This window comes from Pararobbsia alpina (assembly GCF_965118125.1).
GTDB classification, from domain to species: Bacteria; Pseudomonadota; Gammaproteobacteria; order Burkholderiales; family Burkholderiaceae; genus Pararobbsia; species Pararobbsia alpina_A.
In genome coordinates this window covers 518,252-979,624 of record NZ_OZ221288.1, presented here as the reverse complement: position 1 = coordinate 979,624, position 461,373 = coordinate 518,252, and the positions used below count along the sequence as shown (strand labels likewise).

Here is a 461,373-nt window from a genome sequence, read left to right as displayed (position 1 = left end):
GCGCAGAGTGCAGTGCATGACGAAGCAGCGGTCTCATCGGCATCCATTTTTATCGTTAAGAAAGCCGATGTTATGACGACGCCCCTTGCCGGGGAAACGATCAGTCGTGGAATGCTTATGACGTACGAGGCGATTGGACGGTGGAGCCCGCCGTCGAGCGATTGACGAATTGATGAGGCCGCCGACCAATGGCTATCTGCCTTCCTCGACGATTCTCACGACTCGCTTACGATCCCGCATTTCCGTCATTTACATATGAATCGAAATGCTAAGCATCAAAGAACGAAAACGAGAAATCTAATGCTCAAAACATTCTTTGTGTGACACCGAGTGCAAACCTAGACTCATCAGCGACCGGACGAAGCGTTGCTGATCAAGATCCACGACGCCGACGAGAAGGTGCCGGCTCGCTTTACCGCGCATACCGCACTCGATGATCCGAATTCCCCATCGCATGCGCGACCCCGACGCAGCATCGAACTGCGAGCGTTGCTGTTTTTCCGACCCAGGAGACCCACGATATGACCGATGCATCCGATGTGCCGTCGCCAGCCTCAACGTGGAAGTTTGAAACACTTGCTGTTCACGCGGGGTATTCGCCCGACCCGACGACGCGTGCTGCTGCAGTGCCGATCTATCAGACGGTCGCGTTTGCGTTCGACGATACGCAACACGGTGCAGACCTGTTTGACCTCAAGGTCCAAGGCAATATCTATTCGAGAATCATGAATCCGACGCATAGTGTGCTCGAGCAACGTCTCGCCGCACTTGAGGGCGGTATCGGAGCATTGGCGCTTGCATCGGGTCAAGCGGCCGTGACGTATGCGATACAGACCATCGCCGAGGCCGGTGACAACATCGTCTCCTCGAGCACGCTATACGGAGGTACCTACAATCTGTTTGCGCATACGCTGCCTCAGTACGGTATCGAGGCGCGTTTCGCCGACCCGCGAGAGCCCGATTCGTTCGAGCCGTTGATCGATGATCGTACTAAGGCCATTTTTGCGGAGACGGTTGGCAACCCGCTTGGCAACATCACGGATATCGAAGCGCTTGCGGAGATTGCACATCGTCACGGTATCCCGCTTATCGTGGACAACACCGTGCCTACGCCGTACTTGTTGCGTCCGTTTGAGCACGGCGCCGACATCGTCGTGCATTCGCTGACCAAGTATCTCGGAGGGCACGGCACAAGCCTCGGCGGCGCGATCGTCGACTCGGGGAAATTTCCGTGGGCTGAGCACAAGGCGCGCTTTCGCAGGCTGAATGAGCCGGACGTCTCGTATCACGGCGTGGTCTACACCGAGGCGCTGGGTCCAGCGGCCTACATCGGTCGTGCTCGCGTCGTGCCTCTGCGCAATACGGGGGCTGCGCTTTCGCCGTTCAACGCCTTTTTACTGCTGCAAGGTATCGAAACGGTCGGCTTGCGGATCGATCGGATCGCAGAGAATGCTGCGCGAATTGCGCAGTACTTGAAGGCGCATCCGAAGGTTCAGTGGGTGTCGCACGCGAGCCTGCCGGATCATCCTGATCATGCGCTCGTGGACAAGTACTTATCGGGTAAGGCGCCGGGCATCCTGACCTTCGGTGTTGAAGGTGGGCGTGAAGGGGGCGCGCAGTTCCAGGACGCGCTCAAGCTCTTTACGCGTCTTGTGAACATTGGCGACGCCAAATCGCTTGCGACACACCCTGCATCGACGACGCATCGTCAGTTGTCACCCGCAGAGTTGGCCAAAGCGGGCGTCAGCGAAGAAACGATCCGCTTGTCGATAGGGATCGAGCATGTAGACGATCTCATTGCGGATCTGGATCAGGCATTGGCCGCTGTGTCGACCCTGGACCGACCGGAGGTTCGGGCGGTGGCCTAGTTGCCGTGACCCTCACATACCACGCTTTGCTGCATTGCAGTTGCAGCGGGGCGATGAGTTGCGAGGCGCCGGGACCCGCCATAATTTGACGCGCCATGCCGCTGTGGCGCGCCAAATTTCTTTGAGGTTCAGGCAGGCGACAGTGCCACCGCATCCGCCCCGGCGGCAATCCGCATCGGGGCTGCCGGATCGGTCGCGGCACGCCATACCGCTTCGGTCACGTCGGGCGTATGCGTCATGAGCGTCGATTCCTGCCACTGCGCGAAGACGCTTTCAGCCAGATCCGAATAGGCCTCGTGAATTCCGTTTGCCATTCTCGTTCGCGCGTTTTCGCCGAATTTTGTCTCGGGAGCACGGCCAGGCAGCACGATGCGAACGTGGATATTGAATTGTTCGAGCTCGATCGCAAGGGATTCGGTGAACGCATTCACCGCTGCCTTGCTTGCTGTATAGACGGCAAGCAACGGTAGGGACTTCAACGTCACGCTTGATGTGACATTCACGATCACACCCGAACGGCGTTCGCGAAATTGCGGCAAGACCGCTTGCGTCAATGCAATCGTGCCGAGGGTGTTCGTCTCAAACACTTCGCGCGCGGTTTCGATCGACGTGCCTTCGAGTGCATTGAGCACGCCGATACCCGCATTGTTCACGAGAACATCGATCGGCCCCGCCGCAGCGACGACATCGCGAATGCTCTGCGCATCCGAAACATCGAGCGGCAGCACGCGCAGGCGTTCGGAGCGTGGCAAGACATCTTCTCTCGGTGTGCGCATCGTCGCGATGACGTTCCAGTCGCGCTCAAGGAAATAGTGGGCGATAGCAAGGCCGAAGCCGGATGAGCATCCTGTGATCAAGACGGTTTTCATACGATTCCTGTGGACTGACGACAATGGATCTAACGATAGATTGACGCCGCTGGACTGGCTACAATCGAAAGTCCATGTTTCATTCGCAGGAGTCCGGCCATGATCGACCCGCTTGCCGAGGTCGTTACGCTGCTTCAGCCGCGTGCTTCGTATTCGAAGATTGTCAGCGGGACGGGTGCGTGGCGCGTTCGCCGTTCTGAGGCGGGGCTGCCTTTTTACTGCGTGATTCTTGAGGGCGCGTGTCGTCTTGAGGTCGATGGCCGGGAGCCCATGACGCTCGAGCAGGACGATTTCGTGCTGATTCCTGCAGCGTATGGGTTTTCGACGTCGAGTTGCAATCCGCTCGCGCCGGCGGACATGCGTTCAGCCCCGGTTGTGCTGCCGAACAGTGAATTCAGATTAGGCATCGAACAGGATCCTCCCGACGTGCGCTTCCTTGTCGGGCAGTGCGTATTCGATTCGCCAGACGCTGCGTTGCTTTTGTCGTTGCTTCCGCAACTTGTTCATGTTCGCGGCGAACGCAGGCTTTCGACCCTGGTGCAACTTCTGATCGACGAATCGCGTGCGGTGCGACCAGCGCGCGACATCGTGCTCGCGCGGCTTCTTGACGTGGTGTTGATCGAAGCCTTCAGGTCGACGACCGGGACCGCCGCGTCGACCGGGTTGCTGCGTGGTCTAGCCGACGAGCGTCTCGCAATCGCGATACGGCACATGCACGAACATCCGACGCGATCGTGGACCGTTGCGCAATTGGCAAAGGAAGCTGCGCTTTCACGCTCTGCATTCTTCGAACGATTCAGCCGGGCAGTGGGCGTGGCGCCGATGGAATATCTGCTGACGTGGCGCATGGCCATGGCCAAGCGATTGCTATTGGGCAATGAAGCGACGATTGCTGAAATCGCCGAGCGCGTCGGATATGGCTCAGCGAGTGCGTTCAGTGTGGCGTTTACGCGGCATGTAGGTTTGCCGCCGACGCGCTATGCGCGAGAGCCGGAGCAGCCGGAGATCGTTTGACTACAAGGTAGTGCGAGCCTGGTGAGCCGTTGCGATTCGCGTGCCCGGGCCTGTGAATCTTTTATGAACGCCTCAAAGCTTGAGGTCGCAGGCGTCATCACGACAGGGGCCGGGAACGTCGTAACCGAGCCAACGCGAAATGCGTATGCGGTTTCGCGCGAACGTGCGATACGCCGCACGCCATAGCGGGCGGAACATTGGCACCCGAAGCGGCGCAACGATCCAGCCTTTGCCGACACAGGTATAAGCGGCAATGAGGGTGTCAGTCCCGATGAGCCACCGGCCGTCGGCTGTCCAGGCGTGGAGTTGCTGGTTGAGTGCGATGAGGTTGACGCCCAGCGGAGCAGGATCAAACCCAGGCCCGGCGATGTCGACGAACGCGAGCTGGCCATGTTGATCCCATGCGCGGAGTCGCGTCATTTCAGCGACGCACAGCGGACATTGGCCGTCGATATAAAGCGTCATTGCGGTGGCTTGCACGGTGCTTCTCCAGTCACGTTGTATTCAGATATTTCTGTTATTACAGAAATTAAAGGAGGCGAATCGCCTCGTCAAGATAAATTTCTCTCTTGACAGAAATGACTGAACTCAATAAATTGGCCGACATGAAACTCACACCGATTGCAGAACGATTCATCCTCCATTGGGGCGAAATGGGCTCGCGCTGGGGCGTCAACCGGACGGTTGCGCAGATCCACGCGCTCCTTTACTTGCTGGGACGCCCGATCGCCGCCGATGAGATCGCTGACACGCTGGGGGTCGCGCGCTCCAACGTCAGCACGAGCCTGAAGGAGCTTCAATCTTGGCGTCTCGCGAAAGTCGTCCATGTGATGGGAGACCGGCGTGATCACTTCGAGACGTCGACCGATATCTGGGAACTGTTCAAGCTGATCGTCGAAGGCCGTCGCCAGCGTGAGATCGATCCGACGCTGACGATGCTGCGGGACAGTCTGACGAGTCCGGAGATGGCCCAGGAGAGTGCCGACACCGAAGAGCGGATTCAGGCGACGTTGCAGTTTCTTGAGACGCTCACGACCTGGTCCGATGAGATGTTGCGGATGAAGCCCGACACGCTGATGAAGACATTGGGCATCGGAGCCAGGATCAGCCGGACCATGCGGCGCACGAAGGGCTAGGGACTCGCGTCGTAGTCGGGCGGCATGGGCGATACGTTCGCCCTTTTTTACGCTTTTAAATTTCTGTGAGTACAGAAATAACTGTAATTGGGGGAATAAAAAATGCCTTTGAGCACCTGCGTTCCATCAGCGACCGAGCCCCGCGACGCTGCGGTCGAAAAGGGGGAGTTCGCCATGAAGGTTCTGGTATGCGGCGCGAATGGTTTTATCGGGCAGGCGCTTTGCACCGCGCTGATGAACCGCGGTCACCGCGTCATCAAAGGCGTGCGTGACTCGCGTCAAACAGACGAGATGGCGATGGATTTCACAACCGACGTTGAACCGGGCGATTGGGCGTCAAGGCTGTGCGGCGTCGATATCGTCATCAACGCCGTCGGGATTCTCGTTGAGCGCAACGGGCAGACGTTTGATCGCATCCATCACCGGGCACCTGCCGCTTTATTCGAAGCCGCCGCGCATGCAGGCGTGAAGCGCATCGTCCAGATCTCGGCGCTTGGTGCACAGACGGGCAGCACGGCGTACTTCGAGAGCAAGCGACGCGCCGACGAGTCTCTTCGAGCTTTACCCGTCGACCACGCTGTCCTCCGACCCGCCCTGGTCTACGGGGTCAGCGGGGCTTCGTCCCGTTTCTTCCGCACGATCGCGGCGTTGCCGGTCCATCCGCTGCCGGATGGCGGCCATCAAACGGTGCGGCCCATTCATATTGATGATCTTGCCGACGTCGTCGTGACGCTCGTTGATTCGGACCGATCGCATCGGGGCGTGCACGATCTTGTCGGTGCAACGGAGCTGGCGTATCGCGACATGCTTGCCACCTATCGGGCATCGATGGGAATGTCTCGTGCATGGCGAGTTGATATCCCGAAGTGGATGATTGATCTGAGCGCTTCGCTGGGTGACCGCTTGCCCGGATCGATGCTGACACGTGACACCTGGCACATGCTCCAACAGGGGAATACGGGCGATGTCGCTGCGACGGCGAGCCTCCTGGGCCACCTCCCTGCAGGCATCGAATCGTTTGTGTCGTCTTCGGAAGCCGGATCGTTGCGTTCCGATGCCCTCGATGTGTGGCGAATGATGTGTCTTCGTATCGCGCTTGCGATTGTGTGGCTCGGAACGGCGATCTGTTGCGCGTGGATTTATCCCCATGCCGACAGTCTCGCGCTGCTGGAGCGCGTGCACGTCACTGGCGTGACCGCACTTGGCCTGCTTTACGCGTCGATATGCGTCGATGCCGTGCTGGGGGTGCTGACGCTAGTGCGCCCGGGAAAGCGATTGTGGTGGGCGCAGGCAAGCCTTATTGCCATGTACTCCGTCATCGTTGCCTTCGCGCTGCCCGAGTACCTCTATCACCCGTTCGGGCCGATCCTGAAGAACGCGCCCATTCTGGCGTCGTTGGCCGTCCTTTCCATGGAGGAAACTCGCTCATGAGTCTCTACCTGTTGATCAAGACGCTGCATGTCGTATCGTCCGTCGTGTTGGTGGGGACCGGATTCGGCACCGCGTTCTATCTGTTCTGCGTGAACCGCACACGCAATGTGATCGCGATCACACTCGTAGCCCGCTTCGTGGTGCGAGCGGATTACTGGTTCACGACGCCCGCTGTGGTCATTCAACCTGTTTCGGGGCTATGGCTCGTTCATATGGCGGGCTGGCCCTGGACTACACCCTGGATCGTCGCCGCGGTCGGTCTGTATGTGTTCGCCGGCCTGTGCTGGCTCCCGGTCGTATGGCTCCAGATTGGCATGGAGAATATGGCATCGGAAGCGCTGTCGCGTCAGGACACCGTGTTGCCTTCCAAATACTGGGCGTACGCGCAATACTGGGAATGGCTTGGATATCCCGCGTTTGCCGCGATGCTCGCCGTTTTCTGGCTGATGGTGTCCAAGCCGTCGTTATGACCCGGTCTTCTGCCGGGGAGCGCCATCATGTCGGAGACTTGCGCTGCTCGCGTATGAATGGATATACCTCGATATGAGCACGCGGGCCGCAGCATAGAGCGGCCCACCGCATGGATTCTGAAAGCCATACGTTCGTATCCGTCTTCCATACGAGAACGGACTAATGGCATACCCGATCGGGTTTGAAGCATGGATCGCGATGCAGTCCAATAGGGTGACTGAGGGAACACCGCCATCGGCGTGTTCATCATCCCACGCACCGCTATCGAAGGACGTACATCATGCTGACCAAGACGTTCGATCCCTGGCTGGAAACCGTGTATCTCCTGACTCGCCCCACCGGCAAAGTATTGCGGCACGGCTATGAAGCCAAACGTGCGAGCCTGCTTCGCTATGGCGACCCGCGCCGCAATGTCTCGTTCGAGCGCTCACACGAAAACGCACAGGTCTTCGTGCGCGAGCGACTGACCGAGGTGACGATCGTCGTCGACTGGAGTGACTCGACGATGTGCAACTACATCTGCCAGATATGGCGCGTGGGGCGCGCGTCGGGCAGGGGGCAATGCGCCGTGAGCGGCGATGCCATCTCGCGCGGCGACCTGGTTTATCGGCCGATTCCGCTGCGCCCGTTGCCTTCCAATGCGAAGGCCATGATTCGTGCTTCGGAAGTCGAGGCAGCGCTCAAGCGTAACAGCGACGACGGTGTAGGTGCGTCGTGTCACGAGTCCGCACGCCGTGCGCGCACACTATCGACGAAAGGCAGCGGCCCCATGACGGCCGGGTAAGCGATCGCCGTCAATAACGTTTTTTCGTATTTGAATCGCAAGAATCATTGGTTCGCCGGGGAGCGAGCCGTCGCTATAGTCGAGTCCCTCAAACGGTGCCGATCGCACCGCCGATGCGTGACACGGGGCGATCCCGCGTGGTGCAGCGTCGGATTACATTTTTATAAGAGATGGACTCGCCTATGAAACACACTCTGTCCCGGTTGTTGAGCACCCTCGCGCTGTCCGCGCTCGCCGCATCCTCCGTCTATGCGGAAGAGACGCTCTCCGTCGCAGCCAGCCCCACGCCGCACGCGGAAATCCTCGAACATATCAAGCCGGTACTCAAGAAAGAGGGCGTCGATCTTCAAGTCCGTGTCTTCACCGACTACATTCAGCCGAACCTCCAGGTCGAAGAAAAGCGTATCGATGTCAATTACTTCCAGCATCAGCCGTATCTGGATGCGTTCAACAAGAACCATCACACGCACCTGATTTCTGTGGCGCCGGTGCATGTCGAGCCGTTTGGCGCGTATTCGCACAAGGTCAAGTCGGCCAGCGAACTCAAGGACGGTGCGGTGGTGGCGATTCCGAACGACCCCTCCAATGTCGGACGTTCCTTGTTGCTGCTTCAAAAGAACGGCCTGATCAAGCTCAAGGACCCGACCAATATTCTTGAAACGCCGCACGATATCGTCGACAACCCGAAGCATCTCGAGATTAAGGAGCTTGAAGCGGCGACGCTACCGCGCGTGCTGGATCAGGTCGATCTGGCGCTGATCAACACGAACTACGCGCTCGATGCGCATCTCGTGCCGACGAAGGACGCGCTCTTTATCGAAGACAGTCAATCGCCCTATGCGAACCTGATCGTCGCGCGCCAGGATAATGCGAATAGCGACGCCGTCAAGAAGCTCGTCGCTGCGCTGCAGACGCCGGACGTTCGCGCGTTTATCGAGCAAAAGTACAAGGGCGCGGTGGTTCCTGCTTTCTGATCCGAATTGCTTTGAGCGGGGACGTTGCGTGTTTTCGAATGTGGATTGGCTGGAAATCGGCCATGCGGGGATTGAGACCCTTCAGATGCTTGGAGGGTCGCTTTTTTTTACTCTGCTGCTCGGGCTTCCGCTCGGGCTTGCGCTGTATATGACGCTGCCGGGCGGACTCTATGCTTCGCGCAGGGTGTATGGCGTGCTGTCGCTCGTCATCAACGTGTTGCGGTCATTGCCCTTCATCATTTTGCTGATCGTGATGATTCCGCTAACGCTGGTGTTGACGGGCACGTCGATCGGGGTCGCGGGCGCGATTCCGCCGCTTGTTGTCGGTGCGGCGCCGTTCTTCGCGCGTCTTGTCGAGAACGTGCTGCGTGAAATCGATCGCGAGCAGATCGAAGCAGGACAAACGCTGGGTGCGACCACCGCGCAAATCGTGTGGCGGATCATTCTGCCCGAGGCGTTGCCCGGTCTTGTCGGTGCGACGACCGTGACCGCGATTGCGCTGGTGTCCTACACCGCGATGTCAGGTGTGATCGGTGGCGGAGGGCTAGGCGACCTTGCCGTGCGCTATGGGTATCAACGCTTCGAGACCGATGTGATGGTCGTGACGGTCGTCCTGCTGTTGATCCTGGTGTATGCGCTGCAAGTACTCGGCGACCACGTCGTCGGTACGTTGACGCGCCGTACGAGGCGGCAGCCGGGTTAAGCGATGTCGCGCGTGGGCGGAACGTGTCACGCGCTGGAAGCCGAATCGTCGTGTGGGCGGGCGCGTCGATTGAGTCGATGAAACAGCGTGCACCGATTGGCGTCGGCGACCGCCCGAACCCCAAATCAGGTATCGTCGGTGCATTGCTTTGGTGCCGAGTGCCATGATTCAGACTCTTGCGATCCATAACTACCGTTCGATCAAAGACGTTGTTGTGCCGTTGTCGCGACTCAATGTCGTGACGGGAGCGAACGGTACGGGGAAATCCAATCTCTATCGGGCGATGCGACTGCTGGCTGAGACAGCCAACGGCGGGCTTATCGGACCTCTCGCACGCGAAGGCGGGTTGAATTCTGTGTTCTGGGCCGGACCGAGCGTGGTGACGGCGGGGATGCGTCGTGGCGAACGTCCCCTGCAGCGAAACAATCATGGCCCCGTGAGACTCAAGCTGGGTTTCAGCGGTGAACACTTCGGCTATGCCGTGACACTCGGCTTGCCGATTCCCGGAGAAAACACTGCGTTTAACCTCGACCCGGTCTTCAAGACGGAAAGCATCTGGGCCGGCCCGTTCCTGCGTCAAGCGGGCGCACTCGTCGAGCGGCAGAATGCCTTGGTGCGTGCGAAGGCAGGACGCGAGTGGTCGGTGTTGACGCAAGGCTTGCCTGCGTACGAGAGCCTGTTCGACCAGATCGGCAGGGACAGTCAACGCCCCGAGGTGTTCGGTGTCCGCGAAACGTTGCGCAACTGGCGGTTCTACGATCATTTCCGCACCGATGTCGATGCGCCTGCGCGCCAGCCTCAACTGGGCACACGGACGACCGTGCTACATCACGACGGACGCGACCTTGCGGCCGCTGTGCAGACCATTCTCGAAATCGGCGATCACGAAGCTTTGCACGAAGCCATCGACGATGCCTTTCCCGGCTCGCGTATCGACGTCGAGTACGAGATGGGCGGACTCTTTACGCTCAAGATGCAGCAACGCGGCCTGCTCCGGCCACTGAACGCTGCCGAGTTGTCGGATGGCACGTTGCGATATTTGCTGCTGGTCGCCGCATTGCTGACGCCGCGTCCTCCGACACTCATGGTGCTCAATGAACCGGAGTCGAGTCTGCATCCCGATCTGTTACCGGCACTGGGACGCTTGATCAAACAAGCCTCTCGCACGTCACAACTCTGGGTGGTGACGCATTCGACACGGCTTGCTGCCGCGCTGGACGATGCCGACGACGCCAACACGATCGTGCTCGAGAAGGACGAGGAGGGGACGTCCGTTTCCGGACAACATCCCCTCGACAAACCGGCCTGGCATTGGCCGGAGTGAGGCCGTCGCGGTAAGCCCCAATCCCTTCCATCGATGCTTAGCGTTCGACTGAATGGGACGCATCGGATTAGCGGGGCTCGGATCGTTCCGGTAACTGCGTCCTTGTTCTACGATCGGGCACCGGGCTCAATACGCTTGTCTGCGCAGTCCTCTCTGATGCCCGCATGTGCTCGATATTGTGCATGTACGCGTGCGGTACCGCGGATGCGACTGAGCGGTCTGCCTGTCCGACGGTCGAAGCACGGCGTGCCGTCGGAGGACGAAACGCATGTATTGCGTCCACCTTGCGTCGTCGCTGGCACGGCCGATGGTCCGCCCGAGCGTCGGGCTGCTGCTGCTCGTCCGGTGTCTAAGCACGTTCGCGGCTTGCGATAACGTCACGCCGTCGACCGGCCAGACCGTGACCTGCGACTCAAGCGCCCCGAATCCAGACACGACCGGCATCGCTGCGACGCCAGGCAGCACGCACGTTACCGTCAACATCCTGCCGGGAGCCGAACTGGACGTCGGCAACAGCAACGTGGTCTTCGTGCTCGATCAAAGTACGGTGACCAATCAGGGCACGTTGCGGCAAACGGCCGACTTCTTTGATGCGATTTCGTCTCAGGGCACGGGCGCAGGTCATAACGTGCTGATCAACGCAGGGACGATCACGACGACCGGTACGCAATCCGAGGCGATGTTCAACAGTGCGGCCGCCGTGACCATGATCAATCAGGCGTCGGGCGTGATGCAGACGAGCGGCACGAACTCGAACGCCATGAACGATTTTCAGGGGCCGGGGGGTAGTCTGCTCGTTAACGACGGCCACATCTTGACGCTCGGCACAGGATCGTACGGAATGGTCGCTGCGTCGCCGAACGACATGGTGATCAACAATGGCCTGATCGAGTCGAACGGATTCGCCGGTGCCGGGTTGTATTCGACTGGCGATATCACGGGCAATGTGCCCTACGGCACAGGAACTGCAACGCTGGTCAACAACGGCACGATCGATGTGCCCGGCACAGGCGGCGCAGGCATGGTTGCACTCAACATTGACCCTGTGATCGCGGCAAACTATGGCGTGCTGAGCGTGACGGGCCAGCAAAGCGCGGGTGCGTTCTTCAATGGCCCGGTAACGTTCGTGAATGGCGGGGGTGCGCGTATCGAGGTCCCCCAATCCGACGGCGTGATCGCGAACGGCGGAGGATCGATCCGAAACGCAGGCGCTGTCACTGCATTCGGCGTTGGTATCTTTGTCGGCGGCCCGGCAACGATCGCGAATAGCGGCTCGATTGTCTCGTCGGGCTACATCGCCATCCAGGCGCAGGGCAATGGCAAGGTAACGATCAACAACAGCGGTGTGCTCAGCGGACCGGTCGCTGCAGTTCAGACCGATGCAGGAAACGACGAATTCACGATGTCGGCGGGATCGACGTCGGGTGTCGTCAATCTCGGTGGCGGGTCCAACACGATCACCCTGACGGGCGGGGTGATCGGTTCGGGGATCTCCACGATATCCGGGCCGTCCGATGTGTTGATGTGGACAAGCGGTGGCACGATCGTCGGGAACGTGACGCTGGCCGGGGCCAATAACGTTGCAACGCTGACGGGGTTGACGGATGCCAATCTGTCCGGATTGACGGGTCTCGCAAGTGCAACAGGAACGGGAACACTGACACTCGACGGTACCGAGGTCAGTGGTGCGAGCCGGTTTTCAAACTGGACGATGATTAATGTGTCGAACGCGAGCGCACTCACGCTGGATGCTCGAGGTCTGACGCTTGGCAACGCAGGCGTTGGTACAGGAACATTAAATATCGATGCGACGAGCACGCTTTTCTCAGGTGGCTTCGGCGATCCGTCGATCTCGCCGGCCGTCGCCGGCCAGCGCGTCACGGTCAACAACGCCGGCACGATCGATCTCACGAACGGTGGAACGAGCACGACGGACGCGCTGGTGATCAACGGCAACTACGTCGGGCAGAACGGCAGACTGCTTCTGCAGACCGTTCTCGGGGCAGACGGCGCTGCAAGCGACAAGCTGGTTGTGTCGCAGGGGACCGGATCCGGCTCGACAACACTTGGCGTGACGAATCTCGACGGACGTGGCGCGCTGACTCAGCATGACGGGATTCTCGTGGTGCAAGCGATCAACGGAGCTTCGACGACGGGCGGTGCATTTTCGCTACCGGGCCGGCTTGCCGCCGGGGCTTACGTCTACGATCTCTTCAAGGGCGGAGTGAGCGCGAATACAACGGACAACTGGTACCTGCGCTCAAGTGTGGCTCCGATGCAGATACCGGAGCCTGCGTCGGAATCCGGCAATTCAATGCCGCTCGCTGCGCCCGTCGCCGCGGCGGGTACGCCGCCGTTGCCCCCCGCCCCTCCGGCAGGCTCGGCGCCGATTCCTCTGTATCGAATGGAAGTCCCGGTATATGCCGGGGTGCCCGGGCTCGCCCGAGCCATGATGGTCGACACGCTCGACACGTTTCACGATCGGCACGGAGATCAGACTTTGCTCGATGAGCAGGGCGTATTGCCCGCTGCGTGGGTCAGAGCCTGGGGTGAGCACACATCGTTTGCAACGGGAGGGGCTGCGAGTCCGGATTTCAGCGGCACGATCGGCGGTGTTCAGGTCGGACACGATGTGTTCGCTGATACAAGCGCGAATGGGCACCGGGATCACGTCGGCGCATTCCTGGGCGTTGCACGTGCGTACGGAGATGCCAGTGGATTCGCGCTGGGTTTTCCGGGTTACGCCGCCGGAAACCTCTCAATCGACAGCTACAGCCTCGGCGCGTATTGGACGCATATCGGGCCGGGCGGTTGGTACACCGATACCGTACTGATGGGCAGTACGATGACCATCGACCCGATGTCCCATGAAGGCGTGGGTGCAGGTACGCACGGACATGCGCAGGCGGTTTCAATCGAAGGTGGGCTTCCCGTAGGGATCACGCTACCGATCCTGAACGGAATCGTTGTCGAGCCGCAGGCACAAGTGATCTGGCAACACGAGTCGATCAACGGCCTGGACGACGGTATCTCGACCGTTGCATTTCATGCGGACAGCGGTGTGATCGGACGCATCGGAATACGGTTTTCAGGAAGCCTGGAGACGATGGGCGCGGTTTGGCTGCCCTATCTGCGAATGAATCTATGGCGGACTTTCGGCGGCACCGATAGCGTCACGTACGCCAACAACACGGTACTCACAACGAGTGTTGCATCCACCGCCGCCGAATGCGAACTCGGCATCGCCGCTCGTGTGACCCTGCACGGCAGTGTATATGCCACGTTCGGCTACACCACGAACGTCAACGGCCCACATCGCGAGACGGTTCAGGGCAACGCGGGGCTGCGGTGGAGCTGGTGATACTCAGCGATGAATCGCCGACCGTAACCGATGCACATCCAGCTCCGTCACCGGGTCGGCCGAATTACCCCATGTCGTGCGGACGAAGGTCAGGACGCGGGCCATTTCTTTTTCTGTGAACTGGTCGGCGAAGGCCGGCATTTTCTTCGGCGCGGGTCCGTTTTCCGTGTCGGGGCTGCGGCCGCCTTCGATCAGCAGGCGGATCAGCGATTGCGTGTCGGATCCGAGGACGACAGGATTGCCGGCGAGTGCGGGATACTTTCCTTCGACGCCCCGGCCGTCGGCCTGGTGGCAGCGCGCACAGGCGCTCATATAAAGGCCTGCGCCAGGCCGCTGAACCAGCCCCGTTCGAAGCGCTTCGACGGTTTGATGCGCGCCGCGCGAGTCGGGCGCGAAATTGCCTTTCGATTCTCCAGCCGGCAACGACTTCAAATACACAGCGATCGCTTCGAGGTCTCGCTGGTCGACATACTGCGTGCTGTCTTCGACGACTTGCACCATGCTTCCAAACGTCACAAGGCCGCCGCCGTGGCCACTCTTGAGGAACGCAACGATATCTGCAACGGGTATGCGACCGAGCCCCGAGAGCGAAGTCGACCGCAAATCGGGTGCGAACCAATGATCGTTAGTCCCGCCCGACAGATAGAGCGGCGACGACTGCGTGTAGCCAAGTTCTTCATAGGCGGGACCCCGCGGTGTATGGCACGCACCGCAATGTCCGAGAGATTGCACAAGATAGGCCCCTCGATTCCACTGTGCGTCGCGCCTCGAGTCGGCTTCATAGGGAGCGCCCGGCGAAAACATCCATGCCCAGACCCCGAGTCCCCAACGCTGATTGAACGGGAACGGTAGCCGTGTTTCGGGCGCGGGCTTGCTGACGGGCGTAACGCCATGCATGAAGTACGCGTAGAGCGCACGCATGTCGTCATCGTTGATCTTGGAAAACGACGGATAGGGCATCGCCGGATAGAGATGGCTGCCATCTGGTGTGACGCCACTACGCAATGCGCGAGCAAACTGTTCGTAGGTGTAGGCACCAATGCCGTAGTGCGGGTCCGGCGTGATGTTGCTCGAGTAGATCGTGCCGAAAGGCGAGTTCATCGCCAGGCCGCCGGCAAATGCAGCCGGCTTCGTGAGGTTACCTGTCGCGTCAGTCGCAGGTGCCGCAGTATGGCAGCCGGCGCAGTCGGCCATCTTTGCGAGGTATGCACCTCGTGACACCAGCGATGCCTGATCGCCGACGGCATTGTTCATCGCCGATTGGGCTTGCAACCCGTGCGGAGACACCATGAGCAACGCGAACGCAGAGAAGACGACGCTCAGCGTGACAAGCACGCCGGCGATGCGCGTGGACGGCGTCCGGCTTGCGATCTCGCGCGGAGCCGGATCGGGTACGGCACGCGCGGCTGGCTTATCAAGTCTGTGCTGCGGCATCGCTATCTCCGCAGAGCGTATGGCGACAGATACAACGTCGAAAAGATAAACAGCCAGACGACGTCGACAAAGTGCCAATAGAGTCCGCCGATGCGCAGCGCCGCACTGCGCTTTGCATCGAAGTAGCCGAGCGCGGTCCACAGCAACAGGAACGCAAGCACGACCAGTCCGATGATCACGTGGACCATATGAAACCCGGTGATCGTGAAATAGAGCGAGCCGTATAAATGTGTCCGGATGCCGTACGGATGGTTGGCCCATTCACGCATCTGAATGGCGACAAAGACTGTACCCATGATGATGGCGATCGCGAGGGCGGCGATGCCACGGCGGGTATCCGAACGTCGCACACATCGTTCGCTATACCAGACCACCACGCTGCTCGACAGCAGGACGACGGTATTGATTGCGCCAAGGCCGAGCTTGGGCAAGCCTTCGGGGGGCCAAGGGGAGGGCGTTTGCACGGCAAGATAGAGATAGGAGACGATCAGATAGCCGAACAACGCGCCTTCCGTTGCGATCAACGTCAGGCATCCCCACCAGCCGCCCGAACGTTCACCCGGACTACCAACAGGCAGGGTCTCGCTGTCGGGCAAGTCATGGATCGACACGCTGCTCATGGCTGGACCTCGTGGGTTGGCAAAGGAGGTGACGGCTCGCGTTGGCCCAGCTCTCGAAGCGGCCATAGCCACGCCGCAATGAATGCACCCGACGCGACGATCATCAGACCGGTGAACCACCACGACTGTAGGGCCAGTCCACAGAAGATCAGCGATGTCGACAGGCCGAGCCAGAACGGTGTCGAAGAGTCTCCCGGCATCTTGAGCAGGACATCAGGCTCGGCATCGGCGACGGTCGTGCCCAGCGCCTCTCGCCCGTTGTCGAGCAGGTACCCGTGTTTCAGATCGGAGCGGGCACGCCCATCGAGCCGTGTTTCCCAGAGCGGATGGCGGCTGCCGACCCGAGGTGCGACCGCAAAGTTATAGGGCGGTGGCGGCGACGGGATCGACCACTCGAGCGTCGGGGCGTCCCAGGGATTGTCGCCGGCAGCCGCACCGCGTCGAAGGCTGTATGCCACGTCAACAAGAAACAGCAGCACGCCAAACGCAAAAACGAACGCGCCGATGGAGGTGATCATATTGACCGTGTTCCAGCCCATATCAGGCGCATAGGTATAGATGCGCCTGGGCATGCCGAGCAATCCGGCGATATGCATCGGAAAGAACGCGACGTTGAACCCGACAAACAACACCCAGAACGCGATACGGCCGAGCTTCTCGCTGGTCATGCGGCCCGTGAACTTCGGGAACCAGAAATAGATGCCCCCGAGCACGGGAAACACATTGATCCCAAGCAGCACGTAATGCAGGTGAGCCACGATGAAGTAGGTGTCGGTCAACTGCCAGTCGAGCGGTACGGCGGCGGTCAACACGCCTGACAGGCCACCGATGACGAACAGGAAGACAAAGCCCGCGAAGTAAAGAAACGGCACGCGAAACACCGGACGTCCGGTCCAGATCGTGGCGATCCACGCGAAAGTGGCAACCGCGCTCGGAATCGCGATGATCATGCTGGTTGAGCCGAAGAACGACAGTGCGAGTGCGGACATGCCTGTCGCGAACATGTGGTGGATCCAGACGACAAAACCGACGACCATCGTGGCGACCGTCGACAGGGCGACAGGCATGTAGCCGACGAGCGGACGCCGGCAAAACACCGGCAATGCGTCGGAGACGATCCCCATGGCCGGCAGTACGACCGCATAGACCCAAGGATGAGCAAAGATCCAGAAGAGATGCTGCCAGAGCAGCGAGCGGCCGCCGTTGAGCACATCGAAAAAGTGGGTGCCCATGCGCCGATCGAGCCAGAGCATCAGAAACGCAAGACTCACCGACGGTACGGCAAGCAGGTTGCCGCCGGACGCTGTCAGCGTGCCCCATACCAGCACGGGTACTCGACCGATCGACATGCCAGGCGCTCGCATGCGCAAGAATGTCACGACAAAGTTCATCGACCCTACGGTTGTCGAGATGCCTAGCAGCACCATACCAAGCGCGTATACGTCGATATTGGGTCCGGTGTTGTACTGCAGCCCGGACAAGGGCGTGTAGTTGAACCACCCTGCGTTGGGTGCCTCGCCAAGCGGAAAGCTTGCGTAGAGGAAGAGTCCGGCGAACAGGAATATCCAGTAGGAAAAGGCGTTGAGGCGCGGAAACGCCATGTCGCGCGCGCCGAGCACCAGCGGCCAGAGATAGTTCGAAAAGCCGGAAAGCACGGGCAACGCATACAGAAAAATCATCGTGATGCCGTGCATCGTGAACAGCTGGTTGTACTGTTCGGGCGTCAGTAACGTTTCATTCGGGCGTGCGAGCTGCAAGCGGATGATCAGCGCCTCAATGCCGCCGGCGATCAGAAACACAAAGGCGGTCACCAGATAACGCAGGCCGATCGATTTGTGGTCGACGCTCGAGATCCAGCCTTTCAGGCCCGGCTCGGATTCCCACATCTCATGCAGCTTGCGCTCGGCTTCGCTGCCGGGCTCGACGCTACCGAGCCGGAGCACGCGCGCGAGCGGCGCGTCATCGTGCACGCGATCAAGCGCGCTATGAGGTTCGACTTGATCTGACATGGCAGGGCATGAGGTAGGGAATCACTTCAGTGTGCTCAGATACGCCATCAATGCGTTGGCCTCGTCCGGATCGAGCGCAATGGACGGCATCAATGAATCGGGCTTGATCTGCTGCGCGTGCGTGATCCATTCACGCTGGTTGGCCTCATTGTTGATCAGCGTGCCGGCCGCAATCGTTCTTCGGGAATCGAGGTGCGTCAGGTCCGGCCCCTCTACGCCTGAGGCATCGGTACCTCGAATCGTGTGGCACGCCGCACAGCGCGCACCGAAAAACTTTTGACCGCCATGCCAATCGCCAAGACCCGCGTTGCCGCTGGTGTCGGCACCATCGGCCGCGGCCGCCGTTTTCTGCGAGGTGAGCGCTGGCGCCTGCTGCGCGCGTAGCCATGCGTCGAAAGCGTCGCGCGGCTCAGCGACGACTTCGAACCCCATATGCGCGTGCTGCTCGCCGCAAAACTGCGTGCATTGCCCGCGATAGATGCCGGGATGGTCGGCCTCGATCCATTGCTCGTTCGTGATACCCGGGATTGCCTGCGTCTTGCCGGCAAGCTGCGGGACCCAGAACGCATGGATGACATCGGCGCTATGCAGCACGATGCGAACCGGTTCGCCGACGGGGATATGCAGTTCGTTGGCGGTGGTGATCGCGCCGGACGAACCCGGATAGTCGATCTTCCACCACCAGTCATACGCGGTGACGTCGACGGAAAGTCGGGCCGGCCGGCTCGGCATTGCGACGGATTCGAGCGTCACAAGCATGTAGATCAGTGCGCCAAACAGGCCGACCGTCGACAACCCCGTGCCGATCCAGACCCAACGCATGCCTCCGGCATCGGCGCACAGTGGTTTCTCCGGCTCGGCGTGGCGACGTCGCACGATCGCCGCGACGAGCAAGCCCGTGACGACGATTGCAACGACGCTGGTCAGGGCGAGCAAGGCCCAGGCAAGTCGCAGCGTCGGCATTGCCGCCGGGCCGGATGCGCGCAGCACATATTCGAGAGGAGCGGTGTCCGTGATCAAGGGCGCATTGCGGGCTTGGGGTCAATGAGACCGGCCAGCGTCGAACACGGAATACGTGGTTTGAGCTTGCCGGATCACGACACGCAGTCGTCGATCGACACGTCACGGATGCAACCGGCACCTGACTGCGCGTTGCGCACATCGGGTAGCAATATTCGATCCCCGGGTACTGCGCCGCACGAAGTCGGAGACGTGCCGGGGTTCCATTTGCGGCGAAGGCGCTTTGCAGAGCGTCGTCGGTCAAGCTGAGGATTGAACAACGGAGGCGAGCTGCATCGCTTCAAATTTTCCGATTTCTTCGTGTCCGGGTGGCGTGATCAGCAGGAAATACAGCGGTGCAGGCTGACTTCCTGTCCGCTAGCCGACATTTTGATGGCGTGTCCGAATTCGAATAGTTTCGTACGACAACTCAGGTCGAAGCCAGTCTGGATGACGCTCTTTCATTCCCGTAAATTAGAAGCTGAAGGTTGTATTCAATCAACAACTCCGAAGTCGTCTCGCTCTCGTTGCAGCCGCGCGTTGCCTCATCCTTTTCAGGTCTGTTTTGCGAGCGGCGATTGCCTGGTCTGCAGGCCGTGCTTGCGTAAGGAGCTTCACAATGCCTCGATGGAGAATGGCTTCAATGGCGTCGCAATCCGTCAGCGACCCGATCGTATTGACACGAGATGACTTCGTCGTTGTGTCCGGTTATTCCTATGCAAGTTCAGGCCAGTATTTTGGCGTGTTGAAAGTCAAGCGCCGAACGGACGGGCGTCAGCTATTCCCCTACGAAGGCGCCCCGCAAATCGGTCCGTTTTCATCCGGATACGAAGCGCGCACAGCGGCCGAGCAGTATGGTCAGGCGATCGTTGATATGGATCTGGCAACGCCTGAGACCTGACGACGTCCATGCGCGGATGAGCGGTCATGAGGCATAGGCCTTGCTCGATGCTGTCGACTTGCACGCGTCTTCATCGTTCGAACCCAGGGGAGAAAGAACATGATGTCGATTGAACGCAGCGACAGTGGCCGGTGGTCCCGTATTCTCTTCGGACTACACGGAGGGGGAACGCAGTCGCGTCGATTGGCGAAGTCGCAGTACGTACCTTCTGCATCGTGCACGGTGAAGGTGCTGGACCGGGAACGCGAATATACGGTCACCGTGTCATGGGTGGACCCCGTCGGCTGTCGATATGAGGCTCAACTCTGGCGTCGCGGTGTCGCGCGCAGAAGCGGCGTGTGTGCGCTGTCCGGGCAAGCCATTCACTCGGGTGACGATATTTACAGGCCGGGCCATAGCGTGCCGCGTTCGGTCAACTGCCAGTCCATGATCCTCGCCGACGTATTGTCGAACGACGGGGAATGGATTCAACGCCGGCCAGGACGAGTTCACCACGAAGCCGTTTGATTCGGTTGCTGCCGTGGCCGTCAGGCTCATGCGGCAGACAACACCCTGAGCTTATTCCCGGCGCACGACACGACGTTCCGGTGCGCCAACACACAGTCATTGACGACGCGCCCTGCAGGCAAGCGACGCGGTATTTACCCGAGGATGTCCTATCGAAGCGATGACGATTGAAGCAATCTGGTTCATCCTGATCGGCGCGCTATTGACGTTTATGGCGCTTGCCGGCGGCCCGATCCGGCGGTTGCCTCTGACCGGCGCAATGATTTACATCGTCGTGGGGTTTGTTGCCGGACCTGCTGTGTTGGGGCTTGTCGGTTCCGCCACACTCTCGGATCCTCGTTTGCTTCGGATGCTCGCCGAGACGGGTCTCGTCGTGTCGCTCTTCGCGATCGGCATGCACTTGCGTTTGCCGTTGACGAACCCCTTGTGGCGATGGCCCATTCGTCTCGGCGTCGTCGCGATGGCCGTATCGATCGGCTTACTGGCTGTGATTGGGGTGTACGGACTCGGGCTGAGTGTCGGAAGCGCCATTTTCCTGGCGGCCGCGCTTGCACCCACCGATCCGGTGCTCGCCAACGAGCTTCGCGTTCAAACCGCCGGTGACGATGAACCCGTGCGGTTTGCGCTGTCAGGCGAAGGGGGGCTCAATGACGGCGCCGCCTACCCGATGGCCATACTCGGGCTCGCCCTGTGTGGCGCACATCCATTCGGGACGCACTCGCGGATCGGGTTTGCATTGAGCGCATTGTGGGGCATCGCGGGCGCTTTGCTGCTGGGATGGCTGCTGTCCTGGTTATTTGCCAAGATCGTATTTTCGCTTCGCACCCGGTTCCGCGAGGCTATCGGCTTCGACGGCTTTCTTGCGCTGGGGCTCACGCTCGCCGCGTACGGCGCGGCGCTTCTGATCCACACCTACGCTTTCATTGCGGTATTTGCTGCAGGCGTTGCACTGCGCCGGGAGGAGATGCGTGCGACGGGCACGGTGCGGCCCGAGGAAGTGCTGGAGGACGTGCCGCGTGGCGCACGTCATGACGTCGCGAGCGATCCCGAACGCGCGCACGCCTATATGGCCGAAGCCATGCTTGAATTTACGGTGGAGATCGAGCGGCTCGCCGAGTTCTTTCTGATGGTGTTGATCGGATGCGTGGTGTCGGCACACTGGCGCGAGCTTCTGGATTTCACGGCGTGGCTTCCGGCGTTGTGCCTGTTCTTTGTCGCGCGGCCGCTTGCGACTGCGATTGCCATGGCGGGATCGCGCGCGCATCGTGGCCCCCGGCGCGTGATCGGATGGATGGGCATCCGCGGCGTTGGCGCGTTTTACTACGCGATGTTCGGGATTGAACAGGCCGGGCCGCAACTCAGTCCGATACTGCCCGCGGTGCTCGCGACCATCGTGCTCTCGGTGTTCTTGCACGGCGCGACAGCCGGCTTCGTGCTCGATCGTTACTTCGATCGGGGTGGTGCCTCCGCGCGGTAACCGGAATTCGTTACCGCTACGGGTACCTTTCCCGAGGTACCGCGGTTTCAGCGCGCTCGCTTTCAGATTGATCGATTGGCCGGGTGCGGTGCCCGTTTTGCCTCGAATATCAGGGTACGTTCAGTGGGGTCCTGAATCCGACGGCCTGCGGTGGCTCAAGTCGTGGACAAGCTGGATCAGTTCTTCGATATCCACCGGTTTCTGGCAAAAGCCGTCAAAGCCGGCCTGTTCGTATTGAATGACGTCCTTGTCGTAACCCAGCGCGGTCACCGCGATAATCGCGCCTTTGTAGCCTTGCGACCTGAGCGTGCGCGCGACTTCAACCCCTGAAATATCGGGGAGCGTGATGTCAAGAAGGATCACATCGGGTTGGAAGGCATCCGCGCTTTTGAGTGCGGATCGCCCGTTGTTCGCAATGGTCGTGTCGTAGTGCTCCAGGCCGAATACCGTGGCGAGGACTTCGGCGGTGTCGTGATGATCGTCTACGACGAGCACGCGTACAGGCACGTGCGCGACGCTTGCTGGTTCATGCCATTGCAGACATCGTCCGGAACTTGAGAGAGGAAGGTGGAAACGCATGATGTCGTGAGTCGCGGGTGACTGCAACCAAGGCTGCAATGGGCGTGCCCGTCGCAGCGCCGGGGCAACGTGCCAGGCCGATCGGTATGTCGCGATGCCGGAGGACTTCGTTTTGCTGGGGATGGCGTAACCCACGGCTTGGGGCGGACGGAATGCGAGTACTTTTTTCACACGGCACGGCACGGCACGGCACGGCACGGCACGGCACGGGACCGTCATTTTTGCCAGTGAGATCCCCAGCAGCGCGCACGCCGGGTGGATCGGAATCCAGGGTGAATGACCGGCGCATCATCTCCGTGCCGGCCACGCATCTCCGGCTCCCCGGCCGAATCAGTTTGATTCATAATATCCCGTCCCCTTTTTGTCTACGTCTTGCACTTGACCGATTCGACTCCGCTTGGCTGCTCGATCCGTACTTTGAGGTCTCGCCATGGCCGCTAAAAACGCGAGTGTGTTGCCGAGTCAGATGCACCATCTGATCGTCGGCGTCGGCGCATCGGCTGGCGGCATCCAGCCCTTGCTCGAGTTCTTCGGGGCGCTGCCGGCCAGGACGTCCATGACGTTTGTCGTGGTCATGCACCTGTCTCCCGACCATGAAAGTTCGCTGGCGTCGCTGATCCAGAAGTCGACCGAAATGCCGGTCATCCAGGTCGTCGACCCCTGCAGTATTGAACCTGACCATGTCTATCTGATCGCGCCGTCGCTTGCGCTGACCATGGTCGACGATTATCTGCGCATCGAGCCCAGCCATCACGAGGAAGGGCGGCGATCGGCGATTGACTTGTTTTTCCGCACGCTCGGCGAAGCGCACCGTGAACGGTCGATCGGCATCGTATTGTCGGGCGCGGGCTCCGACGGGGCTGCAGGCATCGCGCGGGTCAAGGAAATGGGCGGCATCACGTTCGCCCAGGATCCCTCGGAGGCGGAATACGACAGCATGCCGCGCAGTGCGATCGCCACGAATATGGTGGACTTCGTGCTGACCGCCGCGGAAATGCCGCAGCGCCTGATCGATCTCTCGACCACCGCCCGGCAGATTCACTTGCCGGCCAGCGCGAACGATGAGGATGCCGTCGGCGAGGCGTCCGGGAGCGATGAGCGGGCGCTTCGCGAGATTCTCGTGATCCTGCGCACACGCACTGCCCACGATTTTCGGCACTACAAGCGTGCTACCGTGCTGCGGCGTATCGAGCGGCGCATGCAGGTCAACGGCATTTCCGATTTGCAGGCGTATCGCGACTATCTGCACACGCACATCGAGGAGACGCACGGCCTGTTGCAGGACATGCTGATCAGCGTGACGAATTTCTTTCGCGACAAAGAAGCCTTCGATCTGCTTGAATCCGATGTGCTGCCGGGCTTGTTTGAAAACCGCAACGAACAGGACCGTATCCGCGTGTGGTCGGTGGGATGTGCAACGGGTGAAGAGGCTTATTCGCTTGCGATCCTTCTTCAAGAGCACGCGATCCAGCAGCGCGACGAGGCAGCGTTCCAGATATTCGCCACCGATATCGACGAGCGTGCGGTCGCGGCCGCGCGTCTCGGTCTCTATCCGGATGCCATTCTTGCGGACGTCTCGACGAGTCGGATCAGGCAGTTCTTCACGAAAGACGCGAGTCACTATCGCATCCGTAAAGAGCTGCGCGAACACATGCTGTTCGCTCACCACAATGTGCTGAGCGATCCGCCGTTTTCCCGGCTTGATCTGATCTGCTGCCGCAATTTGCTGATTTACCTCGATCGCGAAGCGCAGCTCGAAGTGCTCAGGATGTTCCACTTCGCACTGCGGCCCAACGGCGTGTTGTTCCTTGGCGGGTCAGAGTCGGCCGATGGCGTGAACTCGCTCTTTACGGTGGTCGACAAACGGCATCGTATTTATCGCGCGAATGGTACCTTTCGCGGCGACACACCGTTGCCGACGTCCGTGACGGGCAGCGTCACGATGCGTCCCGCCGTTGCGACCCATCAGGCACCGGGCCGCAGGCGTTTCTCGTTTGGCGATCTGCACCAACGGCTCGTCGAGCAGCACGCGCCGCCAAGCGTGCTCGTGAACCGCGACTCTGAAATCGTCCACCTTTCCGACCGGGCAGGCCGATTTCTCCAGTACGCGGGCGGCGAACCTTCGCACAATGTCGTCAGCGCCGTGCGGCCCGAGCTGCGCCTCGACCTTCGTACGGCGATCTACCAGGCGCTGCACACCAACCGCAGTGTCGAAGCGCGGCGAGTGAGTATTCAGCGGGAAGGGCGTTCGTATTTCGTCAATATGACGGCGCGGCCCGTTCATGACCCCGAGTCCAATGCAGACTTCGTGCTCGTGCTGTTCGACGAAGTCGAAGACAGCATGGCGAGCGACGACAAGGTGGCGGCCGATTCGAAGCGCGACCCTATCATCGACGAGCTCGAGCGTGAGCTTCAACGTACCAAGGGGCAGCTTCAGACCACGATCGAGCAGTCGGAAACATCGACCGAGGAACTTAAAGCGTCGAATGAGGAGCTGCAGGCGATCAACGAGGAGCTTCGATCAGCCACCGAGGAGCTCGAGACCAGCAAGGAAGAGCTGCAGTCGATCAACGAAGAGCTGACGACCGTCAATGCGGAGCTCAAGTCGAAGGTCGAGGAAACCGGCAAGATCAACGACGACCTGCGCAATCTGATTGCGGCGAACGATATCGGCACGATCTTCGTCGATCGCAATATGCGCATCAAGCGGTTCACGCCGCGCGCGACCGATGTGTTCAGCATTATCGGATCGGATATCGGGCGTTCATTGCTGGACATCACGCACCGGCTTCAATATGACAGGCTTGCCGATGATGCGGCGGACGCATTCGAGACACTCCGCCTGATCGAGCGCGAACTCGAAAGCAATGACGGGCGCTGGTATCTCGCGCGCTTCGTACCGTACCGCACGACGGAAGACCGTATCGATGGCGCCGTGCTGTCGTTTATCGACATCACCGGACGCCGTCGCGCGGAAGAACGTCTGCGCGACGAGGCGCGTGTGGAATCGACAGAGGCGCACGACTCGACACGTCGCCGCGATGAATTCCTTGCCGTGGTCTCGCATGAACTCAAGCATCCGTTGAACCTGATATCGGCGAGCGCCGAGCTGATCGCGCGATTGCCGGATTCCCGGCAGAGTCTGTCGATTTCCCGTGCGACAGACACGATTCGTCGAACCGTGCAGGGCCAGGCACAGATCATTGACGACCTGCTCGATATTTCGCGCGTGCGCACCGGCAAGCTGTCGATGGTCCGCACGGCGATCGACGTGCGCGACGTGCTCGAGCATGTGGTGGGCGCGGTTCGCGAGGAAGCGCAGAGTCGTTCGTTGAAGCTGATGCTGTCGGTTCCCGAAGCGCCCGTCATCATTCACGCCGACATCACGCGTATTGAGCAGGTCGTCTGGAACCTGGTCAGCAACGCGCTGAAATTCACCGGCGACGGTGGTCGAATCGAGGTGATGCTGTCACTGGACGACGACACTCACGCCGAACTGCGCGTCGCGGATACCGGGGTGGGGATCGAAGAGAGCTTCTTGCCCAATGTGTTCGATATGTTCGAACAGAGCCGCGCGGCGTCGTCCCGTCGGGGCGGTCTCGGCATCGGGCTTGCGCTGGTGAAAGAACTCGTCGCGTTGCACGGCGGCGCAGTCAGCGCCCAATCCGACGGCCCGGGACGCGGAGCGACGTTTATCGTCAGACTGCCGCTGCGCCACGTTCCCGCGCAACGCCCGGATGCGAGCTGGAGCTTACCGCCTGAATCGCTTCAAGGCCTGCGTGTGCTGATGGTCGACGACGATGCAGTGACGGTCGATACCTTCCGCCTGTTGCTCGAAACCGAAGGGGCGTTCGTCGAGACGGCAACCAGTGGACGAGAGGGGCTCGAGGCCATTGCACGCCGCACCCCCGACATCATTCTCTCGGACATCGGCATGCCGGGCATGAATGGTTTTGAGTTTATCGGGGAAGCAAGGAAACGCTCCGATCTGAGCGACGTGATCTGCATCGCGCTGAGCGGCTACGCCCACGATCCCGATGAGGACGGCGCGTCGCGAGCGGGATTCGACGCGCATTTGACGAAGCCCATCGCGATCGACGATCTGCTTGCCGCCATTTCGAGTGCACGCCTGCGGCGTGAGCCGCCGAAAACGGCCGCCAGGTAACGGCGGGGCACGATGGCACGGACTTTTGTTTATTCGAACCGGCCACTCGACGGCGTGATCTACGAGGATGATCTCGTGGCGATCGATCGCGCCGGGTTTGCAGTCGACCTCAATCGCGTCGTCATCGATACGGTCGCACCGTTTGTCGGGTCCGCGGAGCGCCCGCAGCTCTGCGCGATGCTGCGAAGGGCTGGCGCGCTCGACACCGTCGTGGTGTTCGAGCTCGCCGATCTCGGCGCAAACCCGCGGGACATGTTGCTGACGATCGATACCTGCCGTCGCAATGATATTGCCCTGCATTGCATCGAAATCGGCGCGACGGATCTTGCAAAGCGCACACCGCCGCCGCTCGTGAGGGCGCTGCGTGCGTTGGTGCGCCTCGAAACCGCCTCCCGGCGCGAGCGCAGCAAGACGAGCATCGCCGCTGCGCGCGACAACGGGCGCCGTCCGGGGCGGCCGCCGGCGCTGTCGGAGCGCGAACAAAAGACGGTGCTGCGCACTCTCGAGCGCGGTGTCTCCGTGAGCGAAGTGGCGAGGCAATTTTCGACCTCGCGGCAGACAATCCTGCGTATCCGCGACGCAGCCGAGTAGCTGTCCATCTGCTTGAAACCACCTGACAGTTCGCTTGATCATGCCAGAGGTCAACTGCGCTATACCTTCGTAGGCTTTCTCCCTTGCGTGTGCGCTTCCTACAATGAACCAAGGTTTGTTGGCTCGTAATCGTTTAGGGTCGCTCGTGGTCGATCGTGGTCGTTGGTGGTCGCTCGTGATCGCAGAACGTGCAGCAGGGAGGTCGATATGAAGGGTGTCCGTCGTGCAGTTATGTGTTCGTTCTGGCTTGCGTGCGCTGCGCTTGTTTCGTCGAGCGCCTGGGCACAGCAGAACAGTTCCACTCAGTCTCAGGCGCAGTCCGATCCGTCGATGGCGACGGCGCCGCAATCCACGCAGGCGTCCGCGCCGGAGCATCACGCCTGGTGGCACCACAGCGACGCAGACGACCGTATGCACAATCCGAATAGCTGCGTGGGGCCAACGAGTTTCTGCAATCTGTACTTCGGAGGTTAGCGCATGAACCGTCATTCGGGGCTCGACCGTTCGCGCGCGGGCGCACTGACGCGCTGACGCATACAAGCAACGAGCCCCGATCGGTCATTCCTCGCGCTATTCCGGCCGCCGCTTTTCCCGCTGCGTCTCCTCCTGCCGCTTCTCCTCCTGCTTCTCCTGTCGCCTTTCCTGCACATTCCCTGCCGCATTTACTCCGGATTTCCCACCGATGGTCCCTGGCATCGCCCGGCTCTGAACTGTCACGCTCAGACACGTGTGCGCGACATGCATTCATTCCGGAAGTTTTTACGCCACTAGCGATAGAATCGAGCCCGTCAGCGAAAGCGCGATGCAAGTCTGCGCCGCCGGGCCAGGCGACCGGGCGCGGCGCTATTCGATCCACACCGCGACAGCCCGTCACGATAAACAGAGACCAGCTCACCCATGACTTCCAACGGATCGGCGGAATCAGGCGCGAACAATCCGGCGACGGCTTTGCCAAGCCACTCGTCGTTTCCCATCGTCGGTATTGGCGCATCGGCCGGGGGCGTCCAGGCGCTGATCCAGTTCTTCGAGCACACGCCGCAAAACATGGGGATGGCTTTTGTCGTCATCCTTCATCTGTCGGCCGAATACAGCAGCCACGCGGACGAAATCCTTCAGCGCTCGACGGGGATGGTCGTGCAGCAGGTCACCGAGGCCACCGCGATCCTCGAGAATCATGTCTATGTGATCGCACCCGGTAAGCAGCTCTGGATTTCGAACGGTCATCTTCACGTTGGCGATCGCGAAACGTCGATCGGTGTCACGGTCACGATCGACCAGTTCTTCAGAACACTCGCAAACGCACACGGCGAGCACGCCATCGGCATCGTGCTGTCGGGAACGGGGTCGGACGGCGCAGCGGGACTCAGCGAGATCAAGGGACGCGGGGGCATTGCGATGGCCCAGGAGCCCTCCGACGCCGAATACCCCGAGATGCCGCAGCACGCCATCACGACGGGGCAGGTCGATATCGTGTTGCCGGTCACCGAGATGCCGCAGAAGCTGCTGGACCTGTGGAGCAACGCCCAACGCATTTCGTTGCCCGTTTCGGTGGCGACGGAGCCGTCGGAAGAACCCCACGAACCGCCGCGAGGCAACGCGGAGCGCACGCTGCAGGACATCCTGATGCATCTGCGCGTGCGCACGGGGCACGATTTCCGGCACTACAAGCGTGCGACGGTGCTGCGCCGCATCGAGCGGCGCATGCAGGTGAACGGCGTTCGCGATCTCGACGGATACCGCAATTTCCTGCGTGTGACGCCTGACGAGACGACCTTGTTGCTTGCCGATATGTTAATCGGCGTGACACAGTTCTTCCGCGATCGTGATGCGTTCGATGAGCTGCAACGCTCGGTGATTCCGGGCCTGTTCCGTTCCAACACAGGCGAGTCGCAAGTCCGGGTGTGGGTCGCCGGCTGTTCGACCGGTGAAGAGGCCTACTCGCTTTCGATGCTGCTTGCGCAGGCGCGCGAATCTGCTGCGTCGGCCGCTGCGATACAGATTTTCGCCACCGATATCGACGATGTCGCGATCGCACGTGCGCGAACGGGGGCATACCCGGCTTCGATTTCGACCGATGTGCCGCACGATTTGCTCAGGCGTTTCTTCACGCAAGACGGCTCGCGCTTTCTGATCGCCAAGACGATACGCGAGCGCATCCTGTTCGCGACGCACAGCCTGCTGCGTGACCCGCCGTTTTCGCATCTCGACCTGATTTCGTGCCGCAACGTCATGATCTATCTCGATCGTGCGGTGCAGCGTCAGATCCTCGAGCTGTTTCACTTCGCGTTGCGACCCGACGGCCACTTGTTTCTGGGCACGGCCGAATCGGCGGATGCGGCCGATGACCTGTTTTCCATCGTCGACAAGAAGAACCGTATCTATCGGGCCAAGACCGTGATCAACAGGAGCAAGCCGTCGGTCGGGTTTCCGTCGCTGTCTGCCTCCGCGGCGCCGTTGTTGGAGGAAGTGCCGCTGGTCGGTGCGCCGGTCGCGCTGCCGCCGATCAGCGAGCGCCGCAACTTCTCGTTCTCGGCCTTGCATCAACGCGTGCTCGAAGAATATGCGCCGCCGAGCGTGATTGTTGACCGGGACTCCCGGATCGTTCATCTGTCCGATACGGCCGGACGCTTTTTGCGCCATGCCGGCGGCGAGCCGTCGACGAACATCATGGAAGTCGTCGTGCCCGAGTTGCGGCTCGATTTGCGTACGACGCTGTTTCGCGCGCTGCAGACGGGCGTGAGTGTCGAGGCCCGGCGCGTCAAGATGGATCAGGAGGGTCGCACGACGTGGGTCAACATGATCGTGCGACCGTTTCATGATCCGGGCGTCAACGCGGATTTCTTCCTCGTGCTGTTCGACGAAGTGCAGGAACGCATGACCGAGGAAAGCGAAGCGGAGGCCAAGGGCGATGACCCTGTGCTGATCCAGCTCGAGCATGAATTGCAACAAAGCCGCGAGCAGCTGGCGACGACCATCGAACAGTACGAAACCTCGGTCGAGGAACTCAAGGCATCGAACGAGGAACTTCAGGCGATCAACGAGGAATTGCGTTCGGCCACCGAAGAACTCGAGAGCAGCAAGGAAGAGCTGCAGTCCGTCAACGAGGAACTCACGACGGTCAACGCCGAGCTTCAGGCCCGCGTCGAGGATACGGCGAAGGCCAACGACGACTTGCAGAACATCATTGTGTCGACCGAGATCGCCACGGTATTCGTCGACAAGAAAATTCAGGTCAAACGATTCACGCCGAGCGCGACAAGCATCTTCAAGCTGATCGAGACCGATCTTGGCCGCTCGCTGTTCGATATCACGCACTCGCTGCTGCATCCGACGCTTGCGGAAGATGTGCAGGAGGCGTTCCAGTCGCTCAAGCTCATCGAGCGCGAGGTGCAGAGCCAGGACGGCAAGTGGTATCTGATGCGGCTGCTGCCGTACCGTACCGCCGACGACCGGATCGACGGTGCGGTGCTGACGTTGATCGACATCACCGCGCGGCACGAAGCCGAAGAGCAGGCGCGCATCGGCGAGCAGCGCCTGAGGCTCGTGGCGCAATCGACGGCAGACTACGCGATCATCGTGCAGGATCCGTCGGGGTGCATCGTGACTTGGAACGCCGGAGCCGAACGCATTTTCGGGTACACCGAGAATGAAGTGGTCGGCAAAAACATTTCGCTGATCTATACGCAGGACGATCGCCAGGACAACCTTCCCGAACGCGAGCGGCAGACCGCGGCTCGAGACGGGCGCGCGGATGATGAGCGGTGGCACGTTAACAAGGATCATCGGCGCGTCTATTGCAGCGGCGTCGTGACACCGATTTCGGACGCGTCGTTTACGGGCTATGCCAAGATCGCGCGCGACATGACCGATCGCAAGCAGCAGGATGACGCACGCGAAGATGCGCTTGCGCACGAGCAGACGGAGCGCGAAAAGGCGTCGCGGTCGAGCCAGCTCAAGGATGACTTTATCGCCGTGCTGTCGCACGAGCTCCGGCACCCTCTGAATCTGATCGGCATGAAGGCCGAGATGTTGCCTCGCTTGCCGGAGACGCGCGGCGTCGAGTCGGTTCGCGAAGCGGCCCAGCAGATTCGCCGGGCCGTTCATAACCAGGCCCAGATCATCGACGATCTGCTCGACCTCTCGCGCGTGCGCACCGGAAAGGTATCGATCGAGCGCAGTGAAGTCGACCTTGCCGCGATGCTGCGTTCCGTCGCCGACGTCTACCGCGCCGATGCGCAGGCGCAGGGGATCGATATCGACGTGGTCGGCGCGGATGCACCGGTGATCGCCTACGGCGATCCCGTGCGTTGCGAGCAGATCCTGTGGAACCTCGTGTCAAATGCGACGAAGTACTCGCACGACGGCGGCCGGATCGAACTGCGTTTGTCGAATGAGGGCGCGATGGTGCGGGTGGATGTGATCGACACGGGCGAGGGGATCGAGCCCGCTGAGCTCGAGCATGTGTTCGACATGTTCCGCCAGGGACCGCGGTTACGCTCGAGTTCGGGTCTTGGCATCGGCCTCGCGCTCGTCAGGCAACTCGTCGAGATGCATGGTGGGCGAGTGGCAGCCCATTCCGAAGGTGCCGGCCGCGGGACGATGATGAGCGTATGGCTGCCGGCGATGGCGCAGCCTGATGCGGCTTTACTTCGCGCCCCAACGTCGGCGCACCCGCTCGAAGGCATGCGTGCGCTGATCGTCGAAAGTGACCGCGAAGTGGCTTCGGCATTGGCGCGATTGCTGGAACTCGAGGGCGCTGAGGTGGTGGTCGCACCCAGTCGCAGCGATGCGCTCGACCTGCTTGGCGCGGCGGAGCAACGCCCATTCAACGTGATGGTCGCCGAATTCTTTCCGCATATCGTTGAAACACGCGATTTTGTGCGAAATATGCGCGGCGATCCGCGCTTTGCACGCCTCAAGACAATCGCGGTGACCGACTCCAATCGGGCCGATGAACGCCGGGCGGCGTTCGAAGCCGGGTTCGACGCGCAGATGGGCAAGCCGGTCGACGTGTCGCGCCTGCTTCACGTGCTGGTCGATCTGACCGCGGACGATAGCGCGCCGGGCTAGCCGGGCGCAGGCGCGTTGATTGCTGCCCTCCTGGAATGGGAGGGCACATGAAACCAAGAGATCTCGTCCTGATCGGCGGGTCACGCGGATCGTTTTCCGTTTTGCGGGCGCTGGCCGAACAATGGCCCGTTGATGTCGCGGCGGCGATCTGCGTGGTGTTGCACATCGGGCGCCACGATAGCGTGCTCCCCGAACTCATGACCCGGTGGGGGAACCTCCCTGCGCGGCACCCCGTTGACGGAGAGGCACTGCAAGCGGGCACGGTCTATGTCGCGCCGCCTGACCGCCATATGGTCGTCGACCACGGCCACTTCCATCTCAACGACGGTCCCGCCGAAAACTTCGCACGTCCGGCTATCGATCCCCTGTTTCGTTCGGCGGCGCCGTATTACGCGCAGCGCGTGGTGGGCGTAGTGTTGAGCGGTGATCTCGATGATGGCGCCGCGGGCCTTGCCGTGGTCGACGCTCTCGGCGGATACACGATTGTGCAGAACCCCGACGAGTGCGAAGCGCCTTCGATGCCCCGTGCAGCGATCGCTTCAGCGACGGTGGACAATGTCGTGTCATCGCATGAGCTATCGCGCGCCATTCTCGACGCGATAGGAGGTGCAGCGCGTATGAACCCCGAATCTCCCAGGAAGAGCGACGAACTCGACGTCGAATTGCGTCTGGCGGGCACGAGCATTACCGACCCTGAGGCGCTGGATCATATCGGTGAGCGCTCGACGCTGACGTGCCCGGATTGCGGCGGTGTCCTGTGGCGATTGCTTGACGACTACCCGCTACGGTACCGCTGCCATACGGGGCACGCCTATTCGGCGCTGTCGCTCGACGAAGGGCATTCGAAGACGCTCGAGAACACGATCTGGGCGGCCATTCGCGCCGTCAACGAGCGCATCGCATTCGCGCATGAACGCAGGAAATGGGCGCAGCGGACGGGTGATCGGGACGAAGCCGCCCACGAAAGCACTCGAATTGACGAAGGCGAGCAACTCGCCGCTCTGCTGCGCGGGGCGCTGGGCGTGCGAAACGCTCAGACTTAGCACGCGCGGTTGTAGCGTTCGGCATCGAGCGTGGAGGTTCGCGGCCGCTGATCAGGATGCCTCCGGCGAGCCGCGCGAGCGCTGGCAGCGCGGATCGGCGGGCCTCAAGCGATCGCTTCAATGTCGCCGCCCCGAGGCAGTCGATCATGTAATTCGGTTCTACGCCGCGGTGCGAAGTCCCGAAAACCGAAGTCTTCACTATCACGCAGACCCGCGCCGGTCTTTATGCGCGCAATTCATTCATTCGCTCGATGATTTGGGTACATCGATTGCTCTGCAGCGGAATGAAATCGCATCGTTCTGCGTTTGGCATGGAATGGGTGCCGATTTCGACGCATGAATCGGCGTACCCGCGGGTCTCGACCCCAATAACGCCGGAATGAAACCAACGCCAGGCATGGCAACGCGTCGCGACGTCTGCAGGGTGACTCACCCGCGATGCCGCGGTGACCTCGCTGAACGCGCAAGCGCGACAGCAACGCGGTCATGCGCTTGCCGGCGCTGCTGAAGACGACGAGGATGGTCTATGTATCACGTATCGACGAAGGATGAGAAGCGTCTGTATTGGTGCCGGTTACAGTACGCAACCGAGATCGCACGCCATGCGTCAGCCATCGTCAGTACCTTGTCGCTCGATACCCGCGGGCACGAGCTTGATCTGGCGGTCAAGGCCTTCGAGCATTGGTACGGACGCAGTGACCTCGGTCACTTTCTGGCCTTGCTGGCAGACCGTCTCAAGACGAGCGGTCATATCGAGCGTGCCGAGAGTGTGTGGGCGCGATGGCGTCTCGAAACCGCGAAAACGCCGTCTCAGGCAGCACGGTCGGGCGGTGCCGGCAAGCGCGCTCCGGCGCCCGTGCCTTCGGCGAGCACACTGGATCCTGCGCTGAACAATCGTCTGTCACGCGTGGCCGGCTGAAGTCGGCGCAAAGCACGCGTATCCGCACCTACACGTGATGCGCGCTAATACGAGCGCGAGTCCTTCCGCGAGCGTCGTCAATCGGGTGGCTTTCCTGGCTTGGACGACGTACACCGCTATCCGCTGTCCGCTACTGCGCCGGTGCAGACGTTGGCTTGCGCCGTTTGTCCTGGCTCATCACGAGCGCAAGCGAACCCGAGAGGATCTGCTTCGCCAATGCATCGTCATCGACCGAGCGCGCCAGCGTAATGGCGCCAACCACGGTCGCTATCAGCGCCAGTCCGCGTTCCGCATCCTCGATACCCGCGGCTTCAGCGATGCGTGCTGCGAGCATCTGCGTGTACCGCGAGAAGAGCCCCTTGATCGCATCGTTTGAGTGGCGCGCTTCACCCGCCAGCGAACACAACGCGCACCCTTTACCGGGGTTGTTGAGGTGGCGCTCGCTCAAATAACTCGATGCGACGGCTTCGAGCGGTGATTTCCCGTTCTTCTCCGCGTCACGGATCGACGTTTCGATTCGTGCGTCACCCTCGGCGATCGCACTTTCGAGCGCCGCCACGATGAGCGCGTCACGCGATTCGAAGTGTGCGTAGAACGCCCCATGCGTCAGTCCCGCCGCCCGCATGCAATCGGCGACGCCGAGTGAATCGATCCCGTCTTCGCGAATCTTCCGCGCCGCCACGTCGAGCACCCGCGCGCGGCTCTCCGCCTTTTGCGCCTGTGAATAGCCCATGAGTCCGCTCCCGTCCCGCTTGACAATCTAAATGATGCTCATCATACTGAAAATGTGCATGATGATCAACATGCAGAATTCGGTGAGGCCTTATGGCACGGCGCTCTGCGCGATGCAGATGTCACGGCCACAATGGCCGCACCGATTCCGACCCACGTTTCGTGGCCGCACTCGATAAGGCGGCCCCATCGAAGGAGAAGGACAATGCGTTTCCAGGACAAGACGGCCCTCGTGACGGGCGGGAATAGCGGAATCGGCCTCGTGACCGCGAGAATGTTGCTCGCCGAAGGCGCGCGCGTGGCCATTACCGGTCGCGATCGCGCGAAGCTCGACGCAGCGGTCGAGGAACTTGGCGGCAACGTGCTCGCCATTCAGGCGGACCTTGACGATCCGGCGGCGGTCGACGCGGCGTTTCGCCAGATCGGCGACGCGTTTGGTTCGCTGGACGTGGTGTTTGCGAATGCCGGCGTCTCGGGCCCGACACCGCTCGGTGGCACGACTATTGAAGCGTTCGAGCGGATCTTGCGGACCAACCTGACCGCCGTCTTCATGACGGTTCAGGCAGCACTGCCGCTAATGCGCGAAGGCAGCGCGGTCGTGCTCAACGGCTCGATCATGCGTGATCTCGGGTCGCCGGGCGCCGCGGCATACGCCGCAACGAAGGCGGGCGTGACGGGCATGGCGAAGGTGTTCGCGACGGAACTCGTCGGACGCGGCATTCGCGTGAACACGGTGATTCCGGGCGGCACGCGTACGCCGATCTGGACACGCGGTGCGCGCGCCGGCCAGTCGCTCGACAGCACTGAAGCGGCGTTCTCGGCGGCAATCCCGATGGCACGTTTTGCCACGCCCGAAGAGGTCGCGGCGGCGGTGTTGTTCCTGGCATCCGATGATGCTTCAGGCATGACGGCCGCCGAGATTGTCGTCGACGGCGGCACGGTCGGCGCACCGTTCGGGGCACCGGCGTTCCGCAAGAAGTAAGCGCTTCAAGGTGCGGCCGGCGTCGGTCTCACGACGCCGGTCGCATGAGGGCAGGCCCAGCAGGCGATTGCTTGGGTCCGGTCACGTAAAACCCATCTCTAACCCGGAGCCGGTCACCCGGAACAAGCCCCTTACTTCTTGTCCCAGCTCACGAGGTTCTTGTCCTTCGCATCGGCGACGAAGATGGCGAGCAGTTTCGCGGGTTCGGTATCGCTCGCGTTCTCGCTGACCTTGTGATGCACGCCGGGGACCTCGGTCCAGCTTTCTCCGGCGTGATAGACGCGCGTTTCGCCGTCGTTGACCTGGCTGCGGATCGCACCTTGAATCACATAGCCGACGACGAAGGCCTGGCCGTGACGATGTGACGGCGACTTGCCACCCGGCGGGTAGTCGACCACGATGGCCGTCATCGTTTTGCCCGGGACATTCGCGATCGGGTACTGAAACGCGGGTGCGATCGTTTCGCGCGGTGCGGCCGACGGTGTCGACGTCGCGGTCGAGGTCGATGCCGACGCGGCGGCTGCCGTCGCATCCGCTGCGTGGGCAGGTGCCGGTGCGATGACGGCGATCGAAGCCGTCAACATGCAGGCCATCATGGCCGTCAAAGCAAAGCGTTGGGAATTCATGGTTTAACTCCTTGAGTGCGTTAAATCAGGTGCGTGTGTTCGGGTGCGCCTGATTGCGTGGGGCAGATCCGCCTCGGCGATCAGGCATTTGAATTGAGGTCGTCGGGATGGGATGCGCTTGTGGAGCGCATCCAGGAATCCGGTGACCCGCAGCGATCTCAGGCTGTGGTGCTCTCCGTGGCATCGAGCTTTTCCCGCTCTTCTGCCGCCCATTGCGATGCGACCGCATCGAGCTCGGCTTTCGCGCGAATCAACGCGGCCTCGCGAGCCGCGGCGTCTGAAAACTGGAGCGGCTGTGCGTCGACGAACGTCGGCGCATCGACACCGATAAAGCCAAACGCCGCCTTGAGTGCTGGCGTCAGTGCGTCCATCCCGGCGAACACATTGCCCGGGCGCAGATCGGCACCTCGTGTCGTAATGAAGAGCGTCTTTTGCGTGTTGAACTGTCCGACGATGTTCCCATCGGGCGTCATTTTGTAAGTCAGGGCCGGACGCGTGACGACATCGATAAACGCCTTGAACGCCGACGGCATCGACCAGTTGTACATCGGCATCGCGAACACGAAAGCGTCGGCCTCGAACATGCGCGCGCAGAGCGCGTCGGAATCGGCCAGACGCGCTTTCATCTCGTCCGTGCGGTCTTCGGGCGCGCGATAGGTTGCGACGGCGAAGGCTTCGTCAACATGGGCGGGCGTGTCGACCGACACGTCGAGGTAGTCGATCTCGAGATCGACGCCCTGATCACGCAGGCTTTGAATGAAATGGCGGGCGAGTGCACGGGAATTCGACTTGTCACGCTTCGCGCTCGAATCGACATGGAACAGTTTCACGGCGGGCTCCTTCATCAGACTTTTTCGTTGCCGCACATCGATGCGGCCGTTGCAGGGTGTCCGGAATGAAAGGCGCGTGTTCGTGCCGCGTGTTCCGGATGTTCTTTCTTAACTACGACTCGTTGTGTCGTAGTTAAATGGTACAGAAAGTTTCAACGCATCTCAAGATGAGTTTGATCACGTCAAATCGTCGGGTGAATCGAGCAAGGCGGGGCCTGAGTGGCGCCCCGGTGATGCTTCCGTTGTGCTCGGTAGCGCGTCCGACATTGCGCTGCGCGGTGCTTGAATGGGACTTTAGTGACTGCGGGGCGATGCCTCAACGATGTCTCGGCGACGCACCCGATGTGCCCCGATGCTGCTTCAGCGGCTTCAAGCGGGCATCTTGCGGAACGAGATCGCAAACCGGTTCCACGCATTGATCGCCGACACGAGCAGCGTGAGGTCGACGAGTTCGGCTTCCGTGAAATGCGGCTTGACGGCTTCCCACACGGCGTCGGGCACATGATCGTGCGAGACGAGCGTCAGCGCTTCCGTCCATTCGAGCGCGGCACGCTCGCGTTCCGTAAAGAAGGGCGTTTCGCGCCAGACGACGACCGTGGCGAGCCGCCGATCGGTTTCGCCGCCCTTGCGCGCATCGGCGGTGTGCATGTCGACGCAGAACGCGCAGCCATTGATTTGCGAAGCACGCAGACGGACCAGATGAGCGAGCGCATGTTCGATCGACGACTTTTCGATCGCCGCTTCGACGGCCATCAACGCTTTGATTGCTGCGGGGTTGGCCTTATAGAAGTCGAGACGTTGTTGCATGGAATTCTCCAGTTGGGTCACGCGATGAAGCTAGATTAAGGGAGACCGCGGCCTTTCGAAATAGCCGATTTGTCACTATCTCAGGTAACCACATCGCGCGAACTGCGGGGGCAGGAATGGAAGATGCAGCGCGCCGGGATACACTAGCCACTATCTTCAACGGTCATCGGCGTCGTCGAGCGCCGACAGCGCCTTTGCGGCGACGACACAGGGAGTATTCAAAGCGTGCAGCCCTCCGGTTCATTGGCAAACGACCTGCCGCTGCCCGTACGGAACTTTGCAGCAACGCATCGTATCTTGCTGATCGTGTTTGCCGCGTCGGTCCTCGTGCCGTTCGTGTGCTTGTGCGGGTACGGCTATTTCGATTTCCAGCGGCGCGTGGCGGATGCGAACGACGTCATCGACCGGCTCGCCCGCGTTGGCGTCGAGCAGGCGGTCAAGGTCATGGACCTGAACGAGGAGATCGGTTCGCGCATTATCGACATCCTTGGCGATGGCGGGGATGCGGCCATCCGCGCCCGCGAATCAGTGCTCCATCGTCAGATGAATGACATCGGCGGCGGCTATCCGCAAGTCGCCGCCATTTCAGTGCTCGGCGTCAATGGAGAACTGCTGGCGAGCAGCCGGTTCTATCCCGCACCGAATGTATCGATCTCGCAGCGCGAGGATTTCCGCAAGGCGCGCGCGAGCCGGCCGCACCCGTACTATTCGCTGCCCTTGCTCGGACGTCTGACGGGCCTGGTCGTGTTCAACACGGCAATGGGCCGGACGGCGGGCAATGGCGATTTTCTCGGTGCGGTCATGATCGCGCTGCGCCAGGACTACTTCACCGCGTTTTACTCCGACCTCGCTTCGAGCAACGAGGCCTTGCTGATCGGGCTCTACCGTGACGATGGCGGAGTGCTGGCTCGTTACCCGGAAGTCAAACCGGGCATCAATCCGTCACACAACACAGCGTTTTACCAGGCGCTTGCAAGCGGGGCGAAGAGCGGTCACCTGCGCATGCGTTCGACGGTCGACGGTGTCGAGCGTTACCTGTCCTATCGTCGTGTGGGCGATTACCCCCTCTATGTGACGGTCGGCTATGCGCGCTCGGCGATCTTCGCCCAGTGGTGGCCGCATCTGATGATCGTGTCCGGACTCACGGCGCTGCCGTGCGTCGTGGTGTGGCTGCTGATCGTGTTCTCGCTGCGCCGCTTGCGCGAAGAGCAGCGTGCCTGGGAGCGCTGGCAGTCGGAAGTGGGTCTGCGCCTGTCGGCCGAGGCCGCGAGCCGGCATCTGCAGCGCATGGGTGCGCTGGGCAACCTCGTGGCGAACGTCGCGCACGACTTCAATAACCTGCTGATGGTGGTCGCGGCCAATATGTCGCTTGTGCGTCACAAGGGCTTCAGCAATGCCGAGCCGGAAGTGCTGGCGGTCGAGCGTGCGGCCGCCAATGCCGAGACGGTCGCCCGGCGTTTGCTGAGCGTTGCGCGCAAACAGCCGCTCAAGCAGGGGCCACTCGACCTTGCGACCTGGTTGCCCGCCGCCGCCGGGCTTCTCCATACGTCCGTCGGGCATAACATTCAGATGCGTGTCGATGTGCCTCGCGATATCTGGCCCGTCTTTACGGATGCGACGGAACTGGAACTCGCGCTGATCAACGTCGCCGTCAATGCGCGCGACGTGCTGCCGCCGGGCGGACGATTCGACATCCAGTGTGAGAACCTTCATGTCGACAACGATGCCGCCGATCTGAGCGCGGGCGACTACGTCACCATTGCGTTGACCGACAGCGGCGAAGGGATGCCGGCGCACGTGCGCGAGCGCGCTTTCGAGCCGCTGTTCACGACCAAGGTCGTCGGGTCGGGTACGGGGCTTGGCCTGACGCAAGTGCTCGCCGCGTGCGAACAGGCTGGCGGGACCGCGCGGATCGAAAGCGTCGTGGGTCAAGGTACGACAGTCAAACTTTATCTGGCCCGGTATCGGGGGAGTGATATGGCGGCTTCGCTGCAGAAGAGCACCTCGCAGCACGACGAGCAACGCGCCGCGCCGGCGAGTTCAGTGCTTGTCGCCGAGGACAATGCCGAAGTCGCGGCGGCTGTGACGGCGGTGCTCGAAATGTTCGGATGCCGCGTACAGACTGTATCAAGCGGCGACGAAGCATGGCGCACGCTCCAGACGGGCGCGGTCTTCGATCTGGTGTTGTCCGATATTCAGATGCCCGGCAAGCTCAACGGCATCGACCTTGCCGAACGCGTGCGCGCCGCGTATCCCGATCAGAAGATCGCGCTGATGACGGGATATGCCGACGAGCTTGGCCGCGCCGAACATCTGCATGTCCCTGTCTTGCCCAAGCCGTTCGATATCGACGAACTGCGCGCGTTGATTCCCGAGTAGCGGCCCGTTCAATGGCCCTGCGCGTACGGGCCTGCGCGCGCAATCAGTGCGGTCTCGAGCAAGTCGACTTCGCGAACGAGCTTGTTCAGCGTCGCGTCGTTGATTTTCTGTGTCGCGTGCATGTCGAGAAACACGCCGCGTTGTGCCTGCATGGCCGCAATCCGCAAACGCAGCTCGAGTGCTTCATCGCGCGAAGCCTCGCCGGTTTCGCGGGGTGACTCATCCAGCACGGCAAGCCGGCGTTCGTACATGTCGACGACGCGCGATGCGACCGCGTCGACATGGTCGAATTCAGCGAGAGAAGGATCTTGTGCGGCGCGCCGCTGCTCGACGGCGATCGCCTCGATTGCGGCGCGAGCCGCGATGCGTCGCGCGCGACGCTCTTCGTCGGCATGCGGATCGGCAAATCGCCGCGTCCCGCGAAGCAGCAGCGGCAGCGCGATCACGGCAACGACGATCGACATCAGGATCACGCCGGCAGCAATAAAGATGGCGATATGACGCCCCGGAAACGGTGTGCCGTCGGCCCGCGCGAGCGGGAGTGAGAGGACGCCGGCCAGCGTGACCGCACCGCGTACGCCGGCGACGGTCATGATGGCCGAGAAGCGGGTGCCTGGCACTGCATTGGCGACCCCTTGCCGCGCCGTGCGACGTGCGGTCAATCTGCGCAGCAGTGCGACCCACGCAAATCGAACGAGATACAGCGCGATCAGCACAGCGAACACATCGCCGATCAGAATGCCGACCTGATCATGGCCCTCGGCGTGACCTTCCTCGAGCGCGCGCCCGATGATCTGCGGAAGCTGCAGGCCGAGCAGGATGAACACCATTCCGTTGAACACGAATTCGATCATCGACCATGTGCTCGCCGTTCGCACACGTGCCGCGGCCGTCGTGGCACGCGTGATTTGCGTGAAGTTCATGGCCATGCCGGCGGCGACGGCCGCAAGCACGCCCGACCAGCCGAAGTGTTCTGCGCACAAATATGCAGCGAAGGGAATCATGACGGTCATCACGACGCCGGGCGCCGGATCGGCGGTCGCGGAGGCGTCGATCACGCGTGCCGACAGCAGGCTAAAGGCCCAACTGGTCACGATGCCCGTGACGATACCGCCTGCGGCGATCACGACAAAGCTCAGCGCAGCGTCCCTCAGCGAGAAGACACCCGTGACTCCGGCAGCAATGGCGAACTTGAGCGCGACGAGTCCCGACGCATCGTTGGTGAGCGCTTCGCCTTCGAGAATGTGCTTGAGCTGCACAGGAATGCGCCGTTGGCCGACGATGCCGTTAAGTGCGACCGCATCGGTCGGAGATAGCACGGCCGCGAGCGCGAATGCGATCGGCAGCGACATCGTCCGCACGAGCGCATAGGCGAAGAGACCCACAACGACGACCGTCACGAGCACCAGCCCGAGCGCAAGCATGCCGACGGCGTAGCGATGCATAAACAGTTCGCGCTTTGGAATGCGCCAGCCGTCGGCGAACAAGAGCGGAGGAACAAACAACAGCAGGAAGATTGCCGGGTCGAACATGACATGCAGTCCGAACCCCGGCCACGCGAGCGCGGCGCCGATCGCAATCTGTACGAGCGGGAGAGGCAGTTGGATGGGGAGCGCGCGAATACGGAAAAAGATCCCGGACACCGCGACCGCGACAATCAGGATCAGGACGGTGAAAACGGTCTCCATGCGATCGATCGGGCGCGGTGGCGAAGTGACGCACACGATAGCCGCATCCGCGCGCCCGGGCAATGCGAGGGTTCCCGCACACGCATTGCCCCCGGGACGGAACTCAGGCCTAAAGGATAAAGCCCGTATTGACGAACTTCGACGTGTGGTCGTTGATCATCGATTCGAGCAGGGCCTTGCTGCCTTCCGTCTGCTTGGCGGCAATCATCGAGCGGATCGAGAACGCGCGCAGCGCGTCGGTCACCGACAGCGTGCCTTCGGCCGAATCCTTGCGGCCTGCGAACGGGAACACATCGGGGCCGCGTTGGCACTGGCAGTTCAGGTTGACGCGGCAGACCTGATTGACGAGCGGATCGACGAGCTTGCCGATCTCGACCGGATCATTGCCGAAGATGCTGACTTGCTGGCCGTGGTCCGAGGTTGTGACGTAGTCGAGTGCGGTCTGGACGTCGTCGAAAGGCGTGACCGGGATGATCGGGCCGAATTGCTCCTCGCGATACAGCTTCATGCCTTCCGACACCGGGTACACGACGGCCGGATGGAACAGCGTCTTGTAGAACACGCCGCCGCCTTGCTGCTCGTTGACGACGCGAGCGCCCTTGGCTTTTGCATCGTCGATCGCATCCGTCATGTATTTCGTGCGATGCATGCCGGGCAGCGGGGTGATGTTGACGCCCTTTTCCCAGGGCATGCCGATCTTGAGCTTTTCAAGTTCTTCGGTGAAGCGCGCGAGGAACGCGTCGACAATCGACCGATGCACCAGCAGCATCTTGAGCGCGGTGCAGCGCTGGCCGTTGAACGACAACGCGCCGAGCAGGCACTCCTTGACGGTCAGTTCGAGATCCGCGTCGGGCAGCACGATCGCCGCGTTCTTGGCGTCGAGGCCAAGAATCGCGCGCAAGCGATTCGACTTCGGGTGCTGCTTTTTCAGATGGTCGGCGACCTTGCTCGAACCGATGAGCGCAAGCACGTCGACTTTGCCCGATGCAAGCAGGTGCGGGACGACCACAGCGCCTGGCGCATAGATCGTGTTGATCACGCCCTTCGGGAACGCCGTACGGAAGGCTTCGAGTAGCGGATGGAACAGCAGCGTGCCGTACTGGGGCGGCTTGAACACGACCGTGTTGCCCATCAGCAAGGCGGGGATCAGTGTCGCGAACGTTTCGTTGAGCGGGTAATTGTAGGGGCCCATGCACAACACGACGCCGAGCGGCGTGCGGCGGATCTGCCCGATCGAGCCCTCGGCGATCACAAAGCGCGAGTTGTTGTTGTCGAGTTCCTTCAGCGCATCGATTGTCTGAAGCATGTAGGTGACGGTGCGATCGAACTCCTTGGCCGAGTCCGCGTAGCTTTTGCCGATTTCCCACATGATGAGGTTCACGATGGTCGTACGCTGCGCGACCATCTGCTTGATGAAGTCCTGCATGCAGCCGATACGCTGCGCGACCGTCATCGTCGGCCACTCGCCGCGGCCCGAATCGTAGGCGCGTACCGCCGCATCGAGTGCGCGATCGCTTTCGACTTCGCCCATGACCGGATAGCTGCCGATCTCGACCTGTTCGGCTTCTCCGTTCGGCCCCGGCACACAGACCGGCGACAGCACCGTCTTGCACTGACCGTCCCAGCGTTCGAGTTCACCCGCCACCAGCGAGACGCGTTGGTGAATCGGCGCCCCGAGGCGCGCTTCGGGCGGGATGTCGTCGAGTGACGGAAACAACTGCTTAAGGCGATCGACGGCGTTTGCCGGCATAGCGCTCTCCTTGAAGTGAGCCGTTTTAGAGGGTCATTTTGCGCATCGTACCCCGGGATCTGTGTAATTCGCATTTCGCTCTGCCCACAGGCATTTCGCTCCCGCTGGGCGCATTTCGTCGCAAACCGGTGTCGGGGCAGGGGGCCGATTGTCAAAATCCGCCCCATCGAATCGTCATTGCACTGCTGGCTCCCACCGAACAAGGAGAATCGCCATGTTTTCAGAATTGTTTCAACATGCCCCGACCTGGGTTTGGGTCGTTCTCGTGATGCTGATTGCTTTCGGCGTCAGACAGCTCTCGGAACAACGCCGGACCCTGCGCCGGGCCGTGACGTTGTCGCTCGCCATGGCGGGACTCTCGTTGTACGGCGTGTCAACGACGTTTCAAGGCGAGCCGCCCGCTCTCGGCGGCTGGATGGTCGGCGCTGTCGCGGTGCTTGCCCTGGCCCATATGATCAACGCCTGGGGTGGCATCCGATGGTCACACGTCGAGCGCTGTCTGATCGTGCCAGGTAGCGCCATGCCGTTGGTCTTGTTCCTGAGCCTGTTCACAATCAAGTTTGCGGTCGGCGTCATGGTCGCCACGATGCCGGGGCTGATTCATCAAGCGCTGTTCGATTCGGTCGTCGGTCTCTGCTACGGAGCGTTCAGCGGCGTGTTCCTGAGCCGCGGGCTCTCGATGTGGCGTGCGGCTCGGGTGGCCGGCGCGACGCAGGCGGCTTATTGAGGGTGAGCAGTCTGCCGCCGTGACTTGCCCGATCGATCCATCGATGGAAGGCGGGTGACCGGGCAGATGGTCGGTGGTTGGTGTGCTCCTTACGGCTGTTCAGCCCCTTCGAGTTCTGTTATTACTGCGACGGCGTGACGGGTTCCGGCCCGTCACGCCGTCCGACACCTGATGCAACCCACGATGAACCCGTCCAACTCAGGCGTGCCCACGATGTCAGACGTTCCCCCGTCGGCAACGCCGTCCGCGGCGCAGACCCGCGCTTCACGCATGCAGTCGGTCCGCCTCTGGCTTTGGCGCGAGCTGCGGATCAACCTCTCGATCACGGTCGTGACGGCCGTGTTGTTTGCGACCGCCTTCCGCCAGTCGATCGCGCTGAACCTCGTCTATTCATTTTGTATTGCGACGTCGATTCAGGTGTTGATCGATCTGGGCCGGACCACGATCGGGTGGTGGTTGCGCCGCAACCGCATTGACGTTGCCACCACCGGCAACACACCGCGCGATCGCATCGCCGAGACGGCGCGCCGCTGGCCGGGATGGGCGTTTATGGGCCCGTGGGTGACGTTCGCGTCGATCACGGGATGGTATATCGGCGAGCGTATCGGCGACCGGATTCTTGGCATGTCGCGCGTTTCGAATCTCGCCATTGGTGAACCGCGCCTCTTGCTGTTCACGCTCGTTTGCGTGCTGTCGATTTCGCTGGGCCTGACGTACTTCTTTTATGTGCGAGGCAGGCTCGCGTCGACCGAGGTTCACGCGGAGGCCGCGATGCGCTCGGCGGCCGAGAACCAGCTCAAGCTCCTCGTGTCGCAACTCGAGCCGCATATGCTGTTCAACACGCTGGCCAACCTGCGCGTGTTGATCGGTCAGGACCCGCCGCGTGCGCAGGCGATGCTCGATCACTTGAACGGCTTTTTGCGCGCGACACTCGATGCATCGCGGGTCGATACGCATGCGTTGTCGGCCGAATTCGACCGCATTGCGGACTATCTCGAACTGATGAAGGTCCGCATGGGACCGCGTCTCCAGGATTCGCTCGAGTTGCCGGCCGCGCTCGGTGCATTGCGCGTGCCGCCGTTGTTGCTCCAGCCGCTCGTCGAGAATGCGATCAAGCATGGGCTCGAACCCAAGGTGGCTGGCGGGCGTATCACGATCACCGCGGATCGCGACGGTGACACGCTGGTGCTGACTGTGCGCGATACGGGCGTCGGGCTCGAAGAGGCCGGAAGATCGCGTGGTTTGCATGCGTCGGCCACAACAGGGTCGCGATTTGGCCTGAGCCAGGTCCGCGATCGTCTCGCGACCTTGTATGGCGAAGCGGCATCGCTCGAACTTCGTGACGCCGACGACGCGCTCGGCGGCACCGTCGCGACGGTGCGATTGCCTGCCGAGGATGCGCGCTGAGCGACGCGTTGAGCCTGCATGGCAGGACGTGTGCAGTAGTGCATACGCGCGAGATGGATCACAGGTTATCGATTGTTTTTTTGAGTGATTTCGTATGAAAACCACGGCGTTGATCGCAGAAGACGAACCGCTGCTCGCTGCCGCACTGCAGGCGGAATTGGCGCGGCAGTGGCCGGAACTGGAGGTGGTCGCGGCCGTCGCCGACGGGCAGTCGGCCGTGGATCGCGCGCTGGAACACCGCCCCGAAGTCGTATTCCTCGATATCCGCATGCCCGGGCTCAGCGGGCTCGATGCGGCCGAAGCGCTGGCCGAAGATTGGCCGGACGAAGTCGGGCCTTTACCGTTGTGCGTTTTCGTCACGGCTTACGATGAATATGCGGTACGGGCTTTCGACCATGCCGCGATCGACTATGTCCTCAAGCCCGTGGTGCCTGAACGGCTGGCGAAGACGTGCAGCCGCTTGCGCGACGCGCTCGAGGCTCGCAGAGCTGCCGCGCACAGCGGCTCAGGTGATGGACAAAACCAGCCGCAGCAGAGACAGGGCGTGTCAGCAGGCGCGTTCGACGACATGACGGTGCGGCTGCGCGCGTTGCTCGCGGGCACGCCAGGCATGACCGAACCGCTGCGCGTGATCCAGGCCGCGGCCGGAAACACGATCACGATGATTCCGGTGGACGAAGTGGTGTATTTCGAGGCGGCGGACAAGTACGTCCGGGTCGTCACGGCCGACCGCGAGCATCTGATTCGATTGTCGCTGCGCGATTTGCGCGACCAACTCGACCCGGCGCGTTTCTGGCAGATCCATCGCGGCACGATTGTGCGGGCCGACGCCGTGGCCAGCGCCGTGCGAGACGAGGCGGGCAAGCTCTCGCTCACGCTGCGCGGGCAAGCCGATCGCCTGACGGTAAGCCGGCTTTACGCGGATCGCTTCAAGCCCATGTGATCGGGCCGGCTGGCGGGCGGCGCGGCCGCTCAAACGCCCGGCGCCGCTGAGCAGCGGCTCGACGCATCGTTGCTACGGACGCACGCCGTGGGCATTGCCGCACGGGGTGCCGAACTGGCAGTTGACGTCGGATGGCCCATACGCGCCGTACGATGCGGTTGAGCCTGAATAACCGCCGCCGCCGTCGGCACAGCCGGCCATCAGGCTCAGCGCGCCGACTGCCATGGCCGTGGCCAACCTACTCAATACGTACCGAAGCGGCTTGCGAGGTGGACGACAGCGAGGACGGCTCGACATTTTTACCTCCTTGGGGGCTCGGACCTTTCAGGTCGCTGGCAGTCCTGATCGTGCGCCGGTTCGGGCAAACGTGCAGCGCAGGGGGCCGGATCATGCGCCTGGCCGCAGATTCGGGCCGACAATTCAAACAGACGTCGCGCATCGGGACGCGCTGTCCCGTAGAATCCAGCCATTGACAGTGCTTTGACGGGGAGCGGCATATGAGCAGCAATGGCGCGACGGGCAATATGACCCTGATGACCGAACTCGACGAGACGACCGGAGAAGAAATACGTCTGGTCCGGCTGCAGGCCACGGACGACGGCAAAGCCGTTGTGCTCGTGGATGTGCATCACCGCAAGCCCGGTATCCATCGCGACGTCCGCCACGAAATCACGGCGGCAGAATTGATTGCTGCGATCCGGGCGCACGGCGCAGAGCTGCCGGGCGAGCAGCACAACTGAGCGTGCTTATGATCCGGCGTGGGCTTTGTGCCCGCCGGGCGCGCAGCGCCCGGGCCTTTATGTGACAGCCGTCACTTATTTTCCGGGCGATCGCTGCGCGAGGGACAACGCTTCGTGCACGAGCGATTCCAGATCGGCAGGATCGATATCCAGCAATTCGCCGTGACGGCGCAGCGCCACATCGAGCTCGCGGCGGACGGCCGGTGACAATGGTTCCTCAGGCTTGTACTGCGCCTGATGCGCGGCGTGCGGTCCGTGGTGCGGATACGGGTGGCGAGTCAACGCGTGATACACGATCGCCGACGCGAGCAGCAGGAACGATTGAATTGCAATCGGCGCAAGTACAAATTCAAATCCCAGCGCGTGGATTGACGGGCCGCCAAGCACTGCCGTGAGCGCGACCGCGCCTGATGGCGGATGCACGCATCGCAGCGCAAACATCAGCGCAATGGAAAAAGCGATAGCGATGGCTGCTGCATGGATCGGGTCGGCGATCAGCTTTGCCGATGCGACGCCGACGATCGCCGAAACCAGATTGCCGCCCATGATCGACCACGGTTGCGCCAGCGGGCTCGATGGCACCGCGAAGAGCAAGACCGCCGACGCGCCCATCGGCGCAACGAGCCACGGCATATCCGATACATCCTTGCAGAACAATCGCATGACGAGTCCCGTCATCGCGATGCCGATCAATGCACCGATGCATGAGCGAACGCGCTCGCGCCAATCCACGGCGAGCGGTGCGGGGACAAAACTATGAAGCCAGCGGGACAGGCCCGAAGAACGCAAGGCGGTGGAAGACAAGATGCGGAACGTGCGAGTGTGACGAAATAATGGAGTTCGCCACCATAGCGGCGAAACGAACAAGGGCCAACGATTTCTTGGGCATGATTATATGTGATTGTGATATATATCGCCGCCGCTGTTGAATCGGGTGCTTTGAGATGCGTTAAAGCGCATGCCTGTATCGGGCCGAAAACCGATGAGACGAACGAACATTTTTGAGCACGTTTCGAGTATTAACTGATGCGACGGCGACTCCTATAGTGGTGTCCATGCCATCCAGATGGCTCACCACTCACCAGGAGATTCACCATGTCACGCATCTCGATGATCAAGCCCGAAGAAGCCACCGGCGTTACGGCAGAAGTGTTCGGCAACATCAAAAAAGCAGTCGGCAAGGTGCCGAATGCGTATGCAACAATCGGTTCGCAAAACATTGCGGCATTGCAAGTGCTGCTGCAGGCCGACGGCGTTGTCAGCAAGGGCACGCTGAGCAAGCAGGATCAGGAAACCATCAAGCTCGCGGTGAGCGAAGCGGTCCAATGTGACTACTGTGTCGCGGCGCATACGCTGGTCGGCAAGATGGTCGGCCTGGCACCGGAAGCCATGAAGCAGATCCGTGCAGGTGAAGCAACGGGCGACGCGAAGCGTGATGCGCTCGTGCGTTTCGTGCGCGGTATCGTGACGTCGCAAGGCACCGTGGCCCAGGCCGACTATGACGCGATCATCGAAGCCGGCTACACGCAGGCGCAACTCGTCGACATCAGCCTCGCGATCGCGGTGATCACGTTCACGAACGTGTTCAATCGCATCAACGATACGACGGTGGATTTCCCGGCTGTGAAATAAGCGGATGGGATCGAATGTCGAGAGCGCTCGATCCGAAGCACCCGATTGAAGGCGTCCAATCGAGCACAGTCAATCGGACGCTCTGCGCTCTGCAAAGCAAGACGTCAGTCGCGAATCACCCGATACCGTCCCATCGGCCCCGCTGCAGCCCACGCTGCACGGGGCCGAATCACATCTGAAGCGCCCTCCAAACGGATATCCCCCAATTGCACGTCGGGGGCGAGCCGGGTATGTTGCTGCGACCAGACGCATCGCTTCGCTCACAAGGCGGCAGATGCCTTTTCGAACTTCTCGCACAACCGCATGGAAGACTTTCTGACTGACGACCAGCGGATGATTCGCGACGCTGCGCGCGATTTCTCCGTTCAATCCCTGGCTCCCCACGCCGCAGACTGGGACCGTGAGGCGGCGATCCCGCCCGAGGTCATTCGCGATCTCGGCGCACTCGGCCTGCTCGGCATGATGGTGCCCGAAGAGTGGGGCGGCACGTATTCCGACTACATTGCCTACGCGCTGGCGATCGAAGAAATTGCGGCGGGTTGCGCGTCGTGTGCGACGCTGATGAGCGTGCACAACTCAGTGGGCTGCGGCCCGATCCTGCGCTTCGGCACCGATGAACAAAAGGCACGCTGGCTTCCCGATCTGGCGACCGGCAAGATCATCGGCGCGTTCTGCCTGACCGAGCCGCAAGCCGGCTCCGAAGCCCACAACCTTCGCACGCGCGCCGTCTTGCGCGACGGCATGTGGGTTATCGACGGCAACAAGCAGTTCGTAACCAATGCACGGCGCGCCGGCATGGCGATTGTGTTCGCAGTGACCGATCCGGATGCCGGCAAGCGTGGCATCTCGGCATTCATCGTGCCGAGCGATACGCCGGGCTTCAATGTGGGACCGCCCGAAAAGAAGCTTGGGATCCGTGCATCGGATACGTGTCCGATTGCGTTCGATGGCTGTGCGATTCCCGAGGCCAATCTGTTGGGCCAACGCGGCGAGGGGCTCAAGATCGCGTTGTCGAACCTCGAAGGCGGACGCATTGGCATTGCAGCCCAGGCGGTGGGCATTGCGCGGGCCGCCTTCGAATCGGCGCGGCGCTACGCCGGAGAACGCATTCAGTTCGGCAAGCCGCTCACCGAACATCAGTCGGTAGCGAACATGCTGGCCGATATGACGACTCAGATCAATGCGGCGCGCTTGCTCGTGCATCACGCGGCGCGTCTGCGCAGCGTGGGCGCGCCGTGTTTGTCGGAGGCCTCGCAGGCCAAGCTCTTTGCGTCTGAAATGGCCGAGACCGTGTGTTCACACGCGATCCAGATTCACGGCGGATATGGCTTTCTGCAGGACTATCCGGTCGAGCGTCACTATCGCGACGCGCGCATCACCCAGATCTACGAAGGCACCAGTGAAGTTCAGCGGATGGTGATCGCCCGCAACGTCTGAGGTCGCGGGCCACGAAAACAGCAGGGCGCATCCCGGAGACAACGATGAACGCAGCCCAGCCTTTTCTCGAAGCACGCGATTTTCTCTGGCGTTACCGCACCGACTACGAACGCGCCTATTCGGAGTTCCGCTGGCCGGTGCTCGACGCGTTCAACTGGGCACTCGATTACTTCGATGTGATCGCGAAAGACAACGATGCGCCCGCGCTCTGGATCGTCGACGACCCGAATGTCGAAGGTCTGCGGCTGTCGTACGCGCAGATGTCGGAACGTTCGTCACGTATTGCCAATGCGCTGCGCGAGGCGGGTGTGCGTCGTGGCGATCCGGTTCTGCTGATGCTGCCCAATCGCGCCGAGCTCTGGGATGCAATGCTGGCCTTGATCAAGCTCGGCGCCATCGTCTCGCCCGCAACGACCTTGCTGTCGCCGGCCGATATCCGCGATCGCATCGAGATTGGTGGCGCACGTTGCGTGATTGTCGATTCTGCCGAGGTCCATAAATTCAACGGGATCGACGCGAAGCTGCTGCGATTCGCGGTCGGCGAGCGATGCGAAGGCTGGCTCGATTTCGACGAGGGATATCGTGCATCTCCGGTATTTGTGCCGGAAGGTGTCACACATGCGTCCGATCCGATGTTGTTCTATTTCACATCGGGCACGACGTCGAAGCCCAAGCTCGTCGAACATACTCACCAGAGCTATCCCGTCGGGTCGCTCTCGACGATGTACTGGATCGGTTTGCAGTCCGGCGATGTGCACTGGAATATCAGCTCGCCTGGCTGGGCCAAGCATGCGTGGAGTTGTGTGTTTGCGCCGTGGAACGCGCAGGCCTGCGTGTTCGTGCACAACACGCCGCGGTTTGTGCCGAAGCTCGCGCTCGAAGCGCTCGTGCAATGCCGGATCACCACGCTGTGTGCGCCGCCGACGGTATGGCGCATGCTGGTTCAGGAACCGCTTGCCTCGTATGCCGTCTCGCTGCGCGAGATCGTCGGCGCGGGCGAGCCGCTCAATCCCGAGGTGATCGAGCGCGTGCGCCACGCATGGGGTGTGACGATCCGTGATGGCTACGGACAGACCGAGACGACGTGCGTGATTGCCAATTCTCCGGGGCAGGTCGTAGTCCCTGGCTCGATGGGGCGGCCGATGCCCGGCTATGTCATTGACCTGATCGACCTCGACGATGTGGCGTCGACCGAAGGCGAAATCGCATTACAGCTGCCGGGGCGCGGTGCACGACCTCTGGGTTTGATGACCGGCTACGCCAACAATCGCGCTGCGAGTGAGCAGGCGATGCGCAACGACTACTACCGGACGTCCGACGTCGCGATGCGAGGCGAAGACGGCTACCTGACGTATGTCGGACGTGCCGACGACGTCTTCAAATCGTCGGACTACCGCCTTAGTCCATTCGAGCTCGAGAGCGTGTTGATCGAGCATGAAGCCATTGCGGAGGCCGCGGTTGTGCCGAGCCCCGACCCGGTGAGGCTATCGGTGCCCAAGGCATTCGTGACGACACGCGTCGGTTATGAAGCCAGTATGGAGCTGGCTCGCAGCGTGTTTCGCTTTTCGCGCGAGCGCCTTGCACCCTATAAGCGCATCCGGCGGATCGAGTTTGCGGAACTGCCCAAGACCATCTCGGGGAAGATTCGTCGCGTCGAGCTGCGCCGGCGCGAATTGACGCGCAAGGAGCCGTACGAACGCGCGGCGCTCGAGTTCTGGGAACAGGACTTTGCAGAGGACGTCCCGGCGCGGGATGACACGGCGCAGGCTGAGTAGCGGCAGCGCGGGTAGCGGCAACATGCTGCGACGGGACCATGCAGCGTAGGAACGACGAAGTGGCGGCACCGTAGCAGCGGCAAGGGTGAGCAGTAAGAGTGAGCAGCTAGAGCGAGCAGCTAGAGGGAGCAGCTAGAGGGAGCAGCATCAACACGGCGTAGCGGCGGAAAACGGGGAGATACCGCGATGAAAGTGGCGTTTGTCGGGCTGGGCAATATGGGTGGGCCGATGGTGCGCAATCTCTTGAAGCATGCACACACGGTCACAGTGTTCGATCTCAACGCGCAGGCCGTGCGCGAAGCGGTCGACGCGGGCGCCTCGCCGGCGATGTCCGCGAAAGTGGCCGCAAGCGGCGCGGAGTTCGTCATCACGATGCTGCCGGCTGCACAGCATGTGCGCGCGGTACTTGGCGGCGAAGATGGTGTGCTCGCCGGCATCGAGCGCGGGGTGACGATCGTCGATTCGAGCACGATCGATCCCGCGAGCGCCAGGGCCATGGCTGAACTGGCGCGGTCGCAGGGCAATGAGTTTGTGGATGCGCCGGTATCGGGCGGCACGGGCGGTGCCGCAGCCGGCACGCTGACGTTTATGGTCGGCGGTAGTACGGAGTCGTATGAGCACGTCAAGCCGGTGCTGTCGTCGATGGGCAAGAACATCGTCCATTGCGGCGACACGGGCACCGGGCAGGTCGCGAAGCTATGCAACAACCTGATCCTCGGGATCACGATGGCCGGGGTGGCCGAAGCGATGTCGCTCGGCGAGAAGCTCGGCATCGATCCGGCGGTGCTGGCCGGCATCGTCAATACATCGGCGGGGCGCTGCTGGAGTTCGGATACCTACAATCCGTATCCCGGCCTGATCGAGACCGCACCGTCATCGCGCGGCTATACCGGCGGCTTCGGGACAGACCTGATGCTCAAGGATCTCGGACTCGCGACGGACGCGGCGAAGCTCGCAAAGCAGCCCGCTTTTATGGGGGCGCTCGCGCAGCAGCTCTATCAGGCCATGAGCGCGAACGGCGACGGCAAGCTCGATTTCTCGGCGATCATCAAACTCTATCGTGCATCGGAAGGGTAGCGAGTCACGGTTCGAGAATGACCCGCTGGGAGTCATCCAACCCGAGCCACCCACCGGGAGTTACGCAACCGGGAGCTACGCAACCGGGAGCTACCCATCGGTATGCCAACCACGGGGAGTTGCCAACCTGGCTCGTCACTCACCGGGGTTCACCGTTCGTTGCGCCGGCTCGCGTTCCGGTCTTCGAACCATTTGACGACTTGCGGACCGTAGGTCCGCGGCGCCTTCGTATTCACGCGCTCCGTGAGGTCGGCCAGCGAATGATCGGCGAGTGACTCGCGCATGCGGCGTTCGGCGCTTTGCATCACGGCATGGATCGAACACACGCCGTTGGTTGCCCAGGGCGGCGGCGCGTCCTCGAATATGGCGCAGCGCGAGCGAATTTCGCGGCATTCGAACAGGGCCTTCTCGCCATCGACCGCGTCGACCACATCGAGCACGGAGATTTCGCGCGGCGCGCGCGCCAACGTGAACCCGCCGCGCGCGCCTTCCGTCGCGACGACGAGGCCCGCACGGTGCAGCTTGGTAAAGAGCTTTGCCACGTATTCGACGGGCACGCCCTGCAGTTCGGCGAGATCGCGCGCGCTCGCCTCCCTGACGCCGGCACCGGTGTCGGCGAGGTAGATCATGCAATGGAGCGCATATTCGACGCCCGTACTGATGTGTGCCATATTTACATTACTGCGACAGAGTAGATCGGAGTAAGAGTATGCCGATCCGCTGCAGTGCGCAAGTATGCCGATCCGATTCAGCACGTCGGCGTGGCGTGCGCTCGCTGACGGCGCGGCCATGCTCCGCTGATTTCGACGCGGTTTCCGCTGCGTGACGATCCGCTAGCGCGTGCAACATCGGCGACGCACGCTGCTCGCACGCATCACGCTGCACTCGATTCAAGCAGGCTCAGCAGGTTCTCGACGACGACCGATGTCTCGTCCCGGCGCGTCGCCAGACCGAGACGCGCGCGTGGCGCGTCACCTGAGATATCGAGGTAGCGCACGCCATGAACCTTCAATTGCGTGATCGACGCGGGCACGATCGCGATGCCGAATTCTGCCGCGACCAGATTGACCATCGATGACATCTGCGGCGCGAATTGCCCGACGATCGGCTCGAAACCCGCGCGGCGGCACGCATCGTGCACATCGTCATAGAGCGTCGAGCCCGACGCGCGCGGCACGATCACGAACGGCTCATGGGCCAGGTCGGCCATCGAGATGCGACGTGAGTGGGCCAAACGATGCCGCGAGGCGACGGCGACTTTCATGGCTTCATCGGTCACGCGGTCGACGCGTAGCGAGTCGGGCAAGTTGTCGAACGGGCGAATGAACGCCGCGTCGAGCCGGCGCCGCTCGATGCCGTCGATCAGTTGCGTCGTATTGGCTTCCTCGAGCGAGAGTTCGACGCTCGTATAGCGCTCGCGGAACGCGCGAATCAGGTTGGGCACGATCGGATTGAACGCGGCTGAACCCGTGAAACCGAGCCTTAGCTGGCCCGTATCGCCGCGTGCCGCGCGCTGCGCCGCGCGCACCGCGACGCGAGCCTGATCGACGACGCGCGTGGCCTCGACACGAAACGCTTCACCGGCCGCGGTCAGCACCACGCCATGCGCGGTGCGCCGGAACAGCTCGACCTGCATTTCCTGCTCGAGCTGCTTGATCTGCTGGCTCAGCGGGGGCTGGCCGATGCCGAGCTTCTCCGCAGCGCGCGTGACATTGCTCTCTTCAGCCACCGCAAGGAAGTAACGCAGATGTCGGAGTTCCATGGCGCAGGATCTAGAGATAGTCGTGAAACATATGGCGTAGGTCAATTATATATATTGGACACAAGATCTTGCGAGCAAGACAATGAGTCCCATGAGTCCCATGAGTCCCATGAGTTGACTTGCTGACTGACCTGATGCTTTTGAGGTTTTGAGGTACTGAATGAAAACCGCTGTTTCGAGTGATAAAGCGTCGAAGCGCGCGCTCGTCGATGACCCGGCCACGACACCACAATGGGTCACGCGCGGATCGCCGGCCTATCTGCGCATCAGCCTGGCGCTGTTCCTCGCCGGCTTCGCGACGTTTTCGCTGCTCTACTGCGTGCAGCCCTTGCTGCCCGCGTTCGCCAACGAGTTCGGCATTGGCGCCGCGCAGAGTTCGCTTGCCTTGTCGGTCACGACAGGCGCGCTGGCGTTCGCGATCATTTGCGCGGTCGGCGTGTCGGAACGCGCGGGGCGCAAGAGCCTGATGTTCGCATCGATGGCTGTCGCAGCCGTGTTCAATGTGCTCGTGGCCGTGGTACCGGGCTGGCACACGATCTTGCTGATGCGGTGTCTCGAGGGCTTTACGCTCGGTGGTGTGCCTGCCGTTGCGATGGCGTATCTCGCCGAGGAAATCCACCCGAAGGGGCTCGGCCTCTCGATGGGGCTGTACGTGGGCGGCACCGCGTTCGGCGGCATGATCGGCCGCGTCGGCATGAGTTTTCTGTGTGACGCCTTTTCGTGGCGCACCGCCATGATGACGATCGGGGTCATCGATTTGTGCGTGGCCATCGCGTTCGTGTGGCTGTTGCCGGCTTCACGCAACTTTGTGCCGCGTACAGGCGTCAGCGTTGCACAGCATCTGAAGCTCTGGACAGGCCATTTGACGCACGGACGCCTGCCTGCGGTATTCGCGGTTGGCGGGCTCGTGATGGGTGTCTTCGTGACGATCTACAACTACGCCGGTTTTCGCCTGATGGCTCCGCCGTTCTCGCTCAATGCGTCGCAGACCGGACTGATCTTCAGCGCCTATATCTTCGGGATCATTGCTTCATCGAGTGCGGGGGCGCTGGCGGACAGACTCGGCCGCGGCCCGGTGATGATCGGCGGCATCGTGATCGCCGCGCTCGGCGTCGCGCTGACGATGGAGCATGGCTTGCGCGCGGTGGTCGCGGGCATCTCCGTGATCACGATCGGCTTCTTTGTGACCCACTCGGTCGCAAGCGGCTGGATCGGTCAGATGGCGAGCGGCGCCAAAGGCCATGCGTCGTCGCTGTACTTGTTGTCGTACTACCTTGGATCGAGCGTGCTCGGGTCGCTGGGCGGCGCGTTCTGGCAAACAGGCGGATGGACGGCGGTCGCCGGCTTTGCGTTCGTGCTGCTCGCGTTGTGCCTGGTGCTCGGAATCTATCTTGCGCGCTCGCGCATGCCGGCCGCCGCACAGGCCACCTGATACTGTTCGCCGAGCCGAACAAGCCGTTCGCTTAAGGGTGGATTATCGAACGATCGTTGCCGACGCATACTGCCTTCCGTTCACACGACTCGCGCCCGCCGGGCGCTTCTGGACTGGAGAGGTGTCATGCAAATTCGCGAACTGGGTAAGAACGGGCCGCAGGTGTCGGCGATCGGACTGGGCTGCATGGGGATGTCGGGGATGTACGGTCCGTCGGATCGCGCCGAGGGCATCGCCACCATTCATGCCGCGCTCGACGCGGGCATTAACTTGCTCGACACGGGCGACTTCTACGGCAGCGGCCACAACGAAATGCTGATCGGGGAAGCGCTGAAGACGGCCGGCCGTGACCGCACGCTGATCAGCGTCAAGTTCGGTGCGATGCGTGACCCCGCCGGCGGCTGGACAGGCTACGACGCGCGTCCGGCGGCTGTGCGCAACTTTCTCGCCTACAGCCTGCAGCGACTCGGTGTCGACTACATCGACGTCTATCGTCCGGCACGGCTCGACCCGAACGTGCCGATCGAGGAGACGGTCGGCGTTATCGCCGATCTTGTGAAGGCCGGGTATGTCCGGCATATCGGACTCTCGGAAGTCGGTTCGGCGACGATTCGGCGCGCGGCAGCGGTCCATCCGATCACCGATCTGCAGATCGAGTACTCGCTGATTTCGCGCGGCATCGAAGACGACATCCTGGCGACGTGCCGCTCGCTTGGCATCGGTATCACGGCGTACGGCGTGCTGTCTCGCGGACTGATCAGCGGGCATTGGACGAAGGAAAGCGCCGGCAAGGGCGACTTCCGCTCGGTGAGCCCGCGCTTCCAGGGCGACAACGTCGACAGGAATCTCGCGCTTGTCGAAGCCTTGCGCCAGATCGCGACGGCGAAGGGCGTTTCTGTCGCTCAGATCGCCATCGCATGGGTCGCCGCGCAGGGGGACGATATCGTGCCGCTGATCGGCGCACGCCGGCGTGACCGCCTCGACGAAGCACTCGGCGCGCTGCGGGTCACACTCAGCGCTGAAGACCTCGCCGCGATCGAACGTGCGGTGCCCAAGGGCGCTGCGGCTGGCGATCGTTACGGCGCTGCGCAGATGGCGCATCTGGACAGCGAACAGGCGCATCACTGATTGGCGGTGGCCTGCATGTCTCGGGTTCGATCGGGAATGATGCCTGATGGGCGATTGATGCTTAACAGGTGAATAATCGGCTGGCGACGCTTCGCCAGCCGCGCCCCGATCGCCCATAAGGCGCCTATATCGGCAGGTATGCCCGGGACTTTAGGGCGTTGAGTAAACCCTCTAGTGCCCGTGAGCAAACTTTGCTCTCGGAGACTTTCGGCGGAAAAAAAGCATGTCGCTTCAAGGCATTGGGGAGTCGTTCACCGACTTATTCACAGCTTTGCTCACAGAAAGTGTGGATAACCCCAAAATGTATGCAAAACAGATACTTATGCATGTTTAGAGTATTTACTCTAATTCCATCGGGAACCCGTGCAAGCCACAACTGGCGCGGTTCTTCAGCGTTGTCCACCCCTTGTACAAACCCGCGCGCGTAGAAGATGCCGATTCGACGCGTCCGATCCGCCGGGAGAGCGATTTGCGCAAGCGGATTGTCGACACAATCGATCGACTGTCGCCCACCCCGGCGAGTTTCTATACTGAAGTCATCAATCATCAGGGGACACTGCGTTGTGCAATGCAACGCGGACGAGCGGGTCCTCGCACCATGAATCGAATCCACACTCTGAATCGCTCGGTCGTTTCAAGCGTCATGTAAATCCGCGGCGCGCGCGGCATGCGGCCATTCGCATGTGCCGGCTTGTGTGTGTCGTCGGGGCGCAGCGAAGTTTTGCTGTGGCGGTATCTGCGAGCGCGTGCGTCGAACGCGCGGCGCGGGTTGCCGCAAGCGGGAACACCCCTTGCGTGCGCTGGGTACACGCACCCGTTTCGGAGGCAGACATGAAACAGACTGTCGTAGGTGTATTCGAGACTTCTGAGGAAGCTCGACGCGCCCAGGCCGCATTGCTCGATGCTCAGTTCCCCGAATCGTCCGTTCGCGTCAGTGCCGGTGGCACGCTACGCGGCGTCGACGAGGGCATGGCGTATCCCGTCGGCAGCGTTCGGGGTCTCGACGACTCCGCATCGCTCGAGAGTTCCGGCATGGTTGATCCGTCAGATCCCCTGCGGCCGACTGATCGCGTCATGCGCGTGCAGCGGCGCGATCACGCGCCCGAAAACGCGCTTGAGCGCGTCACCGAGTTCTTCAAGGGCTTGTTCAGTTCCGAGTCGCAGCGCGAGGAATTGTCGAGGTACGAAGAAGCCTTGCGTCGCGGCGGCGCGCTCGTGGCGATCGATGTCGAAGATGAGGTCGAGCAGACGCTCGCATCCGACATCCTGATTCGCGCGGGAGCCTACGATCTCGAAGAGCGCGTGTCGCAATGGAACACGCCGGCGATGACCGAAGAGGCATCGCTCGATCCCGTGCCGGGGAGTGTCAAGACGCAACCCATCCGTTCGGCGGCGATGCCCGGCAACGTGACCAGCATGGATCCATCGGATGCGACCGGCTATCGCGCATCGCGGACTGACTTCGCGACCGGCGAAACTTGGCCGGCCACACGCACAGCGATGGGGGCGGGGCGCACAGCCACAGCCACATCGCGTGACTCGATGCATGATCCCGTGCATCACGAAGACCTGACACGCGCGCCGGCCGGTGCCGGAATGGCTTCATGGGATCGGCTGCAGGGCGACTTCGGAGTCGAAGGCGACTACGGTGCTGAGCAGGGGCGCGGTGCAGGCCGCGGTCCGGTCAGGACGGAATATCTGCAGGGGCAAACCATGAGCGATAAGTCCACTCCGGCCGATTGGCATCAGGGACCTGACGATCATGCCTGGCTGGAGGGCCATGAAGGCTACGAGCGCCGCGCCATGGGCACGCAAGCCATGGGAGGGCAATCCATGCGCGGACAGTCCATGAGCGGTCAAGCCATGCATGATCAGTCGGCAGACTCGCGCGTGCCGTCCTATCCGGCCGATGTGCGCGACCGTGTCGAGTCGGCGCCGCAAACATCCATGCAGCATGCCTCCATGCAGCAATCGCAATGGCAGGGTCGGCAAACCCAAGCGGCCACTCGCTCCATGGCAGGAGAGTCGAGTCGGCGCCCGGCGATGCAGGGTGACATGATGCACGACGGTCCGACGTCCGGCAGCTTTGGTGAAGAACGTGTGCAGCCGCAGTCGTCCTCGCAGTCATCCTCATCGCGCGATGCGATGCGCGCGCAGTCATCCGATATGTCTTCGGCGCCGTCACATATGCGTAACGGCACGGCCGAAGATCTCGATGCGCCGATTATCCGCAGTCGTGACCTGGATCGTCCTCCGATGCCGTCATCCGAACGCATGGCGCCTCAGTCAGTTCGCCCGCATATGGCGATGTCGGACAGGTCGATGGAGGGCGTCGGTTCAATGAGCGATGAGGGCGATATGGGTAACGAGGTCGTGTCGAGCGATGAAGCGCGGCACTTGCTTGCATCGGGCTGCGAAGTCTTCCTCGATGATTGCGGCTTTGCACGCATGCGCAACGGCGGTCGCGTGCAGCCGATCCAGCGCGACGAGCCCACGAAGATTGCCCGCAACGTGCGTGTGTACTCAAGACGGGCCGACGATCCGGTGGCGCTGCGCGAAGCACGCATGCGCGACGATAGCTTTTCGCACGAAAGCTCGATGGCAGATGAATCGGGCGAACGCACGATGCAGGCGGGTTCCACGACGGTGACGGGCATGTCGCAACACGCGGCAGCTCGTAACGACGACGTGATGGCTGCGCGTGACCGTCGCATGATGCGTGCTTCACTGCGTGCTCGCGATTGCGACGATGCACGCGAAGTGGATCCGTTTATGTCGAGCGACGATGCGATGAGTGGCGTTGAAGCCGGTGTGAGAGATGCTTCGTTCGCTCCGGACCCCGCCTCGGGCGATTGGGCCGCCGATTGGGAAGCGCAAACTCGGGAAGCTCAAACCCGGGAGGCTCAAGGCCGCGCATCGTGGGACGACATGTCATCGCCCGGACCGGATGAGCTTGAAGCAGACCGGCTTGGCGACGATGCCGCTGGCCGAAGCGCGGCCGCGATGGCGGGTCGTCCGTGGCCTGCTCCGGGACGTCGGCCCACGGGAGCTGATGAGCTTGCGCGTCGCGAGGCAGCACTCCGCGAAGCGACGCTGAGCGACTACGGCGAACGCTTACAGCAGCGGTCTCATCCGGAATGGCGCGACAGCGCGGCCGGCGACCCGCGTGAGCGCGCGGCAGAGCTTGCTCGACGCGAAGCGACGCTGCGCGACCAGACGCTGCAGGACTATGCGGCGATGGATGAGCGCGCCGAAATGCGTGCCGCGAATGCCGCCGCTGCCGCGCGGGCCTCGCACGCCTCGCACGCACCCATGAGTGGCGAGGGGCGGGGCGACCTGTACCCTGACGTTCAGCGTGCAGATGTGCCTCCAACCGTTCGCTCGTCACCTTCGTCGATGACGAAGGATATGAGTGCCGAACTTGGATTGCACTCGCCGCTCGAAGATCGTTTCGGCGCGCGACGCACGGCGCTCGACGACGGTGCCCCGCTAGGCGATGCCTACGACGATGACGACCGGCGCTATTCCGCCCAGGACGATGCGTATCCGACGGACGAGTCGTTTGTCGACACGCGTGACCCGCGTCACCGGGCGACGCGCACGCCGTCGGAGTGGAATCATATGAAAGAGGCTGTGCGCAATGCGTGGCACAAGATGACCCACCCGGGTCGTCATCATTGATCAGGCAGGGCCAGGAATGCAGGGTCAGGCAGGGTAGAGCAGGGAGGGACCGGGGCCATTCGAGCCCCGGCATTGAAAAGGCAACCGGCGCATGGCATACGTCTTGATGACGACGCGGTGCGCCGGTTGTCGTTTGCGGCGATGCGAGGGTGTGACTTGTCCCAACGCGTCGCTCTGCTTGCCTTGGGTCACGTCGACGGCACTGGGTACCTGCGGCGCGATCAGGCGGAATGCGTCGTTGAGATCGCCAAAGACGACAGGGCGACGTATGACAGCTCGTCGCCCCTGTCGCCGGCGCTTCCGCTTATGGATTGCTGACTTCCGTCTTCACCTCGAGCAGGTCGCCCAGACCGATCCGCTTCGCAAACTCGATCCGTACGCGCTCCGAGACTTCGAGCACTTCCGCGGCGCCGTCGTTGATGAAGTCGGTCACGCTGCGCATCGGGCGCGTGCCTTTGTCGAGGCCGACGATCCGCACAACGTCTTCGGCGACGGCGATCGGGTCCGCATCGGGCGGCATTAACGTATTGAGCTTCGCGCCGACCTGGTCCATCACGCCGTCATAGCGCGCGTAGGCGGCTGCCGTCGTAGTGTCAGCGGGCTTGCCTGCGTTCGGGAAGTGATCCGTGCCACTCGTGAAAGCCCCCGGAACGACAATCGAGGTTTCGATACCGAAGCGCACCAGCTCATACGCGAGCGTGACCGCGAGCGAATCCATCGCTGCCTTGGCTGCGCCGTACGGACCCATGAACGGAGGAAAGCCGCCCTTGGTCGTGGTGCTGCTGATCCACACGACGAGCCCCGATTCGGCCTTGCGCATATACGGCAGCACCGCGCGGTTGACGCGTTGTGCGCCGAAGACGTTGGTGTCGAACACCTTCATCATTTCTTCGGGCACGAACGCTTCGGTCGGCCCGATGACCAGATGCCCCGCGTTCTGCACGACGACATCGATTCGGCCGTGCGCCTGCACGATCTGCGCCGCGGCAGCGTCGGCCGACGCTTGCGAAAGCACGTCGAGTTCAATGGGGCGCAGGTCGATGCTTTCGCGCTCCGCAAGCGCACGGACTGCATCAGCGCGTTCGCGATTGCGGCCCGTGATGTCGCGCATCGATGCGTAGACGATGTGGCCGGCTTCGGCGAGTGCCTGCGCGGTGAGCTTGCCGATACCCGTACCTGCGCCTGTGACCAGAATGACTGATTTCATGATGACGCTCCGTAGAGAAAGGGACCGGGCCGATCAGGCGATGCCGCCGTTGGCACGCACGACCTGGCCATTGACCCAGCCCGATGCTTCGCTTGCCAGAAACGACACGACCGTGGCGATATCGTCGGGCTGACCGAGGCGTTGCAGCGGCGCCATGTTGGCGAAGGTCTGGATCTGCTCTTCGGTCTTGCCGTTAAGGAAGAGGTCAGTGGCGATCGGACCCGGGGCGACGGCGTTGACGCGGATATTCCGGCCACGCAACTCCTTGGCGAACACATGGGTGAACGACTCGACGGCCGCTTTCGTCGCGTTGTAGATCGCATAGCCCGGCATATTCAGCGCGAGCGTCGTGCTCGAGAAGTTGACGATGCGTCCGCCGTTGTTCATCCGCGCAGCCGCTTCGCGAAGCGTGTTGAAGGTGCCGCGCACGTTGATGTCGAACGTCTGGTTGTAGAGCGCGTCGTCGACTTGTGCGAGGGGCACGGTCTTGAGCACGCCGGCGTTGTTCACGATCACGTCGACCTTGCCGAGTTGCTGCTCGGTCGCGTCGAACATCGCGCGAACTTCCGCGGCGTCGGCGACGTTGGCCTTTACGGCGATCGCCTTGCCGCCTTGTGCGGTGATGTCGGCGACAAGCGCATCGGCTTCGGTTGCGCTCGATGCGTAATTGATGACCACGGCGAAACCGTCTTCGGCCAGCTTGCGAGCGACCGAGGCGCCGATGCCGCGCGAAGCGCCCGTGACGATGGCGACCTGTTGACCTGCATTGCGAGTGACTGCGTTCATGATTTCCCTCCGTCAGGAATGGTGTGTCGATGGAACGCATAGTGGATCATTCGAACTCAATGATCATTACCTGTGTTTTGGTAAGATCGCTCCATTTACTTCAACAATAGAATCCGGCGGGCAGGCGGGCAGGCGGGCAGGCGGGCAGGCGGGCAGGCGGGCAGGCGGGCAGGCGGCGGGCGGCGGGCGGCGGGCGGGCAGGCAGCAGGCAGCAGGCAGCAGGCAAGCGGGTAGGCGGGTAGGCGGGTAGGCGGGCGAGCAGGCAGGCGGGCAGGCAAGCAGGCACGCGGGCTGTAGCTGCCCTGGCTTTGGCGGTGAGAGCGGCATCAGGGCTCGGACCCTAATACGATGCCCCAGAAGGAAGAGGGCGGAGCGACGAGACGATGGATCGTTTTCAGGAAATGCAGGTGTTCGTGCGGATCGCCGAGCGGGGCAGTTTTACGCAGGCCTCGGAGGATCTGCAGATCCCGCGCGCGACGGTCACGAACCTGATCAAGCGGATGGAGGAGCGCATCGGCACGCGCCTGCTCGAGCGCACCACGCGCGCGGTACGCCTCACGCATGACGGCGAAGCGTTTTATCAGCGCTGCGTGCGATTGCTGGCTGATATGGAGGAAGCGGAGGGTGCGTTTCGCAACGTCGCCCCGAAGGGGCTGCTGCGCGTGAACCTCCAGGGCACGCTGGCTCGCCACTTCGTTGTGCCGGCGTTGCCCGATTTCGTCGACCAATATCCCGATATCGAATTGCTGATCGGCGAGGACGATCGTCTCGTCGATCTCGTGCGAGAGGGGATCGACTGCGTGCTTCGGGCAGGTACCCTACAGGATTCGTCGATGGTTGGCCGTCGCGTGGCGTCGCTCGAGCAGGTGACCGTAGCGAGTCCGTCGTATCTCGACAAGTTCGGCGAACCGGATACCCCCGACGCCCTGGCTTCGCACCGGGCGGTCAACTACGTGTCCAGCGCTTCGGGGCGTCCGTTGCCGCTCGAGTTTACGGTCGACGGTCAGGTCGTCGAATACACACTTTCGTCGATCGTGTCCGTGACGGGCGCCGACGTGTACACCGGTTCCGCGGTCGCCGGCATGGGATTCGTGCAAGTCCCGAAGTATCGGATCGCCAACGAACTGGCGACCGGTGCGCTCAGGATCGTGCTCCACGATTTCCCGCCGCCGCCGATGCCCGTGTCGGTGCTGTATCCCCAAAGCCGTCAGCTCTCCTCACGCGTGCGAGTCTTTGCGCAATGGCTCAAGGACTTGTTCGCGAACGCAAGCTGAACCCGAACGCAAGCTGAACTCCATCGCAAGCTGAACTCGATCGCAAGCTGAACCCTACCGCGTTCAGGGGCAATGCTCTGCGATAACACGCTCCGTCGATGCAGGATGCTTGAGCAGCATCTCAGGCGGCCGTACCGGCCGACGCACGAACTCGCCCGAGCAATTCGGGCAGACGCCATGCAAGACCTCTTCGACGCAGGTACTACAAAACGTACATTCGTACGTGCAGATCATTGCTTCAACTGAACTGGGCGGCAGGTCCTTGTTACAGCATTCGCAGTTGGGTCTGAGGGCAAGCATCGGAGGTCTCCCTAAGGTGGATGCGAATCGAAGTACAACGGGTTCAACCCTTTTGAACTCGACGCACTTCGATCGTAACGTCCACCCCAAGGGAGTATTGCCAAGGTTCCCGATATTCGTGCCAACTCGCGTGTCAGTCCGTTTTGAAGCGGACCGGACGCAGCTACCCGGGTCAGATCTCGAAGCTAGCCCATTGCGCGCAACACCGAATCGACATCGGCCATTTCGTCGCTAAAGTCGTCCTTCATTCGAATGGCGGCGGTTTTCACGACGATTCCATCAAATTGCCCTCTTGCCGCGGCTTCGTTGATACGTCGAAGGATCGTTCGCAGAACCTGTTGTTCGAGTGCAATGAGATGCGGGTGGAGTGTGTGTAATTCGTTCGAAGCCATGGAAGCCTCCTTCGTCTAGGGATGTGCGGGCGACGCAGCGAACCAGCACGCTCAATTCCGCGACGGTGGTTCAGAATCACGGGGCGTGCCATTGATGCCGATTTTCGTGCCAAGGCTCTCGATCGCACACTTTACGTTTGAACGTGTCGCCGACTGTCCGTCGGGCCTCATTGTCTGAAACTTGTCCATGGTCACGACGAAGCTCTTGGCCACGATCCCGTCAAATTGCCCTCTCTCTGCCGCTTCCTGTACACGGCGAAGAATCGTTTGCAGAGCTCGTTCCTCTATCGCGAGCAGTTGCTTGTGCAGCGCGCTCGATTCGTTCATAGCCATGGAAGCCTCCTTCGATTCAATGTCTCGAAAACTCGACGCGCCTTGATGCTATCGACCTCGCCTTGGGGGTATTGCCATTGATGCCTGAATTCGTGCCGACTCGACTGTCAGTCAATAGGGCGAGGATCGGTCGCGTCTGTGCCACGGTTGTGGAATCCACGGGCAGGAATGATGGCGGCGGTACCCACTACGACTCCGTCAAATCGCCCTCTCGCCGCGGCCTCGTTGATACGTTGAAGGATCATTTGCAGGGTCCTCTCCTTCATCGCGATGAGTTGTTTGCGGCGTGCATTCGATTCGTTCAAAGCCATAAAAACCTCCTGAAGCCGTCCTCGAAAACATATTGAGAGGACTTTAGATATCGGGCGAAAGTCTGGCTTTCAGATTTCGATCGTTGAGCGAAGACCTATTGACGGTCTTTCAGAGCGATCTGAGGCGGCATGTCCAGAACTCTCGACGAAGCACAAGATTTGCTACTTCGCCTGCATCGCTATTCAAGAATTTCTCTAGTTGTCCTCTCATTTTTCAATTTCTTTCAAAATTTCATGGCTCACCCCTGAAGTACTTGCTTCAGAATCGCGGGCGGTCGGGGGAAACGAAGGAAGACATGATGTCCAGGATGATTGAGCGGCGCCATTCGAACGCCGTGGCACTTGCTGCGCTTGTTGTGGGCGCGCTGGCTTGCGCCAGCCTTACGGGTTGCAGCTCGCTTTATGGTGAAAGCGCAACCGCAGGTGCGGGTATCGTGGGCGCGGCGGTTGCCGGTGGGGTGACGAGCAACGCCGCGGTGGCGACGGGTATTGGTCTCGGCGCGGTGGCTGCCGCGAAGGCAGGCGTGCAGTACTCCGAGCGCGTCGTGCATACCCACACGCAAGAGACGATTGCCGCAGCCGCGGGTCCGCTGGCCGTCGGCGGCATCGGGAACTATGACTCCGTACATTCATTCCCGCTCGAGCCTGACGAGAAGGGCCGTGTGACCGTGAGCCGCGTGATCAGCACGGGCAAGCTCGAATGCAAGGAGATTGTGTTCTCCGTCGATCAGGACGCGACGAAGGACCACCCAGCTCAGAGCGCGTTCTACGTGGCGTCGGTCTGCCGCGATGGCGACAAATGGAAATGGGCCGCGGCCGAACCCGCGACAGCACGCTGGGGCGCGCTGCAATGACGGCGCTCGTGACGACCGGACGACGACGCTCGCGCGTGGCGCGACGGGTCGTGTCGATGCGCCTGATGCTGGCGCTCGCCATCGCTTCGAGTGCCGCGCTCGTCAGCGGTTGTGCATCGATCGGCGCAGCGGCAGGTGCGGCGGCAGGCGTCGCAACGGGCGTGGTGACCACGAACCCTGCGATCGGCATCGGCGTGGGTATCGCCGTGCAGGCGGCCACGGATGAAGTGGTCGCGCGCGAAATGAAGTCGCTCCATGCCGATCAGCAAAACGCCATCGTCGTCGCGGCAAGCACGGAGCCGGTCGGCGACACCCAGCCCTGGCGCGTCAAACATACTTTGCCCGTCGAAAACGGGCACGGCGAAGTTCGCGTGCTGCGCGAATTCAACACGGCGCTCGTGACGTGCCGTGAATTCGCGTTCTCCGTGGTCGACGGCGACAAGCCGGACTCGAAGGAAGACTGGTTTATCGCCTCGGCCTGCAAACAGCAGGACGGATGGCGATGGGCCTCAGCGGAACCGGCGGTGTCGCGCTGGGGCAATCTGCAATAAAGAATCCAGTGCGCACGCACAGCGTAACGAAGCGTCGCCGGGAATCGGCATCCATGGCGTAAGCCGGTGACTCGCGAGATGTAGAGCTAGCGTGATTCCCGGCTCGTGCCAGCGCCGCCTGACGGGACTGGGGGCTGTCGTCTCACGTCGGTGTGCCCGCCTATTTCGGCCACTCATCTTCTTCATCGTTGAACAAGCTCGACACGAGCCCGCGCAGCCACGTTACACGCGGGTCGTTGTTGAACTTGCGATGCCAGTGCTGCTTGAGGTCGAAGCGCGGTAACTCGAACGGGGGTTCGGCGAGCGCGATCGATGCGTGCTCAGCCACGTAGGCGTAACCGATCGCATGAGGCACCGTCGCGATCAGATCGGTCTTCGCCAGAATAAAAGGCAGACTCATGAAGTGCGATGTCTCGAGCACCGCGCGCCGCCGGATCCGTTTGCGTTCGAGATAGTTTTCGAGCACTTCCTGACTGCGTCCTTCCGCGCGTACGACCGCATGGCCGCAACGCATAAAGCGTTCGAGTGTCAGCTTTTGCGATCTCAGCGGGTGATCGCTGCGCATGAGGCAAATAAACCGGTGCGTAAAAAGCCGCTTCTGAAAGAAGTTATTGCCGCCGAGGTCGGGGAAATAACCGACGGCAAGATCCACATCACCCGCTTCGATCCCTCGCTCGATGTCGGACGGCGGCAACGAGACTGAACGCAGCCGCGCACCCGGCGCGAGTTCCGCAAACGCGCGCAGCAACCGCGGCAAAAACACAATCTCCCCGACATCGGACAGCGCGATCGAAAACATATCGCTCGTCGTGGCCGGATCGAATTGCTGCGTCTCGACCATCCCTTTCTGAATCCGCTCGAGTGCCTCGCGCGCAGCGGGCACCAGCGCCTCGGCCCTCGGTGTGGGCTGCATGCCGCGCGCGGTGCGTACAAATAACGGGTCGTTGAAGTACTCGCGCAGCCGGCCGAGCGCCGAACTCACACGCGGCTGGCTCACGCCAAGCAGCCGCGCCGCCCGGCTCACGCTGCGCTTCTCGTCCATCGCAACAAGATAGGGAATCAGGTTCAGGTCCAGGTGTTCCATGGTCGCGCTCACTATCGCTTTAGCGAATAGAGCTTATCTCTAAAATCGCTGTTCCGAATAGTGCGGATTCCATGGAGAATCGACTGCATCCAACGAATAAGCGCGACAACAGCGCATCTCGTCATCACGGGTTCAGGAGACAACACCATGCGTACTCAGGTCGCCATCGTCGGGGCCGGTCCGGCCGGACTGCTGCTTTCTCATTTGCTGCGAATTCAAGGTATCGACTGCGTCGTCGTCGAAATGCGTTCGCGCGAGTACTGCGAAAACCGCGTGCGTGCGGGCGTGCTCGAGCAAGGTACTGTCGACACGCTCAATGAAGCCGGGCTCGGCGAACGCATGCGCAACGAAGGACTCGTGCACCACGGCATCGAGCTGCTGTTCGACCGTCGCCGTCACCGGATCGACATGAGCAAGCTCACGGGTGGCCGTGCGATCACGGTCTACGGCCAGCACGAAGTCGTGCGTGACCTGATTGCTGCAGCCGATACGCATCATCACAAGCTTTACTTCGACGTCACGGACGTGTCGCTGCACGATGTGAAGACCGATCATCCGAGCGTTCGATATACGCACGACGGTGTCGAGCACACGATCGAATGCGACTATGTCGCGGGCTGCGACGGGTTCCATGGCATCTCGCGTCAGGCGATCCCGGCTGACGTGCTGCGTACGTACGAGCGGGTGTACCCGTATGCATGGCTTGGCATCCTCGCCGACGCGGCGCCGTCGTGCGACGAACTTGTGTATGCGCATCACGAACGCGGCTTTGCGTTGTTCAGCATGCGCTCACCGACGGTCACGCGACTGTATCTGCAATGCCAGCCCGATGAGAATCTCGACGCGTGGTCCGACGACCGCATCTGGAACGAACTCGAGACGCGCTTCGAAAACGATGTGGGCTGGAAGCCGACGCGCGGCAAGATCACGCAGAAGAGCGTGACGCCGATGCGCAGCTTCGTGACGGAGCCGATGCAATACGGTCGTCTGTTCCTGGCGGGCGATGCCGCGCATATCGTGCCGCCAACCGGCGCGAAGGGTATGAACCTCGCCGTCGCAGATGTGCGCATGCTGTCCAGGGCACTGGCAGCGCGCTATAACGAGAGCCGCGACGATCTGCTCGATCGCTATTCGGCGGATTGCCTCGAACGCGTGTGGCGCGCCGAGCATTTCTCGTACTTCATGACGAACATGCTGCATCCTTCGTTTGACGACACGCCTTTTGTTAACCGTTTGAAGATGTCCGAGTTAAAGTACGTGTCTTCATCGGAGGCAGCTGCGCGTGCGCTTGCGGAGAACTATGTCGGTTTGCCGTTCGCACCCGAACCACGTGTGCTTGGCAAAGCGGCCTGAGTCGGCATAAGCCGGTAAATGTCGGCGTCAATGTTCGCAGACCGCACGCGTTGTCATCGATACGCATCGTCGCCGACGACGTTCACGTGAGCGTTATGAACTCGCCCTCAGGCGGCGAGTTTGTGGGCATGCAGCGAAGCAATGATCTACGCTGAGCTGCGCGACACTTCTGCGTATAGTGCGTCTCCGGAACATGACATCAATGGGAGTCGCGATTCCTTGAGCGCCGATTCGAAGTTCGAAGCAACGGGTCGACTGACCGACCTGATCTGCGGCACCGCGTCGATGAATGCGGTCTGGTCGCCTCAAGCCACGGTGCAGCGCATGCTCGACGTCGAAGCGGCACTTGCGCGTGCGTCTGCCGAACACGGCGTCATTCCTCATGATGCCGTGCCTGCGATTGTCGCGGCCTGCGACGCCAGCCAGATCGATGCGCATGCCCTGATGACAGGTGCCGCGTCGGGCGGCAACCTCGCGATCCCGCTTGTCAAACTGCTGACTGCAAATGTTCGCAAGGTGGACACGGAAGCGGCGAAATACGTGCATTGGGGCGCGACGAGCCAGGACATCATCGATACAGGTCTGGTGCTTCAGCTGCATGCGACCTTCACGCAGCTCGAGATCGATCTGCGTCTGACGTGCGATGCGTTGTCGATGCAGGCCCGGGCGCACCGCGAAACGCCGATGATCGGACGCACGTGGCTTCAACAAGCGCTGCCGATCACGCTCGGTCTGAAGTTTGCGCAATGGCTCGATGCACTCACACGTCACCGTGAACGTCTGCGTGCGTTACGCGAACGCGTGTTGGTGATTCAGTTCGGTGGGGCGGCCGGCACGCTTGCCAGCTTGCGCGATGCCGCGCCCGCAGTCGCGGCTTCACTCGCACGCGACCTCGACCTCGCCGTGCCGGCATTGCCCTGGCATACCCAACGCGATCGCATCGCGGAGACAGCGGGATTCCTCGGCATGCTGACCGGCACACTCGGCAAGATCGCGCGCGATATCTCGCTGCAGATGCAGACCGAAATCGGCGAATTGGCAGAACCGGCCGGGGCAGGCAAGGGCGGTTCGTCGACGATGCCGCACAAGCGCAACCCCGTGGGTTGTGCAGCGGTATTGACGGCGGCCACGCGCGCCCCCGGGCTCGTTGCCACCGTGTTTGCAGGCATGGTTCAGGAACATGAACGCGCGCTCGGCGGATGGCAGGCCGAATGGGAAGCACTGCCCGATCTTGCGCGTCTGACGGGCGGTGCCCTCGTGCAGATCCGTGACATGGTCGGCGGACTTGAAGTCAACACGGGCCGACTCGCCGCCAATCTCGACATCACGCACGGCCTGATTCTTGGCGAAGCCGTGATGCTCGCACTCGGTGACGCGATCGGACGCCTCGACGCGCATCATCTCGTCGAGCAATGCTCGAAGCGCGCGATTGCCGAAGGCCGCACCTTGCTCGACGTGCTCTCGGCGACGCCCGACGTGACGCGTCATCTCGACGCGACGCAGCTCGAACACCTTCTCGATCCGGCGCACTATGTCGGCCAGGCCCATGCGCTGGTCGATGCTGCGCTGGCCCTTCATGAAGCCTTCCAGCCGTAAAGAGAGCTCACTTATGCCGTATGTCAGCGTCAAGGGCGTTCAGATCCACTACCGGATCGACGGAGCCCATAACACCGATGCCCCGTGGATCGTGTTTTCGAATTCGCTGGGCGCGGATGTCTCGATGTGGACGCCGCAGCTTGCGGACTTTGCCTCGCGCTATCGCGTGTTGCGCTATGACACGCGCGGCCACGGCCATTCCGATGCGCCCAAGGGCAGCTACACGATCGAACAGCTGACCGGCGACGTGCTCGGTCTGCTCGACGCGCTGTCGATCGCGCGCACGCATTTCTGCGGCATTTCGATGGGCGGCCTGACGGGTGTCACGCTCGCGGCACGCTATCCGGATCGCTTCGACCGCATCGTGCTGTCGAACACGGCCGCGAAGATCGGCTCGGACGAGGTCTGGGGACCGCGTGCTGACAAGGCCCGCAATGGCGGTATGGCGGCGCTCGCCGACGCCGTGCTGCCGCGCTGGTTCACACAGGCCTTCGTCGAACGCGAGCCGCTGATGTATGGCCAGATCCGCGATGTGTTCGTGCATACCGACAACGAGGGGTATGCGTCGAACTGCGACGCGCTGCGTATCGCCGATCTGCGCGGCGAAACGCATAACATCCGTGCGCGTGCGCTGGTCATCGCCGGCACGCACGATGTCGCTGCGACGCCGGAGCAGGGCAAGGAACTCGCAGCGTCGATCGCCGGCGCGCGCTATGTCGAGTTCGACGCGTCGCATATCTCGAACATCGAGTTGCCCGAGGCGTTCAACAAGACGGTGCTCGATTTCCTGGCGGAGGCGTGATGACTGAAGACGAACGCTATGACGCAGGGCTCGACGTCCGGCGCGCGGTACTCGGCAGCGCGCACGTCGACCGGTCGCTCGCCAACCTGACGCCGCTCAACGAGGAGTTTCAAAACCTCATCACGCGGTATGCGTGGGGCGAGATCTGGACGCGCCCGGGGTTGCCGCGCCACACGCGCAGCCTGATTACGATCGCGATGATGGTCGCGCTGAACCGCACCGAAGAGCTCGCGCTGCATCTGCGCGCCGCGCGGAACAACGGCGTGTCGCGCGACGAGATCAAGGAAGTCCTGCTGCAGACAGCGATCTATGCCGGCGTACCGGCAGCCAATTCGGCGTTTCACCTCGCACAGAAGGTGTTTGCCGAGATGGATGCGGCTGATGCAGCGCCTGGCGCGTCGACATAGATAAGGCTTTCATGTTGAAGACGGCCGTCGTCGCCGGACCGTCCGATGGCTCGGCACGTCCTGCGAGCGCGGCCCACTGACACGGGGCACGACCTCAAGCGTCACCGCGGTGCTGCATAATGCGCGCTCTTCCAACAAAGCGTGCGTTTTGCGGCCGCGCCTCGCGCGCCGCGACGGGGATGGGTCGTGATGGGTCGAGTGTTGCGCATGCTGGTCTGTTTGTTGTCGGCCGGGTTTGCTTGTCTGCGCCCGGGTCCGGCGGACGCCGATACCCCTGCGGACACCGCCGCGCCGCTGCGGTCGATCGCCTTCTACTACGGCCCGAACCCGCCAGTGGCCGAACTCTCCCAATACGATGCGGCCGTCGTCGAACCCGATCACGGGTTCGTGCCGCCGGCACCGTCCGCGCAGGCTGCCGCCGACGCGGACGGCTCGGCCCATGCCGCGACGGTCTGGTATGCCTATGTCAGCATCGGCGAAGTCCACGCTTCGCGTGCCTACTTCAAGGCGATGCCCGCCGCCTGGCTGCACGGCGCGAACGATGTCTGGCAATCGTCGATCGTCGACCAGACGAGTAAGGGTTGGCCCGAGTTTGTCGTGAACACGATGATCGCGCCGCTCTGGCGCGCGGGGTATCGAGGCTTCTTTCTCGATACGCTCGACTCGTACCAGCTCGTCGCGACGACCGACGCCGCCCGCGCAGCGCAACAGGCCGGGCTCGTGGCGGTCATCCGCGCCATTCACACCCGCTTTCCCGGTGCGTACCTGATCCTTAACCGGGGCTTCGAACTGTTACCCGAGGTGCACGATATCGTCGATGCCGTGGCGTTTGAATCGCTGTTTCACGGCTGGGATCAGAAAAACCAGCGTTACGTCGATGTGTCAGCGGCCGATCGTGACTGGCTGCTTGCCCAAGCGAAGATCGTTCGCGACCGATATGCCTTACCGGTGATTTCCATCGATTACTGCGACTCCGCCGACCGGGCGTGCGCGGCGGATGCGATTGCGAAAATTCGGGGCCTGGGCCTGATTCCCTACATTGGTGACGGCGGCCTGCAATCGGTGGGTTCGGGCGCGCACGGCCGCTGAGCCCGTCTCCGCAGGGCGCATTTGTTCCTACACACTCGTCCAAAGACTCTGTAGGAACAAAATCGGGGCTGGCGATTATGTTTCAAAACTGAAACGTGAAAAGCATTTGACCGACAAAATCAGTGGCAAAATTTTCCGCCTATAAAATCAGCGATTTATCGGCGGTATGCAAAAAGAATGTGCGCCAACGCACAAATAGCCACTCATTTACGTTGTGTACCAAACGTTCATCCAAAAATTCGTTGCGCTCCAGGAAAAGTTAAAACACAATCGCTGCCGGGTTTGATCCTTTCAAAAGATTCGGTTCGATTGTCCCAAGAGCGCCAGCTGGCGCGGGTCTTAAGTCAACAAAGCTTTCAAGGCTTGAGTCGGGATGGTCGCGTTCTTTAGCGACAGGCGGTTTCTTGTTTCGTTTGACAAGTGACGCTTTACGCATAGCGCAGTATTGCTCTTATCCGATTCGCAACGACAAACCCGCTCGCGGCGCACACCGTTTTTCGTGCACCGCGACAAGTCGGCACTCCCTGATAAACACGTTAACGCGGGGTTTGCCGCGTCGCGCAAGCGACAACGGGGACGGACGGCAATGGGCGTCCGAAACAATAATTAAACGGTCGTGCGAATTTATGCTTGGTTTGAAGCGGGGATTGATTCGGGGGCTGGTTGTCCGTTGTGATGATCAGACGCAGGACCGTAGTGCGCGTGCGAGCGTTCGCCCGGGTGCTGCCGTCGCACGTGGGCTCACCGTTGCCACGCTGGCCGCTGTCGTGGCTGCGATAGGCGTTGTGTCGATGCCACGCGTCGCGCAAGCCGCACCCGATGCACAACATGCGGTGGCACTCGCGTTCGCCAAGGCCGATGGCGTGAACGCATCGGGCGCGGCGCCGGATTCCGCAGCCGCCCTGGGCCATGACGGCGCCCCCAATATCGCGTTCTTCTACAGCAAACCGACGGATGTCGTCGTGCCGATGCTTCAGGCCTACGACGCTGTCGTTGTCGCGCCGTCGACCGGTTTCCATCCTGACGATTACCCGCTTGCGCATACGACGTGGGTCGCGCGTGTCGACCTCGCGCATGCCGACGCCGATAGCGCCAACCTCTCGGGTGCCTTTGTCGAGCAGACGATCGCACCGCTGGCCGCGCAAGGTTATGCGGGTTTTGCATTTGACGGCATCGACGCGTTGCTCGCCGGCGCGCCGAATGACGAAGTGCGCGCAACCCGCGCACACAATGTCGCGACGCTGATCGACACTGTTGAACAACGCTTCCCGAACGCCCGCCTGATCCAATACGGCGGCGCGTCGCTGCTTCAGCAAAGCCATCCGCATCTGTACGCCTACGTGACGGGTTCGGTCATCCGCACGTTTGATCCGGCGCGCAAAGCGGTCGTGGCGGTGCCGGACGCTCAACGCGCGGCAACGCTCGCCGATGCGCGTCGCATCCACGACACGTTTCATGTACCGGTTGTCTCGATCGACTTCTGTGCGGCCACCGATCGCGCTTGCGCGCGCGACACCGCGCGCGCCGCGCGAATCGCCGGGGCGGATGCCGGCGTCACGCCTTACGTGACCGATCCGTCGTTCGACACGATCGGTGTCGGGCGCATTGAAGTGATGCCGCGCCGCATTCTGCTCGTGCAGGATCGTGACGGCACGCAGCCGCTTGACGAAAGCCCCGGCGTGCGCGATGTCGCCACGCCGCTCAACTATCTCGGCTATACCGTCGACTACGCCGATATCGGCAAGCCCTTGCCCGACCACGTGACGCCCGACCGCTATGCGGGCGTCGTGGTCTGGGTCGACCAGACACCGATCGCGGACGTCGAAGCATGGCGTCAGTGGATTCGCGCGCGGATCGGCGACAACGTGAAGGTCGTGTTCTTCAGCGATTTCGGCTTCCAGATGGATGCCGATACGGGCGCGGCGCTCGGCCTGACGCTGCGCGACGGCCGCCCGCGCGGCCCGATCACGATCGTCAGCAAGGACCCGGGCATCGGCTTCGAGGTGATGCCAGCACCCGACGCGCGCGATGCCGACGGCATCGAAGTCGGCGACAACGGCACGCCGCTGCTGCGCCTCAAAGCCGGTGACTTCGTTTACGACCCGGTCGCGATCACGCCGTGGGGCGGCTATGCACTGTCGCCGTACACGATCGCTTCGCTCAATACGATCGGGCAGGAACGCTGGGCGATTCAGCCGATCGATTTCCTGCGTCGCGCGCTGGCACTCGAGCCGATGCCGATGCCGGACACGACGACGGAAAACGGCCGCCGCTTCTTTATGGTCCACGTCGACGGCGACGGCTTCGCGTCGCGTTGCGAATTTCCGGGCCCGGATTTCTCGGGACAGGCGCTGTATGACCGCCTGTTCAGCAAGTACCGCGTGCCGACGACGCTGTCGGTTATCGAAGGCGAGGTGGGGCCGGCCGGGCTGTATCCGAAGCTGTCGCCGCGCCTCGAAGAGATCGCGCGGCAGATGTTTGCACTGCCGAACGTCGAGATCGGCACGCACACGTATTCGCACCCGTTCGAATGGGAAGACGTCCAGGAGTCGGGCCAGCGCGTGAAGCACAACATCGACGAAGGCGGCGGTGATGCGGCCTTCTCGCTGAACATCCCGGGCTATACGTTCGACCTCGATCGTGAGATCTCGGGCTCGATCAGCTATATCAACAAGCGTCTCGCGCCTCCGGGCAAGAAGGTCAAGATCCTTCAATGGTCGGGCAATTGCGAACCGCCGGGCATCGCCGTGCGCCGCACGTACGAAGCCGGTGCGCTCAACATCAACGGCGGTGACACCGTCATCACGAAGACGGCCGACAGCTGGACGAATATCGCGCCGATCGGTGTCGACAAGGGCCCGGGCGCCTACCAGGTCTACGCGCCGAATCAGGACGAGAACGTCTATACGGACGACTGGCAAGGCCCGTTCTACGGCTTCACGCGCGTGCTCGAAACGTTCGCGATGACCGACGAGCCGCGCCGCTTCAAGCCGATCGATCTGTACTTCCACATGTACAGCGGCACGAAGATCGCGTCGCTGCGCGCGCTCGAACAGATCTATGAAGGCGTGCTCAAGCAGTCCGTGTTTCCGATCTATACGAGCGAATATGCGCGCAAGGTCCTCGACTGGCGCGACTATGCCGTCGCACGCGATGGCGATCACGGCTGGCTCGTGCGCGGCAACGGCGAATTGCGCGAGCTGCGTTTCCCGACGGCGACGACGCCCGACCTCGCTCATTCGCAGAATGTGGCGGGCTACACGGCCGCGCCTGACGGCACGTATATCCACGTCGCCGGTTCGTCGGCGAGCTTCGATATCGCGCAGCAGGCGGATGCCGCATCGGCCACGCAGCCGTATGTGAAGTCGGCCAGCGCCTACCTCCGCAAATTCTCGCGCGGCGCGCATTCGCTGAGCTTCGAAGCGGGCGGCTATTACCAGCCGAACCTCGATCTCGCGAACGCGCAGGCATGCCGCGTCACGCTCGATGGCAAGGCTGTCGCGCGCCGCGCAGGCACGCAGGACGTGCATCTGGACCTCCCGGCCGCGGCCGGTCAGGACATCCACTATCACCAAGTCGAGGTCAACTGTGGCTCCTGACGCCAGCCAGGCCACCGTGCCGGAGAGTGATCGCGCCATTGTGCGCGTGCGCGCACGCGTGCTGTCGCCGTGGCTGCTCATGCTGCTGGCGCTCGCCGTGGTGGGCGTGCTCGCGGCCGCCTATCCGCGCAATACGCTTCAGCAGCGGCTGCTCGAAAGCGATAAGCCCAATGCGCTGTCGGTGGCGTACCTCGAAGCCTGGCTGCGTGTCGCGCCGGACGACCACGACTTTATCGGTGTGCTGGCCGCGCAGTATCTGCGCGTGGGCCGTTTCGATGATGCGGAACGGCTTGCGCAGCGCATGGCGCGCTCGGGTGACGCCGAACTGGTCCGCTCGGCCGTGCTCGTGCAGGCGGGTGTCGAGGAGGCGCGCGCTTACGGCATGCTGGAAGACAATCCGGCGCGACCGGCGGCGATGGACCGCCTGCGTGCCGCGTTCGACGAGGCTGCGACATTCAAGTGGCGCGCAGGCGAGCTGCGTGTGCTCGCACAGCGTTCGACAGCGGCAGGCGCGAATCGCGCCGCGCTCGCGTTCTATCAGCAACTTGCGACCGTCGATCACGACACGAGCCTCGATTCGCAGATGCATATCGCGCAGCTCGCGCTCGGCTCGCAAGCGTATGACGTCGCGGCACAAGCCTACTTCTCGGCGCAGTCCGCCTCGGCCGATCTCGATACGCAGCGCAAGTACTTCATGGCGGCGCTCGCCGCGTACCAGGCTGGCGGCCTGCTCGATCAGGCGCTCGCCGACGGCGACAAGCATCTGGGCCGGCTCAGCCGGGATCCGCAGACGATCGCAGCGATGCTGAACCTCGCGCGCGCCGCGAACCGGCCGGACATGATTCGCCACTACGCGAAGGCGTTGTCTGACCTGACCAGCGCGATCGATCGCCGTCAGGGCGATGAGAACGGCGACACTGAAGGCAAGCAACGCCTCGCCGAAGTGCGCATGGCCGCATCGCGCAGGGGCGTACGCCGCGTCGCCGACCATGGACATTCGCCGCGCTGGCATACGGTGGTCGCGCATCCGGGCGACTACGGCGACTGGTACTACGCAGATGGCTTCGCCGCGATGCAGCGCAATACGCACAGCGATGGCCATTTCGTGCGGGTCGCCGACACGGCGAGTGCGGTGAATGCGGTGAATGCGGCAAGCACGCCGGCGGTCGGCACAGCAGGGCATGCGAGCTCGGCAGATTCGGCAACTGCGGCCTCTGCGAACGCCGCGTCCACGAAGGCCGATACATCGAGCACGGCTGCTTCATCGGCACGTCCCGCCATGAGCGCGCAGGACCGCGAGCAGTACGACGAACTGGCGTACAAGTCCTTCCTCGAAGGCAACGATGTGCATGGCGCGATGGCGCTCGCGCAACGGCGCGTGACGGCAGACCCTTCATCGGCGGACTGGCAGCGCAAGCTCGCGCAATCGGCGGAGTGGAGCAACGAGCCGATGATCGCGTTGCAGGCCTGGCTTGCGGTGGCAAAGCTGACCAATGCATCGGATGCATGGGCCGAAGTCCTGCGAATCGCGCCTGCGCTGAATGACGACGAAGCTTATGTGCTCGCGCTGCTCAAGCAGAGCGATCTGAACCCGGGTGACCTCAAGCGCATCGACGCAGTCGTCGACGCCTACGAACGTCTCGGTGAGCCCGATGAAGCGCTGGCGTTCCTCAAGCGCCGCGCAGTCGGCCCGGTGCGCATCGCCGTGCTGCGCCGCTATGCCGCGCTTGCCGAACGCTCGGGCAACGACGATCTCGCGGAAGCGACATACAAACAGCTCGTGCAGACGACCGGCCCGAACGCCGAAGACTCGCTGCATCTGGCGAGCCTGTACTACGCGCATCGCGACTATGAAGGTGCGTACGGCGCGCTCAAGGTCGCCGCGCCGGTTGCCAAGCCCGCGAACGACGACTTCTGGCGCACGTACGGTCAGATCGCGCGTTTGCTCGAGGATGAGGACGGCGCGCATCTCGCGTATGGAAAGCTGCTCGCCGGCGGTCACGCGACCGACGAAGACCTCGGCGAAATGAGTTACTTCTACGACGGTCACCCGCTCGACGCGGGCCGGATCGCCGAGCTTCAGTACCGCAATACGGGTACGCCGCGCGCGTTGACCGATACGGTCTACTACTACGTGCAGGCGCGCGCGTGGCCGCGCATCAAGACGCTGCTCGCGTCGTTGACGCCGAAGGAACGCGCGATCATCGACAACTCGCCCGACTCGCTGTCGATGGTGGCTGAGTACGAGCGCCAGACCAACCAGCCCGATGCGGCGCTGCGCGACCTGCGCCGGGCGTCGAGTTTGCCCGCTGCATCGTCGGATGTGCAGGCAGCGTATTTGTGGACGGTGGTCGACTTCGGTACCGACGACGAACTGCACCTGGCGCTGTTACGCTGGCGCGATCGCTCGAATGACGTCGCCGCGCTGTGGGGTCCGTACGCAGCCGGCCTGGTTCGCCTGAACAAGCCGAACGACGCGCTTCAGTATTTCCGACGCGAAGCGGCTGCATCGAAGGGCGATCCCCTGTGGGTGCTTGCACTCGCCGATTGCGAAGAAGCGGCGGGGCATGACGATCTTGCCTGGTCGTTGCGCCGCCATGTCTGGACGACGATGCTGCCGGCCGACCCCGATGCGATGCCGCTCGGCAATGGTCTGCCGCGCCGCGGACGCTTGTCGGTGTCGCTGTCGAACGACGACATCGAACGTCGTGACGAAATCCGTCAGCGCCGTGCGGCGCTGAGCCAGCTGTTCGAAAACGGCGACACGTCCAAGCGCGTGTTGATCGAGATGCTGCGTGCCGATGGCGATCAGGGCGATACGTCGCAGATGCAGGCCAGCGTGCTCGGCAACGTGGGCAAGCTGCCGCCGGTGGCCGAAGCGAACGTGGCGCGTGTACCGGTCGCGGCCGCTGCGGGCGGAGTTGCGACAGCGGATGCGCCGACCCAGCAGGATGCGGACGACGACACGGCGGGCGATACCAGCGGCAAAGGCAAGATCGCCCCGGGCGGCCATGCCGCGGCAGGCGCGATCGGCACCTCGTCGGCGTCAGCGAACGCCGCGGCAGACCGCGCTTACGCGGACGCCAAGGCGGCCGGCGCACCGGCAGCGGTCGCTCAACAGCAACGCCTGATTTCGAGCGCAGCCGTCGAAGTGACGGTGGCGTGGGCCCTGTCGGCCGAGTCCAATGAAATGGCCAAGGCGTGGCTCGCACGCGAGTATGCGAATCGCCTGACGCGCCCGGTCGACGCCGAGTTGTCGGTCGCGTTGTCGGAGCACGACGTCAAGACGATCAACCGGATTCTCGATTCGAAGGGCGCGAGCCGCGCGACGATCGACAACCGGATCGACGCGTATGAAATGGCCGACCGTCCTGGTGAAGCTGAAGAGCTTGCGTTCTATGGCCTCGGTGGGGCACCCGCCAACGAAGACATTCACGAGCGTCTGAGCAACCTCGCAACCGAACGGAACCAGTCGATCAATTTCGGTTTCCGCTCGATGTCGGAAAGCCCGCTCGACTACTACGAGACCAAGCTCGGCGGCGAGCTTGCGCTGACCGATCACTGGTCCGTTGCGTTGGAGGGCATTCAGCTCAATCAGTGGTCGAGCAACAAGCTGATTCTCGCGGACATTCCGTCGCGTGATCGCCGCTACGAGTTCACGGGCCACTATCAGACGACGACCGAAGACATCTCGCTCGTGTTCGGCCATCGCACGGCGATGACGGAGTTCAACACGGAACGACTGACCGCCGAGTTTGGTCGCGGCACCGCGTTGCGCTCGACGTTCACGATCGGGCGCAACCAGTTTGCCGACGAATCGCAGGAAATTCAGGTCGGCGGCATGAAGGACATGCTGCGCGGCGAAGTGGAATGGGACGTGGTGTCGAGCGTCTATGTGCGCGGCGCATTCGAAGGCGACCGGTTCTATACGCAGGAACGCGATCGCATCGGCAGCGGAGCGCTGATGGACGGCGAAATCGGCTACCGGATCCGGACCGAATACCCGGACTGGACGATTCGTATCGTCGGCACGCACGGCAACTACAGTGCGTATCCGATCAACGTACCGTTCCTGCAACGGCTGATTCCGATCGGTGACGTACCGACGGCGAGTACGTTCATCCCTCAAAGTTATTCGCAATACGGTCTGGCGGCGGGCTTCGGCACCGACTTGCTCGATCGCTATACGCGTGCGTGGCGTCCGTTCCTCGATGTGGGGCTGATCCACGACAGCAATTTCGGCTGGGGCCCGGAGGTGCTGGCCGGGTTCGCAGGCAGTGTGTTCGGCAACGATCACGCCGCAGTGTACTTCCAGCACGAATCCGTTTCGCACCAGGGAACAGATACCAACTCGTTTGGCGTGCGGTATCAGTGGTTGTTCTGAGCGGCGCGCGCGCCGACTAACCGTTTTCAATTCAAGTTAGCCAGGAATCAGGGGATACATCATGCAAGGGATCAAGCTGTTTGGCGGCGCCGCACGCGCCAACTGGATGCGTGGCGTCGCAACGTGGATCGCCGGCCTTGCCGTCGCCGCCACGTTCGCAGGCTGCGCCACGATCAACACGAGCGCTGCGCCGCAACTCTCGCGCACCGAATCGTGGGCCGTGCTGCCGATCGTCAACTACACGGAAACGCCGCAGGCCGGCATGGCGGCTGAAGCGATCACGCAAAGCCTGCTCACGAGCTCGGGCTTCACGCAAGTCAAGCGCTACCCGGCCAACCTGAGCCGCGAAACGCTCGTCGAGCCGACCGATCGCGCGTCGATCGACCGCGCACTCGACTGGGCACGCAAGGAAAACGTGAAGTACGCCGTCAGCGGCGCCGTCGAAGAATGGCGCTATAAGGTGGGTGTCGATGGTGAACCCGCCGCCGGCGTGACGCTGCAGGTCATCGACGTCCAGAGCGGCGCCGTGGTCTGGAGCGCAACGGGCAGCCGTACGGGCTGGAGCCGTTCGTCGCTGTCGTCTGTCGGTCAGAAGCTGATTGCTTCGCTGATCGCACCTGTCACTCAGTAAGGAAATCGCCGTGTCGAACGTCGCGCAGGATACGCGCCGCGGAACCTTCGCCGATACGGGCCGTTATCGCCGCTGGCTGACGCCTGTGTCGACGCGCCCGATCGCGGTGCTCGAGGTGATCGTGGTCATGGCGGTGGTGCTCGTCGCCGCCTCGCTCGTCGGTGGATCGGATCCGTTGGGGATCTCGCGTCCATTCCCGTGGATCTGGCTGTTCCCGCTCGTGCTCGCGCTGCGTTACGGCACGCTGCTCGGCATGGTCAGCGTGGTGATGATGGTGGCGGGCTGGTACGGCCTCTATCCCGTGCATACGAGTGAAGCGTTCCCGGTGCCGTTCTTTATCGGCGGCGCGATCCAGACGCTCGTCGGCGGGCACTTCGGCGATACGTGGGGCATGCGTTCGGCACGTGCGCGTGCGCTCAACGAGTACCTGAACGACCGGCTCGTGTCGCTGACCAACAGTCACTATCTGCTGCACCTGTCGCACGAACGTCTCGAGAAGGACTTGCTGACGCGTCCGGCGACGCTGCGCGACTCGATCACGCGCCTGCGCCAGACGACGATCACGGCACCCGCCGCAGCCCAGGCGGAGCGGGGCGGTCTGCCCAATGCCGGCGACTTCCTCGAGTTTGCCGCGCAAGTCTGTCAGCTCGAAATCGCGGCGATCGTGCCGGCCGTCAAGGGCAGCCTCGTTGCGAGCGGCGATCTTGCCGCGCGCGTCGGCGAGCCGTTTGCGATCGATACGTCGGACCCGCTGGTGCGTCACTGCCTCGAGACGCGCTCGCTGGCGCATCTGACCAACGTCGAAGGCGCGGCCGAGAGCAATACGCAGTACGTCGCGTGCGCGCCGATGTCGACAAGCGAAGGCGATCTGCTCGGCGTGCTCGTCGTGAAGCGCATGCCGTTCCTGTCGCTCAATCACGACAACCTGCAGTTCCTGCTCGTGCTGCTCGGTTACTACGCCGACGGTGTCGATCATGCAGGCGCCGCGCACGGCATCCTTCAGGAAGTGCCGAACGTGCCGTACGAGTTCGCCGTCGACATGGGCCGTCTCGAACGCCTGCAACGTGATGCGCGCATCGAGTCGTCGATTGTCGCGCTCGTGTTCCCGCGCGACGAAGAGGGCGATTCGCTGCTCGAGCACATCAATCGCCGCCGTCGCTCGCTCGACTTGACGTGGTCGTTGCAGACGCCGACCCATTCGATCTTCCTGAACCTGATGCCCGCCACGGACCCGGCCGGTGTCGACGGTTATCTGTCGCGGATCGAAAGCAGCCTGCACGCTCAATTCGGGTTGAGTCTCGAAGCGGCACGGATCGGCGTGCACACACTGCATATCGCACCTCGCGCAAACGGCACGGCGCTCAAGCGCCTGCTGCAGCGCTGCGGCTACGACGGCTGATGCCATGAACGCGACCCTCGCTCCCGCCACAGGCACCGGCTCCCTTGCGCTGACCGTCACCGGCGTGCTGGTGACCGCCGTGCTCGGCGTTGTGTTCCAGTTGCTCGCACTCCTGCACCTCGTCCACCCGGTCCAGCATCGCTTCGGGTCGATCGATCCGTTGCTGGTCGCCGTCGTGCTGCAGGCCATCACCGCCGCATTGATCGCGACGGGCGTACGCTGGGTGCTGCCCGCGCAATACCGCAAGCCGGTCTTGATGACCTGGCTGCTGCTGTTTTCGTTTTGCATGTTCGTGCCGGTCATCGGCTCGCTCGTGTGCGTTGCCGGCATCGTCTGGAGCCTTGTATGGCCGAGCGCCGCGGACGTGAGTGCGTGGACCTCGGTCAAGCTACCGAACTTTGCGGTGTACCTCGTCTCGCGGATCGCACACGGCAGCGGCGCGCGTCTGCAGGCCAAGCTCGCGAACCCGCGTCTTGCGATCGATGACCGTGTAACAGCGCTGGTTGCGATTCAATCGATGCCGACGCGCACGACCGGTGGTGTGCTGCGCGATCTGCTCGGTGACCCCGTCGAAGACGTGCGTCTGCTCGCTTACGGCATGCTCGATGCGGCCGAGAAGAAGATCACGCAGCGTATCTACGATCTGCTTGGCAAGCTCAACGAAGACGCACCGCAGGCAGAAGTCGAGGAGACCTGCCGGGTGCTCGCCGAACTCTACTGGGAGCTGATTTATCAGAACCTCGTACAGGGCGAGATGCGGACCTTCGCCGCGCAACAGGTCGAAAAATACGCCCAGCGCGCGCTGGCGATCGACGACTCGAACGCAGCGCTGTGGGTCACGCGCGGGCGCCTCGCGCTGTCGCTCGGTCAGGTCGACATCGCCGACGAGTACTTCGAAAAGGCGCTCTCCCGCGGCTTCCCCGGCGACCGTCTGTTGCCCTGGATCGCCGAGAGCGCGTATCTGCGCGGTGACTACCGTGCGGTCAAGACCGCGCTTGCCGCGCTTGGCGAGGGCGCCTCGTTGCCCGCGCTGCGCGCGATTGCCCAATATTGGTCGAAATGAACGCAAACACGACACGTCGCGCCGCTTCGGCGGATATTGCCCTGCTGCTCGAGGGCACCTTTCCTTATGTGCGCGGCGGCGTATCGAGCTGGGTCGACCAGATGATCCGCGCGTTCCCCGAGAAGACCTTTGCGATCGTCTTTATCGGCAGCCGCGAAGAGGACTACGACGGTCAGCTCTATGAACTGCCGGCCAACGTGGTGCATCTCGAGACGCACTATCTCTACACCGTCGAAGCACCGCCGCTCGCGGAGCCCGCGGCAGGCGACCCCGAGGCGTTTGCGCGTTCCGCGGCCCTGCACGCGTCGCTGCGTTCGGCTTCGCAGCAGAACGAAGACATTGGCGCGCTGATGGCCGATGTGATTCCGATGATCCAGCCGGGCGGCAAGCTCGGCGAAGATCAGTTCCTGTACAGCAAGACCGCGTGGGAATACATCACGCAGCAATACAACGAGCGCTGCACCGATCCGTCGTTTACCGATTACTTCTGGACCGTGCGGATCATGCACAAGCCGCTGTGGCAGCTTGCGCGTATTGCCGACAAGCTGATCCCGGCGAAGGTGTATCACACCGTGTCGACGGGTTATGCCGGCTTCCTGGGCGCGTTGCTCCACTACAAGACACGGCGCCCGCTGCTCGTGTCGGAGCACGGCATCTATACCAAGGAACGCAAGATCGACCTGTTGCAGACCAGCTGGATTCGCGACAACCGCGGCATCTTCGAGAAGGACATCTCCGAAGTCAGCTACTTCCGCGACCTCTGGGTGCGTTTCTTCGAAGCCATCGGCAAGGTCTGCTATTCCGCAGGCAGCGAAATGGTCTCGCTGTTCGAGGGTAATCGCCTGCGGCAGATTGCCGACGGCGCGCCCGCGGCGCGCACGCGCAATATTCCGAACGGGATCGACGTCGCGCGCTTTGCGGCACTGCGCGACAAGCGCGGCCCGGGTGTGCCGAAGGTCATCACGCTGATCGGGCGCGTCGTGTCGATCAAGGACGTGAAGACGTTTATCCGCGCGATCTTTACCGTGAGCCGGCAATTCCCGGATGTCGAGGGCTGGATTGCAGGCCCGGAAACGGAAGATCCGGCGTATGCGCAGGAGTGCCGCAGCCTCGTGCAGTCGCTCGATCTGTCGCGCAACGTGAAGTTTCTCGGTTTTCAACGCGTTGACGAGCTGCTGCCGAAGGTCGGCATCGTCGCGTTGTCGTCGATCAGCGAGGGCTTGCCGCTCGTCGTACTCGAGGCCTACGCGGCGGGCGTGCCTGTCGTTTCGACCGATGTCGGTTCGTGCCGTCAGCTGATCGAAGGTCTCGAGCCGGAAGATGTCGCGCTGGGCAAAGCCGGCGAGGTCGTGCCGATCGCCAATCCGGCGGCACTGGCGCGCGCGCTCAGCGATTTGCTGCAGGACGAGCAACGCTGGTACGAAGCACAACGTGCGGCGATCGCGCGGGTCGAGAAGTACTACGCGCTCGAGTCGATGATCGGCTCGTATCGCGAGATCTACGACCGGCTGATGGCGGCGCCCGATTCGTCCAAACCGACGTCGAAGCCGATGGGCGGGTGCCCGGTGCATCACGGCGGCGACGCCTCGGCGCATGGCTCGGACGCTCGTGCGACGCGTGCCGCGGCACCGTCCGGAGGACTGCGGCCGGAAGATGTGACGCATACCCAGGGTTCGCCGGCTTCGGCGATGTCCGGAAGGCAGGAGACTTAAATGGCAGGCATTGGATTCGAACTGCGCAAGATGATGCGGCGCGACACCCTGACCGGTGTCGCGAAGGCCTATCTCTATGCGGGCGTGATCAGCTCGGGGCCGCTGATCCTGTCGATCATCGGCATGCTGCTGATCGGTGTGCTCAGTCTGGGCAAGGTGATCCCCGATTTTCTGATCACACAGTTCCAGGTGTCGGTGACTTACCTGATCGCGGCCAGCCTGATCCTGACCGGCTTCGTGCAGCTCGCGTTCACGCGCTTCATGTCCGACCGATTGTTCGAAAAGCGCATTGACCTTGTGCTGCCGAATTTCAATGCGGTCGTGCTCATTGCGACCTCGATGTCCGGCGTGATCGGACTCGTGCTGGCCTTTACCTTGTTTGCCGATCTGTCGCTCGGTTACCGTGTGCTGATGATCACGGGCTTTGTGATCCTCAGCAATATCTGGATCGCGGCCATCGTGTTGTCGAGCGTCAAGGAATACAAGCACATCCTCGGCACGTTCTTTATCGGCTATACCGTGACCGTCGGTGCGGCGCTCGAGCTCAATCGCTTTGGTCTCGAAGGTCTTCTGCTCGGCTTTGTGATCGGTCACTTCGTCTTGCTGATCGGCCTGTCGGGCCTGATTTACCGTAACTATCCGAGCGACCGCTTCGTGTCGTTCGAAGTGTTCGACAAGCGCTTCGCGTATCCGAGCCTGATCTTCGTCGGCTTCTTCTATAACCTCGGCGTGTGGCTCGACAAGTTCATGTTCTGGTTCGGCCCGGGCACGGGTCAGCAGATCATCGGACCGCTGCGCGCATCGGCGATCTACGACATTCCGGTGTTTATCTCGTACCTGTGCGTGATGCCCGGCATGGCCGCGTTCCTCGTGCGGATCGAGGCGGACTTTGTCGAGTTCTATGACGAGTTCTACGATGCGGTTCGCAGCGGCGCGACGCTCGCGCATATTCAGGAGTCGCGCGACATGATGGTCCGCACGGTGCGCGCGGGCCTCTACGAAATCATGAAGATTCAGGCGGTGGTGATCCTGCTGATCTTCGCGTTCGGCGACTGGCTGCTCGACAAGCTCGGCATCTCGACCCTGTATTCGCCGCTGTTACGTATCGACGTGATCGCCGCGAGCCTGCAGGTGCTGTTCCTTGGCGCGCTCAATGTGTTTTTCTATCTCGACCAGCGCAAGACTGTGTTTTCGCTGAGCTTCGTGTTTGTGCTGCTCAACGGCGTGCTGACCGCGCTGACGCTGCACTTCGGTCCGGGCACGTATGGATACGGCTTCGCGGGCGCGCTGTTGCTGACCGTCATCGCGTCGGTGTATCTGCTCGACCGCAAGTTCGAAGGGCTCGAGTACGAGACGTATATGTTGCAGAAGAGTTGATGGGCAAGCCGGCGGCTTGCTGGCTGCCGGTCACTCTCTCGGAACGAATCAAACGGGATCCAGGCTGAGACGCTGACGTAATAGCGCCCACCGATCTCGCAGGACCTTTAAGGAACCGCCGGCACAAGACGCGTATCATCTTGCGCCGGCGGTTTCTTTTTTTGCCTGCAGATATTCAATAACACATGAGGGAGGCAGCGCGCATGATTCGACGTGTCCTGGTGACCGGTGCCAGCGGCGGTATTGGCCGCGTGATTGCAAGCCGTCTTGCCGCGGATGGATTCGCGGTGACCGTCCACTACCGGCAGGGGCAAGCCGAGGCCGAAGCGATCGTCGCATCGATCGTCGGGCAGGGCGGCACGGCCAGCACGATCCAGTTCGATGTGCGCGACCGCGAAGCGTGTCAGAAGGCACTCGAAGCCGACGTCGAGGCGCACGGCGCGTACTACGGTGTGGTCTGCAATGCGGGCGTGACGCGCGATGGTGCGTTTCCGGCGCTGACCGGCGAAGACTGGGATGTCGTCGTCGATACCGGGCTCAACAGTTTCTACAACGTCGTGCATCCATTGACGATGCCGATGGTCCGCACGCGCAAGGGCGGTCGCATCGTGACCGTCGCCTCGGTGTCCGGTGTGATGGGCAATCGCGGACAGGTCAACTACAGTGCAGCCAAGGCCGGACTGATCGGCGCGACCAAGGCGCTCGCGATCGAACTCGCGAGTCGTGGCATCACCGTCAACTGTGTCGCCCCGGGACTCGTCGATACCGCAATGCTCGAAGGCGCGCCGCTCGAAGAAGCCCTCAAGATCGTGCCGATGAATCGCGTCGGCCGGCCTGAAGAAGTCGCATCCGTCGTGGCCTTTCTGATGAGTGATGGCGCGTCGTACGTGACGCGTCAGGTCATCGGTGTCAACGGCGGCATGATCTGAACGGAACACCTGTATTTCGCTCTGCGTGTTCACAAGACACGCTGCGCACCGCGTCGACCGGTCGTCGACATCCACAAGCCATCACAATGAAATCATTCCAACTCAAAAGCGTGCTGACCGCAGCCGCGCTGATGTCGGGTGTCGTTGCGACCAATGCACACGCCACCGACGTCCTTCAATGGGTCTTCAAGCGTGGCGACAGCGTGCTCGCAGGCGGCCGTTCCGATGTGACGACCGACAAGACAGGCCTGCTGCCCGCGGACTCCAACGTCAAGGTCGGTGCGTCGAACTTCACGGTCCACCCGTATGTGGCGAGCTGCACGCCGGCCAAGGACGGCAAGCCGGTGACGGGCAAGGCAGGTGAATCGACGAGCGGCGTATCGATCACGGTCGAGCGTGTGGGCGCCGCGAATTTCCACGTGGTGGCGAAGGACGCCCATCTGACGGGCTTCCGGACGACGAAGTCGTCGGACGGCTGCCAGTTCAGCGAGCCTGAGGCCAAGGAAGCCGCGATTGATCAAGTCGTGACGGTCACGCCGGGCGAAAAATTCGTATTGCCGGTCGACACGGATCACTCGGTCGAACTCACGCTCACAACGACGCAGGACTAAGGCTCAAGGATCTAGGCTTTCCGACTGCCGGGCGCATGCGGTGATATCCGTCGCATGCGTCAGCCTTCCCGAGTATCAGCCTTCGCATGCATCAGCCGACTCACGCGTGAGCAGCTTCATCCGTCAGCCAACGCGCACGCGGCAAACACACGATACGACGTGTCAGTGGTGCGCGTAGAGCTCGGCGTATTCAGGCAATGCGGGAATCGCCTGGAAGCGGCGGAGTACGGGCGCCATATTGGGCGACACCGATTCGATGGCGTCGAGCACGGCACGTGCCGATGGAGACTGGCCTTCATCGCCGACCGTGACGGCACGCCCCGGATGCGAGATGCCGATGGTGGCTTGCGTGGTCGCCGTCAGCACGAGGACGGTGGGCCGTTCAAGCGCGTAAGCGAGGTGCGTGAACCCCGTATCCGTGCCAACGACCAATGATGCGCGCGCGGTGTATTGCGCGATCTCAAGCACGCTGAGGCGCGGCAGCACCGTCACGCCAGGTACCTGAGCGGCCATCGCCTGCGCAGCCTGGCGTTCCTTGTCCGAGCCCCAGGGCAGCAACACATGCATGCCGCGCAGCAAAAGCTGTCGTGCACAAGCGACCCATCCTTCATGGGCCCACTTCTTGTCGTCCTTCGACGTGCCATGGAACAGCAGCGCAATGGGGCGCTCGTCAGCGAGCTGGAGCGTGTCGGCACCGGGAATGCTCAGGCCGAAGCTCGGCGTTTCCTCGAAGGTATAGCCCAGCGCCTGCGCAACGGTCGTGCGCATGCTCTGCACGGTGTTGCCAGCAGGGCGCGGCACGAACCGGCGCGAATACGCGAATGCGGCACCGCGCTCGCCGAGGTCCTGATTCAGATATCCGAAGCGCGCTTTCCCGCGTGCAATGCGCGAGATGATGGCGCTTTTGTAGACCCCCTGAATATCGCATATCACGTCGTAGCGATCGCGACGCAATTCGCCGATCGACGCGGCGATTTCGCCGAGCGCAGACATCGAGCGGGTCTTTTTGAATTGCTTGAGAGGGGCACTGTGAACGCGGCGAATACTCGGATTCCAGCGCGCGACATCGGCAAACAGCTCATCGGCGGCCCAGTCGATCTCGACACCGGGAAATGCGCGGTGCAAGTCGGCCACGATCGGTTGCGCCTGGATGATGTCGCCGAGCGCGGTGACCTTGACGATGAGTATTCGCTTCATAAATGCATGCTCGTTGAATAGGCCGGTTGCCAGCAACGTCCTGGCGCGGACCTGGTGAAACCCTTCCGATCCCCCATTTCTACGACTTGATATTGTGGGTAGGGGAACGCGAGAGCAGCCCGTTCAAACTAATGCGTGGGCGGTTCACACAAGTTCAAGATTAGCGCGGAGTTTAAGCGAAAAAATTTGAGACCGCCTTTCAGGGCGCCAGAAAAGGCCGCCGTTTCTGCAATTCCGGGATGAATGCGCATTACCGAGTTTTACGCGACGGGAGGAGAAAGGGGATTACAGCGTCAGAAATGACCTAATCCGACCTGCATCAACGGGGCAGAATGACTTCATATGCGTAATAAACCGGGCAAAATGACTTGATGTCGCGCTATTTAGGGCGCAAGTAGAAAGGCCGCGCCGGTTTTGAATACCGCGCGGCCAGATTGTGGTCAGTTTGCGGGCGGAGTGCCGCGGTGTGCTGGCCGGACGGACCCGTTGGTGGCCCTGGTCCGGCGAGGGACCGACCGGAGGAGTCGGCGACGGGTGCCTCAGTTCGACACTTCGTCGAGATTCAGCCCGTTGGTGCGCGGTCCGAATAACCCGATCGATCCGATCACAATGACCATCGCGACGCCGATCAGTCCGAATACGCCGGGCACGCCGAAGTGGCGCAAGGAAAACGCGATCATGAAGCCCGAGAACATCGCGCTGATGCGCGACATCGAGTAGACCAGGCCGACCGCGCGGGCGCGTATCCGCGTCGGGAACAGTTCCGACTGGTACGCGTGATAACCGACCGACAGCAGTGCGCTGCACGTCGTGATGAGCACGCCGAGTGTCATCAGCGCGGCCGCCGACGTCTGAGTCGCGAACAGCGAGCCGAACACGCCGATACCGAGCGCAGACAGCATGATCATCGTCTTGCGCTCGAACTTGTCGGCCACGCGAATCGCGAGGATCGGCCCGATCGGGTTCGAAATCGCGATGACGAACGAGTAGAGCAGGCTCTGCGTGATCGTCACGCCCTTGGCAATCAGCAGCGTCGGGACCCACGACGCAAAGCCGTAGAAGCCGATCGACTGGAAGGCGTTGAAGACCATCATCATGATGGTGCGCCTGCGGTAGGGCGGAGCCCAGACTTCGCTGAAGCGTGCTTCGGTTTGTGCGGGCGCGGCGGCGGTGAACTCGGGCGCAGGCAATGGCCGGCCGTATTCCTTTTCGACACGCGCCTCGAGATTCGACAGAGCACGCTCTGCCTCATCAAACCGGCCTTGTTGCGCGAGCCAGCGCGGGCTCTCCGGCACACTGCGGCGAATAAACCAGACGACGATCGCGCCCAGCGCACCGATCCAGACCACCCAGCGCCAGCCGTCGACCCCGAAGGGCTTGTTCGGCACGAGGCACCAGGCGAAGAAGGCCGCGCACGGTACCGCGGCAAAGGTCACGGCGTGCAGCAACGAGAACGCCCTGCCGCGCAGACGCTTGGGCACAAGCTCACTGACATAGGTATCGATCGTCACGAGCTCGACGCCGATGCCGATGCCCGCGATCAGGCGCCAGAGGTTGAGGCTGCCCGCGCTCGACTGGCAGGCCATGATGATCGTCGCGATCGAGTACCAGAGCAGTGAGAAGGTGAAGACCGTTTTGCGGCCCATGCGATCGGCGAGCGAACTGAACACCAGCGTGCCGATAAAGAGACCCGCGAACGACGCTGCGACAAACGCACCGAGGCCGGAGAACCCGAAGAACGACGCAGTGGTCGTCGAATAGATGCCGCTCTTGACGAGACCCGGACCGACGTAGGCCGTGAAGAACAGATCATAGAACTCGAACCACCCGCCTGTGGCGATCACGGCGACCAGCAGCCAGACAGTGCGCGTAGCGGGCAGGCGGTCGAGCCGCGCGCCGATCGAGGCGGTCGTCGGGGCGACGTTGTGCGCCGTGTGCGTCTCGATGGCTGAGGGCGAGCTTGAGCCTCGGGTCGTTGTATCCGGTGACGTTGTGTTCACGTCCGTAGTGCCATTCATTGTGAGCGGGTTCGGTTTTGCGTTCCGTATTGAGCCATCGCACCTACCCCGGCGAAATCAGGGTTTGTCCGACCGTCGATGCGGCGATGCGTTGCTGTTTGACGGGTGGCAATGTGAAAAGTGACTGGGCATTCGGAAGTCTGCGTGTCGTTGACGAACCGCTGCGAGCGGATATTGCATCCTTTAGTGCGTTACGTGCGAGCTCTTTGTTGAACGTCTTGGCCTGCAGCTGTCATGAAGCGCCGTCTATACTGCTTGTCCGCCCGCGCGCGGATGCCGGGCTCGCATGCCGATCGAAGTTTAGCCAACCACGGAGGCTGTTATGGCGAAGGTGCTGGTGCTGTACTACTCGATGTACGGACATATCGAAACCATGTCGGGTGCAATTGCTGAAGGTGCGAAGTCGGTTGCCGGCACGGAAGTGACCGTCAAGCGCGTGCCCGACACGATTCCGCCGGAGGTCGCCGCGAAGTTCGGCGCCAAGCTCGACCAGGCCGCACCGCTTGCCACGCCCGACGAACTTCCGAACTACGACGCCATCATCTTCGGCACGCCGACGCGCTTCGGCAATATGGCCGGCCAGATGCGCACCTTCCTCGACCAGACCGGTGGCTTGTGGGCCAAGGGCGCGTTGATCGGCAAAATCGGCAGCGTGTTCACGTCGACCGCGACGCAGCACGGCGGCCAGGAAACGACGATCACGTCGTTCCATTCAACGCTGCTTCACCACGGCATGATCATCGTCGGCGTTCCGTACGCCGCTGCCGGCCTGACATTGATGTCTGAAGTGACGGGCGGCTCGCCGTACGGCGCATCGACGCTCGCGGGCACGGACGGCAAGCGTGCGCCTTCGCAGAACGAGCTTGAGGTTGCGATGTTCCAGGGCAAGCACGTGGCAGAACTCGCCGCGAAGCTGGCGAAGTAAGTTAGAGAAACCAACGTCCTTGAAATGCGGGGTCATCGTGTCGCGCGATGCGAGCGTGACTCCGCTTACGGCTGAGCCGACCGACGGCGTGGATTGGGCGAGCCGGTCATGCGTTGCGGCGAATACGCAATGGTCTGTGCCGTGACGGATAACGCGGTCCGCATGTTCTTCATGCGTTCGCGGTACGCTGCCCATCCCGCTGCGACGTGCTCGCCTTACAGGCATACGTTCCCTGCTGATCTCAGAGTGCATTCTTCGCCATGAAAAAACTGCTGAACGACGTGTCCGCTGTCGTCCCTGACATGCTTGAAGGGCTTGTCGCGTTGAATCCCGATCTGGCGTTGCTCAAGGACAGCGGGGTGGTGCTGCGCGTCGACGCTCAGGTGGTGGCCGCGCGCGGAGAGGTTGCGCTGATCTCGGGTGGCGGCTCGGGGCATGAGCCCGCTCATGCGGGCTATGTCGGGAAGGGCATGTTGAGCGCGGCGGTCGCCGGCGAGGTGTTCACGTCGCCGTCGACCGATGCGGTACTCGACGCGATCCGTGCAGTCGCGGGACCTGCAGGCGTGCTGCTGATCGTGAAGAACTATACCGGCGACCGTTTCAATTTCGGGCTTGCGGCCGAGATCGCCCGCAGCGAGGGCATTAATGTCGAGATGGTGATCGTCGCCGATGATGTCGCGCTGTCTGCTTCGGGCGAACATGCGGGGCGCCGCGGACTTGCTGGCACCGTGTTCGTTCACAAGATTGCAGGCGCAGCCGCGGCTGAGCATCGTTCACTCAAGGAAGTCGCGCAGATTGCGCGAGGTGTGGCGGAAGACTTGGGCACGATGGGCGTGGCGCTGTCGGCCTGCACGGTGCCCGCGGCTGGAAAGCCCGGCTTCACGCTGGCGGACAATGAAATCGAATGGGGCCTCGGCATTCATGGCGAGCCGGGCGTGAAGCGTGGTGCGCTCGAGCCCGCGCATGTCATGGTCGAGACCTTGCTCGCGAAGATCATCGACGACCTGAAGCTTGGGTCGCATGATCGCGTGGCGCTGCTCGTCAACAATCTGGGTGGCACGCCTTCGAGCGAGCTTGCGATCGTCGCGGGATCGGCCATGCGTTATCTGCGTTCGCGCTATATACGCGTGGACCGCGCGTGGGCCGGCACGTTTTTGAGTGCGCTTGAAATGGCGGGTGTGTCGTTGACGCTGCTGCGTGTCGACGACGAACGTGTGAAATGGCTCGATGCGGCGACGCGCACGAGCGCATGGCCGCTGACGGGAGGCATTCCTTCCGAAGCCGATCATCGAGGTCCGACGCAAGCGCATGCGCACCACAGCGGCCCAGGCTTGTCGCCGCAGTCGACCTTGCGCCGTGTGATCGAATCGATCTGCAACGCCATGATCGAAGCGGAGCCCGTGTTGACGGAGATGGATCAGCGCGTGGGCGATGGCGATTTCGGTATCAGTGCATCGCGCGTGTCGCGCGCGGTGTTGTCGGCGATTGACGAATGTCCGGCGGAATCGGATCCGGCCGGCGTGTTGCGTGCGTTGTCGGCGACGGTGCGGCGGGTGATGGGCGGGACGTCGGGGCCGTTGTATGCGGTGATGCTGTTGCGGGCGGCCGCGGAGCTTTCGAAGTCGGCCACGCCTTCGACGCTTTCTTTGCGTGACTGGTCCAACGCGTTCTCAGCCGCCGTTGACGGTGTCAGCGCTCTTGGAGGTGCGCATCCAGGAGATCGGACGATGCTCGATGCGTTGCATCCGGCGGCAGTGGTGTTTGGGGCGGCGGTCGATGCCTCGGAGTCGCCGGCACAAGCGTTGAGTGCCGCGCTCGAAGCAGCGCGCAAAGGTGCTGAGGCGACAGCGAATATGCAGCCGAAGCGAGGGCGTTCGAGTTATGTGGGCGATCGTGCGCTGGGATTTGTGGATCCGGGGGCGCATGCGATTGGGGTGTGGCTGTACGGTGTGATCCAGGCGGTCGGGTGAAAATTCCCTGGCGATCAAACTCGGGTCGTAATTCAGTAGCGATCGAAGCCGCACGTCAACCAAGACGGCTAACGGTGCCATGTTCGTGTGGTGGAGCCGGCCTTTCGCGTACACAGCCCCACGAACGGACCTCGTCGCATTGGGTCAGGGCGAGTAGCGTACCCAGGGTTTGTAGTTGGGGTGAGGGTAGAGGATGCTGTCGCGGCCGGATGCTTTACGGAGACGGATCGTGTCTTCGCCGGGGGGGAACATATGCATGCCACGTACTCCCTTCTTTTCCAACCCCTTCGCTCCTTTCGGATGGCCGCTGACTCGGCCGCCGTAACCGAATGTCATGACGGGTCTGTTCAGCACGCGTGCGAGATCCCCCGGAAACGAGCCCTCGCGAATGTAGCATCCATAGCTATGCAGCGGCGGGCTGTCAGGTGTTCCGCTTAAGTCGAGCCCCCATTCACTTTTCAGGTGGTTGTGAAATTCTTCGGCGTTGAACCGCAGATACGGACCGTTTTGTCCTGGATCATCTGGATCGCCGTACGGGTGGTACCCCACATGTGTGCCCTCTCGGTTTCCGTGGAGCATGAGCGTGGGCTGTTTCTTGCCGCCGACGGTATCGGTATAGAAGCCCGACTCCCCCCAAATTGGTTCGCCCGTTGGCGTTTGACCCCAACTCATGCCGAACACCGTGCGCCCCGCGGGATCAGTTCGATTCGGCGATGCTTCGTTTGCGATTGCAGAATCACCAACCCCTTGTGTGACTGATTTGCCACCCGCGCTACCCTGTACGTTGCCGTCCCATGCAGCGTCGAATCCTGCGGCTGAATCAGTGGATGTACGTCGCGAAGTGTCACCCGTCGCGTTGGCGATCGTTTCGCTAAGTGCCGCTTCAGGTTCGGTAGACGGCACCGTCATCGCTTCGCTTTCTGCTGCGCGCCTGGCCGAGCGCTTCGCCGCGCGGCGGCGCACCCTTCGCGCGACGCGGCGCGCTACCTTGAAGGCAAGTCGCGCCCAGAAAATGGGCCCGTGTCCGTCGGGGTCGACCAGGTTGCCCGGATCGTTGGCGCAGTAGGCATACGGATTCAAGCCACCTACACCAAAGGGGCTCTGGCTGTCGGGGCAAGTAAAGCGTTGCAAGCCGGGCCGGTAGCTCCGATAACCTAGACCGAGATGGATAGCTCCCGAGAACGGGTCGACTCGTTCCCCGGTAAAGCCCGGTAGCCCGCTGTCGGCATCGGATGAAGCCGAGGTCGTCCCGAACGGAGCGTAGGCGTGTGCGATCGAGTCTGCTTCGCTCATGGACAAAATAGTGCTTTGCTGACTGTCCGTCGCGGCGAGCTGCGTAACGGGCGTGAGTCCCGGGTCGACGGAGCTTGTCGTCGTCGCTGCTCCGGTGCCGAGCGGCGTGATCGCAAGCCGGTTATGTCGTCCTCTGTCAGTCTGGACTTCATTGATCAGGCGACTCCCTCCGTAAAAAAACTCGCGCGAGTCATTGCCACCGACGTTTTGCGTGACCAGACGATTCATTCCGTCGTATTGATACGTGCTAGTGGCACCGTTCTGCTCAGCGCGCGTGAGGCGTCCAGCATCGTCGTACGTCAGAGCGTAACCGGCTTCGTCGAGTGTCATCCGGCCGTTGGTGTCGTATCGCAACCCCACCTGCGCGGGGTATTGGCCCTGATCGACGAGTGTGTGCGTCAGCGACGTCAACTGCGTCGGATCGAGTGCATTGTCGAAGTGGTTTTGCATCGTGTCAGTACCGCCATAAGCGAGGACTGTTGTGCATGACACGATGTTGTCGAGTGCATCGAAGCCGAATGTCTGCGACGCGAGCGCCTGACCATGACCATCCACCGTGGGAGACTCGCCGGTGCAGGTATATCCGGTCAGCCGATTTCGACCGTCGTACGTGAATGTCTCCGAACGAACGGTGCGCATGCCTTGCAATAACGTACGCGTTTTAAGCTGGTTGTTTGGCTGGTACGTTTGCGCGATGGTCGATGCACTATCACGTGACGGAGCAATGTCGCGCTGGACTTCCCGATCGAAATCGTCCCATGTCAACTGAGTTGCCAGGACGTCAGAACTGCGCGACGAAAGTAGGGTTTGGGTGGAGAGGCGGCTCGCTGCATCGTAGGTGAGGGAAACGTTGACGTCCGCATCACTCATTGTCTTAAGGCGACCGTAGTCGTCATAGGTCACGTTGTGATCGATGCCTTCGATATCGGCATATCGAAGTGGCTTGCCCATCATCGTCCAGTAAAAGGAGGTGGCAAACGTCGCGCCGCTTGCAGTCGTGAACTTCTCGGATTTCTTAAGCCCGCTTGGCCACCATTCCAGCGCGACGGAGCGCGAGCCGTCTTCCGACACGGTCAACGGATTCCCCGACTTCTTGTCGTAGGTGTAGTGCTGGGAAACCATGCTGCTCCTGCATGTACTCACCGCATTGCCCAGCTCCTTCACATAGGTATAGCTCACCGCTTGTCCTCCGTTTTCGCGGACTTGCGAAGGGACACGGTTCGCGCCGTCATAGGTGACCGATGTTGTTCGTCCTCCGCAGACGGCTTGCGTCAGCCGACCAAGGCCATCGAATGTCTGTTCGCCAATGACCTTGGCGATCTTCGATTCAGCATCGGTAACCTCCATGCGCGTGGGTAGGGATGCTGAGCTCAGCGGGGTGTAGCTCAGTGTGATCAGCGTGCCATCGGGTAACAACTGAGTTCGGACGCGATCGTAGGCGTCATACGTATAGGTCGTCGTGTGGGCGGCCTCGTCTGTGACGGTACGCAAGCGTCCGAGCGAGTCGTAGCCGTTGACGCGTGTGCTGTAGATCTTGCCGGCCGCTTCCATGACTTGAACTGTTTCCGGCAGATCGAAAACGTTGTATTCGGTGGAGTACGCGCCGGACAGAAGTGCGTTGTCGTCCGTCTGGCGTTGTTCGAGGGATGTGCATGCGATCGGGTCGTACGTGTCCAGCATCGATACGCCGGTTGAGTCCAGGATCACGCAGGGCTCGCCCCAGGCGTCGTATTCAATCGACGTCGTAACGCCAATGTCGGTAGCCGCATCAGTGGCGTCCGTGTAGTCGATCTGCGAAAAGAAAGCAGTGCGGCCGAATGCGTCGTATGCACACGTCTGAAAGATCTGCCAACCGTCGGGAGCGCCTGCGTCAACCGTGTTGCGCTCGGCCTGCAAGGCACGACCCAGTGCGTCGTAGCTCAACCGGATCGCGTTGCCATCTGCGGTTGCATACGTCGAAGTAATCGACGTCACCTCACCGCTTTTCACACCGAGCTGATGGTTCGCTACCGTCGTCGCTTCGTACTCCGTCGCGACGCTACGAGTGAATTTAACCAACCGCTGAAAGGTGTCGTACGCGCCCGCGTATCGGTTTCCGAGCGGATCAGTCGCGGCCGTAATCAAATTTGACCAGCTTGACCTGGAAAGTGAAGTTGTCATCACCAAACCGTCGCAAGAGGTCAATGTGTCGTTTTGAATCCAGACGTCCTGACCGGATGAATAGCTGGATTCAAGAGTGAGTGTGTGCGGCGTATCGCTATCGTCATAGTGTGTCACCGACTGTTTGCTGACTCGACCGAACTCCATGTCCGGGCCGCTGGGACTCAACGTGTTGTACGTGACGTCGATCTTCTGGAGCACCCGGAAGGAGTCCCCGATCACCTCCCCATGCGTTTGCCGGACGGGGACCGGAGCGTAGGTGACTGGGGTGCCGCTTATGGCAGAAAGCGACCCGTAGCGGAATACGACTCGTCTAATGGGTTCATCGCCGAACAATGACGCGTCCGGCGTGACAGTCTGCGATTTAAGGGGACGACGGAAACCGGTGGGGTCCGGCGGACAGCCGGTTAACTGATCGTCGCTGTCGGGCTCCCCATTGACGTCGTAGTAGGTCGAATCAATTGTTTCGCCACTGGGCAAGACTTCGCGTAATAACAGGCCGTAGTTGTCGTAGTCAAATTCGCTTACCTCGGCTCGCGAATTCGATCCTCGGATCCAGTAGTGGGTTTGGCTCCTTGGATATTGAAACATGTTCGGCTGAAGATCGAAATCGGCTCCGGGAGTTGCGTAGTATTCGGTATCAATTCGCTCAATGCAGTCATCTTGCGTAGTCTCGATTCGGGTCAGCAGGTGGTAACTATTGTAATGGTAGGTTGTTACCGAATTGCTTCCGTCCAATCCTATCAGAGTCACGATAGTCTGATATTCATAATCTGCTTCAAGCACACCGTAGGCGTTATCGGCGTCCGGATTCCATGCGCCTCCCAATGTCCCTCCGTAGCCCAGATAATCTGTGAACGGGCCTTCGGAAGGGGCATAAAGGCTCATGATATCCGGTTGTGCATGACCCGGAGACACTCGCAGGGAAGTTACGGCCGGCAAGGGATCCAAACCCGATGAATCAGGGAAGTACATGATCCCCTTGTTTGTGCCCCGGTTATATTCCACCTCTTTGATCAATCCTGTGGGTGTGACGGTTTTGCACAGAGTCAATAAGCCAGGAATACCTGCGTCGGCATAGAGAAACTGCCAGCACGCACCATCTGGAAGATTCGAATGAACGATGGTCGATAGGTGGCCATTTCCAGTTAAAAACTGAAGATAGTATGTCTCGGAGGTATCAGGGTAGAACTGCATTCTTATGCCGAGATCATCGTCGCTGTAACTGCAGGTCACCAGCGTGCGGTTGGCGTCGTCGACGATGCTCGCAATACCGAGCCCGAAAGGAAAAGTTCGCCAATTCAATGTCAACGAATATCCCAGCGGAGAAAATATCCTTATGGGTCGTGCTATAGCATCGCCGATGTCATACAGGGTTGTGATTTCTCCGTTTCGATTAATGACACTGTATTTATCGGCCGATAGTTTTTCTATTTTAGTACTACAGAGTTTTTGCTGAAGAATTTCGATGTAGCTATCTGAGCTTCCAATGTTTTCCCGAACTTTGAAGCATTCTCCAGTATTTAAATACAACGTGCCAGATCGTTTTATATAAATGCAGATTGTCAAGGTCATGCCAACGCCCATTCCGAACAGATCGATTGGCAGGGTCGCCGAATAAGACATCGTGAGCTCCAGCGCAGGGCCCATGCCAAAATTTCCTGTTACTGTCCCCAGGGTTTGTTGCGCGCTGAACAGGCGCGTGCGTGGATCGACGTCGCTGGTGAATGAGTCGATGAAATTGGACACTTGCGAGTAGAACGACGCGCTCACTTTGCTTTCTCCCTGAACGGTTCGCGAAAATTGTGGCGTCAACGAACAACGGTCTGCTACCGCGCGCGTAGGTGGTTGCGAAGTCTCAATCTAAGGAGCAATTTCGTCGGATCGACGTTACATTTTTAATTGAAATTCTTGCTAAAAATCACGTCACATCGATAATGTTTGTCCAGGGCACAGTCTGCACGGCCACTGTTGCCGAGTTCCCAAACTGATCGTGCAAATTTATATTGAAAACGGGGGAATAGTAGGTGTAGTCGTCGGTGGTATGTTCAACATAAACACCTATCCAGACAAGATAAATTCGATGGGAACTTACTGAAAATTCAGGGTATGCATTGAGTCCGATCGTGTTGCCCGATGAGGTCGAACACATCTCTTTGTTTAATCTTAGGCTGAGTGTGGCGTCGTTATTTACGGGGGATTCAGTAACAAGCCAGGAGTTCCACCAGTGGTTGGTGTCCGGTTTTTGTTTTTCCTTATGTATATACGTAAGATCCTGATAACCCAAGGAAGGATTGGTGAAATCGTGAATGTAAAATAGCGAATCATCAATTTGAAGATACGTTAAAACTACTTCGGAATCGCTGTTATTATTTCCCCAAAACGATACGGTCGGCTGTGGCGCAGTTCTTACCGCTATTTGCGTCAAAGTGGAGTTTTGAGTCCCATATTTTTTCTCCGGAAGAAAAAGAATTTGACAGGAGGTTTGAAAAGCGTTGCTGGCGGCGCTGCTTGCGTTGTATTCGGCGCCGTTAGACGGGTTTGTGATTTTTAGGGAGATCAGTTCTGAGTACAGCGGGGATGCGTTTTTGTTCGCTTGAAAGAAAAATGACAGTTCATATTGCGGGGCGCCTGATCGCGTCACTTGCGTTGTCTGACCGGTTGAATCGTAATATTGGCAATAATTGTTCTCAGAAACCGCGCCTAGATATTTGAGCGGCTGACCAGTGTCGCTTTCAATCCAGGTGATCTGAGCGCGGACTTCCGACTCAGTGGGAACGCCTTTGTCAGCTGAAACGAGGTCAAAGCTCAGATCAAGTAGCACCGGAATTTGATGGAGCCCATTGAGGAACATACTCGCACCGCCGTCCGGGCGCCCGCCGACGATGAGGTGGCATAAACTAATTGATTTTACATTGTCCCAATTACTAGCCACGATTCTCTCCTGAGATAGATCGTTTCCTTATTTCGAGAATGCCGCCCTTTCCGTTGGCGACCCTATCCTTGTGTCACACTGGTTATTTTTATCCAGGGATCACCTATCACGGTGACGATGGCTAGATTTCCGTATTGGTCATGAATTGGCAGATCGAATGTCGGTGCAAAATAGCTGTAATCATCCCGCGTATGTTCGAGGTAGACGGATGAACTAAGGCTGTAAATCCGATGGGGCTCCGCGATAAAAGCGATACTCCAAAGCGGGCCAAGACAACTTTCCGATCCATCAGCGTACTTCCAAACTATATTTCGACGGAGTTGGCGCGTTGCGGGTGTCGGCTCATTCACTGGCGCGCTAGTGTCAATAAACGCATTCCACCAATGGTTCGTGCGAGCATTTTCGGGTTCCATGTGGATATAGTGAAGTCCATCGAAGGGCAATTCAGCGGGGTTTGAAAAATCATGGATGTAAAAGAGCCCATCGTCGATTGTGATATATTGAAGCACGGTATTTGCATCATGCCAGTCTCCGGAAGCAATGTTTTCCACGCTCGTTTGTGCGCTACCTGCATCCTGAACGAGAATGGGTGTATAAGAGAGATCGGTGCCGTCTCCATATTGCTTTTGGTGGATAAATGTAAAATCTATGTGTGTCTTGTTTGAGAAGGTCGCGTCGGTGATGGGCCCGGAGGCATCGTAGATAATGTTCGGGTTGTCGCCGTTCGTTATTCTCAGCGACAAGGATTCCGCTGCGCCTGCATTCGCCGAATTCGTGGCTGCAAACGAGAAATCGAAAACGTACTGAGGCGTATCTTTTGTGATGATTTTGCTTTTTGAGGCAGATGTTTGGTAATACACGCAATATTGATTTTGGGGCGCCTGACTCAGGTATAGAAGGGAAGATTTATTATCGTTCCGAATCCATTCGAGATTTGCCAGCACCTGTTCGGGGGACGGGCCGGACGTCCCGGGAAGTAGCGCGAAACTGAGATCCAGATGAATTGGAATTTGGTGATTTCCGTTGAGAAACAGATCCGCAGACCCGTCGACGAGGCCCCCTGCGCTAAGGTGGCAGAGATTCATTGCAACCACATTGCTCCAATTGCTGGCCATTTGGAGGTCCTCGATGCTGGTGTATTACTTTTAGCATATCGCCTCTGCGGTATATGGCAATAACTGGAACAAGATATCGATGACAGTGCTGTTTTTTGGCTGATGATCTCTTTGCGTGACTGTGATTAGTTCCTGCTGCCTTGGAGCGCATGCCACTTGAGCGAAAAGATTTTTGAAATGTTCGTTTGAATAAAAAACGGGCCTGGTCCTGCGCAGAACAGAACTCAAGCCCTTTGGTATTGCTAGACTGTTGATTAGCGGATTAAGTATTTTGCGCCTCTAATCTTTCATCGAATGGAAGTTCGGTAGTGGTTTCCGTTTTAAGGGGCTATGTTATTCACCTGCAAACTCAATTGCGTCATCTTGGGTCGCGTCTTCGCCTTCACGGTCAAGACCTGCGCCCGGCGCTGCAGCCACCTCACTCTGCAAGCCCAACGCCTGTCGCTCGAACAACCTCCGATACAACCCGTCGTCCGCGCGAATCAGCTCATCGTGCGTGCCTTCTTCCACGATTGAACCGCGATCGAGCACAACGAGACGGTCGAGAGAACGAACCGTCGACAACCGGTGCGCGATGACGAGCGTCGTACGACCCACCATCAGACGTTCCATCGCCTGTTGAATCAACACTTCGCTTTCGCTATCGAGACTCGACGTTGCTTCATCGAGAATCAGCACCGGTGCGTCGGCGAGAAATGCGCGGGCGATCGCGACGCGTTGACGCTCACCACCTGAGAGCTTCACGCCACGTTCGCCGACCAGCGTGTCGTAACCTTGCGGCAGCGACTCGATGAAGTCGTGCGCACTCGCCAGTCGCGCAGCACGCTCGATTTCAAAGCGCGTGGCACCCGGCTTCGCATAGGCAATGTTCTCGCCAAGCGAACGGTGGAAGAGCAGCGGCTCCTGCTGGACCAGCGCGATCTGACTGCGTAACGACGCCTGTTGCACATCGGCGATGTTCTGCCCGTCGATCAGGATACGGCCATCCGTTACGTCGTAAAGACGCTGGATCAGCTTGATCAACGTCGTCTTGCCCGATCCCGAATGACCGATAAAACCCACACGTTCACCCGGCGCAATACGCAGCGAGAACCGGTCATAAAGCGGCGTCGAATGCCCCGGATAGCGGAAGGTCACATCGTCGAGGCGAATATCGCCCCGGCGAATCGCAATCTTCGGCGCATCCGTTTTGTCTTCGATGCCCAGCGGCTGTGCCTCGAGATCGACCAGTTCCTCCATATCGTTGACCGAGCGCTGCAGGTTGCGCACGTGCATACCGATCTCACGCAAGTAGCCTTTGAGCACGAAGAACATTGTGAGTGCGAACGTAATGTCGCCGACGGTCGCGCGCTTGTTGATCCAGAGCACGATCGCGCCGCCGAGGATCGCTGTCTGCATCATGACGAGCATCGTGCCTTGAAGGCCGCCGTTGAGCGTGCCGCGCTCCCACGTACGGCGCGTGCGGCTGCTCCACTTCGAGATCACGCGCGCAAGACGCGCTTCTTCACGTTGCTCGGCGCCGAACGACTTGACGACCGAATTGCAGCTGATCGCATCAGCGAGCGCGCCGCCCATGCGGGTATCCCACGCGTTCCCGAGGCGTGCGGCCGGCGCAACGATGCCGATCGAAATGCCGGTCGTGACCGCGACATAGATCAGCGAACCAAGCCCGACCACGAGGCCCATCACGGACCAATGCATGCCGAGCAGGATGGTGGCGCCGACCAGCATCACGACCGACGGCAGCAGGGCGACAAGCAGCGTGTCGTTGAGCAGATCGAGCGCCCACATGCCGCGCGTGATCTTGCGGACGGTCGATCCCGCAAAGCTGTTGCCGTGCCAATCGGTCGAGAATCGCTGAACGCGATGAAACGCGTCCGTCGCGATCTGCCCCATCATGCGAATCGTCAGCGAGATGAGATTGAAAAACACGCCCTGGCGCATCAGCGTACCCGCAAAGCCGAGCGCGGTGAGGCTCCAGAACGCGGCCATGGCGTCATGCAAAGTCGCCTTGGAAGCGACACCGACGGACGACGACAGCGCATCGACGAGCCGCCCTGCATAGAGCGGCGTCAGCACGTCGGCGACCGACGACAACAGGACGAGCGCAACGATGAGCACGATGCGCCAGGGTTGCCGGGCCCAGTGCCGGAAAGTGAAGCCTAAGACATCCTTGAAAGCCTGCCCGCCTGATTCTGTTTTAGTAGTCGTCATGGGATGGGTGACCGTCGCGTTAAAAAACGCGTCAGGTTTTCAGTGAAGAAGTGAAAAGAGACAGTGACGCCTCGCCATTCAAGGCGAATGAAAAGGCAATCCGTCTGGTGTGAAAGACGCCGGGTTCTGACCCCGCGCGGGAGTTACATCAACCCGCGAATGAATTGCGTCGAGATGACTTCACATGCGGGAAGGCGACGACCGACGAATGCATCGCGTGCACTGCTTGTGCGGTTTGCATCATGTTCGCCTCCCTGTGAACGTTGGTGGATGGAGATGTGGTTGAGCATCAACCACGAACCGATTCTATCGACGAAGATTGTTTTTGCCAACGGGAAATCTGAATGCCCGTTGTTCAATCGTGACAATCGTAATTACAGAATCCGAATGTGAAATTAGCACTCGATTCGATATGCTGCCACTGACATACGTTTATTGCGGCAACTACGGAAGCGCTTGAATAAATCCCGGTCATTTCTGCTATTTAATGTATGACGGAGACTGGATTTCAGCGCTGTCGGTGGTCTTGCTTCCGGGCGGGCCAAACAGCTGCACCAGGCGTGACCGGATCGACTGCGCGCGTGCCGCGTCACGGAACATCGCACCCCATTCGTGGAAGGTCAGGGTGAGCGGGTTATGCGAGTGGATCTGCGAAACGATGCCGTATTCACACGGCACGGCAGGGTCTTCTTCGACGAAGCTGCCGAACATCTTGTCCCAGATGATCAACACGCCTGCGTAGTTGCGGTCGATGTACTTTGCGTTGCGCGCATGATGGACGCGATGATGCGAGGGGGTATTGAAGAGGTATTCGAGCCAGCCCAATTTGCCGACTGCTTCGGTGTGCACAAAAAATTGAAACGCCAGATTGAGTGCGACGACGGCGACAATGTGCGGCGGTGCAAAGCCGATCCACGCGAGCGGTAACCAGAACACCCACATGCCGGAAATCGGATAGGTCAGGCTTTGCCTGAAGGCGGTCGAGAGATTCAGGCGCTCTGAGGAATGATGCGTGACGTGCGACGCCCACATCCAGCGAATCCGGTGACTCGCGCGGTGGAAGAAGTAATAGAAGAAGTCCTGTGCCACGAAGAGCGCAGCGATGGTCCACCAGGTTGTCGGTATGTTGAGAAGCCGGTGTTGATAGATCGCCCAGTAAATACCGATCACGACAAGCCACGACACGGCGTCGCTCGCCTGATGCATCAGCGCCAGGGCCGCGTTGGATGCGACGTCTTTCAGGCTATAGACATCGGGACGCCGGCTTTTCCAGTACCACGCCTCCCAGGCGATAAAGCCGAGAAACACGGGACCCATTCCGAGCAGAATCCATTTCTCCATTGCGCTGACGTCTCCGAGGTGCACGGGTAAACCAGCGCTTTTTTGCGGCGGCGATGGCACCAGTGCACCGTTGGTTCTATTTGTGATGTGTCGCCGATTATCGGCAGACGTTCCGGGAGCGTCAATTTGCGCTCTAGTGTGTGCACTCGCATAAAAGCACGAATCGTTTGAGGTGCGTGACCCGTTTATTCGAGGTGAAGCTTGAGAGCGGCTTTGTCGACAGGCGCGACATCGCTCAATACCTCAGGCGTGAGCGAGTGCTTCGCGTTTAGTTCGGTTCATCTCCGGCTTCATGGTCTGCGTCATCTCGCGCTTCTTTACCTTCGGCGCCGAGCTTCGAACGGAATACGTCGATCGAGCCATAGTCGTTGATGGCGTGACAGACGATCTGCGACCACGGGGTGACTGCTGGCGTGTCGATGCGACGAGGGTCGAGTCTCGTCGGGTCCTTGTTCCCCTTCGCCTCTGCGTTCGGCTCCGAGACTGCGTCCGCGTTTGGAGTCGCGTCGGAAGCCGTGTCTTGCGTCGTCAGCGGCGTCAGGGCGATTTCGAGCTTTTCTCCCGGTGCGATGGTGTGGGTGCCCAATTGCCGCTCACGTTTATCTGACGCGATCGCGAAGACCGGTGCGCATGTCACGTAGTGGCGCGACGCGTTGACACCGACGAGCGTCGCGGGGGAGTCCATTCGCCAGGTCAGCTTCTCGGGCGCATGCAACGCGTTGCCGCTCAGCGTCCGCGGGCGCGCGATGAGCTTGATCCGCGTATGCACGACAAATCGGAGCGCATTGTCTTCGGCGCTGTTGCCTGGGTCCTTGCTCGCGTCCAGTGCATCCGTCGTATCACCTCCGTGTCCTGAATCCTCCGTGTGTGCTGCGTTGGTAGATCCAACCGTCCCGGTCAGATCTACGGGATCCGACGGATCCGTTGGCTCCGTCGACGGCACGTCAAGCACATTGAGCCAGTACAGCGACTCGCGCGGTGACGTTGTGTCATGAGCCGAGACACCGGCCGAAGTCCCAGCGGGGTTTTTGGCTGGAGGCGCCTCTGAAGCTGCCGTCGAAACCGCGGTCGAATCCGTGTCGTAGTCGATGCGCACGACCTGACTCTCGCGCGGGCCCAGAACGAAGAGGGACGGTGTAACTTCAAACGGCGCATCCGTCGATTCCGGTGTCGACTGCGTGTCGCCTGCATCCGCCCAGATTTGTACGAGCGAAGGCACCGTGCTGGTGTTGGTCAGGCGGATCGTCGTGTGGCCCGGTGGCACAGGAACAATGGCACGTGTGGTCGATATCACGACGTTGGCTTCGGCGACGCGGGTGACCGTACTCATACCGATTGCGATGAAGATGGCGAAGGCGATTACGCCAGTAGTGGATCTTGAGATCGGCAACGCGCGACGTATTCGGAGCAATTTGCGGAACGGGATGAGCATGGCGACCCTGTGAGCGATACGACGAGCCAGGGCGTCGGTGATGCCGGCGACCTGGCGCTTATGCCTGATTGATCGGACAACGCTCGGAGTTCACTCGGTGACCGGGCTGCCTGGGCTATGCACCCAGGCAGCAAGCAACGCGGCGATCCGGCGTTCCGGCGATCTCAGCGATCTCAGCGATTAAGCGACCCCAACGCACTCACGGATACACCATCGCATAGAGCACGTTGGCGTTCACGCGCCCCGCGGTAGCAGCGCCTCCGGTCGCGACGTACTGCGCAAAGAACTTGAGCGTGGCTTCGCCGGTGGTCGTTGCCGGCTGGCCCGACGTAACAGGTGAAAGCTCGGCTTTGAGCACGTTCTGCTCGCCGGCATCCTTCGCGAGATCGACCGGGCTCAGGTCTTCGTTGAGCACGGCGATCTCCACATTGCGCGCGTTGCCCACGCCGGTGCTTTCGTTCTTCAGCCGGTTCGTTTGCGGGTTGATCGACTCACCAAACAGAAAATGCGGGTAGACGCTGCCAGTCGTCGATTTGCATCCCGTGAGCTTGAGCGTGAAGGAGGTGAGGCCGGCCGTGTCGCCATCGGTGCTCAATGCGCTCGTATTGACTTTGGGCAGTTTCACATTCAGATCGGCGTTCTTGTCGAGGCCATTGATCTGGCACGTCTGATCGGATACTTCGCCATCGAACGTGATGCGGCCGTCGGCCGCGAAGGTGTCGCTCGCGCCGAGAAAGGCGAGGGCGGCTATGGACGCACACGCGGCGAGACGGCGATTCCGATGAAGCAGCTGTTTCATGGGGGTTCCTTTTGTGTTGTGGAGATGCCGGATGCAGGTGCGACGACACGCCGCTCTGATGCGTGGCTTGGCGGGTCGTCGCACGATACCGACATGACCATTGAACCGGAGCGCGTCGCGACCACTGCGCAGGATTGCCCTGCATTACCTGTCAGCGGTTTCGAAGTCGTTGTCAGGCAATGACGCCACACGAAGCCAAACGACGTCGGGCGATGACGCCAAGCAGCGCGTCGGTTTCCTCAGCACACTCCGGTGGCCCGCGTCCGCTTACGCATCGATAGACCCCTGCGCGTCTGCGACGACGCGCAGGGCGCGGGACGTGTCGCCGCGATCTCCACGTGGACGATGGCGCCCGGAACCGGGACGACATCGCGTGTCGTTGCGGGCATTGCTACGCCGCGCGGCGTTCGTGTCGCGTCGACTTCAATCGTGTTGGGGCGATAGGCGCGCAGGGACGGAATCACCGCGAACCCGTGCGCGTCGGTTTTCGCGTTCGATCCGACCACAGGAAGCTCCGGTACGCCTCGCGTGTCGAGCAGCGCGGCGCCGGATGTGCCGATCGCGGGCCCCCACGTGATGCCGTTGCGATGCATGACAACGCTGCCATCGCGTCGCAACGACACAGTGGGAGCACCCGATATCGAGAGATGTGTGTCGCCGAGCCGGTCTCCGCGGCTGAGTTCCACAGACGGATCGTGCGCACAGGCTTCGAACGTACGTTGAATCTGGGTATGCGCTTGAACGAAGTTCAAATCGACAGAGCGCTCACGACAGGCCAGGGTCACGGCATAGGCGAGTGGCGGATCATCATCTTCTGCTTCCGCAGCCGATCCGCCGGAGGCCCAAAACGGAGTCGACATCATGCGGAGTGCATCGGCGGGATCAATCGACCCCGAAAGCCCCCATCGTTGTGACACGGTGCCCATCGCGTCCGTATCGATGCGAGAAGACAATCGGGGCGCGTTTGCTGCGTCGTCGATCGAGGCGCGCATATCGACGCTCAGGCGCGTGACGGGCGCGGAGAATCCGGGCGGGCGCGTGTGGGCGAGCGTCAACACGAACGCGGTGGATCCCGTTCGTGTGCTCAGACCCAACTCGAGACTTGTGCCGAAAGCCCGGCATCGCGAACAGGGTGTCCCGCCGGCGACTTGCAGTGCCGCGGTCGCGTAGGACGCAACGTGCGATCTCCAAAGATGCGACACCGTTACGCTCAGGTTGCCCTCGTGGGGCGCGCGAGCGGAGTGAGACGGTCGCGCTGCGTAGTCGGTCCCTGAGTGCGTCATGGGGCGCGTCGCGTAGTGGGGCGCGAAGTGAGGCGAGTAGGAAGGCGAGTAGTGAGGCGAGTAGCGGGTCGAGCTGTGCGCCGGGTAGTCGGTGGAGGCGTGCGTCGGGATCGTGTTGTTCGAAGGCGTGTCGTGGTCATCGGCCAGCGGTTCGACCCGGTCAGTCAGATCCAGTGCGCCACGTCCTGCACGCCAGCTTGCGCTCGCGCTCCAGATCCACGTCGAGGAGCGCAGCGTTGGCACGATGCCCAATCGCAAGCGGCCCGCGCGACGCCGTTGCGCTGCGCCTGACCACGCGCCATCGAGGTCGACGGACCACGCCCCGGCGTAGGTGTTGCCGGCGACTCCGATGCTTGCAGCACTGAGTCCCGGTCTTCGCTGGCCGCCGGCTTGCACAGTCATGCGGTCCGTCACGCCGTATCGCATCGATCCGTCTGCGATCAACGGATGTGTGCGCAAGCCGGTTGCGTATCCCGTCGACAGTGCGAAGCGCACCGCGTTTTCCCGAATCATGCGCGGCATCGCAGCAGCGGGTATGCGTACGTGCCGGGTTTCGCTGCCGTTGGTGATGAGGGCGACGTCAAGATCGCCACGATTACCGACTGGCCGTAACTCGGTGATGTTGAACGCGCCGGCCGGGACAACCGTGTCGAACACGACATGTCCTTGCTGCGTGACGCGCACGGTCGATCGCGATGATGCGACCCCTCGCACGGCGGGGGCATATCCGCGCGCGACATCGGGGAGCATGCGTTCATCGGTCTGGAGCGTGACGCCGACCATCGACACGTGAGGCTGCACGAGGCTTGACGTCTCAACCTCGCCGAATTTCATGACAGCGTTCCACCCCGGCACGGGCCGATCGGCATACGTTCGCGTGACACGGTAGCGCCGTGGGTACATGGGGTGTGCCGGGTCGAACACGATCCGGCCGTATTGCCGCCAATGCCACAGCCCGGTGTTGATGCCAGTCACGAGCGTAAGGGCTGCGCTTTTGCGAACGCTTCCATCGGCGCGCGATGCCGCGACGTCGATGGCATAGGTCGAAAAAAAAGAGGGAATCCCTGCGTCCCATCGTGCCTTGTCATTGGCGCCATCGATGGCTGAGCGCATCCAGATCTGAGGGATCGAGACATCCAGCCGGAGGTCGTTCGCGTTCAGTGTCGATGTCGCGTCGGCCGACAAGGCGAGGAGAGGCACGCAGGCGCGCGGCACAGGCAAGGGTGCGACTGCAGACCCGGATTCAGATGCTGGCTGGGACGGAGGTACAAGCGCAGATGCAGATGCAGAAGCCAATGCCAGTGCAGGTGCACGTACAGGTGCACTCGACGGCGATAGCGCAGGGGCATGTGCCAACACCCGTTCTACCTGCGAGAGGTGGTCAGCCTCCACGCCGGCGCGAATCAGAACGTGCGGATCCAGGCAAGGCGTCAGGGCATGCTTTGATCGTCCCCGTTCATCCGGACCATCCGGACTTTTCGACGCATGCGCGTCGTCGAACGTCACGCGTTCATTGCCGATGTAGCGATCGTTGACGTACAGATCAACACGCATCGGCTCACGCGAAATATCGGTCAGTTGCACCAGGGTATTGCGCGGGACGGTCCGCAAGCGGTGCGTCGAGGGCAGCGCGTCGAGCGCAAAGCCGGATTCGGATGCGTACGCCTGCCCGGTACCGAACGCCGTAAGCCCGACCACGACGGCTACGGCAACGCCGAATCTCCCTCCCGTGCGTGGAGGCCTGCCGATCCCTGGAATCCGTATGCGTGGCATGCGCGAGGCGCGAGGGTCCGCGCGGCCGGTGAAAGCGACGACGCTACGACATCGGCATTATTACCATTTGTAAGTTTCATTCGACAAACGTGGGTGCTTTTGAAAGCTTGTTGCGATAAACCCTTAATTTCACTGTGTCTTTTCGCACAAATGACATCGCGCGGACAGTAATACGCTGTAATATCCCGCGCGGGTTCGTATTGGATCGTCGACGATCGATCGCTGCTTCGGCCGCGTCTCGGCTTTTCAAAAAGCGACAACATCAAAGGCCGGGCAATCGGGGGCAGGGCATGTCGTTGGAATCTTCACCGGGCTGGGTCGCCCGGCTCTTGTCGCGCAGTCGGGCGGTCAGTGCGATGCCGTCGTCAAATGAGTTCGGTGGTTCATCGGCCGACTCCGCAGCTCACGCTCGGCCGGCGGACACGCGCCCGTGGGTCACCGATGCGCAATTCGTCGATCGACTTGTGCGGATTGGCTATGTGCTCGTCGTGATCGCGTACCTGTTGATCGGCGTGCTTGGGCACGACCCCTGGAAGCAGGACGAGACCTATACGTTCGGCATCATCGCGCACATGCTGCACACAGGCGACTGGGTTGTCCCGACCAATGCGGGACAGCCATTCATGGAGAAGCCGCCGCTCTACGATTGGGTTGCGGCGGGGCTGGCAAGCTTATTCGGACGATGGCTCGCGGTGTTCGACGCGGCGCGCCTCGCGAGTGCGTGCTTCACGGCCGTGACACTGCTGTTCCTGGCGCGCTCAGCGCGGTTGTTTCATGACACGGCGCGACGCAATGATGCTCGCGTGCTCGGAACGTTGGCGCTGTTTGCGTCGACGTTTGTCGTGCTCAAGCACGTGCACGATCTGATGACTGACGTCGCGCTGCTGACGGGCGCCACGATGGCGCTCTACGGATTGATGGCTCTCGTACGCGCGTTGGAACACACACGTGTCGCCGATGCTTTGGCGACATCGGAGCCGATTCCGTCGGCCGGTCAGTCGCTCGATCACGCTCCGACCTTGGCGCACGCGTTCACACAGCCGTCCACTCGGCCGGACGATCGCCAGCCCACGGAGTCTCTTGCGCGGGCGACACGGCCGTGGGTCAGCGAAGCGGGGCGCGCGGCGCTATGGCTTGGCCTCGGCACCGGCATCGCGATGATGTCGAAGGGCGTGTTTGTGCCGCTGGTCGTGGGTCTGGCGGCATGTGCTCTGCCGTTCGTCGTACCCGCATGCCGCGATCGTCGCTACGCGCATGCCTTGCTGATCGCGCTGGGCGTGTTCATGCCGTTCGCGACGATCTGGCCCGCGGCGCTATATGGGCGGTCCCCCGAGCTGTTCAAGCTCTGGTTCTGGGACAACAACATTGGCCGCTTCTTCGGATTCTCAGTCGCCCAACTCGGCGCGGAAAACGACAAGCATTTCTTCGTCGTGCGCACACTGCTCAGTTCGGCGATTCCTGTCGGGCCGCTTGCCGTATTGGGCGTCATCAGCGGTGGCTGGCGTCGACTGCGGCACGGCGTGATTGCTGCGCCGTTGCTCTTCGCAATGGTCGGCCTGACCGTGCTCGGCGTTTCGGCCACGGCGCGTCAGGTCTACGTGCTGCCCTTCGTGCCAGTGCTTGCGCTCTTTGCAAGCGACGCAATCCGATGCCTGCCGCGACGTTTTCACATCGGATGGGACTATGTCTGCCGTGTGATTTTTGCAGCTGCCGTGACTGCGATATGGGCTGCCTGGGCCGTGATGACGGGATCGATGGAAAACCATTGGTGGCTCGAGGGCCTCGCGCGCTGGCTGCCGCTCGACTACGCGCTGCAGACGCCGATTACGGTGTTTGTGCTCGCCGTGGCAATCACCGTCGCGTGGGGAACATCGATGGGCCTCGCGTCGCGCGCGGGCATGTGGCGCGGCGTGCTGACCTGGTCGGCGAGTGTCGCTGCGGTATGGGGTCTGGTGTTCACGCTGCTACTACCCTGGGTCGACTATTCGAAGAGCTACCGGAGCCCGTTCGAAGATCTGGCCGGCGCCATCGCGCCGTATTGGACATCGCGTGATTGCATGGCGAGCTATTCGCTCGGCGAGTCCGAAGCGCCGATGCTCGAGTTGTTCACGGGTATCGAGCATCGGCCGATCGGGCTCGGCGAGGCGACGTCGTGCCGCTGGCTGATCGTGCAATCCGAACGCGTGCAGGAGCGGCCATCGGGCGACTGGGTGCCGTTCTGGGGCGGCACGCGCCCCGGAGACGACGAGCAGGTGATTCGCGTCTATCGTCGCGCGACACGGGCCGATCAGAGGATCGGCAGCGCTCGCGCGACGGACTCACAGTAGCCAGATCAGTCGCTCACGCGCCGGATCCAGTCGCCATGCACGCGCGATACCGCTTCGGCGGTGCCCTCGACGCGCGTGGCGATCCCGCCTTCATACCGCTCGAATGTCAGATCGACCTTATACGGACCGAACGCAAGGCGACGCACGGTCAGATTCTGGACACCGGCCGGCAGACGCGGGTGATCGATTGTGACGCTTTGCGTCCAGCCGTCGATCGTGATCCCGAGGCACGACTGCAAGAGCAACAACGCCGAGCCGGCTGACCACGCCTGCGGCAGGCACGCAACCGGATAGCCGATGGGCGGCAGTCCCGGTCGACGCGGGAAACCGCAGAACAGTTCAGGCAGACGCATGCCGAACGTGAACGCCGCGTCGAACATTTCCTCGAGGATTTGGAGTGGCCCGTTCAGGTCGCCGTAGCGGCGCATGCCCAGCGCGCAGAGCGCGGTGTCGTGCGGCCACACCGAACCGTTGTGATACGACATGGGGTTGAAACGCGGCTGGGTCTGGGCGAGGGTTCGAATACCCCATCCTGAGCGGAACGAGTTTTCACCGAGCCGGTCGACAACGCGTGCCGCGCGTTCGCGGGTCGGAAGTCCGGCGAAGAGCAGGTGGCCTGCGTTCGATGCTTCGACCGCACAGAGCTTGCCCTGTCCGTCGAGCGCGATGCCGTAGAAGCCCTTGTCTTCCATCCAGAAGCGCGATTCGACGACTTCGGCGAGCGCGCGCGCACGCGTCGCCCAGGCATCGGACTGCCATTCGTTGCCGCGTCGCGCCGCGAGATCGCTCATCGTCAGGAAGGCACGATAAGCGTAACCCTGGACCTCGACCAGCGCGATCGGGCCTGTGGGGAACGAGCCGTCCGCGTGGAACACGGAGTCTTCACTGTCCTTCCAGCCCTGATTCGACAAGCCGGTCTTTTCGCCGCGCGCGTAGTCGAGCACCTTGTTCGGGCTCTTGTCGATGACCCCTTCGATCCAGCCCATCGCGCGTTCGAGCGCAGGCCAGAGTTCGTCGATCAGGTTCGTGTCGCCGGTACGAGCGACGTAGGCGCCTGCAAGCACAACGAACATCGGCGTGCTGTCGACACCACCGTAGTAGAGCGCAAACGGCAGTTCCTTGAGCGCGCACATTTCGCCCTTGCGGGTCTCGTGCATGATCTTGCCGGGCGCGGAGTCCTGGAACGTGGACGTCGCGGTGGCCTGACGGCTTGCGAGAAAACGCAGCACGCCGCGCGCAATGCTCGGGTCGAGCCAGAGTGTTTCCAGCGCAGTCACAATTCCGTCGCGGCCAAACGGCGTCGAGAACCACGGAATGCCCGCATACGGGTAGGGTCCCGTTGCGAGATCGCTGGTCAGCAGCGCCAGATCGGCGCGCGACTGATCGAGCCACTGCGTGAAGAGCGGCGTCGCGCTGTGCAGCGATGCGCCGTTAAGCCGATGCGCGCGCATTGCAAGGCGCGCCTGCGCTCGCGCGCGGCGGTAGCGGCGTGCATCGGGCGCTTCGTCTTGTGCCGAGTCGGGACCGACTTCGACATAAAGCGTGAATGCTCCGCCCGAAGGAAGCTTGACCAGATAGTCTGCGCGATCCGGGCCCAGGCGCTCGGGTGCCTCCGAGAACGACACGGTCGACGTGCGTTCGAGGCCGTCGAGACCCCAGTAGGCGAGGCGCACGCTCGAATCGCGCACTGCGGGCGCCGACAGTTCGCCACGACGCTCACGAGTCGAACCACGCACCTCGAACATGTCACAGAAGTCCGCGCGGAAGCTCACGGTCAGCGGCATCGTCACCGCCGCATTGCCGAAGTTGTGGCACGAGATACGTTCAAACAGTCGCGTGCGCCACAGGAAACGGCTGCGCTCGACGTGAATCACACCCTCGGGTGCCACGGCGCCACCGAGCTCGGGCAGCGGGTGGTTCGTCATGTGCGCCGTGAACACGACGTTGTCGCGGCCCATCGAAGCCGACAGCAGCGACGGCGCGCGCGGGCCGAATGTCAGCCGGAAATGCGACAGCACGCGCGTGTCGTCGCGGAACAATCCATCCTTGTTGCCGTAGACGTCGCCATAGGCGTCGGCCACCATAAACGTGTCTTCGTGCTTGAGCGCAAACGTCTGCGACATGGCAGGTTCAGTGCGTTCGGTAGCGGCGAGTGCCGGATCGGCAATCGTCTCGAGGTCGTCGACCTGCTTCATGATGTTGCTGCCTCCTGTTCCAAAGTCTTTACGAAAGCGTAGCCAAACTTACCAGTGGTTCATGAAACGAGCAGGGCGCGATTCCACCCCTATTTCCGGAATTGCCCGTCGTGCGGCGGTCTGTCGGGGCGGCGACGTGATGATGTGCCGCTTCGGACCCGGAGCGCCGCACACGTTCCGATGATGCCGCGCCGGATCCAGCCGGCTTCTCGACTTATTCGGGCGTGAAAGCTCCTACATGCGCCGCCGAAGCGGCGCCAGGCGCACGAGCGATCACGCCGCGCGCCGGACTGCCGGGTCAGTGCCCGAATGGTCACTCTGTTTTCCGAGCGGACGCGTCGCCCCGCGCACCAGCCGGATCAACGTGATCTCAGACGGCGCGAACAGCCGCTTGGGCGGTCCCCAGTAACCTGTGCCACGGCTCGTGTAGACCCACAGCGACTGGACCTTGTTCAATCCGGCCGTAAAAGGCTGTTGAACGCGCACGAAGAAATTCCACGGGAAGAACTGGCCACCATGGGTATGGCCCGATAGCTGCAACGTGTAGCCTGCGCTGGCCGCTGCGCTTGCGCTGCGCGGCTGGTGCGCCAGCAGGAGCCGTACCGCGGCATCGGCAGGTGCACCTTCGAGTGCGGCTTGAGGATCGCTTTCGTGGGCCGGGTCGAAATGACCGCCTGAATAGTCGGTGACACCGGCAATCACGACCGGCACGCCACCGTGATGAATCACGACGTGCTCATTGAGCAGCACATTCAGGCCGATGCGACGGAATTCATCGACCCAGGCGTGCGCGCCCGAGTAGTACTCGTGGTTGCCGGTCACGAGATAGACGCCATGTGCCGCGGTCAGTCGCCCGAGCGGGCGCGTATGGGACGACAGTTGCTCGACGCCGCCGTCGACCACATCACCCGTCACAGCCACGACGTCGGCCTGCAGCTTGTTGACTGCGTCGACGATGGCATCGACGTACTTCTGGCGAATGGTCGGCCCCACGTGGATGTCGGAGATCTGCACGATCCGGAAACCTTCGAGCGCGTCGGGCAGGTTATCGATCGGCACGTCGACATGCTTGATGGCCGCGCGCCGGCGCGCGTTGACGAAGCCCACCACGGTAAACACGATGGCGAGCACGGGCACGGCGACACCCGACAGGTCGCGCCAGAGCAGCGGCACGGCGGTATGCGCGACGAGCGCGACCGTCAGCGCGATCACCAGCACGACGTCGCGCAACAGGCATAGCACGAGCAGCGAAGAGAACAACCCCATCGTCAGCAAGCCGACCCATGCAATGGCCGACGCATCATCGCGCTTGGCGCGGCGAGCGAGCATGCCAAGGGGGATCAGCACGTACGAAGCAACCAGCCACACGATCATGACGATCTGCGCAACGGACCAGGGGGCAAGCGTGGGGACGATCCGGACACCGACATAGAGGTGCAGCAGCAGGCCAATCGCAAGGGCTCTGACAAGGAATGACAGGGGCATGAACGAGACGCTTTGGCTGAGAATCGTTTGATTGTACTGCCGGGGCCGGATTCGGTTCGAATGGGATTCAGCGAACGCTTAGGTTGGCTGTCAGGCCGGCATCCCGGCCGGCATGAGCGGCAAGGCGCATGCCCGCGGCGAAGCGAACGGTGCGGCGAACACTGCGACGATGAATGAGCAGGGCGTCAGGTGCGGCGTTCGTCGATGCCGACGTTCAAGGCACGGATTCAATGCCGTGCTTGCCCGCGCATGCCCAAGCGCCGCGGGGCCAAAAGAAAACGCCGGTCCGCAGACCGGCGTTTTCGCCGTCAAGCTTTCGCAAGCAAGTCTTGGCGATCAGGCGTTCGCGTGCGATTCCTGGCGTGCCACGCTGCTCGTGCTTTCCATGCGCCATTGGCGACCCAGTTCGCGGACCTTGCCGGTGACGTTGACCTTCGCATGCAGCGGCACATTTGCGCTCGACGGTCCGATCTGGACCTCGAACGTGCCCGGCTCGACCACGCGCTTGAGCTCGCCATTGGTCAGGTTGAGCATGTCGACCGGCACACGCAGCGTGACGCGGACCGTCTCGCCGGCCTTGACCGCGACGCGGGCGAAGGCCTTGAGCTCCTTGACCGGACGCACGGCCGAAGCGAGTTCGTCGCGCACATACAGCTGCACGACCTCCACGCCGTCGCGTTTGCCCGTGTTGGCCAGATCGAAACTCGCGACGATCTCGCCGGTTTCGATATCAAGCGTGTCCTTGTCCAGCGACAGATTTGAATAGGCGAACGTCGTGTACGTGAGGCCGTGCCCGAACGGGTAGCGGCTGCCGAAGTGGAACGCGATCGGCGTGCCCGCGCTCTTGAGCTTGTGGTTGTAGAAATACGGCATTGCACCCACGCTCTTTGGCACCGACACGACCATGCGGCCCGACGGCGACACCTTGCCCGAGATCAGATTCGCGAGCGCCACGCCGGCTTGCTGACCCGGCGCGAAGGCCATCGCGAGCGCGGCCAGCTTCGATTCGACGCCGTTGAGCAGGTACGGGCGGCCGCCTGTGAGGATCGCGATGGTCGGCTTACCCGTCGCGACCACGGCTTCCAGCAGTTGTTGCTGCACGCCCGGCAGGTTCAGCGAATCCGTGTCGGAGCCTTCGCCGACCGTACCCGTCTGGAACAGGCCCGCGAGGTCACCGACGAACACGATGGCGATATCGCTGTCGCGCGCGGTCTGCACCGCAGCATCGATGAGGCTCTTGTCGCGCGACACCGGCGATTCGAGGTTCAGCGTCGAGCCGTCGGTCACGTCACCCGGGAACACCGGTGCGCCGGCCTTGCGCTCGTTGAGGATCACGCAGCCCGGCGCATAGCGCACCGCGTCGCCGTAGACAGACTTGAGACCGGCGAGCGGCGTCACGATGTCCGAGGCGTCCGACGTCATGTCGTTGATGATCAGGTGGACCGGGAAGCTGTAGCCGCCGAGCATGGCGAGCGGGTCGTCCGCGGTCGGTCCGATCACGGCGATCTTCTTGCCCGAGTCGGGTGCGATCGGCAGGATGCCGTTGTTTTCGAGCAGCACGAACGACTGCTCGGCCGCTTGCTGCGCGAGCGCCTTGGCGTTCGCGTTTTGCAGGTCGATCTTGCCTTCGTCGGCGTACGGATTTTCGAACAGGCCGAGACGGAATTTCTCGGTCAGCACGCGGCTGACGATTTCATCGACCTTCGCTTCGGTGATCTGACCGCGCTCGAGCGCCTGGCGCAGATGCGATGCGCAGTCGTCGCCCGGCAGCTCGACGTCGAGGCCAGCGTTGAACGACTGGGCAGCAGCTTCGGCCGGATCGGCGGCGACGCCATGATGCTGGTACAGCAGGCTCACGCCCACGTAGTCAGCGACGATCAGACCGTCGAAGCCCCATTGATTGCGCAGCAGCTCGGTGAGCAGATAGTGCGAGCTGTGGGCGGGTTCGTTGTCGACGTCGTGATAGGCCGGCATGACCGACCCGGCGTTCGCCTGCTTGACCGCCATTTCGAACGGCAGCAAGAAGATGTCGCTGAGTTCGCGCGGACCGAGGTGCACCGGCGCGTGATTGCGCGCGCCTTCGCTGAACGAGTGACCGACGTAGTGCTTGAGGGTCGCGAGCAGGTCGCGCTTCTCGCCTTGCAGGCCACGCACGTAACGCGTGGCGAGCACGCCGATCAGATAGGGGTCTTCGCCGAACGTTTCTTCGGTGCGGCCCCAGCGGACGTCGCGCGAGACGTCGAGCACGGGCGCAAGGCCCTGGTGGCAGCCGATGCTGCGGGCTTCATGGCCGATGGCGGCCGCGACTTGCTCCACGAGTTCGGGGTTCCACGTCGAGCCGTAGTTGATGGCCGCCGGAAACAGCGTGCCGCCCTTGGTCATCAGGCCGACGAGGCATTCTTCGTGGGAGAGGGTCGGGATGCCGAGGCGCGATTCTTCGCGCAATTGCTTTTGAAGGCGGTTCAGGGCGCGCACGCCAGACAGGGCGTCCACGCTGTGGCTGCCGAGCGGGCGGGTGATCTGGCCGAGGCCGAGCTTCAGGCGCGCCTGAAGCTGCGACTGGTCGCTTTCGCCGGTGAACGAATCGCCGCGCGTACGGTGATTGCCGTCTTCCGACAGCAGCAACCAGAACGCATGCATCTGGGCAATTTTTTCCTCGATCGTCATGCGCGCGAGCAGGTCGGCGACGCGTTCGGGAATCGGGCGTGACGGATCTTGATACGGATGGCTCATGGCAAGGCGAAAAGTCAGTGTTGGGGGAAGCCCCGGAAAGCGGCGGCGATGACGTGCGGTAGGCGGATCCCTTAGGACGTGTCTCTTGACGCGTGTCCTCGATCCTGCACGCCCGGGCCGCACGATCCGGTGGTGCGACGCCGATGCACAATCGGGCGGCGGCCACCGCACGGCGCGGGAGAGCGCCGGCCGGGATTGCGGGCAAGCATATCCAAAAGCCTCCGGGATGCGATTGCGAAATTGACGATCCGCGCGGCGATTCTTTTGCGTTACGTCGAGCGTTAGACCGCGGCTTTTGCAGTGCACCATGCGGCGATTTTTTCCGATGCCGCATCGTGCGTTCCTGCGGGCTTCGGCCTCCGTGGCAGCGTAGGGGCGACACGGAGGCCCCGCCTGCCGCGCCAGCCCTTATAATCCAGCCATATTCCGTCTTTCGAGCGAACCCAACTTGCCGCACGAGCATACCCACGCACATGCGCACGACAGCACGCACCGGCATGACGTTGCCGAGCACGATGCTGCGCCGCCCTCGGCTGAAGAGATCGAGCGCTCGCTCGAGATCGCCGAAGAATATTGCCAGGCCCGTGGCGAGCGGCTGACGCCGATTCGCCGCAAGGTGCTCGGCCTGCTGCTTGCGAGCGGCAAGGCGACCAAGGCGTATGCGCTGCTCGACCAGATGCGCGACATGCATGCGGGCTCGGCGCCGCCGACCGTGTATCGCGCGCTCGACTTTCTGTTGTCCGCCAATCTGATCCACCGGATCGAGACGATCAACGCGTTCTCGGTGTGTCACGATCTCACGCACTGCCAGCACGGCATTCTGATGGTCTGCCAGGACTGCGGCCGCGTCGAAGAGCTCCATGAGCCCAAGTTGCGCAAGACGCTGATGGCCCAGGTCAAGCAGTCGGGCTATCGGCTCTCGGGCGAGGAAATCGAGCTCAAGGGCCTGTGCCCGGAGTGTCAGGCACGGCTCGACGCCAAGAACGCAAAGCGCGGCAAGGACGCGGCCAGGGAAACGAAGGACGAGCAGGCGGTTTGAGCCTGAAACTCGGTATCGCGCCGCGAGCCGGGTCACACAACAATCAATATGAATGGCAGTTGTACTTTGAGCCGCCGCTGCGCTGCGGCTGCTGTGGTGCTGTTGATCTGTTCCGCGTCGAGCGACGTGTGGGCGGATTGCCGAACGAATTTCCTGGACGGCGTGGAGCCGAAGCCGCTTCAGGCGCCCGGCACGGATCGACCGCATCTGCTTTGCTTCACTTCTTATGCGGTGCTCGAGTCTGGCGAAACGCGCACCGCAGTCTGGTCGGCCGAGGCGCTGACACGCGACAAAGTCAGTGCCGCACACGACATCACGCGCGACAACACATTTCACGCTGAAGACGCCATCGGCCAGGCGGATCGTGCCGAACTTGGCGACTACACGCGTTCGGGTTGGGATCGCGGACATATGACGCCGTCCGGCGATATGCCCGATGTGCAGTCGCAGGCCGAGTCGTTTTCGCTGGCGAACATGATTCCGCAGGCACCGAAGAACAATCGGCGGATCTGGGAGCATATCGAGGCCAGTACTCGACGCCTTGCGACATCGACGGGGCAGGTCTACGTGGTGACGGGGCCGGGCTACACGAGCGCAAAGCCGAACTGGCTCAATGCGCGCGTGCGGATTCCTGAACTCGTATGGAAGGCGGTCTATGTGCCTGATCGCGGGGCGGGGGCGTATCTGGTTCGTAACGATGCGGGCAACGACTATTCGGTGGTGTCGATCGCGGAGATCACGCGAATTTCGGGCGTAGATCCGTTTCCGTCGTTATCCGCGTCGATGCGAGAGACCGCGTATGCGTTGCCGTCGCCGACGCCGCATCAAGGTGAAGGCAAGGATGTCCGCGTTGCCGAAGCGACGCTGCTGGGGCGTGCGAGTGATGAGACTCAGGTTGCCGCAGCGGAATCGGGAGGGGGACGTGCGAGGGCGAGAGACGGTCGGATTGAACGCGCTGAGCGCGCGGATCGTGATCCGGCCACGCGTGAGCGACGAGCCCGGCGGGTTGAATACCAGCCGATCGATATTTTCGCGACCCTTGAATCGGCGATCGAAGAGTCGGGCAGATTGTTGAGACGCTGGATCGCGCAGGTCATGCGTGAGGCGCTGGGCTAAACCCAGTTCGTGTTGCACGACGCCTGTTGTTGGGTTGTCTGCCCCCTCCGTAAAGAACTCGCGTTCCGAGCTCTTCACGCGTAGGGAATCCGGTTCAGGTCGCGGCGAGCGGCATCGCTTTGGCCGATGTATCGAGCCAGCGGAAGCCAAGGGCAGCGGCGAGCGAACGCCTGCCGTATCGCTTGTAGTGCTCGACCTGGAACTCGACGCCCGACGCTGGCCCGGTGTAGACCACCGCCTCGTTGACCGCAAACGTATAGAACGGCGGATCGAGATGAACGAGGGTGACCGTTCCGCGAGACTCTCGAGGTAGCTCAACCGATACGGATGCCTGAAGTTGCGTTGGCAGGTGCGGCAGGGTCGCGGACATAACTCAATACTCGTATTTCTGAAATCGGCAACCCGCTTTGATGGGCAGCATTGCTCCGTTTATTTGGGTATCGGCCCTCGCGTTCGAAACTTTAATAAGTGCAATTGATTAAAGTATCTGCAAAGGCCCGCCCGGTCGACGTTTCGCCGAGACTGGCCAATCCGGGCTCGCGAAAGTTGTTGTTTATTGCCCTGATGTCTGAGGAGTCGACATGGGCGAACGTCAGTAGCCACGCTACACTGTCGCTCGCGCGGACGATGTATTCGGGGATGCGCACCAAGGAGCTGCGGGCAATGACTCGCGGCCGGGTAGTTCAGACCAGTCAGCACGAGAAGACCATGAAGACCATGCTTTGTATCGGGGCCGCCGCGATTGCCCTCGTGGCGTCGGCGGTGTACGCGCAGGCGACGTCGGATGAACCGACGTCCAATATCCACGGCTGGCGCCCGCCGTCCGATGATTCGCACCATGGATGGGGCGCCCCCCGTCCGGGTGATCCCGAGACCGGTCGGATGACGGAGCATGGATGGGTCGCCCCGCGTGACAAAGACTGCTCGCTTAATCACGTCGCTATCGAGGGCAGTGCCCAGGTGCGCTGCATGAAGTAACCCATGATCGTTCGCCCAAGCCTTCACTGGTTCCGCATGATTTTTGTTCTGCGCGGATCGGTGCTGCTCGATATCCTGCCGCAACTCGTCATCACGACCGGGTTCGCGACTGTCGTCACGTTTCTCCACGGCACGCTGTTCGAGCGGAAGATCCCGCTGACGTTTGTGCCGTTTTCGCTGATCGGTCTGACGCTCGCGATCTTCCTCGGGTTTCGAAACAGCACGAGCTACGCGCGTTACTGGGAAGCTCGAAATCTCTGGGGCGAGATCCTGAATGAAACCCGCACGCTTGCCCGCCAGTCGCTGACGCTTCCCGACGATGCATCTCACGCACGCTCATTTGTGCGCCGGCTGATCGCCTTTACCCATGCGCTGCGCCATCAGTTGCGCGGTACCGATTGCAAAGCCGATCTTTCGCGTTTGCTCGAACCGCACGAGTGCGAGCGCGTCGCCGAAGCGCATTTCAAACCGGCCGTCCTGTTGTTGATGGCAGGCGAATGGCTTCGCGACATGCGTGAGCGCAAGCTGATTCAGCCGGTCCTGATTCCCGCGATGGAAGCGCCGTTGAACCGGCTCAGCGTGGCGCTCGGTGGATGTGAGCGCATCGCGAGCACGCCGATTCCGTTCACGTACGCGGTGATCATTCATCGTGTGATCTATGTGTACTGCTTTCTGTTACCTTTCGGTTTGCTTGACTCGATCCATGGCATGACGCCGGTCATCGTCGCGTTTCTGTCGTACACGTTCTTTGCGCTCGAAGCATTGAGTGCGGAGATCGAGGATCCGTTCGGCACGGCGCCGAACGATCTGCCGCTCGATGCACTCGCCTGGACGATCGAGGCGACGCTGAGGGAGACCTTGGGGGAGCGCGAGTTTCCGCCGAAGCCGCAAGCGGTCGACTACGTTCTGAACTAAGCCCGGTAGAGCGTTCTCTGGGAAGCAACGTTCGTTTTCGGATAAGCATCCTCAAGGCGAGCAACGACCTCGTAGGTTCGATTAGGGCGAGCGTCAGAAGTTGAACGGCGGGCGTTTGGGGCATCGAGTCTGCCGACGCCATGTGGATGATTGAAGCACACAGGGCCGAATGCATAATGCGTCCGGCCCTGCGCTTGAAACGTCAGATCGTGTCCGATCCTGAGCGACGAATTACATGCCCGGCGTCAGCTGGCCGCGAATTTCGCCGCCCGGGTTGGCAGCCGTGTGCACGTTGAAGTACCACTTGCCAGCAAGCAGATCGGCTTCCTGCTTGCCATCCAGCGTGGCTTTGCCTTGAATCGGGCTGGCCAATGCATCCTTGGCGATCGGCACCATCACGCCTGCGTTCTGGCCAGGCTGCGCCGGACCGTGGAAGTGCGCGGCGCTTGCCGGGCCCGACAGGCCTTCGTAGCTGATCTTGTAGTCAAGCGACTTGGACGACGTGTCGTACGTCGCGTCGAGGTGACCCTTGCCCGTCGTGGCGTTTGGCGGCACTTCGCTCGACGGAAGCAAGTCGGTGCTGAATTGGACGGTTTTCGCGACGACGAGCGCCGGCGCGCACAGACTCAGGGACAGGGCAACTGCTCCGAATACGCGTACCAGTTTCATTTTTCTCTCCAGGGTAGACCACAGAACAGCGCCGCTGGGGCGACGCCGCAGATGCCATCACTATCATAGTCTCGCGACCCGCCGATGGCGTTGCAGCCTTTTGGGGGCAAGCCGCGTTTCAGACGACGACAGGGCAGACAACGCCTCAGTGGTGCGGCGTATTCCATGGCCTGCAAAATACTTTGCGATGGGCGCTACTGCGCCTTTTGTCTGCCCGGAAACAACGCTCTTGCTGCGACCGCACAGGCGACTGCCGCGAGCCACACTGCCGGCCACGCATCGAGCTTCAGCAGTAGCGGGATGCACGACGGTGTAATAAACAGCAGCGTGAAAGCTGTCATATTGCCCATTGCCAATGCAGTCCCGGCACGAGCGACGCCGGCCATTTCCGCGAGCTCTGCATACGCGACACCATGCCAGGCCGAAACGCTGACCCCACAGATGACCAGTACCGCAATGACTGTTCCTGTCGTCGCCCCGGACGATAGGTGAGGTGTGCCTTTTAGAGCAAGTACCCATGCGAGCAAGCCCAGGGCCGCAAACGCAACGGCGCTGATCACACAGCACGCGTGCAGATAGTCGCGGCGGTTTCCGTGGCGGTCCGTCCAGCGTCCGCTCCAGACTCGCATGACCATCGCGCCAACTTGCACTGCGGCGAGGACGGCGCCGGAAATCGCCGTCGAGACGCCGAACACGTCGTGCAGGAAGACCGCCCCGAACGTAATGACGGCGAACTGCGGTGCACACAAAATGCCGATCGCGAGTACGACGCGCCAGATCTGGCCGTCGGTCATCGGGTTGATCGAAGCGCCTGAGCCCGGCTGAGGGCTCTGCGCCGGCGTGGTCGATGGCATTGACGAGATCGACGACGAAGCCTGCGTCGGCGGTTCGTGGAGCCAGTGCCACGCCAATGCGGCGGAAGTCAGGCAGAACAGGGCGCCGGCCCCATACACATAGGCGAACCCGAGATGGGCGGCGAGCGCAGGCAGGATCAGCGCTCCGAGCCCGTATCCAAGCGGGACAGCCGTTTGCCGGATGCTCATGGCCAGTCCGCGCTCGTGCACGCGGAACCAGCTCATGATGGCCCGGCCGCTCGAGCCGTTGACGCTGCTGCCGAGCAAACCGACGACGCACAAGCCGCCGGCTAGCAGCCCGACAGAAGGAATGGCCGAGACGCCGCCGCCGCTGGGCGCGACAAAGGCGGCCATGCCGAGCAAGGCGATCGCCGAGCTGCACAGGCCGGTCAGCAAAACGGGGCGATCGCCCCAGCGGTCGGTCAGCAGGCCCCACGGCAGTTCGCTGATGGCGATGCCGAGACCCAGCATGCCGAGCACCCAGCCGAGCGTCGATGTATTGAGTCCGTAGGCGCTGCGCATCAGCACGCCGGTGGCGGAGATGCCGCCGACTACGGCAGCGAAGCTCGCGTTCGCGGCGACGCCGATGGTCAGGATCTTCCAGCGATGCGAATCGGTCAGGCGTTCGGTCGATGGCACGGTCGAGTGCGAAGTTGGGTGTGAAGTTGGGTTTGAATCGGGGCGTGAGCTTGATCGCGTCGAAGATGCGGGTGAAGACGCTGCGGGCGATGTCATGGTGACTCCGTCGAGAATCAGGATGCGCCGATTATGGAGATCGCGTATTGTTCTGAAAATCAAATAATTTGACGCAATCGTCCTGATTTTCGGGATCATTGGAGGCCGCTCATGTCTCGTCTCACACTCGATCTCGACGCACTGCGGAGTTTTGTGACCGGCGTCGATTTGCAGGGATACGCGAAGGCGGCCGATTTACTCGGACGCTCGACCTCGGCCGTCAGTGCGCATCTGAAGAAGCTCGAGGAGCAGACGGGCGCGCCGCTGTTTCGAAAATCGGGCCGTCAACTCGCGCTCACAGAGTCGGGGCAGACCTTGCTCGGTTACGCGCGACGGCTCCTCGATCTCAATGACGAGGCGTTTGCAGCGGTGCGTGCGCCGCAACTCGAGGGGCGCGTGCGCTTCGGGCTTCAGGAAGACTTCGGCGAATCGCTGTTGCCGCACGTGCTCGGCCAGTTTTCGCGCGTGCATCGCAAAGTGCTGATCGAGGCGCGCATCGCGCGCAATGCGGAGCTGCTCGAGCGCGTCAGATCGAGCCGCCTCGACCTGGCTTTGGTCTGGGGCGATACGGAAGGCGCATCGATCGTGGAACGTGTGGGCGAGTTGCAGACGTGCTGGATCGGCAATGACGATATGGCGGACTACCTGAAGAATCGTCCCGACGAACCGCTGCCACTGGTGCTGTTCGACGATCCGTGTCCGTTTCAGTCGATGGCCGTTGCCGCACTTCAACGCGCCGGCATCGAATGGCGGATCAGTTATACGAGTCCGAGTCTGGCGGGGCTATGGGCTGGCACGCAGGCGGGCTTAGGTTTCACGGTCCGTACGCGTGTCGGTCTGCCGTCAGGGTTGCGCATACTCGAAGGGGACGCGCATGGTCTGCCGCCGTTGCCGCGACTGAGTCTTTCGCTGCATCGTGGCGATGCGAACAGCGAACCCGTTCACGCCCTTGCGGAAACCGTGCTCGCGAGTGTCCGGCGCGCGATCGTGCAGTAGGAGTGCCGTGGCATCACAATCGCAGTGACGCAGTATCGTTGCCATCACTCTTAGCAAGAAATCAGCGATTCGGTCTTAAGCAATGTCCGGAGAGATGTTTTTCTCTTAAGAACTCAAGCCACACTTCCCGCACGATACCGTTCTAAATAAACGTTCATTCGGGCGATACGGGTCCGATAGCCGCACAAAACTATCCTTGATTCCAATGATTCGGCACATGACCGGGTCACCACTGGAAACCACCTTGGATAGGAGAATGGACATGAAAAAGGCAATTTTCTGCGCGATGCTCATCGGCGCTTCGGTCACGGCTTCGGCTTCGGTGTTTGCATCGGGCCTGTCGCCTGAAGAAATCCAGGCCACGCACGTGATGGCCGGTTCCGAACAGCCTGTGCAGGTTCAGCAAGCGCCGCAAGACATCAATGCGGGCCCCAAGACGCGTGCTCAGGTTTATCAGGAACTGGTGGATGCAGAGCGTAGCGGTGTGGTCGAGAAACTCAACGCGACGCTGTACGCCAACTAAGCTTCATCTGCTGTGTGGGGGCTTGAACGAGCAACGCGCTCGGTTCGCCCCGGCAGGGGGTAGGGATGCGATTCAGGCCAAGGGCATGTCATTGCGTGATGACATGCCCTTGGCTTTTTTAAAACTATATTCATAAAAAAACTCCGCGCCGATTGACGCGGAGTTTTTTCGGATTTTTCACCTAAAGCGATCGCCTTCAGGCGATCGCCATGCGAAGGCTTTAGAACGCCGTACGCATACCGCCAGCCAGGATGTAGTTCGTGCGCTCGTTGCCGTTGAATGCGGCACCGTTGAAGTGCGAGAACATATAGCCCAGATAGACGTCGGTACGCTTGCTCAGGTTGTAATCCGCAAGTGCCGAGTACTGGAGCTGGTTGCCGCCGGCGACACCGGTCGATTGCAGCGTCTGCGTGTCGTAGATACCGACCGAAACGTCGAGTGCCGGCGAGATCTTGTAGTCGCCGCCGCCGAAGAACACGTTCGTCTTGGACGTGAATACCGTGTTGGTCACAGCGCCCGAGAAACCGAAGTAGTTCGTCGTCGTGCCGTTGACGATCGGATCCGACGGCGCCTTCAGTTCGTAGCGCTCGTAGCCGGCCTTCACCGTCAACGGACCCCAGCCATAGCGTGCGGCGATCATGAAGTCCTGATCGTCGTTAAGCGTCAGTGCGCCGACGTTCGTGCCGACCAGGTTGCTGGTCGGTGCATTGGCGCCCGTCAGACCGCCCGCGTGGATGATGTCGGTCGCTTCGTAGTACGTGGCCTGAATGCCGAACGTGCCGACTTCGTAGCCCAGGTTCGCGCCGAACGTCGAGCCTGCGCGGAAGTCGCCTGCCTGACCGCCGAAGCTATACGACAGACCGAAGTTGAAGTTGTTGAAACGGTTCGTGTACTTGATGTTGTTGTCGGTACGCGAGCCTTCGGTAATGCCACCGGCCGAATACGAACCCGAGAAGCCCAGCGGCGAGAACAGCTGCGCGGCGTGAAGCGGGTCGTAGTTGACGATGGTGTCGTAGCCGAGCGTCGTCGTGCGGCCGAAGGCGATCGAGCCGAAGCGGCTGTCGCGCAGGCCGACGAATGCGCCGCGGTTGAACAGCTGGCCATCCAGCGCCGATGCCGCGCCCATGGTCGTGTTCGTGCCGGCGAGCGAGGCCGCTGCGTTGTTCAACGTGCCCGACTGGACGTTGATGCCGGATTCAAGGCCGAAGAAGGCTTGCATGCCGCCGCCAAGATCTTCCGTGCCTTTGATACCCCAACGCGAGTCGGAGATGCCGCCGTTGAACATGCCGGTGACACCGTTGTTGAACTTGGTGCTGACCTTGTTGACCGGGTTCACAGTCGCGGGGAAGGTGGGGCTTGCGCTCGCGCTGTGTTCGATCGTACCGACGGCCACGTCGAGGATCCCGTAGAGCTGGAGTGAGCTACCGTCGTCCGCGTGAGCGACCCCAACTGCGGAGCTCAGAAGTGTGGCGGCGGCGATCAGAGTTTTTTTCATGTCGACAGATTCTGTTAAGGAAAAATGCGTCGCGTGCGCTTTCGTTTGCATTGCGACAGCATGCGAAGACTAAGCAGAATCTGTGACTCAAATCGTTCAAATAGCCGCGATTGAATGAAGCATTGTTTAAGGGAATTTAATTGATTTCGCTTAGCTATAAAAATGCATCGCACCTATAAGGAAAGTCCATAAAAAACAAGCGTTACCGGGAATGCAATTTGAAAGGAGCGAGCCAGGGTGAGTCGCGTTTTGACGTTTGAAGGCGCGCTCTAGGGTTGCATGACTGCAACGCCGTTTTTACCGGGAGCAGGTGCCTGGAATGCACGGTGTCATCGAGACACGCAGTGATGCAGGCGGCCCAGGCAAAAAAAATGGCGCGCAGACCGTGAGGCATGCGCGCCCAAACACCTTAGATCCGTTGGCAGACGTCCGGTCAGGACCGCGAAGGGCAGACAGCTTGGCGACCGGTTACCCCGACTCGCGTGAGCCGCTGAATGCACGATGCAGTCGCGGAGAGACCGACTCCAGAATTCGGAGGCATCGCACATCCAGTGGCCTTGACCCTGTGCCTGACAGTCAGCCAACGTGTTCGAGCCACCGACTCAAGGCGGTTCAAACCCTGGAGACCCGGAACGCAATGTCCCGGGTGTTCACCTACGTGTGCGTATTGAATACGCCTTTCGCAAGTTTCAAAACTGGGCGACGCCGGCCATGGCCGGCGTGTCGCAAAGTTCAACCTTTCAACTGTTCAACGATCAAGCCATTCCGCAATCGCACTTTGCAATAACGGAGCATTGCTTCGATCAGAAGTGGTGGCGGATACCGACCATCACCATCGTCTGCGAGTTCGTCGCCGAATCGTTGCCGAAGTCGGCGAACGACGCCGTGGCGGCCACGAGGTCGCCCGTCGTTGCGCTGATCGTCTGGCCCGACGCATGTTGATAGCCAGCCAGTGCGTACAGGTCCGTGCGCTTCGACAGGAAGTAGTCGGCGCCCAGGCTGAACTGGTTATAGATCGCGTTGACGTTGTTGCCCGAGCCCTTCGTGTAGTCATAGCCAAAGCCGAGCAGCGCGGCAGGCGTGACCTGGTAGTTCACGAAGAACTGACCGTTGTTGAAGTGCGTGCTGTTACCGCCGGCCGACGGGCCTGCGTAGTTGTTGTACTGCACGTTGCTCCAGGCGACGCCGGCCGTGAACGGACCGAACACATAGCTACCCGCGGCACGAATGATCTGCAGCGAGTTTGCCGTGACGAATCCACCGGTCAGCGCGGCCGAGTCGTTGGCAAAGCTTGCATTCGGGTTCAGGCCGTCAAACGTGCCCGACGTGCCGTTGCTGTTCGCATGGAAATAACCTGCGCCGAGGCCGAGCGGGCCGTTGTTGTAGGCCGCTGCCACCGCATAGGTCTGGCCGCTGCCCGTTGCACCGGCCTGGCCACCGAACGCATACATCGCCGATGCCTGGAAGCCGGCGATATTCGGCGTCGTGTACTTGACCGAGTTGTCGGTCCGGTAGCTGTTGTCGTAGTTGTCCATATCGCCCGGCGTCGCGAACGTCGAGCCGAACGGGCCGTCATCGGTCAGCGGCTGGATCAGGTCGATCAGCGGATCGTACTGGCGGCCGAGGGTGACCGTGCCGTACTGATTGCTGTCGAGACCCACCCACGACTGACGGCCGAACATGCGCTGGCCTTGACCCAGTTTGCCGTTGTCGATATTGAATCCGCTTTCGAGCTTGAAGATCGCCGACAGGCCGCCGCCCAGATCCTCATTGCCCTTGAGGCCCCAGTGGTTCGGCGACACATTGCCGGACATCAGCTCGAATGTGCGTCCGGCCTGTCCGTTCGCACCCTTCTGATTGCTGAAGTAGGCGACGGACGTGTCGAGCGCGCCATACAGGGTGACGCTGCTTTGTGCGTGTGCGAGCGACGCGAGACTAGCGAGGACAGCCGTGGCGACGAGTTTTGTTTTCATATGCGTTCCGAAGTGAATTTCAGGTCTACGTGATTTCAACGTAATCGGGACGTACCGTTGGCAGCACGAGGAATCGTGTTCATCGCGGCGTCACAGTGCGTTCACGGGGCGTACGTTAAGTGGCGCGACCTGCGCATGTCGTCCAACGGATCTGAAATTCTGTCTTCCGCTTTTCGAAAGCGACGACGATTGCTTTCGGATAAAGGCTTTAGCGCTGTGCTCGAGCGTGAGCAAAATAATTGTCGATACGGTTTGTTGGTTTGTTGCCACGCAGCAAATAGTGTCTCCTCGGGTCTCCTCGGCAGCTTCCTCGATGCGTACCTGCGGCACGTTCAGTTCGCGAGGCCCTCGACCGGTTCGGTCTGTTCGAGCTGCTCATTCAGTACGTTGACAAGGCGCTTGATGCTTTCGCGCGGTAACGCGAAGCACGTCCATCCGAAGCCGGGGTGACGCATGAGCAGTACGGAGCCGTCGATCAACGGGTTGCTTTGAGCATGCCAGTCGGGATCGACCTCGACCAGGAAGGGCTTCTTTCGATCGACTTCACGATTCACGCAGGGCTGCATGTCCGAGCGCAGGCGTGCGAGTTCTTCAATCAGTGCATCGATCGTTGAGACATCCAGGATCAGGCTGCCCGTTTCGACGGTCACGCGCAGTCCGTTGTTGCCGTATACGTTGACGGGCTCGATATGAAGCGCGGCTTTGGCGGGGTGGGTCGGCATGACGATCTCCTTAGCGACGATCTCCTCAGTGGCGTGGATCGTCGCATGCGCACGCGTAGCTGACCTTAAGAAACCGTTTCCCGCGTATGAAGCATTTTTTAGGGAAATGACAGCGGCGTTCATGTCGGTCGATACCTTCGCCATGATTGTCCTTCGGGGCATCCATAAGCCTTCCGTGAGGCTCTGTGTCGAGCGTTACGCATAGCGCCGCAGATCAGCCTGTATATAGCGCTAAACACGGGGTCACATACCACGCAGCTTATGGACAAGCGCCTGCGTTCGTCGAACGATGAAAGGTGTTTCGAATCTCGATGTCAACGCTTCTTAAGCATCGTCCGCACCCGTTCGAGCACGATAAAAAATCCTTAATTTTCGTTCCCCGTTGAATTTACTCGCGCTCCTGCATCCTAGCCGCACGCTTTGGATGGCAGGGTCAAGACATGAATCAGTTACAGGCAATGCGCGTATTCGTGAAGGTCGTCGAGCTCAACAGCTTCGGCCTCGCGGGCAAGCAGCTCGGCATGTCACCGGCAGCGGTGTCGCGAAGCATCGCGCTGCTCGAGGCGCACCTGAACATGCGACTGTTAAACCGTTCGACCCGCAGCTTTGCGCTGACGGAGGCTGGTCACGAGTACCTGAGCGGCTGCCGCGTGATCATCGAGAAGCTCGACGAAGTCGAATCGAGTCTCGTGATGTCGTCGCGCCAACCGACGGGCACTTTGCGTGTGGCGACGTCCGGCTTGTTTGCGGTGTCGGGTCTGTGTGCGCTGTTGAACGCCTATCGCGCCGAGTACCCGGAGGTCGTGTTTGACGTCCACACGTTCGAGTCCGCTGCAGACTTCGTCGATGGCGGCTTCGAGATCGGGTTTACCACGGAGCGCAAGATGCGCAGCTCGACGTTGATCAGCCGCCGGCTGATGGCCTTGTCGCGTGTCGCGGTGGCGTCGCCCGCGTATCTCGAGCGGCGGGGCCGTCCCGAGGCGCCGGCGGACCTCGGCGAGCACGACATTGTGCAGACGCCCGTGGCATCCGCGCAGGAATGGATGCAATGGTCCGATCCGGCATCGAGCCGCGTGATGCCGCTGCATGCGATGACGACGAGCAGCAGCGAGATGGCGCGACAGGCGGCGCTCGCCGATATGGGTATCGCGGTGTTGCCAAGCGAACTGGTCGAGGGCGATCTGCGTGCGGGCTCACTCGAGCGTGTGCTGCCGGGCCATACCTTGCCTGACGACGAGCGTGAGGTATCGCTGGTTTACTCGGGACGCCGATACCTGTCGGCCAAGACACGCAGCTTTATAGATTTTGTCGTCGCGTACTACCGCAGTCCGGCATGGGCTTCGTCGGCGCGGGATTCCGTGGTCGAAGAGCATGGCATTGCTGCCTGAGACCGTCGCGCAACCTCTGACTCGAAAACGGCCACTATTCAAGATGAAGCGGATCGAAACTCTCTTTAATGTCATTCGGGTGAACGTGAGTAAGCGGTTTGTCCGCGCAACGCTCGCCTGTATCGCGGCGGCCGTGGCGTGGGCTCCGGCTGCCTATGCACAGTCTGTCACGCAGACAGCCAGTGACGCTACCCGGTCGCAGACGACGCTCGTGTCTTATGCGGACGCGTCGCCGGGCTACGCGATGCCCACCCGTGTAGACGCAGGCCAGAGCGCCGCGCCGATGAGCAAGGACGCGGTTCGCGCGCAAGTGGTCGGCCAGTTGCGCCAGACCGTGCACGACAGCGAGCTTGCGGGGCTGCGCGATATCTACACCCATCCCTGATTCGGTTTAGGAGGAGGCATGGCCACGCTGCGCCGCGGCGAGGCATGCGCGCACGACGTGCCGCCCAGGCTGTGCACGCCGCGGTATCGCGCTGTCTACGCACGGCCGCGTGCTGTCCCACAACATAAGAAGGACGAGACGTGATGGCCACTGTATTGACGATTGAAGACGACGAAATCACCGCTAAAGAGATCATCCGCGAGTTGACGGAATGCGGGTTTGAAGTGGATTGGGCCAGTTCCGGCCGCGAAGGCATGTCGAAGGTGATGATCGGCAACTACGATGCCGTCATGCTCGACCGTATGCTGCCCGATATCGACGGCCTCACGATCCTGCGCACGATGCGTGGCGTCGGCATGGAAACGCCGGTCCTGATGCTCAGCGCCCTGAGCGACGCTGATGAGCGCGTGCGAGGTCTGCGCGCCGGTGGCGACGACTATCTGACCAAGCCGTTCGCTTCGCAGGAAATGTCGGCCCGGCTCGAGATCCTGCTGCGCCGTCACCAGCGCACGGGCAAGCGCGAGACGGCGCTGCATGTAGGGCCGCTCGATCTCGATCTCGTCACGCGGCGCGCGTCGTGCATGGGCATCGATATTCCGCTGTTGCCGACGGAATTCCGCGTGCTGGAGTTCATGATGCGCAACCCGAGCCAGGTGCTCACGCGCACGATGATTTTTGAGGCTGTGTGGGGGTATCGCTTCGATCCGGGTTCGAACCTGATCGATGTGCATGTCGGCCGCCTGCGCAAGAAGCTCGAAGGCGTCGAGGCTGCATCGAAGCTGCTGCAGACCGTTCGTGGCTCAGGGTACATCCTTGGTTAAGGCGCCCTCGATCTGGCGCACCTCGACGTTTCGTCTGGTTGCGCTGTACGCCGTGCTGTTCTGCGTCTCGATCGCGGCGCTGATCTGCTTTGTTCAGTTGCAGATCAACGCCTATATGTACCGGCAGATTGATGACGAACTGAACTGGGAACGGCGCTACTTTGTGGCGTTCCCGGTCGGCGAGATCGACCGGCATATCGCGAGCCGGGTCGCACGCGATCATCTGGGTCACAACTTCTATGCGGTGTTCGGGCCGACGGGTGAAGCGGTGGCGGGCGATATTCGTGCTTTGCCGGCCGATCTGCGTGCGGATGGCATTCCGCATTCGGTGGGTTCGCTCGAGTTGTCCAACGGACGCACGCGTCCCGATGCGCGCGCTGTTGCGGTGACGTTGCCGGATGAACGAACGCTAGTCCTCGCTTTCGACACAGGGGACTGGGTGGAAATCACCGACGGCCTGCTCAAGGCGCTCGCCGTGGGCGGTCTGGTCATGCTGGTGGCGGGCGTCGGTGGCGTGTTCGTGTGGAGCGTGAGACCGATACGGCGGATTCTCGAAATCCAGCGCATCGCGCAACGCGTCGTGCTCGGTGATCTCAAACAGCGCATGCCCGTCACCGGGCAGCACGACGAACTCGACATGATGTCCGGCATCATCAATCACATGCTGGGTGATATCGAGGGGCTGGTCGGCGAGGTCAAGAGCGTCTGCGACGCGATCGCACATGATTTGCGCACTCCGCTTGCGCGTCTGCATACCCTGCTGAATTCACTTGAGTCGAGTTACGCACCCGACGATCCCAAACGACAGACGTTGCTGCAAGCGATCGATCAGACCGACACGCTGCTCGGTCGTTTCGCGGCGTTGCTGCGGGTGTCGGAGATCGAGCAGCTGCAAAGGCGCAGCGGTTTCGCGGAGCTTGAGCTCGATGGATTGCTCTCCGACATTCATGAGCTTTACGCGCCGCTCGCTGAAGGCAAGCAGATCGATCTCTCGCTCGATCTGCGACATGCGGTCCGGATTCACGGGGACCGCGGTTTGTTGTTCGAGGCGATCAGCAATCTCGTCGACAACGCGATCAAATTTGCGCCGAGTGGCGGGATCGTCCGGCTCGCTGTGCGCAAAGCGCGTGCAGGTACATTCGCGATCGATGTCTGCGATAACGGTCCGGGCATCCCCGAGGAAGAACATGAGGCCGTGCAAAAGCGCTTCTATCGGGGCAGAAGAAATCAATCCGAGCAGGGGCACGGTCTGGGGTTGAGCATCGTCGCTGCCGTCGCGCGGCTTCATGAGTTTCGACTCGAGATCGGCGCGAGCGACGGGCTCACGCGTATTTCCATTCAGGGCGACGCCTATGTCGCCCCGCCACCCGAACGACCGAGTCTCGCGTTGAACGGGGCGGTCTGACGAAGCGCGCCTGCGGGCGCGCTAAGCATCTATCCGGCATCGACTGAACCACGCGCGCTACGGGCGGGGTGGTGCACGCGCGCGCCTGCTACGCGCGTCTGCTTTCCACGTTTCCTCAGCCTCTCTGCGTCGGATCGATGTCGAGTTTCGCGGAGGGCGCTCGCCCTTCGATTCCACTCCCGGACATTGAAGTTTGTTTCATCTGCCGATGCGCGTTTATTTACGCGGATTTCAGCATCATGGCGCCGTGCAAAAACCACTGGCAGGAGCAAGTTCAGATGTCGACGACCGGGGGCCTTGGCTGATGTTGAAAATCGTGCGGCTCGCACTTGTGCGGCCCTATACCTTTATTGTGCTGGCGCTGTTGATTCTGCTTGCGGGTCCGCTCGCGGCGATGCGCACGCCGACCGATATTTTTCCGGACATCAAGATTCCGGTGATCAGTGTGATCTGGTCGTATAACGGCCTCTCGCCCGACGATATGGCCGGGCGGATCATTTTCTCGTATGAGCGCACGCTGAGCTCGACCGTCAACGACATCAAGACGATTCAGTCCACGTCGCTGCCGGGCTTCGGCATCGTCAAGATCTTCTTCCAGCCGAACGTCGATATCCGCACCGCGACCGCACAGGTCACGTCGATCTCGCAGACGGTGCTCAAGTCGTATCCGGCCGGGATCACGCCGCCGCTGATCATCAACTACAGCGCGTCGACGGTGCCGATCATGCAGCTCACATTGTCGAGCAAGACGGTTGGCGAGTCGAAGCTGTTCGACTACGCGAACAGTTTTATCCGGCCGAAGCTCGCGAGCATCGCCGGGGCATCGATCGCGCAGCCGTATGGCGGCAAGGTCCGGGAAGTGCAGGTGGACGTCGACCCCCAGGCCTTGCGCTCGAAAGGACTCTCGCCGCAGGACGTCGACGATGCGCTCGCCTCGGGTAATCAGATCACACCGGTCGGCACGGAAAAGATTGGCACCGATGAGTACGAAGTCAAACTCAACAACAGCCCCGATGTCATCGACGAACTGAATAACCTGCCGATCAAAACGATCGACGGCACGCCCGTTTTGATCCGTGACGTGGCTCACGTGCGCGACGGCTATCCGCCGCAGTCCAACGTCGTGCGGGTCGACGGCGGCCGTTCGGTGCTGCTGACCGTGCTCAAGAGCGGCTCGGCGTCGACGCTGGATATCGTGAACGGTGTGCGCGCCATGCTTCCCGAGATGCGCAAGAACTTGCCGCCCGGCATGGAGCTCAATGTCATCACCGATCAGTCGGTGTTCGTCAAGGGCGCGATCAGCGGCGTGGCGCGCGAAGGGGTGATTGCAGCGGCACTTACGAGCCTGATGATCCTGCTGTTCCTGGCGAGCTGGCGCTCGACGCTGATCATCACCGCATCGATTCCGCTCGCGGTGCTGTCGTCGATCATCGGTCTCTCTGTGCTCGGTGAGACACTCAATATCATGACGCTCGGCGGTCTCGCGCTCGCGGTCGGGATCCTTGTCGACGATGCGACGGTCACGATCGAGAACATCAACTGGCATCTGGAGCAGGGCAAGACCGTCGAGCAGTCGATCATGGATGGCGCGAAGCAGATCGTCGGGCCGGCCTTCGTGTCGCTGCTCTGTATCTGTATCGTGTTTGTGCCGATGCTGATGCTCGACGGCGTCGCACGGTATCTGTTCGTGCCGATGGCCGAGGCGGTGATCTTCGCGATGATCGCGTCGTTCATCCTGTCGCGTACGCTGGTGCCGACGCTCGCCAAATATCTGTTGCGCGAACACAAGGCCGGGACGCCGCATGCGTCGGTCGAACTCGAAGTCATGATGCAGCCGCACGGTGCGCATGACGGGATGCCGGCACAAGGAGAGCACGCTGCAGCAGGCTCGGACTCGGAGCACGCAGCGCACGCGGCACATGCAGCACATGCGACGCACACGGCACCGACAACCCGCAATCCGTTCAAGCGATTCCAGCTCGGCTTCGAACGGCGCTTCACCGCTTTTCGCGCGGGCTATCGCAACGTGCTGGTGCGTGCGCTCGACAATCGCAAGGTCTTTATCATCGGCTTTCTCGGCGTGACGTTGCTGTCGTTCGCGCTGGTGCCGACGCTGGGCCGCAACTTCTTCCCGGACGTCGATGCCGGACAGATTGCGATCCACGTGCGCGCGCCGGTCGGCCTGCGCATCGAAGATACGGCTGCGTTGTTCGATCGCATCGAAGCCAAAATCCGCTCGACGATTCCGCCGGATCAACTCTCGGGCATGGTCGACAACCTCGGCTTGCCGGTGAGCGGCCTGAATATCGCGTACAACAACACCGGCACGATCGGTGAGCAGGACGGCGACTTGCTGGTCTCGCTGAACGAGAACCACACGCCGACCGCGGGCTACGTGAAGACGTTGCGCTCGGTGCTGCCGCAGGCCTTTCCGGGTGTGACCTTTGCGTTTCTGCCCGCGGATATCACGAGTCAGATCCTGAACTTCGGTTCACCCGCGCCGATCGACCTGCAGGTGCGCGGCCGTAATCTCTCTGCTGATGCAGCGTACGCCAACCGCTTGCTGCGTCAGATCCGCGAAATCCCGGGCGTGGCCGATGCACGTATTCAGCAATCGCTGCGGCGTCCGCAGATCCGTGTCGACGTCGACCGCACCCGCGCGAGTGAGTTGGGGATTACCGAGCGGGACGTGACCAACGCATTGACGGTGGCACTTGCGGGCAGCTCGCAGGTGGCGCCCGCGTACTGGCTCAATCCGCGCAACGGCGTGTCGTATGCGATTTCGGCGCAGACGCCGCAATACAACATCGACAATCTCAGCGATCTCGAAGACCTGCCTGTCACGGGCGCGCCGGGCCGCCCGTCGCAGATTCTCGGCGCACTCGCAACGATTACGCGGCATCGCAGCGACGCCGTGGTGTCGCACGATGCGATCGAGCCGGTCATCGATATCTTTGCCACGACGCAAGGACGTGACCTGGGGAGCGTCGCTTCAGCGATCCAGCGCATCGTCAAGGACAACGCGGTCAACGCCCCCAATGGTGTGTCGGTGCACCTCGAAGGTCAGGTCCAGACGATGAACACCGCGTTTTCAGGCCTGTTGTTCGGTCTGGCGGGCGCGATCGTGCTGATCTACTTGCTGATCGTCGTCAATTTCCACTCGTGGGTCGACCCGTTCGTGATCATCACGGCGTTGCCGACGGCACTTGCCGGCATTGTCTGGATGCTGTTCGTCACGCATACGACGCTCTCGGTGCCTGCACTCACCGGCGCAATCATGTGCATGGGGGTGGCCACCGCCAACTCGATCCTGGTCGTGAGCTTCGCGCGGGAACGCCTGGCGGCAACGGGCAACGCGGTGCAGGCCGCACTCGAAGCGGGCTTTACGCGGTTCCGGCCGGTGCTGATGACAGCGCTCGCCATGATCATCGGCATGGCGCCGATGGCGCTCGGTCTTGGTGACGGCGGCGAACAAAACGCGCCTTTGGGACGCGCGGTGATCGGCGGCCTGCTCGCGGCGACATGCGCGACGCTGTTGTTCGTTCCTGTGATTTTCAGCCTCGTGCATCGGCACGACGGCGCCTCTACCCCCCATTCCGGAGAAGCAGATGGTCGATCCGAAGCATGACGATGTGCGCGCCCGCTCGCGCCGCCACGTCATTACTGTTGTAGCGCTCCTCGTGGTGGGCGCGGTCGTGGCCCAGGGTGTCTGGAGCCGCGCGCACGAACGAGCCGGTCTCGAACACTGGACGCAGGCTCAGGCGATTGCCACGGTCAGCGTCATCCGTCCCGTGATGTCGGAAGGTGCGCAGCAACTCACGTTGCCGGGCCGTCTCGCCGCCAACTACGATGCGCCGATCTACGCGCGCGTGAGCGGCTATCTGAAATCGTGGAATGTCGATATCGGTGCGCGCGTGCACAAGGGACAAGTGCTCGCCGAGATCGAAACGCCTGACCTCAACGCGCAGCTTTCGCAGGCGCAGGCCGATCTCGCCAATGCGCAAGCGGCCGCACAACTCGCGCAGACCACGGCGAAGCGCTGGACGCAAATGCTTGAGACGGACTCCGTGTCGCAACAGGCCGTCGACGAAAAGACGGGCGATGCGCAGGTCAAGCTTGCGGCGGTGCAGGCAGCGAAGGCGAATGTCGAGCGGCTCGAAGCGCTGGAAAACTACAAGACGATCACTGCGCCGTTCGATGGCATTGTGACTGAGCGACGCACGGATATCGGCGACCTGATCAGCGCCGGCGGTGGGCAAGGACCCGAATTGTTCCGCGTCGCCGATGAGAAGCAATTGCGCGTTTACGTCGATGTGCCGCAGAACGAAGCGGGCGCGATTGGCGACAAGCTGAATGCGACGCTGACCGTGCCCGAGCATCCGGGCAAGGTCTTCGATGCAAAGTATGTGAGCAGCGCAAGTGCGGTCAACGCGGCGAACGGCGCCATCACGATCGAGCTGCTGTGCGACAACGCGAAGGGGCAACTGATCCCGGGCGCGTACACGCAGGTTCATCTGACGCTCGACGGCGGCACGCACGCGCTCCAGCTCCCCGCGAGTGCCTTGATTCTCGGCGATCACGGCGAACAGGTCGCGACGATCGGCGCGGATGGTCATGTCGTGATGAAACGCGTGACGATTGCACGCGATCTCGGCGAAGAAGTCGAAATCGGCTCCGGCGTCGAGCCCGGCGACCGTGTCATCGACAACCCGCCGGATTCGCTCACGCAGGGTGATGCCGTGCGCATCGCGCGCACCGCGCATGGGGGAGGCGCCGATGCGCAGGGCTAAGTCATTGTTTGCTGAGCCGTTGTTTTCCGGGCCACTGTTCGCCGCACCGTCGTTCGCGATGCCGGCCATCGTGGCGGCGGTGCTCATGCTCGGTGGCTGCTCACTCGCGCCCGTCTATCAGAAGCCCGTCGTCGATGTTCCCGCGCACTATAAAGAGCAGGGACCCTGGGCGCCTGCCGCGCCCGCGGACCGTTTGTCTCGCGGCAACTGGTGGGATGGCGCGCATGACGCGGAGCTGTCGAGCCTCGAGCAGCAGGTCGACAAGGCCAACCCCGATCTGGCCGCCGCGGTCGCGCGCGACGACGAGGCCAATGCGTTCCTCGCGCAGACACGCTCGCATCTGTATCCGACCGTGGGGATCGGGGCGACCGTCAGCAACAATCGCCAATCCGACAACCGGCCGTTGCGCGGCAGTGGTCAGCCCGACGAGTACGGAGCTGACACGATCGGCATGGAACTCGACTACGACTTCGACCTCTGGGGCAAGATTCGCAACGAGGTCAACGCGAGCCGGGACCTTGCGCAAGCGACGACGGACGATATGGAATCGGTGCGCCTGAGCCTGCACGCCAAGCTCGCCGACGCGTATTTCTCGTTGCGCGGCGACGATTCGCAGTTGCGCCTGTTGCGCGACAGCGAAGCCGCGTACCAGCATGCGCTGACTATCGCGACGAACCGCTACAAGGGCGGCATTGCGCCGGCCGAAGATATGACACGCGCGAGCACGAGTCTCTACACCGTGCGCGCGCAGATCTCCGATGTCGAAGGGCAACGTGCACTGAACGAGCATGCCATTGCAAGTCTGGTGGGCGTGCCGGCCTCGGATTTCTCCGTGAGCGCCGATCCGTCGCCGCTGAATTTCGATGCCATTCCGGTCGACGTGCCGTCGACCTTGCTCGAGCGTCGCCCCGATATTGCGGCAGCGGAGCGGCGTGTTTCGGCTGCCAATGCGTCGATCGGCATCGCACGTGCAGCGTTTTTCCCGGATCTCACGCTGTCGCCGATCATCGGTTTCCAGAGCACGCAGACCGCAAACTGGCTCTCGGCGCCGAATTTGTTCTGGGCCATTGGGCCCGCGTTGACGGCCACGCTGTTTGATGCGGGACGTCATGAAGCGCAGCTCGATGCCGCGCACGCAAAGCTCAACGAGTCGGCCGCGCAATACAAGTCGACCGTGCTTCACGCGTTCCAGCAGGTCGAAGACAACCTCGCGCTGCTCGGGAAGCTGCGTGACGAGGCGCGCTCGCAGGATCTCGCGGTGCAGAACGCACGCCGCACGCTCGAGCTTGCGCTTGACCAGTATCAGGCGGGCGCCGTCAGTTATCTCGATGTGTTCGATGCACAGACCGCGGCGCTGGAGGCCGCGCGCTCAGCGATCGATTTGCGTACGCGCTACCTGCACGCGAGCGTCGGGCTGGTGCGTGCGCTCGGCGGCGGCTGGTCGGAAGCGCCGCAGGCCGACGCACCGCATCAACCCGCGCCGCAGCAGGCCGGTAGCGCCGTGGTGGCGACGGCATCCAACGATGGAGTCTGAAATGAAGAAGGTGTGGCTGGTGGTCGTGGCAGTGGCGGCAAGTGTATTGATGGCGGGTTGTGCGGGGCTTCATCCCGATCACGAAGACTGCGTCGGCCCCCCGTCGTTCTGCAATATCTATAGCAATTAATACCGCGAACGCTTGATACAAGCCTGAACTCGACTGAACCCGGGGCCGATCGGCTGCCTCGTCGCTATTTGATATTCAGGTATTCACTCATTGGACATTCGCGGTTCAGGTATGCGCTAATCGTGCGCTTGATATTCAAGGGCTGTTTAGCGCGTCGATTTGAACGCTGATTTGAACACTGATTTGAACGGTGAGGCGCTTCGACTAAATTCTTCTTCATGAAACCGAAAGACGTTCGATCGTTCGAGCGCCTTACACTGCGTCTCAGGCTGGGTCAGGACGGAAACGCTGTGCGGCCTCCGCATCGCGGTTCCGGGCTTTTGACGTTTCCGATTGACGACGCGAATCGGTGTCATGGCAAAAGTACTTACGATCGAAGACGACGCGGCTGTTGCAGAGGAAATCCTCGCTACGCTCGGCACGCACGGTTACTCCACGGAATGGGTCGATAACGGCCGCGACGGCATGGTGCGCGCGATGAGCGGCGGTTACGACGCCATCACGCTCGACCGGCTGTTGCCCGGCGTCGACGGACTCACGATTGTGACGACGCTGCGCAGTCTCGGCATCGAAACACCCGTGCTGATGCTGAGCGCGCTCGGCGATGTCGATGAGCGCGTGCGCGGTCTGCGTGCAGGGGGCGACGACTATCTGACCAAGCCCTTTGATGTCGAGGAAATGGCGGCGCGGCTCAACGTCCTGTTGCGGCGCCAGGCTGAGGCGGACACGGTGCAGGTGCGCACGCTGTGTGTCGACACGCTTGAACTCGATCTCGGCGCACGCACGGCGGCTCGCGCCGGCACGCCGCTCGAGCTGCTGCCGACCGAATATCGCTTGCTTGAATTCCTGATGCGCAATGCTGCACAGCTCGTCACACGCGGCATGTTGTTTGAGGCTGTCTGGGGATATCACTTCGACCCGGGCAGCAATCTGATTGACGTTCATCTGGGCCGACTGCGCCGCAAGATCGATTTGCCGGGGCAGCGCCCGCTTATTCGAACCGTTCGGGGATCGGGGTACATTCTTGAATAGCCTGTCTTCCATCGGCACGGCGCATGCATTCGCGCCGCTGCCCCGGCGCTGGCACACATCGACGTTCCGCCTGCTGACTGCCTACTCGCTGCTGTTCTCGCTCGCCGTGGTCGCCATCCTGAGCATCATCATGTGGCGCGTGACGGCGTTCATGTCGGATCAGACCGATCACACGCTCTATTGGGAAGCGCATTACTACTCGAAGCTTGCGCCTTCACAGGTGGCAGAGGCGATCGACCGGCGCATCGAGCAGGAGCACATGCAATCCAACTACTTCGGATTGTTCGATGCGCAGGGCCAGCGGATCACGGGCAACGTTCGCGCGTTGCCGCCGGCGTTGCCGGCGGATGGGATCGGGCATCCCCTGGGAGATCGCCTGCCCGTCATGGATGCCGAGCACAGCAATACGCGCGCGCTGGCGGTCAGGCTGCCCGATTCGCGGGTGTTGCTTGTCGCGCGCAATGTGCAGCCGATTGCCGAAATTCACGATGCGATTCGCGACGCCCTTGTCTGGAGCGGTCTGCTTGCGCTCGTCACGGGCATGGGCGGCGGATATATCGTGAGCCTGCGGCAGTTCCGGCGCATTCACGAGACGCAGCGCGTGATCGAGCAGATCGTGAACGGCAACCTCGATCGCCGCCTGCCGATGGGCGGACGCGATGAACTCGATATGCTCGCGCACCTGGTCAACCACATGCTCGAGCGCATTGCGCGCCTGATGGCCGAAGTGAAGGGGGCGTGCGACGGCGTCGCGCACGATCTGCGTACGCCGCTGGCTCACGTGCGCAAGACGCTGACCCAGGCGCGTGCGCGCGCAGCGACCCTTGGCGATGTGCCCGACGCGGAGCTTGCGCGCCTGCTTGAATATGCCGAGGCCAATACCGATTCGCTTCTCGAACGGTTCCGCGCGATGCTGCGGATCTCGGAAATCGAGTCGATGCGCCGGCGCGGCGAGTTCGAGCGCTTTGCGCTGCGTCCTTTGCTGGCCGATCTCGAGGATCTGTACGGGCCGCTCGCCGAAGACAAAGGCATCGATTTCGTTGCGGATATCGGGGAAAACAACGAGCTCGTCATCCATGGCGACCGCGCGTTGCTGTTCGAGGCCTTGAGCAATCTGCTCGATAACGCGATCAAATTTACGGAGCAGGGCGGCGTCAAGCTCGCGTTGCTGGCGACCCATTCCGGGCCGCGTATTGAAGTGCGCGACACCGGACGGGGCATTCCTGCCGCTGATCGCGATGCGGTCCTTCAGCGGTTCTACCGCGCGGAAAGCAGCCGCCATATTGCCGGATCGGGGCTCGGGCTGTCGATCGTCTCGGCGATTGTCGGGCTGCACGACTTCGGGCTGACGATCGAGGCGGCCAACCCCGGCACCCGCGTCACGTTCGATTGCTGGGCGAGAACGCTCGCTTGAACGGCGAGGGGAGAGGCACTGATGCGAATCCTTCTGATTGCGGAAGAGAGCGCCGACACGCGTTATCTCCATAAGGCACTGGTCGAGGCGGCACATAGTCTCGAGCCGATTCGCGATGTCCGCGACGCGTTGTTCGTGGCGGCGAGCGAGCCCTTCGATGCCGTCATCCTGCATATGAGTGCGGTCGGTGACGTAGCCGGTTTCCTGGCATCGGCCCGTGAGCTAGCACGCAATGTGCAGGGCGCTACCCTGGTCGCGATCGGCGACGTCCCCGATCCGACCGCGCGCTCCGAGTTGCTCTGGCTCGGTATCGACGCGTGTTTTCCGCGGCAATTCTCGTTTATGGAACTGCATGAGCGCGTTCGACGCCTGCATGCGCTGCGCGAAAAGCGGGTCGCCGACGGTGTCGAGCCCGTCCGTGCGGCGGCGGGTACAGCCGCGTCGTCCATTCCGCGGCTCGATGTTCAGGCACGTGCGGTGGTGCAGGGGGATCGCCGCACATCCCTCACACGTCATGAATTCCTGCTGCTCGAATGTCTGATGCGTGCGCGCGATGCGGCGATCGCACGTGCCGAGATCACACGCTATGCATGGCCCGACAAGGACGATATCAATCCCTCGAGCGTCAATCTCGTGATCTCGCGCCTGCGCAAAAAGCTCGAAGCCGGGGGCTTCGCGCTCTCGATCGAGACGGTGGCCGGCATGGGATACCGTCTGGTACAGCCCCTAAACAATCCTTCATTCTGAAGAGGCCGGCCTGCTAGGCCCGGGTCCTTATTCTGTCTCTTACCGGATCGCCAGTCACATCGACGACGACGGCAACGACACGGAAAGACAGAGAGGATTCGACATGATCAAGGCATTGACGATTGCATGCGCGGCAGTGGGTGTGTTCGCAGCAGGCCAGGCTTTTGCTGATACGAACGCGCCGGCTCAGGGCACGACGCAGGCTCCGATCGCGGCGACCGCCGCTCCGGATGCGCAGGTGTCGATGGTCGCCGATTCGGGCGTCACCCAACCGGAAACGCGCGCTCAAGTGTATCGGGACCTCGTGCACGCTCAACGCGATGGCGAGCTCAAGCACCTCGATTCGACGATTTACGCGCATCACTGAGTCCTGTATCACCGACCGGCACGGCCCTCAGATCAAGCGATATAGCGCAACGATGAGCGGTTCGTGTCGGTGTGTGCGTGCCGGTTTCTCATTCGCATAGCACACGATGTTCCCTGCAAAGGCTCACCGCAGCCGCTGCTTTTTACGCAGATTCCCCTCGATTTACGATACATGCAGCCCGGATGAAGGCGGGTCCTTTGTCATGCCCAGGCTGCGAGGACTGCGTGTTTTCCCGAGGTCGCGAGCGCGCGGGGGCCTCGATTGAAGCGAATTGAAGCCTGATTTCAGGGGTTTTTCGAGTTTGATGCATGGGTTGAACCACACCGGATCAAGAACGCGACGGCGTTGCCGTTAACAGACTGAGCCCGCAGACAGCCTGCTAACAGGTGATGGATGTCGATGGGCTTGCACGTTTTTGAAGGTGCTTGTGAGGTGTGTGCGGTACGACAGAGCGGATAAAAAAGCTGTAAAAAGCGTTGTTTTGAAGCCGACAAGCTGAAAAGTGGGCCCCTGTCCCCCACTTTGATGAAAAAAAGCATCATGTTCGGACGAAGAGATGATGCGCAGCGCAGTGTTTCCGCTATTATTTTGCCCAGCGCAATGAGTAGCCGGTCGTCGGCGATGCAGCGCGCTTGTTCAACTCATCAAACTCTATTCTTTATATGGCGACCAAATCTACTGCGACCGCTGCAAAGAAGGCTCCTGCCAAGAAGGCCGCTCCGGCCAAGAAGGTAGCAGCACCGGCAAAGAAGGCTGCAACTAAGGCTGCACCGAAGGCTGCTGCGACGAAGGCTGCTGCAACGCCGGCAGCGCTGAAGCCGCTGAAGGATGTGTTCAACAAGTCGAGCCTGACGAGCCACCTCGTCGAGCAAACGCAACTGGATGCCAAGGCTGTGAAGGCAGTTCTCGCGCATCTCGAAGCTACGGTGCTCGGCGCAGTGCATAAGAAGGGTGCAGGCGAGTTCACGCTGCCGGGCCTGCTCAAGGTCACGGTTCAGCAAGTGCCGGCCAAGAAGAAGCGCTTCGGCAAGGATCCGTTCACGGGTCAAGAGCGTTGGTTCCCGGCCAAGCCGGCAAGCGTCAAGGTCAAGGTACGCCCGCTGAAGAAGCTCAAGGACGCAGCTGCTTGAAGCTCATGATGTAATCAAGGCCCAAGCCCGAAGTTAGCGGCAAAAGGCTGGAATGGCCGCCGGATTCACGAGCAGAATCCGGCGGCCATTTTTTTGTGCATGCGAAACGAATTATTTGCGCGAGAGCACGGCGAGCATTTCTGCAAGCCATTGCGGCGAGCAGGTAAACGGTACCCAGCCGAAGCCGGTATGACGCAACAGCATGAGCTTGTTGCCCTGGGCCACGGTCTGTGCCGCGATGACCGGGTCTTTCGTCGCCGCAAATGACTTGCCGGGCACAACCTGAAGTGGGATCTCTGGCGTCATCGTCGCGCGTGCCTGCGCGAGTTGATCGATCATCTCGGAGATATCGTTCGGTCCCAGCGCGACGGTCTGGCCACCAATCGTCATCGTGATCACGTTTTGTTGAGGACGCGCAACCTGCAATGTCGGGGGCTCGGAGGGCGCTACCGGCGTCGACGCTGGTGTCGATGCCGGTGCATTCGTCGCTTTGTTGTCTGCCGAGAGATTGCCCACGCGCTGTGCGAGTTCGTCGAGCTGCGCCTGAATATCCATAAGAACTTGTTCCGTACAACGAGACATAAGCGCTCGATTCTACCTTCAAGCCATCGGTCGACGACGTAACAGGGTGTATGTGTTGCGTGCCGTACGACTACGCGAAGGGGCGCACACCGATCAACGGGCCGTGTAGCCAGAACGCGAAGACGACCCAGGCAACGACGCCGACGATGACCGTCACGACCGCGCCGCTTGCGGTGCCGGTCGAAGCACTCGCGTTCTCGAAGTGGTTCGGGTTGCGGTCACGGCCGCGATCGACGACGAAAGAGACGATGCCCCACACGAAAAAGGCCCCGAAAAGCAGGGCATCGGCGCCGCTGCCGTTGGCAAGCAGGTGACCGAGTGCCCAGCATGCAGTGCCGAGCACCATCGGGTGACGCACCGATGCCTTGATCGGATTGTTCGGGACATAGGTCGACGCGATCAGAACGAACGCAATCAGCGTCAGCAGTTCCGTCGCATGACGCATGCCGGGCGGTGCGATCCAGAGCGGCGCGCTCGTTTTGCGCGCCATGCCGAAGCCAACGATGATGAGCACGAACCCGACAATCGACGCAAGGGAGTACACCCCCTTCCAGCGCTGATAGCCGAGCTGCGCGATCCGCGCATCGCGCCAGTCGCTTGCGACGATGTGGATCGAATGCATGCCAAGAAACAGAACGAGACCTGCCAGCAGAAGAATCATCGATGCTCCTTATCGTGGGGTATTGCAACGACGGACTGCATGAAAGCCGGGTGTATGCCCGGTTCGATGTCAACGCACATGTGCTGCGGATTATCGCCGAACTCGATGGCGCACCGGGCGATCGGTTATGCTCCTTGCCCAACCGTATCCTCTCGAAGGCACAGCATGGATCGCTTGCAGGCGATGACGACATTCATTTCTGTTGTCGATACAGGCGGCTTTGCTTCGGCCGCTCGCAAGCTCGCCGTTTCGCCTTCCGTGGTCAGCCGGGTCGTGACCGAACTCGAGGACCATCTCGGCGTGCGATTGCTCACGCGCACGACGCGTGTGGTGCGTCTGACTGAAGCGGGCAGTGCCTATTTCGAGGACTGCAGGCGCATTCTCTCGGAGATCGAAGACGCCGAGCTGTCCGCCGCGGGTACGCACGGCTCACCGCGCGGGCAGCTCGTCGTCACCGCGCCGAGTTTGTTCGGTCGCATGCACGTGATGCCGGTCATGACGGACTATCTCACGCGTTATCCCGATGTCGACGCCCACTGCTGGTTCGTCGATCGCGTCGTGAATCTCGTCGAGGAAGGCATCGACGTCGCGGTGCGCATCGGCCCGCTCGCGAGTTCGTCGTTGCAGGCCGTGCGAGTCGGCGCGGTGCGCCGGGTTTTTGTAGCATCGCCGGCCTATCTCGAGCAACGGGGCGCGCCCGAACAACCCGACGACCTTAACTCGCATATCACGATCTCGACGTCGGGGAGTTCTGCACCCACCGAGTGGCGCTTCGTCGTCGATGGGCAATCGGTAGTGTCGTCGGCGCACCCACGTCTGAACACGACGACGAACGATTCGGCAATCGCGGCCGCGGAGTCGGGCTTCGGCATCGCGCGCGTGCTGTCTTATCAGGTTGCCGATGCGGTGCGCGAAGGGCGTCTGCGTATTGTGCTGTCGCCGTTCGAGCAGCCTGCCGTGCCGATTCACGTGATTCATCGCGAAGGCCGGAATGCCGCGCGCAAGGTCCGTGCATTTCTCGATCTCGCCATCGAGACGCTGCGCTCGAACCCGGCGCTGAGCGATCCCGCCGCGCTCGAGTAGAAGCGGCGTTTCGTATTCTTCCCTTGACTTGCTGGGTTGAATTGCTACTATGCGCACCGCGTACATCTCCTGCACGGTGACCCTCATGAGCAGCCCTCAACAAGTCTTTCTTCGCGATGCGATGCGCCGCCTCAACATGACGCGCGATGCGTTTTCGAATCGTATCGGCGTGTCGCGACGCGCGCTCGACACATGGCTCTTACCTGAGGATTCCGCGGAAAGCCGCGCGATGCCGGATATCGTCGAGCGTTTTGTCACGGAGATCCTCGGCAGTGCGGCGACCGAAGCCGGTGCTACGCAAAGCGTACATTCGTCGACCGCGGCAAGCCAGATCCTGTTCGAAGGCCGGCCGCAACTCATTTCGGTCGATCAGTTTTCGCGCGATTCGGTCGAAGCGCTGTTCCGCGTGGCCGATGTCATGCAGCCCATCGCACGACGCCAGAAGATTTCGCGTGTGCTTGAGGGCGCGGTGCTCGGCAATTTGTTCTTTGAGGCCAGCACGCGGACGCGCGTGAGTTTTGGCGCGGCATTCTGCCGGCTTGGCGGTTCCGTCTGCGATACGACCGGCTTCACGTTCTCGTCGATGGCCAAGGGCGAATCGATTTACGACACGAGCCGCGTGATGGCGGGGTATGTCGATGCACTCGTGGTGCGGCACCCGGAACAAGGCTCCGTAGCCGAGTTCGCACGCGCGACGCACGTGCCGGTGATCAATGGCGGCGACGGACCCGGTGAGCATCCGAGTCAGGCGCTGCTCGATCTCTATACGATCCAGCGCGAATTCTCGCGGCTCGGAAAGATTGTCGACGGTGCGCATATCGCCTTTGTCGGCGACCTCAAATACGGCCGCACGGTGCATTCGCTCGGCAAGCTGCTTGCGCTTTACCGCGGCCTCAAAATCACGCTGATCGCGCCGCGCGGGCTCGAAATGCCCGATCACATCATCGACAAGATCTCGACCAACGGCCACGTTGTCGAGCAGACGCAGAATCTCGTCGAAGGCCTCAAGGGCGCCGACGTGGTCTACGCGACGCGTATTCAGAAAGAGCGTTTCGCCGACGAGTCGATCGAGGGTTACACGCCTGATTTCCAGATCAATCAGGCGCTGCTCGACGCGGCGTGCGGACGCGACACCTTGCTCATGCACCCGTTGCCGCGCGACAGCCGTCCCGGTGCGAATGACCTGAGCGTCGACCTCAATCACGATCCGCGGCTGGCGATTTTCCGGCAGACGGATAACGGCATCCCGGTGCGGATGGCCTTGTTTGCTGTGCTGCTGGGCGTGGATCGCCAGGTGCAGCATTCGATGCGCGACGCAACGTGGCGCCATCCGACCTATCTCGGGCCGGACGACGCGGTGTTTCACGGTATCGATTAAGCGGTCGATCGACTGAACGGCAATTCGACCGAGCGGTAATTCGCCTAAGCGAGCCGTCGACTATGCGAGCCGTCTACTCAGCGAGCAGTCGATGACGCGGTCAATCGACGCGCTCGTTACGTTGCGAGCGGGCACCAGATTTCGACGACGCCACTGACGGTGGCCGGGTCGAACTCTTCGCCATAGCGTTCGAACATCGGCGTCGGTGCAAATTGCTCGCCCGACGTCGGCAGCCAGTCGCGCCAGATCTGCTCGCACGTTCCGCGGATACCTGAGACGTGCCCCTGATGCCGGAATACCGCATAGCGGCCCGCGGGAAGGGTGACGATCTGGAAGGTTCCGTCGATGCCGTCGGTGCTCGACACTTCGACACCGGCGAGATAGTCAAAGCCCGTCTGATCGGCGTTGTAGCTTAGGCCCATCGTGGCGCGACCCATCTGGTTCGGCACTTTGCCGATATGCGGGCCAAAGCGTTGCCATAACGCCGGGATACCTTCACTGGCCGTGTACGTATAGTGCTCGCCGAGCCCGGCGACCAGACGTTGCGGTGCATCGACGAAGCGGGGCAATTCGAGTGCAGTGCCTTGCGAAGACGTCATGACGTGACCCTCCCGGTGGATGTCGGCGCTTGATTCTACGCGCGGCGCGGGGCGTTTTGGTCGGTCGCGGTGCACGTATTTGTACTGACGGCGGACGCCTTCGCTGCGTGCGTGTCCGCACGTCATGACATGCCCGGTTCGCCATGTCCGATGCGAGGCATCAGGCTCGTCCTTTGCTACTCCGTGCGTCCGCTGCGCATGTCGTGCGTCGCGTGTTCACGACAGGCCGCTCTGAGCGGTTTTTTGTGCATCGCTACAATCCTGCCGGGTGAGCGGTCCGTGCGCGTTTCGCGCAGGGGCCGTCGCATTCATTTTCCGCAGGGCCATGATGCTCGACGAACCGTATCGTCACCGCATCTCTAACCGGAGTTATGTATGGCAAAGCAACGTCTGATGGGTGTCTTGTTGGCTGTTTCGCTGGCGGCCGCGTCGCAGGCCGGGTTCGCGCAAGTGGCAGGCGGCGCGACGCTGGGCGTGACGGTCGAGCAACAAGAGCTCGTGATCAATGGCTGGAGCGTCAAGAAGACGATCATCGGCAAGAAGGTGCTCAACGAGAACGGCGACACGGTCGGCACGATCGACGACATCATCATCGCGCCGGAGGGCTCGGTGTCGTACGCCATCATCGGCGCGGGCCATTTCCTCCACGTCGCGCGTCATGACGTGGCGATTCCCGTGTCGCAAATCGACGTGAACGACAACGGTCAGTTCGTGCTGGCCGGTGCGACGCGCGACGCGCTCAAGCAACTGCCGGTGTTCGAATACGCGAAGGTCAAGACGAAGCCGGTTTCGCGCAAGGAAGCCGAGCATCACTGATCGCAGGGCTTGAACGGAAGGTCCTGCTCGATGAGCAGGACCGGTCTGACCGGAAAGCCTGAAGCGTGGCCGGCATGGTCGAGCAAGGCCGCAGGCTCGAGCCGAGCGTGCGGCTTATCGCTTCTTCGATGCCGCGAGTTCCGTGAGCGCAGTCAATGCCTGTGCCACGGTCTGACGCGCCGTATCGATCACCACACGTTCGCGATCCCACGGTGCGTAATCGTGCGCGAGCACGTCCTGCCAGGTCGGCATCCGATGCCCCGCGATATCGGCCTGCCGCGTTTCCACGCGCCGCTGATGTTTGACGACGTCCGAGCACACGGTCTCGACTTCGATCACGGGCACGCCGACGCGCTGCCCGATATCTCGCCATGCATCGCGCGTGACCGCAAGCGGGTTCACGCAGTCGGCGACGACCGCGAGTCCAAGGCGCAAATTGTCTTCGGCCACGGCGTAGGCCGTCACATAGCCTTCGACACCGACAAAGGTGTCACCGCCGCGCGCACGCAGAATGGCTTGCTCGATCGAGTCGATGCGAAGATGCACGCCCGCGAGTGCACGCGCGAGTCCGCGCGACAGCGTGGTCTTGCCGGTCCCGGGCAAGCCTCCGATAACGATCAACATATTCAAAAGTCCTTGCGCACCGAGCGGGGTGCGCGGCCCGGACAGGTGCGGCCCGCACGCTATCTGTACGGCCCGCACTATAGCGTGACTTGACCTTGCGCGATAAGGGGACAGGCAGTCTGCGCTGGCGGTCGCCCCCCGCACGCGTATAGAATGCTGCGCTTTGCCCGCGCTTCCCATGTGGTTCAAGAATCTCCAGCTTCATCGTCTGCCCGCTCCGTGGAAAGTCACACCGGAGCAAATGGAAAAATGGCTCGCCGCGTACGCATTCGTCCCTGCGGGCTCGATGGATATGCAAACGCAGGGCTGGGCGTCGCCACGCGACAATGGCCTGCTTGCGCACCCGGTCAACGGACAGTTGCTGCTGGTCTATCGGACTGAGAAAAAATTGCTGCCGGCATCGGTGGTCAATCAGGTTACCAAAGCACGTGCGCAGGAAATCGAGGAGCAGCAGGGCTTCAAGCCCGGGCGCAAGCAGATGCGCGAGCTCAAGGAGCGCGTGACCGACGAGCTCATGCCGCGCGCCTTCAGCATTCGTCGCGATACGCGCGTATGGATCGATCTCGAACGCGGGTGGCTCGTGATCGACGCCGCATCTGCCGCGCTCGCCGACGATATCCGGTCGTTGCTCGTCAAATCGATCGATCAGATCCCGCTGGCAAGCGTCCGCACGGCTTCGTCACCGGTCGCCGCCATGACGCGCTGGCTGTTGCCTGATGAAGCGCCCTACGGCTTTACTGTGGACCAGGACACGGAGCTGCGTGCGATCGGCGATGGCAATGCGACGGTGCGCTATTCGGGGCATTCGCTCGAAGGCGACGAAGTCCAGCGCCACCTCAAGGAAGGCAAGCAGTGCATGCGGCTCGCGCTGACGTGGAATGATCGCGTGTCGTTCGTGCTGACGCCGTCGCTGACCATCAAGCGCGTGGCGCCGCTCGACGTCATCAAGGACATGTCGGATCCGACGATCCAGGGCGAAGACGAGACGTTCGATGCCGATCTCGTATTGATGACCGGCGAGTTGTCGAAGATGTTCGGTGATCTCGTCGATGCGCTCGGCGGAGAAGCGAAGGTCTGAAGCAGGGTGCGTGAGGCGCAAGAGCAGTCAAGAGAAGCGCACTCGTGCCTCACAATCGCAACGCTCGCGCCGCGACGTCAATGGCGTACGGAGGCATCAGGTTTCTCGGCTACCGTGGCGCGCGCGCCTTGCCGCGCAACGGGTCAAGCAGGGGCTTGAGCCCGTTATGGTCGATCTCCTGCATCAGTGCGAGCAAGCGACCGATTTCGCCCTTGGGAAAGCCCTCGCGCGCGAACCAGTTCAGGTAGTGCCCCGGCAGGTCCGCGAGCACGCGACCCTTGTACTTGCCGAACGGCATTTCAAGGGTCACGAGGCGTTCGAGATCTTCGGGCTTCATCGTGTTGGCGGGGCCGACTGACGGTCAGGCTGAAGGTGCACCCAAGGCTCAGGCCGCGAGCCGTTCCACCAGCTGGATCAGCGAGTGAATGATCTTGATATGGACTTCCTGCACGCGATCGGCATAGCGGTCGTGCGCGACACGGATTTCGATATCGGCGAGCCCTTCACGCGCAATCGCGCCACCGTCCTTGCCCGTCAATGCAATGATCTTCATGCCGCCGTCGCGCGCTGCGCGCATGGCGTTCATCACATTCTTCGAATTGCCCGATGTCGAAATGGCCAGGAGCACGTCGCCCGGACGGCCAACCGCTTCGACGTAGCGCGAGAAAATAAAGTCAAAGCCAAAGTCGTTACCCACACATGACACGTGGCTGACATCGGAAATGGCGATTGCCGGAAAGCCCTTGCGGTTCTCGCGGAAACGTCCCGTCAGTTCTTCGGCGAAATGCATCGCATCGCAATGCGATCCGCCATTGCCGCACGACAACACTTTGCCGCCCTCGGCAAAGGCGCTCGACAGCAGGCGCGCAGCATTCGCGATCTTCTCGAGCTGGGCGGGGTCATTCATGAAACGTTCGAGCACGGACGCGGCCGTTTCGAATTCGGCGCGAATTTCGCGAATCAGCTCGGCTTGCTGGTTCGTGTCGACGGTCAGCTCGGACATGGTGCAACTCCTGCAAATAAGGCTTGAAAATGTAAATCTTAGCGCGGTTTGATGAACGCTTAGCCGATCACCAGACTCAGCGCGTGAATCAGCACACCGACGAGGCCGCCGACGATCGTGCCGTTCACGCGAATGAACTGCAGATCGCGCCCGATATTGAGTTCGACGTCGCGCACCAGTGTGCGATCGTCCCACTGGCGCACGGTGGTCGAGATATGGCGCGCAATGCTCTGGCTCAGCTCTGGCGCAAGGCCGCGCATCGCTTCATGCATATGTGTATTGATCGAAGCGCGCAGGGCAGGATCGTCACCGAGCGTGCGTGCAAAGGTGCTCGCGGCCGATACGATCTTCGCGCGCAGCGTCGAATCGGGTCGCATCATGTCTTCACGCAGCCAGCGCGTGAAGTCGTCCCACAAGCTGTTCACGTACGCACGCAGTTCGGGGCGTTCGAGCCATTGATGCTTGTGCTCATCGATGCGCTGCTTGAATGAAGGATCCGACTGAAGCCGCTCGATAAACGTGGCCACCGTGCGATCGAAGGCCTGACGCCGCTCGTGATCGGGGTTCGATGCGATGTCGCTGAGCCACTTGCCCGCGCCGCGCACGAGGCCGCCGGCGAACTTGAAGCCGAGGTCTTCCGCCTTGAGTCCGACAAAGCCGAGCGCACCGATCAGTGTCGGATACTCGTCGCCGGCGATCTGCACGATCTTGTCGGCCAGCATTTGCTGGATTTCCGGCTTTTCGAGCCATGCCGACAGCTCGCCGAGACCTTCGTCGAGCAGCCGTTGATGGCGACCGTCAGCCGTCAGCGTCGACAGCAGCCCGCCAACGCCACCCGCGAGATCGAAGCCTTCGGCACGGCGGCGCAGCGTCGCGTAGAGCATGCCTTTCACATGCTCGTCATCGATCAGCTCGAGCATCTGGCTGGTCGCAACCAGCGCCTTTTCGCCGAGCAACGCCGCGTTGCGGGGTTCTGACAGCCACGACGCGAGGCGCTGCGCCGGATCGAAGCTCGCGACCTTGTCGACGAGCGCATCGGCGCCGAGGAATTTTTCCTGCACGAACTCCGCGAGGTTGTCGGCGACACGTGCCTTGTTCGCGGGCAGGATTGCCGTATGCGGAATCGGCAGGCCGAGCGGGTGCCTGAAAAGGGCCACCACGGCGAACCAGTCGGCGAGCGCACCGACCATCGCCGCCTCGGAAAACGCCGTCAACCAGGCCCATGCGCCCTGATCGTGATGATGTTTCGCGAGCGCAAACAGCGCCGCTGAGACGATCAGCAGGCCGGTTGCGAAAAACTTCATTCTGTTGAGTGCCGCGCGCTTGCCAGGTGCTTCCATGGAGAGGGAGTCTGATTTTCGAAGACGCGTATTGTCCTCGATTTCGGGCAATCGCTGCACAGTCGCGCCGCGGCGCGTGTCGGCGGCATGACGTGCGAGGTAATTGGTCCGCATCGGGCGTGCGCCTAAGATACGTCCAACGATCAGCCAATGAGGACGAGGCACACGGAGGTCAGGTCAAACGGAAGCCGGCGCGCGTGGCAGCGAAGCAGCAGGGCAGCAAGACCACGCGCCGGGTCAGGGCAGTGACGATGCGCTGATCCTGCACGGCGATGCACGATCCGGCATTGCGTTGGACGATTCTCCGGGGCATTGGAGAATTGAGCAACGATCGTGCAGATTCGGGTATTCACCGAAGCCGGGCTGGAACCTACTATAACAACCGTGCCGATACCGCATGCTTCGTTGACACCGAAGCCTGTATCGGAGACCGGACCGCTGCCTGTCGACGAAGGGACACTGACCCACGACGCCGCGCGTACCGCCTTTGCTTGATTTCTTTTCGTCCGGAACGCCGCGCGCGCGGCGGACTCGACGACCACTGACTTGACACCCGGCCGTACCCGGTTGCGTTCGCGCAAACCCGGGCGGGAGAGGGCTTGCCTTCCCGGGACCGCAGACTTATCGACACGAGGTATCGACATGATCGATCGTATTCAGGCGATGAGGACTTTTATTCGCATTGTCGACAGTAACAGTTTTGCCCGCGCCGCCGAGTCGCTCGGCATGCCACGCGCGCGGGTCACTACATTGATGCAGGAACTCGAAGCGCTGCTTGGGGTGCAGCTGCTCTTGCGCACGACGCGCCGGCTGAGTCTGACGATTGAAGGCGCATCGTATTACGAGCGCTGCCAGCGGATTCTCTCCGATCTCGATGAGATGGAAGCCGACTTGCGTGGCAGCACCGACAATATCCGCGGCCTGCTGCGCGTGGAGATGCCCAGTGCGATTGCGACGGCTTTGGTGCTGCCGTCGCTGGGCGAATTTCACGCACGCCATCCGCATATCGAAGTGGCCGTCGGTTTCAGCAGCCGGCAGGTCGACCTTGTCGGCGAAGGCGTGGACTGCAGCATCCAGTTCGGCGAATTGCCGGATTCGGGCCTGGCCGCTCGCAGGCTTGGCATGCTCGAGCACGTGACGTGTGCAAGCCCGACGTATCTCGCGCGGCGTGGTATGCCGGAGACACTCGACGATTTGCGTGAGCACGTCGCTGTCAATTGCGTGGCCTCGCAAACGGGTCGCAAGATGGGCTTCGATTTCGATATCGACGGGGAAGCGGTCGAAGTCAAGGTCGATGGCTTCGTGCAGGTGTCGGAGGATCACGCGTATCTGACGTGCGGCTTGCAGGGGTTGGGGCTGATTCAACCCACGCGGCTGTCGGCGGAACCGTATCTGCGCTCAGGACAATTGCGTGAAGTGCTGGGTGCATGGTCGCCGATGCCGACGCCGGTCAGCGTGACCTACGTCAAGAGCCGCCAGGCATCGCCGCGCGTGCGCGCATTCGTCGACTGGCTCGTGGAGCTCTTCGAGATCCAGACGCAGGATGCCAGCGCTCGCGCGGTGTACGGCAACACCATCGCATCGCTGACGGCCTCGGCCAAGGCCACGCTCGCGCGTCGCGCCCAGAACGACCCCGAGCTCGAAATGCAGGCGTGAATGGACGCGTCTGCCTGAGTCGGCGCACTGGCTTAAGCAGACGCGCCGGGTTGAGCCGACAACCCTGCTTGAGTCGATATGCAGGCTTGAGGTTGTTTCGGTTGTTTCGGTTGTTTCGGTCGTTTCGGTCGTTTTGTCATTTCGGCCGTGACCGAAGTATCGGTCGGGGAATCGTGGGAAGATGGCCCCCATGGATGCCCCGACATTAGTTTCTCTCGATGAAGCGCTCGCGTCGCTCGGTTCCGCGTTGGCCGAGCCCGCGCGGGCTCGCATGCTGTGTGCGCTGATGGACGGCCGCGCGCACACGGCGACTGAACTGGCGCTCGTTGCCGAAATCAGCCCCTCCACAGCAAGCGGTCATCTCGCCCGGCTCCAGGACGACCGATGGATCCGGTGCATTCCGCAGGGCCGCCATCGCTACTACACGCTCGCCGACGACGACGTCGCGGCGCTGATCGAAACGCTGCTGGGCGTCGCGCAGCGCGCGCGATCGCCGATGCGCACCCACACCCCCGATTCGCTGCGTCATGCGCGCACCTGCTACAACCATGCAGCCGGCGAGTTAGCCGTCGAGCTGCTCGACCGGATGCTTGCGCGGGAATGGCTGATTGCCACGCACGATGGCTATGCGTTGAGTGACGCAGGCCGCACGGCCTTTGCGAAAATCGGCCTTGACGATGAAACTTTGCAGGTTCGCTCCAGGGGACGCCGTCACTTCGCCAAGCCCTGCCTCGACTGGAGCGAGCGACGTCCGCATCTGGGCGGCGTGCTCGGCGCGGCACTCCTCGACACCCTCATAGACAAACGCTGGGCAATTCCCGAACTCGACTCGCGCGCCCTGACCGTGACGGCGCGGGGTCAGCGCGCGCTCGACGACTGGCTCGACAAGCACGACTGAGCATTTGTTTCAGCCTGTGTCAGCCAATTCGTTCGCGCCCGAAAACGCGTAACATGGCCCGTACTTTGTGCTGAGTGTGGGTCTCGCGAGATGAGCGAACGGTCGGCTGCGGAAGCGGCGAATCCATCGGATCACGATGTTGTGTCCGGCACGGTCGTGTCGGATGGTACGCAGGCGCTCGATGCGCTGGCCGATTTTGTCGAGCGGCATCCGCGACTCTTTATTCTTGGCGGCGCCGGCGTCAGCACCGAATCGGGCATTCCCGATTACCGGGACGAGAACGGTGAGCGCAAGGGCCGCGACCCGATCATGCTCAAGGACTTCCTGAAATCCGATCTGTCGCGCCGGCGCTATTGGGCGCGCAATATGATCGGCTGGCCCACCGTGCAGCACGCACGGCCCAATGCGGCGCACCGCGCGCTGTCTGAACTTCAGAAGCTCGATCGCGTCGAGCGGCTCGTGACGCAGAACGTCGACGGTCTGCATACCGCAGCCGGCAGCACGGGCGTCATCGAACTGCACGGCAACGTGGCCGATGTCGTCTGCATCGAATGCGGATACCGTCATGCGCGCGCCGACATCCAGATTCGTCTTGAACGCGAGAACCCCGACTGGCTCACGATGAACGCGCTGCCGTTGCCCGATGGCGACGCGCGGCTCGAATCGGATCGCTTCGACCTGTTCCATGCGCCCGACTGCGAGCGATGCGGCGGCGTCATCAAGCCCGACGTCGTGTTTTTCGGGGAGGGCGTGCCGCGCATGCGTGTCGATGCCGCGCTCGCATCGCTTGCGCGCGCCGATGCGATGCTTGTGGTCGGATCGTCGCTGATGGTCTATTCGGGTTTTCGCTTTTGCGACCAGGCGGCGAGGGCGGGCACGCCAATCGCGGCGGTGAATATCGGACGCACGCGGGCTGACGGATTGCTTTCACTCAAAGTCCCCGTGTCCTGTGGTGAGATCTTGCCGGCGCTCGTTGAGCGACTTACGCAGAGTGCCGCCAAAGCAGCGTGTTTTTAGCCTGTTTATAGTCTGTTCTTTGTCTCTTCGTCGGCCGCACCCTAGGCAAAACCCTCGAAGTAACAAGCGTAGTTACATACGATGAATGGAATATGATGTCGCCACGCCGCGCGCGGCCGGTGTTTGACCGGTTGTGCAATGGCATCGCGAGCGAGGCTCAGTGCCTGCAGCGCGTAATACGCAAGGGTGATCGACAAGCCGATCGCGCAGCTCATTACGCAAAGCAGATCGCATAAAGCTGATACGCGGTGACAAGGGAGGCGTCGCTTCACGTCGTATGCTGGCAATACCCGCTGAACATTACGAAATGTAAGGAGCCGCGCCGCCGCGCGGCATCGTGCGTAGACGAGGGAACGCACGCAGCTGAGCCCGATGACGCTGATTGACATCATAAAAAATATGACTCAAGACTCCGTTTCCGGATATTTGCTCGCAGCGCTGCCCGCCGCGGTCCTTGTCGTGACCGATGGCCGGATTGCGTTCGCGAATCAGGCCGCGCGCCGCCTGCTCGAAGCCGACCCCGGCGTCGAGGGCTGGGCGTGCAGCGAGGTCGTCGGTCAGCCGATCGTCGACTACGTGCACCAGCTCGATCAGTTCCACGCGATCAGCCGCATGCGACGTTCGGCGCAAAGCGCGACGCCCAATGCGCCGGTCGAGTTGCGCGTGCGCACTTGTCGCGACAACGTTCGTGTCGTGCTCGTGACGAGCGTGTCGGTCGAGTTCGAAGGGCAGAACAGCGTGCTCATCACGGCGCTCGAGGTCGGCCGCGGCAACGCGATCGGCGATCGGCTGCGTCGCAGCGAGGAGCACTTCCGCCGGCTCTTCGAGAATATGCAGGACGTGTACTACCGGACCGATTCGAAAGGCGTCGTGCAAATGGTCGGGCCGGGCGTGCGGCGCGTGCTCGGCTATGAGCCGAACGAGATCGTCGGGCGTGACGCGGCCGAGTGGTATCCGAACCTGTCGGACCGCGACGCTTTTAAGGAAGCGATCCGTACCTACGGGGAAGTGGCCGATTTTCCCGGCCAGATGGTGCGCAAGGACGGCCGCATTATCGATATCTCGATCAGCAGCACCGCGCTGTATGACGAAGACGGGTGCTTTGCGGGCGTCGAGGGCATCTATCGCGACGTGACCGAGCGCAAGGATCTCGAGCGCGAGCTGCGCCGTCTCGCCAGCATCGATTCGCTGACCGACATCCTGAACCGCCGCGCGTTTATCGAAGCCGCGCAAGCGCGCCTCAACGATCCGTCCTCGCGGGGCGATCTCACGCTGCTGCTGCTCGACATCGATTACTTCAAGTCGATCAACGACCAGTATGGACACGCCACTGGCGACTCCGTGCTGGTGCGTTTTGCCTCGGCGGTCTCGGAACAGATTGCCGAAACGGATCTGTTCGGCCGTCTCGGCGGCGAAGAGTTCGCGATCGTGGTGCACCATACGCGGCCCGAGCAGGTCAGGGAGCTGGTGTCGCGCGTGCTGGCTGCAGTCCGCGAGATCCGCCTCGAAGGCGGTGCGCGTCCTCCGCGTGCCGTCACCGTCAGCATCGGCGCAGCGCTGCGCACGCGCGCCGATCATCGTGTCGAGCAATTGCTCGACCGCGCCGACCGTGCGCTCTATCAGGCCAAGCATAGCGGCCGCGATCGCGTGTTCTGGGAAATGACGGCGTGATGTCGGATTAATCGTTTTTTCCGGCATCCGCGCTGTCTGTATCCGTCAACGATACGGATTGCCGACAATCCGCTCGTGATCGCCACGACAATCTATCGTTTCCTCCCGCCATGAATGCGTGCGAAAGGCACGCTTCACGATTTCGACACGGTTCGCTCCGTATGCTGTCGGCGGCTCGCATTGGACGCGGCTTGTCCTGCCGTTGTCATGCTGCCGACTTCAGGAGGACGAACACATGGTGTTCCACTCGTCTCGAGCCGTGCCCGATTCGCTTGGCGCCGAGCACCGCCCCAAGCGTGTCGTCACGACCCTGTGCCTGATGTCGATCGGCGCGGTCGTCTGTTTCAGCCTTGCCGCGTGCGGCGGGCGTGATGACGACGCCAGTCAGCAAAGCAACGCCTCGTCGAATGCGGCGACCCCGCAGTCTGCTTCACTGTCTGACCCCTCGACCGTCGCCAACGCCGCCAGTCCAGCCTCCAACGGACTTGCACCGCCGGTCATGCACTACGCGCAGTAAGCCCGCGCGGCCGGGGTCCCCCGCTCACAGCACACGAGTGCCCGGCCGCACATGACTCCCCCTTTGCGGAAACGTCTGACCATGACATCGAATAATCGACGTGAGTTTTTGCGTTCGCTGGCCGGCACTGCCGGCGCTGCGGCCGCGATGAGCGCCTTGCCGGCTGGTATTCGCAACGCACTCGCGCTGCCTGCCCACAACGAGAAGAAGAGCATTGAGGACATCGAACACATCGTGATCCTCATGCAGGAAAACCGTTCGTTCGACCACTACTTCGGCACGCTGCGCGGCGTGCGCGGCTACGGCGACACGCGCGTGACGCCGCTGCCGAGCGGCAAGCCCGTCTGGCATCAGCCGAACCCGGCGACGGCCGGCGAAGTGCTGCCGTTCCACCCGGACGCACCGAACCTCGGTCTGGCATTCATCGAGGATCTGGCGCACGACTGGACGACGACGCACGCGGCATGGAACAACGGTCAATACAACCAGTGGGTCCCTGCGAAGGGCACGACCACGATGGCCTACCTGACGCGTCAGGACATCCCGTTCCACTACGCGCTCGCCGATGCGTTCACGATCTGCGACGCGTACCACTGCTCGACGATGGCCCCGACCGACCCGAACCGCTACTACATGTGGACGGGCTGGGTTGGCAACGACGGCTCGGGCGGCGGCCCCGTGATTGACAATGCAGAAGCAGGCTACGGGTGGTCGACGTATCCGGAGTTGCTCGAGCGCGCCGGCGTGTCGTGGAAGATCTACCAGGACATCGGTCACGGTCTGACGGCGGCAGGCTCGTGGGGCTGGACAGGCGACAACGCGTACATTGGTAACTACGGCGACAACTCGCTGCTGTACTTCCATCAGTATCAGAACTCGACGCCGGGCAGCGCACTGTATGAAAAGGCGCTGACGGGCACCAATGTCCTGAACGGTGGCACGTTCTTCGACGTGCTCAAGGCCGACGTCAAGAACAACACGCTGCCGCAGGTGTCGTGGATCGTCGCACCGGAAGCCTATTCGGAACACCCGAACTGGCCGGCGAACTACGGCGCGTGGTACACGAATCAGGTGCTCGAGGTGCTGACGTCGAACCCGGAGCTGTGGAGCAAGACGGCACTGATCATCACGTTCGACGAAAACGACGGCTTCTTCGACCACATCCCGCCGGTGTTCGCACCGGGGTCGTCTGCCGCGGGCCGCTCGACGGTCGCGCTGACCAACGAGTATTTCGCCGGCAACGCCACGTATCCGGCCGGTCCGTACGGCCTCGGGCCGCGCGTGCCGATGATCATCGTGTCGCCGTGGACGAAGGGCGGCTACGTCTGCTCGCAGACGTTCGACCATACGTCGCTGATCCGCTTTATCAACAAGCGCTTCGGTCACCAGTACGGCATCCAGCAGGAAACGAACATCACGCCGTGGCGCAAGGTGGTGTCGGGCGATCTGACGTCGGCGTTCAACTTCGACAATCCGAATGACGCCGTGCCGTCGCTGCCGAGCACAACGTCGTATGCACCGCCCGATAATCTCCGTCACCCCGACTACAAGCCGACGGTACCTGCGACGCAGGCGCTCCCGAAGCAGGAATCGGGTATGCGTCTCGCACGTGCATTGCCGTACGAATTCTTCGTGCACGGCCGCATCGACGGCTCGGACGGCAAGTTCCATGTCGCCTTCAGCAACACGGGCGATGCGGGCGCGGCGTTCCTCGTCTACCAGAACGACGGCGTGATCGCGCCGCTGTGCTACACGGTCGAGGCAGGCAAGAAGCTCGAAGACGAACTCATCATCACGCCGACGCTGGCCGGCGCGTATGCGTTCTCGGTCTTCGGCCCGAACGGCTTCCTGCGCGAGTTCCGCGGCAGCGCGGCATCAAGCCTGCATGGCAGCGTCAATCCGGAAGTCGTCAACGGCTATGACGTCGCCAACGGCAATATTCAGCTGCGCCTGAAGAACAACAGCAACAAGACGGTCACGTTCACGGTCGCCAACGCCTACGGCAGCGGCAAGCCGCGTACGTTCAAGGTCAAGTCGGGCGACACGTGCGAGGACTACTGGGATCTGCGCGCCAGCTACGGCTGGTACGACCTGACGGTGACGGTCGATGCGGACAAGGCGTTCTCGCGCCGCCTGGCCGGCCACGTTGAAAACGGCCGCGCCAGCGCAAGCGATCCTGCACTGGGCGTCTGAGTGGAAATGACGTTTCGGTACCGGGAGTAGGTAGCGTAGCGGCGTTGAGCGTCTGAGGCGGCCCGGCTACCCCATGGGAGCCGGGCCAGGACCTGCGGATCGCATTCCCCGGCCGAAAAACAAACGAGGCATCAGGTCAGACCTGATGCCTCGTTTTTATTTGTTCGTATTTCCCGGTATCCGGGCTACCGGATACCTCGCGCCGCTCTTAGTGGCAGACCTTGTGATGATGCTCGTAGTGGCAGACCGGGTGGTGATGATGGTGATGAACCGGGTGATGCATTTCATCAGCCATCGCGCTCAGCGGGGCGAGGGCGGTCATGCCGGTCAGAAGGGCGAGCGAGATCAGCACGCGACGAATCATGGAAAAACTCCTTGTAAGACTTGAAAGAATTGCGAGGCGCAACGGGCGCCAGACACTTTAACGAGCACGCGATCGAATGGGAATAGCTAAACGGTCAGTCCTGCTAATAGTTGCAGAACTTCCACGAAATTACCGCGAATTCTTTCTAATGCCTTTCACATTGACGGCCGCGTCGCCGCACCGGATCGTCGGATCCGGCTGCAACAGGAACGGACGCACGTTCCGGGCCTGAAACGATCGACCGGCGTGAGGGCTGGTAAAGTGACGAGCAGACGGAGCAGGCACTAAACAAAAAATCTGGAGGAACGGATGAGCAGTCACGCAAAGGTCGCGCTCGTGACGGGGGCGTCGCGCGGCATCGGCAAGGCGGTGGCGGAAACCTTGCTCGAGCACGGTTATCGCGTCGTGCTGGCGGCGCGTGCCATCGCACCGCTCGAGGCGATGGTCGAAGCCGCCAAGGCAGCGGGGCGCGAAGCGCTCGCCGTGCAGACAGACGTGACCGACGCAGCGAGCGTCGACGCGTTGTTCGAGCGTACGCGCGAACGTTTCGGGCGGCTCGACGTGCTGTTCAACAACGCGGGCATCGGGGCGCCTGCTGTGTCGATCGACGAACTCTCCGTCGAGCAATGGCGCGCGGTGGTCGACACCAACCTGACGGGCGTGTTTCTGTGCAGCCGGGCCGCCTTCGGCCTGATGAAGGCGCAGCAGCCACGCGGTGGCCGGATCATCAACAATGGCTCGATTTCGGCGCACGCGCCGAGGCCGTTCAGCGCGCCTTACACGTCGACCAAGCACGCGGTCGCCGGCCTGACGAAGGCGCTGTCGCTCGACGGTCGCGCATTCGATATCGCATGCGGACAGATCGACATCGGCAACGCCGCCACCGATATGACCGAGCGCATGACGCAAGGTGTATTGCAGGCGAATGGCGATCTCGCTGCCGAACCGCGCATCGACGTCGCGCACGTCGCGAATGCGGTGCTGTATATGGCCGGTCTGCCGCTCGAGGCGAATGTCCAGTTCATGACCGTCATGGCGACCAAGATGCCTTATATCGGGCGCGGCTGAGGCGATCGTGCGTCGCCTCGGGCTTATGCGCGGACGCACGCGCTTGAACGCGTCGAATCCGGCCGCGATTCGCGGGTGGGCATGTACGACGCCGGTCGCGTTTGCGAGGGACCTGGTGCGTGTGCTGGCGCTCGCGCTTGCCCTTGTTTCGGGAGCAGGCGTGGGGCTGGGAGCATGGCTGGGACTCGCCTTGAGTCTCGCCTTGTGCCTCGCTCCAACCCCGGTTCTGGCGGCACCGGACGACGATGTGCCCTCGGCGACGATCGAAAGCGATACGCACGTGTTTACCGTACGCGACGACAGCTCGATCGATGAAGTCGACGACACCGTGCTGCGCGCCAATACGCAGTCGGGCGTCGACGACATTGCGCAGCGCTATATCTGGTTCGATCGCAACGTCGATCAGGTTCAGGTGCTCGAAGCCGAGACGATCACGGCAGACGGCCAGCACATCAATGTGCGCCCGGATCAGATTCGTGACGTGCAGGAGCCGCGTTCGGCCGACGCGCCGACCTTTACCGATGCCGTGATCCGCGTGGTGATTTTTCCGGGCGTCGGTGTCGGATCGCGCGTGCACTTGAAGGTCCATAAACTCAGGACCCGTCCGTCGATGCCGCACGAGTTCAGCCATCTCGCCGAACCTCCGCGCATGCCGGTCGAGCAGCAGCGTCTGATCTTCGACTTGCCGGCCAATCGCCCGTTGCACAGCGATGCGCGCGGCTACACCGCCGTGGCGCCGCAAACCGACGGCACACGCACGCGCTATGAGTTCGACTACAGCCGCAGCGGCTTTCCGCGGCAGGAAAGCGGCGCGATCTCGTTCGCGAGCTACGGCGACCGGCTGCTCGTGACCACCGTTCCCGACTATGCGAGCTTTGCGGCGACGTATCGCGAGGGCGCGCGCGACGATACGGCCCAAGACCCGAAAATCGTCGCACTCGCTGCGTCGCTGACCGCGAATCTCAGCGATCCGCACGACAAGGCCCGCGCGATTTACGACTGGGTCCGCATGAATATCCGCTACGTCGCGCTGCTGCTCGGCGAGACGGCTGCATCGCCGCACCGCGTCGTCGATATCCTTGCGAATCGCTATGGCGACTGCAAGGACCACGTCGCGATCTTCGGTGCATTGTTGAGCGCCGCAGGCATTCGCAACGATCCTGCGCTGCTCAATCTCGGCTCGGTCTATACCTTGCCGTCCGTACCCGGGTACGGCGGCAATGCGATCAACCACATCATCATGTGGCTGCCCGATCTGCAGCTATTCGCGGATTCGACTGCGGGCGGCACGGAGTTCGGTTATTTGCCTTCGGGCGTGCTCGACCGGCCTGCGTTACTCGTCAATGAAGGCCTGCTCGTGCGCACACCGTCGACGCAGCCGCTGGGTCGCACGGCGCGGCTCCAGGCGAATATCGGCAGCGACGGCGGGGCGAGTTACGCCTATTTTGTCGAGGACAGCGGCTGGAGCGCAGAGATCGAACGCAATCGGCTGCGTCGCGCGACGGCGCAACAACGCGCCGGGATCGTCGACGAGCGGCTTCGTCTGACCGGGCTGCAGGGCAGCGGATCGATGTCGACCAGCCCGCTCGATGCGACGCAAGGGCCATTCGACACGACATTGCGCGGCGCGCTCGAAAACGTGGTCTGGCCGACCGGGACAACGGCAGTGCCCGCGTTAAGCAGCTTCTCGGGCGGCATTGCATCGCAACTGCGCACGGCACTCGCCGAACGCGTGCGGACGCAGCCGTATACGTGCACGAGCGGAGATTTCACCGAAAACGCCGTGCTCACGTTCGCACGCGACTTCACCGTCAGCGATATCCCGCCCGACCTCGAACTGCATACCGGCACGCTCGACTACGTCGCACACTATCTGTTCGATGCGTCGAGCCAGACGATACAAATCACACGAGCGCTTCATCTGCATTTTCCGGCGGCGGTCTGCGACCCCGAAGCGTACGAGGCGAATCGCGGCACGCTGCTCAAGGCCGAGCGCGATGCAATGTCGCAGATCATCGTGCGAGCAAGACAACAAGAGTGAATCGGGAGGATTCATGAGCGAAGCGAAGATATCGCCGCCCAGTACGCTGTCGCACGTGCGTGTGCTGGATTTATCGCGTGTGCTCGCGGGGCCCTGGGCGAGTCAGCTGCTCGCCGACCTCGGCGCCGACGTCATCAAGGTCGAGCGCCCTGGTTCAGGCGACGATACGCGTAGCTGGGGCCCGCCGTATCTGCACGACGCACAAGGGCACGAAACGGCGGAATCGGCCTATTTCCTGAGCACGAATCGAAACAAGCGTTCGCTGACCGTCGATTTCACGCGCAGCGAGGGGCAGGCCATCGTTCGCGAGCTCGCCGCGCGGTCGGACGTCGTCATCGAGAACTTCAAGCATGGAGGTCTGGCGCCGTACGGGCTCGACTATGCATCGCTGCGGGAGATTAAGCCCGATATCGTGTACTGCTCGATCACGGGTTTCGGACAGACCGGGCCCTACGCGGACCGCGCTGGTTACGACTTTCTGATCCAGGCCATGGGCGGCCTGATGAGCGTGACCGGGCGCGCGAACCATGAAGCCGGGGCAGGGCCAATGAAAGTCGGTGTCGCGCTCACCGATGTGCTGACCGGGCTGTATGCGAGCAACGCCATCCTCGCTGCCCTCGCGTATCGCGAGCGCACGGGTATCGGCCAGCATATCGACCTCGCCTTGTTCGACGTGCAGGTGGCGACGCTCGTCAATCAGGCGAGCAATTACCTCGTATCCGGCGTCGCGCCGGTGCGCCTGGGCAATAGTCACCCGAATATCGTGCCGTATCAGGATTTCCCGACCGCGGACGGCAACATGATCGTCGCGGTAGGCAACGATGGCCAGTTCCGTCGGCTATGCATCGTCGCCGGTCAACCCGCACTCGCAGACGACGCGCGCTTCGCCACCAATCGCGATCGCGTGCGCCACCGGGACGTACTGGTTCCGATGCTCTGTGACATCACGCGTACCCGCACGACGCATGAATGGGTCGAAGCGCTCGAAGCCGCGGGTGTCCCCTGCGGGCCGATCAACGACCTCGACGCCGTGTTTGCCGATCCGCAAGCGGTCGCGCGCGGCTTGCGCGTGGACCTGCCGCATCCGGCCGGCTCGGCGCCTGGCGTCGCGAGTCCGATTCGTCTTTCGGAAACACCGGTTCAGTACCGGCATGCACCGCCGACGCTTGGCCAACACACCACCGAGGTGCTGCGCGACGTGCTGGGTTACGACGCCTCGCGCATTGAGACGCTCGTGGGGAACAAGGTGGTGTGAGTCGAATTCGAGGCGCGGGCACAGCGGATCGGGATGGTTGCGCGGCAAATCATTCGAGCGGGCCGGTGCGACAGAATAGCCGGCATGAGCGATCATCCGCTTCGCTCATGCCGGCAACACGGCTGGACGGACTTATATATTGCTTCAAACGTAATTCGTGTGATCTTTCGATAAAGATTGATTAACCGAATTGAAATATTGCTCATGCGAAAGCGGGGCGAAGAAACTTGTATATCGCTTGCCAGCGCATTGATAAAAAATCTCGTAGCAGCGTTTGCAGATAACGAACCGAGCAATATCTTTAGCAGGATTGATTGGTTTCATTTCCGCGCAAGCGTGTGCGAGCATGGAATCATCCGAGTGGCTGGAATTACCGCTTAAAAAGCCGATCGGTCAAAGCGTCTGAATGGATTATTATGAAAGCGCAAACCCAAGGGCTGCTACTAATTGCTTTGCAACGTTTCGTAGAGGAATCTGTCCAAGCGCTGCACACCACCGAAAGCGTCGCTCCATTCGGCGTGTGAAGCGCTCAAGTCCCCAATAATCCGTACCCGATTTCGTACCGCTCGACGGGCCATGTGAGCGGAACGTCGGCCCGTGACATATGTGTGTCGCAATGCGTGAAGTCTGTATCGCGACGGATGATGCCAGGCGACGGCGAATTGAGTGCGTCATCTCGAACCATTATTTTCGTGTCGATTCCGATCGACGCGAGGTCAGGTTCGCGATTCATGAATCGCAGTGCGATGTGCGCAGTGCCCTGTGTTTAGAGTGGTCCGTATCTTGCATCAATGAACGTTGCGGCATCCATCAGAGATGCGCACGATCTTTTTCGGAGGAACGACATGCAGCAACACACCCAGCGTACGACGGCGAAAGTGGCAACGGGCTCGAAGCCCGCAGCTCTTGCTCAAGTGGTCGCAGCGGCGCGCGAGCGCGAAGCGGCGGACACGGCGGCACGTTCGCGCTATTGCGAACCGGGACTCGAGCGTCTGCTGCGTCAGGCGCCTGAAGGTATCTCGATCAGCAAAGGCCGATAAGCGAAAAGCGCCCGCGTCAAACGCTTAGAGTTGTACCGTGATCGCGGCAACAACTCTTTACAAAGTAGTGGAAGGTCTTACAAGGTTGTGAAACGCCGCAGTGCGACAGAGGCACTGCGGCGTTTTTGTTTCTGGCGCGAACATGACGGCCGCGACAGTATTCGGATGCCTGATTATTTTCAGATTCGTAGCGAATGGCGGACGGTCGCGATCGCAGACAAGCCGAATCGTCGACAGCCCGGGTTTCCCGAAGTCATCGCAGACAAACCCTTCCACAGACAAACACGCTGGTCAGGAAGCTTCCGCTGCCTCCTGCGCCTCGGCGGCGTCCCGGGTCGGATCCGTATCGCGCAGGCGCATGATGTCGCGCAGCGGCGGCTCGCCGAACAGACGCCGGTACTCGCGGCTGAATTGCGAGGCGCTTTCGTAGCCGACCCGATGACTCGCGGTGGCCGCATCGAGCACTTCGCTGAGCATCAGTCGCCGCGCTTCATGAAGCCGCAATTGCTTCTGGTATTGAAGCGGGCTCATCGCCGTCACCGCCTTGAAGTGGTGATGCAGCGACGACGGACTCATATTCACGTTGCGGGCGATCGTTTCGATGCGCAGCGGCTGGTTGTAGTTATCGCGCAGCAAGCCAATCGCTTTCGCGATGCGTTGCGTATGGCTGCCGGTCAGCGCGATCTGGCTCAGACGCGCACCTTGCCCGTCCATGATCAGGCGATAGTGGATTTCGCGCTCGATCAGCGGCGCGAGGATCGGAATGTCGTCCGGCGTATCGAGCAGGCGTACGAGTCGCACGACCGCGTCGACGAGCGGCGGCGACATGCGCGACATGAACACGCCGCGCGTCGCTTCCTGCGATGCCGAAGCCGGCAGATTGGCTTCGCGCAGCAACGCACCGATGCGTTCGACGTCGAGGTCCAGGCGCAGGCTCAGATACGGATGATCGGGCGACATGCCCACGATCTCGGCGACGCCCGGCAGATTGACGGACGTCACGAGGTAGTTCAACGGGTCGTAGATATACGTCTCATTGCCGACCATCAACTTCTTTGAGCATTGCGCGATCACCGCGAGCGCCGGCTGCTGGAAACCATGATGCGGTTTCCGAGCCGTCGACATGCGGGTCAGCAGCAGGCCGGGTACGGCGGTTTCGTGCACGCCGTCAACGCCGGTGAATCGTTCAATCAGCCCCGCAAGCTCGGCGAGCTGCCGATCGAGTGCGGCTTGCTGAAGTACATCGGGGGAGGCTTGGATGTCCATGGGTTGCAGAGGGATGCTGCGGTGCGTAGACGAGATCGCCAGCTTACTCCCGCGTACGCGCGTTGCAATGTGTGGGCCCTGCCATTTGCAGATTTAGGCAAATTATCTACAGGATCGTGCTACCTGCGCCGCAGTGCGCAAGCGCAGACTGCGCCAGTTGCGGCCGGGCTGGTCGGTCCGGCGCTTATTGTCCAATCATCGCGGAGACTGCAGATGCGCTACAAGAAACTGGGCCATACGGGTTTGTTCGTGTCGGAATTGTGCCTCGGCACGATGACGTTCGGCGGTACGGGAGAAATCTGGAGCCAGATCGGCACGCTCCAGCAATCGGAAGCCGACGCGCTGGTCGGCCGCTCGCTCGAAGCCGGCATCAACTTCATCGATACCGCCGACGTCTATTCGCAGGGCATCTCGGAGCAGATCACGGGACAGGCACTGCGCAATCTGAAGGTGCCGCGAGAGGATGTGGTCATTGCCACCAAGGTGTTCGGCGAAACGGGCAAGGGGCCGAATTCACGCGGCATGTCGCGCTCGCACATCATGGATGGCGTCAAGGCGAGCCTCAAGCGCCTGCAGCTCGATCATATCGACCTCTATCAGATCCACGGTTTCGATCCGGCCACGCCGATCGAGGAAACGGTGCGCGCGCTCGACAACCTCGTGCAGCACGGCCATGTGCGTTACGTGGGCGTGTCGAACTGGGCGGCGTGGCAGATCATGAAGGCGCTCGGCATCGCCGATAAGCACGGCCTCGCGCGCTTCGAGTCGCTTCAGGCGTACTACACGATTGCGGGCCGCGACCTCGAGCGCGAAATCGTGCCGTTGCTCAAGAGCGAAGACGTGGGCCTCATGGTGTGGAGCCCGCTTGCGGGCGGTCTGCTGAGCGGCAAGTACGCACGAGACCAGAAGGGCGAGGCAGGTAACCGTCGTACGACGTTCGATTTTCCGCCGGTCGACAAGGAACGTGCATTTGATTGCGTCGACGTGATGCGCAAGATCGCCGATGCGAAGAAAGTGTCGGTCGCGCAGATCGCACTGGCGTGGCTGCTGCATCAGCAACAGGTCACGAGCGTGATCATCGGTGCCAAGAGGGTGGATCAGCTCGACGACAACATTGCCGCGACGAACGTGCAATTGAGCGCCGACGAACTGGCCGCGCTCAATGAAGTCAGCGCGCTGCCCGCCGAATATCCGGGCTGGATGTTCGAACGTCAGGGCGCGAATCGTCGCAAGCAACTCGTTGAGGCAGGGCGCGGTTAATCAGCGGGGAATCACCTTGGCGCTTTGCAAAGCCACCACCCGGGCGCCCGCCCAAGCGCCAACCTGAACGCCCGCTCAAGCACTCAATCCATCGCCACGTGGGCTTCGCTGGGGTCCAGCGGAGCCTGCCGTTTCGGTTTGCTGATCAGCGCGAGCAGCGGAACGACGACGAGCGTGGCGATGAACATCAGCTTGAACGCATCGTCGTACGCAATCATCGACGCCTGCTGGCCGATCATCCTGTCGAGCATTGCCATGGCCGACGGCGACGACATATCGACCTGCGCCCGCATGACCGGATTGAACGGCGTAGCGTAGCTCGCCAGTGACGAATGCGAGATCTGCGTATTGCGCGTCACCATCGTCTGGATGATCGAAATACCCAGGCTGCTGCCCAGATTGCGCATCAGGCTGTAGATCGCCGTGCCGTCCGCACGCAGTTCCGCAGAGAGGCTCGAGAACGACACCGAACTCAAGGGCACGAAGATCAGCCCCAGTCCAAAGCCTTGAATCACGCCGGGCCAGACGATATCGGCGCTCGACAGGACGATGGTGTACTTCATCATCATGTAGAGCGCGACCGCGGAAATGATGAAGCCCGTGAACAGCAGCATGCGTGTTTCCACTTTGCCGAGCAGTCTTCCGGCCAGCAGCATGGCGATCATCGTGCCGATGCCGCTGGGCGCGGTCACCAGACCGGTCGTGGCCACGGGGTAGCCCATCAGCGACTGCAACATCGGCGGTAACAGGGCGCGCGTCGCGTAGAGCACCGCGCCGACCACAAAGATAAAGCACGTCCCGGTCACGAAATTCCGGTCGCGCAGTAACTCGGCCCGAAAGAACGAGCGCTTGCCCGCGGTCGCGGTATGAACGATGAAGAAGGCGAAGCTGATCGCTGCGATCAGCGCTTCGATCTGGATTTCAAGCGAACCGAACCAGTCGAGTTGTTCGCCGCGATCGAGCAACGCCTGGAATGCGCCGATCGCGAGCGAGAGCATGGCGAAGCCGAAGAAGTCGAGTGCGTTGCGTGTGACGCGTTTTCGATCGGGCAGATAGGTCAGCACGCCGAAGAGCGCAAACGCGCCGACGGGCAGGTTGATAAAGAAGACCCAGCGCCAGTTGTAGCTGTCGGTCAGCCACCCCCCGAGCGTGGGTCCGAGGATCGGCCCGACCATCACGCCCATCCCCCAGACCGCCATGGCCTGGCCCTGCTTTTCGCGCGGGTTGATATCGAGCAGGATCGATTGCGACAGCGGCACGAGCGATGCGCCGAAAATGCCTTGCAACAGTCGCGAGGCAATGATCTGCGTCAACGTCTCTGACATGCCGCACAGCGCTGACGCAATCGTGAAGCCACCGACCGCGACGGCGAGCAGCCGCTTGACACCGAGATGGTCGCTGAGCCAGCCGGTCAGCGGAGTCGCGATCGCGGCGGCCACGATATATGACGTCAGCACCCAGGTAATTTCGTCCTGAGATGCCGACAGGGTCCCCTGCATATGAGGCAGCGCGACGTTCGCGATCGTGCTGTCGAGGGTCTGCATCAGCGTCGCCAGCATCAGCGATACGGTGATCATGCCGCGATTGAGGCCGGCGCCCGCGGTCGTGGACACCGGAGGGACAGTGGACGGCGCAGCCGCTGTGGCTTCGGCTTCGGCCGCGGCAGTCGCCGTCAGGCCTTCTTGCCCTGGCTCGTCCACAGCGCGCAGAACGGACGCGTTCTCCGGATTGGATGCAGCCGGGTCGTCAGGCTCCGGTGTGGGTTGGCGCGCCGCCGAAGCGGCCGATCGATGGCTCACGGTCAGTAAATTCGCGGTCGACGAAACACGTCGTGAAGTCGCAGCAGCAACGGGAAAGGCGCGCATCCAAGGGGTTCGGAGCGCGCGCCCTGAAATTAATAAGCCAACATATTATATTGCGACTTACTGAAACATTGGCGTTTGCCCGAAGCGACCTGTGCGACGCGCCGTTCCGCGTCCGCGCGCGCCTCGTCGTACCATACGGCCCGAACGACCCACAGGAACTTCACGAACCGCATGAAACGCGCAATCGAAAACCGTTTGGGATTTGTGATCGGCGATATCGCACGCCGTTATGGGGTCATCTATGACCAGCGCGCGAAGCAGGAAATCGAGTTGACGCGCGCGCAGTGCCGCCTGCTCGTCTATATGACGGCGTATGGCGAAATGCGTCAGACGGATCTCGCGACGCTCGCGGATGTGACGCCGATGACGGTCGCGCGGATGATCGACCGCATGGAAGCGGCGGGGTGGGTGAAGCGGCAGGCCGATCCGGCGGACCGGCGCGCGCTGTTGGTCAGCATGACCGACAAGGCCGATGATCGGCTCGACGCGGCGCTCAAGCTTGGCGACGACCTGACGGCCAGGATTACCGAGGGGTTTTCAAGCGAAGAGGTCGCGACGCTGCTGTCGATGCTCAAGCGCGTGCGTGCCAACCTCGCCGCATGCGGCGAGGTCGACGTGAGCGAGGAAGGGTAAGTGAGGCCGGAGCAGCGATCTACGCGGGAAGCCCTGGCCTTCTTTTACTCGTCCTCATCCTCGGGCCACAGCTTCCAATAGCCGGAAGCCTTGATCCAGTCCGGATTATGTGCGCGTTCCTGTTGCAGATACAGGCGGATACCGCGAACGGTCCGTGATTCCGCACCGACCCAGACGAACGTGTCGCCTTCGGGGAAGCGGATATCGCGCAGCGCGTCTTCAAGCCGCGTCGTCGTACCGGGCGCCTCGCCATTGCGATGCAGCCAGTAACGCTGAACGTCGGCTTTCGAGTGCAACGGCAGGCGTTCGTCTTCGTCGGCGATCTCCACGATCGTGATCGCCCGCGCGCCTTTCGGGAGTTCTTCGAGCCAGCGGCCGATGGCCGGCAGCGCGGTTTCATCGCCAATCAGCACATACGTATCGAAATCGTCGGCCACGATGCGCGACCCGCGCGGGCCGCCGATACCGAGCCATTGTCCGGCTTCGGCTTGCGCGGCCCACGTCGATGCGGGCCCGTCGCCGTGCAGCACAAAGTCGATATCGAGCTCGTTGGCCTTCGCATCGTACCGGCGCGGCGTGTAGTCGCGCGCCGGCGACGGCGTGACGCCTTCGGCAAAACGCGGACCATCGGCCGTCATGACCGGCAGGGTCGGATGCGTATGACCGGGCAGTGGCACGAACACCTTGACGTGATCATCGGGCGCATCGCTTTCGAAGCCGTGCAGCGCGTCGCCGGTCAGCGTGACGCGCACCATCTTCGGCGTCAGTGATTCGACGCGCTTGACTTCGAGCAACCGCATGACGACATCACGTCGTACGCGGCGCATTTCATGCATGACAGTCGTCGACATGCGTCGGGTTCCTTGTCAAAAAGTCGGTTTACTTTGAATCGGCGGGACGCGGATTTGCAATTTCCGCCGCCGCACGCTCGAGAATCTCGATCACGCGCGCGGTCTCTGCCGGATCCCAGTTGCGCGGGTGCGTCAGCACGGCGCCTTTGAGCTGGCGGAATGCGCCGCGCAACGAGGCCGGCAGACTCATTTTGTTGGCCATACGACCAGCAAGATCCATGCGTTCGACGAGCGAGTCAGCCGCTTCGCGGTTCTGGTCCAGATATTGACGGCCTTCATCGGTAATCCGGTATTGCTTGCGGTTGCCCCCTTCGATGACGGCCTCGGCATAGCCGGCTTCTTCAAGCAGCGTCAGCGTCGGGTAGATCGCGCCCGGGCTCGGCGTGTAGGCGCCGCCGCTCATCTCTTCAATCACGCGGATGAGCTCATAGCCGTGCCGCGCTTCCTTCTCGATCAGTGCCAGCAACAGCAGGCGCAGATCGCCATGCCCGAACATCCGGCCGCTCATGCGGGCGCCGCCGTCGCGCCCGCCGCGAAAGTCTGAATCATCGTCGCCGCCGAACGGGCCGCCAAACCGGCCGCCGCGGTGGTGCCGGCCAATCAAATGCATAAAGTGTCCATGGCCTTGTGCCATTTCTGACCAGAAGAAATCTCTGCAGTGACGCATCGTGTGCTCCTTACGAAGTATCTAAAGTAATGAACTTACGATATATCGAAAGTAAGTCGAATTCAAGGAGAAATCTTAAGAAAATAGGGGGACGGGTCGCAGATGCCTATGGGATGGGCGTGACGCGCGATTCTTGCAATTTGTGCAATGCAAAAATCTTTTTTTGGTGGTTGCTGAATACCTTGGTGTTAACCCTATAATCAGGGAAAACCCTAATCACCGTTCCGACTGGTACTGCAATCAAACGCAGGCCGAGGGACCGAGGATCACCACCATGAATTTCCATACGCGCAAATGGGTCAAGCCCGAAGACCTGAACCCCAACGGCACTTTTCCGACGTGACGACGAAGTCGTCAACGTCTATCCAGGTTTTAGGCTGTTACATACTTTATGTAACAGCATGTGCCGGGCGCTTGAATTTTCGTTTGTTACCAATCAGTTACACAAAAAGTAGAACTAATTTCGGAGGCTTGCGTGTCTGGTCAAAATCCGCTGGCCGGGAGATTTTTGCCGATTTGACTTGAACGGCGGTAATACGCGCCGTCACTTAGATTAAGATATGAGGAATTGGAAACGCTATACGCTGTCGGGCGCGAATCGGAAATAACAACGAGTCCTGCGCCGAGGCGGAGGGGACTCACTTGGATTTCTTTCGCGATAATGCGCGGCGCTTTGCATTCTTTGAGTCGCACGCGCCGGGCCGAGGATTACGCAGGGGACAAGTTGGTGCACTCCACGCACTGGCCGCGCATTTTTGCGCGGAGACAGAGCCGGCTGTAATCTCCCTCCCCACGGGATATGGAAAGACAGCGGTAATGGCCGGGACGTGCTTCGCTTTGCAGGCACGCCGAGTTTTGTTGATAGTGCCAAGTGCAGCGTTAAGAGGCCAAGCAGCCCGTACGTTTCGTTCCCTAGACGTGTTAGTCAGACACGGGACGTTTTCGCTGGAAGAGGGACAGCTTCCGGTAGTGTCGACGCTGGATTCGCGCGCGACTAGCGCAGATGAGTGGTTCGCCCACGCAGACTCCGACATTGTTATTGCGACACCGCATGCCGCTAGCCCCGCGCTCGCTGATGCCGTTGCCCCTCCCGAGGGGTTCTTCGACCTCCTTTTGATGGACGAGGGGCATCATGCCCCAGCCAAAACCTGGGAATCGCTCATTCGTTCGTTGCCGAAGGCAAAGCATACGCTTTTTACGGCAACTCCCTACCGTTTGGATGGCGTGAAGCTTCCTGGCCGCCTCGTCTTTTATTACCCGCTGAAGCGGGCGGTCGAAGAGCAGGCGTTCGGAAGAGTAAATTTCGAGTCCGTCGAAATACCCCAGCACGCGTCCCGAGAGGAAATTGATAACGCGCTGGTCACTCGTGCAGTTCAAGTTTTTGAGCGTGACCGGGCTGCTGGACATGAGCATCGAATGCTCATCCGTTGTGGTCGAGTAGAGGCTTCTACGCGACTCGCTGCAAAGTACGTCGCGGCGGGATTGCTAGTGGAAAGTGTCTCCAGTCAGCTCAGCCCGCGCAGAGTGGAAGCAATTGAGACGCGACTCCGAGACGGTGAGCTCGATGGCATCGTTTGTGTCGATATGTTTGGCGAGGGTTATGACTTCCCTCAGTTCAAAATAGCTGTTCTACACGACGCTCATCGGTCGCTGGTACCAACTCTCCAGTTCATTGGCCGATTCGCGCGAACAAACGGGATTCGCACCGGCGACGCCACATTCATTGCTGCACCTCGTGAACTCGATTCAGAGTCTGACGAGCTTTACAAAAGCGGCGTTCAGTGGGACCTGTTGATTGCCAACGTTGCTGACGCGCGGCAGCAACTTGCACTGCGGCAGGAGGAAAACGTTCGAAGTTTCCGCGAGGGCGGACGACCTTCGGCGGACTACGATTCTGTCGATACGCGACACCTACTCTTACCGCACCACATTGCAGTGTACGCAGCACGACGTCCTCCGGAAGGCTTTGATTCCTTGAAAAAGATTGGCGGCTTGGAGGTAGTCAAGCGTTGGGATTCCGTCGACCACGACGCAAGTCTGTTTCTTACGCGTGACCTTGATACTCCGGCATGGTCTCGCGGACGAGACATCATTGATGTTCGGCATGACCTGGTCCTCGTTAGATTCTTCCCTGAAACTCAAATGCTGTTCGTGACGGCTACGTTGCGGACCGAGCGTTTGTATTCGAGCCTTGTCGGACATCTTTGCAATGGTGACGCATCTAAGGTTTCCTTTGCTCGACTCCGCAAGGTGCTCAATGGACTTGAACAGCAGGAATTCTTTAACATTGGGCTTCGCAACACTAGCCCGGTGGCGACAACAGAAAGCTATCGCATCGTGGCTGGAAGCCAAGCTGATAGAGGCGTGCGTGACACAGATGGTGCGACCTATTGCCAAGGCCATTTCTTCGGACGTGGAGAAATCGACGGCACGTCGGAGTTAATAGGGGCGAGCAGCGGCGGCCGCGTCTGGTCCAATGGCAAATCGTCGTTGCCAGAAACTCTTCGGTGGATGACCACACTTCACGCGCGCATCTCAGCGGTAAACGTAAACATCGGACGCTCAGGGCTCGACCGCTTGCCTTTTGGAGAGGGGCTGACTGAACTTCCGTCAGATACCGTATCCGCAGACTGGTCTCGGGATACGTACCGCACCAATCCAACTGTCGTGCTAGGTCAAGACGCACCACGGCGCGGTTGCGTGTTGGACTTATCCATTACCGATATTCGGGTAAGCAACAACCGACAGTCGCTACAGTTTGCAGTCGGCGACGACGACGTGTCGCGAAGAGTTAAGTTTTCTCCAAACCACATTCCACAATACACCGCAGACGCCGGGCAGCCGGCCATCTTTATTGAGAATCGCGATGGACGCGGTTTGCCTGTCGAAGAGTGGCTCAACGACGAACCGCTCGTTTTTTATACATCGCAATTAAATACGTTCACTGGCAAAACGCTCAACCGACGAACTCAGAGCCCTGGTGCGCGTGTAGGGCGCACGCTGGAACTGGATTGGCACGGTTGCGAGATTCAAGTCGAGTTCGATAATCAAGACGGTCAACGAAGAACCGTACAACGGCATCTGCAAGAGCACTTGCTTGCCCAACCTGACAATGACTTCATCATCTATGACCACAGGTCCGGTGAAGCCGCAGATTTTGTAGTGGGGCGGCGCGGGAACGATGGTCGCTACGACATTGGGCTATTTCATTGCAAAGGTGCGGGAGGAGCGCTGCCGAGCGGGGAGCGAGTGGACGATGTCTATGAGTTGGTTGGACAAGCCGTAAAATCGGTTAGATACCAGGTGTTGGATGAATTGAAACAACACGTCAAGCGCCGTACGCAGGCGAATCGCAATGGCGGCGTATCGCCGTTCATTCATGGAACCCGTGAAGCGGCACTCGATATTCTTGAAGCGTTGCAGCCTATCGACCTGCGCCTAACTGTAAATTGCGTACAGCCTGGGCTGTCTGTAGCTGCGTTAGACCCCCGGCTGCGGATGATAATGGCCGCTGCGAACGACAGCGTCGCGGCGCAGCAGAGTTCGCTTGTTTGGATACTGAGCCCATAGAACCTCTGGGTTTGACCGACACACCTGCGTGAGCCCTACCGCACAGTGACGTCGAAACTTAACCGGTTGTTGGTCATGTCGATAACCGACGACCCGAACACTCGGAAGGACATGTTGACGATGAAAATGCCGGACCCGGATATCCAGAGTATTGAGAGCGCACTAGCAACACTGGGACAAGAAGACACGTCCAAACTGTCTATCCCTGCCTTGTCTAGGGGGGTCACGTCTTTCTGCGCTGAGGCAGCGCTGTTGCAGTTCGTTGTCACCTGGGCCCGCCATTCCCCAAGTGCGACCGTAGCGTCTTTTCTGGGGTTGGACTCTACTGCGGGGTCGTTTGAGACCTTGGTTCAAAAACAGCTCGGGCTGCCCTATGTGCTTGCTGCCTGGGTATTTGCGAATCAACTGCGTGACTCGAATGACCGCGTCATGAAGCGTCGGGAGGCGAAGGGCTTTACAGCGTTCCTGGATGCGATGGACAACTTCGAGTTCCATAGCACGCACGAAACCGTGGAGACCCGAGCAAACTTGGTGTGCGTGCAAGGAAGCCGGCGGGAGTTCATTCGCCCCTTCTATGAGCAGCTTAACAACGCTTGGCGAGTCCGTCCCGAGGGGGACGTTCGGGTCGTGGTGCAAGATATTCTCGCCCAGTTGGCAGAAAACTGGACAGCAAAATATTTGCGAGAGGTTGCGGAGCCATTGAGCCATCTCATCCGCGAACTCGTCGAAAACTCTGATTGGTGGGCTCGCGCCGACCATCGAGGCGTGGAATATGAAAAAGGGATTCGAGCGATAACACTCCGAGTGCGTGACGTCGACGATGACAGCCTTCTAATGTTTGCCGGCGGAAATACTCATATTCAGACGTATCTCCTCTACAACCTTGTGAATCACCCTCGCGTGCGGAAAGACGATGAGCCCGGTTCGCGCGGTGTTCGTCGCTACCTTAGCTTTTTGGAGCTCACGATGGTGGATTCCGGCCCTGGCCTCGCGCTTCGTTGGCTCGCGAGCCGTCCCGAAAACAAGCGTTCTGTCGACCGACTGGACGATGTATCGCTTGAAGAGGAAGAGGATGCGGTAATTGAGTGCTTCAAAAAGTGGAGAACGTCGTCGGGAAATTCGCTGCGCGGTGTGGGGCTTTTTAGTGTCGCCAGCTTGCTCCAACGAAGGCAAGGCTTTTTGCGGCTACGAACTGGACGCCTTGCTTTTCTTTTCGGTACGCAATCCGCCATGTCGGATATCGAGAATCAACTGAAGACGCGTGACCTATCCGGCGATTACGACAGGCTTGCCGACGGAACTCATGTGTTCCTGCAGGACGAGAAGTTGGTGTTTTTTCTACGGCCGTGGTCGACCGACAAGTTGAGCACCGTTGAAGGAACGGCATATTCAATTCTTCTGCCGGTATGACCGACATGCTATTCATTCCATTCTCTGGCCCAACACCTCTCACGCGAGTCGCGTTGCTCGCTTTTGTCGGCTCCGACACGCCGGATTGGACGGAAATTGCGGAGCGTCTAAAAAGGTGGTCTTCGCACAACGTACTTCCGCCTGAGCTAATCGTGTTAGCGACTGTCGATTCTGCGCGGCTAGTGGAAAACTATCGTACGTTCATAAAGACAGTCCTTCAGTTGCTGCAACGTCGCAAATCGCTCGAACGTCGATGCAATCTGTTTACTACGAACTACGACGGATGTTTTCCGCTAGTTGCTGACGAACTCGTTCGTGAAGGAAACGTTGACTTTGTGCTCAATGATGGCGCGCGAGGTTTCCGCCGGCGCTATCTTCAAGCACGGAACTTCAATACGTATCTGTGTCAGACGGGGGTATTCGAGCGACATCAGACGAGTGTTCCCCAAATCAACCTCGTTCACGTACATGGCTCGGTGTACTGGAAAAAAGATGGAGCAAGCATCGTGGTCGACTACGATTCGCGCTCCAGTGGGGACCTGCTTGATGCGGCTGCGCAAGCGAAACTTGCGCCATTTTCTGCATGCTTGGCTAATACCGAATCCAATCTGGACGAACTCCCTTTCCCTGATTTCACACAGGGCGAACTCGATGCATTCATGAGTGCTTATCATCGGTTGCCCATCGTGAACCCGACAAAATGGAAATTTTTTGAGACTGTGTTCGAAGAGCACTACTACCAGATGCTTCGCATGCTGAGCTACGAGCTCGAGAAGCCAAATGCCGTACTTATCACGTTCGGCTTCTCGTTTGCCGATGAGCACATTTTGAATTTGGTGAAACGGTCTCTCGCGAATCCGCATCTTCAGGTGTTCGTATGTTGCTTCAGCCAGCGGTCTAGGGACAAGTTACAGCTCGAGTTCAAAGGCTTCGACAACGTACGCTGCCTGGCATTGGATGAGGGTCGCATGGATTTCAGCGCGTTCAACGAGCGAGTATTCACACTCGACGAATCGCCGAGTTTGCGAACGGGAATACAACAAGCTGCCAATGAGCCGATTGCTCCTGTCATCGACCTCGATGGCGGAGCCGCAGCATGAGCATTCGTGTCGGCGAGGTAATTGCCGTAACCGGTGTGAGAGTCACGCTCAAGATTGACGAAGATTCGAGCAAGGAGACTCTCTTCTACGCTGGCGACAAATACAAGGGGGTCTCGATACGCGAATACGTTGCAATACAACGCGGATTTCGCGACATCATTTGCATCGTAGAAGGCGAGTATCTCGATGAAAGCCGGGTCGAAGCCGAAGGCGGCAAGGTTGCGTACGTCAGAAAAGTTGACGCGCGACCGATAGGCTACTTTCATCGCGAGACCTTTCAGCAGGGAATCAAGTATCTGCCGATGATACGAGACCCTGCTTTTCTTCTACAGGAGGAGCGTATCTCTAAGGTGTTCGGGCGGGACGGAGATAGCTCGTTTACTATTGGTCGATTGTTGAAGGAAGATATTGCGATTGGCCTGCCATGGCAGCGCCTGTTCAACACACATTTGGGCGTGTTCGGAAACACGGGTAGCGGCAAATCGAACACTTTAACAAAGTTGTATTCGGTTCTGTTCGAGAGAAAGGCCACTGCGATGGGCAACAATAGCCGGTTCGTGGTCCTCGACTTCAACGGCGAGTACACCGGCGGGCAATTGGTCGGTCCGGCGTCGAAGACTGTCTATGACTTGAGCACGCGAGTCGCGCCGCGAGGTGTACCGCAACCTGAAGGAGGAGCGTTTCCGCTGAACGAGCGGGAGTTCTGGAACGCTGACACTTTGGCCGTGCTCTTTCAAGCGACGCAAAATACTCAGCGTCCGTTCTTGGCGCGTCTCATTGGTGGGCGGTTGCGATTTGAGGTGAATCGCGACTCGCTCTCGCTATATACGAAGTCAAAATTTCGGGATGCATTCTGCGCGGGCGAATGTAAAGCAGCGACTTTGGACCTCATGCGAAATGTTGCGAGGCTGCTCAGGAATGAGGAGCTCCTCGACGCACTCAGGACCGTATCGTGGCATTCCAATCGAGGGCGTTTTACGCGTGCAGGTCAGTTTTTCGACAGCAACGGTAGTAACTATGACCAGCACTTTCGTCGCTTCGTCGACCCCGTCGATGCTTCAGAGCTCGACGCGTTTGACCAACTGGTGCTACGTGCCAACCTGCAGCTAATTGCGGACCTCATAAACGGGTATGTGCAGTTCGAACACATTCAACCGTTGTTGAAGCGAATTGAGTCATCTCTGAATACACTTCGCCGTGTGATTCGAGTCGGAGCGGAAGAGCCCGATGACAGGCTGGTGACAGTTATTTCAATGCGACGCTGCAACAGCGAAACAAAGAAGGTTCTCCCGCTGCTCATCGCGAAACACTACTACAATGCCCACAGAGAGAGTGTCGAAAATCCTCCGAACAAGACCGTTCATCTTATCGTGGATGAAGCGCACAACATATTGTCTCAGCAGTCTGCTCGTGAACATGAGAGTTGGAAGGACTATCGACTGGAACTCTTCGAAGAAATCATCAAGGAGGGGCGAAAGTTCGGGGTCTTTCTGACCATCTCAAGCCAGCGTCCAGCGGATATCTCTCCCACTATCGTTTCGCAGCTTCACAACTTCTTCATCCATCGGTTGGTCAACGACCGAGACCTGTTCCTGATTGATAACACCATTTCGACGCTCGATACTTTGTCGCGCAGCCTCATACCGAGCTTGGCAAAAGGATGTTGTGTTGTAACAGGCACTGCGTTTGATTTGCCGATGGTGATTCAAGTGGACCGTCTGGACAGAGGACAGCAGCCTGATAGTGAAGACGTGGACCTGGAGACCCTCTGGAGCGCACGAGAGGACCGCATCGAAATCGATGACGTACAGGCGCACTAGCAGCATAGCGCCACCACTCGCCGTTACACATAAGTATCGAAAACGGAGCTATATCTGAGATTCCTAGCTGACGGCCCAGTCATTCCGAATGAGTTGCTCAAATACCAGGACCAAGGGGAAGTGGTGTTTTTCTGCGGCGCGGGGGTTTCGATGCCAGCGGGCTTCCCGAGTTTCTTCCAATTGACCACCCGAGTCATGGCCAAACTGGGCGTCGCTCCCTCGTCATCCATCGGCGTGGCGATGGCTGATGCAATCAGACACAACAAACCCGAGTTAGCGCCGCCGCTCGACCAAGTGTTTGGGATGTTGCAGCGGGAGTTCTCTCGCACGACGGTCGAACACGAAGTACGCGAAGCGTTGAAAACGCCGCGAGGAGCCTGCGCGCAGAACCACGAGGCACTTTTAAAAATATCCGTTGACGCCTCAGGCGAGCCGTTCGTGGTAACAACGAATTTCGACCGCATGTTCGAGAAAATCGACGCGCGTATCAAGCGGTGGGTCGGACCGCAGTTGCCGTTGATGGCACTGGACGAAACTCCTACGGGCATCGTATATCTGCACGGCAGACTTCCGAAAAACAGCGATGAAGCCAGCGGCCTCGTCCTCAGTTCGAGCGATTTCGGACGCGCATATCTTGCTGATGGGTGGGCGACCGACTTTATGCGTGACTTGCTCGACCGTCGAGTGGTGGTGCTGCTCGGGTATTCAGCGAACGACCCGCCCATTCGCTACCTACTCGAAGGACTGTCGACAAACTCATCCTCCAGCTCGCGACGAATCTATGCATTCGCGCAAGGGCAGCCCGGAGAAGTTAAAGCGCGATGGAGCGAGTTGGGAATCTCCGGTATTGCGTTCAGTGGGTATTCTCAGTTGTGGTCGTCATTGCACGCTTGGGCGAAACGGTCGAGCGACAAGAGCGCTTGGCAAGCTCACGTACTATCACTGTCGCGCAAGTCGCCTCGTCAACTCATTCCCCACGAGCGTGGCCAAGTAGCAGCCCTCGTTGCGACTGCTGAAGGCGCCAAAGCGTTCGCAGAATCGACGCCGCCGCCGCCCGCTGAATGGCTCTGCGTATTCGATAAGCTCGCTCGGTATGCGCCGGTATCGAAGGCTTACGGGCAAGTTCGTCCCGACAGCGTAGACCCACATGCTGAGTATGGACTCGACGATGACCCGCCTCGAGTGGTCGGAGGCAATCAGAATGAAGTTCAGGATGGACTAGATGTGCTCGGTACGTTACCGTCCGACGCTCCCGACAATCCGTACACTCGCATATCCAATTTACGCAGTGCCATCGCGCCCATCGGAACACGCCTCAGTTGGTTGGTTCGCTGGTTTGAACGCGTTTTGCACGAACCAAGCTCCCTCTGGTGGGCAGCGCGACAAGCTCAGTTGCATCCATCGATGATGGATGCCATCGCGCAGAGGCTATCGAATCGCAGCGTTGGAATGACGGAACTCGACGTCAGCGTAAGGCATGCGTGGTCCCTATTAAACGAATCACAACTTTCTTCAGCCCAAGGCTCAATGGGTCTACGTTGGGTGCGGCTTGCGATTCGAATTCGGGCTGAAGGTTGGACGGGTGCCGTAATAAGGGAGCTCCAAGCCATCGCCCAGCCATACGTCGTCGCGCGGCCCGCGACATTTCGCTCGCCGCTCCCGCCGAACGACCCCTCGGCTATCAGCATAAGTATGCTGGTGACATTCGACGTGAAGACTGAAAGCCGAAGGGGTTCAGATATCGAAGTACCGAACGACCAAGTTGGTGCCGTGGTCCGAATTATGAGAGGCGTACTGGAAACAGCTGCGTCGCTTCTAAGTGATGTCGAGGGAGCATCAAGGTTCTATCGTGCCCCTGCAATCGAGCCAACTAGCGCGGGTGACGCTCGGTTTCGTCATATAGACAGCCTAGACGCCGATTTTCTTTGGTTCGCCGAGTTGTGCGGTCGCTTGCGAGAACTGGCGCCGAACGAATTGCGGTGGGAAGTGAACGCATGGCCTGCATCGGAGGGTTTTTTCTTTGGTCGCCTGCGACTGCATTTTTGGAAGCACAGAGACATCTTCGACGGCGCTACCGTTGGCGAGCAATTGAGTGCGCTGATTGACGACGTTTTCTGGAATCCCTATGCGCAGAGAGAGTTGCTTCACTGTCTCAAAGCGCGATGGAAGGACTTCTCCCAGACACAGAGACTTCGTATCGAACGACGACTACTCAGAGGTCGCCCCCGCAACGCCGACGAAACGCGGAGGGACTCGGCGCGAGACAGGCGCTATCGCGCAGGAGTTGCCCTCGGATGGCTTCAACGGAACGGCTGCAAACTCTCGACCGCCACCCTCACAGCGCTTACGCGGATTCGCGGTTCGACCGATTGGCCGTCAGAGCATGAAATTGGCGCCGACCACGATTGGGAGGGGCGAGGCGGCTGGGTCCAACAACGCACCGACCCGGAAGAGCTCCGAGACCTTCCGAATAGTATGATTGCCGAGCGCGCGCTTGAACTCTCGGGCGCTCCAAGGGATGGTCTTGTCCAGATACGTCCGTTCTCTGGCCTTGTAGCGGAGCGCCCAGTTAAGGCGCTTCTGGCGTTGACGATTGAGAGGCGTCGCAGTAACTATCCAGAGTCGCTGTGGCGAGAATTTATCTCGTCGTGGCCAGAGCAAACGTCTCGTCGGCTTTTGTTAGTCTCGGCTAGGCGATTGGGACAGTTGCCGTCCGAAATAGTGTTTCCGCTTCGATACGAAGTCACTCGTTGGATTGAGCAAACAGCCAAGCAGCTTTATCACGCATCTGCAGACGAATTCTGGAAGCTCTGGGATGCCCTGTTCGTTTGTCTGTGCGATATCGGCGAGGCGGCGACAGGAAGTTCGATATCGAGTGCGACAAATTCAAAGGGCGAACCGCGACCATTGAAGACAGTGGACCATGCCATCAACGGACCCATTGGCCATTTAGTCAACGCCATCTTCAACGCGATAAGTGGGCAGAAGTTCGAGGAAAACGAAGGCCTCTCTCCTCCTATTCAATCGCGATTGCATCGTGCCTTGCAAGCGCCGGGGGCCGGTGCATGGCACGCGGCCATCTTGTTGGGTCGCCAGCTCAATTTCCTTTATTTCGCAGATAGACGGTGGTTCAATCGCGCCATTCTGCCGCATCTTTCCGTCGAAGACGGGCTCGCGGAGTCGTTTTGGGTTGGCATCATTCACGAGATAGCATTACCGCGCCCATCGCGGCTCTTTCGGTCCGTGAAGAACGACTTCCTCCAAGTCGCGTCCGAGCCTGCTGTTTTTCAACTCGATGAACATGCCGATAGAAACGTTGCTCAGATGCTGATTCAAGCGGCATTTTTGAATGTCACAACGGGCGGCTTCATCACTCTTGCAGAGTGTCGAAATGCTCTTCGAGGGTGCGGCGACTCAGGACGCAATGCCGCGCTCTGGCTGGTGGAACAGGTTGTGCACGATGACGGAAACTGGCTGAAATTCGGAAAACGTTTTTTTCGAGACGCATGGCCACGGGAGGTTGCATGTCGGTCGAGCTCTACGTCTGAAGCAATGGTGCGGCTTGCTACGCATTCGAAAGAGTCATTCGCGGAAATCGTAGCGACCGTCAGCGAGTACCTCACGTTCGTGGAGTATCCAGACATGGTTATTCACGGTCTGATGGACGAAAAAGAAGGCGAAACAATTGCTAGAAGATGGCCCGAGGAAACGCTACTGGTCTTGTCAAAAACCGTGCGCCTTGAGGCAACCCGAGCACCGTCTCGACTCGAAGCTACGCTCGAAGAAGTTGCTCGCGGGAACGAGGGCCTGCGCACTCGAAAGGCTTGGCGCGACTTATCGAACCTGATAGGTCGCTAGCCGGCCCCACACTTTAGCTGGTGATGAATCGCTCCTGATTGACTGAGATGCCCCGAAACTCACAGACCTTCGCAGAGGGTATGCAGCGCATTGGGGCCTAGCTGACCTCGGGGCGCACATGGACTCGCGTGCGCTAGAGAAGTGCAACGAAGGCTTGGGAGACTGCGCCTCTGCTGCATATCTGCATCGAAGTGTCAGTCGTAGGCGCAAAGCAGTAGCGCATGAAAGATGCCGGAGACTGTCTGGTACGCTTGCTAGACATTGCCCTCTCACGCCGGACGTTTTTGTTCCGACATTAAGCAACACTCGCGAGGTCGGTGTTGATGAGGACTTTCCATCGCTCCGACACGTCTCCTTTAGAGCTTGTGCCGGATACATCAAGTCGTGTTCGCTGAACGCGCTTTTCATTCAACCAATAGGCCACTCTTTGCGCGTGTTTCTTGTACGCCGCGTGCTCAAGCAAATAGCCGAAGCGCTGTGCCGCTGCAATGTCAGCTGCAGCCGCGAGTGACAACGCAATGTCCTCGTTCGCCAGTTTCTCTCCGAGGTCTTGCAAAATAAGGTTGGCGCGCTCGATGCCGCCCACAGTCGGCGCGTGGCGTATCAAGTCGAGAAGCGTCGTTGCGACTGAGCTCACGACAACCTTGCTCTTTTCGGTCCGAAGCGTCACCGTTGGAGCATCCGCAATGCCTTGCTTGACAAAAAAGCGCAGCCTGAACGGGGCCACCTGAAGCTCACGGCGTGGCAAAGGAAGGAAAATCTGCGTCTCCATGACGGCGAAGTGCGACGAGCCGTGTGCGGTGGCGGCAGACAGGAGGCCAACGTGGTAGGTGACCTCCTTTCGGGAGAGATAGTCATGCAGCCACCACGCAACGGGTGGAGCGCCTTTGGATATATGCTCGGGCGGAACAATGAGCCAAAATCCGGACCGGCGTGCGAGCGGCACCACTAACCCCTGTGTGTTCAAACGCAATAACGCGCTTTTACCCGCCGCGCCACCCGGTTCTCGACCAGTGAGCGCCTCGAACTCTTCCGTCTCGAAGCAGTAGCGCGCTTTCATTTGAAGTCGCCGCAATGCTTCAACACTCGAAAAGGGGCGGTGTCTGCGATTCATCGTGCTCGACGAAGGGTATTGTGCGACCGTGCGCAAATTTCACTGTAGAAAAGGCAGCTTTCTAGTTTGCGTACGGCGACGAAATTTGATGGCTTACGCAAATCAAATAGCAATTTTTAGCACTCCGAGTTCGGTCAAAATGGCGTGAGGCCAAGCACCCGTCTAAGAGAGTCATTGGAGTCACGCTGCCGTGGGTTTTCGCAACGAAAGACGATACGAGGACGTTTGCAAGTTCATCGCGTAGCAAAACTTGATTGGGAGACGACAGATGGCGCTTCGTGACATGAACGAAGCGGTGCGTCGACGGGAAGAATCAAGCCTCGACTGACTTTTCACGCCTTGTGTGAACAGTTGCTTTCGGAGCCTCTCACTACTCAAACCTCAGGTTCGTCGGTCCAGACGAAAGAACTACGACACGGATATGCTCGGTAACAATACCGTTGTATTCTGGTTCGCGTCTTACCGGGTCGCCGGGATAGCGAACTTCAAACCATCCGCTTCCGTAATATCCCGTCTCGCGGGTCCAGTTCTCGCCTCTCGCATCGACTTCGCGAACTTCGTCAGATTCATCTCTGTCAGCGTACTCGTCGAGCCAAATGACAATGGCATCGGGGTCAACTTCCGCTAGTTTCTCAATGAGTTCTCGTACTGTCACAATAGCTTCCTTGCTGCCTCAGCCGACACCTGGGAGTCACTATGGGGCCGGTCGGTTCGTCTTCCATCGTTGGCTCAGCTCACAACTTTAGGTATCGACGTACGGTATCCCTTGGCGCCGTCGCGTCAGGGCGTTCCTTTCAATTCAGTTTTCTTCTGTCGACTGTATTTTCCGTGCTGCGCCGACGGTCATACAGCTCGTCTCTGAGTGCTTTCTTGAACATCATGCCGAGCTCAAACGGAGACATTGTCATCAAGCTGACGTATGTCCGGGGTAGCACCGCGCTGAAGTATTTCGAACAGGCTTCATCGAACGCGTCATCAACTACCTTCCTTGCTGAATCATCAGCCGCGACTGACAATTCCGTGTGTTTCTTCGCGGTCGTCATTTGTTTCGTTGGGAAAGGCGCGTCTTCGCCGACACCGATGTACGGCTACCGGGTATCAGTTGCTCGGTCACGTCCTTCCAAGGTTGACCGGCCCCGAGGACCTTGTGCACCTGGTTCCACAAATCACTCGCTTCTTTGTCGTATCCACTAGGACCAACAAGTACGTAGCGACGACCGCTTTTTGTTCGCGCACGTCGCGCAAGGGGGTCGAGTTCGACAATCTCCGTGCTGACCCTGCCATCCCGATTTGCGACGCAGTGACCGACGAGGTGACGGCGACTGCCGTCAAAAAATCTCGAATCGACCAGCGTTTGAGAAAGGCTGTTTCCTGCGTCTGGTCAGGCGGAGGGCAAAACCCAATGGCCATTCGAACCTCCGAACAAAGTGCAGGTGCACTACGCTGGCGTGTCTGCCTCTATTCAAGACGACCGGTCAGCGACTCATTTCGGACAATTTGTTTCTTAGACGTGTCACTACTGCGTCGTCGCCGAGCCCGACCTCGGCTTGGCAGAGAACGAGCCTATCCATGCAACTTTCGAAACCGTCCTTTCTGTCGTCAATCGCGAGCCACTCAACAAGGGAGTGACGCCGAACGTAATCGAGCACTTGCTCGCCCCGTTTCAGCATCGGCCAGAATTGCTCATTAAATTCGCACCCTTCGAACGTAGCTCCAGTGACCCGATTTTGGAGTGATTCGCTAGGAAGCATGCGTCGCGTTTGGGCCGCGCCGAATCTAAACGCCCAATCACTTGAGAAAACAACCTCAATCGCAGGGAACGGACGAAGAACATCCTCAAGCACCGGCGCAAATTCGAACAGCTTGATAACGCCGGGCGAACTGGTCACGATTCCCGTGCTATTCACGTATGTAGCGCCTCGATGCAGAACGCCGTCGATGTCCAAAAAGAGCGCTGTCCGTTTGTCCATTTTCTAGTTGCCAGGCATTTACTCAAGGCCCCTCGCCAAGGAGGGATTGCAGTGCGAGCTGAAATTTCTCATCTTGCTTCGCGTGCAGCGCGGAAGCATTCTGCCGCGCTCGTTCAAGCGGTTGGCCTCCAGGCATTGCCCCAAGTTCTTGGGCACGAGTCACCCGCCGCACTGCAAGATAGCCAATCTCTCGAAGCCGCGAGATGAGCGCGGATTGCGCTTCGCTGTCGAATCCAATTCCTTCGTGAAAGTCGATGCGTCGGGAAGGAGGTATTTCGCAAAACCCAAAGTCTGGCGGTGCGACGACCAGGTAAGGTTCTGGGCGCGTCGACATGAAACTCAGCACGGACTGTTCTTGTGCCGCGCTTGAGTCCATCAGTCCGTTGACGATTCGTCGCCCAAGCGCGGCACAAGTGGTGCGAATAGTGTGGATTTCGTACGCACAAGGCCAGTCGTTGCCAACTACAACTACGACCCCAGGGATGTCCTCCACTGCGGTCATCAACGCCAGCAAATCCGCGTCGGGTCGGCCACTGGAATCAATGATGCCATCACGACGCGTGAGTGGCCGGTGTTCTGGCAAATCGCTCAAAACGCCATCAATGCAAAAAAAGACGTAGACCATGTTGCGCCGAGAAGATGCTTATCAATTCCGTCGCGGGTCAAGGGCCGTGGCCGTGGGGCGCCATTTTTCACTTTCCCGCGCAGAGTCTGCGAATCGCCCAAAGTGTAGTCTTTCGAAAATGAGATGTAAACACAGTAGACGAATGTACGGTAGATGTATGCTGAGTAGACGCAGACGCGGTGTTCGGTGAATCTGCGCGAATGGAAGAAATTGACAAAAAAATAGCGGACCCCTGGCTGAGACGCCGGCTTGCGGAGAACATTCGTAGACTGCGTCTGGAGGGCGGCCTATCCCAGGAATTTCTGAGTGAAAAGTGTGGGTTTCATCGAACTTATGTCAGCCAGGTCGAACGCTCAGTCGCAAACATAACGCTTGACAACCTTCAGCGACTCGCCGAGGCGCTAGAACAGGACCCGGGCGCGCTTCTCAAAGGCTAAGCGTCGATGCGGGGCGTTAGATATGTGAACCGGCGACGGCGGCCTTTGTTGCACCACATAAGTGGTTCGCTACGATTTCGGCCAATAGCACCTCGACCGCGTGGGCGTCGTCTCGAGACGGGAGCTTGGTCAGAGCGAGACGGGGCGAGTTGGCTTAGTCGCGTAGTCAGGCAATGCTCTCCTCCCTCAGCCACTTGGAAATGCAACAGATGCGCGCGGCTACTTGCATCTAGTGCCCGGGCTAGCGCCGGAAGGCGAGCGTTACACGGCAAGATGTCGGGTGAGGGCGGGCAGCGGGTGAGCTTTCACGCGTCGACATGCGTCAAGAGCGTCCTTCATTTCCTTGGTGGCGAGTTCGAAATACTCCAGTCGTTCACGAAGGTAGGCTGCTTGCTTTGCTGGCGATGTGGATTTAATCGCATCGAGTTCCGGAGCGAGGTTATGCATGACAGCTTCCATCAACACATTCAATCTCGTTGTAGCTTCAATCGCATCGAATGCGCCCAGTTCTGCCCACGCCAAGTGAATGTACGGCACGAGGCTTTCCCAATGTTTGTGACCGGTAATCGCCGCGACCTTTTGAAGCAGTGTCGAGTAGTTTGAGTCTGCAAGTGTCGCGACCACCGCATCATCTGCGCCGCTGAGGAATTCTTGAAGATGTGTGGCAACAAGCGTGGTGATTCCCCGATGGCGAAACATACTCAGGCATGTGCGTACATTCAGACTAGCTCTGCCGCAGAGTCTTCTAAAATCTGTAGTGAGACTTTCTTTAAGTAGCGGCCGTCCCAACGTGTTGATAAAAAGCGAATCAGTTGCCCTAAAAGTACCTCCACGGTCTAGAGTTTTTATCATTCTGGCACGGTGTACTTCAATGTACACTTGAAGGTCAATAATAATTCTCATTGGAACTGCAATTTTACGCTTCGCTCCGGACTCTCGTTTTTCCGTCATTAGAACAATGGACTTATCTTGTTTCATTGCAATCTGATTTTGGCTAAGTGACATGTTAGCAAGTTCACCTGGACGGCAAGGAACCGCATTCATTAACTCCAAAATCATTTTCAGAGTTCGCATTCTAAATGTGATATGCGTCAAAAAATCTGCTTCGTCGGCGAAACGCTGGCGATAGCGAGCCGGTTGCTTATGCGGATTTCCAATATTCTCTGTGGCTTGCCAAAGTTTGCTGATGCTCTCGGACGGCATAGGGGTCTTTTTTTGCGGCGTGGAAGGCGCTGGATTTAAAGAAAAGATTCGATAGGCTCGTCTACGCTTTTGAAAATCCACAGCCTCATGTTCTCGAAGCAGTATTTGATGCGGTTCATCAATTAGACCCACAATTGACCGATGTGGGAGTAAGCTTTCCTGCAACCACGTAAAAAAGCGAACACATGCTTGGGAGATTTCAATAACTTGATTAGCCTCGCGTGCTAGTTTCTCAGTTTCTTCCTTTTTTTCATTTAAAAGCTTGTTAAGCATGTCCGCGAAATCGCTTGACCGCATCTCGCAGAAATTCTTTCGATGGGCGTAGCAATATCGAACTAACGGGGAAAGTTTTACTGCTTCTTGTCGTACAGAGCCTCCGCGCCTATCTACACGCAGTCCGGAATTGAGAAGGTCAAGAAGATAAAGCTCTACTTCTACACATGGCGCACCATTTGGATAGCGCATAAATACCATCGCAACATGTTCTTGAGTTTCTGCCGGACCATATTTTCCATCCATCCCGGTGATTGTGGAAAATGTAGGAACAGAGACATCGTTGAGCACCGTAAAAAGTTGCCCATGTATTTCATTTGCAGTCCGGATGGTGTCATTTTTCGTCGTCATTTCCATCCTCCACCTTAGATAGAGTTCGAACGTTAAAAATGGACTCGTGCTCGTGTAATCGCTCATGAAGTACTGGACTAAGTTTGGCATGTGTTCGTAGCATTTCAACTGTATCCATGTATGCTGACAATAATAGAGTTCTGCCGCGAAGAAGTTCTTGAACTCGCTGAACAAGTTCTAGATTCTCTTTGATTTTTCGTTTTAGCTCTTCTCGGATACCGCGCCCGTTTCGTATTCTTCCGTGTGTGTTGGCGAGACGAAGAATCGCTACCTTTCGACGAAGCGAGTTCAATTCTTTCCATCCACCTGGTTCAACGGCGATTTCAGCTGCATTTTTTAGAGTATTCAACGAAAGTCGAACTATCTTATTGTGTGGGTCCTGGAATAAACAAATTGAAGCTTGAGTTGCACAAGCAGCGACTAATTTCTCTGAAACCTTGCCGGGTTGTTCGATGGCCGCTTTTAACAGTAACCAAAGTGCGCGCGTGCTGTCGACCGATTTGTCGATTGGTGCGTGTTTTGTCATTTTGCTATCCTTTGCTTACACAAAATGCCAGTTAATCAAGGGTAATTTTGACTGGTCGTATCTATTTCGATTTAAATCTAACCCTAACTGCCACGCGATGTTTCCGGGCGTTCGAGTTAATTTCGACGAGTTCGACAAAATAATCACCGCTGACGATGCATAATTCCAGCCAATCTTGCAACTGTTCTGGCTCGATTTCACTGATTTCGCGCACATTAAAGTGCTTACAAACTCGACCGTACAAGTCGTCCACATTTAGGATATCGGGCTTCTCTTTTGGTGAGATAGAAAAATTCCACAGTGATTTGGCTAAATGATTTGCTTCAAGCTCGGAAATGGCGATATTGGGGAACGCCCGAAGCATGTATGAAATAATAAAGCCTTCATTTGAATGGCCTGCAAGCCATCGCGCCGTATCGAGCGCTGCGTATTTAAATGACCAAATCAAAGTAAGCAAAAATGACTTTCTATTCTCGTGAACTCGCACGTACCAGCGACGCCCATGCTCATCGGTGGGCAAACCGACAAAGTCACAGAATTTGTTTAGGGCATAATTGATATGCGATACATTTTTTTTGCTGAAACCTAGGCGGTCTACCGAGAAAAAATCTGGTAAATACAATAAATATTGGTTAAGCGAATTGTCATAGTCATGAGCAAACGATTTTGTTTTTTCGCCAATGTCTTTGAGTAATTTGATTGCCTTGGAAAGAATTCGAGGTATTGGAATTCGATGGCTGTCGTATTCGTCATCTTGGACAGCTTTTCCGCGCATTTTTTCAAGCCAGTAGCCATCGCCCTGCACGAAGCTGACACAGTCCTTTGCCAAAAAGGCAATCTCGGTGACCCTGGATGGCGCAAGCCCCGCTATTACGTGTAGACAAGCCCCCAGCAGCACGTGCATGGCGTTGGACACTCCAAAATGGCGCTGCGTGCCGAGTTCTTCGGCATCTCCGGCACTGGGACCCCAGCCCGAAATGTTCAGTGGCGCTAGGTCGGGAGGAAGATTGCAAGCAAACCAGTCTTCTCGCGTTCTGCGACCGAGGTCCGTACCAAGAGCTTGGGTGCCGGCACTGTCGAAAAACTCCAAGCCTCGGATATATATGTCAACTAGTATGGGCCCATACACGAGAACCCATTTTATTGACTCATTTAGATAGGCCATAGCGACGTCTATCGGCATCCAAGGCGTATTGCCCATTGGCTGCGATTTTGTCGAAAAGAATCGGCCCGCAGACTGAAATTGTTGCGCGCTTATGTTAGGAACAACATCGCCTAAACGCGATTTAAGAAGAGAAACGGCTTCAATAGTTGATGTGAGGTGAGCAACCGAGAATTCCGCCGCTTTCGATGTCAGAATTTCATCGCGCATTTTTGTGCGATGAGACGGAAAATCCCTATAGAGCGGGGCAATTCGGACGCACAAATCGCCAAATTTTTCGATATAGTCTGGCTCAAATTGACGAAAAAAAGCGATAGCACGTTGACTATGAAATACACTCACATCGCAATTTAAGAGTGCCGCGAGCTTCTTTCGGCTAATATGCTCTAAAAAGGCGTTGCATCCAAATGCACCTGTAGCGCGATAAAATCCTCGCTCTCGAAGAAGACCAATTAATGTGCCTACATATTCATGTGGCAGGCGATTTACATCTGCATTTGCATCTGCATTTGACACGCTTTGAAATATCAATTTGTGCGGGTCTATTGATTCGAGAAATCGTTCAGCATAGCCGCCGGCGAGGAAGAGGCTTCCTTTTGAATATTGTTCGAGAAGTTCTCTGAAATTTCTGTTGTCGACATTTGAAAGATAACTGGTTTCCGGTGCAAATTTATCCGGAAATCGAAAAACAAATTGCGTTATCGTTTTTAAATTAGATATGTGAATCAAATGAGTATTAACTGACCGCACGGTCAGAGAGGAATTTTCCCTTAACAGAAATGCCGTTTTTTGCAAAAGATGTCTATAAAGTGTGTTGCAGTCATCTGAAAGTGTTGTCCCATTTGGTAGACGGTCGTCCCAGTTGACTTGCTCTCCTCGATGTCTTGCATCCACAGCCGCAGCGAGACCTGTGCGTAGCTTCCAACTGGTGTCGTGGATGTCCGAGAGTAGCCACGGAGCTTTCCATCCTGTGTCAGTGGACATTCTCCGGGCGCGAACCTCTTCCAAGAAGAGGTCAATGATAATCTCCTCTTCCTTATGAAAATCACGCGCCGAACGATATTTAGTCATAATCTGACTCTAACGCTCGAACCGTCATTTGCGCTGATTTGTCGATGTTTTGTGAGATTTTCCTCGCCTCTAAGATTGCGTCTTGGTGAACCTTCCGGTAAGCCATATTTTCGTGAGAGGGCAAGCGAGTAGAGAGGAGGTCGGCCAATTCGACCGCCGTCGCTTCTGAAAGCACCGAGCTGGCTTCCAAATCTCGAGCCGGACTGCGCACACCTCGTTGATATATTTGGTCTCTGTATGCATACATAATTGACAGAGATTCGACACCGATGGGGACGACTAAGCCTGTGCCTTCAACACTTGAGAGCTCGTGCGCGTCCGAGGGCGCGTCATTCCGGGCAAGACGTGAGTGTAGCAAAGCCGCCAATTCGCTACTGGCTGCTGCGTGCTGACTAAGCATATCCGCGATGAACGCTCGCATTTCGTCGATGCTATGAAAATCGGTACTTTCAAACGCGTAAGTTTCGTTCGCTGTCGCGACGCAAAGATTTAAATTATGAAATCGACGCGCGATTCGCGTGTTCCACGCATCGATAAGAGCTCTGGGTATATAATGTTCTAGCACAACGCGCGTTGAATTTCCGAGCTCTCGTGCCGCCTCCAAAACCGACCCCGATTTAAACCAAGCTAAGACAGCGCTAGTGCTTCGTAGTCGCGCAGGATTGATGTGCACTATTGTTTTGCTTGACGCAATTCGTGGCAGGAAATTTTGTATCCGACGCTTATGTTCGCCTACTCCGTTAAAGGCATATAGTGATGTGTAGTGAGCGGGTTTCGCCCCGTTCCGGTCGCGAAGAAAGAAAAGGCGGTCACGTAATACATCGTCTATTTTCATTAAAACCCGTGATGATTGAGTCATGTCCAACAAGACGGTTATTGCGAGCTGACTCATTTCGTCGAGTGTGCTTGTTTTTTGGGTGGAAGCTCGTCTTTTATCAACTAAAAACGAAATTCCGTCGATGACGACTTCAAAATGAAATTTCCCGTGCTTGTCGCGAATCACACTGTCGAAGAGCGGCAGCGCATTAAATTTCGGATTGCGCACCATGAGTAAAGCGTGAATGACGGTTAGGTCGGTAACGCTGATTTCACCGCACATCCATGCGAAACGTGCAGCGGTGGAAAAGCTGTCGGTTGGAGCCGCAGGACACAAGTCGGGCAACCTCAGTCGCTGCCACGACGGAAGCCAGGGATTGTTTTTGAAAGCCTGGTCGTTGCTTGGGCCCTGGGAGTTTTCCGAATATGCTCGGAGAATCCGCGCGAGTGAAATCTCTGTGCTTCCCGGGAAAATTTCGCCTTCCAACGCTTTATGCATTGCGTTGTATGGCGAGTCGAGAATGTGCGTTTGAACGCGGTCAAAACGCTGCTTTATTTCCTTCCACTGTGCTTGCGTGCACATTGCGAGTAGCTTTTGGCCGTAAGCATAGTGTTCGGACATTGAAATAACATATGCAACGAAATCGCTGTCGACCGCCGCGCGTGCGTTGATAAGGCTTGTTTTAAAGTTCTCGAGATACTCTGCATCAGTCTTGCTGATGTCGAGGTTGATTAGCGTTTCACTTCCATTCGCGTGTCGAGTTGGTCGACGCCCTTTTCCGAGAATTGTAGGACTCTCCCTATGTGATGGCAGCTTTAGAAACCCATTTTTGGGCGGAATTATGACGTTAGAAGGAATAAGCAGTGCGATATCTCGAAGATGCGTAAATTGCTTTTGGTAGTGATTAATCCACTGTATCTTCCGCTTTTGAAGCGTCAATGTTCGATTTCGCAAATGCAATTCATAGCAACTATCAACTAACACCTGCCATTCCACGTCGGAGGCTGGAAGAGTCTTGATTTCGGTGCTTGCGACGAGACGACTCAATCCTTTTAGATACTCCGCCTCGAGCAGTTGGCTGTGGTAGCTAGTACTGCGCGTGGCGAACGGCAGAAGACCTGCCAGCACCATATCGGTGTCCCTAGATGACGCAAACACCGCCGGGATGCTCCTTGGATGTACCAGACCGCTAGCGTCCACGACAATGGCGTAAATATTTCCGGCGGCGTCGCGTTCAAGATGCATTTTTCTGCAAGCCTCCAGGCAACCATCGTCTCGTCAAAAAAAAATCAGCCGCGCCGCGAGACATTGGCTCTGCCGTTTGCCACGCCGTTGTTCAGGACTACTGCACACAGTCGTCAATCAAATTTCGTCAACGCGTGGCATGAAATGACGACTGAAAAGCAGTCTAGGTAAACTTTGACGATTGTGTTAGTACGGAAAATGGCACCCTGTTCGGCGGCAGCCTGCTCAAATGGATCGACGAAGAAGCCGCGATCTATGTGATTACCCAGCTGGGCAACCAGCGCGTGGTGACCAAGCTGATCTCGGAGATCAATTTCGTGAGTTCGGCGCGCGAGGGCGATGTCATCGAACTCGGTATTACAGCGACCGAATTCGGCCGTACGTCGATCACGCTGCGGTGTGAGGTTCGGAACAAAATCACGCGCGAGAGTATTCTGACGATCAACCGGATGGTGTTCGTCAATCTCTCGGATGAAGGCAAGCCAACCCCGCATGGCAAAACCCAGATTACGTATATGGACGCACCGGCCCGGTTCGCCGCCTGAACGATTCAGGCTTCAGCGGTCACCGTGATGATTCCATTTTCAGTTCTCGATCTTTCATCGATCGTCGAAGGCGCAACGGCCTCCGATGCGTTTCGCAATTCCGTCGATCTGGCACAGCACGCCGAACGCTGGGGATATCAGCGTTATTGGCTTGCCGAGCACCACAATATGCCGGGTATCGCGAGTGCGGCGACGGCCGTCGTGATCGGCCACGTCGCGGGTGCGACGTCGACAATTCGCGTCGGCTCCGGCGGCATCATGCTGCCCAACCACGCACCGCTGGTGGTCGCCGAGCAGTTCGGCACGCTGGCCTCGTTGTATCCCGGCCGTATCGACCTCGGATTGGGGCGCGCCCCGGGCACGGACCAGCACACGGCTCGCGCGCTGCGGCGCGCGGCGTTCGACACGGCAGACACGTTTCCTCAGGATGTCGTCGATCTGAAGGCCTACTTTTCAGGGCGGGGCGTGTCGGGTGTTCAGGCGGTACCGGGTTCGGGTCTTGATGTACCGATCTGGCTGCTCGGATCGAGTTTGTTCAGCGCGTCGCTTGCGGCTGAACTCGGTTTGCCGTTTGCGTTCGCGTCGCATTTTGCACCGGACCTCATGGAGCGAGCGATTGATCTTTACCGCAGTCGTTTCACGCCGTCGAATCAGCTCGCGAAGCCGCACGTGATGCTGGGTGTCAATGTATTTGCCGCGGATACGGATGCCGAAGGCGAGCGCCTGATGACATCGATTCAGCAGCAGTTTTACCAGCTGCGTCGTGGCACGCCAGGCCGGCTGCGTCCGCCGATCGATTCGATGGACCACATCTGGAATGAACTCGAGGCCGCGTCGATCCGCAGGGCGTTGAGTTGCGCGTTCGTCGGCTCGAAGCAGACCGTTCGCGACCAGGCGCAGGCTTTTATCGAACAGCATCGTCCCGATGAATTGATGCTGACATCGATGACCTATGACCATGCTGCACGACTGCGCTCGTTTGAGATCGCCGCGGAAGTGCGTGACGAACTGGCTGCATCGCCGAAGTCAGAGAAGTCGTTGAGCGTTTGAACGAAAGCGCACGGCAAAAACAAACGGCTGCGAGTTGCTCGCAGCCGTTTTTTCTTTGGCGCCTACCCAACGCGGTTTAGCCGATATTGACCTGAATCTGACGCGGCTTCGCTGCTTCGCGGCGCGGAATCGTTAGCTTCAGCACACCGTCTTTCAGGTTCGCTTCGATACGCGACGTATCGAAATCGTCGCTGACGACAAAGCGTCGGGCGAAAAACGGAACGCGTTCTTCGGCATAGGAGACACGCACGTTCGACGGCGTGACCTCAGCCGGCACGGCTTCAATGGTCAAGTGACCATCATGCACTCGAATATCGAGCTTTTCACGCGGCACGCCGGGCAGGTCGGCAAACAAGGTGACTGCTTGCGCGTCTTCATAAATATCGACAGCCGGTGCAATCGTCTTGCGACGGACCGTTTCTGCTGTGGCCTGGCGCGGTGCGGCCGGGGTGTCGTGCTGTGCGACTTGGGTGTTCTGGAACATGGTCAACCTCGATTTAGTGAACGGTGATGGCGCGCGGCTTGGAGACTTCGCGCTTGCCGATCGAAATGCGTAGCACGCCGTCGACGTAACGAGCATCGACCTTGTCGGCATCGGCGTGTTGCGGCAGCTCGACCACGCGGCGGAATGTGCCGTTAAAGCGCTCGCGAGCGTATTGCTTCGCTTCGGCGGGGGCATCCGTTTGCTTGCGTTCGCCGGCAATCGTCAGCAGGCCCTTGTCGATCGTGACTTCGAGCTTCGACGAATCGATGCCGGGTGCGAAAGCGACGACTTCAATCGATTCGTCAGTCGTACCGACATTAATGTGGGGGAATGCACCGTTCTGTGTCGAACGCAGGCTCGTCGGAAAGCCGCCGAAGGCGCCCGACATACGCCGATGAAGCCGGTCGAATTCGTCGAACAGGTCAGTGCCGAAATACAAATCGCTCATGGTCGATCACTCCAAATTGCGGCGTAGCCACGATGCGTGTCGCATTCAGGTGGTCCTTACTGCCGTCGTCCAGGTTGGTCATTCGTAGCGAGACATTCGCGACCGCGTTGTGCCGTTCGTGCCTGCGCTATGGAGCGAATATATGAAGGGGAAACAGGGTTTCAAGGGCCATTGAGGGAAATTACGAGGGTCTCTTGAAACACGGCGAAGTGCCCATACACTGGCAAATTGCGCTTGCTTTCGCGGCTTGCCGGGGCGGCAATTTCTTAAGTTTCCAAGTCTCCAAGTCTCCAAGTCTCCAAGTCTCCAAGTCTCCAAGTCTGCGAGTGCCGACGTCCCGAAGTCCCGCAGTTCTGGAATTCAAGCTGCACGTGTCCCGAACTTGAAGCCGGCGTTTGAAGGGCAAGTGGACGTCACGGTCAAAGCGGCGAGCGGGTTGGATCGGCCGGCGATACCCGTGGATGTACGGCTTCATGTCATTCGCGCGTTCAGCGTAGACTGCGCATGGGCGAGCAGTGTTGCGCCTGGGCATACCGAACGGCAGGGCGCTCGATGGCGCTATGCCGCATACGAATCCGGCACGCGCATGAAAACACTCGCTGCGGCGGTCGTCGTCCTGATGCTGGTTGCGCCTGGGCTCGCCGATGCGGCGGGCGATCCGGCATCGTCTGACGATATGCCGGCGTCGGCGCCGCCTGCGACAGCACCGTCGGTTTCGCCGGGCAATAGTCCGCTGAAGTTCGGCACGCCGCCGGCCGGTGGTGCACCGGCTCCGGCTCCGTCGACTGTTCCGTCGCCGACGATCGTTCCCGCACCGATCCCCGCGCCGTCTCCGTTGCCGCAAGAACCTGCTGCTCAACCCGCACCGCCTGCGCCGCCCGTAGCGTCATCCGAGCCGCTTGCGGAGCCGGCCGAGTCGACTACGCTTCCTGCACCTGCACCTGCACCTGCACCTGCACCTGCACCTGCACCTGCACCTGCACCTGCACCTGCACCTGCACCTGCACCAGCATCGGTCGTCACGCCCACGCCGGCGCCGGCACCCGCATCGACGCCAGCTGCGGTGGTCGCTCCGGCGACACCGTCGCCTGCCCCGGCAACGCCATCCGCAAGTGGTATTGCTCCAGCTATCCCGGCTGCATCGGCTCCTAACCCCACGTCATCGACGCAGGTGACGACGCCTCAGGTGACGACGCCTCAAGCGACGTCACCTCAGCCGGCCACGCCGCAGCAAACGGTGACGCCTGCGCAGGAAGCATGGTTCGTCGAACTACGCGCTGCCATTGCGAAGACGCAGCGTGGCGACACGAAGGGTTCGGAGGCCGATCTCCTGAGACTTCGACAGAGCCCGGTGTTCGGAACGGTGACCTCGGGATTGCGCGCGAGCATCGACATCATGCTGGCAGGCTGCGAGCAAGCAAACGGCGAGGCAGAGGCCGCATACGGCGACATGCTGCTAGCCGGACAAACCGACCCAGGCATTCGCACCGCGCAGTACTGGTTGTCGTTGTCGATCCTCGCGAGCGTAACGCGCCGTTATGACGTGGCCGCCGACGCCATGGCCGGCAGCATCTCCACGAGTCCCGCAGACGCCGCGAATCTCGATAGCGGATTGCTCCGCGACACCATCAATGACACACACAGTCTCAAGGACGGCGAACAGCACCGCCAAGTCCTGCTCGAAGCGCTGCGGCAGATCGACTATGCACCGCGCAACGGTGTCGATATGGCGACCGTGCAGTTCTTCTGGTTCGAACTCTTCGAGATCGACGTCGCACAAGCCCGGGATTCCGACGCACGAGAACTGCTTAAGAAACTCGATATTCCATCGATGATTGCGAGCATTCGCGCCGACGGGCGGTATCGACGTTATGTTGAAGGCAATCCGATATTCACCGACGGCGCTGCGATCAACGAACGCTACGTCGGCAATCGCAAAGCATTCGCAGACGCGCACCCACGCCAGATCGGAAGCGTCGCGACACAGGCGGTGTCATTGATGGAAGTCGGCCGCCTCGTCGATGCGCTTGCGTTGCTTGATGATGCGTTGGGCAAGGTCAACGCCGCCGCGGGGCAGACCGCATTTGACGATCAAAAGGACAACCTTCGCTGGGCACTCGACTATCGCAATCGCGTGCTCTGGCGCATGGGGCGCTGGGACGAAGCCATCACGACACAGACCAAGGCACGCGACAACGCCGCCGCATCAGGGGGCGACGTCGTAAGCCAGAAAATCAATCTCGCCGATTTGCTCTATCTCCGCGGTCGGGCGCGTGATGCCTTGATTGAATTGAACGGCGTGACCAACGACACCGCGAGTGACTACGGGCTGATGGAAGCCGAGCAGGTGCGCGTATGTTCCTACGCGCAGTTGGGAGATCGCGATCGTCTTAAAGCTTCGCTGGACACGCTGCGGAGTCATCGTGACGACGCGCCGAATCCGTTACGCGCGGCGCTCGCGTGTGCGGATGATGAAGAGGGTCTTGCGGCAATGATCATCGCGCGCCTCGATGATCCGCTCACGCGCAACGATGAGCTGGGTGCGCTTCAGATCTACTTGCCTGAGCCGCATCCGACGGATTTCGAAGCCCTGGTCAGCAAGCGTTTTGAAGCCGTGCGCAATCGAGCCGACGTGCGTGCGGCCGTCGCGAAATATGGCTTTATCGAGGCGTATCCGGTGTATGCGCCCAGTCGCTAAGGTCTCTTTTCCTTAAAGTACGTGTGACTTGACGCCGTATTTCGGCAAAGCGAACGGCTCGCAGGCCTCGTTGGCGACCGTTAAATCGCGGTTGGCGCAGGTCTCGTCCATCGAGCAGCTCGCTGAAAGCGCACGTTCTGGCGCCCAAAAACAAAAGCGGCACCTACTTTTCAGTAGATGCCGCCTTGAAACGCTCAGCCTTTCAGGCCGCCTTGTGGACCCTAAGCGATCCCTTTAGCGATCCCTTCAGAGATCTCTTAAGCAAGCTGCTTGCGCGGCGAAATCGTCGACACGATAAACGTAACGATGATATTGACGACCAGCGCGATGATGCCGATATAGAGCGGGTAGGCCGAGTCACCGAGGTGAATCGTGTACACCGGCTTGAGGCCCTGAATGATCGCGAGTGCCGTACCCGTGACGATACCGACGAGCCAGCCGAGGAACAGGCCCGGCGTCGACAGACGGCGCGTGTAGAGCGTCAGCACAATCGCCGGCAGGATCTGCAGAATCCAGACGCCGCCAAGCAGCTGCAGCTCGATCGCGAATTGCGTCGGCAGGAACACGATAAACAGCAGCGCGCCGAACTTGACGACCAGCGACACGAGCTTCGCATTCGCGGCTTCCGCGGACGGCGAGATGTTCGGGTTCACGAGCGGACGCCACAGATTACGCGTGAACAGGTTCGCCGCACCGATTGACATGATGGCCGCGGGCACCAGAGCTGCGATAGCAATCGCTGCCGCTGCGAAGCCGACGAACCACGACGGGAAGATCGTGTTGAACAGAACCGGCACGACGTCATTGGCCGACGTGACCTTCACACCCGCTGCGATCGCCATATAACCGAGCAGTGCGATCAGGCCCAGCAGGATCGTGTAGGCCGGCAGGAAGATCGCGTTCTTGCGAACCGTCGTGGCCGAGCTCGACGACAGAATCGCCGTCATCGTGTGCGGATACATGAACGCAGCCAGTGCCGAACCGAGCGCGAGCGAAGCGTACGCCGTGAACTGCGTCGGCTTGAGCACGATACCCGTCGGGCCGCCCTTGGCCTGGAAGTACGTGTCAGCAGCATGGAACACGTTGCTGTAGCCACCGAGCTTCTCGGGAATGATCACGACCGCCGCGATCACCACGATATAAATCATGATGTCCTTGACGAACGCAATCATCGCCGGCGCACGCAGACCGCTTGCATACGTGTAGAGCGCGAGGATCACGAAGGCGATGATCAGCGGCAACTCGCCCGACACGCCGAGGCTCTTGATCACGACCTGCATACCGACGAGCTGGAGCGCGATGTACGGCATCGTGGCGACGATACCCGTAATGGCGACGGCAGCCGGGAACCACTTGCCACCGTATTCGCCATGCACGAAGTCGGCGCCCGTGATGTGTTGCTTCTCGTGCGCGATCTTCCAGAGCTTCGGCATCACGGCAAACACGAACGGATACACGATGATCGTGTAGGGCAGTGCAAAGAAGCCATACGCACCGACCGAGTACACCAGCGCCGGGACGGCGATCACAGTGTAGGCGGTATAGAAGTCGCCGCCGACCAGGAACCACGAAATGACTACGCCAAACTGACGGCCGCCGAGACCCCACTCATGCAGCTGATTCAGATCGCCCGCTTTCCAGCGCGCGGCCAGGAAACCAATGACAGTGACGAGAACAAAAAAAGCGATGAATACGGCCATCGCGACGCCGTTAATGGACGTCGGTTCGCTCACTTGATGCTCCTATAAACGATATAGAGGATGAGCGAAGTCACCGGCACCCACAGAAACTGGTACCAATAGAAGAAAGGAAATCCCAGGATGGAAGGCTCGGTTCCGTTGTAGAACGGCAGCCAAAGAAGCGCGATGAAGGGAAGAAGCAAAAGCCAGCGTACTAGGCCGGGTTGCCGCTCCTGATCGTTCGTTGTCATGGTCTCTTATTACCTGTATCGGAGTGGATCTGCCGGTGCGAAACGGTGTGTGCCCCGTCGTATTGACGGGCTGCGAGTGTGTGGCGCAGCCTGAAAGCCCCGGTGCAACCGGTCGTCTTGCTGTCTCCGCGGCCGGTCTGCGCAGGCATTATGTGGGAATTCTGTCAGATTTGCAGTAACCGCAATCCCTTGTGCGACGCGGGTTTGCCCGATATGAATGCAAACTGAAAGAAAAGGATTCTTTCTCGCGGCTTTCCGGCGTCTTATTCGAGTAAATCGAGTGAATTCTGCGTGATAACCCGGAAGCGCCTGCACGCAATGTGGATATTGCTCATACGCCACACTTGCATATGCATGTGAAGCACCGCGTGCTCGCCGACAGGCACGCCGCTCAGGCTTCGCCCGAGGTGGGGCGCGCTACGCGCATCGTTCGAATGTCCCACCAGGCGGGCAGAAGCGCCTGAATTTCATTGCGGCGGTAGCGGTCATCGATCAGATGAATCGTGCCGACGTCGCGTTCAGTTCGGATCACGCGTCCCGCCGCCTGTACGACCTTTTGCAGGCCAGGGTACAGATAAGTGTAGTCATACCCGTTACCGAACCGTTCGTGCATGCGCTGCCGCACGGCTTCGTTGACAGGGTTCAGCTGGGGCAGCCCGAGCGTGGCGATGAACGCGCCGATCAGGCGTTCGCCAGGCAAGTCGATGCCTTCCGAAAAAGCGCCGCCGAGCACGGCAAAGCCAATGCCGCGTCCATCGGGCTGAAAACGTTCGAGAAACTCCGAGCGGCGTGTTTCGTCCATGCCTTGCGTCTGTTCCCAGACGGGCAGCATTGGATGCCGTTGCTTGATCAGCGCAGTGACACGCTGCAGATAGTCGAAGCTGCTAAGAAATCCCAGATAGTTGCCCGGTCGCTCGGCATATTGCGCTGCAATAAGATCGACGATCGGTTCAAGCGAACGTTCGCGGTCGCGAAAACGCGTCGACACGTTGCTGATGACATTGACCGACAGCTGTTCGGCGCGGAAGGGGCCCTGAACATCGATCGTGCGCGTATCGTCGGGCAAGCCGAGCGTATCGCGATAGAAATGAAACGGACTCAACGTGCCCGAGAACATCACGGTCATGTGCGCCGATGTATAGCGTGGCGCCAGGAAGTGCGCGGGGATGACGTTGCGCACGCAGAGGGTCGACGTCGGCGCCTTGGTCGATGTTCTGCTCCATGCCTTGCTGGATGTCTTGCGCGTTGCCTGACCCGTTTCGTCGTCGAGCCGTTCCGGATCATCGGGCCGCGCGGACAGCGTGATGTCGAACAGAGAATGGGCGCCAAATGCGTCGGCCAGGCTTCCGAAATGCAGCGCTTCAAAGTAGAAGTTGAGCAGGGCGTCGTTAAGCGCAAAGGCAGATTGCGCGAGATGGTCTGTGATCTTCGTCGTCAGGTTTTGCAGCGCGGTGACGAGGCGAACCGGTACGGTGTCGTGAACCTGGTAAATCTCCGTCTGATCGCGCACCACGGTGTTCCATTGGCGCTTAACCGAATCGAACGCACGCCTGAGGCCTGCGGGCGCCAAGGCACGAGCTGCCGCCATCGAGCGTTCGTCGAGCGTCGCGCTGTACATCGATCGAGCGCGATCGACGAGGTTGTGCGCTTCGTCGACAAGCAAGCCGACCCGCCACACATTGGCCAGCGTCAACGAGAACAGCAGGGCGCTCGTATCGAAGTAGTAGTTGTAGTCGCCCACCACCACATCGGACCAGCGCGCGAGCTCTTGCGACAAGTAGTAAGGACAGATGTCGTGCGCAAGGGCGACCTGCCTGACCGTAGCCCGATCGAGCCGCGGATGCGAGACGGCCTCAAGTCGCGCGTCCGCGAGACGATCGTAGAACCCGCGCGCAAGCGGACACGAGTCGCCGTGACACGCCTTGTCCGGATGTTCGCAAGACTTGTCGCGCGCGACGAGTTCGAGGGCGCGTAGCATCGGCACGCCTTGCTCGTCCGTGCGAAGCTGGTCGATCGCATCAAGCGCGAGCGCTCGGCCCGAGCTTTTGGCAGCGAGAAAAAAGAGCTTGTCGATCTTCTCGCCTGGGCAAGCCTTGAGTGCGGGAAACACAGTGCCGAGTGTCTTGCCGATTCCCGTCGGCGCTTGGGCGAGCAGATGGCCGCCTGTCGTGGCCGCACGGTAGACCGCGACCGCCAGCTCGCGTTGACCCGGGCGAAATGCAGGCTGTGGAAAACGCATTGCGGCAAGCGCGGCATCACGCGCCTCGCGGTGCGCCTGCTCGCGAATCGCCCATTGCAGGAAGCGCGAGCAATGCAGTGTGAAATGCTCGGCAAGCCCGGCAGCGGTGTGATGCTCGACAAGCGCCGTCTCCTTCTGCGACACGATCTCGAAGTACACGAGCGCGACCTTGATGTCCTTAAGCTCACGCTCTTCGCAAATCAGATGCGCATAGATGCGTGCCTGCGCCCAATGCAAGGCCCGATGATTGGCCGGTATGGATGTGAATTCGCCGCGATACGTCTTGACCTCTTCGATCCGGTTGTCGACGGGGTCGTATCCGTCGGCACGCCCGCGGATGCGCAGCTCGCCGAAGCTGCCGCTGAGGGCGACTTCCGTTTCATAGGGGCCTGTTCGATTTCCCGCGACGAGCGCGTGTCCCGCGATGCCTTCCTGCGCCGTGGGCGCTGGGGTGAAGCGCAGATCAAGATCGCCCTCACGTGCCGTGAATTCGCACATCGCGCGCACGGCGATCGTATAGCTCATCGCGTGCGTCTCCGGGCGAGATGTTCGGTTTCGGCGTTAGCGGCGTGGTCCGGGTTTTCCGCGTTATTGAGGCTTGGCGGTTTGTCCAGAACATCCGGGCCATGCGCCTCTTTCGGCGCAACGGACACGGACGGGTCCTCTTCATCGTCGTTGTCGAGGTCGTTGTCGTCTTGCCAGCGCACATGCATGACGTCGATCGGGATGCCGTGCTGCGCACAGTAGTCGATCCACCGGAGCTGATTGTCCTGAAGACGATCGCCAGGCCCTTTGATCTCGATGAGCGCGTAGCGACGTTCACTCGGCCAGAACTGGATCAGATCGGGGAGGCCGGACCGGTTCGCTTTGACATCGGCGAGGACACGCTCGAAGAAGCGCTTGAGATCATGAGCGGGTATGCAATCGAGCGCGAGCGTGAGCAGGTCCGTATCGAGCGCATTCCACGCAACGAACGGGGACTGCAAACCGAATTTCTCGTTAAAGCGATCGAGAATGATCTGGCGGTAAGTGCCGTTATCGAGTGCCGCAAAGCAAGCGCTAAAACTTGCGAGACGCCGGCTCGCAAAGTCGGGTGCGTGCAGATCCGCGGGGCCGCTTTGAAACGGGTGGAAGAACGCGCCGGGCAGCGGTTCGAAAATAGCGGGCCAGCAAAGCAGCCCGAACAAGCCGTTGATCAGCGTGTTTTCGACGTAGTGAACCGGCGCGTCGTCGCGATGAAGATGCGCAAGCGCGGCCCATTCGACGCGCTCGCCATCAGACGGGCGTGCGAGCGTGACATCGATGCGACGGATCGGCGTGCGTGCGAGTTCGTGGGACTCAGGCTTTTCGGACGCGATGCTTGTGAGCCCCGAGACCGACGCCAAAGAAGATTTCGCGGTGGCGGATCCTGTAGCAAGCGCCGACGAAATCGATGCATCGTCTCGGCGCTGTGAAGCTGACCCGTGTGCAGGAAACGTGTTTCCGGAAGACAGGTCGATCGCTTGAATGCCGCAAGCGTTCATAGCTTTGGCAAGCAGTCGCTTGAGCCTTGGCATCATGCGCGACACGCGTTGCAGTTCCTCGTCGCTTTCGGGTGCGGCTACCGCTTCGAGCGCAAGCGGCCATGCGCGCTCGATGAGCTCGCTGCGTTCGAGCACGCGAATCAGCCGATGCCGGGCGCCGGGATACGCACTGCGTTCATAGGCCTCGCGTGCGTGATCGAACTGCTGAAGCCGTTCACAATACTGGCCGATCTGAAAGAGCAGCTTGGCGCGGCGCGTTTCGATCCACGGGTTGTCCGAACGCGCGGATTCCGCCGCCTCGAAAAGCGCTGCGAGGTCGAGATCGGGACCGAGCTCCAATGCGGCGCGGCACGCCTGGATCTGCAGATAGGTGTCGATATCTTCACGGCGCTGAAATGCACGCGATGCGGTATCAAATGCCACGCTTTCGTACTGGAAAATGCCGAGGTCGGCGAGCACGAATTCGGACCAGTCCTGATAAAGGTTGCCGAAAAACATGAGCCGCAGGCGTTCGCACAGCGGTCCGATGGTGACATGGACCACCTCGTCCGTTGCGCCGCCGTGCCAGCTTCGATACGCGCGGGCATCGGGAAACGTGCTGCTCAAATGCTCGAGCCACGCGGACTTGCGCGTCGACGGGGTGGGCGGACGCCCGAAGATGTCGACAAGCTCAGGCTTGGTCATCAAGGCAAACAACGTGTCAAGCGGCAGCAACGGCTCGCGGTCGACCCATCCGAGCGCCGCCAGCGGGCCGATGGCGACATCGTTGTCGCCGATTTCGTCGTAATTGAGCCGGCTGGTGCGGAACAGATCGCCGCGGCGCATCAGCATCCGCACAAGCAATGCTCGCGCGGGCAGGGGTAAATCGGCAAAATGCGTCAGAAACGCGCTTTCATCGGGCGACAGCAGATCTTCATAGCGCTGCGCGAGCCACGCGAGTGCGCGCTCGAAGTTGGCCAGATAGTAATAACGCGGATCGGACGGAGTCACGGCCAGGCAAGGGCGAAGTTTCGGGCGCCGGGGCCTGAAACTTCAAATAGCTGTATATATGTACAGCATCATAGCAGGCCGCGTCGTGCAGAGAAAATAGTGGGTTTCAGTGGCGTCGGTGGCTTCAAAGGCAAGGTGGCACGGGTAGCAAGGTTGGATTCATCGCTTCGATCGATTCCATGGCTTGAACGACCACATCGGCTTAAGTTACTAAGCTGGCGACGGCGGCGTTTCCGGGTTTTTGCGGCTGGGCAGACCGCTCAATGACAACGTGATCGATCAATGCGGATTTTGAAGGTCGGAGAGACTGCGGGGCGCGGTAGGCCTGTAGCGGCATTGCTTCTGGCGGCACGTCTGCGCTGGTATGGCGTCGAAACGGGACGGCGCATTTTCCGGTATTGGAAAGCCATTTTTCTCGCGGTCGCACTGCTCTCTCCGCTGGCGATGCCCATCGTCGAGCAATCGCGACTGATCGGCACGCCGGTTGGTGTGTTGTTCGACCCCGAGCACAGTTTCTTTTGGCGCTTTGCTTGGATGGCATGGCTCGAGGTCTGTGCGGTCGCGTGGGTGCACGTCCAGCACGACGCGATTTCGGGCGGCGCATTTGCGAAATATATGCACGCACTGCCGCTCGCTCCGAGTTTGATGCGGCGCGTTGACTTGGCGGTTTTGCTCATTGCCGATACACCGCTCTTTGCCCCGATCTTTGCAACGGCGATCACATTGGGAGCGGAGTCGCAGCCGTTCATTCACGGTGGCGTGTTGTGCGGCCTGGTGCTGGCCGTATGTGCGGTTCAAGTGGCGGTACTCGATCGCGATGCGAGATGGCTTGCCGCAGTCGGCGCATCGGATGCGCTGCTTGCCATCGGGGCGGTCGGGCATGGCGTCGGCGCGGTCGGTGCGATCGGAGTGTCGCTGATCATCCTGGGTGTCGCGTTGGCCTCATTGATGCCGACACAACGATCGGGGGCCTGGATCTGGCCGCATCAGGTCACTACGGCGCACGTATTGAGGCGGCTGCTGCCCTCCGTGCCGCCACTGGTCAAGATCAGTGCTCATGTCATGACCGATACGTGTCGCACCGCCAATATGACGCGCGCTTTATTGCTGCTTGGGCTCGTCGCCGGAAGTGTTGCGCTGATGAGTCTCTGGGGTTTCGATCAGCGCTCGGTGCCTCTGGCGTTGATCGCAGACGCATTCATGGCGATGATTGTCGCGAGCGCGTATCGCGATCTGTATCGGGAACATGCACGTGCCGCGCAATATAGTGCAGCACTTCCCATTGGGCGCTACGCGCAAGCGCGTGCTGATGTGTTGGTCGTGATCGCGTTATGCCTGCCCTTTGCGTTCGTGCTCTCAAGTGCTATCGCAATGCATCGTTCATGGGACGAGGGCGCGCGGTGCCTGTCGAGCGTGATCGGACTGATCGCGCTGATCGCCGCGATGCGGGTGCCGTCCGTCAAAGCGCCTGAACACGCGCTCGTACTCAATACGTTGCTCGCGGGTGTGTGGGTTGCGAGCGTTTGGCGCGTGGCGATTTAACAAGTCATACCCCATTCAACGAGTGCAAGGAGGCAGGACGTGCTGCGGTTCGAGCGACTTGAAAAGCGTTACGGAAGCAAGACCGTGCTCGACGGCGTCGGCCACGTGTTTGGCACGGGCTGCCATGCACTGCGAGGCCCTAACGGAAGCGGAAAATCGACGCTGCTAAAAGCCCTCGCAGGTGTCGAGCGTATCGATGGCGGAGAGGTCTGGATCGGAAATCATTCGTTGATCGACTCGCCTGTCGATGCGAAACGGCGTCTTTCGTTTGTTCCCGATACGTGTCCCGTCTACCCGTTCATGACGGGCTATGCACTGCTCGAGTTTGTCGCTTCGGCCAAAAAAACATCGATCGAACCGAACACGCTCGACTTCGCCGCGCAGTTGGGTCTCTCGAACTATCTCGATAGCCGGATCGAGCAGATGTCGCTAGGCACGCAGAAAAAGACCATGCTGGTTGCTGCATCGATCGGGTCACCGGCAGTGTTGATTGCCGACGAACCGAGCAACGGCATCGACGACACCGCGCGCAAGGTGATCGCTGCATTCTTCGTCGAGACAGCACGTTCGGCGACGGTATTGTTTTCGACCCATGACATCGCATTCGCAGAACTCTGCGGTGCGACCCCCATCGGCATGCCCGTCGAAACCGACCCGACTCAAATGGTCACGGACATGAAGCACCTGCACGTCGTGGCGGCGAATGGGCGCAGTTCTGGTTAATAACGCGCGAACGAAGCCGTGAGCGTAAAGATTTTCGGGTGACCGTGATCACCATCTCCCGCTGCGGGCGTCGATCGATTCTAGAAGTTGCTATACGACGCGCACCAGCCGTGTGCGGCGACGACTTTGGTGCCGAATAGCGTGCATCCGCCGTAGGCGTCACCTTCTTTGCCCTGATACAGCGAGCAGTTGCTGCATTCCTGGCCCGCTGCGTAATTGGAGTATTTGGCCTTGTCGACTTTGCTGGCGACTTCGACGTAGCCCAGTTTTGCAGCGTCGGCGTCGGATTCGTTGACCTTTTGTGGGTCCGCTTGAGCGACGCGCGAGAAAGACAGTGCGGCAAGCGACGCGCAAGCGCTTGCGCTAAGCATCATGAAGCTGCGGCGTGAAGCCTTCATGGTCGGGCTCCGTGTGGGGACGGGTAGTGGGTGATCAAGCTTAGCGGCGGATACGGTTTGATTCAACGCGTGCTCAACCATATCGGGCCGGATGCCTTTTTCGCGGCGTCGTTGCCTTGACGATCTCGCCGAGCCACTCGTCGGTAGCCTGCTCGAAACGTTGAATCAGGAAATCGAGTAACGCCCGCACACGCGGTGCAAGATATTGATTGCCATGAAACACCGCATGCACCCCCGCGTCGTCAACACCGCATGCCGGCAGCAAGACCTTGAGCGACCCCGCGCGAACATCAGCGGCGATGTCCCAGATCGACTTATGCGCGACGCCATGACCGGCGAGCACCCAGGCGCGCGCCAGTGCACCATCGTTGGTTTCCCACGCATGATCGATCGGCACGGTGTGCGTGTACGTACCGTTGTCGGTCACGAACGTATAGGTGTTTTGCGGCCCGGCGGCATTGACCATCACGACAAACCGGTGATCGGCCAGCTCCGTTACATGGTGTGGCTCACCGTATCGTTCGAGATACGCTGGCGACGCACACAGCACGCGCCGATTGGGCGCAAGGCGGCGCGCAACCATCGAGCTATCGCGAGGCACGCCGAAGCGTATTGCCAGATCGATTTCGTCTTCGAGCAAATTCGCGAGCGAATCCGACAGCGTCAGCGCGAACGACACTTCGCGGTGTTGCGCGCTGAATTCGTCGAGCCACGTGCACAGTAGATTGCGGCCGAAATCGGAGGTCGCTGAAATGCGCACCTTGCCGCGAATCACGTTTTGCCCTTCCTGAAGGGCTGCCTCCGCATCGTCGATCGCCTGCAGCGCGATACGGCAGTGCTGCAAATACAACCGACCCTCATCGGTCAGCCGCAGCTTGCGGGTCGTGCGTTCGAATAACCGCGCATGCAGTGCAGCTTCCAGTTTGAGCAAGCGCGCGCTGGCGGCGGCGGGCGACAGCCCCACCTTGCGTCCCGCGGCGGACAAGCTTCCCAGCGTTGCGGCGTCGACGAACAGGCGCATATCCCCAAGACGGTCGGTAGCCATATCGAATCCGGTTTCGCGCAGCTTGATTGGCGCGGAGTGTTTGCGTGAATATTTGCGCCGATTATTCGCGCAGATTTGAGAGTGATTCAAATACTACGCCAATTATCAAATCCAGGCCCAGCAGTCAGAATTCGTCCAACTTGAATGAAAGAGGTCCGTCAGGCAGGTGCGACGGACCGCCACTCTCACGAATTCGAAGGAGCCTCAAATGCCTATTCCCTTGATTGCGCTGGCGCTCAGCGCGTTTGCGATCGGTACGACGGAGTTTGTGATCATGGGCATGCTGCCCGACGTCGCTCGCGACCTGGCTGTGTCGATTCCGTCCGCAGGTCTGCTTGTATCGGGTTATGCGCTTGGCGTTGCGATCGGCGCGCCTTTGCTGGCTGTGCTGACGAACAAGCTCTCACGCAAGACTGCGCTTCTGCTGCTGATGGTCGTCTTTATCATCGGCAACATCCTGTGCGCGATCGCGCCGGACTACAGCCTGCTGATGGCTGCACGTGTGGTCGCCTCGTTTGCGCACGGCTCGTTCTTCGGTATCGGCGCAGTGGTGGCCGCATCGCTCGTGCCAGCCGAGAAGCGCGCGAGTGCCATTGCGCTGATGTTCACGGGCCTGACGCTCGCGAACGTGATCGGCGTGCCCCTCGGCACGGCGATTGGTCAGGCATACGGCTGGCGTGCCGCGTTCTGGGCAGTGGCAGGTATTGGCGTCGTGTCGCTTGCAGGCATCGCCGCGTTGCTGCCGAATCATCACGATACGGCGCCTGCAGGGCTTGGGCATGAAGTGCGTGTGCTGCGCGATCCGCGCGTGTTGATCGCGCTGGCGATGACCGTGCTCGGCTTTGGCGGTGTGTTCGTGGTCTTTACGTATATCGCGCCGATTCTCGAACAGGTCAGTGGTCTGAGCCCGCATGGCGTGACGCTTGTGCTCGTACTGTTCGGCGTAGGTCTGACGCTCGGCAATACGATTGGCGGCAAGCTTGCCGACCGGGCCCTGATGCCGTCGCTGATGGGTATTCTCGTCGCGCTCGCCGTGATCATGGGCATCTTCACCAAGACGAGCCACCATACGATTCCGGCCATCATCACCGTGTTTGTCTGGGGTGTTGCGGCATTCGCCACGGTGCCTCCGCTGCAAATGCGTGTCGTCGAAACGGCCCGTCAGGCTCCGAATCTCGCCTCGACGCTCAATATCGGCGCATTCAACCTCGGTAACGCAGGGGGTGCATGGCTCGGCGGCGCAGTGCTCGCCCATGGACATGCACTCGACACGCTGCCCTGGGCCGCTGCTGCCGTTGCGATCGTAGCGCTTGTGGTGACGTGGTTCGCCAACCGGATGGATAGCGAACGCCAACCGAAGAACACGGCTCGCAAGATGGCGGGTGCATGACTAACGCTTCGGGGTCCGGCTTTATTCCCGATCCCGAGCACATTGAGCGAGTTGTTTGAGTCGCCGCTCGCGGACGTGCGTGGCATAATCGCGACCAGTTCAACGGTCTGTCACGCACGTGCGCAACGCGCATGTGCCAAGCGTGTCTCATACACGCATTCGCTCTACGCGTTCACTGCTTCATGCGAAGCCGAATATTCCAGAAGATCGGTGTCGTACTCGGGATGATTGCGATCCTGATGGCGACACTCGCGCCGACGGTTTCGCAAGCACTCGTTGCTCATCGCAGTCATCTCCCGCCCGGACACATTCATTGCACCATGGCTCGTGGATCCCGGATGGGAGCGATGCCGGGGATGGCATCGAACGAAGATGCCGGGGCCATGACGATGCATCGGCCGGATGCTTCCGGCGCAATGATGGCGGATGGGGCGGACATGTCGAGTATGTCCGATATGTCCGGCATGTCAGGCATGCCGGACGCGTCCGATGCCGGCGGCATGATGATGGATCCCGCACACGCCATGTTGATGCATGCCGGCATGGCGAGCGATATGCATGACGCGGGCCACGGCGGCATTCATCACATGATGTCCCATGGCGATGCGTGCGGTTATTGCAGCCTGCTCGCCCATATGCCTGTGGTGCCTGTTGTCCAGATGCCGTTCGCGGTCACGGTCTGGGCGATCCAGCATCGCGTGGCCACGCGCTTCGAGCGCGTGCGTCGCGCCGAGCCGCTGACCTTTGCGCAGGCTCGCGCGCCTCCCGTCCAGTCCTGATTTCCGTCTTTAGCGAAGGCGCTGCCTTGCACCTTGCGTGCGGCAGCGCTGTGCGCGCACGTCGCGTCTGGCGACGTCGCGCCGACTCTTCCCGGATCGATTCAAGGATTGGACATGGACCTTATTGCACAACGCGGCGACGCGTCGTTTCGCGCTGCGCCGTGGCTTGCGGCAGGCTTGCTCGCCGCCACGCTTTTACCCTTGCGCGCACACGCGCATGCGATCGCCGGCGACCGTATTTTCCCTGCGACGATGGGAATCGACGATCCCGGCGTCAGCGACGAATTCAACCTGCAGTTCGGACATCAGCGCGTGCCAGGTGATAACGGCGATCAGAGCCTTAATACGTGGGACTTCGAGTGGGACAAGCTGATTACGCCGAATTTCGCGTTGTCGTTCGGTGGCACCTACGTGATGCAGAACAACCCGACTGCGCACGGCTTTGACAACTTCGACATTGGTGCGAAGTACCAGGTCTACGTCAACGAAGCGCACGAATTCATGGCATCGGTCGGTGTCGATGCCGAACTCGGTGGAACGGGCAGTCGCGCGATTGCCGACAATTTCTCGACGATTTCGCCATCCGTCGTCGTCGGCAAGGGCATGGGTGACCTCCCGGACTCGATGGCTTACCTCCGACCGATTGCCGTGACGGCGCAAGTCGGGCCTTCGTTGACGACCGGCAGCGGTCAGCCCAATTCGTTTGACTACGGCTTCACGGTGCAATACAGCTTGCCGTATCTGCAGCAACATGTGCACGACCTTGGACTACCTGAGCCATTGGCGAATCTGATTCCGATCGTCGAAGTTCCGCTCTCAAGAAGCCAGGGTCAGACGACGGGCACCGTCAATCCCGGCTTTATATGGATGAACCGATACGGTCAGCTTGGCGTCGAAGCGCTGATCCCGATCAATCGCGCGAGCGGTTCGCATACGGGCATCCTGTTGCAAGCCCATATTTTCTTTGACGACGTTGCGCCGACCACGATCGGCAAGCCGTTGTTTGCTTCGAAGTAGGAGAGGGTCATGAAATATGTTTCACACAGCGTGCGGCGTGCCGCACGCGTATCGATGATGGCGATGGCAGTCGGCGCTGCCATCGCATGCGCAACGCCTGCCTTTGCACATGTGTTTCCCAAGCATCAGGAGCCCGGTGCCGGCATGTCTGTCGCCGAGCCCAAGGAAGTGCGCATTCAGTTTGACGGTCCGCTGGAGCCCGCGTTCTCGACATTGACGGTGACGGATGCCGGTGGAAAAGATGTGGAGTCAGCAAAGGCCGCGGTCGATCCGGCGCACACCGATACGATCAGCGTGGCACTGCCTTCGTTGCAGGCAGGCAAATACACGGTGCATTGGGCGGCGGTGGCAGCGGATGGCCATCGTACGCATGGCGATTACACTTTTGAGGTCAAGTAGTGCTCGTGGAAATCGACCCGCTGGTTATCGCGCAGATGACACTCGGCGCCATCGCAGACATCGCGTTTGCGATGGCGCTGGGTGCGACACTGTTGGGCTTTGGTGGACAACGACGGGCCTTGACGATCCGAGTTTCACTTGTCGTCTGGCTCGTGGTGCAGGCCGCTTATATCGTCCTTCAGGCAAGCCTGATGTCGGGCACGCCGGTTGGGTCCGCGTGGTCGAGCGTTGCGCTTGTCGTTCGCGCCTCGCATTTTGGCTTGATGTGGAGTGTCGGCATCGGGACGGGAGTGGTTGCGCTGCTGCTTGCGTGCGTCGTCGAACGTGAGCAGGCATCGGGTATCGCTGGCCGGGTACTGATGATCGTCGCGTTTGTGATCATGGCCTTTGCGCATGCGGGCTCGACGCACGCGGCGGATGCAGGCGATTTCTCCGTGCCCGAATGCGTGCATGCCGTGCACTTGTGGATGACGGCTGCGTGGGCGGGCGTCGTGCTCAGCGCGGCGTGGCCGCTTAAAGCGATGTTCAGGCCGTGGTCCAGCGAAACATTGCGCTATTTACGGCGTTTGTCGTTGCTTGCCATGTTGACCTTTGCCATTGCGATTGCAACGGGTATATCCAATGCATGGCGCGGGCTGGGGGGCTCGCTCGCGCCACTCACCACAAGTCTTTGGGGCGAACTCCTGCTTGCGAAGCTCGTGGCGGTCGGCATTGTGGTGATCCTCGGCGCGATCAACCGGCTTGCGCACCTCGCGCATCGCAATGCAATCGACCGGCCCACATTGCAGGTCTTTATGCGCTTGCTATCGTGCGAAGCCGTATTGATGATCGTCGTGCTGGCGGCCGCATCCGTGCTTGGGCACAGCATGCCGGCAGCGGTCGGCTAAGTGGAATCGGCCGGCGTCTCACGTACCGGCTCAGTGTTGAGCCGGTGACGTGCGACCCGCATGCAGGCTGAAAGGTTGGCGTACATAGACGACGTCGTCCAATTCGATCGTATCGGTTTGATCACATCGCATTGATTGATTGATTGATCCTTTGAAACAAGCCTTTTTATTACCGTATCTGACTGCTAAGCGCTTCGTCGAATTGACGCTTTCCTAAGACTTATTCGGAAAATCTTTCGTTTAACGAATGAGCGAATTTGAGTGCATTTTCGCGCAGTGAGGGTTCCTCTTTAACTCCGGGCGTGGCATAGTGCGACCAGCCCACGAAGAGGAGTCTCTGATGCCAACCCTAGAACAAATTCAACTCAAAATCGCAAAGCTTCAGGCTCAGGCAGAGGCCATTGCCGCAAAGAAGGCTTCGGTGGTCTTGAATCAAATTGCGACGTTGATGCGCAAGCACAACCTGACGACGACGCAGATCGAATCGCATCTTGCGACACGCAAGCCGCGTGGACGTCCGGCCAAGGGATCCCTGAGTGTCGCCGCGTCGGACGCGCCTAAAAAACGCGGACGTCCTGCGAAGTCGGCAGGGGCATCGCCCAAGCAGAGCATTTTGCCGCCGAAGTATCGGCATCCCGAGACGGGCCAGACGTGGAGTGGTCATGCGCGTCCGCCGGCATGGATCAAGGACGTTGCAGACCGTTCGGTCTATCTGATTGCAGGTGCAAGCACCTCCGCAGGCAAGTCGGCTGGCAAGAAGAGCACCGCGGGTAAGACTGCTGCTCGCAAGGCGGGTCGAAAGGTGAGCGTCAAACGCGCGGCGGGTCCGCGTGCGGCACGCAAGAGCGCATCGAGCACGGTCGCTGGCAAGACGGTATCGCGCAAGCCGCGCGGTGCTGCGGCCAGGAAGAGCGCGGCGGCGGTCGAAGCCAGCGCGTAATCCGCTTTAAGCGCATGTGTCTGGTTCGCGCAGCCAAAGACCGACGACGCGAGCGCTTAAGGTCGGCTTAGCGAGGTGCTTGAGGTAGCGTGAGATAGCTTTAGCTCGCTGTTCGGGCAACACAGGCCGGTCGATGAACGTTAGCCGTGCTCGCCTAAGTCGCATGACGTAAAAACATTAAGGCTGACATCGATACGATGTCAGCCTTAATGTTTTGTGCGCTCGGAAGTGGCGCCAATCACTCCAATATCTCGAGCACGCGCTCCTTGGGCCGGCAAAGTCTCACCCCTTTGTCGGTCTCCACAAAAGGCCGATTGATCAGAATCGGATGCGCAAGCATGGCGTCGATCAGCTTGGCGTCGCTGAGCGATGCATTGTCGAGACCGAGTTCGGCGTATATCGCTTCCTTGTCTCGCAGTGCGTCGCGGACGGTAAGTCCGGCTTGCGCAATCATCTTCTTGAGATGTTCGCGTGAAGGCGGGTTCTTTAGATACTCGACGATGGTCGGTTCGATTCCCGCCTCGCGAATCATCTCAAGTGTATTGCGCGAAGTCCCGCAACGCGGGTTGTGATAGATGGTGGCGTGCATGTCAGGCTCGGTGTCTGTGCGTGAGCGGTCGAGGCGGCGATTCTTGAGCATGCACGAGGCGCTCGTCAAGCCTGTACTGAACGGCACGCATATTGCGGGTAGAGTGCTCGCAAGACCGACAGGGGCCGCGACATGACGATTGAGACGCTGGAAATCCGGATCCGCGAACGTGCCTACAAGCTCTGGGAGCAAGACGGGCGACCGGAGGGTATGGCCGACGAATATTGGGCGCGGGCACGCCATCTGATCGAGGCCGAGGACCGCGAGCACGGTGGCGGCGATCTGTCGGTGCCGCTCTATACGAAGAGCGACCATTAACGCGACGTATTGGTCGCTCAGGCTAAGCGCGTTTCTTGAGCTTGCCGCGGTGAAACAGATTGCCCGGGTGGAGCAGGAAGCCCGCAATTCTCCGGGGCCGATTCAGGCGCGACAGCACGCGGACCTTCGGCGCCGCACGGGCACGGTCATCCTGTGAAATCGCATCGACGCACCACCGCCCGCGCGTCTCCCTGCGCATGACCCATTTGACCCCGTGGCACCGGATCACAAGGACGTCGTCCCCTTCATATTCGAGCACGGCCGCATGCGATCCATCTCGCACCATCAGCCCGGGCCGATATTTGAATTCGCTGACAAGGGCCTTGCAAACATTGCAGTAAGGCCGTCCCCCATCTTCCGGGATCACGCCCGGAAACTCTGTGCGTTTTTGCTTCATGCCCTATCCGAGTCAAAATCGCTGCTCGTTCCTTTTTGCCCGTCTATACGGTTGGCGTCAAGTGTGACTTGCCCTGCAGCAAGAAGCAGGCCCATTGTTCAGGTCGCATGCTGCAGGCCGTTCTGCCGACTCGGTGCTGTGACCTAGGACAAACCCTCGAAGAGCGCCCCAAAAGCACGAAGGCGCTTCATGCTATAGCGCACGCACGTTCACTTTTAAGGAGCCGCGGCGTTCATGGACATCCCTTCGCTCAAACACGTCGTCAGCCAGGAAGAGTGGCAACTTCGCTGCGATCTCGCGGCGTGCTACCGGCTGGTCGCCCTTTATGGCTGGTCCGATCTCGTGTTCACGCATATAAGTGCGCGCGTGCCCGGGCCGGGCCACCGGTTTCTGATCAATCCCTACGGCATGTTGTTCGACGAGATCACGGCATCGTCGTTGATCATGATCGATCAGGAAGGGAATGCGCTGACGCAAAGCCCATTCACGGTGAATCGCGCGGGGTTTGTGATTCATAGCGCCGTGCACGCGGTGCGTGAAGACGCGGGATGCGTGCTGCACACGCATACGCGCGCCGGCGTAGCGGTCAGCGCGCAACGCGCGGGCGTGTTGCCGATTTCCCAGCAATCCACTTTCGTGCTGGCTTCGCTCGGGTATCACGACTACGAAGGGGTCGCGCTACGCGACGAAGAGAAGCCCCGGTTGCAGGCCGATCTCGGCAATGCCCATTTCCTGATGCTGCGCAATCACGGCCTGCTGACGGTCGGGCGTACGATCGCCGATGCGTTCCTTAACATGTACCTCTTCGAGACGACGTGCCAGATCCAGCTCGCGGCGCAAGCGTCGAGCGACCTGACTTACGTCGATCCGTCGATCCTCGACGGCATGGCGCAAGTCAGCAAGGTGCAAACGAGCGGGCAGGGCGGCTTGTTCGTCTGGCCCGCGTTGATCCGCAAGCTCGATCGCGTCGATCCGAGCTACAAGACCTGAGCGGGTCGATGTACGGTGGGTTCGGTTGGGGCCGCGTTGGCTGATATATTGCTTACGTTGGCGGCAAAGTGTGCGTTCATCCGATACGATTGCGTATTTGCATCACTGCATCGCAAACACCGCCATGAACCACACTGAGCTCACCATTTCGACGAACCACCTCGCGATGGATCTCGACATGATCCACGCGTTTTTGACGGAGCACACCGCCTGGGCTCGCGGCATTTCGCGCGAAACGGTCGCACAATCGCTCGAAGGTTCCCTGTGCTTCGGCGGATTTGTCGGTGCGAAACAAGTGGCCTTTGCGCGGCTCGTGACGGACTACGCGACATTCGGGTACTTGTGTGACGTGTTCGTATTGGAGCCTTTTCGTGGTCAAGGCTATGCAAAGGCGCTGATGCGTGCGGTGTTCGAATCGCCGATGACGCGAAAGCTGCGGCGCATCGTGCTCGTCACCACCGACGCACACGCGGTGTACGGCCCATTTGGCTTCGCACCGGTGTCGCATCCCGAGCGCTATATGGAGCTGCATCGGCCGGACATCTACACGTCGCGCGATGACAAGGAAAACCCGCGCATGAATGAATCTTCTGTCTGAGGATTTCATTCACACGTGCATTTGAACGCAAAGATGCTACGCTGCTTGTACCGAGCCGTTGAGCCACTCATGCATCTGCAATGCATTTGCGATCCAGCGGCAATGCATCGCTCGATACGGTCATCCGCCAGATCAGAAAAATCCGGACTGCAGATCGACGACTTGATTTGCACCGCGCTGGAATAAATGCACGCGAAAGACAGTTAATAGAGAACGGTCAGCTGTAAACGGCGAGCTGCAAACGGTGAGCTGCTAGCAGTGAGCGGCGAACGGTAAATAGAGAACAGTCAATAAAGAACAGAGTGCGCCTCAATGCGAAGGCGTGCCGTATGCCCGGTAAAAGCCGATGGACAACGCCATCGGGGCAGCACGGAATGACAGACGCTCCCAGCCCGGCGGGACGTCTGAACGTGGATCGGTTAGTGTTGCTCAAGGGAGCCCCCGATGCCTATCCCCCTGCCTGTCGTGCCGGACTGTTCCGAGGACAGTCGCGCGACGAATGCTGGATGGTCTGAACCGTTTATCGAGGTCCGGCGTGACTGGCCGGAACGCTCGACCTCAGACATGCAGCCGCTGGCGCCGCAAGCGCCGGCAAATGGGTCATTGATCGCCGACGAAGTCGCGTGGCGCCGCTTGCCGCGTCTTGTCGACAATGTCGTCGATTCCGCATTTGCACCGATGCGCTTCTCGCGGTGGCGCGATCCGTGTGAGTCCGGCGGTGAATATCGAAGCGTGACCGAGCCTTCGGTCTATACGGTCGGTGTCGCGTTGCAACCCACGGATGCGGCGATCGTCGTCGATGGCCGTCGCATTAACGAGTCTGCCGTGCGTGTCGGCTCGATTCTCGCGAGCGGGCCTGGGCAGCGATGGCACGCCGAATTCAGGCGGCGCTCCGATTTCCTCCATATTCATTTCGCTCCTGAATTGCTTGCCGATTGCATGGTGCGTTCGACCGGGCGGCGCGTGGATATTCACGAGTTGTTCGCGTATCCGCTGTTGCTGGTCGATAACGTGGTGCTCGATCTCGCGCGTGCGCTGGTTGCAACGGCGCAGACAAGCCCTGGCTTCGCCGACGTCGGTGCGAATGGACTCGGCACGGCCATCGCGGCCCGCGTGCTCGAACTCCTGCACGATGCGCCGCAGTTATCGCGCGTGCTCTCGCAGGGCTCGCGTCAAAGCGCAAGCGGAGCCATGCTTGCACCCTGGCGCATGCGCAAGGTGCTTGCTTTCATCGACGCGAACCTCGGGCGACCGCTGTCGCTGCAAATGGTCGCGGATGCAAGTGGCCTGAGCAAAATGCATTTCGCCGCGCTTTTCAGGTCGTCGACCGGCCTAAGCCCGTCGGAATTCGTCGCTCAGCGGCGCATCGAAAAGGCACAGGAAGTGTTGTTATGCACGCCCATTCCCGTTGTGGAGATTGCGTTGAGTCTGGGTTTTCAGACTCAGGCGCATTTTTCAACGGTCTTTAAGCGGCTGATTGGCGAAGCACCTTCCGAATGGCGCAGGCGCCATGCGAGCCTCGAATCGCCACACGAAGGCGAGGGCTGAGCTGCGGCGACGCTATTCAAGCCATAATCCGTTCCGCACTTGCCTTACTCGGGGGCGGGTCGAATGTACGGCTCGGATGCCGGCCAGGAAGTGCCAAAACATTGTCAAGCATTCCTTAGGCGGCGCCGCTGTGCGCCCGCCGAATCTGCTACTATCCGCTCGGCCCTGAATCACCCGCGCACGCTGGCCACTTCGCGCATCGTTTCACACAGGTATTGAATAACCATGGAAGGGCCAGCTACGAGGCTCGCCGGCAGCCTTGTCGCTGCTGCGTTCCTGTTGGGTGCGTGTGCGTCCGGCGCACCGACCACGCCCGCGTCCGCGGACGTTTCGACATACTTCGGACCACCGATCGTTCTCAAGTCGACCGTTGCATCCCAGGCCACGGCGTCTGTGTTGGCTCCGGGAGTCGTGCACGCCGACGTCATTGAAACCGACGTTGCGCTTGCATTCTTCAATGCCAAGCGCGCTGAAGTCGGCCTGCCGCCGGTCGCGTTCGACGCGAATATCGCGCGAGCGGCATCGGCGCATGCGCACTACCTGACGCTCAACGACGCGTCGGGCCATGATGAAATCGAAGGGCACCCGGGTTTTTCAGGCATCGACGCGACCGCACGCGTACGACGTCACACCGACGCGTACGGGGCGAGCGAAGTGCTTTCCGTGTTGAGCAATCACGGGTCGGCGCAAGACGCGCTCGATCAGATCTTTGCGTCGCCCTACCATCGTGGTGCGATTTTCTTCGACTGGGTACGCGCCGGCGGTGCCCGGGAATCCACCAACCGTTCGATCACCGTGGTGGATTTCGCGGACATCGGCCATGCCCTGGCTGACAACGAGCTTGTTGCCTATCCCTACGACGGCCAGCGCGATGTGCCCGCGGCATGGACGGACAACGAAGTACCCGATCCGCTCGGGCCGGGTTCCGCCTATCGAGGCCAGGACGTCGGCTATCCGATCACGCTGTCCGGTGGCGCGAGCGCGCATATCGAACTCCGTACACTCGAATTGCGCGACGCAAACGGTCACAAGGTGCCTTGCCATATCGCGGCATTGACCGAAGCCGATCGCGGTCGCAATACGGCAGTCTGCACGCCGTATCAGCCGCTTGCTGCCGGCACGCGTTATTCCGTTCACGCGACGGGTACGCTGTCGCAGATCTCGAAGTTCTCGAATGCGTCTTTCGTATTTGACTGGCAATTCGCGACGCGTCGTGCCAACACGCCGATGCGTGTAGCAGGCGACGGCCAACCGTCAGCGCAGTAGGGCGGAGACACGCGAGCCTATTGCGGTTTGACGAACCGCAGTGTCATTCGATCCGATTCCCCGATGGCCAGCATGCGTGCGCGGTCCTGATCGCCGCCTTTAAGCGTCGGCGGCAACGACCAGACGCCGTTCGGATAGTCCTTGGTATCGCGCGGATTGCTGTTGACATTGCTTTCCGCATCGAACTTGAAGCCCGCCGCGAGCGCGTGCGCAATCACATAGCTTTCCGGCACATAGCCCGTCTTGATGACCTGTTCGGTCGTGATGTTCGGGTTTGCCCGATGTTCCTCGACACCGAGCACGCCGCCGGGTTTGAGCGCCGTGTAGAACGCGCGCAGATTCGCGTCGAACTGGCCGTCCTTGATCCAGTTATGGATATTGCGGAAGGTCAGCACCATGTCCGCACTGTTGGGCGGCACCCCGGTCATCTTTCCTGCGCGCAAGGTGCCGACCGTCACATGCTCGAATGTGGCGGGATTGTCAGTCAGCTTCTTGTGGAAGCGCTGTTCGTCCTGAACGAATTCAGCCGCAAGCGCGGGGTCGCGGCTTTCGTACAGCTCAGCATAGAGCTTGCCGTGATCGTGCAGATAGGGCGCCAGGATCTCGGTGTACCAACCGCCACCCGGCGCAATTTCAACGATCGTCGCATTGGGCTTGACGCCGAAAAAATCGAGCGTCTCGCGCGGATGACGATAGACGTCGCGCGTGCGAAACGTTTCAGTGCGTTGCGGTCCGTTGATGGCTGCGTCGAGCGCTTCGTCGGGCGTGGCGTCGGACGCAATGGTTTGCGCGCAGGCGGTATGTGGAGCAAGCGCGATGAATGCGCTGCTCGCCGCGAGGGCAAATACAAGTGTTGAACTCAGTGTCGCAAGGTATCGGCGCGCGGTGCTACGCGCAGTGGCAAGCGTCACGTCGGGCTGCCCGCATTGAGCGATCATTGCCGTGACGCCAGGGTGGGGAGTGGGCGTTGCAGTGTGCATCGGATGACGGGCCGCGCGTTGGAAACGTGCATTGTGCCGAACTTTACCGAAATCCGTTGGGCGATCAAATTGCCTCATTCACCGTCCTGATCCACTGTCCTGATCCAACATCCGAACCGGACCCGTTCAACGGTGTTTGTCCCCGTGCGCCAGTGAGTGAAGGCAGATTTTTTTTGGCGTACTTCGCAATCAGAGATAGCGCCGAAATGAAGGAAAAGCTAAAACTACGGTTACAGCCCATTCCCGGTTGCAAGCCGAAGGCGTCGCTAGCGTAAACCCTGATTCAGAGTGCGACCGGGTGTGCCGAAGTCGAGGTACGGAGTAAGCAGACATGAATTGCCCGCCGACGACAGTGTTGACGACGGACACGCGTCCGACCGAAGTTGACCCCGCGCGCTATCGCTCGATGCGCGCGGAGGCGGTGCTTGCCTCGGAACAAAGCGTGCTGCGCCTGATTACGCGCAACACGCCGCTGCCGGAGCTTCTTTCGGAAGTCTGCCGGCGCGCGGAGGCGTTGCTCGGAGACGGCACGGCCTGCACGATCCTGCTCGTCGACGACGACGGCAAGCACGTGCGCGTGGGTGCAGCCCCGTCGCTACCGGTCGAATACAGCGACGCGATCGACGGCGTTGCAATCGGACCGAAGGTGGGTTCGTGCGGCACGGCGATCTTCACGCGCCACCTTGTCGTCGTCGACGACATCGAGACCGATCCGCTCTGGGAAGACTACCGACATCTCGCGTTGCCGATCGGCCTGCGTGCGTGCTGGTCGATACCGTTCGACGGCGATGGACTCGCCGTGATCGGCGCGTTCGCGGTGTATCACCGGACGCGTCGACGCCCGACCGCCGAAGAAGAAACAATGCTGCGCGATATCGGCCATAGCGTCGGTCTCGCCGTGCATCAGGACCGCATCGCACGGCGCCTCGAGCAGAGCGAGGAACGTCATCGCGTCGTCATCGAACATTTGCACGAGGGCATCGTCGTGCAAACGCACGATGGCGTCGTCATGGCCTGCAACCCGAGTGCGCAGCGCATGCTTCGCGCCAAGGATGATCTGGTCGGCCGCAATATCGACACCGTGATGCGCCGCGCCTTTCACGAGAACGGTGATGCGATCGGCGAACAGGAGCGGCCGACACAACGTGCGATCCGCACGGGCAAGCCTTTGCTTGGCCTCACGCTCGGACTTGAGCTGATCGATGGCGATGTCATCTGGATTACCGAGAACGTCGTGCCGATCATCAAGCCCGGCGAAACGCAGGCGAGTTCGGTGCTGGTGTCGTTCAACGATATCGGCCCGGTGCGAGAGGCACAGCAGCAATTGCGTTATCTGGCGACGCGCGATTCGCTGACAGGTCTCTATAACCGTGCGTTCCTCTCCGACAAGATGACCGCAATGCTCGCCGATGGCCGCGGGCAGGACGCGCCCGCGGAAGTCGCGGTGCTGTTTGTCGATCTCGACGGCTTCAAGAAGGTCAACGATACGGCCGGGCACGAGGCCGGCGACGCCTTGCTGCGCAGCGTCGCGCATCGTCTGCTTCAATGTGTGCGCGAAAGCGATACGCTTGCGCGCGTCGGCGGCGACGAGTTCGTGATCGCAGTCAGCGACTTCGGTGAGGTCGGCAATTTAGCCGTGCTTGCGCAACACGTGCTCGACACCATTGCCGTGCCGTTCGCGGTCGCGGGCAATGAATATTATCTGGGCGTCTCGATCGGCATCAGCCTGAGCCCCTCGGATGGCGTGGATGCAAACGGGCTGATCCGCAATGCGGATGCAGCGATGTATCACGCCAAGCAGCTCGGGCGAAACAACTTCCAGTTCTTCACGTCCGAGCTCAACGAACATCTGCAGCGGCGTTTTCTGGTGGAGCAGGGCCTGCGCAAGGCGCTCGCCGCCGGCGAATTGAGCCTGGTGTATCAACCGGTCGTCGACAGCCACCGGCGGCATACGGTCGGTGCTGAAGCCTTGCTGCGCTGGCATAACGACGAGCTCGGCGAAGTGTCGCCCGTCGAATTCATTCCCGTCGCCGAAGATACCGGGCTGATCGTTGCGATCGGCCATTGGGTGCTCGAGCGCGCGTGTCTGCAAGCGGCCGAATGGCGGCGCACCGTCGCGCCGGGGCTCGTGATGGCGGTCAACCTGTCACCGCGTCAATTCAACGAGGGGCTCGTCGAGCGCGTGGAGTATTGTCTGCTGCGCTCCGGGCTCGAACCGCATGCACTCGAACTCGAAATCACGGAAGGCTTGCTGATGGGCGACAGCGAAACGCTGCTGCCGATGCTGACCGCACTCACCGATATGGGCGTACGGATTTCGGTCGACGACTTCGGCACGGGCTATTCGTCGCTGTCGTATCTCAAGCGCTTCCCGTTGCACAACCTCAAGGTCGACCGATCGTTTGTGGCGGGATTGCCCGATCACCATGATTCGGTGGCGATCACGCAAGCGGTGGTCGCCATGGCGCATTCGCTGGGCATGAACGTGACGGCGGAAGGGGTCGAGACGCCGGCGCAAGCGGCGTTTCTACGCTCGATCGGCTGCGACAAGCAGCAAGGTTATCTGTTCAGCCGGCCTGTAGGCCCGTTGGCCTACGAGGCGTCGTTGCTGCGCATCGCGGAGTCGTGACCCGAGCGGTGCTGAAGGTTTGAATCCAGAAGGCTTGCGCCTTGAAGTCTTGAACCTCGAAGGCCCCAAAGGGCCTTAAAGGCTTTAACCTCAAAAGCGTGCAATTCGACGCGTGAAAAGTCGCGCTCAGAGCGTGCGGCGCAGGCGATACAGGTAGCTGTCGAACAGCCGCTGCATCGTCGACAACGCTTCATTGTCGCGCACACCCCAGCCCGGGAAATGGCCGTCGACATGCATGCGCGCGAGGCCGTAAATAAACGAGCGCGTCGACACCAGGGTGTCTTCGACGGAGATGCAATAGATGTCGCCGTCAGCCGCGGCTGCGGCAATCAGGCGGCGCAGCTCCGCGCGAATATGCCGATAGCCTTCGGCGAGACCTGACGCATTGAGGTCGACCAGCGCGGGCGTCGACATCACCTGGAATTGAACGGGATTGTCGTGCGCCCACCGCAAGAACGCGTGACCCATCGCGCGCCATTGCGCGAGCGCGGTGGCGTTTTGCGCGTCGAGAATCGCAGCCTGAAGCGACGTCACGAGACCGGAGATGGCCTCCTTGGCGACGGCGGTCAGGAGCTCGAGCCGCTGTGCGATCGAGGGAGTGTCGCCCAGCGCGTCTACATCGCTCTGGCGGGCATTCGCCGGCACGGCCATCGGTCCGATACCGTCTCGCCGGACAAAATCAATGGCTGCCTGAAGCACGTCGGATTGACGTGCGACGGTGTCGTGCGGAAATTCGGCTACGGACAAGGCCTGGACTCCTGTCAGAGGAGAATGACGCGTTGACGGCTTGAAGCGCCAATCTGAAGCAGATCTATTAAACAGCGACGCGCGAAAGAGTGCTGCGCAGCTTACAAAATCGCCGCGTGTAATTCAATATCTCGCCAATAATATTTTTTCTTGTATAGACAGGTGCTTGATGACGATTGTTTACACGCCATTACGTGAATATTTCCTGATCGCGCGTGAATATGGTGCGGCTAAATAAGTTGATTTAAATCAAGTTGTTTTTACCGAAACCCTATTGAAACGCTGGGCCGCTAAGGGTCGGCCCGTCCGCGTTGTTGTGCACAAAAATTAATCAAAAATGCACATGAATTTCCGGCGCGGTGCATTCAATTCATTGAAAAAAGGGAGTCTGGTGCCAATCGCGGGAGGGTCAATAGGTAAACTCATCTAATTAATTTCCCAGTACTTGACGAATCAATGTTCTTCAATATTTTCGACTGGAATTGGCGATAAAGGCGTAAGTAAAACGTTTGCTTGGCAAAATGTGCTGTTTCGACGCAATTCAAGCGTTGGTTTAAAAGACACGATCGCGACCTCAGCACGGTTTGATCCGCTCCGGTATCGTTAGCGTTTTTTTCGTCAAGGAGACGTCAATGTCCCAGGTAGCGGTTGTCGCGATCAACACGGCCAAACCCGGCAAGGAAGCCGAACTCGAAGCGGCGCTTCGCGCTTTGATCGCCCCGACGCGCAGTGATCGCGGTTTTATCACCTACGATTTGCACCGCGATATTCAGGACCCGCGGACATTCGTGTTTATCGAACTCTGGGCGAGCCTCGAAGATCTTCAGGTGCACGGCAAGGCCGCGCATATCGAAGCGTTTCGCGCCAAGAGCGGCGAGCTCGTCGAATCGTCCTCGCTGCGCATTCTGAGCAAGGTCGCCGACCAGTAACTCGCCGACTCGTCCCGCGTTGTTTTTGCTTCGCTGCCGCGTCAGCGGCCGGTTTCGTCGAGCCGTGCGACGGGCGTAATCTGCAGCGGATCCGTGATCAACTCGATCACGGCCGCCACCCCCGACTGCTGTGCGCGCTCGAAGGCGCCCGCGAAATCCTCGGTTCGCCCGACCCGCTCGGCATATGCGCCGAATGCCTTCGCGAAGGCCACAAAGTCGGGGTTCACCATGTCGGTGCCCGAGACGCGTCTCGGATATTCGCGCTCCTGATGCATGCGGATCGTGCCGTACATGCCGTTGTTGACGACCAGCACGATCGGCTTGGCGCCGTATTGCATTGCAGTCGCCAGTTCTTGCGGATACATCATGAAGCAGCCATCGCCGGCAAAACACACGACGGTGCGGTTCGGATATTTGAGGCTGGCCGCGATGGCGGCGGGAAACCCATAGCCCATGGCGCCGCTTGTCGGCGCGAGTTCCGTGGCCGGCCGCCGGTAGCGATAGAAGCGATGCAGCCAGACCGTGTAGTTGCCGGCGCCGTTCGAGAGCATCGCATCGGGCGGCAGCACCTTGCGCAGATGCGTGACGACTTGCGCAAGATCGACGCCCGTGGCCTGCCGCGCACGCGGTGAGGGCGTCGAATGCTGCAGATACGCGTGACGCGCCGCAGCCCGCCACTCGCTCCAGACCGGCTTTTCGATCGGCTCGAGTTTCGCGACCGCAAGGGCCATCGGCGCCACGCCCGAGTTGATCGCTAACGTGGCCTGGTACACGCGTCCGAGCTCGTCGGGATCGGCGTGGATATGGATCAGCGTCTGAGCGGGAACGGGACTCGTAATCAGGCTGTAGCTGCCCGACGGCACTTCGCCGAGGCGACCGCCCAACGCAATCAGCAAATCGGCGGAGCGGACCGTTTCGGCGAGCGCCGGAGAAATGCCGAGGCCGACCTGGCCGACGTAGCGTTCGTCGTCGTTGTTGAACAAGTCTTGCCGGCGAAACGATGCGGCGACGGGCAGATCGAAATGCCGTGCGAAGGTGTCGAGCGCGCGGCAGGCCGGCGCATCCCATCCCGATCCGCCGACGATGACGAGCGGTCGCTGAGCGGCCGCGAGCATGGTGCGGAGTGTATCGAGGTCGGTCGCGGAGGGCGACGCGACAGTACGGACCGCGGGCTTCGCGTCGGCGACCACGCCGCGCGCGAACAGCACATCTTCCGGCAAGGCGACGACAACAGGACCGGGCCGGCCCGATACTGCGATCGACCACGCGCGTGCAATCACTTCGGGGATGCGTGCGAAATCATCGATCTCGGTGACCCACTTCGCGAGTCCGCCGAACATCTGCCGGTAGTCGACTTCCTGAAAGGCCTCGCGCCCGAGAAAGCCTGTTTCGACCTGACCGATCAACAGAATCATCGGTGTCGAATCCTGCCGTGCCGTGTGCACGCCAACGCTCGCATGGGTGGCGCCCGGACCGCGCGTGACGACGCAGATACCCGGGCGACCCGTCAGCTTGCCGTAGGCCTCGGCCATATTCGACGCCGCACCTTCATGACGGGTCACGATGGTCTGAACGCCGGCTTCGTCGTGGAGCGCATCGAGCACGGGCAGAAAGCTTTCGCCGGGTACGCAATAGACGGTGTCGACGCCGTTCTGGACGAGCGCGTCGACGAGCACGCGGCCGCCGTGACGCTCAGTCGCATCGCGCTTCACGTCTTGCGGCGGCGGGGCCGTTTGAGGTTCGGCTACCGGGGATAGCGGTTCGACATGTTCTGCAGGGTTTGCACCAGTCATCGCTGAGGGTTCCTCGCTTGTGGGTCGGATACGAGCGATTCTACCTGCCGTCCCGGACTTCAATGGCATGTGTCCTTGCACGCACCCGTGCGACACGCTCAGCGCACCGGCATGCAGAGAATATTTCTCCCGTTTCGCCCGTATCGCACGAACGTCGTCATCGAAGTGAGGACTGCTATAAAGAAGCGTACAGGCGTGCCGATACCATGTTTCAAGAGGGCGTATTGCGTGCATGGGACCGTGCGCGTTACGCTCTTCAGCACTGCGACGCGTTGTGTCGCATGCGGCTTACCGGGACATCACATGTCGCACCAGGCCGTATTCGACACAACGCGCGCGGAACGTCCATGAAACGAGCGGGAGGCGTGTGACAAGCCTGGCAGCCTGCAGAAGTCGCAAGCGGTCATCAGGGTTCGCCCTAGTCCACGCGTTGGAGTCGATAGAGATGCATTCGGTCCTCATGTTGGCGGAGCCCGACGTCGCGCAGGCGTCGGTAGTGGAAGAGCGGCCGGCACCGCCAAGTCGTCGCTGGTGTATCTGGGGCGTCAGCCCATTCTTGAGCGCAATCGCGCACTTCACGGCTACGAATTGCTGTTCCGGTCCGATGCGCAGAATCATGCATCGATACGCGATCACTTCGAAGCCACCGCCTATGTCGTCGCGCGCACCTTCGGCGAGTTCGGCCTGACCGAAGCCATCGGGCAGCACACGGGTTATCTGAATTTCTCACGCGATCTGCTGTTCAGCGACATCGTGCATCTGATCCCGCCCGAGCGCTTTGTCATCGAGATACTCGAAGACACGGTATTCGACAGCGAGCTGATCGCACGCTGCGCGGAGCTTCGCAAGGCGGGTTTTCGCTTTGCGATGGACGACGTGCTCACGTGGTCGCCCGAGCTGGTCGAGGCGGTACCGCATATCGACATCATCAAGGTCGATTTCCTGCACTGCAATCGCGACCGGCTGTCGAAGATCGCAGCGCTATGCAAGCGCGAGCGCAAGGTCATGCTTGCCGAGAAGATCGAGACGCATGCGGACTTCGAGCTTGCGAAAGCGCATGGGTTCGATTTGTTCCAGGGCTATTTCTTCGCGCGGCCTCAGGTGCTGCGTTCGCGCAGTACGGGTCCCGCGCAGCGATGCCTGCTCAAGCTTCTGATTGCACTGTCGGGCGAGGCGGATATTCCGGCGCTCGAGAGCGCGCTCAAGCAAAGCCCGCAACTGATGGTGCGCATCCTTCGGTTTGCGAATGCGAGCGTCAGTGCGGCGGGACGCCGGATCGGCTCGCTGCGCGAGGCGATTCTGGCAGTCGGCACGCGCAAGATCGCGCGCTGGGTGCAGCTGCTGATTTATGCCGATGGTCAGTCGCTATCGCCCGAAAGCGATCCGCTCGTGCAGCTGGTCGGCACGCGCGCACGACTCATGGAACTGATGGCGCAGGCGCACAACGCAGGCCTGCAGGCCTACGGTGCGGGCACTGTGGATAGCGATGCCGCGTATATGGCCGGCGTGCTGTCGTTGACGCCGGTCATCCTTGATATTCCGACGCATACGCTGTCGGACGAGCTGCAACTCGCCGAGCCGCTGCGTGATGCGCTGGTTTCGCAAACCGGCACGCTCGGCGAAATGCTCAAGATCGCGTGCGCGTTTGAACGGGGTGAAAGCGCTGAGGTCGACGCCGCGTGCGCGGCCATCGGCACGCTCACGCCCGAGCTCGTCGCGGCACTGGGCATGCGCGCGACGGCCTGGACGCAGGAGATGTAATACGTCGGACGTGATGTAACACACGTCGTGTTACAGGCGTCGTGCAACAGGCGACGCGCAACTGCCATCGTGCAGCAGGCCCGCCTCAGGCCTGCTTCTCATGAGAGCAGCACGAGGACCCTTCGGCCTCGGCGTGCTGCTTCGGAGCGTCGTCATACTTGTCGTGATGACGCATCCATCCCATCATCTTGCGCTCGTCTTCGTCGCGCCCCTTCGGTGTCAGGTCCAGACACATATAGGTCAGCAGGAATTCCTCAAAACCGCGGCCATACGTCGAATACGTATGGAAGATGCGGCCTTCGTCGTCTTTGTAGAACACGCTATGCCCGGGTAGCTCATCGTGTATCCATGGCGACGTGCGGTAGTTGTAGTAGACCGAGTCTGCTTTCTGTTCTTCAGGCGTGAACGACACGTGAAAGTCGTAGTTGAAGTCACTGCCGAACGATGAAACCCATTCGAACTCCCAGCCCATGCGCTGCTTGAACGCGGCGATTTTCTCCATGGGCGCGCGCGATACGGCGACATAGCTCACGTCACGGTGCGCGAGATGCACGAGTGCACCGCCAATATGATCCGCGCCGAATGAACAGCCGGGGCAGCCTTCTTCCCATTCCGGGCCGAGCATGAAGTGCTGCACGATCAATTGGCTGCGGCCTTCGAACAGATCGGCGAGCGACACCTTGCCATGCGGACCTTCAAACACATAGGGCTTGTCGATGCGAACCCAGGGCAGGGCACGCCGCTGGGCTGCGAGTTCGTCGCGCAGATGGGTATAGGCTTTCTCGCGTTCCAGCAGCGCCTTGCGCGCTTCGTCCCATTGCGCCTGCGATACCACGGGATGATCCGTCTGCATGTCGATTGTCTCCATCAGTGAAGCCGATCGAAGTCTGATCCGGCGCCGACCGGCGCTGGCAATGCGCCAGCGTTTGGATTGGACAGCTCTGCATGGGTCCGCGCAAAGGCGGAGAGGACTTATTGTGCAGCGATCAGCCCGCGGATGCACGCGCCGCACGGCGAATGGCCTGGGGAGGATGGCCGTAGGCGCGCAGGAACGCGCGGCGCATGCGCTCGGTATCCGCGAAACCCGTGCGCATGGCGACGGCGTCGATCGTGTGGCGCGCGTCTTCGAGCAGCATGCGCGCGGCATCCACGCGCAGGTTTTCAATCGCTTTGGCTGGCGATTGTCCGGTCTCGGAACGGAATGTGCGGCTGAACTGGCGCGGGCTCAGATGGGCGACCTCGGCAAGGTCTTCGACCTGCAAAGGCTTGTCGAGGTTGTTTTTCGCGTAGGTCAATGCATCCTGAATGCGTTCCGTGCGCGGCTCGAGGTCGAGCAGCGACGAGTATTGCGACTGTCCGCCGGCCCGTCGATGGTGGACGACGAGACCCTTGGCGACCGAGCGCGAGATCTCGACCCCGAGGTCGCGATCGACCATCGCCAGGCACAGATCGATGCCGGCCGTCATGCCGGCCGAGGTCCAGATCGAGTCGTCGATCACGAAGATCTTGTCTTCTTCGACGCGGATCTTCGGGAAGCGCCGCTGGAGCGTGCGTGCATCGCGCCAGTGCGTGGTCGCGCGACGGCCGTCGAGCAGACCGCTTTCTGCCATCAGGAAGGCGCCGGTGCAGATGCTGGCGGTGCGCCGGGAACGTGCAGAGGCATCGCGCAGAAACTGCAGCACGCCGTCGCTTGCGCGCGGGATGTCGAGCGAGCCGGTCACGATCATCGTGTCGTACTCACGCTCGTCGAAGCGTTCCGAATCGACCCGCACGCCCGAAGAACTCGTCACTTGCCCGCCGTATTCGGAGAGCAAGTGAACATCGTATTCGGGTTTTTCGAGCCAGCTGTTCGCCACTTCGAACACGGAAACGGCGACCAGGTCGAGGATCTGGAATCCCGGAAAGATGACGAGTCCGATTCGCTTCATGGTCGCTTCCTTTTCACCGCGGGCAAGGTCTGGCCGCTATGGTAGCGCGAGAGCCGTGCTCAGGCTGTCGCCGCCTGTTGGTAGCGCGTGGCCGCCGAACGGCGCGACAGATTCGGGCCAAGCGCCTTGCGGGCGCTATCAGCGCGTTCCCAGTCGGCCGCGTCGGGCAGCGACGGAATCGTCACGAGTTCGCCGAGGTCGAAGCCGGCGAGCGACGCGTCGACCATTTCCTCGGCGGGCATCACGATTTCGGCAGGCAGATTGTCGGCGCTGCCGATACCGGCGCGTTCCCAGAACGGTGTGCCCGTTGCGCCGGGCAGCACGGCCTGAACGCGAATGCCCTTGGGCGACAGTTCATGATGCAGCGACTGCGTGAACGCCAGCACATACGACTTGGTGCCCGCATAGGTGCCGTTAAGCAGTTCGGGTGCGACTGCGACGATGGACGAGATATTGATGATCGTGCCGCTGCCATGCGCGACCAGCGTCGGGACGACGGCGCTCGTGAGGCGCGTGAGCGCGGTCACGTTGAGGTCGATCATCTTCTCGAGATCGTCGATGTCCGAATCGGCGAGCGGCTTGGTCGCGCCGAAGCCTGCATTGTTCACGAGTGCCGTGATCGAGCGATCTTCGCGCAGACGGGCCTCGACGGCACGAAGATCCGCCTTGTTCGTGAGATCAGCAGCAATCGTGTCGACGCGACGGCCGGTCGCGGCCGTGATGCGTGCCGCATGTTCGGCCAGTTTGGCTGCGTCACGTGCAACGAGAATCAGGTCGTAACCGCGGCGTGCGAGACGGTCGGCATAGACGGCGCCGATGCCGGTCGATGCGCCCGTGATCAATGCCGTGCCTTGATGGGTCGTCGTGCTCATTTGAATGCTCCAGTCGGTTCGGTTATCCGGTTGCAGTCGCGTGCCGTCGGGTCGGCGTTGCGCACTGCGTCGGTCGTTGGAGAGCATTCTATGGAGCGGCTGCGATGTCTCAAATGACGAAAAAACCTCCTTTTGAGACACGTATGCGAGTCAGGTCAGACGCCGCCGTCGCGCGGGACGATGGGATACGCGTAGTGGCGGTAGCCACGTTCGTCGTGCGTGAAGAGGAAGCCGGCTTTTTCGTAGAGCTGGCGTGCCGGATTATCGGGTTTGACGCCGAGCGTCAGATTGCCGAAGCCCTTTTCATGGGCGTCTTCGATAAACCGATCGAGCAGCTTTCTGCCGAGTCCGGCGCGCCGCAAATGCGGCAGCACATAAATCGAAGCCAGCACGGCCGCGTCGCCATGCGCTTCCCAGAAGCAGTAGCCGATTTTCTCGGTACCGCGTTCGGCAATAAACATGCGCTCGAGGTTTCGCGTCCATTGCTGGAGATGCCAGCGCAGAGCGTCTTTCCAGCGCGCTTCGTTTTCCGGTTCGATTTGCCGGATGTAATCCAGTTCGCCGATATAAACGGTCGGCAAATCCGACGTATTAGCGCGGCGGATTATGTAGTTGTTCTTCATGAAGACAAGCTAACCCGATGCGAATGTGCTTCGCAGCCTATCAGAGTCGCCTTCGATTCAATCCATTGAATAAAAAATTGTCAGCCGGGCATCTTTGCGGCCAGTACGTCGACCTTTTCGATGATCGGCGGCGACGACAGGAAATCGCCCGCCTTGGCCATCAGCGCATCGGCCACCCGCCCGGACAGATGCGCCTGACGTCCGGCTTCGTCGGGGAAGGCGTCGAAGATGCCGAACGTCGACGGTCCGAGCCGAAGCGCGTACCAGGAGGTCGTGCCCGGTTCGGCCATCACGAGCTGGAGCCCGCCGATCAGGAAATCCTCGACTTCCTGCTCCTTGCCTGCCTTCGCTTCGAGACGCACGAGCAACGCGAACTTGACCATGGACGACCTCCGGACATGTTGCGGTTTCGGAATGACCCGCCTCGACGGACGGGCTCTTTATCATAGGTCGCGATCCGTCCCTGCGCGAATGAGCGATGATCACGCTATTCCGATTGCCACCTTGCCCATTGCGCCATGTCGCGTGCCCAGCGCTTACTTGACCTGATCCAGACCCTTCGCCGGCACCGGCGCCCCGTCAGCGGCGCCGCGCTGGCGGGAGAACTCGGCGTCAGCCTGCGGACGCTGTATCGCGACATTGCGACATTGCAGGCGCAGGGTGCGGCGATCGACGGCGAGCCCGGCGTGGGCTATGTGCTCAAGCCCGGCTTTATGCTGCCGCCGCTGATGTTTTCCGAAGAGGAACTCGAGGCGCTGGTGCTTGGCTCGCGCTGGGTCGCCGACCGGGCCGACCCACGGCTTGGCGAAGCGGCGCGCAATGCGCTCGCGAAAATCGCCGCCGTGCTGCCGACCGATCTGCGTGACACGCTCGATGCGTCGGCTTTGCTCGTCGGTCCGGTCGATCGCGTGGAGTCGTCGTGCGATCCGGCCGTCATTCGCCAGGCGATCAAGGCCGAGTGTAAGCTGATTATGGTCTATCGCGATCTCAAGGGCAGCGACTCGGCACGAACGATCTGGCCGTTCGCGCTGGGGTTTTTTGACAGCATCCGCGTGGTGGTCGGGTGGTGCGAACTGCGCAACGACTTCCGGCACTTCCGCGTCGATCGCATCACGTCACTCGAAGTCAGCGAAGAACGCTACCCTCGGCGCCGACACGCGCTGATCAAGGCATGGCGGGAACAGCAGGGCGTGGCGCCGCAGGATGTGTTTGGCGGCCGGGTCGGACGCGTCGCGAACCCCCTGGCCGCCAAGCGAATTGCCGATGCCGCACAGGCAGAGATGGCCGCGAATGGGGAGCGGGACGGAGCGACCGAATCAGACTGCTGACAGAAATTGTCAGTGGCGGGGCCTACGATGAGCGTCATGGTCACGCAGCGATGCGCTGCACGGACCTTAACCCAGGACCCTCGTGTCCCTTACCGCTCTGGAGTTCGCCATGTCCCACCTGTCCGATCCGAACATGATGATTTTGTACGTCGACAACCCGGTCGCAAGCGCCGCGTTCTATGCCGATCTGCTTGGCAAGCAGCCCGTCGACGCCTCGCCGACCTTTGCCGCGTTTCGGCTGGATTCGGGAGTGATGTTCGGACTGTGGTCGAAGCATACGGTTGAGCCCGCCGCACCGGCAGCCGTCGGCGGCGCCGAGCTCGCGTTCGGACTGCCCGACTACGATACCGTCGCACAGGTTTTCAGAGCGTGGTCGGGCCGGGGGCTGAAGATCGTTCAGCAGCCTACCGATCTCGACTTCGGCCGCACGTTCGTTGCGCTGGATCCCGACGGACATCGTCTGCGTGCCTTTGCCATGGCGCCCGAGACGGCGCCGCAGCACACCGCGGCTTGATCGGGCGCCGCACCGCTTATTGCGGATCCTCGTACGTACCGGGACTGACCGTCGAGGCGCGCCACTGCTCCGTGCGGGCACGTGGCGCGGACTGCAGCGCGGTGCGCACGCCCTCGACGTCGCGGTCGGTTGCGTAGACCGGCGTGCCTGGCTGGTGACGCCACGATTCGTCGAGCGCACCGTTGTCGACGGCGTCGAAGCCGAGATCGTTGACGAGGTCGATAACGATGGCCTTCTTGGCGGCGTTGTCGCCCGACACTGGCAGTGCGATACGTCCGGCGGCGCCGGCGGGCTTGCCCTTGTCGCGCAGGTGCGCCGCATAGATGTTGTTGAACACCTTGACCACGCCGCGGCCAATCTGCTTTTCGACCCAGCGGCTCTCGAGCATGCCGTCCTCGATACCGCCGATCTTCCCGTCGCGCTCGCGCGGATAGTAATTGCACGTGTCGATGACCGGCACCGAATCGGGTACGCCTGCAAAGAGGCCGCTGGGAAGCGAGGCGACGTTCTTGAGCGGGATGGTCAGGACGATGACCTCCGCGCCATGCACGATATCTTTCGCTTCGCCTGCCCGTGCGCCCGTGCGCTTTTCCACATCGGCCAGCGTGTCAGGACCGCGTGAGTTGGCAATCCGTACATCATGTCCGTGTTCGGCCCAGCGTTGAGCCAGGGCCTGTCCGATATGGCCAGCGCCGATGATGCTGATTTTCATGGGGACTCCGAAGGGCTATTCGCCGTACCTGCCCGCATCGATCGTGCCACCTCGGGAAACGGTCGTTCGCCGGGCTCTTTCGGCGGCTCAAGCATTGCAAGTTCCACCAACACTATCAACCCGGCGAAGGCCCGCGCTGCCCGCGACGTGACGGACGCCACCGGCACCCTGGGCGCTATTGCGCAGGTGCGGCCTCTTGCGTCGGCTCCATAAAGCGATGGACCCGAACGGGCGGTACGAACCACGCGAGACACAAGCCCGCGATGGCGGCAACGGCAGCGAGCCAGAGGCCGATATGGATGGACTCGACGAGCGCATGACGAGCGGAAATCATCATCGCCGAACCCGAATGGCCTGCCGCGACGAGACGGCTGATCAAGGCCGCCTGCTCGGCGCGATCGACCAGCAGTTCCGGGCTCGCGAACGACTTGAACCACTGCGTCGCCTGGTACGAATCGAGTGAGCGGTGCACACCCATCGAGTAGACATGGCTTAGCAAGGCGCCCGTCATGACCGTGCCGAGCATGCCACCGAACGTCCGCAACGACTGGAGTAGAGCGGTCGCGGCCCCGAGGTTGTCGCGAGACACGATCTGCTGCGAGAAGATCGTGAGATTGGCAATCACCAGTCCGATGCCGAGACCGCTGAACGCCATGCAGGCCATCCAGATCATGTGATCTTCCATGCCCGTGAGCCGTACGATCGACACACAGGCGACCGCGAACATGGCAAAGCCGATATACACGATCGGGTTCGCGCGCCGGACCCGTGTGACGATCCGGTTGTTGAGCACGCTCCCGACGGTGGTGCCGAGCAGCAGCGGCGTGATCAGCATCCCCGAACTGCGCGGTGACATCGCATAGCCGCCCTGGAACAGCAGCGGCACGTAAAAGACGAGCGAGAACAGTGCAAAGCCGCCGAGAACCGACATGGCAAACAGCGCGGCGAGCTTGCGATCGAGCAGCATGTCGACGGGGACGATCGGATAGCCCATGCGTTTTTCCCAGAAGTACAGGACGAGCGACAGCGTCAGCGTGATGCCGCCGAGCGTGATCGTCGTCGTGCTGACGCCTTGTTTGGGGAACAGTTCGATGAGCAATTGAAAGGCACCGAACGTCGCCGCCACGACGAACGCGCCGAGCCAGTCGAGACGAATCGGGCCGCGCTTATCGGTATTGCGCAGGTGCGGCACATAGCGCTGCACGAACAGTAGCGACACGATGCCCACCGGCACATTGACGAAGAAGACGAGTCGCCAGCTACCCATCTGCGTCAGCGCGCCGCCAAGCGTGGGCCCGACGATATTCGACAGCCCGAAAGCGGTGCTGACAAAGACCAGCCAGCGCAGGCGCAGTTGCGGGTCGGGAAACAGGTCGGCGACGGTCGCGAACATGGTGCCGATCAAAATCCCGCCGCCAATACCTTGCAGCCCGCGAGCCAGCACCAGCGTGAGCATGTTCGACGCGCTGCCGCAGAGCACCGATGCAAATGTGAACAGCAGGATGGCCGCGACGAGAAAGGGCTTGCGCCCGTACAGGTCGCCCAGCCGCCCGAAGATCGGGATCGTGATCACGGACGCGAGCATATAGGCCGTGGCAACCCACGCATACAGGTCAAAGCCTTTGAGCTCGGAGACGATATGCGGCAACGCGGTGCCGACAATCGTCTGGTCGAGCGCGACCAGCATCGCAACGAATGCCACGCCGAACATCGCGAGCACGGATTGGCGGAAAGGCAGCAGCTGACGCGTCGGGTCGAACGTGGTGGTCGCGGGTGTCATGGCGCACTCCTTGGAACAGGGTTACGGCCGGGCCTTGCTGCTCAGTCATTGTGGATGGCGAGACCTTACACCTGTCTGCACGGGCCGGCTGACCGAAGATACGCGGGATGACGGAAGGCGGATGCGTGACGGCGCGGGGAATTCATTCGCGCGCTTGATTTCCGGGAGTCAGAGCGTCGGAGGGCGAACGATTGAGATGTGCTTCGGGCTTGATTTTCGAGGGCTACCACGCCAAAGGGTCGACCGGCCGCCCGTTTGCTTCGCGGCTTGATTGTCGGGCGCTACATCGACGAAGGATCAAACGGCCGCCTGTAGAGCACGTCAGGCACGCCTTCTTCGTTGTCGGATCCGTCGCTCTGCGAGACGACAACAAATCCGTGGCGCTCGTAGAACGCGCGGGCCCGGGTGTTTTCCGAAAAGGTATAGAGCTGGACCGCGGATTGCGCACGGGTCAGGACTTCGACGAGCAGCGTCGAGCCGATGCCCTGACCGACGCGGTCCGGGTCGACATAGAGCTGATCGAGCCACATGACGCCATACGCCGAGGAAGCCGCGCTGAGTCCGACGACGCGGGAACCTTCGACGGCCACCACCAACTCACCCGATGGCAAGAGCCACTCCGTGACCCATTCGAGAATATCGGCGGCGGTGTGCTTGAGCGGGGCGAAAGGCAACAGTTGGGTTCGCGACCGCATGTAGACATCCGCGATCGCCGGTGCGTCGTCCGGTCTGGCCGGGCGCAATGCGGCGGCGGGGCGGTAGCTCAATGCATCTGCATCGGATGAAGAACGATTCATTGATGTGTCGTCAGGATATTCGGCAAAGGCCAGGTCAATACGACAACTCGGCCGGGCCGACTGAGGCCGGCAAGGGGACCGGATACGCAGACCAAGCGAGTAGAGCCAGCAAGCAGAGCCGGTCCACGGTCGGCCAATCAATCGACATTTGAATGCGGCTCCGGTTGCCGCGTCAACCTTCGTTTTATCATGCGGGCCTGTCCATCGACATTGCCCCTCGTTTTATGAGCAAGCCCGGTCACTCGCAAAACCGTATCGATTCGCTGTTTCAGCAAGCGTTGGCGCTCCATCAGAATGGCGCGCTCGACGAGGCCGAGGCCTCATATCGGGAAGTGCTCGCGATGAAACCGCGTCACCTCGATGCAATGCAGTTGCTTGGCACGCTGGCCTTGCAGTCGGGACGGCTTGAAGAGGGCCTGGAGTTCCTGTCGCGCGCGAGCACGATCGATCCGCGTCAGCCGGCCATTCAGTCGAATATGGCGTTCGCCTTAAACGCGATGGGTCGTTACGCCGAAGCGTTACCGCGCGCGGACAAGGCCATTGCACTGACCGCAAACTTTGCCGACGCTCACAACAACCGAGGCAACGCGCTCGCGGGATTGCACCGTCCGGCGGATGCACTTGCGAGTTTCGAGCGGGCGATCGCACTGCAACCGCAGATCGCGGAAGCCTGGAACAACCGCGCGTGCGCACTGCGTGATCTCGGCCAACCGGAAGAAGCCGTAAAGAGCTGCGATCGTGCGATCGAACTGCGCGACGCCTACCCCGATGCGTGGAGTAATCGCGCCAACGCATTGAGTGACCTGAATCGTCCGGACGATGCGAAGGCGAGCTATGAGCAGGCGCTCGCCGTGCAACCCGAGTTTGCCGACGGCTGGAGCAATCTGGGCCTGACGCTCGTCGACCTGGGTGATCACGAAGCGGCGCTTCGATGCTATGAACGCGCGCTGGCGATCAATCCGTCGCATGCCTCGGCGCACTGGCACCAGGCGTTGTGCCTGCTCGAGATGGGGCGCTTCGAACAGGGCTGGCCAGCGTATGAATGGCGGTGGCAGCGCGAGACGCTCAAACATACCCGGCGCATGTTCCCGCAACCTCTGTGGCTCGGGGAAACGTCGCTCGAAGGCAAGACGATCCTGCTGCACTCCGAGCAAGGGCTTGGCGACACGCTGCAGTTCTGCCGATACGCATCGCGCGTCGCGGCGCTCGGTGCGAAGGTCGTGCTTGAAGTGCCGACCGAGCTGGTGCGCGTGTGCGCGCAACTCAAGGGCGTCGACGTGCTTGTCGAAGAAGGGCAACCGTTGCCCGATTTCGACGTGCATTGCCCGTTATTGAGCTTGCCGCTCGCTTTGAAGACGACCCTCGACACGATCCCTGCCGACGTGCCGTATCTGTTTGCAGACGCGCAACGATCGGCGCAATGGCGTGAACGCATCGCTCCGATCGCGGGCGACCACTTGCGTGTCGGACTCGTCTGGGCGGGCGGACATCGACCCCACGTTCCCGAGTTGCGCAAGAACGACGCACGGCGTTCGATGTCGCTCGATCGGCTACGCGGTCTCTTTGCGATTGAGGGTGTGCAGTACTTCAGTCTGCAAAAGGGCTCGCCTGCGCAGCAGCTCGACGCGCTGCGAGCAGACCCGTCGATCGGCGACCGGATCGTCGATCTGACGCAGGATATCCACGACTTCGCCGATACGGCCGACTTCGTCGACAACCTTGATCTCGTGATCAGCGTCGATACGTCGACCGCCCATCTCGCCGGGGCAATGGGCAAGCCGGTCTGGATTCTGAATCGCTTCGACACCTGCTGGCGATGGCTGCTCGAACGCGCGGACAGCCCGTGGTACCCGTCAGCGCGGCTGTTTCGGCAGCCAAAGCTCGGCGACTGGGACCCGGTACTGAGCGACGTCATCGAAACACTGAAGCGTGAGGTGACGCAGCATCGGACCGGGCGTGACTCGCTTACTTGATGCGCATGACAGGCTGACTCGAAGCAGACTCAACGTTCATTCGGTGTTTATTGAGTGCTCACTTGACGATCACTTGACGATGACCGTGCCCGTCATATGCGAGTGAATCGAACAGAAGTACTTGAAGGTGCCCGCTTGCGAGAACGTGAACGAGTAGTGGTCGTCGGTATCGAGCGGCAACTTTCCCGGCGCTCGCGGTATTCCCGAAATATATTTTGCATTGGCGGGGCCGATTCGCGGATTTTCGGGAATAAATTGGAAGAGCCGCGAGTTAGAGCCTATGAGTCCCACGGAAACCGTGTCGGAACGAGTTCACCGAATGAGGCAAACGCCGTGATGTCAGCCTGCAAACTGTGTTCGAGGAGTGCGTCGTGAGTCACGACGAGCGTCGCGCGCGCTTTGAACGCCTTGCGCTGCCGCATCTTGATGCGGCGTATAACCTCGCGCGCTGGCTGTCTGGCAGCCCGAGCGATGCCGACGATGTCGTCCAGGATGCGTATTTGCGCGCGTTTCGATTCTTCGAGACATTCGATGGCGACAACGCGCGGGCCTGGTTGCTTGCGATTGTGCGGAACACGTGGTTTACAGAATGGCGCCGGCGGCGCCCGCGTTCTGAAGATGTCTCGTATGACGAGGCGGCATCGGCCGATGAACCGTTGCCGGGGTGGGATGAACATGCGGTGGACGATCCCGAGACATTGTTCGTGCGCCGCGACGAGATTCGTCTCGTGCATCGGGCACTCGACATGCTCGCGGTCGAATATCGTGAAGTGGTGGTATTGAGGGAGCTCGAGGATATGAGCTATCGCGACATTGCGACCGTGGTGGGTATTCCGGTCGGCACGGTGATGTCGCGGTTGTCGCGAGGACGGCGCATGTTGAGCAAGGCCGTGCGAGCGATGCAAGAGGATGCAGGTGACGCGGCGGGCGTGCGACTCGTCAAGCCGGCACGGGGCCGGGATCAGGAGAAGTCGAATCATGGATGACAACGAGACGTCGACACTGGGTACGCGATTGCGTGACGGCTCGCTTTACGAACGTGCGCCCGTCGAATTGCGTGCGCAGGTGCGGGCCAATCTGCGTGCGGAGTCGCAAGCTGCGCTCGCGCGCCAGCGGCGTATGTGGCCGAGCTGGGTGCGGCTGCCCGAATGGGTGACCACCGGATGGTCGTTTGTGGGTGGAGGCGCGGCGGGCGCCGCGCTGTGTGCGTTCGCCTTCGCATTCGTTGTGATGCCGATGAGCGCCGAGCACAGCGATTTGCTCATGCGCGACATCGTATCGAGTCATGTTCGCGCGATGATGTCCGACCGCGCAATCGACGTGGAGTCGAGCGATCGTCAGACGGTGAAGCCGTGGTTCAGCGAGCATCTCGACTATGCGCCGCCGGTAGTCGATACGGTGTCGCAGGGCTTTCCGCTTGTCGGCGGCCGTCTCGATTACGTTGCCCAGCGCCCTGTCGCGGTGATGATCTACAAGTACCTGAAGCACTCGATCGATCTATACGTGTTTCCGGACTCGCATGACGTCAAGTCGGCGCCTCAGGCGAAAACGGAGGACGGGTTTTCGATCGCGCGCTGGCACCAGAACGGCATGACGTTCTGCGCGATCACGGATGCATCGCCCGTGTTCTTGCGCGAGTTCGAACAAGCGATTCAGGCAGAAGTCGGAAGGTAAAGGCGTCAGGGAGACCGGGGCGGCACGGTTCGGGGAAGCCGCCGATAAGAGAGAGGAGGGGCCGCCTGGGGGCGGCCCTTTCTTATGGGGGGCGCAGGTATTACGCCGAGCTATCGCGATTTGTGACCGAAGGGTCCGTCGGGGTCAAGGTAGGGGTTCGGCGCTTTTCGTTTGGTGTTCGAGTGCGTGTCAGAAAGGCCGGCTTGCTCTCGCAATGGCACAGGCACGCCCTTTCGAGGCTTCGCATCGGGCTTGATGTCCTCGAGTCCTTGCGCCCAGGCGTCGAGCATCCGCTTACCGACTTCTCTGAACTCGGCATATCGGTCGGCGTACTCGCTGACGAGCGGAAGGACCTTCTGGACGGCGTTCTCGATTTGCGCGCGTGCGGCATCCATTTGTGTCGCGGTGAGAAGCAAGCGTGCAGCGCCGTAGTCGGACAACGCTTTACCGGAACACCATGCTTTCTTGCCTTTCAGCAGCAGTGCGGGCGTGTCGTCCTGGTAGCGCGGATATGCGGTGACGGTGACAATGTCGTACACCGGAGAAAGACGAGCGTCTCGCCCGTTTGTGTAAGTTAGCGCGTAGTTCTTCAGATGCGCATCGGCGTTGCGCAGCGCATAGTTCAACAGCAGCAGCGTGAACAACCTGCGCTTGCCGTCCTCTCTGTAGTTAATCCCTAGATACTGTTCGCATAGCTTCGCGAGGTCTTCCACCGTGCCTTGGTATTTGCGTGCGGGGTCAAGTGCCTTCAGCGCGCAAAAGTCCTCGACCCCGAGGCGCGTGCCATCTGCGTTCAGATCGAATCGTCGCACGGCAAGCACATGACCATCATCGGACAGGTGTGTCTCCGGTACTTCGAGGTCCGCATGTCTCGCGACTTCCAGGCAGAGGTATTCGTTGATGCTGAGCCCGGGTAAGTCGACGGGACCTGTCTTCAGAATGTACTCGTCGGTCCACACCGTCGCTTTCTCTTGGCCTGAAGCGAGTGCTTTGGGCATGACCCCCGAAACACCTTCCGTAATCCCTGCCTTGAGGTGTTTGAGGAGGTTGTCCCTGGAGTCAGGGCTCGCAAGAAGCGTTGCCATGTCGACGTTCGATGTCGCTGTGTCGAATGGCGCGCCGTGAGGGATCGCTCTGATTCGGCCGATCGTGTTCGCACCGGTGAGTGCGAGAAGCCCGATATCGCTGACGTTTGCGTGAGACCCGAGGGTTTGACGAATGATGTCCTTCTTGAAGCCTTCGGGCAGGTTCATCTGAAACGAAGGCATGATGCCACCCGGCCAAACGTAGGAGCTGTTCCGTACGGGCATCAGAAGTGACACGAGTTCTTCAGGCGCTGTACCGGGCAGATAGGTGAACACGCCTCGTTGCGCTTCTTCCGTGAGCGTCCCAACCAGCGTGGAATTGCAGTAGATGTCGAGTACGGTCATGAGCTATCGGCCCTTTTCGGGGGCTTTGAGAGGTGCGTCGGCGCGGCGGGTCCGAACGCGCTTCCGGGTCTCGTGCGCGGACACGGGAGGCGTTTGTTGTTCAGCGAGCACGTCGTCAAGCGTTCGGCCATGACCGATAGGCCGAGCAAAAAGTTCGAGTCCCACTGCCTCGAAAAGGCGAAGCAACTTGACCGTCCCGAGTTCGGTAAGCAGCCCGCTCTCGAAGCGGCTTATCCGCGCGCGAGTGATGCCACTTTGCTCTGCAACCTGCTGCTGCGTCTTGTTTGCAACGATCCTGGCGTGGCGAAATGTTTCTCCGAGGTCAAAGAGGTTCATGTGTCACCTAGGATACGTTAACTGAGATTTGACCGATATTGTATCTCATGAGGAACATTGTCGTGCTTGTTTAAAGTTCCATATAGGGTACGTTATAGGCGATTTATTGTGTACGGTATCTAATATGGAACATTAAGCGTAGAGTTCGTACATATATCCCGTATCGTTCGATCCCGAAGTCAGTGGTTCAGGAAAGCGGGCGGAAAGCGTCGGCGAGAGAAGTCGCGACGCAACTGCGTCACGGAAGGCCAGGCAGGGAGCTTCGGGACTTGATGGACGAGCAAGATGGCTGGTGCCGGTCCTTAGCTGCCACAGCTGCGTGAGTCGCCCCAGCGTGTCGCGAGTCATCCGGGCAGGTAGATCAGCGCGACACGTGTGCGAGCACGGTTATTTGCTGATGCGCAACTGCCCGATCTGGCTCGCGATCTCTGCGAAGATGCTGTTGAGCGTGGCCGAGTCGGGCGCGTGATAGTAGTCACCGGGCGTGGCGCAGTTGCTCATGTTCTGCTGCGCGGCCGAGCTCGATGCGTCCGCGCCGAACGTGATCGAATAGACGGTGATGCCGCTGTTTTTGATCGCCGTGCAGACCGACTGCTGGAAGGTATTGAGATCGTCGGCCCATCCTGAGCCATTGCTGCCGTACGGATTGCCGCTATGCAATTCCGATGCGTCCATGAGGCCGTTGGAGAGCGACGAGCCGTCCGTTCTGAAAACCGTCGGGGCCGACAGTGAGCGTGAGGCAACGCCCGATAGCCCGTTGAAGTAGATATCGTTGATGAATTGCCCGCTCGAGCCGATCTGGTTCTGACCGTCGGTCAGCACGACGATGACGCGCTGGAGCCCGGTCGTGTTTTCAGGCTTGGGCAAGCTGGTATCGCTGGATATCCAGCCGCTGTTCTGAATCTGCGCATTGCCGCCCGAATTTGCGTTGACCACGTCGTTCGACCAGCTCGACGACAACATGCGCCAACCCCAGAGCAGCCCTAACGGGATGATGGTCGAACCCGATGGCTGCATTTGCGAGATCGAATTCAGCAGTGTCGTCGAGTTCGACGTGAGGAACGTGGTGGGCAGAATGTGATTCGAGTTGCTTGTCGAGGCGACGCAGTTATTGTTCTGGTTGATCTGAAACACCGACGACGAGGTTGTCGTCTCCGCGGCTTCGGTTGGGACGCCTTGGCCTTTGGGCGTGACTCCGCACGCGTTGGCAGAAAGCGAACCGGCCGACACGTTAGCGCTGACAGGCACGCTCATGTACGTCGCATTCGTTGCGTTCGTGCATTTGGATTTGTCGGTCGAGTTCGAGAACTTCTGCAGCGTCAGGCCAGCCGGCGGCACGTTGTAGTAATACGGCGTGAATTTCATCGTATCCGTCGGCGAATAGGGCAACGGATAGACGTGTCCGTTCGCGTCGTGTGGCTCGACGGGGCATCCGCCCCAACCGGCGATCGAACCTGATGCCACCATCCCGACGTTTTTCGAGTTGTATGCGAACGATGGGTTCATCCAGCTGCCGGTCGGCGGCAAAGCGCCGCTGACGTTGACCATATTCGCGAACGGCACGAGTCCGACATAGGACGACGCAGACGTGCTCGACTGCGCGAAGATATCGTTGACCAGGGTGGTTGCAGCGGCGCGCAGGCCTGCAATCTTGCTGCCGCTCGAAGTCGAACTTGCGGAGTCGGCCATTGAACCCGTGTTGTCGAGGACCATGACGAGCTCGAGCGTGCTGCCAGAGACGCGGGTGACAGTCGTTCCTGCGCTGACGAGTTGTTGCGTGGTTTCCTGCGTGTTGTTGCCTGAGCCGCCTGAACTCCCGGACGATCCACCTGACGATCCGCCTGTCGCCGTATTCCAGAACAGGGCTCCAAACTTTGTCATGGAGCCGCCCGCGGACACCTGGATTTTCTGACCCGTCGTCGGAGACCCGGACACTGTGATCGAGAACTTGCTAGGGTCGACCTTGAAGCCGATGTAGGTCGCCGGCATGTTTGCCAGAAAGAATTGATAGCCGTCGGCCTGCCACTGCTGGAGATCGCCGGCCTTGGTCACGTCGAAATGAGCGATATCCGCGCCTGCCGACAAGGTCGCCAGGTCGCTCGCCATTTGCACCCGGCTTTGCGACATCACGCCATCCATCGTGTCGAACATGTACAGAAACGCGCCGACGACGAGCGTCGCCGTCAGGACGAAGACGACCGAAATGGAACCCTGATCGCCTGAGAGCAGGCCGCGCCACGACGGTGGGGCGAGGGCGGCTCGCGTGTCGTTCGCCGCTACGCTCGAAGTCCGGAAAACATCACGCAGCTTCATTGGGCCGCCGCGAGGTTGATCGGATTGCCCGAACGAGGGCGCACGTAGACACGTTCATAGATCGTCTTGGTGCCAGGCGCATTGGCCCAGAAGACGGACGTCATCGCGAACGGCGTGAATTTGTAGAAGACCTCGACGATGAGCACGGAATCACCCTTGTAGAAGGGCCAGACCGCCGGCAACAGGCCGCCGTTCGTTTCACGCGTCGTCATGCTGGCCTGCATCCACGGTGCGCTCTGCTGCCATCCTATCGACGGCGTGCCTCTCACCGTGCCAACGGTGCTCATGCCCGCTTTGCAGCTGGTGCTTGAATCGCACACAGACGTCAGCACAATGCCGCCTTGAGTGGTCATATCAAGCGGTGCAGCGATCAACACGGATGCGTTCCAGAATGTGCCCAGGTCGAACGCGCTGGCGGTGCCGTTGTTGTTGATGAGATTCGGTACCTGGCCGAGCATGTTGGCGAGGCCGAATGCGGTGCGCTCGACGGTGCTGACAGCGCGCATGTACAGGTACATCTCGCTGAAGCCGAGCAGAATGAACAACATCATGGGCGCGATGACCACGAACTCGATCACCGCGACACCGCTATCCGAATGTTTGAGCCGGCGAAGACCGGCGCGTATGCGCTGAACGCCTCGGAGCCGCTTCGGACCCGGCGTGCTTGAAGCGGACGAACGGAATTGGATTTTCATTGTTCGTTCTGCACGACGAAGTTGCGGCTAAACGTGAATACGAACGGCGCTCCAGCGTTGACCCAGCCTGGCACGCCCGTAAACGCGGGCATGGTGAGCGAGACGTTATAAGTGACGATATTGCCGCCGGCCCCGACGCCCGCCACGCCGTTCGCACCGCCAAGCTCATTCAGTGCCGAGTAGGCAGTCAATTGAACATTGACAGTACCGCCAAGCGGCGCCCACATGTCGAGTACCTGGTGCACCTTGGCAGTGACTGCCTGTGCGGGCGTGACGCCCGCTGGCGGCGCTCCCATTACCATGGCTGAGCGCGAAGCCACTTCCGCGGCCACCTGAACGGTCGCGTCTGCGATCATGTCGAGCGCAAGCTCGAATGAAGCAAAGATCAGGATAAACATGAACGGAGCGATGAACGCGAACTCGAGCGTGCTCACGCCCCGCTCGGAACGAGCGAAGCGGTGCCACGTTCGAACGTTTCGCCCGTGCATCATTGTTTGACGGCCTCACGTGATGGAGCGCCGTCAAGTGGCATGGCCCCGATCGCCGTCGTGGAGACAGTGGTCACGCTCGATGCTGCGCTCTCTGACGTGCGACCGCTGCTGACTGCACCGGGTTGCTTCGAATTGTCCGTACCACGGGCTGCTTTTATGCGCTCGCGCTGAAACGCATAGAAGCGCAAGTTGTCCTCAACGGTGGCTTTGGGCATGTCTTCGCCCAGAATTTCGCTGGCGGCTTCGGTGTTGCCCAGCATGCCGTAGGCGAGCGCAAGGTCCTGCGTCGCTTCTCGCGGCGCTGCCGGATAGCGCGTCACATCGAGCAACACGTTGACGGCTTCGCGCGGATTGCCAGCAAGGATCAACGACATGCCGAGATTCACGCTGAGCGTCGGGTCGCCCGGGTTGGCTTTGAGGCCGCGCCGGAACTCCGCCTGCGCGGCGGCATGATCGCCATTCAAATCGAGTGCGGTACCGAGCCCGGCGCACGCGAGTGCGTCGTTCGGCCTAAGGGTTTCGATCTTGCGATACTGGACGATCGCATCGTCGAGTCGACGCTGCTTGATCGCCACGCGCGCCGCGCCGAGCATAGCGGGGTAGAACGTCGGATCGACCTGCAATGCACGCTCGTACTGAACGCCCGATCGAGTGAAGTCGCCGACGGCATACAACGTATCTCCGAGCCCTGTCAGTCCGGGGACGGATTTCGGATCCGCCGCGACGAGCTTTTGATAGAGGGACGTTGCGAGCTGAATATTGCCGGACGCGAGCGCCGAGTCAGCAATGCGAATTTCGCTGACGCTGCTCGGGTTCGAGTTCTCGGTGACCGGGCGCACTTCCGGTGCGTGGGTGACCACGGTGGTGGTGCAGGCGGTCAGCGCAGCAAGTACGGCTGCGCACGATACGGCGATCGTTGAGCGAATGAGAGGTGTCATTGCTTCGATATCACTTCAAGAAGTTGGATGATGGCGGGCCCGGCGGCGATGGCCAGCACGCCGGGAAGCACAAAGATCATCATTGGAATCACCATTTTCGGAGCGAGCTTGGCAGCGCGTTCCTCGAGGGACACGATATGGGCGAGCCGTTCCGTGCGCGACAGCGTCTTCAGCGAATGCGTGATGGGCGTGCCGTAACGCATCGACTGCGTCAGCGTCGCAATCAGCGAGCGGATCGAGGGCAAGTCGATCCGCTCCGCGAGACCATTGAGCGCTCGCTCGTTGTCACCCGATAGCTGAAGTTCGTCCGCAGTCAGGAGAAACTCGTCCGAAAGCGGCGGGCAGATGAGTGCGAGTTCCTGCGAAACGCGCCGAATGCTCACGCCGAGACTGTTACCGGCATTCGTGCAGATGACGAGCAGGTCCAGCGCATCAGGCAGGCATGACGCCATGAATTTGCGTCGCGACCGGCTGCGCCACGCCATGAACCACTCCGGCACGATCATGCCGAGGATGAAGGTGCCGAGCATCAGAGCGCCGCGCAAAAGCGCGGTATGACCGAAGAGCGGTACGCGTGTGCCGAACGTCACGGCGAGTGCAGCGCAGACGAGGCCGAAGAGGAACTTGATCGCAAGGAGGATCGGAACCGCGGCCGGGCTTCTGTAGCCGCCACGCCGCAAGACGGCTTTCAGACGCTCACGATACGCATTGTCGAACATTGGCAAGTGTTCACCGAAGCGCGCGAGGCGGCCGAGCCAGCGCTCGCGAGCCGTTTTTTCCTCGTTGTCGCCCGCTGAAGTAGTGTCCGTTCCGGCGAAACGCGCCGCCTCTCGTGCACGCTCCGCGATGCGACCTTGGAGGCCACCGTATTGTGTCGCCCACCAAATGGCGATGCCCGCGAGCAGCGCAAGCAGCATCAGAAGGTTAACGAGCGCGTTGAAATTGTCCGGGCTCATCGTGTCGTATCCAGTCGCGACATCTTAGTAATGACAGCGATGCCCGCAACGATCGAGATCAGTGAGAACGTTGCGAGCTTGTGGCCCGAGGTCGTATTGACGAGGACGTCCGTGTATCGAGGGTTCGTTACGTAAAGGATTCCGAGTACAAAGAGGGGGATCGCCGCGAGAATCTTGGTCGTGACACGTGCTTCGCCCGTCAGCGCCTTGGTTTTGAGGCGGATTTCGCGACGTGTCCGAACGATGCCTGCGAGGCTTTCGAGCGTTTCGCCCAGTTGGCCACCGGTTTCGCGTTGCAGGGTCAGGCACACGCAGAAGAACGAAAAATCTGCGATTTCAATCCGTTTGGCGGCGATGTCGAGCACTGATTCGATATCCATGCCGAGGCGCAGCGAATCGCCCATGATCTGAAATTCGGTGCGAAGCGGCTCGGGAATTTCGTGGGCGGATGTGCTGATCACATGCGTGACGGGTACACCGGCGCGCACCGCGCGCACGACCAGGTCGAGGAAATCGGGAAAGCCGTCAAGGAAGCGACGTTTGAAGCGAGCGACAAGAAACCGGTAGCAAAACATGACCGATGCGACCGGGGCGGCGGGAATTGCCAATGCCTTGATCACGCGGGGTAGTGTGAGGAGTTCATCGCCAACGATCGCGAGCACGAGACCCGCTACGCCGGTCGCGAACACGATGTGCACACCATACTTGCCGGCAACCGTCTCGATTCGGGCACGCTTCGGAGCCAGCCACCGATGGAACTTTCCGTTGCGCATGTCCGACCGGATCATGCCGCGCGCGGCGTCGGCCTGCGCATCGTCGTGCGACGCCGCGCCGATCGTCACGGATTGCTCAAGTGCGCGTGCGCGTATCCGGGCGTCCGGGCGCTGCGAACGAAGGCTTTGCAGCACCCACGCCATGACGCCGGCGAGAATGACGATCACAAACGTGCAGGCGGTGACGACGTCGACGGTGTTCATGGTCGCATCGCTTCGAGGAGCGGCTCCTCAAGCCCGTAGTACGCTGCTTTGTCCGCAAATGCCGGACGGACGGGCGCGGTCTCGTAGACGCCTTTGACTTCATCGCTGTACGCCGACACGTCGAAGCGGAAGGTGAACAAATCCTGCGTGATGATCACGTCGCCTTCCATGCCGACGATTTCGGTAATCCGTGTGACGCGGCGTACGCCGTCGCGCATCCGTTCGATTTGCACGAGCAGGTGCAGCGCGCTGGCAATCTGCCGGCGAATCGAGGCCAACGGCAAATTACCGTTGGCCATCATGATCATGCTTTCAAGTCGCGTGAGCGCGTCGCGCGGCGTGTTGGCGTGGATCGTCGTCATCGAGCCGTCGTGGCCCGTGTTCATCGCCTGCAGCACGTCGAACGCTTCAGCACCGCGTGTTTCGCCGAGGATGATCCGGTCGGGACGCATCCGCAGCGCATTGCGCACGAGATCGCGCTGATTCACGCCGCCAAGGCCTTCTGCGTTTTCGGGGCGCGTTTCGAGACTGACGACGTGCGGCTGCTGAAGCTGAAGTTCCGCGGCGTCCTCAATCGTGATCACACGCTCACCGTGATGAATGAAGTGCGATAGTGCGTTGAGCAACGTGGTTTTGCCAGAGCCCGTACCGCCCGAAATCACGACGTTGAGGCGGCAGGTGCTCGCCAGTTTGAGCACGACGCTCATGGCGGCGGACATGTTCCCCTGAGCCGCCATTCGCTGCAGCGTGATGTTTCTGCGCGAAAACTTCCGAATGGCGATGCAGGCGCCGTGGATGGCGAGCGGCGGCAGAATGACGTTGACCCGGCTGCCGTCGGCGAGCCGCGCGTCGACCATTGGGCTGCTTTCATCGACGCGGCGCCCAATGGCCGCTGCAATGCGTTGCGCGATGCTGACGACGTGCGCGTTGTCGCGGAACTTATAAGGTGTCAGCTCAAGTCGACCGTGGCGCTCCACGTACACCTGGTCCGGGCCGTTGACCAATACGTCGGAGATCGTTTCGTCGGCGAGCAAGGGTTCGATCGGTCCGACACCGAGCATGTCGTTGAGCAGCTCGGTGACGATGAGGCCTTGCTCGGCCAAGGTGATGTTGAGTCGTTCGCGGTTCGCCACCTCGAGCACAAGCTGTTCGATGGCCGGCGCCATCTGCTCGCGTGTCTTGCCGACGGCCGCCGACGGGTTCATCGCATTGAAGACACCGTTGCGCACGATGCGGAACAGGTCCGAGCGCACGAGACTCTCATTGCCGACGGTCGCGGCCGAATACGTGTCGAGGCCCGCGACTGCTCGCGCCAGCCCGCCGAACGTCGCCGGCGCAGGTGAGACGGACGGTACCGCAGCCTGTTGGACTCCGGTTTGCGTCGGAGGCACCGATGCCGGATGACCGACGACGGACGGGGCCTCAGGGGCCTCGGCCATTGTCGTGTCTACGACGGGGGCGAGTGTGCGCTTGTTGCCGAACATCACCGTTTCCTGATCGAGAACTTCTTGAGCAACGAACGTGCGGCTTCCATCTGCTGCCCGGTCAGGTCACCCGCAATACGGCTGATCGCATGCGTGAATCCTTGCTGCGACTTGTCCTTGGGCGTTTCACCGAGGTTTTCCGCTACGGCGATCGCTTTGGGCTCAAATGGAATCTCGTGGAGCACGCTGCGGTTGATCGCATTCGCGAAGTCGTTGGTGTTCACTCGGCCGCTCGTCACCGCGTTCGGGTTGTTCAGCAACACCGAGGTGGGCGGTACGTTGTCGCGTGTCTCGATATAGCGCAGGCGGCGCATCGTTTCGCGCGTCGAATGCACCGAGCGGTCAGCGAGCAGATAGACACGGGCCGAATGGTCGAGCGCTTCGTTGGCAAGCGCGTCAACGCGCGTGCCGACGTCCAGGATCACGTAGTGGAAGCTGTCGCATAGCAACGTGAGAATGCGGGCCAACGCACCTTCGTTGATCGGTGCCGCAGAGCCATACTCGAGCTCGGACGAGAGCACGAACAGCCGATTGTTCTTCGACACCAACGTCCGCTCGACGTATTGCGGGTCGAGACGGTGATGGTTCTGCAGGACGTCGGTGAGGCCGTGGTTCGTCTGCAAGCCAAGCATGCTGTTCGCCGCACCGCCATAAGGATTCAGGTCGACGTATGCGACGCGGCGATGAGTCTGGTCAGCAAGGTGGCGAGCCAGATTCACCGCGACGGTGGTCACGCCGATGCCGCCGCGCGTCCCGGTGATCGTGACCGTTTTGCCGGCACGGGAGCGCACCACAGGCGCGACCTTGCCATCAGACAGGTTAATTGTGCGCTTGAGCAGCTCGACGGTCAGCGGCTTGACGAGATAGTCGTGCACGCCGAGCTTGAGCAGGCTGCGGAACAAGCCAACGTCGTTACGTTCACCGAGCGCCACGACCTGGACGGAGGGCTCGCAGACTTCGGCAAGGCGTCCGAGATCCGACAGGGGCATCACCGAGCCGTGGAGGTCGACGAGCAGAAAGACGGGCGACCGCTCGAGCTTCGAGACGTACGCAATCGTATCGTCGATGTTGCCGACCGCAATATGCACATGCGGCATCGCTTGCTCGAGCACAAAGCTCTTGAGCGTCTGTTCCGTCTGCCGGTCCGAAACGAAGGCAATGAAATCCGCGGCGCGCGCGCCCGCCTTGCCTTTGCTGAAGCTGAGTTCGGTGGTCGTACTCATATTGGGTTTGCCGTTGTCGCGTTCGTGCAGGGAACGCTATTGCGCACTGCGCGATGTTGAGGTGTCGAGCGGCGTCACTTTGTCAGTCCGGTAGCGGCGCACGGCGCTCGCGGCGACGTTTGCGTCCGTCGGCCCGAGCGGTGCCGGGTCGAACAGATCCTTAGGGTTGACGACTTGCGCGGCAAGGTTCGAATAGGTCGCGCATCCCCACGCCATTTTCGGGCGCGGCACACCGCCATCGAGCAAGCCGGAACGGCGATACAGCTGCTCACAATCCGGCGGTTCGGCGCCGTGTTCGTCGCCGCGAATGAACGATGCATCCGGCATCGTGCGCGGTGCCGGAAAGCAGCCGGCAAGGGCGCACATCGTGACGACCGATGCGCATACGAGGGCGAGGCGATAGTGGCTCATCTTGATCAGGCCTCAATAAACATAGCCCGCACCGCCAATCAGTCTCGGCAGTGAGTTGGGATCAGCAGGTGGCACGTAACTCGGATTGCTCAGTTCTTGCTGGCGCTCGAATCCGTATTCGATATCGCCCGACGGGAACAGGGTTCGCCGGAGCGATTCGAGCGGCGTGTGCAGTTTTGCCGGGCTCACCGGTTCGACGAGATACGGCGTCACGATGATCACGAGCTCGGTCTTGTTGTTCAGATAGTTCGTCGACGAAAAGAGCTTGCCGATCACGGGGATGCTGCCGATACCGGGAACTTGTTGAACGACGTCTGTCGTGTTCGTTTGCAACAGACCGCCAATGGCGAAGCTTTGGCCGCTGGACAGGTCGACAGTCGTATCGGCGCGACGCACGCTCAACCCAGGGATCGTGATGCCGTTGGTCGTCACCGTGGTGGTGGTGTCGATTTGGCTGACTTCCGGGCGCACCTTGATGCTGATGTGGTGGTCGTCGACAACAGTCGGCGTGAAATCGAGCTTGACACCGAACTGCTTGAACTCGACCGAAATGGCACCGTTGATCTGCGACACGGGAATCGGAAATTCGCCACCTGCGAGGAAGCTCGCCGTCTGGCCTGATTCAGCGACGAGATTCGGCTCGGCGAGGATCGTCAGCAAGCCTTCCTGGTTCAGCGCATCGATCATCGCCTCGATGCTCGTATGCGCGGTATTGAAGCCACCGAAGATGCCGTATGCGCCGTTTGAAGGAATATTGACCGGATAGGTCGTGCCACCGGTCGAATTCGCAATCGGAGACGAGAGGTTATACAGCGGCGTACCGCTGAATATGCCTGTGGCAAAGTGGCCGAACCCGGACGCCATCGCCTGCCAGTTGATGCCCCATTGCTGCGTCACGTTTCGATCGACTTCGGTGATGCGTACGCGAAGCTGTACCTGCTGCGGTCGCGAGATCGTCATGTGATTGACGAGCATTTCTTTGTCCGCGAGGTAGGGCGTGAGGCTTTGTACGATGGCGTCGGCTTCCGATGCATTGGGAGCCTCACCCGTCACATAGAGCGACCCGGTGCCTTCCGTCAGGCGGATGCTCACCTTGGGAAAGCGCGCCTGCATCATCGACTGCAGCGCGGCCATATCGCGTTGCACGACAACGTTTCGCTGCAAGAGCGTCTTGTTGCCCGCGCCGAGTGCGTAGAGCGTGGTCGCGCCGGTTTTCTTTGCCAATACCAGAATCACGCGCGGCGACGGTACGTGTACATCGGCGATGGCGGGATCCGCAACAAACACCGAGGTGGCGTCCGCGTTGAGACGAACAAGGGTGCCCTTGCCTTCTCCAAGCGAAATTGATTGCGTCGGATCGACATCGGCTTGCATCACGACGGGACCGGACGGCTGAGACTCGTTCACCGCAGCGGTGGAAGCGGACATTGCGGCCGGTCGCGACAGCTGCGGAGCGTTCCGGTTTGCAGGCGCATTTGAATTGCCCGCGATCAATGCGTCGGTCCGCGGACCCGGCGACGAAGTCGCGGGCGATAGGGCGGCGTACTGCGCCGCTTCAGGCGCATGGGGCGACAGCGAGGCGATAGGCCTCACACCTGTGTCGACCGTTGCGTCTGTTTCGGTGGCAACCGCAGCGGTCGGTTGTGCGATTGGAGCGATGCGAGCGGGAATGGGACGCACTGCCGCGGGGTTCGATACGATCGCACCGCCAGCTGATGTTCCGGGCTCCGCCAGTGCGCGGGGCGACGCGGCAATGGCAACGCTCAGCGCGATAGCCGCGAGGGTCATCCCAACCGGACGCCGCGGGTACTGCATCAATTTCATGGACCTGTCCTGATGCGGTGCGAATGGCACCTGCGTGGAATGAGGCTTCATCGCGACCCCGTCGAAGGCTGCACGCCAGGCAACGGCGGAACGACGGTGTTCGGACCTGCGCCGCCACTCGAGCCGGTGGGGGCGAGCGAGTCAGTCTGTTCCGAACCACGATAGATTGTCACACTGCGTGGAATCGCGACGGTGCTTGTCGCAACGATCGGCGCCGATTCCGTCTGTACGTGCGGCTTGGGCAGATCGTGCAGCGCGCGTGAGATGTCGCCGGCCCATACGGGCGGTGTTGCCGAAGCGTCCGATGCATTTGCAGCAGAAGCAGACGATGCCGCAGCCGGATCTCGCGATACGGTCGCGAAGCTGCGCAGCGCGAGCGACAGACTGCCGAGGCGCGCGGCGACCGAGATGACTTCACCCATGCGCGGCGTAACTTCGAGCGTCACGGTCCGAGCACGGTTGTTAATGTCGGGCGCGGAATCGTCTCCCTTGGGGCGTTTGATTTCAGAACCGACGGCGAGCACACGAACGTGCTGCACAACGGTCTCACTTGCCACCGAAAGATCAGGAGCGTCCGTGCGGCGATCGAGGTTTTGCGTCAGAAGCAGGTCGACGTAGTCGCCCGGCTGGATTAGGCCAGCATTTCCGGAGACGTCATCGACGGCGACCGAGATCGCCCGCATATCGGGTTTCAGGGTCGCGGCGAGGAAGCCGGGCGCACTCGGCAGAATGACGTCGTCGACGGTCAGCGACGTGCCGGCAGCAACGGGATGGCGAAGCAACGCGCCCTTGATATCCGCGCCGCCTTGCGCATGTTCGACAATGGCATTCGTCGGGATTTGGTTCGGCGGTACCGTTTTCCACGTGAGATCGTCGTCGCGCAACAGCAAGCCTTGCGGCAGATCGGCAGCACTCGTACGGATCTTGACCATCTTGATCGCTGCTGTCGGCGAATGGGTCAGGCTACCGACCGCGACGCGCACGAGAAGCGCGCTGATTAGGGCGAGCGCAATCAGGAGCGCGAATTTGATGATGTTCGACATGTCTGCGACGTCCTAGCGCGTCGATACATAAGCCAATACAGCGGGTGCAACGATGACCAGGCCTCCGCCCAATGCCAGCGCGACTCCGTATGGCACGCCGCGCTTCGCCGAAAACATCGAGAGCGCCTTGAGCAAGCCATTGCGCTGGTCCTGCTTCATGCGCAGCGTCGCCACACTCAGAATTCCAACGAACGTGCCGATGACGGAGACAAACAACAGCACGTCAAATGCGTTTTCGAGCCCTGCCCACAGGAAAATGGACGCAGCGAGTTTTGCGTCGCCTCCGCCAAGCATGCGGAAAAAGAACAAGACAGCGCATGCAGCGAATACAACACCTGCGATAACGGCATGCGTGAGCACAACGTGAATGGGTGTTCGGGAAATCACTGCGTCAACGGCGTAAAGCATTGCGATGACGAGCACACCCCGCACGGGCAAACGACGCGTGCGCACATCGACCACAGCAAGCCATAACAGCACGGCGAGCGCGGTCAAGCGAATCAACAGGGAGAACGCCAACACGACAATCTCGGGAGAAAACGGCAAGCGCAGGCACGCACCATCGCGCGTTGCGATGTACTTCGGCCAGCGAGCGGCTGGGAAGGGGATCAAGCAGATTCAAATCTGGCGTGTTCGGGCGTTCCGCCCGAACATCGCCATGTTCCGCCGCTTGCCGCCGATTTAGCCGCCCGCAGCCGCCTGGACCTTGGTGAACAGATGGGTGAACAGATCCGAGAACCCGGTTTGGAACGTGCCCGAACCGATTGCCGTGAGCGCGACGAGGATCACGCCGGCGAGGATCGCGTATTCCATGGCGGAAACGCCAGAATCGTCGCGAACGAAGAGGTTGAGAAGTTTGCGCATGGCTCAGAAATCCCGTAACTACCGTTATATGAAACCAGACCTATTACCGTTAGGTCGGTATTCGTGATCGTAGTGAGGGATTCGAAGACGAGTTGTGCTCAATTCACAGAAATGACGCACGGAAAACCATAATACGGAAACCGAAATGACCGTCGCTTATCGGCATCAAACATCAAAACTTGATAGGGTGGAATCTTGTTATTTTCTGCGAATCGGGCGGAATGACCGGGTGTCAATCGCTTGTTTGAACGAACGCGTAAATCGTATATCGCGTTGTTTAGAAGAGGCGTGATGCTGTTTAGTTGTCCGAGTATATCCTGTGCCGCCGCTGGGGTAAAACTTGGTAAGGCAAAGGGTATCGGACAAAATTACACACTATGGTATGAGGATACCAGCGTCCGGCAGAAAATTTTTTAGTAAATTCCCGCAGAGCCAGCGAGTATTTTTCTTTTTTTGGACGACTGGATAGTGTGTGGCGCAGAAACGCCGATTTCAGCGTTTGAGTCTCCTCGAATCGGAGACGCATTTCAGTGCGCTTCGGCACATCTGGAGAAGATAAATCGGTTATGACCGGTACGGCGCAGTGAGGGGGAATTGCATAGTGCCCTCGGCCGTCTTGCGAATTCTCTGAGCGGGTCACGCAGCGGAGCATCGGGCGCGACCGATGGACGGCCCGCTTCGTCCGCCACCGGCCGCTAACCGAGAATCACAAACCTCAAACCGATTGCGCGGCCAGCGTGATCATCGCGATCACCGACACGATAAAGATCGATGCGCCCACTGTGCGGCGCTTGTTGAGTCCGGTCCACAGAATCACGCCGGTCAGCGACAGCAGAATCATCGATCCGGCAATCGAGTCCGCAAGCAGAATCCAGCCGATCGTTGCGCCATTCGAGCGGTGCAGTGCTTCGATGGTGGCGATCACACCCTGGTCGCGTCGCTCTACGCTGACTGCGCTCGCGCCTTTCCAATACTCGGCCGTCACTTGCGAATGCGTGTTGCCAAAGCGAATCGTCCAGTGTTCGGGCTGGATGACCGATTGGTCACCCCAGCTCACCGGATGCTCGGGCTCTTTCTGAACGCGTCCCATCGGCACGTTCTCAAGCTTGAGTTCGGACTGCAGGAACTTCGCGAGGTCCTTCGGCGACTTGGGCGGCGAGGGCAGCGCCACCTGGATGGTTGAAACTTCAGGCTCGCCGGTCTTGATCTTCATGACCGCGCGGTGGTTCTGCAGAAAACCGGTCACACCGAACAGCAGGCCCATCACGGCGCCCCAGAGTCCGATCCAGCCATGGATGCGGCGCAGCCACTTGAGAAACACGCCTCGACGCGACCGCGTTTTCTCGATCTCACGAGCGGGTGTGTCGGCAACGTTGGGTTGCGTCTCGAACTGGGTGGCTTGCATGTGCTGGGAATCCGGTGCCGATCGATGGACGATCGTGTCATTTAATGAGAGTGATTCGCATTTATAAAGGTTGGCTTACAGAAATGCAAGTGAACCCCTGATTACATCGAGTTACTTTGTGGTGGGTTCCTTCGGAACGATCCGTCGCGCAATATCAGAAGCGGTCGAAAGGGTGCCGTCGCACCGGGTCAAATTCCCGATAGTTGGGATGTTGACCGAATTTTGATTGTTTTTTCGTGTTGCCCGACGGACACAAGTGCCATCACTCGAAATCGCCAAGCACTTGTTTCCGCACCGAGAAATCGTGCAAAGCCCCGTGGGCGTTGGCTTGCAGGTTGCGCGAGGCCTTGGTGTCCGGTAACGTGTCCCCCTTCCGGCGCTCGCCTTGGGCGCTGGACGAACCCATCGAAGGACGAGAATGAACAAACAGGAACTAGTCGATGCAGTAGCCGCCGTGACGGGCGAGAGCAAGGCCGCGACCGCCGAAGCCATTGATGCATTCATCGATGTCGTGACGGCAACGGTCTCCAAGGGCGACACCGTCCAGTTGATCGGCTTCGGCTCGTTTGGCACGGGTGCACGTGCAGCACGCACGGGCCGCAACCCGGCCACCGGCGCAGAGATCCAGATCCCGGCCGCCAAGACGGTGAAGTTCACCGCAGGCAAGGCTTTCAAGGATCTCGTCAACGGCTAAGCCGTCTGATGTAGTACCGCAGTACGCCGCATTCGATCGCCCACGCCGAGCGTGCGCCGATTGAATGCGGTTGTTGTTTGTGTTTGTGCTTCGCCATCGTTTTACTGCGTGCTCTTTGACGTAGTTCCATTGCCGCGCGTCGGGAATCCACCGCGCGGTTGTCTTTTCGATCGTGCGACAATCGCGGCCTGTTGACCCGGGACCGTACGGCCCGCCGCACGATGACCGAACCCGAACTCTCCGATCTCAGTGCTTTTGTCGCCGTGACTCAGGCGAAGGGATTTCGCACGGCTGCAACGATCCGCGGCGTTTCAGCGTCATCGCTGAGCGAAGCGGTGCGTCGGCTCGAAACGCGACTCGGGGTGCGCTTGCTCAACCGCACGACACGTAGCGTGACGCCGACCGAGGCCGGCCAACGCTTATTCGAGCGGTTGACGCCGGCGTTCGGCGAGATCGCCGGAGCGATTGATGCGGTCAACGGATTTCGCGACAGCCCGACGGGCACGCTGCGAATCAATGTGCCGTCGATCGTGGCGCGCGAAGTGTTGCCTGGGTTGCTGGCCGAGTTTCTGGCGTCGCATCCCGCGATCCTTGTTGAAATCGTGACGGACGATCGGTTTATCGACGTGCTCGCCGCGGGCTTTGATGCGGGCATCCGGTACGACGAGCGCATCGAGCGCGACATGATTGCGGTGCCGATCGGTCCGCGCACGCAGCACTTTGTGGCGGCCGCATCGCCTGACTATCTCGCGCGCAAAGGCACGCCGAAACATCCACGCGAACTCGTGGACCACGCGTGCATGGGGCATCGATTCGACAGTGGCGTGCTCGCGGTGTGGGAGTTCATGCGCAAGGGCGAAGTCGTGCGGATCACGCCGACCGGGCCCATCTTCGCGTCGGTCGCCGATTTGCCGATTCGGGCGGCCATCGAGGGTCTTGGCATCGTCTACACGTTTGAAGAATTCCTGCGGCCCGCGCTCGAGCAACAGCGCCTGGTGCCGATTCTCGCGGACTGGTGGCAATCGTTCTCCGGTCCTTTTCTCTACTATCCGAGCCGCGCGCATATGCCGGGGCCGCTACGCGCTTTCGTTGATTTCCTGCGTGGCCGGCAGGTGCCGACGGCGGGTTCAGCATGAGCGACAAACCCAAACCTGATGACCGTCCCGCTTCGGCGCAGGACATTGCGCGCGAGTCCGGCGACGTAGCCGGGGACGCCGCCGCGCACGACGACGCGGCACACCATGTCGAGAGGCGGCCCATCGCCCATGTGAGTCTGCGCGACTTGTTCTTTGGCTTTCTCGGGCTTGGTCTGATGGCGTTCGGTGGTGCGATGCCGCTTGCACGCCGCACGATCGTCGAGCAGCGGCGTTGGCTGACACCGGAAGAATTCACGGAACTGCTCGGCTTGTGTCAGTTCCTGCCCGGCGGGAATGTGATCAACCTGTCGGTGGCGATCGGGATGCGGTTTCGCGGGGTTGCCGGTTCACTGGCGGCGATCCTCGGACTGATCGGTGGTCCGACGGCGATCGTGATCGTGCTCGGTGTCATCTATGAGCGCACACAGGGCGATCCGCGTGTACAGCATTTGTTTGCGGGGCTGGCTGCCGCGGCTGCCGGCTTGCTCGTCGCGATGGCCGTCAAGCTCGCGCTGCCGTTGCGCGGCAAGCCCGCCGCGATCGGCATTGCTGTACTGGGGCTCGTTGCGATCGCGGGTCTGCGTGTTCCGCTGCCGCTCGCCATGCTCGTGTTGACCCCGCTGAGCATCGTGATTGCCGTGAGGTCCGCGCGATGACACCAACGCTGATGGCACTCGTAGTGAGGTGCGCACGATGACGCAGACGCTGATTGCACTCGCGGTGAGGTGCGCACGATGACACAGACGCTGATCGCACTCGCATTGATATTCGGGGAGTTGTCGTTTCTCGCTTTTGGCGGGGGCAATACGACGCTGCCGGAAATGCATCGCCAGGTCGTCGATGTGCATCACTGGATGACCGGGCAGGAATTCAGCGCGCTCTATGCGCTGGCGCAGGCAGCGCCGGGGCCGAACCTGATGGTCGTGCCGCTGATCGGCTGGCACGTGGCTGGTTGGCAAGGTCTGCTCGTGACGACGGTCGCGAAGATGGGGCCGTCTTCGATCATCACGATGCTGGTGCTGCATGCGTGGGAACGGTTCAAAGACCGTCCGTGGCGGCGCGCTGTACAGGCGGGACTGGTGCCCGTGACGGTCGGACTGGTTGCCGCGAGTGCGGTACTGATCTCGATGTCAGCCGATACGCACTGGATCATGTGGGCGATTACCGGCGTCTGCGCGGTATTGACCGTGCGTACGCGGATCCATCCGCTGTGGCTGCTGTTGGGCGGGGCGTTGATCGGATTGACGGGGTTCGGGCAGTAAGTCGCGAGTTGCCGTGGCGGGGCACTGCATGACAAAGCATCGCAGTGACCAGGCAGAGCAGCGACCAGGCATTGCAGTGACCGAGCGCTGCGGGGGCGAGGCACCGCAGGCGACAAAACATGGCGGGAAGCCAACGGTGCGTTGATACGCCGCATCACTTGCATATGCACCGTTATCGATGTCGAATTCGCATGATTCATCCGCGATCGTCGTCTAACCACTCGCATTCAATCTGCATCTTTAATTCCCTACAAATATTTCTCAAGTCGTAAGACTCACTGCCGTTAACGGGACTAGTAGCGGGGGGCGGATACACAGCGCTCGCCTCGCATTCGTTCTGTCTTTCGACGGGAGTTTCATGTCCAGCATCCTCGGCGCCATTACGCGTCCACCGCATGCCACAAACTACTCGAGCGGCACGAATAGCTCGACGACTTTCGATGACGTCAGCGAACTCGACCTGAGCCTGACTTCGTCGCAGACGGGGTCGGCTTCCGTTTCGTTGAGCAGCAATCTCTCCGGCGTGTCGGCATCGACACCGGCCGGCCAATTCGCCGTCGGCTTCGCACAAGCGATCGACTCGGCGACGTATGTCGATCAGGCAACCGGCAAGCGCGAAATCCAGCAAGGCAAGGCGGGTGAACTCGCTTCGGCACTCAACGCGCTGCTGACGCAGAACGGTTTCACGCAGGACCAGGCGAGCCAGATGTCGCAGTCGCTCGAAACCGAGCTTGCGAATGGTGATCCGCTGAGCTTGTCGTCGAGCTACGATTCGATTTCTTCGTCGACTGTGTCGGCGACAGGTGCATATGGCGGCAACGCCGTATGGACGGCAAACAGCGTCACGCAGACCGAACGCTCGGGCACGCTGAACATCAGCATCGACGCATCGGGCCAGCTCAATGTCGCGATGAATTCGCAGACCGTTTCGACGGCGCAGTACACCGGCGAAATCAAGGGCACGGGCACGGCTCCGACGGGCCCGGTCGTGATCGTGGACCTCCCGGGTCTCGACGGTTCGACGCAAGGCATCGCGCTGAGCGGTGACGGCTCGATGTCGGGCACGCCCGCATTCGAAAGCTTCGGACAAGCCACGCAATCGGCGCTCGCTGCGCTTCAGAACGCGATGCCCGCTTCGCTGCTGAATGGCACGACAGCGCCGAGCGCCAACTCGCCGCTCAAGGAGACGGACGCTGAAGCCGCCATCGCATCGGCGACGACCGTTGCGATGCTCGTCACGACGCGTGCTGCAGGTGCATCGGATGCTGCCAACACGGGCGATTCGGGCGACGGCAGCAACAACCAGTCTCAATCGAACAGCGCGACCGACGCCGGTGCCACGAGCAACGATGGCAGCGGCGCGAACGGCGCGGCAGGTTCGGGCAATGATTCGCTGACGACCTTGCTGTCGGCAGTGAAGAGCGAAGCAAGCTCGCTCGTGCAACTGCTCGACTCGGTATCGAAGACGACGCTGATGGGCACGAAGGATACGCAGAAGCGTCTTCAGGATCTGCTCGACCTCGCACGTCAGGCGCTCGATCCGAACAGCGCGTCGTCGACGGGTTCGACGGATGCGTCGAGCGGTGCGGATGGCAACGACGGTGCCAATGGTGCGAGCGGTGCGAATGGTGCAAACGGCACGAATGGAACGTCGGGGGCGACTGGCGTGAGCTCGATCTCGTCGAGCACATCGCTCGAAGTGGAAATCAGCTTCACGCAGACGCTTTCGGTGCAACTGGTCGACGCCAGCGGTTACGGTTCGACGCTGTTCGCGCGCCCCGATGGCAGCCTGGGCAAGATGGTCACGCAACCGACGCGCGTCACCGCCTAAGCCTGCATGCATTGACTCTCCGGTAGGTGTCCAAGTACGAGACGTCTACCTTGAGCGACCGATCCCGAGAGGGAGGGTCGCTCAATTTTTTTGTGGGCCTGCTTTCGTTGGTACCTTTTCGAGAACCCTGGCTTCACACGCCATAGGTTTCGTCCCTTGCCGCAGGCCCCGGCTGCACGTCGTAGCTTCGTCCCATCCTGCGGGCCCTGGCTGCACTGCATCGCTTCAGCCCCTCGCCGCCGACTTTTGCCACAGATAAAAAAAGGGCGACCTGCCCCGAACGGCTGGTCGCCCCAAACACATGAACGCTGTAAAGCAGATCGAGCTGCCGCGTTAGCCAGCCCGACTGGCTATTTGATGTCAGGCGATCTGCTGAATGCCTGCAAGACGCCATGCTGAATCGCGGCGCGCGTCGCGAATCAGATTCCATGCTTCGTTAAACGGCTGCGCGGACTCGCCTTCGTTTTCACGAATCAAGCCGTGGAAGCGCACGCTGGCGAGCTGCTCACTACCAAGCTCCTCTACGCCGAGCAACTGCGCATCGAGCTCGACGACGTCCGTTCGGTTCGTTTGTTTGCCACGCGCTTCGAGATCCATCTTGATCTCAGCAAACATCTCGGGCGTGGTGAATTCGTAGATATCTCCCTGATCGCCTTTATCCCATGCAGCCTGAAGCCGAACAAACGTGACCTTCGACGTACGCAGAAAACCATCGGTATCGAAGCCCGCCGGAACGTGACCGGATTCGACCGCCGTGCGTAGCGACCCGGCCGATGCGGACGATGCAGCACCGGGCACACTGAATCCTTGCGTGCCCGAATAGCCTCCGTACGACGACTGCGATGCCGCATTTGACGACTGCGGTATCGACGACTGTTGTGTGGACGCATGCTGTGCCGGTGCCTGCTGCGCGGCGCGCGCGAAGTCACCGTTGCGCGGCGAACCCGCTTGCCCGTGGGAGTACGCAAGATCCGGACGACGTTTGCGCGCGAAGAAGCGGAACAGCGCGAGGCCCGCAAAAACGACCAGACCGATCAGCAACAGACTCGACAACATTTGCGCGAGCCCTTCACCCAGACCGAAATGCGAGAGCAGCGCGCCGATGCCGAGACCGGCGGCAATGCCGGCGAGCGGTCCGAGCCAGCGGTTACGCGGCTGAGCTGCCGCGGCGGCCGGCGCACCTGCGGCCGGAGCAGCATTCTGCTGCGCGGGTTGCGCTTGCTGTGCACGCTGAGCGCCCGCGGTTGAGGGCGACGACGGCGATGGAGAAGGCGTCGGAGAGGGCGCCATCTGGGTCTGGCGGCCAAAGCTTCGACTGCCGCCCATGCGCTTGGCTTCCGCGTCGAGCGGCGCGAGCGCGCTTGCCACGAGGATGCCGGCCAGGCTCAATACCGCGAGCCGTTTGCCGAGCGCGCCGTGAAAGCGACGGGACCGAGAAACAGGGAAGGCAGACATCACAAATCCTTATTGGCAGGAGACAGCGTTGCCAGCATACGCGGCCAACGCAAACCTTACAAGATGTAAGATTCAAACGTTGGACGAGTCTGCACGCGACTTGTTCCGCAAATTTGCGATGTCGTGCGTTTTATCTATAAATCGATCAGCTTGGAGCGGTCGATGCAACAGGAGCGAGGGAGCCCGTTCTTCTACAGCGATGCTTGGCTGTCGCTCTGACCCCGTCACAGAGGCGTCGACTCGGTTCCGCGACGCCAGCCCGAGAATCCGACCCCCTACATAGCCGGGAACCGGCCCCCGTGAATTCAGCTCGATGAATCAGCCGCGCGCGACGGCCGGCTGGGTGTTCCGCGCGGATGGCGCATTGAGATACCGGAACACAAACGCCGACAGCAGCGTAATCGTGCCAACGCACGCAAACGAGAGCCGATAACCGAGGCCTGTGCTGTCGAAGTGACGTGCGAAGACGCCCACCAGACTTCCGCCGATCGTGACGCCCAGGCTCATGGCGAGCATCTGGATCATCGAGAAGAGGCTGTTGCCGCTGCCGGCTTGGGCAGGCGTCAAACCCTTGAGCGTGACGCTGTTCATCGCAGCGAACTGCATCGAATTGGTCGCGCCGAAGATGGCGAGCTGAACGAGCGACAGCGCGAGCGGCCAGCCCGGAGAAATCAACGCGCATGAGGCAATCGAGCCGCCAACGATCAGCGTGTTGACGAGCAAGAACGTCTCATACCCGTAACGCAAGATCAAAGGCGTCACCCAGCGCTTGGCGATGGTGCCGACGATGGCGATAGGAAGCATCACCAGGCCCGACTGCAGCGGGCTGTAACCCAACTGCACCTGGAGCAGCAACGGAAGCAGGAACGGCAGGGCACTGCTGCCCACGCGAGCGACGAGGTTGCCGATCAGTCCGACGCTGAAATTGCGTTCACGGAACAGGGCGAGATCGAACAGCGGCAACGGGCGTCGCTGCGCATGCAGCAGATAGAGAACGACGGTCAGCACGAACACGGCGAACAGGATGCTGCTGATCAGCGCGCGGTGCGTTTCAACCGGGCAGTCGAGCGCGAGCGACACGCTCGCCATGCTGACCGACAGCAGCCCGAAGCCGATGACATCGAAAGGCGGGGGTGCGACCGGCGCGCCGGCCGGCAAGAACCGACGCACGGCGAACAAACCGAACGCACCGATCGGAATATTGATCAGGAAGATCCAGTGCCAGCCGATTGTTTCGACAAACCAGCCGCCAAGCACCGGGCCAAGCAGAGGGCCAACCTGTCCAGCGATCGATACGAACGCGAGCGCGCCAATGTATTCCTCGCTCGATACGCTGCGCAGCAGCGCAAGGCGTCCGATCGGCAGCAGCATCGAACCACCGACGCCTTGCAGCACACGGGCGATCACCAGCTCATTGAGCGTATGTGCGGTTGCACAAAACAGCGAGCCGAGTACGAAGATCAGGATGGCGGTGAAGTACACGCGTCGCGTGCCGAACTTGTCGGCAAGCCAGCCGGACGCGGGTGTCAGCATGGCCATGACGAGGGCGTAGGCGACCACCACAGGGCGCATGTCGAGCGCGCCTACGTGAAGCGCGGCGGCCATGTTGGGCAACGCCGTATTGACGATCGTCGTGTCGAGGGCCTGCATGAAAAACCCTGCCGCGACGATCCACAGCAAGGCACTGTGCGATTGCTTGTTCATTCACGCAATGATAAGAAAGCGGCCTATCATTGGGAAGTCCACTAGAACCTGTGACTGCAATCGGATATGCCGATGACCACTCCATGCTGAACCCTGTCTGGATCCAGACATTCGCGACCGTTGCCGGCTCGCGAAGCTTTACGGATGCCGCGCGGCGACTGGGTCTGACGCAATCGAGCGTCAGCGACCATATCCGACGTCTCGAGGAAAGCGTCGGCCGGCGCCTGTTTATCCGCGACACGCATTCTCTGGCGCTGACCGCGGATGGCGAAAGCCTGCTCGTTCACGCGCGTCTGATTCTCGAGGCGCACGCGCGCGCCGAATCCCAGTTCAAGGGCCCGCGTCTGCGCGGGCGGGTCCGCTTCGGAACGTCTGACGACCTGGTGTTGGGTCCGTTGCCGAGGGCACTCGCGGCCTTTCGTGACATGCATCCCGATGTTGAGCTCGAGATCACGATCGGCAAGACCGTGGATCTCTATAAGCAACTCGACACCGATTCGCTCGATTTGCTGATCGGCAAGCGCAGGCAATCGGGGCCCGCCGGCGTGACGCTGTTTAAGGAACCGCTCAAGTGGCTTGGCAAGGCGGGCACGGTCATCGATATCAAGCAGCCGTTGCCCTTGCTACTGTTGCCAGAGCCAAGCATCACGCGGTCGCTGACGCTCAACGCCGTCGCCGCGGGTGGCTTGCCGTGGCGCGTGATTTGTACGAGCAGCAGTCACACAGGATGTATTGCAGCGGCAAGAGGGGGATTGGGGATTACGGCGCAGCCGGCCTTCCTGACCGCTCCGGGGATTGATTCGCCCGTCAATGTATCGAGCTTGCCTTCGCTGCCCGAAGTCGAATTCGTGTTTCTGCGATCGAAGCGTCTGAGCAAACCCGCGCAGACCTTGCTGGAGATCCTGCAACAGAGTGACTTGCGTAGCGTCGCTTAACGCGGTATCACAAAGCAGAAAGCAGAAAGCCCGCCATTCCACCTGCATCAGCCTCCCCAGCGAAGACTCATGCAGGCCCGGATGGCGGGCTTTGATCATCCTGACGCGATGTTTCGCGTCAGGTGGTGCGTGGCTCGTGATGTAACGCCAACCGCGTCAAATCACGCTGCCACGACCTTGCGTGCGATTACGCCGGTACAGCGACCGTTGCGTTAGCTGTTGCGGGCTCGTCGATCGACGTGCGGATCAGGTGATCGAACGCGCTCAGTGCGGCCTTCGCACCTTCGCCGACTGCGATCACGATCTGCTTGTAAGGCACGGTCGTCACGTCGCCTGCGGCGAACACGCCCGGCACCGACGTCTGGCCCTTCGCATCGACTTCGATCTCGCCATGCTTCGACAGCGCGACCGTTCCCTTCAGCCATTCGGTGTTGGGCACGAGGCCGATCTGCACGAACACGCCTTCGAGCGCGAGATGCTTGATCTCGTCGTTCTTGCGGTCCTTGTACGTCAGGCCGTTGACCTTCTTCGAATCGCCCTGAACTTCGGTCGTCTGCGCATTCGTGATGACGTCGACGTTCTTGAGGCTATAAAGCTTGCGTTGCAGCACCGCATCGGCGCGCAGGTCCGGTGCGAATTCGAGCAGCGTCACATGGCTCACGATACCGGCCAGATCGATCGCCGCTTCGACGCCCGAGTTCCCGCCACCGATCACGGCGACGCGCTTGCCCTTGAACAGCGGGCCGTCGCAGTGCGGGCAGTAGGCAACACCGTGGTTACGGTATTCGCGCTCGCCCGGCACATTGATTTCGCGCCAGCGTGCGCCCGTGGCCAGCACGATTGTCTTGCTCTTGAGCGTCGCGCCGTTCGCGAGCTTGACCTCGATATGCTTGTCGCCCGGCACGAGCTGCGTCGCGCGCTCGACATCCATGATGTCGACTTCGTATTGCTTGACGTGTTGCTCGAGCGCCGTAGCGAACTGCGGTCCTTCCGTTTCCTTGACCGACACGAAGTTTTCGATGGCGAGCGTATCGAGCACCTGACCGCCGAAACGTTCAGCGACGACGCCGGTGTTGATACCCTTGCGCGCTGCGTAGATCGCAGCCGCTGCGCCTGCGGGGCCACCGCCGACGATCAGCACGTCGAACATGTCCTTCGCGTCGAGTTCCTTGGCCTTGCGTGCGCCGGCATTGCTGTCGAGCTTCGCGAGGATTTCCTTGACGCCCGTGCGGCCCTGGCCGAACACCTGACCATTCATATAGACCGTCGGCACCGCCATGATCTCGCGTTGCTTGACTTCGTCCTGATAGATCGAGCCGTCGATCATGACGTGACGGATGCGCGGGTTGATCAGCGACATCACGTTCAGCGCCTGCACGACTTCCGGGCAGTTCTGGCAGGTCAGCGAAATATACGTCTCGAACTCGTAGTCTGCGTCGAGGTTCTTGATGGCTTCGACCACGTCGTCTTCGAGCTTGACGGGGTGACCACCGACCTGGAGCAGGGCGAGCACGAGCGAGGTGAATTCATGGCCCATCGGAATGCCGGCAAAACGAATGCCGAGATTCTGACCCGGGCGATTCAACGAGAACGATGGCTTGCGCTGGTCGTCGTCGCTGCGCTCGATGAGCGTGATGCGATTCGACAGGCCGGCAATCTCGTTGAGCAGTTCGGTCATCTCACGCGACTTGGCCGAATCGTCGATGGACGCGACAATCTCGATCGGTTGCGTGACCTTTTCCAAATAGTTCTTCAACTGGGTCTTGAGATTTGCATCCAGCATGGCGTGTCGATCCGTAACGATTGCAACGTGAGAGAGATTTCGGGGCGCAGACTACCCGCGCCCCGAAGGGTGCAGCAGAAGATTTTCGCGGGATTCAGCGTGTTGGGGTGAATCCCGCAAGCGGCGTGCCGCTTAGATCTTGCCGACGAGGTCCAGCGACGGGGCCAGCGTTTCAGCGCCCGGGGTCCACTTGGCGGGGCAGACTTCGCCCGGGTGCGACGCGACGTATTGCGCTGCCTGAACCTTGCGCAGCAGTTCCGATGCGTCACGGCCGATGCCGTTGTCGTGGATTTCGCACAGCTTGATCTCGCCTTCCGGGTTGATCACGAACGTGCCGCGCAGTGCCAGGCCTTCTTCTTCGATCAGCACGTCGAAGTTGCGAGCCAGCGTAGCCGTCGGGTCGCCGATCAGCGGGTATTGAACCTTCGCGATCGTGTCCGACGTGTCGTGCCAAGCCTTGTGCGTGAAATGCGTATCGGTCGAGACGCCGTAGACCTCAACGCCGAGCTTCTTGAACTCGTCGTAGTGATCTGCCAGGTCGCCGAGTTCCGTCGGGCACACGAACGTGAAGTCCGCCGGGTAGAACACAACCACCGACCACTTGCCCTTCAGGTCCGCATCGCTCACCGGCACAAAGTTGCCGTTGTGATAAGCGGTTGCCTTGAACGGTTTGACTTGGGAATTGATGATCGACATCTAGAGTCCTTGCTTGGTTGGAAATGTTGTGCAGCGCTGCACAGTATCGGTAATTTGATCGCGGATGAGAAATCGCTTAAATCAATGTCGCCGATTGGCATACGCTATGAGGGTCCCGAGGCTTGTCTGGCGGGGGTTTCACGAGATTCGGGGAGGGCTGCGGACGGCGATTTTTTCTGCGATGCAGCACGATCCGGCACGCCAGGGCCGGGATCCTGCCGGACGCTTCGAAAACCGCAGTCATGCGGACCTGCGCCGGAACTCGCACCTTGAAGCTGGGGAGGCGATATTTTGGGTGATATCCGGGCGAAACGGAACTGCCTGGACGCTCGACGCCCGCGTATGGTCTGATCACGCATTCGTCACGATTCTGTCGCGTGCACGTCACGCGGTCACATCACGAGCCATCGATGCTCGACCTGGAGGAGAGGCATGAGAACAAAGCTGTATCTCGACGAACTCGAAGAAGGGATGCAATACACATCCACCGAGTACGAAATGACGACCGCGGATATCAAGCGTTTTGCGGCGGAGTTCGACCCGCAACCGTTCCATCTGGACGAAGAAGCTGCGCGTTCGTCGCTGTTTGGCGGGCTTGCCGCGAGCGGCTGGCACACCGCCGCCGTCACGATGCGCTTGCTGACGGAGGGCGGGGTGCCGGTGGCGGGCGGGTCGATCGGGCTCGGCGGAGAGATCACGTGGCCGCGTCCGACGCGCCCCGGCGACAGGCTGCATGTGGTGACCACGGTGACGGAAATCCGTGCGTCGAAAACCAAGCCGGGCCAAGGCGTCGTGACGACGACATCGGAAACGAAGAATCAGGCCGGCGAGGTGGTGCAGCGATTCGTCGCGAAACTGATCGCTTTTACGCGTGAGTTTTCCGAAGCGCAGGAAGCCGCGCGCGCCCAGGGGCAGGGTCAGGCGCAGATCTGAATTCGAAGGTGTAAAAGCAAAACGCCGGGCCTTTCGGGCCCGGCGTTTTACATTTCGTCTCCCCTCTGTCCCCGACGCTTCTCAACGTGTTGAGGCGTCAGGTGGGTTTGCGACAGCAGCCTTTAATACGCCACGGCGAGTGCGTGCGCGTGTTCTTCGTCAAAGCGTCCCAGATAGTCGGACTTGCCGATGGGCACACCGTTATGGCGAAGGATGTCGTACGCCGTCGTCACATGGAAAAAGAAATTGGGCAGTGCAAACGAGAGCAGATAGCTCATGCCGGTGAATGGCGTATCGATGCCGCCGACTTTCATCACGATCGAACGCGCTTCGCTGCCGTCAATACGATGCGGATCGACTTCGCGAAGAAACTCGCATGTGCGCGCAATGCGCTCCTGCAAGTCGCGAAACGTGACTTCAATATCTTCGTAGACGGGCGCTTGTACGCCCGCAAGGCGCGCGGTCGCCCGCTTGGCGGCATCGCTTGCCAGCTGGATTTGCCGGGCAAGCGGAAACATATCGGGGAACAGGCGCGCTTCGATCAGCACGGACGGGTGGATTTTCCGGCTGGCCGAAAATTCTTCGGCCTGATCGAGCAGCACGGCAAGATTATCGAATCCACGCAGGAAAACAGGCACTGAGGCCTGATACATCGATAGTGACATTTTGCTGAACCGATTCAGTAAATTCCGCGCCGCGAATGACCGCCGTTCGACGGACGCACAATAATCAGCCGGTACTATAGGAGCAGAATCTGCTCCGATAAACTCGATATCGCCGGTTTCACTGTTTCAGAAAAGAAAACAATCGTGGTGCAGACTGACACGCCCGTGCGATCCCGGTTTATGCGGTTCGCACGATTATGATGGCCGGAACCGTTTACGGTGTCTGTAGAAGCGGGGTCTGGCAGATGAAATTTTATTTAAGGTCGCGTCATTTTCGCGCCAGCTATTTTCTTTTTAATCCGGCAGTTAGACGGTCGACACGCGCGTTTTACAGTTCTATAACGGCCAGCGAAATGCGACGAGGTGGCCAGCAATATCACAAAAGAAAATCCCGTGCAGGATAGGGGTATTGCGATCGAGGCAAATCGGAGAACGTTTATCGGGGCGCGATCCAATTAAAGGGATCGAACCCAATTCCGGGGATCAAACCAGCCAGCGTTGAAGATCGTAATAGGCGACGCGATCGCGATCGGACACCGCGACGTCGGCGGCGAGCCGCGCAAGACCATTCGCCCCGGGCATCGCGCCGATATTTCCGGCGCCCTGACTGCCGTACGGAAGCAACTCGGCGATGCCCTGATCGTTGAGCACATAGCGCACGCGCAGGAAGACTTCGCGCGCTTCGTGAAGCGTCCGTTCGGTGCGCAGGGGAATGCGTGCCACCAGCGGAAACACTTCCGCGCGACCCTGCATGCGGCGAATCAGCGGTGTGACCATGACCGTGAACACCGCGTAAACCGAACCCGGATTGCCCGGCAGGCAGACGACGGGTTTGCCGTTGACATGGGCGAGCGCCATCGGCTTGCCCGGTTTCATGCGGACCTTCCACAGCGCGAGATCGCCACCGAGCGATTCGAGGACTGGCTTGATGAGATCGCGCTCGCCGACCGACACGCCGCCCACGGTGAGAACCAGGTCGCATTGTGCGACGAGCGACGACAAGGCTTCGCGCAAGGCTTGTTCATCGTCCGCGGCGTGCACCACCTCGGCGGCTTGTGCACCCATGCCTTCGACGAGCGCCGCCAGCATGGCCGCATTCGAGTTGAAGATCTGTTGAGGCGCACGCAGCTGACCGGGTGCGACCAGCTCGTCGCCCGTCGTCAGAATGCCGACACGTAGCCGATCGAATACACGGACCTCGGCGATGCCTTGAGAGGCGAGCAAGGCGATATGCGCGGGAGAGATGCGCGTGCCGACATCGAGCAACGGCTGGCCCGCGGCAATGTCTTCGCCGCGCAGCCGCACGTGCTGGCCGGATCGCGGCGCTTCGGTAAAGCGCACGCCGCCGTCCTGTTCGACGGCGTATTCCTGCATGACGACCGTGTCGGCGCCCTCGGGAATCAGGCTTCCCGTGAAGACGCGCGTTGCCTGACCGGCAATCAGCGGTGCCGGCATATCGCCCGCGAAGCAACGCTGCTGGATCGGTAGCGAGACATCGCTCGCGAAATCGCAGTAGCGAATGGCGTAGCCGTCCATCGCACTGTTGTCACCCGGCGGCAGATCGACACCGGCGATGATCGTCTCGGCGAGCACGCGACCGCTGGCCTCCGACAAGCCGATGGAGGTGGTCCCGGTGACAGGACGCGCGCCTTGTGCAAGGCGTTGCTGAGCAATCTCGAAGTCAAGCATATCGGTGGACCATCGTGTGCACGCTTGCGGCCGGGCGCTGAAACGTAAAGTGAGTCGCGGACAAACCCCGAAGGGTATCGGACGCGACGGGGCAGATCAATGTTCTGACGGCTGTCGTGTTGCGAACCGGGCGCTGCTCGGGGCCGAACCCGCTGCGCGGACGCCACTGCCCACGACGACCGTTGCGTGGTTGGAGGTGCCGGCCAGACCGCGCACCGCGCCGCCCGTACGCGTCGGAACGCGCGCCGGCGTGCGCACGGGTGCAGGCGTTTCGTCGTGCGCGTCGGGTCCGACCTTGCCGCGGAACACGTGATACTGATAAAGGTTGTAGCCGATCATGACCGGCAGGATCGTGCCGATGCCGAACAGCATGAATACCAGGGTGGTGTTGTCGGATGCAGCATCGATGATCGAGAGCTTGCCCGGTACGAGATCGGGAAAGAGGCTGACCGCGAGTCCTGCGAACGACACGAGAAAGAGGGTGACGGCGCCGCGGAACGGTCCGCGATGGCTGCCGGTCTGCACGGAAAGCACGATATAGGCGAAGGCGACGATGGCGATGCACGCGAGCAGCACGAGTACGTGGAACACGTTCGATTCGGCCCAGCGATCGTGTCCGACCGGGCTGAAGATCATCGTACCCGCCGACAACACGATCGCCGCGCACACGGTGGTCGACACGCTGGCGAGCGTGAAGCGCCGCGCGTCGCGTTCGAGTTGGCCGGTTGTCTTCTTGACGAGGTAGGTCGCACCGAGCAGGCAGTAGCCGGACACGACGCCGATCGCGGTCACGGCAGTGAAGCTGGCATTCAACGCACCCGGCGCGAGACCGGTGATCACGCGACCAAGGATCACGCCTTGCGACAGCGCGGCCATCAGGCTGCCGACGCCGAATACGATGTCCCAGAAGCGTTTGCGTGTGGCTGCGTGGCGGAACTCGATCGCGGCGCCGCGCAGGATCAGGCTTGCGATCAGCGCCATGACGGGCACATAGAGATCGGACAGCAGCGTGGCATAGGCTGCGGGGAACGCGCCAAACAAGCCGCCCCCGAGCACGACGAGCCAGGTTTCATTGGCGTCCCAGACATGGCCGATCGACTGGGCGATCTGATCGCGCTCGGAGACATCGCGGGTCAGCAAACTCAGGATGCCGACACCGAGGTCGAAGCCATCGGTCACGACGTAGAAAACGAGCATCAGGCCGAGCACGCAGAACCACGCGGTGCTGAGCATGGAGTGAAGGGAGTCAGTCATGGCAAATACCGGTTCATAACAGGGAGACGGGGATGCGATCGGATGCCGGCGCTTTGCTTTGCGGAGTCGCCCGGAATCCGCCTTGCCGGGCAGGAGCAATGAGCATCGGCATGGGATCGTTCACGTTCAGTAGTCGAAGTGGGCTCGTGCGATGCGAGGGTCGACGGGGTCGGCGGGCGGCATCAGGGTGAGATCCGGGCCTTTGCGCAGCCACTTGCGGGCGAAGTAGAAGAAGCAGCCGATCAGCACGCTGTAGAACATCGCGAACATGATCATGCTTGCGCCGACTTCATGGGCGGGGATCGACGACACGGCGTCCTGGGTGCGCAGCAGACCATAGACGACCCATGGCTGGCGGCCCACCTCACGCACGATCCAGCCCGATTCGACAGCGATATACGGCAGCGGAATCGCAAGGACCCAGGCAAGCAGCAGCTTGCGATGTTCTAGCAGGGCATCGATGCGGCCACGCGTGCGCCGGAAAACGAAGGCCGTCCAGAACGCGAGCACCATGAACAGGAAGCCGATGCCGGCCATCACGCGGAACGCGTAGTACAACAGCGGCAGCATCGGCGGCTGATCCTGCTTCGGAATATCGGCGAGGCCGACGACCTTGCCATGCAGGCTGTGCGTGCCGAGCACGCTGAGCATGCCGGGCACTTCGAGCGAGAAGTCATTTTTCTGGGTAGCGCGATCGGGCCACGCAATCAGCGACCACGACGCACCCGTTCCTGGCGCATTGGTGTGCCAGTGTCCTTCGATCGCTGCACCCTTCGCGGGCTGGGTCGCGAACACGTCGACGCCGCTCGAGTCACCAAGCCAGACCTGCAACGGCGCCACGACGACGAGCAGCGTGAGCGCGAGCTTGAAACTGCGCATAAAGAACGCGGCATTGCGGCGCTTGAGCAGGTTGTACGCCGAGATACCCGCCACGACAAACAGCCCCGTCTCGATCGCGGCGACCCACATATGCGAGACGCCCCAGATCATGTCGGGGTTGAAGATCGCCTTCATATAGTCGTCGACGAAGACCTTGCCGTCGTGCACGGAAATGCCCGCGGGGGTCTGCATCCACGAGTTGGCGACCATGATCCAGAACGCGGAGATCGACGAGCCGAGTGCCACCATCGAGGTGGCGAACAGGTGCACGCCCTTGGGCACACGGCCCCAACCCAGCATCATGACGCCGACGAAACCCGCCTCGAGCATAAAGGCCATCGCGCCTTCGAACCCGAGGATATTGCCGAAGAACTGACCGGTGAACTGCGAGAAGGGTGCCCAGTTCGTGCCGAACTGGAATTCCATCGGAATGCCGCTGACGACGCCGACCGCGAAGTTGAGCACGAGCAATTTGCTCCAGAAGCGCGCATGGCGGTAGTACATGACGTCGCTCGTGCGGACCCACAGGGTTTCGACGATCAGCAGGAACGCGGACAGGCTGATCGTCAAAATCGGCCAGAGAATATGGAAGATCGCGGTCATCGCGAACTGGCCGCGTGACAGGTTCAGGAGTTCATTGACAGGCATGATGGGATCGGCGAGCGAGCTTTAAAGAGAATGCGGGGGTCGGCAGCAGGGCAGCCCGTTACATCGCAGCGACGTTTTCGAAGCGCGACACGGTCGACGTCGTTTCGTCGCGGTCTGTAAGGTCTTTACGGTCTTTAAGGTCCTTACGCTCCTCACGGGCCGGCTCGGCGCGTACGAGACTGCGCGGTGCGTCATCGGGTGCCGTGCTGCGATGAAGAAGGACAGGTATCGACTTCGACGTTGGCGTGTTGCAGATATCGCCGACGCTCGTGAGCGGCACGAGAGGATTGGTCTCGGGGTAGTACGCACCGAGGCATCCGCGAGGAATGTCGTACGCGACGAGCAGGAACTTGTCGGCCCTGCGCTCGATGCCGTCGTCCCAGACGGTGGTCATGTCGACCCAGTCACCGGCCTCGAAGCCGAGCATGTCGAGGTCGTCCTGGTTGGCGAACACGACGCGACGCTGTCCGAATACGCCGCGATACCGGTCATCGAGGCCGTAGATCGTGGTGTTGTACTGGTCATGCGAGCGCGCGGTCATCAGCGTGAGTACCCGGTTGCCGTGCTGCTCGCGTGCTCGCGCGATCGGCGTGTCGGATTCGATTGCATGCGCGAGGAACTGGGCGCGGCCCGTCGGCGTGTTCCAGACGCGTTCGCGCGCCGGCACATCAAGATGGAACCCGCCAGGGATGGCGACGCGCGAGTTGTAGTCGAAGAAGTCGGCGAAGACTTTCTCGATGTCGTCGCGAATGCGCGAATAGTCGTCGGCATACGCGAGCCAGTCGATACTCGCGCTGCCGAGCGTCGCATCGGCGATATGCGCGACGATCGACACTTCCGACATCAGGTTTGCGGACGCCGGCGTGTTCATGCCGTACGAGATATGCACCATGCTCATTGAGTCTTCGACGGTCACGCCTTGTGCGACGCCGCCTTGCGTATCGATTTCCGTGCGTCCGAGCGTCGGGAGGATCAGGGCCTGTGTGCCGTGAATCAGGTGGCTGCGGTTGAGCTTGGTCGTGATGTGGACCGTCAGGTCGCACTGACGCAACGCTTGCCATGTGCGCGGCGTATCGGGTGTCGCCATCGAAAAGTTGCCGCCGAGCCCGATAAACACCTTGACCCTGCCTTCAAGCATCGCGTGAATCGTTTCGACGACGTCGTAGCCATGCTCGCGCGGCGGCTCGAAGCCATAGACCTCCTTGAGCCGGTCGAGAAACGCCTGCGTCGGCTTTTCCTCGATACCCATCGTGCGGTCGCCCTGCACATTGGAGTGACCGCGCACCGGGCACAGGCCCGCGCCGCGTCGGCCGATATTGCCGCGCATCATCATCAGGTTGGCGAGCATCTGAATCGTCTGCACGGAGTTTTTGTGCTGCGTCAGGCCCATACCCCATGTGCTGATCACGCGCCGGCCTTTCGCATAGATCTGCGCAAGCGCATGGATCTGTGCGAGCGGCACGCCGGACGCCGCCACGAGCGCATCCCACGATTCGTCGCGCAGATCGGCGGCGAAGGCTTCAAACCCCGCCGTGTGCAGCTCGATGAAATCGAGGTCGAGCACCCGCTCGCGACCTTCCGTGACGGCGGTATCGTCGAGTTCGAGCACGCGCTTCGCAACCCCCTTGATCAGCGCGAAATCACCGCCGACACGGGGTTGAACGAACACCGAGCAGATATCCGTGCTGCCCATCGTGAGCATTTCAATCGGGTTTTGCGGGTTCGAAAAGCGCTCGAGGCCGCGTTCACGCAGCGGGTTGATCGACACGAGTGTCGCGCCGCGTTTGGCGCAGTCGCGAAGCTCACCCAGCATGCGCGGGTGATTGGTCGCCGGGTTCTGACCAAAGAGCAGCACCGTATCGGCGTGCTCGAAGTCGTCGAGTGTCACCGTACCCTTGCCGACGCCGACCACCGATGGCAAACCCCGGCTCGTGGCCTCGTGGCACATATTCGAGCAGTCGGGGAAATTGTTGGTACCGTAGGCACGCACGAAGAGCTGATACAGAAAGGCCGCTTCGTTGCTCGCGCGCCCCGATGTATAGAACGCCGCACGATCGGGATTGTCGAGGCCTTTGAGGTGTTCGGCAATCAGCGCGAACGCACGGTCCCATGAGATCGGAACATAGCGGTCGCTTGCGCCGTCGTACACCATCGGATCGGTCAGGCGTCCGTGCTGCTCGAGTTCGTAGTCTGTCTGCGTGAGCAATTCGGCGACCGTGTGCTGCGCGAAGAATTCGGGCGTCACGCGCTTACTGGTCGCCTCGGCGGCGACGGCCTTGACGCCGTTCTCGCAGAACTCGAAGGTCGACGCGTGCTCGCGATCGGGCCATGCACAACCGGGGCAATCGAAGCCGTCGGGCTGGTTCTGCTTGAAGAGCAGCTTGTACTTGCCGCCTGGCACGCGTTCGCGCACGAGATTGATGGCGACTTGCTTGATGGCGCCCCAGCCCGCCGCCGCGTGATGATAGGGGGCGATGCGCGCATCGGGTTTCATGTCCGCCATGATCCTTATTCTCCTGAACGGCGCGATCGGATCGATCCGGGAGGATTCCGGTTCTGTTCCGGTTCGGTACGCGCCCGGCGCGTTTCCGATGAGGCTCGGATACGGTCCCGGTTCGATATCGAACGTCGCTGTGCTGTCGATATGCGCAGAATAAGTTTTGACCGCACCGGGCGGGACACACAAAAGCCGGAGATCGAAAGGAGTACAGTCGCGCGCCGGCACGTCGTGCATAAGGCGCTGTGCTTCCCTTATACTGGCCGCCTTTCAGCGGTGCAGGCGCGCATCCATCAGGGAAGGAAGCCGGTTGTGAAACTCTACGAGAAGCTCGCTGCAGAAATCGAAGGGCTCGTCGACTCGGGCGTGCTGCTCGCGGGGGAACGTATCCCGTCGGTTCGTCAGACCAGTCAGCATCACAAGCTCAGCATCACGACGGTGCTGCGCGCCTATGTGCTGCTCGAAAGCAAAGGCATCATCGAAAGCCGGCCGCAGTCGGGCTATTTCGTGCGCCGGCGTGTGGGGCAGCCGGTCGTCGCCGAGCTGCAATCCTCGCGTCCGATTGCGGTATCCGCGGAAGTCGATGTGAGCCGGCTGGTGCTCTCGACGCTGCGTTCGATTCGCATGAATGACGCGGTGCCGCTCGGCTCTCCATATCCCGATCCGTCTCAGTTCGCCGTTCAGCGGCTCAACCAGTATGCGAACGCGGTCGCGCGCCGGCATCCGTACTGGAACGTGATCGACGATCTGCCGCCCGGTAATCCGGAGCTGATTCGACAGATTGCACGGCGCTACCTCGAGAACGGTCAGGGCGTCGATCCGAACGAAATCATCGTGACGGTCGGTGCAACCGAAGCGATCAATCTGTGCCTGCAGGCGGTGGCGCAGCCCGGCGATACGATCGCGGTCGAATCGCCGACGTTCTACGCGATGCTGCACGCCATCGAACGCATGGGCATGCGCGCCATCGAGGTCGCGACCCATCCGCGTGAAGGAATCGATCTGGCAGCATTGGCCAAGATCATCGGCGAGCAGCGTATCGCGGCCTGCATGGTCATGCCCAATTTCCAGAATCCGATGGGCTTCCAGATGTCGGATGAGCGCAAGCAGGCGCTGGTCGACCTGCTCGCCAAGCACGACATCCCGTGCATCGAGAACGGTGTCTACAACGAGCTGTACTACGGCGAATCGCACCCGAGCACGCTCAAGTCGTTCGACAAGAAAGGGCTCGTGCTGCACTGTTCATCGTTCTCGAAGACCTTGACGACCGCGCACCGGATCGGCTGGGCACTGCCGGGGAGGTACCGCGAGCGCGTCGAGAAGTTCAAGTTCCTGAATACGCTGACCACGCCATCGATTCCGCAGATGGCGATTGCCGAGTATCTGAGGAACGACGGCTACGATCATCATCTCCGCAAGATGCGCAAGACCTATGCGCAACAGGCAAGCATTATGAGTTCGGCCGTCAAGCGCTTCTTCCCGGACGGTACCCGCACCACCAATCCGCGCGGGGGATATGTGTTGTGGGTCGAGCTGGCGCCGGAAGTCGACTCGATGGCGCTGTATCAGCTTGCCCTCGAACACAAGATCACGATCGGCCCGGGCTATATGTTCTCGGTGCGCAAGCACGGCTACCGGAACTATATTCGCCTCAATTACAGTTACCCGTGGTCCAAGGAAATCGAACAGGCGGTGACGACGGTTGCGCGCTTGCTGCCGGAGGCCTCGCGGCCGGTCGAATGACCTACAACCGCGCGCGTCTCGCCGGTTCACCATGCGTGCCCGATATCGCCTGAGCCGGCGTGAAGGCACCCGGAGACGACCGAAGGCGAGTGCGCCTAGTGCAGCTTGACGCGCGGCACGGTCCGGCGGCGCAGCCAGTGCGCGAGCGTGTCGAGCAGCATGCGCGGTATGCCGTGCAGCGCGGCGATATGCATCCGGTACAGCGACATATACATGATGCGTGCGAACAGGCCATCGATAAACATCGTGCCGCCGATCAGGCCACCCATCAGGTTACCGACCGCCGTCACGTGTCCCAACGAAACCAGTGACCCCAGGTCGCGATATTCAAATGCGCGGAGCGGCCGCCCTGAGAGGCGGTCGCGCATCGCACGGAACAGGAACTCCGCCTGCTGATGCGCCGCCTGCGCGCGAGGCGGGACGTTGCGGCCGGTGGTGGGCCATACGCATGCCGCGCAATCCCCAAGCGCGAAGATATCGTCGTCGAGCTCGGTTTGGAGCGTAGGCCGCACGTTGAGCTGCCCGAGTCCGTTGACCGTCAGTCCGTCCAGTGTCGAAAGCACGCGTGGCGCCTTGATACCGGCGGCCCAGACGGTCAGGTCGACAGGAATATCGCGTCCACTGGCCGTGCGCACCGCATGTTCCGCAACCTCGGTCACGCGTTCGCCGAGGCGCACGTCGATCGCGCGTGCCTCGAGCAGGCGAGCGGTTTCCGTCGACACGCGCTCGGGAAGCGCGGGCAACAGCCTCGGGCCCGATTCGATCAACACAATACCGATGTCGTCGCGCGGGTCGAGCCCGTGGAGTCCATAGGCCGACAGCACCTGCGCCGTATTGCGCAACTCCGCCGACAACTCGACGCCCGTCGCGCCGCCGCCCACGATGGCAATCTGCACGCGATGACGCTTGTGTGTGGGCAATGCACCTTGCGCTCTCAATGCGTCGTCGTTGCTTTCGGCGCGCGTACAAGCGGCGATCAGACGGCGGCGAAAGCGCTCCGCTTCGGCGACCGTGTCGAGCGCAAACGCATGCGCGTCGGCGCCGGGCACGTTGAAGAAGTGCGTGGTGCTGCCGATCGCAATGATCAGCGTGTCGTAGCGAATCGAGCGCGACGGCAGCATCTCGCGCCCCGTGTCATCGTCGACCGCAGCGATGGTCACCGTATGCGCGGCGCGATCGATGCCGGTCAGTTCGCCTTGCTGGAACTCAAAGCCATGCCAGTACGCCTGCGCGGCGTATTCGAGCTGATGGGTATAAGGATCCATGCTGCCCGCGGCCACTTCGTGAAGCAGCGGCTTCCAGATATGCGTCGGGTTGCGATCGATCAGCGTGACCGTGGCTTGAGGGTTCCGCCGCCGGGCGCCGAACGCATCGCCGAGCCGGGTCGCGAGTTCGAGTCCTCCGGCGCCGCCTCCGATGACAACAAATCGATGCATGGGTGTCCTTTGGATAGGGTGGCTGACAGTACAAGAGTAAGCGACCGAATGCACACCACGCAGATACAGTCGGCCTGAGGTGCCGGGAGCACAGTTTTCTTTTGTGCCAGTCTGCGTCAGCCTCCGGCGTGCGACCTCGAGTGTGCAGGCTCGGGCGAGCGGGCTCAGACATACGGGTTCATATACGGGCTTACATACGCAGACCTGATCGCATCTGCGGACTTTTCATATCGCACGCGGGCGGGAATCGATAGGAGAAATGCTTGGTTGGGAATCGCCGGACGCTTGCCTAGACTCGATTCATCTTGTCATAACAAGTTGACCCGCCCTCCATGCAGACCCACGTACTCGAATATGACATCGTCGTCGTCGGCGGCGGCACGGCCGGCCCGATGGCTGCCGTCAAAGCCAAGGAACGCGACCCGTCGCTGCGGATCCTGTTGCTCGAAAAAGCGCACGTCAAACGCAGCGGCGCGATTTCGATGGGCATGGATGGCCTGAATAACGCGGTGATCCCCGGCCACGCGACGCCCGAGCAATACACGAAGGAGATCACGATCGCCAACGACGGCATCGTCGATCAGTCGACCGTGTATGCGTATGCGAAGCACAGTTTCGAGACCATCGAGCAGCTCGACAAATGGGGCGTGCGCTTCGAAAAGGACGGCATCGGCGAATACGCCGTCAAGAAGGTCCATCACATGGGCGCCTATGTGCTGCCGATGCCCGAGGGGCACGACATCAAGAAGGTGCTGTACCGGCAGATCAAGCGTTCGCGTATCGAAACGACGAACCGCGTCGTGGCGACGCGCATCCTTCTCGATGCGAACGGGGCCGCGTGCGGCGTGCTCGGATTTGATTGCCGCACGGCCGAGTTCTACGTCGTGCGCGCCAAGGCCGTGATCCTGAGTTGCGGAGCGGCGGGGCGTCTGGGCTTGCCCGCTTCAGGTTATCTGATGGGCACTTATGAAAACCCGACCAACGCGGGCGATGGCTATGCAATGGCCTATCACGCGGGGGCTGCGCTTTCGAACCTCGAGTGCTTCCAGATCAATCCGCTGATCAAGGACTATAACGGTCCGGCGTGCGCGTACGTGACGGGGCCGCTTGGCGGCTTTACGGCGAACGGCAAGGGCGAGCGCTTTATCGAATGCGATTACTGGAGCGGCCAGATGATGTGGGAGTTCTATCAGGAACTCCAGAGCGGCAACGGGCCCGTTTTTCTCAAGCTCGACCATCTCGCCGAAGAGACCATTGCGACGATCGAGCAGATCCTGCATACCAATGAGCGGCCGAGCCGCGGGCGATTCCACGAGGGCCGAGGCACGGACTATCGGTCTCAGATGGTCGAGATGCATATCTCGGAGATCGGCTTCTGTAGCGGACACAGCGCGTCGGGCGTGCGGGTCAATGCACGCGCCGAGACGACGGTGTCCGGACTTTATGCAGCAGGCGACATGGCCGCGGTGCCGCACAACTACATGCTCGGCGCGTTTACCTATGGGTGGTTTGCAGGCCACAACGCGGCCGACTATGTCGCTGGCCGTGATCTCGAAGCTGTCGACAACACGCAAGTGGAGGCCGAGCGCGCGAGGATATTTGCGCCGCTCACGCGTACGGAGGGGCTCGCGCCGGCGCAGGTCGAGTACAAGTTGCGGCGCATGGTGAACGACTATCTGCAGCCGCCCAAGGTGACACGCAAAATGGAAATCGGCTTGCGGCGCTTTGAAGAGATCGAGGCGGATCTTGACGAAATGCGGGCCGAGAATCCCCATGAACTGATGCGTGCAGCCGAGGTCCGGGCGATCCGGGACTGCGCCGAAATGGCGGCGCGTGCGTCACTGTTTCGTGAGGAGAGCCGCTGGGGGCTTTACCACCATCGCGTCGACTATCCGCTGCGCGACGACACGAACTGGTTCTGCCATACCGATCTGTTCAAGGACGACGGCGGCCGGATGAGCAGCCGCAAGCGCGACGTCGAACCGTACGTCGTGCCGATCGACCGGCATGAGCGCGGTGCCTATGAACATCTGCGTATTCAGCGACAGGTCGCAGAGGCCGTATAGCGCGCGTGCTTTTTTCGGGCTGAACCCTATCTACCCCCTTGCTTTGCCGACCATGACCTACGTTCAACGAGATATTCATCAACGCAGTGCCGCACCTGTCACGATCGACGAGTCGAAATGTATCGCCGACAAGGGATGCACCGTGTGCATCGACGTGTGCCCGCTTGATCTGCTGGCAATCGACGCAACGACGGGTAAAGCCTATATGAAGTTCGACGAGTGCTGGTACTGCATGCCGTGCGAGCGTGACTGCCCGACCGGAGCCGTCAAGGTTGCCATCCCTTATCTCTTGCGCTGAAGGGCATCCATGAACGCATCGTTGTTCGCGCAGGTGGAGTCGGACGGCCTTGACCCGGATGTCGTCGAGTTGTTGCCGCGCCTCGAATCGGCCGATGCCGCCACGCGACGGGTGGCCGTGCTGGCGATCGCTGACCTTGAAGATCCTTCGGCGATCCCGGTGATTTGCGCGGTGCTCGGTCGCGATCCGGATGCGGTGGTGCGTGCGGAAGCGGCGCGCGTGCTCGGTTCGTGGGAGGTCGAGCCGGCCGTTCATGCTCTGGCACAAGCGCTGACTGATCGGGATGAAGCCGTTCGTCACGCGGCGGCCGATGCGCTCGCGCAATGCAAGGACGCTCGACTCGGCCCCGCGCTCGTCACGTGGCTCGATCGCCCCGAGCCCTTTGTACGCGCCGTCATTTTCCGGGCGCTGCGCGAGCTGCGATACCCCGCCGTGTTCGATGCTGCACTCGCCGCGTTCGACGATGACGATGCGAACGTGCGCGTCGAGGCCGTTGCACTGCTCGGGTGGTTGCGGGATGGACGCGCGATCGCTGCGCTTGCGCATGCTTTGCAGGTCGATCGCGAGGCAGCGGTGCGACGAGCCGCAAGCGCGGCACTTGGGATGGCCTCCATTGCCGACGTGCTTGCCACACGCGCGCTCCTCGCTGCACTCGCCGACGAAGATTGGCTGGTGCGCGAAAGCACGGCCGCGACGCTCGGCAGGATCGCGGCGGCGAGCGCAACGAAAGATGCCCCGGCGAGCGCAACGCCTGGCACAACCCCAAACGCCCCAATAACGGCTGCTGTGACGCAGGCGCTTATCGCGTCGCTCGAAGATCCGTACTGGCAGGTGCGCATTCAAGCCGCACGTGCACTGGGGCGTTTGCGAGACCCATCGGCCATTGCGGCACTGACCATCGCACTCGGTCACTCGATCAGCAATCTTCGAAAGGAGGCGGCGCTTGCACTCGGTGAGATTGCGGACCCGGATGCACTGCCCGCGCTTGAGCAGGCCGCGACCGACGCGGATCCTGAAGTCCGCAAATCAGTGCGGATCGCGCTCGACCAGATCGCCGTGCGCCTTGCCGCGATCAGGTCCTGAAGGGGGTATCGTCGTGGCGCGTATCGACGGGCAGCGTGAATTGCATATTCGCGCCGCCCGACGCCGACGTTTCTGCCCAGAGCCGGCCACCGTGCGATTCGATGATCGAACGGCAAATCGAAAGCCCCATCCCCATGCCGTTCGACTTGGTCGTGAAGAACGCATTGAACAACATCGCCTGGTGCTCGGGCGCGATACCCGGCCCGTTGTCTTCGACGCCGACCTGAACGTGTTCATCTTCCGGCACATACGTCACGATACGCAGCTCCCGCGCACGGTCGTCGACCGCTGAGAGTGCCTGGACCGCGTTGACCAGCAGATTGATCAGGACTTGCTGAAGCTGAACGCGATCGGCGATCACGAATGGCAGATCGCCGTCGAACTGGCGCAGCACGAAAATATGGTTCGACGAGATCTCACGCCGCACGAGCGCAAGCGTCTCTTCGATCAGCTCGTTCAGGCTGAACCGTGTCTTTTGCGACGGCGTCTTCTTTGACAAAGCGCGGATACCCGCGATGACGTCGGCCGCGCGTCGCGCTTCACTGACCATGCGGCGCAGCGAGTTCGCGACCTCGGCCGTATCGGGCACGTCGCGTTCGAGCCAGCGCAGACCGGCCTGACCGTGCGTGACGATCGACGTAAGCGGCTGATTGACTTCGTGCGCAATGGACGCAGCAAGGCCGCCCAGCGTCACCACGCGTGTGACGTGGGCGAGTTCACCCTGCGCGAGTGCGAGCGCTTCTTCGGCGTTTTTGCGCTCGCTGTTTTCCTCGCTGAGTGCTGTATAGAGTCGCGCATTTTCGATCGAGATCGCCGCCTGCGATGCCAGCATCTCCAGCAAGGCCACACGCGCGGGCGTAAACGTCCCGGCGGCTAGCGAATTCTCGAGGTAGAGCAGCCCGGTCAGTTCGCCTTGCTTGATCAGCGGCATGCACATCACCGATCGAGCGACGGGCTCCCGGAAGTAGAGATCACCCGGGAAGCCATGCATGCGCTGGGCATCGTCGATGATCACACGCTCACGCGTGCGCAGCACGGTCTGGAGCAGGGCGACCGGAAGCCGGCGGGGTTCGACATCCTGCCGGCACACGACGACCGACACCCCGTCGGCGCTGGTGCTCGCATGTGCTTCGACTTCGATACGATCGCCATGACGGCGTAGCAGCACGCCACGCTCGGCGCCTGCGTGTTCGAGCGCGATGGTCATGAGCATTTCGATCACGCGCGACAGCAGGATCTCTCCGGAAAGCGCATGCGAGGCGCGAATGACGACGGCCATATCGAGCTCGCGCGGCGCGGCGGGCACGTTGGACGAGGCTGGCGCATCGTCCTGTGCCGGTTCCTTTGCGGCATCGCGGAGGCCCGGTTCGAGCGCTTCGAGCGCACGGACTTTGGCATGAGCGCCCCAGACCAGATACGCGTAGCGCGCGTTGCGCAGATAGGCGCGGGAAATCGTTGCGAGCCCGCGTTGTGCATAGAAGCGCGCGGCGAATTCGGCACACAGCGCTTCAATTTGCGTCAGGCCTTGCTCCTGCGCGTGCCGTACGGCGCGTTCGTAGTGATGTTCAGCGTCGACGATTCGGTCGTCGATCCGCGCGATCTCGGCCTCGATCAACGCAAGACGGCCGGCGAAGTTCTCGGGGCAATGCTGTGCCCACGTCAGCATGCGCGTGTAGTGTTCGTCGAGCGCGCTCAGGTGCGACTCCACCGGGCCGAACTCGGAGTACTGCGTCGCAGCCGCGCGCGCAAGCGCCGCGTAGAAATGAAATTCCGCGTATTCGAGGAACGACCGCGACGACCATTGCAACGGGATCGCCGCTTCGATCGCAGCGAGCGCGCCCTGGATATCGTCAAACACGATGGCGGCGCCCAGCGTGTAGGTGTAGTGGGCAAACGCCGCGAGTGCATGCGAGGACGGCTCGCCCCGCTCGAAGCGCTGCACGCTCTGCGTGTCGTATCCAGCCGCAAGCAGGGCGGCGGTGTCGAGCGACTGCCCGCGCAGCCGCCGGCACAATACGATTTGCGCGAGATGCGCGTCGATGACCACGCCAAAGCGTGCGTCCTGCGCAAACCCGAGCCCTGTTTCCGCTTCGCGCTGCATTTCCTCGATCGACGTACCGGCGAAGATCAGATTGCTGACGAGGTTGCGCCGGCACAGCAATTCGAAAACCCGGTCGCCGCCTTCGATCGCATTTTGTAGCGCGTAGCGCATAAAGGCCTGACCGCTTTTGGCGGGCCGCTTCCATGGCAGCACGAGCGCGCCGTATGACAGTTCGACGCGAGCACGAAACCGCGTGAGGCCGCGCTCGTTCATCAGGTAGCGGGCGAGTTCGGCGAATTTGAGTCCGGATTCGTAGTCGCCCAGGCGCGAGCCAAAGATGTGCGTGAGGCACGCGTAGGCGTAGCACGACGCATCGCAATGGCCGTGCTCGAGGCTCAGGTTGGTCATGCGCAGCCGGATCAACGCGTGCAGATGCTCGTTGGTGAACAGCGCCGGGGGGATGAGATCGGCGAACACGTCGAGCGTTGCGCGCCAGACCGGATGCCGCATCAGCGGCAGCTCGGCCAGCGCTTCGATCGGCCGTCCGCCCATGAGCTCGATCATTCGCTCGAATTCGCGATCGACCTCGGCCGACGTCGGGGCGGAAGGGATGTCGATACCGACTTCGCGAAAGTACGCGTGGCCTGCCTCGAGCGCCATATCGATGCGGTCGCGCGTGGTGTAAAGCGCAATGCGCAGCCGTGTCAGCTGCGCGCGCAACGGCAGCGCGAGCATGCGGCGCGAGAGCGCATCCACACGGCGTTCGGCGACGGCGGGGGATCCTGTCAGGAACTCGCATTCCGCGCGGTGCAATTCGATCGCATGCGCGGTGTCGTCGGAGTCGGCACCGTCGAGCAATCGCGCTCCCGCCTCCAGATAGGTCAGGGCGGACAGATAGGCCGTGGCCGCCTTGGCCTGACGTCCCGCTTCGAGATTCAACGCTGCAAACGCGTGTCGCTCGGTCGGCGAGAGGCCGCGCAATGCGCCGCGGTTGATCTGTCCGACCGTCTCGAACAAGGTGTTGCCGGCACCGGGCTGATTCGCGAGACGCGCGAGGCGACGTCCGATTTCGAGGTGGGCACTGGCGCGGTGTTCGACCGGGATCGACGCGTAGGCGGCCTCCTGGATTCGATCGTGCCAGAACAGGTACGCGTTATCGAGCCGATAAACAAGGTTGGCTGCACAGGCGTCGTCCAGCGTCGCCTGCAGTGCCTCGGGTGCCAGGCCGCTTGCTTGTGCGAGCACGCGCATGGACGCGCCGCTGCCGAGGCATGCGAGCACGTCCAGCGTGCTGCGTGTCGACGACGGTAACAGTTCAAGCTTGCGCAGCATCAGGTCGACGACATTGTCGGAGTAGCCGCGCGCACGGATCCGGTCAAGATCGCGCGACCAGGCCTGCGCGTCGCTGCCGGCGCCAATCAGGCCTTCCTCGGCCAGCGAGGCGATCAGCTGGATCGAAAAGAACGGATCGCCACGCGTGGTGTCCTGCACGAGCCCGGCGAGCGGAAGGGCGTGCTCATACGAGCAATCGAGTGCATCAGACACGAGCCGTGCGATATCCGTGGCGGCCAGCGGGCCGAGCCGGATATCGTGGATCGAAGCGGACAGCTCGGCGCGCGTGTCGTCGAACAGCGGATGGTTCGGAGGGATCTCGTTGTCGCGGTACGCACCGATCAGCAGCAGGTGGGGCGTGGACGCGCTCGAGGCAAGATATTCGAGCACCGACTGCGTGCCGGCGTCCATCCACTGAAGGTCGTCGATAAACAGGACGAGCGGCTCGTCGGGTGTCGCGAACGCACTGATCAGCCGCGCGGCCACTCGCAGAAAGCGCGCTTTCTCTTCTTGCGGCGGGAGGTCGGCGACCGGAGGCGTCGCCCCGAGCACGAGGTTCAGATCGGGCACGAGCGCAGTCAGGAGCCGCGCATTCGGGCCGAGCGCACGCGAGAGGCGTACGCCCCATTGCTCGAACGCAGCGTCGTCGAGGCCGAGGATCGGCCGCACAAGACCTTGCAGCGCCTGGGCGAAGGCCCCGTACGGAATGGCGCGCTTGACCTGTTCGCATTTGCCCGAGGCGAATCGGTGACGCCCCGCCGGCAGGCGATTGCGCAGCTCGCGCACGAGCGCCGACTTGCCGGAGCCCGACGGTCCGCCGATCCGGATCCATTCGCTGGCTGCACAGTGTTCGACGCGTTCGAATGCAGCGAGCAGCGTGCGTGTTTCCGCATCGCGTCCGTATAGGCGCTCGGACACCTTGAGGCGGTGGGCGACGCTGCGCATATCGAGCGCGAACGGCTGGATCTGCCCCGTTTCGCGCCACTGCGTTTCGCAACGGCGGAGGTCGTCGAGCAAACCCGCGGCGCTTTGGTATCGGTCGTCAGGCGACTTCGCGAGCAGCTTCATGACGATGTTCGCCAAGGTAGCCGGCAAGTCGTGACACCGCTCCGACAGGGGCGTGGGCTGCCGTGCAACGTGTGAGTGCACCCAGGCAAGCGGGTCGTTCGCCGAGAGCGGCGGCGCGCCGACGAGCAGCTCGTAGAGTGTGCAGCCAAGCGCGTAGAGATCCGAGCGTGCGTCGGCAGTCTGATTGAGGCGCCCGGTGCGTTCGGGCGCCATGTACGCCAGGTTGCCTGCAAGGCTCGCCGCATCGGGCCGCAGGGATGCGACGTCCCCGGGTGCGTGATGGTCACCGTGGCGCGAGGCGAGCCCGAAACCCGTCAGGCGCACCGCGTGGGTGTGCACGTCGATGAGGACGTTTTCCGGGCAGATATCGTGATGGATCAGGCCGTGCAGATGCGCCTGATGTGTGGCGCCGGCAAGGGCGATCGCCCAGGGCAGAAAGTCGGCCAGGCCGAGTGGCGCATGACAATAGTCGCGAAGCGGTGCGCCGGCGGGGTCGTCGAGCACAAGCGCGATACGCTCGTCGTGGCGTGCAAGCCCGACAGGGCGGGCGGCCCATCGCGTGTCGAGATCGGCGCGCAACGCATATTCGTTCTGCAAGCGCGCGACCGATTGCGTCGACGGTTCTTCGTCCGCCGGAACGACGATCAGAATCGAACCCGCCTCGCCACCCACGCCTCGATAGAGGCGTAACTCGCCCTCCCTGAGCAGCGAAAATGCGTAGTCCGACAACTTGATCATTGGCGCGATCCTTGGGGCGTCTTGCGGTGCGTATCGACAAGCCGGTGCAGCGGCACATCGGCTCGCCTGCGAACGGCGACGGAGCATGGAAGTTCCGCACGAACAACGCACTCGAACGAGTGCACGCGCCCGTTCGTGCGGGAGCTGCAATGGTAAGCCAGCTGTGTGTTTCGTGTCTTACGCGCGTTCGACACCGCAACAGATGAGCGCGTGTGCTCGTGTGGACTGGCGATATGCCAAACAATCATGGCGCGGGTTGCTTTTGACGGGGTCCGCGACCGGTGAGTCGGTTTTCATCGAAAGGGTAATGAAAGGTTGTGCAACGTGAGCCCAAACACGCGCGGGAGAACGGCGGCGTCCGGGCTATACTCTTCGCCATGTTGACCTGATGCGCTGGCGACTGAGGTTCCTGCCGCAGCGGTTCGGGTAGAAGAAGATGTAGATAAGGTATTGAGCAGAAGAAGGTGAAAGCAATGACCAACGAGGTCATTTTTAACGGCGCGCCGTCCCAGATCATCAATCTGCCCGCGTTGCTCAAAGGCGCCGCGGTGGTGCTCGTGGTCGCCCTGATCCACGTATGCGCGGCGGCGTATTTCCCGCTCCAGTGGAAGCTCGTGCTCGTTCAGTCGTTGGCGGTGCTCGTCGGCGTCGGCCTGCCGTTCATGAAGACTGCGTCGACGGAAATCGTCATTGATTCGCGACGGATTACCTGGCGTCAGGGATGGATCCGCAAGCGCGCGTCGCATCTCGAGATCGCCGATATCCGTCACATCGCGGTCGTCTATCCCTGGTGGCAACGGATGTTCGGTACCGGAACGATCATTCTGGAAACCGACGATGCGCGTCATCGCGTCCGGCGCCTGCCGGGCATTCGCCAGGCCGATCGCCTCGGCAGCCGGCTCGCCGCGCTTGTGAGTTCGTCTCACGCCTTCGAGGCGGCCGCCGCGTTGGCCGATGCCGGCTGAATAACCGGAACGAAAAAGCCCTAGCGTGCCAATAATTTCAAAGCACTGGGGATTTTCCCTGTCTTAAGTTTCGCGCCACGTTGCCGAAATGTACTCAGATTCCAAGCCTGGCCGTAACCACGAATGGGAGCGTGGTTCCCGCGCGCAGCGTTAACGCAGCAGCGGCGATCGGCAATGTCCAGAAGAGACAGGCTCACTCGATGGAAAGAAGCACGTTCCGTGAATCGAATATGCGCGCGTCACGGAATATTGATTCGCGTAAATTAGCGGACTGGATTCTTGACGGGGGTGCCTTGAAAAGATCGACATATTGGCGCAAACCACACCCGGGGTCGTGTAAGGCGACATGAAAAGCCTTCCCCCGTATTTCACGGCGGAGTCGGAGATTGCGGTGCGATACGCGGCGATTGAACACGCCGTCGCACCGCCTGACGTGCTCCGCGAGACGGCGCATCTCGGCTGGGTCATCCGGGAGCGCGATACCGCCCGGGCGCGCACCCTCGCCGACAAAGTCCTGGCGCTCACCGATCGCGGTTCGCAACACGCGACGAGCGAACTCGCGCGCGCGGTCGCGCTCAACACGCTCGCTGAAATCAGCGTGCTCGACGGCGAACTCGACAAGGCTGTCGCACTCGCGGGCCGTGCGGCGGCCGCGTTTGAGCAGCTTGGATGCCTGTCCGGCGTCGGTGATGCACACCTCGTACGCGCTGCAGTAGCCTTCGATCGAAGCCAGTCCGGCGAACGCGCCGATCTGGTCGAACGGGCACGCGCATTCTATGAGCAGGCAGGCGACGAGGCGCGCGAGCATGTTGCGATCGCGCGGCTCGCGCATGTGGATATCTACCGCAATCAGATCGCACGCTGGCTGTCGTGGCTCGACGAGCGTTGCGAAGAGGGCGACGCGGGCGTCGGTGCGCTCGCACTCGAAACGCGCGCCGCTTATGCGTTTTCCAAAGCGGACTACGCGACGAGCGCACGCGACTGGCACCGTGCTTACGATACCGCGCTGATCAGCGGACAGCGGCGCATTGCGATCTCGAGCCTGATCGGGGTCGGCATCAGTTTCGCGAATCTCGGCGACGCGAGCGCATCGCTCGAGTGGCTCGAGCGCGCATTGGGGCTGGCACGCGAACATGGCTGGCCCGTGCTGCTCGGCCAGGCGCTTCAGCAATACGGCATGTCGTTCGTCGAGCTCAAGCGCTGGGATGCGGCACGCGTCATTCTCAAAGAGTCGACTGAAGTCCTGCGGCCATTTACGCCGTCGCGCCGCTTGAGCTTGTCGCTTGCCTACTGGGGCGAGCTGGCGTTCGAGACAGGCGACTACGCCGCTGCGCTCGATTCGTTCTGCGATGTCCAGCAGCAGGCCGACCAGATTCGCGACACCGATATGCGCATCCGTGCCGCGATTGGTCAGGCGAGGGCGCTGTCGCGCCTCGAGCGAATCGAGGACGCGGCGCACCATGCACGCATCGGACTCGAAATGGCCGAGATTCTCGGCGACCCGGCGGTTCAGTCGGTCGCCTTGCGTACGTTCGCCGATGTGCTTCGCTTCGGGCGGGGCCGCGTGGCCTCGGGTGTCGCGGGGCTTGATTCGCCGATTGCCTGCCTCGAACGGTCGCTCGATATCTCGAAGTCGATCGAGGGCTTTACGATGGAGGCCGAGGTGTACTCGGAACTCGCGGCCGACTACGCCGAGGCGGGTCAGTTTCGCCGCGCCTATGAGGCCGAGCAATGTGCGACGGAGATCCGCAAGCGCACCTTCAACAAGGAAGCGACCGATCGTGTGACCGCGCTGCAGGTACGCTACGAGACCGAGCGCGCAAGTGCCCGGGCCGAACACCTCGAAGCCATGGCCGGCACGCTTCAGGCTGCGCTCGCCACGCTGGAGCTGGTCGGCGAGATCGGCAAGGAAATCACGGCCAAGCTCGATCCGGAGTCGGTGTTCGATGCGCTCAACCGGCACCTGGGCCGGCTCATGGACGCCGCGCACCTGTCGATCTTCCAGATGTGCGAAGACCCGCCGCGCCTCGAAATGCGCTTCGGCATCAGCAGCGGTGTGCCGATCGCGCCGACCACCATCGCGTTCGACGACCCGCTGTCGAAGATCGCGCGCTGCGCACGTCAGCGCACCGAAATCCATCAGAACGGCGCATCGCCGCCGGGTCGGGCGACGCTGTTCCCGGGTACCTCGCCGACCGCGAGCATGGCTTATCTGCCACTGATCGCCGACGGCAGACTGCTCGGCGTGCTCTCCGTGCAGTCGCCGATCGAAAATGCTTACGGTCAACGTGAGCAACTCGTATTGCGCACGCTCTGTGCGTATGGCGCAGTCGCGCTGGCCAACTCGATCGCGGTTGCCGAGCTTCATGAGACGCAAGACAAGCTGGTGGCCGCGCTCGGTACGCTGCAGACGCTTGCCACGCATGATGCGCTGACCGGCGCCGTCAATCGAGGCGGATTCTACGAGTGCGCGGACCGCGAGATCCATGAAGCGCGCGTAAGCCAGGCCGACCTGAGCGTTATCCTGTTCGATCTCGATCACTTCAAGGACATTAACGACACATGGGGCCACGGCGTCGGGGACGAAGTGCTGCAGGCCGTGGTACGGATCACTGATCTGCATGGGCAGGGCAATGCGGTGGCGCGCCTGGGCGGAGAAGAATTTGCGCTGCTGATGCCGCGTGTCGGACCCGTCGAGGCGGCCGCCCTTGCGCATCATCTCTGCGAGATCATTGGCGCGACACCGATCACGACCAAGCGTTCATCAGTGCACGTGACCGCTAGTTTCGCTGTTGCAACGCTCGAAAAAGGCGACGGCAATATCGACGATCTGCTCGCCCGGGCCGATGCGACGCTTTACGACGCGAAGCACGCCGGACGCAATCGCGTGCGCCTTGCGGGTGTGCTGGTGGACGATTGACGGATTGATGGATTGATGCGCGCGCGTACGGGTGTCGCGGTGCGGGCGTTCGGATATGCTTGCGCCTATGGCTACTGACACTAAATCCAAGACGCCGGACAAAGGCACGTCTCGCGCGCGACGCACGCAACCGGATCTCAAGTTCCGGATTCGCGTGATGCGTGACGACGCCATCGCCGTAGGCCCGGGCAAGATCGATCTGCTCGAGGCCGTGCGCGACCATGGCTCGATCTCCGCGGCGGCGCGCAGTATGAATATGTCGTATCGCCGTGCGTGGCTGCTGATGGACGAACTCAACCAGTCGCTCAAGTCGCCGGCCACGATGTCCGAACATGGCGGCAATACCGGCGGTCGCAGTGTGCTGACGCCCGTTGGCGAAGAGATCATTCGCCTCTATCGCGGCATCGAAGCCGATGCGCTTGTCGCGTGTGCCGACCAGATCGCGGCGCTGAGGAAGCTCGTCAAGGCATGACGCATCGAAGCGCGTGTTTCGGACCCTTCGGCGCAGGGCTCACTAATGCCTGAATACCCGACCTGTTCGTATCCGGCTTGATTACCCGTGGCGAAGGCAGAAGTGCGACACAGGCGTGACATTCACCTCGATGTGCCGGTCGGCGTGGCCGTCGGTATCGCGGGCCACATTGCGCCACGCATCCGTGTTGGCTTCGCTCCCGTGATCGGCTCCTGACCCCCCGTATTGCAGGCTCACGCGCCGGATCGTTTTCTGGGCGATCTCCATCAGCGCAGCGCGCTCGTCGGCGTCCGTTTCAGCGTCGACGATTTTCAATAAGGCAAGCGCCTCTTTGAGCGACTTGTCGACCATTGCTGACTCCTCTTTGCAGATAGCGCACCAGACCGTGCGACCGGCGGATACGTGGTGACCGAAATATACCACTGAATATAACGGAGCATTGAATTCATGCCGGCAGTGCCCAGGCGCAAGACTTATCGATCGCCGGCAGCGTGTTGGACTGAACGCATGTTGTCCTGATGTCATCGGGAGTGGCGTGAGGTGTACCGCGTTGTCACGACTGTCACGCGACACCTGTCCGCAGAGTGTTCCAAAACGGAACACCGCGCGATGGCGTGCCTGAGACGCTGGCTTGCGCCGGATAGACCGGAGCCTTGCGGCACAAGGCAAAGCGCAGCCTCGCGCCACGTCGGCCCATGATGGAACGCTCCTCGCTTGAGTCATGGATGCCGCGATGCGCACCGTGTCGCGGACCACCGAGACGATATGCGAGGAGCACGCAGATGAACCATGCAGAGATGCAGTTCCTGACCACCGACTTCCCGTTCAAGAAGCAGTACGGCAACTTTATTGGTGGCCAATGGGTTGCCCCGGTTGGCAACGAGTACTTCGACAATATTTCGCCGGTGACCGGCGAACCGTTCACATCGATTCCGCGCTCCCGCGAAGCGGATATCGAACTGGCGCTCGATGCCGCACACAAGGCCAAGGCCGCATGGGGCCGCACGTCGGTTGCCGAACGCTCGAACCTGCTGAACAAGATTGCAGACCGTATCGAAACGAACCTGGTTCGTCTTGCGGTCGCCGAAACGATCGACAACGGCAAGCCGCTGCGTGAAACCATGGCAGCCGACATTCCGCTGGCCATCGATCATTTCCGCTATTTCGCCGGCGCCGTGCGCGCCCAGGAAGGGTCGATCTCGCAGATCGACGAAGACACGGTGGCCTATCACTTCCATGAACCGCTTGGCGTGGTCGGCCAGATCATTCCGTGGAATTTCCCGATCCTGATGGCGACGTGGAAGCTCGCACCGGCGCTTGCCGCGGGCAATTGCGTCGTGCTGAAACCGGCCGAACAAACACCGGCGTCGATCCTGGTGCTGATGGAGCTTATCGAAGACATCCTGCCGCCGGGCGTCGTCAACGTGGTCAACGGCTTCGGCCTCGAGGCCGGCAAGCCGCTTGCATCGAGCAAGCGCATTGCCAAAATCGCGTTCACCGGCGAAACGACCACGGGCCGGCTGATCATGCAGTACGCGAGCCAGAACATCATCCCGGTCACGCTCGAACTCGGCGGCAAGAGCCCGAACATCTTCTTCGCGGACGTCATGGACCGCGACGACAGCTTCTTCGACAAGGCGCTCGAAGGCTTCACGATGTTCGCGCTGAACCAGGGCGAAGTCTGCACGTGCCCGTCGCGCGCGCTGATCCAGGAAAGTGTCTACGACCGCTTCATGGAACGCGCGCTCAAGCGCGTTGAAGCGATCCGCCAGGGGCATCCGCTCGACCAGACGACGATGATCGGCGCGCAGGCATCGCAGGAGCAGCTCGAGAAGATCCTGTCGTATCTCGATCTCGGCAAGAAGGAAGGCGCCGAGTGCCTGACAGGCGGCGAGCGCAACACGCTCGACGGTGAGCTGAGCAAGGGCTACTACATCAAGCCGACGGTGTTCCGCGGTCACAACAAGATGCGCATCTTCCAGGAAGAGATCTTCGGGCCGGTCGTGTCGGTCACGACGTTCAAGGACGAAGACGAGGCGCTCGAGATCGCGAACGACACGCTGTACGGTCTCGGCGCGGGCGTCTGGACGCGCGACGGCACGCGTGCCTATCGCTTCGGCCGCGCGATCCAGGCCGGACGCGTATGGACCAACTGCTATCACGCCTATCCGGCGCACGCTGCGTTCGGTGGCTACAAGCAGTCGGGTATCGGCCGTGAGAATCACAAGATGATGCTCGACCATTACCAGCAGACGAAGAATCTGCTCGTGAGCTACAGCGAGAAGCCGCTCGGGTTCTTCTAAGGCAGGCATCAGGGGGGCGCGCCGGCCGTTACGGCCGGCGCTGCCTGCCGGCAAGTACTGCATGCCTGATGATGTCAGCCTGGAACGACCGGGACCGGGAATCCGCAGGGAAGGCCATACGGGCTGGAGTCGGAAGTCGGATATTGACCATCGACGGCCTATTTGAAACGGGGTCCGGACAAGGATCCAAGAGGGGACACCATGGATCGCAATACGAGCGGCGAACCGGAAGTCAAACGCGTCGTGGCGACGCCTGAGGCGCTCGCGTTAATCGACAAGCTTTCCGCCGAACACGGACCGCTGATGTTTCACCAGTCGGGCGGCTGCTGCGACGGTAGTGCGCCGATGTGCTTTTCACTCGGCGAATTCATGGTCGGCGGCTCGGATGTCAGGCTCGGAGACATCGGCGGCGCGCCGTTCTATATGAGCGATTCCCAGTTCGAGTACTGGGAACACACCCAACTCATCATCGACGCCGTGCCCGGCACGGGCGGGATGTTTTCACTCGAACGACCGACTGGCTTGCGGTTCCTGACCCGCTCGCGCCTTTACGATGACGACGAATCGGCCTGGCTCGAAGCGCACCCCGTCGAACATGCGGGTTAGTTAGGATGGCGACGAACGCGCCGGCAAGCATGCCCACGAACGAGCCGACAAAGAGGCCGACAGCCGACCCACGGAGTGGTACATTGCGTCTCTACCTCACCCGACTGCGACGCGCGGATCGCGCGCGCAGCGAGCGTGTACGGAGGAGACAATGGCCAGTCAGTTGTCGATCAACGGCGGCGTGCGCCCTGGCGCACACCCTGACGCGCGCATCGCGGATGTGATTCAAAAGTCACACGACCGCTCGCTCGATTTCGGTCTCTCCGAATCGATGACGCCCGACTATGGCGTGCTCGGCGCGGCCGAGCTCGCGCTGCGTATCGATCAGAACCGCGCGCTGTGCACGCATGCGCTGCCGGTCATGGAAACGCTCTATGGCCAGATCGCCAATACGCACAGCATGGTCGTGCTGACCGATGCCGATGGCCTGATCCTCCACTCGCTTGGCGATGACGATTTTCTGCGCCGCGCTGAAAAAGTCGCGTTGCGCGCCGGTGCGATCTGGACTGAAAAGCAGCAGGGCACGAATGCCATCGGCACGGCGCTCGCCGATGCGCAAGCGACGACGGTCTACGGCAACGAGCACTTTTTACGTGCCAACCACTTTCTCGCCTGTTCAAGCGTACCGATTCTCGATCCCTATGGCGCCTTGCTCGGCGTGCTCGATGTGACGGGCGACTGCCGTAGTCATCACCAGCACACGATGGCACTCGCAAAGATGTCGGTGCAGATGATCGAGAACCATCTGTTTTCCAGCGCTTTTACGCAGGCACTGCGGATCCATTTCCATAGCCGCCCCGAATTTATCGGCACGTTGATGGAAGGGATTGCGGCCTTTCGGGCCGATGGGACCTTTCTGTCGGCGAACCGCAGCGCACAGTTTCAGCTGGGTTTGTCGCTCGCGTCACTTCGCGCGCATACGCTGTCGTCGCTGTTCAATGTGTCGAGCGGGCAACTCGTGGATGCTGCATGTTCGAGCGCGGTCCTGCCCGCACAGCTCGAGCTTGAATTGCATAACGGCGTTCGCGTGCATGCGAATGCCGAGTTTCGCCGCGCGACCTCGGTCTCGTTTGGCGCGGCGCAACGTTATGCGAGCGATCGCGCGTCGAGCGTCGGTTTCCGAGGCGATGACAAGGTTGATGGCGGGGGCGATGGCAGCGTCTATGGCAGGGGCGATAACAGGGACGATGCCGGCTCCACGTCGTACCGCTCATCGAACCCGGTGCCCATGCGTGCGATGTCGAGCCTTCAATATCTCGACACCGGCGATGCGGCGATGTCGGAACTGCTGGGCCGCGTGCGTAAAGTCATCGGCAAGCCGATCCCCATTCTGATCGGCGGCGAGACGGGCACTGGCAAAGACGTGCTGGCTGCCGCGATGCATCGCGATTCGCCTCGGGCCGATCAGCCGTTTGTGAGTCTGAACTGCAGTTCGATTCCTGAATCGCTGATCGAGTCCGAACTCTTCGGCTATGTCGAAGGTGCGTTTACGGGCGCGGTGAAGGGCGGTCGCATCGGGAAGATCGCGGAGGCGCATCGCGGGACGTTGTTCCTCGACGAAATCGGCGATATGCCCTATGCGCTGCAGACGCGTCTGTTGCGCGTGCTTCAGGCCAGGATGGTGGCGCCGCTCGGCAGCGCCAAAGAACGTCCCGTCGATTTCGCGCTGATCTGCGCTACGCATCACAATCTGCGCGAACGCGTGGCGCAGGGTGCGTTCCGTGAAGATCTCTATTACCGGATCAACGGGCTGTTTGTCGCGCTGCCGCCGTTACGCGAGCGCAGCGATCTCGAGATCGTGATCGACAAGCTGCTGCGCGCGGAACGGTTTGTCGATCGTCCGGTAACGATCGACGCCGCCGTGCTTGAGGTGTTTCATCAGCACCGCTGGCCGGGCAATATCCGGCAGCTCAGCAATGTGCTGCGCGCCGCATGCGCGATGCTCGACGCTCACGAATCGACGATCGGTCTTGCGCATCTGCCTGCCGATTTTCTCGAAGAGCTTCGCACCGCGTGTCGTGGCGAGTCGATGGAAGGGCGTCTCGATTTGCGTCGGGACGATTCAAGCCAGGACGCGGGCCGCAGCCTCGACGACGTGACCGCATCGACGGTCGACAAAGCGCTCGAGGCGAGCCGTGGCAATGTGTCCGCCGCGGCTCGCATGCTCGGTGTGTCGCGAGGCACCCTGTACCGGCGCATGACGCGCGTGCGGTCCAGCCGGCGTTAGAGGCTCCGTCGGCGAACCCGGGAACAAAGACGCATCGACGGGACGTTTAGGGTAGAGCACGCGTCTTGCCGACGCGCCGCTCGCACTACCACCGCCAACGTTGCCTCTTACTTTGCGTTCCGTCGTGCGCGCGTTGCTTCAGCGAGCGCTTGAAGCGCCGGTTCGGTCTGTACCCAGCTCAGACACGCATCGGTGACTGAGACGCCGCGTTGAAGCGGAACGCCTGGCTTCATATCCTGACGGCCTTCTTCGAGATGGCTTTCGATCATGACACCCATGATGCGCGTTTCACCCTGACGCAATTGCTCTGACAGATCCTTCGCGACGTCGAGCTGGCGAATATGGGATTTGCCAGAGTTCGCGTGCGAGCAATCGACCATCAGGCGTTCGGGCAAACCGGCCTTGCGCAGTACACCCGCGCTTTCCTCGACCGACGCATGATTGTAGTTCGGCCCTTTCTTGCCGCCGCGCAGGATGACGTGGGCATCCGCGTTGCCGCGCGTTTCGAAGATCGCGGCCATGCCCATCTTCGTCATCCCCATGAACGCGTGGCTCGCGCGCGCGGCGACGATTGCATCCGCCGCGATCTGCACGCCGCCGTCGGTGCCGTTCTTGAAACCGATCGGCGACGACAGGCCCGATGCGAGCTGGCGGTGACTCTGGCTTTCCGTCGTGCGCGCGCCGATCGCACCCCACGCAATCAGGTCAGCGATGTATTGCGGGCTCAGCAGGTCGAGAAACTCGGTCGCGGTCGGCAGGCCGAGTTCGTTGATTTCGATGAGCAGTTCGCGAGCGCGGCGCAGGCCTTCGTTGATCCGGAAGCTGCCATCGAGGCGAGGGTCATTGATATACCCCTTCCAGCCGACCGTTGTGCGCGGCTTTTCGAAATACACGCGCATCACGACGAGGATGTCGTCCTTGAGCGCATCGGCGGCCTGCTTGAGGAGATGCGCGTATTCGATCGCCTGATCGTGGTCGTGAATCGAGCACGGGCCGACGATCGCAAGCAGCCGGTCGTCACGGCCGTGCAGGATATCGGCGATCTCGACGCGCGTGCGTTCGACGAGCGCCTGGACGGCGGGCGGGCACGGCAACTCGTCCTGCAGCAGCGCGGGCGAGATCAAGGGCCGTACGGCGCCGATACGTGTGTCGTCGATGCGCGTCGTGTCCTGGGTGACGTCGGTGCTGCCGACCTCCTGGTCGTGCAGCGGGTTGTCGATGCGGCCCATATCGCGCTCCTGTGGGTGCCCCGGCGAAGGGGGTCTGAATGTGTGGTGAGTGCGTGATTGTAAGCGGCCGGCGCGTCGACGGCATGGTTCCGGCTTGCGACGCTCCGCGCCTGCTGCGAAGGTCCTGCGAAAGGTGCGCCGAAAGCTACGCCGAAAGAAGCTGAAGGATGCCGTGGCAGGTGGCGCGGAAGACGTAGGAAAAGGTGTTGTGAAGCGCGGTTCTCGACAAGCATACGGGCCCTGCAAAAGGCTTGCTGTCACGCGTGAAGACACGTGTCCTGATGCCGCATGACAACATTGCGTCGCGGGGCCCGTGCCGTTCACGATTTTGCGATTGACGTGGTCAGCGCGCGCGTTCACGCTGCGGCGGACGATAACAATACCGACGCCGCATCATGACGTTCGACATCGATTTCAGTTTCTTCCTTCGGCTGCTGGCCGCGTTTGCCTGTGGAGTCGCCATCGGCCTCGAGCGCCAGATGCGCCAGCGCACGGCCGGGCTGCGCACGATTACGCTCGTCGCAAGCGGCGCATGCCTGTTCGTCACGCTCGGTGTGCTGACCGGCAACGGGACAGCGGGTGTCACCCAGATCGCCGCTTACGTCGTGTCAGGCGTGGGTTTCCTCGGCGGTGGCGTGATCATGCGCGACAAAGGTTCGATCCAGGGGATCAACACGGCCGCTACGCTGTGGTGCGCGGCTGCGGTCGGTGTGTTGTGCGGGGCGGGGCATTTCGTGCCGGCTATTGCCGGAACCGTCATCGTGCTGGTGACGAACACCGTGCTGCGCGACCTGAGCCGTCTGATCAATACGTCGCCCGTGAACACGGCTGACCTGATTCGCGAATATGTCTTTACCGTCGTGTGTCGCGAGCAGGACGAGGTGCACGTCCGTGCGATGCTGGCCAATGCGATTGCGACGGAGCCGCTGTCGTTTCAGAGCCTGTCGAGCAGCGACCATACCGAGAATGGCGACATGGTCGAAGTGATTGCGACCATGCGCCTGCATCCGAAATATCAATACATGCTTGAACAGGTGGCGAGCCGGCTCAGCATGGAGAAGGGCGTATCGAGCGTCGGCTGGACCGGACTGGATGCCGAACCGACGCCGGAGTAACGGCGGATCGCTTAAAAGACGGTTTCGCGCTCCGGTGTCGACGAGATCCGGTGCAGCGACAGGTCCGCGCCGTTGAACTCTTCCTCACGATCGAGTCGCAGGCCAAAGACCGCGCGAATCGCGCCATAGACGACAAATCCGCCGACCAGTGCCAGCACGACCGTACCGACCGTGCCGATCACTTGTGCAATGAACGAAACGCCGCCAATGCCGCCGAGCCTCGGCTGACCGAAGATGCCGGCCGCGATGCCGCCCCATGCGCCGCACAGGCCATGCAGCGGCCAGACGCCGAGCACGTCGTCGATCTTCCACTTGTTCTGCACGCACGTGAACATCTGGACGAACAGGATGCCGGCGATCGCGCCCACTACGAGCGCGCCGAGCGGGTGCATGACGTCCGAGCCCGCGCAAACAGCGACCAGACCAGCCAGCGGGCCGTTGTACGTAAAGCCCGGGTCGTTGCGGCCGGCGAGCCACGCGGCGAGCGTGCCGCCGACGAGGGCCATCAGCGAGTTGACCGCGACGAGGCCGCTGATCTTGTCGATCGTCTGAGCGCTCATCACGTTAAAGCCGAACCAGCCGACCGTCAGCACCCATGCACCGAGCGCGAGGAACGGAATGTTCGACGGCGGATGCGCCGCGATGCGGCCGTGGTGGTAGCGGCCGTGGCGCGCGCCGAGCAGCAGCACGGCCGGCAAGGCAATCCAGCCGCCGAACGCGTGCACGACGACCGAACCCGCGAAGTCGTGGAACGGCACGCCGCACAGTTGCGTGATCCACGCCTGGATGCCGAACCGGTTATTCCAGACGGTGCCTTCGAGCAGCGGATAGATAAACCCGACGATCACGAATGTCGCAAACAGCTGCGGCGAAAATTTCGTGCGCTCGGCGATGCCGCCCGACACGATGGCCGGGATTGCTGCGGCAAACGTCAGCAGGAAGAAGAACTTCACGAGCGCGTAACCGTTATGCTCAGCAAGCAGCTCGGCCGGCGAGAAGAACGACACGCCGTAGGCAAGCGTGTAGCCGATAAAGAAGTACGCGATCGTCGACACCGAAAAATCGACAAGGATTTTAACGAGCGCGTTGACCTGATTCTTGTGACGCACGGTCCCGAGTTCGAGAAAGGCGAAGCCCGCATGCATCGCGAGCACCATCGTGGCGCCTAAAAGCAAGAAAAGCGTGTCCGAGCCTGATTGAAGTGCCTGCATGATCGATGTTGGCGCATGGAAAGGCCGCAACTACTGCAAGATGCGGGCCAGATATCAAACCGTTTCCGTGCAAATCGATCGATCGAGCCGGGATATGTGCTTTTTGGCGGTGCGGCGGCGATACGGAATGGAGCATCTGCACCGCAATGCTGCGTTCAGCAATGCACGGTAAGAGCGCACGCGTGCACTTATAGCGTGCAATGAAATGAAATGGTAAGGCTGCGCACCGATTGGGAACGCTGATTTCAGGTCTCGACGGCGTCGTGGCACCTTGAGCGTCGTCCAACCCGAAGTGTCGTCACACCCAAACCGTTACCGAGCCTACAGCGCCAGCCGTCGCGACCACGGCCAATTCCCGCCTACCCGGTCAACTCATGCAGCTTGCGCATCCCTTCTCGAAGCCAGTGAAACACGCCGGATTCGGTTTGCGCGACCGGGGCAAGCGTCGGCACAAAGAGTTCGCGGTAGTGACGGCGCTTGGACAGTACGCGGCACATCGCCTGGCCGACTTCGGGCCGTTTCTTGAGCAACGGCGTCAGATCGGACTTGTCGAGCGTGTAGATCACGACGCGGGTCAGCGCGACGATATCGACCATCATCGGCATGCCCGACAACACGCCCGCCTCGCCGATAGCCTCCTGCGGGCCGAGCCGCGCAATCTCCTCAGGTTTGCCGTCGGGCTCGTCGTCGCCGGACACCTGTACGCTGAGCACGCCGACGGCGACGATGAACAGCTGGTGGCTGACTTCCTTGGCGGTGGTCACCACGTCATCGACTTCGTATTCGTGCCGCTCGAGCTTGCCTGCGAGTTGTTCGATATCGTCGCTCGACAGCGCGCTGAACATGTCGATCTTCGACAGCAGTCGCGCGCGCCGGTCCACCGACTCGCCGACGAGTGCGGGCACCGCAAGCGGGCGAAGATCGATGCGTGCCGCGCCGAGGTGCCGGTACGCGAGGTCGTACAGCATATTGGTCGCCTCGAGCTTTTTGCTCATGGCATCGACGAAGCACGTGATTTCGTAAGTGATCGAGTGGATCCCCGTGCGCTTGACGGCCACGCTCGGCGTAGGCGTCGCCAGCGCGAGGCGGCAACCCTGCACGGCCTGATCGAGTGCGGCGATGACCGAGGCCGGCCGTGCCTCGGGGGTCACTTCGATCAGCACGCTGATGCCGTGAAGCTCGGTCGGGCGGCTGACATTCGATATCTTGGCTTTGGCCGCGACATTATTCGGAATCACGACGATATTGCCGCGCCCCGTGAGGATATGGGTCGCGCGCCAGTTCATTTCGACCACGGTGCCCTCGACGTCGTCAATCACGATCCAGTCGCCGGGCTGATAGGGTTGGGTCGTGTTGATGACGAGCCCGGAAAACAAGTCGCTCAACGTGCTCTGGACGGCCAGACCGATCACGATGGCCAGGGCGCCGGATGTTGCGATCAGGCCGCGCACCGGCCAGTGCAACACGTAGGCGACGGCCGCGACGGTCGAGGCGAGGAACACGACGGCGCCGAGCAAGTCCTGGAACAGCCGCTCCTGGTGCCAGCTTTTCTGCATGAACACCACGTCGAGCAGCACGATTCCGAGGCGCGCGCCGAGAAACCACCAGATGATCTCGAGCGCCTGAGACAACAATTGCTGAACGGGATGCCCCTCGACCGGCACGCCCTCAAGCGGCGACATGCCGTGAGTGAACAGGACGTACGTGAAGCCGACGAACAACACGAGGCGCAGTCCGATCAACAGCACGCGCCGCTGCGCGGGAATCAGGCGCCACACCGCTATGTCGATGGCGACGATCACGAAGCCAATCAGAATCGGGTCCAGTTCGGCGAGCATGGCGAGTCAGGAAGTCGGTGACGTGAGCACTGTATCGAATCTGGTAAAAATCCGCGTCCCAGCGAAATACGCGCGGTCACTCAAAATTCATGCAGATCGGCCGCCGGAAACGTAATTGACGCTCCTGCCGAACCTGTCCATCGTGTGGATGTTCACATTCAGCGAAAACGCACAGAGGAATTGCAGATGGAAGCCCTGGTTCTTGAAGAAGCGCACCGCATTACGCTGCGCGATATTCCGGTCGAACACGTCGTCGGTCCGCGCGATGTCAAGATCCGGATCCATACGGTCGGCATTTGCGGCAGCGACGTCCATTATTTCCAGCACGGCAGTATCGGGCCGTTCGTCGTCCGTGAACCGATGGTGCTGGGCCATGAGGCGTCCGGCACGGTCGTCGAGGTGGGCCGCGAAGTCACCCACCTGAAGGCCGGCGATCGCGTCTGCATGGAACCCGGTATTCCCGATGCCGATTCGCGCGCCACGCGCGAAGGCATGTATAACCTCGACCCCGCCGTGCGCTTCTGGGCGACGCCGCCTGTGCATGGCTGCCTGACGCCGTTTGTCGTGCATCCGGCGGCATTCACGTTCAAATTGCCCGACAACGTGAGTTTCGCCGAAGGCGCCATCGTCGAACCGCTGTCGATCGGATTGCAAGCCGCGAAAAAAGCGCAGATCAAGCCGGGCGACGTCGCGGTGGTCATCGGTGCGGGCACGATCGGCATGATGACGGCGCTCGCAGCGCTGGCCGGCGGGTGCAGCCGTGCGATCGTCTGTGACCTCGTGCCTGAAAAGCTTGCGCTGATTGGCGATACGCCCGGCGTCACGACGGTCGATATCCGCTCGCAAAAGGTTGCGGATGTCGTTGCCGAACTGACCGAAGGGTGGGGTGCAAATATCGTATTCGAAGCCAGCGGCAGCGCCAAAGCGTTCGAGAATATTATTGATCTGCTTTGCCCGGGCGGCTGTCTGGTTCTCGTCGGTATGCCGCCGAAGAAAATCGAAATGGATATTGTCGCGATTCAGTGCAAAGAAGTCCGGATTGAATCGGTATTCCGTTATGCCAATATCTTTCCGCGAGCCATTCAATTGATCAGCTCGGGGAAAATCGACGTCAAGCCGTTTATTTCGCGGTCGTTTTCATTCAAGGATGGTGTCAATGCCTTTGATGAAGCGTCGCGCGGGCTACCGACCGACGTCAAGGTTCAGATTGTCGTCGATGAGGTGGTTTGAAAATCATTTGAAAATGGTTTGAAAATCGATGCTGATGTCGCCATGTACGCCGACATCAGCATCGAAATGAACGTCAAAATCAACGTCGAAATGAATGTTTGAGATAAAAATCGACCGAAAATTTGATTTGATATTAGGCTTCAGAATTGATTTTAATATTCTTTATTTTCAATATTATTAATGATCGGAAAACGCATCGGCAATCACGGTGCGTAACCAGCGGTGCCCCGCATCGTGATGAAATCGTCGATGCCAGAATGTATGAGTCTGCAAAAGCGGTAATTTGATCGGCGGGCGCGTAAATCGCAATCCGAACGCGGTCGCCACGCTATCGGCGAGTTTGCGCGGCACCGTCGCGACCAGATCGCTTCGCGCGACAATCAGCGGCACGGCGAGAAAGCTCGGCACTTCGCAGCTCGCCCGGGCGCGGATGCCCGCCTTGTCGAGCAGTTGTGCGATCCGGTCGTACGGACTGGTCGACTCGCTGACCCACAAATGGGATGCCGCTCGAAACCGTTCGAGCGTGAGCTCGCCGCGCTCCAGTTCGTGACCTTCCCGAAAGATCGTCACGCACTCCTGCCTGAACAATCGCTGCTGGTAATAACTGTCGGAGAAATCGCTGTTGGCGCCGATGGCCAGATCGATGCGCCCGTCCGCCATGGCGTTTTGCAATTCGCGCTCGCTCGACCGCACGATATGGATGCGGATATTCGGCGCGAGCGCTGCGCATCGCGGCGCAAGATCCGGCAGGAAATACACCTCGGCCACATCCGTCATAGCGATCGTGAACCGCCGTGCGCTGACGGCGGGATCGAACGTCTCACCGCGCTGGTTCAACGTATGCTGGAGTTGCGACAAAGCGTTGGCGACGGGCTCGGCGAGTTGGTCGGCGAGCGGCGTAGGCTGCATGCCGGAGGGCGTGCGCACAAACAGCGGATCGTCGAGGGTCGTACGCAGCCGCGCAAGCGCATTGCTCACGGCGGGTTGCGAAAGCCCGAGGTTCTGCGCGGCAGCCGAAATGCCGCGCGTATTCGAGACCTCCAGGAACACGACCAGCAGATTCAAATCGATTTCGCGCAGATTCATGGCGGCACGACATTCATAACGTGAATGGGCGCTATTTTAGCATTGACGTTTTCAATGCTGATGGAGGCCGCGATAATGGCGCCATGGACGGTGCGCGGACTGCCCGCATCGAAGCGACCAGATCGCGCGAAATGCCTGGGAATCAGGAGACAACGATGGATGCACGTGCAACCCAGCAGGGCCTGCAATACCAGCCGGGATTCGGCAATCACTTCGCGACCGAGGCTTTGCCCGGCGCGTTGCCGGTCGGTCAGAACTCGCCTCAGCAATGCGCCTACGGGCTGTATGCGGAGCAACTGACGGGTACGGCATTTACCGCGCCGCGACACCACAATCGCCGCAGCTGGCTGTATCGCATTCGTCCGTCCGCGGCCCATCAGCCGTTTGAAGCGCTCGAGCATGACGCGGTCACGAACCGGTTTGACGACGCGCCGACGCCGCCAAATCAGTTGCGCTGGGATCCGCTGCCGCTGCCCGATGCGAATACCGCATGCGATTTCGTCGACGGGCTGGTCACGATGGCCGGCAATGGCGCCCCGGACGCGCAAGTGGGCGTGGCGATTCATATGTATGCGGCCAACCGCTCGATGGAGGGCCGCTACTTCTACAACGCTGATGGCGAAATGCTGATCGTGCCTGAGCACGGCCGCGTGAGGTTCGCGACCGAGTTTGGCGTCATCGAGGCCGAGCCGCAGCAGATCGTCGTGATTCCGCGTGGCGTGCGTTTCCGTGTCGACGTGCTCGACGGCGTGGCGCGCGGTTATATCTGCGAAAACTTCGGCGCGCCGTTTCGCTTGCCGGACCTCGGGCCGATCGGTTCGAATTCGCTCGCCAATCCGCGCGATTTCAACACGCCGGTCGCCGCCTATGAGGATCTCGAAGGCGATTTCTCGCTCGTCGGGAAGTTTCTCGGCCGGTTCTGGCAGGCAAAGATCGATCACTCGCCGCTTGACGTGGTCGCGTGGCATGGCAACTACGCGCCCTATCAGTACGACCTGCGCCACTTCAACACGATCGGCTCGATCAGTTTCGACCATCCTGATCCGTCGATCTTTCTGGTGCTGACGTCGCCCTCGGATACCTCAGGCGTCGGCAATGCGGACTTTGTGATCTTCCCGCCGCGCTGGCTTGCCGCGGAAAACACCTTCCGACCGCCGTGGTTCCATCGCAATGTTGCGAGCGAATTCATGGGCCTGATCACGGGTGTCTACGACGCCAAGGCCGAGGGATTCCAGCCAGGCGGCGCGAGTTTGCATAACTGCATGAGCGGGCACGGCCCGGATGCCGCCACGTTCGAGCGCGCCAGCACGGCCGATGTCAGCAAACCGCATAAAGTCGACGCGACGATGGCATTCATGTTCGAGACGCGCTTTGTGATTCGACCGACGGCACGCGCGCTCGGGTCCGCCCAGTTGCAGGCGGACTACTATCGCTGCTGGTCCGACCTCAAGAAGCATTTCAATCCGGAACGCCCATGATCCACAAGCTCAACGAAACCCACGACGTCCGGCTGCGCAGCTGGATCGAATCGGCCAATGCCCCGGGTCACGATTTCCCGATTCAGAATTTGCCCTATGGTGTGTTCCGGCGACGCGGCAGCATCGAAGACTTCCGGATTGGCGTGGCGATCGGCGCGCAGATCCTGGACCTGCGCAAAGCGTACGCGGCCGGTGCATTCGATGATGCCGATGTGCTGACGCTGTCGGCCATCGAAGCCTGCCGCGGCGCATCGCTGAATGCGCTGATGGAACTCGGCACCGAGGCCTGGCAGGCGTTGCGCCTCGCGCTGTCGCGTCTGCTGCGTGACAGCTCGCCCGCGCAGGTCACGCTGCGGCAGTCGTTGCTGCCGCAGGACGAGGCCGAATTCACGGTGCCGATGCAGATCGGCGACTACACCGACTTCTACACGTCGATTCATCATGCGACAGCGGTCGGCAAGCTGTTTCGTCCCGATGCGCCTTTGCTGCCGAACTACAAGTGGGTGCCCATCGGCTATCACGGCCGCGTCTCATCGATCGGCACGTCCGGGATGGCGGTACATCGTCCCATGGGTCAGATCAAATCGCCCGAGCGCGACGCGCCCGTGCTGGCGCCCAGTGCGCGGCTCGACTTCGAACTCGAAATCGGCATCGTGATCGGCTCGGGCAATGCGCTCGGCGAGCCCGTGGCCATCGATGCAGCGGAGAGCAAGATCTTCGGCCTTTGTCTGCTCAATGACTGGTCGGCGCGCGATATCCAGTCGTGGGAATACCAGCCGCTGGGTCCGTTCCTGTCGAAGAACTTTGCGACGACGATCTCGCCGTGGATCGTTACGCTCGATGCGTTGACGCCGTATCGCACGCCGATGACGCGGCCCGAGGGCGATCCCGCGCCGCTGGCTTACCTCGACGCGCCGGAGGTCCGCACATGCGGTGGCCTCGATATCGATCTCGAAGTGCTGATCGAAACGGCGCGCATGCGCGAAGAGGGCGCGTCGCCCGAGCGCATCTCACGCTCGAATTTCCGCCACTCGTACTGGAGCGTCGCGCAGCTCGTCACGCATCACACAGCGAGCGGTTGCAACTTGCGAGCAGGCGATCTGTTTGGTTCGGGTACGCAGTCCGGTCCGCAGCCTTCCGAAGCCGGATCGTTGCTCGAACTGTCCCTGGGTGGACGCAAGCCGCTGGTCTTGTCCAACGGCGAGCATCGTACGTTCGTCGATGACGGGGACGCGATTGTTTTGCGTGCTTGGGCTGAGAAGGCAGGCTTCGCACGCGTGGGCTTCGGCGAAGCGCGCGCGACATTAATGGCCGCTGCCGGTAGTGCGGTGCCTGCGGCTACGCAAGCCGAGACTGAAGGCAAAAGATAACGCGCAACACTCGACCGTCCTCGCATCGACCTCCTTGCGGCGCGCGCCTACAATGGGCGCCTTGCTCGCACGCAAGGAGGTCGCTCGACATGGCCGGTCGCGTCCCGCTTTCGAAGCAGTTCGAAGTCGCACGGGAACGTGCGGTGCGCCCCTTTGCGCGGCTGGCACGCATGCATCGTTACGTGACGGCCGGCGGTGCATTCGTTGCGCTCGTGATGCTGAGTCTTTGCGTGATGGCGCTGTACGAAGGGCGCGCGGAAGCGCTCCAGCACGCGCGCGAAACCTCTCAGAACCTGCTGCAGATCCTTGAAAAGGATATTGCGCGCAATGTCGAGCTCTACGATCTGTCGCTGTCGTGGATGCTCGAAAGCTCGCAGCGCCCCGACGTGATGGCGCTGCCGACGAACCTCCAGCGTGAAATCCTGTTCGATCGCTCGGCCCACGCCAAATACCTTGGCGCGATGCTCGTGATCGATGCGAAAGGGCACATCGCGGTCGATTCGGTCAGCGAAACACCGCGGCCCGGTGTGTACTCGGATCGCGACTATTTCCTCGTACAACGCGACAACCCACATGCTGGGTTGTATGTGAGCCGGCCGTTTCAGTCGCGCCTGCGCAAGGGTGAATGGACGGTTGCGCTGACGCGCCGCATCGACAAGCCGGATGGCACCTTCGGCGGTATCGCGCTCGTCGCAATCAGCCTCGCTTATTTCCGTGATCTGCTCGGCGGGCTCGATATCGGTCCGCATGGCGTGCTTTTGCTGATGCGCGACGACGGCACGGTGATCGTCAGGCAGCCGTATCACCCTGAGGATATCGGTCGCAGCATGCTCGATATGCCAGGCTACCCACGCATTGCGAGCGACGAAGCCGGCACGTTCGTATCGACAGGTTCGATCGACGGAATTCGTCGGTTGTATAGCTTCAAGCGTATTCCGGGCTTGCCGGTTGTCGCGGTTGTCGCACCGGCCGAAGACGACATTCTTGAAAGCTGGCGGCAGCGCACGCTATTAATCAGCGTATTGATGGTGTTGTTCAGTGCCGCGTTCATCGCGGTGTCAATGCTGCTAGCGCGCGAGTTGCGGCAGCGTGCAAAAGCGCAGTCGCTGCTGATCGAGCAAGCCACGCATGACAAGCTCACGGGCATCAACAACCGGCATGCGCTCGATGCGGCACTCGCGTCGGCATGGCGGCGTGCACAACGCGATCGCACGCCGTTCGGCGCGTTGTTTATCGATATCGACGCGTTCAAGGCGTACAACGATTTGTATGGGCATTCGGCCGGCGACGTCGCGTTGTCCGAAGTCGCCAAGGCGATTACCGCATGCGTGAAGCGTCCGTCGGATATTGTCGGACGATATGGCGGCGAGGAGTTTGTCGTCGGCTTGCCGGACACGTCGCTCGACGGCGCCGTGCAGGTTGCCAACGCAATACGCGAGCGTGTGCAGCGCATGGGGCTGCCGCATGCACAGCACACGTTCGGCGTGGTGACGGTCAGTGTCGGCGTAGCGGCTTCGGTCGCCGACGAATTGGGCCGGCGCGAGGTGGCGTCGGCGCCGGATCTGTTGCGGCTTGCGGACGCGGCGCTCTATGTGGCCAAGCGTGAAGGGCGTAACGCGGTGCGGACTTCGGCCGCCGCGCAGGCGGCGACCGAAGTGACGGGCGTGGCTTGAACAGCCGCTGAATCGAGAGCCCGCTTAGTGATGCTTGCGCGGCATGGTCGGATGGGACGACGCAGACCCGTCGTCACGTCCCTCATGTTCGTCACGCGGTTTGATCTTGGTCGTACCGCCAATGGACGGCGGATCGCTTGCCGGAAACGTACCCTCGACCGCGGCATCGACGCTGTTCTCGCTTTTTCCGCCGTGGGGATGCTGCTCGGGATGTTTCGGCTGCTTGGGCTGATTCGGCTGATGCGTTCGCATAATGGCCTCCTCGAGGCGGTGGATCGGTATTCCTTCAGCAGCAAGGGCCGGGCCTGAGCACCACCCGAAAGTGTCGTCGGATTCGGCGTGCCGTCACCGTGAGTGTCTTACCGCTTTCCTTTGATGCCAAGCCGCTTCCTGATTTCTGCGGTCAGGCTCTGGCGTGCGCGTTCGTAGCCGGCCCAGGGGTTGGTCTTCAATCGTTCGAGCCGCTCGTGCAGATTGAAGATATTCCACTGATCGCCTGCCGTGGTCGTGTCCACTTCGTTCCATGCAATGGGGACCGAAACGCCGAGACCCGGGCGTGCGCGAGGCGAGAACGCGGCGACCGTCGTGGAGCCGCGGTTGTTGCGCAGATAGTCGATAAAGATTTTCTTCTTGCGGTTTTGCGCGCCCATCCTGGCCGAGAAATGATCGGGCAGCGTCGCGGCCATATGCTCCGATACGGCCTGAGCGAAGTCCTTGACCTCATCCCAGCCCGCGCGCCGCACGAGCGGCACGACGATATGAAAGCCTTTGCCTCCGCTTGTTTTGCAGAACGACGTGATGCCAAGCTCGTCGAGCAAGGTATGCGTGAGTTGCGCGGCTTCGATCATGCGTTCCCAACCGAGCGACGGGTCGGGATCGAGATCGAAGATCACGCGATCCGGTTTTTCGATCGAGTCGGCACGCGCATTCCACGTATGAATTTCGACTGTGCCCATTTGCGCTGCGCCGATCAGGGCCTTTGGCGTGTCGATCGACATCAGCGCGGGGTGGCCAGGATCCAGATCCGGATGCTGCGTCACGCCAGGAATCGACAGCTTTTGGCTGTGCTTCTGGAAAAAGAGTTCGCCACCGATGTCTTCGGGGGCGCGAACGATCGCGATGGGCCGGTCTTCGAGTTCGGTCAGCATCCGGTCCGCAATCGAGGCGTAGTACTGAACCAGGTCAAGTTTGGTCGCCTTGCTCTGTTTGTCAATCACGCGGTCAGGATGCGAAACGCGCACCCCTTCGATCTCGGTCGCGTCGCCATCGCGTGAGCGTTTCGCGGTGCCATGCGAGGCGGAGGTGTGTGCCATGTCTTTGCTCCCTGCCGATGGTGCGTGCGGAGCCTCGCGCACGATCTGCCTGGCCGGCTTGTCGGTGCGCAAGCTGATAAACGAGGCCTGCCTGACGATCTGCTCCTGAGTCCACTCGGCGAAGTCGCACTCTGCGACTAGTTCCGGCTTCACCCAGTGCACGGCTGTGCGGCTGCGCTCCGACGGCGCTGCGGCAAAGGGCATGGTCTTGCGCTCGCGTCGATCGAGCTGAGCCTTGACGTCTTTCAAGGTCTTCGCATTAAAGCCCGTGCCGACGCGACCGGCGTATTGAAGCTTGCCATCGCGGTCGTACACACCGAGCAGCAGCGCCCCGAACGCCGCCCGGCTTCCGCTGGGATCGGTGTATCCGCCGATCACGAATTCCTGACGCCGCCGGCATTTGAGCTTGATCCAGTTCGGCGAGCGCGTCGAAGTGTACGGACTGTCGATACGCTTACCGATGATGCCCTCGAGCGACATATCGCATGCGCTTTTGAGCAGGGAATCGATATCGACGTCGAAGTTCTCCGAAAAGCGCACATGACGCGGTTCCGCGTCCTCGATCAATGCATGCAGGATCGCGCGTCGCTGCACGAGCGGGACCTTTCGGAGGTCGTACCCGTTCAGAAAAGGAATATCGAACAGGTAGACAACCATATCTTGCGGCCGGGACACATCGAACGCATTCTGCAACGCCTGAAAGTTCGGCAGGCCGTTCCGGTCGAGGACCACGGCCTCTCCATCGAGCCATGCCGATTCGATCGGCAAGGCCGCAAACGCATCGGGCAGCTTGCCGAATCGTTCGGTCCAGTCGTTGCCGGCACGCGTGAAGATGCGCACACGCGGTGTGCCGTTTTGCCGATCGATGCGCGTGAGCACGCGATAACCGTCGAACTTGATTTCGTACGTCCAGTCTTCCGACGACGAGGGCGGTCCGTCGACGAGCGTCGCGAGCTGAGGCTTGAATGTTTCCGGAAGGCGCGCCTTCGCCGCGCCCTTGATCGCGGGATGGTCCGCTAGCTCGAGCAGAGAGGCCGTGTCGCGCGTCGAGACAATATCGGGCCGCTTGGCGGACCGGCTTGCCCTGCGCACCGAGCGTGTGACGGTACCCGTTAGCGCATCGTCGTCGTCGGTGCCTTTCCGAGTACGCGTTTTGTGCGCCTTCTCCCGCGTGCCGCGGCGGGCGGTGGACGGCCGCGCATGCAGCACGCTGCCCGGGCATTCGGCGATGACGTCGTAGTCGGCTTCACTACGCGCGTCGTCATCGCGTTCCTTGATCAGCAGCCATTGCTCCTTGTCGCCGCTGCCGGGCATATGGCTACGTACGAGCGCCCAGCCGCCGTGCAGTTTTTCGCCGGACAACGTGAACTTCATTTTGCCGGCGCGATAAGCGTGTTCCGCGTCTTCGTCGCCTTCGGGCGCCCAGGTGCCGCGATCCCAGACCACGACAGTGCCGGCACCATAGTTGCCAGGCGGAATCTCGCCTTCGAACGAGCCATATTCGATGGGATGATCCTCGACGTGCACGGCAAGGCGCTTGACCGACGGATCGAGGCTCGGACCTTTCGGAATGGCCCACGATTTGAGCGTGCCGTCGAGTTCGAGCCGGAAGTCGTAGTGCAGGCGTTTGGCGTGGTGCTCCTGAATCACGAACGAGAGTGCGTGGGTGGTGCGTTTCGACGACGCGGATCGTCGTGTTTTGGCGGAGCCGCTCGCGGCACGCGATTTCGTTTTACGCGTTGCGCCGTGACCTGAGGGTTCAGGCGTGTCGTCGAAGCGACGCTTGCGCTGATACGTGCCGAGTTTGTCGTTCATGGATGCCTCGTTGCGTCACAGTAGGGCAAGCGGTAGGGCAAGCGTCAGCCTGCAGCATCAACCTGCGGCACGGCGGCGTCTCGCCGGCGTTTTGCGGGCAGGCGCGGGTGCTTCTTCGTCGTCATGCTCGTCGTCGTGCCGGTCGTCGTTGGCTGAACGCCGGTCCGCGCGGCTTTTGCCGCGGCCCAGACTGCGCCGCAACAGGTCGGAGAGATCGAGAATCTCGGCCGACTTCGGACGTTCCGCTCGCACGGCTTGCACATCGACTTCCTCGGTTTTGCCGGCGCGGATCTTCTTGTCGACGAGCGCGAGGATGTCGTCATGAAACGTGTCGTGATACTCGGCGGGATTCCACTTCTCGCTCATATCGTCGATGAGCTTCTTCGCCATATCGAGCTCGCGTGTCGAGAGGCCGCTGGCTCTGACGCCTTCGGGCGGAAGTTTGAACTCGTCGCTCGATCGCACTTCGTCGGCGCGCCGTAAGGTGTTAAGCACGAGCGCAGGGCCGACCGCAATCAAAGCGGCCAGATGCTGCTTGTTATGCATGACGACCTGCGCGATCCCGATCTTGCCCGACGATTTCATCGCTTCGCGCAGCAGGGCGTAGACCTTTTCGCCCTTGCGATCGGGGGCGAGGAAATAGGGCGTCTCGAGATAGAAGAACGACACTTCGGGCGCATCGACGAAGGCGAGGATGTCGACGGTTTGCGTGGCTTCAGGATTGGCCGCGCGAATCTCTTCATCGCTGAGCACGACGTACTTGCCCTTTTCGTATTCGTAGCCGCGCACGATGTCTTCGCGTTTCACTTCCTTGCCGGTGCGCTTGTTGATTTGCTTATAACCGACCGGATCGACCGTGCGCTTGTCGAGCAGGTTGAACCCGATGTGCTCGCTTTGCGTCGCGGGGAAGAGCTGCACGGGCACATGAACGAGCCCGAAGCTGATTGCGCCTTTCCAGATCATGCGTGCCATGGCGTCCTCCCGCATCAATGGACCCATGACGATGCAAACGGCATGCCATTGCGCAGCGCAGGACGCAAGGCATTCGGCGCGGCCCATGCGGGGCCGGCTTTTTCAATGCAACAACAGGGCGCGCCATGTAAGACTTGCGCGCGCCCCTAGAAAACCTAGACGGTTTTGAGCATGCCGCCGTCGACAAAGTACGTCGCACCCACGCTGTAACTCGCGCGGTCGGAGCAGAGGAACACGATGAAATCGGCAAGTTCTTCCGCGCTCGCAAAGCGTCCGATCGGTGCGTGTTCGCGCGCAACCGACGCGAGGTGGCCTTCCCAGTCGCCACCGGACTCGGCCGTCAGCTGCTTTGCGGTCTTGATCCAGTCGGGCGTCAGGATCAGGCCCGGATTGATCGTGTTCACGCGAATGTTGTCGCGGATCAGTTCATTGGCGAGGTTTTTCGAAAACATCATCAGCGCGGCTTTCGTGACGTTGTAGATCGGCTCGTAACCCAGCGGCTGCACTGCACAAATCGACGCGTTGTGAAGAATCACGCCGCCGCCGCGCTGCTTCATCCCCGGGACGAGACCGCGCGCAAGCCGCACGGCAGCCATCACATGCAGGTCCCAGTAAAACTGCCACTTGTCGTCCGGGGCCTCCATGATGGTTTCGTTACTGCCCGTTCCGGCGTTGTTGAACAGGATGTCGGCCCCGCCAAAGGCGAGCTCCGTCGCGTCGACGAGTGCATCGACACCCTCCTGCGTACGCACATCGCATGCGACGGGAACGACCTTGACGTCGTGCGCCCTCGCGATTTCCTGGGCGACTTCCTCGAGACGATCCTTTTGTCGCGCGGCAAGGACAAGATCGACGCCTTCGACTGCCATGGCCTCGGCGACGGCGAGTCCGATACCGACACTGCCACCTGTAAGCACTGCGACCTTGCCTTTAAGCTTGAGATCCATCGAACTCGTCTCCGTTGCTGTCGTGCGGTTTGGGGAACGTCGGGGGAGCCGCCGGGCAATCCACGCGTGACGGCGCAGTAGATGGTACGAAGAAAGTGCGACGCGCGCTATGTGGGTGAGCACCGACGCTTGAGCGTCAGTCGCTGAACATCAATCGTTGAGGGTCAATCGTTACGCGTCAATCGTTACGCGTTAATCGTTGCGCACGGAACCGAATTTGATTTGCCACGCAACCGTATCGGGCACGGATACACGGCGAGCGTCACGAAGCGCTGTGCTGCGTTCACTCGCATAGTGACCGGGAACGGAGGATTGCGTCGTCACGGGGTAGGCCGCGGCGAGCGTGGAGAGCACAAACCAGTCCGCGTGTGACGTGAAGCCATGAATATGGACGACGCGCGGCTGAGACGTCGCTCGGTCCGCATGGTCCACTCGGTCCAGCAAGGGGCACAGCACACGATGCCAAAGGGCGCCCGCGTCGCCGTCGAGCCTGACGACATGGGCATTCGGGAGATCGACGGGCATCGGGTCAGGTGCAAGCCGGTCGTCGACGATTTGAAGGATGGACGCGGGATGGTCTGGAGCGATCCGTTCCGCTTCGACACCGAGGTCGGCATGCGGCGCTGCCTCGGCCCATGCGGGCAGCGCGCGGCCAAGCGCTGTCCACCCGCCGGCGAGCGACGCGGCGACGATGAGGAAACCTCTGCGTGTCAAAGCGTCCATTGCACGTCCGTTGTGTCTCCAGCCTTCGCTCTTCGTCCTCTCCACACCCATGCCTACCGCAGCGCATGCAAACTCGCGTGAACGCATGCGACTCCTGCGGGCCGATGCGATGCAGCGCTCAGCTTCGATATCGCCTGGGCAGGATCCCTTGCTTGCCCGGCGAGAGAATGCCTTGCGGATCGAGCGCGGCTTTAATCGTATCGCTGAGCCGCATCAACGCGTGGCCGTTGAAATCGTATTGCGACGCGGCAAGATCCATAAAGGCAAGGTGAGTGCGGTATTGGCCGTATCCGGCCTGACCGGTCTTGACGATCAGTGACTCGATGAGGTCGTGCGCGGCGTGTGATTGCGCGGTATCGTCCTTGTCGAAGATCGCCGCAAAGATGTGATGCATATGACGACCGGCGACGGTAAAGCCACCGTAATAGTCGAAGCCCGAAGCTTGTGCGGTCGCGCGAATGAGTTCGTATTGAGTCGTCGCGTCGGCGCCGGTTGTCGGACAGACCGGCGAAAAGTCGATATGCGCGCCGTTGCCGCCACGCCAGTTCAGCATCTGGAATGCGGCCATGCTCGGGATGCCGATCTGGCTTCGATCGCCGCCGCCTTCAGGCTCGGCATCCGACGATCGATACGGCGTTGCGTCGAGGCGGGCGTCCGGAATGGCCGAGAACGCCTGACGAATCACTTGCAAGCGCGCTTCGACGAGCGCTTCGGGACCATAGAGGCCGAAGCGTAGATTCCAGCGACCGATATCGAGCGTATGCGTCATCGCATCGATCGCGGCTTCGGGCATGGGCCCGGTGCCGTCGTACCAGCGACGCCGCGGCGATACGCCGGCGGCCCAGCGTAGTGCGTGTTCGATGACGCCCTGACTCTGGATCGTGTCGTCGAGCTTGAGCGGACGCAGCGTGTCGACAATCGCACGCAGATCGGTGTCGCGCCGGAATTTGAAGTGACCGAAGCGATATCCGGCCGGCCGTGGCATCAGCCAGATGCCGAGCTTCGTGACGACGCCGAAATTCGATTGCATGAACAGCGTGTCGTACGAGGGCCCATAGCCGGGTTTGAACGCCTGCCACGATGTGCCGTTGGTCATCGCGCCCATGCCGGTGCGTACGACGTCGCCGTTCGCGAGCACGACCTCCATGCCGCACTGTTGCGCCGCATGATCGCCATAGGGCGTGGTGCCGAAGCCGCGTTCGAGCGTATTGCCGACGACGCTGCCCCATCCCGCCGCGGGTGGATCCAGCCAGAGCCGCGAGCCGCGTGCCCGGAGCGCTTCATACAGATCGAAGTAGCTCACGCCGGGCTCGACGAGCGCATAGCCGAGTGTGTCGTTGACCTCGAGCACGCGGTTCATGCGCTTGAGATCGAGCACGACGGAACCGTTGATGCGCGGTGCAGCGCCGCCGTAGGCGAAGTTACGCCCCGTCGACACCGTCCATAGCGGCAAGCGTGCCGAGTTGGCAACGTTCAGTACGGCACGGATATCGTCGACGCTCGCGGGGAGCACGACAGCCGAAGGCGAAAAACGTGTGGGATCACCCGGTGCGAACGGGTCAAGATAGGGCGCCAATGCATCGGGCGCATTGAGCACGGCCTGCGTGCCGAGCGCCTTGCGAAGCGCGTCGAGCGCGGCGGCAAACGCAGCGCCCGACACACCAGGTGGAAGCAGGGTGGATGTCGATGCAGTCGGCATCGATCCCGGCGGCATCGAGCCTGACCGCGCCGGTCAGTACGCGCCGCTTCCGCCGCTGCCGCCCGATCCGCTGCTCGAGTTCGTGTTGTTCATGCCGTCGCTCTGGCAAGCGGTCAGGGTGGCGGAAGCCGCAAACAGCGCTACAAGCATCGAAAGGATACGAAAGGCTTTCATCGAAAACTCCGTCGTCGTTGAAGTGATGCACGCGGGGATTGCATGCATGTTGAGTGATTGCACTCGATGAACGATGTGACCAGGAGATTTATTCCGGACGAGCCCGGGTTCATTTCGTATTCTTATGCCGTGTTCACATGCACGCGCAGATGCAGCCGGCGAAACGCATTCGGCGTCATCCCCTTGCTGCGTTTGAAGATGCGCCGGAAATGACCGCAGTCTTCGAAACCGGATTCGCGTGCGACCTGATCGATCGTCAGGCGGCCTTCGGCAAGCAGGATCGCTGCGTGAAGCATGCGCCGGTCATGCACCGCATCGGTCAGCGTTCGACCATAGACCGAGCGAAAGATTCGGCCGAGATAGTCCGCGTTGCAGCCGAGTTGGTCCGCGATCGTCGATGCACTGATGGCTTCGTGAAAATGCGTGCGGATCAGGCGATCGGCACTTGCTGCCAGGCGTTGCGGTGCTCCATCGAGGCTGGCCGTCGCCCCGCGCGACCGCGTGAGTTCCCACAGCATCAGCAGGATCGTCAGGCTGTCGGGAAACGGTTGCACGCCATACAGTTCCTGGTCATTGAGCAGGCGCTGAAAAAGCCCTGTCAAATGCTCGCGACGTTCAATTAACGCATGCTGAGGTACGCGCAGTACGGACGAATCCGGCCACACCATCGTTTGACCTTGCGCGGCTTCGGGCAACGTGAAGTGCACCCAGAAGAACTGCAGATCGGGTGCGAACGGCGCGGTTCCGCCATGAAGCCGCCCGGGCCAGAGCAGCAAGGTTTCACCCGCCGACACCTCGAACTGACGCCCGGCCTCATGCAGCGCGAGCATGCCTTGCTTCACGAAAATCAGCTCATACGAGTGGATCACACGTGACGGATGCACGCCCGTGCCACGCGAGACAAACAAGCCTCCGTTGCTTGCCTCGAGACCCAGCGGACTCGCCCATTCGAACGTCGATTCGTCCATTTTCTAAAAAGTCGGAATTCGCCTGTTTTGCTTCGGTTTCTTCATCTTGTGAGCACGGCGCGGGCATGTCAACCTTTGCATACCGTGCGTTGGCCAAAACGACCGCTGGATGATGTTGCGCCGCGCCATGGTAGAAAAAAGCACGTTCAACAGAAGCGTAATCGCGCACACCGGGCCGGTCGCACCTTCACAGGATGTGCGCAACGCTCGGACGATGCGCACTCATATTGGAGGAGACACTATGGTTCGCTACAAGCGATGGCTTTCGCTGTGGGCGAGTGCTGCCGCGCTCATGGCCGGTCATGCGCACGCCGACGAAATCACGTTCTGGGTCCGCGCATCGGACTCGGGTTTCGTGAGCCCCGTGGTCAAGGCCTGGAACGACGCCCACCCGACGAAGGTCAACCTGACGGTGGTGCCGAACGACGATTTCGTGACGAAGTTTGGTACAGCGTCGGCCGCTGGTGCAGCGCCAGATGTGGTGGCGATCGACCTGATCTATGTGCCTGCTTTCGCGGCCGCCGGTCAGCTCGCCGATATCACCGACGAAGCGAAAAAACTTCCTTTTTATCAAAGCCTTAGCCCATCCCATACGCGCCTGGCGCAGTATCAGGGCAAACAGTACGCATTGCCTTTCAGCGCTGAAAGTTCAATGTTGCTTTACAACAAAACATTATTTAAAAAAGCTGGTCTGAATCCGGATCAACCGCCCAAGACATGGGCCGAACTTGAAGCGGATGCCAAGAAGATCACGGCGCTGGGTGGCGGCGTGAAGGGCTTCTACTTCTCGGGCGCCTGCGGCGGTTGCAACATCTTCACGATGACGCCGTATGTGTGGGCTTCGGGTGGCGACGTGCTGTCGCAGGACGGCAAGACGGCAACGCTCGACAACCCCGCGCTGAAGGGCACGCTCGCGATGTATCGCCGCATGTGGGAAGCCGGCGAAATGCCGTCGAGCGCAAAGACGGACAGCGGCCAGAACTTCATCAATGCGTTCCTGACGAACAAGGTGGGCATGGTGGGTTCCGGTGCGTTTTCGATCGGACTCCTGAAGAAAGATCATCCGGAGATCGACTTTGGTCTGGCTTACTTGCCTGGCAAGGACGGCCAATGGTCAAGCTTCGCCGGTGGTGACTCGATCGCAGTGCCTGTGAGTTCCAAGCACAAAGCCGAAGCGCTCGACTTCATCAAGTGGTGCCTCAGCGAACAGGTGCAGGTCGACCAGTTCGCGAAGAACGGCAGCATCCCGGTGCGTACGGACCTGGCTTCGAACCAGTACAGCAAGCTCGACAGCCGCTACGAGATTGCGTCGACCGCCATGGCGCAGGGCCATACGCCGTACAGCACGAAGTTCAACCAGCTGATTAACGATCCGAACGGCCCGTGGCTCGCGATGATCCAGGAGGCTGTGTTCGGCAAGGGCGTCGATGTGGCGGTATCGACTGCGCAACAGCGTTTCACGCAAATCCTCAACGCACAGTAAGTCACGTGCATTACGGAGTGCAGCATCATGGGTGTCCTGACTGAGACGCCGGCTCGCGAAACAGGATTCCCGCCGCGCCGCTCGCGCCGCCCGAAATCGGGTGGCGCGGACCGGCAACGCGCGGGTTACTGGTTCGTTCTGCCGTGTGTGATCTTCACGACGGTGTTCTTCCTCGCACCGTTCGTGATGACGCTGGTGATGTCGCTGTATCACTGGCCGCTGATGGGCCATGCGACATTCGCGGGCTTTCGCAACTACATCGACCTGCTGCACGACGACTCGTTCTGGGGCGCGCTCTGGTTCACGACCGAATACACGCTGGTCGTGACCCCGGCCATTTTTATCCTGGCGTTCGTGCTGGCGATGCTGGTGAATCGCGCAAGCCGTTTTGTCGGGATCTTCCGGACAGCGTACTTCTTGCCGGTCGTGATCGGCATGACCACCGCGAGCCTGCTCTGGGTCTGGATGTTCAACGACCAGGTCGGGATCTTCAGCGCCGTGCTCATGCAGCTGGGTATCGTCGACGAGCCGGTCCAGTGGCTCGGCGAGACAAACTCGGCGCTGGCTTCGCTGGTCGTCATGGTGCTCTGGAAGGCCTCGGGCTTCACGATGGTCATCCTGCTCGTGGGCATGCAGGCGATCCCGCAGGACCTGTATGACGCTGCCCGCATCGATGGCGCGCGCTGGTGGTCGCAACAGCGATTCATCACCGTGCCGCTGATGCGACGCACGTTTGCGCTGGCATTGATCATGGCCGTGATCGGCTCGTACCTCGCGTTCGAGCAGTTCTACGTGATGACCAAGGGTGGACCGATGAACAGCACGATCACCGTCGTGCACTGGATCTACCGCGCATCGTTCACGTATTTCAAGCTCGGCTACGGTGCGGCGATGTCTGTGGTGCTGCTGATCGTGTTGCTGATCCTCAGCGTGATTCAGATGTTCCTTCTGCGAGACGATCATGAGTAACACGCTGCATTCCGCCGAGCCGGAGTACGGCTCGACCAGTCCTGTGTCTCCTTCAGCCAGCCAGAGCGAACTGCCGGGTCGTCGGCGGTTCGCCGGGATCAGGGGGCGAAGCTCCGTTTCGCTCTACTACCTGGTCTGTGGTGTCCTGACGCTGGTCTTTTTATTCCCGATCGTCTGGTCGGCATTCGTATCGCTGTATCCGCCGGCTGACGCAAGCGCTTCGCCGCCGAAGTATTTTCCGTCGCACCTGTCGTTCGACAACTACCGGAATCTCGCCCAATACGGCGCAGGAATCTGGCGGTACCTCGGCAACAGCGCGTCGGTCACGGCCATGACGGTCATCATGACGCTGGTCTTGTGTACGCTCGGCGGTTACGGTTTCTCGCGCTTTAGATTCAAGGGCCGCAACATCATTTTTGTCGTGATTCTCGCGACCTTGATGATTCCGTTCCAGTCGATTCTCAACCCGTTGTTTGTGCTTCTGCGCTGGATGCATCTGCAGGGCACGCTGTTCGGTCTGGCGCTCGTGTACACGACGTTCCAGCTGCCGTTCGCGGTCTTCATGATGCGCAACTCGTTCGATGCGGTGCCGCGCGAGATCGAGGAAGCGTCGCTGATCGACGGATGCAGCCTGATGCAGTCGCTGCGCATCGTCATGCTTCCGCTGGTCATGCCGGGACTCGTCACGGCCGGGCTGTTCGCGTTCTTCGGCTCGTGGAATGAGCTGCTTGCGGCGCTGATTCTGGTCAATGACTCGAGCAACTACACGCTGCCGGTCGCGTTGCTCAATGCGCAGAGCGGACAACTGGGTTCAGTCGACTGGGGCCTCATGCAGGCAGGCATCACGATTTCGATTCTGCCGTGCGCGGCCCTGTTCCTTTTGCTTCAACGCTTTTATATCCATGGCCTGATCGCTGGTGCGGTCAAGGCGTAACTCCATTGCTGACCATGAACGACACGAGAACTATGCGTCATCCCGTGGTCGTCGAGTTTGCCTCGACGGCCTATGCCCGGATCAAACCGGTGGCTGTGACCGCGGTCGAACTGCGCGGCGACTTCTGGGGACGGCGCTTCGACATCAATCGCAAAGAGACGCTGCCCACGCAATGGGATCATCTCGAATCGACGAATCGCCTCAATAACTTCCGTCGTGTGTTCGGCGAATATGATGGCCCGTATGAAGGCTTGTTCTTCAATGACTCGGACCTCTACAAGTGGCTCGAAGCCGCTTCGTGGCTGATCGCCCGCGGCCCGGATGCCGAGCTTGAAAAGCGCATCGACGAAGGCATCACGCTGATTGAGCGCGCGCAGGAGGAAGACGGGTATATCGACACGTATTTCACGGTCGATCGTCCGAACGAAAAGTGGACCAATCTGCGCGACCTGCATGAAATGTATGTCGGCGGACACCTGATCCAGGCCGCGGTCGCCCATCATCGGGCTACCGGCAACGGGCGCCTCCTGAACGTGGCGACGCGCTTTGCCGACATGCTGTGCAAACGTTTCGGTCCGGAATCGGACGGGAAGGTCGAAGCGGTCGACGGCCACGAAGAGATCGAAATGGCGCTGATCGAGCTGGCCCGTGAAACGGGGCATTCGCGCTATCTCGAACTCGCGCGGTTCTTTATCAAGGCGCGTGGTCACGGCCTCCTCAAGGGCGGACGCTTCGGCGATGCGTACTTCCAGGACGACGTGCCATTCGACCGGATGGAGTCGCTTGCGGGCCATGCGGTACGTGCGCTGTATATGTGCAGCGGGGTCACCGATCTCTATCTCGAGACCGGCGAAGAGGGCTTGCTGCCCCGACTCGAAACGCTATGGGACCGGCTCACGGCTAGCCGTATGTACATCACGGGCGGTGTCGGCTCGCGCTACGACGGCGAGTCGATCGGCGTCGACTATGAATTGCCGAACGCGCAGGCCTATACGGAAACGTGCGCAGCAATCGCCAGCATGATGTGGTGCCACCGGATGCTCGCTGCGACCGGTGATGCGCGCTACGTCGATCTGTTCGAATGGACGCTGTACAACGGCATGCTGCCGGGCTGGTCGCTCGACGGCCGCGAGTATTACTACGTGAACCCGCTCGAGAACGACGGCACGCATCGCCGCCGGCCCTGGTACTACTGCTCGTGCTGTCCGCCGAATGTCGCACGCACGATTGCTTCGCTGCCGGGATACGTCTACGGCACGGATGCGGAATCGCTTTACGTGCATCTGTATTTCGACAGCGACGCGCGTATCGAAGTCGCGGGCAAGACGGTCGGTATCACGCAACGCACACAGTACCCGTGGGAAGGCACGGTCGATTTCACGATCGACACGGACGGTGACCTTGCACTCAAGCTCCGGATTCCGGGCTGGGCCAACGGTCAGGCTGCGCTGTCTTCACGCGAAGCGCGGGACGGCACGGTCAAGGCCGCTGGCGTGTCGCTTTCCGTGAACGGCGGGTCGGTGGATGCGACGCCGGACTCGAACGGTTATGTCACGATCCATCGCACGTGGAAGACGGGTGATACCGTGCGCCTGCAACTGCCGATGGACGTGCGCGTGTGGCAAAGCCATCCGAAGGTGCCCGACAATCGCGGCCGGATCGCGTTCAGCCGTGGCCCGGTGCTGTATTGCGTCGAACAGGCCGATATGCAGGGCGTCGATCTTGATGAACTGTTTGTCGATCCCGCACAGATCTCGGCGCATTGGGAGCCGTCGCTGCTCGATGGTGTCGTTGCATTGAAGGGCACGGCGCAACGCCGGGCCATCGATTCGGCTTGGACGGGTGAGCTGTATCGCCCCTTCGGACAGCAACGTGAACCCGCGGCTGGGGAAGCGTCGCCGCTGCAACTCGTCGCGATCCCGTACTTCGCGTGGCACAACCGCGAAAGCGGCCCGATGAAGGTCTGGATGAACTATCGGGAAGCCTGATGCATCGAGCGTCGAAAAGGCCTGCGGCGACGAGCCACAGGCCGACTCGATGCATGCAGTCTATGCGCCGCGTTTCCGAAGTCTTGCGATGAGTCCGCGTGCCGCCTCCGGTGCGCGGACTTTTGCGCCATTGATAAAGAACACGAACACGTCGCGCTTGCGGGCGGCCTTGTCCTTCTTGTCGACACGGGGCAGGTCTTCCGGCGTGCCGCCGTTGGCCCAGGTGGCCGCGCGCTCAGTCCATTCGTCGAGTGCTTTCGGCGCATACCCCGTCTTGCGTTTCTCGCTGGCGCACATCAGGCGCGCATAGGCGAAGTCGGTGTGGAGGTCGGCAAACGACGGGTAGTCGGGCGAATCGGTGAACACCGTCGCCATCTTGTATCGGCGCACCAGTTTGACAAAGTCGGGCGTCATGAAACTCGCGTGCCGGACTTCGAGCACATGCCTCAGCGTATGGCTATCGATCTTGTTCGGTAACCGCGCCAGAAACGCTTCGAAATCATCAGCGTCGAACACCTTGGTCGTGGCGAATTGCCAGACGATCGGTCCGAGCTTGGGGCCGAGTTCGGTGATGCCGCTCTGCACGAAGCGATCGATCGAGTCGCCGGCCTCGGCAAGCACGCGTCGATTCGTCGCGTATCGCGTGGCCTTGAGCGAGAAGATGAAGCCGTCGGGTGTCTCGTCGCGCCATTTGGCGAACGTCGCGGGCTTCTGAAGGCCGTAGTACGTTCCGTTGATCTCGATGGCCGTCAGCTCATGACTCGCATATTCGAGTTCCTTGCTCTGCGGCAGACGATCGGGATAAAACGTGCCGCGCCACGGCTCAAAGGTCCAGCCGCCGATGCCCACGCGTACGCGTGGACGCTCGACGCTCGGCGGGTTCGGATTGATCAGCGACGCCGGCCGGGAGGTCGTCATTCGCCGATTTTCGTACGCAGTTCGCGAGCCGATTCAAGCAGGCCTTGATAGCCCGAGCGAGCATGCTCGGGCAGGTCGGGATCGCCGACGAGCGCACCGAGCGTCTCGACGATGCTGTAGACAAGACCCCGTGCGGCGCTCGCCGCAAGATGGCCCGAGCCGTACTGGCTTTCAACATGACCCAATGCAGCGTGGAAGTGCTCGGGATCGGGGCGTGACGCGCGTTCTGTGGCTTCGTTGTCGCTAGTCGGGCGGGACGGGTCGGGCGTCATTTCAAACTTCCTTTGTCAGCAAGATGGATTCGACGGCTTTCAAGCAGTGTACTGCGATGCGCCTGCGTGCGTTCGGCGTGTGTTCTACGCGCGCGTTCCGGTGTGGGCGCCCTGATGCGGACGAACCGTCGCATGTCCCGGGGTGTCATGTCTCGCAAGCCGCAAGCCGCAAGCCGCAAGCCGCAAGCCGCAAGCCGCAAGCCGCAACGGCTGCGTTGCGATTTCGCGCCGGGCGTCACAATTCCGCCGCATTCCATTTGACGAACGACGCCGCCCGTGCGAAGGTGGCGCCTTGCTCGGGGAGCCGGTGGATGCCGGCTGAGAGGGCGCCTGCGGGATTCCACGTATTTGCTGCACGCAAATTGCGGACCCGCCAGCACTCGACCCGCTGAACCTGATCTGGATCGTACCAGCGTAGGGAAGCGTGCAGGTCTCCTCACACGGCGCGCCGGATCAGTCCTCGATTCAACCGGTAGCCGCATCATGTCCGCTTCTCCGCATTCCTCGCATTCTTCGCACACGACGCAGGTGGTCAACGAGTCGTTGCGGCCCATTCCCGCCGATCGGCGCACGCTCGGCTTTCCCGATTACCTCGCCTTGTGGGGCAGCCTTGGCGTTGGCCTGCTCGTCATGCAGGCCGGTGCCCTGTTGATTCCTGCGCTTAGCGCTGTCGGCGCAGCGGGTGCGGTCGCGATCGGTACGATCGGCGGCACGCTGCTGCTGGCGTGGGTCGGCTATCTCGGCTCGGTGTCGGGCGTATCGAGCGCCGGCCTGATCTGGAGCGCGCTCGGCAAGCGGTTTGCCGTGTTGCCCATCGCGCTCAACGTGCTTCAGTTGCTCGGTTGGGCGGTGTTCGAGATCGTCGTGCTGCGCGACGGACTCGGCGCCATCGCGAAGCAGGCATTCGGTCCGGTCAACGCCGGGGTGCTGACTGTCATCGCCGGGCTCGTGCTCATGGGACTGCTTGCGCTGAGCATGGTCGGCGTCGTGCGGCGCTTTATCCGTCGCGTCGGCCTCTGGCTGATGCTGGCCGCGCTCGTCTGGCTGACGATCCGCTTCGTCCACGACGCGACGCCGGCACTGCTGACGCAGCCGGGCAAGGGCGGTCTTGCGTTCGCCGCGGCCGTCGACCTCGTGATTGCGATGCCGATCTCATGGATTCCGCTGGTCGCCGACTACACCCGCTATGGCCGCTCGCCACGCGCGGCGTTTGGCGGCACGTTTGTCGGGTATGGCTTCGCCAACGCCTGGTGTTTCCTGCTCGGGATCCTGATCGCCGCGCTGCACCCGGGTGCGGACCTGATGCCGACGATCCTTCAGGCAAGCTTCGGTGCGCTCGCACTGGCCCTGATCCTGATCGACGAAACCGATAACGGGTATAGCGATCTCTACTCGGCCGCGGTGTCGACGCACAGCCTCGTGCCGAAGTGGTCGGTCCGCGTATGGGGGCCCGTCCTAGGGGCAGTGGCCACACTACTGGCACTGCTGCTGCCGATCCAGAACTATCAGGACTTCCTCTATCTGCTGGGCTCGGTGTTCGTGCCGTTGTTCGGTGTGGTCATCGCACACCACGGCGTGCGCCCGAGAACGCCCGACGCGACCTCGGTGTCGCTGAGCTGGGTCGGCGCGATTGCGTGGGTCATCGGCATTGCGCTCTACCAATACATCACGCGATTTCAGCCGCAGTGGGGCGCGTCGCTGCCGTCACTCATTGCAAGCTTTGTGCTGTATCGACTGTTCGCGCGTTGGTCGCCTTATGCGGCGAACGCGGCGACGAGCGAGGGCGTTGCGCGCTGAGTGCACCGCATGTTCAAGGCCGGTACGTCGGATCCACAATCGCCCAAAACGCGGCCTTCGGTTGCAGGGCCGCGTTGAACAACAACGGCTGGTTGGTGCGGGGCACCGGCGTCGACGAGAGCCAGGTGTGCTTATCTGAATAGCCCCAGAACGTCACGGCCTTGATCGACGGTTCGGTCTTGAACAGGTCGAACAAGGCGCGATAGCGCAGCGCCTGTGCACGGACCAGATCGTTCGGCACGTGACGTCCGTAGTCGGGACGACACGCATTGTGGTCGCTCCAGCACAGGCCCGGATCGTTATAGAAACTCACGTCGAGCTCGGTCACCTGGTTTTCGAGGCCGAGCGCCGCGACGTCGTCAAAAGCTTGTTTGATATTCGCGATCGGCGGCCATTCGACGCTGATATGCATCTGATGACCGACGCCGTCGATCGGCACACCCTGCGCGCGCAGATCGCGTACTACCGAAAGTAGCTTGGCGCGCTTACCCGCGTCGTCCGTGTTGTACTCGTTGATATACAGCCTGGCTTGCGGATCGGCAGCGCGTGCCGCCTGGAACGCGATGGCAATATAGTCCTTGCCAAGCGCGCGGTACCACGGACTGTCTTCTCGATACACCGCGTGCGGGTCGTCGCTGATCACTTCATTGACCACGTCCCACGCATAGACCTTGCCACGGAAATGTGTGACGACGTCCGTCACATATCGCGTCAGCCGCGCGGCGACGCGAGAACGGTAACCGGGATCGTCCGGATCACCGGCAAAGAACCACGCGGGCGCCTCGGTCCAGTTGCCATTTTTGTAGTGCCATACGAGCGTATGCCCGCGCATCGCGATGCCGTGGGCCTGCGCGAAATCGACGATTTCGTCGGCCGCACGGAAGTCATAGCGGCCTTCGCCGACGCCGATGGTGCCCGGCTTCATCTTGTTCTCGGCAGTCAGGCTCGAGAACTGTGCGGCGATGAGTGCTGCATCGGCGGGCGCTTCGGTCGAGTCGGGCTCGATCGCTGCACCCACTTTGAAATACGGTGCCATCGCGGTTTTGAGCGAGGGGACGTCGCTGCGTGCCGGCATTGAGACTGCAGGACCGTCGTTGGCGGGAAGCGGCGCTTCGTTCGCACAGCCGGAGAGGGTGGCCAGGCCGATCGACGTAAAGGCTAGCCAGGCTCGAAACGTGTTGCGGCTGCGCGTGCTTGGCACCATGAACAGTCTCCCGGTCTGCGGCGTAAGTGTAGGTGTAATTGTGAGGCGTGCGGTCTGAGTCTGAGTCTGAGCTTCTGAGTCTGAGCTTGGGTCTGAGCCTGGGTCCGGGTATGGGTCTGAGATGTGGGGCGCCGCGGTTCAGATCTCGAAGAACGTCGACAACGATTCATGGGCAGCGACTGCGCCGCGGCGATCGGACGGCTCGAGCCGATGACCGTTCCAGCGATCGACCCGGTATACCGCGCCGAAATCATACGAAGGCGGCTCGAGGCCGGCACCGAAAACCGTTTCACCGCCGCGCCGCACGCTGTCGGCGAGCCACGACGTGAGCCGCAGGTGGTACGGATTGCGCTCGACTTCCTTGCGATGGCAGACCAGTGCACGGAGCAGGATCGCGACATCGGCCGGAGACAGTTCGACCAGCAGGTTGGGCGAGGGCATCGTCCCCCAGAACTCGCTTTGCACGAACCAGACCGGTTTGCCATAGACCGCGAGCGCATCGAGCGTCAGCGCATGGGTACCGATATGCGAAGCGGAGCCGTCTTCCGCATGCGGGCACATGACAATGGCCGGTCCGCATTCCGCGAAGACTTCTGCAAGTCGTGCGACATCGCGCCGCCATGAGTCAGGCTCGCTTTCGCGCCGCTTGCAATGCAAGGGCAGGCGATCGACGAAATGCGGGTCGACCGTCGCGAAGTCCAGCACGTTGCACGCGTGTGTCAGTTCAGTCCAGCGTTCATCCCGCCGTTCGACATTGCTGCCGAGGGTCGCTGCGATATTCAAGACGTCGTAGCCGGCCTCGCGGCGCAGCCGTAGGGGCAGTCCGCCGACGATGCATTCGTCGTCGGGATGCGGCGAGACGATCGCAATGACGGGTCGGCTTGAATCAACGTGCCGCGGGGTCAATGGGCCATCGTATTCGGCGGGGAGAGGCAGGGGGCGATGCAACAGCGCCTGGAAAGCTTCGACATAGGCATCGAAGTCATCGGAAGAAACGTCGCTCGGGGCGTCTGAAGGCATGGTAGGCGCGGTTCGAAATGCGTGATGCCCGAGATTGTAACGGCGCTTTCCGTATTGCCGTAACCCAGCTGTATGTTTTGTGCGTGTTGCTTGCGCGCATCAACGCGTGCAAGCCACTTGCGTTGTCGTGGGGGGCGTTTGATAGCCTTGGCGTTGCGCGAGCCGGACGTGCCTTCATGACGGGGGCGAGCCGCAGGACGGCATGTGACAGCTTCGCGCGCGTAACGACGACAACGACCATCGACTCAGCAGGGGCGCACGCATGCAGGACTCTTCGATCACCAGGGCGATCGTCACCGGACACACGCGCGGCATCGGCGCATCGATCACGGCGCAGTTGCTTGAACAGGGCATTCGGGTACTGGGCTTGTCGCGCGGTACGAATGCGACGCTTGCCGAACAGTTCCCGCAGACGTTTGCGCAAGACGAGGTCGATCTCGCTGACGCGGCCAGCATCGAACGCTGGATCGCCACCCCGCGCTTGCAGGACTTTCTCGCCGGAGCGCAGCGCGTCGTGCTGATCAACAACGCCGGCATGCTCGGCCCGATCGGCGGGCTCGAAACTCAGGACCCTGTGAGCATCGCGCGTGCGATCCAGCTGAACGTTGCGACGCCGATGATGCTGGCGGCGGCTTTTGCGCAGGCAAGCACGAATGTGACCGACCGTCGTATCGTGCATGTGTCGAGCGGTGCGGCGCGTAATGCCTATGCGGGTTGGAGCATCTATTGCGGCTCAAAGGCCGCACTCGACCATCACGCGCGGGCGCTTGCCATCGACGCGCATCGCTCGATCCGCATCTGCAGCCTCGCGCCGGGCGTGGTCGATACGCAGATGCAGTCCGAGATTCGCGACACGGCGCTCGAACGGTTCCCGGACCGTCAACGATTCGAAGCGCTCAAGCGCGACGCCCAGCTGGCCTCGCCCGATGAGTCGGCGAGCAAGATCGTCGCCTATCTGTTCAGCGACGCATTCGGCGAGGTGGCGGCCGAGGATGTGCGGACCGTGCGCACGGCGTAACACCAGGCGCAGTCCTTCGTCGCGGGAGTGCGGCCGCCCGGCATCAGCCCGTTATACGCCCGGGTTCGCACATGGCATCGCTCGCGGTCGCGTTGCGCATCGCACTTGCGCATGCACACGTCTGCGTTGCCCGGTCCCGATTGCATGGATGGCGCACCGTGAAGTCGGGACCGGATCAGCGGATAATGCGCCGATCCAGACTCGGCCTGCCTCACGCATGCGCACTCGAATCGACGAAGAAATCACGTTCCGCAAGCTCGAAGTGCTGCTTGCGTATATGGAGACAGGCAACCTGGGCAAGGCGGCCGAGGCGCTCGACCTGAGCACGGTCAGCGTGCACCGCGCGCTGCATTCGCTCGAGCAGGGCATGCGGTGTTCGCTGTTTCGCCACGAAGGCCGCAATCTGAATCCGACCGACGCGGCGCGCGTGCTGGCCGATGCCGCGCGTGAGGTGATCTCCACGATGAACGAGGGCATTCGCGCGACGCGCGAGGCCGCGGGGTACTCATCGAACCGCTTGCGGATCGGCTCGATGTATTCGCTGACGACGCGCGCCGTGCCGAGCGTGCTGATTGACCTCAAGGTGCGCAGACCTGCGCTCGAAGTCGAACTGGCGCTGGGTTCGAACGCGACATTGCTCGAACGGCTCAAGCTCGGCGAACTCGATGCGGTGCTGATGGCAATCCCTGCGCCGGATCCTGAACTCGCATCGGTCGCGCTGTTCGAAGATGATCTGTTCTTCGCGGCGCCAGCGGGTTCCAAATACGCGCAGATGACGAAGATCGATCTGCGCGATTGTCGCGGCGAGCGCTTTGTTTCGCTTGCCGACGGCTTTGCGACTTCACACAACTTCGACGATGCATTTCGAATCGCCGGCTTCACGCCCGAAGTCGTCATGCGCACCGGCGATATTTTTTCGTTGATGAATCTCGTGAGCGGAGGCGTCGGGTGCACGCTGCTGCCGGGCCGTGTGCGCGGGGCGTTCGGCGACAAGGTGCAGTTCATCGACCTCGTGTCCGACTATGCGATGCGGCAGACGATCGGGCTTACGTTCCGCCGCGCGCGCGAACGTGACCCCAACCTGCTGGCCTTGCTGGCTGTGTGCCGGCTGTCGCAACCGCTCGGCGCGGCTCCATCCCTTGGGGCGCCGATCGCGTGATCCGAGCGTTGGCTACTCCGCCATCGCGCGCGCACGTTCGATCAACGCCTGAATACTGTCTGGGCGCGTGTCGCTGACGCTCACGGCAACGCTGTCTTCGAAGATATCGGCGCTCAGTCGCGTGAGCACGTTGCCGGTTGGCATCTCAACAGCGAGGCGCGCGCCGCGCTCCCATGCGAGACGCATCGTTTCGTGCCAGCGCACCTGGTGCGCCATATTCGCCGCGAGATCGGCACCGATCTTGTCAGGGTCGAACATTGCACGCGCCATGCTGCTGCTGAGATAGGTCAATCGGGGGTGCTTTAGCGTGACGCCCTCAAATGCGCGAGTCAGGTCAGCCGCCGCGTCGTCGAGCAGTTCGCAGTGCGACGGCACCGGCACGCGGATGCGATCGGCCGCGCGGGCACCGCGTTCGATCGCGAGCGCCCCTGCGCGCGCCAGGGCATCGTCGCGACCTGCGATCACCATCTGCTGCTCGGCATTCAGATTCGCGAGATAGACCGGCATGTCCGGGCCATGCACTTCCGCAAGCACGCGTTCGACCGCACGCTGATTCAGGCCCGAGATGGCCATCATTCCATAGCCATGCGGAAAGGCCTGCTCCATGAGTGCGCCACGCCGCGCAACCAATCCGACCGCGTCGCGCAAGCTCAGTATTCCTGCCGTGACGGCAGCCGGATAGGCGCCAATCGACAGGCCGGCCACCATGTCGGGTGCGCCCGACATCGATTCGATCAGGCGTGCGCCAGCAACGCCAGCGACGAGCAGGCAGACCTGTACCGCCACGGTCGACGCGAGCGCCGCGTCGGTATCGAGTTCGAGGACATTGCGGCCGAGCGCGACGCTCGCTTCGTCGAGCGTCTGGCGCACGATGGTCTCGTCGGGGAGCGCATGCAGCATCCCCGCGCGTTGCGAACCCTGGCCGGGGAATGTGAAAAGAATCAAGGTCATGGGTGTGCGGCGGGCGGGTTCGATGTCGATGTCGACGTCGGTGACGGTGACGGTGCTGGCGCCGAAGTCGATGACGACGTCGCTGCCACTGTCGGCATTGATGAGCGCGGCCTGGCGAGACCGGCCAATGCCGCTTCGACCTCTTCTACGCGCCACGGATCTTCGACGAGTACAGGGCCGCGGTCCGTCTTGAGCATCACGTGACCACGACCCGCGAGCCATTCGAGTAGCGCAAAGCCGCCGATGCCGGTGTCGATCTGGAGATCGATGCGTGCAGGTGCGTTGCTCAGCATGTCGGACAGGGCATCGGTCTCGGCACGTGTCAGTCGTCGTGGCGCGCGAAGCAGCACGTCGAGATCGCTGGCGTCACGCAGCACCGGCAAGCCCGTGGCCAGGGCGAAACCGACGCTGCCTGTTACGCCCCATGCAAGCTGGATGGCGGCGAGCTTCGGTGTCGCCCATGAGAGCGCACGCAGGCAAGGTAATTCGGCGTCGAAGACCGGCAATGTCTGCGCGGCACCGTCGACGACCGCTTCAGGCGTGAGCCGCCGCTCAATGCGCGGCGCGTTGACATGGCCGGCGACGCGTTCAGACCGGCTCATTCCGCGCACGCCGACCGGGACGATGTCCTCATCGCGAGTGAGCTCGCGACGCACCACGACAGGAACCTGCGCGAGCCAGCCGGCTGTGAGCCACGCAGGCGCGGGCTCACTGAGTATCAGGTCGCGGGCATCGGCAATCCAGAGCAGATCGTGCGGGCGGATGGGCGGTAGCGTTTGCAAGGCGGAGGCACCGATCGGGGGCGGATACGTAATCTACAGCGCAACGGGGTTCCGTGCGAACCAACGTTGTGCGTCAGCGAACGATGGGGGCATGTCTCTTCCAGTTCGATGTCCAACGCAGCGAGAGGGGGGGCGGGATAGGGCAAGGGATTGGGCTTGGGAAGGGTGCCGTCAAGATTGCGTGTGGATTTCTTCCAATAACCTGACAGGAAATAATCTAATTTGACAATAACTGCTGAGTCAGATAATGTTCGCGTCAATTGAGGCTCTGCCCGAGCCTTCGTGTTGACGACTGCGTTCGTCATGCTTGCCCACGCAAAACGATGTGCCAATGCCGGCGCATTTTTTTTCGCCGCTACATCTGACAAGTCAGATTTATCGATCGAAAGCATGACAAACGCAGCACGGCGACCTAACCCATGGACCCGACATGAGCTCATCACCGCAACCCGCCGCACTCCCGCCGCTCACAGGCGGAAAGCTTGCGCTCGGCACCGTCGCTGTCGCGCTGGCAACTTTTATGAATGTGCTCGACTCGTCGATCGCCAACGTCGCGGTGCCGACCATCGCCGGCAACCTCGGCGTGTCCGTCGACGAGGGCACCTGGGTTATCACGCTGTTCGCCGCGGCCAACGCGATTTCGATTCCATTGACGGGCTGGCTCACGCAGCGTGTGGGGCAGGTCAAACTCTTCGTCGCGTCGATCCTGTTGTTCGTGCTGTCGTCGTGGTTGTGCGGCATGGCCACGTCGCTGCCCATGCTGCTCGCGGCACGTATTCTGCAGGGCGCCGTCGCGGGGCCGCTGACGCCGTTGTCGCAGTCGCTGCTGCTGAGCTCGTATCCGAAAGAGAAGAGCTCGACCGCATTGTCCTTGTGGGCCATGACCGCGACGGTGGGGCCGATCGCAGGACCGGCGCTTGGCGGCTGGATCACGGACAGCTATAGCTGGACGTGGATCTTCTACATCAATATTCCCGTGGGTCTGTTTGCGGCCGGCGTGACGTGGGCGCTCTATCGTCACCGCGAGACACCGTCGCGCAAGCTGCCGATCGACAAGATCGGACTCGGCGCCTTGATCGTCTGGGTGGGTGCGTTGCAGATCATGCTCGACAAGGGTAAGGACCTCGACTGGTTCAACTCGTCGGTGATCATCACGTTGACCATCGTTGCGGTGGTCGGATTCGCATTCTTTGTGATCTGGGAATTCACGGAGAAGAGCCCGATCGTTGACGTGAAGCTCTTCAGTCAGCGCAATTTCGCGGGGGGAACGATCGCGATCTCTGTCGCGTACGGCGTGTTCTTCGCGAACCTCGTGATCCTGCCGCAGTGGATGCAGGAATATCTCGGCTACCGCTCGGTCGATGCTGGCTTCGTGACCGCGCCGCTTGGTGTGTTTGCCGTCGTGCTCGCGCCGTTCATGGGCAAGTTCATGGCGAAGCTCGACTTGCGAGTGCTTGCGACGCTGGCGTTCCTTGGGTTTGCAGGGGTCTTCTTTTTGCGCTCGAACTATACGACCGGTGTCGATACATACACGTTGGTGTTGCCGACGCTCCTTCAAGGTATACCGACCGCGTTCTTCTTCGTGCCGTTGACGGCCATTATCTTGTCGGGGCTACCGCCCGAGAAAATACCGGCAGCGGCGGGGCTGTCGAACTTTGTGCGTGTGTTTGTCGGCGCTGTCGGCACATCGCTCGCGGGCACCGGCTGGAATAACCGGACGATCCTCCATCATTCGCAATTGATGGAGCAGGCGAGTGTCAACAATCCGACCTTTGTCGATTCGATGCATGGCGTGCAGACGTTGCTCCATGCGAGCCCCGACAAGGCACTCGCATTTTTTGAGGCGTCAGCTAATACGCAAGCCGCGATGCTGGGGCTCAACGATATCTTCTGGCTGTCAGCGGTCATCTTCATCATGATCATTCCGTTGATCTGGCTGACCAAGCCATCCAAGAGCGGTGCCGCGCAGGCCGCTGCGGCTGGGGGGCATTGAAGAATTCACAATGAATCATTGATGACCCTTTGACCGAAGGACCGTAAAGAAATCAGCGAGAGCAGCGACAGCAAGGATCGCAAAGATCGCAACGACAACAAAGATCGCAAAAACTATCGATCAGGGCTATCGGGCAAACATCAAGGTCCTTTGGGTTTCGACGCGATCACGGATGCAAGTTGTGGTCGCGTCATATGTGCGTCATGCAGCGCTGGTCTGCCTGACGCACTTGCTTTTTGTGCTAACCGATTATTAGTTAGAGTGCAAACGAATTCCCAACCGACGACCCGCGCCGTTCTGCCGACTCAAAACGAACGATTTACACTCGATAAGCTTTTAATGATTTTTCGAAGCGCAGGTGCGTCGCTTTGCAGTGTGAGGCAGAGCATGTGATGGGTATTGCCTGCAAGAGCCATGCGCGTTGCGCGTCTCATTTCGCGCACGCTTGCGCTAGATCAAAAGCTTGAACGGCAGACCATAGAAGAATAAATCGGCCTGTCATGTCGTGGTGGCGTGGTGTCGTGTACGGCGCACGGGTCGAGCACGATGTCCAGCCAGAAGCATCGTGCAGCACACTAAGGAGAATCGGGGTGGTGAATCGCTACAGCGTGCGCGCCAAAGGCGCGCGGGTCGCAAGGGTGGCACACGTTGCACGCGTGGCGTACGTCGCCGGGCTTGCATGGCTTGCGTGTGCAAGCGTTGCAGCGCATGCCGATGAAGCCGCGCCCGAACGCGCACCCGACACGATGGAAGCCCGTGTCATGGGCTGTGCCGCATGCCATGGCGGCCAGGGGCAGGGCACCGACAACGATTACTTCCCGAGGCTCGCCGGCAAGCCCTCGGGCTATCTGTATAACCAGTTGCTCGCGTTTCGCGACGGCCGGCGCAAATACCCCCCGATGAATTATCTGCTCGCGTATATGCCCGATGCGTATTTGCAGCAGATCGCCGATTACTTCTCCCAACAACGTCCGCCCGCGCGCGAACCGGAAATCCCGCGCGTCGACGCGCAAACGCTCAGCTTCGGCCAGCAACTCGTGACGCATGGCGACCCGTCTCGCAAGATTCCCGCGTGCGTGAGTTGTCATGGCGGCGCGCTGACCGGCATGAACCCCGCGATACCGGGGCTCGTCGGACTCCATGCCGATTACATCAGCGCGCAGCTTGGCGCATGGCGATATGGCACGCGCAGCACGGCCCAACCCGATTGCATGCACACGATGACCACGCGCATGACCGAAAAGGACATCACTGCGGTGGCCGCCTACCTCGCGACGGTGCCTGTGCCCGCCGACCCGTCTCCTGTTGCGAAGGGCTCGCTCAAGATGCCGCTCGCCTGCAGCAGTCAACCGAATTAGACGGAGACCGGCAATGACATATCTCCGCAATACAAAGACCGGACGAACGGTCACAGCGGCAACAACGACAAACAACGCGACAAACGCGACACATTGGGCGCGCAAGGCAAGCACGATGGCTGCATTTTCCAGGGCACGGACGGTGTCGAAGGCCACAGGGGCCATGTCGCGCATCGCACTTGTCTTCGTATGCTTCGGGTTATGTGGGCTCGGCGCTTCTGCTGCCTTCGCGCAAAGCGTGACCAAACCTGAAAAAATCGAGAAGGCACCCGCGAAGACGACCGCTGCGCCGTCGACCGATCCCGATGTGCTCAAACGAGGCGAATATCTCGCGCGCGCCGGCGACTGTATCGCTTGCCATACCGCGCCGGGCGGCAAGGAGTTCGGCGGTGGCCTGGCAATGGAAACGCCGTTCGGTACGCTTTTCACGCCCAATATCTCGTCGAGCCATCAATACGGTATCGGCGCGTGGACGTCCGACGAGTTCTACCGGATGCTGCACACCGGCAAGTCGCGCGACGGTCAGCTGCTTTATCCGGCCATGCCGTTCGGTACGTACACAAAGGTCACGCGTGCCGACTCCGATGCGATCTTCGCGTTCCTCAAGTCGACGCCGGATGTCCGGCAGCCGAGCCGTCCGCACGAAATGCGCTTCCCGTACAACCAGCGCTCACTGCTGCTCGGATGGCGCACGTTGTATTTCAAGGAAGGCGAGTACAAGCCTGACCCGACGATGTCGGTCGAGTGGAATCGAGGCGCCTATCTTGTCGAAGGCCTCGGTCACTGCACGTTGTGCCACACCTCGATCAATGCGCTGGGCGGCAGCTCGGCGTCGAAGGCCTTTGAAGGCGGCCTGATCCCGATGCAGAACTGGTACGCGCCATCGCTGACCTCGAACAAGGAAGCAGGCCTCGGCGACTGGAGCGTCGAAGACATCGACGCGTTGCTGCAGACAGGTGTGTCGAACCGCGGCGCGGTCTATGGCCCGATGGCGCAGGTCGTCCATGACAGTCTGCAATATCTGACCGACGACGATATCCGCGCGATGTCCGTCTATTTGAAGTCACTGCCTTCGCGTGCCGGTTCGCCACCTGAACCGACTGCCGCCGCAGCGGAACAGAAGACCACGCTTTTCCCGCTCGGCAAGAAGATCTATGAGGCGCAGTGCGCGATCTGTCACGGTGCCGAGGGCAAGGGCAAGCTGCCGCACTTCCCGCCGCTCGCCAACAACCAGTCGATCCAGATGACGTCGGCGGTGAACCCGATTCGCATGGTGCTCAACGGCGGCTATGCGCCTGGAACAGCCAAGAATCCGATGCCGTATGGCATGCCGCCGTTCGGGCAGAACCTCTCGGACGTCGAGGTTGCTGCGGTCGTGACGTATATCCGCACGGCCTGGGGCAACCACGGCATGCCCGTGACACCGCAGGAGGCGAATGCCCTGCGAGCTGCACCGCTGAACTGATTGTGTGGCCTGGCCGGCGTCGATAACGGAGTCGACGATAGCGCCGATAGCCCCGGGCAAGCAGACCGTGGCTTACGGCAATGCTTTCGACGGGCCGCGCTTCACGACACCGATCCGGCGATCGAGACCCGCCAGGCCAGCACGATCATCGCAACATTCGAGACCATCGAGACCATCGACACATTCGGGACTATCGACATGACCGACCCTTCTTCAACGCGATCGTCGCCGGTCGACGAGCATGACGACGACGCCGTCGACGAGATCGTGCGCAGCGGACCGCGCGGTGCGATTGCCGTCGCGGGTGTGGCGACCGCTGTCGTCATCGCGCTCTGGTTTGCGTTTTACTTCTGGGTGTTCTTGCCCCGAGGCGTCATTCAATAAAGCCGGAACCTCACCTCATGAATCAGGTACCTCATTCGTCGGAGAGCGCAAGCGTCGCCGAACGCGTCGAGCGGCGCTGGGCAATGCTCGTGCTCGGCATCGTCATCGTGCTGATTGCGATGGTGGTCTTCACCGGCCTGCATTGGGCCATGATGCCGCCGTCGCGCGTCGAGACCATCGACCCGCTCAAGCTCCATATCTCCGGAGAATTCGTCGAAAGCAATCTCGGCACGGCGGCGGAGTCGGACGGCTCGGTGACCGTGCGCCTGATCGCGCAACAGTATTCGTTCACGCCGCAGTGCCTGCTCGTGCCAGCGAATACGCCGATCACGTTCCGCGCGACGAGCGCCGACGTTGTGCACGGTTTTCTGATTACCAACACCAATATCAATTCGATGATCGAACCCGGGTACGTGTCGACGTTCCATACGACGTTCGAGCAGCCCGGCGATCACCTGATGCCTTGCCATGAGTTTTGCGGCGTCGGCCACGAAGGCATGTGGGCGCACGTCAAAGTCATCGACAAGGATGCCTTTGCAAAGATGGCAGCCAATACGCGGAGGCTCAGCTGTGTTCAATAAGCGACTCGTACTCTCGCACTTCTGGGTGGGCTTTGCGTCATTCGGTCTCGCATTGCTGCTTGGTGCATGGCAGATGTTCATTCGCAGCCCGTTGCATCCGTGGCTGCACGACCCGGAGATCTACTATCGCTCGGTAACGGGACACGGCACCGCGATGGGCTATGTGTTCCCGACGCTGATTGCAATGGGCTTCGGCTACGCAGTCAGCGAACTCGCACTCAAGCGGCCGCTCGTCGGCAGCAAGTGGGCGTGGGCCGGCTTCTGGCTCGTTGTGATCGGTACGATCACGGCGGTGATTCCCGTCGCCATGGGCCTGGCCTCAGTTCTCTACACCTTCTATCCGCCGATGGTCGGCAACGCGTTCTATTACATCGGCGTCGTGCTTGTCGTGGTCGGGTCGTGGATCTGGGTCGCGCTGATGAGCATCAACATGAATGCGTGGAAGCGCGACAACCCGGGCAAGCCGGTGCCGCTCGCCATGTTCGCAACGGTTGCGGGCGCGTACCTGTGGGGGTGGACGGCGGTTGGTGCGGCGCTCGAGCTGCTGTTCCAGATCCTGCCGGTCGCCCTGGGTTTCAAGAACACGATCGATGCGGGGCTTGCACGCGTGTTCTTCTCATGGACGCTGCATGCGATCGTGTACTTCTGGCTGATGCCGGCCTATATCGCGTTCTATACGATCATCCCTCGCGCAATCGGCGGACGCCTCTACAGCGATTCGATGGCGCGCGTGTCGTTCATCCTGTTCCTTGTCGTCTCGATGCCGATCGGTATTCACCACCTGTTCGCCGATCCGCAAGTGGGTTCGGGTTTCAAGGTCGTGCAGTCCGTCTTCACCGCGTTCGTGTCGGTCCCGACTTTCTTGACCGTCTTCACGATTTGCGCGTCGGCTGAAATCGCTTCGCGTCTGCGTGGCGGCAAGGGCGCGTTCGGATGGGTCAAGGCGTTGCCCTGGGACAGGCCGGCGATGCTCGCGCTCGCGTTCTCGTTCATCATGCTCGGGTTTGGCGGAGCCGGCGGCCTCATCAACATGAGCTACCAGCTCGACTCGACGATCCACAACACGCAATGGATCACGGGCCACTTCCACCTGATCTACGCGGGCGCCATCGTGATCATGTATTTCGTGATCGCGTATGACCTCTGGCCGCATTTGACAGGGCGCGCGATCACGCATATCCGCCTCATGCGCTGGCAGCTCTGGCTCTGGTTTATCGGCATGATCGTGCTGACGTTCCCGTGGCACTGGGTCGGTATTCTCGGCATGCCGCGGCGCATGGCGTACTACGACTACACGAACCCCGAGATTGCCGCGCAGGCGCTATCGGTGATCTTCTCCGTGATCGGTGGCGTGATCCTGGTGATCTCGGCGGTGATGTTCTTCATCATTCTGATCGGCGCGCACCGCAGCCCGCGTGTCGAGATCGAGCCGTTCCAGTTCGCCAAGCCCGTGCATGAGTCTGCGTCGTTGCCGGTCGCGCTGAACAGCTTTGCGCTGTGGCTTACGCTGATGATCGCGTTGACGGTCGTCAACTACGGCTACCCCATCGGACAACTGCTGTTTCGCAGTGATACGTCGGTGCCTGCGATTCGAATCGGAGGCCCGCGATGAGCACGGAACCGCTGTTTTCCCTGCGCAATCGGTGGTTCACGCGCAGTGTCGGCGCGACGATCGTCATCTTCGTGATTTCGTTCGTCATCGGCTTTATCTGGCTGCCGTCGGTGCAACGCGATGCGCAATTCCAGGGTGTCTGGAATGCGATCTGCAGCGCCGCGGGGGTGCCGCGAAGCTGGTATAGCAGCAGCGAAGCCCCGGTCACGCCGACCTACACGACGAGCACCGTCGAACTCACGCCTTCGACTGTGCCGCCTGCCTCGGCGCAATCCGTGGGGCGTGGCGCGACGCTCGCGCTTCAATGCACGATGTGCCATGGCGAGCGCGGCATGAGCGAGGCCAACTCGCCGAACCTCGCAGGCCAGTATCCGTCGGTGATCTACAAGGAGCTGCACGACTTCAAGACCGGTGCGCGGACCAACGCGATCATGAGTCCGATGGTCGTCAATCTGACGGACCAGGATATTCGCGACCTCGCTGCGTACTACGCGTATCTGCCGCGGCCGAGCGCAGCGCGCGTGCATGAAGAGGTGGTTGTTCCGGAGATTGTCGCGACCGGTGCGCCGATGCGCAATATCGCGCCTTGCGCGTCGTGCCATGGCGGGCTCGACACCAAGGTCGGCAGCCCCTGGCTCAACGGATTGCCGGCGGCCTACATCAAGGCTCAGTTGCAGGCATTCGCATCGGGCGCGCGTCACAACGACATCAGCGAGCAGATGCGCAACGTCGCGCGCAACATGACGCCCGATGAAATCGAGGCGGCCGCGAACTACTACTCGGCGAGCGCGAAGTAACGCTAGGCGTGCGCGGCCCCGCCGCGCATCAGCCGGGCCAGCGCTGCGCGGCGTTCGAGCATCGCATCGAATGCGAGCTTGATGCGCGTGACGGCAGGGCGCTTGTACGGAAAGAGTTCGTTCCGGGTGTGGACGAGCATGGTGGCGTTCGCTTCGAACACGACGACGCGTCCCTGCCGGTCAATCCCGCAGTCCACACCCCAGTAGTCGAGATGGATCGAATCGCATATGGCCCGCAGCACGGCGTACTGACGTTCGCCGAACACGGCGTGCGGATCGTCGAGAAACGCCTTCTCTTCGTCTTTCATCCACTGCTGATTCACCATGTCGGTCGTCGCGTGATGAATCTTCCATTGGTCATCGATTGCCAGGTGGTAGGGCAATATCTCTCCGTCTACGAACATAAAACGGTACTTGCGGAAGTAGCCGTCGTGTGACCGGTAGTCGACGTACTCGGTCACGTAATAGTGCGGTGCCTGGGTCTGCTCGACGAAGCGTTGCAGCGCAGGAGGGTTGTCGACCTTGTCAAAGTCTTCGCCGCCATGCGTGCCCGCACGGCGCACCAGCAAGGGAAATCCGAACCGCTGCGATGCGTCGCCGAACGATTGCGGCGCCATCGGATCACGCGTGGCTTCCCGGACGGCTTCGTTCATCGCATCGGACGTATAGCGCATCGTCATCGGCATCACGCAATCGTGAATGCGAGCGAGTCGTCCGGCGTTCGAATCACGCCCTGTCATCGCGATGCCATCGGGATGATTGATCACGGGTTTGCCGATTTTCTCGAGCAAGGGCGCGACATGGGCGAGCTGCTCTGCGGAAGAGTCGACATCGGCGATCAGGTTGAACACGACATCGGTCGATGCGCGCAGTTGTTCGATGTCGTAGTCGACGCCGGGTACCACGCTGAGCACATGACAGTCGTAGTGAACTACGCGGAGCATGTAGATATACGGCGTGTTCCCTCCGCCGGGCGCGAACAACATCAGCACGCGAAATTCCGGCTTGCCGCCCATCGCATAGCCGGCCTGCACGGGGTCGCGTAGCGCGGCGCTGCGATCGAAGTTGGTCCTGGCCTCTTCGGCTCGCCCGAATCCCCTGAGCAGGTGCGCAATGATTTCATGCGCGCCCGCGTCGCGAGGGTCGAGGTCGATGACCCGCTGAAAATGCAGCAAGGCCTGGTTGAGCTTGTTCTCGCTCGCATACGCAAAGCCGAGCTGCCGATGCGCGGTGACGTCTTCGAACGTGTCTTCGAGGCGCCAATGCAGCCATCGTTGCGCCTGCTCGAGCCTTCCCGTGAGCATCAGGATCTTGGTCAGATTGAGACACGCGCCCCAGCGGTGCGGATCGGCTTCAAAGGCGTCGCGGTACAAACTCTCGGCTTCGACGAGGCGGCCAGCCTGGTGATGGGCAAAGGCCTCGTCGAGCATCTGATCAACGGTCATGCGGAAATCGGCGGGAAAGGTACGGTGAAATCACCATAGCAGCGCCGCTACCCGAACAATGCGCGAAACAGTGCCGGTAAGGTTACCCGCAGTTACCTGTAAGCCGGCGTGTAATACATCCGGGCCGAAAGACGCGTATGGCGCGGTATCAAGTTAGGCGCATGAGGCCGGGTATCGAATGCGTTGTCGTCGTCGAGGCATCGTCAGCGTCGAGGGCATTTAGGGCATCTGGAGCGTTTAGAGCGTCCAGGGAGGCGAGGGCGATGAAGGCGCTCAGAGTGAAGTCGTGGAGGTGGTCCGCGATAATCTTTTTTTGACAATATCTGAAAAGTCAGATATTGTTCGCCCCAACGTGTCAGGAACCCCCGAGCCATGAAGCATTACACGAAAGACAATTTCGACATCACGGAAAGCGTGGGCTTCCTGATTACGAAGGCGCGCAATGTGTTGACGCAGAAGCTCGATGCGGCGCTCAAGGGCTTCGACATCACGGGCCCGCAGATGGGCATCATTCTGTCGCTTAAGCGCGGCAATGCGACCACGCCGTTCGAGCTGTCGAAGTTCCTGAGCATCGATACCGGGCTCATGACGCGCATGCTCGACAAGCTCGAGAAGGCAGGCTTGCTCGAGCGCTCGCGCAGCCAGGAAGATCGCCGCGTCGTGCTGCTGAATCTGACGGAGAAGGGCCTCGAGGTCGCCGATCACATCATCGAACTGGCGCCCGATGTGCTCAACGAACGTCTGAAGCAATTCACCAAGGCCGAATTCGAAGAGCTGCAACGCCTGCTCAAGAAATTCGCGAGCGCCTGAGTGCGCTTTTTTTTGCCCTTATATCTGATGAGTCAGAAAATGAAATATCAGCAAAAGCAAACTGCAAAGCAATCAGGATGGACGCCAAAGGGCGCGAAGCTGGCTGTCGCTGCGCTGATGGTGTCGACGCTCGCGGCCTGCGCGAACTACGCGGGCATCCATGACGACAAGCAGATTCAAGCGCCGCAAGCGCTCGAGACGCAAAAGAGCGTGCCGGCGGAAGACGGGCACTGGCCCGCGGCCGACTGGGCGGCGCAGTTCGGCGACGCGCAGTTGCAGTCGCTGATCGAGGAAGCGCTCAAGTCCAGCCCGACGATCGAGCAGGCGCGTGCGCGGCTTGCGAATGCGATGGCCTATACCGAAACGTCGAAGGCCAAGACCTTGCCCAGTGCCGACGCCTCGTATTCGCTCAAGCGCGAGCAGTACTCGGGCACTGCACTGGTACCGCCGCCGTATGGTGGTTCGTGGCAAACCGAAAACCAGGGCTTGCTGAGTGCCTCGTATGACCTCGACCTCTGGGGCAAGAATCGTGAGGCCTACAAGGCATCGCTGTCGCAATTGCAGGCAAGCGTTGCCGATACACAAGTGGTGCGTCTCGAGCTGACCGAATCGGTCGCGCGCGCGTATAACGATCTCGCTCGTCTGTATGCGTTGCGCGATATCGCAGCGCAGGAAGTCGCCGAACGCGATCGCGTCGACCAGATCACGCAACATCGCGTGACCACGGGCCTCGATACCGACGTCGAACGCCAGACTTCGGAAGGCGATTTGTCGTCGAGCCGCGCGGAACTCAAGCGCCTCGACGGTGAGGTCGTGTCGACGCGTTATCAGCTCGCCGCGCTGCTTGGAGAGGGACCCGATCGAGGTCTCACCATCGCACGTCCGACCATGGGCCCGGGCGATATCGTCGCGCTGCCCGACAATCTCCCGGCCGACCTCGTGAGCCGCCGACCCGACATCGTCGCCGCGCGCTGGCGCGTCGACTCGATCACGCACGAAGTCAAATCGGCCAAGGCAGCGTTTTATCCTGACATCAACCTGAGCGCGGCCATCGGTCTCGATGCGTTTGGCTTTGGCGAGTTTCTGAATGCGGCAAGCCGCACCGCATCCGTGGGTCCGGCCGTGCATTTGCCGATCTTTGATGGCGGCGAGCTGCGCGCGCAGCTCAAGGGCCGTTACGCGGATTTCGATTACGCCGTCGCAACGTATAACCAGACACTCGTGACTGCGCTGAGCCAGGTGGCCACGGATCTGTCGGACATTCGTTCGACCGATTCGCAACTCGAGGATGCAGAGAACGCCGCGCGTTCATCACGTCGTGCGTATGACCTCGCTGTCGTGCAGTACAAGGCGGGCCTCACGAACCAGCTCAATGTGCTGATCACCGACGTGAAGGCCCTGCATGCCGATCAGGTTGTTGCGAATCTGAAGATGGACCGCCGCGACAAGCAAATCGCTTTGGCAGCCGCACTTGGCGGGGGATATGTCGATGAATCAGGTTCGGCCGACAAGGCAGCGTCGGCAGCCGATGCACATGCCGCGAGCCAACCTGTCGCCACTCCGTCGCAGGTCGTGGCTGCCACGACCGCGGTGCAGCCGAAGTAATGCACATGAAGGCGTGCCAATGAAGTCATGCGTCTGAAGGCGCGAGTCGCTCGCAACGCATGCGAACTGATGCACGCATCGCCATTCATTTATCCGATTCCGATTCGTACCGATCACTGAGAGTCTTGCCATGAACGCCAAGTCATCGACCCAGGACAACGCCGGCCAACCGCAACGTGTGGCCGACGAAGCCGCAGCAACGGCCAACCCGACCGCCACGGAAACCGCCGAGCCGGGCAAGCGCAAGCTGATGCTTGCCTTGCTTGGCATCGCGATCGCGGGCTCCGCAGCCGCGTATGGCACGTATTACATGACGGTCGGCCGCTACCACGTCGAAACCGACGATGCGTATGTCAACGGCAACCTCGTGCAACTCACGCCGCAGGTCGTGGGCACCGTGGTGTCGGTCAACGCGGACGACACGCAGATCGTCAAGCAGGGCGAACCGGTCGTTACGCTGGACCCCGCTGACTCCCGCATGACGCTGTCGTCGGCCGAGGCCGCGCTGGGTCAGACAGTGCGTCAGGTCAGCACGCTCTACGTCAACAACGACTATTACGCCGCGACGGTCGCACAACGCGAGGCCGATCTCGCGCGCGCAGACGCTGACCTGAAACGCCGCCTCGATGTGTCAGATGCAGGTGCCGTCTCGGCCGAAGATGTCGCGCATGCGCGCGATGCGGTCAAGGACGCGCAGGCCGCACTGGATGCCGCACGCCAGCAAGCACAATCCAACCACGCGCTGACCGATCGGGCTACGGTCGCCGATCACCCGAGCGTGCAGGCCGCCGCGACGAAAGTCCGCGATGCTTACCTGAACTACGCACGCAACACCTTGCCGGCCCCTGTGACGGGATACGTTGCGCAGCGTTCGGTGCAGGTCGGGCAACGCGTGTCGCCGGGCACGCCGTTGATGGCGATTGTGCCGCTCAACGAAGTCTGGGTCGACGCGAACTTCAAGGAAGTGCAACTGCAGCACGTACGGATCGGCCAGCCGGTGATCATGACGGCCGACGTGTATGGCTCGCACATCCAGTACCACGGTCACGTGGTCGGTTTCTCCGCCGGCACGGGCAGCGCGTTCGCCGTGTTGCCCGCACAGAACGCAACGGGCAACTGGATCAAGGTCGTGCAGCGCCTGCCCACGCGGATTGCGCTCGACCCGCATGAGCTCGCTGAACACCCGCTGCGCGTCGGTCTGTCGATGGAGGTCGACGTCGACACGAAGGACGATCGGGGCTCACGCCTGGATGCTGCACCAGTCAATACGGTCTATAAAACCGATGTGTTCGCGCAATTCGGTGCGCAAGCCGACGCCGAAGTCTCGCGGATCATTGCGCAGAACACCGACTTGACGGGACAGACAGCGGTCGCCGGGCGCGGTGATCACGGCAAGAAGGTCGCGGACTCCAGTAAGACTCACGTCGCGGCGACCGCTGCGGCGGCCGATTCAGGCGCACGGCACGGTGCGGGACGAAGCTGATCGGGCCAGCGTCATGTTGCAGCGCGGAAAAGTGGTGCCGCGCACAACGAGCAAAACCTTGGAAGGTGATGTCGAATTCCTGAACCGTCGTTCGTCGTAGGGTAAAGCGATCGGCACATGCTTGCGCTCGATGCGCTCGATGCACTCGATGCGCCGTATCGCGACCGACTTTTTCAAGGAGGCAATCGATGTCACAGATGCAGACTCTGGCTCCCGCGATGGAGCTTGCCAAGCGCAATGGCGTGACCTATGCCAACGAGAGCGACGCCTATCGCCAGGCGCGTATCGCGCTGCTTGCCGAGGAAATCGAACTGCGCCGGCAGATCGAGCGCGTCGCGGAGATGCGGCGCGCGTTGCCGCCGGGGCATGAAGTCACGACGCGCTACAGATTTATCGGGGAAAACGGGCCCACGGACCTTGATGGCCTGTTCGGCCACAAATCCACGCTGGTCGTCTACAGCTTCATGTTTGGCCCGCAGCGCGCGCGTCCGTGCCCGATGTGCACGTCCTTGCTCGGCGCCTGGGATGGCGAGGCGCGCGATATCGAGCAACGCGTCGCGTTGGCGGTCGTCGCACGATCCCCGCTCGAACGGCTGGTGGAGTTCAAACAGGAACGCGGCTGGCGGCATCTCAAGCTGTATTCGGATCCGGACGGTGCCTACGCGCGCGACTATCACTCGGTGCTCCCGGATGGCAGCGACATACCGGCGTTCGATGTCTTCATGAAGCGCGACGGCAAGATCCTGCACTTCTACAGCGGCGAAATGGGCCCCGAGACGTCCGATCCGGGGCAGGACCCGCGCGGCGCGCCGGACTTCATGCCGCTCTGGAACGTGCTCGACATGACGCCCGAAGGCCGCGGCGGCACGTGGTACCCGAAGCTCGACTACACGAACTAAGGCGAGTTCGTCTCCGAAGCGCGGCAGGCGTTCGCGCGCAGGCGCGCAAACACGCTCGCGCCATGCCTGCGAGGCAGGGCGTCGGGCGTGTTGCCCGGCGATCGGCACGGTACGACAAGCCAGCAATGTTCGGGTAAGGTGGCGGGCAATCAGCGCTTCCACCCACCCCGGTGGCATGCCGCGTGCACGCGCGCTGCGCGCACCGGCCCCATTTTTGTATCCCGATCTTTTGCAGATACATTGAGACATATGGCGCCATCGGGGCTGCGGTATAAACACAGCCATCGATCACGGAGTGCGCCATGTCTGCCACGACCCCTTCCCAAGCTGCCCATGAAACGGGCACCTACAAGACCTACAGCGGCTCGTGCCATTGCGGCACGGTCAAGTTCGAAGTCGACACGGCGCTGACGCCGGCCAATCGCTGCAACTGCAGCCTGTGCCGTCGCAAGGGCGCGCTGATGTCGCCGGTATTCGAAGCCGACCGCCTGCGTATCGTCGCCGGCGAAGACGCGCTGACGCTCTATCAATTCAACACCCGTGTCGCCAGGCATTACTTTTGTCGCCACTGTGGTATCTATCCGTTTCACCAGACGCGCCGCGATCCGAAACTCTGGCGCGCGAACCTCGGCTGCCTCGAAGGCGTCGACGTCTACGCGCTCGAAGAATCGGACGTGGCCAACGGTGCGAGCCTCTCGGTGGTCGAGGACGCATGAAACGCATCTGTACCGCGGTCGTGCTGATTGCCGGTATGCTCGTGTCCGAACTGTTTCGGGCGCCTGAAGGACCGTGCACCTGCATGACGACACTGGACAAGAGCCGCAAAAAGGGAGGAAAGCGCGGTGGAGAAGAGCGACCACGTGCTGATCGTCGATGACGATCGCGATATCCGCGAACTGATCGCAACGTATCTTCGCAAGAACGGCGTGGACGCAGCGCTCGCCTCGAACGGGCGCGAGATGCGTAATGCGCTGGCGGCGAAGCGTCCCGACCTGATCGTGCTCGATCTGATGCTGCCCGGCGAGAGCGGCCTGGACCTGTGCCGCGAATTGCGTGCGGGCGATTTCCAGACCGTGCCGATCCTGATGCTGACCGCACTCAACGAAGAGACCGATCGCGTGGTCGGCCTTGAAATGGGCGCGGACGACTACCTCGTCAAGCCGTTTGCCGTGCGCGAACTGCTGGCGCGCATCCGCGCGATTCTGCGTCGCGCGCGCATGATGCCGCCGAGCGCCGAAGCCGTCGCGGGCGCGCAATACCTGTGCTTTGGCGAATGGTCGCTCGATACGATCGGGCGCAGTCTGCTCGACCAGGAAGGCACGATGGTTGCGCTCAGCGGCGCCGAATACAAGCTGTTGCGCGTCTTTGTCGATCATCCGCAGCGCGTGCTCACGCGCGATCAACTGCTCTCGCTGACGCAAGGCCGCCAGACGGAGCCGTTCGATCGTTCGATCGATCTGCTGGTCAGCCGCTTGCGTCAGCGCTTGCGCGATGGCGCGCGCGAGCCGCGCTACATCAAGACCTTGCGCAACGAGGGCTATGTGTTTTCCGCGGCCGTGACCGCGCAGGATCAGGCTCAATGAGTACGGTATCGAGTCAACCGGGTCGGCCGGATCAAGCCGGTCGGCCGGGTCAGTCCGGTTCGTCCGGGCCTTCGGGTCCTGCGGGTCCGTCCGGTCCCGCAGGTCAGTCACGCCGGATGTCCGGGTGGCTCCGATATGTGCCGATGCCGCGCACGCTGTTCGTGCGCTTGTCGCTGTTGTTCTTCGTTGGCCTCGGCGTCTCGCAGTACTTGTCGTTCTGGGTCACCATGACCGAGCGCAATGAAGCGACGACCAACCTGATGGTCGGCTACATCGGGCGCGAGGTTGCGTCTTCCGTGGCGTTGCTCGACCACTTGCCTGCCGCGGAACGCTCGATGTGGTTGCCGCGTCTTGCACGACGCAGCTATACGTTTGAGCTCGGCCCGGGCATGACTGGCGGCTCCGAACCCGATGCACGTTTGTCGGCCGCCATCGGCAAGTCGATCGCCGATAGCGTGGGGCCCGGTTATCCGACCACCGCGAATGCGATACCCGGCAGCCATGAGCATCTCGAAGTCCATCTGAAGCTTATGGATGGCACGCCGTTGACGATCGATCTGCATCCGATGAGCGGCATTCCGCTGTCGCCGTGGTTGTCGCTCGTGATGGTCTGCCAGCTCGTGTTGCTGACCGGATGCGCGTGGCTTGCCGTGCGTCTTGCGACGCGTCCGCTGCACGACCTCGCCGAGGCCGCCGACACGCTCGGCCCCGACCTCGCGGGCACGACCTTGCCCGAGCAGGGGCCTGAAGAAGTGGCGCGCGCGGCGCATGCGTTCAACGCCATGCAATTGCGGATCAACGGCTATATCAAGGAACGCATCCAGATTCTTGCTGCGATTTCGCACGATCTTCAGACGCCGATTACGCGCATGCGCATTCGGACCGATCTGCTGGATGACGACGACACGCGGGCCAAGATGCGCGACGACCTCATGCAAATGGAAGCGCTGGTACGTGAAGGCGTGGCCTATGCGCGCACGCTGCACGGCGCCGACGAGGTACCGCGACGCATTGACCCCGACGCGCTGATCGAAAGTCTTGTTGCCGACTACACGGACTCGGGGCAGAACGTCACGCTGTCGGGCCGTGTCTCACAGACGCTGACGACACGTCCTCAGGCGCTGCGTCGCGTGCTGGGCAATCTGATCGACAACGCAATCAAGTATTCGGGTTCGGGCGATGTCGTGGTCGGTCGCGCGGCAGGAGGGCGCGTATCGATCGCGGTGATCGACCATGGACCGGGTATTCCAGAAGAGCAGCTCGAAGCGGTGTTTCAGCCGTTCTTTCGCGTCGAGACGTCGCGCAACCGCGATACGGGCGGCACCGGCCTCGGCCTTGCGATCGCACGGCAGCTTGCGTTGGCGATGAATGCGACGCTCACGCTGCGCAACCGGCCGGAAGGCGGCCTCGAGGCCAAGCTCATCCTGTAAGCCCTGTAAGTACCCCTCAGGCGACTCTGGCACGGGTCTCGATCCGTGCCAGACAGCGTTGCATTTCCCCCATGACCCACTCAGCGAACCGCAGGCACTTGCGATTTTCCGCAAGCGGCCGCGCGGAGAGCAGGCAATACGACGACCCGTCGCGCAGAAACCCCTCGGGCGCGACAAGCTGCCCGTTGGCGAGCTCATCCTGCACCATGAAGAACGACGACATCGCGACGCCGAGGCCGGCCACGGCCGCCTGAATGCACAGGTAGAAGTGCTCGTAGTCGACGCGCGCACCCGCAGGCACAGGGCTGTTACTTAGCCGATGCCACGTTTTCCAGGCCGTCGGGCGCGATTTGGTATGCAATACATCGATGTCGCCGGCATTCGCGCCGGTCGGCAGGCTTGACGCGCATACCGGGCCGACCCATTCCTCGCAGATCGTCGTCGCGTAGACGTCATCGCCCCACTTGAAGTCGTCACGGCGCAAGGCCAGATCGACGTTGGCCTTCCTGAAGTCGATCGCGCCGCCCGCTGCGGACAAGTGCAGGCTGATGTCCGGATGAGCGCGCTGAAACGCCGGCAGGCGCGGAATCAGCCATTTCATCGCGATCGTCGGCTCGCAAGAAAGCACAAGCGCGTTTTCACGCGATTCCTGCTGGAGCCTGTATAGCGTCGCTTCGATCTGCTCGAAAACCGAGGCCGTCGTCGCTTGCAACGCACGCCCTGCAGGCGTCAGAAACACGGCCCGGTTGCGTCGCTCGAATAGCTCGAGCCCCACGGCCTCTTCCAGCATACGGATCTGCCGGCTCACGGCCCCATGGGTCACGTGCAGCACCTCAGCGGCCTTCACGAAGCTCTGCGTTTGCGCCGCGACATCAAAGACCCGAAACGTTCCGAGCGGTGGCAGTTTCATATCTGTCAGAAAAACTCACGGGTAGGCCGCAGTATAAATCGCTTTTTTTAAGCTGGGGCGCTTCACATAATGGCGCCCATAGTCAGCGCGCCAAGTAGGCGTATCCGAACTCTCTCTAGGGGTTAGCATGGATCAGATACTTGAGATGATGCGACCGGCCATTGCGACGGGGCAGGCGGCAGTACCACGCAAGGACATTGAAAATCTGTGCGAATTTCTCGCGCGAAAGGACTTTGGATTTCTACCCGGCGGCAAGACCCGCCGGTTGCTGGCGCCGAACGGGGGTGACGCGCTGGCAGGCTGGGAGGCCTTCCGCGACAGCTGGAACCGCCTCGAGCAAGACACCTATATGCGTGATGGCGGTACCTATCGCTTCCGCCGCCACGCGACATTCAGCGCGCTGCCTTCGGGACGTATCGCTCGTCTCGAACCGCATCAGCCGCACTACCAGAGCCGCGCGTATAACCGGCTCAATGGCGGCATCGCCCGGCACTTCGCTCCGTTCGAGAAGGACACGCTCGACAACCCCGTCATGACGTCGGCGCTCGCATTCTGCTGCGAACTGTTCGGACGGCTCGCACCGTTCTACGCCTGGCACATCGAGGCGCACCAGTTCCGTATCGACGCGTCGAGCCCGAATGCGAATCCGACGCCGGAAGGCATTCACCGCGACGGCGTCAACTTCGTCTTCATGATGCTGATCAACCGCGTCAACGTGGTCAACGGCGAGTCGCGGATCTACGACCGCATGCGTCAACCGCTTGCTGATTACACGCTTATGCAGCCGTTCGATGCGGCCATCGTCAACGACGAACGCGTCATGCACTCGGTCACACCGATCGTACGGCTCGATCCGTCGCGCGCAGCGTATCGCGACATGCTGGTCATTACTTTCTGCAAGAAATAAACCGTTCCCACGCGGAGGACACACGCCATGAACGAATTGCTAGCGGTCGCAGCCATCACGTTGCTCGCCGTGATCAGCCCAGGCCCTGACTTTGCCATGGTCACGCGCAACAGCTTTGCGTATGGTCGTCGCGCGGGGCTGGTTTCTGCACTCGGCATCGCGTTCGGCGTGCAGATCCACGTGCTGTACACGGTGCTCGGCGTTGCGATCGTGATTGCGCATTCGCCGACCCTGTTCCTGCTGATGAAGATACTCGGCGCGGGCTACCTGATTTATCTCGGCTATCAGTCGCTGACCAATACGTCGCGATTGAAGCTCGACTCGGGTGACAAATCGGCGATCTCGCTGGCCGGCGCATTCCGTACCGGGTTCTTCACGAATGCGCTGAATCCCAAGACGATGTTGTTCGTCGTGAGTTCGTACACGCAGGTCGTGCGCCCGGGCAGCCCGCTGCGTGTCGATTTCGCCTACGGCGCATTCATGTCGTTCGCCCATTGGGCATGGTTCAGCCTGGTTGCCGTCTTCTTCTCGTCGGCCCTGCTGCGCACGATCATGCTCGACAAGCAACGTTCGATGGATCGCGTGATCGGCACGGCGCTGATCGGCCTCGGTCTTTCGCTGGCCCTCACAGGGGTGGGGCACTGAAGGGAAGCGGGCGGCGCGTCACCGCGCCGCCGCTGCTCAATGCAACGGTCATGAAGTGATGAAGTCATGAACAAGGAGCACGCCATGAACGATTCGACAATGAAAGTCGCCTGTATCGACCTCGAGGGCGTCCTGATGCCTGAGCTCTGGCCGCACCTTGCGCGCCAGACGGGCATCGAGGCGCTCGCGCTGACGACGCGTGACGAACCCGACTATCGCTGGCTGATGCGCCGGCGTATCTCCGCACTGCGTGCGCACCGGCTCAAACTGCGGGATGTTCAGGCGATCGTCGCCGCACTGGATCCGTTGCCGGATGCGGTGGATTTTCTCGAGCGCATCGGCGATACGTGGCATGTGCGCGTGCTGTCGGACTGCTTCTTCGAACTCGCGCAGGACGCGCTGGTTCGCCTTGGTAACCCGGTTGCGCTGTGCCATCGCCTCGTGACCGACAGCGACGGGTTTATCGTCGAGTGCGCGTTTGCCGAGCGCAAGGGCAAGGAAGATATCGTTCAGCGCCTCGTCGGCGACAAGGTCGAAGTATTGGCCGTTGGCGACGCGCATAACGATATCGCGATGCTGCGGATTGCGACGCACGGCTTCCTGCTGCGTCCGTCGGAGCACACGCGTCAGGCCGCACCGGATATCACCGTCGTCGAGAGCCTTGGGGAAGTGCTCGAAGCGATCGGGATGCCGCTGGCCGCGCATGCATGAGGCAGACTGAAGGACGTCGAGGCAGGTTGCGACGGGCCGCATGAGACCAGGTTGCTGCAAGCCGCAAGCAGGCAGCACGCAGGACACCGGAAGCAGGAAATATCACGGGGTGTGTGTCCTTCATGCTGCAACGCCGTTCAGATCCGATGGGCCTGACCGAGCCCCGGGCAAGGACGCTGAGCCCCGTTCGGGCTCATTCCCGCACGTTCGGGCGCATTGGAGTCGCTGCACACTTTAAAATCCCGGAATCGATGCTGGCGCAACGCCGGCGTTCCCGATTCCGGAGATTGCATGACCGCTGGTGCCCGCCGTATCGCCCATCTCGACATGGACGCGTTCTACGCGTCCGTCGAGTTGTTGCGCTATCCGGAGCTGCGCGGGCAAGCGGTCGTGATCGGGGGCGGGCGCAATGCCGCGCCGGAAACGCTGGCCGACGGCACCCGGCGCTTCGCACGCCTGCGTGACTACGCGGGGCGCGGCGTCGTCACCACATCGACGTATGAAGCGCGCGCGCTTGGCGTGTTTTCCGCCATGGGCATGATGAAGGCCGCCCAGCTTGCGCCCGACGCAGTCCTCTTGCCGACCGACTTCGAGTCGTACCGGCACTACTCGCGGCTGTTCAAGGCGGCCGTCAGAACCTTCACCGATCGGGTCGAAGACCGCGGCATCGACGAAATCTATATCGACCTGACGGACGTCGAAGGCGAAGCACGCAGCGTGGCGGCGGCCATCAAGCAGGCCGTCAATACCGCGACCGGGCTCACGTGCTCGATCTGCGTTGCGCCGAACAAGCTGCTGGCCAAGATCGGTTCCGAGCTCGACAAACCGGACGGCCTGACGATCCTGAATCCCGAAGACATCGCGCTGCGCGTCTGGCCGCTTGCTGTCCGCAAGGTCAATGGCATCGGACCCAAGGCGAACGAGCGACTCGCGGCGCTCGGTATCAAGACGGTCGGTGAACTGGCAGCGGCCGATCTCGGCTTGCTGCAGGATCATTTCGGGCGCAGCTATTCCGCGTGGCTCGCCGAGGTGTCTCAGGGGATCGACGACCGGCCGGTCGTCGTCGAATCGACGCCCAAATCGATGAGTCGTGAAACGACGTTCGAGCGCGATATGCATGCTCGCCACGACCGGGCCGCGCTGTCGTCGATCTTTACCGGGCTGTGCTCGCGCGTGTCCGACGATCTCCAGCGCAAAGGCTATGTCGGCCAGACGATCGGCATCAAGCTTCGCTTTTCCGACTTCCACACGGTGACGCGCGACCTTACGCTGCCGGTCGCGACAGACGATCCCGTCGAGATCCGGCGCGCTGCGACGGAATGCCTTAAACGTGTCAAGCTCGACCAGCGGATCCGGCTTATCGGCGTGCGTATGAGTGCGTTGACGCTCAAGGGTGAATTCGGCGAAATGCCGCAGCCGGTTCAGCAGCAATTGCCTTTCGAGCCGTGACGGCCCAACAAGAAGCCCGCAGGGACATCAGCACAATGGATTGGGACGACATTCGCGTATTTCTCGCCGTTGCGCGTGCCGGCACCCTTGGCGGCGCGGCGCGTGTGGCCGGGCAGACACAGCCGACCATGGGGCGGCGTCTTCGTGCGTTTGAAGAGGCTGTCGGGCAGGTGCTGTTCCAGCGGACGAACGACGGTTTTGTCCTGACCGACGAAGGCGCCGCATTGTTGCATCGCGCCGAGCGGATCGAAGAAGAGGTGCTGGGCCTCGAGCGGCAGATCGCAGGTGGCGAAGCCGAGCTCGAAGGCACGATTCGCGTGTCGTCGTCGGACTGGTTCGGCGAGCATCGGCTCACGCCCGTGTTTGCGGCGTTTCTGCGCGAGCATCCGAAGGTCACGATCGATCTCGTCACCGAAGCGCGGCTGCTGAACCTGGCACGTCGCGAAGCCGACCTTGTGTTCCGGATCCGCCCGTTCGAAGAACCCGATATCGCGCAACGCAAGCTCCTGCACATGTCGTACGCGCTTTATACGGCCGACGGCTCGGCGTTGCCGGAAGCGGGTGACGGCGAGGGCTTTGCGCTGGTCACGATGGACGATGCATTCCGTCATCTGCCCGACGTCGTCTGGCTGCGACGGATGTTGCCGCGTGCGCGCGTCGTCTATGGGAGTAACAATCGTGGAGCGCAGGCACGCATGTGTGCGGCAGGCGCCGGACTTGCCGTCTTGCCGACGTCGCTTGGCGACGCGACGCCAGGGCTTGTGCGCGTCGATCTCGGCGAGGCACCGCCCGGGCGCGACGTCTGGATGGGCTATCACCGTGATATGCGAAGGTTGGCGCGCTTGCGCGCACTGCTCGACCTGACGGTCCGCATGCTCGGCGAACCGCATGACACGCTTCATATCGACTAACGTCCAGCGACGGTCGGCAGCGATCGTCGGGTCGGGACCTGCCGAGTTCCTGGGGAAACGTGGTGCCGTTTGCGGTGCAACCGACCGCGGATTTGCACCCTCATGCAGATATGCATGGAGGGCGTGCATTAACTTGGATTTGCGCACGGCACCTGCAATCCGACAATGACGTCAATGCAACACGTGATCGATGCCTGACCGCAGCGGTACGTGTCCACCCAATCGACGTCTAAGAGGATCGACCCATCATGAGCGCCACCCCGACCACCATGCAGGTTCTGGCAGTCAATGAAGCGAATGGACCGTTTGTCCGTGTAGAACGCGACGTGCCCGTACCCGCGGCAGGCGAAGTGCTCGTGCGCGTTATGGCGAGCGGCGTGAATCCCCTCGACACCAAGATCCGCGCCGGAAAGGGCGGGCACGCGCGTCATCCGTTTCCCGCTGTGCTGGGGCTCGATCTTGCGGGCGTCGTCGAAGCCGTCGGCGCAAGCGTCACGGCATTCAAACCGGGCGATGAAGTCTACGGCATGACCGGCGGCGTGGCTGGCGTGCAAGGATCGCTGGCCGAATACGCCGCGGTCGATGCGCGGCTGCTTGCACACAAGCCCCGCAATCTCAGCATGCGAGAAGCTGCGGCGCTGCCGTTGATCGCGATCACCGCATGGGAAGGCCTTGTTGATCGGGCGAAGGTCCACGCGGGTCAGACGGTGCTGATTCAGGGCGGTACAGGCGGCGTCGGTCACATCGCGGTCCAGATCGCCCGCGCGCATGGCGCGACGGTCTATGCGACCGTGTCCGAACCGCATCTCGAACTCGCGCGCAGCCTGGGCGCGACGCCGATCGACTATCGCAAGCACGCTGTCGAGGACTATGTGACGGAGCTCACGGACGGCGAGGGCTTCGATATCGTCTACGACACGGTCGGTGGCGCGACGCTCGATGCGTCATTCCAGGCGGCCCGCGTCTACGAAGGCCACGTGCTGAGCTGCCTCGGCTGGGGTGAACACAAGCTGGCGCCGTTGTCGTTCCGCGGCGCGACGTACTCGGGTGTCTTTACGCTCCTGCCGTTGCTGACCGGCAAGCACCGCGCGCATCACGGCGAGATCCTGCGTGAAGTTACGCGCCTGGTCGAAGCCGGACAGATCAAGCCGCTGCTCGACCCGCGTACATTCACGCTCGATACGGTGGCCGAGGCGCATGCAGTCGTCGAGGCCGGCAAGACCGCGGGCAAGATCGTCGTCGAAGTGAGCCACGCTTAAGGCGGCCCATTCGACTCCCGTATCACACGCAGGCGCTTACGCGCCGACGATAGCGCGCGTGGCGAAGAACAGCAACGACGGTCCGAGCAGGCAGCCGACCCCTGTGTGGAACGTCGCGATCAGCGCGCCATAGGGCACGAGACGACGGTCGGTCGCGGCAAGTCCGGCGCTGACGCCGCTCACCGTGCCGGCAAGCCCGCCGAAGATCATCGCCGAACGCGGTGTCTTGAGGCCCATGAAGTTCGCTGCGATCGGTGTGCCGACCATGACGATGATCGCCTTGATCAGCCCCGTTGCGATGCTCAGCGCAATCACGTCGGAGCTTGCGCCGATCGCCGCACCGGTCACCGGCCCGACGATATAGGTGACCGCACCCGCGCCGATCGTCGTCATGCTGACGGCATCGGTGTAGCCGAATGCCCGCGCAATCGACGCACCGACGATAAACGGCAGCAGGGTGCCGAGCAGCAGCGACAGCGCACCAATCAATCCGGCCTTGCGGGCTTCAGTCGCACGCACTTCAAACGCTGTCGCGACGATCGCGAAGTCCCGCAACATCGCGCCGCCCATCAGGCCCACGCCCGTAAAGAGCTTGATATCGGCCAGCCCGTTCTTGCCGCCCGTGGCAATGCCGCCCACATATGCGAGCACAAGACCGAGCAGCACGGCAATGGCCGACGCGTGCACGCGGCCGAACGTCAGTCGCTTCGACAGCACGACCGACACCCAGGTGATCAGCCCGACGAGCGCGAACGCCGACACGAGGCTGTTTTGCACCATGATCTTTTCAATGATCTGAAACATCGCTTGTCTCCTCAGTGACGATGCGTCGCGTCAGGCGTCGGCCAGACGTTCGGTGCCGGCTTCAAATGAAGTGTTGTCACGTCCGGTACGCACCAGCACGGCGATGCAAACGGCACAGACAGCAGCGGCGATGATGGCCGAGAGGATGGCGACGGGGCCGCCCTTGATGGCCGCCACGACGTTCTGGTTGGCCGCCATGGCAACCACCACGGGGATATACATCGCGCCCCAGAACCCCACGCCCGCTTCTGTTTCCTTGGGCATCAGGTCGCGCTTCTGCAGGAAAATCTTCAACACGATCAGCAGCAACATGGCGATACCGACACCGCCGACGTTGGTCTTCGCTCCGATGGCGATGCCCAGCAATTCACCGAGCAGCAGGCCCATCAAATGGCAGAACGCGAGTAAAGCAGTCCCGTAGATGATCATGGTTGTCTCCAATAAAGTTCATCTAGTTATCAAAACGGCGGCGGGCGCTGCCGTCTTTAATCGTATCCACCGCGGAAACGGTTTCCGCGGCAATTCGAATGTCATGCGCAGACCGTCAGGGTCTTTGCCATTGTCGAGGGTCTGCGTCTCAGCCGGATCCAATCTCTCCCTTCGTTCAGGCGCGGTGCCATTCGGCGCGCAGTCTTTCACGCACTTCGCGCGACGCGGAACGATGCGCGCCGTTCAGCCGATTTTCGATGCCGCGTGACGGATCCTTGCGGATATCGTCGAGCGCATCGGCAAGCGTGCGTTCGACGATGTCCTGGTCTGCCTGCGACGGAGCGTCAGGCGCGCCGACATCGAGCAGTTTCCAGAGCAGGCCGAGCGACGCGAAACTCTGAATGTCGTAGGCCATCGGCGGCACATTGGCCGCGAACGCTTCGAGTGCGGCGACCGTGCGCATCGTGACGCGTGCGGCCGACTCCTTGCCCATCGCATGTACAAGCACCTGCGGGTCGGCGAGCGCAATGACCCGGTTGGCCTGATACCCGTGGGCAAGGAACGCCCCCGACATGGCCTTGCCGACGATCAGCGAGATCACCGGATGGCCTTCGAGTCGCGCCGTCGCATAGGCATCGGCCGACGCGGCGAGTGCCTGGTGGATGCCATAGGCTTCCTCGTTGCGACCGTATGCCTGACTCGTGACGTCGACGATCGCGACGATCGGGCGCTTGACGGGTTTGTCGGCATCCGCTTCGACAACCTGGCGGACCGCGCGCGCAAGCTGCCAGCCTTCGATCAAGCCGACCTCGCCGCTGCGTGCACGCGGAAACGGATTGTCGGGATCGGGCACCACCGCGATATAGCGTGCGGGTTCACCGGCGAGCGTCGAGTCGACGACGCGGACCGATGCCACAAAACCCGGCACGAGCGGTGCACTACGCGTCAGTGCATCGAGCCACACGGCGCCGCGCTTCGAGAGAATGGGTTGATTCATGATTCGAACCCCTTGCCATAGATGGTTTCCACCTGTGCCGCCGTCGCCGGGCGACTCGCGTGCACTTCGCTCAGGCGATCAAGAAAGCCGTCGACCTGCTCGCTGCGGCAGTGCGTGGGGCGTCCTTTTCGGAAGGTCTCGACGACTTTTTCGCGGATTTCCTTGACGTCATCGTCAACGAACACGTCGGCGAGATGCGTGGCAGCCCGTTGAATGCCACCCGTCAGACCCCAGATCAGCGCGCGATCGCGCGAATCGAACTCAGCGACGCCCGCTTCCTGTTCGATGACCTGCGGGCCATTGAGGCTCAGGCGCGCCTCGCGCGTGATGATCAGATAACTGCATACGCCGGCGGCAATCGACATGCCGCCATAGCATCCGATCGGACCCGCGGTGATGCCGATCACGGGTTGATAGCGGCGCAAGTCGACGATGGCCGCCTGAATCTCGGCGATCGCCGCAAGGCCGAGGTTGGCCTCCTGCAAACGCACGCCACCCGTTTCGAACAGGATGACTGCGCGTGTCGGAATGCCGTTGCGGTTGTCTTCAGCGGCGAGTTCGAGGCTGCCTGCGATCTTCGCCGCGGAGACTTCGCCCATGCTGCCGCCCTGGAAGGCACCGTCGATGCCGAGCACGACGGCCGGCTGACCGTCGATCGTGCCTTTGGCGACGACGACGCCGTCGTCGGCCTGCGTGACGATGCCCTGACGCTTGAGCCAGGGCGACGTCACGCGCTCGAACGGATCGATGAGTTCGCGAAACGTGCCTTTGTCGAGGAGCCTGATCGCGCGCGCACGCGCGCTCATTTCGATAAAGCTCTCGCGTTCAAGAAGGACTTGGGTATCCATGATCGTGTCCTTATGGGGGGCTTTAAGCGTGACCTTGTTCGAGCGCTTCGAACGCCTGCAGGATGCGCATCTGCACGACCCCCGGCGTGGCCCCGAAATCATTGATCTCGAGTTTGACGGCTGGCCGCGAGCCATCGGCAAGCATGCGTTCGAGCACGGCCTTCCACAGATGGCCCATGCCGTCGACCGACGTCGTGACATTGACGTTCGTGCGTCCATCGGCGCTCGCTTCGACGAGCACCTCGAGATCGCCCGAGGCGACCACGCCTGCGAGGGCGCGGCCCTTGACCGCGCGAGCGGCCGGAAAATCGAGTGCAAGGGTTTCCATTAGTGCTTCTCCGAGAATGCGTGTTCGGCGTGCAGCGTGTCGAGACCGTCGAGGAACAACGTCGCGGCCAGCAGATCGGCCGCGCCGCCCGGTGATACGTTCAGCTCAAGCAGACGCCGGTCGAGTGACTTAAGCGCCCGACGGCCTTCGAGCGAGCCCGCGCCGCCGAGCTCGAGCGTCTGGCGCGCGCCGTCCTGCAATTCGCGCAAAGCATCGATGCCGCCGCGTGCGAGCACGCAGGTGTCGTCGAGGCTCGCCATGATCGCGAGCAGCGCATTGAGGCGTGCCGCGGTTTCGGTTTCGCCGGCGTCACGCGAGCGACGCAGCTCGGGCAGGGCGATGCCAGTGATGTGCGGAAACGCGGCCTGAGCCTGACCCCGTGCGCCGCCGACTTGATATTCGCGGCAGGCTTGCTCACCCTTGTTGCCGGTTGCGGCAGGTGCGTGGCTGTCTTGCAGACGGGCGAGTGCACCCGCGCGTGCCGCAACGTGCCCGGCCGAGAGATGGTCGAGATCCTGCGCCGCGGCTGTGACGAGCAGGCCCATCGCCCAGATTGCGCCGCGGTGGGTGTTGACGCCCTCCGTCGCCTCGAACATCACGGCTTCGGCTTCACGTCCGATCGCACCGATCGATTCGCGCAGCGCCTGATCGTCGAGGACCGACAGACCGGCCCGCGCCATCGCGACGAACGCGGGCTGCAGCGCAACGGCCGAGGTACACATCAGCGCCCAGCCCAGATCCGTGTGCGCACCCTTGCCGCGAATATCGACGAGGCCTGGCTTGGGCGTCAGCGTGACTTCATCGATCAGCGAAGCGACGACGCGTTCGCCGAGGTGCTTCGCCACGACAGTGTCCCGCGCCGGCGTGCTTTGCGCGAAGACGCGTCGCGACGGCACATCGTGGGACGCGAACGGCATGTCGTGCTGCGTGCGACGATCGGTAGCGCCTTCGGTGCAGTCGCTGTTCGTCCCGGCTTCAGACGACTCAGTGCACGATGTGCAACCGCTACGGTTACGGAAATCCGTCATCACCAGCTCCTGAAACGTGCGGGCGGTTCGTACAGACCATCGGACCACGCGACGAGTTCGGCCATGCTTTTCGCGGCGAGCAGCGAACGGTCCGCTTCGGTCGGGTGAATGCCAAGATCTTCGGGCAATGCGACGAGACCGTCGCGGCGCAATTGCGCACGTTCTTCGGCCGTGCTGCGCAGGCCGATCGGCGTGACGCCTGCGACTGCCGCGATCATCTTCTTGCGCTCTTCGAGCGAGCGCGCCTTGTACAGATACGCGATGCCTTCTTCAGTCAGCACGTGCGTGACGTCGTCACCGTAGATCATCACGGGGGCGAGCGGCATGCCCGCGGTCTTGCCGACCTCGACGGCATCGAGCGATTCAACGATCGTCGGCTGCGTACCCGACTGGAACGTCTCGACCATCTGGACGACGAGCTTGCGACCGCGCTCGAGCGGGTCGTCTGTCTGCAGCAGATCGAGCCAGGCCGGCGTCGCATGGCGGCGTCCGTGAGGATCGTGGCCCATGTTCGGTGCGCCGCCAAAGCCGGTCAGGCGCCCGTGCGTGACGGTCGACGAATTGCCGAGGCCATCCATCTGCAGCGTCGAGCCGATAAACATGTCGACGGCGTACTGGCCTGCCAGCTGGCACAACGCACGGTTCGAACGCATTGAACCGTCACGGCCCGTGAAGAACACATCGGGGCGCGCAGCCACGTACTTTTCCATGCCGAGCTCGCCGCCGAAGCTGTGCACGCTCTCGACCCAGCCCGATTCGATCGCGGGGATCAAGGTCGGATGCGGGTTCAGCGTCCAGTTTTTGCAGATCTTGCCCTTGAGGCCGAGCTTCTCGCCATAGGTAGGCAGGATCAGTTCGATCGCCGCCGTATTAAAGCCGATACCGTGGTTCAGTGACTGGACGCTGTGCTTTTCGTAGACGCCGCGAATCGCAAGCATCGCCATCAGCACATGAATGGGCTTGATCAGCCGCGGGTCGCGTGTGAACAGCGGCTCGATAAAGAACGGCTTGTCCGACTGTACGACGAAGTCGATCCACGAGCCCGGAACGTCGACGCGGGGCAGGTCTTTCGGATCGTCGACGATCTCGTTCACCTGAGCGATGACGATGCCATCACGGAACGCGGCCGCTTCGACGAGCGCGGGCGTGTCTTCCGTGCTGGGCCCGGTGTAGAGGTTGCCCTGACGGTCGGCTTTGTAGCCGGCGACGAGCACCATGTTCGGCGTCAGGTCGACATAGAGCCGGGCGTAAAGCTCGATATAGGTGTGGATCGCGCCGATCTCGAGGCTGCCGTCGGCGAGGAACTGCGAAATGCGCAGGCTCTGTGCGCCGGCAAAGGCGAAGTCGAGCTTGTGGGCGATACCGCGTTCGAACAGATCCAGGTGCTCGGCACGGCTGACCGCCGGGATGATCATATGCAGGTTGTTCACGCGTGCCGGATCGACCTTGGCGAGCTCGCGCGACAGAAAGTCAGCCTGCTTCTGATTGTTACCTTCGAGCGCGACCTTGTCGCCCGGGGTCAGCAGCTTCTCGAACACTTCGACCATGCGCTCGGTCGGAATGACGGCGCCGTCAGTAATGCCGGCGACACTCGCCAGGCGCCGTGCTTTCTCCGCGCGACGCGTGGCCCATCGGTTAGACGGAAGGGATTGCATCTCCATGGTGGCCTCGTGCTGAAATCGTGAAGCCAGTCTAGGTAGCCTTGAACAGGCGTTCAATGCCGCCCGTTGCCGATTCGTTAGCCGAACAGTAATGATTGGTGCGGTGCGGAAGCGGCGATGTAGCAGGCGTTTGCCGCCGCATCCCGCTGCATCCAGGGGCGGAATTGCTGTATCGAGGCGTCGACGTGTACTTTTTGCCAATCGAATGTCGAATCGGGTGGCACTCCATGAGTGCATAAGAAAAAACCTGACCCGCGCGGGTTGCTGCGGCCAATGATTTTCTCGGAAGCGGTGATTTCGATGTGAATCCGTATTGCTCGGGCGAAAAGGAACACGTCTTGCGTTCGAGACACTGGCTTCAGGCCACTCATAGGAGAGATAGACATGTCATCGCACAAACACGCATCCAGTGCTTCGGGCAAAGTTCGCGCGTCGGTTCACACGGCCGAACACGCCGGCAGCTACCTGTGGGCGATCACGCTGCTCGATACTCAGGAAAACGACGTCCGTCGCGTCTTGCTGTCGGACGACAGCTTTGCCACATCCGCTGCCGCTCGCGACGCGGGTGAAGCGGCTTTGAAGGGGATGTCGCAGGATCACTAAGTTGGCGAAGGCGTGCTGCCAATGTCTGGAGCCTGGGGCATTTGCTTGACCACATTGCCCTTTGCACGCACATTGGCGGCTGTTCGATATGTGATCCAGTCAAAAAGGCTGGCGATTCAACAGCCGTGAAGCCATCCATCGCCGTTCAGATTCACCGGGAAGATATCCGACGCATCGTCGAGATTCATCGTGCAACAAACGTTCGAGTGTTTGGCTCAGTTGCCCGCGGCACCGACACTGAGACGAGCGACTGGGACCTGCTTGTCGACCCGACTCCGGAAACTACATTGCTCGATCTCGGCGCTATTCGCCATGAGCTTCGCGGCTTGCTCAATGTGAAGGTCGACGTAGTGACGCCGAAAGCCCTGCCTGAAAAAGTTCGAGTCGTTGTATTGGCCGAGGCCGTCCCAGTCTGATCTACGGCCGGCATCATCGCCTATAGCTTCCTGCGACTACCGAGGCTGAAGCGGGATCCGGGGCAGGTCAGCAATGTCTTTGTTGCCGGGGCCGAGTCGATCCACGTACGGCGGACGACGAGCAGGCAGGGCTCGCGTTCGTCGATTTCGAGCAGACGCTGCGTTTCGACATCGGGCGTCACGGCAAACACGAGATGCTCGAGTTCGGTGGCCGGGTGAATCGCCCGCAGATAGTGCGTGGTCGTCTGGGTGCTGAAATCCTGTTCCAGGTAGTCCGGCGCGAATGAAGGCGTCACATACCGGTCTTCGAGCTGGATCGGCATATCGTTTTCGTAATGCACGACCAGCGACCGGAAAATCTTTGTGCCCGGGCGCAGATCGAAAGTGGTTGCCATATCGAGGCTCGCTCGAACGGCTTCAAGCTTGACGACCTTCGCATGGTGACGATGCCCGCGCGAATGAATGTCTTCAGCAATGTCGCGAATCTCGAGCAGCTCTGTGCTTGGCACAGGCGTCGAGATAAATGTGCCGACGCCTTGTACACGCCGCAAAATTCCCTGAGCCGATAGCTCGCGCAGCGCGCGATGCACGGTCATGCGCGATACGCCAAGTTCATTGACGAGTTCCTGCTCGGTCGGCAGACGCGTGCCCGACGACCATTCCCCGCGTTCCATGCGGTCGGTGATGTATCGCTTGACCTGGTCGTAGAGCGGGACAGGCTTGTCTTTGTTATTCAGAAGCATGTGTGGCGGCCCGCTGGCGATACGTTGGAGTGCCGTACGCATCGGCACGTGGCGACGATTCGCCGAGGCGCCCATACGGGGCCGGACGAAGATACTTTGCTGACAGCGCTGATACCGAAGGGCAGCCGAGGTGACCCAACGTGCGGTCGACTTCGCTTGCGAGAATCGTCAGCGCATGTGCGGCGCCTTCAAACCCGCCGGCGGCGACGCCATACAGGGTCGCGCGGCCGAGCATCACCGCATCGGCGCCAAGACACAGTGCCTTGACGATATCCGTGCCGCGCCGGAAGCCCCCATCGATCAGGATCGTGAGCCGGTTGCGGCAGGCATCGGCGATCTCGGGCAGGACCTCAAGCGACGTCACGGTCGAGTCGAGCTGCCGCCCGCCGTGATTGGTCACCACGATGCCGTCGGCGCCGACGCGAATCGCTTCACGCGCGTCGTCGACGTTCAGAATGCCCTTGATGACGAGCTTGCCTTGCCATTGTTCGCGCACCCAGCGGACCGAGTCCCAGTCGAGCGCCGTCTCCATTTGCTTGGCGATATAGACAGCGCCGTTCGATGCGCGTCGTTCGCCCTCGGGCAGATAGCGAGCGATGTTTGCGAAGGCGGGAACGCCGTTGGGGATCAGGACGTTCGCGACCCATCGCGGATGCGCAAGCACGTCGAGCTTGTTGCGCAAGTTCAGCTGCATCTCGCGCACGTAACTGCGCCGGTCCCATTCGCGATTGCCGTAGTAGACCGCGTCGACGGTCAGTACGAGGGTGTCGCAGCCTGCATCGCGCGCACGATCGAGCAGGTTTCGCGTGACCGCGCGTTCGCGCAGCATGTAGAGCTGCATCCAAGTGCGAGCCTGCCCACCGGCGACGACATCCTCGATCGTGCAGTTCGATACAGTGCTCAACGTGAACGGGATGCCGCTTTGGGCCGCCGCGCGCGCAAGCGAAATATCGGCGTCGCGACGCTGCATGCCGTTGTAGCCCGTGGGAGCGATCACGAACGGGAAGGCGGCTTTGCGGCCGAGCAGCGTGGCGGACGTATCGCGCTGCGTCACATCGACGAGCGCGGACGGGACGAGCCTCCATGCATCGAAGATGTCGCGATTCGCGCGCAGCGTTGCTTCGTCTTCGGCGCCACTATCGACGTACTCGAACACAAAGTTGGGCAACCAGCGCTTCGCAACAAGCCGAAGCTCTTCGATATTGCGTGTGCGCCGGAAGTCCCGGCCTGTGTAGAGCGAGCGTTTCATCGTCGCGTGTCCTCGGCGCAGCGGTCAGTGATGACTCAGACTGTATGGCTCGGCAAGATGCCTTGATGCGCTGCCGGCAGCGTCGCCTCATGCACCCAGCGCTTGATCGCAGCGATATCCGGTGCGAAATAGCGGTCCGACTCGTAGAACGGAACGCGGGCGCGGATATCGTCATGGATGCGTTCGATCGGGTCGCTCGAGCGCAGCGGGCGGCGGAAATCCACGCCCTGAGCCGCGGACAACGCTTCAACGGCGACAACACCGGCCGTGTTGTCGAGCATATCGCCGAGCCGGCGACCCGCGAACGTGGCCATCGACACGTGATCTTCCTGGTTCGCCGACGTCGGCAGACTGTCGACGCTGGCCGGATGCGCGAGCGTCTTGTTCTCCGATGCCAATGCCGCCGCCGTGACCTGCGCGATCATGAAGCCGGAGTTCAGGCCGCCATCGCTGACGAGGAAGGGCGGCAGACCGCTCAGGTGCGAATCGAGCAGCAGGGCGATACGACGCTCCGAAATGGCGCCGATTTCCGAAATCGCGACCGCAAGCGCGTCCGAGGCGAAAGCGACCGGTTCGGCGTGGAAATTGCCGCCCGACAGCACTTCGCCTTCCTCGGCGAACACGAGCGGATTGTCCGACGCGGCGTTCGATTCGATCTGCAGCACGCGTGCGGCGTAGCGCATCTGGTCGAGCACGGCGCCCATCACCTGGGGCTGGCAGCGAATCGAGTAGGGATCCTGCACGCGGCCGCAATCCTTGTGCGAAGCGAGAATCGCGCTTCCCGAGATCAGTGAGAGATAGACGTTGGCGACATCGATCTGGCCTTGCTGGCCGCGCGCGCGATGGATCCGCGCATCGAACGGCACGGCTGAACCCATGATCGCTTCGGTCGACAGTGCGCCAGCCATGACGGCGGCGCTGAACACGTGCTCCGCGCCAAACAGGCCGGCGAGACCCAGGGCCGTCGACACCTGCGTGCCGTTGAGCAAGGCCAGACCTTCCTTGGGGCCGAGGGCGAACGTCTTGAGGCCGGCGCGTTCGAGGCCGGTCGTCGCCGGCACGATTTGTCCGTCGATCCGGACTTCGCCGACGCCAAGCAAAGTGCAGGCGAGGTGGGCGAGCGGTGCGAGGTCGCCCGACGCGCCGACCGATCCCTTGGACGGGATGCACGGATAGACGCCGGCATTGGCCAGTCGCGTGATGGCTTCGATTACTTCGACGCGAATACCCGAATAGCCGCGTGCGAGGCTGATGGCTTTGAGCGCCATGACCACGCGGACGACATCGTCCGAGAGCAGGGCGCCTGTGCCGACGCTGTGCGACAGCACGAGGTTTTGCTGAAGCTGTGCCAGCTTGTCCGCCGGAATCGTCGTCGATGCCAGTCGTCCGAAGCCTGTGTTGATTCCGTAGACCGTCTCGCCACGCGACATGACGGCATCGACCACGCTCTGCGATGCAGCGGCTTCGGACAACGCGCCGGGGGCGATCTCGAATGTCACCCCGCCCTCAAGGATGCGGCGTAACTGGTCGAGCGTAACGCTGCCGGGTTCGAGGGTCAGGTGCGAGGTGGAAGCATTCATTGCAGATCCCGGGTCGTGACAAAGTTGGGTTGTCGAGATTGTACATACAAAGTCGCAATCATCAACCCGGGATTGTTTGGGAGAACTTGACGTTAAAGTAACGTCTCAGGTTATTGTCGATAATAAATACTGATTACAATCAATGAGATGTTTGATTAACTTAAAGTATTGAATGATGATTGATGTGCGCAACGGAACCGCGATACAAATATGTGATTTGTATGTATATGTGGCTGTAGTAGCGTCGGTTCAGACCAGTTCGCGCGAGCGGCGCGCTTCGTAACTGGCAAGATGCGCCTGAACGACGCGCAGCATCGTCAATCGCTTGCCGGAGTCGGCGGCGGGCGCTCTCGCGAGCAGATCGCCGATTAATTGATCCGCTTCGATACGTGCGCCGCGCTCGATATCCTTGGCCATCGAAGCGCTGATCGGCGACGCGGGCTGGGTCAGGATGGCGTGAGAGCGTTCAAGCGCGGCGGCGCGCGGCTCGAATCCATTGGCTGTCGCGACGGCTGCACATTCGTCGAGCAGTTGTAAAGCGAGGTCGCCGGCGCCAGCGGCGATATAGTCGCCGACCGTGCTGCGCATCAGGCTCGTGATGCCCGCCGCGGTCGCGATAAAGACCCACTTCTCCCACATCTCGTGAACGATGTGGGACGTCGCCTTGCCCGTGAAATGCGCGGTCGAAAAGGCGGCTTCGATCGCGTCGATGCGCGGCGAGCGCGAACCGTCGAGTTCGCCGTACGACAGGCCGTGCAAATCGTTGAGATGAAGCACGGTGCCCGCATCGTCGAGCGTGGCCGAGATCATGCACAAGCCACCCAGGACGTGTTGCGCGCCGAATCGTGCTTTGAGCCGATCGATATGGGCCATGCCGTTCAGCAACGGCAGGATGACGGTGTCGGGGCCGACGGCCGCAGCGAAGGATTCCATCGTCGAATCGAGGTCGTAGGCCTTGCAACCCACGATTACGACATCGAACGGCGCTTCAATCTGCGCGCTGAGCAGATGCGGTGGCGACGGAATGTGGAGGTCGCCGAGCGGACTGCGGATGCGAAGGCCTGTTTCGGCAAGTTGCGCAGCGCGCCGTTCGCGAAGCAGGAACGTGACGTCCTGGCCCGCATCGAGCAGTCGCCCACCGAAGTAACCACCGAGCGCGCCCGCGCCCACTACGAGAAATCGCATCACCGTCCTTCCTCCATGGATTGAGTGCCAGGCTTCGATCAGTCGATCTGCCTGGGATTCGTGTAGGCGTTGCCTGAGCTGCGATCAGCTCGCGCTCAGACCTCGATGAGGTTCTGTTCGGGACTCGGCAAGGACGCGGTCCGGATCCATCCGCTTAGCGCGCGATGATCAGCCGCAAACCGAGCGCCACGAAGACAGTACCGGCCACGCGGTCGAGCCACGCACTCGCACGCTCACTTTTCTGAAGCCACTGGCCGATATGTCCCGAGAAATAGCCGAGCAGGCCGAACAGCACGGCGGCTTGCGCGGTGAACGTCACGCCGAGCGCGGCCGTCTGCCATGCGACGTGCCCATGTGCAGGCACGACGAACTGCGGCAGGAACGACAGAAAGAACAGCACGACCTTCGGATTGATTGCATTGGCGAACAAGCCCTTGGCGAACAGCCGCATCAATGACTGATCCGGGCCTTCGACCGCCTTGGCGCGCGATCCGCCGCGGCTGCGAAGCGCCTGAATGCCAAGCCAGATCAAATAGAGTCCGCCCATCACTTTGAGCGCGGTGAAAGCGATCGGCGACGCCGCGATCAGGGCACTGACGCCGAGCGTGGCGAGCAGCGTATGCGAAAGACAGCCGAGCGCGCATCCGAGGCCAAACACCATGCCCTGCCTGCGCCCGCGCGACATGCCCATGCCGAGCACCATCAGGTTGTCGGGGCCGGGCGAGAGGGTGATCAGCACGGCAGCGGCGAGAAAGCCGAAGAATTGTTCAGGCGTCAGCATGGCGAGCAAAGCATTGAGCTATCGGGAGTGCCGATCATAGCCCAGGTATCCGCGGGGTATTTCAACCGCCGGCCGGGCAGCCCGTGAATCAAGACGAAACGGCATGATATTGATCACGTTGCGCATCTGGATCGAGGGGGGCCTGACAGTGAGGCTTCAACATCGGGGTACCTGCATCGAAGCATTTACTTGAATGCACCGGTCTCACGGTTACGCCAGCGGTCTGGGCGTCGCGCTCACGCCGGTCTTCCTGGCGGACATCGGCGCGACCCCCAAACTCTCTTACTGAACCTGCTTCCCCGCAGCTTTCCCTGCATCGTTGGACACGAGCGTCGGCATGGCCTCGGTGTTTTGCAGATCATCCGTCGACCAACCGCCGCCAAGCGCACGCACGAGCTGGACGTTCGCGCTGAGCTGGCGAGTCTGGATATCCACGACGCTGCGTTGCGAATCGAGCAGGGCCGTCTGTGCCTGCACGACGTCGAGGTAGCCGACCGCGCCTTCCTTATAGCGGTTCAAAGCCAGATCGACCGAGTTCTGTGCAGCATCGGCCGCATCACGCTGTTGCTCGAGCGCCGTGCCGAGATCGTTGATCAACGTCAGGTTGTCCTCGACTTGCTGAAACGCGCCGAGCACGACGCCACGATACTTCGCGCCTGCTTCGTCGGTGGCTGCCTTCGCCGAATCGAGCTGGGCACGCCGCAGGCCGCCATCAAAGATGTACTGCGCGATATTCGGCCCGATCGCCCAGAACGTATTGGGCGAACTCAGCAATCCCGCGTAAAAGGCGCTCTGGAAGCCGCCTTGCGCGCTCAGCACAATCTTCGGAAAGTACGCCGCGCGCGCAACACCGATCTTTTCGTTGGCTTCGGCGACACGGCGCTCAGCCGCGGCGATGTCGGGACGCCGCTGCAGCAGCGTCGACGGCACGCCGGCCGGGATCACCGGCAGGCCGATCAACGCCGTGTTTTCAGTCATCGAAAACTCAGACGCCGAGGTCCCGACGAGCACCGCGATCGCATGCTCGACGAGCGCGCGCTGGGCGAGGTTCTGCGAGAGGTCGGACTTTGCCGACGACAACTGCGTCTTGGCGCGCGAGACATCGAGCCCTGACACAATGCCGCCGCCATGCAGCTGCTGCGTCAGGTCAAGGGCCTTCGCAAAGGCGTCCACCGTCTGGCGCAGCACCTGCGTTTGCTGGTCGAACCCGCGAAGACGCATATAGTCATCGGCGAGTTGCACCTCGAGGCTCAGCTGGACCGACGCGAGATCGGCCTTGGTGGCCATCGCCTCGTCCTTGCTGGCAGCCACGGAATCGCGAACGCGACCCCAGAGGTCGACTTCGTAATCGACCTCACCGCCGAGCGTGACGGTGTTGTACTGGTCGGGGCCACCGACGCGCAACGGACGCGTCCCGGATTGGCGGTCACGCTGCGGATTGAACGACGCACTCAGCGACGGATACTCGGCCGCCGACGTCTGACGTACGAAGGCCAGTGCCTGCGCGTAGTGCGAGAGCGCAGCGGCGAGGTCCGTATTGTTGGCGATCAGGCGTTGCTCGAGATCGTCGAGCTGGGCGTCGTTGTAGATCTTCCACCAGCCGTCGCGACGCAACTGGTCGGCCGGCTGCGCGGCTGTCCACGGTCCGGTCGTCTTGTAGCTGGCGGCCACCGGTGTTTCGGGCACCTTGTAGTCCGGTGCCAGCGAGCAGGCCGCGAACGCGAGCGTCGCGACCAGCGCGGCGCCCGTTCGCGCGGACAGCATCGCGTAGCGTGAGCGATTCGATACCGGCTTAGCCATGCGCTTCTGCCTTCTTCGCGCCGTTCGCGATTTCGACCGCGTCGCCGTCGAGCAAACCGTCCGGCGGCGTATCGATCACGCGGTCGCTCGCGGTAATGCCGGAGCCGATCTCGACGGTGTCGCCAAAGTCGCGGCTGATCGTGACCTTCTTGAAGTGAACCTTGTTGTCTTCACCGAGCGTGGCGAGGGTGGTGCCGCGAGCGTCGAACACGAGCGCACTTGCCGGCACGCGCAGGGAGTCGGGTTGCACCGGCAGCGAAAAGATCACGTTGGCAAACGCACCGGGCAGCAGCTTGTTGCCCGGATTGTCGACCAGCAACTGAACAAGCGTGGTGCCTGAAGCGGCGTTGACGGCATCAGCCATCGCGATCACCTTGCCGCTGAACTTCTGGCTCGGGTATTCGGGCACCGTCAGGGTGGCCACGGTGCCGATGTGCACGGCCGGCGCGTAGTTCTGCGGCAGCTGAACGTAGACGCGCAACTGATGCACGTCGGACACGATAAACAGCTCCTGACCCGTACCGCCCGCATTGATCAGCGCGCCGACGTCGGTATCCCGTGCCGTCAGCACACCGTCGAACGGCGCCACGATGCGTGCGAAGCCCTTGGTCGCGACCAGTCGGTCGACGTTGGCCTGAGCCGCCTGCACGAGCGCGTTCTTCGAGTTGAGGTCACCCGTGCGTTCGTCGACTTCCTGCTTCGACACCGAGTCCGATCCGAGCATTGCCTGCCAGCGATGCGCCGTTGTCGCGGCGAGCTGAGCGTTGGCCAGGGAGCTTGCGAGGTCGGCACGCGCCTGCAGCAATTGCTGGTCGATTTCAGGCGTCTCGATCACGCCGAGCAACTGACCCGCTTTCACAGGGGAGCCGATGTCGACCGACCACGATTTCAGATAGCCATTGACGCGGGCATAGATCGGCGCGCGCGTGAAGGCTTCGATGCGGCCCGGCAGGTTTAGCGCCGGCGCCTTGGAATCGTGGATCGGCACGATGACGTTGACGCTCGGCACGGCCTGCGCATCGGTCCAGGTCCGCAGGTGTTTGGCGTCGACAGCACGCACGGCAATGCCTGCTGCAACGACCGCGAGCGCGACGATCACGCCCACGACGATCACCAGCTTGAGCCGGCCACGCGGGAGCGGAGGAGTAGTAAGCGAATCAGACGACATGAGCAGGACCTCGAGGAGCGGATGCCGGACCTTGATCGTTGGGACCGGATGCTTCACCCGGGGCAGGAGCGTGACCCGAGCGAGCGTGAACGATGCAGAAAATGACGGGGACGAGCAGCAGCGACGCCGTCGTCGAGAAGATCAGACCGCCGATCACGGCGCGGCCAAGCGGTGCGTTCTGTTCGCCGCCTTCGCCGAGGGCGAGCGCCATCGGTGCCATACCGATGATCATCGAGAGCGCCGTCATCAGCACGGGGCGGAAACGCGTATAACCGGCTTCGAGCGCTGCCTTCATGGCATCGCCGTGTTCGGCGAGACGCTCGCGGCAGAAGCTGACCACCAGAATCGAGTTGGCCGTCGCGACCCCCATACACATGATCGCGCCCGTCAAAGCCGGAACCGAGAGCGTCGTATGCGTGGCGAACAGCATCCAGATGATGCCCGCGAGCGCGGCGGGAAGTGCCGACACGATCACGAACGGATCGGCCCACGACTGGAAGTTCACGACGATCAGCAGATAGATCAGTACCACCGCGCCGAGCAGACCGAAGAGCATCCCGGCAAACGCGCTGTTCATCGTCTGAACCTGACCGAGGAGCGCGACGTTGGAACCCTTGGGCAGCGTGCTTGCGTGCGCGTTCACGATGCGCTGGATATCCGAGGCGACGGCGCCGAGATCGCGATCCTGCGTGGTCGCGAAGATCTCGACCATCGGCTGGATGTTGTACTGGCTCACGACGGCATTGCCCGATGTGCGCTGGATGTCGGCAAGACCGCCGAGAATCTGCGCGCTCGAGTTGGGGCCCGTGCCAAGCGGCATGTTCTGCAGTGCTGCGAGCGAATCGAGGCTGTACTGCGGCTGTTGCAGCACGATCGGGTAGGAGATCCCGTTCTTGTTGTTCAGCCAGTACGTCGGCTGCACCTGACTCGAGCCCGCCAGATTCACGACCATGGTGTTGGTCACGTCACGCTCGCTGATGCCGAGCAGTTGGGCGCGCGTGCGATCCACATTGACGTTGAACGTCGGATTGCCTTGCTCCTGCTGGATACGCGCGTCGACGACGCCAGGCACGCGGCGGATTTCACGCAGCAAGGTATCGGCGTAAGCGAAGTTCGCCACCAGGTTGTTGCCGCGGATCTGCAGGTCGACCGGCGCGGGCGAACCGAAGTTCAGGATCTGACTGATGATATCGGCCGGCGGAAACGAGAATGTGACACCCGGATAGAGGCGCGGGAGTTTCTCGCGCATCTCGCGTACATATTCGGCGGTCGGACGATGGTCTTCGCCGAGTGCGATCTGGATATCGCCGTCGAACGAGCCGATCGTGCCCGTGTTGTTATACGCCGTATTGATACCCGACACAGGCTGGCCGATGTTGTCGACGAGCGTGCGCAGATCGGCCGGCGGAATGATCTGGCGGATCGACGATTCGACGTTTGCAAAGATCTGCGAGGTCTTCTCGACGCGGGTGCCCGTCGGCACGCGCACGTGCATCAGGATCTGACCCGAGTCGACCGACGGGAAGAAGTTTCGGCCCAGGAACGGCACGAGCACGAACGAGATCACGACGAAGCCCAGGAAACAGCTCACAAACGGCTTGCGATGGTTGAGTGCCAGTTCGAGCACGCCGTGATAACCGCTGCGAACCTTTTCGAAGCGCGCTTCGAACCCGCGCTGGAAGCGGCCGAGCGGACCGGCCGGCTTGGCGTGGTGGTCTTCCTCGAGGTTGTGCTTCTTGAGCAGGTAGTTCGCCATCGTTGGCACGAGCGTGCGCGAGAGGATGAACGACGAGATCATCGCGAAGATCACGGCCTCGGCCATCGGCACGAACAGGAAGCGTGCGACGCCGTTCAAGAAGAACATCGGCACGAACACGATACAGATACAAAGCAGCGACACGAAGGCTGGCGTCACGATCTGCTGTGCGCCGTCGAGAATCGCGGTCTCGACCTCTTTGCCGTGCTCAAGGTGCCAGTTGATGTTCTCGATCGTCACGGTCGCATCGTCGACGAGAATCCCCACCGCGAGGGCGAGGCCCCCGAGCGTCATGATGTTCAGCGTCTCGCCAAGCGCGGCAAGGGTGGCAATCGAGCCGAGAATCGCGAGCGGGATCGACGTCGCGATGATCACCGTCGAGCGCCAGCTACCGAGGAACAGCAGAATCATCAGGCTCGTGAGCGCGGCCGCGATGATCCCTTCGCGCGCCACGCCGCTGATCGCGGCACGCACGAACAGCGACTGGTCACCGATCGGGTCGACCTGCAGCGCGTCGGGCAGCGACGACTTCGAATCGGCCACCTTCTGCTTGATGCCCGAGATGATGCCCAGCGTCGACACCGAGCCGTTCTTGAGTACGGACATCAGCACCGAACGCTTGCCGTTCACGTGGACGATATTGGTTTGCGGCGGTGCGCCATCGCGAACGTTAGCGACGTCGCGAATATAAACCGTCGTGCCGTTGACAGCCTTGATCGGCAGATCGCCAAGCGCCTTGATTTCGGACGGTGCGTTGTTGAGCTGCAGCACGTATTCGAAGTCGCCGATCTTCTGCGTGCCGACCGGCGTGATCAGGTTCTGCGTCGAGAGTGCATTCGCGACGTCCTGCGCCGAAAGCCCGCGCGCCTGCAATGCGGACGGATCGATATCGATCTGGACCTGACGCGTCTTGCCGCCGAACGGATAGGGAATGGCCGCGCCGGCCACGGTGGTCAGGAACGGACGCAGGCCGTTGAGGCCGATGTCGCCAAGATTCTGCTCGGACAGTCCCTTGCCGGACAGCGCGAGCTGAATGATCGGCACCGTCGATGCGTTGTAGTTCAGGATCAGCGGCGGCGTGGTCGACGGCGGCAGCTGCTTGAGCTGCGTTTGCGCGACTGCGGTGACCTGCGCATTGGCCGTACTGATATTGACGCCCGGCTGGAAGAAGATCTTGATGATGCCGAAGCCGTTGATCGATTCGGCCTCGATGTGCTCGACGTCATTGACGGTAGTCGTGAGCGTGCGCTCGAACGGCGAGGTGATACGACCGACCATCTGATCCGGCGGAAGACCCGTGTATTGCCAGACGACGCTGATCACCGGAATCCGGATATCGGGAAAAATATCGGTCGGTGTGCGCACTGCGGCAAGCGGCCCGATGATCAGGATGACGATCGCCAGGACCACAAAGGTGTATGGCCGACGCAGGGCGATTCGGACTAACGCGAGCATGAAAAGTCCAGTACGGGGTTGTTGACGTTAACGGCCAGCGGCAAAACGCGAGGCGCAAATTTACACAACCCGAGGGAATTGTGCTTGCCACGCTCACCGATCAGAAGGCATGGATACTAAACCAGTCATTTTTATCGCGTATACCCGTACGCCGGTAAATCACTCTTAATAGACGCTGAATAATCTCGTTAAACCCCTGTGCAAAGCGACGAGCGAAGGGCGGCGACACCGGATGAAACATTTTTTAGTCTCTTTACGACTTCGCCGACCCTCGTGCGAGCCGCGCCGAATATGGCGCGGCTGTCAGTAAAGAACCGTCATAGGGTCGGTCCGGCGCAGCTTAGTTTTTTTAGCCATGAGCTTATTCGCGCATTCTGAACGCGACAGTCCGCACAAAATTTGCACAAACCGAAAGCGGTTTTTAATGAAGGTGCGGTGACGTCGCCGTGCGTTTGCCTTCAAGGATTGATTCAGGACATTGAAAACCGGAATCGATAGGCGTGGATTTTGCAGCAGTCCGCTCGGACTTAAGGGATCTGCCGCGCCGCTTTGCGCGAGAGGCGTGGATAGGACGGACCGACAGAAGGAGCTGAGAGGGAAGATCGATGGGCATCCGCTTTGGCCGTTCGTTTCGCAGTGTCGCGGGACACCCTGTCGACTTTGTCGCGCACACGATCCGCGCGTTTCGAGCGAATCAGGGGCTGTTGCTCGCGGGCGCCGTGGCGTACTACGCGCTGCTGTCGATCGTGCCGTTGCTGATCCTCGTCGTCATCGCGCTCTCGCATATCGTCGAGCGGCAGATGCTGCTCGAGACGCTCGGTCGCTTGCTCGAGTGGCTCGTGCCGGGGCAGGCGGGGGCGCTGGTGCGTGAGTTGTCGAACTTCGTGACTCATCGCTCGCGGGTCGGCTGGCTGCTGTTCGTGACGATGGTGTTTTTCAGCTCGCTCGCGTTTACCGTGCTCGAGAACGCCATGTCGCTGATCTTCGTTCATCGCGTCGTGGATCGCGGCAGGCATCGGATCGTGTCGGCGATCCTGCCGTATTGCTACTGCCTGTCGCTCGGGCTGGGCGTGTTGATCGTCACGCTCGTATCGACGGGCCTCAACGCGGTCGGTGCCACCAGCATCGATGTGTTCGGATGGCGCTTGTCGTTGAGCGGCGTGTCGCGTGGCTTGCTGTATCTGTTCGGGCTTGCGGGGGAGATCTTCGTGCTGACGTCTGTCTATCTGGTGATACCGGTCGGACGTCCGACGATCAAGCATGCGTTGTTCGGTGCGATCACCGCCGCGTTACTGTGGGAAGTCACACGGCATGTGCTTGTCTGGTACTTCGCCACGTTATCGCAGGTCAGCGTCGTGTATGGCTCACTGACGACTGCGATCATCGTCTTGTTCAGTCTCGAAGCCTTGGCGACCTTGCTGTTGTTCGGCGCACAACTGATCGCTGAATACGAGCGGCTGATCGTCGATGCGCATCTGAAGGAGCCGAGTCCTTTCGAACTCGGCTGAGAGGCTTCAGAACGAATGCAGGATGCCGGCGAAACCGCCGCTCTGGCTATGCCCCGGGTACGGGTTCTGGCTGTTCTGGATCGATTGCGGACTCGTCGTATTGAAGGCCACGCTGTTGTCAGGCGGTTCGGCGAACAGCGAGAAGTTCGCAGTCGAACTGTTTTGCACCGTCGCCGCGGTCAGGAACAGGAACGTGCGCTTCGACAGGTTGTAGGTGCCCGTCATTTCATAGAGCGTTGCGTTACCGCCGCCCTTGTTCACGTTGATATGGAAGCCGCCGACGGTCAGCGCGGCGGCTTGCGTGAACTGATACGTCACGCCGAGCCATTCGTGATCGGCCGAGGTCGGACCGCCGTCCGTCACAGCGTTGGCGTTCAAGTGTTCGTAAGCCGCCTGAATCTTGAGCCTGCCGAAGGTCAGATTGGTAGCCGCCGTATATTCACGGCTAAACGCAAAGAGGTTCGAGAACTGACCGTTGCCGTCACGGATTTCGTCGTAGAGCGCGCGGATCTCGACGGGACCTTTCGTGAACGTAAGCTGCGCACCGGCGCCGCGGCCCGTCGTCGACAGTGCGGCAGGCGTGCCCGCGTTATTCGCACCGTTGAAGTTCGAACTGTTTGAAAACGCCCATTGCCCCTGGAAGTCGAAGCCGTAGAAGTTCGGCGACTGATACGTCGCGGTATTGCTGATCTGCGGCCAGTTGCGCCCGCGAACGAGCGAGGCCGACGAAAAGGCTTCCTGCACGAACGGGTCGAAGTCCCAGACGCCGTTCGAGATAAAGAGTGCGCGGCCCAACTGGAACGTACCGTATGCGGGATTCGACAGCCCGACTTGCGCATACCGGTTGAAGAGATCGCCGGGTGCGCCCATCTGACCGGTCATGATCTGAAAGCCTTCTTCAAGCTTGAAGATCACCGACGTGCCGCCGCCGATATCTTCCGTGCCCTTGAGGCCCCAGAGGCTCGTGCCCCAGTCGCCCGATTCGGCCTTCCAGCGAGAGCCGTTCTTGAGGCCGTTCACGTATTCGATGCCCCCGTCGATCCGGCCATACAGCACCACGCTGCTTTGTGCGTACGCTCCACACGTCGCCACGCTCAGTATTGAGGCTGCAACCCAGCGCTTGTGCATCATCCCCTCCGTCATTCGAATTCGTGTTGTTCAGAGGAGCCTGTTCGTGGCCGCACGTCGTGGCGCAGGCTCATCTGGTCTTAGTCAAGCACTCTAGCCGGGCTTAGGCAATGTTGCAGACCTACTTTGACCTCTTCGAAAGCGAGCACGCGAAGCGTTGTGCACTGCGAGCGGTGATGCATGGGGTACTACATCAGTGAGGCAGTGCGTCGTTGAGTCGGTAAGTCATTGAAGCCTTAGGTCTTTGAAGCGCTAAGTCTTCGAGGCGGTAAGTCTTTGAAGCGGTAAGTCACTCAGCCATGTGTTTCAGGCGTGAGTGCAGATCAGGCTGACGGCGGCAGCAAAGACCATGCCGGTCGCCGGAACGATTCGACGAGGAAGTCAATCAGACGCCTCACCTTGAGCGGCAACTGCTTGCGTGACGCATAGACTGCGTGAATCCCGATCTCGGGCGCGCGGTAATCCGGCAGTAAGGCAACGAGTTCGCCCCGACGAAGCGGCTCCGCGACAAGGAAGTCGGGCTGCAGGATGATGCCCTGATGATCGAGTGCAGCCGCGAGACACGTGTCGCCGTTGTTCGCATACATGCGTGATCGCGTGCGCACGCTGACCGGTCCTCTTGGCCCTTCAAAACTCCACTCGTCGCGTGAACTCCAGTAGCTGTACGAGATGATGTCGTGCCCGGCGAGATCGTCAGGCCGCTGCGGCACGCCGCGGCGCTCAAGATACGCAGGCGATGCACAGACCACGGTCTGCGTCGTCGCGAGCTTGCGATCGATCAGCGTCGGATGAGGGGAAGTGGATATACGGATCGCAACGTCGAACCCTTCCTCGACCAGATCGACCGTGCGGTCCGAGAGCGACACGTCGAGCGTGACCTTCGGATGGGCGTCGAGAAAAGCCCCCCATAGCGAAGCGAGATGCAGCACGCCGAACGTCACGGGCGCGCTCACGCGCAACATGCCACTGGCTTCAGCGCTCTGCGAGCTGAGTTGGGTTTCGGCTTGTTCGATCGACGAGAGGATGTCTTTACACTGCGGCAGAAAATTCTGCCCGTCGTCGGTCAGCGAGAGCTTGCGCGTCGTGCGGTTGAGCAAACGCACGCCGAGGCGTTGCTCGAGATCGTTGACGTGTCGCGACACGGCCGCCTTCGACGTATTGAGCGTGTCAGCCGCACCCACAAAGCTGCCCGCGTCGACAACAGCGGCAAAAGCCAGCATTTCTCTGAACTTGTCCATGAAGAAGAGGGCGGCGCAGTCACGCGGGAACAGTGGCGAAGCCCGTATTGTCGCGATTTCCGAGACAAAATGTCATGCCGGTGCGTATTTATTTCGGTTTCCGGCGTGGTTAGAGTCATGTCCTATCAGGCGGGAAATGCATGTGCGCAGGCCGCCGGCAGCTTAGTAACCTCTGGATTCCCTCGCGGAAATGGTGACGGTCATGACCAAAGCTCCCTTGCTGTTTATCTCGCATGGCTCGCCCATGCTCGCGCTGGTTGACAGCCCCGCGCATCGTTTTCTGCGCGAACTCGGCACGACGCTTCCGCGTCCGCGCGCGATCGTGATGGTGTCGGCGCATTGGCAATCGCTCAATGGTCCGAGCGTGAGCCTTGCCGAGGCACCCCCGACCATCTATGACTTTGGCGGGTTTCCGCCGGCACTGAGCCAGATCGTCTATCCGGCGCCCGGCGCGCCGGGTCTTGCCGCTGATGTGGCGGTGCAGATCGAGCACGCGGGCTTTCCGGTCCGGCGACACGATACGCGCGGGCTTGACCATGGCGCGTGGGTTCCGCTCTCGCTGATGTACCCCGACGCCGACATCCCGGTGTTCCAGGTGTCGCTGATTCATGGCGCGGGGCCGCAGGAACACGAGCGGCTGGGTCGGGCGCTTGCGAGCCTGCGCGATCAGGGCGTGATGATCATCGGTTCGGGCTCGCTCACGCACAACCTGTATGAGTTCTTTGGCCAGCCGATCGAGTCGCCGGCTCCGCAATGGGTCACCGAGTTTGCCGACTGGATGTTCGATCACCTGGGTCGCAATGAACGAGAAGCCGTACTCGGGTATCGTGAGCAGGCCCCGTTTGCGGCGCGCAACCATCCGACCGAAGAGCACCTGTTGCCGCTCTTCGTGGCAATGGGCGCCGCAGGCGAGCGCAGTCAGCCCGAGCGTATCCACCACAGCGTCGAATATGGCGTGCTTGCGATGGATGTGTACGCTTTTTCATGATTCCGATGGTTTCCATTAAGCCGCCGCAACGGTTGCCCGCATCACGACGCCAGACTTGAAGCTTCAGCCAGGGGCGAGTGAGGTCGGGCATCGGTTGACGGTGGCACATCCTACGAAGGAGAGATGACAGCATGGATTTGCATCTGCACGGCAAGCTCGCTCTGGTATCCGGCTCGAGCAAAGGCATCGGATTTGCGATCGCATCGGGACTCGCGCGTGAAGGCGCGCATGTGATCGTCAATGGCCGGACTCAGAAGTCGGTCGACGAAGCGCTCGCAAAGATTCGCGCAGCTCAGGCGAACGCGAACGTCGAGGGATTCGCAGGCGACTTGTCCGACCCCGCGCAGATCGACGCGCTTGTCGCCCGTTTTCCGGCGGTCGATGTGCTCGTCAATAACCTTGGTATCTTCGACCCGAAGCCTTTTGAAGACATTCCGGATTCGGAATGGGAGCGGTTCTTCAACGTCAATATCCTGTCGGGCGTACGACTCTCGCGTGCGTACCTGCCGAAGATGAAGCAGAAGAACTGGGGCCGCGTAGTGTTTATCAGCAGTGAAAGCGGCATTCAGATCCCGATTGAGATGATTCACTACGGCGTGACGAAGACGGCGCAGCTGGGCCTGTCGCGTGGTCTGGCCGAAACGTGCGCCGGTACCGGTGTGACCGTCAACGCCGTATTGCCGGGACCGACGGCATCGGACGGCGTCAACGAGTTCGTCGAAAAGCTTTCGGACGGCCAGTCGCTCAAGGACTTTGAGAAGTCCTTCTTCGAGACGGCGCGCCCGACTTCGCTGCTCAAGCGTTTTGCGTCACCTGAAGAAGTCGCCAATCTCGTTGTCTACGTGTGCTCGGAAGCGTCGTCGGCAACGAACGGCGCAGCGTTGCGCGTGGATGGTGGCGTGGTCCGCGCAGCGTTCTAGCGAGCACGTGTCTCTGCCCACGGCACAAGCTTCCGTGCCGCCGGCGGATTATTTGAACGGCTCGCCGATCGAATCGATCATTTAGGCGGTGGCGATCTTTCCGATGATTCGCATCCAGCGATATCGGTCGGAGGAGGCCACCTTGCCTGAGATTATGTCGAGCAATACGTCCGTGTCAGATGCTCGCCACCAGTTTTTGCGACTCCTGAGCAAAGGAAAGAATGAAAAAATGGGCGTGGAGCGACTTCGCGCCTGCCAGAGCGCACTCAAGCTCTACCTGCCTGGCGACACAGGGCGCGATGCGACGGCATGGCGCAAAGTCGCTGCGTCGCCCGGTTTGATGCGATCTGTGATGTCGATTGGTACACGCTGCGCGAAAGAGCCGCGCGACGCCGTCGACGACGTTCAATCGAGCTATATCAACTTCCTTGCTCATGCGCTCAAGAACGAGTGGCTTGTTCAGGAAGAAGTCCTGGACGTGCTGGTCGGCCTGCGCGGTCGCACGGCGAGGGACCGTGCGATAGGGGGCATCGTCAAGCCGATCAAGAGTTCAATGAAGTCGGCGATTCGATACGACGAAGCCCACGACGTGCTGTCAATTGAGAACAAACAAAAGCTGGTCGCTCTGATCGCGATCGCGACGGCGCCATCATCGAGCGCGCCCCAGAGCGACGATTCGGTGAAATGCGAGGGGCGGGACCCCGATAGTGGCCCATCCTCAGGGTTCGGGCCGATGTCGCCGGGGAGGGATTCAGCCGTACTGCACCGATACGCGTCACATCTCAAGTCTGAAACGAGGCGACCGCTGGAGACTGCCGAGGGCCGCTCGGCGAGTCAAAAAAAGCTCGGATTGCTGACGTCTGAAGGATACGGCGCCAATCGAAAGGACAGCCTGCTTGCGGCGTTGGCCAGAGCGCCTGCGGACTCTTCTCAAGGCGCGCTGTTTTCGATGTTCGAGTCTTTCGGGCTGGTGCCGGGCATCGAGCCCAAAACAAGTCCGTATGACTTGCGCGCAACGGGGCTGACGGGATGGGCGCGACTCAGCATGCGCGATAAAGCCCAATTGCGGGAGATGCGCACGTGGTGTGCGGAGCGTTCTGCGCACTACGCTGAAATGCGAGCCAGGCAGACAGCATGCGCCGCCGAGGCGGGTTGCATAACCCGTGCGCCGGTGGCCGAGGTGCGCGCGACGCCATTGGATGTCGGCTGTCACCGCGCGATCGAATTGATTCGGCGCTTACTGCGCTGGACGCCCGAAGCATAAAAAAACCGCCAGGGTGCATGGCGCGTCCCTGGCGGCTCTTCACTGCATGCTTTCACGGTCGTTCGGACACGAACCGCTTTCCAACGTTCAACGCCTGCAACCCACACCGGGCGCTACCACCGGTCACTGCATTTTCTGCCACTGCACTTCATGTCACTGCCGGGTGCGAAAGAGACTTAGCCCAAGCCTCATCGCATGCTGGAAAACACACCAGGCGAACCTCCCCCGAAGCTCGCCAAGGCATTTCGCAGCCCCGGCAATACACACTTGCTGCTACCGGTCTGACTCGCCCGCGCTTCCCCAAGGACGGGCGAATTCGTAACGACCGGGTGCTTCACCTGCCTACATCCCCCAAACATCTCTACAACGAACTACTGGAGCCTGACTCAATGCTTCTACGACGTAATGCCTGAAACGGTACAACGATTGCGTACGACCTTACTGCTGCGACAATATGCTTCTTAGGCACTGCGACTGCGTACTACGACTGCAAACTGCTCACCGTGCTGATTGGTACTGCGACTGCGTGCTGCCTACCGTGCTGCTTGGTACCGCGACTGCAAACTGCTCACCGTGTTGCTTGGTACTACGACTGCAAACTGCTCACCGTGTTGCTTGGTACTACGACTGCAAACTGCTCACCGTGCTGCTTGGTACTGCGACTGCAAACTGCTCACCGTGTTGCTTGGTACTACGACTGCAAACTGCTCACCGTGCTGCTTGGCACTACGACCGCAAACTGCTCAACGTGCTGCTTAGGTACTACAACTGCAGACTGCTCATCTCGCTACGTGGTACCGCGACTGCGAACTGCCCATCGTGCTGCTTGGGTACTGCAACTTCAGACTGCGAACTCCAAACTGCCACACCGTGCTGCTCAAGTACTTCGACTGCTTTGCGACCACTGCGTCCAACGAGTCCTGCCGCATCCCACTACTTACTGCTCACCACGTACAGCCACTGCGCCCATTTCCAACGGGTTCCTTCATCAGGCCGACAACGCCATCGCGTGCTGCGGGTCGTTGCGCGGGCCGCCGCGCAGCACACGGCGCAGCGTTTCCGCAAGTTCTTCCGCCACAAACTTGGCAACGTATGCGTCCGCACCCACACGCGAGACGTGCTGTTCGTTCGTCGAACCTGAGAGCGAGGAGTGGATCACGACCGGAATCGACCGGAACCGCACATCGCTCTTGATATTTCGGGTCAGCGTAAAGCCGTCCATTTCAGGCATCTCGAGGTCAGTCAGCACGAGCGCAACGCGGTCGTGTGCCGTCTGGCCCTTGCTCACTGCATCCTTGTGGATCGTCTCGAGACGCTCCCATGCTTCCTTGCCAGTCTTCGTCATCAGCACGGCGGCGCCGAGTGCGGCCAGGCCTTGTTCGATCAGCGTACGCGCTACCGCCGAGTCGTCCGCGGCAAGAATGACCGAGCCTTCCGGCAAGCGAAGCGTCGGCCCGATTGTCTCGGGGTTGACCTCGGATGCGTGCTGCGGCAACACGTCACGCAGAATCTGTTCGACGTCGAGCACCTGGACGAGACGACCACTTGAATCGCCATCAAGGCGCGCAATACTCGTGATGTCGCCACCCACGGCGCTCGCTTCGGCGGACAAAACCTGCTTCCAGTCCAGACGGGCGATATCGTCGACTTCTTCGACCGCGAAACCCTGCGTCGTGCGCTGGAATTCCGTGACCATCAGGATCCTGTGCCCATGACGCGGCTTGCAGCCCACGCGGGCAGCAAGGTCGATTACCGGAATGACCTGGCCACGGATATCGGCCACGCCAAGCACGTTCGGATCGGCTCCGACGACGGGCACCACATGCGGCATCTCGAGGATTTCGCGAACCTTGAACACGTTGATCCCATACAGCTCGCGCTGGTCCGTGCCCGGCGCTTCGCCCAGCCTGAACAGCAGCAACTCGAACTGGTTGTTGCGGATCAGGTTGGAACGCTCGTCAATTTCTTGTTGCGAATTACGCATGGCCGATCGAAAGGTATGAGGACACTATGTTTCACCGGCTGTGCCTGTGATCCCGCATCGGGCGCCAACTCGACTTCGTTTAGCGCCTGCATAACCTGATTAACGACCGGTCGTGGACAGACTTAATGGTGAATTAGGGTATGCGAGGGGATTTTTTTAATCGATTCGTCATGCAAATCATTGCGTTGACAACGGCCTGCAAAGCCACGCCAGACGCGCGTTTGACCGATTTGATGATGACGTCGCAAACGACATTCGTTGAACAAGCGGCGCTGTAGCCAATACAGACCGCTTGGCCAACGGGTCAATCCGCAGCAATTGTTTCGTTCAGGCCGGTTCGGCAACCTTACAGCCAGCTTCCTCAAGCGCTTCGGCGGCGCGCGAGTGCAGTGTTTCACCGATCAGCGGCGCATCGGGTTCGCGCATCCAGGCATCCACCCTGAGGCGGGCGCCGCCGTCGCTCGGATAGCTGTCTACCGTAACGGCCGGGGCGAGGGTCGTGCCACCGAGCACACGAGGTTCGTCAGCCACGATCTTCTTGAGCACGCCGATCGCCGTGTCGACATCCGTGCGGTGCGCGATATCGATCTCGACATTGACGTGCTTCGCGCCGCCGGTGCTGTAATTGATGACCGGATTGCTCCAGATCGTGCTGTTGGGTACGAATACGACGTTGCCGTCGGTGCGTTCGATACGCGTCGTGAACAAGCCGATTTCCCGGACAGAGCCTGCGGCAGCGCCGCTGCCTTCGATCACGTCGCCCACGCGAAACGGGCGCAGCATCAATAACATGAGTCCGGCGGCAATGTTTTGAAGCGTGCCCTGCAGGGCCAGGCCGATTGCCAGACCTGCAGCGCCAAGCACCGCGAGCACGCTCGCCGTGGCCACACCGATCTCCCCGAGGGCAGCGATAAAGGCCAGGATTCGAACCGCCCAGCTGCCGAGGGAGGCAATCAAGGGGGCAAGCGTCGGATCGGCGTGCGTGCGCGCGAGCCCGCGTTCGAGCATGGATCCGACCCGATTGGAAAACCACCAGCCGACGGCGATAATCAGTGCCGCAAGGACCAGGTGCACGGCGCCGTTCGTGATCGTGACGATCAGGGCGGGTTGTAAATGAAACAGGCGTGCGAGGGTGTCGTTCATGCGCGGGCTCCTTTGTTTTTAGCGAATGCCGATACCAACCCCTCGTCAGCAATTTCCGTACTCGGCGTATCCCCAGACCCAAGGAGGTCTCAAATCAACAAGCGCACTGCGGTCCAGAATCTCGACGATATCGATCTCAAGATCATCACGTTGCTGCAGGACGATGCGCGCACGAGCACGGCGCGGCTTGCGAAGGAAATCGGCGTGGCGAGAACCACCGTCATGGCGCGCATTGCACGGCTCGAACGCGACGGCATCATTGCGGGCTACAGCCTTCGTCTCGGTCGCGATGTGATCGATGGGTTTGTGCAGGCGTTTGTGAGCATCACCGTCGAAGCGCGTAGCGGACCCGATGTCATCCGCAAGCTCTCGAAGATCGTCGAAATCCAGATGCTGTGCTCGGTCAGTGGCGAGTTCGACTACATGCTCTTGCTGCAAGCGCCGTCGCCGGCCCGCCTCGACAAGCTGCTCGATGAAATCGGATCGATCGACGGCGTCGCGCGGACGCGGACGTCGATTGTGCTGTCGCGCAAGATCGAACGCGGCTCGCAGTTGTTTTGACGTCTCAGTGCACGGGCTGGTGCGCTGCGGCAGCGCAAAGCGGTCAATTCGACGAAATACGCGTCAACTTGTCGTGTTCGCGCACGCATGTCGCGATGTTTTGTCCATTTTGACTGACACCGTGCCCTTATAAAATTTCCGTAAATAACGTTTACATCGTGACACGGAGATCGCCATGAAAGTCATCCTTCTCGGCGCAGGGCATATCGGCTGGGCCATTGCACACTGGCTTCACGACAGCGGTGATTACGAGGTCACCGTCGCTGATCGCGACGTAAATGCACTCGAGAAAGTTGCAGATCTCGGTGTCAGGACGGAGTTCGTGGATTCGTCGGACATGCTTGGCTTGACCCGGCTGCTCTCACGCTTCGAAGTGGTCGTCAACGCCTTGCCGTATCAAATGGCGATTACGGTGGCGAGCGCAGCAAAGGCGGCGGGTACACATTACTTCGACCTGACCGAAGACGTGCACGCGACCCAGACGATCCGCGCACTCGCCGAAGGCGCGGACACCGTGTTCATGCCTCAGTGCGGCCTTGCGCCGGGCTTTATCGGCATCGCGGCACACGAACTCGCCAAGCGTTTTACACGGTTGCGCGACGTCAAGATGCGTGTGGGGGCGCTGCCCGAGTTTCCGACCAACGAACTCAAATACAACCTGACGTGGAGCGTCGACGGACTTGTCAACGAGTATTGCCATCCGTGCGAGGCGATCCGCGACGGGCAGCTCGAACGGGTTCAGCCGCTCGAAGGCCTCGAGCACTTTTCACTCGACGGTGTTGAATACGAGGCGTTCAATACGTCGGGCGGCCTTGGCACGCTTTGCGAAACGTTGGCCGGCAAGGTCGACGCGCTCGACTACAAGTCCGTGCGTTATCCGGGGCACCGCAAGCTCATGAAGTTTCTGCTCCAAGACTTGCGCCTCAAAGACGATCAGGACAAGCTCAAGGACCTGATGCGCGCGGCGGTGCCGTCGACCATGCAGGACGTCGTATTGATCTTTATCACGGTGAGCGGCGAGCGCGACGGGCGTTTTATCCAGGAGGCGTTCAGCCGCAAGATCTTTGCGCAGCAGACGGCGCGGGGGCTGATGAGTGCGATTCAGATCACGACAGCATCGGGTATCTGCACCGCCGTCGATCTGTTCCGGGAAGGCCGGCTTCCCCGCTCAGGATTCGTCGGGCAGGAAGCCATCGGCCTCGAGGCGTTTCTGACGAATCGCTTTGGTAGCGCCTATAACGCACGGGTACGTGGCGATGCTGTTTCCGCACGTGACGTACCGCTGGCTGCCTGACTAGACGGCTTTTTGAGCGCGCGCTGGAGCGGCTGCTTGAGCAGTCTCTTGCATGGGCATTGAGCATCCTCTCGCGCGGTCTCTTGATCGGCACTTCGAGCGGCCTCTTGAGCGGCCGCTTGAACGACCTCTTGAATCGTCTCTGCTCGATTCGACAACGGAAACCCCGACTATGAATACGTCTCTTGATGCAATCGAAGCAGCGGCCCACGCTGGCTCGCCCCGTGCCCTCGGCTTCGATCTGGAAGCCAACGTCGGCGGTGGTCTTCGGTCGGTGTCTCCGATCGATGGGCAGGTGCTCGGCCATGTCGAGCGTTACATTGCCGCTGACGCTGATCAGATTGCGTCAAACGCGGTAACGGCCTTCGAAGCCTGGCGACGCGTGCCCGCGCCACAGCGTGGCGAGCTGATCAGGCTGTTCGGCAACGAGCTTCGAGGGGCCAAGGAGCGGCTTGGTCGCCTGGTGTCGCTCGAGGCGGGCAAGATCGTGCAGGAGGGGCTTGGCGAAGTGCAGGAGATGATCGACATCTGCGATTTCGCCGTGGGTTTGTCGCGCCAGCTTTACGGGCTCACTATCGCGTCGGAACGGCCGGATCACAAGATGCTCGAAACCTGGCACCCGATGGGGCCATGCCTTGTTATCACGGCGTTCAACTTTCCGGTCGCCGTGTGGGCATGGAACAGTGCGCTGGCTCTGGTTTGCGGCGATAGCGTCGTGTGGAAGCCATCCGAGAAGACGCCGCTGACCGCTTTGGCGGTCAAGCAGCTCTTCGATCGCGCATGCCGGGCGTTCGGTGCAACCCCGCAACACCTGGTGCAAGTCGCGAACGGAGAGCGCGATCTTGGCGAGGCACTGGTTGCCGACCCGCGTTTTCCGTTGGTCAGCGCGACAGGCAGCACGCGCATGGGGCGCCAGGTGGCCGCCGCGGTGGCGCCGCGTTTTGCGCGAACAATCCTTGAACTTGGCGGCAACAACGCGACGATCGTGGGAGCCACCGCGGATCTCGAACTTGCCCGCCGGGCAATCGTGTTCGCGGCGGTGGGAACCGCAGGGCAGCGTTGTACGTCGTTGCGGCGGCTCATCGTCCATCAGAGCGTGCACGACCGGCTCGTGGCCAGTCTCAAAGCCGCATTCGGCCAGGTGCGCGTCGGTAATCCGCTTGAATCGGGGACGCTCGTCGGTCCGCTGATCGATCGTGCCGCCTACGAGCGGATGCAGTCGGCGCTCGATCAGGCGCGTCAGCAGGGCGGACACGTCACGGGTGGGCAACGCGTCGAGACCGGTCTCGGCGAGCATGCGTTCTATGTGACGCCGGCCCTTGTCGAGATGCCGGCGCAGACGCCGATCGTCAAGGAAGAGACCTTCGCGCCGATCCTCTACGTCATCAAGTTCGACACGCTCGACGAGGCCATCGCGCTGAACAACGCCGTGCCGTACGGTTTATCGTCGAGCATTCTGACGAACGATTTGCGCGAAGCGGAACGCTTTATGTCGGCTGCCGGCAGCGACTGCGGCATCGCGAACGTCAATATGGGGCCCAGCGGCGCGGAGATCGGCGGCGCGTTTGGCGGAGAAAAGGACACAGGCGGTGGGCGCGAATCCGGCACCGATGCGTGGAAAGCCTATATGCGGCGCATGACCAGTGCCGTGAACTACGGCACAACGTTGCCGCTCGCACAGGGCATTCAGTTCGACGTTTGAAGGCGGCGAAAGCGGACGGGATACCGAGCTGGCGCTCATCGCTCCTTGGGCGGTAACCGCAGCGGGTGCGCACCGCCTCGCTGGCGGCCGGGTTGCAACGGGATCACGAGCGTGCAAGGCGAGGGCGCGCGAATATAATGCGGCAAAGCGTGGCGGCGGGAAGGTCCCGCGCTCTGCCGCATATTCCTGTTTGCGACCCGAATTCATGAAAGCCGACCGCAACGACCCGCAGGTGTTTGTCTCGCGCGTGCTGGGCTCCGATCCGGTGCTCGATCGCTCCAAGCCATTGCCGGCGCAGATTTATCACGTGCTGCGCAATGCGATCGTCACGATGCAGCTCAATCCGATGGACGTGATCTTCGAGCGCGCGCTTGCGGAGACGTTGGGCATTTCACGCACGCCGGTGCGCGAAGCCCTGTTGCAACTCGCCCGCGAAGATCTGGTGCTGATCGCAGCACAATCCGGCACCTATGTGGCACCTGTACGTCGTGAGCAGTTCGTCGAGAGCGCATTGATCCGACGCGTGCTTGAGACCGCGAGCATCCGCTATGCAGCGCAGGTGATCACCGATCGCGAGATCGAGCAATTGCGGACCATCCATGATGCGCATAAACGCGCGCTCGCCCGCAACGACGCCGTGGCCGCGATTGCCTACGACAACGCGTTTCACGAAACCGTGAGCCGTGCGGCCAAACTCCCGAAAGTGTCGCAGCTTGTCGCGCTCGCCCGCGCCCCGATCGATCGCGTGCGTCATATCACCGTGCGCGATCCCGTGGTCGGGCAGGAAACTTTGGCCCAGCATGAACGCGTACTAGATGCACTCATCCAGCGCGACCCCGACGCCGCCGAGCGCGCACTCCAGGCCCACCTCGACGAGGCCTTCGAACGCCAGCAACGCGAATTCGACGCACGCGCGGCCTTGTTCAGCGGCGACGAGTGAAACGCATACGGAGATGCCGAAGCGCGCGCGTCGCGCTCCGGCATCTCAACATCTACTGAAAAGCTCGGCATTTCGGATACACTTCCCGCCTACCTTCGCGAATGAATCCGGATACCCATGCCTGCGCAGACAGCCACCGATCAACGCGGTTTTCGTCGCATCCTTGTTCGTAATATCGCGCTGCCGCTGATCGTCGGCGTTGTCACGGTCGGCGTGTTCGTTGCGCTGATTCTGTATCTGCTGTCGGCACTCAATTGGGTCGATCACTCGGAGCAGGTCATCGGTGATGCGAATGAGCTTCAGAAGCTCGCCGTCGACCAGGAGACGGGGGTTCGCGGCTTTTTAATCACCGGTAATCAATCGTTTCTCGTGCCCTACGAGATCGCCAAGCCCAAGTTTGACGCCCAGATTCTCGAACTCACGAAGCTCGTCGAAGACAATCCGCAACAGATCGAACGGCTTCATCGAATCGAAGCGCTTCAAGCCAAATGGTCTTCCGTTGCGACGGACTTCATCGATCTGCGCCGGAAAAATCTTCCGTATCAGGACGCTGTTAATTCAGGAACCGGAAAAATTGAGCTCGACGAAATTCGTCGTGAGTTCGCTGCGTTCCTCGAAGTCGAGCAGGCCCTGCGATTCAATCGCGTCAATGCGGCCCGCGATATCACGACGTTCACCGTCATCGGATTTCTCTCCATTAGTCTCGCGCTTAGCGTGCTGCTCGCTTATTTCGGGCGGCGCGATCTGACTGCGCTGTCCGTCACGTTCGGTTCTGCACTCGCCAAGCACGAAGATCACGCTGCACACCTTCAACGTCAGGCGTGGCTGCGCACCGGTCAGATGCAGCTCACCGAGACGGCGGTCGGACAACATGGCCTGCCTGCGTTGAGCGCGGCCTTGCTCGATTTTCTTGCGAAATATGTGTCGGCGACCGTCGGGGCGATCTACGTTCGTGGAGACGACGCGGTGCTGCGCCGGATCGCCGCATTCGGGCTCGCGCGCGATCAATCCTCCGCGGAGCAGGCTTTCGAGCCCGGCGAGACGCTCGTTGGACAGGCGCTGCGTTCGCGCCGGCCCATCCATATCAAGGATCCGAGCGGTACCTACCTGAACGTCTCGTCCGGCCTAGGACGCGGCAAGCCGGTCAGCGTTGCCGTCGTGCCGACGATTAACGACGGCATCGTCAATGGCGTCGTCGAACTCGCGTTTATGCGCGATGCCGATGCGCGCGATATCGAATTTCTGGAACTCGTGGCCGACAACGTCGGTGCGTTTATCGACGCAGCGCTCTATCGCCAGCGTCTTCAACAAGCGCTCGAAGAGACGCAACAACTCAACGAGGAGCTTCAGGTCCAGCAAGAAGAACTGCGTGTGGCCAACGAGGAGCTCGAGCAGCAATCGCAGGTGCTCGAAGAATCGCAAGCGGGGCTCGAAGCGCAGCGTGCTGAACTCGAGCAGACAAACCAGCAACTCTCGACGCAAGCCGCCGTACTCGATCAGAAGAACGACGCGCTGACCGCCGCGCATCTCGAACTTGAGACGCGCGCAGACGAGCTCGCACGTGCAAGCCGCTACAAGTCCGAGTTTCTCGCGAACATGTCGCATGAGCTGCGCACACCGCTCAACAGCTCGCTGATCCTTGCCCGTTTGCTTGCCGAGAATCCCCACGGGAATCTGACGGACGAGCAGGTCAAGTTCGCGCAGACGATTCATTCTGCCGGCAACGATCTGCTGAACCTGATCAACGACATCCTCGATATCTCCAAGGTCGAGGCAGGCAAGCTCGAAGTGCAGGCCGAAGACCTGTCTCTGGCAAGGCTCGCAGAATCGCTTTCGCAAATGTTCGAGCCGTCCGCCTTGCAGAAGGGGCTCGCGCTCAGCGTGGAGCTGGATGCGGACGCGCCGTCGTCGATCTTCACCGACCGTCAGCGCGCGGAACAGATCATCAAGAATCTGCTGTCGAACGCCATCAAGTTCACCGATAGCGGCTTCGTCAAGCTCACCGTGCGGCGTGGCGCGGGCGATAGCGTGCTGTTTGCGGTGGCGGATTCCGGCATCGGCGTTGCGCCCGAGCATCAGCGGTCAATCTTTGAAGCGTTCCGTCAGGGCGATGGCACGACAAGCCGCCGTTACGGTGGCACGGGCCTGGGCTTGTCGATCTCGCGCGAGTTGGCGGGCCTGTTGGGCGGATCGATCGATGTGATGAGCGAGCCTGGCAAGGGGAGCGTGTTCACGCTCGCATTGCCGCTCCGTTGGACGCACGCCGGCGAACAGTCGTTGCCACCTGTCACCGTGGGCCAACCTGCAAACGTGCCGGGTGGCGCAGTCAGCGGATCGGTGACGGTGACTGCACCGACCGGCGCAAGCTCAGCCGGCATCGCGACATCTGCGGCGCACGGCGCATCGGCGGGTTCAATGGCATCCGTTGCTCAGGTCGGCGCGTCCAACGAGCCCGGTCGCTTGTCTCAGTACGCGGATGATTTGCCCATCGGGGAGCCTGCCTTCGAAGATGACCGTAACGACGTCTCTGCTTCGTTGCGTACGGTCCTCGTGGTCGAAGACGACGTCGATTTTGCGCGAATCCTCTTCGATCTCGCGCACGAAATGCAGTTCCGGTGTCTTGTCGCGCACACCGCGGCCGATGGCTATCGCCTCGCGATGAAGCATCGTCCCGATGCGATCCTGCTCGATATCTATCTGCCGGATCGCTCGGGTCTGACAGTGCTCGAGGAACTCAAGGACACGCCGCAGACGCGTCATATCCCCGTTCACGTCGTATCAGCCGTCGAGCGATCGAATGCAGCGTTGCAGCTGGGTGCGATCGGTCACGCCCCGAAACCGACGACGCGTGAGCAGTTGCGTGACATCTTCCTGAAGCTCGAAGAGCGATTCACGCGCAAGGTCAAGCGCGTGCTGCTCGTGGAAGACGATGCGCGGCAACGCGAGAGCGTCGTCAAACTCATCGGAGACGATGACATTGAAATCACGGCGGTCGAAACGGGTGAAGAGGCGCTGGATCTGATCGGCAAGACGCTGTTCGACTGCATGATCGTCGATCTCAAGCTGCCCGACATGCAAGGCGGTGAACTCCTGCAGCGACTGTCGGAGCAGGGGCTTTACGCCTTTCCGCCGGTGATCATCTACACAGGGCGCTCGCTGACTCGGGACGAAGAAGCGAAACTCATGAAGTATTCGCGCTCAATCATCATCAAGGATGCACGTTCGCCGGAGCGGCTTCTCGACGAAGTCACGCTGTTCCTGCACAAGGTCGAATCGGAGCTGTCGCAGGACCGTCAGGTGATGTTGCGTGCGGTGCGCAGCCGCGATCGGGTTTTCGAAGGGCGCCGCGTACTGCTCGTCGACGACGATATCCGCAATGTATTTGCACTGAGCAGCGCGCTTGAACAGAAGGGCGCCATTGTCGAAGTCGGACGCAACGGGTTTGAAGCGATCGAGAAGCTCGACCGTACGCCGGAGATCGATCTTGTCCTGATGGATGTGATGATGCCGGGTCTCGACGGACTCGAAGCGACGCGACGCATCCGCGCCGATGCGCGCTTTGCGAAGCTCCCGATCATCGCGATCACCGCCAAGGCGATGAAGGACGACCAGGAGCAGTGCCTCAAAGCGGGCGCAAGCGACTATCTGGCGAAGCCGGTCAACCTCGACCGGCTGTTCTCGCTCCTGCGCGTCTGGATGCCGGCGCTTGGACGGAGCTGAGCGCTCAGCTCACCAGCAACGACTCAAAGCCGCCCTGGCGTTCGAGTTCATACAAATCGTCGCAACCGCCGACGTGGGTTTCGCCAACGAAGATCTGCGGCACGCTCCGGCGGCCGCTGCGCGACATCATTTCCGCCCGGCGCTCCATATTCGACTCCACATTGATTTCGTTGTAATCCACGCCTTTTTCATCGAGCAGCGCCTTGGCGGCACGGCAATACGGGCAAGTCGGCGTCGTGTAGATCGTTACGGGCTTCATGATTCCTGCTCCTGTCGGGTGGGTTTTCGCCACGCATTTGCGTTGGCCACGTAACAAGAATAGGTGGGCGGGCTGCACGATCGGACGCTATTCGTACACAATATGCGACCGATCGTCTAATTCAGGCGCTCATCAGGGGCCATCATGGACCGTCTTTCTGCTTTGCTCACCCATTTCAGCGTCCGCGCCGGCGTGTTTTTCAGCGGGTCGTTCTGCGGCATTTCGGCGATGGACGGTTCCCCGCGAGGCCATATCCATCTCGTGCGCAGCGGCCGCATCAAGTTCGTGCTGGCCGATGGCGCGGAAGCCGACATCAGCGAACCGACGCTGGTCTTTATCCCGCGGCCTTATCACCATCGTTTGCAGGCAGAAGCCGACGATCAGGCGGACATTGTCTGCGCGACACTCGCGTTTGATGGCGGTGCGGGCAATCCGCTCGCGCATGCGCTACCCGACTACATGCTGATCCCGCTGGCTTCGGCGCCGTCGCTGACACGTGTGCTCGAATGGCTGTCCGCCGAGGCCGTTGGCGAGGAATGTGGACGCGTCGCAGCGATGGACCGTTTATTCGAATTGCTGGTCATCGAAGTGCTCAGGGAGTTGCTCGCGCATAAGCGTCTTGCGACGGGCGTGATTGCGGGGCTGGCCGATTCGCGTCTAGGGCCCGCGCTCACGTTGATGCACGACAATCCGGTCCGCGCGTGGGAAGTGGCTGAACTGGCCGAACACGTGCACATGTCGCGCGCGAGTTTCGCGGCGCGGTTTCGCGAGGTGGTGGGGCAGACACCCGCCGATTACCTGGTGAGCTGGCGAGTCAGTCTTGCGCAGAAGGCATTGCGCAAAGGCAGGCCGATTGCGCTCGTCGCACAGGACGTTGGATACGAAAGCCCGTCGGCGCTCGCGCGTGCGTTTCGCCGCAAGGCCGGCACAAGTCCGCGTGACTGGGTACGCAGTCAAGGGCTTGATGTCGACTGAGCACTACGGGAAAGGCTGCTCTGGCTCAAGGCCCGAATCCCGGCTTGTTGCACGGGTTCGTCCGATCAATGTGTGGAATCAACGCCGAAGGATCGATGACGAAGCATCAGCGGTGCTTAAAGCCGCAGCCCCCGGCTCTTGAGCCGATACACGAGCTGCGGCCTTGTGATGCCGAGCAGCCGAGCCGCCGCGGACAGATTCCCCTGTGCCCGTTCGACCGCGCTCTTGAGCAACGCCGTTTCGATGTCGTCGAGCGATGTGGCATCGGCTTCGGTGCCCATGCCAAGCAATAAGTGGTTGACCTTGCGTGTGACGCGATCGACCTCCGAGTCGTGCTCACGCGATGACTTGCGCTCGAGGTCGAGTGAAGAGGCGAGCGAGCCATCAGTGTCGAGTCCGAACAGCGACTTCTGAATCTTCTCGCCGCTCGTGAACAGATGGCTCAGATCGATCGCTCCGCCTTCTGACGCGAGGATCACACCGCGCTCGACAATGTTTTCCATCTCGCGGATATTGCCGGGCCAGTCATAGGACAGCAGCGCATCGAGCGCGCGCCCCGTAAAGCCCGTAATCGTGCGGCTGTGACGGGCACTGTATTTACGCAATAGATGGTTGAGCAACACGGGCACGTCTTCACGACGCTCGCGCAACGACGGCACGGTAATCGGAAACACATTGAGCCGGAAGTAAAGATCCTCGCGGAAGCGTCCGGCCTTGATTTCGTCCCGCAGGTCCAGGTTGGTGGCGGCAACCACGCGTACCTCGACTTGCCGCGTACGGCTGTCACCGACGCGCTCGATTTCACCTTCCTGCAAGGCGCGCAAGAGCTTGCCTTGCGCTGTCATGCTCAGAATCCCGACCTCGTCGAGAAAGAGTGTTCCGCCATCGGCGCGTTCGAATCGTCCTTCCCGGCTTTTTGTCGCATCGGTGTAGGCGCCTTTCTCGACCCCGAACAATTCCGCTTCGATCAATTGCTCGGGGATGGCCGCGCAGTTGACGGCCACGAACGGTCCGTTGCGCACCTTGCTGATCCGATGCAACGTCCGCGCGCACACCTCCTTGCCGACGCCACTCTCGCCGAGAAACAGGACGGTCGCGCGGGTATCGGCAACGCGCCGGATCATGTGACAGACCGCGTTGAAACCCGGCGATGCGCCGACCATATTGTCGTCGCCGAATGCCGTCGGCGTATCAACGGACGGCGTCGCCGTCGTGCCACGTGCAGTGCGCTGCGTTCCCACGACGGACAGGCCCTGAGAGAACGACTGTGCCTGCATATATCGCAGATCGTCGGCCGCCTCATCGCCCCATTCTTCGACGGGCATGCCGACGATCCGGCAGTGGGCCTGGCCTAGCGCACGGCACTCGACTTCGCGATAGAGAATCGGGCGACCCATGAAGACACTCGTATAGCCCGACGCATAGCCGATCTGCGTCCAGCACACGGGCTCGGCGCCAATGCCGTAGATCCGGATGTGTTCCTCATCTTCGGCACATTGCTTCCAGATGAATTCGCCGTAGTACTTCCCGTGCTCGACGTCGATGTCGAGTCGAACGGGCTCGACCGCGGTGATGCCTTCGAGCATATGCAGTTGCGGCCCGACCGCAAACATCTCGGTCACGCTGTTATCGGGGCGGACTCGGCGCGCGAGTTCCGCGTCGCGAGCCCCCGAGTTGTAGCCCATGCGTGTGAGCAGGCCGCGCGCCGCTTCAAGTCCGAGGCTGTCGATCAGCTCACGACGCATGGCGCCGATCGCGCCGGTATGCGTGAGCACCATGCGCTGGTCATCGAGCCAGATCCGGCCTTCTTCGGGCACGAAGTGCAGCCGCGACATCAGGTCAGCGATATCAGGGTAGCGAATGCGATCGACGCTCGCGCTCGTTGGCGCGACACCGGCTTCGCTTCGGTTCGCTGAGGGGGGCGTTTTCTCGGCATGCATGGGCCGGTCTCCTGCAGATCAGAACCTGACCTTAGGCGAAGCGGATCGCGCGCGCAATGCTCGCCAACCATGTCACTGATTTGATCAAGTGGCATCGCGTTCGAGCGGCTCAATTTCGATCATTTGATTGAGGACCCATCGCTACGTGGCTTGCGGAAGCTCGGTGACGAGCGTCACCCATGATCGTTTCCTTCCCGCCGGGCAAGGCTTTGCGGCTTGATGCGTTGCCGCATATCGACGCTGCGCAGTGAATTGGCATGGCGCCTGCATAAGGAAGACCGCGAAGGGATATCCGATGCGGCAACCCATCGAGATACCTCGAAGAAGTCGCCAAGAGGTGCTCACACAAGGCGCCCTTAAGAGACAACCCATGAACTCGGTCGTAGCAACGACCGCAAGTTCAAGAACAGGAGACAACCGTCATGTCGTTTTCCACAGGACCCAACGGTTCTATCGATTCCGCGCTTGCAACGACACAGCGACTGCCGTTCGACCTCTCTCGCAGGTACGTGCGCTTCCGCGAGCGGCACGACAACGGCTTTGTCGAGTTCGACTTCTCCATCGGCGACCCCGCGTTGAGTGTCGAGCTCGTGATGTCACAAAACGACTACGAGGCGTTCTGCCACACCCACGCCGTGATCTATCTCAGCGCCGCCGAGAGCGAAGCCATCGAGGCGGAGCAACAGAAGTGGCAATACGGAGCGCCCGGCATCAGCGAATGAACGCCGGGCGGCTCACGCCTCGATACCACCGTAATAATCAGGAGACATCGAATGCAGATCGACATTAAAACGTCGGACGTCGAGCAGGTGCGCCAGACCTTCTCGCATGTGGCACGCCGGCTCGGTGCGGACAAAGCCGCTTCGCGCTATCAGGAGGCGACGCTCGAACTTCAGCCCGAAGTCAATTTCCACTATCGGCCCTTGTGGGAGCCCGACCGCGAGCTGTACGACAAGCGCCGGACCGCGATCGTGATGAACGACTGGTATGCGTTCAAGGATCCGCGCCAGTACTACTATGGCGCGTACACGATCACGCGATCGCGGCAGCAGGACGCGATGGAAAAGAGTTTCGACTTCGTGTCCCGGCGCGGCTTGCTCTCGAACCTGCCGGATACGTCGCGTCAGCATATCGCCGCGCTGTTCGTTCCATTGCGTCACGTCGAGTGGGCGGCCAACACGAATAACTGTTACGTGACTGCGTACGGTTGGGGAACGGCGATCACGCAGGCCACGATGTTTCACAGCATGGACAGGCTGGGGCTCGCTCAATACCTGTCGCGCATCGGCCTGTTACTCGACGGCAATACCGGTAGTTCGCTTGTCGAGGGCAAGCAACGCTGGCTTGAATCCGCGATGTGGCAACCGCTGCGGAAGACCATCGAGCACCTTATGGTCGTACGCGACTGGTTCGAAACCTACGTCGCGCAAAACCTCGTGCTCGACGGCCTGTTGTATCCGCTCGTCTACACGTACGTCGATGCTGCGCTCGCTGCGCAACACGGTGCGGGACTCAGCATGCTCAACGAGTTCGCGACAACGTGGTTCGACGAGACAACCCGCTGGGTCGACGCGACCGTCAAAACGGCTGTCGCCGAGTCGCCCGAAAATGCCGCGCTGATCGCCGGCTGGATTGAGCATTGGAGTGCACAAGTCCTCTCTGCTATCCAGCCCATCGCCATCGAGGCGCTCGGCTTGGACGCGGCCGCCGCGATGCAGGCGGTCGAAGCGGCATTCGAAGCCCGGGTTGTGAAGCTTGGCATCCCCGCACGCACGGAGGCTAATCATGCCTAGTTCCGTCTTTATCGCATTCCAGACCAACGACGATACGCGCCCGATCATTGAATCGATCGAAGAGGACAACCCGCATGCGGTCGTCAACGCGTTCCCCGCGATGGTCAAGATCGATGCCGTCGGCAAGCTTGTGATTCGTCGTGAGTCGATCGAATCGCGCATCGGACGCGAGTACGACTTGCGCGAACTTCAAATCAATCTGATCTCGCTCGCCGGCAATATCGAAGAGACCGACGACGAATTCATTCTTGAATGGAAGGCGTGAGCCTCGTTACCCAAACCCGAGACTCAATACCCAAGACATAGCGGAGACATGACGATGACCACGACAACGAAGAAGAAACTCAGCATCAAGGAAAACTACGCGATGCTGACGCGCGGGCTCGCGTGGGACACGACGTATGAGCCGATGGACAAGGTCTTTCCCTACGATCGCTTCGAAGGCATCAAAGTGCATGACTGGGACAAGTGGGAAGACCCGTTTCGCCTGACCATGGATGCGTACTGGAAGTACCAGGGCGAAAAGGAACGCAAGCTTTACGCAATCATCGACGCGTTCCAGCAGAACAACGGCCAGTTCAATGTGACGGACCCGCGTTACATCAACGCGCTTAAGCTGTTCCTGACCGGTGTGAGTCCGCTTGAATACGCGGCTCACCGTGGCTTTGCCCTTGCGGGACGCAACTTCCGTGGCGCAGGTGCCCGGATCGCTTGTCAGATGCAAGCGATTGACGAACTGCGTCATGCGCAGACACAGGTCCATACGATCAGCCACTACAACAAGTATTTCAACGGCTTCCACGATTTCAAGCATATGCATGATCGTGTCTGGTATCTGTCGGTGCCGAAGTCGTACTTCGAGGATGCGATGACGGCGGGGCCGTTCGAGTTCGTGACCGCGATTTCGTTCTCGTTCGAATACGTGCTCACGAATCTGCTGTTTATGCCCTTTATGTCGGGAGCCGCGTTCAACGGCGATATGGCGACGGTGACGTTCGGTTTCTCGGCACAGTCCGACGAATCGCGCCATATGACGCTAGGTCTGGAAGTCGTCAAGTTCCTGCTCGAACAAGACCCCGGCAACGTGCCGATCATTCAGAAGTGGATCGACAAGTGGTTCTGGCGCGGCTACCGGCTGCTCACGCTCGTCGCGATGATGATGGACTACATGCTGCCCAAGCGGATCATGTCGTGGCAGGAGGCTTGGGAGACGTACTTCGAGCAGAACGGCGGCGCGCTGTTTCATGACCTCGAGCGCTACGGCATCCGCATGCCGAAGTATCACGACGTTGCGACCAAAGAAAAGGACCGTATCTCGCACGAGGCATGGGGCATCTTCTACAACTACACCCACGCCGCGGCAATGCACACGTGGATCCCGTCCGACGACGAGCTGAAATGGCTCGGCGAGAAATATCCGAAGACCTTCGATCGTCTTTATCGCCCACGTTTCGAGTATTGGCGGGAACAGCAGAAGGCCGGTAAGCGCTTCTACAACAACACCCTGCCGATGCTGTGCCAGCTTTGCCAGATCCCGATGGCGTTCACCGAGCCTGACGATCCAACGAAGATCTGCTATCGCGAGAGCACGTATCTCGGACACAAGTTTCATTTCTGCTCGGACGGCTGCAAGGACGTCTTCGACGGCGAGCCGGAGAAATACGTTCAGGCGTGGCTTCCTGTCCATCAGATCTATCAGGGTCATTGCTTCGAGCCCGATGTGAACCCCGCAGCGCCCGACTTCAACCCCTTGCTCGAAGTGCTGCGCTATTACCACATCAACGTCGGTGAAGACGGGCATGAGTTCGAGGATTCGCCCGATCGCAAGAACTGGCTCAAGTGGACGGGACGCCCGAGTCACGGCGGGCAGGGGACCGACGAAGGCCGGGCAGAAGAGGTCGCCGCTTAGTCGGCCGCTGCTTCGACCACGGATTCCATATTCAGGAGACAACGATGCCAGTCATTGCACTCAACGAAGGCTACCAGGGCGAGATCCGCGATCTCGAAGAGAACTTCCACGGCCAGCGTTTGCTGTATGTCGGATGGGAAGACCATCTGATGTTCTGCGCACCGCACTGCATCCCCGTCGATCCGCAGATGCCGTTTGAAGCACTCGCCACTGCCGTGTTGCCGTCGATCTACGGCATGCATCCCGATTGGGCGAGCGTCGATACCGAATCGATCGAGTGGTTTCACTCGGGGCAGCGCTTTACGCCCGATTTCACGCGATCACTCGCTGATAACGGTATCGGCCACAAGTCGGTGATCCGTTTTCGCACGCCGGGGTTGACCGGGATCAACGGATCGTTCAGTTAGGAAAAGCGGGAGACGGATATGAGTTACCAACTGACGATTGAGCCGATCGGGCAGACCATCGAGATTGAGGACGATCAAACCATTCTCGACGCGTGCATGCGAGCCGGTGTCTGGTTACCGCATGCGTGTTGCCATGGCTTGTGCGCGACGTGCAAGGTGCAGGTCGTCGACGGCGATATCGAGCACGGACACGCTTCGCCGTTTGCGCTGATGGACTTTGAACGCGACGAAGGGCAGTGCCTTGCCTGCTGCGCGACTGTGCAGTCCGATGTCACGATCGAAGCCGATATCGACGAAGACCCCGACGCGATGCACTTTCCCGTTCGCGATCACGTCGGGCGGGTCGTCGACATCCGGGATTTGACACCGACCGTCAAAGGCATCTTTGTCGATCTCGAAGGCGAGGGCATCGACTTTCAGGCGGGGCAGTACGTCAATGTGTCGATACCGGGAGAGACGATGCCGCGGGCCTTCTCGCTTGCGGGAACGCCTGGCGCACGTCACCGGATCGAACTCAACGTCAGGCGGGTGCCCGGCGGCAAGGGCACGACGTACCTGCACGATACGCTTGCGGTGGGCGATGCCTTGCGACTCAGTGGCCCCTTCGGACGGTTCTTTGTGCGTAAGTCAGATCCGCAGCCCGTGATTTTCATCGCCGGTGGATCAGGCCTGTCGAGTCCGCGATCGATGCTGCACGATATGCTGGCGCAGGGCGATTCACGCACGATCACGCTGGTGTATGGCGCGCGAAACCGGGACGAGCTGTATTACCACGAAGCCTTTGTCGAACTGGCCGACTCGCATCCGAATTTCGTCTATGTACCGGCGCTGTCCGATGAGCCGGCAGATTCGGCATGGAGCGGCTACCGGGGCTTTGCGCACGAGGCCGCGAAAGCGTACTTCGGTAACGACTTCCGCGGGCACAAAGCGTATCTATGCGGGCCGCCCGTTATGATCGAAGCGTCGATTCGCGCCCTCATGCAGGGGCAGCTGTTTGAGCGCGATATCTATACGGAGAAGTTCTTGAGCAACGCCGATGGCGCCAACGCGCTCGCAAAGAGCCCGCTCTTCAAGTCGCTGTGAAGGCGCGTGGCATGCCCCGCAAGGCATGCCACGTACTTCGTGTTGCGCTGGCTAACTCTGCGCAGCCGGCTCCCATCTGCATGCACCGATCTCCGTGAAGCATCGGGCATGTCCAGGATCGCTGGCCGAAGTGATTACGCTCTACGACCCACTACGCCCCAACCACACGTAGCGCTCGAGGTGATGATCGACATCGCCGAACTGGTGATCGATCATCACGAGTCGCTTTGCGTAGTGCGACAACGGCAGTTCCCAGGTCATGCCGATACCGCCATGCATCTGGATGCATTCTTCGGCGACACGCGTGCCGATCTGGCCGATCGAATACTTCGCGGCGGACAGTGCGCGTTCGCGGCTCGTGCGGTCGGCATCGCGACTTGCGGCTGCGTTGATGACCGCCGAGCGTGCCTGTTCGATCTCGAGCAGCAGATCGGCCATTCGATGCTGCAGCGCCTGAAAGCTGCCGATAGGCTGACCAAACTGCTTGCGGGTGCGCAAATAGTCGAGCGTGTGATCCTTGACGATCTTCATCGCGCCCAGTGCTTCGGCACACAGCGCGAGCACGCCGTCGCCGATGGCCTGCTCGAGGACGTCGAAGCCTTTACCTTCGCCGCCGAGCAGCGCATCGCGGCCGAGCTTGACGCCCGAGAGCGTGATGTCGGCGGCACGGCTGCCGTCCACGCGCGGGTAAGCGCGCATCGAAATGCCCGGTGTATTCGCAGGTACGAGGAACAGCGAGATGCCTTGCGGGTCATCGTCCTGACCTGACGTGCGCGCCGAAACAAGCAGCAAGCCGGCATGCTCGCCCAATGCGACGACCGACTTGGCGCCATCGAGCACCCAAGTGTCGCCGGCATAGATGGCGCGTGTGCTGACCTGTGCGAGTTCGTAGTGCGATCCGGGCTCCTCATGCGCGACGGCGGCGACAACGCGTCCGTCGATCAGTTCGGCCAGTACGGCCTTCTGTGCTTCCGTGCCCGCAAGCGAAATCGCGCGTCCGACCACGAGCGTGCCGAGAAACGGCTCAACGACAAGCCCGCGCCCGAGGCTTTCGAACACCACGGCGATATCGAACCCCGCGCCGCCATAGCCGCCGTCGGCTTCGGAAAACAAGGCCCCGATCGTGCCAAGCTCGGCAAACCGTGCCCACATCGTCGGGTCATAGCCGGCATCCGACCGTGCAATGCGCTCGCGCACCGCAAACGGATATTGCTCGGAAACGAAGCGGTCGAGCGAGTCGGCGAGCATGCGCCGGTCTTCGGTGTGATCAAAGTTCATCGCGCCTCCTACAACCCAAGAATCATCTTGGAGATGATGTTCTTCTGGATTTCGTTCGAGCCGCCGAAGATCGACAGCTTGCGATTATTGAAGTAACTCGTCGCCGCGGTGGCAGCACCCGGCGTCGCAAGAAGCGCTTCCAATGCAGCATCGCCGTCAACATCCCGGCTCTGTTCGAACAGCGGTTGCGCGTACTGGCCCATCGCGCGACGCGTCAGCGCCGTGATTTCCTGGCGGATCTCGGTGCCGCGGATCTTGAGCATCGAACTTTCGGCGCCGGGTACGCCACCTCCCGCCACGGCCGCAAGCACGCGGAGGTTGGTCGTCTTCATGTTCTCGAGATCGATCTCGACGCGTGCAAAACGTGCCGCAAACGCAGGATCTTCGGAGAGTGGCTTGCCATTGCGACGCTGGGTTTGCGCGATGGCACGCAGCCGTTCGAGCGCAGCGACGGAGAAGCCGACGCCGGCGATGTTGGTGCGTTCGTACGTCAGCAGGTATTTCGCGTACGTCCAGCCCTTGTTCTCTTCGCCGACGAGATTCTCCGCGGGCACACGCACGTCGGTCAGAAACACCTCGTTGACTTCATGCGCGCCATCGAGCGTGATGATCGGCCGAATCTCCACGCCTGGTGAATTCATGTCGATCAGCAGAAAGCTGATGCCTTCCTGCGCACGCACGTCGGTGGCCGTGCGCACGAGGCAGAAAATCATGTTCGCGTAGTGGCCCAGCGTGGTCCACGTCTTCTGCCCGTTGACGATGTAGTGATCGCCCTGAGCGTCATGTCCGCGCACGGCCGACGTACGCACCGATGCGAGGTCGGAGCCTGAACCGGGCTCCGAGTACCCTTGGCACCACCAGTCCGAGCCGTCAAGAATGCGCGGCAGCCAGTAACGCTTTTGCGTTTCGCTGCCGTACTTGATCAGCACGGGTCCGAGCATGTTCACGCCGAACGGCACGATGCGGGGTGCACCCGCGAGCGCGCATTCGTTCTCGAAGATAAAGCGCTCGATCGCCGTCCATCCCGGGCCGCCGTAATCGCGCGGCCAGTGATTGGCGAGCCAGCCTTCGGCATTGAGTACGGCGTGCCACTCGACCATATCGTCACGGCTCAGATGCGTGCCGTTATGCACCTTGTCGGATAAGCGAGTCGGTAGCTTCTGCGCGAGAAATTCGACGACCTTGCTGCGAAACGCCTGCTCTTGGGGCGTGAACTGGAGATCCATTGCTTGACCCTGCGATCAGTAGATTTCGAAGAGGCCTGCTGCGCCCATGCCGCCGGCGATGCACATCGTGACGACGGCGTACTTGACGCCGCGACGGCGGCCTTCGATCAGCACGTGCCCCGCGAGCCGCGCGCCTGTCATGCCGAACGGATGGCCGATCGCGATCGAGCCGCCATCGACGTTGAGCAGCTCCGACGGAATGCCCAGCTTCTGCTGGCAGTAGATCGCCTGCGATGCAAACGCTTCGTTGAGTTCCCACAGGCCGATGTCTTCGACCTTGAGACCGTGGCGCGCCAGCAGCTTCGGTACTGCGAACACCGGACCGATACCCATTTCATCGGGTTCGCAGCCGGCCACCGCGAAGCCGCGGAACGCGCCAAGCGGCGTGACGTTCGCGCGTTCGGCTTCCTTGGCTTCCATCATCACGCAGGCCGATGCGCCGTCGGACAGTTGGGACGCATTGCCGGCCGTGATGAATTTGCCCGGGCCTTTCACGGGTTCGAGCTTCGCCAGACCTTCATACGTCGTGGTCGGACGATTGCAGGTATCCATGCTGACCGTGGCTTCGCGCTTCGAGATCGCACCGGTTTCCTTGTCCTGCACCGCCATGATCGTGGTGATCGGCACGATTTCTTCGGCGTAGCGGCCCGCCGTTTGCGCGTCGGCTGTGCGACGCTGGCTCTCGAGCGAAAAGCGGTCCTGCGCTTCGCGACTGATGTTGTAGCGCTCGGCGACGATATCGGCCGTGTCGATCATCGCCATATACAGCTCGGGCTTGTGTTCGACGATCCACGGATCGAGGCCTGAGTCACCGTCTTCGCGTGTGCGAATGCCCGAGATCGATTCAACGCCGCCGGCAATCACGGCCGGCGCGCCATCGACGACGATGCGACCCGCACCAATTGCGATGGCCTGCAGACCTGACGCGCAGAAGCGATTCACCGTCGTGCCTGCAATCGTCAACGGCAGCTCGGATCGGATCACAGCCTGGCGCGCGATATTGCGGCCCGTGATGCCTTCGGGATAGCCGCAACCGAGGATGGCGTCTTCGATCAGGTTCGGGTCGATCTTCGCGCGCTCAACGGCCGCTTTGACGGCGAACGACGCGAGCGTCGGCCCCGACGTGATATTGAGCTCGCCGCGATGCGACTTGGTCAGGGGTGTGCGGGCAGTAGAAACGATGACGGCTTCACGCATGACGGAATCCTTTAGGCCGCTTCAGGCCGATTGAGTTTGAGTTTGAGTTGGGTTTTGAGTTTGCGTCGTTTGATTGAGGCTTGCGAACGTCGCACCGCGCTCGACCAGTTCGACGAGCAACGGTGACGGCTTCCAGAAAAGCGGATCTTCCTTCGCGAACTCGCGGATATCGGCAAGGACCTTCGCGAGACCGACCGTGTCGGCGTAGTGCATCGGGCCGCCGCGATGACGCGGGAAACCATAGCCGTAGAGAAACGTGACGTCGATATCGAGCGGACGCAGCGCGATGCCCTCGTGCAGGACATTGGCGCCTTCGTTGATCATGGCGGCGAGATACCTGCGCACGATTTCTGCATCGTCGAGTGATCGGGTTGAGACGCCGGCACGCGAGCGTTCGGCGTCGATGATGGCTTCGACTTCGGGGTCGGGCGTACCGGTGCGTGCGCCTTCCGGGTACAGATAGAATCCACGGCCGGTTTTTTGACCAAACCAGCCGCGCTCGCAGAGCCGGTCCGCAATCTGTACGTAGCGTGCGCGCGGATCGCGCGTCGCTGCGCGGCGTTTGCGCGTAGCCCAGCCGATGTCGCCGCCGGCAAGGTCGGACACCTGATACGGACCCATCGGATAGCCGAAGTCCCGCAACGCCTTGTCGATCTGATACGGCGAAGCGCCGTCTTCCATCATATGGTCGGCCGCGGTCTTGTAGACGCCGAGGATGCGGTTGCCGATAAACCCGTCGCAGATGCCGGCTCGCACCGCCGTCTTGCGCAGCTTCTTCGCCAGCGCGAATGCGGTGGCCACGACGTCGGCGCTGACCTTGGCGGGCACGACGACCTCGAGCAGCTTCATGATGTTCGCGGGCGAGAAGAAGTGAAGCCCGATGACATCAGCCGGACGCGACGTTTTGGCGGCGATTTCGTCGATATTCAAATACGACGTGTTGGTCGCGAGAATCGCGCCGGGCTTGCACAGACGATCCAGCTCGCTGAAGACGGCGTCTTTCACGGACATGTCTTCGAATACCGCTTCGATGACCAGATCGGCGTTCGACAGAGCTTCGTATTGAGTGCTGCCGGACCAGCGCGCCATGATCGCCGCTTTAGCTTCTGCCGTCATGCGTCCCTTCGAGACCAGGCCGTCGTAGACCTTCTCGACGTTGGCTCGGCCGCGTTCGAGCGACGGCGCGTCGCGCTCGACCATCGTGACGGGCAGTCCGGCGTCAAGCAGCGCGACCGCGATGCCCGCGCCCATCGTGCCACCGCCGACCACGCCGACGCGCTCAATCTTGCGCGGCGTGACGGATTCGAGGCCGGGCATCTTCGAGACTTCGCGTTCAGCGAAGAACGCATGGATCAATCCGGCACGTTGCGGGCTCTCCATGCATTCGAGGAAGAGCGCGCGTTCGATCTTCATGCCTTCGTCGATACCGCGATCGAGACCGGCTTCGACGGCTTCAATGATCTTGAGCGGCGAGAAGAGGCCCTTGGATTTACGGGCGGTTTCCGCGCGTACCGTGGCGAGTGTCGCTTTGACGGCGTCGACGTCGGCAAGTCCTTTGGCATCGCGCACGCGACGTACGGGTGCGTGTGAGGCCAGCAATTCGTGAACGTAGGCGAGACCTTCGGCGAGCGTGTCGCCGCTCTGGCCGACGCGATCGACAAGTCCAAGCTTAGCGGCCTCCGCAACGCCGACGTGACGCCCCGTCAGCATGATGTCGAGTGCGGGCGCGACGCCGATCAGGCGCGGCAAGCGTTGCGTGCCACCGGCGCCCGGCATCAGTCCGAGCTGGACTTCGGGCAGACCGAGCTTCGCGCCATCGACCGCGAGACGGTAGTGTGCGGCGAGAGCCACTTCAAGGCCACCGCCGAGCGCGGCACCGTGGATTGCGGCGACGACCGGCTTGCGGCAAGCCTCGATACGATCGCAAACCTCGGGTAAGGAAGGGGGCAGGCGTGGCTTGCCGAACTCGCGGATGTCGGCACCGCCAATAAAGTGGCTGCCCGCGCCGACGATCAGCACGGCCTGCACAGCGGCATCGTGGTCAGCGGCTTCGACCGCAGCCATCAATCCGCGTCGCACTTCATTCGCTAACGCATTGACTGGCGGGTTATCCACCGTGATCAGCATGACGGCACCGCGCAACTCGCGCGTGACCCGATCCGTTGTCGTGTCGACTTCCATCGATTGTCTCCGTGGCTTTGTCAGCGTTATAGGCGTCTGATTCTGGATACGAAGACGTTTATTGACAATCCCACGGCAGATGAACAGACTGTCAAAATTCCTTTGACAGTCGGCATTGACGGTGGACGTTGAACGGAAAGCTTGAAAGGAGACAACCTCAACCGCCATTCGCGAGCAGACGCTGAAAAGGCGCCGGCAGATACGTTGGGGGCGTTAGCGGCACACAATACGGCTGTCCTGGCCGGACACGGCGGATTCCCAGATGGATTTGAATTCATTGACCCTGCTTGTCGAGATTCTCGACGCAGGCACGCTGAGCGAAGCTGCGCGCCGGCTCAAGGTCAGTCGGGCGAATGTCAGTTACCACCTGAACCAGCTTGAAAAATCGGTCGGCGTGCAACTCGTGCGCCGCACCACGCGCCGCCTCGATCCGACGGAAATCGGACTTCGGCTTTACCAACACGGGCTCACGATCCGCAACACGTTAAAGGCGGCGCAGGAGTCGGTGACGACGCTTGGGCAAGAATTGCAGGGGCGGGTGCGGCTCAGCGTGCCGAGCGGTTATGGTCAGCTCGTGATGGCGGAGTGGCTGCTTGAATTCAAGCGCCAATATCCGGGGATCGTGCTCGACGTGCTGTTCGAAAACCGCGTCGAAGATCTGATGCGCGACGAAGTCGATATTGCTGTGCGTGTGATGTCGGAGCCGCCGCAGAATCTCGTCGCACGCGATATGGGGCGCGTGCGTTACGTGGCATGCGCATCTCCGGCATTTCTCGCTTCGCGTGCGGCGCCAAAGGACCTTGAGGCCTTGCGAGCCGAGCCGCTGATCACATCAGCGGTCGTCGGCCGTCAGCTTCGGCTTGCGGGGTACCTCGACGGCGAGCGGCACGAAGTCCTGCTCGAGCCCACGCTGATCTCGGAGAACTTCCTGTTTCTGCGCCAGGCCGTGCTGGCGGGCCTTGGTATCGGGCTCGTTCCCGATTACGTCGTGCTCGACGATATGGCCCAAGGCCGCGTCGTCACGATGCTCAATGAATGGCGACTGAGCATCTTCGGCACGCGCATGTACATGCTCTATATGCCGAATCGGCACCACACGCGCGCCGCTTCAACGTTCATCGATTTCGTTCTTGAGCGTTCGCGTACGGCGGCCACGGCCGGCGCCTAGTGAGGCACTGATTCAGGCACGTAGTCGGGCACTTAGTCAGGCGTCTAGTCGTTTAGCGTGTCAATGAAGCGACCGGATCGTGTCTCGGCGCGTTATTTTCGAGTCTCAGTTCTGCAATTCAGAATGGATTTCTGCTAGTCGGAACAGTATGATCGTTCGCGTATCCCGACATAAACGCATGTCCACATTATTCGCGTGGGAGCGGTTTTATTGTGAACGCACTCGATCCAGACGCCTTTCCCGAAGACGATGCCCCTGACTCCGTCAAGACAGTTAACGCCAAGGAAGACCGTCACTTTGTGACCGCGCTCGCACGCGGTCTTGAAGTGCTTGCGTGTTTCCGGTCCGGCGATAAATCGCTAAGCAATCAGGACATTGCACAGCGCTGCAAGCTGCCGAAGTCGACGGTGTCGCGACTGACGATGACGCTGACCAAGCTTGGCTACCTGATTCACTTGAAGGACAGCGGCAAGTATCGGCTTGGCACGGCGTCGCTTGCGATCGGCAGTGCGATGCTTGCCCGGCTCGATGTGCGCAAGATTGCGCGTCCGATCATGCAGGAGCTGGCCGACTTTTCACGCGCGACGGTATCGCTCGGGACACGTGACCGCCTGTCAATGATTTACGTCGAGAATTTGCACGGCTCCGTGGCGCTGACGCTAACCCTTGATGTCGGCTCGCGCATACCGGTGGCCACTTCCGCGATCGGGCGAGCGTGGCTTGCAGCGATTCCGGAGGCAGACCGCCTGGCCTTTATGGAGGAAGTGCGCGAACTCGATCACGTCGCGTGGCCCGGCGTGCGCCGGGGCATTGAGCAGGGCGTTGAAGACTATCGAACGCTCGGTGTCGCGTGTTCGTTCGGCGACTGGCAGAAGGATGTGAACGGCATAGCTCGCGCATTCGAGCCGGGCGGTGGCCTGCCGATCATGGCGATCAATGTCGGCGGCCCGTCGTTCAACCTGTCAAAGGAATTCCTGCTCGAGGAAGTGCGCCCACGTTTGATCGAGGCCGTAGCGCGCCTTGAGAGTACGTTGACGCACTAGGGCGCCAAAGAACCGCGCTTAGCGTCGCGCCGAAGCACCGAAGCGATACCAAAGCGCTAAGACACTGCGGGACTGCGGGACTGCGGGGCTGCGGCACTCAATCGCCAAAGCCCCGTGCCCTAAGCCCTCCTAGAACCACGCCGCCTCCATCGCAAGCGTCGTATCATCGAGCCCGCGCAGGCGTGCGTGCTGCAGATGGATGCGCGGCAATTCCCAGCGGAAGAACCACTGGCAAGCCTGAAGCTTGCCGCGATAGAACGCGATATCGGCTTCCGATTGCGCGCCGGGCAGGGCACGTGCGGCCACGATGCCCTGGCGCAACCAGATCCAGGCCACCACGGTGTGGCCAAAGGCTTCGAGGAACGCGTTCGCATTGGCGAGCGCAAGATCGGTGTCCTTAGCCAGCACGGGGCGTAGATGCGCCACTGTATCGACCGCTTCGCTCGACGCGCGTGCGAGCGCATCCGCGCAAGCGCATAGCGATTCGATCTGCCGCGCTTCGCCAATCGCAATCTCCATCTCTTGCGTGAAGCGTGTCAGGGCCGCACCGTCCTTCATCATGACCTTGCGCCCAAGCAAGTCGAGCGCCTGGATGCCATGCGTACCTTCGTGAATCAGATTCAAGCGGTTGTCGCGGTAAAACTGCTCGACCGGATATTCGCGGGTATAGCCGTATCCACCATGGATCTGAATCGCGAGGCTATTGGCTTCGAGACACCACTGCGACGGCCACGATTTGACGATCGGGGTCAGCAGGTCGAGCAGTAGCGAGGCATCGGCACGCGCCTCGGGCGTAGTACCTGTGTTTTGTTCGTCGACGAGCCGCGCCGCATACAGGCACAGCCCGTAACCACCTTCGACATACGCCTTCTGCGCGAGCAACATCCGTCGCACGTCGGCGTGCTCGATCAGTCGCACCTGCGGAGCCGAAGGATCCTTGCTTGTCGGATGCCGCCCTTGCGGCCGTTCGCGCGCATAGTCGAGCGACGCGAGATAGCCGCGATAGCCGAGCATGACCGCACCGAGCCCGACGCCGATGCGGGCCTCGTTCATCATATGGAACATGTAAGCGAGGCCATGATGCGCTTCGCCGACAAGCTCGCCGATACACGCATCCTTCTCGCCGAACGACAACATCGTCGACGTCGTGCCGCGCCAACCCATCTTGTGGATCAGGCCCGCGAGCGCAACATCGTTGCGTTCACCGAGACTGCCATCGTCCTTGACGTGAAACTTGGGCACCGTAAAGAGCGAAATACCTTTGACGCCCGGCGGCCCGCCAGGAATCTTGGCGAGCACGAGATGCACGATGTTTTCGCTGAGTTCGTGGTCGCCACCCGAGATAAAAATCTTGTTTCCGCGCAGCGAATACGTGCCGTCCGCGTTCGGTGTCGCGGTCGTCGTGAGATCCGACAGACTCGAGCCGGCTTGCGGTTCGGTGAGCGCCATCGTCCCGAAGAACCGGCCGTCAAGCAGCGGCTGCAAGTACTTGTCCTTTTGCGCCTCAGATCCAAAACGCTCGATGACGTTCGCATTGGCCATCGTCAACATCACATACGACGATGTGGCGATATTCGCGCTCTTGAACAACGACAGGCAGGCGTTCGCCACGACGGAGGGCAACTGCATACCGCCCCGATCGAAGTCCTTGGCCGCAGCAAGCAAACCCGTGCTCGCATACGCGTCCAGCGCGTGCTTGACCTCGGGAATGATGCTCACGCGTTTGCCATCGAATTGCGGCTCATGCTCGTCCGAGCGACGGTTGTGCGGCGCGAACTTTTCGGAAGCCACGGCGTAGGCCGTCTCGAGCGCAGCAAGAAATGTCTCGCGCGTATGGTCGGCGTGGCGTTCGCGCTGCGTCAGCGCTTCAGCTTCGAGGACTTCGAACAGCTGAAACTCGAGATCGCGCAGATTGATGATCGGTGCTTCGGACGATTGGGGCATGAAGATGTCTCGGTTTTTCTTCCACTTTTTCGGCACTCGTTTCGCGCGCCTAACCCGCATTGAACACCAGCTCGCAGGCTTAACGCGATACTAGGGATAACCTTGGTCGGGATTCATTTACAGCACGACCGTTCGCATTTATGATGAGCCGATCTATTGGAATGGTGATCTGCATTGCAGAACACCGCGCACGCACCGAAAATCATGCCTGTCATGCGTACCACCTGCGGTGTGCGCACGACGCCCAATCGAGGAGCGGTACACGATGCACGTCAAAGCCTTGTTCCAGCTTGAAGGAAAAGTTGCGTTGATCACGGGTGGTTCGCGTGGTCTCGGTCTGCAGATGGCGCAGGCGCTCGGTGAAATGGGATGTCGTATCGCCATCAGCGCGCGCAAGGCCGACGAGCTGGAGCAGGCGAAGGCCCATCTCAAGTCTCAGGGCATTGAAGCCCAAACCCTCGTCAACGATCTGCAAAAGCCTGCCGGCATTCCCGACCTCGTCGGAAGCGTGCTCGACCAGCACGGGCAGATCGATATCCTCGTGAACAATGCGGGCGCCACATGGGGCGCGGCTGCCGAGGACTATCCCGATGAGGCCTGGCACAAGGTCATGAACCTCAATGTGACGTCGCCGTTCTTCCTCGCACGTGAAGTCGGCAAGCGCAGCATGATTCCGCGCAAGTCGGGCAAGATCATCAACATCGCGTCGGTAGCCGGACTCAAGGGCTCGCCGCCGGGCATGAATACCATCGCGTACAACACGTCCAAGGCCGCAGCGATCAATTTCACGCGTGCGCTGGCCGGCGAATGGGGCCGCTACAACATCAACGTCAACGCGATCTGCCCGGGCTTTTTCCCTTCGAAGATGTCGGCAGGGCTGCTCGATGCGATGGGCGATCAGGTCATTGCGCGCACGCCGCTCGGTCGCCTGGGTGGCGATGAAGATCTGATGGGCACGGTCGTGTACTTCGCGAGCGAAGCGTCGCGTCACGTCACGGGTCAGTACATTGCCGTCGACGGCGGCGCCAGCGCGATTTCCTGAATTCCAGCATGAGCGATACCGCAGATTTCACCGGCACACGGCCGGTCGCCGCCGCGCATGCATTCGATATCGGGCGCCTTGAAGATTTCATGCGTGCGCATGTCGACGGGTTTTCGGGCGCACTTGAGGTCGAGCAGTTCAAGGGCGGGCAATCGAATCCGACGTTCCGATTGAAGGCGGGCGGCGAGACGTATGTCATGCGTCGTAAACCGCCTGGCGTGCTGCTTCCGTCCGCTCACGCAGTCGACCGCGAATATCGCGTGATCAGCGCCCTGGCGAATACGGATGTGCCGGTGCCCCGCACGTATGCGCTTTGCGAAGACCCTGAGGTGATCGGCACGTCGTTCTACATCATGGAGAACGTCGACGGCCGCGTGCTCTGGGATCCTTCGCTGCCCGACATGACGCGCAGCGAACGTGCGGCAATCTATGACGAAATGAACCGCGTCATTGCGGCCTTGCACAACGTCGACCCCGAAGCCGTCGGCCTCGGCGACTATGGCAAGCCCGGCAACTATGTCGAGCGGCAAGTTGCACGCTGGACCAAGCAGTATCGCGCAGCAGAGACCGAATGTATCGAAGCCGCCGATCATCTGATCGACTGGCTGCCCCAACATATTCCCGCAGACGACGAGAGCCGAATCGTCCACGGGGACTATCGCCTCGACAATGTGATCCTCGATCGCCATTCGCCGCGCATTCGCGCCGTGCTCGATTGGGAGTTGTCGACGCTAGGGCATCCTCTGGTCGACTTCTCGTATCACTGCCTTGCGTGGCGCATGGTGCCCGGCGAATCGCGTGGCCTTGCCGGTGTCGACCTCGCGTCGCTCGGCATTCCCGACGAGAGCAGTTACTTGAAAACCTACCTCGCACGCACTGGCCGAGTCGCTTCGCCGGCCGTGTCGGACGTGGATTGGGGTTATTACCTGGTTTTCAACATGTTCCGCCTTGTGGGTATCCTCCAGGGGATCACCGCACGCGCACTTCAAGGGAACGCTTCGAGCGCATTGGCACTCGAAGCGGGCAAGCGTGCCGCGCCGCTCGCGGCACGCGCCTGGTCGCTCGCCTGTGAGGTCGACGCAATGCGATAGCCGAGAGGCACTGGCCAGCTACGCAAGGCGAGACTTAACGAGCGTGGTGCGATCGTCGCAGTGCAGCAGCTCTTATCACGGGCAGTGCGCGGTGCGTGTCCCATTCCCCCATTCCTTCTCAAAGGATTCGTTTCATGGACTTCGAGTACTCGGCCAAAGTCAGGGATTTGCAAAAGCGCGTTGGCGCGTTTATGGACGAATTCATTTTCCCGGCCGAAAAGCAGTTCGAAGCCGAGATGGATGCGGCACGCAAAGCGGGTAATCCGTGGCAGCCTGCGCCGATCATCGACACACTCAAGGACAAAGCCAAAGCCGCGGGCCTCTGGAATCTCTTCCTGCCCGAATCGCAGCTCGGCGCCGGCCTGACGAACCTCGAATACGCGCCCCTCTGCGAATTGATGGGGCGCTCGCATATCGGCGCGGAGCCGTTCAATTGCTCGGCACCGGATACGGGCAATATGGAAACGCTGGTGCGCTATGCGACGCCCGAGCAGCAAGAGCAGTGGCTCAAGCCCTTGCTTGCGGGCACGATCCGCTCTGCATTCGCGATGACGGAGCCTGCCGTGGCGTCGTCCGACGCAACGAACATTCAGGCGCGTATCGAGCGCGACGGCGACCACTATGTGATCAATGGGCGCAAATGGTGGACATCGGGCGCCAACGATCCGCGCTGCAAGATCCTGATCTTCATGGGCAAGACCGATCCGGATGCAGCGAATCGCCATCAGCAACAGTCGATGATTCTGGTCCCGATGGACACGCCGGGCGTCAAGGTATTGCGACATCTGCCCGTGTTCGGCTACGACGACGCACCGCACGGACACGCCGAAGTCCTGTTCGAAAACGTACGCGTTCCGGCCACGAATATTCTGCTTGGCGAAGGACGTGGCTTTGAAATCGCGCAGGGCCGTCTCGGACCGGGCCGCATTCACCATTGCATGCGACTCATCGGCGTGGCCGAGCGCGCGCTTGAAGCGATGTGCCGCCGCTCGTTGTCGCGTGTCGCCTTTGGCCGCAAGATCGCCGACCAGGGCGTGACGCGCGAACGCATCGCTGATGCGCGCATCATGATCGATCAGGCGCGCTTCCTCGTGCTGAATGCCGCGTACAAGATGGACACCGTCGGCAACAAGGACGCACGTCAGGAGATCGCGATGATCAAGGTCATTGCGCCCAATATGGCCTGCCAGGTCCTCGACTGGGCGATGCAGGCGCATGGCGGCGGCGCGATGAGCGACGATTTCGGTCTGGCGCGCGCCTATGCGCATGCGCGCACGCTGCGCTTTGCCGACGGACCCGATGAAGTGCATCGCAACGCGATCGCCAAGATGGAACTGGGGCGTTACCTCGAAAACGCCTGAACGCACGCTTCGGAGCCGATATGTCTACTTTGCATTTTCAACATTGGCCGCGCGGGCATTCGCATCATGTGACGTTGCCGCAGACGAGCCTCAACTACAACGTCGAAGTCTCGGCAACGCGTTTCCCTGACAAGCCGTTTATCGTCTTCTACGACACAGCTGTCACGTTCGCCGAGTTCAAGGACGAGTCGGAGCGCATCGCAGGCTGGCTCCAGAACGAAGCGGGCGTCAAGGCGGGCGACCGCGTGCTGCTCTATATGCAGAACAGCCCGCAGTGGGTGCTGGCCTATTACGGCATCCTGCGCGCGAATGCGGTCGTGGTGCCGGTCAATCCGATGAACCTGACCGACGAGTTGCGTCACTACGTCGAGGACAGTCAGGCGACGGTGGCGATCGTGCCTCAGGATCTGTATCCGAACCTCGCACCGTTGATCGGCGATGCGCCGGATCAAGGTATTCGTCATGTCGTTGTCGCGGCGTATAGCGACTACTTGAAGCGTCCGAGTGCGATCACGCCGCCGCCGTTCGTGTCGGCGCCACGCGAAGCGATTTCAGCGCCCGGCGTTACGCTGTGGAGCGATGTACTCGCAGCGAATCTGCGTCCGGGTCCTGTCACCGTCGGCCCGGACGATCTCTGCGTAATGCCTTACACGTCGGGAACGACGGGCAAGCCCAAGGGCTGCATGCATACCCATCGCAGCGTGATGGCCACGGCGGTCGGTGGCGTCAGCTGGTTCTCCGTCGCGCCGGACGGGGTGCATCTGTCCGTGCTGCCGCTGTTCCATGTGACGGGCATGCAGGGCGGCATGAATTGCGCCGTGTTTTCGGGCTCGACGATCGTGATCCTGCCACGCTGGGATCGTGACGTGGCGGCCGCATGCATTCAGCACTACAAGATCACGACGTGGCAGTGCATCTCGACGATGATGGTCGATTTCCTGTCGAACCCGCGTCTCGGCGAATACGATATTTCATCGCTCGCTGCGGTGCGCGGTGGCGGTGCGGCGATGCCCGATGCGATCGTCAAGAAGCTCTTTGACCTGACGGGCCTGCAGTTCGTCGAAGGCTACGGCATGTCTGAAACGATCGCGGGCACGCATATCAACCCGCCGCATCGTCCCAAGGCACAGTGCCTGGGTATTCCCGTCTACGACATCGATTCGCGCGTGATCGACCCCTCGACACTTGCGGTCCTGCCGCAGGGCGAAACCGGCGAGATCGTGATTCATGGCCCGCAGATCATGCGCGGCTACTGGCGCAACCCGGACGCCACGCGCGACGCGTTTATCGAAATCGACGGCAAGGCGTTCCTGCGCACGGGCGATCTCGGGCGCGTCGACGAAGACGGTTACTTCTTCATGATTGACCGTCTCAAGCGCATGATCAATGCAGCGGGCTACAAGGTCTGGCCGGCGGAAGTCGAGTCGATGATGTACCGCCATCCGTCGATTCAGGAAGTCTGCGTTATCGGCACGAATGACGCGCGCCGCGGCGAGACCGTCAAGGCGCTGGTCGTGCTCAACCCGGCCAAGGTCGGCACCGTGACCGAGCAGGAAATCATCGACTGGGCGCACGACAATATGGCCGCCTACAAGGTGCCGCGTATCGTCGAGTTCGTGCCGTCATTGCCGAAGTCGGGTACGGGCAAGATACTGTGGCGTCAGCTTCAGCAAGACGAAAACGAACGTCAATCGACCAGGCAAGCGGCCACCACGGGGGAGAACGCGCAATGAAGGCATTGATGTGCCACGCTTTTGGCCCGATCTCGGACCTCAAGCTCGAAGACGTCACCGATCCGACGCCCGAAGCCGGACAAGTCGTGATCAAGGTCGAAGCCGCATCGATCAATTTCCCCGATGCTTTGATAGTGCAGGGGCTGTATCAATTCAAGCCGCCGCTGCCGTTTTCGCCGGGAGCAGAACTGGCTGGCACCGTGCATTCGGTCGGCGAGGGCGTACGGCATCTGAAGGTCGGCGATCGCGTCATCGCATCGACTGGCCACGGCGGCTTCGCTGAATTGTGCGTAGCCGATGCGATGCGCGTCATGCCGCTGCCGCCGGGGATGGACTTCGAACTCGGTGCAGCATTCGTGCTCACGTATGGCACGTCGTTTCATGCGCTTCAGCACATCGCGAAGCTTCAGGCGGGCGAGACGTTGCTCGTGCTGGGCGCTGCGGGTGGTGTCGGGCTTGCGGCGATCGAAATCGCTAAAGCCATGGGCGCGCGCGTGATTGCCGCCGCATCGAGTGCCGACAAGCTCGAGCTCTGCAAGCAAGTCGGCGCCGACGAGACAGTCAACTATGAAGAAGACGACTGGCGCAAGCGCGTCGATGCGTTGACGGACGGCAAGGGTGTCGATGTCGTCTACGACGCGGTCGGGGGCAAGTATTCCGAGCCGGCACTGCGCGCAACAGCGTGGCGCGGCCGTTTCCTCGTTGTCGGTTTCGCCGCCGGCGAAATTCCGAAGCTGCCGTTGAACCTTGCCTTGCTCAAGGAACGCGCCATTCTCGGTGTGTTCTGGGGTGACGCGGTACGACGCGATCCCGCGCAGCATATCGCCAATATGAAGCAGCTTGGCGCCTGGTTCAACGAAGGCAAGGTCAAGCCATTCATCAGCGAACGCATTGCGCTCTCCGGCGCGGCGGACGGCATCGCGCGCATGGCGTCGCGCAAGGTCAAGGGCAAGGTGGTCGTGCTTCCGGGAGCATGAGATGACACACGTGGCCGAATTGCTCGAGCAGCCGTTTAATTGCGTTACGGATCTTATTCGGGCGTATGCGAAGGAGTATGGCAATCGGCTCGCGCTGATCTGTGACGGCCGCGAGCTCACTTATGCGGAACTCGACATGCAAGTCGATCGGTTTGCGGCGTCGCTTCAGCGTGACGGCATCGCGCCATGCGATGCGGTTGCGCTCGCCGCGAATGCTTCGGTCGAATACGTGGTCGCGTTTCTTGGTGCATTAAGGGCAGGGGCGGTCGTCGCTCCGCTGTCTCCGTCCTCGAGCGCGTCGAGCCTCGTGGGCATGATCGCGAACTCGAATGCGAGCCTTGTGTTCCTCGATGCGACGGTCGAGCAGTTGCTTGAGCCTGTCGCGACGGACGTCAAGGCGAAGCGCATACGACTCGACAAACTCGATGCATGGCTCGCCGAGGAAGGCGCCACGCCCGCGCCTGTCGAGATCAACCCGGCCTGGGGCTTCAACATTATTTACTCGTCAGGCACGACGGGTACGCCTAAAGGCATTGTCCAATCGCACGCCATGCGGTGGGCCTATGCCGTGCGCAGCGCCGATCGCGGCTATGGCCCCGATGTCGTCACGCTGATTTCGACGCCGCTGTATTCGAACACCACGCTTGTGAGCTTTTTCCCGACGCTGACGCTCGGCGGCACGGTCCTCGTGATGCCGAAGTTCGATGTCAAAGGCTATCTCGAACTCGCGCAGCGGTATCGTGCGACGCACGCGATGCTGGTGCCGGTGCAATACCAGCGCATCATGGACTATGCCGACTTCGACCAATACGACTTGTCGAGCTTCCGCGCCAAGTTTTCGACCAGCGCGCCATTCGCGGCACGTATCAAGGCCGACGTCGTCAAGCGCTGGCCTGGCACCTTGACCGAGTATTACGGCATGACCGAAGGCGGCGGCTCGTGCGAGTTGCTTGCACATGCATTCCCGAACAAGCTGCATACGGTCGGCACACCAATTACCGGGCACGATATCCGCCTGATCGACGAAGCCGACAATGAAGTCGCACGTGGCGAAGTCGGTGAAGTCGTCGGCCATTCGCCGGCGATGATGACGGGGTATCACAACCAGCCCGACAAGACGGCCGAAGCCGAGTGGTATGACTCGACCGGCAAGCGCTTTATTCGCACAGGCGACCTCGGACGCTTCGATGAAGACGGCTTCCTGACGCTGCTCGATCGAAAGAAGGACATGATCATCTCGGGTGGCTTCAACGTGTATCCGACCGATCTCGAGGCCGAGTTGCGCGTGCATCCGGACGTGTACGACGTTGCCGTCGTCGGCGTGCCATCGATTCAATGGGGCGAGACGCCGGTGGCGTTTGTCGTACCCCAGGCGAGCGCGACGACCAATGAGCTCGCGTTCAAAGACTTCGCCAATGCCAAGCTCGGCAAGATGCAGCGCCTGGCAGACGTCGTCTTCATCGACGTGCTGCCGCGCAGCCCGATCGGCAAAGTGCTCAAGCGCGAATTGCGCGATCTCTATACGACCCTCAAACAGGACGAGACATGCAAGACTTCGCTGGCAAAGTAGCGGTCATCACAGGCGCGGGATCGGGTTTTGGTCGCGAATTCGCGCGCATCGGCACGCGACTCGGCATGCGACTTGTGCTGGCCGACGTGCAAAAGGATGCGCTTGACGAAACCTATGCTGAAGTCACGGCTGCCGGCGCCGATGCGGTCCTGCAGCGCACCGATGTGTCGAGTGCGAGCGATATCGACGCACTGGCCCGCATGACCGTCGACACCTTTGGTGCGCCGCATCTGGTGTTCAACAACGCAGGCGTGGGCGGCAGTGGCGGTCTGCTTTGGGAAAACACGGATCGCGACTGGTCATGGGTGCTTGGCGTGAATCTCTGGGGCGTGATTCACGGCGTCAAGGCATTTACGCCACTGATGCTTGAAGCCGCGAAGAAGGATCCGTCGTACCGAGGTCATATCGTCAATACAGCATCGATGGCGGGTTTGCTGAACGCACCGTTGATGGGTTCCTATAACGTGTCGAAGCACGCGGTCGTGTCGTTGACGGAGACGCTGTATCAGGATCTGTCGCTTGTCACGGAGCAAGTGCACTGCTCGGTGCTGTGCCCGTACTTCGTGCCAACCGGCATCGCGCACGCCGCACGCAATCGCCCCGAAACGCTCAAGGACGACAAGCCGAGAACGCGCTCGCAGCAAGTTGCGGCAGCGCTTAGCGAAAAGGCCGTGAAATCCGGCAAGGTCAGCGCCACGGAAGTCGCCGAGTTTGTTTTCGACGCCATCCGCAACGAGGCGTTCTACATCTACTCACATCCGAACTCACTCGCCCCCGTGCACGCGCGCTTCGGCGACATCGTCGGCCAACGCAACCCGACCGATCCGTACGCCGAGCGCCCGAACGTCAGGGAAGAACTGGCTGCAGCATTGAAAGGCTAAGGCTTAGCCGCTGTCGCAAACCAATTCAAAGTCGCGCAGAAGAACGACCGCCGGGGAGCAATACGCTTCCGGCGGTCGACACCAACTTACTTCGAAGCCAACGCATTCATCTCCGACGGCTTGAGCTTGCTGCCCTGAACAACAGCGACCAGCGGCGTGGCGGCGACCATGCCGCCGTGTTCGTCGAGTCCGCCGATATTGTTCGGGTTGTTTTCGTGCGGCAGCTGCTTGATGCCTTTTTCGTATGCCGCGCGAATCGCTGCACCGTCGGTCGACGTGCCGGCAACCTTCATGGCCAGCGCCGCGGCGTAGACGGCCGTGTAGTTCAGCGACACTTCGCTGCTCGGATCGCGGTTGTCATGCGTCTTGCGGAAGCGGGCGACGAACGCCTTGGTGCCCGGCGTTTCGTCGGCCGAGACGGGCAGTACGCCGATCGCGCCTTCGAGCGGCTGATAGCCACCTGTGACCTTGGCAACTTCATCGAGCTTGGCCTGGTCGATCACGACGAAGCCACCCTTGAAGCCCAGTTCACGTGCTTGCTGTGCCACAAGCCCGGTCGGCTCCGACGGGCCGCCGATCAGCATCACATCCGGCTTTGCGGCGATCACGCGGCTCATGCCGCTATAGAAGTCGGTCGACTTGTTATACGACATCGGGTTCTCGACCACGATCTGACCACCAGCAGCTTCCCATGCAGGCTTGAACGCCGCAGTCCAGGCCTTGCCATAGTCCGAGTCCGTCGGCGCGATTGCGGCCTTCTTGCCGTACGTCGACATTTCGAATTTGACGAAGGCCGGGATATACGACGTGAATTCCGGCGGGATGCGCACGGTCAGCTTGTTGTTGCGCTGGGCGATCTGCGGCACGCTCGTGTACGCGAGCAGAAACAGGTTCTGCTGTTCGTTGCTCGTCTGCACCGCGAAGCAGCCGCCGGCGTGCGGTACGAGCACGACTGCGGTCTTGTCTTCTTCGACGAGTCGCTTGACGTTGATCGCCGTCTCAGCGGGGTTGTATTTGTCGTCGAGCGCGTCGATCTGGATCTTGACCTTCTTGCCGGCGATTTCCACGCCGCTCTGGTTAAGCTCGTCGGCCGCCATCTGCATGCCGTCGAGCACTTCCTTGCCGTACTTGGCCGCGCCGCCGCTCAACGGGCCGGAATAGCCGATATGCACGACTTCCTGCGCCATCGCACCGGTTGCCGCGCTCATCGCGGCGACAGCGCCGGCTACGGCTACCACGACACTCCATCGCTTCATTGTCTTCACGGGTCTCCTCCGTTGGGTCAGCGTGCCGCGGTCGGGGCCGCAGGTCACGCAGCAAGTTGCAGGGTAGGTTATAGGCAGATATTCAATGATTGTCAGACGGCTTTTGTTGAGTCTTCAGTCGCTTCAGCTTCGAGCTCAGTCTGCGGGCGATCGATCTCCAGAACATCTCCGGTCAGTCTCGACGCAGCGGCCAAGCGAAGCAACGCACGGTGTACGGCTCCATCAGCCGCCGACGTACGCTCGCCGAACCGCTTCGTTATTCATCAGGCTTTCCCTATTGCCTTCGAGCACAATGCGCCCGCTTTCGATGACGTACGCACGATGCGCTATGCGAAGGGCGGCGAATGCGTTTTGCTCGGCGAGCACGACAGTCGTCCCGTCTTTGTTGATCTGCTGGATCACGTCGAAGACTTGCTTGACGACGAGCGGAGCAAGGCCAAGCGAGGGTTCGTCGAGCAGCAACACTTTAGGGCGCGCCATGAGTGCGCGGCCCAACGCGACCATCTGCTGCTGACCGCCGCTTAACGACCCTGCAGGCTGATCCTTCTTTTGATCGAGAATCGGAAACAGGCCCATGACCTCGTCAAGCCGACGTCGATTCCCCACTTTGTCGGAGCGATGCACATACGCACCGAGCATCAGGTTCTTGAACACAGACATGCCCGGAAACAGCTTGCGTCCCTCAGGGCACTGGATCACGCCGTTGCGCACGATCTGCGACGGCTTCATGCCGAGCAACTCGTGCTGGCCAAATCGGATGCTTCCGCCCGCGGCTTTATGCAGTCCGCTAGTCGTCAGGAAAATCGAACTCTTGCCCGCGCCATTCGCGCCCAGCAGCACAACCAGCTCACCATCGTCGGCATGCATCGAAATGCCATCGAGCGCGCGGAAGCTTCCGTAGTCGAGTGCGACGTTGTCAAACTTCAGCATGCTCGCTCCCGAGATAAGCATCGATCACCGCTGGATTGCTCCGGATTTCCGCAGGCGTGCCCTCGGCGATTTTCTTGCCGTAGTTCAGCACCATGATCTTGTCGGCAAGCTTCATGATCATGTTCATCTTGTGCTCGACGAGGCACACCGTCAGGCCATGACGCACAAACTTGCGAATCAGCTCCGACAAGCCTTCCGTCTCTTCGGGATTCACACCGCCGGCCGGCTCGTCGAGCAAGACCAGTGTCGGTTCGGTCGACAGCGCAAGGGCAAACGCCACACGCTTGCGCTCTTCCTGCGAGATATCGCCGGCCAGGCGATGAGCGATAGTCGAGAGGCCGACGAAATCGAGCGCCTCGCGAGCCTTCTCACGGCACACGCGCTCGTCATTGTGCAGCTTGGCCGAGTGCGTGAGGACGTCCCAAAGGTTTGACTGGGTTCGCAGCCGATGCCCGACGATCAGGTTGTCGAGCACGCTTGCGTGGTTGAACAGCGTCGTGCTCTGAAATGTGCGGGCGATGCCCAGGCGCGCGATCTCGTCGACGCGCAGGCCGCCAATCTCCTGCCCACGAAAACGGATCTGTCCCGACGAGGGCGCAAACGTGCCGTTGATCAGGTTGAAGAACGTCGTCTTGCCGGCGCCATTCGGGCCGATGATCGCGTTGATCTTGCCTTGCTCAATGACCGTGCTGACATCGTCGACAGCGACGAGGCCGCCAAACTTGCGCGTGAGGTGTTCAATCTCAAGCATGACCTTTCTCCGCGCTTTGATGAGCGTGGTCGCCCGAGGGCACGTTCGTCGACGGTCCGTTAGCGCCATTCAAGCCTGTCGCACCGGAAGAACTCGCCGCTGGGGCCGCATTGCGATTCCCTCGGCCAGCGCGCCGATTCTTGCGCGAGTAGTAAAGCCCGACGAGGCCATTCGGAAGAAAGATGACCAGCAGAATCAGCAGCGGCCCGAACACGACAAATCGATATTCCTGAAGAAACTGCAGATACTGCGTAATCCACGGCACGACGATCGAGCCGAGCAGAGGGCCGAACAAGGTGCCCATGCCGCCGACGAGCATATACATCGTCATATCGAAGGTGTGATCGACGCTGGCCAGATCCGGTGCGAGAAACCGTAGAACGCCAGCGTAAAGCCCGCCCGCATAGCCCGCGTACAGCACGGACAACATAAAGGCGAGGACCTTGTTGCGCATCAGATTGATACCGATCGATTCCGCGAGCGTGTCGCTGTTCCGAATCGCCATAAACGTGCGGCCGAGCAGCGAGTTCACAACGCGGTGAAGCAGCCAGGTGCCCAGCGCAAGGAAAGCGAACGTCAGGTAGTACAACGGGATGGCACGATCAAACGAAAAGCCGAACATCGTCGGAGTCGGGATGCCGATGATGTCGCTGACACCGTGCGTGAGACCGTCCCATTTCTCGATGCCGAGATACAGGATGTAGCCGACGCACAGCGTGAAGATCGAGAAGTAGTGTCCCTTGAGTCGCAACGACAGAATGCCGACGAAGAACCCGAACACAAGGCACACGAGCCCCGAGCAGGCGAACGCAATCCAGAACGGCCATTGATGATCGACCGTCAGAATACCAACCGTATAGGCGCCGATCGCCATAAAGCCGCTGTGGGCGAGGTTGTATTGACCCGTATAGCCTGTGATCAGATTCAGGCCGATCGTCGCGAGCGCGAAGATATAGGCCGTCGACATGACCGTCAGCATGTAGTCGCGATGCGCGACGAGCGGGAACAACAGGCCGACGACGAACAGCAATGTCCAGCCAAGCTTGCCTTCGAGTCGGCTCATGATACGCGCGCTTCCCGATTGAAGATGCCTTGCGGGCGGACTGAGAGGATCAACACGAGCAGCGCAAAAGCGATGATGTCCTTGTAATCAGGGGAGAGGTAGAACGCGCCGAAGCTCTCGGCAAGACCGATGATGACGCCGCCGAGAATCGCACCAGGCACGCTGCCCATGCCGCCGAGGATCGTGATGACGAATGCCTTGAGAATCACGAGCTGGCCCATCGAAGGGAACACGAGGTTGATCGGCGCGAACAGCGTGGCGGCAACCGCTGCGAGCACGCCGGAGATGCCGAACGTGAGCAGTGCGACGCGCGTCGCATCGATGCCCATCAGCGAAGCGCCATCGCGGTTCTGAGCCATGGCGATGATCGTCGAACCCATGACCGTGTGCTTGAGAAACAGATGCAGCGCGAGCATCAGGCCGAAAGCGGCCGCAATGATCAACAGCCGCTGAATCGGCGCGGTCACGCCGGCCACTTCGATGATGCCCATATAGGGCGTGGCCATGCGGTGAAAGTCCGCGCCCCAGATCGCTTGTGCGCCGGCTTCAAGAAAGAGCAGCAAACCAATCGCCGCGATCATCGGATGCAGTTCCGACGAATTGCGCAGCGGATGGAAGACGAGTCGTTCAGCGAGCATCGCGACGATAGCGACGACAATCGCCGCACCAAGCATCGCTAGCCAATAGTTGACGCCAAGCGTCTCCATTAAATAGAGCGCGGCGAAAGCGCCAACCATATAGAAGGCGCCGTGTGCAAAATTCGGAATCGCGAGAATGCCGTAGACCAGCGTCAGGCCCAACGCAACGAGACTGTAAATGCCTCCAAGCGTCAGACCGTTGAGTACCTGCTGCAGAAACATATCCACTGTGTGCTCCCTGACTGCGGGTCGATTCGGGTCGACGAAAGAGGCTCAGCTTTTCTGCTTCAACGCGACCCAAGAGCGGGGTCCGCACGCGCAAATCGACATCAGGAAATATCGATGTAGCGACTACAAAAATTCGAACGCTCGTGCGCGTATCTGGCCGAAGAAATTTGTCATGACGCCCGCAGCCAGTCAATGGTGGAAGCCCCAAATGTTCTGCATTGCGGATCAATTCAGGGAAAGCACCTAGCGGTATAAAGCGGCGATTCGCTCGGTGTGTATGCACGGTCCGCGAAGCGCACTGCGCCGACGCGGCAAGCAATTGGAGGAAGTACTACGCGGCTAGGTAAACACCCTGACCGATGAGGCGAGGAGATGAGAGGGCGATTCGTCAGGTCTGCATTTCGGATGGATGTTCCGCTATGCAGACCTGATTGATAGGCCTGATGTGCCGGCCTGATATGTAGTCCTGCTGTATCGCGTTCCCGCTTGGGTTACGCTGCCTTCAATGTTTCCATATCGATGACGAAGCGATACTTGATGTCGCTCTTGAGCATCCGTGCATAAGCCTGTTCGATGTCCTGCATCGGAATCATCTCAATGTCGGAGACGATATTGTGCTCGGCGCAGAAGTCGAGCATCTCTTGCGTCTCCTGAATGCCGCCGATGATCGAGCCCGCGAGGCTGCGACGCTTGAAGAGCAGGTTGCCGACCGACGGCGACGGATGCGCGTGCTCGGGGACGCCAACCAGCGTCATGGCGCCGTCGAGCTTCAGCAGCGACGTGAACTGGTCGAGATCGTGCGACGCGGCGACCGTGTTCAGGATGAAGTCGAACGTACCTGCATGGGCTTTCATCTCGTCGGCGTTCTTCGACACGACGACTTCATCGGCACCCAGCTTGCGTGCATCTTCGCGCTTGGACTCCGACGTCGTGAAGGCAACAACGTGCGCGCCCAGTGCGTGCGCGAGCTTGATACCCATATGGCCAAGACCACCGATGCCGACAACGCCGACCTTCTTGCCCGGTCCGGCCTTCCAGTGACGCAACGGCGACCACGTCGTAATGCCGGCGCAAAGCAGCGGTGCGGCTGCGGCAAGTTGATCTTCCTTGTGCGTGACCGACAGCACGAAATGTTCGTCGACGACGATGGCCGCCGAATAGCCGCCGTAGGTGTTCTCACCCTTGCCCGACACGTGGCCGTTGTACGTGCCCGTGAAACCGGGTTCGCAATACTGCTCGAGGTTGGCTGCACACGAAGGGCAGGTGCGGCAGCTGTCGACCATGCAGCCGACGCCGACGATGGCACCGACCTTGTGCTTGGTCACGTCGGAACCGACGGCGCTCACGCGGCCGACGATTTCGTGGCCGGCAACTGCCGGGAAATGGATGCCCGGCCATTCGGCGCGCACCGTGTGCAGGTCCGAGTGGCAGACGCCGCAATAGAGGATATCGATCTCGACATCGTTCGGGCCGACGGCGCGGCGTTCGATCGTGTAGGGGGCGAGCGGCGTCTTGGGCGTTTGAGCCGCGTAAGCTTTGGTTTGCATGGCGATGAAATACCGAAGAGGAAGGTTGCTCGGCCGACTGGAGGGACGGATCCCTGTGCCGATCGGCGCAATGTACGGTTTTGCGGCATTGCGATTCAATGCGGATCGGAGCAAAAGACAATGAAGCGACGCGCACAAATGCTGACTGTCGGCACTCACGGCGAGAGCGTCGGATAAATAGGCAAATTGTTGCGGGGAATAGGCAAGCGTTTTGCGGCACTGAATCGAGCGAAATCGCCGTTGTGGTGACGTCGAAAAGGGTGAATCGCGGCGGAGCACGGATAATGCACAGTTGAACAGCCAGCGGCACGTCGCCGCCAACCGGGACACGAAGATGAATTACCGAGTCACTTATGAACACAGCCTGTCGACCGCGCCGGACGACTTTATCGTCCACGTTCCCGTCCAGGTCGTCAGCGACGTCCCCGAGGGCATCCAGCGCGAGGAGCTGCCCAATGTGATCACGAAGCTCATCCTCGAGCGCTCGCCCAGGATGGGGAAGATCCGGAACCTGCGAGTCTTGACGTAGTCGCGCCTCGTTTCTCTAAAATAAGTCTTTTCCGAATCCTGTGGGTATCAAGGCCGACGTTTCTGAGCCCTGAGCGGATGCTAGATTTTCGGATGCGTTTTATGCGTTCGCACTAAGTTATCTATGCATTGGTCAGGAGCGAAAAAAAATGAGTGCGGCTTTTCCTTGGGCTCAGATGGTCACTTGCCTTGTGATGTTCGCGATAGCAGAGGCTTTTTGGACCGTCGTATTCCGAATCATGGCCTGGTGTGATCGGCGCCGTCGCGTTGTTCCGAAAACTATCGGCAGGGAAGTGTGGGTGACCGTGTCGCGCAACGGCTTCGAGAGGGCGTGGAGGTTGTCCGCTGACATGCCGCGTGAGAAAGCCAGGCACGTGGTAGGCGAAGTCGTTAGCAAGATACTCACGTGAATGCGCGTATTTTTTCAAATTCGCACGCTGGCGAAACGTCCGGTAAGGGATCGGATATCAAGAAAGTGGGTGAGTGGTCGATACACACGTATCCCCAACTACATTACTTGCGATCGTGACTTCCATTTCGCCAGTTCAATCGGCCATTAGCCAGGCGCTCGCAGCGCAATCGTCGCAATCGGCCCGCACGTCGACAACAGCCCAGCAAGGCGCAAGCACGACGGCTGCCGGTACGAGCCAGACCTCGTCGCAAGACAACACGAATTCAGGCAGCTCGTCTTCAAAGTCGTCGGGCAGCGCGGCAGCAGGCGGCGCAGCCGCGGGCAGCAAGGGAGGTGGCGGCGGTGGCATGGCAGGGATGGGTGGTTCCAGCAGCTCCAGCAGCTCGAGCCAAAGTGCGGCCATCAAATTGCTCGAGGACACGATTCAACGCCTCGAATCAGAACTGTCATCGCTGCAAAGTCAGATCAGTAAAGCGCCGGACTCACCGGCGTCCGCGTCGCTTCGCGGACAGGTCACCACGATCCAGGCGTCGCTCCAGCAGGCCGAAGCCTCGTTGTCGCAGCTCATGACGGGTTCGAGCAGCGGAAACTCGACCAGCGACACGCTCGGCACCAACGTCGACACGATGATTTAACAGGCTCCGCAAGCGCGCCCGCATCGAGCCGCAATAGCGGCTCAATTTCGTTTACCGCCTCGTTTTTTAAAAAATACTAAACAGCGCGCTGTGTTCTGCGTAAGTTTCAAGGCAATTTGTAAGTAGAATTCGACACGACCTTTGAATGATGGGCCGCAAGAATCCTCCGACGTCAACGTCATTCGATCGTTTGATGGTTTTCCGATTCGAGCGCACATCTGCATCCCGAGCATGCGGATGCCATTTCCATTATTCGAAGGGTGCTTTATGAACGCAGTTATCGGTACGCCCGCGCGTGCACCGCAATCGCCGATTCGTGATTTTTCGACGTCGATCTTCGCCGCCAATGCCAATGCGACGACGTTGCTCGCGTCGCTGAGCGCCAAACTCGAGGATCCGTACCTCGAATCGCGCTTCGACCAGACGCCCTGGGATTTTGAAACGCTGCACAGCGAAGTCGGCGCCATGCTGGTTGCCGCGTTCGGCCGCCTTGAAGAGCCGGCGCTCCAATGCGTGCACGCCATTCTGTTTGCGCTGTATGAACTCCACGTTGCACCGATTGGCAGCGAACGCTGCGCCAACCAGTTCAACCCGTACCTGATTCGCCTGCAACGCGCGATCGAGCGTGCATGGCTCGACGCCGAATTGCGCCGCACGCGTCCGCTGCCCGCCGACGTGACGACCCCCGAAGGCCTCGTCGAAGCGATTCGTTCGGAATCGGCTCGCCACCGCGCCTCGAAGCACCCGATGTTCGATTTTCTCGAGCGCCACGCGACGACCGCACAACTCGTGCGCTTCTTCCGCAGCGACAGCTCGCTGAATATCCGCTTCTTCGATCTGATCGTATTGGCGCTGCTCGGCTCGGATCCGGCTGTGCGCGGCGAGCTGTCGCAAAACTTCTGGGACGAAGCCGGCAAGGGCGAGGCCAAGAACAGCCACGTGACGCTGTTCAAGTCGCTGCTCGAATCGATGGGCGCCCCGAATGAAGACGACGGCGAAGTGTCGCAACTGGGCTGGCAGGGCCTGGCCGGTCACAACCTGTTTATGCTGACGGGCCTGAACCGCATTCACGGCTTCAAGTCGCTCGGCGTGATGGCCGTGACCGAACTGCTCGATCCGTCGCAATACGACAAGCTCACGCGCGGCTGCCGCCGCGTCGGCATGGGCGCGAATAACCAGCTTGCCTATTACGAAGAGCACATCAGCATCGACGTGGTCCACGCCGAAGGCTGGCTGTCGAACGTGATCGTGCCGCTTGCACAACGTTATCCGGAGCGCATGAACGACATCTATGTGGGTGCCCAGATGCGCCTCAACACGTGCTCCGACTACTACGACGTGCTGCTCGAAACATTGATGCAGGCTGAATAAATTCAGCCTGCGCAAAATGTCACTCTGACACATGCTGCAATAACTGAATCAAATGGTTCGGTTATTGCAGCATTATTTTTTATGTCATGTTGGTATACCAACAAAACCAAATAACGTTTACATTCATTCAACTAAACGATTTCTTTCAAAATCGACGCTACAATTTCTGTCAAAAATAGTTCTTAAAATTTCTTTCAGAAAGCACTGGTTTAAATAGACAGCCCTGTATAGAATCGTCTGCGTATTACCGAGTGTGTAATTCACACACGGATGATTCCAAAACGTTCATCGGCGGATCGATGCCTCGAACAGGAACGATCCGTTTCGTAGTTCGCCGAAACAGGGGTGCGAATATGCAGACGCTGGCGACACACGGGGCGCGTACGATCACCACGCGCGATCTGAGCAAGAACCCATCAAAGGCATTGCGTGAAGCGACGGATCAGCCGCTGATCGTGATGCGGCATCAACGACCGATTGCGTGTCTGGTACCGATCGAACAATGGTCTGAGCTGGTCACTAAACTCAAACTGCTGCACCTCGACGCGAATCTGGTTTGATCGCGTAAGAGGGAGGCGGCACCCATCAGGGACGGAAAACCGGGACGATGACAGCGAACCGTGAGGCGGTAAGCAAAAAACAAATATTGGTCGACAAGGCGACGGAGCTGTTCTCGCAAGAGGGCTATCACGCCGTCGGGGTCGATCGCATCGTCGCGGAATCGGGCGTCGCCAAAATGACGCTCTATAACCACTTTGCCTCGAAGTCGGATCTCGTGGTGGCCGTGCTCGGCCAACGCGAGGCCCGCGCGGCGGAATCACTGCGTGACTTTGTCGCGAAGTACGATGCGCCCCTTGACCGCCTTCGTGCCGTTTTCGAATGGCATGACGTGTGGTTCAAGGAGGCCAACTTCACGGGCTGCATGTTTATCAACGCAGCCTCCGAATTCCCCGGGCACGATGACCAGATTCATCGCGCCGCAGCGCTGCAAAAGCTGCATTTGACCGAGCTGTTGCGCGAGGTACTCGAGCCGTTAGTGCCCGCAATGGCAGCGGACCGCATTGCTGCGCAATTGCTGATTCTCGTTGACGGCGCGACGGTTACCGCGCAGATCTCAGGTGATTCAGGGTCTGCGATGCTCGCGTGTGATATCGCGATGCAGCTCGTGGCGAATGCGATGAGTTCGCCGAGCGTGGCGTAACGTCGTTGTACGAACAAATCGAAATCCGTCTGCCTTATGTCGTCTCTATAGTGCCTACGCTCGGGGTAGTTCAACTCCGAACGACGCAAGCGCTAATAGAGGCCACAGCATGCAGACGGAAGAACAAGAACACGTAGACGACGATCTCGCCTGGTCACCGACGATACGGTTGCAGGACACGGGGCGGTTTTTGCAGGTGATCGAAAAGCTCGGTATTACGCTCGCGATCAGCCGCCGGCCTTCGGGCGTTGCATTGCTGGGTGTCACGAACGGCGAGCCAACATTGTCTGCGTGTTTGCTTCCGCGCTCGATGGGGATGGCTGTCGATCGTGACCGGCTGGCGATCGCCACGATGCGTGAGCTGGTCGTGTTCGGCAACGTCCGTAGCATCGCAAAGGACTATCCCCGCCGTCCGGACTTCTACGACGCAGTGTACGTACCTCGTCAGACATTCCACACGGGCTATTGCGATTTGCACGACATGGCGTTTGACGAACGCGTCGTCGTCGCCGTCAACACACGGTTTTCGTGTATCAGCGTGATCGATGGCTTCTTTAATTTCACGCCGATCTGGCAGCCACCGTTTATCAAGCAACTTTCCGGCGACGACCGCTGCCATTTGAACGGCATGGCGTTTCACAACCGGCTGATTCGTTTTGTGACGGCGCTCGGAACAACGAACACGCCGTATGGATGGCGCGACGGCATGGCCGAGAACGGCGTGCTCATGGAAGTCCCGTCGGGGCGCGTCGTGGCATCAGGCCTGTCGATGCCGCATTCGCCGCGTGTCATCGACAACAAACTCTACGTGCTCGAGGGCGGACGCGGACTCGTGCTTCAGATCGAACCCACTACAGGCGAACGCAGAGTGGTCGCGAAGCTGCCAGGATTCACGCACGGGCTCGCGGCGCATGGCGGTGTGCTCTTTGTCGGGCTGTCCAAATTGCGCGAAAAACGCGGGCCCCAGGGCCTGCCGATCGAAACCGAAGGCGACCTCGTCGCCGGTGTTGCTGCTGTCAACGCTCAAAATGGCGAGATCCTCGGCATCATGCATTTCCATACGGGCGTACGTGAAGTCTTCGACGTCCAGGTCATTCCGAATGTGCGCCGCGCCGAGATATTGGCTTTCGAGCAATGGGCCGAAACGCCATCGATCAACACGATGGACGCAGGGCAGTGGGACATGGGTGCTGTGGAAGAAGAGGCGGGTGACGGCGATGGCCAGTGAGTTCGGCGCCATGGCACTGTCGCGCTCGGAACGCGAGCGCGCGAACGGGCATCGAAGCGCCGTGTTCTGGCTCACGGGTTTGTCGGGAGCGGGCAAGACTACGGTGGCTTCCGGTGCGGAGCAACTGCTCTACACGATGGGGTATCAGGTCTGCGTGCTTGACGGTGACCACTTGCGCAAGGGCTTGAACGCCGATCTCGGCTTTGACGACGCCGACCGGCACGAGAGCATGCGCCGTGCGGGACATATGGCGGAGGCGTTTGCGAATACCGGCATGATCGTCCTCGTGGCATTGATTTCGCCATTTGATCGAGGCAGACAATATGCCCGTCAGGCCGTGTCGGCGGACTTCTATGAGGTGTATGTCGCCACAACGCTCGACCTGTGCGAAGCACGCGATCCGAAGGGACTCTATCGAAAGGCGCGGGCCGGCGAAATCCACGGGTTTACAGGCATTTCGTCTCCTTACGAAGTGCCCGTCGCGCCCGATACATCGATCGACACGCGTGGGCGCACGCCTTCGCAATCGATCGACGAATTCGTCCAGTACGTTCGCTCGAAGGTGGAGCTCGGGCGCCTGCCGCGGTACATCAGTGCAAACAACGCACGCGGAGTCGGTCGCCGCGATGCCATCGAGCAATGACGATGCATTCGCCCGCCGACGAATGGGGTTTCACACTGATCGAAGTGCTGATTGCGCTTGCCGTCGTCGCGATTTCGCTCGGTGCCGTTCTACACGCGATCGGTGCAATGGCGGTCCATACCGAACTCGCAAGGTCACGCCTGCTTGCGCTATGGAGCGCAGATAGCGCGCTCAGCGACATCCGTATTGCGGGCGCGTGGCCAGACCCTGGGCTTACCACGTTCGACTGTGCTCAAGGACCTTATCGGTTCGTATGCCGGCAGCGTGTGACCAGCATGTCCAATCCCATGCTTCGACAGGTCGCAGTCACCGTGTACGCGTCGCCCAAGAGCGCGGAAGTTCTCGCCGAGACCGTGACGGTCATTCAAAATGAAGCGCGTTAGGACACGCTCGAGCGCGGCAGGCTTTACGCTCATCGAGATGCTCGTTGCCATTGCGTTGTTGGCTGTGATCGCGGTGATGGCGTGGCGCGGGCTCGATGCCACGATACGTGGGCGCGATACGGTCGTCAGTCAACTGACTCAGACGCGGATGCTTGGGCGATATTTCTCGCAACTGCAGTTCGACATGCTCAATCTTGCCGCGCCCGAAGAAATGTTCGGTCCGCCGTTGCGCATTCAGTCCAACGAACTCGTGCTCGTCCGGCATATCGGCGTAGGCGATGGCGCCACGCGCTTGCAAGTCGTACGGTATTTCCTCAAAGGCCACCAGCTGCTCCGAAGTGCGTCACAGCCGCTCGACACGATCGACGCGGTCAGTGGCGCGTTGAAAAGCATGGATCGCTTTGCAAGCGTCATCGCAAGCAACGACGTACGAGGCATGCGCCTGTCGGTGTGGATTGCCGCGCAGGGGTGGACATCTGACCAGAGCGTCGTAATCGCTTCGTACTCGAAGTATCTGGCACAACGTGGCATCACCACGGCGTCCGCGGTCGGTATGCCATTGCCGCGAGGTGTGCGTTTCTCGATCCAGACTGACCGCGGCGGCGAATACATGCGCACGATTCCGCTAGCGGAATAGGTGTCCGTCGTGTCTCGCCGCATTGTGTGTACAAACGGTCATACGCTTTTTATCGCTCGTTCGATACGCTGCTGAATCACCGCAAGGTCACTCGCGCGCGATCAGGTTCGCCGCGCGCCTTCACCTCACGCAATTCGATATCGGGAGCGACGCAATGGACTTCGAGAGCCGTATGAACACCGCGCTCAGGGGCGGGCGCAGGGGGCGGCATATCGTGCGCGCTCTGCACCTCGCAGGCCGGCCGGAGGCCTGCATATGAATCTCGTCGAAAATCCATCGGGACAGGTCGCAGCAGGTGGCGCGAAACATGATGCGTCCAACGACGCGTTCCATGAATCGGAACATGTCGCAAGCGAAGCGGTTCCGGGCATACAGGATGTCGACGCGACATTCGCATCGGCTGCCGCCCTGCATGCCCAGGGGCAGCTTTCCGAAGCCGCCGAACTCTACAAAGCGGTTATCGCAGCCAGGGACGACCATGCCGAAGCGCTGCATATGTATGGCGTGTTGTGCTACCAGCGAGGCGAAATCGCGGAGGCGGAACAGCTGATCCGTCGCTCGACGCGCATCGATCCGCAGCCGCTCGCTCTGGCCAACCTCGGCTTGATTGTGGCGCAGGACGGCCGCCGCGACGAAGCGATCGAGCACTATGAGGCGGCGCTTCGTCTCGAACCCGGGCATTTGCACGCACTTGTCAGGCTTGGCATTGCGCTGATCGAACTCCGGCGGTATGAGAACGCCGTATCGGTGTTTGATCGCGCGCTCGCTGCGTCGCCGCTTTCCATTGATGCGTTGGCGAATCGCGGCGTAGCGCTCAGAGCGCTCGGACGTTTCGACGACGCACGCGAAATGTACGAGCGCGCGTTGACAGTGAATTCGCGCTCGTTCGAGTCGCATGCCAATCTGGGGAATGTGTTGCTCGACCTCGGGCGCCATGCCGATGCGCTGGTTGCCTACGACCGTGCATTGGCGCTTCAACCGAGTCTGCCGGAGGTTCTGGCTGCGCGCGGCCGCACGCTGATCGAGCTCGACCGCCCTCAGGAGGCGCTCGCGAGCTTCAATGAGGCGATCGCATCGAAGCCCGATTTTGTTGAAGCCATCTACAACAGCGCGGTCGCACTTGAACGACTCGGGAGACTGCAAGAGGCACTCCAGCGTTGCACGCGCGTGCTCGCGCTCGAGCCGTCGCATCCGCGCGTGCACAGCGCGCGCGGAAACGCCAACCTGCGCCTCGAACGATACGAAGACGCCCTGGCCGACTACGCCGTAGCACTGAAGGTCGAACCCAACTCGCCCGACGTGCTTTGCAACTGCGGATCGGCGCTTCGCAAGCTCGAACGCTTCGCCGAAGCCGTCGAACGATACGATGCCGCATTGGCGCTCCAGCCGACAATGCGCGAGGCCTGGTGCAACCGTGCGAACGTACAGCAGGACATGGACCGCCACGAGGACGCGATCGAGTCGTTCGACAAGGCACTCGCGATCGATCCACGCTACGTGCAGGCATGGCTCAATCGCGGTAACTCGCTGCTGCACCTTGGACGATACCGCGACGCATTTGCCTCGTATGACCACGCGCTCGAAGTTGCGCCTGACGCTCAGGACGTCAATTTTGCAAAGGCTTTTTTGCATCTCCATCAAGGGGAATTCGAGCAGGGCTGGGCCGGCTATGAGTGGCGCCTGCGCGACGAAAAGTCCCAGCGCGAAGCGCGCGACTTCGTTCAGCCTCGCTGGACCGGCAATGAATCGCTCGACGGAAAGACGATCCTGATCCACTCGGAACAGGGGTTCGGCGATACGCTCCAGTTCTGCCGGTATGTCGACAAGCTTCATGGTCTGGGCGCGCGCGTCGTATTCGAAGTGCAGGCCCCGCTGAAAACGCTTCTGTCGCTGCGTCGCGATCCGGCGACCGTGATCGCACGCGGTGAAGCGTTACCCGACTTCGATTTCCATTGTGAACTATTGAGTCTGCCTTTCGCGTTTCGTACCGACTGGCACAACATTCCCAATGTGACGCCGTACATCGAGGCAGACATCGAACGTGTGAACGCGTGGAATCATCGGCTCGGCCCCAAGACGCGCAAACGGATCGGCATCGCGTGGTCGGGCAATCCCCACCATGTCAACGACCGGCGACGTTCGATCGAGCTGAGTACGCTGCTGCCGATTTTCGACCGCAACGTGCAATGGGTCAGTCTTCAGAAGGCTGTGCGCGCGCGCGATTGGGCCACGCTCGAACAGACCCCCTTGCTGGACGTCGAAGCGCACCTGAACGATTTCGCCGACACGGCTGCGTTGATCGAATCACTCGATCTCGTGATTTCGGTGGACTCCGCCGTTGCCCACCTTGCTGGTGCGCTCAATCGCCCGGTCTGGCTGCTGCTCACGGATCCGGCCGAGTGGCGCTGGCTCGACGATCGAAGCGATAGCCCGTGGTATCCGACCGCACGGCTGTTCCGCCAGAGCGCGCCCGGTCAGTGGCAGGACGTCGTCAATGCCGTACGCGACGCCATCGACACCGAACTGCTGGCCCATTCAGAAGGCGTATCTACGCGGAGCGGCAATTGACTCAACAGACCGAACAGGCTCAAACATCACAGGCAGGCACCGACGCCTCAGCGCGTGCCGCTTACTCCGCGTCGGTCGAAACGTTGCTGCGCCGTGCGCGCGACGCGCATCAACGCGGGCTGCTCGACGAAGCCGAGACGGGCTATCGCGCGGTGCTCGACGTTGACGCCGGCAACGCCGATGCGCTGCATTGGAGCGGTGTGCTCCATTTTCAGCACGGACGCATGGAGCAGGCCGAAGCGCTCATCCGTCGTTCGATCGATATCGTGCCGACCCCGCTGGCATTGGCTAACCATGCGTCTGCGTTGCTCGAACTCGGCCGGCGCGACGAGGCCATGCAGCGCCTCGAATACGCGCTTGAGCTGAATCCGTCCCATGTGCGGGTTCGCTTCATGCATGCCGAGATGTTGGCCGAGGCAGGGCGCCATGACTCAGCCCTGGCGATTTACGACGGTTTGCTTCCGGATGCACCTGCGGTCGCCGAACTCTGGAGCCGACGTGCCGCTGCGCAGCTTGCGATCGGAGACGCTGCGGCGGCGCTCGAATCGTCGGAGAGAGCGTGGCGGCTCGAACCGACCCACCGGGCTGCCTTAGTGGTCCACGCCGACGCAGCGCGTGCGCTCCGGCAATACGATTTGGCGCTGACGAGCTACGCGCGTGCGTTGCACCTTGAGCCCAGCAACATCGATGTGCTCGTGGCGCGTGGCGTCACGTTGGCCGATGCAGGGCACTTCGAACAGGCACTTGCGACGTTCAATGAAGCGATCGCGGCGTCGCCCGACCACATCGGCGCATTGCACAACAGCGCGGTAACGCTCGAACGTATCAGTCGCTTTACCGACGCGGTAGCTCGCTCTGATCGCGTGCTGGCGATCGACGAAAAGCACGCCGGCGCGCTTGCCAATCGTGGCAATGCGCTGCTTCATCTGGGGCAAAAGGCCGCCGCGGTCGAGAATTTCGAGCGAGCCGTGCAACTCGCACCGGCATCACTCGAGACATTGACGAACTACGCGCGAGCGTTGCATTTGCACAAGCAATTCGCGAAAGCGATCGAGACATGCGACCAGGTGTTGTCGATCGACGCGGAGTACGGACCAGCCTGGCTGGCCAAGGGTCTCGTTCACCAGCACGAGCACCGATCCGACGAGGCACTCGCCAGTTTCGACCGTGCGCTGGCTATTCGCGCAGACGACCTTGCCGCGTCGTTTCAGCGGGGCAACGCGTTGCGCACGCTGAGGCGTCATGCCGAAGCCATCGAAGCGTTTGACCGGGTGATCGCGCAGGACCCGGACAGCATTCCTGCCCACTTCTCCAAGGCATTCGTCTATCTGGCGCTGGGTGACTACACTCGAGGCTGGCCCGAATACGAATGGCGCTGGAAAGAATCGCAGGTCGGTGATTCGAGGCGTCAGTTTCCGCAGCCCCTGTGGCTTGGCAAGGAATCGCTGGAAGGCAAGACGATTCTGCTGCATGCGGAGCAGGGCCTCGGCGACTCGATTCAATTCGTCCGCTACCTCGAGCATGTCAAGGCTCTGGGCGCAACCATCGTGCTTGAAGCGCCGAAGCCGCTCAGACGACTCTTCGAACGCATGCCGTACGTCGACGCGTACGTACTGCGAGGCGAGCCGCTGCCACCGTTCGACTACCACTGCCCGCTACTGAGTCTCGCGCTCGCATTCCGTACGGATGAGACATCGATCCCGGCTAACGTGCCTTATCTCACCGTTGATGCGCAAAAGCTCGATCACTGGCGCAACCGTCTGGGCACGGCCCAACGCACGCGAGTGGGCATCGTGTGGTCGGGCAATCCGCAGCATCTTGACGACCACAACCGAACCGTCCCGTTGGCTTCATGGCTGCCGATCCTCGACGATCGCATCGAATGGTTCAGCCTTCAGAAGGTGGTCCGCGACGAAGACCAGGCCGACCTCAAGGCTTCGGGAATCCGGCACTTCGGCGATGAACTCGAGGACTTCGACGACACCGCCGCGCTGGTTCACGAAATGGACTACGTGATCAGTGTCGATACTTCGGTCGCTCACCTTGCCGGAGCGGTGGGTCGTCCGCTCTGGATCCTGCTGCCCCATCTGCCGGATTGGCGGTGGCTGCTCGAGGGAGAGACCAGCGCGTGGTATCCGAGCGCACGATTGTTCCGCCAGCCCAAGCCGGGCGATTGGCAGTCGGTGTTCGACCGGCTCTCGAAGGACGTTGCAGCGCTCGCATAAAGGACCGAGATCATGCGCGCAAGTCAGCCGGAAACTCAAACCGGACTGTTCGGCGGACAGCCCGTTGTCAACACTGCCATCGCAAGCGCGCTCAAGGCTGCGCGCGTTCATCTCGAACGCGGAGAGGCCGTAGAAGCGCAGAAACTGTATCGAGGCGTGCTCGCTTTCGATCCGGGGCATGCCGAGGCGCTTCATTTTCTCGGCCTGGCCTGCGATCGCGCAGGCGATGTCGCGCAAGCCGAGCCACTGCTTGCGAAGTCACTCCAACGCGGGTTGCGCTACGCGTGGACGTACACGAACCATGCGACCGTCCTCGTCAAGCTCGGGCGGTACGACAAGGCGATCGGTGTGGTTGAGCAAGCGCTGTCGATCGACGCTCGCTATGCGCCGGCGCATGTCTGCAGGGGCAACGCACTGCTCGAACAAAAACAGCCTGCAGCGGCGCAAGCAGCCTACGAAAGCGCGCTTGCGCTTCACGTAGGGATTGCCGAGGCATGGCGCCAGCGCGGCAAGGCGCTCTTTGCCCTGAAGCGACCGGCGGACGCGGTGATCAGCTTCGATCGAGCACTAGTCATTGCGCCTCAGGATTTCGACAGCATCGTCGGGCGCGGCGACGCGTTGCGTGACCTGGGTCAGTATGAAAACGCGTTACGCGCGTATCAGCTTGCGCTCGTCATCCGGCCGCACGATCCCGCGCTGCTCTCCGCCGCGGGCACCATGTGGCTCCAGCTCGGCGAATACGCACAGGGTCTTGCCTGCTTCGAAGAAGTGCTTGCTGCGCAACCCGACAATCATCAGGCGCTGTACGCGAGCTGTGTCGCGCTGGATCACCTTCATCGATACGATCTGTTGCTCGAACGAAGCAACAAGCTGCTCGCAGCGGATGGCACACACGCGGTGTCGTGGCTCGCGCTCGGCAACGCATTGCAAGGGCTGCGGCGCTACGACGAAGCCGCCGATGCGTTCGAGCGGGCCGTCGCCTACGACGCAAACCTGCACATCGCACTCGCCAATCGTGGCATCGCTCTGCGGCTGGGCGACCGCTGCGAGGAAGCGCTTGAACGCTTCGATGAAGCGATTGCGCGGGGCGAGGCTCACCCCCAATTGTTGTGCAGTCGCGCACACGCGCTCCAACAGCTTGGCCGCTTCGACGAATCGCTGGAAAGCTACCTGGCGGCAGCAACACTTGCGCCGGTCGATGTGGCTGGCTGGTTCGGCCGCGGTCTCGCGCTCCAACAGCTTCAGCGTTACGAAGAAGCGATCGAATGCTACGAGCAGATTCGCAAACTGGGGTCCGCCGAGCGCAATACGCAGCAGGACGAAGCCTTCTGCCGCCTGATCATCGGCGATTTCGAAAACGGGTGGCCACAGTACGAATCACGTTGGCTCGATGCCGACGCCGCGCGACATCGGCGTCACATGCATCGTCCGCAATGGACGGGCAAAGAGCCGATCGGCGGCAAGACTGTGCTGCTGCATTCGGAACAAGGCTACGGCGATACCTTGCAATTTTGCCGGTATGCACGCGTGCTTGCGGCGCGTGGGGCTAGCGTCATCCTCGAGGTGCCTGCCGCGCTCAAACGTTTGCTTGGCACGCTTGATGGTGTGAAGCTCCTTGTGGCGGCCGGCGATCCCCTGCCGGAATTCGACTATCAATGCGCGTTGCTTAGCGTGCCATTGGCGCTGAAAACCACCATTGAAAGCGTCCCTTCCGGGGTACCGTACCTTCGTGCTGACTCCGCACGCGTCGAGAAATGGCGTGCGCGCATTGAGGCGAGCGCGCCGGCAAAGCGGCTGCGAGTCGGTGTCGCGTGGTCCGGCAATGCGACACACAACAACGACATCAATCGTTCGATTCCGCTCGCAACGCTTGCGCCTTTGTTCGAGAAAGACATCACGTTGGTGAGTCTTCATCAGGAGGTTCGCGAACGCGACCGGGCCGCGCTCTCCGCGAGCCCGCTTGTTCACTTCGGAAGTGATCTCCAGGACTATTCGGATACGGCGGGCCTCATCGAAGCACTCGACCTCGTCATCGCCGTCGACACCTCTGTGGTTCACCTTGCCGGGGCACTGAATCGACCAGTCTGGATATTGCTGCCGCGTGCACCGGATTGGCGATGGCTGACCGATCGCGACGACAGTCCGTGGTACCCAAGTGTGACGCTTTTCCGACAGACGCGTCCCGGCGATTGGGCCGGGGTAGTCGAACGACTCGCGCAGTCCCTAGACGAATTTGCGAGTCAAACGCGTCGATAACACACAACCGGCGGGGCGCTAAAGAGATGACATCAGTGATCCGAAATATGTACAAAGGTACGTACATTTTCCGGTAACGATTGTGCGTATCATCGGCAACACAGATGCCATTGCGCACACGTAATCTCCCCGCGATTGTTAGCGACCTCGACGTCGTAACAGGGGAGACCGTGTCCCGAAACGGCGCTTGTGGGCAGGCGTGTTTGGATTCGGTCGAGACTTCTTTATGTCCGGATAATCGACGATGACAGCACGGATGCGCGCAGACAAACGGGGCCGCCGCTCGCAGGAGACGCAAGACCTTTTCAGCTCGACGCTGAACCCGGTGTATCGGGCCGTTGCCATTCTGTTTGCAACAGGGGCGGTGACGAGCGCACACGCAGCACCGATCAATCTGTCGGGTGTGGCGGCGCAGGTGAGTGCGGCGCGTAATCAGGCTGTCGCGAACGGTCTTCCGGCGATTGGCGTGTCGCCGCAGCAGGCGCTACGCGCCAGCCAGTCGTCGATCCAGAACCTTGCGCACACGGTTCAGACGCTCGCCGCACAGATCGCAGCGCAGCAGAGTGCGGCGCAGGCTGCAGCGGCCACGGTCTCAAACGTGCCGAACGGGCTAGCGCCTGGCGGTCTGCAGGTTGCGCCCGGCGCGAGTGCCGATCCGAACAACCCCGTGTTGTGGATCAACGCCAACCTGCCGCAACAAACGACCAACGCCGATGGCTCCATCACGGTCGACGTCAAGCAGAACGCGCAAAACGCGGTGCTGACGTGGCAGACGATGAATGTCGGCTCACGCACGACACTTAACTTCGATCAGTCGACGGGCACGCAAAGCAACGGCACGAACAATTGGGTCGTGCTGAATCGGATTCAGGATCCGTCAGGCGCGCCGAGTCAGATCTTCGGGCACATCACGGCTCAGGGGTCGGTTTATGTGATCAACCGCAACGGGATCCTGTTCGGCGCGGGATCACAGGTCAACGTGCATTCGCTGATCGCGTCGTCACTGGATTTGCTGAACAAAAACGACGATCCCATTCAGACGCCTGGCGACATTGCTTCGAGTAATCAGCAGTTTCTCTCGCTGGTGGGGGGCGCCGCGGGAGGATTGGCGCCGCTTGAGGCTGGCCAGAACACCGCGAATGGCGGCTCGACGCTGCCAAACGAAGTGCTCGGCCTCGGCAACATTGTGTACGTATCTTCGCCTTCCGAGTATGCGACCCCTGGAAGCATCGTCGTGTCGCCGGGGGCGACGATCAACACCCACAGCAACGGCACCGCAAGCGATGGGGGCGTTGTTTTACTCGCAGCCCCGACGTTGACCAATGCGGGCGCCATTACTGCCGATGACGGTCAGATCGTTCTCGCTGCCGGCGTTGGCGTGGGCTTTATCGCAACTTCGGACCCCGCGATACTGAAGCCTATTGTGACGGGCGCAGTCAAGGTGGGCACTGCGCAGGAATCCGCGAATGCCTTAGTAGATATCACCCCGGTCGGCACGCTTACCAATACAGGGATCGTTCAGTCCTCGCGCGGCAACATCAACCTGCTGGGCACGATGGTCAATCAGAATGGTGCTGTGGCTGTGACGACGAGCGTCAACGTTCCCGGCGCGATTCAGATTGCGGCGGGTGACGAATATGTTGCCAATACGCCTACGGGAGGTGCGTACACGAATGGCGTCGTGCCGGGTACTAATTCCAATCCCGAGCGTGCGGGCGCCGTGATTCTCGGCAACGGGTCAGTCGTCGCAGCGCTGCCGGACAAGGACGGGCAGACGGCGACCTCCACGCCCGGCGTCACATTTACGCCTGGTTCCATCGACATTGGCGGCGGATCGGTCTGGCTCCAGGGGGGAGCGCTCATCGAGGCACCGGGCTCCACAGTGAAGATCGCTGCCCTCACGCAGGGTAGTACGGGCACCAACTACGTGCGCGTGCCTGGAGATACCAGTGTTGCGGGACGCGTCTACGTAGACGCGGGCGCGTCAATCGACGTATCCGGCCTCGCGAACGTCGAACTTCCTGTGTCGGACACGCTGTTGACCGTGCCGCTCGTTGGCCTGAACGAACTCGCCAACTCGCCGCTGTTGCGTGGCGGTGTGTTGTTCGACATGAAGAACGTCATCGTCGACAGTACGCTGTCGGGGACCAATCCCGATGGCCTTCAGTGGGTTGGCAGTCCGATTCTGAATCTTTCCGGTGCAGTGGCCCTGATGCCCCGTACGATTGATCAGTTGCTGATCAACGGCGGCACCGTCGAGCTGGCGGGCGACCAAGTGATCACGGCCGCCGGGTCGTCGCTTTATCTCAACGGCGGCTACGTTCACTACCTCGGTGGCACCGTCAATACCACACGCCTCATCGATGCGAGCGGTGCAGTCGTGCCGATCGGTGACGCCAATCCCTACGACACATTCGTGGGCGTTGCAGGACAGTTCATCGAAAGCCATCCGCGCTGGAACGTGACCAAGACCTGGTACAACCCGCTTCTGGCCGGGAATACCTACGAGGACGATTTCATTGTCGGTGGCAATGCGGGAACCCTCAGCGTGTTTGCGGTCAGCGCGATGGTGCTTGACGGCAACGTCAGCGCGCAGGCTTTTGGCGGGACAAAGCAGACGCAGGGTAATGCGCTCCCGTCTGGTGGGACGTTCAACCTCGGGACCGATTTCGCGTCGGCCTACCTGGCGGGTTCGTTCCCTAATGTGACCGGCGATTTCCGGACCATCCTGCTTCAGGGAAGTGCGCCCGACCTCAATTCAATCTCACCGGGTTTTTCAGCGACAACGCAGTTCGATCCTACGGCTCTGGGTGCCTTGTCGAGCACCGACCCGAATAACGTGCTGGCGACCACGGTCGTCCCGGTCAACACGCTGACCAACGGTGGATTTTCAAACGTCAACATTCAGAGCGACAAGAATAAAGGCAACTCGATCATCGTGACCGCAGGCTCCGAACTTTCCGTCCAGGCGGGTGGTTCGATCGTGCTGAATGCACCTAACGCTGCCGTCACGATCGATGGGGCGCTCATCGCGCCCTCCGGGTCCATTTCGATCAGCGCCGGCAAAGACATCACAGTTGGCTCCGGTGGCACGTTGAGTGCGGCGGGCCAATGGATCAATAACGACACGACGGTTGCCTCGGGCACCACGCAGGGCGGCAGCGAGTACATCAATGGCGGAAGCGTGTCGCTGACTACGGGGTCGACATTTCAGGGGTCGATCCTGCTTGAACCCGGCAGCGTCATCGACGTGTCGAGTGGCGGCGAGATGCTTGCGAACGGCCAGTTGCTCATGCAGAACGGGATCCCAGAAGGAAAGGGCGGCAGTGTGTCGCTCGTGACCTACAACGATGCGTACACTGCTGACGGCACGGTTCTGCCTTCCACGATGCCGACGCAGGGCCATATCCTGCTGGACGGCTCCATCGATAGCTTCGGCTTTTCCGGCGGCGGCACGCTGACGCTCCAGGCGCTGGGCATCCAGATTGGCGGCGATGCGTCAACGGCACCGTCGTGGAGTGTGGTGCTTCCTGCTGACTTCTTTGCGCGGCAAGGCTTCGGCAACTACGTGCTCAACGCGCTCTACGACGCTACGGTCGAACCTGGAACGATCGTGGCGTTGACGCAGCAGAACCTCATTCCCGATACTTCAGCGCTGCGGCAGACCGTCACAGGCTCTGACATCCATGCCGGATCGTTGACGAACCTTGGGACAATCGATGCCTATGATCGCCAACCGACCAGTCTGCTATTGAGCGCGGGCACGTACTTGACGTGGAAGACGCAGTCCAATACGACGGCCAACTATTCGCCCGCTGTCACCGGTGCGGTGACGCTCGGAGACGGAGCGGCGATCGTCGGCGATGCGGGAGCAAGCATCACGCTCGCAAGTCCTGCGCAAGTCACTGTCCTCGGATCGCTGATCGCGCCAGGCGGTTCCATCACGCTGAGCGCCGACTCGGGCGCCAGCGCCATCGCGCAGCCTTCGGGGCAACCTCCGACTGGACAAACCGCGGTTACAAGTGACACAAAGTCAGTATGGCTGGGTCAAAACGCCGTGCTGGATGTGTCAGGCGTCGCGTTGACAAATCCAATACCGGCGGCAGTCAGAATTGGTACGCAGCGGGCTGTCCCGGATGAAGGTAAGGTGCTCGCGGGCGGTAGCGTGACGATTTCCGACGACTCGGGCTTTATCGTCGCTCAGGCCGGTTCGCGCATCGATGTGTCCGGAACATCGGCGGTGTTTGACGAACCCGCATCGGTAGGGGGCTACGCGCCTCAGCAAGTCTGGAGCGATGCGGGATCCATCACCATCAACGCCTCAAGTGGCCTTGCGCTGGACGCAACGCTGGTCGGACACGGCGGGGCGCCCCAGGCTAACGGCGGCACGCTCTCGCTGATCGGCGTCAATCAGGGGGGCAGCGCGTACTCGATCACATCGAAAGCGACCACCGCTTTACCCGGTGCGAAGGCGTTCATTCTTCAACAGTCGGGTGATCTGGCGACGGGCGATGTGCTTGGGCAGTCCCTCGGCACGCCGACGGGGGTACTGCAATTTTCGGTCGATCGTCTCGAAGGTTCAGACATCGGCTCACTGAAAATCAGCAGCGTGCTGGGCAGCAATGCGCTCGCACCCATTGCCTTCGCCGGCAACGTCGAACTATCGCTGGCTAATTCCTTGATGCTCGACACGACGCGCATCGTTCAGCTTCCAGCAGGCGCCACGTCGCTGCCCGCAAACGCGAATGGCTCAGCGTCAATCGGCGCTCCGGTCGTGTCACTGAGCGCACCGTACGTCGAAATCGGCCCAGTGTCCGCGTTCTCCGCATGGACTCCGATCCGCCCGGTGAGCGCGGCTGGCGATGGGACGCTGAATATCAACGCATCGTTTGTCGACATCCTGAACCAGACCGAGCTGGATCAGGTCGGTCAATTCAACGTGACGAGCGCGACCGATATCCGGTTGAGTTCGACGCTGCCCAATCCCAATGGCTCGAATGCGTTGTTACCCGGCGAGCTGTTCACGTCGGGCAACGTGACTTTCGCGGCCCGCGATGTCTATCCGTCGACGGGCAGCGAATTCATCATCGATGCGGTGGGAGCGACCGACCCGACAACACAGACGGTTTTGCCGACCAACGTGACTTTCAAGTCGAATGGTGCATCCAGTGCGCCGCTATCGGCGGGTGGCACCTTGCTTATCGACGCGACGAACATCGATCAAGGCGGCACGGTACGCGCGCCGTCCGGCACCCTGATTCTCGGCGTCGGCGATCCGACCGATGCCAATACGCTCGCCCAGTTCAACAATCTGCCGATCGTCGCCACTCAAAATGTGACGATGGAAAATGGAAGTATCACGTCGGTGTCGAACGACGGTGCGATCATCCCCTTCGGCACAACGGTCGACGGCGTCGAGTGGCAATTCAACCCGGTCATCGGGGTGAGTTCGGCGCCGGACCTGACCGCGCCGCCCGCCAAATATGTCGGACTCAACGGCGCAAACGTCGCGCTCAGTGCCGGCGCGTCGATCGACCTGTCGGGCGGCGGAGACCTGCAAGCATCGGAATGGGTGCCCGGTACGGGCGGTACGCGCAATCTGCTGTCGCAGTACAACGTCAGCTACGCGTCGTCAGCAGCCGGCGTTGCGGTTCCCGTCAATGCCGGCGCGAGCAATGTCTACGCGATCCTGCCTGGCACGCAATCGCCGGTTGCTGCCTACGATCCAATATACGCGCAGAGCCTGCAGCCTTCGAAGAACAACGGCACCGTGTCGACGACCACCGTGGGCATCGGTGTGGGTGACGCGGCTCTGAACGGCGAAGTCGGCCAATCCGTGTATCTGTCCGGCGTGCCCGGGCTTGCTCCCGGTGTCTACACATTGTTGCCGGCTCAATATGCAACACTCCCCGGTGCATATCGCGTCACGCTTTCAACCGCTTCGGGAGGAGCGCCCACAGGTGCATCTCAAGTCCTGCCGGATGGCACGGTAGTCACGTCAGGTTACTTTGCCAATTCACTGACGGGATCGCGTTCCGCCACCCCGGTGCTATTCAACGTTCAATCATCGTCGGTGTGGCAACAGTATTCGCAATACACCTCGACGAGTGCCAACGCGTTTTTCTCGTCGCTCGCGATCACGAACGGCACGGTCACACCGATGCTGCCGCAAGACGCCGGGCAACTCGTGTTGTCGGCGAGCCAGACGCTCAAACTCGGCGCGAGGCTAGATGCAGCGCCTGCTCCGGGCGGTGGGCCCGCAGAAGTCGATATCGCATCGCGCGATATCCAGGTGGTCGGATCGGGCGAAGCTGCTTTGCCGGGGTATCTGCAAATCGATTCGAGTGATCTTGACGCGCTTGGGGCAGGCAGCTTGCTTATCGGCGGCACGCGTACGCTGACGTCGACAGGACTCGTGATCACGCCGGAGTCGAACAGCGTCGTCGTCTCGACTGATGCCTCGCATCCGCTGGCGGGACCCGAGGTCATCCTCGTGACGAAGACGGACAACACCGGCACTGATCCAAACGCGGCCAACGGCTTGCGCGTCGACGCCGGCAGCGTCATTGAGGCGCAAGGCAACTACCCGGCTGCGAAGGATGTGCCGATCACTATCGGTCAGGTCGCCAACGCATCGACCGGCGCGCCCGGCATATCGGGTGATGGCGCGTTGCTAAGCGTATCGAACGGTGCGCCCTCAGTCGTCACGCGATACGACACGACAGGCACGGGCTTGCTCAACGTCGGCGACGATGTGACTTTGTCGGGAGGATGGGCGCTGACGCTTGATTCGTCGGGCAATCTTGGCTTTAGCCCCACCGCGTCGCTATCGGGGCGCACGATTGCCGTCGACGGTTCTTCAATTACGTTCGTGAGCGACCCGGCGACTGCAGGCAACCTGACGGGTTTCGTTGTCGGACCGACGCAGATCGCGCAGCTTGGCGCAGCGCAGAATGTCATCTTGCGAAGCGCAGGGGCCATGAACTTCGATGGCAACCTCGATATCGCGTTCTCGCGCAATGTCGAACTGAGCGCGGGCACGTTCAATGGGAATGGCGGCAACGTCACAATTACAGGGCCGCAGATCGAGCTGACGAACGACGTCGGAGCCACGGCCGCAACGGCAATCGGTGGCGCAGGTTCGCTGACCGTTCAAGCGGGCGAACTCGACCTCGGTGGAGGCACTCGGTCAACGACCGGTTTTGGATCGGTCGCCTTTGAGGCAGCGAGCAGCATCGTTGCGCAGGGCAATGGCACGTTTGACATCGGCGCATCGAGCGTCGAATTCGCCGCACCCGTGATTCTCGCAGACGTTGGATCCAATCAGGCCGTCACGACGACGGGCGTGCTCAATCTCAACGGTGCTAGCGGTTCACCGTTGCAACGCACGGCGGTCGGCGGTGCCTGGACTTTCACGGGCGGGTCGGTGAACGTGAACGGGAATATTGCGGCGCCGGCCGGCAACGTCACCATTGAAGCGACTAGTGGCGATCTGACAGTAGGCAACGGCGCCCTGATCAGTACCGCCGCCACGCCGTTGCAGTTTTTCGATGTCACGCTCTACGGCCCAGCAGGGGCCATCTCGCTGACGGCCGACACGGGCAACATTGTTTTGGCTTCAGGATCTACGCTCGATTTCGCCGGTGCATCAGGCGGCGGCAATGCAGGGAGTCTGACCGTGTCCGCGCCGAAGCAATCGGTGTTGCTGGGCGGTACGCTCGAAGGCTCCGCCGCGGCGGGATATCTGGGCGGGTCGTTCTCTTTGTTGTCTGGCGGCGCGGTCAACCTTGACGAGCTAGCGACGGAGCTTGCTTCGAGCGGTATCAACAACAGCGTGTCGGTCCAATCGAACAGCGGCAACCTGGTGCTGTCAGCAGGCAATACGTTGACCGCCCATAGCGTGAGCCTCATTGCGGACGGCGGCACGCCCGGTGCCGACACCAGCAATGGCGCCGTGCAGATTCTGGGCACCATCAACGCGAGCGGCAACGCAGGCGGGGAAATCGATCTCTACGGCAAGACGCTGGTCGATGTAGAAGGCACGCTGCTGGCCGTGGGCGGAACGCCCGGCAAGAGTGCGTCTGGCGATTGGGCACCATCGAGCGACGTCATCACGCCAAACGAGCGTGGCGGTACGATCAACCTGGGGACGGCTGGCACGCCCGACACCGTCGGCGGAGTGATTCAGATCGATCCGACGTACGGCTACGAGTCCGTTTCGTCGGCGAACTCGGGAACGATCGTCGTCGGGGCGAATGCGTTGGTCGATGTGTCCGGCGGCTCACTCGGTGGCTTGTCCGGCGGCACGGTCAATTTCCGAGTGCCGCTTCTCGCGGGTGGAACCGCCGTCAACCTGGATCTGCCCGCCAGCTTCAATACGACGCAAGGAAAGGGCATTGTCGGCTCGAGATCGACACAGGTTGAAGCGTTTGCCGTCTGGAGCACGATCGACCCGAGCACCGGGGCGAAGCACTTCGACGGGATCGTCGACCCAGCAGGATGGTTTGTCGATGCGACGTCGGGCGGAGGAATGCCGGCGATGGTTGCGGGTACCTGGACCGATCAGACGGGAAGCGCACTACCTGCGCCCACGACACCTGATCAGCTCGCGGATTATCTTGCCAATGACATTTTTACGCCTGCAGCGTCCAGCGTGAATGCCGATCATCAGAGTTTTTACGGCTATCTAACCGGCAGCACGTCGACACCCGGCACGCTGATGGGCTTCGTCCAAAGCGGCCTGAACAATCTTGCGATTAACAATGCTGGAAGCGTACCCGGCCTTCAGGTTGCGCCGGGCATCGAACTCGACAATCCCGATTCGGCCATCAACAACGGGAACATCTCCGTCGTTACGAACTGGAATCTTGGCGCAGGAACCTCAGAGAATGCGCTCGCATTCCGGTTCGAAAACACGATTGCGCCGATCGTCACGTTCCGCGCCGAGAACGAGCTCGACGTGAAAGCGAGTTTGACGGACGGGTTCTTCCAGATTGCAAATCCGATCCCCGTTGTGTTGCCAGACTATGCTGCCGCCGAGGCAGCGTACAACACGAAATATTACGGCTATGCCGCGAGTCGCTATGGGATCAACGCAAGTAGTAGTTGGACATCCGGGCCGGCCCAACCTTCGCAGTTAGGCGGGACTACGGAGGAGCAGGATGCGTATTACGCGCTGTACCTGGCATACGCGAAGTTCTTGGGTTCAGCGGGTCCCGCTGAATGGTCCAAGTTCGAGGTCCGCCCCGTCGGCATGTTGGTAACCATTAACTCTATGGTGTTGGCCTACCAACGAGAAGGAGTGACGACCAGCGGACTTGTTCCTCCGTTAGCGCCATCGGCGGCGCAGGAGCAAGCCGATCCATCGGTCTATACGAACTACCTGAAACTATACGGCGCGTACGTGCAAAAGGTCGTTCACTTCTTCGTTACGAACTACTATCAGTACATCAACGCCGCGGCTCCTTTGGCGTTCCTGCCGCCGCCGGCTGTGCAATGGGATACGCCAACGTCTGGCGGAGGCGGAAGTGGCGGTACGGACAACACGCCTTCGCCATTGGCGACGCAGGCAAATCGATTGGCACTCGCCGCGGCGTCCGTCATGGGCGGAAATAGCGCATCGTTCCGACTTGTGGGCGGAGCCAATATCACGAGTTCAGATCCGTTGTCGGTTCAGCCCGCGTCAACGTTTTCCGGTCAGGAAAACGGAAGTGTTGTGCTCGACGGCCATACGTCATACGTGGATTCGTTGGGCAAGCAGATCCTCGTTCCGACGATGGTCCGTACCGGCGCCGGTTCGATCGAGATCGCATCGGCAAACGATCTCCTGCTGGTCGATCCAAACGCCTACGCCAATCCCCAACAATACGATCTCATTCCAGGCGCCATATATACGGTCGGAACGCCAGTGCCGGGCGCTCCCACAAGTGACACGGGATCGATTCTCCTCGGTGGGTCGGGACTTCCAGGGTATGTCAGCGGGCTGGTCGCCAACACGCAAGGCGGCGGAGACATCTCCATTCTCGTTCAGCATGACATTCAAGGGGGCGAACATGCCCTCGATCAGACGGGCGCAGTGACAGGTATCGTGCAAGGCGATCTCGCGCAATTCTGGTGGCAATGGCTCGAGTTAGCGAACCCGAGCAACGGCGTGAGAGTCACGCAGACGACGATTGACTTTGGCGCCTTCGATCAAGGCATCTTGAGCGTCGGCGGCAATGTGACTGTCAAGGCGGGAGGAAACATTTCAGATCTGGGTGTTTCACTGCCGACCACGTGGTATCAGGACGCGAACAATAACGTCATTACCGTTGGAGGCGGCAATTTGAACGTCGCTGCGGGGGGCGACATCGTGAGCGGCACGTACTTCGTGGCGAACGGCTCGGGCACGCTGACCGCAGGAGGTGCCGTGGTGCCCGATGGACTTGCATACGCCGAGACGACAGCCGGTGGCAACGTTTCGATCAACCAGACCCTCGGAACGCTACTTGCAACGCAATCCGGTTCGCTATCTGTCACCGCCAGACAGGGCGCGCAAATCGCCGGAGTGTTCGACCCCTCATACCTGAATGGAGGAAACCTCAAGAACGTGTACAACGTTCTTGGACCTGACGCACAAGGCTACTCCGCCTCATCCTCGGTTAGCGTGCTGACGACCACGGGCGATGTCAGCCTCGGTCAAATGAATGGCGCCGCGATGAACATGATTGGCGCAGATGGCACGCACGACTTCTCCTACGTGCTTCCAGCCAGTGTTAGCCTGAGCGCGCTCACGGGTGGTATCGACGTGGCATCGGGCGGGGCACTCTATCCGTCTGCCACAGGCAACCTGAACCTGATTGCCCAGCAAGCGATCAATATCTCTTCACAAGGCGCAGGCGCGTACGACGGCCTGACGATGCTCGATTTCGACGCGTCGCAAATGCCGTCGCCGACTCAACAGAGCCTCCCCCTGAATCTGATTTCCGACAACGACGCGCTTAACCACACGCCCACTGCGCTGCACGCTGACGATCCCAACCCTGTTCGAATCTATAGCGTCGATGGCAGCATCATCGACGGCACCCAGATTCCTGCAGGCAGCGCAAATGCCGGCGCCTTCAATCAGTATGTGGGTATCAACGTCGGCAAGGTCGCGTTGATCGAGGCCGGTCAGGACATCGTCAATCTATCATTCCAAGGACAAAATCTTAACGACGACGATGTCACACGCATTGTCGCGGGACGCGACATTCTCGACACGCCATTTAAGATTTCCAATGCGGGAATTGTAGTCGTACCTTCGATTCTGCTTGGCGGACCAGGCACGTTGGACGTCGAAGCAGGGCGAAA

At 61.2% G+C, this 461,373-nt stretch carries 369 protein-coding genes, 2 pseudogenes and 1 riboswitch (1 of these 372 running past the window's edge); of the genes and pseudogenes, 205 read left to right on the top strand and 166 right to left on the bottom strand.

Annotation, left to right across the window (positions count from 1 at the left end; translation table 11 throughout):
* Positions 1-539: 539 nt before the first annotated feature.
* Positions 540-1,868 carry an O-acetylhomoserine aminocarboxypropyltransferase/cysteine synthase family protein gene (locus tag ACMFWR_RS22610; protein ID WP_413197323.1) on the top strand — a complete coding sequence of 443 codons (1,329 nt, stop codon included), beginning with the start codon at positions 540-542 and terminating at the stop codon, positions 1,866-1,868.
* A 128-nt stretch (positions 1,869-1,996) separates the two neighbouring features.
* Here ACMFWR_RS22610 and ACMFWR_RS22605 read toward each other — a convergent pair whose 3' ends face one another.
* Positions 1,997-2,737, bottom strand: coding sequence for an SDR family oxidoreductase (locus ACMFWR_RS22605; protein WP_413196925.1), 741 nt, complete (start codon positions 2,735-2,737; stop codon positions 1,997-1,999).
* Between the two features lie 99 nt (positions 2,738-2,836).
* On the opposite strand from ACMFWR_RS22605, the gene ACMFWR_RS22600 reads away from it, so the two are divergent.
* Positions 2,837-3,751, top strand: a complete 915-nt coding sequence (locus tag ACMFWR_RS22600) for a cupin domain-containing protein (RefSeq protein WP_413196924.1) — start codon at positions 2,837-2,839, stop codon at positions 3,749-3,751.
* 72 nt (positions 3,752-3,823) lie between these two features.
* Here ACMFWR_RS22600 and ACMFWR_RS22595 read toward each other — a convergent pair whose 3' ends face one another.
* Positions 3,824-4,231 carry a thiol-disulfide oxidoreductase DCC family protein gene (locus ACMFWR_RS22595; protein WP_413196923.1) on the bottom strand — a complete coding sequence of 136 codons (408 nt, stop codon included), beginning with the start codon at positions 4,229-4,231 and terminating at the stop codon, positions 3,824-3,826.
* Positions 4,232-4,356: 125 nt separating this feature from the next.
* Here ACMFWR_RS22595 and ACMFWR_RS22590 point away from each other — a divergent pair, with 125 nt between their 5' ends.
* From ACMFWR_RS22590 to ACMFWR_RS22555, 8 genes are all read left to right on the top strand, one after another.
* On the top strand, positions 4,357-4,887 hold the full coding sequence (locus tag ACMFWR_RS22590; protein WP_413196922.1) for a GbsR/MarR family transcriptional regulator: 531 nt from the start codon (positions 4,357-4,359) through the stop codon (positions 4,885-4,887).
* Between the two features lie 174 nt (positions 4,888-5,061).
* Positions 5,062-6,318, top strand: a complete 1,257-nt coding sequence (locus tag ACMFWR_RS22585; RefSeq protein ID WP_413196921.1) for an SDR family oxidoreductase — start codon at positions 5,062-5,064, stop codon at positions 6,316-6,318.
* Positions 6,315-6,788, top strand: coding sequence for a DUF2269 family protein (locus ACMFWR_RS22580; RefSeq protein WP_413196920.1), 474 nt, complete (start codon positions 6,315-6,317; stop codon positions 6,786-6,788). The genes ACMFWR_RS22585 and ACMFWR_RS22580 overlap by 4 nt, the downstream gene beginning before the upstream one ends.
* Positions 6,789-7,069: 281 nt before the next feature.
* Positions 7,070-7,573, top strand: a complete 504-nt coding sequence (locus ACMFWR_RS22575; protein ID WP_413196919.1) for a DUF3331 domain-containing protein — start codon at positions 7,070-7,072, stop codon at positions 7,571-7,573.
* A 182-nt stretch (positions 7,574-7,755) separates the two neighbouring features.
* Entirely contained in the window at positions 7,756-8,547 is a 792-nt protein-coding gene (locus ACMFWR_RS22570; protein WP_413196918.1) for a MetQ/NlpA family ABC transporter substrate-binding protein, read from the top strand.
* Between the two features lie 28 nt (positions 8,548-8,575).
* The gene (locus tag ACMFWR_RS22565) at positions 8,576-9,250 is read left to right on the top strand and encodes a methionine ABC transporter permease (protein WP_413196917.1); all 675 of its coding nucleotides are present in this window, start codon (positions 8,576-8,578) and stop codon (positions 9,248-9,250) included.
* A 163-nt stretch (positions 9,251-9,413) separates the two neighbouring features.
* On the top strand, positions 9,414-10,574 hold the full coding sequence (locus tag ACMFWR_RS22560; protein ID WP_413196916.1) for an AAA family ATPase: 1,161 nt from the start codon (positions 9,414-9,416) through the stop codon (positions 10,572-10,574).
* Positions 10,575-10,842: 268 nt separating this feature from the next.
* On the top strand, positions 10,843-13,935 hold the full coding sequence (locus ACMFWR_RS22555) for an autotransporter outer membrane beta-barrel domain-containing protein (RefSeq protein ID WP_413196915.1): 3,093 nt from the start codon (positions 10,843-10,845) through the stop codon (positions 13,933-13,935).
* Between the two features lie 3 nt (positions 13,936-13,938).
* Here ACMFWR_RS22555 and ACMFWR_RS22550 read toward each other — a convergent pair whose 3' ends face one another.
* The 4 genes from ACMFWR_RS22550 to coxB are packed head-to-tail and all read right to left on the bottom strand — an operon-like array spanning position 13,939 to position 19,018.
* Positions 13,939-15,369, bottom strand: a complete 1,431-nt coding sequence (locus ACMFWR_RS22550) for a c-type cytochrome (protein WP_413196914.1) — start codon at positions 15,367-15,369, stop codon at positions 13,939-13,941.
* Positions 15,370-15,371: 2 nt separating this feature from the next.
* Positions 15,372-15,989, bottom strand: a complete 618-nt coding sequence (locus tag ACMFWR_RS22545) for a heme-copper oxidase subunit III (RefSeq protein ID WP_413196913.1) — start codon at positions 15,987-15,989, stop codon at positions 15,372-15,374.
* Positions 15,986-17,998, bottom strand: a complete 2,013-nt coding sequence (gene ctaD, locus ACMFWR_RS22540; protein WP_413196912.1) for a cytochrome c oxidase subunit I — start codon at positions 17,996-17,998, stop codon at positions 15,986-15,988. The genes ACMFWR_RS22545 and ctaD overlap by 4 nt, the downstream gene beginning before the upstream one ends.
* Positions 17,999-18,019: 21 nt before the next feature.
* On the bottom strand, positions 18,020-19,018 hold the full coding sequence (gene coxB / locus ACMFWR_RS22535) for a cytochrome c oxidase subunit II (RefSeq protein WP_413196911.1): 999 nt from the start codon (positions 19,016-19,018) through the stop codon (positions 18,020-18,022).
* 622 nt (positions 19,019-19,640) lie between these two features.
* Here coxB and ACMFWR_RS22530 point away from each other — a divergent pair.
* The 3 genes from ACMFWR_RS22530 (at position 19,641) to ACMFWR_RS22520 (ending at position 21,882) form a co-directional block, all read left to right on the top strand.
* The gene (locus ACMFWR_RS22530) at positions 19,641-19,898 is read left to right on the top strand and encodes a DUF6723 family protein (RefSeq protein ID WP_413196910.1); all 258 of its coding nucleotides are present in this window, start codon (positions 19,641-19,643) and stop codon (positions 19,896-19,898) included.
* Positions 19,899-19,997: 99 nt separating this feature from the next.
* Positions 19,998-20,405, top strand: a complete 408-nt coding sequence (locus ACMFWR_RS22525; protein WP_413196909.1) for a DUF3331 domain-containing protein — start codon at positions 19,998-20,000, stop codon at positions 20,403-20,405.
* A 160-nt stretch (positions 20,406-20,565) separates the two neighbouring features.
* Positions 20,566-21,882, top strand: a complete 1,317-nt coding sequence (locus ACMFWR_RS22520; RefSeq protein WP_413196908.1) for a cation:proton antiporter — start codon at positions 20,566-20,568, stop codon at positions 21,880-21,882.
* Positions 21,883-22,002: 120 nt separating this feature from the next.
* Here the strand turns inward: ACMFWR_RS22520 and ACMFWR_RS22515 are convergent, their stop codons facing one another.
* The gene (locus tag ACMFWR_RS22515) at positions 22,003-22,632 is read right to left on the bottom strand and encodes a response regulator transcription factor (protein WP_413196907.1); all 630 of its coding nucleotides are present in this window, start codon (positions 22,630-22,632) and stop codon (positions 22,003-22,005) included.
* A gap of 259 nt (positions 22,633-22,891) precedes the next feature.
* Here ACMFWR_RS22515 and ACMFWR_RS22510 point away from each other — a divergent pair, with 259 nt between their 5' ends.
* From ACMFWR_RS22510 to ACMFWR_RS22490, 5 genes are all read left to right on the top strand, one after another.
* The gene (locus tag ACMFWR_RS22510) at positions 22,892-26,626 is read left to right on the top strand and encodes a CheR family methyltransferase (RefSeq protein ID WP_413196906.1); all 3,735 of its coding nucleotides are present in this window, start codon (positions 22,892-22,894) and stop codon (positions 26,624-26,626) included.
* A gap of 12 nt (positions 26,627-26,638) precedes the next feature.
* Complete coding sequence (locus ACMFWR_RS22505; RefSeq protein ID WP_413196905.1) at positions 26,639-27,217, top strand: recombinase family protein; 579 nt, start codon at positions 26,639-26,641, stop codon at positions 27,215-27,217.
* An 897-nt stretch (positions 27,218-28,114) separates the two neighbouring features.
* Entirely contained in the window at positions 28,115-32,287 is a 4,173-nt protein-coding gene (locus ACMFWR_RS22500) for a CheR family methyltransferase (RefSeq protein ID WP_413196904.1), read from the top strand.
* Positions 32,288-32,334: 47 nt separating this feature from the next.
* The gene (locus ACMFWR_RS22495) at positions 32,335-33,330 is read left to right on the top strand and encodes a chemotaxis protein CheB (RefSeq protein WP_413196903.1); all 996 of its coding nucleotides are present in this window, start codon (positions 32,335-32,337) and stop codon (positions 33,328-33,330) included.
* 526 nt (positions 33,331-33,856) lie between these two features.
* Complete coding sequence (locus ACMFWR_RS22490) at positions 33,857-34,249, top strand: hypothetical protein (RefSeq protein ID WP_413196902.1); 393 nt, start codon at positions 33,857-33,859, stop codon at positions 34,247-34,249.
* Positions 34,250-34,379: 130 nt separating this feature from the next.
* On the opposite strand, the gene ACMFWR_RS22485 is transcribed toward ACMFWR_RS22490, so the two are convergent.
* The gene (locus ACMFWR_RS22485; protein ID WP_413196901.1) at positions 34,380-34,982 is read right to left on the bottom strand and encodes a TetR/AcrR family transcriptional regulator; all 603 of its coding nucleotides are present in this window, start codon (positions 34,980-34,982) and stop codon (positions 34,380-34,382) included.
* Positions 34,983-35,186: 204 nt separating this feature from the next.
* Between ACMFWR_RS22485 and ACMFWR_RS22480 the strand changes: the two genes are divergently transcribed.
* Positions 35,187-35,963, top strand: coding sequence for an SDR family NAD(P)-dependent oxidoreductase (locus ACMFWR_RS22480; RefSeq protein WP_413196900.1), 777 nt, complete (start codon positions 35,187-35,189; stop codon positions 35,961-35,963).
* Positions 35,964-36,094: 131 nt separating this feature from the next.
* Here ACMFWR_RS22480 and ACMFWR_RS22475 read toward each other — a convergent pair whose 3' ends face one another.
* The 3 genes from ACMFWR_RS22475 to ACMFWR_RS22465 form a co-directional block, all read right to left on the bottom strand.
* The gene (locus tag ACMFWR_RS22475; protein ID WP_413197322.1) at positions 36,095-36,547 is read right to left on the bottom strand and encodes a cupin domain-containing protein; all 453 of its coding nucleotides are present in this window, start codon (positions 36,545-36,547) and stop codon (positions 36,095-36,097) included.
* A 200-nt stretch (positions 36,548-36,747) separates the two neighbouring features.
* Positions 36,748-37,419, bottom strand: coding sequence for an FMN-dependent NADH-azoreductase (locus ACMFWR_RS22470; protein ID WP_413196899.1), 672 nt, complete (start codon positions 37,417-37,419; stop codon positions 36,748-36,750).
* A gap of 369 nt (positions 37,420-37,788) precedes the next feature.
* Complete coding sequence (locus ACMFWR_RS22465; protein WP_413196898.1) at positions 37,789-38,226, bottom strand: carboxymuconolactone decarboxylase family protein; 438 nt, start codon at positions 38,224-38,226, stop codon at positions 37,789-37,791.
* A gap of 225 nt (positions 38,227-38,451) precedes the next feature.
* On the opposite strand from ACMFWR_RS22465, the gene ACMFWR_RS22460 reads away from it, so the two are divergent.
* Entirely contained in the window at positions 38,452-40,605 is a 2,154-nt protein-coding gene (locus ACMFWR_RS22460; protein WP_413196897.1) for a response regulator, read from the top strand.
* Positions 40,606-40,613: 8 nt separating this feature from the next.
* On the opposite strand, the gene ACMFWR_RS22455 is transcribed toward ACMFWR_RS22460, so the two are convergent.
* Complete coding sequence (locus tag ACMFWR_RS22455) at positions 40,614-42,293, bottom strand: Na+/H+ antiporter (protein ID WP_413196896.1); 1,680 nt, start codon at positions 42,291-42,293, stop codon at positions 40,614-40,616.
* Positions 42,294-42,402: 109 nt separating this feature from the next.
* Positions 42,403-44,043, bottom strand: a complete 1,641-nt coding sequence (locus ACMFWR_RS22450; RefSeq protein ID WP_413196895.1) for an NADP-dependent glyceraldehyde-3-phosphate dehydrogenase — start codon at positions 44,041-44,043, stop codon at positions 42,403-42,405.
* 148 nt (positions 44,044-44,191) lie between these two features.
* Here ACMFWR_RS22450 and ACMFWR_RS22445 point away from each other — a divergent pair, with 148 nt between their 5' ends.
* The 3 genes from ACMFWR_RS22445 (at position 44,192) to ACMFWR_RS22435 (ending at position 47,120) form a co-directional block, all read left to right on the top strand.
* Entirely contained in the window at positions 44,192-44,770 is a 579-nt protein-coding gene (locus ACMFWR_RS22445; protein WP_413196894.1) for a DUF6622 family protein, read from the top strand.
* Between the two features lie 213 nt (positions 44,771-44,983).
* Complete coding sequence (locus ACMFWR_RS22440; protein WP_413196893.1) at positions 44,984-46,177, top strand: sensor histidine kinase; 1,194 nt, start codon at positions 44,984-44,986, stop codon at positions 46,175-46,177.
* A 94-nt stretch (positions 46,178-46,271) separates the two neighbouring features.
* Positions 46,272-47,120 carry a LytR/AlgR family response regulator transcription factor gene (locus ACMFWR_RS22435; RefSeq protein ID WP_413196892.1) on the top strand — a complete coding sequence of 283 codons (849 nt, stop codon included), beginning with the start codon at positions 46,272-46,274 and terminating at the stop codon, positions 47,118-47,120.
* A 72-nt stretch (positions 47,121-47,192) separates the two neighbouring features.
* Here ACMFWR_RS22435 and ACMFWR_RS22430 read toward each other — a convergent pair whose 3' ends face one another.
* Positions 47,193-47,345, bottom strand: coding sequence for a hypothetical protein (locus ACMFWR_RS22430; RefSeq protein WP_413196891.1), 153 nt, complete (start codon positions 47,343-47,345; stop codon positions 47,193-47,195).
* 272 nt (positions 47,346-47,617) lie between these two features.
* On the opposite strand from ACMFWR_RS22430, the gene ACMFWR_RS22425 reads away from it, so the two are divergent.
* Positions 47,618-47,860: a hypothetical protein gene (locus ACMFWR_RS22425; RefSeq protein WP_413196890.1), complete on the top strand. Its 243-nt coding sequence runs from the start codon at positions 47,618-47,620 to the stop codon at positions 47,858-47,860.
* A gap of 111 nt (positions 47,861-47,971) precedes the next feature.
* Here ACMFWR_RS22425 and ACMFWR_RS22420 read toward each other — a convergent pair.
* Positions 47,972-48,649 (bottom strand): annotated as a pseudogene (locus ACMFWR_RS22420) (HPP family protein); the annotation flags it as partial.
* Between the two features lie 306 nt (positions 48,650-48,955).
* On the opposite strand from ACMFWR_RS22420, the gene ACMFWR_RS22415 reads away from it, so the two are divergent.
* The 4 genes from ACMFWR_RS22415 to mmsB all read left to right on the top strand — a co-directional run bounded on the left by ACMFWR_RS22415 (position 48,956) and on the right by mmsB (position 53,781).
* Positions 48,956-49,492 carry a carboxymuconolactone decarboxylase family protein gene (locus ACMFWR_RS22415; RefSeq protein WP_413196889.1) on the top strand — a complete coding sequence of 179 codons (537 nt, stop codon included), beginning with the start codon at positions 48,956-48,958 and terminating at the stop codon, positions 49,490-49,492.
* A gap of 303 nt (positions 49,493-49,795) precedes the next feature.
* Complete coding sequence (locus tag ACMFWR_RS22410; protein WP_413196888.1) at positions 49,796-50,929, top strand: acyl-CoA dehydrogenase; 1,134 nt, start codon at positions 49,796-49,798, stop codon at positions 50,927-50,929.
* Between the two features lie 44 nt (positions 50,930-50,973).
* Positions 50,974-52,704, top strand: coding sequence for an AMP-binding protein (locus tag ACMFWR_RS22405; protein WP_413196887.1), 1,731 nt, complete (start codon positions 50,974-50,976; stop codon positions 52,702-52,704).
* A 186-nt stretch (positions 52,705-52,890) separates the two neighbouring features.
* The gene (mmsB, locus tag ACMFWR_RS22400; protein WP_413196886.1) at positions 52,891-53,781 is read left to right on the top strand and encodes a 3-hydroxyisobutyrate dehydrogenase; all 891 of its coding nucleotides are present in this window, start codon (positions 52,891-52,893) and stop codon (positions 53,779-53,781) included.
* A 149-nt stretch (positions 53,782-53,930) separates the two neighbouring features.
* Here mmsB and ACMFWR_RS22395 read toward each other — a convergent pair whose 3' ends face one another.
* A complete protein-coding gene (locus ACMFWR_RS22395) occupies positions 53,931-54,452 on the bottom strand; it encodes an RrF2 family transcriptional regulator (protein ID WP_413196885.1) in 522 nt (173 codons plus the stop codon).
* A gap of 203 nt (positions 54,453-54,655) precedes the next feature.
* Entirely contained in the window at positions 54,656-55,543 is an 888-nt protein-coding gene (locus tag ACMFWR_RS22390; RefSeq protein WP_413196884.1) for a LysR family transcriptional regulator, read from the bottom strand.
* A 160-nt stretch (positions 55,544-55,703) separates the two neighbouring features.
* Between ACMFWR_RS22390 and ACMFWR_RS22385 the strand changes: the two genes are divergently transcribed.
* The 3 genes from ACMFWR_RS22385 to ACMFWR_RS22375 all read left to right on the top strand — a co-directional run bounded on the left by ACMFWR_RS22385 (position 55,704) and on the right by ACMFWR_RS22375 (position 61,784).
* Positions 55,704-56,975: an MFS transporter gene (locus tag ACMFWR_RS22385; protein WP_413196883.1), complete on the top strand. Its 1,272-nt coding sequence runs from the start codon at positions 55,704-55,706 to the stop codon at positions 56,973-56,975.
* Positions 56,976-57,101: 126 nt separating this feature from the next.
* Entirely contained in the window at positions 57,102-58,103 is a 1,002-nt protein-coding gene (locus tag ACMFWR_RS22380; protein ID WP_413196882.1) for an aldo/keto reductase, read from the top strand.
* 831 nt (positions 58,104-58,934) lie between these two features.
* Positions 58,935-61,784: a hypothetical protein gene (locus ACMFWR_RS22375; protein ID WP_413196881.1), complete on the top strand. Its 2,850-nt coding sequence runs from the start codon at positions 58,935-58,937 to the stop codon at positions 61,782-61,784.
* Positions 61,785-62,088: 304 nt separating this feature from the next.
* Here ACMFWR_RS22375 and ACMFWR_RS22370 read toward each other — a convergent pair whose 3' ends face one another.
* Positions 62,089-62,991, bottom strand: a complete 903-nt coding sequence (locus tag ACMFWR_RS22370; protein ID WP_413196880.1) for an SDR family oxidoreductase — start codon at positions 62,989-62,991, stop codon at positions 62,089-62,091.
* A gap of 33 nt (positions 62,992-63,024) precedes the next feature.
* On the bottom strand, positions 63,025-63,777 hold the full coding sequence (locus ACMFWR_RS22365; protein WP_413196879.1) for an SDR family oxidoreductase: 753 nt from the start codon (positions 63,775-63,777) through the stop codon (positions 63,025-63,027).
* Positions 63,778-64,160: 383 nt separating this feature from the next.
* Between ACMFWR_RS22365 and ACMFWR_RS22360 the strand changes: the two genes are divergently transcribed.
* Positions 64,161-65,051, top strand: a complete 891-nt coding sequence (locus ACMFWR_RS22360; protein ID WP_413196878.1) for a LysR family transcriptional regulator — start codon at positions 64,161-64,163, stop codon at positions 65,049-65,051.
* Positions 65,052-65,114: 63 nt separating this feature from the next.
* Here ACMFWR_RS22360 and ACMFWR_RS22355 read toward each other — a convergent pair whose 3' ends face one another.
* From ACMFWR_RS22355 to ACMFWR_RS22340, 4 genes are all read right to left on the bottom strand, one after another.
* On the bottom strand, positions 65,115-65,351 hold the full coding sequence (locus tag ACMFWR_RS22355) for a DUF1272 domain-containing protein (protein ID WP_413196877.1): 237 nt from the start codon (positions 65,349-65,351) through the stop codon (positions 65,115-65,117).
* A 185-nt stretch (positions 65,352-65,536) separates the two neighbouring features.
* Positions 65,537-65,743 carry a hypothetical protein gene (locus ACMFWR_RS22350; protein WP_413196876.1) on the bottom strand — a complete coding sequence of 69 codons (207 nt, stop codon included), beginning with the start codon at positions 65,741-65,743 and terminating at the stop codon, positions 65,537-65,539.
* A 51-nt stretch (positions 65,744-65,794) separates the two neighbouring features.
* A complete protein-coding gene (locus tag ACMFWR_RS22345) occupies positions 65,795-66,076 on the bottom strand; it encodes a hypothetical protein (protein WP_413196875.1) in 282 nt (93 codons plus the stop codon).
* A gap of 107 nt (positions 66,077-66,183) precedes the next feature.
* Positions 66,184-66,387: a hypothetical protein gene (locus ACMFWR_RS22340; RefSeq protein ID WP_413196874.1), complete on the bottom strand. Its 204-nt coding sequence runs from the start codon at positions 66,385-66,387 to the stop codon at positions 66,184-66,186.
* 299 nt (positions 66,388-66,686) lie between these two features.
* Between ACMFWR_RS22340 and ACMFWR_RS22335 the strand changes: the two genes are divergently transcribed.
* Together ACMFWR_RS22335 and ACMFWR_RS22330 are read left to right on the top strand one after the other, a co-directional pair.
* Positions 66,687-67,241 (top strand): hypothetical protein, encoded by a 555-nt coding sequence (locus tag ACMFWR_RS22335; protein ID WP_413197321.1) that lies wholly within the window; start codon positions 66,687-66,689, stop codon positions 67,239-67,241.
* Positions 67,238-67,792: a hypothetical protein gene (locus ACMFWR_RS22330; protein ID WP_413196873.1), complete on the top strand. Its 555-nt coding sequence runs from the start codon at positions 67,238-67,240 to the stop codon at positions 67,790-67,792. The genes ACMFWR_RS22335 and ACMFWR_RS22330 overlap by 4 nt, the downstream gene beginning before the upstream one ends.
* 160 nt (positions 67,793-67,952) lie before the next feature.
* Here ACMFWR_RS22330 and ACMFWR_RS22325 read toward each other — a convergent pair whose 3' ends face one another.
* Positions 67,953-68,876 carry a LysR family transcriptional regulator gene (locus tag ACMFWR_RS22325; protein WP_413196872.1) on the bottom strand — a complete coding sequence of 308 codons (924 nt, stop codon included), beginning with the start codon at positions 68,874-68,876 and terminating at the stop codon, positions 67,953-67,955.
* Positions 68,877-69,023: 147 nt separating this feature from the next.
* Between ACMFWR_RS22325 and pobA the strand changes: the two genes are divergently transcribed.
* The 14 genes from pobA (at position 69,024) to ACMFWR_RS22255 (ending at position 89,828) form a co-directional block, all read left to right on the top strand.
* Positions 69,024-70,229: a 4-hydroxybenzoate 3-monooxygenase gene (gene pobA / locus ACMFWR_RS22320; RefSeq protein ID WP_413196871.1), complete on the top strand. Its 1,206-nt coding sequence runs from the start codon at positions 69,024-69,026 to the stop codon at positions 70,227-70,229.
* A 219-nt stretch (positions 70,230-70,448) separates the two neighbouring features.
* Entirely contained in the window at positions 70,449-71,825 is a 1,377-nt protein-coding gene (locus ACMFWR_RS22315) for a 3-carboxy-cis,cis-muconate cycloisomerase (protein WP_413196870.1), read from the top strand.
* A 13-nt stretch (positions 71,826-71,838) separates the two neighbouring features.
* Entirely contained in the window at positions 71,839-72,627 is a 789-nt protein-coding gene (gene pcaD, locus ACMFWR_RS22310; RefSeq protein WP_413196869.1) for a 3-oxoadipate enol-lactonase, read from the top strand.
* A complete protein-coding gene (gene pcaC, locus ACMFWR_RS22305) occupies positions 72,627-73,034 on the top strand; it encodes a 4-carboxymuconolactone decarboxylase (protein ID WP_413196868.1) in 408 nt (135 codons plus the stop codon). The genes pcaD and pcaC overlap by 1 nt, the downstream gene beginning before the upstream one ends.
* Before the next feature lie 207 nt (positions 73,035-73,241).
* Entirely contained in the window at positions 73,242-74,123 is an 882-nt protein-coding gene (locus tag ACMFWR_RS22300) for an endo alpha-1,4 polygalactosaminidase (RefSeq protein ID WP_413196867.1), read from the top strand.
* A gap of 791 nt (positions 74,124-74,914) precedes the next feature.
* On the top strand, positions 74,915-77,722 hold the full coding sequence (locus tag ACMFWR_RS22295; protein WP_413196866.1) for a sugar ABC transporter: 2,808 nt from the start codon (positions 74,915-74,917) through the stop codon (positions 77,720-77,722).
* The gene (locus ACMFWR_RS22290; RefSeq protein ID WP_413196865.1) at positions 77,712-82,106 is read left to right on the top strand and encodes a tetratricopeptide repeat protein; all 4,395 of its coding nucleotides are present in this window, start codon (positions 77,712-77,714) and stop codon (positions 82,104-82,106) included. Before ACMFWR_RS22295 ends, ACMFWR_RS22290 begins: the two co-directional genes overlap by 11 nt.
* Before the next feature lie 61 nt (positions 82,107-82,167).
* Complete coding sequence (locus tag ACMFWR_RS22285; RefSeq protein WP_413196864.1) at positions 82,168-82,737, top strand: penicillin-binding protein activator LpoB; 570 nt, start codon at positions 82,168-82,170, stop codon at positions 82,735-82,737.
* 10 nt (positions 82,738-82,747) lie between these two features.
* Positions 82,748-84,136: a PelD GGDEF domain-containing protein gene (locus ACMFWR_RS22280; protein ID WP_413196863.1), complete on the top strand. Its 1,389-nt coding sequence runs from the start codon at positions 82,748-82,750 to the stop codon at positions 84,134-84,136.
* 4 nt (positions 84,137-84,140) lie between these two features.
* Positions 84,141-85,199 carry a tetratricopeptide repeat protein gene (locus ACMFWR_RS22275; RefSeq protein WP_413196862.1) on the top strand — a complete coding sequence of 353 codons (1,059 nt, stop codon included), beginning with the start codon at positions 84,141-84,143 and terminating at the stop codon, positions 85,197-85,199.
* Complete coding sequence (gene pelF, locus ACMFWR_RS22270) at positions 85,196-86,911, top strand: GT4 family glycosyltransferase PelF (protein WP_413196861.1); 1,716 nt, start codon at positions 85,196-85,198, stop codon at positions 86,909-86,911. Before ACMFWR_RS22275 ends, pelF begins: the two co-directional genes overlap by 4 nt.
* Complete coding sequence (gene pelG, locus ACMFWR_RS22265; RefSeq protein ID WP_413196860.1) at positions 86,912-88,288, top strand: exopolysaccharide Pel transporter PelG; 1,377 nt, start codon at positions 86,912-86,914, stop codon at positions 88,286-88,288. It abuts the gene before it with no gap.
* Positions 88,289-88,491: 203 nt separating this feature from the next.
* A complete protein-coding gene (locus ACMFWR_RS22260; protein ID WP_413196859.1) occupies positions 88,492-89,217 on the top strand; it encodes a 3-ketoacyl-ACP reductase FabG2 in 726 nt (241 codons plus the stop codon).
* Positions 89,218-89,303: 86 nt separating this feature from the next.
* Positions 89,304-89,828, top strand: coding sequence for a hypothetical protein (locus ACMFWR_RS22255; protein WP_413196858.1), 525 nt, complete (start codon positions 89,304-89,306; stop codon positions 89,826-89,828).
* 162 nt (positions 89,829-89,990) lie between these two features.
* Here ACMFWR_RS22255 and waaC read toward each other — a convergent pair whose 3' ends face one another.
* Together waaC and ACMFWR_RS22245 are read right to left on the bottom strand one after the other, a co-directional pair.
* Positions 89,991-91,025, bottom strand: coding sequence for a lipopolysaccharide heptosyltransferase I (gene waaC, locus ACMFWR_RS22250; protein ID WP_413196857.1), 1,035 nt, complete (start codon positions 91,023-91,025; stop codon positions 89,991-89,993).
* Between the two features lie 539 nt (positions 91,026-91,564).
* Entirely contained in the window at positions 91,565-93,043 is a 1,479-nt protein-coding gene (locus ACMFWR_RS22245; RefSeq protein WP_413196856.1) for an MFS transporter, read from the bottom strand.
* Between the two features lie 322 nt (positions 93,044-93,365).
* On the opposite strand from ACMFWR_RS22245, the gene wrbA reads away from it, so the two are divergent.
* Positions 93,366-93,968, top strand: a complete 603-nt coding sequence (gene wrbA, locus ACMFWR_RS22240) for an NAD(P)H:quinone oxidoreductase (RefSeq protein ID WP_413196855.1) — start codon at positions 93,366-93,368, stop codon at positions 93,966-93,968.
* Positions 93,969-94,228: 260 nt separating this feature from the next.
* A complete protein-coding gene (gene dhaK / locus ACMFWR_RS22235) occupies positions 94,229-95,938 on the top strand; it encodes a dihydroxyacetone kinase subunit DhaK (RefSeq protein ID WP_413196854.1) in 1,710 nt (569 codons plus the stop codon).
* Positions 95,939-96,082: 144 nt separating this feature from the next.
* On the opposite strand, the gene ACMFWR_RS22230 is transcribed toward dhaK, so the two are convergent.
* The 8 genes from ACMFWR_RS22230 to ACMFWR_RS22195 form a co-directional block, all read right to left on the bottom strand.
* Complete coding sequence (locus ACMFWR_RS22230; RefSeq protein ID WP_413196853.1) at positions 96,083-101,164, bottom strand: RHS repeat-associated core domain-containing protein; 5,082 nt, start codon at positions 101,162-101,164, stop codon at positions 96,083-96,085.
* Positions 101,165-101,312: 148 nt separating this feature from the next.
* Complete coding sequence (locus tag ACMFWR_RS22225) at positions 101,313-102,326, bottom strand: hypothetical protein (RefSeq protein ID WP_413196852.1); 1,014 nt, start codon at positions 102,324-102,326, stop codon at positions 101,313-101,315.
* 62 nt (positions 102,327-102,388) lie between these two features.
* Positions 102,389-103,441 (bottom strand): hypothetical protein, encoded by a 1,053-nt coding sequence (locus tag ACMFWR_RS22220; protein ID WP_413196851.1) that lies wholly within the window; start codon positions 103,439-103,441, stop codon positions 102,389-102,391.
* Between the two features lie 333 nt (positions 103,442-103,774).
* On the bottom strand, positions 103,775-105,655 hold the full coding sequence (locus ACMFWR_RS22215) for an ABC transporter ATP-binding protein (protein WP_413196850.1): 1,881 nt from the start codon (positions 105,653-105,655) through the stop codon (positions 103,775-103,777).
* A 480-nt stretch (positions 105,656-106,135) separates the two neighbouring features.
* Positions 106,136-106,996 (bottom strand): sterol desaturase family protein, encoded by an 861-nt coding sequence (locus tag ACMFWR_RS22210; protein WP_413196849.1) that lies wholly within the window; start codon positions 106,994-106,996, stop codon positions 106,136-106,138.
* A gap of 268 nt (positions 106,997-107,264) precedes the next feature.
* On the bottom strand, positions 107,265-108,326 hold the full coding sequence (locus tag ACMFWR_RS22205; protein ID WP_413196848.1) for a molecular chaperone: 1,062 nt from the start codon (positions 108,324-108,326) through the stop codon (positions 107,265-107,267).
* 301 nt (positions 108,327-108,627) lie between these two features.
* Positions 108,628-109,227, bottom strand: a complete 600-nt coding sequence (locus tag ACMFWR_RS22200; protein WP_413196847.1) for a fimbrial protein — start codon at positions 109,225-109,227, stop codon at positions 108,628-108,630.
* A 239-nt stretch (positions 109,228-109,466) separates the two neighbouring features.
* The gene (locus ACMFWR_RS22195) at positions 109,467-112,208 is read right to left on the bottom strand and encodes a fimbria/pilus outer membrane usher protein (RefSeq protein WP_413196846.1); all 2,742 of its coding nucleotides are present in this window, start codon (positions 112,206-112,208) and stop codon (positions 109,467-109,469) included.
* A gap of 365 nt (positions 112,209-112,573) precedes the next feature.
* Here ACMFWR_RS22195 and ACMFWR_RS22190 point away from each other — a divergent pair, with 365 nt between their 5' ends.
* Positions 112,574-114,610 (top strand): ArnT family glycosyltransferase, encoded by a 2,037-nt coding sequence (locus tag ACMFWR_RS22190; protein ID WP_413196845.1) that lies wholly within the window; start codon positions 112,574-112,576, stop codon positions 114,608-114,610.
* A 5-nt stretch (positions 114,611-114,615) separates the two neighbouring features.
* Here ACMFWR_RS22190 and ACMFWR_RS22185 read toward each other — a convergent pair whose 3' ends face one another.
* The 3 genes from ACMFWR_RS22185 to ACMFWR_RS22175 form a co-directional block, all read right to left on the bottom strand.
* Positions 114,616-116,805 carry a glycogen debranching N-terminal domain-containing protein gene (locus tag ACMFWR_RS22185; protein WP_413196844.1) on the bottom strand — a complete coding sequence of 730 codons (2,190 nt, stop codon included), beginning with the start codon at positions 116,803-116,805 and terminating at the stop codon, positions 114,616-114,618.
* A gap of 273 nt (positions 116,806-117,078) precedes the next feature.
* Positions 117,079-118,290 (bottom strand): metallophosphoesterase, encoded by a 1,212-nt coding sequence (locus ACMFWR_RS22180; RefSeq protein WP_413196843.1) that lies wholly within the window; start codon positions 118,288-118,290, stop codon positions 117,079-117,081.
* Between the two features lie 336 nt (positions 118,291-118,626).
* The gene (locus ACMFWR_RS22175; protein WP_413196842.1) at positions 118,627-121,023 is read right to left on the bottom strand and encodes a glycoside hydrolase family 3 N-terminal domain-containing protein; all 2,397 of its coding nucleotides are present in this window, start codon (positions 121,021-121,023) and stop codon (positions 118,627-118,629) included.
* 448 nt (positions 121,024-121,471) lie between these two features.
* Here ACMFWR_RS22175 and ACMFWR_RS22170 point away from each other — a divergent pair, with 448 nt between their 5' ends.
* Together ACMFWR_RS22170 and ACMFWR_RS22165 are read left to right on the top strand one after the other, a co-directional pair.
* Positions 121,472-122,062: a Fur family transcriptional regulator gene (locus ACMFWR_RS22170; RefSeq protein WP_413196841.1), complete on the top strand. Its 591-nt coding sequence runs from the start codon at positions 121,472-121,474 to the stop codon at positions 122,060-122,062.
* Between the two features lie 66 nt (positions 122,063-122,128).
* A complete protein-coding gene (locus ACMFWR_RS22165) occupies positions 122,129-123,178 on the top strand; it encodes a DNA/RNA non-specific endonuclease (protein ID WP_413196840.1) in 1,050 nt (349 codons plus the stop codon).
* Positions 123,179-123,272: 94 nt separating this feature from the next.
* On the opposite strand, the gene ACMFWR_RS22160 is transcribed toward ACMFWR_RS22165, so the two are convergent.
* Complete coding sequence (locus tag ACMFWR_RS22160) at positions 123,273-123,548, bottom strand: hypothetical protein (RefSeq protein ID WP_413196839.1); 276 nt, start codon at positions 123,546-123,548, stop codon at positions 123,273-123,275.
* A 98-nt stretch (positions 123,549-123,646) separates the two neighbouring features.
* Between ACMFWR_RS22160 and ACMFWR_RS22155 the strand changes: the two genes are divergently transcribed.
* The gene (locus tag ACMFWR_RS22155) at positions 123,647-124,156 is read left to right on the top strand and encodes a hypothetical protein (RefSeq protein WP_413196838.1); all 510 of its coding nucleotides are present in this window, start codon (positions 123,647-123,649) and stop codon (positions 124,154-124,156) included.
* A gap of 3 nt (positions 124,157-124,159) precedes the next feature.
* On the top strand, positions 124,160-125,071 hold the full coding sequence (locus ACMFWR_RS22150) for a bestrophin family protein (protein ID WP_413196837.1): 912 nt from the start codon (positions 124,160-124,162) through the stop codon (positions 125,069-125,071).
* A 231-nt stretch (positions 125,072-125,302) separates the two neighbouring features.
* Here ACMFWR_RS22150 and ACMFWR_RS22145 read toward each other — a convergent pair whose 3' ends face one another.
* Both ACMFWR_RS22145 and ACMFWR_RS22140 read right to left on the bottom strand, forming a co-directional pair.
* Positions 125,303-125,740: a CHRD domain-containing protein gene (locus ACMFWR_RS22145; protein ID WP_413196836.1), complete on the bottom strand. Its 438-nt coding sequence runs from the start codon at positions 125,738-125,740 to the stop codon at positions 125,303-125,305.
* A gap of 194 nt (positions 125,741-125,934) precedes the next feature.
* Positions 125,935-127,233, bottom strand: coding sequence for an MFS transporter (locus ACMFWR_RS22140; protein ID WP_413196835.1), 1,299 nt, complete (start codon positions 127,231-127,233; stop codon positions 125,935-125,937).
* Between the two features lie 207 nt (positions 127,234-127,440).
* Here ACMFWR_RS22140 and ACMFWR_RS22135 point away from each other — a divergent pair, with 207 nt between their 5' ends.
* The gene (locus ACMFWR_RS22135; protein ID WP_413196834.1) at positions 127,441-128,325 is read left to right on the top strand and encodes a LysR substrate-binding domain-containing protein; all 885 of its coding nucleotides are present in this window, start codon (positions 127,441-127,443) and stop codon (positions 128,323-128,325) included.
* A 262-nt stretch (positions 128,326-128,587) separates the two neighbouring features.
* Positions 128,588-128,848 (top strand): DUF4148 domain-containing protein, encoded by a 261-nt coding sequence (locus tag ACMFWR_RS22130; protein ID WP_413196833.1) that lies wholly within the window; start codon positions 128,588-128,590, stop codon positions 128,846-128,848.
* A gap of 220 nt (positions 128,849-129,068) precedes the next feature.
* On the opposite strand, the gene ACMFWR_RS22125 is transcribed toward ACMFWR_RS22130, so the two are convergent.
* The 3 genes from ACMFWR_RS22125 to ACMFWR_RS22115 form a co-directional block, all read right to left on the bottom strand.
* Positions 129,069-130,343: a porin gene (locus ACMFWR_RS22125; protein WP_413196832.1), complete on the bottom strand. Its 1,275-nt coding sequence runs from the start codon at positions 130,341-130,343 to the stop codon at positions 129,069-129,071.
* A gap of 803 nt (positions 130,344-131,146) precedes the next feature.
* The gene (locus ACMFWR_RS22120; RefSeq protein ID WP_413196831.1) at positions 131,147-132,316 is read right to left on the bottom strand and encodes a porin; all 1,170 of its coding nucleotides are present in this window, start codon (positions 132,314-132,316) and stop codon (positions 131,147-131,149) included.
* Between the two features lie 332 nt (positions 132,317-132,648).
* On the bottom strand, positions 132,649-133,038 hold the full coding sequence (locus ACMFWR_RS22115; protein WP_413196830.1) for a hypothetical protein: 390 nt from the start codon (positions 133,036-133,038) through the stop codon (positions 132,649-132,651).
* Between the two features lie 440 nt (positions 133,039-133,478).
* Here ACMFWR_RS22115 and ACMFWR_RS22110 point away from each other — a divergent pair, with 440 nt between their 5' ends.
* From ACMFWR_RS22110 to ACMFWR_RS22050, 13 genes are all read left to right on the top strand, one after another.
* Positions 133,479-134,426: a LysR family transcriptional regulator gene (locus tag ACMFWR_RS22110; RefSeq protein ID WP_413196829.1), complete on the top strand. Its 948-nt coding sequence runs from the start codon at positions 133,479-133,481 to the stop codon at positions 134,424-134,426.
* A gap of 85 nt (positions 134,427-134,511) precedes the next feature.
* The gene (locus tag ACMFWR_RS22105) at positions 134,512-134,811 is read left to right on the top strand and encodes a hypothetical protein (protein ID WP_413196828.1); all 300 of its coding nucleotides are present in this window, start codon (positions 134,512-134,514) and stop codon (positions 134,809-134,811) included.
* 143 nt (positions 134,812-134,954) lie between these two features.
* Positions 134,955-135,632 (top strand): response regulator transcription factor, encoded by a 678-nt coding sequence (locus ACMFWR_RS22100; RefSeq protein WP_413196827.1) that lies wholly within the window; start codon positions 134,955-134,957, stop codon positions 135,630-135,632.
* A complete protein-coding gene (locus tag ACMFWR_RS22095) occupies positions 135,625-137,037 on the top strand; it encodes an ATP-binding protein (protein ID WP_413196826.1) in 1,413 nt (470 codons plus the stop codon). The genes ACMFWR_RS22100 and ACMFWR_RS22095 overlap by 8 nt, the downstream gene beginning before the upstream one ends.
* A 304-nt stretch (positions 137,038-137,341) precedes the next feature.
* Positions 137,342-140,665 (top strand): efflux RND transporter permease subunit, encoded by a 3,324-nt coding sequence (locus tag ACMFWR_RS22090; protein WP_413196825.1) that lies wholly within the window; start codon positions 137,342-137,344, stop codon positions 140,663-140,665.
* Positions 140,646-141,827 carry an efflux RND transporter periplasmic adaptor subunit gene (locus ACMFWR_RS22085; RefSeq protein WP_413196824.1) on the top strand — a complete coding sequence of 394 codons (1,182 nt, stop codon included), beginning with the start codon at positions 140,646-140,648 and terminating at the stop codon, positions 141,825-141,827. Before ACMFWR_RS22090 ends, ACMFWR_RS22085 begins: the two co-directional genes overlap by 20 nt.
* Positions 141,828-141,885: 58 nt before the next feature.
* Positions 141,886-143,361 (top strand): efflux transporter outer membrane subunit, encoded by a 1,476-nt coding sequence (locus ACMFWR_RS22080; RefSeq protein ID WP_413197320.1) that lies wholly within the window; start codon positions 141,886-141,888, stop codon positions 143,359-143,361.
* A gap of 1 nt (position 143,362) precedes the next feature.
* Positions 143,363-143,491 (top strand): hypothetical protein, encoded by a 129-nt coding sequence (locus ACMFWR_RS22075; RefSeq protein WP_413196823.1) that lies wholly within the window; start codon positions 143,363-143,365, stop codon positions 143,489-143,491.
* 354 nt (positions 143,492-143,845) lie between these two features.
* On the top strand, positions 143,846-144,523 hold the full coding sequence (locus ACMFWR_RS22070; RefSeq protein WP_413196822.1) for a response regulator transcription factor: 678 nt from the start codon (positions 143,846-143,848) through the stop codon (positions 144,521-144,523).
* Positions 144,516-145,937, top strand: a complete 1,422-nt coding sequence (locus ACMFWR_RS22065) for an ATP-binding protein (protein ID WP_413196821.1) — start codon at positions 144,516-144,518, stop codon at positions 145,935-145,937. Before ACMFWR_RS22070 ends, ACMFWR_RS22065 begins: the two co-directional genes overlap by 8 nt.
* Positions 145,938-145,958: 21 nt before the next feature.
* Positions 145,959-146,684, top strand: a complete 726-nt coding sequence (locus ACMFWR_RS22060; protein ID WP_413196820.1) for a winged helix-turn-helix transcriptional regulator — start codon at positions 145,959-145,961, stop codon at positions 146,682-146,684.
* A gap of 103 nt (positions 146,685-146,787) precedes the next feature.
* Positions 146,788-147,051 carry a hypothetical protein gene (locus ACMFWR_RS22055; RefSeq protein WP_413196819.1) on the top strand — a complete coding sequence of 88 codons (264 nt, stop codon included), beginning with the start codon at positions 146,788-146,790 and terminating at the stop codon, positions 147,049-147,051.
* Between the two features lie 662 nt (positions 147,052-147,713).
* Positions 147,714-148,181, top strand: a complete 468-nt coding sequence (locus tag ACMFWR_RS22050; protein WP_413196818.1) for an HU family DNA-binding protein — start codon at positions 147,714-147,716, stop codon at positions 148,179-148,181.
* Positions 148,182-148,292: 111 nt separating this feature from the next.
* Here the strand turns inward: ACMFWR_RS22050 and ACMFWR_RS22045 are convergent, their stop codons facing one another.
* Both ACMFWR_RS22045 and ACMFWR_RS22040 read right to left on the bottom strand, forming a co-directional pair.
* The gene (locus tag ACMFWR_RS22045; RefSeq protein WP_413196817.1) at positions 148,293-148,736 is read right to left on the bottom strand and encodes a hypothetical protein; all 444 of its coding nucleotides are present in this window, start codon (positions 148,734-148,736) and stop codon (positions 148,293-148,295) included.
* A 97-nt stretch (positions 148,737-148,833) separates the two neighbouring features.
* Positions 148,834-149,424 carry an NnrU family protein gene (locus ACMFWR_RS22040; protein ID WP_413196816.1) on the bottom strand — a complete coding sequence of 197 codons (591 nt, stop codon included), beginning with the start codon at positions 149,422-149,424 and terminating at the stop codon, positions 148,834-148,836.
* Positions 149,425-149,589: 165 nt separating this feature from the next.
* Here ACMFWR_RS22040 and ACMFWR_RS22035 point away from each other — a divergent pair, with 165 nt between their 5' ends.
* Positions 149,590-150,507: a LysR substrate-binding domain-containing protein gene (locus ACMFWR_RS22035; RefSeq protein WP_413196815.1), complete on the top strand. Its 918-nt coding sequence runs from the start codon at positions 149,590-149,592 to the stop codon at positions 150,505-150,507.
* An 85-nt stretch (positions 150,508-150,592) separates the two neighbouring features.
* Positions 150,593-151,885, top strand: a complete 1,293-nt coding sequence (locus tag ACMFWR_RS22030; RefSeq protein WP_413196814.1) for an aspartate carbamoyltransferase — start codon at positions 150,593-150,595, stop codon at positions 151,883-151,885.
* 116 nt (positions 151,886-152,001) lie between these two features.
* On the opposite strand, the gene ACMFWR_RS22025 is transcribed toward ACMFWR_RS22030, so the two are convergent.
* Complete coding sequence (locus tag ACMFWR_RS22025; protein WP_413196813.1) at positions 152,002-152,484, bottom strand: GyrI-like domain-containing protein; 483 nt, start codon at positions 152,482-152,484, stop codon at positions 152,002-152,004.
* Between the two features lie 375 nt (positions 152,485-152,859).
* Here ACMFWR_RS22025 and ACMFWR_RS22020 point away from each other — a divergent pair, with 375 nt between their 5' ends.
* Positions 152,860-153,300 carry a PRC-barrel domain-containing protein gene (locus ACMFWR_RS22020; RefSeq protein WP_413196812.1) on the top strand — a complete coding sequence of 147 codons (441 nt, stop codon included), beginning with the start codon at positions 152,860-152,862 and terminating at the stop codon, positions 153,298-153,300.
* A gap of 114 nt (positions 153,301-153,414) precedes the next feature.
* On the opposite strand, the gene ACMFWR_RS22015 is transcribed toward ACMFWR_RS22020, so the two are convergent.
* Positions 153,415-153,924, bottom strand: coding sequence for an AAA family ATPase (locus tag ACMFWR_RS22015; RefSeq protein ID WP_413196811.1), 510 nt, complete (start codon positions 153,922-153,924; stop codon positions 153,415-153,417).
* 178 nt (positions 153,925-154,102) lie between these two features.
* Here ACMFWR_RS22015 and ACMFWR_RS22010 point away from each other — a divergent pair, with 178 nt between their 5' ends.
* Entirely contained in the window at positions 154,103-155,002 is a 900-nt protein-coding gene (locus ACMFWR_RS22010; protein ID WP_413196810.1) for a recombination-associated protein RdgC, read from the top strand.
* 109 nt (positions 155,003-155,111) lie between these two features.
* Here ACMFWR_RS22010 and ACMFWR_RS22005 read toward each other — a convergent pair whose 3' ends face one another.
* The 3 genes from ACMFWR_RS22005 to ACMFWR_RS21995 are packed head-to-tail and all read right to left on the bottom strand — an operon-like array spanning position 155,112 to position 157,459.
* The gene (locus tag ACMFWR_RS22005) at positions 155,112-155,339 is read right to left on the bottom strand and encodes a DUF3820 family protein (RefSeq protein WP_413196809.1); all 228 of its coding nucleotides are present in this window, start codon (positions 155,337-155,339) and stop codon (positions 155,112-155,114) included.
* 48 nt (positions 155,340-155,387) lie between these two features.
* A complete protein-coding gene (gene lpcA, locus ACMFWR_RS22000; RefSeq protein ID WP_413196808.1) occupies positions 155,388-156,005 on the bottom strand; it encodes a D-sedoheptulose 7-phosphate isomerase in 618 nt (205 codons plus the stop codon).
* A 59-nt stretch (positions 156,006-156,064) separates the two neighbouring features.
* Positions 156,065-157,459 carry a DUF445 domain-containing protein gene (locus tag ACMFWR_RS21995; protein ID WP_413196807.1) on the bottom strand — a complete coding sequence of 465 codons (1,395 nt, stop codon included), beginning with the start codon at positions 157,457-157,459 and terminating at the stop codon, positions 156,065-156,067.
* 528 nt (positions 157,460-157,987) lie between these two features.
* Between ACMFWR_RS21995 and ACMFWR_RS21990 the strand changes: the two genes are divergently transcribed.
* The 6 genes from ACMFWR_RS21990 to ACMFWR_RS21965 all read left to right on the top strand — a co-directional run bounded on the left by ACMFWR_RS21990 (position 157,988) and on the right by ACMFWR_RS21965 (position 165,297).
* Positions 157,988-159,001, top strand: a complete 1,014-nt coding sequence (locus ACMFWR_RS21990; protein WP_413196806.1) for a LysR family transcriptional regulator — start codon at positions 157,988-157,990, stop codon at positions 158,999-159,001.
* Between the two features lie 190 nt (positions 159,002-159,191).
* A complete protein-coding gene (locus tag ACMFWR_RS21985) occupies positions 159,192-159,899 on the top strand; it encodes an ArsR/SmtB family transcription factor (protein WP_413196805.1) in 708 nt (235 codons plus the stop codon).
* Positions 159,900-159,989: 90 nt separating this feature from the next.
* Positions 159,990-160,916 carry an NAD-dependent protein deacetylase gene (locus ACMFWR_RS21980; RefSeq protein ID WP_413196804.1) on the top strand — a complete coding sequence of 309 codons (927 nt, stop codon included), beginning with the start codon at positions 159,990-159,992 and terminating at the stop codon, positions 160,914-160,916.
* Between the two features lie 399 nt (positions 160,917-161,315).
* The gene (locus ACMFWR_RS21975; RefSeq protein WP_413196803.1) at positions 161,316-162,587 is read left to right on the top strand and encodes a diguanylate cyclase; all 1,272 of its coding nucleotides are present in this window, start codon (positions 161,316-161,318) and stop codon (positions 162,585-162,587) included.
* 235 nt (positions 162,588-162,822) lie between these two features.
* Positions 162,823-163,104, top strand: coding sequence for a hypothetical protein (locus ACMFWR_RS21970; protein ID WP_413196802.1), 282 nt, complete (start codon positions 162,823-162,825; stop codon positions 163,102-163,104).
* 81 nt (positions 163,105-163,185) lie between these two features.
* Positions 163,186-165,297: a phosphocholine-specific phospholipase C gene (locus ACMFWR_RS21965; RefSeq protein ID WP_413196801.1), complete on the top strand. Its 2,112-nt coding sequence runs from the start codon at positions 163,186-163,188 to the stop codon at positions 165,295-165,297.
* A 208-nt stretch (positions 165,298-165,505) separates the two neighbouring features.
* Here ACMFWR_RS21965 and ACMFWR_RS21960 read toward each other — a convergent pair whose 3' ends face one another.
* On the bottom strand, positions 165,506-165,661 hold the full coding sequence (locus ACMFWR_RS21960; RefSeq protein ID WP_413196800.1) for a hypothetical protein: 156 nt from the start codon (positions 165,659-165,661) through the stop codon (positions 165,506-165,508).
* A gap of 309 nt (positions 165,662-165,970) precedes the next feature.
* On the opposite strand from ACMFWR_RS21960, the gene ACMFWR_RS21955 reads away from it, so the two are divergent.
* The 4 genes from ACMFWR_RS21955 (at position 165,971) to ACMFWR_RS21940 (ending at position 171,065) form a co-directional block, all read left to right on the top strand.
* Entirely contained in the window at positions 165,971-166,729 is a 759-nt protein-coding gene (locus ACMFWR_RS21955) for an SDR family oxidoreductase (protein WP_413196799.1), read from the top strand.
* A gap of 43 nt (positions 166,730-166,772) precedes the next feature.
* Positions 166,773-168,770 carry a DUF3857 domain-containing transglutaminase family protein gene (locus ACMFWR_RS21950; RefSeq protein ID WP_413196798.1) on the top strand — a complete coding sequence of 666 codons (1,998 nt, stop codon included), beginning with the start codon at positions 166,773-166,775 and terminating at the stop codon, positions 168,768-168,770.
* A 13-nt stretch (positions 168,771-168,783) separates the two neighbouring features.
* A complete protein-coding gene (locus ACMFWR_RS21945; RefSeq protein ID WP_413196797.1) occupies positions 168,784-170,025 on the top strand; it encodes a CaiB/BaiF CoA transferase family protein in 1,242 nt (413 codons plus the stop codon).
* 845 nt (positions 170,026-170,870) lie between these two features.
* On the top strand, positions 170,871-171,065 hold the full coding sequence (locus ACMFWR_RS21940) for a hypothetical protein (protein WP_413196796.1): 195 nt from the start codon (positions 170,871-170,873) through the stop codon (positions 171,063-171,065).
* Positions 171,066-171,356: 291 nt separating this feature from the next.
* Here the strand turns inward: ACMFWR_RS21940 and ACMFWR_RS21935 are convergent, their stop codons facing one another.
* Positions 171,357-172,331, bottom strand: a complete 975-nt coding sequence (locus tag ACMFWR_RS21935; RefSeq protein ID WP_413196795.1) for an AraC family transcriptional regulator N-terminal domain-containing protein — start codon at positions 172,329-172,331, stop codon at positions 171,357-171,359.
* 213 nt (positions 172,332-172,544) lie between these two features.
* On the opposite strand from ACMFWR_RS21935, the gene ACMFWR_RS21930 reads away from it, so the two are divergent.
* A complete protein-coding gene (locus tag ACMFWR_RS21930) occupies positions 172,545-173,591 on the top strand; it encodes an aldo/keto reductase (protein ID WP_413196794.1) in 1,047 nt (348 codons plus the stop codon).
* Between the two features lie 83 nt (positions 173,592-173,674).
* On the opposite strand, the gene ACMFWR_RS21925 is transcribed toward ACMFWR_RS21930, so the two are convergent.
* Positions 173,675-175,168 (bottom strand): DHA2 family efflux MFS transporter permease subunit, encoded by a 1,494-nt coding sequence (locus ACMFWR_RS21925; RefSeq protein WP_413197319.1) that lies wholly within the window; start codon positions 175,166-175,168, stop codon positions 173,675-173,677.
* Between the two features lie 459 nt (positions 175,169-175,627).
* Between ACMFWR_RS21925 and ACMFWR_RS21920 the strand changes: the two genes are divergently transcribed.
* The gene (locus ACMFWR_RS21920; protein WP_413196793.1) at positions 175,628-176,089 is read left to right on the top strand and encodes a MarR family winged helix-turn-helix transcriptional regulator; all 462 of its coding nucleotides are present in this window, start codon (positions 175,628-175,630) and stop codon (positions 176,087-176,089) included.
* 44 nt (positions 176,090-176,133) lie between these two features.
* Here ACMFWR_RS21920 and ACMFWR_RS21915 read toward each other — a convergent pair whose 3' ends face one another.
* The gene (locus ACMFWR_RS21915) at positions 176,134-176,940 is read right to left on the bottom strand and encodes a siderophore-interacting protein (RefSeq protein ID WP_413196792.1); all 807 of its coding nucleotides are present in this window, start codon (positions 176,938-176,940) and stop codon (positions 176,134-176,136) included.
* Between the two features lie 28 nt (positions 176,941-176,968).
* Entirely contained in the window at positions 176,969-177,607 is a 639-nt protein-coding gene (locus ACMFWR_RS21910; protein WP_413196791.1) for a PadR family transcriptional regulator, read from the bottom strand.
* Between the two features lie 642 nt (positions 177,608-178,249).
* Between ACMFWR_RS21910 and ACMFWR_RS21905 the strand changes: the two genes are divergently transcribed.
* From ACMFWR_RS21905 to ACMFWR_RS21885, 5 genes are all read left to right on the top strand, one after another.
* A complete protein-coding gene (locus ACMFWR_RS21905) occupies positions 178,250-181,177 on the top strand; it encodes a DEAD/DEAH box helicase (RefSeq protein WP_413196790.1) in 2,928 nt (975 codons plus the stop codon).
* Positions 181,178-181,288: 111 nt separating this feature from the next.
* Positions 181,289-182,587, top strand: coding sequence for a hypothetical protein (locus tag ACMFWR_RS21900; protein WP_413196789.1), 1,299 nt, complete (start codon positions 181,289-181,291; stop codon positions 182,585-182,587).
* A gap of 5 nt (positions 182,588-182,592) precedes the next feature.
* A complete protein-coding gene (locus tag ACMFWR_RS21895; protein ID WP_413196788.1) occupies positions 182,593-183,687 on the top strand; it encodes a hypothetical protein in 1,095 nt (364 codons plus the stop codon).
* A complete protein-coding gene (locus tag ACMFWR_RS21890; protein WP_413196787.1) occupies positions 183,684-185,507 on the top strand; it encodes an ATP-binding protein in 1,824 nt (607 codons plus the stop codon). The genes ACMFWR_RS21895 and ACMFWR_RS21890 overlap by 4 nt, the downstream gene beginning before the upstream one ends.
* 93 nt (positions 185,508-185,600) lie before the next feature.
* Positions 185,601-189,365, top strand: coding sequence for an SIR2 family protein (locus ACMFWR_RS21885; protein ID WP_413196786.1), 3,765 nt, complete (start codon positions 185,601-185,603; stop codon positions 189,363-189,365).
* A 295-nt stretch (positions 189,366-189,660) separates the two neighbouring features.
* On the opposite strand, the gene ACMFWR_RS21880 is transcribed toward ACMFWR_RS21885, so the two are convergent.
* The 5 genes from ACMFWR_RS21880 to ACMFWR_RS21860 all read right to left on the bottom strand — a co-directional run bounded on the left by ACMFWR_RS21880 (position 189,661) and on the right by ACMFWR_RS21860 (position 193,074).
* Positions 189,661-190,425, bottom strand: coding sequence for a type IV toxin-antitoxin system AbiEi family antitoxin domain-containing protein (locus ACMFWR_RS21880; RefSeq protein ID WP_413196785.1), 765 nt, complete (start codon positions 190,423-190,425; stop codon positions 189,661-189,663).
* A gap of 424 nt (positions 190,426-190,849) precedes the next feature.
* Positions 190,850-191,134: a hypothetical protein gene (locus tag ACMFWR_RS21875; protein ID WP_413196784.1), complete on the bottom strand. Its 285-nt coding sequence runs from the start codon at positions 191,132-191,134 to the stop codon at positions 190,850-190,852.
* A 139-nt stretch (positions 191,135-191,273) separates the two neighbouring features.
* Complete coding sequence (locus tag ACMFWR_RS21870) at positions 191,274-191,522, bottom strand: hypothetical protein (RefSeq protein WP_413196783.1); 249 nt, start codon at positions 191,520-191,522, stop codon at positions 191,274-191,276.
* Between the two features lie 432 nt (positions 191,523-191,954).
* Positions 191,955-192,449, bottom strand: a complete 495-nt coding sequence (locus tag ACMFWR_RS21865; protein ID WP_413196782.1) for an HAD domain-containing protein — start codon at positions 192,447-192,449, stop codon at positions 191,955-191,957.
* Between the two features lie 22 nt (positions 192,450-192,471).
* Positions 192,472-193,074: a hypothetical protein gene (locus ACMFWR_RS21860; protein WP_413196781.1), complete on the bottom strand. Its 603-nt coding sequence runs from the start codon at positions 193,072-193,074 to the stop codon at positions 192,472-192,474.
* A 200-nt stretch (positions 193,075-193,274) separates the two neighbouring features.
* Here ACMFWR_RS21860 and ACMFWR_RS21855 point away from each other — a divergent pair, with 200 nt between their 5' ends.
* Positions 193,275-193,511: a helix-turn-helix domain-containing protein gene (locus ACMFWR_RS21855; protein WP_413196780.1), complete on the top strand. Its 237-nt coding sequence runs from the start codon at positions 193,275-193,277 to the stop codon at positions 193,509-193,511.
* A 261-nt stretch (positions 193,512-193,772) separates the two neighbouring features.
* Here the strand turns inward: ACMFWR_RS21855 and ACMFWR_RS21850 are convergent, their stop codons facing one another.
* The 4 genes from ACMFWR_RS21850 to ACMFWR_RS21835 all read right to left on the bottom strand — a co-directional run bounded on the left by ACMFWR_RS21850 (position 193,773) and on the right by ACMFWR_RS21835 (position 200,159).
* Entirely contained in the window at positions 193,773-195,338 is a 1,566-nt protein-coding gene (locus tag ACMFWR_RS21850; RefSeq protein ID WP_413196779.1) for a hypothetical protein, read from the bottom strand.
* Positions 195,322-195,864, bottom strand: a complete 543-nt coding sequence (locus ACMFWR_RS21845; protein ID WP_413196778.1) for a hypothetical protein — start codon at positions 195,862-195,864, stop codon at positions 195,322-195,324. The genes ACMFWR_RS21850 and ACMFWR_RS21845 overlap by 17 nt, the downstream gene beginning before the upstream one ends.
* A gap of 61 nt (positions 195,865-195,925) precedes the next feature.
* Positions 195,926-198,097, bottom strand: coding sequence for a hypothetical protein (locus ACMFWR_RS21840; RefSeq protein ID WP_413196777.1), 2,172 nt, complete (start codon positions 198,095-198,097; stop codon positions 195,926-195,928).
* The gene (locus ACMFWR_RS21835) at positions 198,090-200,159 is read right to left on the bottom strand and encodes a hypothetical protein (protein ID WP_413196776.1); all 2,070 of its coding nucleotides are present in this window, start codon (positions 200,157-200,159) and stop codon (positions 198,090-198,092) included. The genes ACMFWR_RS21840 and ACMFWR_RS21835 overlap by 8 nt, the downstream gene beginning before the upstream one ends.
* A 206-nt stretch (positions 200,160-200,365) precedes the next feature.
* Between ACMFWR_RS21835 and ACMFWR_RS21830 the strand changes: the two genes are divergently transcribed.
* On the top strand, positions 200,366-200,704 hold the full coding sequence (locus ACMFWR_RS21830; protein WP_413197318.1) for an acyl-CoA thioesterase: 339 nt from the start codon (positions 200,366-200,368) through the stop codon (positions 200,702-200,704).
* Between the two features lie 27 nt (positions 200,705-200,731).
* Positions 200,732-201,754, top strand: a complete 1,023-nt coding sequence (locus ACMFWR_RS21825) for an LLM class flavin-dependent oxidoreductase (RefSeq protein WP_413196775.1) — start codon at positions 200,732-200,734, stop codon at positions 201,752-201,754.
* A gap of 76 nt (positions 201,755-201,830) precedes the next feature.
* Here the strand turns inward: ACMFWR_RS21825 and ACMFWR_RS21820 are convergent, their stop codons facing one another.
* Complete coding sequence (locus ACMFWR_RS21820; RefSeq protein ID WP_413196774.1) at positions 201,831-202,238, bottom strand: Hsp20/alpha crystallin family protein; 408 nt, start codon at positions 202,236-202,238, stop codon at positions 201,831-201,833.
* A 13-nt stretch (positions 202,239-202,251) separates the two neighbouring features.
* Complete coding sequence (locus tag ACMFWR_RS21815) at positions 202,252-202,686, bottom strand: Hsp20/alpha crystallin family protein (protein WP_413196773.1); 435 nt, start codon at positions 202,684-202,686, stop codon at positions 202,252-202,254.
* A gap of 586 nt (positions 202,687-203,272) precedes the next feature.
* On the opposite strand from ACMFWR_RS21815, the gene ACMFWR_RS21810 reads away from it, so the two are divergent.
* Positions 203,273-205,384 (top strand): hypothetical protein, encoded by a 2,112-nt coding sequence (locus tag ACMFWR_RS21810; RefSeq protein WP_413196772.1) that lies wholly within the window; start codon positions 203,273-203,275, stop codon positions 205,382-205,384.
* A 257-nt stretch (positions 205,385-205,641) separates the two neighbouring features.
* Here ACMFWR_RS21810 and mctP read toward each other — a convergent pair whose 3' ends face one another.
* The 4 genes from mctP to ACMFWR_RS21790 all read right to left on the bottom strand — a co-directional run bounded on the left by mctP (position 205,642) and on the right by ACMFWR_RS21790 (position 212,066).
* Complete coding sequence (mctP, locus tag ACMFWR_RS21805) at positions 205,642-207,084, bottom strand: monocarboxylate uptake permease MctP (RefSeq protein WP_413197317.1); 1,443 nt, start codon at positions 207,082-207,084, stop codon at positions 205,642-205,644.
* A 29-nt stretch (positions 207,085-207,113) separates the two neighbouring features.
* Positions 207,114-207,314 carry a DUF3311 domain-containing protein gene (locus ACMFWR_RS21800; protein ID WP_413196771.1) on the bottom strand — a complete coding sequence of 67 codons (201 nt, stop codon included), beginning with the start codon at positions 207,312-207,314 and terminating at the stop codon, positions 207,114-207,116.
* Positions 207,315-207,705: 391 nt separating this feature from the next.
* Positions 207,706-210,078 (bottom strand): ATP-dependent DNA helicase, encoded by a 2,373-nt coding sequence (locus ACMFWR_RS21795; RefSeq protein ID WP_413196770.1) that lies wholly within the window; start codon positions 210,076-210,078, stop codon positions 207,706-207,708.
* Positions 210,075-212,066, bottom strand: coding sequence for a VRR-NUC domain-containing protein (locus ACMFWR_RS21790; RefSeq protein ID WP_413196769.1), 1,992 nt, complete (start codon positions 212,064-212,066; stop codon positions 210,075-210,077). Before ACMFWR_RS21790 ends, ACMFWR_RS21795 begins: the two co-directional genes overlap by 4 nt.
* A 282-nt stretch (positions 212,067-212,348) precedes the next feature.
* Between ACMFWR_RS21790 and ACMFWR_RS21785 the strand changes: the two genes are divergently transcribed.
* Together ACMFWR_RS21785 and ACMFWR_RS21780 are read left to right on the top strand one after the other, a co-directional pair.
* Positions 212,349-213,608 (top strand): hypothetical protein, encoded by a 1,260-nt coding sequence (locus ACMFWR_RS21785; RefSeq protein WP_413196768.1) that lies wholly within the window; start codon positions 212,349-212,351, stop codon positions 213,606-213,608.
* Between the two features lie 39 nt (positions 213,609-213,647).
* Entirely contained in the window at positions 213,648-214,331 is a 684-nt protein-coding gene (locus ACMFWR_RS21780) for an ATP-binding cassette domain-containing protein (RefSeq protein WP_413196767.1), read from the top strand.
* Positions 214,332-214,411: 80 nt separating this feature from the next.
* On the opposite strand, the gene ACMFWR_RS21775 is transcribed toward ACMFWR_RS21780, so the two are convergent.
* Together ACMFWR_RS21775 and ACMFWR_RS21770 are read right to left on the bottom strand one after the other, a co-directional pair.
* Positions 214,412-214,729 (bottom strand): high-potential iron-sulfur protein, encoded by a 318-nt coding sequence (locus tag ACMFWR_RS21775; RefSeq protein WP_413196766.1) that lies wholly within the window; start codon positions 214,727-214,729, stop codon positions 214,412-214,414.
* A gap of 73 nt (positions 214,730-214,802) precedes the next feature.
* On the bottom strand, positions 214,803-215,774 hold the full coding sequence (locus tag ACMFWR_RS21770) for a LysR family transcriptional regulator (protein WP_413196765.1): 972 nt from the start codon (positions 215,772-215,774) through the stop codon (positions 214,803-214,805).
* Between the two features lie 208 nt (positions 215,775-215,982).
* Between ACMFWR_RS21770 and ACMFWR_RS21765 the strand changes: the two genes are divergently transcribed.
* The 6 genes from ACMFWR_RS21765 (at position 215,983) to ACMFWR_RS21740 (ending at position 221,186) form a co-directional block, all read left to right on the top strand.
* On the top strand, positions 215,983-217,164 hold the full coding sequence (locus ACMFWR_RS21765) for an MFS transporter (RefSeq protein ID WP_413196764.1): 1,182 nt from the start codon (positions 215,983-215,985) through the stop codon (positions 217,162-217,164).
* A 131-nt stretch (positions 217,165-217,295) separates the two neighbouring features.
* Positions 217,296-217,943: a DUF2946 domain-containing protein gene (locus tag ACMFWR_RS21760; protein WP_413196763.1), complete on the top strand. Its 648-nt coding sequence runs from the start codon at positions 217,296-217,298 to the stop codon at positions 217,941-217,943.
* A 114-nt stretch (positions 217,944-218,057) separates the two neighbouring features.
* Positions 218,058-218,960 (top strand): hypothetical protein, encoded by a 903-nt coding sequence (locus tag ACMFWR_RS21755; RefSeq protein WP_413196762.1) that lies wholly within the window; start codon positions 218,058-218,060, stop codon positions 218,958-218,960.
* Between the two features lie 9 nt (positions 218,961-218,969).
* A complete protein-coding gene (locus ACMFWR_RS21750; protein ID WP_413196761.1) occupies positions 218,970-219,359 on the top strand; it encodes a copper resistance protein CopC in 390 nt (129 codons plus the stop codon).
* A 5-nt stretch (positions 219,360-219,364) separates the two neighbouring features.
* Entirely contained in the window at positions 219,365-220,246 is an 882-nt protein-coding gene (locus ACMFWR_RS21745) for a CopD family protein (RefSeq protein WP_413196760.1), read from the top strand.
* A 340-nt stretch (positions 220,247-220,586) separates the two neighbouring features.
* Positions 220,587-221,186: an H-NS family nucleoid-associated regulatory protein gene (locus ACMFWR_RS21740; RefSeq protein WP_413196759.1), complete on the top strand. Its 600-nt coding sequence runs from the start codon at positions 220,587-220,589 to the stop codon at positions 221,184-221,186.
* 238 nt (positions 221,187-221,424) lie between these two features.
* Here the strand turns inward: ACMFWR_RS21740 and arsC are convergent, their stop codons facing one another.
* Positions 221,425-221,775 carry an arsenate reductase (glutaredoxin) gene (arsC, locus tag ACMFWR_RS21735; protein ID WP_413196758.1) on the bottom strand — a complete coding sequence of 117 codons (351 nt, stop codon included), beginning with the start codon at positions 221,773-221,775 and terminating at the stop codon, positions 221,425-221,427.
* Between the two features lie 132 nt (positions 221,776-221,907).
* Between arsC and ACMFWR_RS21730 the strand changes: the two genes are divergently transcribed.
* Positions 221,908-222,093, top strand: a complete 186-nt coding sequence (locus ACMFWR_RS21730) for a DUF2934 domain-containing protein (protein WP_413196757.1) — start codon at positions 221,908-221,910, stop codon at positions 222,091-222,093.
* Between the two features lie 22 nt (positions 222,094-222,115).
* On the opposite strand, the gene ACMFWR_RS21725 is transcribed toward ACMFWR_RS21730, so the two are convergent.
* Positions 222,116-222,490 carry a hypothetical protein gene (locus tag ACMFWR_RS21725; protein WP_413196756.1) on the bottom strand — a complete coding sequence of 125 codons (375 nt, stop codon included), beginning with the start codon at positions 222,488-222,490 and terminating at the stop codon, positions 222,116-222,118.
* 234 nt (positions 222,491-222,724) lie between these two features.
* Between ACMFWR_RS21725 and ACMFWR_RS21720 the strand changes: the two genes are divergently transcribed.
* The 4 genes from ACMFWR_RS21720 (at position 222,725) to ACMFWR_RS21705 (ending at position 226,892) form a co-directional block, all read left to right on the top strand.
* The gene (locus ACMFWR_RS21720; protein ID WP_413196755.1) at positions 222,725-223,480 is read left to right on the top strand and encodes a class II aldolase/adducin family protein; all 756 of its coding nucleotides are present in this window, start codon (positions 222,725-222,727) and stop codon (positions 223,478-223,480) included.
* A gap of 124 nt (positions 223,481-223,604) precedes the next feature.
* Positions 223,605-224,078, top strand: a complete 474-nt coding sequence (locus ACMFWR_RS21715; RefSeq protein WP_413196754.1) for a GNAT family N-acetyltransferase — start codon at positions 223,605-223,607, stop codon at positions 224,076-224,078.
* Positions 224,079-224,522: 444 nt separating this feature from the next.
* Positions 224,523-225,626, top strand: coding sequence for a helix-turn-helix domain-containing protein (locus tag ACMFWR_RS21710; protein ID WP_413196753.1), 1,104 nt, complete (start codon positions 224,523-224,525; stop codon positions 225,624-225,626).
* A 225-nt stretch (positions 225,627-225,851) separates the two neighbouring features.
* On the top strand, positions 225,852-226,892 hold the full coding sequence (locus ACMFWR_RS21705) for a CAP domain-containing protein (protein WP_413196752.1): 1,041 nt from the start codon (positions 225,852-225,854) through the stop codon (positions 226,890-226,892).
* 17 nt (positions 226,893-226,909) lie between these two features.
* Here ACMFWR_RS21705 and ACMFWR_RS21700 read toward each other — a convergent pair whose 3' ends face one another.
* Positions 226,910-227,830: a class I SAM-dependent methyltransferase gene (locus ACMFWR_RS21700; RefSeq protein ID WP_413196751.1), complete on the bottom strand. Its 921-nt coding sequence runs from the start codon at positions 227,828-227,830 to the stop codon at positions 226,910-226,912.
* Between the two features lie 373 nt (positions 227,831-228,203).
* On the opposite strand from ACMFWR_RS21700, the gene ACMFWR_RS21695 reads away from it, so the two are divergent.
* Entirely contained in the window at positions 228,204-230,501 is a 2,298-nt protein-coding gene (locus ACMFWR_RS21695) for a putative bifunctional diguanylate cyclase/phosphodiesterase (RefSeq protein ID WP_413196750.1), read from the top strand.
* A 126-nt stretch (positions 230,502-230,627) separates the two neighbouring features.
* Here ACMFWR_RS21695 and ACMFWR_RS21690 read toward each other — a convergent pair whose 3' ends face one another.
* The gene (locus ACMFWR_RS21690) at positions 230,628-231,248 is read right to left on the bottom strand and encodes a TetR-like C-terminal domain-containing protein (RefSeq protein ID WP_413196749.1); all 621 of its coding nucleotides are present in this window, start codon (positions 231,246-231,248) and stop codon (positions 230,628-230,630) included.
* Between the two features lie 632 nt (positions 231,249-231,880).
* Here ACMFWR_RS21690 and ACMFWR_RS21685 point away from each other — a divergent pair.
* Entirely contained in the window at positions 231,881-232,177 is a 297-nt protein-coding gene (locus ACMFWR_RS21685; RefSeq protein ID WP_413196748.1) for a putative quinol monooxygenase, read from the top strand.
* Between the two features lie 41 nt (positions 232,178-232,218).
* On the opposite strand, the gene ACMFWR_RS21680 is transcribed toward ACMFWR_RS21685, so the two are convergent.
* Positions 232,219-233,970: a thiamine pyrophosphate-binding protein gene (locus ACMFWR_RS21680; RefSeq protein ID WP_413196747.1), complete on the bottom strand. Its 1,752-nt coding sequence runs from the start codon at positions 233,968-233,970 to the stop codon at positions 232,219-232,221.
* Positions 233,971-234,501: 531 nt separating this feature from the next.
* On the opposite strand from ACMFWR_RS21680, the gene ACMFWR_RS21675 reads away from it, so the two are divergent.
* The gene (locus ACMFWR_RS21675) at positions 234,502-235,731 is read left to right on the top strand and encodes an EAL and HDOD domain-containing protein (protein WP_413196746.1); all 1,230 of its coding nucleotides are present in this window, start codon (positions 234,502-234,504) and stop codon (positions 235,729-235,731) included.
* Positions 235,732-235,816: 85 nt separating this feature from the next.
* Here the strand turns inward: ACMFWR_RS21675 and ACMFWR_RS21670 are convergent, their stop codons facing one another.
* The 5 genes from ACMFWR_RS21670 to ACMFWR_RS21650 form a co-directional block, all read right to left on the bottom strand.
* Positions 235,817-236,584 carry a DUF899 domain-containing protein gene (locus ACMFWR_RS21670; protein WP_413196745.1) on the bottom strand — a complete coding sequence of 256 codons (768 nt, stop codon included), beginning with the start codon at positions 236,582-236,584 and terminating at the stop codon, positions 235,817-235,819.
* Positions 236,585-236,717: 133 nt separating this feature from the next.
* The gene (locus tag ACMFWR_RS21665) at positions 236,718-237,659 is read right to left on the bottom strand and encodes a GlxA family transcriptional regulator (RefSeq protein WP_413196744.1); all 942 of its coding nucleotides are present in this window, start codon (positions 237,657-237,659) and stop codon (positions 236,718-236,720) included.
* A gap of 59 nt (positions 237,660-237,718) precedes the next feature.
* Positions 237,719-238,531 (bottom strand): SDR family NAD(P)-dependent oxidoreductase, encoded by an 813-nt coding sequence (locus tag ACMFWR_RS21660; RefSeq protein ID WP_413196743.1) that lies wholly within the window; start codon positions 238,529-238,531, stop codon positions 237,719-237,721.
* Between the two features lie 155 nt (positions 238,532-238,686).
* The gene (locus tag ACMFWR_RS21655) at positions 238,687-239,154 is read right to left on the bottom strand and encodes an N-acetyltransferase family protein (RefSeq protein ID WP_413196742.1); all 468 of its coding nucleotides are present in this window, start codon (positions 239,152-239,154) and stop codon (positions 238,687-238,689) included.
* 80 nt (positions 239,155-239,234) lie between these two features.
* The gene (locus ACMFWR_RS21650) at positions 239,235-239,537 is read right to left on the bottom strand and encodes a putative quinol monooxygenase (RefSeq protein ID WP_413196741.1); all 303 of its coding nucleotides are present in this window, start codon (positions 239,535-239,537) and stop codon (positions 239,235-239,237) included.
* 135 nt (positions 239,538-239,672) lie between these two features.
* Between ACMFWR_RS21650 and ACMFWR_RS21645 the strand changes: the two genes are divergently transcribed.
* Positions 239,673-240,482 (top strand): helix-turn-helix transcriptional regulator, encoded by an 810-nt coding sequence (locus tag ACMFWR_RS21645; RefSeq protein WP_413196740.1) that lies wholly within the window; start codon positions 239,673-239,675, stop codon positions 240,480-240,482.
* Positions 240,483-240,600: 118 nt separating this feature from the next.
* Complete coding sequence (locus tag ACMFWR_RS21640; RefSeq protein WP_413197316.1) at positions 240,601-240,996, top strand: VOC family protein; 396 nt, start codon at positions 240,601-240,603, stop codon at positions 240,994-240,996.
* Between the two features lie 16 nt (positions 240,997-241,012).
* Here ACMFWR_RS21640 and ACMFWR_RS21635 read toward each other — a convergent pair whose 3' ends face one another.
* The 3 genes from ACMFWR_RS21635 to ACMFWR_RS21625 form a co-directional block, all read right to left on the bottom strand.
* Complete coding sequence (locus ACMFWR_RS21635) at positions 241,013-241,708, bottom strand: NADPH-dependent F420 reductase (RefSeq protein WP_413196739.1); 696 nt, start codon at positions 241,706-241,708, stop codon at positions 241,013-241,015.
* 175 nt (positions 241,709-241,883) lie between these two features.
* Positions 241,884-243,488 (bottom strand): MFS transporter, encoded by a 1,605-nt coding sequence (locus ACMFWR_RS21630; RefSeq protein ID WP_413196738.1) that lies wholly within the window; start codon positions 243,486-243,488, stop codon positions 241,884-241,886.
* A gap of 281 nt (positions 243,489-243,769) precedes the next feature.
* Positions 243,770-244,285, bottom strand: a complete 516-nt coding sequence (locus tag ACMFWR_RS21625; protein ID WP_413196737.1) for an N-acetyltransferase family protein — start codon at positions 244,283-244,285, stop codon at positions 243,770-243,772.
* A gap of 224 nt (positions 244,286-244,509) precedes the next feature.
* On the opposite strand from ACMFWR_RS21625, the gene ACMFWR_RS21620 reads away from it, so the two are divergent.
* Positions 244,510-246,258 carry a tetratricopeptide repeat protein gene (locus tag ACMFWR_RS21620; protein WP_413196736.1) on the top strand — a complete coding sequence of 583 codons (1,749 nt, stop codon included), beginning with the start codon at positions 244,510-244,512 and terminating at the stop codon, positions 246,256-246,258.
* 69 nt (positions 246,259-246,327) lie between these two features.
* Here the strand turns inward: ACMFWR_RS21620 and ACMFWR_RS21615 are convergent, their stop codons facing one another.
* Entirely contained in the window at positions 246,328-246,438 is a 111-nt protein-coding gene (locus ACMFWR_RS21615) for a plastocyanin/azurin family copper-binding protein (RefSeq protein ID WP_413196735.1), read from the bottom strand.
* A 191-nt stretch (positions 246,439-246,629) separates the two neighbouring features.
* On the opposite strand from ACMFWR_RS21615, the gene ACMFWR_RS21610 reads away from it, so the two are divergent.
* On the top strand, positions 246,630-247,244 hold the full coding sequence (locus ACMFWR_RS21610; protein ID WP_413196734.1) for an RNA polymerase sigma factor: 615 nt from the start codon (positions 246,630-246,632) through the stop codon (positions 247,242-247,244).
* Positions 247,237-247,932, top strand: coding sequence for an anti-sigma factor family protein (locus ACMFWR_RS21605; protein ID WP_413196733.1), 696 nt, complete (start codon positions 247,237-247,239; stop codon positions 247,930-247,932). Before ACMFWR_RS21610 ends, ACMFWR_RS21605 begins: the two co-directional genes overlap by 8 nt.
* Positions 247,933-248,042: 110 nt before the next feature.
* On the opposite strand, the gene ACMFWR_RS21600 is transcribed toward ACMFWR_RS21605, so the two are convergent.
* From ACMFWR_RS21600 to ACMFWR_RS21525, 16 genes are all read right to left on the bottom strand, one after another.
* Positions 248,043-249,362: a type II toxin-antitoxin system HipA family toxin gene (locus ACMFWR_RS21600; protein WP_413196732.1), complete on the bottom strand. Its 1,320-nt coding sequence runs from the start codon at positions 249,360-249,362 to the stop codon at positions 248,043-248,045.
* A 3-nt stretch (positions 249,363-249,365) separates the two neighbouring features.
* The gene (locus ACMFWR_RS21595; RefSeq protein ID WP_413196731.1) at positions 249,366-249,698 is read right to left on the bottom strand and encodes a helix-turn-helix domain-containing protein; all 333 of its coding nucleotides are present in this window, start codon (positions 249,696-249,698) and stop codon (positions 249,366-249,368) included.
* Positions 249,699-250,085: 387 nt separating this feature from the next.
* On the bottom strand, positions 250,086-252,011 hold the full coding sequence (locus ACMFWR_RS21590) for a VWA domain-containing protein (RefSeq protein WP_413196730.1): 1,926 nt from the start codon (positions 252,009-252,011) through the stop codon (positions 250,086-250,088).
* Entirely contained in the window at positions 252,008-252,706 is a 699-nt protein-coding gene (locus tag ACMFWR_RS21585; protein ID WP_413196729.1) for a TadE/TadG family type IV pilus assembly protein, read from the bottom strand. Before ACMFWR_RS21585 ends, ACMFWR_RS21590 begins: the two co-directional genes overlap by 4 nt.
* Positions 252,703-253,140 carry a TadE/TadG family type IV pilus assembly protein gene (locus tag ACMFWR_RS21580; RefSeq protein WP_413196728.1) on the bottom strand — a complete coding sequence of 146 codons (438 nt, stop codon included), beginning with the start codon at positions 253,138-253,140 and terminating at the stop codon, positions 252,703-252,705. Before ACMFWR_RS21580 ends, ACMFWR_RS21585 begins: the two co-directional genes overlap by 4 nt.
* A 53-nt stretch (positions 253,141-253,193) precedes the next feature.
* Entirely contained in the window at positions 253,194-254,135 is a 942-nt protein-coding gene (locus ACMFWR_RS21575; RefSeq protein ID WP_413196727.1) for a tetratricopeptide repeat protein, read from the bottom strand.
* Positions 254,132-255,091, bottom strand: a complete 960-nt coding sequence (locus ACMFWR_RS21570; RefSeq protein WP_413196726.1) for a type II secretion system F family protein — start codon at positions 255,089-255,091, stop codon at positions 254,132-254,134. The genes ACMFWR_RS21575 and ACMFWR_RS21570 overlap by 4 nt, the downstream gene beginning before the upstream one ends.
* Positions 255,088-256,068, bottom strand: coding sequence for a type II secretion system F family protein (locus ACMFWR_RS21565; protein ID WP_413196725.1), 981 nt, complete (start codon positions 256,066-256,068; stop codon positions 255,088-255,090). The genes ACMFWR_RS21570 and ACMFWR_RS21565 overlap by 4 nt, the downstream gene beginning before the upstream one ends.
* Complete coding sequence (locus ACMFWR_RS21560; RefSeq protein WP_413196724.1) at positions 256,065-257,552, bottom strand: CpaF family protein; 1,488 nt, start codon at positions 257,550-257,552, stop codon at positions 256,065-256,067. The genes ACMFWR_RS21565 and ACMFWR_RS21560 overlap by 4 nt, the downstream gene beginning before the upstream one ends.
* Positions 257,552-258,775, bottom strand: a complete 1,224-nt coding sequence (locus ACMFWR_RS21555; protein ID WP_413196723.1) for an AAA family ATPase — start codon at positions 258,773-258,775, stop codon at positions 257,552-257,554. Before ACMFWR_RS21555 ends, ACMFWR_RS21560 begins: the two co-directional genes overlap by 1 nt.
* 36 nt (positions 258,776-258,811) lie before the next feature.
* Complete coding sequence (locus ACMFWR_RS21550) at positions 258,812-259,186, bottom strand: CpaD family pilus assembly lipoprotein (RefSeq protein WP_413196722.1); 375 nt, start codon at positions 259,184-259,186, stop codon at positions 258,812-258,814.
* Between the two features lie 12 nt (positions 259,187-259,198).
* On the bottom strand, positions 259,199-261,010 hold the full coding sequence (locus ACMFWR_RS21545; protein WP_413196721.1) for a pilus assembly protein N-terminal domain-containing protein: 1,812 nt from the start codon (positions 261,008-261,010) through the stop codon (positions 259,199-259,201).
* Between the two features lie 47 nt (positions 261,011-261,057).
* The gene (cpaB, locus tag ACMFWR_RS21540; protein WP_413196720.1) at positions 261,058-262,053 is read right to left on the bottom strand and encodes a Flp pilus assembly protein CpaB; all 996 of its coding nucleotides are present in this window, start codon (positions 262,051-262,053) and stop codon (positions 261,058-261,060) included.
* Positions 262,054-262,065: 12 nt separating this feature from the next.
* On the bottom strand, positions 262,066-262,665 hold the full coding sequence (locus ACMFWR_RS21535; protein ID WP_413196719.1) for a prepilin peptidase: 600 nt from the start codon (positions 262,663-262,665) through the stop codon (positions 262,066-262,068).
* A 69-nt stretch (positions 262,666-262,734) separates the two neighbouring features.
* Entirely contained in the window at positions 262,735-262,917 is a 183-nt protein-coding gene (locus ACMFWR_RS21530) for a Flp family type IVb pilin (RefSeq protein ID WP_413196718.1), read from the bottom strand.
* 715 nt (positions 262,918-263,632) lie between these two features.
* A complete protein-coding gene (locus tag ACMFWR_RS21525) occupies positions 263,633-264,322 on the bottom strand; it encodes a PepSY-associated TM helix domain-containing protein (RefSeq protein WP_413196717.1) in 690 nt (229 codons plus the stop codon).
* Between the two features lie 385 nt (positions 264,323-264,707).
* Between ACMFWR_RS21525 and ACMFWR_RS21520 the strand changes: the two genes are divergently transcribed.
* From ACMFWR_RS21520 to ACMFWR_RS21500, 5 genes are all read left to right on the top strand, one after another.
* Positions 264,708-265,016: an HU family DNA-binding protein gene (locus tag ACMFWR_RS21520; protein ID WP_413196716.1), complete on the top strand. Its 309-nt coding sequence runs from the start codon at positions 264,708-264,710 to the stop codon at positions 265,014-265,016.
* Between the two features lie 221 nt (positions 265,017-265,237).
* Positions 265,238-266,152, top strand: coding sequence for a LysR family transcriptional regulator (locus ACMFWR_RS21515; protein ID WP_413196715.1), 915 nt, complete (start codon positions 265,238-265,240; stop codon positions 266,150-266,152).
* On the top strand, positions 266,149-266,808 hold the full coding sequence (locus ACMFWR_RS21510; RefSeq protein ID WP_413196714.1) for a chromate transporter: 660 nt from the start codon (positions 266,149-266,151) through the stop codon (positions 266,806-266,808). Before ACMFWR_RS21515 ends, ACMFWR_RS21510 begins: the two co-directional genes overlap by 4 nt.
* Positions 266,809-266,886: 78 nt before the next feature.
* On the top strand, positions 266,887-267,414 hold the full coding sequence (locus ACMFWR_RS21505; RefSeq protein ID WP_413196713.1) for a chromate transporter: 528 nt from the start codon (positions 266,887-266,889) through the stop codon (positions 267,412-267,414).
* A 358-nt stretch (positions 267,415-267,772) separates the two neighbouring features.
* Positions 267,773-269,245 (top strand): hypothetical protein, encoded by a 1,473-nt coding sequence (locus ACMFWR_RS21500; RefSeq protein WP_413196712.1) that lies wholly within the window; start codon positions 267,773-267,775, stop codon positions 269,243-269,245.
* A 360-nt stretch (positions 269,246-269,605) separates the two neighbouring features.
* Here ACMFWR_RS21500 and ACMFWR_RS21495 read toward each other — a convergent pair whose 3' ends face one another.
* Both ACMFWR_RS21495 and mdtD read right to left on the bottom strand, forming a co-directional pair.
* The gene (locus ACMFWR_RS21495; protein WP_413196711.1) at positions 269,606-270,700 is read right to left on the bottom strand and encodes a Tim44 domain-containing protein; all 1,095 of its coding nucleotides are present in this window, start codon (positions 270,698-270,700) and stop codon (positions 269,606-269,608) included.
* A gap of 318 nt (positions 270,701-271,018) precedes the next feature.
* Positions 271,019-272,404 carry a multidrug transporter subunit MdtD gene (gene mdtD / locus ACMFWR_RS21490; protein ID WP_413196710.1) on the bottom strand — a complete coding sequence of 462 codons (1,386 nt, stop codon included), beginning with the start codon at positions 272,402-272,404 and terminating at the stop codon, positions 271,019-271,021.
* An 83-nt stretch (positions 272,405-272,487) separates the two neighbouring features.
* Between mdtD and ACMFWR_RS21485 the strand changes: the two genes are divergently transcribed.
* The gene (locus tag ACMFWR_RS21485) at positions 272,488-273,339 is read left to right on the top strand and encodes a LysR family transcriptional regulator (RefSeq protein ID WP_413196709.1); all 852 of its coding nucleotides are present in this window, start codon (positions 272,488-272,490) and stop codon (positions 273,337-273,339) included.
* A gap of 187 nt (positions 273,340-273,526) precedes the next feature.
* Here the strand turns inward: ACMFWR_RS21485 and ahpF are convergent, their stop codons facing one another.
* Positions 273,527-275,122: an alkyl hydroperoxide reductase subunit F gene (gene ahpF / locus ACMFWR_RS21480; protein ID WP_413196708.1), complete on the bottom strand. Its 1,596-nt coding sequence runs from the start codon at positions 275,120-275,122 to the stop codon at positions 273,527-273,529.
* A 132-nt stretch (positions 275,123-275,254) separates the two neighbouring features.
* The gene (gene ahpC, locus ACMFWR_RS21475; protein ID WP_413196707.1) at positions 275,255-275,818 is read right to left on the bottom strand and encodes an alkyl hydroperoxide reductase subunit C; all 564 of its coding nucleotides are present in this window, start codon (positions 275,816-275,818) and stop codon (positions 275,255-275,257) included.
* Positions 275,819-276,250: 432 nt separating this feature from the next.
* Here ahpC and ACMFWR_RS21470 point away from each other — a divergent pair, with 432 nt between their 5' ends.
* Complete coding sequence (locus ACMFWR_RS21470; protein ID WP_413196706.1) at positions 276,251-276,751, top strand: MaoC family dehydratase; 501 nt, start codon at positions 276,251-276,253, stop codon at positions 276,749-276,751.
* A 122-nt stretch (positions 276,752-276,873) separates the two neighbouring features.
* Here ACMFWR_RS21470 and ACMFWR_RS21465 read toward each other — a convergent pair whose 3' ends face one another.
* The 5 genes and pseudogenes from ACMFWR_RS21465 to ACMFWR_RS21445 all read right to left on the bottom strand — a co-directional run bounded on the left by ACMFWR_RS21465 (position 276,874) and on the right by ACMFWR_RS21445 (position 284,389).
* Complete coding sequence (locus tag ACMFWR_RS21465; protein ID WP_413196705.1) at positions 276,874-277,416, bottom strand: DUF1993 domain-containing protein; 543 nt, start codon at positions 277,414-277,416, stop codon at positions 276,874-276,876.
* A 483-nt stretch (positions 277,417-277,899) separates the two neighbouring features.
* A complete protein-coding gene (gene glp, locus ACMFWR_RS21460; RefSeq protein WP_413196704.1) occupies positions 277,900-279,105 on the bottom strand; it encodes a gephyrin-like molybdotransferase Glp in 1,206 nt (401 codons plus the stop codon).
* 276 nt (positions 279,106-279,381) lie between these two features.
* A pseudogene (gene cydB / locus ACMFWR_RS21455) lies at positions 279,382-280,359 on the bottom strand (cytochrome d ubiquinol oxidase subunit II); the annotation flags it as partial.
* Between the two features lie 126 nt (positions 280,360-280,485).
* Positions 280,486-281,886: a cytochrome ubiquinol oxidase subunit I gene (locus ACMFWR_RS21450; protein ID WP_413196703.1), complete on the bottom strand. Its 1,401-nt coding sequence runs from the start codon at positions 281,884-281,886 to the stop codon at positions 280,486-280,488.
* 58 nt (positions 281,887-281,944) lie between these two features.
* Positions 281,945-284,389: an FdhF/YdeP family oxidoreductase gene (locus ACMFWR_RS21445; protein WP_413196702.1), complete on the bottom strand. Its 2,445-nt coding sequence runs from the start codon at positions 284,387-284,389 to the stop codon at positions 281,945-281,947.
* Positions 284,390-284,695: 306 nt separating this feature from the next.
* Between ACMFWR_RS21445 and ACMFWR_RS21440 the strand changes: the two genes are divergently transcribed.
* Positions 284,696-286,126: a PLP-dependent aminotransferase family protein gene (locus tag ACMFWR_RS21440; protein ID WP_413196701.1), complete on the top strand. Its 1,431-nt coding sequence runs from the start codon at positions 284,696-284,698 to the stop codon at positions 286,124-286,126.
* A 95-nt stretch (positions 286,127-286,221) separates the two neighbouring features.
* Here ACMFWR_RS21440 and ACMFWR_RS21435 read toward each other — a convergent pair whose 3' ends face one another.
* Positions 286,222-287,562 carry an NAD(P)/FAD-dependent oxidoreductase gene (locus ACMFWR_RS21435; RefSeq protein WP_413196700.1) on the bottom strand — a complete coding sequence of 447 codons (1,341 nt, stop codon included), beginning with the start codon at positions 287,560-287,562 and terminating at the stop codon, positions 286,222-286,224.
* Positions 287,563-287,894: 332 nt separating this feature from the next.
* On the opposite strand from ACMFWR_RS21435, the gene ACMFWR_RS21430 reads away from it, so the two are divergent.
* The 3 genes from ACMFWR_RS21430 to ACMFWR_RS21420 are packed head-to-tail and all read left to right on the top strand — an operon-like array spanning position 287,895 to position 291,009.
* On the top strand, positions 287,895-289,628 hold the full coding sequence (locus tag ACMFWR_RS21430) for a fumarate reductase/succinate dehydrogenase flavoprotein subunit (protein WP_413196699.1): 1,734 nt from the start codon (positions 287,895-287,897) through the stop codon (positions 289,626-289,628).
* A gap of 52 nt (positions 289,629-289,680) precedes the next feature.
* The gene (locus ACMFWR_RS21425) at positions 289,681-289,926 is read left to right on the top strand and encodes a ferredoxin family protein (RefSeq protein ID WP_413196698.1); all 246 of its coding nucleotides are present in this window, start codon (positions 289,681-289,683) and stop codon (positions 289,924-289,926) included.
* Positions 289,927-289,935: 9 nt separating this feature from the next.
* Positions 289,936-291,009, top strand: coding sequence for a HEAT repeat domain-containing protein (locus ACMFWR_RS21420; RefSeq protein WP_413196697.1), 1,074 nt, complete (start codon positions 289,936-289,938; stop codon positions 291,007-291,009).
* On the opposite strand, the gene ACMFWR_RS21415 is transcribed toward ACMFWR_RS21420, so the two are convergent.
* Positions 290,999-296,188 (bottom strand): AAA family ATPase, encoded by a 5,190-nt coding sequence (locus tag ACMFWR_RS21415; RefSeq protein ID WP_413196696.1) that lies wholly within the window; start codon positions 296,186-296,188, stop codon positions 290,999-291,001. The two genes, ACMFWR_RS21420 and ACMFWR_RS21415, sit on opposite strands and share 11 nt — an antisense overlap.
* Positions 296,189-296,661: 473 nt before the next feature.
* Between ACMFWR_RS21415 and ACMFWR_RS21410 the strand changes: the two genes are divergently transcribed.
* The 3 genes from ACMFWR_RS21410 (at position 296,662) to ACMFWR_RS21400 (ending at position 300,545) form a co-directional block, all read left to right on the top strand.
* Positions 296,662-297,153, top strand: a complete 492-nt coding sequence (locus ACMFWR_RS21410) for a PH domain-containing protein (RefSeq protein WP_413196695.1) — start codon at positions 296,662-296,664, stop codon at positions 297,151-297,153.
* 346 nt (positions 297,154-297,499) lie between these two features.
* Positions 297,500-300,073, top strand: coding sequence for a diguanylate cyclase (locus ACMFWR_RS21405; RefSeq protein ID WP_413196694.1), 2,574 nt, complete (start codon positions 297,500-297,502; stop codon positions 300,071-300,073).
* 157 nt (positions 300,074-300,230) lie between these two features.
* Positions 300,231-300,545: a winged helix-turn-helix domain-containing protein gene (locus ACMFWR_RS21400; RefSeq protein WP_413197315.1), complete on the top strand. Its 315-nt coding sequence runs from the start codon at positions 300,231-300,233 to the stop codon at positions 300,543-300,545.
* Between the two features lie 81 nt (positions 300,546-300,626).
* On the opposite strand, the gene ACMFWR_RS21395 is transcribed toward ACMFWR_RS21400, so the two are convergent.
* A complete protein-coding gene (locus tag ACMFWR_RS21395; RefSeq protein ID WP_413196693.1) occupies positions 300,627-300,896 on the bottom strand; it encodes a hypothetical protein in 270 nt (89 codons plus the stop codon).
* A gap of 431 nt (positions 300,897-301,327) precedes the next feature.
* Here ACMFWR_RS21395 and adh point away from each other — a divergent pair, with 431 nt between their 5' ends.
* The 3 genes from adh (at position 301,328) to ACMFWR_RS21380 (ending at position 305,681) form a co-directional block, all read left to right on the top strand.
* On the top strand, positions 301,328-302,848 hold the full coding sequence (adh, locus tag ACMFWR_RS21390; protein WP_413196692.1) for an aldehyde dehydrogenase: 1,521 nt from the start codon (positions 301,328-301,330) through the stop codon (positions 302,846-302,848).
* Between the two features lie 201 nt (positions 302,849-303,049).
* Entirely contained in the window at positions 303,050-303,454 is a 405-nt protein-coding gene (locus ACMFWR_RS21385; RefSeq protein WP_413196691.1) for a DUF779 domain-containing protein, read from the top strand.
* Positions 303,455-303,605: 151 nt separating this feature from the next.
* A complete protein-coding gene (locus tag ACMFWR_RS21380) occupies positions 303,606-305,681 on the top strand; it encodes a sigma-54-dependent Fis family transcriptional regulator (RefSeq protein WP_413196690.1) in 2,076 nt (691 codons plus the stop codon).
* Between the two features lie 107 nt (positions 305,682-305,788).
* Here ACMFWR_RS21380 and ACMFWR_RS21375 read toward each other — a convergent pair whose 3' ends face one another.
* Positions 305,789-306,910 (bottom strand): 3-deoxy-7-phosphoheptulonate synthase, encoded by a 1,122-nt coding sequence (locus ACMFWR_RS21375; RefSeq protein WP_413196689.1) that lies wholly within the window; start codon positions 306,908-306,910, stop codon positions 305,789-305,791.
* A gap of 407 nt (positions 306,911-307,317) precedes the next feature.
* On the opposite strand from ACMFWR_RS21375, the gene ACMFWR_RS21370 reads away from it, so the two are divergent.
* Positions 307,318-308,025, top strand: coding sequence for an MgtC/SapB family protein (locus tag ACMFWR_RS21370; protein WP_413197314.1), 708 nt, complete (start codon positions 307,318-307,320; stop codon positions 308,023-308,025).
* Positions 308,026-308,036: 11 nt separating this feature from the next.
* On the opposite strand, the gene ACMFWR_RS21365 is transcribed toward ACMFWR_RS21370, so the two are convergent.
* Both ACMFWR_RS21365 and ACMFWR_RS21360 read right to left on the bottom strand, forming a co-directional pair.
* The gene (locus ACMFWR_RS21365; RefSeq protein ID WP_413196688.1) at positions 308,037-309,236 is read right to left on the bottom strand and encodes an ammonium transporter; all 1,200 of its coding nucleotides are present in this window, start codon (positions 309,234-309,236) and stop codon (positions 308,037-308,039) included.
* A 359-nt stretch (positions 309,237-309,595) separates the two neighbouring features.
* The gene (locus ACMFWR_RS21360) at positions 309,596-311,074 is read right to left on the bottom strand and encodes a mechanosensitive ion channel domain-containing protein (RefSeq protein ID WP_413196687.1); all 1,479 of its coding nucleotides are present in this window, start codon (positions 311,072-311,074) and stop codon (positions 309,596-309,598) included.
* A gap of 186 nt (positions 311,075-311,260) precedes the next feature.
* Here ACMFWR_RS21360 and ACMFWR_RS21355 point away from each other — a divergent pair, with 186 nt between their 5' ends.
* The gene (locus ACMFWR_RS21355; protein ID WP_413196686.1) at positions 311,261-312,304 is read left to right on the top strand and encodes an NAD(P)-dependent alcohol dehydrogenase; all 1,044 of its coding nucleotides are present in this window, start codon (positions 311,261-311,263) and stop codon (positions 312,302-312,304) included.
* 177 nt (positions 312,305-312,481) lie between these two features.
* Here ACMFWR_RS21355 and ACMFWR_RS21350 read toward each other — a convergent pair whose 3' ends face one another.
* Positions 312,482-313,390: a LysR family transcriptional regulator gene (locus tag ACMFWR_RS21350; protein ID WP_413196685.1), complete on the bottom strand. Its 909-nt coding sequence runs from the start codon at positions 313,388-313,390 to the stop codon at positions 312,482-312,484.
* A 155-nt stretch (positions 313,391-313,545) separates the two neighbouring features.
* On the opposite strand from ACMFWR_RS21350, the gene hmgA reads away from it, so the two are divergent.
* The 3 genes from hmgA to ACMFWR_RS21335 all read left to right on the top strand — a co-directional run bounded on the left by hmgA (position 313,546) and on the right by ACMFWR_RS21335 (position 317,911).
* A complete protein-coding gene (gene hmgA, locus ACMFWR_RS21345; RefSeq protein ID WP_413196684.1) occupies positions 313,546-314,868 on the top strand; it encodes a homogentisate 1,2-dioxygenase in 1,323 nt (440 codons plus the stop codon).
* The gene (gene fahA / locus ACMFWR_RS21340) at positions 314,865-316,238 is read left to right on the top strand and encodes a fumarylacetoacetase (protein ID WP_413196683.1); all 1,374 of its coding nucleotides are present in this window, start codon (positions 314,865-314,867) and stop codon (positions 316,236-316,238) included. The genes hmgA and fahA overlap by 4 nt, the downstream gene beginning before the upstream one ends.
* Positions 316,239-316,327: 89 nt before the next feature.
* The gene (locus ACMFWR_RS21335; protein WP_413196682.1) at positions 316,328-317,911 is read left to right on the top strand and encodes a diguanylate cyclase; all 1,584 of its coding nucleotides are present in this window, start codon (positions 316,328-316,330) and stop codon (positions 317,909-317,911) included.
* Between the two features lie 24 nt (positions 317,912-317,935).
* Here the strand turns inward: ACMFWR_RS21335 and ACMFWR_RS21330 are convergent, their stop codons facing one another.
* The 8 genes from ACMFWR_RS21330 to ACMFWR_RS21295 form a co-directional block, all read right to left on the bottom strand.
* Positions 317,936-318,163 (bottom strand): hypothetical protein, encoded by a 228-nt coding sequence (locus ACMFWR_RS21330; protein ID WP_413196681.1) that lies wholly within the window; start codon positions 318,161-318,163, stop codon positions 317,936-317,938.
* 107 nt (positions 318,164-318,270) lie between these two features.
* Positions 318,271-321,039, bottom strand: coding sequence for a DNA ligase D (gene ligD / locus ACMFWR_RS21325; protein ID WP_413196680.1), 2,769 nt, complete (start codon positions 321,037-321,039; stop codon positions 318,271-318,273).
* Positions 321,040-321,096: 57 nt separating this feature from the next.
* Positions 321,097-322,011 carry a Ku protein gene (locus ACMFWR_RS21320; RefSeq protein ID WP_413196679.1) on the bottom strand — a complete coding sequence of 305 codons (915 nt, stop codon included), beginning with the start codon at positions 322,009-322,011 and terminating at the stop codon, positions 321,097-321,099.
* Between the two features lie 155 nt (positions 322,012-322,166).
* The gene (locus ACMFWR_RS21315; protein WP_413196678.1) at positions 322,167-322,958 is read right to left on the bottom strand and encodes an SDR family NAD(P)-dependent oxidoreductase; all 792 of its coding nucleotides are present in this window, start codon (positions 322,956-322,958) and stop codon (positions 322,167-322,169) included.
* A 192-nt stretch (positions 322,959-323,150) separates the two neighbouring features.
* Entirely contained in the window at positions 323,151-323,681 is a 531-nt protein-coding gene (locus ACMFWR_RS21310) for a hypothetical protein (RefSeq protein WP_413196677.1), read from the bottom strand.
* Positions 323,682-323,799: 118 nt separating this feature from the next.
* Positions 323,800-325,380, bottom strand: a complete 1,581-nt coding sequence (locus ACMFWR_RS21305; protein ID WP_413196676.1) for an FAD-binding oxidoreductase — start codon at positions 325,378-325,380, stop codon at positions 323,800-323,802.
* A gap of 33 nt (positions 325,381-325,413) precedes the next feature.
* The gene (locus ACMFWR_RS21300; RefSeq protein WP_413196675.1) at positions 325,414-325,554 is read right to left on the bottom strand and encodes a hypothetical protein; all 141 of its coding nucleotides are present in this window, start codon (positions 325,552-325,554) and stop codon (positions 325,414-325,416) included.
* Between the two features lie 122 nt (positions 325,555-325,676).
* Positions 325,677-326,522: a helix-turn-helix domain-containing protein gene (locus ACMFWR_RS21295; protein ID WP_413196674.1), complete on the bottom strand. Its 846-nt coding sequence runs from the start codon at positions 326,520-326,522 to the stop codon at positions 325,677-325,679.
* Between the two features lie 241 nt (positions 326,523-326,763).
* Between ACMFWR_RS21295 and ACMFWR_RS21290 the strand changes: the two genes are divergently transcribed.
* The 4 genes from ACMFWR_RS21290 to ACMFWR_RS21275 are packed head-to-tail and all read left to right on the top strand — an operon-like array spanning position 326,764 to position 331,896.
* On the top strand, positions 326,764-328,005 hold the full coding sequence (locus ACMFWR_RS21290) for an ABC transporter substrate-binding protein (RefSeq protein WP_413196673.1): 1,242 nt from the start codon (positions 326,764-326,766) through the stop codon (positions 328,003-328,005).
* 27 nt (positions 328,006-328,032) lie between these two features.
* Positions 328,033-328,974, top strand: coding sequence for a carbohydrate ABC transporter permease (locus ACMFWR_RS21285; RefSeq protein WP_413196672.1), 942 nt, complete (start codon positions 328,033-328,035; stop codon positions 328,972-328,974).
* On the top strand, positions 328,967-329,908 hold the full coding sequence (locus ACMFWR_RS21280; protein WP_413196671.1) for a carbohydrate ABC transporter permease: 942 nt from the start codon (positions 328,967-328,969) through the stop codon (positions 329,906-329,908). Before ACMFWR_RS21285 ends, ACMFWR_RS21280 begins: the two co-directional genes overlap by 8 nt.
* A 32-nt stretch (positions 329,909-329,940) precedes the next feature.
* Positions 329,941-331,896 (top strand): glycoside hydrolase family 127 protein, encoded by a 1,956-nt coding sequence (locus ACMFWR_RS21275; protein ID WP_413196670.1) that lies wholly within the window; start codon positions 329,941-329,943, stop codon positions 331,894-331,896.
* A gap of 60 nt (positions 331,897-331,956) precedes the next feature.
* On the opposite strand, the gene ACMFWR_RS21270 is transcribed toward ACMFWR_RS21275, so the two are convergent.
* Positions 331,957-332,814 (bottom strand): DUF72 domain-containing protein, encoded by an 858-nt coding sequence (locus ACMFWR_RS21270; protein ID WP_413196669.1) that lies wholly within the window; start codon positions 332,812-332,814, stop codon positions 331,957-331,959.
* On the bottom strand, positions 332,811-333,086 hold the full coding sequence (locus tag ACMFWR_RS21265) for a hypothetical protein (RefSeq protein ID WP_413196668.1): 276 nt from the start codon (positions 333,084-333,086) through the stop codon (positions 332,811-332,813). The genes ACMFWR_RS21270 and ACMFWR_RS21265 overlap by 4 nt, the downstream gene beginning before the upstream one ends.
* A 287-nt stretch (positions 333,087-333,373) precedes the next feature.
* A riboswitch (TPP riboswitch) is annotated at positions 333,374-333,524 on the top strand.
* A gap of 45 nt (positions 333,525-333,569) precedes the next feature.
* On the opposite strand from ACMFWR_RS21265, the gene ACMFWR_RS21260 reads away from it, so the two are divergent.
* Complete coding sequence (locus ACMFWR_RS21260; protein ID WP_413196667.1) at positions 333,570-334,883, top strand: purine-cytosine permease family protein; 1,314 nt, start codon at positions 333,570-333,572, stop codon at positions 334,881-334,883.
* A gap of 13 nt (positions 334,884-334,896) precedes the next feature.
* On the opposite strand, the gene ACMFWR_RS21255 is transcribed toward ACMFWR_RS21260, so the two are convergent.
* Together ACMFWR_RS21255 and ACMFWR_RS21250 are read right to left on the bottom strand one after the other, a co-directional pair.
* On the bottom strand, positions 334,897-336,087 hold the full coding sequence (locus ACMFWR_RS21255; RefSeq protein ID WP_413196666.1) for an endo-1,4-beta-xylanase: 1,191 nt from the start codon (positions 336,085-336,087) through the stop codon (positions 334,897-334,899).
* A gap of 138 nt (positions 336,088-336,225) precedes the next feature.
* Positions 336,226-337,107: a PIG-L deacetylase family protein gene (locus tag ACMFWR_RS21250; protein ID WP_413196665.1), complete on the bottom strand. Its 882-nt coding sequence runs from the start codon at positions 337,105-337,107 to the stop codon at positions 336,226-336,228.
* Between the two features lie 262 nt (positions 337,108-337,369).
* Between ACMFWR_RS21250 and ACMFWR_RS21245 the strand changes: the two genes are divergently transcribed.
* Together ACMFWR_RS21245 and ACMFWR_RS21240 are read left to right on the top strand one after the other, a co-directional pair.
* A complete protein-coding gene (locus tag ACMFWR_RS21245; RefSeq protein WP_413196664.1) occupies positions 337,370-338,125 on the top strand; it encodes an SDR family oxidoreductase in 756 nt (251 codons plus the stop codon).
* A 217-nt stretch (positions 338,126-338,342) separates the two neighbouring features.
* Entirely contained in the window at positions 338,343-339,284 is a 942-nt protein-coding gene (locus ACMFWR_RS21240; RefSeq protein ID WP_413196663.1) for a LysR family transcriptional regulator, read from the top strand.
* 12 nt (positions 339,285-339,296) lie between these two features.
* Here ACMFWR_RS21240 and mdcH read toward each other — a convergent pair whose 3' ends face one another.
* Positions 339,297-340,235 (bottom strand): malonate decarboxylase subunit epsilon, encoded by a 939-nt coding sequence (gene mdcH / locus ACMFWR_RS21235; protein WP_413196662.1) that lies wholly within the window; start codon positions 340,233-340,235, stop codon positions 339,297-339,299.
* Positions 340,232-341,017 (bottom strand): malonate decarboxylase holo-ACP synthase, encoded by a 786-nt coding sequence (locus ACMFWR_RS21230; RefSeq protein WP_413196661.1) that lies wholly within the window; start codon positions 341,015-341,017, stop codon positions 340,232-340,234. Before ACMFWR_RS21230 ends, mdcH begins: the two co-directional genes overlap by 4 nt.
* Before the next feature lie 430 nt (positions 341,018-341,447).
* Here ACMFWR_RS21230 and ACMFWR_RS21225 point away from each other — a divergent pair, with 430 nt between their 5' ends.
* From ACMFWR_RS21225 to ACMFWR_RS21195, 7 genes are all read left to right on the top strand, one after another.
* Positions 341,448-343,010 (top strand): DHA2 family efflux MFS transporter permease subunit, encoded by a 1,563-nt coding sequence (locus ACMFWR_RS21225; RefSeq protein ID WP_413196660.1) that lies wholly within the window; start codon positions 341,448-341,450, stop codon positions 343,008-343,010.
* 746 nt (positions 343,011-343,756) lie between these two features.
* Complete coding sequence (locus ACMFWR_RS21220) at positions 343,757-344,368, top strand: c-type cytochrome (protein ID WP_413197313.1); 612 nt, start codon at positions 343,757-343,759, stop codon at positions 344,366-344,368.
* A 163-nt stretch (positions 344,369-344,531) separates the two neighbouring features.
* Complete coding sequence (locus ACMFWR_RS21215) at positions 344,532-345,833, top strand: c-type cytochrome (RefSeq protein WP_413197312.1); 1,302 nt, start codon at positions 344,532-344,534, stop codon at positions 345,831-345,833.
* A 198-nt stretch (positions 345,834-346,031) separates the two neighbouring features.
* The gene (locus tag ACMFWR_RS21210) at positions 346,032-346,217 is read left to right on the top strand and encodes a cytochrome c oxidase subunit 2A (protein ID WP_413196659.1); all 186 of its coding nucleotides are present in this window, start codon (positions 346,032-346,034) and stop codon (positions 346,215-346,217) included.
* 17 nt (positions 346,218-346,234) lie between these two features.
* Positions 346,235-346,798: a cytochrome C oxidase subunit II gene (locus ACMFWR_RS21205; protein ID WP_413196658.1), complete on the top strand. Its 564-nt coding sequence runs from the start codon at positions 346,235-346,237 to the stop codon at positions 346,796-346,798.
* On the top strand, positions 346,788-348,410 hold the full coding sequence (locus ACMFWR_RS21200) for a b(o/a)3-type cytochrome-c oxidase subunit 1 (RefSeq protein ID WP_413196657.1): 1,623 nt from the start codon (positions 346,788-346,790) through the stop codon (positions 348,408-348,410). The genes ACMFWR_RS21205 and ACMFWR_RS21200 overlap by 11 nt, the downstream gene beginning before the upstream one ends.
* Positions 348,407-349,207, top strand: a complete 801-nt coding sequence (locus tag ACMFWR_RS21195) for a c-type cytochrome (RefSeq protein WP_413196656.1) — start codon at positions 348,407-348,409, stop codon at positions 349,205-349,207. Before ACMFWR_RS21200 ends, ACMFWR_RS21195 begins: the two co-directional genes overlap by 4 nt.
* Before the next feature lie 2 nt (positions 349,208-349,209).
* Here ACMFWR_RS21195 and ACMFWR_RS21190 read toward each other — a convergent pair whose 3' ends face one another.
* The gene (locus tag ACMFWR_RS21190; RefSeq protein ID WP_413196655.1) at positions 349,210-350,652 is read right to left on the bottom strand and encodes a tetratricopeptide repeat protein; all 1,443 of its coding nucleotides are present in this window, start codon (positions 350,650-350,652) and stop codon (positions 349,210-349,212) included.
* 372 nt (positions 350,653-351,024) lie between these two features.
* Here ACMFWR_RS21190 and ACMFWR_RS21185 point away from each other — a divergent pair, with 372 nt between their 5' ends.
* The 7 genes from ACMFWR_RS21185 to ACMFWR_RS21155 all read left to right on the top strand — a co-directional run bounded on the left by ACMFWR_RS21185 (position 351,025) and on the right by ACMFWR_RS21155 (position 358,462).
* Positions 351,025-351,462 (top strand): MarR family winged helix-turn-helix transcriptional regulator, encoded by a 438-nt coding sequence (locus ACMFWR_RS21185; RefSeq protein ID WP_413196654.1) that lies wholly within the window; start codon positions 351,025-351,027, stop codon positions 351,460-351,462.
* Between the two features lie 39 nt (positions 351,463-351,501).
* Positions 351,502-353,067: an efflux transporter outer membrane subunit gene (locus ACMFWR_RS21180; protein ID WP_413196653.1), complete on the top strand. Its 1,566-nt coding sequence runs from the start codon at positions 351,502-351,504 to the stop codon at positions 353,065-353,067.
* 130 nt (positions 353,068-353,197) lie between these two features.
* The gene (locus ACMFWR_RS21175) at positions 353,198-354,550 is read left to right on the top strand and encodes an HlyD family efflux transporter periplasmic adaptor subunit (RefSeq protein WP_413196652.1); all 1,353 of its coding nucleotides are present in this window, start codon (positions 353,198-353,200) and stop codon (positions 354,548-354,550) included.
* Positions 354,551-354,738: 188 nt separating this feature from the next.
* A complete protein-coding gene (locus tag ACMFWR_RS21170) occupies positions 354,739-355,449 on the top strand; it encodes a DUF899 family protein (RefSeq protein ID WP_413196651.1) in 711 nt (236 codons plus the stop codon).
* A 302-nt stretch (positions 355,450-355,751) separates the two neighbouring features.
* Positions 355,752-356,165, top strand: a complete 414-nt coding sequence (locus ACMFWR_RS21165; protein WP_413196650.1) for a GFA family protein — start codon at positions 355,752-355,754, stop codon at positions 356,163-356,165.
* A 126-nt stretch (positions 356,166-356,291) separates the two neighbouring features.
* Positions 356,292-357,032, top strand: coding sequence for a response regulator (locus ACMFWR_RS21160; RefSeq protein WP_413196649.1), 741 nt, complete (start codon positions 356,292-356,294; stop codon positions 357,030-357,032).
* A 143-nt stretch (positions 357,033-357,175) separates the two neighbouring features.
* The gene (locus tag ACMFWR_RS21155; RefSeq protein ID WP_413196648.1) at positions 357,176-358,462 is read left to right on the top strand and encodes an ATP-binding protein; all 1,287 of its coding nucleotides are present in this window, start codon (positions 357,176-357,178) and stop codon (positions 358,460-358,462) included.
* Positions 358,463-358,478: 16 nt separating this feature from the next.
* Here the strand turns inward: ACMFWR_RS21155 and ACMFWR_RS21150 are convergent, their stop codons facing one another.
* Entirely contained in the window at positions 358,479-359,372 is an 894-nt protein-coding gene (locus ACMFWR_RS21150) for a LysR substrate-binding domain-containing protein (protein WP_413196647.1), read from the bottom strand.
* A gap of 127 nt (positions 359,373-359,499) precedes the next feature.
* Here ACMFWR_RS21150 and ACMFWR_RS21145 point away from each other — a divergent pair, with 127 nt between their 5' ends.
* From ACMFWR_RS21145 to ACMFWR_RS21120, 6 genes are all read left to right on the top strand, one after another.
* Positions 359,500-360,279, top strand: coding sequence for a 2OG-Fe dioxygenase family protein (locus tag ACMFWR_RS21145; RefSeq protein WP_413196646.1), 780 nt, complete (start codon positions 359,500-359,502; stop codon positions 360,277-360,279).
* A 27-nt stretch (positions 360,280-360,306) separates the two neighbouring features.
* On the top strand, positions 360,307-360,924 hold the full coding sequence (locus ACMFWR_RS21140) for a LysE family translocator (RefSeq protein ID WP_413196645.1): 618 nt from the start codon (positions 360,307-360,309) through the stop codon (positions 360,922-360,924).
* 84 nt (positions 360,925-361,008) lie between these two features.
* Positions 361,009-361,635 (top strand): bifunctional phosphoserine phosphatase/homoserine phosphotransferase ThrH, encoded by a 627-nt coding sequence (gene thrH, locus ACMFWR_RS21135; protein WP_413196644.1) that lies wholly within the window; start codon positions 361,009-361,011, stop codon positions 361,633-361,635.
* A 291-nt stretch (positions 361,636-361,926) separates the two neighbouring features.
* On the top strand, positions 361,927-363,084 hold the full coding sequence (gene dinB, locus ACMFWR_RS21130; RefSeq protein WP_413196643.1) for a DNA polymerase IV: 1,158 nt from the start codon (positions 361,927-361,929) through the stop codon (positions 363,082-363,084).
* A 35-nt stretch (positions 363,085-363,119) separates the two neighbouring features.
* On the top strand, positions 363,120-363,995 hold the full coding sequence (locus tag ACMFWR_RS21125; protein WP_413196642.1) for a LysR family transcriptional regulator: 876 nt from the start codon (positions 363,120-363,122) through the stop codon (positions 363,993-363,995).
* Positions 363,996-364,243: 248 nt separating this feature from the next.
* Positions 364,244-365,254: a zinc-dependent alcohol dehydrogenase family protein gene (locus tag ACMFWR_RS21120; RefSeq protein ID WP_413196641.1), complete on the top strand. Its 1,011-nt coding sequence runs from the start codon at positions 364,244-364,246 to the stop codon at positions 365,252-365,254.
* A gap of 36 nt (positions 365,255-365,290) precedes the next feature.
* On the opposite strand, the gene madM is transcribed toward ACMFWR_RS21120, so the two are convergent.
* The 7 genes from madM to mdcA form a co-directional block, all read right to left on the bottom strand.
* Entirely contained in the window at positions 365,291-366,058 is a 768-nt protein-coding gene (madM, locus tag ACMFWR_RS21115; RefSeq protein ID WP_413196640.1) for a malonate transporter subunit MadM, read from the bottom strand.
* Positions 366,059-366,088: 30 nt separating this feature from the next.
* Positions 366,089-366,487, bottom strand: coding sequence for a malonate transporter subunit MadL (gene madL / locus ACMFWR_RS21110; protein ID WP_413196639.1), 399 nt, complete (start codon positions 366,485-366,487; stop codon positions 366,089-366,091).
* A gap of 175 nt (positions 366,488-366,662) precedes the next feature.
* Positions 366,663-367,484, bottom strand: a complete 822-nt coding sequence (mdcE, locus tag ACMFWR_RS21105; protein WP_413196638.1) for a biotin-independent malonate decarboxylase subunit gamma — start codon at positions 367,482-367,484, stop codon at positions 366,663-366,665.
* Positions 367,481-368,332 carry a biotin-independent malonate decarboxylase subunit beta gene (locus ACMFWR_RS21100; RefSeq protein ID WP_413196637.1) on the bottom strand — a complete coding sequence of 284 codons (852 nt, stop codon included), beginning with the start codon at positions 368,330-368,332 and terminating at the stop codon, positions 367,481-367,483. Before ACMFWR_RS21100 ends, mdcE begins: the two co-directional genes overlap by 4 nt.
* A 22-nt stretch (positions 368,333-368,354) precedes the next feature.
* Positions 368,355-368,660, bottom strand: coding sequence for a malonate decarboxylase subunit delta (locus ACMFWR_RS21095; protein WP_413196636.1), 306 nt, complete (start codon positions 368,658-368,660; stop codon positions 368,355-368,357).
* On the bottom strand, positions 368,660-369,577 hold the full coding sequence (locus tag ACMFWR_RS21090; protein ID WP_413196635.1) for a triphosphoribosyl-dephospho-CoA synthase: 918 nt from the start codon (positions 369,575-369,577) through the stop codon (positions 368,660-368,662). The genes ACMFWR_RS21095 and ACMFWR_RS21090 overlap by 1 nt, the downstream gene beginning before the upstream one ends.
* Positions 369,578-369,687: 110 nt before the next feature.
* Positions 369,688-371,343: a malonate decarboxylase subunit alpha gene (mdcA, locus tag ACMFWR_RS21085; protein WP_413197311.1), complete on the bottom strand. Its 1,656-nt coding sequence runs from the start codon at positions 371,341-371,343 to the stop codon at positions 369,688-369,690.
* 390 nt (positions 371,344-371,733) lie between these two features.
* Between mdcA and ACMFWR_RS21080 the strand changes: the two genes are divergently transcribed.
* Together ACMFWR_RS21080 and ACMFWR_RS21075 are read left to right on the top strand one after the other, a co-directional pair.
* On the top strand, positions 371,734-371,952 hold the full coding sequence (locus ACMFWR_RS21080) for a hypothetical protein (RefSeq protein WP_413196634.1): 219 nt from the start codon (positions 371,734-371,736) through the stop codon (positions 371,950-371,952).
* Positions 371,953-371,993: 41 nt separating this feature from the next.
* The gene (locus ACMFWR_RS21075) at positions 371,994-372,368 is read left to right on the top strand and encodes a nucleotidyltransferase family protein (RefSeq protein WP_413196633.1); all 375 of its coding nucleotides are present in this window, start codon (positions 371,994-371,996) and stop codon (positions 372,366-372,368) included.
* Between the two features lie 20 nt (positions 372,369-372,388).
* Here ACMFWR_RS21075 and hutC read toward each other — a convergent pair whose 3' ends face one another.
* The 8 genes from hutC to ACMFWR_RS21035 all read right to left on the bottom strand — a co-directional run bounded on the left by hutC (position 372,389) and on the right by ACMFWR_RS21035 (position 384,085).
* Complete coding sequence (gene hutC / locus ACMFWR_RS21070) at positions 372,389-373,111, bottom strand: histidine utilization repressor (RefSeq protein WP_413196632.1); 723 nt, start codon at positions 373,109-373,111, stop codon at positions 372,389-372,391.
* Complete coding sequence (locus ACMFWR_RS21065; RefSeq protein ID WP_413196631.1) at positions 373,098-374,360, bottom strand: alpha-hydroxy acid oxidase; 1,263 nt, start codon at positions 374,358-374,360, stop codon at positions 373,098-373,100. The genes hutC and ACMFWR_RS21065 overlap by 14 nt, the downstream gene beginning before the upstream one ends.
* A gap of 35 nt (positions 374,361-374,395) precedes the next feature.
* Positions 374,396-375,940, bottom strand: coding sequence for a histidine ammonia-lyase (hutH, locus tag ACMFWR_RS21060; protein ID WP_413196630.1), 1,545 nt, complete (start codon positions 375,938-375,940; stop codon positions 374,396-374,398).
* Between the two features lie 249 nt (positions 375,941-376,189).
* On the bottom strand, positions 376,190-377,125 hold the full coding sequence (panE, locus tag ACMFWR_RS21055) for a 2-dehydropantoate 2-reductase (protein ID WP_413196629.1): 936 nt from the start codon (positions 377,123-377,125) through the stop codon (positions 376,190-376,192).
* 154 nt (positions 377,126-377,279) lie between these two features.
* Positions 377,280-377,906: a LysE family translocator gene (locus ACMFWR_RS21050; RefSeq protein WP_413196628.1), complete on the bottom strand. Its 627-nt coding sequence runs from the start codon at positions 377,904-377,906 to the stop codon at positions 377,280-377,282.
* Between the two features lie 282 nt (positions 377,907-378,188).
* Complete coding sequence (locus ACMFWR_RS21045; RefSeq protein ID WP_413197310.1) at positions 378,189-379,670, bottom strand: efflux transporter outer membrane subunit; 1,482 nt, start codon at positions 379,668-379,670, stop codon at positions 378,189-378,191.
* Positions 379,671-379,698: 28 nt separating this feature from the next.
* Positions 379,699-380,874: an efflux RND transporter periplasmic adaptor subunit gene (locus ACMFWR_RS21040; RefSeq protein ID WP_413196627.1), complete on the bottom strand. Its 1,176-nt coding sequence runs from the start codon at positions 380,872-380,874 to the stop codon at positions 379,699-379,701.
* Positions 380,864-384,085 (bottom strand): efflux RND transporter permease subunit, encoded by a 3,222-nt coding sequence (locus tag ACMFWR_RS21035; RefSeq protein WP_413196626.1) that lies wholly within the window; start codon positions 384,083-384,085, stop codon positions 380,864-380,866. Before ACMFWR_RS21035 ends, ACMFWR_RS21040 begins: the two co-directional genes overlap by 11 nt.
* Positions 384,086-384,690: 605 nt before the next feature.
* On the opposite strand from ACMFWR_RS21035, the gene ACMFWR_RS21030 reads away from it, so the two are divergent.
* A complete protein-coding gene (locus tag ACMFWR_RS21030; RefSeq protein WP_413196625.1) occupies positions 384,691-385,593 on the top strand; it encodes a YihY/virulence factor BrkB family protein in 903 nt (300 codons plus the stop codon).
* A 6-nt stretch (positions 385,594-385,599) separates the two neighbouring features.
* Here the strand turns inward: ACMFWR_RS21030 and ACMFWR_RS21025 are convergent, their stop codons facing one another.
* Both ACMFWR_RS21025 and ACMFWR_RS21020 read right to left on the bottom strand, forming a co-directional pair.
* Positions 385,600-386,721 (bottom strand): porin, encoded by a 1,122-nt coding sequence (locus tag ACMFWR_RS21025; protein WP_413197309.1) that lies wholly within the window; start codon positions 386,719-386,721, stop codon positions 385,600-385,602.
* Between the two features lie 323 nt (positions 386,722-387,044).
* The gene (locus tag ACMFWR_RS21020) at positions 387,045-387,941 is read right to left on the bottom strand and encodes a LysR family transcriptional regulator (protein ID WP_413196624.1); all 897 of its coding nucleotides are present in this window, start codon (positions 387,939-387,941) and stop codon (positions 387,045-387,047) included.
* A 220-nt stretch (positions 387,942-388,161) separates the two neighbouring features.
* Between ACMFWR_RS21020 and ACMFWR_RS21015 the strand changes: the two genes are divergently transcribed.
* From ACMFWR_RS21015 to ACMFWR_RS21005, 3 genes are all read left to right on the top strand, one after another.
* The gene (locus tag ACMFWR_RS21015; protein WP_413196623.1) at positions 388,162-388,947 is read left to right on the top strand and encodes a dioxygenase; all 786 of its coding nucleotides are present in this window, start codon (positions 388,162-388,164) and stop codon (positions 388,945-388,947) included.
* A 131-nt stretch (positions 388,948-389,078) separates the two neighbouring features.
* Complete coding sequence (locus ACMFWR_RS21010) at positions 389,079-389,867, top strand: SDR family NAD(P)-dependent oxidoreductase (RefSeq protein ID WP_413196622.1); 789 nt, start codon at positions 389,079-389,081, stop codon at positions 389,865-389,867.
* A 235-nt stretch (positions 389,868-390,102) separates the two neighbouring features.
* Entirely contained in the window at positions 390,103-391,131 is a 1,029-nt protein-coding gene (locus tag ACMFWR_RS21005) for a hypothetical protein (protein WP_413196621.1), read from the top strand.
* A gap of 988 nt (positions 391,132-392,119) precedes the next feature.
* Here the strand turns inward: ACMFWR_RS21005 and ACMFWR_RS21000 are convergent.
* Positions 392,120-393,115 (bottom strand): chemotaxis protein, encoded by a 996-nt coding sequence (locus tag ACMFWR_RS21000; protein ID WP_413196620.1) that lies wholly within the window; start codon positions 393,113-393,115, stop codon positions 392,120-392,122.
* 327 nt (positions 393,116-393,442) lie between these two features.
* Positions 393,443-394,258, bottom strand: a complete 816-nt coding sequence (locus tag ACMFWR_RS20995) for a mechanosensitive ion channel family protein (protein ID WP_413196619.1) — start codon at positions 394,256-394,258, stop codon at positions 393,443-393,445.
* 93 nt (positions 394,259-394,351) lie between these two features.
* On the opposite strand from ACMFWR_RS20995, the gene ACMFWR_RS20990 reads away from it, so the two are divergent.
* The 5 genes from ACMFWR_RS20990 to ACMFWR_RS20970 all read left to right on the top strand — a co-directional run bounded on the left by ACMFWR_RS20990 (position 394,352) and on the right by ACMFWR_RS20970 (position 402,475).
* Positions 394,352-394,819, top strand: a complete 468-nt coding sequence (locus ACMFWR_RS20990) for an Lrp/AsnC family transcriptional regulator (protein ID WP_413197308.1) — start codon at positions 394,352-394,354, stop codon at positions 394,817-394,819.
* 175 nt (positions 394,820-394,994) lie between these two features.
* A complete protein-coding gene (locus tag ACMFWR_RS20985) occupies positions 394,995-396,113 on the top strand; it encodes a saccharopine dehydrogenase C-terminal domain-containing protein (RefSeq protein ID WP_413196618.1) in 1,119 nt (372 codons plus the stop codon).
* A gap of 172 nt (positions 396,114-396,285) precedes the next feature.
* Positions 396,286-397,815, top strand: coding sequence for an aldehyde dehydrogenase family protein (locus tag ACMFWR_RS20980; protein WP_413196617.1), 1,530 nt, complete (start codon positions 396,286-396,288; stop codon positions 397,813-397,815).
* A gap of 205 nt (positions 397,816-398,020) precedes the next feature.
* The gene (locus ACMFWR_RS20975; RefSeq protein ID WP_413196616.1) at positions 398,021-398,755 is read left to right on the top strand and encodes a GntR family transcriptional regulator; all 735 of its coding nucleotides are present in this window, start codon (positions 398,021-398,023) and stop codon (positions 398,753-398,755) included.
* A gap of 117 nt (positions 398,756-398,872) precedes the next feature.
* On the top strand, positions 398,873-402,475 hold the full coding sequence (locus ACMFWR_RS20970) for a response regulator (RefSeq protein ID WP_413196615.1): 3,603 nt from the start codon (positions 398,873-398,875) through the stop codon (positions 402,473-402,475).
* 4 nt (positions 402,476-402,479) lie between these two features.
* Here the strand turns inward: ACMFWR_RS20970 and grxC are convergent, their stop codons facing one another.
* Entirely contained in the window at positions 402,480-402,734 is a 255-nt protein-coding gene (grxC, locus tag ACMFWR_RS20965; RefSeq protein WP_413196614.1) for a glutaredoxin 3, read from the bottom strand.
* Between the two features lie 144 nt (positions 402,735-402,878).
* On the opposite strand from grxC, the gene ACMFWR_RS20960 reads away from it, so the two are divergent.
* The gene (locus ACMFWR_RS20960; RefSeq protein ID WP_413196613.1) at positions 402,879-403,709 is read left to right on the top strand and encodes a cupin domain-containing protein; all 831 of its coding nucleotides are present in this window, start codon (positions 402,879-402,881) and stop codon (positions 403,707-403,709) included.
* A 116-nt stretch (positions 403,710-403,825) separates the two neighbouring features.
* On the opposite strand, the gene ACMFWR_RS20955 is transcribed toward ACMFWR_RS20960, so the two are convergent.
* The gene (locus ACMFWR_RS20955) at positions 403,826-405,649 is read right to left on the bottom strand and encodes a sigma 54-interacting transcriptional regulator (protein WP_413196612.1); all 1,824 of its coding nucleotides are present in this window, start codon (positions 405,647-405,649) and stop codon (positions 403,826-403,828) included.
* 422 nt (positions 405,650-406,071) lie between these two features.
* Here ACMFWR_RS20955 and ACMFWR_RS20950 point away from each other — a divergent pair, with 422 nt between their 5' ends.
* From ACMFWR_RS20950 to ACMFWR_RS20925, 6 genes are read left to right on the top strand one after another with little or no spacing between them, the layout of a single operon-like run.
* Entirely contained in the window at positions 406,072-406,371 is a 300-nt protein-coding gene (locus ACMFWR_RS20950; RefSeq protein ID WP_413196611.1) for a phenol hydroxylase subunit, read from the top strand.
* 51 nt (positions 406,372-406,422) lie between these two features.
* Positions 406,423-407,442 (top strand): aromatic/alkene monooxygenase hydroxylase subunit beta, encoded by a 1,020-nt coding sequence (locus tag ACMFWR_RS20945; protein WP_413196610.1) that lies wholly within the window; start codon positions 406,423-406,425, stop codon positions 407,440-407,442.
* The gene (locus tag ACMFWR_RS20940; protein ID WP_413196609.1) at positions 407,435-407,707 is read left to right on the top strand and encodes an MmoB/DmpM family protein; all 273 of its coding nucleotides are present in this window, start codon (positions 407,435-407,437) and stop codon (positions 407,705-407,707) included. Before ACMFWR_RS20945 ends, ACMFWR_RS20940 begins: the two co-directional genes overlap by 8 nt.
* 54 nt (positions 407,708-407,761) lie before the next feature.
* Positions 407,762-409,351: an aromatic/alkene/methane monooxygenase hydroxylase/oxygenase subunit alpha gene (locus tag ACMFWR_RS20935; RefSeq protein WP_413196608.1), complete on the top strand. Its 1,590-nt coding sequence runs from the start codon at positions 407,762-407,764 to the stop codon at positions 409,349-409,351.
* A 44-nt stretch (positions 409,352-409,395) separates the two neighbouring features.
* Positions 409,396-409,758, top strand: a complete 363-nt coding sequence (locus ACMFWR_RS20930) for a phenol hydroxylase subunit P4 (protein ID WP_413196607.1) — start codon at positions 409,396-409,398, stop codon at positions 409,756-409,758.
* Between the two features lie 18 nt (positions 409,759-409,776).
* Positions 409,777-410,841 carry an NADH:ubiquinone reductase (Na(+)-transporting) subunit F gene (locus ACMFWR_RS20925; protein ID WP_413196606.1) on the top strand — a complete coding sequence of 355 codons (1,065 nt, stop codon included), beginning with the start codon at positions 409,777-409,779 and terminating at the stop codon, positions 410,839-410,841.
* Positions 410,842-410,982: 141 nt separating this feature from the next.
* On the opposite strand, the gene ACMFWR_RS20920 is transcribed toward ACMFWR_RS20925, so the two are convergent.
* The 4 genes from ACMFWR_RS20920 to ACMFWR_RS20905 are packed head-to-tail and all read right to left on the bottom strand — an operon-like array spanning position 410,983 to position 416,723.
* Positions 410,983-412,119 carry an acyl-CoA dehydrogenase family protein gene (locus ACMFWR_RS20920; protein WP_413196605.1) on the bottom strand — a complete coding sequence of 379 codons (1,137 nt, stop codon included), beginning with the start codon at positions 412,117-412,119 and terminating at the stop codon, positions 410,983-410,985.
* Between the two features lie 8 nt (positions 412,120-412,127).
* The gene (locus tag ACMFWR_RS20915) at positions 412,128-413,345 is read right to left on the bottom strand and encodes an acyl-CoA dehydrogenase family protein (RefSeq protein WP_413196604.1); all 1,218 of its coding nucleotides are present in this window, start codon (positions 413,343-413,345) and stop codon (positions 412,128-412,130) included.
* 15 nt (positions 413,346-413,360) lie between these two features.
* Positions 413,361-414,542 carry an acetyl-CoA C-acyltransferase gene (locus ACMFWR_RS20910; protein ID WP_413196603.1) on the bottom strand — a complete coding sequence of 394 codons (1,182 nt, stop codon included), beginning with the start codon at positions 414,540-414,542 and terminating at the stop codon, positions 413,361-413,363.
* A 21-nt stretch (positions 414,543-414,563) separates the two neighbouring features.
* The gene (locus ACMFWR_RS20905; protein ID WP_413197307.1) at positions 414,564-416,723 is read right to left on the bottom strand and encodes a 3-hydroxyacyl-CoA dehydrogenase NAD-binding domain-containing protein; all 2,160 of its coding nucleotides are present in this window, start codon (positions 416,721-416,723) and stop codon (positions 414,564-414,566) included.
* 262 nt (positions 416,724-416,985) lie between these two features.
* Here ACMFWR_RS20905 and ACMFWR_RS20900 point away from each other — a divergent pair, with 262 nt between their 5' ends.
* The gene (locus tag ACMFWR_RS20900; protein WP_413196602.1) at positions 416,986-417,891 is read left to right on the top strand and encodes a LysR substrate-binding domain-containing protein; all 906 of its coding nucleotides are present in this window, start codon (positions 416,986-416,988) and stop codon (positions 417,889-417,891) included.
* Between the two features lie 299 nt (positions 417,892-418,190).
* Positions 418,191-418,934 carry an IclR family transcriptional regulator gene (locus tag ACMFWR_RS20895; protein WP_413197306.1) on the top strand — a complete coding sequence of 248 codons (744 nt, stop codon included), beginning with the start codon at positions 418,191-418,193 and terminating at the stop codon, positions 418,932-418,934.
* A 129-nt stretch (positions 418,935-419,063) separates the two neighbouring features.
* Here ACMFWR_RS20895 and ACMFWR_RS20890 read toward each other — a convergent pair whose 3' ends face one another.
* A complete protein-coding gene (locus ACMFWR_RS20890; RefSeq protein ID WP_413196601.1) occupies positions 419,064-420,878 on the bottom strand; it encodes an acyl-CoA dehydrogenase in 1,815 nt (604 codons plus the stop codon).
* Between the two features lie 265 nt (positions 420,879-421,143).
* Between ACMFWR_RS20890 and ACMFWR_RS20885 the strand changes: the two genes are divergently transcribed.
* The 7 genes from ACMFWR_RS20885 to ACMFWR_RS20855 all read left to right on the top strand — a co-directional run bounded on the left by ACMFWR_RS20885 (position 421,144) and on the right by ACMFWR_RS20855 (position 429,533).
* Positions 421,144-421,920 carry an SDR family oxidoreductase gene (locus ACMFWR_RS20885; RefSeq protein ID WP_413196600.1) on the top strand — a complete coding sequence of 259 codons (777 nt, stop codon included), beginning with the start codon at positions 421,144-421,146 and terminating at the stop codon, positions 421,918-421,920.
* A gap of 8 nt (positions 421,921-421,928) precedes the next feature.
* Entirely contained in the window at positions 421,929-423,011 is a 1,083-nt protein-coding gene (locus ACMFWR_RS20880; protein WP_413196599.1) for a phosphotransferase, read from the top strand.
* Positions 423,012-423,145: 134 nt separating this feature from the next.
* Positions 423,146-424,372: an acyl-CoA dehydrogenase family protein gene (locus tag ACMFWR_RS20875; RefSeq protein ID WP_413196598.1), complete on the top strand. Its 1,227-nt coding sequence runs from the start codon at positions 423,146-423,148 to the stop codon at positions 424,370-424,372.
* Positions 424,373-424,392: 20 nt separating this feature from the next.
* Positions 424,393-426,105, top strand: a complete 1,713-nt coding sequence (locus ACMFWR_RS20870) for a long-chain fatty acid--CoA ligase (RefSeq protein ID WP_413196597.1) — start codon at positions 424,393-424,395, stop codon at positions 426,103-426,105.
* On the top strand, positions 426,102-427,082 hold the full coding sequence (locus tag ACMFWR_RS20865) for an NADPH:quinone oxidoreductase family protein (RefSeq protein WP_413196596.1): 981 nt from the start codon (positions 426,102-426,104) through the stop codon (positions 427,080-427,082). The genes ACMFWR_RS20870 and ACMFWR_RS20865 overlap by 4 nt, the downstream gene beginning before the upstream one ends.
* Position 427,083: 1 nt before the next feature.
* Entirely contained in the window at positions 427,084-428,652 is a 1,569-nt protein-coding gene (locus ACMFWR_RS20860) for a class I adenylate-forming enzyme family protein (RefSeq protein ID WP_413196595.1), read from the top strand.
* Positions 428,628-429,533 carry an SDR family oxidoreductase gene (locus tag ACMFWR_RS20855; RefSeq protein ID WP_413196594.1) on the top strand — a complete coding sequence of 302 codons (906 nt, stop codon included), beginning with the start codon at positions 428,628-428,630 and terminating at the stop codon, positions 429,531-429,533. Before ACMFWR_RS20860 ends, ACMFWR_RS20855 begins: the two co-directional genes overlap by 25 nt.
* Before the next feature lie 86 nt (positions 429,534-429,619).
* Here ACMFWR_RS20855 and ACMFWR_RS20850 read toward each other — a convergent pair whose 3' ends face one another.
* The 6 genes from ACMFWR_RS20850 to ACMFWR_RS20825 all read right to left on the bottom strand — a co-directional run bounded on the left by ACMFWR_RS20850 (position 429,620) and on the right by ACMFWR_RS20825 (position 435,955).
* Positions 429,620-430,789: an ABC transporter substrate-binding protein gene (locus tag ACMFWR_RS20850; protein ID WP_413197305.1), complete on the bottom strand. Its 1,170-nt coding sequence runs from the start codon at positions 430,787-430,789 to the stop codon at positions 429,620-429,622.
* A 231-nt stretch (positions 430,790-431,020) separates the two neighbouring features.
* Positions 431,021-431,728 carry an ABC transporter ATP-binding protein gene (locus tag ACMFWR_RS20845; RefSeq protein WP_413196593.1) on the bottom strand — a complete coding sequence of 236 codons (708 nt, stop codon included), beginning with the start codon at positions 431,726-431,728 and terminating at the stop codon, positions 431,021-431,023.
* Positions 431,715-432,479: an ABC transporter ATP-binding protein gene (locus ACMFWR_RS20840; RefSeq protein WP_413196592.1), complete on the bottom strand. Its 765-nt coding sequence runs from the start codon at positions 432,477-432,479 to the stop codon at positions 431,715-431,717. The genes ACMFWR_RS20845 and ACMFWR_RS20840 overlap by 14 nt, the downstream gene beginning before the upstream one ends.
* Positions 432,472-433,542: a branched-chain amino acid ABC transporter permease gene (locus tag ACMFWR_RS20835; RefSeq protein ID WP_413196591.1), complete on the bottom strand. Its 1,071-nt coding sequence runs from the start codon at positions 433,540-433,542 to the stop codon at positions 432,472-432,474. The genes ACMFWR_RS20840 and ACMFWR_RS20835 overlap by 8 nt, the downstream gene beginning before the upstream one ends.
* A complete protein-coding gene (locus ACMFWR_RS20830; RefSeq protein WP_413196590.1) occupies positions 433,539-434,408 on the bottom strand; it encodes a branched-chain amino acid ABC transporter permease in 870 nt (289 codons plus the stop codon). Before ACMFWR_RS20830 ends, ACMFWR_RS20835 begins: the two co-directional genes overlap by 4 nt.
* Positions 434,409-434,899: 491 nt before the next feature.
* Positions 434,900-435,955: an NAD(P)-dependent alcohol dehydrogenase gene (locus tag ACMFWR_RS20825; RefSeq protein ID WP_413196589.1), complete on the bottom strand. Its 1,056-nt coding sequence runs from the start codon at positions 435,953-435,955 to the stop codon at positions 434,900-434,902.
* 334 nt (positions 435,956-436,289) lie between these two features.
* Between ACMFWR_RS20825 and ACMFWR_RS20820 the strand changes: the two genes are divergently transcribed.
* From ACMFWR_RS20820 to ACMFWR_RS20760, 13 genes are all read left to right on the top strand, one after another.
* A complete protein-coding gene (locus ACMFWR_RS20820) occupies positions 436,290-436,484 on the top strand; it encodes a hypothetical protein (RefSeq protein WP_413196588.1) in 195 nt (64 codons plus the stop codon).
* A gap of 524 nt (positions 436,485-437,008) precedes the next feature.
* Positions 437,009-437,530, top strand: coding sequence for an ABC transporter C-terminal domain-containing protein (locus tag ACMFWR_RS20815; RefSeq protein ID WP_413196587.1), 522 nt, complete (start codon positions 437,009-437,011; stop codon positions 437,528-437,530).
* Between the two features lie 267 nt (positions 437,531-437,797).
* Positions 437,798-438,901, top strand: coding sequence for an iron-containing redox enzyme family protein (locus ACMFWR_RS20810; protein WP_413196586.1), 1,104 nt, complete (start codon positions 437,798-437,800; stop codon positions 438,899-438,901).
* A gap of 353 nt (positions 438,902-439,254) precedes the next feature.
* Positions 439,255-439,461, top strand: a complete 207-nt coding sequence (locus ACMFWR_RS20805; protein ID WP_413196585.1) for a type II toxin-antitoxin system Phd/YefM family antitoxin — start codon at positions 439,255-439,257, stop codon at positions 439,459-439,461.
* A gap of 47 nt (positions 439,462-439,508) precedes the next feature.
* On the top strand, positions 439,509-440,102 hold the full coding sequence (locus tag ACMFWR_RS20800; protein WP_413196584.1) for a TetR/AcrR family transcriptional regulator: 594 nt from the start codon (positions 439,509-439,511) through the stop codon (positions 440,100-440,102).
* Positions 440,103-440,211: 109 nt separating this feature from the next.
* On the top strand, positions 440,212-441,330 hold the full coding sequence (locus ACMFWR_RS20795; RefSeq protein ID WP_413196583.1) for a TIGR03032 family protein: 1,119 nt from the start codon (positions 440,212-440,214) through the stop codon (positions 441,328-441,330).
* On the top strand, positions 441,320-441,973 hold the full coding sequence (gene cysC, locus ACMFWR_RS20790) for an adenylyl-sulfate kinase (protein ID WP_413196582.1): 654 nt from the start codon (positions 441,320-441,322) through the stop codon (positions 441,971-441,973). Before ACMFWR_RS20795 ends, cysC begins: the two co-directional genes overlap by 11 nt.
* A 2-nt stretch (positions 441,974-441,975) precedes the next feature.
* Positions 441,976-442,356: a type II secretion system minor pseudopilin GspI gene (gspI, locus tag ACMFWR_RS20785; protein WP_413196581.1), complete on the top strand. Its 381-nt coding sequence runs from the start codon at positions 441,976-441,978 to the stop codon at positions 442,354-442,356.
* Positions 442,343-442,993 carry a type II secretion system protein J gene (locus ACMFWR_RS20780; RefSeq protein WP_413196580.1) on the top strand — a complete coding sequence of 217 codons (651 nt, stop codon included), beginning with the start codon at positions 442,343-442,345 and terminating at the stop codon, positions 442,991-442,993. Before gspI ends, ACMFWR_RS20780 begins: the two co-directional genes overlap by 14 nt.
* Before the next feature lie 255 nt (positions 442,994-443,248).
* Positions 443,249-445,561 carry a tetratricopeptide repeat protein gene (locus ACMFWR_RS20775; RefSeq protein WP_413196579.1) on the top strand — a complete coding sequence of 771 codons (2,313 nt, stop codon included), beginning with the start codon at positions 443,249-443,251 and terminating at the stop codon, positions 445,559-445,561.
* Positions 445,558-447,786 (top strand): tetratricopeptide repeat protein, encoded by a 2,229-nt coding sequence (locus ACMFWR_RS20770; RefSeq protein ID WP_413196578.1) that lies wholly within the window; start codon positions 445,558-445,560, stop codon positions 447,784-447,786. The genes ACMFWR_RS20775 and ACMFWR_RS20770 overlap by 4 nt, the downstream gene beginning before the upstream one ends.
* Before the next feature lie 12 nt (positions 447,787-447,798).
* Positions 447,799-450,042, top strand: coding sequence for a tetratricopeptide repeat protein (locus ACMFWR_RS20765; protein ID WP_413196577.1), 2,244 nt, complete (start codon positions 447,799-447,801; stop codon positions 450,040-450,042).
* 244 nt (positions 450,043-450,286) lie between these two features.
* Positions 450,287-461,373 carry the 5' portion of a filamentous haemagglutinin family protein gene (locus ACMFWR_RS20760; protein WP_413196576.1) on the top strand. 1,294 nt of this gene lie beyond the right edge of the window, so only the first 11,087 of its 12,381 coding nucleotides appear in the window; it begins with the start codon at positions 450,287-450,289; its stop codon lies beyond the right edge, outside the window.

Bases quoted from the DNA above. Each gene is read 5' to 3' on its own strand.
- ACMFWR_RS22605 (WP_413196925.1), bottom strand. From the start codon at position 2,737: ATGAAAACCGTCTTGATCACAGGATGCTCATCCGGCTTCGGCCTTGCT.
- ACMFWR_RS22600 (WP_413196924.1), top strand. From the start codon at position 2,837: ATGATCGACCCGCTTGCCGAGGTCGTTACGCTGCTTCAGCCGCGTGCT.
- ACMFWR_RS22590 (WP_413196922.1), top strand. From the start codon at position 4,357: ATGAAACTCACACCGATTGCAGAACGATTCATCCTCCATTGGGGCGAA.
- ACMFWR_RS22585 (WP_413196921.1), top strand. From the start codon at position 5,062: ATGAAGGTTCTGGTATGCGGCGCGAATGGTTTTATCGGGCAGGCGCTT.
- ACMFWR_RS22580 (WP_413196920.1), top strand. From the start codon at position 6,315: ATGAGTCTCTACCTGTTGATCAAGACGCTGCATGTCGTATCGTCCGTC.
- ACMFWR_RS22575 (WP_413196919.1), top strand. From the start codon at position 7,070: ATGCTGACCAAGACGTTCGATCCCTGGCTGGAAACCGTGTATCTCCTG.
- ACMFWR_RS22570 (WP_413196918.1), top strand. From the start codon at position 7,756: ATGAAACACACTCTGTCCCGGTTGTTGAGCACCCTCGCGCTGTCCGCG.
- ACMFWR_RS22560 (WP_413196916.1), top strand. From the start codon at position 9,414: ATGATTCAGACTCTTGCGATCCATAACTACCGTTCGATCAAAGACGTT.
- ACMFWR_RS22555 (WP_413196915.1), top strand. From the start codon at position 10,843: ATGTATTGCGTCCACCTTGCGTCGTCGCTGGCACGGCCGATGGTCCGC.
- ACMFWR_RS22550 (WP_413196914.1), bottom strand. From the start codon at position 15,369: ATGCCGCAGCACAGACTTGATAAGCCAGCCGCGCGTGCCGTACCCGAT.
- ACMFWR_RS22545 (WP_413196913.1), bottom strand. From the start codon at position 15,989: ATGAGCAGCGTGTCGATCCATGACTTGCCCGACAGCGAGACCCTGCCT.
- ctaD (WP_413196912.1), bottom strand. From the start codon at position 17,998: ATGTCAGATCAAGTCGAACCTCATAGCGCGCTTGATCGCGTGCACGAT.
- ACMFWR_RS22530 (WP_413196910.1), top strand. From the start codon at position 19,641: ATGGCGTCGCAATCCGTCAGCGACCCGATCGTATTGACACGAGATGAC.
- ACMFWR_RS22525 (WP_413196909.1), top strand. From the start codon at position 19,998: ATGATGTCGATTGAACGCAGCGACAGTGGCCGGTGGTCCCGTATTCTC.
- ACMFWR_RS22520 (WP_413196908.1), top strand. From the start codon at position 20,566: ATGACGATTGAAGCAATCTGGTTCATCCTGATCGGCGCGCTATTGACG.
- ACMFWR_RS22510 (WP_413196906.1), top strand. From the start codon at position 22,892: ATGGCCGCTAAAAACGCGAGTGTGTTGCCGAGTCAGATGCACCATCTG.
- ACMFWR_RS22505 (WP_413196905.1), top strand. From the start codon at position 26,639: ATGGCACGGACTTTTGTTTATTCGAACCGGCCACTCGACGGCGTGATC.
- ACMFWR_RS22500 (WP_413196904.1), top strand. From the start codon at position 28,115: ATGACTTCCAACGGATCGGCGGAATCAGGCGCGAACAATCCGGCGACG.
- ACMFWR_RS22495 (WP_413196903.1), top strand. From the start codon at position 32,335: ATGAAACCAAGAGATCTCGTCCTGATCGGCGGGTCACGCGGATCGTTT.
- ACMFWR_RS22490 (WP_413196902.1), top strand. From the start codon at position 33,857: ATGTATCACGTATCGACGAAGGATGAGAAGCGTCTGTATTGGTGCCGG.
- ACMFWR_RS22485 (WP_413196901.1), bottom strand. From the start codon at position 34,982: ATGGGCTATTCACAGGCGCAAAAGGCGGAGAGCCGCGCGCGGGTGCTC.
- ACMFWR_RS22480 (WP_413196900.1), top strand. From the start codon at position 35,187: ATGCGTTTCCAGGACAAGACGGCCCTCGTGACGGGCGGGAATAGCGGA.
- ACMFWR_RS22475 (WP_413197322.1), bottom strand. From the start codon at position 36,547: ATGTTGACGGCTTCGATCGCCGTCATCGCACCGGCACCTGCCCACGCA.
- ACMFWR_RS22465 (WP_413196898.1), bottom strand. From the start codon at position 38,226: ATGCAACAACGTCTCGACTTCTATAAGGCCAACCCCGCAGCAATCAAA.
- ACMFWR_RS22455 (WP_413196896.1), bottom strand. From the start codon at position 42,293: ATGGAGACCGTTTTCACCGTCCTGATCCTGATTGTCGCGGTCGCGGTG.
- ACMFWR_RS22450 (WP_413196895.1), bottom strand. From the start codon at position 44,043: ATGCCGGCAAACGCCGTCGATCGCCTTAAGCAGTTGTTTCCGTCACTC.
- ACMFWR_RS22440 (WP_413196893.1), top strand. From the start codon at position 44,984: ATGTCAGACGTTCCCCCGTCGGCAACGCCGTCCGCGGCGCAGACCCGC.
- ACMFWR_RS22435 (WP_413196892.1), top strand. From the start codon at position 46,272: ATGAAAACCACGGCGTTGATCGCAGAAGACGAACCGCTGCTCGCTGCC.
- ACMFWR_RS22430 (WP_413196891.1), bottom strand. From the start codon at position 47,345: ATGGCAGTCGGCGCGCTGAGCCTGATGGCCGGCTGTGCCGACGGCGGC.
- ACMFWR_RS22425 (WP_413196890.1), top strand. From the start codon at position 47,618: ATGAGCAGCAATGGCGCGACGGGCAATATGACCCTGATGACCGAACTC.
- ACMFWR_RS22415 (WP_413196889.1), top strand. From the start codon at position 48,956: ATGTCACGCATCTCGATGATCAAGCCCGAAGAAGCCACCGGCGTTACG.
- ACMFWR_RS22410 (WP_413196888.1), top strand. From the start codon at position 49,796: ATGGAAGACTTTCTGACTGACGACCAGCGGATGATTCGCGACGCTGCG.
- ACMFWR_RS22405 (WP_413196887.1), top strand. From the start codon at position 50,974: ATGAACGCAGCCCAGCCTTTTCTCGAAGCACGCGATTTTCTCTGGCGT.
- mmsB (WP_413196886.1), top strand. From the start codon at position 52,891: ATGAAAGTGGCGTTTGTCGGGCTGGGCAATATGGGTGGGCCGATGGTG.
- ACMFWR_RS22395 (WP_413196885.1), bottom strand. From the start codon at position 54,452: ATGGCACACATCAGTACGGGCGTCGAATATGCGCTCCATTGCATGATC.
- ACMFWR_RS22390 (WP_413196884.1), bottom strand. From the start codon at position 55,543: ATGGAACTCCGACATCTGCGTTACTTCCTTGCGGTGGCTGAAGAGAGC.
- ACMFWR_RS22385 (WP_413196883.1), top strand. From the start codon at position 55,704: ATGAAAACCGCTGTTTCGAGTGATAAAGCGTCGAAGCGCGCGCTCGTC.
- ACMFWR_RS22380 (WP_413196882.1), top strand. From the start codon at position 57,102: ATGCAAATTCGCGAACTGGGTAAGAACGGGCCGCAGGTGTCGGCGATC.
- ACMFWR_RS22375 (WP_413196881.1), top strand. From the start codon at position 58,935: ATGAAACAGACTGTCGTAGGTGTATTCGAGACTTCTGAGGAAGCTCGA.
- ACMFWR_RS22370 (WP_413196880.1), bottom strand. From the start codon at position 62,991: ATGAAATCAGTCATTCTGGTCACAGGCGCAGGTACGGGTATCGGCAAG.
- ACMFWR_RS22365 (WP_413196879.1), bottom strand. From the start codon at position 63,777: ATGAACGCAGTCACTCGCAATGCAGGTCAACAGGTCGCCATCGTCACG.
- ACMFWR_RS22360 (WP_413196878.1), top strand. From the start codon at position 64,161: ATGGATCGTTTTCAGGAAATGCAGGTGTTCGTGCGGATCGCCGAGCGG.
- ACMFWR_RS22355 (WP_413196877.1), bottom strand. From the start codon at position 65,351: ATGCTTGCCCTCAGACCCAACTGCGAATGCTGTAACAAGGACCTGCCG.
- ACMFWR_RS22350 (WP_413196876.1), bottom strand. From the start codon at position 65,743: ATGGCTTCGAACGAATTACACACACTCCACCCGCATCTCATTGCACTC.
- ACMFWR_RS22345 (WP_413196875.1), bottom strand. From the start codon at position 66,076: ATGGCTATGAACGAATCGAGCGCGCTGCACAAGCAACTGCTCGCGATA.
- ACMFWR_RS22340 (WP_413196874.1), bottom strand. From the start codon at position 66,387: ATGGCTTTGAACGAATCGAATGCACGCCGCAAACAACTCATCGCGATG.
- ACMFWR_RS22335 (WP_413197321.1), top strand. From the start codon at position 66,687: ATGTCCAGGATGATTGAGCGGCGCCATTCGAACGCCGTGGCACTTGCT.
- ACMFWR_RS22330 (WP_413196873.1), top strand. From the start codon at position 67,238: ATGACGGCGCTCGTGACGACCGGACGACGACGCTCGCGCGTGGCGCGA.
- ACMFWR_RS22325 (WP_413196872.1), bottom strand. From the start codon at position 68,876: ATGGAACACCTGGACCTGAACCTGATTCCCTATCTTGTTGCGATGGAC.
- pobA (WP_413196871.1), top strand. From the start codon at position 69,024: ATGCGTACTCAGGTCGCCATCGTCGGGGCCGGTCCGGCCGGACTGCTG.
- pcaD (WP_413196869.1), top strand. From the start codon at position 71,839: ATGCCGTATGTCAGCGTCAAGGGCGTTCAGATCCACTACCGGATCGAC.
- pcaC (WP_413196868.1), top strand. From the start codon at position 72,627: ATGACTGAAGACGAACGCTATGACGCAGGGCTCGACGTCCGGCGCGCG.
- ACMFWR_RS22300 (WP_413196867.1), top strand. From the start codon at position 73,242: ATGCTGGTCTGTTTGTTGTCGGCCGGGTTTGCTTGTCTGCGCCCGGGT.
- ACMFWR_RS22295 (WP_413196866.1), top strand. From the start codon at position 74,915: ATGCCACGCGTCGCGCAAGCCGCACCCGATGCACAACATGCGGTGGCA.
- ACMFWR_RS22285 (WP_413196864.1), top strand. From the start codon at position 82,168: ATGCAAGGGATCAAGCTGTTTGGCGGCGCCGCACGCGCCAACTGGATG.
- ACMFWR_RS22275 (WP_413196862.1), top strand. From the start codon at position 84,141: ATGAACGCGACCCTCGCTCCCGCCACAGGCACCGGCTCCCTTGCGCTG.
- pelF (WP_413196861.1), top strand. From the start codon at position 85,196: ATGAACGCAAACACGACACGTCGCGCCGCTTCGGCGGATATTGCCCTG.
- pelG (WP_413196860.1), top strand. From the start codon at position 86,912: ATGGCAGGCATTGGATTCGAACTGCGCAAGATGATGCGGCGCGACACC.
- ACMFWR_RS22260 (WP_413196859.1), top strand. From the start codon at position 88,492: ATGATTCGACGTGTCCTGGTGACCGGTGCCAGCGGCGGTATTGGCCGC.
- ACMFWR_RS22255 (WP_413196858.1), top strand. From the start codon at position 89,304: ATGAAATCATTCCAACTCAAAAGCGTGCTGACCGCAGCCGCGCTGATG.
- waaC (WP_413196857.1), bottom strand. From the start codon at position 91,025: ATGAAGCGAATACTCATCGTCAAGGTCACCGCGCTCGGCGACATCATC.
- ACMFWR_RS22245 (WP_413196856.1), bottom strand. From the start codon at position 93,043: ATGAATGGCACTACGGACGTGAACACAACGTCACCGGATACAACGACC.
- wrbA (WP_413196855.1), top strand. From the start codon at position 93,366: ATGGCGAAGGTGCTGGTGCTGTACTACTCGATGTACGGACATATCGAA.
- dhaK (WP_413196854.1), top strand. From the start codon at position 94,229: ATGAAAAAACTGCTGAACGACGTGTCCGCTGTCGTCCCTGACATGCTT.
- ACMFWR_RS22220 (WP_413196851.1), bottom strand. From the start codon at position 103,441: ATGGCCAGCAATTGGAGCAATGTGGTTGCAATGAATCTCTGCCACCTT.
- ACMFWR_RS22215 (WP_413196850.1), bottom strand. From the start codon at position 105,655: ATGACGACTACTAAAACAGAATCAGGCGGGCAGGCTTTCAAGGATGTC.
- ACMFWR_RS22210 (WP_413196849.1), bottom strand. From the start codon at position 106,996: ATGGAGAAATGGATTCTGCTCGGAATGGGTCCCGTGTTTCTCGGCTTT.
- ACMFWR_RS22205 (WP_413196848.1), bottom strand. From the start codon at position 108,326: ATGAGTACGGTCACCCGCGTCGCCGAAGCCAACGTCGTGATATCGACC.
- ACMFWR_RS22200 (WP_413196847.1), bottom strand. From the start codon at position 109,227: ATGAAACAGCTGCTTCATCGGAATCGCCGTCTCGCCGCGTGTGCGTCC.
- ACMFWR_RS22190 (WP_413196845.1), top strand. From the start codon at position 112,574: ATGTCGTTGGAATCTTCACCGGGCTGGGTCGCCCGGCTCTTGTCGCGC.
- ACMFWR_RS22185 (WP_413196844.1), bottom strand. From the start codon at position 116,805: ATGAAGCAGGTCGACGACCTCGAGACGATTGCCGATCCGGCACTCGCC.
- ACMFWR_RS22180 (WP_413196843.1), bottom strand. From the start codon at position 118,290: ATGCCCCTGTCATTCCTTGTCAGAGCCCTTGCGATTGGCCTGCTGCTG.
- ACMFWR_RS22175 (WP_413196842.1), bottom strand. From the start codon at position 121,023: ATGAGCCATCCGTATCAAGATCCGTCACGCCCGATTCCCGAACGCGTC.
- ACMFWR_RS22160 (WP_413196839.1), bottom strand. From the start codon at position 123,548: ATGTCCGCGACCCTGCCGCACCTGCCAACGCAACTTCAGGCATCCGTA.
- ACMFWR_RS22150 (WP_413196837.1), top strand. From the start codon at position 124,160: ATGATCGTTCGCCCAAGCCTTCACTGGTTCCGCATGATTTTTGTTCTG.
- ACMFWR_RS22145 (WP_413196836.1), bottom strand. From the start codon at position 125,740: ATGAAACTGGTACGCGTATTCGGAGCAGTTGCCCTGTCCCTGAGTCTG.
- ACMFWR_RS22135 (WP_413196834.1), top strand. From the start codon at position 127,441: ATGTCTCGTCTCACACTCGATCTCGACGCACTGCGGAGTTTTGTGACC.
- ACMFWR_RS22130 (WP_413196833.1), top strand. From the start codon at position 128,588: ATGAAAAAGGCAATTTTCTGCGCGATGCTCATCGGCGCTTCGGTCACG.
- ACMFWR_RS22125 (WP_413196832.1), bottom strand. From the start codon at position 130,343: ATGAAAAAAACTCTGATCGCCGCCGCCACACTTCTGAGCTCCGCAGTT.
- ACMFWR_RS22120 (WP_413196831.1), bottom strand. From the start codon at position 132,316: ATGAAAACAAAACTCGTCGCCACGGCTGTCCTCGCTAGTCTCGCGTCG.
- ACMFWR_RS22115 (WP_413196830.1), bottom strand. From the start codon at position 133,038: ATGCCGACCCACCCCGCCAAAGCCGCGCTTCATATCGAGCCCGTCAAC.
- ACMFWR_RS22110 (WP_413196829.1), top strand. From the start codon at position 133,479: ATGAATCAGTTACAGGCAATGCGCGTATTCGTGAAGGTCGTCGAGCTC.
- ACMFWR_RS22100 (WP_413196827.1), top strand. From the start codon at position 134,955: ATGGCCACTGTATTGACGATTGAAGACGACGAAATCACCGCTAAAGAG.
- ACMFWR_RS22090 (WP_413196825.1), top strand. From the start codon at position 137,342: ATGTTGAAAATCGTGCGGCTCGCACTTGTGCGGCCCTATACCTTTATT.
- ACMFWR_RS22085 (WP_413196824.1), top strand. From the start codon at position 140,646: ATGGTCGATCCGAAGCATGACGATGTGCGCGCCCGCTCGCGCCGCCAC.
- ACMFWR_RS22080 (WP_413197320.1), top strand. From the start codon at position 141,886: ATGCCGGCCATCGTGGCGGCGGTGCTCATGCTCGGTGGCTGCTCACTC.
- ACMFWR_RS22075 (WP_413196823.1), top strand. From the start codon at position 143,363: ATGAAGAAGGTGTGGCTGGTGGTCGTGGCAGTGGCGGCAAGTGTATTG.
- ACMFWR_RS22070 (WP_413196822.1), top strand. From the start codon at position 143,846: ATGGCAAAAGTACTTACGATCGAAGACGACGCGGCTGTTGCAGAGGAA.
- ACMFWR_RS22060 (WP_413196820.1), top strand. From the start codon at position 145,959: ATGCGAATCCTTCTGATTGCGGAAGAGAGCGCCGACACGCGTTATCTC.
- ACMFWR_RS22055 (WP_413196819.1), top strand. From the start codon at position 146,788: ATGATCAAGGCATTGACGATTGCATGCGCGGCAGTGGGTGTGTTCGCA.
- ACMFWR_RS22050 (WP_413196818.1), top strand. From the start codon at position 147,714: ATGGCGACCAAATCTACTGCGACCGCTGCAAAGAAGGCTCCTGCCAAG.
- ACMFWR_RS22045 (WP_413196817.1), bottom strand. From the start codon at position 148,736: ATGGATATTCAGGCGCAGCTCGACGAACTCGCACAGCGCGTGGGCAAT.
- ACMFWR_RS22040 (WP_413196816.1), bottom strand. From the start codon at position 149,424: ATGATTCTTCTGCTGGCAGGTCTCGTTCTGTTTCTTGGCATGCATTCG.
- ACMFWR_RS22035 (WP_413196815.1), top strand. From the start codon at position 149,590: ATGGATCGCTTGCAGGCGATGACGACATTCATTTCTGTTGTCGATACA.
- ACMFWR_RS22030 (WP_413196814.1), top strand. From the start codon at position 150,593: ATGAGCAGCCCTCAACAAGTCTTTCTTCGCGATGCGATGCGCCGCCTC.
- ACMFWR_RS22025 (WP_413196813.1), bottom strand. From the start codon at position 152,484: ATGACGTCTTCGCAAGGCACTGCACTCGAATTGCCCCGCTTCGTCGAT.
- ACMFWR_RS22020 (WP_413196812.1), top strand. From the start codon at position 152,860: ATGGCAAAGCAACGTCTGATGGGTGTCTTGTTGGCTGTTTCGCTGGCG.
- ACMFWR_RS22015 (WP_413196811.1), bottom strand. From the start codon at position 153,924: ATGTTGATCGTTATCGGAGGCTTGCCCGGGACCGGCAAGACCACGCTG.
- ACMFWR_RS22010 (WP_413196810.1), top strand. From the start codon at position 154,103: ATGTGGTTCAAGAATCTCCAGCTTCATCGTCTGCCCGCTCCGTGGAAA.
- ACMFWR_RS22005 (WP_413196809.1), bottom strand. From the start codon at position 155,339: ATGAAGCCCGAAGATCTCGAACGCCTCGTGACCCTTGAAATGCCGTTC.
- lpcA (WP_413196808.1), bottom strand. From the start codon at position 156,005: ATGTCCGAGCTGACCGTCGACACGAACCAGCAAGCCGAGCTGATTCGC.
- ACMFWR_RS21995 (WP_413196807.1), bottom strand. From the start codon at position 157,459: ATGCGGACCAATTACCTCGCACGTCATGCCGCCGACACGCGCCGCGGC.
- ACMFWR_RS21990 (WP_413196806.1), top strand. From the start codon at position 157,988: ATGATCGATCGTATTCAGGCGATGAGGACTTTTATTCGCATTGTCGAC.
- ACMFWR_RS21985 (WP_413196805.1), top strand. From the start codon at position 159,192: ATGGATGCCCCGACATTAGTTTCTCTCGATGAAGCGCTCGCGTCGCTC.
- ACMFWR_RS21980 (WP_413196804.1), top strand. From the start codon at position 159,990: ATGAGCGAACGGTCGGCTGCGGAAGCGGCGAATCCATCGGATCACGAT.
- ACMFWR_RS21975 (WP_413196803.1), top strand. From the start codon at position 161,316: ATGACTCAAGACTCCGTTTCCGGATATTTGCTCGCAGCGCTGCCCGCC.
- ACMFWR_RS21970 (WP_413196802.1), top strand. From the start codon at position 162,823: ATGGTGTTCCACTCGTCTCGAGCCGTGCCCGATTCGCTTGGCGCCGAG.
- ACMFWR_RS21965 (WP_413196801.1), top strand. From the start codon at position 163,186: ATGACATCGAATAATCGACGTGAGTTTTTGCGTTCGCTGGCCGGCACT.
- ACMFWR_RS21960 (WP_413196800.1), bottom strand. From the start codon at position 165,661: ATGATTCGTCGCGTGCTGATCTCGCTCGCCCTTCTGACCGGCATGACC.
- ACMFWR_RS21955 (WP_413196799.1), top strand. From the start codon at position 165,971: ATGAGCAGTCACGCAAAGGTCGCGCTCGTGACGGGGGCGTCGCGCGGC.
- ACMFWR_RS21945 (WP_413196797.1), top strand. From the start codon at position 168,784: ATGAGCGAAGCGAAGATATCGCCGCCCAGTACGCTGTCGCACGTGCGT.
- ACMFWR_RS21940 (WP_413196796.1), top strand. From the start codon at position 170,871: ATGCAGCAACACACCCAGCGTACGACGGCGAAAGTGGCAACGGGCTCG.
- ACMFWR_RS21935 (WP_413196795.1), bottom strand. From the start codon at position 172,331: ATGGACATCCAAGCCTCCCCCGATGTACTTCAGCAAGCCGCACTCGAT.
- ACMFWR_RS21930 (WP_413196794.1), top strand. From the start codon at position 172,545: ATGCGCTACAAGAAACTGGGCCATACGGGTTTGTTCGTGTCGGAATTG.
- ACMFWR_RS21925 (WP_413197319.1), bottom strand. From the start codon at position 175,168: ATGATCACCGTATCGCTGATGCTGGCGACGCTGATGCAGACCCTCGAC.
- ACMFWR_RS21920 (WP_413196793.1), top strand. From the start codon at position 175,628: ATGAAACGCGCAATCGAAAACCGTTTGGGATTTGTGATCGGCGATATC.
- ACMFWR_RS21915 (WP_413196792.1), bottom strand. From the start codon at position 176,940: ATGTCGACGACTGTCATGCATGAAATGCGCCGCGTACGACGTGATGTC.
- ACMFWR_RS21910 (WP_413196791.1), bottom strand. From the start codon at position 177,607: ATGCGTCACTGCAGAGATTTCTTCTGGTCAGAAATGGCACAAGGCCAT.
- ACMFWR_RS21900 (WP_413196789.1), top strand. From the start codon at position 181,289: ATGTTGACGATGAAAATGCCGGACCCGGATATCCAGAGTATTGAGAGC.
- ACMFWR_RS21895 (WP_413196788.1), top strand. From the start codon at position 182,593: ATGCTATTCATTCCATTCTCTGGCCCAACACCTCTCACGCGAGTCGCG.
- ACMFWR_RS21890 (WP_413196787.1), top strand. From the start codon at position 183,684: ATGAGCATTCGTGTCGGCGAGGTAATTGCCGTAACCGGTGTGAGAGTC.
- ACMFWR_RS21880 (WP_413196785.1), bottom strand. From the start codon at position 190,425: ATGAAAGCGCGCTACTGCTTCGAGACGGAAGAGTTCGAGGCGCTCACT.
- ACMFWR_RS21870 (WP_413196783.1), bottom strand. From the start codon at position 191,522: ATGACGACCGCGAAGAAACACACGGAATTGTCAGTCGCGGCTGATGAT.
- ACMFWR_RS21865 (WP_413196782.1), bottom strand. From the start codon at position 192,449: ATGGACAAACGGACAGCGCTCTTTTTGGACATCGACGGCGTTCTGCAT.
- ACMFWR_RS21860 (WP_413196781.1), bottom strand. From the start codon at position 193,074: ATGGTCTACGTCTTTTTTTGCATTGATGGCGTTTTGAGCGATTTGCCA.
- ACMFWR_RS21855 (WP_413196780.1), top strand. From the start codon at position 193,275: ATGGAAGAAATTGACAAAAAAATAGCGGACCCCTGGCTGAGACGCCGG.
- ACMFWR_RS21850 (WP_413196779.1), bottom strand. From the start codon at position 195,338: ATGACGACGAAAAATGACACCATCCGGACTGCAAATGAAATACATGGG.
- ACMFWR_RS21845 (WP_413196778.1), bottom strand. From the start codon at position 195,864: ATGACAAAACACGCACCAATCGACAAATCGGTCGACAGCACGCGCGCA.
- ACMFWR_RS21840 (WP_413196777.1), bottom strand. From the start codon at position 198,097: ATGACTAAATATCGTTCGGCGCGTGATTTTCATAAGGAAGAGGAGATT.
- ACMFWR_RS21835 (WP_413196776.1), bottom strand. From the start codon at position 200,159: ATGCATCTTGAACGCGACGCCGCCGGAAATATTTACGCCATTGTCGTG.
- ACMFWR_RS21825 (WP_413196775.1), top strand. From the start codon at position 200,732: ATGATTCCATTTTCAGTTCTCGATCTTTCATCGATCGTCGAAGGCGCA.
- ACMFWR_RS21820 (WP_413196774.1), bottom strand. From the start codon at position 202,238: ATGTTCCAGAACACCCAAGTCGCACAGCACGACACCCCGGCCGCACCG.
- ACMFWR_RS21815 (WP_413196773.1), bottom strand. From the start codon at position 202,686: ATGAGCGATTTGTATTTCGGCACTGACCTGTTCGACGAATTCGACCGG.
- ACMFWR_RS21810 (WP_413196772.1), top strand. From the start codon at position 203,273: ATGAAAACACTCGCTGCGGCGGTCGTCGTCCTGATGCTGGTTGCGCCT.
- mctP (WP_413197317.1), bottom strand. From the start codon at position 207,084: ATGGCCGTATTCATCGCTTTTTTTGTTCTCGTCACTGTCATTGGTTTC.
- ACMFWR_RS21800 (WP_413196771.1), bottom strand. From the start codon at position 207,314: ATGACAACGAACGATCAGGAGCGGCAACCCGGCCTAGTACGCTGGCTT.
- ACMFWR_RS21795 (WP_413196770.1), bottom strand. From the start codon at position 210,078: ATGAGCTATACGATCGCCGTGCGCGCGATGTGCGAATTCACGGCACGT.
- ACMFWR_RS21785 (WP_413196768.1), top strand. From the start codon at position 212,349: ATGCGGATTTTGAAGGTCGGAGAGACTGCGGGGCGCGGTAGGCCTGTA.
- ACMFWR_RS21775 (WP_413196766.1), bottom strand. From the start codon at position 214,729: ATGAAGGCTTCACGCCGCAGCTTCATGATGCTTAGCGCAAGCGCTTGC.
- ACMFWR_RS21770 (WP_413196765.1), bottom strand. From the start codon at position 215,774: ATGGCTACCGACCGTCTTGGGGATATGCGCCTGTTCGTCGACGCCGCA.
- ACMFWR_RS21765 (WP_413196764.1), top strand. From the start codon at position 215,983: ATGCCTATTCCCTTGATTGCGCTGGCGCTCAGCGCGTTTGCGATCGGT.
- ACMFWR_RS21760 (WP_413196763.1), top strand. From the start codon at position 217,296: ATGTGCCAAGCGTGTCTCATACACGCATTCGCTCTACGCGTTCACTGC.
- ACMFWR_RS21755 (WP_413196762.1), top strand. From the start codon at position 218,058: ATGGACCTTATTGCACAACGCGGCGACGCGTCGTTTCGCGCTGCGCCG.
- ACMFWR_RS21750 (WP_413196761.1), top strand. From the start codon at position 218,970: ATGAAATATGTTTCACACAGCGTGCGGCGTGCCGCACGCGTATCGATG.
- ACMFWR_RS21740 (WP_413196759.1), top strand. From the start codon at position 220,587: ATGCCAACCCTAGAACAAATTCAACTCAAAATCGCAAAGCTTCAGGCT.
- arsC (WP_413196758.1), bottom strand. From the start codon at position 221,775: ATGCACGCCACCATCTATCACAACCCGCGTTGCGGGACTTCGCGCAAT.
- ACMFWR_RS21730 (WP_413196757.1), top strand. From the start codon at position 221,908: ATGACGATTGAGACGCTGGAAATCCGGATCCGCGAACGTGCCTACAAG.
- ACMFWR_RS21725 (WP_413196756.1), bottom strand. From the start codon at position 222,490: ATGAAGCAAAAACGCACAGAGTTTCCGGGCGTGATCCCGGAAGATGGG.
- ACMFWR_RS21720 (WP_413196755.1), top strand. From the start codon at position 222,725: ATGGACATCCCTTCGCTCAAACACGTCGTCAGCCAGGAAGAGTGGCAA.
- ACMFWR_RS21715 (WP_413196754.1), top strand. From the start codon at position 223,605: ATGAACCACACTGAGCTCACCATTTCGACGAACCACCTCGCGATGGAT.
- ACMFWR_RS21710 (WP_413196753.1), top strand. From the start codon at position 224,523: ATGCCTATCCCCCTGCCTGTCGTGCCGGACTGTTCCGAGGACAGTCGC.
- ACMFWR_RS21705 (WP_413196752.1), top strand. From the start codon at position 225,852: ATGGAAGGGCCAGCTACGAGGCTCGCCGGCAGCCTTGTCGCTGCTGCG.
- ACMFWR_RS21700 (WP_413196751.1), bottom strand. From the start codon at position 227,830: ATGATCGCTCAATGCGGGCAGCCCGACGTGACGCTTGCCACTGCGCGT.
- ACMFWR_RS21695 (WP_413196750.1), top strand. From the start codon at position 228,204: ATGAATTGCCCGCCGACGACAGTGTTGACGACGGACACGCGTCCGACC.
- ACMFWR_RS21685 (WP_413196748.1), top strand. From the start codon at position 231,881: ATGTCCCAGGTAGCGGTTGTCGCGATCAACACGGCCAAACCCGGCAAG.
- ACMFWR_RS21680 (WP_413196747.1), bottom strand. From the start codon at position 233,970: ATGACTGGTGCAAACCCTGCAGAACATGTCGAACCGCTATCCCCGGTA.
- ACMFWR_RS21670 (WP_413196745.1), bottom strand. From the start codon at position 236,584: ATGCAGACGGATCATCCCGTGGTATCGCAGGCGCAATGGGACGAAGCG.
- ACMFWR_RS21665 (WP_413196744.1), bottom strand. From the start codon at position 237,659: ATGAAGCGAATCGGACTCGTCATCTTTCCGGGATTCCAGATCCTCGAC.
- ACMFWR_RS21660 (WP_413196743.1), bottom strand. From the start codon at position 238,531: ATGAGCACGACGACCCATCAAGGCACGGCATTGATCACGGGCGCATCG.
- ACMFWR_RS21655 (WP_413196742.1), bottom strand. From the start codon at position 239,154: ATGAAGAACAACTACATAATCCGCCGCGCTAATACGTCGGATTTGCCG.
- ACMFWR_RS21650 (WP_413196741.1), bottom strand. From the start codon at position 239,537: ATGGTCAAGTTCGCGTTGCTCGTGCGTCTCGAAGCGAAGGCAGGCAAG.
- ACMFWR_RS21645 (WP_413196740.1), top strand. From the start codon at position 239,673: ATGTCGCGTGCCCAGCGCTTACTTGACCTGATCCAGACCCTTCGCCGG.
- ACMFWR_RS21635 (WP_413196739.1), bottom strand. From the start codon at position 241,708: ATGAAAATCAGCATCATCGGCGCTGGCCATATCGGACAGGCCCTGGCT.
- ACMFWR_RS21630 (WP_413196738.1), bottom strand. From the start codon at position 243,488: ATGACACCCGCGACCACCACGTTCGACCCGACGCGTCAGCTGCTGCCT.
- ACMFWR_RS21625 (WP_413196737.1), bottom strand. From the start codon at position 244,285: ATGAATCGTTCTTCATCCGATGCAGATGCATTGAGCTACCGCCCCGCC.
- ACMFWR_RS21620 (WP_413196736.1), top strand. From the start codon at position 244,510: ATGAGCAAGCCCGGTCACTCGCAAAACCGTATCGATTCGCTGTTTCAG.
- ACMFWR_RS21605 (WP_413196733.1), top strand. From the start codon at position 247,237: ATGGATGACAACGAGACGTCGACACTGGGTACGCGATTGCGTGACGGC.
- ACMFWR_RS21600 (WP_413196732.1), bottom strand. From the start codon at position 249,362: ATGACCGTACTCGACATCTACTGCAATTCCACGCTGGTTGGGACGCTC.
- ACMFWR_RS21595 (WP_413196731.1), bottom strand. From the start codon at position 249,698: ATGAACCTCTTTGACCTCGGAGAAACATTTCGCCACGCCAGGATCGTT.
- ACMFWR_RS21590 (WP_413196730.1), bottom strand. From the start codon at position 252,011: ATGAAGCTGCGTGATGTTTTCCGGACTTCGAGCGTAGCGGCGAACGAC.
- ACMFWR_RS21585 (WP_413196729.1), bottom strand. From the start codon at position 252,706: ATGAAAATCCAATTCCGTTCGTCCGCTTCAAGCACGCCGGGTCCGAAG.
- ACMFWR_RS21575 (WP_413196727.1), bottom strand. From the start codon at position 254,135: ATGACACCTCTCATTCGCTCAACGATCGCCGTATCGTGCGCAGCCGTA.
- ACMFWR_RS21570 (WP_413196726.1), bottom strand. From the start codon at position 255,091: ATGAGCCCGGACAATTTCAACGCGCTCGTTAACCTTCTGATGCTGCTT.
- ACMFWR_RS21565 (WP_413196725.1), bottom strand. From the start codon at position 256,068: ATGAACACCGTCGACGTCGTCACCGCCTGCACGTTTGTGATCGTCATT.
- ACMFWR_RS21560 (WP_413196724.1), bottom strand. From the start codon at position 257,552: ATGTTCGGCAACAAGCGCACACTCGCCCCCGTCGTAGACACGACAATG.
- ACMFWR_RS21555 (WP_413196723.1), bottom strand. From the start codon at position 258,775: ATGAGTACGACCACCGAACTCAGCTTCAGCAAAGGCAAGGCGGGCGCG.
- ACMFWR_RS21550 (WP_413196722.1), bottom strand. From the start codon at position 259,186: ATGAGCCACTATCGCCTCGCCCTCGTATGCGCATCGGTCGTCACGATG.
- ACMFWR_RS21545 (WP_413196721.1), bottom strand. From the start codon at position 261,010: ATGAAATTGATGCAGTACCCGCGGCGTCCGGTTGGGATGACCCTCGCG.
- cpaB (WP_413196720.1), bottom strand. From the start codon at position 262,053: ATGTCGAACATCATCAAATTCGCGCTCCTGATTGCGCTCGCCCTAATC.
- ACMFWR_RS21530 (WP_413196718.1), bottom strand. From the start codon at position 262,917: ATGCGCAAACTTCTCAACCTCTTCGTTCGCGACGATTCTGGCGTTTCC.
- ACMFWR_RS21525 (WP_413196717.1), bottom strand. From the start codon at position 264,322: ATGCAAGCCACCCAGTTCGAGACGCAACCCAACGTTGCCGACACACCC.
- ACMFWR_RS21515 (WP_413196715.1), top strand. From the start codon at position 265,238: ATGACCGAACCCGAACTCTCCGATCTCAGTGCTTTTGTCGCCGTGACT.
- ACMFWR_RS21510 (WP_413196714.1), top strand. From the start codon at position 266,149: ATGAGCGACAAACCCAAACCTGATGACCGTCCCGCTTCGGCGCAGGAC.
- ACMFWR_RS21505 (WP_413196713.1), top strand. From the start codon at position 266,887: ATGACACAGACGCTGATCGCACTCGCATTGATATTCGGGGAGTTGTCG.
- ACMFWR_RS21500 (WP_413196712.1), top strand. From the start codon at position 267,773: ATGTCCAGCATCCTCGGCGCCATTACGCGTCCACCGCATGCCACAAAC.
- ACMFWR_RS21495 (WP_413196711.1), bottom strand. From the start codon at position 270,700: ATGTCTGCCTTCCCTGTTTCTCGGTCCCGTCGCTTTCACGGCGCGCTC.
- mdtD (WP_413196710.1), bottom strand. From the start codon at position 272,404: ATGAACAAGCAATCGCACAGTGCCTTGCTGTGGATCGTCGCGGCAGGG.
- ACMFWR_RS21485 (WP_413196709.1), top strand. From the start codon at position 272,488: ATGCTGAACCCTGTCTGGATCCAGACATTCGCGACCGTTGCCGGCTCG.
- ahpF (WP_413196708.1), bottom strand. From the start codon at position 275,122: ATGCTGGATGCAAATCTCAAGACCCAGTTGAAGAACTATTTGGAAAAG.
- ahpC (WP_413196707.1), bottom strand. From the start codon at position 275,818: ATGTCGATCATCAATTCCCAAGTCAAACCGTTCAAGGCAACCGCTTAT.
- ACMFWR_RS21470 (WP_413196706.1), top strand. From the start codon at position 276,251: ATGAGAACAAAGCTGTATCTCGACGAACTCGAAGAAGGGATGCAATAC.
- ACMFWR_RS21465 (WP_413196705.1), bottom strand. From the start codon at position 277,416: ATGTCACTATCGATGTATCAGGCCTCAGTGCCTGTTTTCCTGCGTGGA.
- glp (WP_413196704.1), bottom strand. From the start codon at position 279,105: ATGCTTGACTTCGAGATTGCTCAGCAACGCCTTGCACAAGGCGCGCGT.
- ACMFWR_RS21450 (WP_413196703.1), bottom strand. From the start codon at position 281,886: ATGCCTGTCAATGAACTCCTGAACCTGTCACGCGGCCAGTTCGCGATG.
- ACMFWR_RS21445 (WP_413196702.1), bottom strand. From the start codon at position 284,389: ATGGCGGACATGAAACCCGATGCGCGCATCGCCCCCTATCATCACGCG.
- ACMFWR_RS21435 (WP_413196700.1), bottom strand. From the start codon at position 287,562: ATGCATCGATTTGTTGTCATCGGAGGCGGCGCCGGAGGACTCGAACTC.
- ACMFWR_RS21430 (WP_413196699.1), top strand. From the start codon at position 287,895: ATGCAGACCCACGTACTCGAATATGACATCGTCGTCGTCGGCGGCGGC.
- ACMFWR_RS21425 (WP_413196698.1), top strand. From the start codon at position 289,681: ATGACCTACGTTCAACGAGATATTCATCAACGCAGTGCCGCACCTGTC.
- ACMFWR_RS21420 (WP_413196697.1), top strand. From the start codon at position 289,936: ATGAACGCATCGTTGTTCGCGCAGGTGGAGTCGGACGGCCTTGACCCG.
- ACMFWR_RS21415 (WP_413196696.1), bottom strand. From the start codon at position 296,188: ATGATCAAGTTGTCGGACTACGCATTTTCGCTGCTCAGGGAGGGCGAG.
- ACMFWR_RS21410 (WP_413196695.1), top strand. From the start codon at position 296,662: ATGACCAACGAGGTCATTTTTAACGGCGCGCCGTCCCAGATCATCAAT.
- ACMFWR_RS21405 (WP_413196694.1), top strand. From the start codon at position 297,500: ATGAAAAGCCTTCCCCCGTATTTCACGGCGGAGTCGGAGATTGCGGTG.
- ACMFWR_RS21400 (WP_413197315.1), top strand. From the start codon at position 300,231: ATGCGTGACGACGCCATCGCCGTAGGCCCGGGCAAGATCGATCTGCTC.
- ACMFWR_RS21395 (WP_413196693.1), bottom strand. From the start codon at position 300,896: ATGGTCGACAAGTCGCTCAAAGAGGCGCTTGCCTTATTGAAAATCGTC.
- adh (WP_413196692.1), top strand. From the start codon at position 301,328: ATGAACCATGCAGAGATGCAGTTCCTGACCACCGACTTCCCGTTCAAG.
- ACMFWR_RS21385 (WP_413196691.1), top strand. From the start codon at position 303,050: ATGGATCGCAATACGAGCGGCGAACCGGAAGTCAAACGCGTCGTGGCG.
- ACMFWR_RS21380 (WP_413196690.1), top strand. From the start codon at position 303,606: ATGGCCAGTCAGTTGTCGATCAACGGCGGCGTGCGCCCTGGCGCACAC.
- ACMFWR_RS21375 (WP_413196689.1), bottom strand. From the start codon at position 306,910: ATGGGCCGCATCGACAACCCGCTGCACGACCAGGAGGTCGGCAGCACC.
- ACMFWR_RS21365 (WP_413196688.1), bottom strand. From the start codon at position 309,236: ATGCAGGCACTTCAATCAGGCTCGGACACGCTTTTCTTGCTTTTAGGC.
- ACMFWR_RS21360 (WP_413196687.1), bottom strand. From the start codon at position 311,074: ATGCTCGCCGAACTGGACCCGATTCTGATTGGCTTCGTGATCGTCGCC.
- ACMFWR_RS21355 (WP_413196686.1), top strand. From the start codon at position 311,261: ATGGAAGCCCTGGTTCTTGAAGAAGCGCACCGCATTACGCTGCGCGAT.
- ACMFWR_RS21350 (WP_413196685.1), bottom strand. From the start codon at position 313,390: ATGAATCTGCGCGAAATCGATTTGAATCTGCTGGTCGTGTTCCTGGAG.
- hmgA (WP_413196684.1), top strand. From the start codon at position 313,546: ATGGATGCACGTGCAACCCAGCAGGGCCTGCAATACCAGCCGGGATTC.
- fahA (WP_413196683.1), top strand. From the start codon at position 314,865: ATGATCCACAAGCTCAACGAAACCCACGACGTCCGGCTGCGCAGCTGG.
- ACMFWR_RS21335 (WP_413196682.1), top strand. From the start codon at position 316,328: ATGGCCGGTCGCGTCCCGCTTTCGAAGCAGTTCGAAGTCGCACGGGAA.
- ACMFWR_RS21330 (WP_413196681.1), bottom strand. From the start codon at position 318,163: ATGCGAACGCATCAGCCGAATCAGCCCAAGCAGCCGAAACATCCCGAG.
- ligD (WP_413196680.1), bottom strand. From the start codon at position 321,039: ATGAACGACAAACTCGGCACGTATCAGCGCAAGCGTCGCTTCGACGAC.
- ACMFWR_RS21320 (WP_413196679.1), bottom strand. From the start codon at position 322,011: ATGGCACGCATGATCTGGAAAGGCGCAATCAGCTTCGGGCTCGTTCAT.
- ACMFWR_RS21315 (WP_413196678.1), bottom strand. From the start codon at position 322,958: ATGGATCTCAAGCTTAAAGGCAAGGTCGCAGTGCTTACAGGTGGCAGT.
- ACMFWR_RS21310 (WP_413196677.1), bottom strand. From the start codon at position 323,681: ATGGACGCTTTGACACGCAGAGGTTTCCTCATCGTCGCCGCGTCGCTC.
- ACMFWR_RS21305 (WP_413196676.1), bottom strand. From the start codon at position 325,380: ATGCCGACTGCATCGACATCCACCCTGCTTCCACCTGGTGTGTCGGGC.
- ACMFWR_RS21300 (WP_413196675.1), bottom strand. From the start codon at position 325,554: ATGAAAGCCTTTCGTATCCTTTCGATGCTTGTAGCGCTGTTTGCGGCT.
- ACMFWR_RS21295 (WP_413196674.1), bottom strand. From the start codon at position 326,522: ATGGACGAATCGACGTTCGAATGGGCGAGTCCGCTGGGTCTCGAGGCA.
- ACMFWR_RS21290 (WP_413196673.1), top strand. From the start codon at position 326,764: ATGGTTCGCTACAAGCGATGGCTTTCGCTGTGGGCGAGTGCTGCCGCG.
- ACMFWR_RS21285 (WP_413196672.1), top strand. From the start codon at position 328,033: ATGGGTGTCCTGACTGAGACGCCGGCTCGCGAAACAGGATTCCCGCCG.
- ACMFWR_RS21280 (WP_413196671.1), top strand. From the start codon at position 328,967: ATGAGTAACACGCTGCATTCCGCCGAGCCGGAGTACGGCTCGACCAGT.
- ACMFWR_RS21275 (WP_413196670.1), top strand. From the start codon at position 329,941: ATGCGTCATCCCGTGGTCGTCGAGTTTGCCTCGACGGCCTATGCCCGG.
- ACMFWR_RS21270 (WP_413196669.1), bottom strand. From the start codon at position 332,814: ATGACGACCTCCCGGCCGGCGTCGCTGATCAATCCGAACCCGCCGAGC.
- ACMFWR_RS21265 (WP_413196668.1), bottom strand. From the start codon at position 333,086: ATGACGCCCGACCCGTCCCGCCCGACTAGCGACAACGAAGCCACAGAA.
- ACMFWR_RS21260 (WP_413196667.1), top strand. From the start codon at position 333,570: ATGTCCGCTTCTCCGCATTCCTCGCATTCTTCGCACACGACGCAGGTG.
- ACMFWR_RS21255 (WP_413196666.1), bottom strand. From the start codon at position 336,087: ATGGTGCCAAGCACGCGCAGCCGCAACACGTTTCGAGCCTGGCTAGCC.
- ACMFWR_RS21250 (WP_413196665.1), bottom strand. From the start codon at position 337,107: ATGCCTTCAGACGCCCCGAGCGACGTTTCTTCCGATGACTTCGATGCC.
- ACMFWR_RS21245 (WP_413196664.1), top strand. From the start codon at position 337,370: ATGCAGGACTCTTCGATCACCAGGGCGATCGTCACCGGACACACGCGC.
- ACMFWR_RS21240 (WP_413196663.1), top strand. From the start codon at position 338,343: ATGCGCACTCGAATCGACGAAGAAATCACGTTCCGCAAGCTCGAAGTG.
- mdcH (WP_413196662.1), bottom strand. From the start codon at position 340,235: ATGACCTTGATTCTTTTCACATTCCCCGGCCAGGGTTCGCAACGCGCG.
- ACMFWR_RS21225 (WP_413196660.1), top strand. From the start codon at position 341,448: ATGAGCTCATCACCGCAACCCGCCGCACTCCCGCCGCTCACAGGCGGA.
- ACMFWR_RS21220 (WP_413197313.1), top strand. From the start codon at position 343,757: ATGGAAGCCCGTGTCATGGGCTGTGCCGCATGCCATGGCGGCCAGGGG.
- ACMFWR_RS21215 (WP_413197312.1), top strand. From the start codon at position 344,532: ATGTCGCGCATCGCACTTGTCTTCGTATGCTTCGGGTTATGTGGGCTC.
- ACMFWR_RS21210 (WP_413196659.1), top strand. From the start codon at position 346,032: ATGACCGACCCTTCTTCAACGCGATCGTCGCCGGTCGACGAGCATGAC.
- ACMFWR_RS21205 (WP_413196658.1), top strand. From the start codon at position 346,235: ATGAATCAGGTACCTCATTCGTCGGAGAGCGCAAGCGTCGCCGAACGC.
- ACMFWR_RS21195 (WP_413196656.1), top strand. From the start codon at position 348,407: ATGAGCACGGAACCGCTGTTTTCCCTGCGCAATCGGTGGTTCACGCGC.
- ACMFWR_RS21190 (WP_413196655.1), bottom strand. From the start codon at position 350,652: ATGACCGTTGATCAGATGCTCGACGAGGCCTTTGCCCATCACCAGGCT.
- ACMFWR_RS21185 (WP_413196654.1), top strand. From the start codon at position 351,025: ATGAAGCATTACACGAAAGACAATTTCGACATCACGGAAAGCGTGGGC.
- ACMFWR_RS21180 (WP_413196653.1), top strand. From the start codon at position 351,502: ATGAAATATCAGCAAAAGCAAACTGCAAAGCAATCAGGATGGACGCCA.
- ACMFWR_RS21175 (WP_413196652.1), top strand. From the start codon at position 353,198: ATGAACGCCAAGTCATCGACCCAGGACAACGCCGGCCAACCGCAACGT.
- ACMFWR_RS21170 (WP_413196651.1), top strand. From the start codon at position 354,739: ATGTCACAGATGCAGACTCTGGCTCCCGCGATGGAGCTTGCCAAGCGC.
- ACMFWR_RS21165 (WP_413196650.1), top strand. From the start codon at position 355,752: ATGTCTGCCACGACCCCTTCCCAAGCTGCCCATGAAACGGGCACCTAC.
- ACMFWR_RS21155 (WP_413196648.1), top strand. From the start codon at position 357,176: ATGCCGCGCACGCTGTTCGTGCGCTTGTCGCTGTTGTTCTTCGTTGGC.
- ACMFWR_RS21150 (WP_413196647.1), bottom strand. From the start codon at position 359,372: ATGAAACTGCCACCGCTCGGAACGTTTCGGGTCTTTGATGTCGCGGCG.
- ACMFWR_RS21145 (WP_413196646.1), top strand. From the start codon at position 359,500: ATGGATCAGATACTTGAGATGATGCGACCGGCCATTGCGACGGGGCAG.
- ACMFWR_RS21140 (WP_413196645.1), top strand. From the start codon at position 360,307: ATGAACGAATTGCTAGCGGTCGCAGCCATCACGTTGCTCGCCGTGATC.
- thrH (WP_413196644.1), top strand. From the start codon at position 361,009: ATGAACGATTCGACAATGAAAGTCGCCTGTATCGACCTCGAGGGCGTC.
- dinB (WP_413196643.1), top strand. From the start codon at position 361,927: ATGACCGCTGGTGCCCGCCGTATCGCCCATCTCGACATGGACGCGTTC.
- ACMFWR_RS21125 (WP_413196642.1), top strand. From the start codon at position 363,120: ATGGATTGGGACGACATTCGCGTATTTCTCGCCGTTGCGCGTGCCGGC.
- ACMFWR_RS21120 (WP_413196641.1), top strand. From the start codon at position 364,244: ATGAGCGCCACCCCGACCACCATGCAGGTTCTGGCAGTCAATGAAGCG.
- madM (WP_413196640.1), bottom strand. From the start codon at position 366,058: ATGTTTCAGATCATTGAAAAGATCATGGTGCAAAACAGCCTCGTGTCG.
- madL (WP_413196639.1), bottom strand. From the start codon at position 366,487: ATGATCATCTACGGGACTGCTTTACTCGCGTTCTGCCATTTGATGGGC.
- mdcE (WP_413196638.1), bottom strand. From the start codon at position 367,484: ATGAATCAACCCATTCTCTCGAAGCGCGGCGCCGTGTGGCTCGATGCA.
- ACMFWR_RS21100 (WP_413196637.1), bottom strand. From the start codon at position 368,332: ATGGATACCCAAGTCCTTCTTGAACGCGAGAGCTTTATCGAAATGAGC.
- ACMFWR_RS21095 (WP_413196636.1), bottom strand. From the start codon at position 368,660: ATGGAAACCCTTGCACTCGATTTTCCGGCCGCTCGCGCGGTCAAGGGC.
- ACMFWR_RS21090 (WP_413196635.1), bottom strand. From the start codon at position 369,577: ATGCCGTTCGCGTCCCACGATGTGCCGTCGCGACGCGTCTTCGCGCAA.
- mdcA (WP_413197311.1), bottom strand. From the start codon at position 371,343: ATGCAATCCCTTCCGTCTAACCGATGGGCCACGCGTCGCGCGGAGAAA.
- ACMFWR_RS21080 (WP_413196634.1), top strand. From the start codon at position 371,734: ATGTCATCGCACAAACACGCATCCAGTGCTTCGGGCAAAGTTCGCGCG.
- hutC (WP_413196632.1), bottom strand. From the start codon at position 373,111: ATGCTTCTGAATAACAAAGACAAGCCTGTCCCGCTCTACGACCAGGTC.
- ACMFWR_RS21065 (WP_413196631.1), bottom strand. From the start codon at position 374,360: ATGAAACGCTCGCTCTACACAGGCCGGGACTTCCGGCGCACACGCAAT.
- hutH (WP_413196630.1), bottom strand. From the start codon at position 375,940: ATGAATGCTTCCACCTCGCACCTGACCCTCGAACCCGGCAGCGTTACG.
- panE (WP_413196629.1), bottom strand. From the start codon at position 377,125: ATGCGATTTCTCGTAGTGGGCGCGGGCGCGCTCGGTGGTTACTTCGGT.
- ACMFWR_RS21050 (WP_413196628.1), bottom strand. From the start codon at position 377,906: ATGCTGACGCCTGAACAATTCTTCGGCTTTCTCGCCGCTGCCGTGCTG.
- ACMFWR_RS21045 (WP_413197310.1), bottom strand. From the start codon at position 379,670: ATGCTGTCCGCGCGAACGGGCGCCGCGCTGGTCGCGACGCTCGCGTTC.
- ACMFWR_RS21040 (WP_413196627.1), bottom strand. From the start codon at position 380,874: ATGTCGTCTGATTCGCTTACTACTCCTCCGCTCCCGCGTGGCCGGCTC.
- ACMFWR_RS21035 (WP_413196626.1), bottom strand. From the start codon at position 384,085: ATGCTCGCGTTAGTCCGAATCGCCCTGCGTCGGCCATACACCTTTGTG.
- ACMFWR_RS21030 (WP_413196625.1), top strand. From the start codon at position 384,691: ATGGGCATCCGCTTTGGCCGTTCGTTTCGCAGTGTCGCGGGACACCCT.
- ACMFWR_RS21025 (WP_413197309.1), bottom strand. From the start codon at position 386,721: ATGCACAAGCGCTGGGTTGCAGCCTCAATACTGAGCGTGGCGACGTGT.
- ACMFWR_RS21020 (WP_413196624.1), bottom strand. From the start codon at position 387,941: ATGCTGGCTTTTGCCGCTGTTGTCGACGCGGGCAGCTTTGTGGGTGCG.
- ACMFWR_RS21015 (WP_413196623.1), top strand. From the start codon at position 388,162: ATGACCAAAGCTCCCTTGCTGTTTATCTCGCATGGCTCGCCCATGCTC.
- ACMFWR_RS21010 (WP_413196622.1), top strand. From the start codon at position 389,079: ATGGATTTGCATCTGCACGGCAAGCTCGCTCTGGTATCCGGCTCGAGC.
- ACMFWR_RS21000 (WP_413196620.1), bottom strand. From the start codon at position 393,115: ATGCGTAATTCGCAACAAGAAATTGACGAGCGTTCCAACCTGATCCGC.
- ACMFWR_RS20995 (WP_413196619.1), bottom strand. From the start codon at position 394,258: ATGAACGACACCCTCGCACGCCTGTTTCATTTACAACCCGCCCTGATC.
- ACMFWR_RS20985 (WP_413196618.1), top strand. From the start codon at position 394,995: ATGAAAGTCATCCTTCTCGGCGCAGGGCATATCGGCTGGGCCATTGCA.
- ACMFWR_RS20980 (WP_413196617.1), top strand. From the start codon at position 396,286: ATGAATACGTCTCTTGATGCAATCGAAGCAGCGGCCCACGCTGGCTCG.
- ACMFWR_RS20975 (WP_413196616.1), top strand. From the start codon at position 398,021: ATGAAAGCCGACCGCAACGACCCGCAGGTGTTTGTCTCGCGCGTGCTG.
- ACMFWR_RS20970 (WP_413196615.1), top strand. From the start codon at position 398,873: ATGCCTGCGCAGACAGCCACCGATCAACGCGGTTTTCGTCGCATCCTT.
- grxC (WP_413196614.1), bottom strand. From the start codon at position 402,734: ATGAAGCCCGTAACGATCTACACGACGCCGACTTGCCCGTATTGCCGT.
- ACMFWR_RS20960 (WP_413196613.1), top strand. From the start codon at position 402,879: ATGGACCGTCTTTCTGCTTTGCTCACCCATTTCAGCGTCCGCGCCGGC.
- ACMFWR_RS20955 (WP_413196612.1), bottom strand. From the start codon at position 405,649: ATGCATGCCGAGAAAACGCCCCCCTCAGCGAACCGAAGCGAAGCCGGT.
- ACMFWR_RS20950 (WP_413196611.1), top strand. From the start codon at position 406,072: ATGTCGTTTTCCACAGGACCCAACGGTTCTATCGATTCCGCGCTTGCA.
- ACMFWR_RS20945 (WP_413196610.1), top strand. From the start codon at position 406,423: ATGCAGATCGACATTAAAACGTCGGACGTCGAGCAGGTGCGCCAGACC.
- ACMFWR_RS20940 (WP_413196609.1), top strand. From the start codon at position 407,435: ATGCCTAGTTCCGTCTTTATCGCATTCCAGACCAACGACGATACGCGC.
- ACMFWR_RS20935 (WP_413196608.1), top strand. From the start codon at position 407,762: ATGACCACGACAACGAAGAAGAAACTCAGCATCAAGGAAAACTACGCG.
- ACMFWR_RS20930 (WP_413196607.1), top strand. From the start codon at position 409,396: ATGCCAGTCATTGCACTCAACGAAGGCTACCAGGGCGAGATCCGCGAT.
- ACMFWR_RS20925 (WP_413196606.1), top strand. From the start codon at position 409,777: ATGAGTTACCAACTGACGATTGAGCCGATCGGGCAGACCATCGAGATT.
- ACMFWR_RS20920 (WP_413196605.1), bottom strand. From the start codon at position 412,119: ATGAACTTTGATCACACCGAAGACCGGCGCATGCTCGCCGACTCGCTC.
- ACMFWR_RS20915 (WP_413196604.1), bottom strand. From the start codon at position 413,345: ATGGATCTCCAGTTCACGCCCCAAGAGCAGGCGTTTCGCAGCAAGGTC.
- ACMFWR_RS20910 (WP_413196603.1), bottom strand. From the start codon at position 414,542: ATGCGTGAAGCCGTCATCGTTTCTACTGCCCGCACACCCCTGACCAAG.
- ACMFWR_RS20905 (WP_413197307.1), bottom strand. From the start codon at position 416,723: ATGGAAGTCGACACGACAACGGATCGGGTCACGCGCGAGTTGCGCGGT.
- ACMFWR_RS20900 (WP_413196602.1), top strand. From the start codon at position 416,986: ATGGATTTGAATTCATTGACCCTGCTTGTCGAGATTCTCGACGCAGGC.
- ACMFWR_RS20890 (WP_413196601.1), bottom strand. From the start codon at position 420,878: ATGCCCCAATCGTCCGAAGCACCGATCATCAATCTGCGCGATCTCGAG.
- ACMFWR_RS20885 (WP_413196600.1), top strand. From the start codon at position 421,144: ATGCACGTCAAAGCCTTGTTCCAGCTTGAAGGAAAAGTTGCGTTGATC.
- ACMFWR_RS20880 (WP_413196599.1), top strand. From the start codon at position 421,929: ATGAGCGATACCGCAGATTTCACCGGCACACGGCCGGTCGCCGCCGCG.
- ACMFWR_RS20875 (WP_413196598.1), top strand. From the start codon at position 423,146: ATGGACTTCGAGTACTCGGCCAAAGTCAGGGATTTGCAAAAGCGCGTT.
- ACMFWR_RS20870 (WP_413196597.1), top strand. From the start codon at position 424,393: ATGTCTACTTTGCATTTTCAACATTGGCCGCGCGGGCATTCGCATCAT.
- ACMFWR_RS20865 (WP_413196596.1), top strand. From the start codon at position 426,102: ATGAAGGCATTGATGTGCCACGCTTTTGGCCCGATCTCGGACCTCAAG.
- ACMFWR_RS20860 (WP_413196595.1), top strand. From the start codon at position 427,084: ATGACACACGTGGCCGAATTGCTCGAGCAGCCGTTTAATTGCGTTACG.
- ACMFWR_RS20855 (WP_413196594.1), top strand. From the start codon at position 428,628: ATGCAAGACTTCGCTGGCAAAGTAGCGGTCATCACAGGCGCGGGATCG.
- ACMFWR_RS20850 (WP_413197305.1), bottom strand. From the start codon at position 430,789: ATGAAGCGATGGAGTGTCGTGGTAGCCGTAGCCGGCGCTGTCGCCGCG.
- ACMFWR_RS20845 (WP_413196593.1), bottom strand. From the start codon at position 431,728: ATGCTGAAGTTTGACAACGTCGCACTCGACTACGGAAGCTTCCGCGCG.
- ACMFWR_RS20840 (WP_413196592.1), bottom strand. From the start codon at position 432,479: ATGCTTGAGATTGAACACCTCACGCGCAAGTTTGGCGGCCTCGTCGCT.
- ACMFWR_RS20835 (WP_413196591.1), bottom strand. From the start codon at position 433,542: ATGAGCCGACTCGAAGGCAAGCTTGGCTGGACATTGCTGTTCGTCGTC.
- ACMFWR_RS20825 (WP_413196589.1), bottom strand. From the start codon at position 435,955: ATGCAAACCAAAGCTTACGCGGCTCAAACGCCCAAGACGCCGCTCGCC.
- ACMFWR_RS20820 (WP_413196588.1), top strand. From the start codon at position 436,290: ATGAATTACCGAGTCACTTATGAACACAGCCTGTCGACCGCGCCGGAC.
- ACMFWR_RS20810 (WP_413196586.1), top strand. From the start codon at position 437,798: ATGAACGCAGTTATCGGTACGCCCGCGCGTGCACCGCAATCGCCGATT.
- ACMFWR_RS20805 (WP_413196585.1), top strand. From the start codon at position 439,255: ATGCAGACGCTGGCGACACACGGGGCGCGTACGATCACCACGCGCGAT.
- ACMFWR_RS20800 (WP_413196584.1), top strand. From the start codon at position 439,509: ATGACAGCGAACCGTGAGGCGGTAAGCAAAAAACAAATATTGGTCGAC.
- ACMFWR_RS20795 (WP_413196583.1), top strand. From the start codon at position 440,212: ATGCAGACGGAAGAACAAGAACACGTAGACGACGATCTCGCCTGGTCA.
- cysC (WP_413196582.1), top strand. From the start codon at position 441,320: ATGGCCAGTGAGTTCGGCGCCATGGCACTGTCGCGCTCGGAACGCGAG.
- gspI (WP_413196581.1), top strand. From the start codon at position 441,976: ATGCATTCGCCCGCCGACGAATGGGGTTTCACACTGATCGAAGTGCTG.
- ACMFWR_RS20780 (WP_413196580.1), top strand. From the start codon at position 442,343: ATGAAGCGCGTTAGGACACGCTCGAGCGCGGCAGGCTTTACGCTCATC.
- ACMFWR_RS20775 (WP_413196579.1), top strand. From the start codon at position 443,249: ATGAATCTCGTCGAAAATCCATCGGGACAGGTCGCAGCAGGTGGCGCG.
- ACMFWR_RS20765 (WP_413196577.1), top strand. From the start codon at position 447,799: ATGCGCGCAAGTCAGCCGGAAACTCAAACCGGACTGTTCGGCGGACAG.